The organism is Sphingobium sp. KKT206, from assembly GCF_055640555.1.
On sequence record NZ_CM145764.1, the window covers coordinates 2,484,986 to 2,837,500 of the forward strand.

General features: G+C 62.3%; 342 protein-coding genes, 4 tRNA genes, 2 rRNA genes, 15 pseudogenes and 3 riboswitches (2 of these 366 only partly in view). Of the genes and pseudogenes, 165 read left to right on the forward strand and 198 right to left on the reverse strand.

Annotation, left to right across the window (positions count from 1 at the left end; all coding sequences use genetic code 11):
* From ACZ2HM_RS11950 to ACZ2HM_RS11980, 7 genes are all read left to right on the forward strand, one after another.
* Positions 1 to 851 carry the end of a heavy metal translocating P-type ATPase gene (locus tag ACZ2HM_RS11950; protein ID WP_159640362.1) on the forward strand. Its footprint begins 1,657 nt before the window's first position, so the window shows 851 of its 2,508 coding nt (coding positions 1,658-2,508); its start codon lies beyond the left edge, outside the window; it ends in the stop codon at positions 849 to 851.
* The gene (gene cueR / locus ACZ2HM_RS11955; protein ID WP_159640359.1) at positions 848 to 1,300 is read left to right on the forward strand and encodes a Cu(I)-responsive transcriptional regulator; all 453 of its coding nucleotides are present in this window, start codon (positions 848 to 850) and stop codon (positions 1,298 to 1,300) included. Before ACZ2HM_RS11950 ends, cueR begins: the two co-directional genes overlap by 4 nt.
* 310 nt (positions 1,301 to 1,610) lie before the next feature.
* Positions 1,611 to 2,810: an efflux RND transporter periplasmic adaptor subunit gene (locus ACZ2HM_RS11960; RefSeq protein ID WP_159647823.1), complete on the forward strand. Its 1,200-nt coding sequence runs from the start codon at positions 1,611 to 1,613 to the stop codon at positions 2,808 to 2,810.
* Positions 2,807 to 5,983 carry an efflux RND transporter permease subunit gene (locus ACZ2HM_RS11965; RefSeq protein ID WP_159640356.1) on the forward strand — a complete coding sequence of 1,059 codons (3,177 nt, stop codon included), beginning with the start codon at positions 2,807 to 2,809 and terminating at the stop codon, positions 5,981 to 5,983. Before ACZ2HM_RS11960 ends, ACZ2HM_RS11965 begins: the two co-directional genes overlap by 4 nt.
* Complete coding sequence (locus ACZ2HM_RS11970; RefSeq protein WP_159640353.1) at positions 5,980 to 7,446, forward strand: efflux transporter outer membrane subunit; 1,467 nt, start codon at positions 5,980 to 5,982, stop codon at positions 7,444 to 7,446. Before ACZ2HM_RS11965 ends, ACZ2HM_RS11970 begins: the two co-directional genes overlap by 4 nt.
* A complete protein-coding gene (locus tag ACZ2HM_RS11975) occupies positions 7,443 to 8,384 on the forward strand; it encodes a LysR family transcriptional regulator (RefSeq protein ID WP_159640350.1) in 942 nt (313 codons plus the stop codon). The genes ACZ2HM_RS11970 and ACZ2HM_RS11975 overlap by 4 nt, the downstream gene beginning before the upstream one ends.
* A 2-nt stretch (positions 8,385 to 8,386) precedes the next feature.
* Positions 8,387 to 8,686: a hypothetical protein gene (locus ACZ2HM_RS11980; RefSeq protein ID WP_159640347.1), complete on the forward strand. Its 300-nt coding sequence runs from the start codon at positions 8,387 to 8,389 to the stop codon at positions 8,684 to 8,686.
* 17 nt (positions 8,687 to 8,703) lie between these two features.
* On the opposite strand, the gene ACZ2HM_RS11985 is transcribed toward ACZ2HM_RS11980, so the two are convergent.
* The 24 genes from ACZ2HM_RS11985 to ACZ2HM_RS12100 all read right to left on the reverse strand — a co-directional run bounded on the left by ACZ2HM_RS11985 (position 8,704) and on the right by ACZ2HM_RS12100 (position 29,593).
* On the reverse strand, positions 8,704 to 8,925 hold the full coding sequence (locus ACZ2HM_RS11985) for a DUF2274 domain-containing protein (protein ID WP_012049886.1): 222 nt from the start codon (positions 8,923 to 8,925) through the stop codon (positions 8,704 to 8,706).
* Complete coding sequence (locus ACZ2HM_RS11990; protein ID WP_159640344.1) at positions 8,922 to 10,139, reverse strand: TraB/TrbI/VirB10 family type IV secretion system protein; 1,218 nt, start codon at positions 10,137 to 10,139, stop codon at positions 8,922 to 8,924. The genes ACZ2HM_RS11985 and ACZ2HM_RS11990 overlap by 4 nt, the downstream gene beginning before the upstream one ends.
* Positions 10,136 to 11,152, reverse strand: a complete 1,017-nt coding sequence (gene trbG, locus ACZ2HM_RS11995) for a P-type conjugative transfer protein TrbG (protein ID WP_159640341.1) — start codon at positions 11,150 to 11,152, stop codon at positions 10,136 to 10,138. Before trbG ends, ACZ2HM_RS11990 begins: the two co-directional genes overlap by 4 nt.
* Positions 11,149 to 11,832 (reverse strand): conjugal transfer protein TrbF, encoded by a 684-nt coding sequence (gene trbF / locus ACZ2HM_RS12000; RefSeq protein WP_159640338.1) that lies wholly within the window; start codon positions 11,830 to 11,832, stop codon positions 11,149 to 11,151. The genes trbG and trbF overlap by 4 nt, the downstream gene beginning before the upstream one ends.
* A 6-nt stretch (positions 11,833 to 11,838) precedes the next feature.
* On the reverse strand, positions 11,839 to 13,224 hold the full coding sequence (trbL, locus tag ACZ2HM_RS12005) for a P-type conjugative transfer protein TrbL (protein ID WP_159640335.1): 1,386 nt from the start codon (positions 13,222 to 13,224) through the stop codon (positions 11,839 to 11,841).
* Positions 13,221 to 13,523 carry a putative entry exclusion protein TrbK-alt gene (trbK-alt, locus tag ACZ2HM_RS12010; protein ID WP_159640332.1) on the reverse strand — a complete coding sequence of 101 codons (303 nt, stop codon included), beginning with the start codon at positions 13,521 to 13,523 and terminating at the stop codon, positions 13,221 to 13,223. Before trbK-alt ends, trbL begins: the two co-directional genes overlap by 4 nt.
* 8 nt (positions 13,524 to 13,531) lie before the next feature.
* Complete coding sequence (gene trbJ, locus ACZ2HM_RS12015; RefSeq protein WP_159640329.1) at positions 13,532 to 14,248, reverse strand: P-type conjugative transfer protein TrbJ; 717 nt, start codon at positions 14,246 to 14,248, stop codon at positions 13,532 to 13,534.
* The gene (gene trbE, locus ACZ2HM_RS12020) at positions 14,245 to 16,701 is read right to left on the reverse strand and encodes a conjugal transfer protein TrbE (RefSeq protein WP_159640326.1); all 2,457 of its coding nucleotides are present in this window, start codon (positions 16,699 to 16,701) and stop codon (positions 14,245 to 14,247) included. Before trbE ends, trbJ begins: the two co-directional genes overlap by 4 nt.
* Positions 16,698 to 16,979 (reverse strand): VirB3 family type IV secretion system protein, encoded by a 282-nt coding sequence (locus tag ACZ2HM_RS12025; RefSeq protein WP_159640323.1) that lies wholly within the window; start codon positions 16,977 to 16,979, stop codon positions 16,698 to 16,700. Before ACZ2HM_RS12025 ends, trbE begins: the two co-directional genes overlap by 4 nt.
* On the reverse strand, positions 16,976 to 17,311 hold the full coding sequence (locus tag ACZ2HM_RS12030; protein WP_159640320.1) for a TrbC/VirB2 family type IV secretion system protein: 336 nt from the start codon (positions 17,309 to 17,311) through the stop codon (positions 16,976 to 16,978). Before ACZ2HM_RS12030 ends, ACZ2HM_RS12025 begins: the two co-directional genes overlap by 4 nt.
* Positions 17,308 to 18,294: a P-type conjugative transfer ATPase TrbB gene (gene trbB / locus ACZ2HM_RS12035; protein ID WP_159640317.1), complete on the reverse strand. Its 987-nt coding sequence runs from the start codon at positions 18,292 to 18,294 to the stop codon at positions 17,308 to 17,310. The genes ACZ2HM_RS12030 and trbB overlap by 4 nt, the downstream gene beginning before the upstream one ends.
* Positions 18,295 to 18,434: 140 nt before the next feature.
* The gene (locus ACZ2HM_RS12040) at positions 18,435 to 18,854 is read right to left on the reverse strand and encodes a CopG family ribbon-helix-helix protein (RefSeq protein ID WP_159640314.1); all 420 of its coding nucleotides are present in this window, start codon (positions 18,852 to 18,854) and stop codon (positions 18,435 to 18,437) included.
* The gene (locus ACZ2HM_RS12045; RefSeq protein WP_159640311.1) at positions 18,851 to 20,881 is read right to left on the reverse strand and encodes a conjugal transfer protein TraG; all 2,031 of its coding nucleotides are present in this window, start codon (positions 20,879 to 20,881) and stop codon (positions 18,851 to 18,853) included. The genes ACZ2HM_RS12040 and ACZ2HM_RS12045 overlap by 4 nt, the downstream gene beginning before the upstream one ends.
* 180 nt (positions 20,882 to 21,061) lie before the next feature.
* Positions 21,062 to 22,792 carry a relaxase/mobilization nuclease domain-containing protein gene (locus ACZ2HM_RS12050; protein WP_159640308.1) on the reverse strand — a complete coding sequence of 577 codons (1,731 nt, stop codon included), beginning with the start codon at positions 22,790 to 22,792 and terminating at the stop codon, positions 21,062 to 21,064.
* A gap of 259 nt (positions 22,793 to 23,051) precedes the next feature.
* Entirely contained in the window at positions 23,052 to 23,942 is an 891-nt protein-coding gene (locus tag ACZ2HM_RS12055) for a lytic transglycosylase domain-containing protein (RefSeq protein ID WP_159640305.1), read from the reverse strand.
* A 3-nt stretch (positions 23,943 to 23,945) separates the two neighbouring features.
* Positions 23,946 to 24,278 (reverse strand): DUF736 domain-containing protein, encoded by a 333-nt coding sequence (locus ACZ2HM_RS12060; RefSeq protein WP_159640302.1) that lies wholly within the window; start codon positions 24,276 to 24,278, stop codon positions 23,946 to 23,948.
* Positions 24,259 to 24,837, reverse strand: a complete 579-nt coding sequence (locus ACZ2HM_RS12065) for a S26 family signal peptidase (RefSeq protein ID WP_159640298.1) — start codon at positions 24,835 to 24,837, stop codon at positions 24,259 to 24,261. Before ACZ2HM_RS12065 ends, ACZ2HM_RS12060 begins: the two co-directional genes overlap by 20 nt.
* On the reverse strand, positions 24,834 to 25,355 hold the full coding sequence (locus ACZ2HM_RS12070) for a DUF2840 domain-containing protein (protein ID WP_159640295.1): 522 nt from the start codon (positions 25,353 to 25,355) through the stop codon (positions 24,834 to 24,836). The genes ACZ2HM_RS12065 and ACZ2HM_RS12070 overlap by 4 nt, the downstream gene beginning before the upstream one ends.
* A 271-nt stretch (positions 25,356 to 25,626) precedes the next feature.
* Entirely contained in the window at positions 25,627 to 26,520 is an 894-nt protein-coding gene (locus ACZ2HM_RS12075) for a replication initiator protein A (RefSeq protein ID WP_159640292.1), read from the reverse strand.
* 7 nt (positions 26,521 to 26,527) lie between these two features.
* Positions 26,528 to 26,794: a helix-turn-helix transcriptional regulator gene (locus tag ACZ2HM_RS12080; protein WP_159640289.1), complete on the reverse strand. Its 267-nt coding sequence runs from the start codon at positions 26,792 to 26,794 to the stop codon at positions 26,528 to 26,530.
* Between the two features lie 120 nt (positions 26,795 to 26,914).
* Positions 26,915 to 27,691 (reverse strand): DUF2285 domain-containing protein, encoded by a 777-nt coding sequence (locus tag ACZ2HM_RS12085; protein WP_159640286.1) that lies wholly within the window; start codon positions 27,689 to 27,691, stop codon positions 26,915 to 26,917.
* Positions 27,692 to 27,851: 160 nt separating this feature from the next.
* Positions 27,852 to 28,115 carry a DNA -binding domain-containing protein gene (locus ACZ2HM_RS12090; protein ID WP_159640283.1) on the reverse strand — a complete coding sequence of 88 codons (264 nt, stop codon included), beginning with the start codon at positions 28,113 to 28,115 and terminating at the stop codon, positions 27,852 to 27,854.
* Positions 28,116 to 28,254: 139 nt separating this feature from the next.
* Positions 28,255 to 28,506 (reverse strand): helix-turn-helix domain-containing protein, encoded by a 252-nt coding sequence (locus ACZ2HM_RS12095; RefSeq protein ID WP_159640280.1) that lies wholly within the window; start codon positions 28,504 to 28,506, stop codon positions 28,255 to 28,257.
* 241 nt (positions 28,507 to 28,747) lie between these two features.
* Positions 28,748 to 29,593: a DUF932 domain-containing protein gene (locus tag ACZ2HM_RS12100; RefSeq protein ID WP_159640277.1), complete on the reverse strand. Its 846-nt coding sequence runs from the start codon at positions 29,591 to 29,593 to the stop codon at positions 28,748 to 28,750.
* A gap of 303 nt (positions 29,594 to 29,896) precedes the next feature.
* Between ACZ2HM_RS12100 and ACZ2HM_RS12105 the strand changes: the two genes are divergently transcribed.
* Positions 29,897 to 30,649, forward strand: coding sequence for a hypothetical protein (locus tag ACZ2HM_RS12105; RefSeq protein WP_159640274.1), 753 nt, complete (start codon positions 29,897 to 29,899; stop codon positions 30,647 to 30,649).
* Between the two features lie 54 nt (positions 30,650 to 30,703).
* Here ACZ2HM_RS12105 and ACZ2HM_RS12110 read toward each other — a convergent pair whose 3' ends face one another.
* Positions 30,704 to 31,006: a DUF736 domain-containing protein gene (locus ACZ2HM_RS12110; protein WP_012049860.1), complete on the reverse strand. Its 303-nt coding sequence runs from the start codon at positions 31,004 to 31,006 to the stop codon at positions 30,704 to 30,706.
* 694 nt (positions 31,007 to 31,700) lie between these two features.
* Here ACZ2HM_RS12110 and ACZ2HM_RS12115 point away from each other — a divergent pair.
* The 3 genes from ACZ2HM_RS12115 to ACZ2HM_RS12125 all read left to right on the forward strand — a co-directional run bounded on the left by ACZ2HM_RS12115 (position 31,701) and on the right by ACZ2HM_RS12125 (position 32,694).
* Positions 31,701 to 32,036: a hypothetical protein gene (locus tag ACZ2HM_RS12115; protein ID WP_159640271.1), complete on the forward strand. Its 336-nt coding sequence runs from the start codon at positions 31,701 to 31,703 to the stop codon at positions 32,034 to 32,036.
* Positions 32,037 to 32,104: 68 nt separating this feature from the next.
* The gene (locus tag ACZ2HM_RS12120; protein WP_159640268.1) at positions 32,105 to 32,383 is read left to right on the forward strand and encodes a type II toxin-antitoxin system ParD family antitoxin; all 279 of its coding nucleotides are present in this window, start codon (positions 32,105 to 32,107) and stop codon (positions 32,381 to 32,383) included.
* A gap of 2 nt (positions 32,384 to 32,385) precedes the next feature.
* Positions 32,386 to 32,694, forward strand: a complete 309-nt coding sequence (locus ACZ2HM_RS12125) for a type II toxin-antitoxin system RelE/ParE family toxin (protein ID WP_159640266.1) — start codon at positions 32,386 to 32,388, stop codon at positions 32,692 to 32,694.
* Positions 32,695 to 32,833: 139 nt separating this feature from the next.
* Here ACZ2HM_RS12125 and ACZ2HM_RS12130 read toward each other — a convergent pair whose 3' ends face one another.
* Complete coding sequence (locus ACZ2HM_RS12130) at positions 32,834 to 34,954, reverse strand: ParB/RepB/Spo0J family partition protein (protein WP_159640263.1); 2,121 nt, start codon at positions 34,952 to 34,954, stop codon at positions 32,834 to 32,836.
* A 468-nt stretch (positions 34,955 to 35,422) separates the two neighbouring features.
* On the opposite strand from ACZ2HM_RS12130, the gene ACZ2HM_RS12135 reads away from it, so the two are divergent.
* Complete coding sequence (locus ACZ2HM_RS12135) at positions 35,423 to 37,126, forward strand: hypothetical protein (protein WP_159640260.1); 1,704 nt, start codon at positions 35,423 to 35,425, stop codon at positions 37,124 to 37,126.
* 49 nt (positions 37,127 to 37,175) lie between these two features.
* Here the strand turns inward: ACZ2HM_RS12135 and ACZ2HM_RS12140 are convergent, their stop codons facing one another.
* From ACZ2HM_RS12140 to ACZ2HM_RS12150, 3 genes are all read right to left on the reverse strand, one after another.
* The gene (locus ACZ2HM_RS12140; protein ID WP_196847020.1) at positions 37,176 to 37,982 is read right to left on the reverse strand and encodes a hypothetical protein; all 807 of its coding nucleotides are present in this window, start codon (positions 37,980 to 37,982) and stop codon (positions 37,176 to 37,178) included.
* A complete protein-coding gene (locus ACZ2HM_RS12145; protein ID WP_159640254.1) occupies positions 37,979 to 38,968 on the reverse strand; it encodes an HNH endonuclease in 990 nt (329 codons plus the stop codon). Before ACZ2HM_RS12145 ends, ACZ2HM_RS12140 begins: the two co-directional genes overlap by 4 nt.
* Before the next feature lie 269 nt (positions 38,969 to 39,237).
* Positions 39,238 to 39,312 (reverse strand) — tRNA-Gly (locus tag ACZ2HM_RS12150).
* An 88-nt stretch (positions 39,313 to 39,400) separates the two neighbouring features.
* On the opposite strand from ACZ2HM_RS12150, the gene ACZ2HM_RS12155 reads away from it, so the two are divergent.
* From ACZ2HM_RS12155 to ACZ2HM_RS12180, 6 genes are all read left to right on the forward strand, one after another.
* Positions 39,401 to 39,634: a hypothetical protein gene (locus ACZ2HM_RS12155; protein ID WP_156106186.1), complete on the forward strand. Its 234-nt coding sequence runs from the start codon at positions 39,401 to 39,403 to the stop codon at positions 39,632 to 39,634.
* Between the two features lie 28 nt (positions 39,635 to 39,662).
* Positions 39,663 to 40,301, forward strand: a complete 639-nt coding sequence (paoA, locus tag ACZ2HM_RS12160; RefSeq protein WP_037475292.1) for an aldehyde dehydrogenase iron-sulfur subunit PaoA — start codon at positions 39,663 to 39,665, stop codon at positions 40,299 to 40,301.
* A complete protein-coding gene (locus tag ACZ2HM_RS12165; RefSeq protein ID WP_037475294.1) occupies positions 40,298 to 41,254 on the forward strand; it encodes an FAD binding domain-containing protein in 957 nt (318 codons plus the stop codon). The genes paoA and ACZ2HM_RS12165 overlap by 4 nt, the downstream gene beginning before the upstream one ends.
* Positions 41,251 to 43,458, forward strand: a complete 2,208-nt coding sequence (gene paoC / locus ACZ2HM_RS12170) for an aldehyde oxidoreductase molybdenum-binding subunit PaoC (RefSeq protein ID WP_037475297.1) — start codon at positions 41,251 to 41,253, stop codon at positions 43,456 to 43,458. Before ACZ2HM_RS12165 ends, paoC begins: the two co-directional genes overlap by 4 nt.
* A 244-nt stretch (positions 43,459 to 43,702) precedes the next feature.
* On the forward strand, positions 43,703 to 51,217 hold the full coding sequence (locus tag ACZ2HM_RS12175) for a hypothetical protein (protein ID WP_470425332.1): 7,515 nt from the start codon (positions 43,703 to 43,705) through the stop codon (positions 51,215 to 51,217).
* Between the two features lie 66 nt (positions 51,218 to 51,283).
* Positions 51,284 to 51,961, forward strand: coding sequence for a peptidylprolyl isomerase (locus ACZ2HM_RS12180; RefSeq protein WP_470425333.1), 678 nt, complete (start codon positions 51,284 to 51,286; stop codon positions 51,959 to 51,961).
* Positions 51,962 to 51,964: 3 nt separating this feature from the next.
* Here the strand turns inward: ACZ2HM_RS12180 and ACZ2HM_RS12185 are convergent, their stop codons facing one another.
* Positions 51,965 to 52,201 (reverse strand): DUF2061 domain-containing protein, encoded by a 237-nt coding sequence (locus ACZ2HM_RS12185; protein WP_096061677.1) that lies wholly within the window; start codon positions 52,199 to 52,201, stop codon positions 51,965 to 51,967.
* A 114-nt stretch (positions 52,202 to 52,315) separates the two neighbouring features.
* On the opposite strand from ACZ2HM_RS12185, the gene ACZ2HM_RS12190 reads away from it, so the two are divergent.
* Positions 52,316 to 53,056 carry a DUF72 domain-containing protein gene (locus tag ACZ2HM_RS12190; protein WP_470425334.1) on the forward strand — a complete coding sequence of 247 codons (741 nt, stop codon included), beginning with the start codon at positions 52,316 to 52,318 and terminating at the stop codon, positions 53,054 to 53,056.
* 333 nt (positions 53,057 to 53,389) lie between these two features.
* On the opposite strand, the gene ACZ2HM_RS12195 is transcribed toward ACZ2HM_RS12190, so the two are convergent.
* On the reverse strand, positions 53,390 to 53,575 hold the full coding sequence (locus tag ACZ2HM_RS12195) for a PspC domain-containing protein (protein WP_470425335.1): 186 nt from the start codon (positions 53,573 to 53,575) through the stop codon (positions 53,390 to 53,392).
* 345 nt (positions 53,576 to 53,920) lie between these two features.
* Here ACZ2HM_RS12195 and ACZ2HM_RS12200 point away from each other — a divergent pair, with 345 nt between their 5' ends.
* Positions 53,921 to 54,316 carry a gamma-glutamylcyclotransferase family protein gene (locus ACZ2HM_RS12200; RefSeq protein ID WP_470425336.1) on the forward strand — a complete coding sequence of 132 codons (396 nt, stop codon included), beginning with the start codon at positions 53,921 to 53,923 and terminating at the stop codon, positions 54,314 to 54,316.
* A 7-nt stretch (positions 54,317 to 54,323) separates the two neighbouring features.
* Here the strand turns inward: ACZ2HM_RS12200 and ACZ2HM_RS12205 are convergent, their stop codons facing one another.
* Positions 54,324 to 54,857, reverse strand: a complete 534-nt coding sequence (locus ACZ2HM_RS12205) for a peroxiredoxin (protein ID WP_037478836.1) — start codon at positions 54,855 to 54,857, stop codon at positions 54,324 to 54,326.
* Positions 54,858 to 54,929: 72 nt separating this feature from the next.
* Between ACZ2HM_RS12205 and ACZ2HM_RS12210 the strand changes: the two genes are divergently transcribed.
* The 4 genes from ACZ2HM_RS12210 to ACZ2HM_RS12225 all read left to right on the forward strand — a co-directional run bounded on the left by ACZ2HM_RS12210 (position 54,930) and on the right by ACZ2HM_RS12225 (position 58,124).
* A complete protein-coding gene (locus tag ACZ2HM_RS12210; RefSeq protein ID WP_470425337.1) occupies positions 54,930 to 55,565 on the forward strand; it encodes a hypothetical protein in 636 nt (211 codons plus the stop codon).
* 39 nt (positions 55,566 to 55,604) lie between these two features.
* Entirely contained in the window at positions 55,605 to 56,678 is a 1,074-nt protein-coding gene (gene recF, locus ACZ2HM_RS12215; protein ID WP_470425338.1) for a DNA replication/repair protein RecF, read from the forward strand.
* A gap of 108 nt (positions 56,679 to 56,786) precedes the next feature.
* Positions 56,787 to 57,314 carry a CHAP domain-containing protein gene (locus ACZ2HM_RS12220; protein WP_037476703.1) on the forward strand — a complete coding sequence of 176 codons (528 nt, stop codon included), beginning with the start codon at positions 56,787 to 56,789 and terminating at the stop codon, positions 57,312 to 57,314.
* Between the two features lie 78 nt (positions 57,315 to 57,392).
* Entirely contained in the window at positions 57,393 to 58,124 is a 732-nt protein-coding gene (locus ACZ2HM_RS12225) for a CHAP domain-containing protein (protein WP_470425339.1), read from the forward strand.
* Between the two features lie 39 nt (positions 58,125 to 58,163).
* Here ACZ2HM_RS12225 and ACZ2HM_RS12230 read toward each other — a convergent pair whose 3' ends face one another.
* The 5 genes from ACZ2HM_RS12230 to ACZ2HM_RS12250 form a co-directional block, all read right to left on the reverse strand.
* A complete protein-coding gene (locus tag ACZ2HM_RS12230; RefSeq protein ID WP_037476705.1) occupies positions 58,164 to 58,442 on the reverse strand; it encodes a DUF3297 family protein in 279 nt (92 codons plus the stop codon).
* Positions 58,443 to 58,549: 107 nt separating this feature from the next.
* Entirely contained in the window at positions 58,550 to 58,864 is a 315-nt protein-coding gene (locus ACZ2HM_RS12235) for a hypothetical protein (RefSeq protein WP_470425340.1), read from the reverse strand.
* 99 nt (positions 58,865 to 58,963) lie between these two features.
* Complete coding sequence (locus ACZ2HM_RS12240; RefSeq protein ID WP_470425341.1) at positions 58,964 to 60,205, reverse strand: class I SAM-dependent methyltransferase; 1,242 nt, start codon at positions 60,203 to 60,205, stop codon at positions 58,964 to 58,966.
* 31 nt (positions 60,206 to 60,236) lie between these two features.
* Positions 60,237 to 60,983: a molybdopterin-binding protein gene (locus ACZ2HM_RS12245; RefSeq protein WP_470425342.1), complete on the reverse strand. Its 747-nt coding sequence runs from the start codon at positions 60,981 to 60,983 to the stop codon at positions 60,237 to 60,239.
* A 5-nt stretch (positions 60,984 to 60,988) separates the two neighbouring features.
* Positions 60,989 to 61,699, reverse strand: coding sequence for a cytochrome b/b6 domain-containing protein (locus tag ACZ2HM_RS12250; RefSeq protein WP_470425343.1), 711 nt, complete (start codon positions 61,697 to 61,699; stop codon positions 60,989 to 60,991).
* 323 nt (positions 61,700 to 62,022) lie between these two features.
* Here ACZ2HM_RS12250 and ACZ2HM_RS12255 point away from each other — a divergent pair, with 323 nt between their 5' ends.
* Positions 62,023 to 62,529 (forward strand): outer membrane protein, encoded by a 507-nt coding sequence (locus ACZ2HM_RS12255; RefSeq protein WP_470425344.1) that lies wholly within the window; start codon positions 62,023 to 62,025, stop codon positions 62,527 to 62,529.
* A 56-nt stretch (positions 62,530 to 62,585) separates the two neighbouring features.
* Here ACZ2HM_RS12255 and ACZ2HM_RS12260 read toward each other — a convergent pair whose 3' ends face one another.
* From ACZ2HM_RS12260 to ACZ2HM_RS12270, 3 genes are all read right to left on the reverse strand, one after another.
* Positions 62,586 to 63,008, reverse strand: coding sequence for a hypothetical protein (locus ACZ2HM_RS12260; RefSeq protein ID WP_470426851.1), 423 nt, complete (start codon positions 63,006 to 63,008; stop codon positions 62,586 to 62,588).
* Between the two features lie 84 nt (positions 63,009 to 63,092).
* On the reverse strand, positions 63,093 to 64,361 hold the full coding sequence (gene rlmN, locus ACZ2HM_RS12265) for a dual-specificity RNA methyltransferase RlmN (RefSeq protein WP_037477887.1): 1,269 nt from the start codon (positions 64,359 to 64,361) through the stop codon (positions 63,093 to 63,095).
* Between the two features lie 44 nt (positions 64,362 to 64,405).
* On the reverse strand, positions 64,406 to 64,894 hold the full coding sequence (locus ACZ2HM_RS12270; RefSeq protein WP_037473889.1) for a hypothetical protein: 489 nt from the start codon (positions 64,892 to 64,894) through the stop codon (positions 64,406 to 64,408).
* A gap of 171 nt (positions 64,895 to 65,065) precedes the next feature.
* Here ACZ2HM_RS12270 and dnaN point away from each other — a divergent pair, with 171 nt between their 5' ends.
* Positions 65,066 to 66,178: a DNA polymerase III subunit beta gene (gene dnaN, locus ACZ2HM_RS12275; RefSeq protein WP_037473891.1), complete on the forward strand. Its 1,113-nt coding sequence runs from the start codon at positions 65,066 to 65,068 to the stop codon at positions 66,176 to 66,178.
* A gap of 70 nt (positions 66,179 to 66,248) precedes the next feature.
* Here dnaN and ACZ2HM_RS12280 read toward each other — a convergent pair whose 3' ends face one another.
* The gene (locus ACZ2HM_RS12280; protein ID WP_237236512.1) at positions 66,249 to 66,446 is read right to left on the reverse strand and encodes a hypothetical protein; all 198 of its coding nucleotides are present in this window, start codon (positions 66,444 to 66,446) and stop codon (positions 66,249 to 66,251) included.
* On the opposite strand from ACZ2HM_RS12280, the gene ACZ2HM_RS12285 reads away from it, so the two are divergent.
* A complete protein-coding gene (locus ACZ2HM_RS12285) occupies positions 66,382 to 68,892 on the forward strand; it encodes an EAL domain-containing protein (RefSeq protein ID WP_443211272.1) in 2,511 nt (836 codons plus the stop codon). The two genes, ACZ2HM_RS12280 and ACZ2HM_RS12285, sit on opposite strands and share 65 nt — an antisense overlap.
* Before the next feature lie 117 nt (positions 68,893 to 69,009).
* Positions 69,010 to 69,213, forward strand: a complete 204-nt coding sequence (locus tag ACZ2HM_RS12290) for a hypothetical protein (protein ID WP_076605459.1) — start codon at positions 69,010 to 69,012, stop codon at positions 69,211 to 69,213.
* Between the two features lie 67 nt (positions 69,214 to 69,280).
* Here ACZ2HM_RS12290 and ACZ2HM_RS12295 read toward each other — a convergent pair whose 3' ends face one another.
* A complete protein-coding gene (locus ACZ2HM_RS12295; protein WP_037473893.1) occupies positions 69,281 to 69,703 on the reverse strand; it encodes a response regulator in 423 nt (140 codons plus the stop codon).
* Between the two features lie 75 nt (positions 69,704 to 69,778).
* Positions 69,779 to 72,559, reverse strand: a complete 2,781-nt coding sequence (locus ACZ2HM_RS12300) for a TonB-dependent receptor (protein ID WP_470425345.1) — start codon at positions 72,557 to 72,559, stop codon at positions 69,779 to 69,781.
* 170 nt (positions 72,560 to 72,729) lie between these two features.
* On the opposite strand from ACZ2HM_RS12300, the gene pip reads away from it, so the two are divergent.
* Both pip and ACZ2HM_RS12310 read left to right on the forward strand, forming a co-directional pair.
* On the forward strand, positions 72,730 to 73,671 hold the full coding sequence (pip, locus tag ACZ2HM_RS12305) for a prolyl aminopeptidase (protein ID WP_470425346.1): 942 nt from the start codon (positions 72,730 to 72,732) through the stop codon (positions 73,669 to 73,671).
* Between the two features lie 20 nt (positions 73,672 to 73,691).
* Positions 73,692 to 74,018 (forward strand): hypothetical protein, encoded by a 327-nt coding sequence (locus tag ACZ2HM_RS12310; RefSeq protein ID WP_171899225.1) that lies wholly within the window; start codon positions 73,692 to 73,694, stop codon positions 74,016 to 74,018.
* A 44-nt stretch (positions 74,019 to 74,062) separates the two neighbouring features.
* On the opposite strand, the gene ACZ2HM_RS12315 is transcribed toward ACZ2HM_RS12310, so the two are convergent.
* The 6 genes from ACZ2HM_RS12315 to aspS form a co-directional block, all read right to left on the reverse strand.
* Complete coding sequence (locus ACZ2HM_RS12315) at positions 74,063 to 74,248, reverse strand: hypothetical protein (protein ID WP_037473899.1); 186 nt, start codon at positions 74,246 to 74,248, stop codon at positions 74,063 to 74,065.
* Between the two features lie 65 nt (positions 74,249 to 74,313).
* Positions 74,314 to 74,895, reverse strand: a complete 582-nt coding sequence (locus tag ACZ2HM_RS12320; RefSeq protein ID WP_470425347.1) for a methyl-accepting chemotaxis protein — start codon at positions 74,893 to 74,895, stop codon at positions 74,314 to 74,316.
* Positions 74,802 to 75,593: a CBS domain-containing protein gene (locus tag ACZ2HM_RS12325; protein ID WP_470425348.1), complete on the reverse strand. Its 792-nt coding sequence runs from the start codon at positions 75,591 to 75,593 to the stop codon at positions 74,802 to 74,804. The genes ACZ2HM_RS12320 and ACZ2HM_RS12325 overlap by 94 nt, the downstream gene beginning before the upstream one ends.
* An 82-nt stretch (positions 75,594 to 75,675) precedes the next feature.
* Positions 75,676 to 76,467 (reverse strand): polyphosphate kinase 2 family protein, encoded by a 792-nt coding sequence (locus ACZ2HM_RS12330; RefSeq protein WP_470425349.1) that lies wholly within the window; start codon positions 76,465 to 76,467, stop codon positions 75,676 to 75,678.
* Positions 76,468 to 76,506: 39 nt separating this feature from the next.
* Positions 76,507 to 77,124: a phosphatase PAP2 family protein gene (locus ACZ2HM_RS12335; RefSeq protein ID WP_470425350.1), complete on the reverse strand. Its 618-nt coding sequence runs from the start codon at positions 77,122 to 77,124 to the stop codon at positions 76,507 to 76,509.
* Positions 77,125 to 77,160: 36 nt separating this feature from the next.
* Positions 77,161 to 78,945 (reverse strand): aspartate--tRNA ligase, encoded by a 1,785-nt coding sequence (gene aspS, locus ACZ2HM_RS12340; RefSeq protein ID WP_470425351.1) that lies wholly within the window; start codon positions 78,943 to 78,945, stop codon positions 77,161 to 77,163.
* 129 nt (positions 78,946 to 79,074) lie between these two features.
* On the opposite strand from aspS, the gene rnd reads away from it, so the two are divergent.
* Positions 79,075 to 80,241 carry a ribonuclease D gene (gene rnd, locus ACZ2HM_RS12345; protein ID WP_313923075.1) on the forward strand — a complete coding sequence of 389 codons (1,167 nt, stop codon included), beginning with the start codon at positions 79,075 to 79,077 and terminating at the stop codon, positions 80,239 to 80,241.
* A gap of 117 nt (positions 80,242 to 80,358) precedes the next feature.
* Entirely contained in the window at positions 80,359 to 80,640 is a 282-nt protein-coding gene (locus ACZ2HM_RS12350; RefSeq protein ID WP_037472359.1) for an I78 family peptidase inhibitor, read from the forward strand.
* Between the two features lie 12 nt (positions 80,641 to 80,652).
* On the opposite strand, the gene ACZ2HM_RS12355 is transcribed toward ACZ2HM_RS12350, so the two are convergent.
* From ACZ2HM_RS12355 to ACZ2HM_RS12375, 5 genes are all read right to left on the reverse strand, one after another.
* Positions 80,653 to 81,597 carry an L-lactate dehydrogenase gene (locus tag ACZ2HM_RS12355; protein WP_037472361.1) on the reverse strand — a complete coding sequence of 315 codons (945 nt, stop codon included), beginning with the start codon at positions 81,595 to 81,597 and terminating at the stop codon, positions 80,653 to 80,655.
* Between the two features lie 64 nt (positions 81,598 to 81,661).
* Entirely contained in the window at positions 81,662 to 82,204 is a 543-nt protein-coding gene (locus ACZ2HM_RS12360) for a pseudouridine synthase (RefSeq protein WP_037472549.1), read from the reverse strand.
* Positions 82,205 to 82,209: 5 nt separating this feature from the next.
* Entirely contained in the window at positions 82,210 to 83,361 is a 1,152-nt protein-coding gene (locus ACZ2HM_RS12365) for a cupin domain-containing protein (protein WP_037472363.1), read from the reverse strand.
* 42 nt (positions 83,362 to 83,403) lie between these two features.
* The gene (locus tag ACZ2HM_RS12370; RefSeq protein ID WP_171899289.1) at positions 83,404 to 84,087 is read right to left on the reverse strand and encodes a hypothetical protein; all 684 of its coding nucleotides are present in this window, start codon (positions 84,085 to 84,087) and stop codon (positions 83,404 to 83,406) included.
* 172 nt (positions 84,088 to 84,259) lie between these two features.
* Positions 84,260 to 84,646, reverse strand: a complete 387-nt coding sequence (locus ACZ2HM_RS12375) for a PH domain-containing protein (protein ID WP_037472367.1) — start codon at positions 84,644 to 84,646, stop codon at positions 84,260 to 84,262.
* 131 nt (positions 84,647 to 84,777) lie between these two features.
* Here ACZ2HM_RS12375 and ACZ2HM_RS12380 point away from each other — a divergent pair, with 131 nt between their 5' ends.
* Positions 84,778 to 85,326, forward strand: coding sequence for a hypothetical protein (locus ACZ2HM_RS12380; protein WP_037472370.1), 549 nt, complete (start codon positions 84,778 to 84,780; stop codon positions 85,324 to 85,326).
* Positions 85,327 to 85,450: 124 nt separating this feature from the next.
* Entirely contained in the window at positions 85,451 to 86,221 is a 771-nt protein-coding gene (locus tag ACZ2HM_RS12385; protein WP_076605446.1) for an EAL domain-containing protein, read from the forward strand.
* Here the strand turns inward: ACZ2HM_RS12385 and ACZ2HM_RS12390 are convergent.
* Genes ACZ2HM_RS12390 through lepA form a run of 3 tightly spaced genes read right to left on the reverse strand, consistent with a single transcriptional unit; the run spans position 86,186 to position 88,829 of the window.
* On the reverse strand, positions 86,186 to 86,719 hold the full coding sequence (locus ACZ2HM_RS12390) for a hypothetical protein (RefSeq protein WP_237748745.1): 534 nt from the start codon (positions 86,717 to 86,719) through the stop codon (positions 86,186 to 86,188). The genes ACZ2HM_RS12385 and ACZ2HM_RS12390 overlap by 36 nt on opposite strands.
* Positions 86,716 to 87,024: an alkylphosphonate utilization protein gene (locus tag ACZ2HM_RS12395; protein WP_037472374.1), complete on the reverse strand. Its 309-nt coding sequence runs from the start codon at positions 87,022 to 87,024 to the stop codon at positions 86,716 to 86,718. The genes ACZ2HM_RS12390 and ACZ2HM_RS12395 overlap by 4 nt, the downstream gene beginning before the upstream one ends.
* Entirely contained in the window at positions 87,021 to 88,829 is a 1,809-nt protein-coding gene (lepA, locus tag ACZ2HM_RS12400; protein ID WP_069065531.1) for a translation elongation factor 4, read from the reverse strand. Before lepA ends, ACZ2HM_RS12395 begins: the two co-directional genes overlap by 4 nt.
* Positions 88,830 to 89,014: 185 nt before the next feature.
* Here lepA and ACZ2HM_RS12405 point away from each other — a divergent pair, with 185 nt between their 5' ends.
* Positions 89,015 to 89,785: a CsgG/HfaB family protein gene (locus tag ACZ2HM_RS12405; protein ID WP_069065532.1), complete on the forward strand. Its 771-nt coding sequence runs from the start codon at positions 89,015 to 89,017 to the stop codon at positions 89,783 to 89,785.
* A 52-nt stretch (positions 89,786 to 89,837) separates the two neighbouring features.
* On the opposite strand, the gene ACZ2HM_RS12410 is transcribed toward ACZ2HM_RS12405, so the two are convergent.
* The 28 genes from ACZ2HM_RS12410 to rpsL all read right to left on the reverse strand — a co-directional run bounded on the left by ACZ2HM_RS12410 (position 89,838) and on the right by rpsL (position 108,079).
* Entirely contained in the window at positions 89,838 to 90,869 is a 1,032-nt protein-coding gene (locus ACZ2HM_RS12410; protein ID WP_470425352.1) for an acyltransferase family protein, read from the reverse strand.
* Positions 90,870 to 91,110: 241 nt separating this feature from the next.
* Positions 91,111 to 91,767, reverse strand: a complete 657-nt coding sequence (locus tag ACZ2HM_RS12415; protein ID WP_037472553.1) for an adenylate kinase — start codon at positions 91,765 to 91,767, stop codon at positions 91,111 to 91,113.
* Between the two features lie 44 nt (positions 91,768 to 91,811).
* A complete protein-coding gene (gene secY / locus ACZ2HM_RS12420) occupies positions 91,812 to 93,161 on the reverse strand; it encodes a preprotein translocase subunit SecY (protein WP_037472381.1) in 1,350 nt (449 codons plus the stop codon).
* 194 nt (positions 93,162 to 93,355) lie between these two features.
* Positions 93,356 to 93,889, reverse strand: a complete 534-nt coding sequence (gene rplO, locus ACZ2HM_RS12425; protein WP_037472382.1) for a 50S ribosomal protein L15 — start codon at positions 93,887 to 93,889, stop codon at positions 93,356 to 93,358.
* 134 nt (positions 93,890 to 94,023) lie between these two features.
* The gene (gene rpmD / locus ACZ2HM_RS12430) at positions 94,024 to 94,203 is read right to left on the reverse strand and encodes a 50S ribosomal protein L30 (protein WP_037472383.1); all 180 of its coding nucleotides are present in this window, start codon (positions 94,201 to 94,203) and stop codon (positions 94,024 to 94,026) included.
* A gap of 5 nt (positions 94,204 to 94,208) precedes the next feature.
* Positions 94,209 to 94,949: a 30S ribosomal protein S5 gene (rpsE, locus tag ACZ2HM_RS12435; RefSeq protein WP_470425353.1), complete on the reverse strand. Its 741-nt coding sequence runs from the start codon at positions 94,947 to 94,949 to the stop codon at positions 94,209 to 94,211.
* A 2-nt stretch (positions 94,950 to 94,951) separates the two neighbouring features.
* Positions 94,952 to 95,305 carry a 50S ribosomal protein L18 gene (rplR, locus tag ACZ2HM_RS12440; protein ID WP_037472385.1) on the reverse strand — a complete coding sequence of 118 codons (354 nt, stop codon included), beginning with the start codon at positions 95,303 to 95,305 and terminating at the stop codon, positions 94,952 to 94,954.
* Position 95,306: 1 nt separating this feature from the next.
* Positions 95,307 to 95,840: a 50S ribosomal protein L6 gene (gene rplF, locus ACZ2HM_RS12445; RefSeq protein WP_037472386.1), complete on the reverse strand. Its 534-nt coding sequence runs from the start codon at positions 95,838 to 95,840 to the stop codon at positions 95,307 to 95,309.
* Positions 95,840 to 96,235 (reverse strand): 30S ribosomal protein S8, encoded by a 396-nt coding sequence (gene rpsH / locus ACZ2HM_RS12450; protein ID WP_037472387.1) that lies wholly within the window; start codon positions 96,233 to 96,235, stop codon positions 95,840 to 95,842. Before rpsH ends, rplF begins: the two co-directional genes overlap by 1 nt.
* 12 nt (positions 96,236 to 96,247) lie before the next feature.
* Positions 96,248 to 96,553 carry a 30S ribosomal protein S14 gene (gene rpsN, locus ACZ2HM_RS12455; RefSeq protein WP_037472388.1) on the reverse strand — a complete coding sequence of 102 codons (306 nt, stop codon included), beginning with the start codon at positions 96,551 to 96,553 and terminating at the stop codon, positions 96,248 to 96,250.
* A gap of 52 nt (positions 96,554 to 96,605) precedes the next feature.
* On the reverse strand, positions 96,606 to 97,178 hold the full coding sequence (rplE, locus tag ACZ2HM_RS12460) for a 50S ribosomal protein L5 (RefSeq protein ID WP_037472389.1): 573 nt from the start codon (positions 97,176 to 97,178) through the stop codon (positions 96,606 to 96,608).
* On the reverse strand, positions 97,178 to 97,489 hold the full coding sequence (rplX, locus tag ACZ2HM_RS12465; protein WP_069065534.1) for a 50S ribosomal protein L24: 312 nt from the start codon (positions 97,487 to 97,489) through the stop codon (positions 97,178 to 97,180). Before rplX ends, rplE begins: the two co-directional genes overlap by 1 nt.
* Positions 97,489 to 97,857 (reverse strand): 50S ribosomal protein L14, encoded by a 369-nt coding sequence (rplN, locus tag ACZ2HM_RS12470; protein WP_007686569.1) that lies wholly within the window; start codon positions 97,855 to 97,857, stop codon positions 97,489 to 97,491. Before rplN ends, rplX begins: the two co-directional genes overlap by 1 nt.
* Before the next feature lie 200 nt (positions 97,858 to 98,057).
* On the reverse strand, positions 98,058 to 98,321 hold the full coding sequence (rpsQ, locus tag ACZ2HM_RS12475; protein WP_037472391.1) for a 30S ribosomal protein S17: 264 nt from the start codon (positions 98,319 to 98,321) through the stop codon (positions 98,058 to 98,060).
* Between the two features lie 12 nt (positions 98,322 to 98,333).
* The gene (gene rpmC, locus ACZ2HM_RS12480) at positions 98,334 to 98,543 is read right to left on the reverse strand and encodes a 50S ribosomal protein L29 (protein WP_037472392.1); all 210 of its coding nucleotides are present in this window, start codon (positions 98,541 to 98,543) and stop codon (positions 98,334 to 98,336) included.
* 3 nt (positions 98,544 to 98,546) lie between these two features.
* Entirely contained in the window at positions 98,547 to 98,978 is a 432-nt protein-coding gene (gene rplP / locus ACZ2HM_RS12485; RefSeq protein WP_037472393.1) for a 50S ribosomal protein L16, read from the reverse strand.
* A 21-nt stretch (positions 98,979 to 98,999) separates the two neighbouring features.
* Positions 99,000 to 99,695 carry a 30S ribosomal protein S3 gene (rpsC, locus tag ACZ2HM_RS12490; RefSeq protein WP_037472395.1) on the reverse strand — a complete coding sequence of 232 codons (696 nt, stop codon included), beginning with the start codon at positions 99,693 to 99,695 and terminating at the stop codon, positions 99,000 to 99,002.
* Between the two features lie 4 nt (positions 99,696 to 99,699).
* Positions 99,700 to 100,086, reverse strand: coding sequence for a 50S ribosomal protein L22 (gene rplV / locus ACZ2HM_RS12495; RefSeq protein ID WP_043152133.1), 387 nt, complete (start codon positions 100,084 to 100,086; stop codon positions 99,700 to 99,702).
* A complete protein-coding gene (gene rpsS / locus ACZ2HM_RS12500; protein WP_037472398.1) occupies positions 100,086 to 100,361 on the reverse strand; it encodes a 30S ribosomal protein S19 in 276 nt (91 codons plus the stop codon). The genes rplV and rpsS overlap by 1 nt, the downstream gene beginning before the upstream one ends.
* A gap of 6 nt (positions 100,362 to 100,367) precedes the next feature.
* Complete coding sequence (gene rplB / locus ACZ2HM_RS12505; RefSeq protein ID WP_037472400.1) at positions 100,368 to 101,204, reverse strand: 50S ribosomal protein L2; 837 nt, start codon at positions 101,202 to 101,204, stop codon at positions 100,368 to 100,370.
* A 2-nt stretch (positions 101,205 to 101,206) separates the two neighbouring features.
* Positions 101,207 to 101,524, reverse strand: a complete 318-nt coding sequence (locus tag ACZ2HM_RS12510) for a 50S ribosomal protein L23 (RefSeq protein ID WP_037472401.1) — start codon at positions 101,522 to 101,524, stop codon at positions 101,207 to 101,209.
* The gene (rplD, locus tag ACZ2HM_RS12515; protein ID WP_037472402.1) at positions 101,517 to 102,140 is read right to left on the reverse strand and encodes a 50S ribosomal protein L4; all 624 of its coding nucleotides are present in this window, start codon (positions 102,138 to 102,140) and stop codon (positions 101,517 to 101,519) included. Before rplD ends, ACZ2HM_RS12510 begins: the two co-directional genes overlap by 8 nt.
* Before the next feature lie 3 nt (positions 102,141 to 102,143).
* Positions 102,144 to 102,902 carry a 50S ribosomal protein L3 gene (gene rplC / locus ACZ2HM_RS12520; protein ID WP_037472404.1) on the reverse strand — a complete coding sequence of 253 codons (759 nt, stop codon included), beginning with the start codon at positions 102,900 to 102,902 and terminating at the stop codon, positions 102,144 to 102,146.
* A 293-nt stretch (positions 102,903 to 103,195) separates the two neighbouring features.
* Positions 103,196 to 103,504 carry a 30S ribosomal protein S10 gene (gene rpsJ / locus ACZ2HM_RS12525; RefSeq protein ID WP_007686587.1) on the reverse strand — a complete coding sequence of 103 codons (309 nt, stop codon included), beginning with the start codon at positions 103,502 to 103,504 and terminating at the stop codon, positions 103,196 to 103,198.
* Positions 103,505 to 103,648: 144 nt separating this feature from the next.
* Positions 103,649 to 104,839: an elongation factor Tu gene (tuf, locus tag ACZ2HM_RS12530; RefSeq protein WP_037472405.1), complete on the reverse strand. Its 1,191-nt coding sequence runs from the start codon at positions 104,837 to 104,839 to the stop codon at positions 103,649 to 103,651.
* 137 nt (positions 104,840 to 104,976) lie between these two features.
* Positions 104,977 to 107,049 (reverse strand): elongation factor G, encoded by a 2,073-nt coding sequence (gene fusA, locus ACZ2HM_RS12535; RefSeq protein ID WP_037472406.1) that lies wholly within the window; start codon positions 107,047 to 107,049, stop codon positions 104,977 to 104,979.
* A 172-nt stretch (positions 107,050 to 107,221) separates the two neighbouring features.
* Positions 107,222 to 107,692: a 30S ribosomal protein S7 gene (gene rpsG, locus ACZ2HM_RS12540; RefSeq protein WP_037472408.1), complete on the reverse strand. Its 471-nt coding sequence runs from the start codon at positions 107,690 to 107,692 to the stop codon at positions 107,222 to 107,224.
* 15 nt (positions 107,693 to 107,707) lie between these two features.
* Entirely contained in the window at positions 107,708 to 108,079 is a 372-nt protein-coding gene (gene rpsL, locus ACZ2HM_RS12545; RefSeq protein WP_026002556.1) for a 30S ribosomal protein S12, read from the reverse strand.
* A gap of 365 nt (positions 108,080 to 108,444) precedes the next feature.
* Between rpsL and ACZ2HM_RS12550 the strand changes: the two genes are divergently transcribed.
* The 3 genes from ACZ2HM_RS12550 (at position 108,445) to ACZ2HM_RS12560 (ending at position 112,430) form a co-directional block, all read left to right on the forward strand.
* The gene (locus ACZ2HM_RS12550; RefSeq protein WP_470425354.1) at positions 108,445 to 110,727 is read left to right on the forward strand and encodes a putative bifunctional diguanylate cyclase/phosphodiesterase; all 2,283 of its coding nucleotides are present in this window, start codon (positions 108,445 to 108,447) and stop codon (positions 110,725 to 110,727) included.
* 160 nt (positions 110,728 to 110,887) lie between these two features.
* Positions 110,888 to 112,072, forward strand: a complete 1,185-nt coding sequence (locus ACZ2HM_RS12555) for a M23 family metallopeptidase (protein WP_470425355.1) — start codon at positions 110,888 to 110,890, stop codon at positions 112,070 to 112,072.
* Entirely contained in the window at positions 112,053 to 112,430 is a 378-nt protein-coding gene (locus tag ACZ2HM_RS12560; protein ID WP_470425356.1) for a bactofilin family protein, read from the forward strand. The genes ACZ2HM_RS12555 and ACZ2HM_RS12560 overlap by 20 nt, the downstream gene beginning before the upstream one ends.
* A gap of 190 nt (positions 112,431 to 112,620) precedes the next feature.
* Here ACZ2HM_RS12560 and ACZ2HM_RS12565 read toward each other — a convergent pair.
* A pseudogene (locus tag ACZ2HM_RS12565) lies at positions 112,621 to 113,415 on the reverse strand (ATP-binding protein); the annotation flags it as partial.
* Positions 113,416 to 113,534: 119 nt separating this feature from the next.
* On the opposite strand from ACZ2HM_RS12565, the gene ACZ2HM_RS12570 reads away from it, so the two are divergent.
* On the forward strand, positions 113,535 to 114,308 hold the full coding sequence (locus tag ACZ2HM_RS12570; protein WP_470425357.1) for a hypothetical protein: 774 nt from the start codon (positions 113,535 to 113,537) through the stop codon (positions 114,306 to 114,308).
* Positions 114,309 to 114,310: 2 nt separating this feature from the next.
* Here the strand turns inward: ACZ2HM_RS12570 and ACZ2HM_RS12575 are convergent, their stop codons facing one another.
* Entirely contained in the window at positions 114,311 to 114,544 is a 234-nt protein-coding gene (locus ACZ2HM_RS12575; protein ID WP_470425358.1) for a DUF6471 domain-containing protein, read from the reverse strand.
* 106 nt (positions 114,545 to 114,650) lie between these two features.
* On the opposite strand from ACZ2HM_RS12575, the gene ACZ2HM_RS12580 reads away from it, so the two are divergent.
* Positions 114,651 to 115,607 (forward strand): IS1595 family transposase, encoded by a 957-nt coding sequence (locus ACZ2HM_RS12580; RefSeq protein ID WP_470426852.1) that lies wholly within the window; start codon positions 114,651 to 114,653, stop codon positions 115,605 to 115,607.
* On the opposite strand, the gene ACZ2HM_RS12585 is transcribed toward ACZ2HM_RS12580, so the two are convergent.
* The 6 genes and pseudogenes from ACZ2HM_RS12585 to ACZ2HM_RS12610 all read right to left on the reverse strand — a co-directional run bounded on the left by ACZ2HM_RS12585 (position 115,604) and on the right by ACZ2HM_RS12610 (position 119,813).
* Positions 115,604 to 115,963 carry a hypothetical protein gene (locus ACZ2HM_RS12585; RefSeq protein ID WP_470425359.1) on the reverse strand — a complete coding sequence of 120 codons (360 nt, stop codon included), beginning with the start codon at positions 115,961 to 115,963 and terminating at the stop codon, positions 115,604 to 115,606. The two genes, ACZ2HM_RS12580 and ACZ2HM_RS12585, sit on opposite strands and share 4 nt — an antisense overlap.
* On the reverse strand, positions 115,963 to 116,499 hold the full coding sequence (locus ACZ2HM_RS12590) for a Panacea domain-containing protein (RefSeq protein WP_470425360.1): 537 nt from the start codon (positions 116,497 to 116,499) through the stop codon (positions 115,963 to 115,965). The genes ACZ2HM_RS12585 and ACZ2HM_RS12590 overlap by 1 nt, the downstream gene beginning before the upstream one ends.
* 68 nt (positions 116,500 to 116,567) lie before the next feature.
* Positions 116,568 to 116,954 carry a hypothetical protein gene (locus ACZ2HM_RS12595; protein ID WP_470425361.1) on the reverse strand — a complete coding sequence of 129 codons (387 nt, stop codon included), beginning with the start codon at positions 116,952 to 116,954 and terminating at the stop codon, positions 116,568 to 116,570.
* A gap of 112 nt (positions 116,955 to 117,066) precedes the next feature.
* Positions 117,067 to 117,792 (reverse strand): annotated as a pseudogene (locus ACZ2HM_RS12600) (magnesium chelatase domain-containing protein); the annotation flags it as partial.
* 198 nt (positions 117,793 to 117,990) lie between these two features.
* Positions 117,991 to 118,695, reverse strand: coding sequence for an RlmE family RNA methyltransferase (locus ACZ2HM_RS12605; protein ID WP_069065541.1), 705 nt, complete (start codon positions 118,693 to 118,695; stop codon positions 117,991 to 117,993).
* Positions 118,692 to 119,813 carry a Ppx/GppA phosphatase family protein gene (locus tag ACZ2HM_RS12610; protein WP_470425362.1) on the reverse strand — a complete coding sequence of 374 codons (1,122 nt, stop codon included), beginning with the start codon at positions 119,811 to 119,813 and terminating at the stop codon, positions 118,692 to 118,694. The genes ACZ2HM_RS12605 and ACZ2HM_RS12610 overlap by 4 nt, the downstream gene beginning before the upstream one ends.
* 351 nt (positions 119,814 to 120,164) lie before the next feature.
* Between ACZ2HM_RS12610 and ACZ2HM_RS12615 the strand changes: the two genes are divergently transcribed.
* Positions 120,165 to 123,659 carry an autotransporter domain-containing protein gene (locus ACZ2HM_RS12615; protein WP_470425363.1) on the forward strand — a complete coding sequence of 1,165 codons (3,495 nt, stop codon included), beginning with the start codon at positions 120,165 to 120,167 and terminating at the stop codon, positions 123,657 to 123,659.
* 72 nt (positions 123,660 to 123,731) lie between these two features.
* On the opposite strand, the gene ACZ2HM_RS12620 is transcribed toward ACZ2HM_RS12615, so the two are convergent.
* From ACZ2HM_RS12620 to yajC, 4 genes are all read right to left on the reverse strand, one after another.
* Positions 123,732 to 124,040, reverse strand: a complete 309-nt coding sequence (locus ACZ2HM_RS12620; RefSeq protein WP_470425364.1) for an Mth938-like domain-containing protein — start codon at positions 124,038 to 124,040, stop codon at positions 123,732 to 123,734.
* Positions 124,041 to 124,129: 89 nt separating this feature from the next.
* Positions 124,130 to 125,116: a protein translocase subunit SecF gene (gene secF / locus ACZ2HM_RS12625; protein WP_069065545.1), complete on the reverse strand. Its 987-nt coding sequence runs from the start codon at positions 125,114 to 125,116 to the stop codon at positions 124,130 to 124,132.
* A gap of 133 nt (positions 125,117 to 125,249) precedes the next feature.
* Positions 125,250 to 126,848: a protein translocase subunit SecD gene (gene secD, locus ACZ2HM_RS12630; RefSeq protein WP_470425365.1), complete on the reverse strand. Its 1,599-nt coding sequence runs from the start codon at positions 126,846 to 126,848 to the stop codon at positions 125,250 to 125,252.
* Between the two features lie 8 nt (positions 126,849 to 126,856).
* Positions 126,857 to 127,192: a preprotein translocase subunit YajC gene (yajC, locus tag ACZ2HM_RS12635; RefSeq protein ID WP_037472426.1), complete on the reverse strand. Its 336-nt coding sequence runs from the start codon at positions 127,190 to 127,192 to the stop codon at positions 126,857 to 126,859.
* A gap of 188 nt (positions 127,193 to 127,380) precedes the next feature.
* Here yajC and ACZ2HM_RS12640 point away from each other — a divergent pair.
* Positions 127,381 to 127,457 (forward strand) — tRNA-Pro (locus ACZ2HM_RS12640).
* 342 nt (positions 127,458 to 127,799) lie between these two features.
* Here ACZ2HM_RS12640 and ACZ2HM_RS12645 read toward each other — a convergent pair.
* Positions 127,800 to 127,976, reverse strand: coding sequence for a hypothetical protein (locus tag ACZ2HM_RS12645; protein ID WP_171899226.1), 177 nt, complete (start codon positions 127,974 to 127,976; stop codon positions 127,800 to 127,802).
* 433 nt (positions 127,977 to 128,409) lie between these two features.
* Between ACZ2HM_RS12645 and ACZ2HM_RS12650 the strand changes: the two genes are divergently transcribed.
* The 16 genes from ACZ2HM_RS12650 to gltB all read left to right on the forward strand — a co-directional run bounded on the left by ACZ2HM_RS12650 (position 128,410) and on the right by gltB (position 145,819).
* The gene (locus tag ACZ2HM_RS12650; RefSeq protein WP_470425366.1) at positions 128,410 to 129,897 is read left to right on the forward strand and encodes a DNA recombination protein RmuC; all 1,488 of its coding nucleotides are present in this window, start codon (positions 128,410 to 128,412) and stop codon (positions 129,895 to 129,897) included.
* A 97-nt stretch (positions 129,898 to 129,994) separates the two neighbouring features.
* On the forward strand, positions 129,995 to 130,168 hold the full coding sequence (locus ACZ2HM_RS12655; protein ID WP_156106202.1) for a hypothetical protein: 174 nt from the start codon (positions 129,995 to 129,997) through the stop codon (positions 130,166 to 130,168).
* Between the two features lie 53 nt (positions 130,169 to 130,221).
* Positions 130,222 to 130,851 carry a nicotinate-nucleotide adenylyltransferase gene (locus ACZ2HM_RS12660; protein WP_470425367.1) on the forward strand — a complete coding sequence of 210 codons (630 nt, stop codon included), beginning with the start codon at positions 130,222 to 130,224 and terminating at the stop codon, positions 130,849 to 130,851.
* Positions 130,852 to 130,863: 12 nt separating this feature from the next.
* Entirely contained in the window at positions 130,864 to 131,253 is a 390-nt protein-coding gene (gene rsfS, locus ACZ2HM_RS12665; RefSeq protein WP_037475965.1) for a ribosome silencing factor, read from the forward strand.
* A gap of 41 nt (positions 131,254 to 131,294) precedes the next feature.
* The gene (locus ACZ2HM_RS12670) at positions 131,295 to 131,717 is read left to right on the forward strand and encodes a 23S rRNA (pseudouridine(1915)-N(3))-methyltransferase RlmH (protein WP_470425368.1); all 423 of its coding nucleotides are present in this window, start codon (positions 131,295 to 131,297) and stop codon (positions 131,715 to 131,717) included.
* 4 nt (positions 131,718 to 131,721) lie between these two features.
* Entirely contained in the window at positions 131,722 to 132,957 is a 1,236-nt protein-coding gene (locus ACZ2HM_RS12675; protein WP_470425369.1) for a murein hydrolase activator EnvC family protein, read from the forward strand.
* 117 nt (positions 132,958 to 133,074) lie between these two features.
* Complete coding sequence (locus ACZ2HM_RS12680) at positions 133,075 to 134,427, forward strand: S41 family peptidase (protein ID WP_470425370.1); 1,353 nt, start codon at positions 133,075 to 133,077, stop codon at positions 134,425 to 134,427.
* Positions 134,428 to 134,480: 53 nt separating this feature from the next.
* Positions 134,481 to 134,966, forward strand: a complete 486-nt coding sequence (locus ACZ2HM_RS12685; RefSeq protein WP_470425371.1) for a disulfide bond formation protein B — start codon at positions 134,481 to 134,483, stop codon at positions 134,964 to 134,966.
* Positions 134,963 to 135,517 carry a demethoxyubiquinone hydroxylase family protein gene (locus tag ACZ2HM_RS12690; RefSeq protein WP_333971296.1) on the forward strand — a complete coding sequence of 185 codons (555 nt, stop codon included), beginning with the start codon at positions 134,963 to 134,965 and terminating at the stop codon, positions 135,515 to 135,517. Before ACZ2HM_RS12685 ends, ACZ2HM_RS12690 begins: the two co-directional genes overlap by 4 nt.
* A 13-nt stretch (positions 135,518 to 135,530) precedes the next feature.
* Positions 135,531 to 136,070, forward strand: a complete 540-nt coding sequence (locus ACZ2HM_RS12695) for a hypothetical protein (RefSeq protein WP_333971294.1) — start codon at positions 135,531 to 135,533, stop codon at positions 136,068 to 136,070.
* 73 nt (positions 136,071 to 136,143) lie between these two features.
* Positions 136,144 to 136,563, forward strand: a complete 420-nt coding sequence (locus ACZ2HM_RS12700) for a hypothetical protein (protein WP_470425372.1) — start codon at positions 136,144 to 136,146, stop codon at positions 136,561 to 136,563.
* 34 nt (positions 136,564 to 136,597) lie between these two features.
* A riboswitch (yybP-ykoY riboswitch) is annotated at positions 136,598 to 136,785 on the forward strand.
* 17 nt (positions 136,786 to 136,802) lie between these two features.
* Positions 136,803 to 137,381, forward strand: coding sequence for a TMEM165/GDT1 family protein (locus ACZ2HM_RS12705; protein WP_470425373.1), 579 nt, complete (start codon positions 136,803 to 136,805; stop codon positions 137,379 to 137,381).
* Between the two features lie 233 nt (positions 137,382 to 137,614).
* The gene (locus ACZ2HM_RS12710; RefSeq protein ID WP_470425374.1) at positions 137,615 to 138,541 is read left to right on the forward strand and encodes a complex I NDUFA9 subunit family protein; all 927 of its coding nucleotides are present in this window, start codon (positions 137,615 to 137,617) and stop codon (positions 138,539 to 138,541) included.
* A 216-nt stretch (positions 138,542 to 138,757) separates the two neighbouring features.
* Positions 138,758 to 139,567, forward strand: a complete 810-nt coding sequence (locus ACZ2HM_RS12715; protein ID WP_037475948.1) for an undecaprenyl-diphosphate phosphatase — start codon at positions 138,758 to 138,760, stop codon at positions 139,565 to 139,567.
* A 165-nt stretch (positions 139,568 to 139,732) separates the two neighbouring features.
* Positions 139,733 to 141,178, forward strand: a complete 1,446-nt coding sequence (locus ACZ2HM_RS12720) for an NAD(P)-dependent oxidoreductase (protein WP_069065557.1) — start codon at positions 139,733 to 139,735, stop codon at positions 141,176 to 141,178.
* Positions 141,179 to 141,280: 102 nt separating this feature from the next.
* On the forward strand, positions 141,281 to 145,819 hold the full coding sequence (gene gltB, locus ACZ2HM_RS12725; protein ID WP_470425375.1) for a glutamate synthase large subunit: 4,539 nt from the start codon (positions 141,281 to 141,283) through the stop codon (positions 145,817 to 145,819).
* Positions 145,820 to 145,823: 4 nt separating this feature from the next.
* Here gltB and ACZ2HM_RS12730 read toward each other — a convergent pair whose 3' ends face one another.
* Complete coding sequence (locus ACZ2HM_RS12730; protein WP_470425376.1) at positions 145,824 to 146,336, reverse strand: hypothetical protein; 513 nt, start codon at positions 146,334 to 146,336, stop codon at positions 145,824 to 145,826.
* Between the two features lie 135 nt (positions 146,337 to 146,471).
* Between ACZ2HM_RS12730 and ACZ2HM_RS12735 the strand changes: the two genes are divergently transcribed.
* The 8 genes from ACZ2HM_RS12735 to ACZ2HM_RS12770 all read left to right on the forward strand — a co-directional run bounded on the left by ACZ2HM_RS12735 (position 146,472) and on the right by ACZ2HM_RS12770 (position 153,924).
* Positions 146,472 to 146,558, forward strand: a tRNA-Leu gene (locus ACZ2HM_RS12735).
* A gap of 159 nt (positions 146,559 to 146,717) precedes the next feature.
* Complete coding sequence (locus tag ACZ2HM_RS12740) at positions 146,718 to 147,221, forward strand: YciE/YciF ferroxidase family protein (protein ID WP_470425377.1); 504 nt, start codon at positions 146,718 to 146,720, stop codon at positions 147,219 to 147,221.
* 73 nt (positions 147,222 to 147,294) lie between these two features.
* Positions 147,295 to 147,870, forward strand: coding sequence for an SRPBCC family protein (locus ACZ2HM_RS12745; RefSeq protein ID WP_037473500.1), 576 nt, complete (start codon positions 147,295 to 147,297; stop codon positions 147,868 to 147,870).
* Positions 147,870 to 149,072: a zinc-dependent alcohol dehydrogenase gene (locus tag ACZ2HM_RS12750; protein WP_470425378.1), complete on the forward strand. Its 1,203-nt coding sequence runs from the start codon at positions 147,870 to 147,872 to the stop codon at positions 149,070 to 149,072. The genes ACZ2HM_RS12745 and ACZ2HM_RS12750 overlap by 1 nt, the downstream gene beginning before the upstream one ends.
* Positions 149,073 to 149,095: 23 nt before the next feature.
* Positions 149,096 to 149,314: a hypothetical protein gene (locus ACZ2HM_RS12755; protein WP_037473503.1), complete on the forward strand. Its 219-nt coding sequence runs from the start codon at positions 149,096 to 149,098 to the stop codon at positions 149,312 to 149,314.
* A gap of 78 nt (positions 149,315 to 149,392) precedes the next feature.
* A complete protein-coding gene (locus ACZ2HM_RS12760; protein WP_470425379.1) occupies positions 149,393 to 150,502 on the forward strand; it encodes a Gfo/Idh/MocA family protein in 1,110 nt (369 codons plus the stop codon).
* 1,414 nt (positions 150,503 to 151,916) lie between these two features.
* A complete protein-coding gene (gene hisC / locus ACZ2HM_RS12765; RefSeq protein WP_037477323.1) occupies positions 151,917 to 153,014 on the forward strand; it encodes a histidinol-phosphate transaminase in 1,098 nt (365 codons plus the stop codon).
* Between the two features lie 4 nt (positions 153,015 to 153,018).
* A complete protein-coding gene (locus ACZ2HM_RS12770; protein WP_470425380.1) occupies positions 153,019 to 153,924 on the forward strand; it encodes a prephenate/arogenate dehydrogenase family protein in 906 nt (301 codons plus the stop codon).
* Here ACZ2HM_RS12770 and ACZ2HM_RS12775 read toward each other — a convergent pair.
* From ACZ2HM_RS12775 to ftsE, 4 genes are read right to left on the reverse strand one after another with little or no spacing between them, the layout of a single operon-like run.
* Positions 153,918 to 154,625 (reverse strand): lysophospholipid acyltransferase family protein, encoded by a 708-nt coding sequence (locus ACZ2HM_RS12775; protein WP_037472790.1) that lies wholly within the window; start codon positions 154,623 to 154,625, stop codon positions 153,918 to 153,920. The genes ACZ2HM_RS12770 and ACZ2HM_RS12775 overlap by 7 nt on opposite strands.
* Positions 154,626 to 154,644: 19 nt before the next feature.
* Positions 154,645 to 155,175, reverse strand: coding sequence for a YdcF family protein (locus tag ACZ2HM_RS12780; protein ID WP_470425381.1), 531 nt, complete (start codon positions 155,173 to 155,175; stop codon positions 154,645 to 154,647).
* Positions 155,172 to 156,080 carry a cell division protein FtsX gene (locus ACZ2HM_RS12785; protein ID WP_470425382.1) on the reverse strand — a complete coding sequence of 303 codons (909 nt, stop codon included), beginning with the start codon at positions 156,078 to 156,080 and terminating at the stop codon, positions 155,172 to 155,174. Before ACZ2HM_RS12785 ends, ACZ2HM_RS12780 begins: the two co-directional genes overlap by 4 nt.
* A complete protein-coding gene (ftsE, locus tag ACZ2HM_RS12790) occupies positions 156,077 to 156,787 on the reverse strand; it encodes a cell division ATP-binding protein FtsE (protein ID WP_470426853.1) in 711 nt (236 codons plus the stop codon). The genes ACZ2HM_RS12785 and ftsE overlap by 4 nt, the downstream gene beginning before the upstream one ends.
* Before the next feature lie 182 nt (positions 156,788 to 156,969).
* On the opposite strand from ftsE, the gene ACZ2HM_RS12795 reads away from it, so the two are divergent.
* The gene (locus tag ACZ2HM_RS12795; protein WP_470425383.1) at positions 156,970 to 157,761 is read left to right on the forward strand and encodes an MJ0042-type zinc finger domain-containing protein; all 792 of its coding nucleotides are present in this window, start codon (positions 156,970 to 156,972) and stop codon (positions 157,759 to 157,761) included.
* A gap of 138 nt (positions 157,762 to 157,899) precedes the next feature.
* On the opposite strand, the gene ACZ2HM_RS12800 is transcribed toward ACZ2HM_RS12795, so the two are convergent.
* Positions 157,900 to 158,805: a pirin family protein gene (locus ACZ2HM_RS12800; RefSeq protein WP_470425384.1), complete on the reverse strand. Its 906-nt coding sequence runs from the start codon at positions 158,803 to 158,805 to the stop codon at positions 157,900 to 157,902.
* The gene (locus tag ACZ2HM_RS12805; RefSeq protein WP_037472779.1) at positions 158,805 to 159,092 is read right to left on the reverse strand and encodes a BolA family protein; all 288 of its coding nucleotides are present in this window, start codon (positions 159,090 to 159,092) and stop codon (positions 158,805 to 158,807) included. The genes ACZ2HM_RS12800 and ACZ2HM_RS12805 overlap by 1 nt, the downstream gene beginning before the upstream one ends.
* A 44-nt stretch (positions 159,093 to 159,136) precedes the next feature.
* Here ACZ2HM_RS12805 and ACZ2HM_RS12810 point away from each other — a divergent pair, with 44 nt between their 5' ends.
* The 6 genes from ACZ2HM_RS12810 to ACZ2HM_RS12835 all read left to right on the forward strand — a co-directional run bounded on the left by ACZ2HM_RS12810 (position 159,137) and on the right by ACZ2HM_RS12835 (position 165,040).
* Entirely contained in the window at positions 159,137 to 159,757 is a 621-nt protein-coding gene (locus ACZ2HM_RS12810) for a J domain-containing protein (protein ID WP_037472777.1), read from the forward strand.
* Between the two features lie 180 nt (positions 159,758 to 159,937).
* Complete coding sequence (locus ACZ2HM_RS12815) at positions 159,938 to 161,230, forward strand: Hsp70 family protein (RefSeq protein ID WP_470425385.1); 1,293 nt, start codon at positions 159,938 to 159,940, stop codon at positions 161,228 to 161,230.
* Between the two features lie 86 nt (positions 161,231 to 161,316).
* Complete coding sequence (gene cobS, locus ACZ2HM_RS12820; protein ID WP_470425386.1) at positions 161,317 to 162,324, forward strand: cobaltochelatase subunit CobS; 1,008 nt, start codon at positions 161,317 to 161,319, stop codon at positions 162,322 to 162,324.
* The gene (locus ACZ2HM_RS12825) at positions 162,324 to 162,740 is read left to right on the forward strand and encodes an OsmC family protein (RefSeq protein WP_037472770.1); all 417 of its coding nucleotides are present in this window, start codon (positions 162,324 to 162,326) and stop codon (positions 162,738 to 162,740) included. The genes cobS (ACZ2HM_RS12820) and ACZ2HM_RS12825 overlap by 1 nt, the downstream gene beginning before the upstream one ends.
* Positions 162,740 to 164,566, forward strand: a complete 1,827-nt coding sequence (gene cobT / locus ACZ2HM_RS12830; protein ID WP_310226896.1) for a cobaltochelatase subunit CobT — start codon at positions 162,740 to 162,742, stop codon at positions 164,564 to 164,566. The genes ACZ2HM_RS12825 and cobT (ACZ2HM_RS12830) overlap by 1 nt, the downstream gene beginning before the upstream one ends.
* A 3-nt stretch (positions 164,567 to 164,569) precedes the next feature.
* On the forward strand, positions 164,570 to 165,040 hold the full coding sequence (locus tag ACZ2HM_RS12835; RefSeq protein WP_470425387.1) for a GreA/GreB family elongation factor: 471 nt from the start codon (positions 164,570 to 164,572) through the stop codon (positions 165,038 to 165,040).
* A gap of 51 nt (positions 165,041 to 165,091) precedes the next feature.
* Here the strand turns inward: ACZ2HM_RS12835 and ACZ2HM_RS12840 are convergent, their stop codons facing one another.
* The 3 genes from ACZ2HM_RS12840 to ACZ2HM_RS12850 form a co-directional block, all read right to left on the reverse strand.
* Entirely contained in the window at positions 165,092 to 165,583 is a 492-nt protein-coding gene (locus ACZ2HM_RS12840) for a Dps family protein (protein WP_096062238.1), read from the reverse strand.
* A gap of 99 nt (positions 165,584 to 165,682) precedes the next feature.
* Positions 165,683 to 166,249: a TMEM165/GDT1 family protein gene (locus tag ACZ2HM_RS12845; protein WP_333974116.1), complete on the reverse strand. Its 567-nt coding sequence runs from the start codon at positions 166,247 to 166,249 to the stop codon at positions 165,683 to 165,685.
* Between the two features lie 13 nt (positions 166,250 to 166,262).
* Positions 166,263 to 166,583 carry a hypothetical protein gene (locus ACZ2HM_RS12850; protein ID WP_470425388.1) on the reverse strand — a complete coding sequence of 107 codons (321 nt, stop codon included), beginning with the start codon at positions 166,581 to 166,583 and terminating at the stop codon, positions 166,263 to 166,265.
* A gap of 212 nt (positions 166,584 to 166,795) precedes the next feature.
* Between ACZ2HM_RS12850 and rpmG the strand changes: the two genes are divergently transcribed.
* Complete coding sequence (gene rpmG, locus ACZ2HM_RS12855) at positions 166,796 to 166,963, forward strand: 50S ribosomal protein L33 (RefSeq protein WP_037472289.1); 168 nt, start codon at positions 166,796 to 166,798, stop codon at positions 166,961 to 166,963.
* Positions 166,964 to 167,334: 371 nt separating this feature from the next.
* Here rpmG and ACZ2HM_RS12860 read toward each other — a convergent pair whose 3' ends face one another.
* Both ACZ2HM_RS12860 and ACZ2HM_RS12865 read right to left on the reverse strand, forming a co-directional pair.
* A complete protein-coding gene (locus ACZ2HM_RS12860) occupies positions 167,335 to 169,179 on the reverse strand; it encodes a PhoX family protein (protein ID WP_470425389.1) in 1,845 nt (614 codons plus the stop codon).
* 149 nt (positions 169,180 to 169,328) lie between these two features.
* The gene (locus ACZ2HM_RS12865) at positions 169,329 to 169,694 is read right to left on the reverse strand and encodes a response regulator (protein ID WP_470425390.1); all 366 of its coding nucleotides are present in this window, start codon (positions 169,692 to 169,694) and stop codon (positions 169,329 to 169,331) included.
* 74 nt (positions 169,695 to 169,768) lie between these two features.
* Between ACZ2HM_RS12865 and ACZ2HM_RS12870 the strand changes: the two genes are divergently transcribed.
* The 4 genes from ACZ2HM_RS12870 to ACZ2HM_RS12885 all read left to right on the forward strand — a co-directional run bounded on the left by ACZ2HM_RS12870 (position 169,769) and on the right by ACZ2HM_RS12885 (position 172,403).
* Positions 169,769 to 170,056, forward strand: coding sequence for a DUF3572 domain-containing protein (locus ACZ2HM_RS12870; RefSeq protein ID WP_470425391.1), 288 nt, complete (start codon positions 169,769 to 169,771; stop codon positions 170,054 to 170,056).
* Positions 170,053 to 170,709: an HAD family hydrolase gene (locus ACZ2HM_RS12875; protein ID WP_470425392.1), complete on the forward strand. Its 657-nt coding sequence runs from the start codon at positions 170,053 to 170,055 to the stop codon at positions 170,707 to 170,709. The genes ACZ2HM_RS12870 and ACZ2HM_RS12875 overlap by 4 nt, the downstream gene beginning before the upstream one ends.
* The gene (locus ACZ2HM_RS12880; RefSeq protein WP_037477227.1) at positions 170,706 to 171,167 is read left to right on the forward strand and encodes a RidA family protein; all 462 of its coding nucleotides are present in this window, start codon (positions 170,706 to 170,708) and stop codon (positions 171,165 to 171,167) included. Before ACZ2HM_RS12875 ends, ACZ2HM_RS12880 begins: the two co-directional genes overlap by 4 nt.
* A gap of 105 nt (positions 171,168 to 171,272) precedes the next feature.
* Positions 171,273 to 172,403 carry a GNAT family N-acetyltransferase gene (locus ACZ2HM_RS12885; protein WP_037477230.1) on the forward strand — a complete coding sequence of 377 codons (1,131 nt, stop codon included), beginning with the start codon at positions 171,273 to 171,275 and terminating at the stop codon, positions 172,401 to 172,403.
* Positions 172,404 to 172,406: 3 nt separating this feature from the next.
* On the opposite strand, the gene ACZ2HM_RS12890 is transcribed toward ACZ2HM_RS12885, so the two are convergent.
* Entirely contained in the window at positions 172,407 to 172,703 is a 297-nt protein-coding gene (locus ACZ2HM_RS12890) for an SEL1-like repeat protein (protein WP_037477232.1), read from the reverse strand.
* A gap of 225 nt (positions 172,704 to 172,928) precedes the next feature.
* Between ACZ2HM_RS12890 and ACZ2HM_RS12895 the strand changes: the two genes are divergently transcribed.
* On the forward strand, positions 172,929 to 174,203 hold the full coding sequence (locus ACZ2HM_RS12895; RefSeq protein WP_470425393.1) for a multidrug effflux MFS transporter: 1,275 nt from the start codon (positions 172,929 to 172,931) through the stop codon (positions 174,201 to 174,203).
* 76 nt (positions 174,204 to 174,279) lie between these two features.
* Here ACZ2HM_RS12895 and ACZ2HM_RS12900 read toward each other — a convergent pair whose 3' ends face one another.
* Positions 174,280 to 175,863 (reverse strand): amino acid permease, encoded by a 1,584-nt coding sequence (locus tag ACZ2HM_RS12900; RefSeq protein ID WP_333974131.1) that lies wholly within the window; start codon positions 175,861 to 175,863, stop codon positions 174,280 to 174,282.
* Between the two features lie 149 nt (positions 175,864 to 176,012).
* On the opposite strand from ACZ2HM_RS12900, the gene pgeF reads away from it, so the two are divergent.
* From pgeF to ACZ2HM_RS12915, 3 genes are all read left to right on the forward strand, one after another.
* Entirely contained in the window at positions 176,013 to 176,774 is a 762-nt protein-coding gene (gene pgeF / locus ACZ2HM_RS12905) for a peptidoglycan editing factor PgeF (RefSeq protein ID WP_470425394.1), read from the forward strand.
* A 515-nt stretch (positions 176,775 to 177,289) separates the two neighbouring features.
* Positions 177,290 to 178,491 (forward strand): IS3 family transposase gene (locus tag ACZ2HM_RS12910; RefSeq protein WP_119744648.1). Its coding sequence is split into 2 segments (ribosomal slippage): positions 177,290 to 177,592 and positions 177,595 to 178,491, totalling 1,200 coding nucleotides; the frame shifts between segments, so codons are not numbered across the junction.
* Positions 178,492 to 178,637: 146 nt separating this feature from the next.
* A complete protein-coding gene (locus tag ACZ2HM_RS12915; protein WP_086486392.1) occupies positions 178,638 to 179,642 on the forward strand; it encodes an IS30 family transposase in 1,005 nt (334 codons plus the stop codon).
* A gap of 69 nt (positions 179,643 to 179,711) precedes the next feature.
* On the opposite strand, the gene ACZ2HM_RS12920 is transcribed toward ACZ2HM_RS12915, so the two are convergent.
* Positions 179,712 to 180,146: a cation-translocating P-type ATPase gene (locus tag ACZ2HM_RS12920; protein WP_165418760.1), complete on the reverse strand. Its 435-nt coding sequence runs from the start codon at positions 180,144 to 180,146 to the stop codon at positions 179,712 to 179,714.
* A gap of 56 nt (positions 180,147 to 180,202) precedes the next feature.
* On the opposite strand from ACZ2HM_RS12920, the gene ACZ2HM_RS12925 reads away from it, so the two are divergent.
* From ACZ2HM_RS12925 to ACZ2HM_RS12945, 5 genes are read left to right on the forward strand one after another with little or no spacing between them, the layout of a single operon-like run.
* Positions 180,203 to 180,424, forward strand: a complete 222-nt coding sequence (locus tag ACZ2HM_RS12925; protein WP_254908173.1) for a winged helix-turn-helix domain-containing protein — start codon at positions 180,203 to 180,205, stop codon at positions 180,422 to 180,424.
* Positions 180,405 to 181,739, forward strand: a complete 1,335-nt coding sequence (locus ACZ2HM_RS12930) for an FUSC family protein (RefSeq protein ID WP_185705174.1) — start codon at positions 180,405 to 180,407, stop codon at positions 181,737 to 181,739. The genes ACZ2HM_RS12925 and ACZ2HM_RS12930 overlap by 20 nt, the downstream gene beginning before the upstream one ends.
* The gene (locus ACZ2HM_RS12935; protein ID WP_086486327.1) at positions 181,736 to 181,948 is read left to right on the forward strand and encodes a DUF1656 domain-containing protein; all 213 of its coding nucleotides are present in this window, start codon (positions 181,736 to 181,738) and stop codon (positions 181,946 to 181,948) included. Before ACZ2HM_RS12930 ends, ACZ2HM_RS12935 begins: the two co-directional genes overlap by 4 nt.
* A gap of 10 nt (positions 181,949 to 181,958) precedes the next feature.
* On the forward strand, positions 181,959 to 182,867 hold the full coding sequence (locus tag ACZ2HM_RS12940) for an HlyD family secretion protein (protein WP_086486394.1): 909 nt from the start codon (positions 181,959 to 181,961) through the stop codon (positions 182,865 to 182,867).
* Positions 182,864 to 184,306, forward strand: coding sequence for an efflux transporter outer membrane subunit (locus ACZ2HM_RS12945; RefSeq protein WP_239019096.1), 1,443 nt, complete (start codon positions 182,864 to 182,866; stop codon positions 184,304 to 184,306). Before ACZ2HM_RS12940 ends, ACZ2HM_RS12945 begins: the two co-directional genes overlap by 4 nt.
* A gap of 791 nt (positions 184,307 to 185,097) precedes the next feature.
* On the opposite strand, the gene ACZ2HM_RS12950 is transcribed toward ACZ2HM_RS12945, so the two are convergent.
* From ACZ2HM_RS12950 to ACZ2HM_RS12990, 9 genes are all read right to left on the reverse strand, one after another.
* Positions 185,098 to 186,585 (reverse strand): efflux transporter outer membrane subunit, encoded by a 1,488-nt coding sequence (locus ACZ2HM_RS12950; RefSeq protein ID WP_088189891.1) that lies wholly within the window; start codon positions 186,583 to 186,585, stop codon positions 185,098 to 185,100.
* A gap of 7 nt (positions 186,586 to 186,592) precedes the next feature.
* Complete coding sequence (locus tag ACZ2HM_RS12955; RefSeq protein WP_174827323.1) at positions 186,593 to 188,098, reverse strand: MDR family MFS transporter; 1,506 nt, start codon at positions 188,096 to 188,098, stop codon at positions 186,593 to 186,595.
* 53 nt (positions 188,099 to 188,151) lie between these two features.
* Complete coding sequence (locus tag ACZ2HM_RS12960) at positions 188,152 to 189,300, reverse strand: HlyD family secretion protein (RefSeq protein ID WP_119750438.1); 1,149 nt, start codon at positions 189,298 to 189,300, stop codon at positions 188,152 to 188,154.
* A 568-nt stretch (positions 189,301 to 189,868) separates the two neighbouring features.
* The gene (locus ACZ2HM_RS12965) at positions 189,869 to 190,342 is read right to left on the reverse strand and encodes a hypothetical protein (RefSeq protein ID WP_370569476.1); all 474 of its coding nucleotides are present in this window, start codon (positions 190,340 to 190,342) and stop codon (positions 189,869 to 189,871) included.
* A gap of 149 nt (positions 190,343 to 190,491) precedes the next feature.
* Positions 190,492 to 191,070: a DUF4142 domain-containing protein gene (locus ACZ2HM_RS12970; RefSeq protein WP_235955309.1), complete on the reverse strand. Its 579-nt coding sequence runs from the start codon at positions 191,068 to 191,070 to the stop codon at positions 190,492 to 190,494.
* A gap of 401 nt (positions 191,071 to 191,471) precedes the next feature.
* Entirely contained in the window at positions 191,472 to 192,029 is a 558-nt protein-coding gene (locus ACZ2HM_RS12975) for an ABC-type transport auxiliary lipoprotein family protein (protein ID WP_262503698.1), read from the reverse strand.
* A 137-nt stretch (positions 192,030 to 192,166) separates the two neighbouring features.
* Entirely contained in the window at positions 192,167 to 193,096 is a 930-nt protein-coding gene (locus tag ACZ2HM_RS12980) for an MlaD family protein (protein WP_024020666.1), read from the reverse strand.
* Complete coding sequence (locus ACZ2HM_RS12985) at positions 193,096 to 193,872, reverse strand: ABC transporter ATP-binding protein (protein WP_031309820.1); 777 nt, start codon at positions 193,870 to 193,872, stop codon at positions 193,096 to 193,098. The genes ACZ2HM_RS12980 and ACZ2HM_RS12985 overlap by 1 nt, the downstream gene beginning before the upstream one ends.
* 8 nt (positions 193,873 to 193,880) lie before the next feature.
* Positions 193,881 to 194,990, reverse strand: coding sequence for an ABC transporter permease (locus ACZ2HM_RS12990; RefSeq protein ID WP_239019097.1), 1,110 nt, complete (start codon positions 194,988 to 194,990; stop codon positions 193,881 to 193,883).
* 243 nt (positions 194,991 to 195,233) lie between these two features.
* Here ACZ2HM_RS12990 and ACZ2HM_RS12995 point away from each other — a divergent pair, with 243 nt between their 5' ends.
* From ACZ2HM_RS12995 to ACZ2HM_RS13030, 8 genes and pseudogenes are all read left to right on the forward strand, one after another.
* Positions 195,234 to 195,707 carry a MarR family winged helix-turn-helix transcriptional regulator gene (locus ACZ2HM_RS12995; RefSeq protein WP_165418813.1) on the forward strand — a complete coding sequence of 158 codons (474 nt, stop codon included), beginning with the start codon at positions 195,234 to 195,236 and terminating at the stop codon, positions 195,705 to 195,707.
* Positions 195,700 to 197,313, forward strand: a complete 1,614-nt coding sequence (locus ACZ2HM_RS13000) for an ABC1 kinase family protein (RefSeq protein ID WP_031309825.1) — start codon at positions 195,700 to 195,702, stop codon at positions 197,311 to 197,313. Before ACZ2HM_RS12995 ends, ACZ2HM_RS13000 begins: the two co-directional genes overlap by 8 nt.
* A 70-nt stretch (positions 197,314 to 197,383) precedes the next feature.
* On the forward strand, positions 197,384 to 198,325 hold the full coding sequence (locus tag ACZ2HM_RS13005) for an MlaD family protein (RefSeq protein ID WP_119750436.1): 942 nt from the start codon (positions 197,384 to 197,386) through the stop codon (positions 198,323 to 198,325).
* Positions 198,326 to 198,540: 215 nt separating this feature from the next.
* Positions 198,541 to 199,413, forward strand: coding sequence for an alpha/beta fold hydrolase (locus ACZ2HM_RS13010; RefSeq protein ID WP_086486321.1), 873 nt, complete (start codon positions 198,541 to 198,543; stop codon positions 199,411 to 199,413).
* Positions 199,414 to 199,572: 159 nt separating this feature from the next.
* Complete coding sequence (locus ACZ2HM_RS13015) at positions 199,573 to 200,337, forward strand: class I SAM-dependent methyltransferase (protein ID WP_130754661.1); 765 nt, start codon at positions 199,573 to 199,575, stop codon at positions 200,335 to 200,337.
* Positions 200,338 to 200,362: 25 nt separating this feature from the next.
* Positions 200,363 to 200,548, forward strand: a complete 186-nt coding sequence (locus ACZ2HM_RS13020) for a hypothetical protein (RefSeq protein ID WP_086486319.1) — start codon at positions 200,363 to 200,365, stop codon at positions 200,546 to 200,548.
* A pseudogene (locus tag ACZ2HM_RS13025) lies at positions 200,545 to 200,766 on the forward strand (hypothetical protein); the annotation flags it as partial. The gene ACZ2HM_RS13020 and the pseudogene ACZ2HM_RS13025, both read left to right, overlap by 4 nt.
* 120 nt (positions 200,767 to 200,886) lie before the next feature.
* The gene (locus ACZ2HM_RS13030) at positions 200,887 to 202,485 is read left to right on the forward strand and encodes an ISL3 family transposase (RefSeq protein WP_470425395.1); all 1,599 of its coding nucleotides are present in this window, start codon (positions 200,887 to 200,889) and stop codon (positions 202,483 to 202,485) included.
* A gap of 378 nt (positions 202,486 to 202,863) precedes the next feature.
* Here ACZ2HM_RS13030 and istB (ACZ2HM_RS13035) read toward each other — a convergent pair whose 3' ends face one another.
* Positions 202,864 to 203,613 carry an IS21-like element helper ATPase IstB gene (gene istB, locus ACZ2HM_RS13035; RefSeq protein WP_370569475.1) on the reverse strand — a complete coding sequence of 250 codons (750 nt, stop codon included), beginning with the start codon at positions 203,611 to 203,613 and terminating at the stop codon, positions 202,864 to 202,866.
* A gap of 42 nt (positions 203,614 to 203,655) precedes the next feature.
* Positions 203,656 to 205,428 carry an IS21 family transposase gene (gene istA, locus ACZ2HM_RS13040; RefSeq protein ID WP_470426854.1) on the reverse strand — a complete coding sequence of 591 codons (1,773 nt, stop codon included), beginning with the start codon at positions 205,426 to 205,428 and terminating at the stop codon, positions 203,656 to 203,658.
* A gap of 470 nt (positions 205,429 to 205,898) precedes the next feature.
* Between istA (ACZ2HM_RS13040) and ACZ2HM_RS13045 the strand changes: the two are divergent.
* The 9 genes and pseudogenes from ACZ2HM_RS13045 to ACZ2HM_RS13085 all read left to right on the forward strand — a co-directional run.
* Positions 205,899 to 206,105, forward strand: a pseudogene (locus ACZ2HM_RS13045) (transposase); the annotation flags it as partial.
* A 229-nt stretch (positions 206,106 to 206,334) separates the two neighbouring features.
* Positions 206,335 to 206,562 (forward strand): annotated as a pseudogene (locus tag ACZ2HM_RS13050) (IS21 family transposase); the annotation flags it as partial.
* 61 nt (positions 206,563 to 206,623) lie between these two features.
* A pseudogene (locus ACZ2HM_RS13055) lies at positions 206,624 to 206,860 on the forward strand (transposase); the annotation flags it as partial.
* A 227-nt stretch (positions 206,861 to 207,087) separates the two neighbouring features.
* Entirely contained in the window at positions 207,088 to 208,446 is a 1,359-nt protein-coding gene (locus ACZ2HM_RS13060; protein WP_048578827.1) for an IS110 family RNA-guided transposase, read from the forward strand.
* A pseudogene (locus tag ACZ2HM_RS13065) lies at positions 208,447 to 209,151 on the forward strand (IS3 family transposase); the annotation flags it as partial.
* A gap of 195 nt (positions 209,152 to 209,346) precedes the next feature.
* Entirely contained in the window at positions 209,347 to 210,405 is a 1,059-nt protein-coding gene (locus ACZ2HM_RS13070) for an IS110 family RNA-guided transposase (protein ID WP_470425396.1), read from the forward strand.
* A 16-nt stretch (positions 210,406 to 210,421) separates the two neighbouring features.
* A pseudogene (locus ACZ2HM_RS13075) lies at positions 210,422 to 210,607 on the forward strand (IS3 family transposase); the annotation flags it as partial.
* A 158-nt stretch (positions 210,608 to 210,765) separates the two neighbouring features.
* Positions 210,766 to 211,797: an IS110 family RNA-guided transposase gene (locus ACZ2HM_RS13080; protein WP_086486315.1), complete on the forward strand. Its 1,032-nt coding sequence runs from the start codon at positions 210,766 to 210,768 to the stop codon at positions 211,795 to 211,797.
* Positions 211,798 to 212,146: 349 nt separating this feature from the next.
* A pseudogene (locus ACZ2HM_RS13085) lies at positions 212,147 to 212,788 on the forward strand (IS110 family RNA-guided transposase); the annotation flags it as partial.
* A 1,208-nt stretch (positions 212,789 to 213,996) separates the two neighbouring features.
* On the opposite strand, the gene ACZ2HM_RS13090 reads toward ACZ2HM_RS13085, so the two are convergent.
* Positions 213,997 to 215,715 carry an ATP-dependent DNA helicase gene (locus tag ACZ2HM_RS13090; RefSeq protein WP_470426855.1) on the reverse strand — a complete coding sequence of 573 codons (1,719 nt, stop codon included), beginning with the start codon at positions 215,713 to 215,715 and terminating at the stop codon, positions 213,997 to 213,999.
* 611 nt (positions 215,716 to 216,326) lie between these two features.
* On the opposite strand from ACZ2HM_RS13090, the gene ACZ2HM_RS13095 reads away from it, so the two are divergent.
* Positions 216,327 to 217,262 (forward strand): IS110 family RNA-guided transposase, encoded by a 936-nt coding sequence (locus ACZ2HM_RS13095; RefSeq protein WP_470425211.1) that lies wholly within the window; start codon positions 216,327 to 216,329, stop codon positions 217,260 to 217,262.
* Positions 217,263 to 217,268: 6 nt separating this feature from the next.
* On the opposite strand, the pseudogene mobF reads toward ACZ2HM_RS13095, so the two are convergent.
* From mobF to ACZ2HM_RS13115, 4 genes and pseudogenes are all read right to left on the reverse strand, one after another.
* Positions 217,269 to 218,111 (reverse strand): annotated as a pseudogene (mobF, locus tag ACZ2HM_RS13100) (MobF family relaxase); the annotation flags it as partial.
* Positions 218,108 to 220,198: a type IV secretion system DNA-binding domain-containing protein gene (locus tag ACZ2HM_RS13105; RefSeq protein WP_086486313.1), complete on the reverse strand. Its 2,091-nt coding sequence runs from the start codon at positions 220,196 to 220,198 to the stop codon at positions 218,108 to 218,110. The gene ACZ2HM_RS13105 and the pseudogene mobF, both read right to left, overlap by 4 nt.
* Complete coding sequence (locus tag ACZ2HM_RS13110; protein ID WP_086486312.1) at positions 220,195 to 220,494, reverse strand: CopG family transcriptional regulator; 300 nt, start codon at positions 220,492 to 220,494, stop codon at positions 220,195 to 220,197. The genes ACZ2HM_RS13105 and ACZ2HM_RS13110 overlap by 4 nt, the downstream gene beginning before the upstream one ends.
* 159 nt (positions 220,495 to 220,653) lie before the next feature.
* Positions 220,654 to 220,980 (reverse strand): hypothetical protein, encoded by a 327-nt coding sequence (locus tag ACZ2HM_RS13115; RefSeq protein WP_086486311.1) that lies wholly within the window; start codon positions 220,978 to 220,980, stop codon positions 220,654 to 220,656.
* A 658-nt stretch (positions 220,981 to 221,638) separates the two neighbouring features.
* On the opposite strand from ACZ2HM_RS13115, the gene ACZ2HM_RS13120 reads away from it, so the two are divergent.
* Positions 221,639 to 221,866, forward strand: coding sequence for a hypothetical protein (locus tag ACZ2HM_RS13120; protein ID WP_239019022.1), 228 nt, complete (start codon positions 221,639 to 221,641; stop codon positions 221,864 to 221,866).
* Positions 221,867 to 222,326: 460 nt separating this feature from the next.
* Here the strand turns inward: ACZ2HM_RS13120 and ACZ2HM_RS13125 are convergent, their stop codons facing one another.
* From ACZ2HM_RS13125 to ACZ2HM_RS13165, 9 genes are all read right to left on the reverse strand, one after another.
* Positions 222,327 to 223,307, reverse strand: coding sequence for a DUF2493 domain-containing protein (locus ACZ2HM_RS13125; protein WP_470425397.1), 981 nt, complete (start codon positions 223,305 to 223,307; stop codon positions 222,327 to 222,329).
* A 415-nt stretch (positions 223,308 to 223,722) separates the two neighbouring features.
* On the reverse strand, positions 223,723 to 224,733 hold the full coding sequence (locus ACZ2HM_RS13130) for a DUF2493 domain-containing protein (protein WP_470425398.1): 1,011 nt from the start codon (positions 224,731 to 224,733) through the stop codon (positions 223,723 to 223,725).
* Positions 224,734 to 224,806: 73 nt separating this feature from the next.
* On the reverse strand, positions 224,807 to 225,088 hold the full coding sequence (locus ACZ2HM_RS13135) for a hypothetical protein (RefSeq protein WP_470425399.1): 282 nt from the start codon (positions 225,086 to 225,088) through the stop codon (positions 224,807 to 224,809).
* A gap of 86 nt (positions 225,089 to 225,174) precedes the next feature.
* Positions 225,175 to 225,645, reverse strand: coding sequence for a DUF736 domain-containing protein (locus tag ACZ2HM_RS13140; RefSeq protein WP_088189812.1), 471 nt, complete (start codon positions 225,643 to 225,645; stop codon positions 225,175 to 225,177).
* Between the two features lie 312 nt (positions 225,646 to 225,957).
* Entirely contained in the window at positions 225,958 to 226,167 is a 210-nt protein-coding gene (locus ACZ2HM_RS13145) for a hypothetical protein (RefSeq protein WP_470425400.1), read from the reverse strand.
* A gap of 21 nt (positions 226,168 to 226,188) precedes the next feature.
* On the reverse strand, positions 226,189 to 227,487 hold the full coding sequence (locus ACZ2HM_RS13150; protein WP_470425401.1) for a hypothetical protein: 1,299 nt from the start codon (positions 227,485 to 227,487) through the stop codon (positions 226,189 to 226,191).
* A gap of 12 nt (positions 227,488 to 227,499) precedes the next feature.
* Entirely contained in the window at positions 227,500 to 228,702 is a 1,203-nt protein-coding gene (locus ACZ2HM_RS13155; RefSeq protein WP_470425402.1) for an ATP-binding protein, read from the reverse strand.
* 94 nt (positions 228,703 to 228,796) lie between these two features.
* Positions 228,797 to 229,360: a DUF5983 family protein gene (locus tag ACZ2HM_RS13160; protein WP_470425403.1), complete on the reverse strand. Its 564-nt coding sequence runs from the start codon at positions 229,358 to 229,360 to the stop codon at positions 228,797 to 228,799.
* 65 nt (positions 229,361 to 229,425) lie between these two features.
* Positions 229,426 to 231,093 (reverse strand): ATP-binding protein, encoded by a 1,668-nt coding sequence (locus tag ACZ2HM_RS13165; protein WP_470425404.1) that lies wholly within the window; start codon positions 231,091 to 231,093, stop codon positions 229,426 to 229,428.
* A gap of 142 nt (positions 231,094 to 231,235) precedes the next feature.
* Between ACZ2HM_RS13165 and ACZ2HM_RS13170 the strand changes: the two genes are divergently transcribed.
* Both ACZ2HM_RS13170 and ACZ2HM_RS13175 read left to right on the forward strand, forming a co-directional pair.
* The gene (locus ACZ2HM_RS13170; RefSeq protein ID WP_193378917.1) at positions 231,236 to 231,412 is read left to right on the forward strand and encodes a hypothetical protein; all 177 of its coding nucleotides are present in this window, start codon (positions 231,236 to 231,238) and stop codon (positions 231,410 to 231,412) included.
* A complete protein-coding gene (locus tag ACZ2HM_RS13175; protein WP_470425405.1) occupies positions 231,412 to 232,809 on the forward strand; it encodes a DUF6880 family protein in 1,398 nt (465 codons plus the stop codon). The genes ACZ2HM_RS13170 and ACZ2HM_RS13175 overlap by 1 nt, the downstream gene beginning before the upstream one ends.
* A gap of 37 nt (positions 232,810 to 232,846) precedes the next feature.
* Here ACZ2HM_RS13175 and ACZ2HM_RS13180 read toward each other — a convergent pair whose 3' ends face one another.
* The 3 genes from ACZ2HM_RS13180 to ACZ2HM_RS13190 all read right to left on the reverse strand — a co-directional run bounded on the left by ACZ2HM_RS13180 (position 232,847) and on the right by ACZ2HM_RS13190 (position 235,533).
* Positions 232,847 to 233,911 (reverse strand): DUF5983 family protein, encoded by a 1,065-nt coding sequence (locus ACZ2HM_RS13180; protein ID WP_470425406.1) that lies wholly within the window; start codon positions 233,909 to 233,911, stop codon positions 232,847 to 232,849.
* 119 nt (positions 233,912 to 234,030) lie between these two features.
* On the reverse strand, positions 234,031 to 234,243 hold the full coding sequence (locus ACZ2HM_RS13185; protein ID WP_470425407.1) for a hypothetical protein: 213 nt from the start codon (positions 234,241 to 234,243) through the stop codon (positions 234,031 to 234,033).
* 93 nt (positions 234,244 to 234,336) lie between these two features.
* Positions 234,337 to 235,533: a DUF932 domain-containing protein gene (locus ACZ2HM_RS13190; RefSeq protein WP_470425408.1), complete on the reverse strand. Its 1,197-nt coding sequence runs from the start codon at positions 235,531 to 235,533 to the stop codon at positions 234,337 to 234,339.
* 184 nt (positions 235,534 to 235,717) lie between these two features.
* On the opposite strand from ACZ2HM_RS13190, the gene ACZ2HM_RS13195 reads away from it, so the two are divergent.
* Both ACZ2HM_RS13195 and ACZ2HM_RS13200 read left to right on the forward strand, forming a co-directional pair.
* Positions 235,718 to 235,990: a hypothetical protein gene (locus ACZ2HM_RS13195; protein WP_019052737.1), complete on the forward strand. Its 273-nt coding sequence runs from the start codon at positions 235,718 to 235,720 to the stop codon at positions 235,988 to 235,990.
* 211 nt (positions 235,991 to 236,201) lie between these two features.
* Entirely contained in the window at positions 236,202 to 236,531 is a 330-nt protein-coding gene (locus ACZ2HM_RS13200) for a hypothetical protein (RefSeq protein ID WP_470425409.1), read from the forward strand.
* Between the two features lie 51 nt (positions 236,532 to 236,582).
* On the opposite strand, the gene ACZ2HM_RS13205 is transcribed toward ACZ2HM_RS13200, so the two are convergent.
* The 4 genes from ACZ2HM_RS13205 to ACZ2HM_RS13220 form a co-directional block, all read right to left on the reverse strand.
* Positions 236,583 to 236,924 carry a hypothetical protein gene (locus tag ACZ2HM_RS13205; RefSeq protein ID WP_470425410.1) on the reverse strand — a complete coding sequence of 114 codons (342 nt, stop codon included), beginning with the start codon at positions 236,922 to 236,924 and terminating at the stop codon, positions 236,583 to 236,585.
* A gap of 226 nt (positions 236,925 to 237,150) precedes the next feature.
* Positions 237,151 to 237,849, reverse strand: a complete 699-nt coding sequence (locus ACZ2HM_RS13210; protein WP_470425411.1) for a hypothetical protein — start codon at positions 237,847 to 237,849, stop codon at positions 237,151 to 237,153.
* A gap of 44 nt (positions 237,850 to 237,893) precedes the next feature.
* Positions 237,894 to 238,556: a hypothetical protein gene (locus ACZ2HM_RS13215; RefSeq protein WP_470425412.1), complete on the reverse strand. Its 663-nt coding sequence runs from the start codon at positions 238,554 to 238,556 to the stop codon at positions 237,894 to 237,896.
* Positions 238,549 to 239,034, reverse strand: coding sequence for a hypothetical protein (locus ACZ2HM_RS13220; RefSeq protein WP_470425413.1), 486 nt, complete (start codon positions 239,032 to 239,034; stop codon positions 238,549 to 238,551). The genes ACZ2HM_RS13215 and ACZ2HM_RS13220 overlap by 8 nt, the downstream gene beginning before the upstream one ends.
* A 187-nt stretch (positions 239,035 to 239,221) precedes the next feature.
* On the opposite strand from ACZ2HM_RS13220, the gene ACZ2HM_RS13225 reads away from it, so the two are divergent.
* A complete protein-coding gene (locus ACZ2HM_RS13225) occupies positions 239,222 to 240,121 on the forward strand; it encodes a Ros/MucR family transcriptional regulator (protein ID WP_096063883.1) in 900 nt (299 codons plus the stop codon).
* 143 nt (positions 240,122 to 240,264) lie between these two features.
* Here ACZ2HM_RS13225 and ACZ2HM_RS13230 read toward each other — a convergent pair whose 3' ends face one another.
* Together ACZ2HM_RS13230 and ACZ2HM_RS13235 are read right to left on the reverse strand one after the other, a co-directional pair.
* Positions 240,265 to 241,233 (reverse strand): M28 family peptidase, encoded by a 969-nt coding sequence (locus tag ACZ2HM_RS13230; protein ID WP_096063882.1) that lies wholly within the window; start codon positions 241,231 to 241,233, stop codon positions 240,265 to 240,267.
* 4 nt (positions 241,234 to 241,237) lie between these two features.
* Positions 241,238 to 242,839 (reverse strand): hypothetical protein, encoded by a 1,602-nt coding sequence (locus ACZ2HM_RS13235; RefSeq protein ID WP_043152333.1) that lies wholly within the window; start codon positions 242,837 to 242,839, stop codon positions 241,238 to 241,240.
* A gap of 286 nt (positions 242,840 to 243,125) precedes the next feature.
* Between ACZ2HM_RS13235 and ACZ2HM_RS13240 the strand changes: the two genes are divergently transcribed.
* Positions 243,126 to 243,791 (forward strand): UPF0149 family protein, encoded by a 666-nt coding sequence (locus ACZ2HM_RS13240; RefSeq protein ID WP_470425414.1) that lies wholly within the window; start codon positions 243,126 to 243,128, stop codon positions 243,789 to 243,791.
* Positions 243,792 to 243,960: 169 nt separating this feature from the next.
* Here the strand turns inward: ACZ2HM_RS13240 and ACZ2HM_RS13245 are convergent, their stop codons facing one another.
* Complete coding sequence (locus ACZ2HM_RS13245) at positions 243,961 to 244,218, reverse strand: type II toxin-antitoxin system Phd/YefM family antitoxin (protein WP_096063880.1); 258 nt, start codon at positions 244,216 to 244,218, stop codon at positions 243,961 to 243,963.
* A gap of 108 nt (positions 244,219 to 244,326) precedes the next feature.
* Positions 244,327 to 246,366: a ParB/RepB/Spo0J family partition protein gene (locus ACZ2HM_RS13250; protein ID WP_096063879.1), complete on the reverse strand. Its 2,040-nt coding sequence runs from the start codon at positions 246,364 to 246,366 to the stop codon at positions 244,327 to 244,329.
* A 149-nt stretch (positions 246,367 to 246,515) separates the two neighbouring features.
* Between ACZ2HM_RS13250 and ACZ2HM_RS13255 the strand changes: the two genes are divergently transcribed.
* Positions 246,516 to 246,791 carry an HU family DNA-binding protein gene (locus ACZ2HM_RS13255; RefSeq protein ID WP_043152326.1) on the forward strand — a complete coding sequence of 92 codons (276 nt, stop codon included), beginning with the start codon at positions 246,516 to 246,518 and terminating at the stop codon, positions 246,789 to 246,791.
* 57 nt (positions 246,792 to 246,848) lie between these two features.
* Here the strand turns inward: ACZ2HM_RS13255 and ACZ2HM_RS13260 are convergent, their stop codons facing one another.
* Positions 246,849 to 247,409 carry a DUF7146 domain-containing protein gene (locus ACZ2HM_RS13260; protein ID WP_255245846.1) on the reverse strand — a complete coding sequence of 187 codons (561 nt, stop codon included), beginning with the start codon at positions 247,407 to 247,409 and terminating at the stop codon, positions 246,849 to 246,851.
* 444 nt (positions 247,410 to 247,853) lie between these two features.
* Here ACZ2HM_RS13260 and ACZ2HM_RS13265 point away from each other — a divergent pair, with 444 nt between their 5' ends.
* On the forward strand, positions 247,854 to 248,105 hold the full coding sequence (locus ACZ2HM_RS13265) for a hypothetical protein (RefSeq protein WP_162472458.1): 252 nt from the start codon (positions 247,854 to 247,856) through the stop codon (positions 248,103 to 248,105).
* Positions 248,106 to 248,156: 51 nt separating this feature from the next.
* On the opposite strand, the pseudogene ACZ2HM_RS13270 reads toward ACZ2HM_RS13265, so the two are convergent.
* From ACZ2HM_RS13270 to ACZ2HM_RS13305, 8 genes and pseudogenes are all read right to left on the reverse strand, one after another.
* A pseudogene (locus tag ACZ2HM_RS13270) lies at positions 248,157 to 248,578 on the reverse strand (integrase core domain-containing protein); the annotation flags it as partial.
* Between the two features lie 112 nt (positions 248,579 to 248,690).
* Positions 248,691 to 249,536 (reverse strand): IS21-like element helper ATPase IstB, encoded by an 846-nt coding sequence (gene istB, locus ACZ2HM_RS13275; protein ID WP_043152446.1) that lies wholly within the window; start codon positions 249,534 to 249,536, stop codon positions 248,691 to 248,693.
* Complete coding sequence (istA, locus tag ACZ2HM_RS13280; protein WP_470425415.1) at positions 249,533 to 251,035, reverse strand: IS21 family transposase; 1,503 nt, start codon at positions 251,033 to 251,035, stop codon at positions 249,533 to 249,535. Before istA (ACZ2HM_RS13280) ends, istB (ACZ2HM_RS13275) begins: the two co-directional genes overlap by 4 nt.
* A 125-nt stretch (positions 251,036 to 251,160) precedes the next feature.
* On the reverse strand, positions 251,161 to 251,340 hold the full coding sequence (locus ACZ2HM_RS13285; RefSeq protein ID WP_470425416.1) for a hypothetical protein: 180 nt from the start codon (positions 251,338 to 251,340) through the stop codon (positions 251,161 to 251,163).
* Positions 251,337 to 252,590 (reverse strand): phospholipase D-like domain-containing protein, encoded by a 1,254-nt coding sequence (locus ACZ2HM_RS13290; protein WP_463265687.1) that lies wholly within the window; start codon positions 252,588 to 252,590, stop codon positions 251,337 to 251,339. Before ACZ2HM_RS13290 ends, ACZ2HM_RS13285 begins: the two co-directional genes overlap by 4 nt.
* Positions 252,587 to 255,994, reverse strand: coding sequence for a UvrD-helicase domain-containing protein (locus ACZ2HM_RS13295; protein ID WP_096063696.1), 3,408 nt, complete (start codon positions 255,992 to 255,994; stop codon positions 252,587 to 252,589). The genes ACZ2HM_RS13290 and ACZ2HM_RS13295 overlap by 4 nt, the downstream gene beginning before the upstream one ends.
* Entirely contained in the window at positions 255,994 to 258,642 is a 2,649-nt protein-coding gene (locus tag ACZ2HM_RS13300; protein WP_463265686.1) for a PD-(D/E)XK nuclease family protein, read from the reverse strand. The genes ACZ2HM_RS13295 and ACZ2HM_RS13300 overlap by 1 nt, the downstream gene beginning before the upstream one ends.
* Before the next feature lie 421 nt (positions 258,643 to 259,063).
* The gene (locus ACZ2HM_RS13305; protein ID WP_470425417.1) at positions 259,064 to 259,930 is read right to left on the reverse strand and encodes a hypothetical protein; all 867 of its coding nucleotides are present in this window, start codon (positions 259,928 to 259,930) and stop codon (positions 259,064 to 259,066) included.
* A 190-nt stretch (positions 259,931 to 260,120) separates the two neighbouring features.
* Between ACZ2HM_RS13305 and ACZ2HM_RS13310 the strand changes: the two genes are divergently transcribed.
* From ACZ2HM_RS13310 to ACZ2HM_RS13340, 7 genes and pseudogenes are all read left to right on the forward strand, one after another.
* On the forward strand, positions 260,121 to 261,290 hold the full coding sequence (locus tag ACZ2HM_RS13310; protein WP_470425418.1) for a tyrosine-type recombinase/integrase: 1,170 nt from the start codon (positions 260,121 to 260,123) through the stop codon (positions 261,288 to 261,290).
* Positions 261,291 to 261,366: 76 nt separating this feature from the next.
* Entirely contained in the window at positions 261,367 to 262,860 is a 1,494-nt protein-coding gene (gene istA / locus ACZ2HM_RS13315; RefSeq protein ID WP_011950768.1) for an IS21 family transposase, read from the forward strand.
* Positions 262,857 to 263,624, forward strand: coding sequence for an IS21-like element ISSsp5 family helper ATPase IstB (gene istB / locus ACZ2HM_RS13320; protein ID WP_007686288.1), 768 nt, complete (start codon positions 262,857 to 262,859; stop codon positions 263,622 to 263,624). The genes istA (ACZ2HM_RS13315) and istB (ACZ2HM_RS13320) overlap by 4 nt, the downstream gene beginning before the upstream one ends.
* A 95-nt stretch (positions 263,625 to 263,719) precedes the next feature.
* Positions 263,720 to 264,349 (forward strand): 3'-5' exonuclease, encoded by a 630-nt coding sequence (locus tag ACZ2HM_RS13325; RefSeq protein WP_470425419.1) that lies wholly within the window; start codon positions 263,720 to 263,722, stop codon positions 264,347 to 264,349.
* Between the two features lie 547 nt (positions 264,350 to 264,896).
* Positions 264,897 to 265,933 (forward strand): annotated as a pseudogene (locus ACZ2HM_RS13330) (IS630 family transposase); the annotation flags it as partial.
* 78 nt (positions 265,934 to 266,011) lie between these two features.
* Positions 266,012 to 267,055 carry an IS110 family RNA-guided transposase gene (locus ACZ2HM_RS13335; RefSeq protein WP_037478651.1) on the forward strand — a complete coding sequence of 348 codons (1,044 nt, stop codon included), beginning with the start codon at positions 266,012 to 266,014 and terminating at the stop codon, positions 267,053 to 267,055.
* Between the two features lie 87 nt (positions 267,056 to 267,142).
* Positions 267,143 to 268,200, forward strand: a protein-coding gene (locus ACZ2HM_RS13340) for an IS630 family transposase (RefSeq protein WP_333977088.1) whose coding sequence is annotated in 2 segments (ribosomal slippage) — positions 267,143 to 267,628 and positions 267,631 to 268,200 — 1,056 coding nt in all. Because the reading frame shifts where the segments join, the coding sequence is not laid out codon by codon here.
* A gap of 645 nt (positions 268,201 to 268,845) precedes the next feature.
* Here the strand turns inward: ACZ2HM_RS13340 and cobU are convergent.
* From cobU to cbiE, 16 genes and pseudogenes are all read right to left on the reverse strand, one after another.
* Positions 268,846 to 269,373, reverse strand: a complete 528-nt coding sequence (gene cobU, locus ACZ2HM_RS13345; protein WP_037476300.1) for a bifunctional adenosylcobinamide kinase/adenosylcobinamide-phosphate guanylyltransferase — start codon at positions 269,371 to 269,373, stop codon at positions 268,846 to 268,848.
* On the reverse strand, positions 269,370 to 270,857 hold the full coding sequence (locus ACZ2HM_RS13350; protein WP_470425420.1) for a cobyric acid synthase: 1,488 nt from the start codon (positions 270,855 to 270,857) through the stop codon (positions 269,370 to 269,372). Before ACZ2HM_RS13350 ends, cobU begins: the two co-directional genes overlap by 4 nt.
* Positions 270,845 to 271,794 (reverse strand): annotated as a pseudogene (gene cbiB, locus ACZ2HM_RS13355) (adenosylcobinamide-phosphate synthase CbiB). The gene ACZ2HM_RS13350 and the pseudogene cbiB overlap by 13 nt, the downstream one beginning before the upstream one ends.
* Positions 271,787 to 272,770 (reverse strand): threonine-phosphate decarboxylase CobD, encoded by a 984-nt coding sequence (gene cobD, locus ACZ2HM_RS13360; protein WP_470425421.1) that lies wholly within the window; start codon positions 272,768 to 272,770, stop codon positions 271,787 to 271,789. Before cobD ends, cbiB begins: the two are co-directional and overlap by 8 nt.
* The gene (cobS, locus tag ACZ2HM_RS13365; protein WP_037476296.1) at positions 272,767 to 273,495 is read right to left on the reverse strand and encodes an adenosylcobinamide-GDP ribazoletransferase; all 729 of its coding nucleotides are present in this window, start codon (positions 273,493 to 273,495) and stop codon (positions 272,767 to 272,769) included. Before cobS (ACZ2HM_RS13365) ends, cobD begins: the two co-directional genes overlap by 4 nt.
* Positions 273,492 to 274,073, reverse strand: coding sequence for a histidine phosphatase family protein (locus ACZ2HM_RS13370; protein WP_037476294.1), 582 nt, complete (start codon positions 274,071 to 274,073; stop codon positions 273,492 to 273,494). The genes cobS (ACZ2HM_RS13365) and ACZ2HM_RS13370 overlap by 4 nt, the downstream gene beginning before the upstream one ends.
* Complete coding sequence (gene cobT / locus ACZ2HM_RS13375; RefSeq protein ID WP_470425422.1) at positions 274,070 to 275,086, reverse strand: nicotinate-nucleotide--dimethylbenzimidazole phosphoribosyltransferase; 1,017 nt, start codon at positions 275,084 to 275,086, stop codon at positions 274,070 to 274,072. The genes ACZ2HM_RS13370 and cobT (ACZ2HM_RS13375) overlap by 4 nt, the downstream gene beginning before the upstream one ends.
* Positions 275,083 to 275,490: a DUF1636 domain-containing protein gene (locus tag ACZ2HM_RS13380; RefSeq protein ID WP_037472918.1), complete on the reverse strand. Its 408-nt coding sequence runs from the start codon at positions 275,488 to 275,490 to the stop codon at positions 275,083 to 275,085. Before ACZ2HM_RS13380 ends, cobT (ACZ2HM_RS13375) begins: the two co-directional genes overlap by 4 nt.
* Before the next feature lie 25 nt (positions 275,491 to 275,515).
* A complete protein-coding gene (bluB, locus tag ACZ2HM_RS13385; protein WP_235209846.1) occupies positions 275,516 to 276,109 on the reverse strand; it encodes a 5,6-dimethylbenzimidazole synthase in 594 nt (197 codons plus the stop codon).
* Between the two features lie 68 nt (positions 276,110 to 276,177).
* Positions 276,178 to 276,804, reverse strand: a complete 627-nt coding sequence (cobO, locus tag ACZ2HM_RS13390) for a cob(I)yrinic acid a,c-diamide adenosyltransferase (protein ID WP_037472919.1) — start codon at positions 276,802 to 276,804, stop codon at positions 276,178 to 276,180.
* Positions 276,794 to 277,558 carry a precorrin-6A synthase (deacetylating) gene (gene cobF / locus ACZ2HM_RS13395; protein ID WP_037472921.1) on the reverse strand — a complete coding sequence of 255 codons (765 nt, stop codon included), beginning with the start codon at positions 277,556 to 277,558 and terminating at the stop codon, positions 276,794 to 276,796. Before cobF ends, cobO begins: the two co-directional genes overlap by 11 nt.
* Positions 277,555 to 278,277, reverse strand: coding sequence for a uroporphyrinogen-III C-methyltransferase (gene cobA, locus ACZ2HM_RS13400; protein WP_470425423.1), 723 nt, complete (start codon positions 278,275 to 278,277; stop codon positions 277,555 to 277,557). The genes cobF and cobA overlap by 4 nt, the downstream gene beginning before the upstream one ends.
* Positions 278,274 to 279,608, reverse strand: coding sequence for a cobyrinate a,c-diamide synthase (locus tag ACZ2HM_RS13405; RefSeq protein ID WP_043153170.1), 1,335 nt, complete (start codon positions 279,606 to 279,608; stop codon positions 278,274 to 278,276). The genes cobA and ACZ2HM_RS13405 overlap by 4 nt, the downstream gene beginning before the upstream one ends.
* Positions 279,605 to 280,402 (reverse strand): precorrin-4 C(11)-methyltransferase, encoded by a 798-nt coding sequence (gene cobM, locus ACZ2HM_RS13410; RefSeq protein ID WP_037474424.1) that lies wholly within the window; start codon positions 280,400 to 280,402, stop codon positions 279,605 to 279,607. Before cobM ends, ACZ2HM_RS13405 begins: the two co-directional genes overlap by 4 nt.
* Positions 280,399 to 280,794, reverse strand: a complete 396-nt coding sequence (locus ACZ2HM_RS13415) for a cobalamin biosynthesis protein (RefSeq protein ID WP_470425424.1) — start codon at positions 280,792 to 280,794, stop codon at positions 280,399 to 280,401. The genes cobM and ACZ2HM_RS13415 overlap by 4 nt, the downstream gene beginning before the upstream one ends.
* Positions 280,776 to 281,984 (reverse strand): precorrin-6y C5,15-methyltransferase (decarboxylating) subunit CbiE, encoded by a 1,209-nt coding sequence (gene cbiE, locus ACZ2HM_RS13420; protein WP_470425425.1) that lies wholly within the window; start codon positions 281,982 to 281,984, stop codon positions 280,776 to 280,778. The genes ACZ2HM_RS13415 and cbiE overlap by 19 nt, the downstream gene beginning before the upstream one ends.
* Here cbiE and ACZ2HM_RS13425 point away from each other — a divergent pair.
* Positions 281,983 to 282,744, forward strand: coding sequence for a cobalt-precorrin-6A reductase (locus tag ACZ2HM_RS13425; RefSeq protein ID WP_037474427.1), 762 nt, complete (start codon positions 281,983 to 281,985; stop codon positions 282,742 to 282,744). The two genes, cbiE and ACZ2HM_RS13425, sit on opposite strands and share 2 nt — an antisense overlap.
* Here the strand turns inward: ACZ2HM_RS13425 and cobJ are convergent.
* The 8 genes and pseudogenes from cobJ to ACZ2HM_RS13465 all read right to left on the reverse strand — a co-directional run bounded on the left by cobJ (position 282,708) and on the right by ACZ2HM_RS13465 (position 293,905).
* Positions 282,708 to 283,469, reverse strand: coding sequence for a precorrin-3B C(17)-methyltransferase (cobJ, locus tag ACZ2HM_RS13430; protein ID WP_037474429.1), 762 nt, complete (start codon positions 283,467 to 283,469; stop codon positions 282,708 to 282,710). The genes ACZ2HM_RS13425 and cobJ overlap by 37 nt on opposite strands.
* On the reverse strand, positions 283,466 to 284,203 hold the full coding sequence (gene cobI, locus ACZ2HM_RS13435) for a precorrin-2 C(20)-methyltransferase (protein ID WP_037474432.1): 738 nt from the start codon (positions 284,201 to 284,203) through the stop codon (positions 283,466 to 283,468). The genes cobJ and cobI overlap by 4 nt, the downstream gene beginning before the upstream one ends.
* Complete coding sequence (locus ACZ2HM_RS13440) at positions 284,200 to 284,829, reverse strand: precorrin-8X methylmutase (RefSeq protein WP_037474434.1); 630 nt, start codon at positions 284,827 to 284,829, stop codon at positions 284,200 to 284,202. The genes cobI and ACZ2HM_RS13440 overlap by 4 nt, the downstream gene beginning before the upstream one ends.
* Positions 284,829 to 285,959 (reverse strand): cobalamin biosynthesis protein CobG, encoded by a 1,131-nt coding sequence (locus ACZ2HM_RS13445; protein ID WP_043152858.1) that lies wholly within the window; start codon positions 285,957 to 285,959, stop codon positions 284,829 to 284,831. The genes ACZ2HM_RS13440 and ACZ2HM_RS13445 overlap by 1 nt, the downstream gene beginning before the upstream one ends.
* Positions 285,956 to 289,240 (reverse strand): cobaltochelatase subunit CobN, encoded by a 3,285-nt coding sequence (gene cobN, locus ACZ2HM_RS13450; RefSeq protein WP_470425426.1) that lies wholly within the window; start codon positions 289,238 to 289,240, stop codon positions 285,956 to 285,958. Before cobN ends, ACZ2HM_RS13445 begins: the two co-directional genes overlap by 4 nt.
* A 10-nt stretch (positions 289,241 to 289,250) precedes the next feature.
* Positions 289,251 to 290,288 (reverse strand): cobalamin biosynthesis protein CobW, encoded by a 1,038-nt coding sequence (gene cobW, locus ACZ2HM_RS13455; protein ID WP_037478584.1) that lies wholly within the window; start codon positions 290,286 to 290,288, stop codon positions 289,251 to 289,253.
* Between the two features lie 182 nt (positions 290,289 to 290,470).
* Positions 290,471 to 290,699, reverse strand: a riboswitch (cobalamin riboswitch).
* Between the two features lie 87 nt (positions 290,700 to 290,786).
* Positions 290,787 to 291,833 (reverse strand): HoxN/HupN/NixA family nickel/cobalt transporter, encoded by a 1,047-nt coding sequence (locus ACZ2HM_RS13460; protein ID WP_052027683.1) that lies wholly within the window; start codon positions 291,831 to 291,833, stop codon positions 290,787 to 290,789.
* 81 nt (positions 291,834 to 291,914) lie between these two features.
* Positions 291,915 to 293,905 (reverse strand): annotated as a pseudogene (locus ACZ2HM_RS13465) (TonB-dependent receptor).
* Between the two features lie 218 nt (positions 293,906 to 294,123).
* Positions 294,124 to 294,357: riboswitch (cobalamin riboswitch) on the reverse strand.
* 616 nt (positions 294,358 to 294,973) lie between these two features.
* Between ACZ2HM_RS13465 and ACZ2HM_RS13470 the strand changes: the two are divergent.
* Positions 294,974 to 295,519 (forward strand): alpha-ketoglutarate-dependent dioxygenase AlkB, encoded by a 546-nt coding sequence (locus ACZ2HM_RS13470; RefSeq protein ID WP_470425427.1) that lies wholly within the window; start codon positions 294,974 to 294,976, stop codon positions 295,517 to 295,519.
* Positions 295,520 to 295,529: 10 nt separating this feature from the next.
* Here ACZ2HM_RS13470 and ACZ2HM_RS13475 read toward each other — a convergent pair whose 3' ends face one another.
* Entirely contained in the window at positions 295,530 to 295,742 is a 213-nt protein-coding gene (locus tag ACZ2HM_RS13475) for a DUF6961 family protein (RefSeq protein ID WP_037476111.1), read from the reverse strand.
* A gap of 325 nt (positions 295,743 to 296,067) precedes the next feature.
* Between ACZ2HM_RS13475 and ACZ2HM_RS13480 the strand changes: the two genes are divergently transcribed.
* Positions 296,068 to 296,613: an RNA polymerase sigma factor gene (locus ACZ2HM_RS13480; protein ID WP_076605507.1), complete on the forward strand. Its 546-nt coding sequence runs from the start codon at positions 296,068 to 296,070 to the stop codon at positions 296,611 to 296,613.
* 1 nt (position 296,614) lies between these two features.
* A complete protein-coding gene (locus ACZ2HM_RS13485; protein ID WP_096063056.1) occupies positions 296,615 to 297,664 on the forward strand; it encodes a FecR family protein in 1,050 nt (349 codons plus the stop codon).
* A 26-nt stretch (positions 297,665 to 297,690) separates the two neighbouring features.
* Here the strand turns inward: ACZ2HM_RS13485 and ACZ2HM_RS13490 are convergent, their stop codons facing one another.
* Positions 297,691 to 297,975, reverse strand: a complete 285-nt coding sequence (locus ACZ2HM_RS13490; protein WP_176482810.1) for a hypothetical protein — start codon at positions 297,973 to 297,975, stop codon at positions 297,691 to 297,693.
* Here ACZ2HM_RS13490 and ACZ2HM_RS13495 point away from each other — a divergent pair.
* Both ACZ2HM_RS13495 and ACZ2HM_RS13500 read left to right on the forward strand, forming a co-directional pair.
* Positions 297,937 to 300,312 (forward strand): TonB-dependent receptor domain-containing protein, encoded by a 2,376-nt coding sequence (locus ACZ2HM_RS13495; protein ID WP_470425428.1) that lies wholly within the window; start codon positions 297,937 to 297,939, stop codon positions 300,310 to 300,312. The genes ACZ2HM_RS13490 and ACZ2HM_RS13495 overlap by 39 nt on opposite strands.
* A gap of 89 nt (positions 300,313 to 300,401) precedes the next feature.
* Positions 300,402 to 302,468, forward strand: coding sequence for an Atxe2 family lasso peptide isopeptidase (locus ACZ2HM_RS13500; RefSeq protein ID WP_255245757.1), 2,067 nt, complete (start codon positions 300,402 to 300,404; stop codon positions 302,466 to 302,468).
* On the opposite strand, the gene ACZ2HM_RS13505 is transcribed toward ACZ2HM_RS13500, so the two are convergent.
* The 6 genes from ACZ2HM_RS13505 to ACZ2HM_RS13530 form a co-directional block, all read right to left on the reverse strand.
* Positions 302,404 to 304,131 carry an asparagine synthase-related protein gene (locus ACZ2HM_RS13505; RefSeq protein WP_096063053.1) on the reverse strand — a complete coding sequence of 576 codons (1,728 nt, stop codon included), beginning with the start codon at positions 304,129 to 304,131 and terminating at the stop codon, positions 302,404 to 302,406. The genes ACZ2HM_RS13500 and ACZ2HM_RS13505 overlap by 65 nt on opposite strands.
* Complete coding sequence (locus tag ACZ2HM_RS13510; protein ID WP_043154804.1) at positions 304,128 to 304,793, reverse strand: lasso peptide biosynthesis B2 protein; 666 nt, start codon at positions 304,791 to 304,793, stop codon at positions 304,128 to 304,130. Before ACZ2HM_RS13510 ends, ACZ2HM_RS13505 begins: the two co-directional genes overlap by 4 nt.
* Before the next feature lie 67 nt (positions 304,794 to 304,860).
* The gene (locus ACZ2HM_RS13515) at positions 304,861 to 304,992 is read right to left on the reverse strand and encodes a benenodin family lasso peptide (RefSeq protein WP_161774400.1); all 132 of its coding nucleotides are present in this window, start codon (positions 304,990 to 304,992) and stop codon (positions 304,861 to 304,863) included.
* Positions 304,993 to 305,152: 160 nt separating this feature from the next.
* Positions 305,153 to 305,803 (reverse strand): GntR family transcriptional regulator, encoded by a 651-nt coding sequence (locus ACZ2HM_RS13520; RefSeq protein WP_051520203.1) that lies wholly within the window; start codon positions 305,801 to 305,803, stop codon positions 305,153 to 305,155.
* A gap of 14 nt (positions 305,804 to 305,817) precedes the next feature.
* Positions 305,818 to 306,231 (reverse strand): helix-turn-helix domain-containing protein, encoded by a 414-nt coding sequence (locus ACZ2HM_RS13525; protein ID WP_051520135.1) that lies wholly within the window; start codon positions 306,229 to 306,231, stop codon positions 305,818 to 305,820.
* Between the two features lie 663 nt (positions 306,232 to 306,894).
* Positions 306,895 to 307,047, reverse strand: coding sequence for a hypothetical protein (locus tag ACZ2HM_RS13530; protein ID WP_161774360.1), 153 nt, complete (start codon positions 307,045 to 307,047; stop codon positions 306,895 to 306,897).
* Positions 307,048 to 307,442: 395 nt separating this feature from the next.
* Between ACZ2HM_RS13530 and ACZ2HM_RS13535 the strand changes: the two genes are divergently transcribed.
* The 22 genes from ACZ2HM_RS13535 to ACZ2HM_RS13640 all read left to right on the forward strand — a co-directional run bounded on the left by ACZ2HM_RS13535 (position 307,443) and on the right by ACZ2HM_RS13640 (position 329,114).
* On the forward strand, positions 307,443 to 308,249 hold the full coding sequence (locus ACZ2HM_RS13535; RefSeq protein ID WP_470425429.1) for a DsbC family protein: 807 nt from the start codon (positions 307,443 to 307,445) through the stop codon (positions 308,247 to 308,249).
* Positions 308,250 to 308,445: 196 nt separating this feature from the next.
* On the forward strand, positions 308,446 to 308,760 hold the full coding sequence (locus ACZ2HM_RS13540) for a hypothetical protein (RefSeq protein WP_026149605.1): 315 nt from the start codon (positions 308,446 to 308,448) through the stop codon (positions 308,758 to 308,760).
* Between the two features lie 130 nt (positions 308,761 to 308,890).
* Positions 308,891 to 309,157: a type IV conjugative transfer system protein TraL gene (locus tag ACZ2HM_RS13545; protein ID WP_069064025.1), complete on the forward strand. Its 267-nt coding sequence runs from the start codon at positions 308,891 to 308,893 to the stop codon at positions 309,155 to 309,157.
* 11 nt (positions 309,158 to 309,168) lie between these two features.
* The gene (locus ACZ2HM_RS13550) at positions 309,169 to 309,798 is read left to right on the forward strand and encodes a TraE/TraK family type IV conjugative transfer system protein (protein ID WP_470425430.1); all 630 of its coding nucleotides are present in this window, start codon (positions 309,169 to 309,171) and stop codon (positions 309,796 to 309,798) included.
* 37 nt (positions 309,799 to 309,835) lie between these two features.
* Complete coding sequence (locus ACZ2HM_RS13555) at positions 309,836 to 310,555, forward strand: type-F conjugative transfer system secretin TraK (protein WP_119747989.1); 720 nt, start codon at positions 309,836 to 309,838, stop codon at positions 310,553 to 310,555.
* Positions 310,552 to 311,880, forward strand: coding sequence for a TraB/VirB10 family protein (locus ACZ2HM_RS13560; protein WP_119747987.1), 1,329 nt, complete (start codon positions 310,552 to 310,554; stop codon positions 311,878 to 311,880). Before ACZ2HM_RS13555 ends, ACZ2HM_RS13560 begins: the two co-directional genes overlap by 4 nt.
* 26 nt (positions 311,881 to 311,906) lie before the next feature.
* Positions 311,907 to 312,512, forward strand: coding sequence for a TraV family lipoprotein (locus tag ACZ2HM_RS13565; RefSeq protein WP_182913979.1), 606 nt, complete (start codon positions 311,907 to 311,909; stop codon positions 312,510 to 312,512).
* A complete protein-coding gene (locus ACZ2HM_RS13570) occupies positions 312,509 to 315,031 on the forward strand; it encodes a TraC family protein (RefSeq protein WP_119747983.1) in 2,523 nt (840 codons plus the stop codon). The genes ACZ2HM_RS13565 and ACZ2HM_RS13570 overlap by 4 nt, the downstream gene beginning before the upstream one ends.
* Entirely contained in the window at positions 315,028 to 315,357 is a 330-nt protein-coding gene (locus tag ACZ2HM_RS13575) for a hypothetical protein (protein ID WP_119747981.1), read from the forward strand. The genes ACZ2HM_RS13570 and ACZ2HM_RS13575 overlap by 4 nt, the downstream gene beginning before the upstream one ends.
* Complete coding sequence (locus tag ACZ2HM_RS13580) at positions 315,342 to 315,731, forward strand: hypothetical protein (protein WP_411779033.1); 390 nt, start codon at positions 315,342 to 315,344, stop codon at positions 315,729 to 315,731. Before ACZ2HM_RS13575 ends, ACZ2HM_RS13580 begins: the two co-directional genes overlap by 16 nt.
* Positions 315,728 to 315,964 (forward strand): hypothetical protein, encoded by a 237-nt coding sequence (locus ACZ2HM_RS13585; protein WP_239018942.1) that lies wholly within the window; start codon positions 315,728 to 315,730, stop codon positions 315,962 to 315,964. Before ACZ2HM_RS13580 ends, ACZ2HM_RS13585 begins: the two co-directional genes overlap by 4 nt.
* Before the next feature lie 70 nt (positions 315,965 to 316,034).
* Positions 316,035 to 316,625 carry a conjugal transfer protein TraW gene (locus ACZ2HM_RS13590; RefSeq protein WP_470425431.1) on the forward strand — a complete coding sequence of 197 codons (591 nt, stop codon included), beginning with the start codon at positions 316,035 to 316,037 and terminating at the stop codon, positions 316,623 to 316,625.
* A complete protein-coding gene (locus tag ACZ2HM_RS13595; RefSeq protein WP_470425432.1) occupies positions 316,622 to 317,635 on the forward strand; it encodes a TraU family protein in 1,014 nt (337 codons plus the stop codon). The genes ACZ2HM_RS13590 and ACZ2HM_RS13595 overlap by 4 nt, the downstream gene beginning before the upstream one ends.
* Positions 317,636 to 317,772: 137 nt before the next feature.
* Positions 317,773 to 317,958, forward strand: coding sequence for a hypothetical protein (locus tag ACZ2HM_RS13600; RefSeq protein ID WP_470425433.1), 186 nt, complete (start codon positions 317,773 to 317,775; stop codon positions 317,956 to 317,958).
* Positions 317,955 to 319,886 carry a hypothetical protein gene (locus tag ACZ2HM_RS13605; RefSeq protein WP_470425434.1) on the forward strand — a complete coding sequence of 644 codons (1,932 nt, stop codon included), beginning with the start codon at positions 317,955 to 317,957 and terminating at the stop codon, positions 319,884 to 319,886. The genes ACZ2HM_RS13600 and ACZ2HM_RS13605 overlap by 4 nt, the downstream gene beginning before the upstream one ends.
* On the forward strand, positions 319,883 to 320,977 hold the full coding sequence (traN, locus tag ACZ2HM_RS13610; RefSeq protein ID WP_470425435.1) for a conjugal transfer protein TraN: 1,095 nt from the start codon (positions 319,883 to 319,885) through the stop codon (positions 320,975 to 320,977). Before ACZ2HM_RS13605 ends, traN begins: the two co-directional genes overlap by 4 nt.
* On the forward strand, positions 320,949 to 321,839 hold the full coding sequence (locus ACZ2HM_RS13615; protein ID WP_470425436.1) for a type-F conjugative transfer system pilin assembly protein TrbC: 891 nt from the start codon (positions 320,949 to 320,951) through the stop codon (positions 321,837 to 321,839). The genes traN and ACZ2HM_RS13615 overlap by 29 nt, the downstream gene beginning before the upstream one ends.
* Positions 321,811 to 322,407, forward strand: a complete 597-nt coding sequence (locus tag ACZ2HM_RS13620; protein ID WP_470425437.1) for a S26 family signal peptidase — start codon at positions 321,811 to 321,813, stop codon at positions 322,405 to 322,407. Before ACZ2HM_RS13615 ends, ACZ2HM_RS13620 begins: the two co-directional genes overlap by 29 nt.
* Positions 322,404 to 323,291 carry a conjugal transfer protein TraF gene (locus ACZ2HM_RS13625; protein WP_470425438.1) on the forward strand — a complete coding sequence of 296 codons (888 nt, stop codon included), beginning with the start codon at positions 322,404 to 322,406 and terminating at the stop codon, positions 323,289 to 323,291. Before ACZ2HM_RS13620 ends, ACZ2HM_RS13625 begins: the two co-directional genes overlap by 4 nt.
* Positions 323,292 to 323,326: 35 nt before the next feature.
* Entirely contained in the window at positions 323,327 to 323,890 is a 564-nt protein-coding gene (locus tag ACZ2HM_RS13630) for a hypothetical protein (RefSeq protein WP_470425439.1), read from the forward strand.
* A 47-nt stretch (positions 323,891 to 323,937) separates the two neighbouring features.
* On the forward strand, positions 323,938 to 325,362 hold the full coding sequence (locus ACZ2HM_RS13635; RefSeq protein WP_470425440.1) for a conjugal transfer protein TraH: 1,425 nt from the start codon (positions 323,938 to 323,940) through the stop codon (positions 325,360 to 325,362).
* Positions 325,363 to 325,370: 8 nt separating this feature from the next.
* The gene (locus ACZ2HM_RS13640) at positions 325,371 to 329,114 is read left to right on the forward strand and encodes a conjugal transfer protein TraG N-terminal domain-containing protein (protein ID WP_470425441.1); all 3,744 of its coding nucleotides are present in this window, start codon (positions 325,371 to 325,373) and stop codon (positions 329,112 to 329,114) included.
* Between the two features lie 11 nt (positions 329,115 to 329,125).
* Here ACZ2HM_RS13640 and ACZ2HM_RS13645 read toward each other — a convergent pair whose 3' ends face one another.
* Both ACZ2HM_RS13645 and ACZ2HM_RS13650 read right to left on the reverse strand, forming a co-directional pair.
* Positions 329,126 to 329,509, reverse strand: a complete 384-nt coding sequence (locus tag ACZ2HM_RS13645) for a hypothetical protein (protein ID WP_470425442.1) — start codon at positions 329,507 to 329,509, stop codon at positions 329,126 to 329,128.
* Between the two features lie 257 nt (positions 329,510 to 329,766).
* Positions 329,767 to 329,988, reverse strand: coding sequence for a hypothetical protein (locus tag ACZ2HM_RS13650; RefSeq protein WP_176414523.1), 222 nt, complete (start codon positions 329,986 to 329,988; stop codon positions 329,767 to 329,769).
* A gap of 62 nt (positions 329,989 to 330,050) precedes the next feature.
* On the opposite strand from ACZ2HM_RS13650, the gene ACZ2HM_RS13655 reads away from it, so the two are divergent.
* The 11 genes from ACZ2HM_RS13655 (at position 330,051) to ACZ2HM_RS13705 (ending at position 341,404) form a co-directional block, all read left to right on the forward strand.
* Positions 330,051 to 330,626, forward strand: coding sequence for a hypothetical protein (locus ACZ2HM_RS13655; protein ID WP_470425443.1), 576 nt, complete (start codon positions 330,051 to 330,053; stop codon positions 330,624 to 330,626).
* Positions 330,627 to 331,101: 475 nt separating this feature from the next.
* Positions 331,102 to 331,680, forward strand: coding sequence for a hypothetical protein (locus ACZ2HM_RS13660; RefSeq protein WP_470425444.1), 579 nt, complete (start codon positions 331,102 to 331,104; stop codon positions 331,678 to 331,680).
* Positions 331,681 to 331,764: 84 nt separating this feature from the next.
* The gene (locus ACZ2HM_RS13665) at positions 331,765 to 332,817 is read left to right on the forward strand and encodes an ImmA/IrrE family metallo-endopeptidase (protein ID WP_470425445.1); all 1,053 of its coding nucleotides are present in this window, start codon (positions 331,765 to 331,767) and stop codon (positions 332,815 to 332,817) included.
* Positions 332,801 to 333,301, forward strand: coding sequence for a PIN domain-containing protein (locus tag ACZ2HM_RS13670; protein ID WP_470425446.1), 501 nt, complete (start codon positions 332,801 to 332,803; stop codon positions 333,299 to 333,301). The genes ACZ2HM_RS13665 and ACZ2HM_RS13670 overlap by 17 nt, the downstream gene beginning before the upstream one ends.
* A 19-nt stretch (positions 333,302 to 333,320) precedes the next feature.
* Positions 333,321 to 333,614: a DUF6378 domain-containing protein gene (locus ACZ2HM_RS13675; protein WP_470425447.1), complete on the forward strand. Its 294-nt coding sequence runs from the start codon at positions 333,321 to 333,323 to the stop codon at positions 333,612 to 333,614.
* Positions 333,615 to 333,711: 97 nt separating this feature from the next.
* Positions 333,712 to 334,827: a hypothetical protein gene (locus ACZ2HM_RS13680; protein ID WP_470425448.1), complete on the forward strand. Its 1,116-nt coding sequence runs from the start codon at positions 333,712 to 333,714 to the stop codon at positions 334,825 to 334,827.
* 239 nt (positions 334,828 to 335,066) lie between these two features.
* Positions 335,067 to 336,398 carry a DUF4365 domain-containing protein gene (locus ACZ2HM_RS13685; RefSeq protein WP_470425449.1) on the forward strand — a complete coding sequence of 444 codons (1,332 nt, stop codon included), beginning with the start codon at positions 335,067 to 335,069 and terminating at the stop codon, positions 336,396 to 336,398.
* Positions 336,388 to 337,845, forward strand: a complete 1,458-nt coding sequence (locus ACZ2HM_RS13690; protein ID WP_470425450.1) for an argonaute/piwi family protein — start codon at positions 336,388 to 336,390, stop codon at positions 337,843 to 337,845. Before ACZ2HM_RS13685 ends, ACZ2HM_RS13690 begins: the two co-directional genes overlap by 11 nt.
* 465 nt (positions 337,846 to 338,310) lie before the next feature.
* Positions 338,311 to 338,586, forward strand: a complete 276-nt coding sequence (locus tag ACZ2HM_RS13695; protein ID WP_470425451.1) for a hypothetical protein — start codon at positions 338,311 to 338,313, stop codon at positions 338,584 to 338,586.
* Between the two features lie 11 nt (positions 338,587 to 338,597).
* Positions 338,598 to 340,052, forward strand: coding sequence for a hypothetical protein (locus ACZ2HM_RS13700; protein WP_470425452.1), 1,455 nt, complete (start codon positions 338,598 to 338,600; stop codon positions 340,050 to 340,052).
* Positions 340,049 to 341,404 carry an anti-phage deoxyguanosine triphosphatase gene (locus tag ACZ2HM_RS13705; protein WP_470425453.1) on the forward strand — a complete coding sequence of 452 codons (1,356 nt, stop codon included), beginning with the start codon at positions 340,049 to 340,051 and terminating at the stop codon, positions 341,402 to 341,404. The genes ACZ2HM_RS13700 and ACZ2HM_RS13705 overlap by 4 nt, the downstream gene beginning before the upstream one ends.
* A 3-nt stretch (positions 341,405 to 341,407) precedes the next feature.
* On the opposite strand, the gene ACZ2HM_RS13710 is transcribed toward ACZ2HM_RS13705, so the two are convergent.
* Positions 341,408 to 342,766 carry a hypothetical protein gene (locus ACZ2HM_RS13710; protein ID WP_470425454.1) on the reverse strand — a complete coding sequence of 453 codons (1,359 nt, stop codon included), beginning with the start codon at positions 342,764 to 342,766 and terminating at the stop codon, positions 341,408 to 341,410.
* Positions 342,767 to 343,140: 374 nt separating this feature from the next.
* On the opposite strand from ACZ2HM_RS13710, the gene ACZ2HM_RS13715 reads away from it, so the two are divergent.
* On the forward strand, positions 343,141 to 343,281 hold the full coding sequence (locus ACZ2HM_RS13715) for a group II intron maturase-specific domain-containing protein (protein WP_470425455.1): 141 nt from the start codon (positions 343,141 to 343,143) through the stop codon (positions 343,279 to 343,281).
* Positions 343,282 to 343,514: 233 nt separating this feature from the next.
* Here the strand turns inward: ACZ2HM_RS13715 and ACZ2HM_RS13720 are convergent, their stop codons facing one another.
* Complete coding sequence (locus tag ACZ2HM_RS13720; protein ID WP_470425456.1) at positions 343,515 to 344,684, reverse strand: PepSY-associated TM helix domain-containing protein; 1,170 nt, start codon at positions 344,682 to 344,684, stop codon at positions 343,515 to 343,517.
* Between the two features lie 337 nt (positions 344,685 to 345,021).
* Between ACZ2HM_RS13720 and ACZ2HM_RS13725 the strand changes: the two genes are divergently transcribed.
* From ACZ2HM_RS13725 to ACZ2HM_RS13740, 4 genes and pseudogenes are all read left to right on the forward strand, one after another.
* Positions 345,022 to 346,221, forward strand: coding sequence for an ABC-three component system protein (locus ACZ2HM_RS13725; RefSeq protein ID WP_470425457.1), 1,200 nt, complete (start codon positions 345,022 to 345,024; stop codon positions 346,219 to 346,221).
* Positions 346,218 to 346,706 (forward strand): three component ABC system middle component, encoded by a 489-nt coding sequence (locus ACZ2HM_RS13730; RefSeq protein WP_470425458.1) that lies wholly within the window; start codon positions 346,218 to 346,220, stop codon positions 346,704 to 346,706. Before ACZ2HM_RS13725 ends, ACZ2HM_RS13730 begins: the two co-directional genes overlap by 4 nt.
* A complete protein-coding gene (locus tag ACZ2HM_RS13735; RefSeq protein ID WP_470425459.1) occupies positions 346,703 to 348,673 on the forward strand; it encodes a DUF3732 domain-containing protein in 1,971 nt (656 codons plus the stop codon). Before ACZ2HM_RS13730 ends, ACZ2HM_RS13735 begins: the two co-directional genes overlap by 4 nt.
* A gap of 326 nt (positions 348,674 to 348,999) precedes the next feature.
* Positions 349,000 to 350,052 (forward strand): annotated as a pseudogene (locus tag ACZ2HM_RS13740) (recombinase family protein); the annotation flags it as partial.
* Positions 350,053 to 350,433: 381 nt separating this feature from the next.
* On the opposite strand, the gene ACZ2HM_RS13745 reads toward ACZ2HM_RS13740, so the two are convergent.
* The 4 genes from ACZ2HM_RS13745 to ACZ2HM_RS13760 all read right to left on the reverse strand — a co-directional run.
* Positions 350,434 to 350,604, reverse strand: a complete 171-nt coding sequence (locus ACZ2HM_RS13745) for a hypothetical protein (RefSeq protein ID WP_470425460.1) — start codon at positions 350,602 to 350,604, stop codon at positions 350,434 to 350,436.
* A gap of 46 nt (positions 350,605 to 350,650) precedes the next feature.
* Positions 350,651 to 350,727 (reverse strand) — tRNA-Met (locus tag ACZ2HM_RS13750).
* A gap of 106 nt (positions 350,728 to 350,833) precedes the next feature.
* Positions 350,834 to 350,948 (reverse strand): 5S ribosomal RNA (rrf, locus tag ACZ2HM_RS13755).
* Between the two features lie 163 nt (positions 350,949 to 351,111).
* Positions 351,112 to 352,515 (reverse strand): 23S ribosomal RNA (locus ACZ2HM_RS13760) (it continues 1,391 nt past the right edge of the window).

The window sequence follows — 352,515 nt, forward strand, 5'->3', positions numbered from 1 at the left end:
AGCATCCGATTGCCCGCGCCATTGTCGACGCCGCGAAGGCGGAAGACATCGCGCTGCCCGCGATTGGCGACTTTGAATCGATCACCGGCTTCGGGGTAAAGGCCGTGGCGGGCGGCGAGTTGGTCCAGATCGGCGCCGATCGTTTCATGCGCGAACTGGGGCTGGACGTCGCCGCCTTCGCCGACACGGCCGCGCGGCTGGGCCAGGAAGGCAAGTCGCCGCTCTACGCCGCGATCGACGGCAAGCTCGCCGCAATCATCGCCGTGGCCGACCCGATCAAGGAAACCACCCCGGCCGCGATCGCCGCATTACACGCGCTTGGCCTCAAGGTCGCGATGCTGACTGGCGACAACCGCATGACGGCGCAGGCCATCGCCCGCCAGCTCGGCATTGATGAAGTGGTGGCCGAAGTCCTGCCTGAAGGCAAGGTGGACGCGATCGCCCGGCTCAAGGCGGATCATGGCCGTGTCGCCTTCGTTGGCGACGGCATCAACGACGCGCCCGCCTTGGCGGCGGCCGATGTCGGCCTTGCGGTCGGCACCGGCACGGACATCGCGATCGAGGCGGCGGACGTCGTGCTCATGTCCGGCCATCTGAACGGCGTGGCGACGGCCATTGCGCTCTCGCGCGCGACGATCGGCAATATTCGCCAGAACCTGTTCTGGGCGTTCGCATACAACACGGCGCTGATCCCAGTCGCGGCGGGTGTCCTCTATCCGAGCCTGGGCATCCTGTTGTCGCCGGTCTTCGCGGCGGGTGCTATGGCGATGTCGAGTATCTTTGTCTTGGGCAACTCGCTGCGCCTGCGCGGTTTTCGGTCAGGCACGATTGAGGCAGGAGCAGCATCATGAATATCGGGCAAGCATCCAAGGCATCGGGCGTCTCCGCCAAGATGATCCGCTATTACGAGCAGACCGGCCTCATTCCGAAAGCCGATCGCAAGGACTCCGGCTACCGCGATTATTCGCCGTCGGATGTCCACATGCTGCGGTTCATCCGGCGGGCGCGCGATCTCGGTTTCTCGGTCGCGGAGATCAACGACCTTCTGAGCCTCTGGCGGGACACGTCCCGCCAGAGCGCCGACGTGAAGCGGATCGCCCAGGCGCATATCGCTCAGCTTCAGGAGCGGATCGAAAATCTGGAACAGATGGCCGCGACGCTCAGCACGCTGGTCGACTGCTGCGCGGGCGATGATCGACCTGACTGCCCGATCCTTGCCGATCTGGAAGAACCCAGCGGGGAGCAGGAAGTGCCGAGCCCGGCTACGGCTGGAACAGGGCGCCTCCGACATCGCCCCTGAATGAACTGGCTATTCGGCGCCGCTTCGTGATGCGACGCCGTCCCCACTAGAACGGCGACCGCCGCACACTTGAGGCGGCTGATCCGGCTGCAAGCCACTGGCTTGCGGTTCGGATCGACGCGCCATGCGGGTGCGAATCTCTCGATCCTCCGCCAATCGTTGACATATTACATATGAACACATCTTCATATGAATCTGGGTGACATAAAAGCCTTGACCTTGCCAACGTTGGAAACCGCAAACCGCACAAGAATCAATCAGACGCCGCGGAACAGATGAGCAGGGCGCGGCACCGTTGAAGGGCAAAATCATGCGAGCAAAAAGCGCACTTCTCCTGGCCTCCGTGGCCTTGGCTATAGGTGGCCTTACTTCGGCCTGTAGCGAATCGGGCAGCGATCAGGGCGCGCAGGCGGCTGCCGCCGCGCCGCAAGTGCCGGTGGCGCAAGTCGTGGTGCGCGAGCTTGCGCCCTCGGCCGAGTTCAACGGTTCATTGGCCGCGCCCCAAAGCGTCGAGTTGCGGCCTCGCGTCAGCGGCGCGATCGTCTCCGTCCACGTCCCTGAAGGTGCGATCGTCAGGAAGGGGCAGCTTCTGTTCCGCATTGATCCGCGCCCCTTCCAGGTCGTGCTCGATCAGGCGCAGGCGCAGCTTCGCCAGGCGCAAGCCTCGGCCGCACTCGCGGAAAGCAATTTCAGCCGCTCGGAACAGCTCGTCTCGACCGGCGCGATCTCGCGCAAAGCCTATGACGACGCCGTGGCGCAGCGGAACGCCGCCCGCGCACAGGTTCAGGTCGGCAACGCGGCCGTCGCCGCCGCGCGTCTCGACCTTTCCTTCACCCAGGTTACGGCGCCGATCAACGGCCGGGTCGATCGCGTGCTTGTCACGGCGGGCAACGTCGTGGGCGCAGGCGCCAGCGCGACACCGCTCACCACCATCAAATCGGTCAACCCGCTCCATGTCCTGTTCGACATCGACGAGGCGACCTATCTCAATTTTGTCGAGCAGGCCCGACGTGGCGGTTCGACCGCGCCCCTTCCGGTCGAAATCGGTCTGATGACCGAGCAGGGCTATCCGCACAGCGCCACGCTCGACTTCCTGGGCAATGGCATTGATCGCAGCGCAGGGACCATCCGTGCCCGCGCCATCATCGCCAACCCCGGTGGGGACCTCGCGCCGGGTCTGTTCGCTCGCGTGAGGCTCACGCTCGGCGCACCCCAACAGGCCATCCTCATCAACGATCAGGCTGTCGGAAGCGACCAGGGCAGGAATTATGTGCTGGTCGTCGGCCAGGGCAACAAGGCCGAGTATCGGCCGATCGAACTCGGTCCGGTGGTTGATGGCCTTCGCGTCGTCAAATCGGGACTGAGGCCGGGCGACAGCATCATCATCAAGGGTCTTGTGCGTCCTGGGATGCAGGTCACGCCGCGCAGGGGGCCGATGGTCCAGGGCGAGGCTTCGGGTGCGGGCAACCGTCCCGCCGCTGAGGCTACTTCTGCGGAGGCGGGTCAATGACATTTCCACGCTTCTTCGTCGACCGCCCGATCTTCGCGGTCGTGCTATCGGTGCTCATGCTGATCGCCGGGGGCATCACCCTGTTTCAGCTTCCCTTGAGCGAGTATCCCTCGGTCACGCCTCCAACGGTGCAGGTCACGGCCGCCTATCCGGGAGCCAGCCCGGAGGTCATAGCCGAAACCGTCGCCGCGCCGCTCGAACAGGCGATCAACGGCGTCGAGAACATGCTCTACATGAGTTCGCAGTCTGCGACCGACGGGCGCATGACGATCTCGATTTCCTTCAAGCAGGGAACCGATCCCGATGTCGCGCAAATTCAGGTGCAGAACCGCGTCTCGCGCGCGCTGCCCCGACTGCCGGAGGAGGTGCAGCGCATAGGCGTTGTGACGGACAAGACCTCGCCCGACATCCTGATGGTCATGCATATGCGCGCCACCAGCGATCGTTACGATCCGCTCTACGTGTCCAACTATGCCTCGCTGCGTGTGAAGGATGAACTGGCGCGCCTTCCAGGCGTCGCCAACGTCATCATCGGCGGTGAAGGCGAGTATGCGATGCGCGCGTGGCTCGATCCTACCAAGGTGGCGGCGCGCGGCCTGACCGCCAGCGACGTCGTCGCCGCGATCCGCGAGCAGAATATTCAGGTCGCCGCCGGTTCGATCGGCCAGCAACCCAATGCGCAGGCCGCCTATCAGGTGTCCGTCAATGCGCTGGGCAGGCTGACCACCGAGGAGCAGTTCGGCGATATTGTGGTCAAGAGCGGCGAAGATGGGCAAATCACCCGCCTGCGCGACGTCGCCCGCATCCAGATGGGCGCGGACAATTATACTCTGCGCAGCATGTTGAACGGCAAGCCCGCCGTCGGCATGCAAATCCTCATGAGTCCCGGCGCCAATGCGCTCGACACGTCGAGTGCGGTGCGGGCCACGATGGAACGCCTCAAGGCCGATTTCCCGGAAGGCATCGGCTATGAGATCGCCTACGATCCCACGATCTTCGTGCGCGCCTCGCTCAAATCGGTGGCGGTGACGCTGCTTGAAGCGACGCTGCTCGTCGTTCTCGTCGTGGTCATCTTCCTCCAGAGCTGGCGCGCGTCCATCATTCCGCTGGTCGCCGTGCCGGTGTCGCTCGTCGGCACATTCGCCATCATGTATCTGTTCGGCTTCTCGCTGAACACGCTGTCGCTGTTCGGACTGGTGCTTTCCATCGGCATCGTCGTCGATGACGCGATCGTGGTGGTCGAGAATGTCGAGCGACACATCGCTTTGGGTCAGTCTCCCAAGGAGGCGGCCCGAAAGGCGATGGACGAGGTGACGGGGCCGATCCTTGCGATTACCTCGGTGCTGGCGGCGGTATTCATCCCCTCGGCATTTCTGTCAGGATTGCAGGGTGAGTTCTATCGCCAGTTCGCGCTGACGATCGCGATTTCAACCATCCTGTCGGCCATCAATTCGCTGACGCTCTCCCCCGCGCTGGCCGGTATGCTGCTGAAACCGCATCACGGCGACACGCCGCGCGATCGGCTTACCCGCTTCATCGACCGTGTATTCGGGGGCGTCTTCGCGCGGTTCAATCGCTTCTTCGACAAGCTGTCCGACCGCTATGTGGGGACGGTGCGCCGTGCGGTGCGGGCGAGTGGAATCGTTGGGCTGCTCTATGCCGGCTTCCTGGGGCTGACCTGGCTGGGCTTCCACCAAGTCCCCGCAGGCTTCGTGCCGATGCAGGACAAATATTATCTGCTCAGCATCGCCCAACTTCCTGCCGGAGCCTCGCTCGACCGCACGGAAGCAGTGGTGCAGCAAATGTCAGAAACCGCGCTTGCGGAGCCGGGCGTCGAAAGCGTCGTCGCCTTTCCCGGCCTCGACGTGAACGGCGCGGCCAACCTGCCCAATTCGGCGGTCATGTTCATCATGCTCGACAGTTTTGAGGATCGGAAAGGCGCGGACCTCTCGGCCCACGCCATCGCCGGCAGGCTGATGGGCAAGTTCAGCCAGATTCCCGACGGCTTCGTGGGTGTATTCCCGCCGCCGCCTGTGCCGGGCCTTGGCGCAATGGGCGGCTTCAAGCTGCAAATCGAGGATCGCGCGGGACTTGGCTTCAACGCGCTCGCGCAGGCGCAAGGGCAGATCATGGCGCGCGCCATGCAGACGCCTGAGCTGGCCGGGATGCTGGCGAGCTTCCAGCCCAACGCGCCCCAGGTCCAGATCGATGTCGATCGGGTGAAGGCGAAGGCGCAAGGCGTGCCGTTGACCGCGATCTTCGAGACGATGCAGGTCAATCTCGGCTCGCTCTATGTGAACGACTTTAACCGCTTTGGCCGCACTTACCGGGTGATGGTCCAGGCCGACGCGCCGTTCCGCCAGCAGGCCGAAAATATCGGTCAGCTCCAGGTCCGCAACGCGACGGGCGAGATGATCCCGCTGTCGTCGCTGGTGACGATCACGCGCAGCACGGGGCCGGATCGCGTCATGCACTATAATGGCTATCCGTCGGCCGACATCAGCGGCGGCCCTGCGCCGGGCTATTCGTCGGGTCAGGCGACGGCGGCAATCGAACGCATCGTCCAAGAAACGCTGCCTCCCGGCATGACCTATGAATGGACCGATCTCACCTATCAGGAGAAGGCCGCAGGCAACACGGCGCTTATCGTCTTCCCGCTGTCGGTGCTGCTCGCCTTCCTGATCCTGGCGGCGCAATATAATAGCTGGTCGCTGCCGTTCGCCGTGCTGCTGATCGCTCCGATGGCGCTGCTCTCCGCCATCGGCGGCGTGTGGATTTCAGGCGGCGACAACAACATCTTCACACAGATCGCGTTCGTCGTGCTGGTCGGCTTGGCCGCCAAGAACGCCATCCTGATCGTGGAGTTCGCCCGCGCGAAGGAACAGGAAGGCATGGAGCCGCTACCGGCGGTTTTGGAAGCGGCGAAGCTGCGATTGCGGCCGATCCTGATGACGTCGATCGCCTTCATCGCCGGCGTCATTCCGCTGGTGATCGCGAGCGGCGCGGGCGCGGAAATGCGTCACGCCATGGGCATCGCCGTGTTCGCCGGGATGCTCGGGGTTACGCTGTTCGGCCTGATCCTCACGCCCGTCTTCTACGTCGCTGTGCGGCGCTTTGCGGTCCGCCGCGAGGCACGTCAGCCATCGGCCCCGCTTTCGGAGCAAAACGCATGAACGCTCGACTGAATGCCCTGAGTGGCAAGCTCATCCTTCTGCTCGGCTCGGCGGCGCTCGCCGGTTGCTCCATGGCGCCGAAATATGTGCGCCCGGAAGCGCCGGTGAGCCCATCCTTCCCGACCGGCGCGGCGTATGAGGGCGTGCAGCCTTCCGAGGCGAGCGCGGGAGCGGACATCGGGTGGCGCGACTTCTACGACGATCCGCTGTTGCACGAGCTGGTCGAAAAGGCGCTGACGAATAACCGCGACCTTCGCGTGACGGCCCTGAACGTGGAAGCGGCGCGCGCGCAATACCGCATCCAGCGATCCGAACTGCTGCCGACCATCGCCGTCGGGGCGGAAGGGACAGCCCAGCGCTTGCCATCCGACCTGTTCTATAACCGCCGCAGCTATCAGGTGGGGGCGATGGCTTCGGCCTGGGAGCTGGACCTGTGGGGCCGCGTCCGCAGCCTGAGCGATCAGGCGCTGGAGTCCTATCTGTCGCTGGATGCCACCCGGCAGGCTTCGCAGATGAGTCTCGTTGCGGAAGTCGCCAACGCTTATCTGACCTTGCGCGCCGATCAGGAACTGCTCCGCCTCGCCAACGAAACGCTTGCCACCCAGGAACGCAGCTATGCGCTGACGAAGCAGCTTGCCGAAGTGGGCAATCTTGCCCGGCTCGATCTCGAACGCGCCGAGGTGGCGCTCCGCACGGCGGAATCGGATCGCGCGACCTTTACTCGTCTTGCCGCACAGGACCGCAATGCGCTGGTTCTGCTGCTGGGTGAGCCGTTGTCGCCGGAGCTGACCACCCGGCTTGATGCGGCTGACACGTTGCCCGACGGGATCATGCCCGCCGATCTGCCCGCTGGCTTGCCCTCGGACCTTCTCACGCGCCGTCCCGACATTCGCGCGGCCGAACATACGCTGCGCGGCGCGAACGCCAATATCGGCGCGGCCCGCGCGGCATTCTTCCCGACGATCAGCCTAACCGGCTCGGCGGGAACAGCGAGCGCCAGCCTCGACGATCTGTTCTCGTCGGGGTCGGGCGCGTGGAGCTTCATGCCGCGCATCACCCTGCCGCTTCCCATCTTTGGCGGCGGCGCGCTCAGGGCCAATCTCGACCGTGCGGAAGTGCAGAAGCGGATCGAGATCGCCAACTATGAAAGGGCAATCCAGTCCGCATTCCGCGAAGTGGCCGATGGCCTCGCTGGCAAAGGCACTCTGGACGCTCAAATCCGGTCGGAAACGCAGCGGGTCGATGCGAGCCGTAACGCCTATGCGCTCGCGGAACAGCGGTTCAAAGCAGGAGAGGACGACAATCTCGCCCTGCTCGAAGCCCAGCGCACGCTCTACGGATCGCAGCAAGCCCTGGTCCGCTCCAAGCTGGTGCGGCTTAGCAATCTCATCAATCTCTACAAGGCGCTGGGCGGCGGCTGGACGGAGTTCGCGGCACCGCCTGATGATCCGTTAACCCGGTGATCGAGCTGCGCCAGCTTCGCTACCTGATTGCGGCCGCCGAGGCTGGCAGCTTCAGCCGCGCGGCGCGCAGCATCAATATCAAGCAGGCAACGCTTAGCAGGCATATCCTCGAAATCGAGAAGCGGCTGGGTATGGCGCTGTTCGACCGCAAGACGCGCGGTGCCACGCTGACACCGAACGGCACAACCTATCTGCGGACGGCGCAGCGCATCGTCAGGGAGTTCGAGGAGCTGAACGCTTGGGTTCGCGCCACGAACGACGGCCATGCCGGCAAGCTGGCGGTGGGCTTCTATACGTCCTTCTCTGCCGGCAACTTGCGGGCGACGCTGAGCGAGTTCGGCGAACGCTATCCCGAGGTGAAAGTGTCCGGCTTCGAGCGCGACCGGGATATGCTGCTGGCCGGGATCGAGAACGGCCTGCTCGACATCGCGATCATGACCGGCGAGACACCCTATCGGGAGTTGATGAGCCGCCCCTTGTGGAGTGAGCGCATGTTGGTGGCGATGCCGGAAGGCCATCAGCTTATCGCGCGCGAGCGTATCCATTGGCCGGACCTGAGCGGCGAACGCTTCCTGCTCACCGAGCGCGATCCCGGCCCCGAAACCCGTAACATGCTGCTAGGGAAGCTTGGGATGCCGGGCTACACGCCCGAGATTGCAATGGACGACATCGGCCGCGACACGGTGCTTAGCGCCATCGCGCTGGGCGGCCATATCTCGATCGTCGCGGAATCCGCGCTCGGCATCCAGATTCCAGGCGTCGTGTTTCGCGAGGTCCATGAGACTGGCAGCCACATACGGATAGGCTTTTCGGGGTATTGGCGGGCTGACAACGAGAATGCGGTCCTGCGCCGGTTTCTCGATTTCGTGGCCGTTCGCTATTCGCTGCCACCCATTCCCACGCCCCAGCCATCACATCACCAACCGGAGAAAAAATAGCCATGACACAGAGTAAGACACTCATCATCGTGCTGGTCATCGGATTCGGCGCGGGCTTCGTCCTGCGCCCGGTGATCGTGCCCGTCGACCAAGCGGCGATCGTCGCCGACCCGCCTGCCGCCGCGCCGACGCCGGCCGAGCCGCGCGCGATGCAGTATTTCGCGGCGCATCTCGATGAAGCCCGGCAGGTCGTGGCGCAATGCGCGGAAGGAACGGCCCGCGGCGACGAGTGCGCCAACGCCGAGCAAGCGGTGATCGAGGCGGAAGGCCGCGAGCGGTTCAAGAAGTTCATGGGCAACTGACGGCAGGCGGCGCGCTCTCACTTCCGCTGCGCGAGCCACCGGCGAAAGCCCCTGTCCGTCGCCATGAGCTGAATGGCCATCGGCACTAGCAGTTTCTCGGGCGGCACAGGCGAACTGCCCGTCTCGGCCGCGTGTGCCTCCGCATAGGCGGTCAGCTCGCGATATACCGCAGCGGGAATGTCCACCGTGGCCTTTATCGGCTTCTCGTCGGGAAGCGGCCCCAGCTTCAATTTGCTCATCGTGCGCCTCCAACCGGCTCCAATACGAGGTCGCGGGTCAGAACCACGCGCAACGGATGCCCCGGCCGGATGGTGAGCGTCGGCTGCACGTTGAGCTGCCGACGCACGATCTGCTGGCCGGTCTGGTTGATGGTGTCCTGCGATCCGCGGCGCAGGGCGCGAGTCAGGTCATCCTCGCTGTCCGCGCCCAGCTCGGCCCCCACGCCAAGCAGCGTCGAGACGGCGGCGGCTTTCAGCAGGTTGCCCCAATGCTGGTTCACGCGATCCTGCAATCCGGCATAGCCGGCCGCATCGGCGCCGGGCTGGCGCTCGAGAACGATCGAGCGGCCGTCCGGCATGATGAGCCGATCCCATGCCAGCAGCACGCGCGTCTGGCCGGCGGCGATTTCGCTGTCATACTCGCCGATCAGCCGCGCCCCTTGCGGGATGAGCAGGATGCGGCCCGTAGGGCTGTCATAGACGTTCGCCGTCACCTGGGCGGTGATCTGGCCGGGCAGGTCGGAGCGGATGCCGGTGATGAGCGCGGCCGGAATGATGCTGCCGGCCTGCACGATGTTGGGCGAAGCCGGCGCGACAAGCCGCTCGACGCTCACCGTGCGCTGGCTGGACGCCTGCGCCATGAAGGCGCGTTTGGCGGCCTGGTCGCCCTGCGCGGAATCGGCTGGCTGCGGAGCGGCAGCGTCGGGCGTTGCGATTGCGAGGTTCGGCAGCGAAGGCATGGCAGCGGCCCCGGCGCTACCGCCGCCGAGAAACACGCCGCTCATGCGCGCCGCGTCGCGCTCCTGGCTGATGCGCTGGCGGGCGGCTTCCTCGGCCTGGGCGCGCGGATCGGGCTGGGCGCCGACCGGCGGGACCGGGACATTCTCCCCGCGCTGTTGCGCCGAGACGATCGGGCCGCCGAGATCACCGGGAAGCGGCGGGCCGAGTTTCGGCGCCTGACTGTAATCGCGCGGTCCCGACGTGATGGTCTCGGAGGTGGCGCGGCTGTCCGTGCTGTAGAGTTCCTTTGCTTCCTTCTCGCCTGCCGGCTTCAGCGCATAGATCAGCGAGCCGCCGATCCCGAGGCTGGCGACGACGCCGATCGCGGCCAGAGCCTTGCGCGACAGGCGCATGACGCGCGGCGGGTCGCCGCGAAGCTGGAAGGCTTGAGGATCGGGGCGCGGCGCTTGCGGTGCGGCGGCCTCGGGCGGGGAATTGTCGGCCGGATCGGTCACGGCCGCCCCCTGCGTCCGTCGTCGCGCACGATGCGGACGCGCTGCTCGCTGCGCCGGTCGCCCAGGCGCAGCTCAGCGGCGGCGAACAGCCGGTCCACCACCATGTAGCGGCCCTGCACACGATAGTTGACCAGCTCGGCGTCGCCGGCCGCGCCGGTCGCGAACAAGGGCGGCATCTCGCCCTGCGAGATCCCGGCCGGAAACTCGATGAACACCTGGGCGGAATCGTCGAAGGCGCGAACGGGCTTCCACGGCACGCGGTCGCCCTCGATCCGGTAACGGAAGTTGAGCGCCGCGAGGTCGAGGCCGGTCGCGACGGGGGCCGAGGCGGCGGCTTCGGCATTGGCGCCGCGCAGCGCGATGAGCTGGTCCTGCGGATAGGTCCACGAGACCGACGCCATGTAGGTCGAAGCCGTCGCGCGCAGCTCCAGATGATAGGTGCGCCGGGAAGTGTTGATGATGAGGTTCGTGGAAAGGTCGGGCCGCGTCGGCTTCACGAGGATATGCACGCGCGCCGTCGCGCCGCTGCCGCTCACCGTGTCGCCAATGATCCACCTGACCGTATCGCCGGCCGCGACCGGCCCCGACCCCACGAGCTGCTCGCCTTCCTGCAAGGCGATGTCCGTTACCTGTCCGGGCGCGGTATAGACCTGATAGAGCGCGCCGTCCGTCCAGGGATATTGCTGGATGGCGTTGAGGAAACCGTCACGCACCGGCTGCACGCGGGCGGCGGCGTTGGCGGCCCCGACGCGGCGGCGCGGATCGGCGGGCTCGGAAGTCGCCGCTCCGGCCGCGACCGGCTTCAATTGGCCGGGGAGCGGCAGGGGTTCGGGGATCGTCACCACCTCGACGGGGCGCGGCGGTTCCGCAGCCGGCGTCGCCGCGATCTCGCGCGGCGGATCGTCGTAGGCGATGGCGGGCGGCTTCGCCGAGGTGGTGGCGCAGCCGGCGAGCGCGGTGGCGGAGACAAGCAGGACCGCCGAGGCGGAACGGCGAAATGGCGTGTGCGTCATTGCGACAGCTCCCTTGACCAATTCAAAGCGTTGACGAAGACGCCGAGCGGGTTCTTGCGCAGGGCGTCGGGCGTGCGCGGCGGCTGCACGACGATGGTGAGGATCGCGGACCAGCGTTCGGTGGCGGCGAGGCTACCGTCCTGATAGCGCCGCTCGGTCCATGCGACGCGGAAGCTGTCGGGCGATGCCCGGATCACGCTCGACACGTCCACCGCGACCTGCACCCGGCCGACATTGGCGAAGGGGTCGTTGGCGCGGGCGTAGTCGTTTAGCGCCACCGCTCCCCGATCGGTCGTGAAGTCGTAGGCGCGCAGCCAGTTCTGGCGGACGATAACCGGATCGGCCGGGATCGCCCTGACCTGCTCGATGAAGCGGGCGAGATGGAACGCGATCTGTGGATCGGTCGGGCGGTAGCCGGCTTCGGCGGGGGCGACGGCCTGGGCCTCGCCGAGCCGATCGACCTGCACCACCCAGGGCACGATATGCCCACGCGCCGACTGCCAGACGAGGCCGGCGGAAAGACCGCCCGAGAGCGCCAGCGCGCCGAAGAAGGCGAGGCGCCAGTTCTTCGCCTGCACGCGGGCGGAGCCGATGCGGTCGTCCCAGACTTGCGCGGCGCGCTGATAGGGTGTGGCGGGTTCGGCGGTCTGGCCATAGCGGATGGTGGGGCGTCGGAACATCGGAGGTCAGTCCTTCTCTTTGATGTCGGGACCGGCTCCGCCGCCGTGGCTGTCGCCGGCCTTCATGGTGTGGGCGAGGACGGTCGCGCCGTGGCTGACGGCCTGGCGGCGTTTCATCGCGGCGGCCCATTGAGGCTGGGCCGACGAGCCGGTCGATGCGGAACCGCCAGCGGTTGCGGCGGCCGGGCCGGCGGGCGCGGGTCCGCCGGTGATCGTGCCGCCGGTGGCGGTGAACCCGGCACGGGCGCCGGAGCGGAAGTTGGACTTCATTGCCGCGCCGCCCTTGGCGGCGGCCGCGCGCAGCGGTGAAAGGACGGCGCTCGCCGCGCTTCCCGCCGCCGCCTGGCCGACCGCGGCCATGCCGCCCGCGACAGCGCCCGCGCCGCTCTTGCCCAGCGAGCCGAGGCTGTAGGCGCTGGTCGCACCGCCAGCCATCTGAGCGCCGCCACGCGCGGCGGCGCCTGTCATCCGACCGGCCGTGCCGAGCGCGGAGCCGGCGGCCCCGACGCCAAGCCGTGCGGCGGCTGCGCCACCGACCAGCGCGCCGCCTGCTGCCAGCGCGGTCCCGGCCGCCGCACCCGCGCCGAGCTGCGGGCCGCCCGAGACGATGCCGTTCGCAATGCCAGGACCGAAGATCGACAGGCCCAGGAGCGACAGCGCGGCGAGCGCGATGGCCATGACCTGATTGATGTCGGGCGCGGGGCCGAGGGCCGCGCCGGTGAACTGGCTGAACAGGGTGGTGCCGATGCCGGTAATGACCGCAAGCACCAGCACCTTGATGCCGGTCGAGACGACATGGCCCAGCACCTTCTCGGCCATGAACGCGGTCTTGTTGAAAAAGGCGAAGGGCAGCAGGACGAAGCCGGCGAGCGTCACCAGCTTGAACTCGATCAGCGTGATGAAGACCTGCACGGCGATGATGAAGAAGGCGAGCACCACGATCACCCAGGCGAGCAGCAGCACGAGGATCAGCGCGAGGTTCGAGAACACAGCCCAAAGGCTGGAGAACTGCCCCGCCGCATCGAGCAGCGGCTTGGCGGCTTCGAGCCCCTTCGCCGCGATCGTGCCGGGCTTCATGAACTCGTCGATCGTCATCGCCCCGCCGCTGGCCTGGAGGCCGAGCCCGGCGAAGCTCTCGAACACGATGGTCGCGAGCAGCGCGAAATTGCCGATGATGAAAGCGAAAGTGCCGATGTAGAGCGTCTTCTTGACGAGGCGCTGAAGCACGTCCTCGTCCGCACCCCAGGCCCAGAACAGGCCGGCGAGCGTCACGTCGATGGCGATCAGCGTGGTCGAGAGGAACGCGACCTCACCGCCGAGCAGCCCGAATCCGCTGTCGATGTAGCCGGTGAAGACATTGAGGAAATTGTCGATAACGCCGGTGTCGTTCATGGCGCGGCGCCTTCATCCGGCGCCGTGTCGCCGCCGCGCTCGATCTCGGGCGCGGGCTCGTCCTGGCGGAAGAAGCGGCGGCGGTTGGCGGCCCAGGCCGCCTCGCAGCCGCTGTCCGGCATGGTGAGCGAGGCGCAGCGATCCAGCTCGCGGGCGAGCCTGGCCTGGCCATCGTCCGCCGACAGGACAAGCGGCGGCGCGGGCGCAGGCTCATCGGGCTGGACGGCGGCGGCGATCGCCACCGTCATCATCAGCCCGGCCAGCGCCGCCACCCCCGCGATCTTCGCCGTGCGCGGCATTGGGCGTCTCAGTTGCCCATGAAGCGGCGGAACCGCTCGCGCCCCTCGGCCTCCTCGGCCGCCTGGCGGGCGGATTGCAGCGCCTGCGCCCGGCCCTGCGCCGCCACGGCGGCGGTCAGGTCGGCGAGCTGCTGCGATTGCAGCGCGAGGAGCTGGTTGCCCGCCTGCGTCGCCTGGAGCGCGCCGGTCGCGGACTGGCTGGCCGAGACCAGGCTGTCCATCGTGGTGCGGGCGCTTTCGATGTTGCCGACGACGCCGGCCTGCACCTGCAAGGCGTCCTGAAAGGCGCCGACGCTATCCTCCCAGCGGGCATTGGCGTTGGCGACCATCTGCGCGTGATCGCCGGTCAGCGCCGCGCCCTTGTAGCGGCCGTTGAACGCCTGCTGGATGTCCTGCACGTCGTAGGCGATGCGCTGCGCCTGGCCGAGCAGTTGCTGCGTCTGCTGAATCTGCTGCTGAAGCGTGCTCACCGTCGAGAGCGGCAAGCTGGCGAGGTTGCGCGCCTCGTTGATGAGGCTCGTCGCCTGCTGCTGGATTTGCTGGATCTGATTGTTGATCTGCTGAAGCGACCGGGCGGCCGTCAGCACGTTCTGCGCGTAGTTGGTCGGGTCATAGACGATGCCGCCGAACTGCGCGTAGGCCGGCATGGGCGCGATCATCGGCACGACGGCCGCGCTGGCGAGGACGCCGGCCAGGATGGCGCGGCGCAGGGGGAATCCGGTCATAGAGGTAGCTCCTGCTGAGGTTGGCGTTGGGGATCGGGGGGAAGAAGCTCGACGGCCCAGGCGCAGCCGCGATGGCGCAGCCATTCGGCCGCGAACCCGGCTTGGCCGTAGGTCTCGATGATGTCGGTGATGGCGAGCTGGTCGGTCTTCGACGACGCGGCGGCGAAGGTCAGCGCGACCTCACCCAGCCCCAGTTCGAACAGGCGATTGCCGCGCCTGCTTTGACAGTAATAATCCCTCTTGGGTGTCGCCCGGCTGAGGATTTCGATCTGTCGGGCATTGAGCCCGAACCGCTCATAGATCACCGCGATCTGCGGCTCGGCGGCGCGCTCATTCGGCAGGAAGATGCGCGTCGGGCAGGATTCGATGATGGCCGGCGCGATGCTCGACGTCTCGATGTCGGCGAGGCTCTGCGTCGCGAAGACGACGCTGGCATTGCGCTTGCGCAAGGTCTTCAGCCATTCGCGAAGCTGCGCGGCGAAGTCCGGACTATCGAGGACCAGCCAGCCCTCGTCGATGATGATGAGCGTCGGCGAGCCGTCCAGCCGCCCTTCGATCCGGTGGAACAGATAGGAGAGCACCGCGGCGGCCGAGCCGGCGCCGACCAGGCCCTCGGTCTCGAAGGCTTGCATGTCGGCTTCGCCCAGCCGCTCGGCCTCGGCGTCGAGCAGCCGGCCCCACGGCCCGCCGATGCAATAGGGCGCGAGCGCCTGCTTGAGATGCTGGCTCTGCAACAGGACCGCGAGCCCTGTCAGCGTCCGTTCTGCCGGCGGCGCGCTGGCGAGGGAGCCCAGCGCCAACCATATATGCTCTTTAGCTTGCGGATCGACGGCGACGCCTTCGCTGGCGAGGATCGCCGCCAGCCATTCGGCCGCCCAGGCGCGCTCGGCCGGATCGTCGATCCGAGCGAGCGGCTGCAACTGCACACCACCATCGCTGTCGTCGGACAATCCGCCGCCGAGATCCTGCCAGTCTCCGCCGCAGGCGATGGCGGCGGCGCGGATCGAGCCGCCGAAGTCGAAGGCGAAGACCTGGGCCTTCTCGTAGCGACGGAACTGCATCGCCATCAGCGCGAGCAGCACCGACTTGCCCGCGCCGGTCGGCCCGACGATCAGCGTGTGGCCGACATCGCTGCCGTCGGGGTGAAGGGAAAACCGGAACGGGGTCGAGCCTTCGGTCCTGCCATAGAGCAAGGGGGGTTCACCGAAATGCTCGTCCCGTTCCGGCCCCGCCCATACCGCTGACAGAGGGATCAGGTGGGCGAGATTGATGGTGGAGATCGGCGGTTGCCGGACGTTGGCGTAGGTGTGGCCGGGCAGGCTCCCCAGCCATGCCTCGATCGCGTTCATGCCCTCGGGGATGACGGTGAAGTCGCGGCCCTGGATGACCTTCTCGACAAGCCGCAGCTTCTCGGCCGCAATGGCGGGATCGCGGTCCCACACCGTCACCGTCGCGGTGACGTAGGCCATGCCGGCATAGTCTGCGCCCAGCTCCTGCAGGGCGGTGTCGGCGTCGGCCGCCTTGTTCGAGGCGTCGCTGTCGAGCAGCGTGGACGCCTCGTTGGTCATGACTTCCTTGAGGATGGCCGCGACCGATTTGCGTTTCGCAAACCATTGCCGCCTGATCCTGGTCAGCAGCTTGGTCGCGTCGGTCTTGTCGAGCATGATCGCCCGCGTCGCCCAGCGATACTCGAAGGCGAGCCGGTTCAGTTCGTCGAGCAGGCCGGGAAACGTGACGCTCGGGAATCCGACGATGGTGAGCGTGCGGAGGTGATGATCGCCCAGGCGCGGCTCCAGCCCGCCGGTCAGCGGCTCGTCGGCGAGCAGCGCGTCGAGATGCATGGGCGTCTCGGGGACGCGCACGCGCTGGCGCCGGGTGGAGATCGTGCTGTGCAGGTAGGTCAGCGTTTCGGCGTCATCGAGCCAGCGGACCTCGGGGACGAAGCCCTCGACCAGATTGAGAACGCGGTCGCTACGATCAGCGAAGCCCTTGAGCAGCTCCCACGGATCGACGCCGGTGGTGGACCGGCCCTCGTAGAGCCAGCTTTCGGCACGGGCGGCTTCCTCGGCCGGCGGCATCCACAAGAGCGTCAGATAATAGGCGCTCTCGAAGTGGGCGCCTTCCTCGCGGAATTGTTCGCGCCGCTCCATGTCCACCAGCGCCGAGACGGGATCGGGGAACGCCGATTTCGGGTAGTCGAGCGCGGGTGTGCGCTGCGCCTCGACGAAGATCGCCCAGCCCGAACCGAGCCGCCGCAGCGCATTGTTCAGCCGCGCGGTGGTGGCGACCAGCTCGGCGGGCGTGGCGCTGTCGAGATCGGGGCCACGGAATCGCGCGGTCCTTTGAAAGCTGCCGTCCTTGTTGAGCACGACGCTTGTCCCGACCAGGGCGGCCCAAGGCAGGAAGTCGGCCAGGTGGGCGGCGCGATTCCTGTATTCGCGCAAGGACATCATGGCCGCATCCACGCCGGATAGCGGAGGTGTCGGCGGGCCACGTCCACGAACTGCGGATCGCGGCGCGCGGCCCAAACCGACAGCGCGTGGCCGATCGCCCAGATGACGAGGCCGGCGATCCAAAGGCGCAGGCCGAGTCCGATCGCGCCCGCCAGCGTGCCGTTGACGATGGCAAGCGCGCGCGGAGCGCCGCCGAGCAGGATCGGCTCGGTCAGCGCCCGATGCACCGGGGCATAAAAGCCCGCGATCGGCTCGACGGGATCGGCCGCGCCGGTCATGCGATCAGCGCTCCGCCGCCGAAGCTGAAGAAGCTGAGGAAGAAGGAACTGGCTGCGAACGCGATGCTGAGGCCGAACACGATCTGGATCAGCCGACGGAAGCCGCCGGACGTATCGCCGAACGCCAGGGTCAGGCCGGTCACGATGATGATGATGACCGCGACGATCTTCGCCACCGGCCCCTCGATGCTTTCGAGGATCGACTGGAGCGGCGCTTCCCACGGCATCGACGATCCGCCCGCATGGGCGGGAGCCGAGATGGTCAGCGCGATCACGCTGGCGGTGGCGGCGAGCATGGCGCGGCGTGCGCCATGCGACAAGGCATGGATCATGGCAGGTCTCCGGTCTGGGGGGTGGTGAGCGGCGTGAGGCGGTAGTCGCCGGTGGCGGCGTCGAGTCCTTCGACGCGGGCCAGCTCGGCGAGGCGGCGGCCGTGGCCGTCGCGGACGAGCACGGCGATGAGGTCGATGGTCTCGGCGAGCAGCGCGCGCGGGACCGTGACGACGGCCTCCTGGATGAGCTGCTCCATGCGGCGCAGCGCGCCGAGCGCGGTGCCGGCGTGGATCGTGCCGATACCGCCGGGGTGTCCGGTGCCCCAGGCCTTGAGGAGATCGAGCGCCTCGGCGCCGCGCACCTCGCCGATCGGGATGCGGTCGGGACGCAGGCGCAGGCTGGACCGCACGAGATCGGACAGCGTGACGACGCCATCCTTGGTCCGCATGGCGACGAGGTTGGGCGCGGCGCACTGAAGCTCGCGCGTGTCTTCGATCAGGACGATGCGGTCGGAGGTCTTGGCGACTTCGGCCAGGAGCGCGTTGACCAGCGTGGTCTTGCCGCTGCCGGTCCCGCCCGCGACGAGGATGTTGGCGCGGGCAGTGACGCCTGTCCGCAGCGCCGCGGCCTCGGCCGGCAACATGATCCCGGCCGCCGCATAGTCGTCGAGCGTGAACACCGCGACGGCGGGCTTGCGGATCGCGAAGGCGGGCGCGGCGACGACGGGCGGCAGCAGCCCCTCGAACCGCTCGCCGCCTTCGGGCAGCTCGGCCGAGACGCGCGGGGACCGGGCGTGAACCTCGACGCCAACATGGTGCGCCACCAGACGGATGATGCGCTCGCCATCCGCCGCGCCGAGCGTCATGCCGGTGTCGGAAATCCCTTCGCCCAGCCGATCGACCCACAGCCGGCCGTCCGGGTTCAGCATCACCTCGATCACGGCGGGATCATCCAGCCAGGACGCAATCGACGGCCCCAGCGCCGTGCGCAGCATCCGCGCGCCGCGTGACTTCGCCTCGGAACGGATCGGGTGGACGGTCAAGAAAAAGCCCCTGATGAGGGCCGGGCGAACCGCCGCCCGGCGTCAGGGGCACATCAAGAGAGACAGAAAATGCCGTGCTTCAACAAGTAAATGTGGTCGTCGTAGTCTGGCGTAGAGATACAAGAACTGGCGTAGTCAGCTCATTCTTCTTGGTGCGGAAAGTCCTCGCCGATTTCTTGTCTGACCTTCGGACCTTTTGCGAGTCGGCGACCGAGCGCCTCCATGAAGGCGTCGTAGCGGTCGCCGCCTCGCCGGCGCATCGCGGCCCGTTCGCTCTCGGGCGGCGGCGGCGTGTTCGACAGCCAGAAGCGCACGAACAGCGCGATCATCTCGACGCCGATCCCGACATCGCGCTCCATCCGGGTCATGCGCCGGTCCAGCTTGTCGAGCCGCTTGGCGATGGCGGCCTCGCGCTGCTCATCGGCGTCGGGCGACAGGAAGGAGGCGATGGCCGCCTCGGCGATCAGCGAGCGCGACTTGTCCCTCCGGTCGGCATAGGCGGCGAGCGCGCGCATCAGCTCGGGGTCGAGATAGACCGACAGCGGCGTCTTGGTCGTCATAGCTCGATGCCGTCATCGGGATCGAGCGACGCCTGCCGGGCCACGCGCTGCATCTGGCGGCGCACCGTCGCCTGCCGTGCCGCATCGCTATCGGGGTCGGGCTCATCCAGCTCGAACTCATTGGCGGGCGCGGGCCGGGGCGTCGGCGCAATGTCGATATGGCGCTCCAGCGCCGGCTCGCGGAGCAGGTCCGCATTGGCGGCATCGTCCTCAGCATCCGCCTTCTTGGCGGCCTTTTTCTTCTTCGGCTTCTTCGGCGCGTCATGCTCGATCGGCTCGGGCATCGGCGGCGCCTCGATTGGCGCCAGGCCGCTCCAGTCGTCGGGCCGCGGCGGGCCGCCGCCGACATTGCTGTCGGGCGGCGACATCACCCGCTGCGTGAACCGCCGGTCCTTGAAGTAGCGGACCTTCTTCGCCCGGATCGGCGGGATGCCCGCGACCATGACGATCTCGTCGTCGGGCGGAAGCTGCATGATCTCGCCGGGGGTGAGGAGCTGGCGGGCTGTCTCGGAGCGCGACACCATCAAATGCCCGAGCCAGGGCGAGAGACGGTGGCCGGCGTAGTTCTTCATCGCCCGCATTTCGGTGGCGGTGCCGAGCGCGTCCGAAATGCGCTTGGCGGTGCGCTCGTCGTTGGTGGCGAACGACACGCGCACATGGCAATTGTCGAGGATCGCGTTGTTCGGCCCGTAAGCCTTCTCGATCTGGTTGAGGCTCTGGGCGATGAGGAAGCTCTGGATGCCGTAGCCGGCCATGAACGCCAGCGCGCTCTCGAAGAAGTCGAGCCGGCCGAGCGCCGGAAACTCGTCGAGCATTAAGAGCAGCCGGTAGCGCGACTGCCGCGCCTTCAGGTCTTCGGTGAGCCGGCGGCCGATCTGGTTGAGGATGAGGCGGATGAGCGGCTTGGTGCGCGAGATGTCGGACGGCGGCACGACGAGGTAGAGCGTCACCGGCAGCTCGCCCTCGACCAGATCCTTTATCCGCCACTCGCAGGTGCGCGTGACCTGCGCGACGACGGGATCGCGATAGAGGCCGAGGAACGACATGGCGGTCGAGAGCACGCCCGATCGTTCGTTGGCCGATTTGTTGAGCAGTTCGCGCGCGGCCGAGGCGACGACGGGATGCACGCCCGCCTCGCCCAAATGCGGCGTCGTCATCATCGCCCATAGGGTGCTTTCGATCGGGCGGCGCGGGTCGGACAGGAAGGCGGCGACGCCCGCCAGCGTCTTGTCGGCCTCGGCGTAGAGGACATGGAGGATCGTGCCGACCAACAGGGCATGGGAGGTCTTCTCCCAGTGGTTGCGCTTCTCCAGCGAACCTTCCGGGTCCACCAGCACGTCGGCGACGTTCTGCACGTCGCGCACTTCCCAGGCGCCCTTGCGGATTTCGAGCAGGGGATTGTAGGCGGCCGACGCGCCATTGGTCGGATCGAACAGCAGCACCCGCGCGTGCTGGGCGCGAAAGCCGGCGGTGAGCTGCCAGTTCTCGCCTTTGATGTCATGCACGATCGCCGAGCCCGGCCAGGTGAGCAGCGTCGGCACGACCAGGCCGACGCCCTTGCCGCTCCGGGTCGGCGCGAAGCACAGCACATGTTCGGGGCCGTCGTGGCGCAGATAGTCGCGCCCGAGCCGGCCGAGCATGACGCCGCTGTCGCCCAGCAGCCCGGCGGCGGCGATCTCGCCGCGGGTGGCCCAGCGCGCCGAGCCATAGGTCTCGGCGTTCTTCAGCTCGCGCGCACGCCACACCGACATGCCGATGGCGACGACGATCGCGGCGAACCCGCCCGACACGGCGATGAAGGCGCCGGTCTGGAATATCTCCGGCGCGTAGGCGTCGAAGGAGAACCACCACCAGAAGAAGGCCGGCGGCGGATAGATCGGCCAGTCGCCGAGCATGAACCAGGGCGCCCCAAGCTCGGGCTGATAGGCGAGCGCCGCGGCGGTCCATTGCGTCGCGGCCCACACGGCTGCGAGCACGATCAGGAAGACCGCGAAGACCTGACCCCAGAGGATTTTGGTTGCCGACATGGCATCGAAGTCGATGCGTGCCGGACGCCAAATCAAGTCACTGTTATCATGGGGGAAAGTCTAGCGTAGAAAGACAGGGAGCAGCGTAGTTCTGCCTGCTATATTTCCGATCGTGATCGTCGTTACTCGACCGCTATTCGCTCGATAGCCGGGTCGCCGCCCGAGTCTCTGCGCTCCGCCCTACAGGCCCAGCCCCCGGCCGCGTCCGAACGACCAATCCACCCCGCCGCCCGCGCGCATGACGCCGGAGATGTGCTTGCCGATCTGACTGTCGAGCGACGGGGACCAGGGCACGAGCTGGAAGCTCAGCCCGTTGTCGATCATCGCGAAGCGGCCCGAGGCGAGCGTCAGGCGCTGGCGCACGGTGCCGGCGACATATTCGCCGGCCTTGGACGGCGTGTGCGGCAGGCCGGTCTCGGCCGACAGCGCCTTGGCGGTGGCGTCCAGTTCGCGCCGCTTGAGCGTGTCGAGCAGGTTCCGCGCGAAGATCACGCGCTGGCCCTGCCGCCGCGCCAGGCCCTCGTCGGCGAGATGCTCGGCGCGCGCTTCCATCGCGGCGCGCACCTCGGTCCCGAAGCCACCGCCGAGATCGCGGCCGTCGCTCGCGAGGTTGCAGCGGTCGAGCCAGGTGGCTCCCGGTGCGCGGACCTGGGCGTCGAGGTCCATGTCGGAGCGCACGGCGAGCGCCACGCGCTGCCGGCCCTTGCGGTCCTCGAAGCGGCGCAGCTCGACGATCGCGCCTGGCCGGCAATCGCCGGTCGCCTCAATGTTGGGAAGCTGGACGTGATGGGTGCGCCCGTCGATCCCGTCCACGATCGCATAGGCCCGGCCGGTCAGCTCGTCGTGGAGGCCGCGATCGACCAGCTTGCCGATGACAGGTTGGGCGGGGTCGAGGTCCAGCACATAGCTGGCGGCGCCCCGGTCGATGCCGCGATCGGTCATGGCCTTGTGCATCCGCTTGATGATGTCGTCGCGGTTGCCCATCTCGCGCAGGGCCGCCTGGGCGTCGTCCGCGAGCGTCCATTGTCCCGGCGCGATCTCGCTGGCGAGGCCGAGGCCCTCCAGCTTGCGCAGCCGGCCCATCCGCAGCGCATGGTCGCCGTCCGGCCGCACGCCCGGTTCGGGCGCCATGTCGATGATGCCCTCGCGCTGCAAGGTGCGCGACAGGTCACGGTCGATCTCGGTCCAGCGCTCGGCTTCGACCTGGCGCACCAGCGACGCCCGGATTTCGAGGTCGGTGCGCAGCCCCAGCTCGCGGGTGACAATCTCGCGGGCGACGGCGCGCATCCCTTCGCGGATATAGTCGCGCGAGATGACGAGGTTCTGCCCGTCCTCGCCGACGCCGCGCACGATGATGTGGACGTGGGGATTGTCGGTGTTCCAGTGCTCGACGGCCCGCCAATCGAGCCGGGTGCCGAGATCCTTTTCCATCTGCGTCATCAGTTCGCGTGTGAAGGTCTTGAGGTCGCCCATCTGCGGCGCGTCCTCGGGCGAGACGATGAAGCGAAAATGGTGCCGGTCGTTCTCGCACGTCGCGGCGAAGGCGTTGCGGTCGAGGCCCTCGGCCTCGGCGCCGAACAGCACGCCCTTCTCGCCGTCGCGGGTGACGCCATCGCGTTGCAGATAGTTGAGGTGAGCCGCGAGCGAGGCGCGGCCGCCATGTTTGACGACGCGCGCCTTGACGACGACCTGGCGCGAGCGGTGGCCGAGCCGGTGCGTGGCGCGCAGGCTGGCGACCCGGCCGCGCCCGAAGGTCGAGCGGCCCGGCGCGATGATCCGGCCGCTGCGCGAGACGTGGCCGCCGGCCCGCTGCGCGGCGACGAGCGCCTGGGTGATGATGGGCAGCACCCGCTGACTGCCGCGCGAGCGGATGCGCCCAGGCCGGATGCGGAAATCCTCGTCGCCGCTCATGGCGCGGCGCTCCGCAATGTGCGGAAAACCCTTGCGGCTGCTGGCGTTTCGCCAGCGCCGCACAGTGCGGGCAATCCGCACACATTGCGCAGCAATGCCCGAAAGCCTTGAGAATCAAGGCCACAACCGGGGCGCATGGGCTTCGCACATTGCCGCCCTTTATCTTGCCCTCGGCCTTCCCCCTGCAAAATCAGGGCCTTCCCCCCTTCCAACGCTGCGAAAGGCTGCGAGGGAGCCCGCCACAGCGCGCCGGGGCCGCTCATCGGGGCCGCTCGCCGGACAGGGGGACGAACAGGCCGAGCGAAGGCGAGGCGACGGCGGCCATCGCGACGGAGGAGCGGTCGGCCGGCGAACGTTCGGACAGCGTGGGCGTGGCCCCGCTTTCGGCGCTCGCACCGCGATCCGAAGCGGCGTCCGCGCGCACCGGGAACAGTGCCGCACGACGCCAGGCGTAGGGATCGGACGGTGGCGCGGCGGCAAGCTGCGTGTCGCCCGCCCCGCCGGTGATCGACGCCAGCTTTGCGAGATAGGCGCGCGTCTCGGCGGGCAACGGACGGCCGCGCGACAGGTGCTCGTCATAGCGGCCCGGTCCCGCGTTGTAGGCGGCCAGCATCGCCGTCACGTTGCCGTAGCGGTCGTGCATTTCGCGCAGGTAAGCCGCGCCCGCCATGATGTTGTCGCGGGGGTCGAAGGGATCGCGCCCGAAGCGATAGCGAGCGCGCAGCCCGGTCCATGTGGCGGGCATGATCTGCATGAGGCCCCGCGCGCCAGCAGACGAAACGGCGCGCGCGTCGCGGTTGCTCTCGACGCGCATGACGGCCCATATCCACGCTTCGGGGAGGCCGAAGCGCCGTGCCGCGTCGGTGACATGAACGGCATAAGGATGACGCGCGGCCGCTCGCTCGGCCGGCGCGTTCTGCGCCAGCGCCGCGCCCGGCGAGACCAGCAGCAGGACCGCCAGACCGACAGCCGCCCCGACCCCGCTCCGCCGCCAGCCTGCCAGCGTGCTCGCTCCGGTAAAGGGTGCGCGCGATGCGCCGGCCGGGGGCCGCCCTTGACCTTCGCTGTGCGCGCTGGCCGGCCTGCGACCGAGCGGGACGAAGGGATGAGACGGCTTTTCCGCGAACAAAGGGATGATCGGGACGGACACCGATCAGCTCCAATCGTCGCGCGGCCGGGGCCGTTTCCACGACAGCCTGAACGTCCGCCCATCGTCGTCGGCGCGGAACAGGACGGGCCGGAACACCGCTGAAAAGAGCGGGCTGTCGATCTCCAGCGCGATGTAGTTGCCGGCGCGTTCGCCGACCCGTTTCCACGCGCCGCCGACTTCGGGGCCGTCCTCGTCGTCGAGGTGGATGCGATAGTCAGGCGCGTTCTCGGTGTCGGTCGGATCGAGCGCAACAAGCACGATCGCCTCGTTGATTCCGAACAGCCGGGTGCGCCCGGCATAGCCGTCGCCGGTGGGTTCAAAGATATTGGTCGGCATGGCCGATCTCCTTTTCGCTGGGGGGTGAAGGCGGTGCGGCCGGCGCGCGCAGGTGCAGCGGCGTCGCGCGGCCGATGACGGCGGAGGCCGGAAGCGGGCCGAAATAGCGGCCGTCCAGGCTGTCGGGATGGTCGGGATTGAGCAGTAGCAGTTCGCCCGTGCCGAGCGTCCGGCAGCCCTGCCAGACCGGCAGCGGACGGCCTCGGCCGTCACGCTCGCGGGCGCTGGCGACGGGCTGACCATCGACGCTCACCACGTCGCCGCTGCGGCACACGCGCTGCCCGGCTTTCGCTGCGACATGCTTCAGGAGCGGCAGGCCCTCGGGCAGATAGCCGCGCGCCGAGAGCCAGCGCGCCAGCCGTTCAGGCGGCGCGACGGCGACCAGCGCGCCGGTGGGCGGGTCGCGGTCGGGATGGATGCGGTAGAGTCCGATCGGCGCGCTGGCGCTGGCGTTCCAGATGACGCGCGGGAGCGGATCGGCGACGGCGATCACGACGAACGACACGGCGAAGGCCAAGGCGACGAAGGCCGTCGCCATGACATAGCGGCGGCGCGTCATCCTTCGATCTCCCGGCGCTTGAGCCAGGCGCTATGACGCTCGACCGTGTAGAGGCGCGGCTGATGGCCGGCGGCGATGCGGTTATGGATGTGCCGCCAGTGATCGGGCGCGGCGTCGCAGGGATCGACGCCGGCCGCCTCCACCGCGTCGATGGCAGCGAGCACCTGCTGGACTTTGGGCCAGCCCTCTATCTTGAGCAGGATGTCGCCGCCCGGCCGCACGAACGGCAGCGTCGTATAGGACTCGTTCGCCGCGACCGCGCGCACCACGTCGATGCGCGAGACGATCGTGCCGAAGTCGTTCGACGCCCAGCGGACGAACGCGAAGACGGCGCCCGGACGGAAGCCGACGACGCGGGTTCGGCGTGTCAGGATGCGGTCCTGGGCGACGCGGCCGAAGCGTATCCAGTGCTCCAGCTTCTTCTCGATCCAGGTCAGCTCGACATGGGTGAGGCCGTCGCTGGCGAGCGCGCTGAACGCGCCGCCGCCGCGCACGGCCGGGGGCCGGTCGTCGATCATGGGAGGTCTCCGGGGATGGGGGTCGCGATGGGTGCGGTGCGAGGCCGGCGGCTCGTCCGTCGAGCGAGCGCCGAGCCCTCGAACGGGGCCGCGCTGTCCACAGCCGCGCGCGCCGTTAGCAAGAATCCGAAGGATTCTTTTCTATTAGCACCGTTAGAGGGGGGACGATTCCGCGAGGATTTCTGCGGGTTTGCGAAGCCCGCGCGTTCCCGATAGTCCGTGTCCGGCGTTCCTGATGGTCCGAATCCGGCCGTTCCCGATAGTCCGAACCTCATGGCCAGTTCTCCACAGGCTTGAGGCCGACGCGGCGCATGGCGGCGTCGAGTGGATCGACGGGGATCGGAGCGAAGTTCAGCCGGTCGCGGCCGAGCGCGTGTTCGAGCGTGAGGACGTAGCCGGGGAGCGGTTGGCGGGCGACGATGGCGCGCAGCTCGAACGCGAAACGGCGGAGCGGCGAGAGCACGCCGGATTTGACGTGAAGGTGCGGAACGTCGAAGCTCCAGCCGCCTTCCTGCCGGCCGCCATGCTTGCGCACGATCCGGTAGAGCCAGCGTTCGAGCCCGCCGGTCAGGTCGAAATAAGAGCGGTCGATCGTCAGCACGAGCGCGCGATCGAGCACGCCGGCATAGAACCAGTCGGGCAGGATCAGCTCGATGCCGAGCGCCCGGCCTTTGCCGTCCGCCAGCTCGCGCCACTCGTTGATCCACGAGAAGCGATGGCGGCGGCGCTGATGCTGCTGCCGGATCGAGGTGGCGACGGTGGTGGATTGCAGCCGGTCGAGCGCAGCCTTCAGGCGCTCGTAGCTGGCCTTGCCGGTCCCGCGCCGCGTGAACGCCAGAATCTCGTGCGGCGTCGTCACCATGAGGCGCGAGGTCAGCCGCCCGGCGTCACGCGCCTCGATGAGCTGGCTCGCCGCCCAGATCAGCACGTCGGCGTCCCAAATAGTCGCCATGCCATGCTCGGGCACGGCCTCGACCGAGATCCATGTCCCGCCCATGCGGAAGTCGATGGGTGTGACGCGCCTGGTCTTGGCGAGGCTGAAGAACGGCCAGGCCATCAAATCCTGCGCGTCCCGCGGCGCAAGATCGCCGGGCACGGAACGGAACAGCTCTAGCTGCGTCCGCTCGACGCTGGACCGGCTGGAATGGGAGGGTGCGGTGCGCATGTGACGATCAGCGGCGCACGCAATCGCTGGGCAGGCGCTTGGCCGGATGAACCACGCCATTGCCGGGATCGGAAGTCGAGCGGCGCGTGCCTAGCGCAGCCCAGGCGTCAAGGTCGTCGATCGCATAGACGATCCGGCCGCCGAGCCTGCGGAACACCGGGCCGGTGCCGAAACAGCGATGCTTTTCCAGCGTCCGGGCCGACAAACCGAGATGGATCGCCGCATCGGGCGTCTTGAGATAGCGTGGCGTGGCAGCGGCAACAGGCTCGGCCATGATGATCCTCCTGATGATGGCCGGCCCCCGAAAAGTGGGACCGGCGGACAGGAGGCGATGGTGGCGAAACCACCCCCGGCCGAAGAAGGGACGCCGGCAAGGGGGTCGGAAATGTCCCCCTCAGCCGCCGCGCAGCAGCCGGATGTAGCCGCCGTCGCGCAGCTCGACGGCCTCGGCGATCCATCGGTTGATGCGCTTGCGCTCGCGGCTGTCGGCCCATTCGGCGGCGCTGTAGTCGCGCACGTCATCGTCGATGAGCGCGGCGGCCAGCTCGCGGCGGGTGGCGCCAGCACGGTGGCCGTCGAGCACTTGCAGGAGGGTGAGAAGGTGCCTGCGCCGGTAGGGCGGCGGGCGCAGCGCCGGCGGGCCTGCCGCCATGCCGTTCAGGCGGCGGCACAGGCGCTCGGCGGATGCGAGGCGCGCGAAGGGATCGGGGCCGATCGGCAGCATCACGGCCATTGGTCCCTGGCACGAGCCGCACATGCACAGATGCTCGTCGCCATCGCTGTCGGCGAGAATGACGTGCAGGAAGTCGCCGATCCTGATCCGCGCGCGAACGTCGCCCAGCGCCTTCATGTCGAGACATTCGGCGCCGATACCGGCGCGCGCGGGCGCCAGGACGATACTGGCCGGCGACAGGTCGGGTTGCGCGACCGCGAGCCTGGGATCGAAGGCGGAAGCTGGCGCGGCGTGGAAACTGACGCCCCAGCGCCGCACCAGGGCGGCGGTCGCCTCGTCGGCGGTGATCGCGCCGCGCTTCACGCGGCCGAGCGCACGGTAATAGTCGGCGCGATAGCGGGGGTTGCGGCGGAGATAGCCGATGGCGATGTCGGAATAAGCAAGCGCGTCGTTCCCGGCCTCGTCCGGGGGCGCGCGCCAGTCCTTCTCAGGCGGCATCGAAATCCTCCCAAGCATGGCCCTCTGCGGAGCGCGTCAGGAGATGTTCTCAAGCCCGAGACTGTGGAGAAGCCCTGCCGAGCGGGCCGGCGCATAGCGGATTCAAGTCAGCGTTCTGGATGGTTTTCCCGCGCGGTCGCGGGGTCGCCGGGATCGGCTTCTACGACCCGGACGGACGCAGGAAATGACGGTAGCCGGTCTCGGTCATCCATCGGGCGCGGGCGAGATGGGAGTCATAGACCATGCGCGCGCGTTCCGGCTCGGCCGCCGGGTCGATCCCGAAGATGATCCAGACGGCCTCGCGCCAGTCGGCGTTTTCAGCCGCCGCATCGAGCAAGCGCCAATAGGTTTGATGGTGGCGCTCGTCATAGTCGGTGACATGCGGCGCGTCGGGCGCGCGATCCTCGAAAGCGCCTATCGCCATCGCCTCGTCCCGTCTGCAACTATTGCTTCCTGCACGCGCCGATTTACGGAACATACACCATAATGGAGGGAAGTAATCATACCATGCTCGCTATGACGCCATGATGACGACAGGATAATCCGGCGAGCGTGACGGCGTGTTACTTTCGCGATTCGCCCTGAGCATTGCTCACCAGCAGCACGCCCTGGCCCCGATCCGAATCGAGAAACACGATCCCCGCCGCCTCCAGCGCCTTGGCCACCTGATGCCGGGTATCCTCGCGCACAGGCAGTTCGTTCTCTGATTCGAGCCGCTTGAGCGCGGTCAGAGCAACAAGGGCCTCGTCTGCAAGCATCTCCTGCGTCCAACCAAGAAGTGCGCGAGCGGCCCGCACCTGGCGGGAAGTGATCATGCACGATCACCTCCACAACCCACGCGCCATTCGCCATGAAAACGACTATTATAGTCGTCTTGGTATAATGGGAATAGGCTAACGGCGAGCCGGGCGTTCGCCCGGCGAGCCCGCCCTGCGGCCGCGCGGACCATCGGGACGCGCGGCCGCCGCCGATCCGAGGGAACGGATCGGCGGCGTCATGCGGGCGATGGGAAGGGAAACCGCAGGGCCGGACGGTCCAGCCCTGCGGCAATGGGGTTCAACCCGTCTTGAGGCGCTGCATCCCCTCGGCCAGCGTCCAGAGCGCGCGATTGAGCGTCACGTTCTGGTCGATGCCGTTGATCGGACGCGAACGGCTGCGGCGGATACGGCCCTCGGCGTTGCGCTTGCGGCCATGCAATCCGCCCCGAATGACGTTCTCCTGTATCACGTTGAACGTGGTCCACAGGCTATCGCCCCGATCCTCGTAGCGGCGTGGCTCGATGATCTGCTCGGGGGTGAGCGGGCTTTCGTCGTCGCCGTAGCGGGCGACAAGGCTGACCTCGCCTAGCAAGCGCTGCTCATCCTCGGAAAGCCGAACCTCCTTCATCGTCTCGCTGGCGTCGATCAGCCGGGGGAAGTCTTCGGCCACGGTGTAAACGCCCTCGATGATGTCATGCTGGATATTGCCCTTGTGCGGCACGCGGACCTCCTCGAACCGCTCGCCTGCGATCATGGAATTGGTGCAGACGAAACGCAGCATCCCGGCGAACATCTGATAGGCGCTGGTCCCGTCATGGCTGTTGACGATGATGACCTCGGCGGCCTCCGGCTTGCCGATGCCGTCATCCCGGCGCAGGCGCAGCATGTGCTTGGCGTGGCCGTGGCGGCTGCCGTCGCGGGGGACAGACTGCACCGCGAAGAACGGGAACCATCCTTCTCGGCGCAACCCCTCCACTATGTCGATGGTGGGGACATAGACATACCGCTCGGAACGGCTGTCGTGCGCCTCGCGGGCGAAGATGGACGGGACGTGGCGATACAGCGCCTCGTTGTCGAGCGCCTCATAGCCGCCGATCTGATGGCTGTTGCGGCCGAACCGGGTAGCAAGGTGATGGATGCTCATAGGTCTTTCCTTCCTTGGGTCTGGGTTTCCGCGCAGCGGGAAGCGCCGCGCTGAAACCCTGCCCGGCGGCGAGCCAGGGGTAGCAAAGGGCAAGGGCGGCCGGGGCGGAGGGGGATCACCCGGCCTGCACAAGCGAAGCGCGGAAGGCTGGGGATACCGCCCCGGACGGTTCCACTTACCTTGCCCGGCGCGAGGGCAACGCCCTTAGCAACCCCGCGCCGCGTCTGCGGCGCACAAGGATTCTCGCTCCTTGCGCTCGGGGTTGTGATGGCGTGGAGACATCTCGCCAGCTAAGACTAGCCTATGGTGGCAACGGATCTTCTGGACGATGCGCAATTGCTGTTCGAGCGTGCCCAGACGCACAAGCGAGAGCTTGGCGGTCTCCTAGGTGCCGGTCCCGGCCTCCTGTGGAACATCGGACGCTCAATCTCGGCCGATGGCCAACATCGCGCCGAGCTGAGGATCGACCGGGGCGCACAGCGCCGGGCCAAGCCGATCCTGGCTGATGTTGCCAACAATCTCGTTCACGCGCTCGACCATGTTACGGCTGCGGCGCGTAAATCTGCTGGTCTCCCCAACCCGAGGAACCTTTATTTCCCGATCGAGCGCGACGACGACGATTATGCCAAGGCCATCGAAAAGAAGGTCGCAATTCACATCGACCAGCCTTGGATCGACATCTTCGCTGCCGCACGCGAGGCGCACCGCCCCTATCTCCATTATCTCCAATTGGTTCGGATTCTTTCGCGCGAGTCGAAGCATTGGGAACTGATCGCCGGGACCGCCGGAGCGCTCGCCGTTCAATGGTTCCCGCCTGGATCGCAACAGCACCGGATCGTAGAGATGCCAGCAGATCATTTTTCCGCGAACGACAGCTACACGATCTGGGAGGCCCCCGAGCCCTTTCCAAACGTCGGAGTCCAAATCCTCACGAACTACCGCGTAGCTGGCGAGGACATTGAGGAAGTATCGCTGGAGTCGGTATTGGCGACCAGCTTCACCTTCGTGGCCGGCGTGATCGCTGCAAGTCGAGAGCATCTGGCGGCCCTTTCCTAAGAAGCTGGAAGGAAAGAGAGCGCCCCGCCCATTTCGGGCGGGGCGCGGAGCCGGTCAGCTTGCGAGCAGCTCGTATTCGCCGGCCACCGTCTCGGACTCGAAAAGCCGGAGATAGACCGGCTGAGCAACGACGGGATTGAGCTTGAACGAGATGTAGTCGCGCTTCTCCTTGCTGGTTTTCCGCCAGGCGGCGCCGAACTCGATCCGCTCGTCGTCGGCTGCGACGATGCGGAAGTGTGGGGCCTTCTCGTTGTCCTGGCCCTCGATCGGGAGGAGCACGACCTGTTCGCGCTTGCCGAAGAACCGGATTTCGCCGGAGAAGCCGTGGTCGGTGGTAGTGAAGTTTCCGCAGATCATAACGTCAGTCCTTTCTTGCCTCGGAACCGCGCCTGTCGCGGCCTCGATGGCTGTCGATCGGACGGGGGACGACCGGCCCGCACCCGCAGGGCGGAACGGAGTGGCTGGCGGCGGCGGGCGGTTTTTTTGCTTTCGCGATGCAAAGCCGGCATGGCCGGCGGCGGAAAAAAATCGCCCGGCGCCGTTGCGGGAAGACGGGCGGGCTTCGGCCAGACAAGCCTTTCGAGAGGCCGCGTGGCGGCGGCGACGTGCAAGATCATGGCGCTGACGGGATGTTCTGCGGCAGCTTTGCCGCCGCCGGCCGTGGCGGCGCCGGCGATGGTCTGGTGCCCGAGGCAGGCGTGATGGGCGGGTTTCGCGCGGGCGAGGTGCAGGGCGACGTGGCGCCGGCTTTCGCGTTGTTGCGGTCGATGCAGCGGAGCGCGGCGGCGTCTGGCGGAAAACCAGCGGGAGGGGCGCGGCCTACGTTTCAGACAGGCTCAGGCCCGGTCGATGCGATGCCGGCCTGGCGCCGGATTCGGGGCCGGGACTGCTGGCGAATATGGGTTGACCGCGCTGGTCGGCGCAGCGTCTCGCCCGGAATGGGCGGGGCGCTCCCTTCCCCGCCATCCGACTATGGCGACACTTCACATTGCATGATGTTCGTCCTTTGTTCCATACTGCACCTTTCCGAATCGAGATCGAGGAACGGCGTATGAGCGTGATGATCCGCGGCCAGGGCCGCACGAGATTGAAGGTCATGGGCGATGTGGAAGCCGATCTGGCGGTTCCGGCCGACAGCGCCGGGCGCTGCTGGCTTAGCTTCTCGGACGGGACACTGATCGAAGCGGCCTATGGCGAGGATGATGATTGCCGGTTCGCTGTCAGCGAGGAAGGCGCCGGGATCGTGCGGATTCAGCGCGACGGCGACAGCGATGTGCTGCGGCTCGACTGGAGCGTGGAATGGGTGACGGTGGCCGCGCCCGGCAATGCGGCGCGTGCGATGGCGCACGGCGAGCCCATGCCGGAGTTGCCCGGCCTGTTCGCGTAAGGCTGCGGCGAGCAACCTTGAAGATTCGGACGAATAGGATTAAATCCTACCCGTAAGGAGTGCTATCCATGCGGACGACTCAACAGTTCAGCGTAACGCTGCCGAACGACATGGCGGCGCAGGTCCGTGCCAAGGTGGCGTCGGGCGAGTATGCCAGCGAAAGCGAAGTGATCCGCGACGGGCTGCGCGCGCTCCAGGCGCGCGACCGGGCCGTCGAGCAATGGCTGCGCAATGAGGTCGTCCCCGCTTATGACGCCTACAAGGCCGATCCCTCGCGCGGCATTCCGCTCGACGACGTGCGGGCCGGTCTGGCCGAGCGACACAAGCGAGCCGTCAAGCGCGGCTGAACGTGGGACATTCCATTATCCTCACGCCGGAAGCGCGTGACCATCTCGATGCCATCTACGATTATATCGCTGCCGCCGCGTCCCCGGACATCGCGCAACGCTTCACCGATGGCATCCTCGATCATATCGGCAAGCTGACCAGCTTTCCCCGGCGCGGCACGATGCGCGACGATCTGCGGCCCGGCTTGCGAACGACGGCCTGGCGGCGTCGTGTCACCATCGCCTTTGCGGTGGAAGACACGGCGGTCGTCATTGTCGGGATCTTCTACGGCGGTCGGGACTTCGAGAGCCTGCTGAGTGAGGATTCATAGACGCGAGCCGGGCCATGCCCGGCGAGCGACGATCATCCCATGACAGAGCGGCCGCGCCCGGTAAGGGGCGCGGCCGCGAATTGTCTGGCCGTGGGGAAAAGGGAAGCCGGAACCGCCAGAGCGGCCCCGGCTCCATCACCTATTCAGCAGCAACCGAGTAGGCGGCTTCCTCGTCCACCGCTTCGGGTTCGGTCGGCAGCTCCACCGCCTCGACCTCCACGGCCTCGCCGTCCTGCGCTCCGGTATCGCGGGCCTCCGCTTCGGACGGCTGCGCGATCCCTTCGGCGTCCTCCGTCTCGACGGGTTCGGCCTCCGGTTCCGGCGTCCACAACACAGCGGGAAGCCAGCCCTTCCCGGCAAGACGCTGCTCGGCGGCTTCGGCCATGTCCGGCTTCTTCTTGTCCGCGATACGGCGGGCCGCATCCTCCGACACCCCTTCGGCCACGGCCTCAAGGATATGCGCCTTGGTGACACGGCCAAGGTAGCTGCCCACGGTCGGCGTCCAGTCCTTCGCCATGTCCAGCGCCAGCGCGCTCGCCAGCCTGTCCGCCGTTTGCAGCGTCCGGGGCTTGCGATCCCACGGCAGGCGCAGGGCGTTGACGGTGCGGGACGCGCAATGCGCCAGCAACGCCAGCCGCTGCTCATCGTCCAGTGCGACGATGAAGCCCCACAGGTCGGCCACGTCACGCGGCATGCGCTCGGCCCATGCGTCATGCGCCTCGCTCGCCCGCGCCGCCAGCGGCGTATCCTCGATCCCCGCCGCATGACCACCAAGCGGGGTCACGGTCGGACGGATTTCAAGGCAACCGGCCTCGGCGTAGCTGTAGAACAGTTGCGCCGTGAGCGTGTGGGTCAGGGCGATCAACGCAATGCCGGGCTGCTCGCCAAGCGCCACGCGAAGGGCCAGCGTCCGGTGGGCGGACAGGTCGCGAATGAGGCTGTCGGAAATGGGCTTGCCCGGTTCCTCGTCCTCATCCTCGAAATCCTGAACGTCCTCGTCGCCGTCCTCGGCCTGCTCATCCTCCACGGCCTCCGGGTCGATGGCTTCCACCTCGTCCTCGGGCTGCGGATCGGCAAGCGCCTCATCCTCGGGACGCACGAAACCCCGCTCGATCCTGACCGTGCCGTCATGGTGAAGCACCACGAACGCCCCGCCATGTGCGATCACGTTGGCATCGTAGGCGTAACGCTTGGCCGAAATGGCGTCGATCTCATCGGACACTGCTTCCAGCTTCGCCGCCACGTCCTCGGGCATTTCGTCATAGGACGAATAGCCTTCGGCAAGCTCGTCATGCTCGGTGGACAGGGCCTCAAGCCGGGCCTCGTCCTCGTCGGACAGGTCCACGGCCTGCGGATAGAAGCGCCGCATACCGTGGGCGTGGGGATAGTCGATATGGGCCTCAACCCATTTCCACCCCTCGGCCTGCACTCCGTCCGCGACCTCGCGCAGCTTCTCGACGGCAAGCATGTCGAGCAAGCCCGCATCCTCGAAGAAACCGCCTCGATCCTCGCTGAACAGGTCGCGGATGATGTTGCCGCCCGCCTCGATATAGGCGTCGGCCCCGACGAACACCGCACGGCGATCATCGGCGGGCACGTTGTTGGCGGTCATGTCGCGCCGAATGATCCACGGCTCCCGGTTGTGGTGCAGGTTCTCGAACACCTGCTCCTGCCGGGCGTGGTCCTCGGTGATGGCGAAGGCCATAAGCTGATCCAAGGTCAGCCCGTCCTCGCGATAGACCTGCAACAGCTTCGGACTGACAGCGCCAAGGCGAAGCCGCTGCTTCACCACACCGCCCGACACGCCGAACCGCGCGCCGATTTCCTCCGCGCCCCATCCCTTGTCTTCGGAAAGCTCGCGGAACCGCTCGAACTGATCGGCGGGGTGCATCGGGGTCCGGGTCACGTTCTCGTCCAGACTGATCTCGGACGGGTCGTTCTCGGTGTCGAGGCGGCAGCGAACCGGGTGGTTCTTCCTGATCTGCTTGCGCTTGGCGCGCAACAGATAGGCCAGCCTGCGGCCTTCGCCAGCAGTGACGAAATAGGCGCCGGTCGGCTTCTCGCTCTTCATTTCCGGTTCGATCACAAGGTTCTGGATCAAGCCCTTATGCTCGATGGAAGCGGCCAGCGCCTCGATGGCGGCCTCGCCATGCGGCACCTTGCGGGCGTTCTTGGGGGACTTCTTGAGCTTGTTCAGCGGCACGAAAATCTCGATGCCCGACACAGGCTCAACAGCGGTCGTTGGGGTAACAGCGTTCATCTTCCTTACTCCTTCAAACCGCACTCACCCCGGAATGGGGTGGGCGGCGAAAGAGCGACCGGCAGGCCCGCCGGCGGAGCCGGGGCGCACCCGAAGGGCTGGAACGCAGAGGAGGTAAGCGCGGCTTGCCGCGCGTTGCGCCCCGGCGCGGCGGGCCTAAAGGACGCGCCCGCCCACCCCACCGACGGGGAGAGTCACAAACAAACGCGATCGGGCCGGCGAACGCCCTGGCCCGATCTCCGAAGATTCAGGAAAGACGCAAATCCGCCCAAACGGATTTACGGATCGGCGCGGAGGCGCCGAACGGGGCGTTGCGGGGTGTCCCCGCTCGAAGGGGTAGCGGGAGACCATCGGGCTCCCGATCAGGGGAACGCTTTCCCCTCACGCCCATCGTGTTTTCAATCGGACGCGAACCGCCGTTGCCGGTTTGGGCCTACCGTCAGCGACCCGAGCCGGATAGAAGCAGGCATGTCCGCAGAATTGGTCATCAAAGAGATTCAGCGATTCCTCGCCAGCAAGGATGCTGAGGTTCTGTGCATCAAGGGGCGCTGGGGTGTTGGCAAGACTTACGCTTGGCGCCATTATCTCGAAAAGGCCCAGGAAAGCGGCGATCTCTACCAACAGGACTATGCCTACGTTTCCCTGTTCGGCCTCAATTCACTCGACGACTTGCGCTATGCGATCTTCGAGAGCACGGTTTCACCCGCACAGGCGCTTACCGGCCCCGATGCCGAAACATTCGGGGCGCTGATCAAGAAAGGAAAATCCGTCGGGCGGCAGGCGCGGGGCTGGATCGGCCCGGCTCTCAGTGCCGTGGGATTTGGCGAGATTGGAAACGCCCTGGCGCGATCCGCCTTCCTGCTGGTGCGCGACCGGCTCGTTTGCCTCGATGATCTCGAACGTGCGGGCGTGGATCTGACGCCGCGTGATGTATTGGGGCTCGTTTCCTTTCTGAAGGAGCAGCGCAACTGCCGTGTCGTGCTGCTGCTCAACGATGAAGCGATGGAACAGGAGAAGCGGAAGGATTTCGAACGCCTGCTGGAAAAAGCGATCGACACATCCATCGTGTTCGCCCCGACCGCTGAGGAAGCGGCCAGGATCGCCATCGTCGATGATGAGCCCGTGAGTGCCCTGCTACGGGGCGGCGTTGTCGCGCTCGGCATCACCAATATCCGCGTCATCAAGAAGATCGAACGGCTCGCACATCGGCTCGCCGGCTATCTGCAACCCTATCGCCCGGAAGTTCTGACACAGGCTGTCACAGCTTGCCTGCTGTCCGGCTGGGCAGTGTTTGAGCGCGATCACGCGCCGCCGATGGAGTTTATCCAGAGTTACAATGCGCTCATCGCAGCCATGCAAGATCGCGACAACGACCCCACAGATGAGATAGTGCGATGGCGCGATCAGCTCTCCGCGCTGCCATTCTCGCACCCGGACGATTTCGACCGAACGATCTTCGAGGGCGTTTCGGCCGGCTATTTTGACGAAGCTCGCTTGCTGAAAGAGGCGAAGATCCTAGAGGAAGCGCTGAACCGCAACAGCCGCGACAACAGTTTCGCCCGAGCTTGGGACCGCTATCACGAGTCATTGACGGACGACGACGAAGTGGTGCTCGATACGCTTTACCAGAGCGCAATGGAAAACCTAGCCACGATCGACTCTCTTAACATCAATGGCACCATATTGTTCTTGCGCGAGTTCGGCCGCAACGATGAGGCTGATGAGCTTGCTCGTGCTTACACTGCGGCACAGCCTGACGATCCCCGCTTCTTCGATTTGAGCTATCACCATTTTTCAACGGACGCGCCTGTCGATCCGACATTGAAAGCCGCGTTTGAGGCACGGCAGTCGAGCTTCAAGGATGAGCGCGATCCCAAGGGGGTGCTGCTGGCCATTGGCCGAGGCGAGCCTTGGCGGGATGAGGACGTCAGGCTTCTGGCGAATGTTACCATCGACGCCTTCGAGGCCATGATTGAGGAAACGGAGGGCAAGGATTTGCGTCTGGTCGTCCAAACGGCGCTACAGATCGCCGCACGCCACGAGCACGAAGACCCGTCCATGAAATCATCGCTCCAGGAGGCTCTGACGCGGATCGCGGGCAAGTCACCCATGCGTGCCCGACGATTGCGGGCGTGGGGCTACAGGGCTTCGGCTCCCGAAAAGGAAATCTGATCCCAGCCGGGCGAGCGCCAGAAGTTTAGCGTTCCACAGCCGTTCGGCGCTATATGTCCGAGGCAAAGTCCGTAGGATAGCCGCGCCCGATCTGGTCGAAGATCATGTCCCCCTCACTGTGGACGGCAAGGATTGCCTCGGGACCGAGTGGCTGTGTCACATAGAGGTCGAAGGAGGGAGTGTCGGTCTGGCAGCCGAGCGTTCGAGCGAAGCTCGCCACCAGCGCGCAACTCGCGTCATAGCGATGATTGGTCAGGGCAAGTGGCACCGCGGCCTCGATCACTCTTGGTCGGCCGAGGGTTGCGAGTTGCGCCTGGAGCATCTCGTCATCCTGCCAAAAATAGACGGCTTCGCCACCCCAGCTTGAGAGCAGCAGTTCGACACCGCCATCGTCGATCGTCCTTGGAAGAGACGTCAACCAGAATTTCCCCGCGCGGGCATCGTGCTGGCTGCCGTGAAAGGGGCTGGCAGTGAATAGGGCGTCGGCCATCTCGGAGGTGAACAATCCGGCGCCGACCTGGCGGTCGAGGCGGGCCTTGATTGTCTCTAGCGTCGAGGGCACCGCACCGCGCACGATGATTGCGTCAGCCTCATCATCCATCAGGCGCGTATAGTGCCAGGCTCGGATCGTCCGGTCAGCGATCTGGGCCGACAACTCCTCCTGAAATTTGAGGAACCCGGCAGCGAAGGGATTGCTCGGGGGCGGGCCGCAATGGTGCGACAGGGTGCGTTCGCGCTGCTGGCGCCGGTCGGTCTCAAAGTATTTGCGTATGAGGTCGGACGCTCCCCGCAGCCTTTCGTTAATGCCCTGGTCGAAAGTTGCGACGTTCCACACGTCGATCGGCGTGGCGATCATTGTCCAGCACCCCCGGCGTTGCTATCCGCTTCGGGTTGGACGATGCCGTCGAAACCAAAGGTCGCGGGCACCTTCTCGCCGCGAACCGTTTCCCGCCCTGTAAGGTCGATGGTGTTCACCCTGGGGCGCCCATAAGCCTTCGCGTCGAACGATCCCGGTGTCGGAAATGGCACCAGACTCAGCGGTTGTCCGTTGATGCATTGGTCTTGGGAGAGCGACGGGATGAAGACTTGCAGCACCTCGTTGCCGAGGCCGATCACATAGAAGGCATAGGGGACCGTGGTGACGCCCGACCGGCGGCGCAGCAACATCAGCGTCACCTTGTCGTTGGGCATCGGACCCGAAATGAAGGTGCGGATGATTGGAAATTCCGCGACGAAACTCTGACTATGATCGGGGTTGCGTATCCAGTCGAACGTCTCGGAGAAATGGGCCAACTCGACTTCAGGAAGCAGGGTCAGGCCGATTTTCACGAGCCCCTTGAGTGCGGCGACCGGGATATAGGGATCGCGGTGAAGCTCGAAGCGGAGCTGCTTTGCTTGTTCGTCGATCGTAAAATGGGGGTCGCCCTCATACTCGCTGAGCTGGAAGGCTCCAGTGGAGTATTCGACTCGCCAACCCTTGCCACCGCCAGGCTCCTTGATGGTCGGAACGCCGCTGCGGCCCTTAATGCGCATGAGCGTCCGCATGGGCTTGGTCCAGTTTCCCAGATCGTTCTCGATTCCCTTACCGAAATAGCTGTTGCAGGCGTCGCACTCGTAGTTGCTGAACAGGCCGATCCGGCCAAAGGCTGCCGGTAGCGCATGGGCATCGGTCTTGAACTGAACCTCGGGTTCGCTGAGGCCACAGAAGCGGCAGTGCTTCGGACGATCAGGGCTACCGAGTGTGCATCTCATTCCGGGTTCGAGGAAGAGAGGTTTGCAGCAAGCGTAGTGCTGGTCGTAGAAGTCGGCGGCGGCCGCAGTTGCTGGATCGAGATCGGTCATCGCTGTTCTAGATGCAGGACTCACGCTTGAATGGCGAGAGGTTGAAGGGTGGGTGCTGATACCGCCGCCTCATCAAACGGGAATCGGTCAGCTAAACGTGGGCGATCCCATCGAAGCTGCACCTCGCTCAATTCTCGCGATAGCCACTAGCCGAATTTTCGGACATCAAAGCTTCCGCAATCGGTTGTAGCCCGGTTGTAGCCCGAGCTTTTTTAGCCCGAGAGGCATTTTTGAATGCCCTAGCAAGTTACTGATTTTCTTAGAAAATCTGGAGCGGGCGAAGGGATTCGAACCCTCGACCCCAACCTTGGCAAGGTTGTGCTCTACCCCTGAGCTACGCCCGCTCTGGCGGCCGGAGGATGTGTCCCTCTCGGCGGGTGGCGGGGAACTAGCAGCGCTTTTGAGGATCGGCAAGGGAAGAATTGCACAAATATGAAATTCCTTGCTGCAAGTGCGGGAAAGCTTGGTTTTCCGCCACTTTTACCTCGTTCAGCGCCCTCGGCCGCTCCGCGCACCCAGCACAAAAATGTCAAACCATTGTCCGACTCGCTGTCCGGCTATCGCGCCGGTCCTGCCGCCCTGGCAATAGGTGCGCTTGCGCTGCCGCGCCTTGTCGATCATATTTCCTGCATCGGCAGGGATCATTTGCCGCCGCCCTTCGTATGACAGCCGATAGCAGAAGAAAGGGACCGCCATGCCGTCCGACCAGATCACCCGCCGGGGCATGTTGCGCGGTGGAACGACCATTGCCGCGGCGACGCCATTTCTTTCCAGCGCGCAGGCGGCACAGCCCGTTGCCGCTTCCTCTCGCGAAGGAACCCCGATGATCCCGGTGGAATTGACCGTCAATGGCCGCGAAGCGCATTTGCAGCTCGATCCGCGCACCAGCCTGCTCGACGCGCTGCGCGAGCATCTGCACCTCACCGGCACCAAGAAAGGGTGCGACCATGGCCAGTGCGGCGCCTGCACGGTCATCGTCGAAGGACGACGCATCAATAGCTGCCTGACGCTCGCGGTGATGCATGATGGCGAGGCGATCACGACGATCGAGGGGCTGGGCACACCCGACAAACTGCACCCGATGCAGCGCGCCTTCATCACCCATGACGGCTATCAATGCGGCTATTGCACGCCGGGGCAGATTTGCTCCGCCGTCGCCGTGCTGGAGGAAATCGAGGCGGGTATCCCCAGCCATGTCACCGACGATTTGGACAAGGTGGCGCTGACCGATGCCGAGCTGCGCGAGCGGATGAGCGGCAATATCTGCCGTTGCGCCGCCTATCCCAACATCATCGCCGCCATGAACGACGTGGCCGGGGGAGCCAAGGCATGAAGCCCTTTACCTATAGCCGCGCGACCAGCGCGCAGGAAGCGGCGAAGATGGCCGCTTCGACGCAGGGCGCGCGCTTCATTGCGGGCGGCACCAACCTGCTCGACCTGATGAAACTTCAGATCGAGACGCCCACGCATCTGATCGACGTCAATCCGCTGAAGCTCGATCAGATAGAGAAGACCGCCGATGGCGGGCTGCGCATTGGCGCGCTGGTGCGCAATACTGATCTCGCCGCCGACAAGGTGGTGCGGCGCGATTATGGCGTGTTGAGCCGCGCCTTGCTGTCGGGCGCATCCGGACAGCTGCGCAATAAAGCGACCACGGCGGGCAACCTGCTGCAACGCACGCGCTGCCCCTATTTCTATGACACGCGCATGCCCTGCAACAAGCGCAAGCCGGGCAGCGGCTGCGGCGCATTGCAGGGCATGAGCCGCAACCTGGCGATATTGGGCGTCAGCGATGCCTGCATCGCCCAACATCCGAGCGACATGGCGGTGGCGATGCGGCTGCTGGACGCGACGGTGGATACGGTCGGCGCGGATGGCGCGGCCCGGTCGATCCCGATCGCGGACTTCCACTTGCTGCCCGGCGATACGCCCCATGTCGAAACGGCGCTGAAAGCCGGGGAGATCATCACATCGGTCACCCTGCCCAAGCCGATCGGCGGCACCCATGTCTATCGCAAGGTGCGCGACCGTTCCTCCTATGCCTTCGCGCTGGTGTCGGTGGCAGCGGTGTTCGGCAAGAATGGCGCGTCGCGCTTTGCTTTTGGCGGCATCGGCGCAAAGCCTTGGCGCACGGCCGATGCGGATGCGGCGGCCGGGTCCGGTGCCAAGGCGGTGGCGGAGGCCGCGCTGGCGGGCGCACGCACGACGCATCATAATGATTTCAAGAAAAAGCTGGTCGAACAGACGCTGACGTCGCTCTATCGGCAGAAGGAGGCACGGGCATGAAGTTCGATACGCCCGCCGGGTTGAACCCGATCGACAAGGGCCGGGTCGTGGGCAAGGCCCATGACCGGATCGACGGCGCCGCCAAGGTGACCGGCACCGCGCCCTATGCCTATGAGCGGCACGATGCCGCACCCAATGCCGCCTATGGCTGGATGATCGGGTCGGGCATCGCCAAAGGGCGCATTGCTGCCATGGACCTGCGCGCGGCCGAGGCTGCGCCCGGCGTTCTGGGCATCGTCACGCACGCCAATGCCGGAAAACTCGGCAAGGGCAGCATGAATACCGCACCTCTGCTGGGTGGGCCGCAGATCGACCATTATGACCAGGCGGTTGCGCTGGTCATCGCCGATACCTTCGAAAATGCGCGCGACGCCGCCAAGCTGGTACGGATTGACTACACCAGCGAAGGCGGGAAGTTCGACCTGACCGCCGAGCGGGCCAATGCCGTCAAGCCACCCGAAGGCGGCTTTGGCGGGTCACCCGATACGGCGGTCGGCGATTTCGACGGCGCGTTCGCCAAGGCGGCGGTCAAGGTCGATCAGAATTACTCCACCCCCGACCATAGCCACGCAATGCTGGAGCCACATGCCTCCACCGCGGTGTGGAATGGCGACAAGCTAACGCTGTGGACGTCCAACCAGATGATCGCATGGACCGTGGGCGATGTTGCCAAGACATTGGGCATCCCTAAGGCGAATGTCCGGCTGGTGTCGCCCTATATCGGCGGCGGCTTCGGGGCCAAGCTGTTCTTGCGCGCCGATGCGTTGCTCGCGGCGTTGGGGGCAAGGCAGGTCGGACGTCCGGTCAAGGTCGCGCTCGCGCGGCACCAGATCCCCAACAACACCACCCATCGCCCGGCGACGATCCAGCGCATCCGCATCGGCGCGGACAAGGATGGCGTGATCGACGCGATCGGCCATGAAGTCTGGTCGGGCGACCTGCCCGGCGGCGGGCCGGAAACGGCGGCGCAGCAGACGCGGCTGCTCTATCGTGGTGCCAATCGGATGACCGCACACCGGCTGGCGACGCTCCATCTGCCCGAAGGCAATGCGATGCGCGCGCCGGGCGAAGCGGTCGGCCTGCTCGCGCTGGAGGTCGCGATGGATGAACTGGCCGAAGCCTGCGGCGTCGATCCGGTCGAGCTACGCATCCGCAACGATGTGCAATATGATCCCGAAGCAGGCACGCAGCGGCCCTTCTCCAGCCGCAAGCTGGTGGAGTGCATGCGCGCCGGGGCCGAACGTTTCGGCTGGAACAAGCGGCAGGCAAAGCCGGGCCAGGTGCGCGATGGACGCTGGATGGTCGGTATGGGCGTGGCCTCCGCCTTCCGCAACAATCTGGTCGGCAAGTCGGGCGCGCGGATCGGCGTCGATGCCAAGGGGCAGGTGATCGTCGAAACCGATATGACTGACATCGGCACCGGCAGCTATACGATCATCGCCCAGACGGCGGCGGAGATGATGGGCGTGCCGATCGAGGCCGTCACCGTCCGGTTGGGCGACAGCCGCTTTCCCGTTTCGGCGGGTTCGGGCGGACAATGGGGGGCTAACAGCTCTACGGCGGGCGTCTATGTCGCCGCCATGGCGTTGCGCGCGAAATTGGCGGAGAAGGCGGGCTATCCGGTTGATCAGGCCGAGTTCGAGGAGGGCCTCATCCGCCACGAGAACAAGTCCCAGACGCTGGCGGCGCTCGCCGGGCGTGAAGGTGTGTGGGCCGAGGACAGCATCGAATTCGGCGATCTCGACAAACGCTATGCGCAGGCGACCTTCGGCGCGCATTTCTGCGAAGTCGGCGTCGATATCGACACGGCCGAAGTGCGTATCCGCCGCATGGGCGGCGCGTTCGCGGCCGGGCGCATCCTCAATCCCAAATCCGCGCGCAGCCAGGTCATCGGCGCGATGACCATGGGGGCGGGATCGGCGCTGATGGAGGCGCTGGACGTGGACACTCGCTTCGGTTTCTTCGTCAATCACGACATGGCCGAATATCTGGTGCCGGTCCACGCGGACATCCCCGAACAAGACGTGCTGTTCATCGAAGAGTTGGACGACAAAAGCTCGCCGATGAAGGCCAAGGGTGTGGGCGAGCTGGGTATTTGCGGTGCTGGTGCGGCGGTGGCCAACGCCATCTATAACGCGACCGGCATCCGCATCCGCGACTATCCGCTGACCATCGACAAATTGCTCAAGGCGCGGGCGGTCTGATCAGCCTGCGCCTCGAGGAGAAGAAGTGATCTTCCCTCGACTGGGGAGGCATGATCTTTGTGTTCTGTCATTGACTTGCGGAAGCCGGCGGCAATCGCGCGGTGCGCGGGAAGCCCTGCCAACACACTGATTATGTCCAATTCATGCTATAGTTTTGGTCTTTTCCTGCGCTATCCCCACTCCGTTTTTATAGATGGGGTAAACTCGACGGCAACATTGCTCGATCGAGGTGCAGGAGGGAATGATGGCGACTATTATTGGCGACAATCTGCCGAATACGCTCACTGGCACAATCGACCCTGATGAAATTTACGGCGGCGGCGGCGATGATGTCATTTCCGGCGGCTTGGGCGATGATTCCCTCTATGGTGAGGATGGCAATGACACGATCAACGGCGATAGCGGCGATGATCTGATCGACGGCGGCGTCGGCAACGACATATTGAACGGCGGCGATGGTAATGATGAGATCATCACTGGTGTCGGCAACGACATTGTCGATGGGGGCAATGGCGCCGACTATATCGTTATAGGGTCATCGCTGAATACCGCCGACCGCATCAATGGCGGTACCGGCAGTGACGTCGACATATTGTCGATATCGGGCATCTACGCCAATTCCATCCTCTTCGACGCTGATACGGTGCGCGGGGTCGAGCGTTTTTCGATCGGTTCAGGGCAAGTGCGTCTGACATTGCATGCCATGACTGACGTGCGATGGATCGACGCGGGATCACAACTGCAAACCGATTTCCTGCACCTGAATGCGACTGCGGCGACCAATGCCATGATCATTACCGGCGGCGCGGGTGATGATGTCATTACCGGCGGCAGCGGCGATGATGTGATCAACGGGGGGCTGGGCCAGGATATGCTGGTCGGTGGCGCTGGCAACGACCAGATCATCGGTGGCCTGGATGGGGACATGCTGACCGGCGGGGCAGGCAATGATATCTTCACCCTGACCTACAACACGCCGCGTTCGGATTCCTCGCCTTCCACGATCGATATCATTACCGATTTCGAAGGCGCTGGTGTAACCGGCGGCGACAAGATCGATCTGCCTTCCTACGCCTATGGCCGGGGCATCGCGTTCAACGCGACTCCGATCAACTTCACCTTCGTCATTGGCGGTGGCGCGTCGGGCGTGCAGTTGCCCGCCGAACTGGTCGGCGATGGCTTTGCCGACGTGTCGTGGAAGCATGACACCGTCAACAATCGTGTCGAACTATGGGTCGATGTCGATGACAACGGTCAGTTTTCCGAACTCGATATCTACACCTATATCAACGGTATCACGTCGCTGACGCAGGAGGATTTCACCGACAGCTTCCCGATCTGGCGCGGAACTGTCGGCGGGGACTCGCTCCTGGCAAGCGCCGGAAACATTATCGCTTATGGCCTTGGCGGCAATGACACGATGCGGGGCGGGGACGGAAACGACACGCTCTACGGGGGCGATGGTGCCGACGTGCTACGGGGCGGCAACGACAATGACACGCTGTATGGCGATGCCGGGAACGACACGCTGTATGGCGATGCGGGCAACGACACGCTCTATGGTGGCGCTGGCGATGATGTGATGTCAGGCGGCGCGGGGTCTGACTCGCTGTATGGCGAGGCTGGCGACGATGTGATGACCGCAGGCACGTCGGGTAGCTATCTGGACGGTGGCATCGGCAATGACCAGCTGACCGGCGGCGCGGGCAACGACACGCTCTATGGTGGCGAGGGCAATGATGGTGTCAGTGGCGGCGCTGGTGCCGATTATATTGTGGGTTTTGCAGGCGCCGATACGCTCGATGGCGGTGATGGCAATGATGACGTTCGCGGTAGCGATGGCAATGACACAGTCCAGGGTGGCGCAGGCAATGACGCCGTACGCGGCGACGGCGGCATCAATATCGTCAACGGTGGTGCAGGTGATGATGCGGTCTATGTCGGCACAGAAGTCAATGCACGGGATACAGCCACGGGTGGCACGGGCGCTGATGTGTTTCGCCTTGGAGCTGCGGGCAATGCGCCTGGCAGTTTGGCGGCACCCCATGTCATTACCGATTTCAGCCGGGTCGAGGGCGACAAGCTGAAGCTGGAGTTCGATCCCTATATCAACGGTACCTATGGCTACACCAATGTGCCGCTGGTGTTCCGGGGCGAATTGTCGTCGGCGCTCTATTATGATGGCGCGCCTTTGCCGGGGGCGGACCTTGGCACGGGCTTTGTCCAGGTGTGGTGGAGCCGGGTTGGCACAGGCGGCAGCGCAAAGACAGTGCTGATCATCGACAGCGACCGCGACCTGACGCTGAGCGGATCGGACTATGTGGTCGAGTTCGCACCCGGCACCATTGCCGACATCCAACTGACGGACTTCGTCGATAACCCCTTCCGCACCTATGCCGGGACGGCCGGGGACGACAGCCATCATGGCGATGCCAGCAATAATTTCATCTATGGGCTGCTGGGCAATGATAGCCTGTGGGGCGATGGCGGCAGCGATACGATCGCCGGTGGCGCAGGCATCGACACGCTTCATGGCGAAGACGGCAATGACATTCTCTATGGCGGGGACGATGCCGATAGCCTCTACGGCGGCAACGACAATGACACGCTGTACGGCGATGCTGGGAATGACACGCTGTATGGCGATGCAGGCAACGACACGCTCTATGGGGGCGCTGGCGACGATGTGATGTCGGGCGGTGCGGGGTCTGACTCGCTGTATGGCGAGGCTGGCGACGATGTGATGACCGCAGGCACGTCGGGTAGCTATCTGGACGGTGGCATCGGCAATGACCAGCTGACCGGCGGCGCGGGCAACGACACGCTCTATGGTGGCGAGGGCAATGATGGTGTCAGTGGCGGCGCTGGTGCCGATTATATTGTGGGTTTTGCAGGCGCCGATACGCTCGATGGCGGTGATGGCAATGATGACGTTCGCGGTAGCGATGGCAATGACACAGTCCAGGGTGGCGCAGGCAATGACGCCGTACGCGGCGACGGCGGCATCAATATCGTCAACGGTGGTGCAGGTGATGATGCGGTCTATGTCGGCACAGAAGTCAATGCACGGGATACAGCCACGGGTGGCACGGGCGCTGATGTGTTTCGCCTTGGAGCTGCGGGCAATGCGCCTGGCAGTTTGGCGGCACCCCATGTCATTACCGATTTCAGCCGGGTCGAGGGCGACAAGCTGAAGCTGGAGTTCGATCCCTATATCAACGGTACTTATGGCTACACCAATGTGCCGCTGGTGTTCCGGGGCGAGTTGTCGTCGGCGCTCTATTATGATGGCGCGCCTTTGCCGGGGGCGGACCTTGGCACGGGCTTTGTCCAGGTGTGGTGGAGCCGGGTTGGCACAGGCGGCAGCGCAAAGACGGTGCTGATCATCGACAGCGACCGCGACCTGACGCTGAGCGGCTCGGACTATGTGGTCGAGTTCGCACCCGGCACCATTGCCGACATCCAACTGACGGACTTCGTCGATAACCCCTTCCGCACCTATGCCGGGACGGCCGGGGACGACAGCCATCATGGCGATGCCAGCAATAATTTCATCTATGGGCTGCTGGGCAATGATAGCCTGTGGGGCGATGGCGGCAGCGATACGATCGCCGGTGGCGCAGGCATCGACACGCTTCATGGCGAAGACGGCAATGACATTCTCTATGGCGGGGACGATGCCGACAGCCTCTACGGCGGCAACGACAATGACACGCTGTATGGCGATGCCGGGAACGACACGCTGTATGGCGATGCGGGCAACGACACGCTCTATGGTGGCGCTGGCGATGATGTGATGTCAGGCGGCGCGGGGTCTGACTCGCTGTATGGCGAGGATGGCGACGATGTGATGACCGCAGGCACGTCGGGTAGCTATATGGACGGTGGCATCGGCAATGACCAGCTGACCGGCGGCGCGGGCAACGACACGCTCTATGGTGGCGAGGGCAATGATGGTGTCAGTGGCGGCGCTGGTGCCGATTATATTGTGGGTTTTGCAGGCGCCGATACGCTCGATGGCGGTGATGGCAATGATGACGTTCGCGGTAGCGATGGCAATGACACAGTCCAGGGTGGCGCAGGCAATGACGCCGTACGCGGCGACGGCGGCATCAATATCGTCAACGGTGGTGCAGGTGATGATGCGGTCTATGTCGGCACAGAAGTCAATGCACGGGATACAGCCACGGGTGGCACGGGCGCTGATGTGTTTCGCCTTGGAGCTGCGGGCAATGCGCCTGGCAGTTTGGCGGCACCCCATGTCATTACCGATTTCAGCCGGGTCGAGGGCGACAAGCTGAAGCTGGAGTTCGATCCCTATATCAACGGTACCTATGGCTACACCAATGTGCCGCTGGTGTTCCGGGGCGAATTGTCGTCGGCGCTCTATTATGATGGCGCGCCCTTGCCGGGGGCTGACCTTGGCACGGGCTTTGTCCAGGTGTGGTGGAGCCGGGTTGGCGCAGGCGGCAGCGCGAAGACGGTGCTGATCATCGACAGCGACCGCGACCTGACGTTGAGCGGCTCTGACTATGTGGTCGAGTTCGCACCCGGCACCATCGCCGACATCCAACTGACGGACTTCGTCGATAACCCCTTCCGCCGGATCGTCGGCACGCCGCAGGCGAATGAGTTTATCGACACGGACGAAGCCAATATCTATTATGGTGTCGATGGCGACGACCTGATTGTCGGCAATGGTGGTAACGACGAACTGCATGGCGGCAATGGCAACGACACCATCTCTGGTGGTCAAGGCAATGACTATATCGTCGGCGGCGCTGGTGATGATGCTATAACCAGCGGCGCCGGGACCGACACCATCTATGGTGACGATGGCAATGACATCGTCCATGGTGGCGATGATGCCGACACCATTTATGGTGGAACAGGCAGCGACCAACTGCATGGCGAGTTCGGTGCCGATACGCTCTATGCACAGGATGGCAACGACCAGGTCTTTGGCGGCGCGGACAATGACCAGATCTTCGGCGGTCTGGGCGATGACAGCCTCGACGGCGGTGATGGGAACGACACGGTTTATGGAGACGGTGGTGCCGACACCCTGATTGGCGGAGCAGGCGCTGACTGGCTCTATGGCGGCGAAGGCGATGATCTGTTGCTCGGCGGCGAAGGCAATGACATGCTGGACGGTGGCAGCGGCTATGATATCGCCAGCTATGTCGGCAGTAATGTCGCACTGACCATTGATTTGTCCACCAACAGCATATTCGCGCTTGGCGGCAATATCGGCACGGATACGCTTTCCAGTGTCGAGGGTATTATCGGCTCCGCATTTAACGACCTGCTGACCGGGAATAGCACGGAGAACGTCATCGAGGGCGGTGCTGGGAATGACGTCATGGATGGGCGCGATGGCGTCGATACGTTGCGCTACACCAGTGCTACGGCCGGGGTCACACTGTCTCTCGCGCTCACAGGTGCGCAGGCCACCGGAGGAGCCGAAACGGATACGGTCACCAATTTCGAGAATATCACGGGGTCTGCCTATAATGACGTGCTGAGTGGATCGTCCGCCAACAATATATTGCTCGGTGGCGGCGGCAATGACAGCCTGGCAGGCGGAGACGGCGAGGATCGGCTGGATGGTGGCGACGGGGCCGACACCGTCCAAGGCGATGCAGGCGATGACGAGATCTTCGGCGGTGCCGGGAATGACAGCCTGTTTGGCGGCGCTGGCCTTGACCAGATTTTCGGCGGCGCGGGCCACGACAGCCTGTCAGGCGGAGCCCACGATGATCGCCTCTATGGGGACGCTGGCGATGATAGTATCGACGGTGGTGACGGCAACGATATCATCCTGGGCGGCGAAGGGAACGACACCATAGACGGCGGCGTCGGCGCGGATGATATGGCAGGCGGCCTCGGCAACGACATCTATATCGTCACGAGCGTCAATGACGTGGTCAACGAAGCGGCCGATGAGGGCGTTGACGAGGTGCGCACTAACCTGGCGTCCTATACATTGGGTGCGCATGTCGAAAATCTGACCGGCATACGCAGCGCAGGGCAAACACTGATTGGCAATAGCCTCGCCAATCGGATCACGGGTACGGGCAGCGCCGACATCCTCAATGGCGGCGGCGGTGCCGACATGATGATCGGCGGCGCGGGCGATGATCTCTACTATGTCAATGATGCAGGCGACACGATCGTCGAGGCTAACAATGGCGGTAATGATACCGTCAATGCATCGGTGAGCTATTCCCTGGTGGGCATTTATGTCGAAAGCTTGGCCCTTACGGGCACAGCAGCCATTAACGGTAGCGGCAATAGCCTGGCCAATACGTTGATTGGCAATGGCAATAATAATGTGTTGAGCGGCGGGACAGGGAACGACGTCCTCAATGGCGGTGCCGGCAACGATACTCTCGACGGGGGATCCGGCACTGACACGATGGTCGGTGGCATAGGTAACGATATTTATATCGTTGATCATGCTGGTGACATTGTCACGGAAGCAACTAATTCCGGGACTGATGAAGTCAGAACCGGTCTTTCCACCTATACTTTAGGTGTAAATGTAGAAAAGCTGACCGCGACCACTAACAATGGCCAAACCCTGATTGGCAATGCGGTAGCCAACCGTATGACCGGGGGCGATGGCAACGACACCCTCAATGGCGGTATTGGTGCCGACGTAATGATCGGCGGCAAAGGTAATGATATTTATGTTGTTGACCATGTCAGTGAAGAAGTGATTGAGCTTGGTGGAGAGGGCAATGACGAAGTGCGCACGGCGCTCACGAATTACATCTTGGCCGATCATGTCGAAACGCTCACGGCGACGGGATCGACTGGCCAAACCCTGAACGGCAATGCCCTAGCCAACACCATTACGGGCACTGCCGGGCATGACGTCATAAATGGCGGCATAGGTGCCGACATCATGACGGGAGGCGATGGGAATGACGTCTATGTCGTGGACAACACTGGTGACATCATCGTCGAATTTAATGGAGGCGGCATCGATCGCATCGACGCATCCGTCGATTTCAGTCTTGCAGGTATCTATGTTGAGAATCTGAGGTTGACGGGGACTGGAAATATCAATGCGGTCGGGAATAATCTGGCAAACATCCTTACGGGCAATGGCGGAAATAATTTGCTAAATGGCGGCGCTGGCGCTGACACGATGACGGGAGGATTGGGAGATGATGTCTATATCGTTGATAATATCGGCGACGTGGTAATCGAAACCAATATCGGCGGAACCGATGTTATCAATGCCTCAGTCAGCTATACTCTGGCCGGTACTTTTGTGGAGACACTGAACCTGACCGGCATTGCCAATATCGGTGGCACAGGCAATAGCGTTGACAATGTTATAAATGGGAACAGTGGCAATAATGGCCTAAGCGGCGGCGGCGGCAATGATCGCCTTGACGGCAACGGCGGGAACGACTTGCTGACCGGTGGCGCAGGCCAGGATGTGTTCGTATTCGATACAGCACTTGGTGCCGGTAATGTCGATGTTATTAGCGATTTCAATGTCACGGACGATGTGATTTCATTGGCCTCATCGATATTTTCGGCGGCGGGAGCCGCCGGCCAACTCGCGGCGGGCGCTTTCCGTCTCGGCGCGGTTGCGCTCGATGCCAGCGACCGGATCATGTATGATAATGCTACCGGCAACCTCTATTATGATGCCAATGGCAATGCGGCGGGCGGGTCAGTGCTGTTCGCGCAATTGGCTGCCGGATTGGCGTTGACCAATGCAGATTTCGTGATCGGTTGACGCGGTACGGCCAAATACACCCTGCTGGCGTTGCCAGTCGGGTGTGGGAGCGATAGGCCGGACGCTATGATCGTCCGCCTATCGTTATTCCATATCCTTGCACTTGCTCTGGCGCTCTCTTCTGGCCTTGCTACTGCTGCACCAACCAACCGGCCGACGCCCGGCTACACCCGCGTCGCGATCGATACGTCGGTGGGGACGATCATCGTCGCGGTGGATCAGAAACGCGCGCCGCGCACGGCGGCGAATTTCCTGACCTATGTGGATGATGGTCGGTTTGACGGCGTCACCTTCTACCGCGCCGCGCGACGCAAATCCGCGCCGACGATGGGGTTGATCCAGGGCGGGATCGACAGCGATGCGCGGCGGTCCTTGCCGCCGGTGGTACATGAGCCGACGACCCAGACGGGCATCCGCCATCTTGACGCGACGCTGTCCATGGCGCGGCCCAACCGGCCCAATTCGGCAATGGGTAATTTCTTCATCACCATCGGCCCGACCCCCACCATGGACGCACGGCCGGGCTATATCGGCTATGCGGCCTTTGGCCATGTTGTCGCGGGGATGGACGTGGTGAAGAAAATCCTCGCTGTCCCGACCTGCTGCGGGACTGGGCCGATGCGGGGGCAAATGATCGTCAAGCCGATCGTCATCCGCCATGCTAAACGTCTTGACGGCAAAGCCAAGCCTACCGGCGGGGTGAAGCCCTGGTTGATCGGCAGGCTACGGAAGCCTGCAAGGTAGCGATCAGGCGAAGGCTGCTTGATCGCGCCGCGACGCCGGATATCCTTCACGCGGCGGCCGGGCCTGTATCTTCTTCCACGCCTTTTCGTGAAAGAAGAAGGCGACGGCATTGATCACTGGTTCGACCAGCGCAATGCCACCCGCCAGCGCTACTGATCCGGTCATGAGATAGGCGACGGTAAAGCCGACCGTGAGGTGGATGCTGAGATATGTGCCCGTCTTGATGAGGTCCAGCGACATGGGGATGCTCCTTGTTGCGACCCAGTTAAGAATTATTCGCAAAATGTGCCAACCGCTTTTTCCATTGGCTCTGATCGGCGAAAGCGATCAGCATTGCGGCAGGAGAATCGCGATATGGCAGGTCGGATGAGGGTGGGCATTGGCGGCTGGGTCTATGCGCCATGGCGTGACAATTTCTATCCCGTCGGGCTGCGGCAGAAAGACGAACTGGCCTATGTCGGGGCGCATCTGACCGCGACCGAGATCAATGCGACCTATTATAGCAGTCAAAAGCCCGCAACTTTCGCGAGCTGGGCGAAGGCCGTGCCCGACGGGTTCCAGTTCGCGGTCAAGGCATCGCGCTACTGCACCAATCGTAAAGTGCTGGCCGAAGCGGGAGACTCGATCGCGAAATTCACGAAACAGGGCATTGTCGAGTTGGGCGATCGGCTGGGTCCGATCTTGTGGCAATTCATGCCGACCAAGCGGTTCGATCCCGACGACTTCGGCGCGTTCCTGCGCCTGTTGCCTGCCAGCGTCGATGGCGTCGCATTGCGCCATGCGGTCGAGGTGCGGCACGAAAGTTTCGACGATCCGGCTTTTCTGGAGATGGCGCGGGATGCAGGCGTGGCGGTCGTACTGGCCGATCATGACAGCTATCCGGCGATTCAGGGATATGATGTCGGCTTTTCCTATCTGCGGCTGATGCGGACCCAGGCGGAAGAGGCGACTGGCTATTCTCCCACAGACATCAACTATTGGACCGATCAGGGGCGGACGCTGGCCAAACAGGGGGACGTCTATGCGTTTGTCATCGGCGGTGCCAAAGAGCGCAACCCTGCTGCGGCCAAGGCGCTGATTGCGGCTTTGGGGTAACAGCACTGTTGCATTTAGTGCAATCGGCATGCCGTGCTTTGCGATTGTTACATAACCATGACAGGCGCATAGGCCCGCAACCCCAAGACGGGGGATAGATGATATCCAAACAAAGGACATGACCATGCGGCAGGCTTTTCAAGGCGCCGCACTGATCGTAGCCGTCGGCGCACAGATGCTGACTTTCTACTCGGTGCTTTATGCCTGAGCGCGCTTTGCGCTCAACCTTGATCCCGACATTACGGGATGCGAAAAGGCCGCTTCCGGTATAACCGGAGCGGCCTTTTTACTGTCTGTATGCCATACGCTTTGCTGCAATGATTTGCGGCGACATCAACCTTCGGCAAGCCATCCTGCGAGCAGATAAGCCACCACGCCGATGGGTCCGAGCGCACAAAGCGTCAGCAGGACGACGGCGACGCGGATCAATGTCACATCCAGGTTGCTGCGGTTGGACAGGCCCGCGCATACGCCCATGATCTTGCCATTGCGACGGTCGAGGGTGAAACTGTTGTTCATGACTTTGGCTTTCAAATCTATCTGGAGAGTCTGAGATGGCGTGCGATCAGGCGATCGGCAGGACCGGTACGGCCGCGCTGATGAACAGGCTGGCGACGAAGATGGCACCGGTGAACGCAACGGCGACATGCTGGAAACGGGTGATGGACATGATGAAAACTCCCTGTTTGTCTGGTGGCCGGACCATCCGGCCTTGATGCTTTCAGGGAATGCAGAAGCCGTGCCAGTTTTGATTTCTTTGAGAAATGCGGGGTTTTCCGCCGTCGCGGTCGGGTGCGCGCATTTCAAAAATTCCGCCTATTGGCGAAAATTCCTGCTGGTTAGGAATTTTTGCGGGGCTTGTGCGTGATCCAACTGCCACTCTTTGTCTATGGCACGTTGCGACGGGGCTTTGACGGGCCGATGGCGCGGCGGTTGCAAGGGGCGACTCAATATATCGGTCGCGCTTTTGCCCAAGGACGGCTTTACCGAGTGGGGGATTATCCCGCTTTCCTGCCGGGGCCGGAGGGGCAGGTCATTGGCGACCTGCTCGCGCTGTCTGATCTTGCGGCGACGCTTGCCTGGCTCGATGCGTATGAAGAATGCGCCGTTACATATCCGCAGCCGCACGAATATCGCCGCGAAAAACTGAGCGTGTGGGGACCGGACGGCCCCATCGTCGCCTGGGCCTATGTCTACGCCCTGCCGGTAACGGATTTGCCGCTGATCGCTGGCGGCGATTTTCTACCCCGCCAGCGATAATGCGCTCTTATTTCTGCTTCATCGCTTCGACCGCGGCGAGCGTGGTCTTCACATGATTGGCATAGCTCATTTCGGAATGGACGAAGGCGATCCGGCCCGACGGCGCGATGACATAGGAGGTGCGGTCGGTCATGCCCGGACGCATTTTGAGCGCAACGTCATAGCCCGAGACAATGCCCGGCCCGGCGGAGGCGACCGCGAACTTGCCCGCGCATTCCTTGGTGGAGAAAGCGACCAGATCATCGACCGGATCGGCCGACATGCCGATCACCGTCGCACCCGCTGCCTTGAACTTGTCGATATTGTCGGCAAATTCGCGCGCTTCGGCCGAACAGCCCGGCGTGAACGCCTTGGGGAAGAAATAGAGGACGACCGGGCCACGCTTCAACTGGTGCGACAGGGTAAGCGTGAAGGTCTTGCCCGCCATCGCCCCGCGCGTTGTGAATTCTGGGGCCTTGGCGCCGACGGCCAGGGCGGCCATGGCGCTGGTCGATGCGGTTAGGGCAGCGACGGTGGCAAGGAGGAAAGTCAGGCGCTTCATCGGTTGGGCTCCATCAGTCAGGCGACGGGAGCCGCTCGCCCCCTTGTAAATGATCGCAATGCCTCGTTGATCATGAATGTCGGCGAAACGGCCGACATCGCGATGATCCTCGCAAGGCTTGGTGATGACGGCAATGACAGCCGGGCGCAAGTCGGCCATTGGGGAATGGCGCTATCGAAGGAACCACCGCGCAACTCGCCTGTTCCTGTGGTCATGCGCCTTGCCCTTGCCATCCTTCTCCCGATCGCGCTTGCCGCCTGCGACAAGGCAGCGGACTCACCGGACGCGTCGCCGTCGGTGACGGCGAATATCAGCGACCGCACCGAAAAAATGGAGCAGGATCGCTCGCCCGCTGCGAACGCAACGTCGCCGGTCGAAACGGCATCCAACGCGACTGCTGCCGACGCCGACATGGCCGGACCGATCCCGGCGGCTCTGCACGGACGCTGGACCGGCATCAATGATCGATGCGGCGACCGGGCGGCGGATATGGAATTGAATATTCTGCCGGACCAGTTGGTCTTCCATGAAAGCGTCGGTATTGTGCAAAAGGCCACGCCGGGGGAGGACGGGCGTTTGTCGGTCACAGCAGCCTTTATCGGCGAGGGACAAAGTTGGACCCGTACCATGTCGCTCGCCCTGGCAGACGATGGGCAACGGCTCGTCATCGTCAATGACGGGACGTCTGCAACGCGCAAACGCTGCTAAGCGCTTCCCCGACAGCCTCTTGCCCGCTACAGCCGCCCGATGATCGGCCGCCTGACCTTGAGCGATTTCCGCAACCATGCGGATGCGCTGATCCTGCCCGATCATCCTTTCATCCTGCTGACCGGCGACAATGGCGCGGGCAAGACCAATATATTAGAAGCCGTGTCGATGCTGGCACCGGGGCGCGGGCTGCGCGGCGCGGCCCTGCGCGCGATGACGCGGCAGGATGGAGCGGGCGGCTTTGGCGTCGCGGCGGAGGTGGACGGGGTCGTGCTGGGCACGGGCGTATCGGCCGCCACGCCCGACCGGCGACAGGTGCGGATCGGCGGGGTGGCCTCATCGGCGAATGCGCTGGCGGATCATCTGGCGATCGTCTGGCTGACCCCGGCGATGGACCGGCTGTTTCTCGACAGTCCGGGCGGGCGGCGGCGCTTTCTGGATCGGCTGACACTGGCGCTGCACCCCGGCCATGCTGCGCACAGCGCCCGCTATGATGCAGCGATGCGTGCGCGCAACCGGCTGCTGGTCGACCTGCGCCGCGCAGACCCGGTCTGGCTGACTGCGCTGGAGGCGCAGATGGACGAGCATGGCACCGCGCTGGCGCAAGCGCGCACTGATCTGGTCATGCGCCTGAACATGGTGCTGGCCGGCCAGCCCGACGCGCCCTTTGCCCGCCCGTCCGTTCTGATCGAGCAGGAAGAGGGTGCCAGCGACGAGCTTTTGGCGGTCCGGCTGGGGCGGGATCGACGACGCGATGCGGCTGCGAGCCGGACCTTGTCCGGGCCACATCGCCATGATCTGGCTGTCACTCATATTGCCAAGGCGCAGCCAGCCGCGCTGTGTTCGACCGGCGAGCAAAAGGCATTGCTGCTATCCATCTTGCTCGCCCATGCCGCACTGGTGGCCGCCGATCGCGGGCAACCGCCCGTACTGCTTCTCGATGAAGTGGCGGCGCATCTCGACCCGTCGCGGCGGGCTGCCTTGTTCGACCGATTGGCCGAAACCGGGGGGCAGGTCTGGATGACCGGCACGGAATCGTCGCTTTTCAACGATTTGACGGCGGCAACTCGATTAACTGTAACGGCGGGCCATCTCTTTTGTTCCGCGACATAACGCGTCGTCGCAACGACTCGTCGCCCGGCGCTTTCCATGGCGTCCGGCGTCTGGCCTAAAGCAGCCATCGGGGCAAAAGCCTAAAAGCCAAGTCGGGGTCGCATTCGCATGATCGGTAGTTTTCGCGCGGTTTTTGCCGCTGCTCTTCTTGCGCTCTCTTCCCTGATCGTTACGCCTGCGACGGCCGGAGTGCTGCAATGCGTTCCCTTCGCCCGTCAGGCGTCCGGCATCGACCTTTACGGCAACGCGCATACTTGGTGGAACCAGGCGGAAGGCCGCTATGACCGTGGTCATGAACCGCGCGTCGGTGCCGTCCTCGCCTTTGCCGCAAGCCGCTCCATGCCGGTCGGCCATGTCGCGATGGTCAGCAAGGTCGTCAATGAGCGCGAAGTGCTGCTGACCCATGCCAACTGGTCCTATCGTGGCGGTATCGAGCGCAATGTCCGCGCGATCGACGTATCGGCCAACAATGACTGGACCGATGTGCGCGTATGGTATGGCCCGATCGGCAATCTAGGCCTGCGCTCCAATGCGGCGCGCGGTTTCATCTATGCCCAGCCGGCCCGCACCATTGATCAGCCGGTGCAGATCGCATCGGCAGCGGCCAGCGGCGGCGCGCCCCGTGCGGCATTCTGATCCTTTAACCTCTTCATAAATAGTCGCGATCTAGGGTCGTCCTTGGTGGGGCGATTCTTGGGTTTCGGGATCGCATAAATGATTCGAGGACTTGTCCGGGCGGCAGCATTGCTGGCGTCCGGTCTGACGGCTGCGCCTTTGTGGAGCGCGGCGGTGCTGCAATGCGTGCCTTATGCGCGTATCGTGTCGGGCGTAGATATTCGCGGGGATGCGCTGACCTGGTGGGACCAGGCCAGCCAACAGTATAAACGCGGTGCCAAGCCCAAAAAGGGCGCGGTGCTGGCGTTCCGGCCGCATGGCCCGATGATGCTGGGTCATGTCGCGGTGGTCAGTCGCGTGCTGGACGATCGGCGCGTGCTGATCCGCCACGCCAACTGGTCCGTGCCCGGCGCGATCGAGGAAGATGTGCTGGCGATCGACGTGTCGGACGGCGGCGACTGGAGCCAGGTGCGCGTCTGGCATAGTCCGACCGCGCAAATGGGCGCGCGCACCAACCCGACCTTCGGCTTCATCTATCCGGTCAAAGCGAAATTGCATGATTTCACGCCTGACCCCGCCTTGGGTAGCAGCGTGCGCTTTGCCAAAATCGACGCGGATATGTGGGATATGCGTCGGCCGCATCGCGCGCCCGCACCCCATGGCGGCATCATGGTCGCGCAGGCACCTGCCGCCCCGGCCAAGGCCGCCCGGAAAGCGGCTCCGCGTCTGGAGGCGGATTTGCGCGTGGTTAGCTACGCGGACGCAACCCCATCGCAGCGGACGCTGAGTGCGATAATCGCCGACGTCAAACGCCAGTCCGTCCTGAACTGACAACAGGCGCGCGCACCGACGCGCGCCTGTGCATGACGCTTATTCCGCGTCGGCCGGCTTGTCTTCGTCGGCGCCTTCGGCCGGATTTTCGAACCAGGCTTCGACAGGTCCGGTCAGCTTGATCGTCAGCGGATTGCCGTGGCGATCGCGGGTCTTGCCCGCAGCGACGCGAATCCAGCCCTCGGAAATCGAATATTCCTCGACATCCTTGCGCTCGCGACCCTTGAACCGGATGCCGATGCCACGTTGCAGCACCTCCATGTTGAAATGGGGGCTTTTGGGATTGGTGGACAGATGGTCGGGGGGCGTGTCGCTCATGATGCGGTTCCTTGGAATTGGCTGGGCTGCGCCTAGCCTTTTGCCCGCCAACCCGTCAACTGCCCCAACCCGCCGATCAGCCTGATCGACGGGCTGGCGCAGGCCCGTCAGCGACAGACGCGAACGCGGACGTTGCGATCGCGATAATAGTCATAGCGCCACTGGGTCCAGCAACGCGGGCGATAGGCGGCTCGGTAATAGCCTCGGTCGCCCCGCCAGTGGCGGCGGCCATCCCAGCGCCGTCCATCCCTGCGCCCGTCCCAGCGACGATTGTCCCAACGGCGGTTGTCCCAGCCGCGATCACGATCGCCCCGCCATCCTTCGCGATAGCCGCCATGATGTTGCGCCTGCGCGGGGGCTGCCGCGGCAATGCCTGCGATGGCGAGGCTCACCGCAGCCGCGCCCTTCCATAAAATGTTCATGTGCTCTCTCCTCATCCACCCCGCGGGGGAGGCGGGGCATGACGGGGAGAATGCCGCCTGTCGGCTGAACCGTCAGCGAATGGCCTTGTCAGCCAACATTCAGCGTCCGGCCAGTGCGGCCTCGGCCTCCAGCATATAGTCGCGGGTGATGGGTAGCGCGCGCCGGTCGCGCGCATATTGGACCTGATAATTGACCATGCCACCATGTTCGAACACCGTCGCGGCCCCGGCGAGATAGAAAGTCCACAGCCGGAAGAAGCGCTCGTCATAGAGCGCGACGATCTCGGCGCGATGCGCCATGGTGCGCTTATACCATTGGCGGATGGTCAGCCCATAATGGAGCCGCAACACCTCGACATCGGTGACCATCAGCCGCGTGCCTTCGCTGCCCGCGATCATTTCCGACAAAGCGGGGATGTAGCCGCCAGGGAAGATATATTTCTGGGTGAAGGCGTCCGTGACGCCGGGGCCGCCCATCCGCCCGATCGTGTGGACCAGCATGACGCCTTCCGGGGTCAACAGGTCGCGGCACTTGCTGAAGAAACTGCGATAATGGGCCGTACCGACATGTTCGAACATGCCGACGGACACGATCCGGTCGAATGCGCCCGTCATGTCGCGATAGTCCATCAGTTCGAAGCGGACATGGTCGGCGACGCCTGCATCCACCGCCCTTTGCCGTGCGACCTTGAGCTGTTCCTCCGACAAGGTGATACCGGTCACGTCGACACCGCAGGTACGGTGCAGATACAGCGCCATCCCGCCCCAGCCGCAGCCGATGTCGAGCACCTTCATCCCCGGTTCGAGCCGCAATTTGGCCGCGATATGCGCCTTCTTGTCCTCCTGCGCCTGTTCCAGGCTGATGCCGGCTTCATTGTCGCCATCGGGGAAATAGGCACAGCTATATTGGCGGTCCCGGTCGAGGAAGAGCGCGTAGAGCGCGCCCGACAGGTCGTAATGATGCGCGACATTCGCCTTCGACCGTGCCTTGTGATTGGCGCGCCATAGCTTCTGGCGCACGCTGCCCATGCTGCGCGCCAGCAGCGTCTTGGCGTCGATCGACCGACCGCTTTCCCAGGGGGTGTTGGCCCGGATCAAGGATATGAATTCCAGGATGCCGCCGCCTTCGATGGCGATGCGGCCGTCGATCCAGGCTTCGGCCATCCCCAACCGGGGATCGCGAACGATGTCGAAGGGCACGCGGCCATCGTGAAATCGCAACGCCAGATCGGGAAAGGCAGGATCGGGCTGTCCAACGACAAAGCGTCGTCCATTTGCATAAGTTACCGTCAGCTGGCCCCGTGTGACCAGTCGCCCCAACACCCGCTCGAACAGTCTCATGCCGTTACCTTGTCACCCCGGACAGCTTGCGTCAAATACCCGCATACCAGTCATAGCCCGCGACATCCTCCCAGAAGCCGCCCTTGCCCTTGCCGATCCCGTCCAGCGTCGCCACCGCCTCTATCCCCATGAGATATTTGGCCTGTTTATAGCCAAGCTGCCGTTCGACGCGCAGCCGAACCGGGGCACCATTGGCGACGGTCAGGGGTGCGTCATTCAGCGCAAAGGCGAGGATGGTCTGGGGATGGAAGGCGTCGATCAGGTCGATGCTTTCATAATAGGGCCGTCCGCCGCCCATATCGTCGGCGCAGCGGAACACGAGATAGCGCGCGCTATCGCGCAGCCGAGCGCCCTCCACTATCGTGCGCAGCGGTACGCCACGCCATTTGCCGATCGCGCTCCATCCCTCGACGCAGTCGTGGCGGGTAATCTGCTCGCGATGCGGCAGAGTCCGTAGCTGGGCAAGGGAGAGGGACAGCGGCCGTTCGACAAGGCCGGTGACGGCCAGTCGCCAGTCGGCAAAGCCATTGCGCCACAACGCCTTATAGGCGGGCGTATTGGGATTTGCGGTGCCATTGGCGCGGAAAATCGGCGAAATCTGGTCAGGGCGAAATTCCTGCGCCAGCGCGTCGCGGGCCATCAGGCTGCGCTGTGCCCAGCGATGGAAATTTTCGGCCGAGAAAAGCGCCTCTCGCACGCTGTCATGGCTGGCCAGCCGGTCGCAGCCGGTGAGCATGGCGCCAGCGCCGAGCAGCGCCATGCGGCGAGTCAGGATCATGGTCGTTACTCCGGCACCCGGTATCGCCCGGTAATCATGGATCGCACTTCGTTGATCGGTCCGGCCAGGATCACCATCAGGATGTGAACGATGAAAAATGCGGCCAGCGCAAAGGCAGCGATGAAATGCAGCGAACGCGCCGATTGCCGCCCGCCGAACAGGTCGACCAGCCAGGGCCAAGCCGCATTCATGCCCGGTGCCATGGTCAGCCCGGTCAGGATGACGAGCGGCAACAGAATGAAGATCACGCCGACATAGCTGGCCTTCTGCAGGACATTGTAGCGCAGCGCGGCTTGCCCCGTCGGGAAACGCAACCGGGCATGGTCCTTTATATCCTGCCAGATGTGGCGCGGGCGCAGATCATAGCGGCGGAATGCGAGGTCGCGGGTCACATGCCGGTTGGCGAGGCTCCTGAGCATGTAGAATAGCAGCGCGAAGGCAAAGATCGGTGCGGCGGTCAGATGCCAGTGGCGCGACATCGCCAGATTATAAAGGCCAGGCAAGGTGATCCAACCGGGAAACCGCTCCAGTTCCAACCAGGCATGGTCGAAATTCGCCCCATACTGCCCCCAATAGAGGCGGGGATGGGCGTTGAAGATGCCAAGGCCGCTGGTGAACAGGACATAGAGCAGCGCGGCGTTCAGCCAATGCCACAACCGGGTCGAAAGCCGATGGCGCTTGACGGTGATGCCGTCGGTGGGAGTGGGGCTATCCATTGGCGCAACCTTACGCCTTTTTCGGGGAAAATCCACGAAGCCTGTATGACAGTCGGCACCCAGCCCGATGGCTGTCAATGTCACACTTTTGCAACATAAATCAAGAATCATGACCACTTACAATCCAGCCCCTTTGCAAATCAACAGGGCGCACCTAGATGGCAATCACGCGATGCCGATGCGGATCGCGTTCATGATCGCTAAAAATAAAAGCAATCATGGATAGGATAAACATGGCGCATATGGCGCCATGAAATCTTCGCGTCGAACCAAATAGCCTGACGATAAACTATGTCAGGCAATATAATAATATCGAGGAATTTATGAAGACTGTGATTTTCGCAGCTATTACTGCTGCCGTTGTTGCAACCCCTGCCGTCGCTCAGGACGCTGCACCCTTCACCGGGCCGCGCGCTGGCGTCACCATGGGCTATGACAAGATCGGCGGCGAAGAAGGCTTCGCTTATGGCGTGACCGCTGGTTACGACCTGGCGCTGACCCCTCGCGTCACCGGCGGCATCGAAGTCAGCCTGGGCGACACCACGGTCGACGATTTCGGCCTGGACGTCAGCCGCGATCTCGCTGCGTCGCTGCGCCTTGGCTTCGTCGCCACGCCGCGCGTCCTGGCGTTCGGCAAGGTCGGCTATGCCACCACCCGCTTCGAAGTCGATGGTGACGGCGCTGGCCTGGAAGGCGTCCGCTTCGGTGGTGGTCTGGAATTCGCGGCGACCCCGTCGACCTATATCTCGGCCGAATATCAGCGCACCGAATATGAGCAGAATATCGGTGGCCGTGACGCCGCGATGGTCGGCGTCGGCTTCCGCTTCTGATCCTTGCGGATCCGTTGAAATGACGAAGGGCGGTCCTGCAAAGGGCCGCCCTTTTTCTATGCTGGGAGCGGCTGTATGTCGGGTTCGATCCAGGCGCGCCGTGCCGCAGGGGCCATCAGCGTCTCGCGCGACCAGTAATTGAACAGCCAGTCCTTGTTCCCAAGCGGCGACGCTATCAGGGCGGCAAAGGCGGTTGCGGGTGTCGCGTCCGCCGGCAATACGGCCAGCAAAGCGCGGGTCATATGCAGCGACGCCTGGGTGATCGTTTCATGATAGCCGCCCGTGTCGCTGTTCACCCCGCCGACGCTCTGATTATAGCGCCGGATCATCGCGGGCATGTCGCGTTCCGGATCGATGTCGGCGCGCGTCAGGATCAGCCAGAGCGCGGTCGCGAAATGCGCGCCATGGGTCCATGCGGCCTTGGGCAGAGTGCAATCGCAAAAGCCCGTCGCCAGCCGTTCGATCTCGTCATCCGTCATCATCAGTCCCCCAAAGAAAAACCCCGCCGGATCAGGGCGGGGCTATCGTTTCGTGCCTTACTGGGCGCACGTAACCGGCGCGCGTCATCCCAGCGCCGCTTGCTTCTCCGCTGCCAGCCGGTCGAGTTCGGCCCGGCTCTTCTTCTCGCTCGCCGACTTCAACTGGCCGCAGGCCGCCATGATATCGCGCCCGCGCGGGGTGCGGACCGGCGCGGAAATGCCGCCTTCGAACACGATGGAACTGAACGCGCGGATACGATCAGGCGTCGAGCATTCATAATCGCTGCCCGGCCAAGGATTGAACGGGATCAGGTTGACCTTGGCGGGCAGCTTATATTTGCGCAGCAACCGCACCAGTTCGCGGGCATCCTCGTCGCTGTCATTCTTGTCGCGGATCATCACATATTCAAATGTGATGCGCCGGGCATTGCTTGCCTTGGGATAGTCGGCACAGGCCTGGAGCAGCTCCTCAATCCCATATTTCTTGTTGAGCGGCACCAGTTCGTCGCGCACTTCCTTGGTTACGGCATGGAGCGAGACGGCGAGGTTCACGCCAATCTCTTCGCTCGCGCGCGCCATCATCGGGATGACGCCGCTGGTCGAAAGCGTGATGCGGCGGCGCGAAAGCGCGAGGCCATCGCCGTCCATCACGACCTTGAGCGCATCGCGCACATGCTCGAAATTATAGAGCGGCTCACCCATGCCCATCATCACGATATTGGTCAGCATCCGCCCATCAGGCGAATATTGCGGCGCGTCCTCGTCTTCGTCGTCCAGCACCGCGACGTTGCTGCCCATATTGCCCTTGGGCCATTCGCCCAGCGCATCCCGCGCCAGCATGACTTGGCCGACAATCTCGCCCGGCGTAAGATTGCGCACCAGACGCATCGTGCCGGTATGGCAGAAACGGCAGTTCAGCGTGCAGCCGACCTGGCTCGACACACACAGCGTTCCCCGATCCGCATCGGGGATGAACACCATCTCATAATCCTGCCCGTCATCCGAGCGGAGCAGCCATTTGCGGGTGCCATCGTTGGAAACTTGCGCCTCCACCACCTCCGGTCGGCCGACGACGAAGCGCTCGGCCATCCAGCCGCGCATCGGCTTGGCAAGGTCCGTCATAGCCTCGAAATCGGTCTCGCCACGATGATAGAGCCAGTGGAACAGCTGCTTGGCGCGCAGCTTGGCCGCTTTCCCGTCCAGCCCTGCCTCCTCCAGCACGGCCTTGATCTGCGGGCGCGACAGGCCGAGCAGGTCGGTGCGGCCATCCGCGCGGGGCGTGACGGCGCGGGGCACGGGCACAGGATCGATGAGGCCGGGAATCGGCATGACAAGGTTGGCGGCTGATTGCATAGCCGCGCCCATAGTCGATTTTCACAAAATGTGAAAGCGCGCGCCTACCGCACCCGTGCGCAGCCCAGCGCCGCTGCATCGATCGCCGTCGCCGCGCCGCGCAGGGCGTAGCTGTCGGCAAAGGCGCGGCCCAGCGCGTCGATGCTTTGCACGCTCATGCTGCTGGCTGATCGCATGGCTGCGATGATCGCCGCATCGCCGCGCGCGTCCGCGGCCCAGGCGTCAACCTTGCCTGCGACCAGGGAGAATCGGCGCTCGCCCACGCTCAGCGTCACCGGCGCCTTGTCCGACCGGGCGCGGCTGAGGCGCAGGTGAATCTGCCCGCGCACCCGCTGGCGTGGCCAGGTGCCGACGGAGGCAAAGCCTTTGCCGCGCCTTCCACCGCGCATCACCGATTGGGCGATGGCATAGCAACGCGGCGTCGCCGGGTCACGAAAGGCGCCCCAACCGTCGAATATTCCAAGAGAATCGCGTGCCGAGGCTGGCGCGATCGCAAGCAGCAGGGCCGTCAGGAGTAAAAAGGCAGCGCGCATCCGAACGGCAAAGCCCAACCTGTCCCCATTTGCAACCCTGGTGCAGCGTGAAAGGGTGAGCGAGTGCTTGCCCACGCCGCAACAGCGGTTATGAAGAACCATCCATCATTGTCGCCGGGATTCGACCGAATCCTGGCTATCGGCTTAAAAAGAAACGGACAGATCAGGGACATGAAGGCCACCATCGAACGCGCAACGCTCCTCAAGAGCCTGAGCCACGTCCAGTCGGTGGTCGAGCGCCGGAACACTATTCCCATCCTGTCCAACGTGTTGATCGAAGCATCGGCCGATGGCGCGATCAAGCTGATGGCGACCGATCTCGACCTCCAGATCGTCGACAGTATTGCAGCCCAAGTCGAGCAGCCCGGCGCGACGACCATTTCGGCGCACACGCTGTTCGACATCGCGCGCAAACTGCCCGAAGGCAGCCAGGTCTCGCTCCAGGCGGCCGAGGGCAAGATGCTGATCCAGGCCGGGCGCGCGCGCTTCAACCTGTCCACCCTGCCGCGCGACGACTTTCCGGTCATTGCCGAGGGCGAACTGCCGACCAGCTTCGAACTGCCGGCCGAAACATTGAAGCAGATCATCGACAAGACGCGCTTTGCGATCTCGACCGAAGAGACGCGCTATTATCTGAACGGCATCTATTTCCACGTCGCCGACGACGGCCAGCCGGTTTTGCGCGCCGCCGCGACCGACGGCCATCGCCTGGCCCGCATCACCGTGCCTCGCCCCGATGGCGCGGACGGCATGCCCGGCATCATCATTCCCCGCAAATGCATCGCTGAACTGCGCAAGCTGCTCGACGAGGTCGATGGCTCGATCCAGATTGCGCTGTCGGCGAGCAAGATCCGTTTCGGGCTGGGCAGCGCGATCCTGACCAGCAAGCTGATCGACGGTACTTTCCCCGATTATAGCCGCGTCATCCCGACCGCGAACGACAAATTGCTCAAGATCGACCCGCGTGGCTTCGAAGAAGGTGTCGATCGCGTCGCGACCATCGCGACCGAAAAGACCCGCGCGGTCAAGATGAGCCTCGACCGCGACAAGATCACCCTGTCGGTGACCAGCCCGGAAAACGGCACGGCGGCCGAAGAAGTACCCGGCGCCTTCCAGGGCGAGGGCTTCGATATCGGGTTCAACGCGCGCTATCTGCTCGACATATTGGGGCAGATCGACAGCGATCTGGTCGAGCTGCATCTGGCCGATGCCGCCGCACCGACCTTGATTCGCGAGAATGATGCCAGTCCCGCCCTGTATGTCCTTATGCCGATGCGTGTCTGAGTAGCGGGCGCTACTGCCTGACCCGATGATGTAATCTTATGATTACAGGAGTTCGGGTAGTAAGCCTCTGTCAACGACTTGGCGCTATTGTCGGGCGCATGAATCCATTGCGCGCTTCCTTGTCCGATCCGTCTTCGCGGCCGATGACCTTGATGGTCGCACTGGGCCTGACGGAAAGCGGAACCGAGGTTTCCGCATCCTGGATTTCGGGAGCGTTCGCGCCGATCGCGCGCTTATGGCCGTTGATCCTGCTGGCGAAGATCTGCATCGTCAGCCTCCTGCATATCCCCTTTTATCACGCAGGGGACGGGGAGCAGGCCGTAGTCCTGGCTATCATGCTGTTGGTCGACGGCGTCTTGATGATCGTCCCGCGCCAGGCGTCGTTTCAAGCGGTCAAGCCCCATGTCCAGAATCGGCTGATGTTGCCGATGGTGTTTTTGTCGGGGCTCTGCTTCAGCCTCTGGCTAGGACAGGCACCCGCAGCGGCGTCGGCACCTGCTTTTCTTTTGGCAGTCCCCGAATTGGCCGTCGCTCTATTGGCTGTCTGTATTTTCGGCGACAGGCGTCTGTTGGGGATCGGCTATTTTCTCGGCCTGTTGCTGGTGGCCGTGACGGAACATGCCGGTGTCACGCACATCGGCATGCTGTTGTGTTGCGTGATCGTGATGGCTGTTGCGACGGTGCGGCAAGCCACGGTCGATCGGGACTGCGCCATCGAACGGCATAGGCAGGACCTGCGCGCGCAGCGTTCCGATCGACTATTGTTGGAGCATGAGCGCACCGGGCGGGGCTGGTTCTGGGAAACCGACCGGCACGGATGCCTGACCTACATATCCGATACGCTGGCGCAAACGCTTGATGCGCGCGAAGGCGCGCTGATCGGCCGCCCGATGACGGAAATCATCCGGCCGGGCGACAGGCAGCAAGGCGACGGGGAGCGCACACTGGGCTTTCATCTGTCGGCGCGGACTGGCTTTTCCGACCTCTCGGTCTGCGCGGCGATGGCGAAGGAAGAGCGATGGTGGTCGATCTCCGGCCAGCCGGTGTTCAACGAATATGGGCAATTTCATGGCTTTCGCGGCAGCGGCACGGATCTGACGGAAATGCGCCGCAGTCAGGCCGAAGTGACGCGCCTTGCCCAGTTCGATTCCCTCACCGGCCTTGCCAATCGTATCCAGATGCTCAGTTCCTTGGAGCAGGCGGTCACGGAGCGGCCGGGCCGACCAGGCGATTGCGCGTTGATGATGCTGGACCTTGATCGGTTCAAGCTGGTCAATGACACGCTGGGCCACCCTGCAGGAGACGCGCTGCTGCGCCAGGTCAGCCAGCGACTTAAACGCACCGTCGGCGACAAGGGGTTGGTCGGGCGTCAGGGTGGCGACGAGTTCAAGATATTGCTGCCTGGACATCATGACCGGGATGCATTGGCCCTTCTGGCCCAGACCATCATCAACGCGGTGGCCCAGCCCTATTCGATCGAAGGCAATGCCGTCGTCATCGGCGTATCCATCGGCATATCCTGTGCGCCCCAGGATGGCGTTACGGCTGATGCGCTTATTCGCAACGCCGACCTTGCGCTCTATGCGGCGAAGGGTGACGGCCGAGGCAGGCATCGCTTCTATTCGTCGGAAATGCATGCCGACGCCGAAGATCGCCGTCGCCTGGAACAAGATCTTCGCCATGCGCTGGCCAGCGATGGCCTGCATCTGGCCTATCAACCTGTCGTGTCATTGCGGACTGATCAGATCACCGGATATGAGGCGCTGTTGCGCTGGACGCATCCCGTGCGGGGGCCGATTTCGCCCGCCTTGTTCATTCCCATCGCCGAAGACAGCGGGATGATCAGTCAGATCGGCGAATGGGTCATCCACACCGCCTGTCGAGACGCAGCGCAATGGGACGACGGCATTCGCGTTGCAGTCAACGTTTCGCCGACGCAATTTGCCAATATCGGCTTTCCGTCCACGGTCATGAATGCGCTCGCCGCGTCGCAACTGGCTCCCGAACGCCTCGAACTTGAAATCACCGAAAACGTCTTCTTGAACGACGATGATGGCACCGACGCCATGTTCGCACGATTGAAGGCATTGGGCGTGCGATTGGCGCTGGATGATTTCGGGACGGGCTATTCCTCGCTCGGCTATTTGAAGAAGGCGCCGTTCGACAAGATCAAGATCGACCAGAGTTTCGTGCGGGGCGCGGCCATCAAGGGCAGCCGCAATAGCGCCATCATCAAGGCGATCGTCAGCCTGGCGGAGGCGCTGGGGATGGATACGACCGCTGAAGGCGCGGAAACGCAAGACGAACTGGCGCTGATCCGGCAATTGGGGTGTAGCCATGTTCAAGGCTATATCTATGGCCGCCCCATGCCCTTCGTCGATGTCATGGCAAGCCACGACACGCATGGCGCCAACGTGGCGATGGATGGCTTTAAATCCAGTCGGCCCAGTCGCAAGACCATGTTGCGAACCGTGGCCATTCACCACCAAGGCCATGTCTACACGGGTCGAGTCCGCAACATCTCGGCCACTGGCGCGCTGATCGAAGGGCTATGGAATGTGCCATCCGGCACTTTGTTCGCCATCGAGTTGGCAGAAGGCCAATCGGTCAATGCGACCGCCAAATGGTCGAAGGGCGACCGAATGGGCGTAGAATTTGCTGGTATGATTGATCTGAGTGCCTTGCGTAATGCGCCCAAAACGCTCGCGTCCTGATCTGCTTATTGTGTAACTAAAAGACTGGTTCAGCAACAAAATATCACCATTTTTCGCAGGAACACCGGGGTTCGGCAGAGATTATGCTCCACGGATACACCCGATGGAGAATAAGATATGCGCAAAGGTGATGATGACGGTCGGACGAACTCTGGACAAAGGTCCGGCAGAGGCAATCGCGCCATATTGGGATTGGTGATCGTCTTGGGCGTCGCCACTTTGAGCGCTTATTATATTTCGGGAAAAGACACGCCAGTGCAGCCCGCCAGCGGTGCCGCCAACGCCATGGCACTCGCCAGTTCCAAACCATCCGCGCGTTGAACGCGTGACGCGCAAAAAAGAGGGGAAGAAGCCATCGGGCTCTTCCCCCTTTTTTTCTACGCTGCGTTCAGGCCGCAATCGCGACTGGCTCCACATCCATCTCCACCAGGCCGCGCGCCACGGCCTTGATCAGGGTGACGAAGCGCGTGGCTTCGCGCACGATCATCGCCTTGTTGAAGCAGGCGGCAGCGCCCCGGTCCATCGCTTCAGCGACGATCGGTGCGCCTTCGCGCATCAGGCTGGACAGCATGATGACCGGGCATGGGTCCATGTCCATGATCTCGTCCAATATCGCCATGCCGTCCTTGCCGGGCATGGCGATGTCGAGGGTCACGACATCGGGCTTTTCCAGCCGGATCATGTCGATCGCTTCCTCGCCATTGCGGGCGATCCCGACCACCTGAACCCGGCGGTCGCGCTCCAGCAACGTCTCGATCATCGCCCTGATGGTGAGCGAATCGTCGACAACCACAATCCTGATCGGCTTCATCTATCGTCTCCCGAACCTTTGATAGCTGTCATAACGGCAGGGCAACGACGGGCTTTAGGCGTGGCTAACAGGAATTTAACTACGCGACCTGTTCCCGCCTCCGAAATTGGGAGAAAATAGCTTGCGGAAACTGATCGATACGCTTCGGCCCAGTGGATCGAGATAGCCGGGCTGATACCGCAGCGGGGTCATGCCCGTGGCATCGGTGACCTCGCGGCGCTGGTTGAAGATATTGTCGATGCCGATCGACACCCGTGCCCCGCGCAGGAACGGCATATCCTTCACCAGCATCGGCATTTGCCCCAGATTGGCGAAGATACGCAGGTTTGCGGTAGCGAGGCTGCCGAAGTTCAGCCGTGATCCTCCACCAAGCGCGCCATCGACATGGGTGCCGCTTTCCCAATCAATGCCCAGCCGTGCGCCGATGCCGTTATTCGTATAGCCGATCCGCGCGTCGATTTCATGCCGCGGTTGACCGCCTGCCGATCCGGTCGCGTCCCCATTCAGCAGGTCGAGCTGGGGCACGCCGGGCGCAATGTCGATGCTCTCGGTCAGATGCCAGGTGTGATAGAGGCTGACGCTGATCCGCCCGCCGCCCTGGCCACCGCCACGCCCGCCGCCAAAGCCGCCGCCGCGTGGGCCGGACGGGCGCCCGCCGCCGGGGCCAGCGCCTCTTTCTCCGCGCGGGCGGTCGGCACCCTCTTGCCCCGGCGCGCGCTGCGGCCGATTGCCGAACAAGGCCGCCAATTCGGGTGGCCGGTCTTCGGGCTTGCCGCCCGACGCGCGCCACGCTTCCACCAGCTTCTGGACATGCGACTTGATCGGGATCGACAGGTCGAAGCCCCAGCGCAATTGTTCGCTCTGCGACCGCAGGAAGTTGAGCGGCCGCGCGTCGATCTGCAGCAGGCTGCCGTCCGCGTCGCGCAGGAAGCGTTGCGGGAAGGCCGCTTCCAGCGCCGGTGTCGGCGTGGGGAAGGCCGCGATCGGATTGCTGGTCCTGCTATTGAGATAAGTGGCGGTCAGCGTCAGATTGGGCTTTTCGAACGGCTTGACCCTGGCCGACAGGCGGAACTGGTCGCGCACGCTTGCGCGCAGGGCGGCGCTGCCGCCTGACAATTGGGTGACGAACACGCTCTGCCCGGTCGCATAGTCGAAGACCGAGACATTCGGGGTCGCGATGAGCGGGTCCGTGATCTGCGCGCCCGTTGGCGCGGCCCGATCCTGATTGGCGGATGCCAATATCTGCACCGCCTTCACCGGTTCCCAGCGCAGGCCATAGCCCAATGTCGAAAGCGTCCCGAAATCCGAATAATGCTGCGCGGCCGCGTTCAGATTGACGCTGATGTCGCCAACTGCGCCCAGCACGTCGCGCGACCGGCTGGTGATCGGCAGGTCCAGGCTCAACTGACCGCTGCCGATCTCCCGGCTGTAGCGGGTCTCGCTCTCGACGCCCGATCGCACCGACCGGCTGTCAAAGCCGTTGGCGGACGCACCGATCCTGATCGAACTGGTCACGTCGCCAGCGGGCAGGTCGAACAAAGTGCCGCTCAGCAAAAGATCGCCCTGTACCGCTTGGCTCTTCGCGCGCGCCCGGTCGGACAGGCGCGTGGCGATCAGGTCGGGCGTGAAACTGCCATAGGGATTGACGCTGGCGTCCCCCGCATCGAGCGCGGCCTGGATCGCACCGCTATCCACCCCACGGTCGGTGCGGGTGCGGGTGATCGACAGGTCACCATTGCCGGTGAAGGACCATTGCCAGCTACGCCCCAACTGACCGTTCAGCGTCAGCCCGATATGCCCCGTGGTGCCGCGTATCTGCTGCTCCAGCGCGCCTGCCTGTGCCAGATAGCGATAGAGCGTCGTATCGCCTGCGAAGGGAGAGAAGGGGTTGCCGCCCGGCAGCGTCAGCGCGTTGGCCGACAGACCCTGCAACGAATCATTATCCGACAGTTCCAGTCGTCCATTGAGCGTGGCGGTCACGCCGCCCAGCGCGCGGGCCAGCGTGGCGTTGACGGAGAAATTCTCCGTTTCCGGGCTCAGGCTGCGATAGCGCGTCAGGTCGCTGACGCCGGTGATGTTCGCGCCTGCGACGAAATCATTGAGCCTGGGGGCACCGGACGCTGCGCTAGTGGGGACGCTCGCCACGGTCACGCTCTGTCCCGCCAGGGCCGAAAGCGCTGGGTCGATGGTATCGCCCAAGGTCGGGGCAGTGATATTGCCACCAAGCGAATAGGGGCGACCCGGCGCAGTCGGAAGGATGCCGCGCTCATTTTCCAGCAGGGCGGCAGCGCGGCTATATTTGAGGTTCAGGGTGAAGCGATTGTCGCCTTGAATGCGCAGCATCCCGGCTTCGGCCTGGCCATTCTCCCGCCCGCCCTGCGTCGTCACGCCCGCGCGCGCTTCGGCGGTTTCGGCGCGGAACCGCTCGCGCAGTACGACATTGACGACCTTCTGCGTCGGCGCATAGCCATAGGAGAGCGCGACCTGTTCGGGCAGGATTTCGACCCGCGCCACCGCTTCGGAGGGAATGTCCTGAATTTCCGAGAAGCTCGATATCCGCTTGCCATTGAGCAGAATCACCGGCGAACCATTGGTCTGCGGCGATAATTCGCTGATCATCTCGGAAATTGACGTGACGCCCAGCGCCCGAACATCGGCAGCCGATAGGGTCTGTTCCGGTTCGATATTGCCGATCACCGATCCGCGCGGGGCTTGGCCGGTAACGATTATCTCTTCGCCCTCTATATCCTCCATCTGGGCGGGTGGCGCGCCCACGGGCACCTCCTGCGCCATCAGCGCGGCGGGCGCTGTCCCCAGCAGGAACGGAACAAGCACTATGGACGTGGAAAACCGCACGAAAACCCCCAAAAATCAGACCGGATGCTGATGAACGATTAGCCGCCACTTGTCGCAGAACTCTGGCAACCGACAGACGAATTTGTCGCAACATGTAATGGCGCGGCTGAACCGGGGCTGGCCGAGGTGGAACATGGCGAAGCCAGGCCGGGGTTGCTAGAAGCAACGCCATGCGAACGCTCTATCCCCCGATCACCCCCTTCGCCTCCGGTCATCTCGACGTCGGCGACGGCCACCTTGTCTATTGGGAACGGGTAGGCACCCCCGGCGCGAAGCCGGCCGTCTTCCTGCATGGCGGGCCGGGTGGCGGCATTGCGCCCGACCATCGCCGCCTGTTCGATCCGGCAAGCTATGATGTGCTGTTGTTCGACCAGCGGGGATGCGGCCGATCGACACCGCATGCGGACCTCAACGCCAACACCACCTGGCATCTGGTCGCCGATATCGAGCGGCTGCGCACGATGATGGGCGTCGACAAATGGCTGGTGTTCGGTGGTAGCTGGGGATCGACGCTGGCGCTCGCCTATGCACAGGCGCATGGGGAGCGCGTGTCGGAACTCATCCTGCGCGGCATCTTCACCATCCGGCGCAGCGAGATCGACTGGTATTATCAGCATGGCGCAAGCCGCATCTATCCCGACAAATGGGAGCGGTTCGTGGCTCCCATCCCGCCGGAGGAACGGGGCGACCTGCTCCACGCCTATCATCGCCGCCTGACCGGACCGGATCGCGGCGCGCAGATCGCCGCCACCCGCGCGTGGAGCGTGTGGGAGGGCGAGACGATCCGCCTGTTGCCCGACCCCGCGCTCTCAGCGGCGCATGACGCGGACGATTTCGCGCTAGCCTTTGCCCGTATCGAAAATCATTATTTCGTCCATGGCGGCTGGATGGACGATGGCCAGTTGCTGCGCGACGCAGGCAAGTTGGCGGGCATCCCCGGCGTCATCGTGCAGGGGCGCTACGACATGGCCTGCCCGGCCGAAACCGCCTGGGCATTGCACCGGGCCTGGCCGCAGGCGCGCTTCGACATGATCGAAGGCGCAGGCCATGCATATAATGAACCGGGCATATTGGACGCACTGATCCGCGCGACCGATGGTTTTGCGGACTGAACGACATGGGAGAGAGTGGCATGCGGACGATGATCATGATGGTGGCCGGTTTGAGCCTCGCCGCTTGTGGTGGCGATGACGCGCCGACGGCTGCCGCGAACAATCAGGCCGCGCTGGACACAGGGGCTGCGGCGCAAGTCGCGCAGTTGGACGACGCCCAGCGCAACGGCGTGTTGGAGCGCGCGATCCGGGCGTCGGGCGCGGCGTGCCCGGTGGTGAGCGAGTCGGTTCGAACCGAAGTGCGCAAGGGCGTGATGGGCTGGAAAGCGCGATGCGACAATGACACCGCCCATCTGATCGAAATCACCAGCGACGGCACCGGCCGCGTGACCAGCCGCCGGGATTGAGGGACGTCAGGCACCGCGCCCGGCAGACGCCCCTAAAGTAGTCCCTATTCGTGCGGGCGCAGCGATCGGTTGAGGCTTTCGAGCACTTCGGCGATGGGTTCGGTCACGGTCACGCTGCGGCCTTCGCCGAAGCGGATGCGGGTGCCGTCGTTGACGGATGAGACGAAGGTGACCTGAGTGGCGTTGACGGCAGTTTCGGTGCGGTCCGTCCCCACGAACATGACGAGCATGGCTTCCTCTCCTTTTTTATGGAAGCACAGCCTATCGCGATTTTCGCGGCGCGCCAGTGGCTTTATCAGGCGGCGCGGATTTCAGCGATGAAACCGCCAGCGCGCGCCTCCAGCCGGTGCGCTTCGTCCGCCAATCGCCGGGCTACCGCGCGCATTTCCTGCGCGCCGTGCGCCGTGGCCAGCGCATTGTCGCTGATCGCTTGCGCGCCCGCGCGGATATGGTCACTCGATGATCCGGCTTCAGCGACGCTGTCGGCGATCGTGCGCGTGAACGCGCCCTGCCGCGCCATCGCATCGAACAAGGCGGTCGACAGCCGGTCGGCGCGTGTCATGGCATCGTCGATCGTCATGTGGCCCGCAGCGACATCGCCCACGGCCGCGCGGATATGGTCGATCCGTTCGCCAATGCCCGCCGCTGCCGCGCGCGTCTGCGCGGCGAGCGATTTGACCTCGCGCGCGACCACGGCGAAGCCCTGCCCCGCCTCGCCCGCGCGCGCCGCCTCTATGCCTGCGTTGAGCGCCAGCATCGCCGTCGCGCCGGCAATGGCATCGATCAGCGCAGCGACCTCGCCAATCCCGTCGGCTTCGTCACGTAGTGCCGCGCTTTGTGCCAGGCCCGACCGGCTCCGCGCGGCCGCCTCGCGCATGGCCGCGCCCGCATCGCGCGCTTCGGCCTCCATCGCCGCGAATAAGTGCCGAGTTCCGCGCCACCGCTCTGTAGCGCCGCCAGCCGGTCGGCAGTCTGCACTGCCGCCACCGCCATCGCCGCCGAATCGGTGCGGTCGCCGGTCGCCCGATCCGACACTTGTCCCGCCAGGACCGACAATTGCTCCGCCATCGCCACCATGTCCGCGATCAGCGCGCCGATATCGGCGCGGAAGTCCGTACTTTCCCGCGTGATCCGCTCCGCGCGTTCGGTGCGGGCCAGGGCCGTCCGCGCGTCGCGCTCGGCCGTCAGGCGCAACAGCAGCGGGCCGCCCAGCACACCGGCATAGCGCCCGCGCTCGACCAGGATCAGCCCCTCGCACCCAGCCCCCTGCGCGGCGTAGAGATCGACCAACTGCTCGACGGCCGCGCTGCGCTCGACCGTGGCACAAGGCCGGACATGATCGTCCAGCCGTCCGCCGAAGCTGGGATTGCGCAGCAGCGCATGGCCGAAGGGGTTGAACAGGATGCGCCGCATGTCGCGTTCGTAGATCGCACCGGCCGGCCGGTCGGCCTCATCCAGCACCGGCAGCAGCCGCAGCCCGGAATCATCCTGAAAACAATCGACCGCCTCGCTGAGCGGACGGCCCAGCCTTATGACGGGGCTGGTATCGGACAGGGAAAGACGCGCAGCAAGCATGGGTGTGCGTCAGCGTTCATTGGTAAACAGGCCGTTAGGAATTTATGGCAATAATGTTACAAGCCCTTGTATTTGCACTATTTTACTGCGACTTTCCAGGAACATAGCCAAAGGCCTGTTCCGCCAATTTCACCACGGCCGGGTCCGCCGCCGGAAAATCCATCGGCACCAGCTGTTCCAGCCGCTCGGCGACATAGGTCAGCGCCGCGATCCGCCCGGTCTTGCGATGATTATTGTCGATGACGTGCCACGGGGCATGTTTGGTATCGGTCTTCTTGAACATCGCGTGCATCGCGTCGAGATAATCGTCCCGGCGCGCGCGATTGCGATAATCGTCGGTCCCGGTCTTCCACCGCTTCCACGGCGTATCGAGCCGCTGCGCCAGTTGTTCGTCCTGGGTTTCCTGGGTGATGTGGACGAACAATTTGACCATGTTCATGCCCGCATCGATCTGCTGCTTTTCGAAGGCGTTGATCTCGTCATAGCCGCGCTTCCAGTCGGCCTTCTTGGCGAAACCCTCGACCCGTTCGACCAGCACCCGGCCATACCAGCTGCGGTCGAAGATCGCGATATTGCCGCTGGCGGGCAGCCGGGTCCAGAAACGCCAGAGGAAATGATGGTCGCGCTCGACTTCATTGGGCGCGGCGATGGGATGGACCTGATAGAAGCGCGGATCCCAGTCGGCGGACATCCGCTTGATGATCCCGCCCTTGCCCGCCGCGTCCCAGCCCTCCAGCAGGATGACGCTGCGCCGCTTGTGCAGGATGTGCGCGACCTGGATCTTGGCTAGCCGCTCCTGCAAGGCGGCGAGGGTCGCATCATAATCGCCATCGAATTTCGGTGCGGATTCATAGTCGGTCAGGGTGATGGTCATGAGCGCGATCATGACGCTGCATGGGCACGCTGTCGAGGCTCAACACCGGCGCAGCAGCCTGACGACGCCCAGCGCCATGACCGCCGACAGCGCATAGCTGGCCAGCAACTGGCTGGTCCAATGCCCGCCCATCGTCACCCGCGCGGCCCAGCCCGCCACCATCCAGCCGATCGCGATCCAGCCGATCGCCCGCACCATGGCGCGCCGATCCGCCAGCGCGACGATCGCCAACAGGCCGATCGTCGCCCCGGTGACCAATCCATAGGTCGAGGGCAGGCCGGAGGATGAACTGGGCTTGGCGACCGCGACCAACGCAGCCAGCGGACGGGGTGAATGGACGTAGAAACGCAGCAGGCCGTCCGCCGCGATCGCCAGGGCAAAGCTGATTGGCACGGCGAGCGCCATGCGCGCGCCGTGCAGCATATGGAGCAGGATAGCGACCGCCAGCGTCATCGCCCACATCCATGGCTCGGTCGCGCTCTTGGTCATGACATTGGCCCAGCCGGGCTGATACCCGAACAGCGCCTGCACGCCGCGCGTCAGCGCAGCTTCACCCGGCAACGGCCCCTGCAGCGCCCAGTTGAGCAGGCCGAGCAGCAGGCCGATCGCGCAGAGGGGTAGCAGCGGGCGGCGGGTCATCGTCCTGCGGGTCTTCATGTTCTTCTCCTGAAAACCGCGCAGGACCATGCCGGGTCAGCCCTTGGCCTGCGGCTCCACCACGCGGACATGGAGTTCGCGCAACTGCTTGAACTCGGCGGCGCTGGGGGCGCCCATCAGCAGGTCTTCGGCGCGCTGGTTCATCGGGAACAGCGTGATTTCGCGCAGATTCTGCGCGCCGCACAGCAACATCACGATGCGATCGACCCCGGCGGCCATGCCACCATGCGGCGGCGCGCCATATTGGAAGGCGCGATAGAGGCCGCCGAAACGCTCTTCGACATCCTGCTGCGACAGGCCGACCAGTTCGAACGCCTTGACCATCAGTTCGGGCGACTGGTTGCGGATCGACCCCGATGCGATTTCGAACCCGTTGCAGACCATGTCATACTGATAGGCGTTGATCGTCAGCGGGTCTTGATTGTTGAGCGCGTCCAGCCCGCCCTGCGGCATGGAGAAGGGATTGTGCGCGAAATCGATCGACTTGGTGTCTTCGTCATATTCGTAGAAGGGGAAGTCGACGATCCAGCACAGGTCGAACCGATCCTTGTCGATGAGGTCGAGCGTTTCGCCCACGCGGGTCCGGGCGAGGCCCGCCAGCTTGGCCGCCTGCGATTCCTTGCCAGCCGCGAAGAACACGCCGTCATTCGCGCCGAGACCCAGCGCAGCGATCAGCTTCGCGGTCGCTTCCTCGCCATGATTTTTGGCGATCGGGCCGCCGGGGACGCCATCCTTGATGTTGATATAGCCAAGGCCCGAATAGCCCTCGCCGCGCGCCCAATTATTCATTTCGTCGAAGAATTTGCGGCTACCAGCACCAGCGCCCGGCGCCGGGATCGCGCGGATGACGCTGCCGCTGTCGACCAGGCTGGCGAAGATGCCAAAGCCCGACCCGACAAAATGCTCGGTCACATCAGTGATTTCGATCGGGTTGCGCAGGTCCGGCTTGTCGCTGCCATATTTCAGCAGCGCTTCGGCATGGGGAATACGGCGGAAGCTGCCTGCGGGCGTGACTGGCTTGCCGTCAGCGAATTTCTCGAAGATCTGGGCGATCACCGGCTCCATCGTGTCCCACACTTCTTCCTGCGTGACGAAGCTCATTTCGAGATCGAGCTGGTAGAATTCACCGGGCAGGCGATCGGCGCGCGGGTCTTCGTCGCGGAAGCAGGGCGCGATCTGGAAATAACGGTCGAAGCCTGCGACCATCAGCAACTGCTTATATTGCTGCGGTGCCTGCGGCAGGGCGTAGAATTTGCCGGCATGAATGCGGCTGGGCACCAGAAAGTCGCGTGCGCCTTCGGGGCTGGACGCGGTCAGGATCGGCGTCGAATATTCGGTGAAGCCTGCATCTTCCATGCGGCGGCGCATGTTGGAGATGATCTTCGTGCGCTTGACGATATTGCCGTGCAGCGTTTCGCGCCGCAGGTCGAGGAAGCGGTAGCGCAGGCGAATGTCTTCGGGATAGTCCTGCTCGCCCGCCACCGGCAGCGGCAGTTCGGCGGCGGTGGACAGCACGGCCACGCTGTCGGCGACGATTTCGATCGCGCCGGTTTCCATCTTGGGGTTGGTCGCTTCGGGACCGCGCGCGACGACCGTGCCGTCGATGGTCACGACCGATTCGAGCCGCAGGCCTTCCAGCACATGCAACGCTTCGCTGTCGGCCTTTGCCACCACCTGGCTGATGCCATAATGGTCGCGCAGGTCGATGAACAACACGCCGCCATGGTCGCGCTTGCGATGGACCCAGCCGGACAGGCGAACGGTCGCGCCGACATCGGCTTCACGAAGGGCGCCGCAAGTGTGGGTGCGATAGGCGTGCATGGCGTTTGGGTTCTTTCAGCTTCGTTTTACGGAAATGACAAAGTGTTGCAGCCGGGTTATGGGCTGGAACGTCGACTAGCGACGAGCCCGCCAGGGAGCGGGCCTGCCCATAATAAGATCGAAGACTATATGCAAATTCATCCGCTGATTACCGACAGCAAGACCCTGGCCGCATTTTGTGCCCGTATCGCAAAATCCCCCTACATCGCGGTCGATACCGAATTCATGCGTGAAAACAGCTATTGGCCCGAACTGTGCCTGGTGCAGGTCGCCGACCCGCATGAGGCAGCCGCGATCGACCCGATGGCACCGGGTATCGACCTCAAACCCCTGCTCGACCTGATGTGCGAGAACGAGGATGTGCTGAAGGTCTTTCACGCGGGCGGACAGGATATTGAGATCGTCCACAACCTGACCGGCAAGACCCCGCATCCGATGTTCGATACCCAGATCGCGGCGATGGCGCTCGGCCTTGGCGAACAAATTGGCTATGGCAATCTGGTCGAGGCGTGGATGGGCGTACAGCTCGACAAGGGCGCGCGCTTTACCGACTGGGCGCGCCGTCCCCTCGACAAGCGCCAGATCGACTATGCGATCGGCGATGTCACCTATCTCATCCAGATATTCCCCAAGATGCTGGAAGAATTGCGCAAGACCGGGCGTGGCGATTGGCTCGACCAGGAAATGGAGCGGATCAGCGACCCGTCTAATTATGAAAACCTGCCCGAAGACGCGTGGAAGCGCGTCCGCATCGCTAGCAAGAAGGCCGATGTGCTGGGCCGGTTGAAGGCGCTGGCCGCCTGGCGCGAGATCGAGGCGCAGGACAAGAATCTGCCGCGTGGCCGCATCGTCAAGGACGAGACGTTGGCCGACATTGCCAGCCACCCGCCCCGGACCCAGGAAGATCTGGGCAAGGTGCGTGGCCTGTCCGCCACCTGGCGCACCAATGACATTGGCGCACGGTTGATGAACGCGATCGCCAAGCACCAGCCGCTCGGCAAGGACGAGATGCCCGACCGCGAACCGCGCCGTCCGGGCCTGGGCAAGGATGGCGCGCTGGTCGCTGATCTGCTCAAGCTGCTGCTCAAGATCCGCTCGCGCGACATCAATGTCGCCTCCCGCCTGCTGGCGCGGTCCGATGATATCGAAGCGCTGGCGGCCGGCGTGCGCGATGGCCTGTCGATCCTGGAAGGCTGGCGCTACGAACAATTTGGCCGCGATGCGGTGGACTTGGTCGAAGGCCGGCTGGCTTTTGCGGTCAAGGGTGGGCGTTTGAAGATGACGCGGACGGAGTAATTCCCTACCTCCGTTCGCCCTGAGCCTGTCGAAGCCCCACACTTCCTCTTCAAAGAAAAGTGAGGCCCTTCGACAAGCTCAGGGCGAACGGATATTATGTGTTAGGAGAAAAACATCATGCACCGCATCATGTCGCTGACCGCCGCGCTAGTCCTGACCGCCTGCGCCACCACCACCCCGCCGGTCACGGCCGATGGCTCCTGCAACCACGACAGTCTCGCCCGCTTTACGGGCCAGAAGGCCAGCGCCGAAACCGGCACCGCCCTGCTTCAAGCGTCTGGTGCCAAGACTTTGCGCTGGGGCGGACCCGGCATGGCGATGACGATGGACTTCCGTCCGGATCGGCTGACGGTCAGTTATGACGACGCGATGCTGATCACCTCGGCGCGGTGCGGGTAAAGCGCCCGGTTCTTATTTCGACCCCGTCCCCGCTGTCTTGAGCACAGCACCGACAGCGGCAGCCGATTGTCGGAAGGCGGCAATCTCTGCGCCGTCCAGGTCGGGCGTCAGGACACGCTCGACACCCCCGGCACCCAATATGCAGGGCAGGCTTAGATAGAGGTTGTCGATACCGAACTGCCCCGTCAGATGCGCGGATACGGGCAAGATCACATGTTCATTGCGGACGATGGCTTCGCAAATCCGCACGATCGCGGTTCCGATTCCGAACGACGTATGGCCCTTGCCCTCGATGATCCGGTAGGCCGCCTGGCGAACCTGCTGGTTCAGGGATTCCGGTGCGATGGGCCCGGCATCCGCCGCAAATCGAGCGATCGGGGTGCCGCCGACCGTCGCGATCGACAACGCGGCAAAGGATGTGTCGCCATGCTCCCCCAGGATCATGGCGTCGATGGAGGCCGGGGCGATCGCCAACTGCCGGGCGAGGAGCGCGCGCAGGCGATTGGAATCCAGCAAGGTGCCCGTGCCGATCACGCGCGCATGGGGCAGCGCGCTTTCCTGCTGCGCAACCATCGTCATGACATCGACAGGGTTGGCCGCGACCAGGATGATGCCGTCGAAACCGGCCGCCATCAACTGGCCCACGCAACTGCGCACGATATCGGCGCTGCGCCCAGCAACCGACAGTCGGCTTTCGTCGCCCTTGGTCGCAGCCCCGGCCGTCAGGATGACGATCCGCGCCGATGCGGCATCCTGATAGTCGCCCGCCCGCACGATCGCGGGACGCGCCAGTCCGCCAGCGTCGGTAATGTCGGCCGCCTCCGCCGCCGCAAGCGCAGCATCATTGTCGATCAGGATGATTTCCCGAAACAAGGCGCGCAGCATCAGCGCATAGGCCGTGGTCGCGCCGACATGGCCAGCGCCGATGATCGCGACGCGCCCCTGATCCTCCCCCATGCATAATCCTGTTCGGTTAAGAGGGTGAATATCGGTGCCTACGCACCGTAGGCATCCTACAGGCTTAGCCCGCGTCCCGCCATGTTCCGGGCTCCACGCCCTCCAGTGTCCAGTCCCCGATCCGCCAGCGCACCAGGCGCAGCGTCGGATGCCCCACCGCCGCAGTCATGCGCCGCACCTGTCGATTCTTGCCCTCGCGGATGGTTAGGCTGATCCAGCAATCGGTGACGGTCTTGCGGAACCGTACCGGCGGATCGCGCGGCCACAGCGCCGGGTCGTCGATCCGCTCGACCTCGGCGGGCAAGGTCCGCCCGTCCTTGAGCGTCACCCCGCGCCGCAGCGTATCGAGCGCCGCTTCGTCCGGCTCACCCTCCACCTGCGCCAGATAGGTTTTGGGCATTTTGAAGCGCGGGTCGGCGATCCGTGCCTGCAACCGCCCGTCGTCGGTCAGCAGCAACAGCCCTTCGCTGTCGGTGTCCAGCCGCCCGGCGGGATAGACGCCCGGCACGTCGATAAAATCTTTGAGCGTCGGGCGCTCCGGGCCGTTCGGCTCCGGCGTGAACTGGCACAGGACGTTGAAGGGTTTGTTGAACAGGATCAGCGTCATCGTCGTCATTCCCCCTCGTCAAAGGCAACGCTGCCCTGATCGATCAGCGCCGCGATCAGCGCCAGCGCCGTGTCGGATCCGGCCAGCGCGGGATCGACCATCAGATCGCCCCGCCCGCACAAGGCGCGCGCCAGTAGCGCGCCATCGCCAACGCAATCGAAACTCTGCCCGTCCACGAACAGGGACACGGCGTCGTCCGCCTGCGCCATGAAGGCGAAGCGGCTCGCGGGATTGCGGCACAGCGGCACCTGCGCCGCGATCAGTGCGCGGGCCATGTTGACGTCAGCGGGTTCTTCGGGCTGCCAATCGGTGTCGGCATATTTGGGCTGGCTGCTATAGGCGCCGAACCAGCGGGCGAAGGTCGCCCGATCGCTCAGGGCTTCCAGCACCAGCCCGTGCAGCCGGTCGATCGCCGAGGCGGCGATTTCGCCGGGATGGTCCTGCCGCACCAGATCCGGGTCGGCATAGCGATCCTCGTCGGGCAAGGCATCGACCAGATGTTCGCTCCAATGTTCGACCAGTTCGGCGCGCGATGGTGCGCGAAAGCCGATCGAATAGGTCATGCAGTCATCGCCCACCGCGACGCCATCATGCGCGAAGCAGGGCGGGACATAGAGGATATCGCCCGGTTCCAGCACCCATTCGTCGGTCGCCTCGAAGTCGGCGATCAGGCGCAGGTCGTCATGCGGCAAGAGTGGCGTCGCGCTGTCGCAGCGCGGCCCGACCCGCCAGCGCCTGCGGCCCAGGCCCTGCACCAGAAACACGTCATATTGGTCGAAATGCGCGCCCACGCCGCCGCCATCGCTGGCATAGCTGACCATCACATCATCGATCCGCCAGTCGGGCACGAAGCGGAAGGGGTCGATCAGCGCCGCGACGTCGGGCACATGCTGGTCCACCGCCTGCACCAGCAAGGTCCAGCGGTCACGCCCCAGATCGCCGAAGCGGGTTTCGGGCAGTGGCCCGCTCTCCATCGCCAGCCGGTCGCCCGCGGCCATGACGAGGCGCGATTCGACGCCCTCCTCGCAGGCCAGGCCCGCCAGTTCGTCCGGCTCCAGCGGATTGCGCCACGCCGTCCACGGATTGCGGATCAGGGCCGGTGTCTTCTGCCAATGGGTGCGCAGGAAATGGTCGATATCGAAATGGGCAAATTGCATGATCCCGCCCTGCCGGTTGGGCGCTCGCCTGTCAAAGCGCGATCACAGTTCCAGCCCGATGAGCGTGCCGCTGCCGATCCGGTCGATATAGCGTTTGCCGTCAATTTCCAGCCAGTCGGGCGTCACTTCCAGCCGCCGTCCCTTGATCGTCGTGCGCAGATGCTCGACCGCGATCCGATTGCGGGTCACGATACGCAGCACGGCCAGACCGTCGCCCCGCGCAGCCATCATCGAATAGCGATCGCCGCGCAGCAGGAAGTGCCAACTGCCATCGGTCGGCAGCCATTCATTGCCGTCAATCACCTGCACCGGCTCGCCATCCGGCCCGCCCAGACGCACGCTGATCCGAGTCGCGCCATTGATCCGGCGGGGCGGGGCGAAGATCAGGATCGGTTCGCCCTCCAGCGTGATCGGGATCGGGGTATCGCGCAGCACCCGTGATCCGCCGACGATCAGGTGGGGCAATTCGGAGGAAAAAGGCAGCCGGTCGCGTGCGAAATGCCGCTGGCGCACCACGGGATTGGCGTGGAAACTATGGACCTGGGTCGGGGTCAGCCTCCCTTCCTCGACCAGGCCGTGGCAGGTCGGGCATAGCAAGGTGGCACCCGGCCCGTCGGGCAATCCCAGATAGCGATAGAGGGTGACGCCGCAGCGCACGCAGGCAAATCCGCACGCCTGACGGATGTCCGCGCGCTGCTCGGCGGTCAAATCCGGCAATGAAGGCATTACGCGCAGGCCTACCATGCAGAGCACCCTTTTATGAGCGCCGTGCCGCATGATGCGACCGGCGGTCCTTTCTGGCGTCCATCCTGCCTGCGGGGATGCTCTGATGCGGCTCCCTTGTGGTTGCTATCGTTGGAATATTTGCGCGCAAGTCAAGCGCGGCGTGCAATATGCCCTAGCGTTGCGGCAAAAGATCGAGGTTGCGCGCCGCCGCCAGCGCCCGGATACGGCCGGGGCGCGGCATGTTCTTGATCGCGATTTCCGCTACATCACCCGCACTGAACATCTCGACATGGCCGACGTCGAAGATGCGTTGGCCAAGGCTTTGGGTGATCCGCACGCTGCGGATGCTGCCCAGCGCCACTTCGGTCCGCTGCTTGGACAGCAGCCCGCGTTCGAGCAGCACTTCGCGCTCCGACAAGGCCAGCCGCTCGCCCTTGTGCATGACCCACCAGACAGCGATCACCAGGATGCCAACCACCGACAGCAGCAGTAGCGTGAACAGCAGCGGATGCGCCCGAAACATGGCGGGGTTTTCGTCATACAGCCAGGTGTCGCTCATGCCGCCTCCTGCGTGTGAACCGGCGCGGTTTGACCATGCCGTCCCCGCGGCGTCAAGCGCCGCGCAAGCGCTTTGGTTAACCAAATATTCGTCCGCATCCTGCTAGAAGATGTCGGAAGGTAGGAGCGGCCATGGCACGCAATCTGTACGATATCGAGGATCGCAACCCGGACAGGGACCGCCGCTGGCTGCATGAGAAGCAGGAGCGGCCCGCCCGGATCGTGCCGGTGCGACTGCTGCTCGTCGCTTTCGCCATCGCCGGGCTTGCCGTTTTTCTGCTCAAGGACGCTTTGCCGGGAGGCGGCAACAGCGCAGCAGGCAACACGCCCACCAGCATCAACGCATCCTTTACCGCCTGCGACGACCCGAACGGCGATGCCTGCGTGCTGACCGCCAACAGCTACGCCTATGAGGGCCGCCGCTATCGCCTGTCCGACATCCGCGTGCCCGCCGAAGATGGTGCCCGTTGCCCGGAAGAAGCGGAAAAAGCGCAGCGGGGCCGGATGGCCCTGCTCGCCCTGCTCAACGGCGGCCGATTCGACGCCAAGCCAGACCCCACCGACGCCGACCCTGCCGCGCGCAGGCTGACCCGCGACGAGGTGTCGCTTGGCGAGATCATGATCCTAAAGGGTCATGCCAGTCCCTGGTCCGCCGCGCCGATCGACTGGTGCGCGACCTGACGCTGACATAGAGGCGATATCCCCCTTCCCACTCGGTCCGTCGCAAAAGCGGCTGCACGAGTTGCAGGGTTTACAGGCTGTTAGCATCTGCCGGGTTACGCCTTCGGTTGTAGGAGGACGTTTGGTGCAGACAGGATGCCAGGGCTGCCGGTCGCAAGCCCATCAATTCGACATTGCAATGGCGTTCCAACCCATTGTCGACATCCAGACGGGACGGCCTTTCGCGTTCGAAGCACTGGTGCGCGGCCCCAATGGCGAAGGCGCAGGCGAGGTCATGGCGGAAGTCACGCCGGAAAATCGCTATGCGTTCGACCAGCAATGTCGCGTGGCGGCGATCGAGGGCGCTGTCGCGGCAGGCATTCTTGATACTGACGCGAAGCTGTCGATCAATTTCCTGCCCAATGCCGTCTATTCGCCCGTCGCCTGCATCCAGCTGACCTTGAAGACCGCGCAGAAGACCGGCTTTCCGACCGAACGGCTGATCTTCGAATTCACCGAAAATGAGGAGATGGTCGATTCCGACCATGTCGGGACCATCATCGATTCCTACCGCAAAATGGGGTTCGGCACCGCGATCGACGATTTCGGGGCGGGCCATGCGGGCCTGGGGCTGCTGGCCAAATTCCAGACCGATTATATCAAGCTCGACATGGACCTGATCCGCGGCCTCGACACCAGCCTGCCGCGCCGAATGATCGTGGAGGGCGTGCTGCGCATCGCCCAATCGCTGGGTATCATCGTCATTGCCGAAGGGATTGAGACGGTCGGCGAATATGAAGCGCTACGCGCAATGGGCGTTCGCTATATTCAGGGCTATCTGCTGGCCCGGCCCGGCTTCAAGAGCCTACCGAACGTGACGTTACCCGGCCGCGATCGCTACGCCGCCGTCGCCTGAACGGCGCGCCTGCACCGCCGCCAGCACATCGCCCGCCAACCGCGCATAGTCGGCGCAAGCCTGCTGCATCGCCGCTTCGCTGTCGGCCCGACGCAACCGGCCGAAACATAGGCGATTTTGCGCCGCGCGCAGGCCGCGCAGCACCATGCGCCCCTCGTCCTTCAGTCCCAATTGCGGCCCCGCCCGATGCCACGCCTCGGCTGCGCTGGAAAGGCGACTGCTCGGCCGCACGCCGGGATCATCCCCTGCCCCCGCCCCCAGCCGGTCGATCCGTCGCGCTTCGGCGATCAGGTCGGTCAGAAACAAGTCGAGTTCGCGCAGGCCATTGCCGATCATCTTGGCGGGCATGGCGCGGCGTCGGTCATCGGCCGCATCCGGGCAACGGCCGAGCGACATGCCATTGGCCAGGAACGCCGCCGCCCGCTCGATCCGTGCCACCTGCCCCGCGATCGGCACCATCTGCGCCAGCGACGCGGGACGGACAGGCGCGCCGCTCATCGCTTCTTCACGAACTCCGCGCGCAGCACCAGGCCCTTGATCCCGTCATGGCGGCAATCGATTTCCTGCGCGTCGCCGGTCAGGCGGATCGATTTGATCAGCGTGCCGCGCTTGAGCGTCTGCCCCGCGCCCTTGACCACCAGATCCTTGATCAGCGTCACCTGATCGCCATCGGCCAGCAAATTGCCCACCGCATCGCGGACTTCGACCGCATCGGCGGCATCGCCTGCCTCGGTCAATTGCGACGCAGGCACCCACTCGCCCGATGCCTCGTCGAACACATAATCTTCGTCGGACCCGCTCAATTTTCATCCCCCATGCGCAGCGCCGCGATGAAGGCTTCCTGCGGGATTTGGACGCTGCCATATTCGCGCATCCGCTTTTTGCCTTCCTTCTGCTTGTCGAGCAGCTTTTTCTTGCGGCTGATGTCGCCACCATAGCATTTGGCGGTGACGTCCTTACGCATCGCCGCGATGGTCTCGCGCGCAATCACCTTGCCGCCGATCGCCGCCTGGATCGGGATCTTGAACAAATGGCGGGGGATGAGGTCTTTGAGCCGTTCGCACATGCCGCGACCGCGCGATTCGGCGGTGCCGCGATGGACGATCATGCTGAGCGCATCGACGGGTTCGGCATTGACCATGATGCTCATCTTGACCAGATCGCCCGTCCGATAGCCGATCTGGTGATAGTCGAAACTGGCATAGCCACGGCTGATCGATTTCAAGCGATCGTAAAAGTCGAACACCACTTCGTTGAGCGGCAGTTCATAGGTCACCTGCGCGCGGCCGCCGACATAGGTCAGGTTCTTCTGAATGCCACGCCGGTCCTGGCAGAGTTTCAGGATCGAGCCGAGATATTCGTCGGGGCAATAGATGATCGCCTCGATCCACGGCTCCTCGATCTCGTCGATCTTGGTCGGGTCGGGCATGTCGGCGGGATTGTGCAGCTCGATCTCGCCCGCGCCATAGGTCAGCTGGATCTTGTACACCACCGACGGGGCGGTGGTGATGAGGTCGAGATCATATTCGCGCGTCAACCGCTCCTGAATGATCTCCAGATGGAGCAGCCCCAGGAAGCCGCAGCGGAAGCCGAAGCCGAGCGCCGCGCTGCTTTCCATTTCGAAGGAGAAGCTGGCGTCGTTGAGGCGCAACTTGCTGATCGAGTCGCGCAGCTTGTCGAAGTCGTTGGCATCGACGGGGAACAGGCCGCAGAATACCACCGGCTGGACTTCCTTGAAGCCCGGCAGCGGCTTGGTCGCGCCATTCTTGACCGTGGTGATGGTGTCGCCGACGCGGGTCTGCGCGATTTCCTTGATCTGCGCGGTGATGAAGCCGATCTCGCCCGCCGCCAGTTCGGGCAGTTGCTCGATCTTGGGGCGCATGCAGCCCACCCGGTCGATCAGATGTTCAGTGCCGCCGATCATGAATTTGATCGCCTGGCCCTTCTTGATCACGCCATTGACGACGCGGACGAGGATGACGACGCCGAGATAAGGGTCGTACCAGCTATCGACCAGCATCGCTTCGAGCGGGGCGTTGCGGTCGCCCTTGGGCGGGGGGATTTTCTTGACGATGGCTTCGAGGATTTCGTCGATGCCGATGCCCGACTTGGCGCTCGCCAACACCGCTTCGGACGCATCGAGGCCGATCACGTCCTCGATTTCCTTGCGCACCTTTTCGGGTTCGGCGGCGGGCAGGTCGATCTTGTTGAGGACCGGCACGATCTCATGATCATGCTCGATCGACTGATAGACATTCGCCAGCGTCTGCGCTTCCACGCCCTGCGCCGCGTCCACGACCAGCAACGCACCTTCGCATGCGGCCAGCGAGCGCGAGACTTCATAAGCGAAGTCGACATGCCCCGGCGTGTCCATCAGGTTCAGTTCATAAGTCTGGCCATCCTTGGCGACATAATCCAGGCGCACCGTCTGCGCCTTGATCGTGATACCGCGCTCCTTTTCGATATCCATATTATCAAGGACTTGCGCGCTCATCTCGCGGTCGGTCAGGCCGCCGGTGCGTTGGATGAGACGGTCGGCCAGGGTCGACTTGCCATGGTCGATATGGGCGATGATGGAAAAGTTACGGATATGCGAAAGCTCGGTCATCGCCGCCCGATAGCAGCGATTGCACGCGCTGTCAGTAGGATCACGAGGGGCGGCGTGATGGATGACAAAGAGTGTTACGCCTGCGTACCCATGCTTGGAAGGCCAAGGCGGCTGTGATAGGCTGGTCGCAAAATATCAGGGTCGCCTGCACAGTTTCAAAGCAAGCAACAAACGGGGTTCTGATAATGCGTCTATTGAAAATGCTGACCGCGGCGACGGCCTGCCTTGCCCTGGTCGTCCCGCAAGCCATGGCCAAGGACAAGGGGTCGTCCGGCCGCCAGGCCCAAACCAAGAAACAGATGGAAATTCCCCGCTGCACCAAGCGCATCGGCACGGCGGCGATCGTCGAGCCGGACAATCAGTGGTGGCGGGAATTGAGCCTGGGCAGCCCCGAAGCGATCATCAAATTGTTCGTGCAGCAATCGGGCTGTTTCGGCCTGGTCAATCGCGGCCGGTCGATGGCCAGCCGCAATCTGGAACGCGCCATGGCGGATTCCGGCGAGTTGCAGGCTGGGTCGAACCTGGGCCGGGGGCAGGTGAAGGCGGCGGATTATTTCATCCAGCCCGACATCGTTACCACCAACAAAAATAGCGGCGGCAACGCGCTGGGCGGCATGTTGGGCGGGATGCTGGGCGGCCGCATCGGCGGGGCCCTGCTGGGCGGCATTTCGGTCAAGAAGAGCGAGGCCAATGTCATGCTCTCCGTCGTCAACGCGCGCACGACAGAAGAAGAAGTGATGGCAGAGGGCTATTTCCGCAAGTCGGACCTGAGCTTCGGCGGCGGTGGCGGCCTGGGCTGGATGGGCGGCCTGGCGGCGGTCGGCGGTGGCGGTTATCAAAATACCGACATCGGCCAGGTCATCGTGCTCGCCTATCTGGACGCCTATACCAAGATGGTGACGCAGATGGGCGGCCTGCCGGAAAATGCCGCGGCCGCCGCGCCCGTCGCGCAGTAAGTCGAACGGGTTAGTCGAAGGGGCGGCGCTGGATGGGCCAGCGCCGCCTTTTTCATGCCGGTTGCACGGCGGCTGGCTGGAGCGCACGCCGCCGCTTCCACCAGGCCAATATCGCTTCTCCGGCTGGTCGCTCCACCACGCGGTTGATCAGCGTGCCGAGTGTCAATGCGACCGCGAAGGCGGCGAAGAAGCCGATCCAGGGGCTATAGCCTGCCTTGGCCAGTTCCAGCATGACGACGAAACCGACATGCTGGTGGATGAGGTAGAAGGAATAGCTGATCCCGCCGAGCCAGATGAGCGGGCGGATGCGCAATATATGCAGCCGCCCCGCGATCAGCGCCGCAAAGGACGCCAGCAGGAGGCAGGCGACGATGGTCACGTCCCATGTCTCCATCGTCGCGACCGACGCCAGCGCTAGCGCAGCATAGGGTGCCTGCTGCCGCCAACTGCGCCGTCCCGCCCAGACACGGTAGGACAGCATGCCGATGACGAAGAAGGGCAGATAGCGCAGCACCAGCAGCATGATGATCCGCTCCGGCATGTCGGGCCATAAGGCGTAGAGCCAGCGGACGCCCAGCCATAGCAGGAGCAGCGGCTCCAGATGCTTCAAACCCGCGAATTTCCACAGGCCGATCATGCAGGCGTAGAAGGCGATCTCCACCGTCAACGTCCAATAGGCGCCATCCACTTCGGGCAGGAAGGCAAAGCCCTGCAACATGGTGAAATTGGCGAGGATCGCGCCTGGCCCGATCAGAAGCTGCGTCGCATGGGCGAGATATTCGATCGACAGCGTCACCAGCATCGCCACCAGATAGGCGGGATAGAGCCGGGCGAAGCGATTGACCACGAAGTCGGCGACCGACCCGATCCGATCAAGCGTGAAGAAGATCGCAAAGCCCGAAATAGTGAAGAACAGCAGCACCCGATAATTGCCGCCGGGGAAACTGAACGGCACATGCGATGCCTGGGGGAAGAGTTCGTGGAAGCGCGTGGAATAATGGAAGATCAGCACGCACAGCGCGCCTATGCCACGCAGCGCATCCAGTTCCGTTAACCGTGCGCGTTTGGGGGATGATCCAGTCACAGCCCGCTATAGCAACATAGGAGACATAAATCTGGCAAGATCGTGGTTAATCGGCCCATGAAAGCCTGATTTTTATTGCTGGTCTTTTGCTGCATCGCGTTGCGTTAAGGCAAATATGCTTAACGGCCATGGGTGGATGGTACACCACACCCTCGTCATCGACACCATGAAGCCAAAAGGGGCAGGCATGGCCACCGCCATACCCGCCCCTGTCGGTCATTTTTTTCCGTAGCGCGCTATATCAGGCGGCGTCGCCGTCCAGAATCGCCGCGATGGCGCTGGTCACATCATCCATGTCGGCCATGCCGTCGACGCGCGACACGATCGCGCGCGCTTCATAGATGGGCAGGATGGGTGCGGTCTTCGCGCGATATTCGGCCATGCGGGTGCGCACCGTTTCCTCATTGTCGTCGGGACGGCGCTTGAACTCGTGGCTCTGGCACTTGTCGCATTCGCCCTCGACCTTGGGCAGCTTGAAGACATCATGATAGCCAGCGCCGCAATTGGCACAGGTGAAGCGACCGGTGATCCGTTCGACCAGCGCATCCTCATTGACGTCGAGTTCGATCACATGATCGAGTGAGCGACCGCGTCCATCGAGCAGGACATCGAGCGAATGGGCCTGCGCCTCAGTGCGCGGATAGCCGTCGAAAATAACGCCGGTATCAGCGGCAAGCGCATCCAGTGCTTCGCCGATGATGCCGGATACGACATCGTCGGGCACGAGCGCACCCGCTTCCATCAGCGCCTTGGCCTGCAGCCCGACGGGCGTGCCTGCCTTGACGGCCGCGCGCAGCATGTCGCCCGTGGACAGTTGCACCATGCCGCGGTCCTCGACCAGGCGACTGGCCTGCGTCCCCTTGCCGGCCCCCGGAGGGCCAAGCAGAATGATGTTCATCGCGCGCATTCTCCCCTATTGTGCGCCCAGCGTCCGGGCCGCGTTTAGCGCAGGCGGCCCTTGAGCTTCGCCTTCTTGATCAGATCGCCATATTGATGGGCGAGCAGGTGGCTCTGAATCTGGGTCACGGTATCGACCGTAACATTGACCACGATCAACAAGCTAGTCCCACCAAGGTAGAAGGGAATTCCCGCCCTGGCGATGGCAAATTCCGGCACCAGACAGATGAACGCCAGATAAGCGGCGCCGATCACGGTGATGCGCGTCAGCACATAATCCAGATAATGTTCGGTATTCTTGCCCGGACGGATGCCGGGAATGAAGCCGCCATTGCGCTTGAGATTGTCGGCCGTCTCTTCCGGGTTGAACACCACAGCGGTGTAGAAGAAGCAGAAGAAGACGATGCCCAGGCCATAAAGCCCCATATAGACCGGGCTGCCGTGCGAGAGATATTGGTTGAGCGTCAGGACGAAATCGCCCCACCGGCTTTCGCCCGCGACCGTCTGGCCCGCAAACTGCGAGATGGTCAGCGGCATCAGCAGCAGCGACGAGGCGAAGATCGGCGGAATGACGCCTGCGGTGTTGACCTTGAGCGGCAGATGGCTGCGGTCCGCCTGCATCAATCCCTGACGGGTCTGACGCTTGGGATATTGGATCAGCACCCGGCGCTGCGCCCGCTCCATGAAACAGATCAGCAGGATGAGGCCGATCGCCATGACCATCACGAGGAAGATGAGCAGGCCCGAAATCGTGCCTTCGCTGCCGGACTTGAACAGGTTGCTCAACGTCACCGGCAACTGCGCAACGATGCCCGCCATGATGATGAGCGACACGCCATTGCCGATGCCGCGCGAGGTGATCTGTTCGCCGAGCCACATTAGGAACATGGTGCCGCCGATCAGCGACACGACCGCCGACACGCGAAACACCATGCCGGGATCGACCACGGCCGCACCCTGCGTCTCATAGCCGACGGCGGCGAAATAGCCCTGCACCGCAGCCAGGAACACCGTGCCGTAGCGGGTATATTGGTTGAGTCGCTTGCGGCCGCTTTCGCCTTCCTTCTTGATCGCCGCCAGCTTTGGCGAGAGCGAGGAGGCAAGCTGCACCACGATCGACGCGGTGATGTAGGGCATGATGCCGAGCGCGATAAGGCTCGCACGCTCCAGCGCACCGCCCGAAAAGGTGTTGAAGATGTCGAGGACGCCGCCGCGCGTATTCTGCACCGCGCCGGCCAAAGCCGTCGGATCGATGCCGGGCATGGGCACGAAGCTGAGGAATCGGAACACGATCAATGCGCCGAGCGTAAACCACAAGCGCTTCTTGAGGTCGGTGGCCTTGCTGAATTTCGCGAGGCTCAGATTGGATGCGAGCTGGTCGGCTCTCGATGCCATGGTGGCTGCCCTTCAAATCACTCTTGCCGAGGCATCAAGCCCCGGTGCGGAATCGCTCATCCCTTAGCGGGACGGGTTCAACGTGTCGAACGGGGAGTTGCCATACCAAGTGGCAAAGACAGTCCCCCGATACGCATGACCCCGCCAACCCATATCGGGCAGCGGGGCCGTGCTTGCAAGTCTGAGACTGCGGCTTACGCCTTCCGGGCAGCCTTGGCAGCGGCCAGCGCCGTGCCCTTCTTGGCCTTCGCCTTGTCGGCGGCCGCGACGACTTCGATCACTTCGACCTTGCCACCGGCCTTTTCGACGGCTTCCAGCGCACCCTTCGACGCGCCGGAAACCAAGAAGCTGACCTTCGCGGTCAGTTCGCCCTTGGCGAGCAGACGGACGCCATCCTTGCCACCACGGGCAAGCGCAGCGGCCTTGAGCGCGGCATGGTCGATGGTCGCGTTGGCGTCCAGCTTGCCGGCGTCGATCGCCTTCTGCACCGCGCCCAGGTTCACGATCGCGAAATCGCTGGCGAAGATGTTGTTGAAGCCGCGCTTAGGGATGCGCATGTGGAGCGGCATCTGGCCGCCTTCGAAGCCGTTGATGGCAACGCCCGAACGCGCCTTGGCACCCTTCTGGCCGCGGCCAGCGGTCTTGCCCTTGCCCGAACCGATGCCGCGTCCGACGCGCATACGGCCCTTGCGGGCGCCATCATTATCACGGATGTCATTGAGCTTCATATCGTGCACTCGCTTTCGCTTTGTTCGCGCTGTCCCCAGTGGGAACCTAAAGAGGCCAGGCCGATAGCCCGACCGTCAAAAAAACGAAAGAGGGGTTTCCCCCTCTCCCGCATCATTTCATCGGATCGAAGGGCTTAGCCCTCGACCACTTGCACCATATGGGGCAGCTTCTTGATGGCACCGCGGACTTCCGCCGTGTCTTCCAGTTCCACCACGCGATGCATCTTGCCAAGGCCCAGACCGATCAGAATCTTCTTCTGGTCGGCGGGGCGACGGATCGGCGAACCGATCTGCTTGATCTTGATTGTTGCCATGTCGCTTACTCCACAATCGCTTCGGCGTCAGCCTGCGCGACCTCGACCGAGGCTCCACCGCGATGCAGAAGGTCGGCGACCTTCTTGCCGCGACGCTGCGCCACCGACTTGGGGCTCGTCTGTTCGCTCAGCGCCGCGAAGGTCGCCCGGATCATGTTATAAGGGTTCGACGTGCCGTTCGACTTGGTCACGACGTCTGCGACGCCGAGGCTTTCGAACACGGCGCGCATCGGACCACCGGCGATGATACCGGTACCGGCAGGCGCCGAACGCAGCGTCACCTTGCCCGCACCGAAATGGCCAAGGCCATCATGATGCAGCGTGCGGCCTTCCTTCAGCGGAACGCGAACCATTGCCTTCTTGGCAGCGGCAGTCGCCTTGCTGATGGCTTCAGGCACTTCGCGCGCCTTGCCATGGCCGAAACCGGCCCGGCCCTTGCCGTCGCCGACAACGACCAGCGCCGCAAAGCCGAAGCGCTTGCCGCCCTTGACGGTCTTGCTGACGCGGTTGATGTGGACCAGCTTCTCGATCAGTTCTTCGCCCTGATCTTCGTCACGGTTACCGCCGCGACGATCGTCACGACGACCACGGCCACCGCCGCGATCGCTGCGGTTGCGGTCGCTGCCGCCGCGATTGCCACGACCACGGCCGGGACCACGATTTTCGGTGACTTCCTGAGGCGTCGCTTCAGGAGCCAGGACGGCTGCGGGCTGATTGCCTTCGCCGGTGGTGTTTTCGTCAGCCATGATCAGAACTCCAGCCCGCCCTCACGGGCGGCATCGGCCAGCGCTTTCACGCGGCCATGGAACAGGAAGCCACCACGGTCGAACACGACGCGGGTGACACCGGCAGCGGTCGCCGCAGCGGCGACGCGCTTGCCGACATCGGCAGCGGCTTGCGAGGTAGCGCCGGTCTTGCCGCGCACGTCCTTGTCCAGGGTCGATGCCGCAGCGACGGTCGTACCGGCAGCGTCATCGATGATCTGGGCGTAGATGTGACGACCCGAACGGTGAATGCTCAGGCGCGGGCGGGTGCCCGAAACAGCCTTGAGAGCGGTGCGAACACGGCGACGACGCCGCGCGAAGAGGGAAAGCTTTGCCATCTTACTTCTTCTTCCCTTCCTTGCGGAAGATGAACTCGCCGGCATATTTGATGCCCTTGCCCTTATAAGGCTCAGGCTTGCGCCAGCGACGGATTTCGGCGGCAACCTGGCCGACCTGCTGCTTGTCCATGCCGCTGATCTCGACCGTGGTGTTATCCGGGGTCTTGATCTCGATCCCGTCGGGGATCGCAAAATCGACGTCATGGCTGTAGCCAAGCTGCAGCTTCAGGTTCTTGCCCTGCGAGTTCGCGCGGTAGCCAACGCCGGTGATGAGCAGCTTCTTGGTGAAGCCTTCCGTCACACCGGTGACCAGGTTCTGGATCAGCGTGCGCTGCATGCCCCAGAATGCCCGTGCGGCCTTGGTCTTGTTGGCTGGCTGAACGAGAATGCCTTCGCCTTCCAGCGTATAGCTGATCTCGTCGCGCAGCGGCATGGCCAGGGTGCCCTTGGGCCCCTTGACCGAGAGCTGCCCGCCCTCGATGGTCGCCGTCACCCCATTGGGGATCGCGACCGGCTTTTTACCGATGCGGCTCATTAGAACACCTCCGCCAGCACTTCGCCGCCGACATTCTGGTCGCGCGCTTCCGCGTCGGACAGAACACCCTTAGGCGTCGAGACGATCGTGATACCAAGACCGTTGCGGATCACCGGCAGTTCTTTCGAACCCGAATAGACGCGGCGGCCAGGCTTGGACACGCGGGCGACATGCTTGATAGCAGGCTGCCCTTCGAAATATTTCAGCTCGATGCGCAGGCCAGGGTGCTTGCCGAGATCTTCCTCGGAATAGCCGCGAATATAGCCTTCGCGCTGGAGCACGTCGAGGACGCGGGCGCGCAGCTTGGACGCTGGGGACATAACGCTGTCCTTCTTCGCCTGCTGCCCGTTGCGGATGCGGGTGAGCATATCACCCAGGGGATCGGTCAATGCCATGAGATGATATCCTTACCAGCTCGACTTGGTGACGCCGGGGATCAGGCCCTTATTGGCCAGATCGCGCAGCTGAATACGGCAGAGCCGGAATTTGCGGTAATAAGCGCGCGGGCGCCCCGTCAGTTCGCAGCGGTTACGCACGCGGGTCGGGTTGCCGTTGCGGGGAATTTCCGCCATCTTCAGACGAGCGATCAGACGATCGCTGTCATCGGCCGCGTTGTCATTCGCGATCGCCTTGAGCTTTGCATAACGGCCGGCATATTTCTTAACCAGCTTCTTGCGACGCTCATTCTTGTTGATCGAACTCAGTTTCGCCATGACTTAAGTTCTCTTCCTTAGCTTTAGCGTTGGGAGAGAAGCGGGACCTTGTTCAGGCCGCCTGCTTCTCTTCGAGCGGGAAGGGGAAGCCGAAGAGGCGCAGCAATTCGCGCGCTTCATCGTCCGTCTTCGCCGTGGTGGTCACGATGATGTCCATGCCGCGCACCTTGTCGACACGGTCATAGCTGATCTCTGGGAAGATGATCTGCTCCTTGATACCGAAGGCATAATTGCCACGGCCATCGAAGCTCTTCGGATTGAGACCACGAAAATCGCGGACGCGGGGCAGGGCCACGTTGATCATGCGGTCCAGGAATTCATACATGCGCTCGCGGCGCAGCGTGACCTTGGCACCGATGGGCATGCCTTCACGCAGCTTGAACTGCGCGATCGACTTCTTCGCCTTGGTGATGACCGGCTTCTGGCCAGCGATCAGTTCCATTTCCTCGGCGGCCTGCGTGACCTTCTTCTTGTCCTGGGTCGCTTCGCCCACGCCCATGTTGAGCGTGATCTTGTCGATCTTGGGGACTTCCATGACGTTCTTGTAACCGAATTTCTCGGTCATCGCCTTGGCGATCTCGGCGTCATACAGCGCTTTGGAGCGCGGGATGTACTTATCGGCCATTACAGCACCTCACCGGACTTGACGGCGACACGGACCTTCTTGCCGTCGCGATCCTCGAAACGAACGCGGGTCGGCTTGCCATCCTTGTCGGCGACCGCCACGTTCGAAATGTGGAGCGGCGCGGGCTTGCGCTCGATGCCACCCTGCGGGTTCGACTGGTCGGGCTTGCGATGCTTCGCATGCACGTTGATGCCTTCGACAAGAACCTTGTCGGCCTTGGGCATCACTTGCAGGACAGCGCCGGTACGGCCCTTGTCCTTGCCAGCCAGGACGACGATCTTGTCGCCCTTCTTGATCTTGGCAGCGCTCATTACAGCACCTCAGGAGCGAGCGAGATGATCTTCATGTGCTTCTTGGCGCGCAGTTCGCGAACGACCGGGCCAAAGATACGGGTGCCGATCGGCTCCTCGTTCTTGTTGATAAGTACAGCGGCGTTGCCGTCGAAGCGAATCACGCTGCCATCAGCGCGACGCACGTCCTTGGCGGTACGCACGATGACGGCACGATGCACGTCACCCTTCTTCACCTTGCCGCGAGGCGCTGCTTCCTTGATCGAGACGACGATGATGTCGCCTACGCTCGCGAAGCGACGCTTCGAGCCGCCCAGCACCTTGATGCACTGGACGCGCTTGGCGCCGCTGTTGTCAGCGACGTCAAGATTGGATTGCATCTGGATCATGGATCCGGTTCCTTCTTATTTGGCCTACCGGGACGCTCCAGAAAGGTCTGGCCCAGCGGTTCCGAATTTCGTGCCAAGACTCTGTCGGGTCCTACGCGAAGCGCGGGCCTGTAACCCCTTCTGATCGAAAAGGCCAGCCCCGCGTCGCAATAAGACCCAAATAATCAGTGAGCCTACCCTAAAAGTCCGGGTTTCCGCCTTTAAGCGGCAACCTCCGGCGACTTGTGGGTGTCCACGCGCTCGATGACCTTCCAGGTCTTGAGCTTGGAAATCGGGGCGGTTTCCTCGATGCGGACCGTCTCGCCTTCCTTGTAGACATTGCCCTCGTCATGGGCGTGATATTTCTTCGAACGGCGGATGATCTTGCCGTAGAGCGCATGCTTAACCTTGCGCTCTACACGAACCACCACCGTCTTGTCGGTCTTGTCGGAAACCACCGTTCCCGTCAGCACGCGCTTGGGCATCGTGTGTTTCCTTTACTTCGCGGTCGCAGCCGAGCTGTTACGCTCGGTCTGCAAAGTTTTGATCTGCGCGATCGACCGGCGAACTTCCTTGACGCGGCTGGGCTTTTCCAGCTGGTTGGTGGCCGCCTGGAAACGCAGATTGAACTGCTCGCGCTTCAGGTTGTTGAGTTCGGTCGACAGTTCGTCGTCCGTCTTGGTCTTAAGGTCAGCAACATTCGCCATGGCTTAACCCTCCAGGTGCGAGGTGTCGCCGAGGCGGGCAACGACCTTGGTCTTGATGGGCAGCTTCATCGCGGCGCGCGAGAAGGCCTCTGCTGCGAGCGGACCGGGTACGCCGTCCAGTTCGAACAGGATGCGACCCGGCTTGACGCGGGCGGCCCAATATTCGACCGAACCCTTGCCCTTGCCCTGACGGACTTCGGCCGGCTTCTTCGACACAGGCACGTCGGGGAACACGCGGATCCACAAACGACCCTGACGACGGATGTGACGCGTGATCGCGCGGCGAGCCGCTTCGATCTGGCGCGCGGTGATCCGCTCAGGCTCCATGGCCTTGAGACCATAGGAACCGAAGTTCAGAGCGGAACCGCCCTTGGCATCGCCCTTGATCCGGCCCTTGAAGGTCTTGCGGAACTTCATTTTCTTCGGTTGCAGCATGACGCTATACCTACCTTATGTTCAGCGCGCCGGACGCACACCGGAGGTCTGAGCCTCCAGCATGAGCCGGTCGGTGGCCATCGGATCATGGCCCAGAATCTCACCCTTGAAGATCCAGACCTTGATGCCGCACACGCCATAGGCGGTGTGCGCCGTGGCTTCGGCATAGTCGACGTTCGCGCGCAGCGTGTGCAGCGGAACGCGACCTTCGCGATACCATTCGACGCGCGCGATTTCTGCGCCGCCCAGACGGCCGCCGCAGGTGATCTTGATGCCTTCGGCACCCAGACGCAGCGCCGACTGCACAGCCCGCTTCATCGCGCGGCGGAAAGCCACGCGGCGTTCGAGCTGGTCAGCGATACCCTGTGCGACGAGCTTGGAATCGACTTCCGGCTTGCGGATTTCAACGATGTTCAACGACACGTCGGACGTGGTCAGCGCGCTCAGCTTCTTGCGCAGCTTTTCGATATCCGCGCCCTTCTTGCCGATGATGACACCGGGACGGGCAGCATAGACCGACACGCGGCACAGCTTGGCAGGGCGTTCGATGACGACCTTCGAAATCGCGGCCTGCGGCAGCGACTTCATGATGAACTGGCGGATCTTGAGATCTTCCAGCAGCAGGCGGCCATAGTCCGCGCCTTCGGCGTACCAGCGGCTGTCCCAGGTGCGGTTGATCTGAAGACGCAGACCGATCGGATTGCTCTTGTGACCCATGTGCTTACGCCTCCGCTTCTTCGCCAGCTTCACGCACGACGATGCGCACGCGGCTGTAGGGCTTGAGGATCCGGGTCGACTTGCCACGGCCACGCGCATGGAAACGCTTCAGCGTGAACGCCTTGCCTACCGATGCTTCGGCCACGACCAGGGCGTCGACGTCCAGATTATGGTTGTTTTCCGCGTTGGCGATGGCCGAAGCCAGCACCTTGCGCACGTCCACTGCCATCGCCTTCTTGGAGAAGGCCAAGATGTTCAGCGCGTCCTCGACCTTGTGGCCGCGGATGAGCGTGGCAACCAGGTTCAGCTTCTGGGCCGAACCACGGATCTGCGTGCCGACGGCCAGAGCCTCATTGTCGGCGACGCGACGGGGAGCCTTTTCCTTGCTCATTAGCGCTTGCCCTTCTTGTCGGCAGCGTGGCCGGGGAAGAAGCGGGTCGGAGCGAATTCGCCCAGCTTATGACCCACCATATCCTCGTTCACGGACACCGGAACATGCTTGCGGCCGTTATAGACGCTGAACGTCAGGCCAACGAACTGGGGCAGGATGGTGGAACGACGCGACCAAGTCTTGATCGGCGCACGGCCACCGGCTTCCTGCGCGGTTTCTGCCTTCTTCAGAAGGCTGAGGTCCACGAACGGACCTTTCCAGACGGAACGAGCCATCGCGGATTACCTCTTCTTCTTGGCGTGACGCGACCGGATGATCATCTTGTCGGTCGACTTGTTGTGACGGGTGCGGGCACCCTTGGTCGGCTTGCCCCAAGGCGTAACCGGATGACGGCCGCCCGAAGTCCGGCCTTCACCACCACCATGAGGGTGATCGACCGGGTTCTTGGCGACACCGCGCGTCAGCGGGCGGATGCCCTTCCAACGGTTGCGGCCTGCCTTGGCGAGGTTGGTGTTGCCATTGTCGGGGTTGCTGACGGCGCCGATGGTGCCCATGCAATCCGAACGGATGTAACGCTGCTCACCCGAAGACAAGCGGATCATCACCATGCCACGATCACGACCAACGAGCTGGGCATAGGTACCCGCCGAACGGCAGAGCTGTGCGCCCTTGCCCGGCTTCATCTCGATATTGTGGATGATCGTGCCAACCGGCATCTGACCCAGTTCCATCGCGTTGCCCGGCTTCACGTCGGTCTTCTTGCCCGCGATGACCTTGTCACCAGGAGCGAGGCGCTGCGGCGCGATGATATAGGCCTGCGTACCGTCGGGATAGTTGACCAGCGCGATGAACGCGGTACGGTTGGGGTCATATTCCAGACGCTCGACCGTACCTTCGACATCCCACAAGCGACGCTTGAAATCGATGATACGATAGCGCTGCTTATGACCGCCACCGATACCACGCGAGGTCACATGACCCTTGTTGTTGCGGCCACCGGTCTTGCGCTTGCCTTCGGTCAGCGCCTTGACGGGCTTGCCCTTGTGCAGGCTGGACTTGTCGACGAGAATGAGGCCGCGCTGGGCGGGGCTCGTCGGGTTATAATGCTTCAGCGCCATGGTTAGCGCACTCCCTCGGTGATGTCGATCGACTGGCCTTCGGCCAGGCGGACGATCGCCTTCTTGACGTCGGAGCGGGTGTAGGGCTTGCCCTTCCACTTCTTGGTCTTGCCCTTCGTCACGAGCGTATTCACGCTCTTGACGTCGACACCCCAGATCGCTTCGACAGCGGCCTTGATCTCAGGCTTGGAGGCATCGCCCGCCACCTTGAAGACCACAGCGTTGAATTCGCTGAGAAGGGTCGACTTCTCAGTGATGTGCGGGGCGACAACCACGTCATAATGACGGTTGTCGACCGTTGCGGCTTGCTTTTTAGCCATTGAAACGGGCCTCCAGCTTTTCGACAGCGGCGCGGGTGAGCACCAGCGAGTCGGCTTTCAGGATGTCGTAGACATTGGCACCGACGGCCGGCAGCAAGTCCACGCCGATGATGTTGGCCGACGCCTTGGCGAAGCTGATGTTGACCGCGTCGCCGTCGATGAACAGCACCTTGGTCAGGTTCAGCTTGGCAAGATTGGCGACCAGCGCCTTGGTCTTGCCTTCGGCGACGTCGAGGCTGTCGATGATGAACAGCGAACCGTCCTTCACCTTCGACGAGAGCGCCATCTTCAGGCCCAGCGCGCGAACCTTCTTGTTCAGCGAGGGATTGAAGTCACGAACGCGGGCACCGTGGGCTTTACCACCACCGATGAACACCGGCGCGCGGCGATCGCCGTGACGAGCCGTACCGCCGCCCTTCTGGCGACCGAACTTCTTACCCGTGCGGGCAACATCGCTACGCTCGCGGGTGCCGCGGGCCGTACCGCGACGCTTTTCGAGCTGCCAGGTGACGACACGGTGCAGGATGTCGGCGCGGGGCTCGACACCGAATACGGCATCGTTCAGCTCCAGATCGCCAGCTTCCGCTGCGTCGAGGGTCTGTACCTTGACCTTCATGGTTTAGCCCTCCTGGCCTTCGGTCGCTTCCACTGCCGCGACTTCTTCAGCCGGGGTATCAGCGGGAGCGCTGTCGTTGCTGTTGTCAGCCTTTTTCAGGCTGGCGGGATAGGGAACGTCGGCCGGACGGGGCACCTTGACGGCATCCTTGACGGTCAGCCAGGTGCCCTTGGCACCGGGCACGCTGCCCTTGACGAACAGCAGACCGCGCTCGACGTCCGTGCGGACGATTTCGAGGTTCTGCTGCGTGCGTTCACGATCACCCATATGACCGGCCATCTTCTTGTTCTTGAAGACGCGGCCTGGATCCTGACGGTTACCCGTCGAACCATGGGCACGGTGACTGATCGACACGCCGTGGGTGGCGCGCATACCGCCGAAGCCCCAACGCTTCATAGCGCCGGCAAAGCCCTTACCCTGGGTGTGACCCGACACATCGACGAGCTGGCCGTCGATGAAATGATCCGCGGCGATTTCCACGCCGACATCGAGGAGTGCATCCTCGGCGACACGGAATTCTACCAGACGCGCCTTCGGCTCCACTTCCGCCTTGGCGAAGTGACCGCGCTGCGGCTTGGCGACATTCTTAACCTTCGCTACGCCGGCACCCAGCTGCACGGCAATATAGCCGTCGCTGTCCACATCCTTGCGAGCCACGACCTGGTTGCCTTCAAGGGCCAGAACCGTAACCGGCACGTGACGCCCGTCCTCTTGGAACAGGCGGGTCATCCCGACTTTCTTAGCGATCACGCCAGTGCGCATGATCCATACTCCCAATAGAGGCCCGCCTAAGCCTTAAAAAGAAACTGACGCCGGCGGGCGTATCCAACGAAAAAAACCGCTCGGGATCATTCCCTAGCGGCCAACCCAAATATGCAGATCACCCCGTCCGGGTTGGATGCCAACCCCTCTCGGGACCAGCGACGGGGGACCAGAACCACAGACTTGCCAGTTGCCCGGCGCTGTGCGGTATCCCTTGTGTCGTGTGAGCTTCCAGTTTCCCGGAATACCCGATACCCTGCCGACTTGTTACAGAAGGCAGGGACTTGCTCGCCTTAGGCCAGCTTGATTTCTACGTTCACGCCGGCAGCCAGGTCCAGCTTCATCAGCGCATCGACCGTCTGCGGCGTCGGCTGCACAATGTCAAGCATACGCTTGTAGGTGCGAACCTCAAACTGCTCGCGCGACTTCTTGTCGATGTGCGGACCACGGTTGACCGTGAACTTTTCGATGCGCGTCGGAAGGGGAATGGGACCGCGGATGAGAGCGCCAGTGCGGCGTGCGGTGTCGGCGATGTCGCCGGTCGCCTGATCAAGCACGCGATGATCGAACGCCTTAAGGCGAATGCGGATGTTGCTGTCCATATTCCTGTACCGATGCGAAAGAGCCAAAAAACAACCGCCTCTTAATCTGTCCTTCTAGCTCGCTAGAGCCGGAGAAAGACGATCCGAGGCGGTAAAAATCCGAGCGGCGCGAATCAGGCGATTCGCGCCGCTGCGGTGCCTATATTACTTCGAGATCGTGCCGACAACCCCTGCGCCGACGGTACGACCGCCTTCACGGATGGCAAAGCGCAGACCTGGGTCCATCGCGATGGGCGCGATCAGCTTGACGCCGAGCTTCACGTTGTCGCCAGGCATGACCATCTCGGTGCCCTCAGGCAGGATGACTTCGCCGGTGACGTCCGTGGTGCGGAAGTAGAACTGCGGACGATAGTTGGCAAAGAACGGCGTGTGACGGCCACCCTCTTCCTTCGACAGCACGTACACTTCAGCGTCGAACTCGGTGTGCGGCATGACCGAACCGGGCTTGGCCAGAACCTGGCCACGCTCGACGTCTTCACGACCAACGCCACGAACCAGCGCGCCGATATTGTCGCCTGCACGACCTTCGTCGAGCAGCTTGCGGAACATTTCAACGCCCGTGACCGTGGTCTTGCGGGTGTCGCGAATGCCGACGATTTCGACTTCTTCGCCAACCTTGACGATGCCGGTTTCGACGCGGCCGGTGACGACGGTGCCGCGACCGGAGATCGAGAACACGTCTTCGATCGGCATCAGGAAGGGCTTGTCGATCGGACGCTCAGGCTGCGGGATCCAGCTGTCAACGGCAGCCATCAGCTTCAGCACGGCGTCATGGCCGATTTCGGGGGTCTTGTCCTGCAGCGCGGCAACGGCCGAACCGGGGATGACGGGGATGTTGTCGCCGTCGAAATCATAGCTGCTCAGCAGCTCGCGGATTTCCAGCTCGACCAGTTCCAGAATTTCGGCGTCGTCAACGAGGTCGACCTTGTTCATGAACACGACGAGCTGGGGAACGCCGACCTGCTTGGCGAGCAGAATGTGCTCACGGGTCTGCGGCATCGGGCCGTCGGTGGCCGACACGACCAGGATCGCGCCGTCCATCTGCGCCGCACCGGTGATCATGTTCTTCACATAGTCAGCGTGACCGGGGCAGTCGACGTGCGCATAGTGGCGCGCTTCGGTTTCATATTCGACGTGCGCGGTCGAAATGGTGATGCCGCGCTCGCGCTCTTCAGGCGCCTTGTCGATGTTGTCGTAGCTGGTGAACGTGGCGCCGCCGGTTTCGGCCAGCACCTTGGTGATCGCTGCGGTCAGCGAGGTCTTGCCATGGTCGACGTGACCGATGGTGCCGATGTTGCAGTGCGGCTTATTCCGCTCAAACTTAGCCTTAGCCATTTTATCCTACCTTCTAATCAAAATCAGCTTGGGTCTGACCGCTCGGCCGCGCCTCGCGAAGGCGCGTCCATAGCAGCAAATTTGCAGATTACCAGCCCCTAACCGAGCCGCTTGCACGGCTCGGCCGGGGAAATTCATCAGGCCATCTTCGCCTTGACTTCGTCCGCGACATTCTGCGGCACTTCATCATAGTGCGAGAAGGTCATCGAATAGTTCGCACGCCCCTGGGTGAACGAACGCAGCGAGTTCACATAGCCGAACATGTTGGCCAGCGGGACCATCGCTTCGACGACCTGTGCATTACCACGGGTGTCGGTGCCCTGGATCTGGCCACGACGGCTGTTCATATCACCGATCACGTCGCCCAAATATTCTTCGGGGCTGACGACTTCGACCTTCATGATCGGTTCGAGCAGCGTGATGCCCGACTTCTGCGCGACTTCACGCATCGCTGCGCGACCGGTGATTTCGAACGCCAGGGCCGACGAGTCGACGTCATGATAGGCGCCGTCATACAGGTTGATTTCGAAATCGATGATCGGGAAGCCGATGAGCGAGCCGGTAGCGGCCGTTTCGCGCATGCCCTTTTCGATCGCCGGGATATATTCCTTGGGAATATTACCGCCCTTGATCTCATCCTTGAAGATGATGCCCGCGCCGCGCTCGCCCGGCGTGACCTTCACCTTGATGCGGCCGAACTGGCCGGTGCCGCCCGACTGCTTCTTATGGGTATAGTCGACGTCGACGGCCTTCTTGAGATATTCGCGATAGGCCACCTGCGGCGCACCGACATTCGCCTCGACCTTGAACTCGCGCTTCATGCGGTCGACCAGGATTTCGAGGTGAAGCTCGCCCATGCCCTTGATGATGGTCTGGCCCGATTCGTGATCGGTCGAAACGCGGAAGGACGGATCCTCGGCGGCCAGACGATTGAGCGCGACGCCCATCTTTTCCTGGTCGGCCTTGGTCTTGGGTTCCACCGACAATTCGATGACCGGCTCAGGGAATTCCATCCGTTCCAGGATGATCGGCTGGCGCTCGGCGCACAGCGTATCCCCGGTGGTGGTTTCCTTCATGCCGGCCAGCGCAACGATGTCGCCGGCATAAGCCGCATCGATATCTTCACGGCTGTTGGCATGCATCAGCAGCATGCGGCCGATCTTTTCCTTCTTGTCCTTGACCGAGTTCAGATAGGTGCCCTTGGTCAGGGTGCCGGAATAGACGCGCAGGAAGGTGAGCGAGCCGACGAACGGATCGTTCATGATCTTGAACGCCAGGCCAGCGAACGGCGCATCATCTGCGGTCGCACGGCTGTCGGGCTGGTCGTTGTCGGGGTTGATGCCCTGCACGTCCTCAATGTCGAGCGGCGAAGGCAGATAGTCGACGACCGCGTCGAGCAGGGGCTGAACGCCCTTGTTCTTGAACGCCGAACCACACAGCACGGGGACGAACGACTGGGCCAGCGTGCCCTTGCGGATCAGCTTCTTGAGCGTCGCGACGTCGGGCAGATTGCCTTCGAGATAGGCTTCCATCGCCTCGTCGTCCTGCTCGACGGCCAGTTCGATCAGCTTTTCGCGATATTCGGCAGCCTTGTCGGCGAGATCGTCGGGAATTTCCTCATAGGAGAATTCAGCGCCGAGATTCTCATCCTTCCAGATGATCGCACGGTTTTCGACCAGATCGACCAGACCCTTGAACTCGCTCTCTGCACCGATGGGGAGATACAGAACGGCGGGGATGGCACCCAGGCGATCGATGATCGTCTGCACGCAATAATAGAAATTGGCGCCGGTACGGTCGAGCTTGTTGATGAAGCACATCCGCGGAACCTTATACTTGTCCGCCTGGCGCCACACCGTTTCCGACTGCGGCTCAACGCCCGCAACGCCGTCGAACGCGGCGACCGCGCCATCGAGCACGCGCAGCGAACGCTCGACTTCGATGGTGAAGTCGACGTGGCCGGGGGTGTCGATGATGTTCAGGCGGTGGTCGTTCCAGATGCAGGTGGTCGCAGCCGACGTGATGGTGATACCACGCTCCTGCTCTTGCTCCATCCAGTCCATCGTGGCGGCGCCGTCATGGACTTCGCCGATCTTGTAGGACTTGCCGGTGTAGTAAAGGATACGCTCGGTCGTCGTGGTCTTGCCGGCGTCAATATGCGCCATGATACCAAAATTACGATAGCGTTCGAGCGGATGGCTGCGGGCCATGATGCTTCTCCGTTGCCGGCGCACCGGCGGTTGGGGATTCGAGTTCTTGGGTGGCCCCTAAACCAATCCGTCCGCCATGGGTAGAGACCCCTGACGAACGGACCAATTTTTGAAACCGGACAGCGAAGCGGACATTGGAAACGCCCGCCTGCCTTTTACCAGTAGCGGTATGTTACCAGCGATAGTGCGAGAAGGCACGGTTGGCTTCTGCCATCCGGTGCGTATCTTCGCGCTTCTTGACGGCATTGCCGCGATTGTTGGCGGCGTCCATCAGCTCACCCGACAGGCGCGCAGCCATCGTGGTTTCGCTGCGGTTGCGCGCGGCGGTGATCAGCCAACGGATGGCCAACGCCTGCGAGCGTTCGGGACGCACTTCGACGGGAACCTGATAGGTCGCACCGCCAACGCGGCGGCTGCGAACTTCGATGCCCGGCTTGATGTTGTTCAGCGCGTCATGGAACATGCCGATCGGGTCCTTCTTGGCGCGAGTCTCGACAGTTTCGAGAGCGCCATAGACGATGGACTCAGCAACGGCTTTCTTACCGTCCTGCATGATCGAGTTCATGAACTTGGACAGCACGATATCGCCATATTTGGGATCGGGCAGGATGATGCGCTTTTCGGGGCGACGACGACGTGACATATTCTTGGTCTCCCCTTACTTCGGACGCTTCGCGCCGTACTTCGAACGGCTCTGCTTACGATCCTTGACGCCCTGGGTATCCAGAACGCCGCGAAGAACGTGATAGCGCACGCCGGGAAGATCGCGGACACGACCGCCACGGATCAGAACAACGCTATGTTCCTGAAGGTTATGGCCTTCACCGGGGATGTAGGTGATGACTTCGCGCTGGTTGACCAGACGCACCTTCGCCACCTTGCGGAGCGCCGAGTTCGGCTTCTTCGGAGTCGTCGTATAGACGCGGGTGCAAACGCCACGCTTTTGCGGGTTCGCATCCATGGCAGGGACCTTGGACTTGGCCTTCTGCGGTTCGCGGCCCTTGCGGACCAGCTGGTTGATTGTTGGCATGAAGCCCTTCACCTTTTTCAGTTACTTTACCGTGGCATCCCCGTGTTGCGAGCGGCTTGGAAAACAGACGTCATCCAAACAGCAAAGGCCCCGGTGGGCATAAAACCCCCCTGGAGCCGCAAGAGCACCCGGCAATGTTCAGCTCTAATAGCACCCAGCAATGGCGAGAAAAGACGAGTCTCGACGCGACAGGTCGCTGGGCAGCCGGGCCTATAGCCCTGCGCGGACAAAGGGTCAAGCGTCGCGAATAGACGGCGCTATGGCCATGATTTTCCGGGCCTCGCCCTACGTGGTTAGGGGTTTGATAACCCTGCAAGGCCTATTTTTCGGGCCAATCACCGATATGGTGTTTTCATGGACAAAATGTGACGGACATCTCCCTCTATACCGGTGAATTTTGCGACCCCACCCGCGAACGCCTCTTTCAGGAAGGGCGCTTGCGCGAGTCGCGTGGCCACGCCCAAATCCTGTTCGCGCTATCGGCCGTCCTCAATACCCTGTTCCTGATGAGCGACTGGCGCTTTGCCGGAACCGATCATTTCTGGGTTGCGGTGCCCGCACGCATCGTCGTTATTCTATGGTCACTGGCCTGCCTGTCGGTCAGCCATCGGATGACCAGCTTTCGCGCGGTCGAACGCATCTGCTTCGCATGGCAGGCGGTCATCGCCGTCGGTGTCGCCTTCCTCGTCAGTTCGCGCAGCGACATTGCCGTCTTCGTGCTGGTGATGCTCCCCCTAGTTTTCTACCTCGTCGTGCCGACCAGCTTTCGCGGCAATGTCGGTGGCGGACTGGCCTGCGGCGTGGCGCTGTTGATCGGCTATCTGGCACCCGCCCCGCTGTCGGCCACCGTGCCCGGCATGATCCTGGCGATGGTGATGCTGCATTTCGGCATGTGGATCGCGATCGCCCGCGGCAATCGGCTCCAGCGCAAGGAATGGAAGGCTGGCCTCGCCGCGCGCGAAGCCCAGGCTGCGCTCGCCAACAGCCGGGATACGCTGGAACATATGTTCATGGCCGTCCCCCTGCCGCTGCTAGTGACACGCTATGACGGCAGCATCGTGCGGATCAACCGCGCCGCGTTGGAGGCGCATGCGGCTGGTGGCCCCGTGTCGCTGACCAATGTCGAGCAAACCTATGTCGACTTGCCGGTGCGCGACGATCTGTTCGCCCGGCTGCGACAGGGGGAGGCGATAGATAATTTCGAATGCCGTCTGCGCCGTGGTGATGGCGCCATTCGCAATGCTTTGCTGTCGTCCCGGCCCATCGTGATCGACGATGAAGCCTGCTTCATGACCAGCGTGGTCGATATCACCGAACGCAAGGAAATCGAACAGAATCTGGAACGGCTGGCGATGTCGGATGCGCTGACGGGCCTGGCGAACCGCGCGCATTTCATGGCAGCGGTGACGCAGGCGACCGCTGCGCCGACCAAGCGAGCGCAACTGGCCGTGCTGTTGATCGACCTGGACGAGTTCAAGCGCGTGAATGATACGGCCGGTCATGACGCTGGCGATGCCCTGCTGTGCGCCGTGGCCGGACGCTTGCGGCACGCGCTGCGCCCCGGCGACCTGGTGGCGCGCATGGGCGGGGACGAATTTGCCGTGCTGCTGACCCGCCTGCCCGACACCGAGTCGGTGCAGCCGATATTGCGGCGTATCACCGAGCATCTTCACGCCCCGCTCAGCTATCGTGGGCGGCCGATGGAATGCCGGGTGAGCATCGGCGTCGCGCTGTTCCCCGACCATGGCGACGATGTCACCGCCCTGGTCAAACATGCCGACATCGCGCTTTATCATGCCAAGAATAGCGGACGGGGCCGCGCAACCCTGTTCGGTCCTGAATTGCTGGAAAGCTGGGAGCGTGAGGCCGCGATGCTGGACCGGGCACGCCATATCCTGGCGCATGAACGGCCCTGCCCCTGGTATCAGCCCAAGGTCGCGCTCGACAGCGGGGCGATCGTCGGGTTCGAAGCGCTGTTCCGTTGCCCGACCGCGGACGGCAAAGTCATCATGCCCGGCGAGATCGCGTCCGCCTTCGAACATCCTGAACTTGGCCCGATCATCACCATGATGATGATCGACCGCATCATCGCCGATTGCGTGCGCTGGCGCGACGCGGGCGTGACGGTCGGCCCCATTGCGTTCAACGGGTCCGGCGCGGATCTGAACGACGATGCCTTTGCCGATCGCCTGCTGCAACGGCTGGCAGATGCAGGCCTGCCGCCGTCGACCGTGGAACTGGAAGTAACCGAATCGGTCTTTCTGGGCCGCAACGCCGAACGGGTCGGGCGCGCCCTCAACCGACTGAGCGATGCCGGGGTCAGCATCGCCCTCGATGACTTCGGCACCGACTATGCCTCTCTCTCCCATCTCAAACAATTTCCGATCGACATCATCAAGATCGACCAGCGTTTCGTGCGCGACCTGGAAACCGACCCGGATGACGCCGCCATCGTCCGCACCGTCCTCAACCTTGCCTTCAGCCTGGGCATCCGCACGGTGGCGGAAGGGGTCGAGAATAGTCGGCAGGTCGATTATCTGCGGGCGGGCGGATGTCATTATGGGCAGGGCTATCATTTCAGCCCGGCCATACCCGCCGCCGCCGTCACCCGCCTGCTCGCGACGACAGCACAGGCCGATCTCGGCTGAGGCGCGGGTTCAAAAAATCGCATTTATGAGGGAACAAAAGATCGCAGGGATCATTTAGTCGCGCGCATCACTCGACTCGTCACGTCTACGTAACGGTGGATTCGCGCGGGTGGCCCGGCTTTGCTATCGGCCCGACTCGAAAAGAGCTACGGGGTCGTCATTGTCGCATCATCGAAAATCGAGGGCAGCCGCTCTCCGGGCACGGCTTGCCGCCTTATGCCCAGAGCGGGAGATTTTCCTGCGATCGGGCGGCCAGGTCCGGTTCCTGCGCATTTCCCGCCGCCTGCAACTCACGACGCTCAGCCTGCTGACGATCGCGCTGGTCGGCTGGGGCGGCATGACGCTGGCGATGATCGCCGACAGCGCCTCAGTGACGCAGGAGCGCGCAGCGCTGGCCGCCAAGAGCAAGTCCATCGCGACCGCTGCCACCAAGGTCGAAGGCTATCGCCAGTCGGTCGATGATCTGGCGCAGGATCTGGAAGCCCGGCAGGACTTCATGGACACGCTCTACAAGACCCATTTCGGCGGCGAGGGTGACAAGGACGCGGACATGGTCGCGCCGACCGCCGCCGACACATCCGGCAAGGCGGAGACGCTGACCGCCAAGATCAGCATGGCCCCGGAGGCCGCGCCGCTCGTGCGGCTGGAAGAGCGCCAGCGCCGTTTCGCCCTGCTGCTGACCGCTGCTGTAGAGCGTCGCGCGGACAAGGCAGCGGCGGCGATCCGCAGCCTCGGCCTCAACCCCGACCAGCTCGCTCGCACCGCTGCCCGCGCCCAGGGTGGCCCCTTCGTTCCGTGGAAGGGCAGCAAGGGCGCCATGACCGGCGAGTTGGAACATCTGGCCGATGCCCTGACGCGAATGGAGTTTCTGGAACGCAGCCTGCTGTCGATCCCGTCGGGCAGGCCGACCATGGCGCCGATGGAAACCAGTTCCTACGGCTATCGCCGCGATCCGTTCAACGGCCACGCCGCTTTCCACGCAGGCATGGATTTCCCCGGCCGTCATGGCCAGCCGATCGTCGCGGCCGCGCCGGGCAAGGTGCGGTATGTCGGCCAGCGTCAGGGCTATGGCAATGTGGTCGAGGTCGATCATGGCAACGGCCTGATGACTCGTTACGCCCATTTGTCACGCTTTGCCGCCAAGGTAGGCCAGGCGGTGGCGCGGGGCGACACGATCGGCGGCATGGGGTCGACCGGCCGTTCGACCGGCACCCATCTCCATTTCGAGGTCCGGCAAAATGACCGGCCCATCAACCCTCGCCGTTTTCTGGAGGCTGCCCAGGATGTTCTCCAAGTCCAGCAAATCGCCAAGGCCCGTTTCGCCGATGTCGGCAACCGGGGCTAAAAACACCCCCTTCTCGCTGATCGGCGGCGACGTCACGATAAGCGGCAACGTCACCGCGTCGGTCGATCTGCATGTCGATGGCGTCGTCGAAGGCGACATTAGCTGCGCCGCCCTGGTCCAGGGGGCCGAGAGCCGCATCATCGGTCATGTCACCGCGCAAAGCGCGCGCCTGGCTGGCCTTGTCGATGGATCGATCACGGCGGAAGAGTTGGTGGTGGAGCGCAGCGCGCGGATCACCGGCGATGTTCGTTATGAGCGCATCACGATCGAGGCGGGCAGCCGGATCGACGGCCATTTTGCGCATAAGGACAATGTGCCTGCCGCCGAACTCAAGCTGATCGCCAACGAGAGCGCCTAACGTCATTTGTCATTGGAAGCGGGTTTCAAGTCCTTCTACCCGTCGCATCGTCACCGACAAGGAGACGACCGACATGGAACGCCCCGATTTCTGGCCCGATATATGCCGCTTTCTGATCGCTTTCATCGCGAGCGGCGCGGCAATTGGTCTTTACACGCTGCTGACGGTCCAGCCGATCCCCTGAATCTCGTCAATTCACCGGTGCGCGGCGCCGATAGCTGAGCGCTTCGGCGACATGCACCCGTCCGACCCGCTCGGCGCCTGCCAGATCGGCGATCGTCCGCGCGACGCGCAACACGCGGGTATAGCCCCGCGCCGACAGCTTCATTGCAGCCGCCGCCTGGGCCAGCAATTGCCGCCCCGCTTCGTCAGGGCCTGCAAAAGCCTCCAGCGCATCGCCGTCCACCTCGGCATTTGTCCGCACTTTCGTCCCGGCATAGCGCTTGGTCTGCACATCGCGCGCCGCCGCGACGCGCGCGGCGACCTCAGTCGATCCTTCGGCGGGGGGCGGCAGCACCAGATCGGCAGCACTCACCGCCTGCACCTCGACATGCAGGTCGATCCGGTCGAGCAACGGCCCCGATACCTTGGCCTGATAGTCAGCGGCGCAACGCGGCGCACGGGAGCAGGCCAAAGCGGGATCGCCCAGATGGCCGCAGCGACATGGATTCATCGCCGCGATCAACTGCACCCGCGCCGGGAAGGTGACATGCGCATTGGCGCGGGCGACCGTCACTTCGCCGGTTTCCAACGGCTGGCGCAGCGAATCGAGCACGGCCCGTTGAAATTCCGGCAATTCGTCGAGGAACAGCACGCCCAGATGCGCCATGCTGACCTCGCCCGGCCGCGCCTTCAAACCGCCGCCGACCAGCGCTGCCATCGACGCGCTATGATGGGGGTGGCGGAAAGGCCGCGCCCGGCTGATCCGCCCGCCATCTAGCGTCCCGGCTACGCTCGCGACCATGGATGTTTCCAGCGCCTTCGGTATTATGTAGCAAACGCACCAAGGCGGTTACACACGTTGCCGCGTGCGCTGCATGTGCCCCCGTTTAAGGGGTAAAGGGCGTGTCTATTTTTTTCGCGGTTGTGTGGGCGCTAGGTGGCATGGTTGCCCATCCGGCATCTTTTGGAATTTGCTTTATCCAGATTCTTCCCCCGATAATAAAAAGCAAAATGGGAGAACCTTCTGATATTAAAAGCGTCGATGTAATCAACTACACCAAACATTACGATAGCCAATTCTTCGTTGTGAATGTCCAGCCAAGTGTCATTGGTCAGGCTAAATGGCATCGAGGAATAAACAAAATTGCTATCTCCAGGCCCAAACGTAAACTCGCTATCGTAAGATTCTTGGATAGATGCGTTTGCCCCATTGGAGTCAAAATTTACAGGGTCATCGCAAATTCTGAACCAAGTATGGACTATAACTTTGTAAGCCGGGGTTTGCCCATTGTTGGTGATTTCAATTGGGACCCTAACGAAGCCCCGATCGTCAATTTCGTAAATCCCATTTGGCGAAACGGAAATGTAAGCACGCAACTGCCTCTTAGCACTATCGCGCGCGATCCAGTTGGAGTGGAACGCGAGCGCAAGGGCAACGAACACACTAACAAGGCTGCCAAGGCCAATTATGCCGCCAGCCCATGCCCACCACGCGCTGTCGGACGCCGCATCTGCGGCTTTCCATTGGGCGCACAGATCGGAATATCTGCGGTCATCGCCGGGTTGGCATGGCTCTGCCTGCTTATCGGGGCTTTGCGCCCTTTCCGCTTGTTGGTTGTAAGTCGCAGCGATGTTGCCAAGGCTATTTGCTATCTGGGTTTGAGCCTTTGCTTGTTCCCGCTGGCTTTCTGGGTTGGGATGATTGGTGCCAGTTAGCGCTATCCATCCGAAAGCCGCAAAGATGATGCTCCGATAGCCTCTAAGCATTGTATCAAAAACACCGCTGTAAATTTTCCCCGCGACAGCTTGTTCCTGATATTCGGCTCAGAGTCCATGACCCCGATGTCGGCAAGCTTGCCCACTAGGTCGGCGTAAGACAGGCCCCGGCGCTTTAGCTCTGCCTTTAGCATCGACTTTACCTGATCTTCCCAATCCTTCGCCGTCTTAGGCATGGTCGTATCTCCTATGATGTTATGTGCATCATATGCGATACGTTTGCCATTGACAACAGTGCATAAATGCCATTATATACGATGTATAAGCAACGGATACGATGACATGCAGCACTTTCTCCTTTCAAGCCAAGCCCGTACGATCAGCCTCAAGGCTGTTTTCACCATGGGCGAAACCAAGGCTTATGAGACGTTTTGCCAGATGCGTTGGCCGGAGAATGACGGTGAAGCCGTTTGCCCGCGTTGCGGCTGCGTCGAAACCTACAACATCACGTCGCGCCGCAAGTTCAAGTGCGTCGCCTGCTATCACCAGTTCAGCGTCACCAGCGGCACCATCTTCGCAAGCCGTAAGATGTCGTTCACCGACCTGCTGGCCGCGATCGTGATCTTCGTGAATGGTGCCAAGGGCATCGCCGCTCTGCAATTGAGCCGCGATCTGGATTGCCAGTATAAGACGGCCTTCGTTCTCACGCACAAGCTGCGCGAAGCCATGGCCCGCGAGAACATGGGCGCTACCCTTGGTGGCATTGTAGAGGTCGATGGTGCCTATTTCGGCGGCTATGTGAAGCCTGCCAACGAAAAGGCCGATCGCAAGGATCGCCGCTTGCTGGAAAACCGGACTGGCAAGCGTCAAGTGGTGGTCGTCGCCCGCGAACGCGATGGCCGCACCCTCTCGACCGTCACCAGCTCAGAAGCCCAGGGTGTGCCCTTTATTCGCTCTGTGGTTGAAGCTGGCGCTACCGTCCATGCCGACGAAGGCACCGCATGGGATACCCTGCACGCCGCCTACGACACGGGCCGCGTCAATCACTCGTTCCGCTACATGGACAAGGGCGTTTGCACCAATCAGGCCGAAAGCTATTTTAGCCGTCTGCGCCGCATGGAAGTCGGCACGCACCACCATATCTCTGGCCCGTATCTGAACGCCTATGCCGGTGAGGCTTCGTGGCGCGAAGATAACCGCCGCGTCGCCAACGGCGCGCAGGCTGGCAAGGTCGGTGTCGCTGCGATGGAAGCGCCGGTTAGTCGCCAGTGGAAGGGGTATTGGCAGCGGGAGGCTTAAGCGAGATTTTGCAGGGCCAAGGCGCGTTGTGATTCCGGTAACAAGCTGATCGGTTCCGCCAAAGCGGCCAGCACAATTTCCTTCATTTCCGCAGACATTTCAGATTCGTTGCGTGCCGTTTCCATATCAGTCGCCGACCCGGTTTTTAGGCCAGAGAAATCAAGATGGCTATCGCGATGCAACGTTGCGCAGATATCTGCACTTATAGGAACTTGGCCAATTCCATGAAATTTTGGATTACTGTTAATCCAAAAAAATAAAGGACGGTTGGGGCAGACGCACAGAGATATTTTTTCATGGACTGGCTGGATAAAACTAAACGTAATCCAGTATATGCGCCCCGCCATGAATGGCATTAAAGGACGCCGTGAGCAGCGAATTCCTTCGCATCCGCAATGATTTCATCGCGATGAGGATTATCCTCGTCTATGAATAACTCGTAATCCATGGCGGAATTTGCAGCCGCCTCCGCCCAAGAGCGTTCCTGATGGGTCAATTGCGATAGATGCCCAAACCCTTTTGAGCGACAAAAAGCAATCGCGCTGTCGATGCACTCGCGGTCGCTTTTTGATAAAACGGCGGTATCGCAATCGCGCTTAGCTGATAGACGAGGGTGATTTGATGAATCTATCGCGCCCCTAAACCCTTCTGGGTCACCAGAGTTTCCAAGATTTCCTTTGATAAAATCGTAAAGGGTGCTTGGCACAGGGCCATTCGGCATAGCAATGAACGTATCCGCAACAATAGGACGCCCATAAGCGTTTAAATGCAGCTTTTCCGCAAAGAAAAGCACCTTAGAGGCATAAAATATAGTTATATCTGCCCATTGCGTCGCCATGTAGGCCAGCGCTTCGGTGCCCTTCCGCTCGTCAAATTGGAAACTGAGTGCCATAAGGCCGATCATATAGACCAAAACATGAATCTGTCACTAACAAATTTTGTGAATGATCCGCAACGCTGTTATCTAACAATCTCCCACTGCAACCAAAGCCCGGTTTCCTCGATAGACTGGATCAACCCGCGCTGGCGCTTGTCGCGCAGGACATGCCCGACGCGGCGGCACATGATGTCCAGTATGTCTTGATCGGCGTCCAGGCCGCGCTGCTGGACGATCATGGCGGCAATCTCCCGCGTGTTAAGCGGTCCCTTGGCAACGCGCAGGATCGATAGCACGGCGCGGCTCATTTCGCCCCGCTTGCTCCACGATTTGGGCGGCGTAAAAACCTTGGGCAGGACGCTCTCCTGCACGAAGTCAGGCGCGAACAGCCTTATGGTGGCGTCCAGATGTTCAAGGTCGGTGGATAGCTGCTGCAACCGGGCATGGCACCGGGCAATCTCCCCGGTCATGTCGGCGCGTTTCCGTTTAAGCTGTTCTAGGGCATAGTCTGTCATACGATGGCATTACGGCACGCGCGCGATTATGTCTGTCATTGTGTTGGTGCGTTTGCTACATAATGCCGAGCGCCTCGGATGGGGTGAGTTCAGGCAATATTCCCGGAAGACATCCCGCCATCAGCGATTTGCCTGCGCCCGGCGGCCCGACCATCAGCAGATTATGCCCGCCCGCCGCCGCGATCTCGATCGCGCGCTTGGCGACTTCCTGCCCCTTGACCTGTTTGAGGTCCAGCGTCCGCACGGGTGCCTCGACCGCGCCCGGCTGGGGCGGCGACAGCGCCGAGGTGCCCTTGAAATGATTGAGCAGACTTAGCAGGTCAGGTGCGGCGACGACTTCGACCTGCCCTGCCCAGGCGGCCTCCGCCCCCTGCGCGACCGGACAGACCAGCCCCATATCCTGCCCGCCCGCATGCAGCGCCGCCAGCAGCACGCCGGGCGATGGCGCGGTGCGCCCGTCCAGCCCCAGTTCGCCGACTACCACATAGCCCGACAGCGTTTCGGCATCGATCACCCCCATCGCCCCCAGCAATGCGAGGGCGATCGGCAGATCGAAATGCGACCCTTCCTTGGGCAGGTCGGCAGGCGAGAGGTTGACGGTGATCCGCTTGGGCGGCAGCGACAGGCCGATGGCGGCGATCGCGTTGCGCACCCGCTCGCGGCTTTCGGCCACCGCCTTGTCGGGCAATCCGACGACAATAAAATTGGGCAGGCCGGGGACGAGTTGGCATTGCACCTCGACGGCTCGCGCTTCCAGCCCCAGATAGGCGACCGTCGATACCGTTGCGACCAAGTGACCCCCGCTCCCTATCCCGCCCCCGCCAGACCGCTTCGGAATGTGGTCCGCCAGTCTGTCTTAAAACCGTTCGTCCTGAGTAGCCATTGAGCGAAGTCGAAATGGCATATCGAAGGATCGCGCCGGATGCTTCGATACGGGTCTTCGACTTCGCTCAGCCCCTACTCAGCACGAACGGGGTAAATCTCATCCATTCTATTCCTCTACGGGATCGCCCGCCCGGTCGCGCGCGGGTTCATCGGGTCGCCCCTTGAACCCCTGCGCCACGACATACCATTCCACGCTGCCCTTGCGGCTGGCGGGGGGCTTGGCATGTTTGATCGTCGTGAAATTCTTCTTGAGCAGGACCAGCAGTTCGCCATCGGTGCCCCCGGCAAACACCTTGGCGACGAATGTCCCGCCCTTGCGCAGATTTTCGACTGCGAACCAGGCGGCCGCCTCGACCAGTCCCATCGTGCGGAGATGATCGGTCTGGGCATGGCCCACCGTATTGGCGGCCATGTCGGAAATGATGAGGTCGGGCGCATCGCCCAGCGCCTCGCGCAGAATGTCGGGCGCCTTGTCGTCCATGAAGTCCATTTCGAACAGTGTTACCCCCTCGATCGCATCGACCGGCAGCAGGTCGATGCCGACGACGGTCGCCTTGGGGGCCAGCTTGCGCACGACCTGCGACCAGCCGCCCGGTGCCACGCCGAGATCGACGACCGCGCGCGATCCCTTCACGAAATGGAATTTCTCGTCCAGTTCGATCAGCTTGAACGCGGCACGACTGCGCCAGCCTTCCGCCTTCGCCTTGCGGACATAGGGGTCGTTCAAATGGCGTTCGAGCCAGCGAACCGATTGCGCGGTCCTGCCCTTGGCGCTTTTGACGCGCACCTTGCCTACGCCTGCGCCCCTCACATCACTCTCCCGTCGCGGTCCATCAGCCCGCGCAATATGCCTTCGCGAATGCCGCGATCCGCCACGCCCAGCCGCTCGGCGGGCCAGATGTCGAGGATCGCTTCCAATATGGCGCACCCCGCCACCACCAGATCGGCCCGCTCGGTGCCGATGCAGGGCAGCTTCTGCCGCTCCATCAGGGTCATGGTCGATAATCGCTCGGAAATCGACCGCATCGATTCGCATGGCACGATCAACCCGTCGATCACCTGCCGGTCATAGCGCGGCAGGTTCAGATGCACGCTCGCCAATGTCGTCACCGTCCCCGATGTGCCGAGAAGGCGGATATCCTCCGCTCCTTGCGGCAAGCGGCGGGCCAGCGGCGCGAAGGCTTCGCTTACCCGCGCGCGCATCCGGTCATAGGCAGCCAGTCGCTCAGCAGGATCGTCATGATCGAACGCTTCGCTCTCGGTCAGAGACACCACGCCCCATGGTGCGCTTACCCAATCGACGATCCGGGGCGCCCCTGCCGATCCGTTTGAGTCGACCAGCACCAATTCGGTCGATCCGCCGCCTATGTCGAAGATTAGGGCCGGGCCATTGCCCGGTTCCAGCAACGCATGACAGCCCAGCACCGCTAGTCGCGCTTCTTCCTGCGCGGTGATGATATCGAGCGCAATGCCTGTCTCGCGATAGACACGCTGAATGAAGTCATTGCCATTGGACGCCCGGCGACACGCTTCGGTCGCGACCGATCGCGCCAGCGTCACATGACGGCGGCGCAGCTTGTCGGCGCAGACGGAGAGCGCGGCGATGGCGCGATCGATCGCGGCGTCGCTGATCCGCCCGGTCGATGCCAGCCCTTCGCCCAACCGCACGATCCGCGAAAAGGCATCGACGACGATGAAGCCATCAGCGGACGGCTTGGCGATCAGCAGGCGGCAATTATTGGTGCCAAGGTCGATCGCGGCATAGGATCGCCGCTCACGCGCGCCATGCGGCGCAAGACCCCGCGATGGTGACGGGGGACGAATGGCCGCAGCCTTGCTCCCATTGCCCTGACCGGATCGGACACGCTTGCCCGAAAAACCGCCGGTCGGACCGGAACTCTGCGGCGATGGGCGGCTCTGCTGCACCATGCCGAAACTCACTTCTGTTTTTCGCCAGCTTCGTGGGGAAGCCGGAACTTGCCCTCATGCTTAAGCGGATCGGCGCGGTTGCGCAAGGGACGCCCTTCGCGCGCCAAAAAGCTGCGCCAAAAAGCTGCGCCAAGTTAAAGTTAACGGCCTTTGTCATGAAGTAGCGCGCAGGCGTCGGCGAATAGCGCTATGCCGAAAACGCCGGATTTTCGCCATTCCACTTCGGATTTTGCGGCGCGTCTCAGCATTCTGTGACCTTTTTGAAACATAAGGAAAGTTTCGCACATTGCCGCATTGTGTTCGTCTTGTTGCTGACATAGCTTCCCTTCAGGTCTTTGGGGAGTTCACATCATGCACATTCGCAAGAATGGTGCGCGCTTACTTGCGCGCGCCGGTCGTACCAGTCTTCTGGCATCCGCAGCGATCGCCGCTTTGGGCTTCGCGCCGCTGGCCCACGCCGTCGTGCCCAACGACAGCAAAACCCCGTCCGACATTATCGATGGCAGCGACGTCAACGGCGTCGGCATCATGTACCGCGCCGATGGTTTCGTCTGCACCGGTTCGCTGATCAACCCGCGGACGGTCATCTTTGCCGCCCACTGCGTCAACGACCTCGACACGCCTGACTATAGCACCGTCAACGGCGGCGTGCCGGTCGCCTTCGCCTTCCAGAACGACGCCCGTCCGGGCCTGATCGACTGGTTGAGCAACGGCTTTCAGACCAACACGTCACTCAGCGTCTATAACGTCAACAATATCGCCTATCATCCCGACTCGCTCGATCCGCCGGCCTTGAGCTTCCTTTATGGCGACGTAGCGATGGCGACGCTGGACACGCCCGCGTCGGACGTGCCGACCTGGACGATGCTCTTTTCCGCCCTGTCCGCGCCATCGGCGATCAGCGAGACGTCGGGCACTGGCTATCATGTGACGATCACTGGCTATGGCCGCACCGGCAGCGGGACAACCGGGTCCAGCTCCGGCATCGACTTCCGTCGCAAGACGGCAGAAAATTTCTTGGGACTGCTCGGATCGCTCGATGACATCGACGCCTTCCTGTTCGGTGCGCCCGGCGGCTATACGCAAAATCTCTATCACACCGATTTCGACGATCCGGAGCGTGAAAATCCGTTCGACTTCAACCTGTTCAAGGATGATGCGCTCGCCAATGAGGGCAGCACCGCTGGCGGCGATTCGGGTGGCCCGCTGATTCTGGACCAGGCTTTCAACGAAAAGACGATCATCGGCGTCCTGTCGGGCGGCAGCCGCTATTTCCTCGAACAGCCGCAAAGCTCCTATGGCGGCTCGTCCTTCTACCAGCCCCTCTACCTGTTCTGGGACTGGATCGCGCAGAACAACCCCTATCGCTATGCCACGGCCAAGGCAGGCGACGGCTTGTGGAGCGATGCTAACCATTGGGTGACCGCGCTCGACCCCAATTATCGGGTGATCGACAGCAATGGTGCCTTGGTGAACGGCATTCCTACTTCGCCAGGCGCAGGCGCGTTCGGCCAGGACAGCACGCAGAAATTCGGTCAGATCTGCTACCAGCCCAATGATGGGCCGGACGATATCTGCTATGATGTCGGCGCCGACACGTTGATCGTCGATGGCGAACCCGTCATTGCGGAAACGACGGACGCGACCACCGGTTCGACCGTGGTCAGCAACAATAAGGGCAAGGTGGAGATTGCCGAGCGCACCCCCAACGCCGAAAACGCCAACCTGCTGACCGGCGCTATTCATGACGCGCAGGAAGGCGAAGTCAGCGCTGCGGTCCTGCCAACGCCGACGCTGGCCAATGGCCTGCCCGGTGCGACCAGCTTCGTGCCCAACAATATCGATCCGCTCGCGTCGCAAGGGGTGATCGGTCGCTATTATGACGTGACGCTCAGCGCCAATGGCAGGACGACGTTGAACACGGACGTCACCGTCGATCGCTTCACCATTTCCGGTGCGGGTGCTGCCCTCAATGTCACCAGCACCGGATCGTTGACCAGCCTGATGGACATTGCCCACCTCGCCGGTGTCGTGAATGTCGATGGCACGGTCGAAACGCCGGGCGACTATTTCCTGATGACCGGGCTGTTGTCCGGCAAGGGAACGCTCCGTGCGCCCTATTTCACCAATGTCCTCGGCATGATCGCGCCCGGCGGCGTCGGCACGATCGGCACGCTTAGCATCGAAGGCAATGCGCTGCTGTCATCGGGTAGCACGCTGCAGATCGATCTGGGTGCCAATGGCGTGTCGGACGTGCTGGCGGTGCGGGCGACGCAATTCGTCGAAGCCGATGGCGACGGCGAGGGCGAAATTCCCGATACCGGCAATGGTGGCGGCGATGGTGGCGGCAGCCAGGAACAGGCTTCGGCTGTATCGGCCATCACGGCAGCGCAGGCCGATGGCGATGCGTCGCTGCTCGCGGTTGGTGATCCCATCGACGGCATCGCCGCGGTCGGCGGGCGCGTCGTCTTCGGTGCAGCGAGCGGCGCCAAGATCCGCTATGGCAACAGCTATACCTTCCTGACCGCCGAAGGTGGCGTGGATGGCAGCTTTGCGACGCCGACCAACCTGTCGGCCGTGTTGAAGCCCGTGCTATTCTACGGCCCCAACAGCGTCAGCGTGCGGATCGACGCGGGCCTCTATGCCGATGTCGTCAACCGCGCTGCGCCGAACCAGACCAGCTTCGCCCAGCTGCTCGACCAGAACCGGCCGCTCTATGCCAACTATGCCAATCTCTATGGCGAGGCCGATCTGCTGAGTGTGGCCGGGGTCCAAGCGACCTTCGAGGCGATGGCACCGCGCACCGAGACGCTCAAGACGTCGATGTCCGAAGTGCTGAACGACAATATGGCGCGCTTCTATCGCGACCGCCTGACGAAGCTCGATGGCGGGGCGATGGGCGGCACGCTGACCATGACCGGCCAGCCGCTGCAACTGGCCGCAGCCAGCCTCAACAATATCGACCTGGGCATGGCGCAGGGCGGCAGCAACGATACGATGACGCGCGAAGGCGTGTTGCCCGATGACGTCAGCGCTTTCCTGGCGGGCGGCTATATCGACGGCGACAGCGCCCCGATGCGGACCGCCACGCCATTGGGCCGCGACCAGTTCGACGGCTGGTACATGGCAGCCGGCATCGAAAAGGCGTTCGGCGACACCGGCGTCATCGGCCTGGCTGCCTCGTTCAGCGAGTTGAAGGGCAATACGGGGGCCAATGACTCGGGCCGCGCCCGCCTCTATCAAGGCACCGTCTATGGGGCGTTCGACCTGGGCGGCCTGAAGCTGGATGCGGTCGGCAGCGCAGGCACGATGGCGACTCGCTCGCGCCGGTCCTTCGCGGTCGGCATCACCCCCTACACCCTCTATGGCAGCGACCAGGAACTGGCCCTGTCGGGTGAACTGGGTCTCAGCAAGGCACTCGGCAGCGATGCGTTCAGCATCGTGCCCCGCGCGGCGCTGCGTGGTGCCTATATCAGCTCTGGCAACCTGTCCGAATATGGCGGCGATGCCGCGCTGGTGATCAAGCGCCATGCGATCCGCAGCGCCCAGGGTCGCCTGGGCGCGACGGTCAAGGCGAATACGGGCGGGTTCAAACCCTATCTCACCGCCAATTATGTCCATGAGTTCAACGACCAGCCTGCCTTCTTCCTCGCCAATCTGGTCGGCGGGACCGGCAGCCTCGCGCCGTTCGCGCTGGGCGGATCGGACAAGAATTGGGGCGAAGTCGGCGGTGGCCTGACCATCCGCGCTGGCTCTGTGGACCTCAACCTGACCGCCGACACGACGGTCTGGCGCAAGGACATCAGCTATCAAAGCTATCGTGCGGGCGTGAAGATCCACTTCTGACCCCACCTTGCGCCAACGAAAAGGGGCCGCCCCACAGGGCAGCCCCTTTTTTTGTGTCCGCAACTGCGCGGTTCAGAGCGGCAGCAGCGCCGCGACGATCGACCGTTCCTCGGCCCGCAACACACCCCAGGCGCGCGCTGCGGCGCGGCTGTCCATCGCCTCCACGCCGATCCCCTTGGCCTCCAGATCGCGCACGAAGGGGCGGGGTGGCTGGCGCAGTCCCGCCCCTGTGCCGAGCAACAGGAATTCGGGACGCGGATCGCCGTCCAGCAGATCGCCGAGCGCCGCCAGCGTCAGCGCATCGACCGTCGGTGCATCGTCCCAGCCCATCGCCAGTGTGGGGCTGAGCAGCAGGCCGTTCGGAAACAGATCGTCGCGCACCCGGAAACCGCGCCCGGCAAAACCGGTGACGATCGGCCCCTGCCCGCTATCGTCGCGGCGCAGTTCTATTCCGGTGCGTCGTTCGCCGCTCAGGGCTTGGCCCCGTCATCGCGCGGTCCGACCCGCTCGGCCTGCGAAGCGAGGTTCGCCTTGGCCGCCTTCTTCTCCGACGACATGGGGGACAGACCCAGCGAGATCAGCAGCGAGGACGACACATAGACCGACGAATAGGTGCCAACGATGATGCCGAGCATCATCGCCGCGGTGAAGCCACGCAGCACATGGCCGCCAAACAGCAGCAACGCGCCCAGCGCCAGCATGATCGTCACCGACGTCATCACCGTGCGCGGCAGCGTTTCGTTGACCGACAGGTCGATCAGCGCCTTCATGTCCATCTTGCGATATTTGCGCATATTTTCGCGGATGCGGTCGTCGATCACCATCTTGTCGTTGATCGAATAGCCCACGATCGTCAGCACGGCGGCGACGATATTGAGGTCGAACTCCAACTGCGTCAGCGCGAAGAAACCCAGCGTCATGAGAACGTCGTGGACGATCGCGACGAAGGTCGAGACGCCGAACTGCCACTCGTAGCGGAACCAGCTGAACACCGCGATGCCCAGGATAGCCAGCACGACCGCCAATATGCCGTTCTGGATCAACTCGCCCGACACCTTGCCCGACACCGTATCGTAGCGGGAGAAGGTGACGCCGGGGAATTGCCCGGTCATCGCATTGCGGGTCTTTTCGACGACCGCATTGGCCGCACCCGCCCCGCCCTGTTCGGGCAAAGGCAGGCGGATCTGCACCGTCTTGGGATCGCCGAATTGCTGCAACGAGCTTTCGCCGACATTGAGCGAGGCGATGGTCGCGCGCACCTTGTCGGTTTCGACATTTTGCGGGAATTTCGCTTCGATCATCAGGCCGCCGACGAAATCGACGCCCATGTTGAGGCCCTTATAGGCCGTAGCGCCGACCGCCAGCACCGTCAGCAGGGCAGTGAGCGCGAACGCCCACTTCCGCATCGCGACGAAGCCGATATTCGTATTGTCGGGGACGAGCTTTAGAAGTTTCATGCGCTAAGACCTAATACCGTTCGGGCTGAGCGAAGTCGAAGCCCCTGTCTGAGCGGAGGCGAAGACACCTCGCTATGCTCGGTGGTGCCCTTCGACAAGCTCAGGGCGAACGGAAGGAGGGGTGTCACCTCGATCATATATGGATGTCCGTCGGCCGGGTGCGGCGCACCCAGTTGGCGACGATGACGCGGGTGAAGGTAACGGCGGTGAACACGCTGGTCGCGATGCCGATCAACAGCACGATGGCGAAGCCCTTGACCGGCCCCGACCCCAGCGCCAGCATGATCCCGCCCGCAATGGCATGGGTCACGTTCGCCTCGAAAATGGTGCGGCTGGCTTCCTTATAGCCATGTTCGATCGCCTGGACGACATTGCGCCCACGCCGCCGCTCTTCGCGAATCCGTTCATAGATCAGCACGTTGGCGTCGACCGCGGTGCCGATCGTCAGCACGAACCCGGCAATGCCGGGCAGCGTCAGCGTCGCGCCCAATATGCCCATCACACCCAGGATGACCGCGACGTTGATGGCGACCGCCAGATTGGCATACATGCCAAAGCGGCCATAGCTCAGGAACATGAAGATCGCCACGGCAACCACCGCGATGATCGACGCGATCAGGCCCGCGCGAATCGAATCCGCGCCCAAGCCCGGTCCGACCGTGCGTTCCTCGACCACCGCCAGCGCGACCGGCAGCTTGCCGGACCGCAGCGCGATCGCCAGCTGGTTGGCGCTTTCGACCGTAAAATTGCCGCTGATCTGCGCGCTGCCGCCCAGAATCGGTTCGTTGATATTGGGCGCCGACAGCACCTTGCCGTCGAGAATGATCGCGAACGGGCGATTGACATTCTGCGACGTCACCTGCCCGAATTTGCGGCCACCCGAACTGTTGAAGCGGATGTTGACGATCGCCTGGTTATTCTGGTCATAGCCCTGCGTCGCGTCGGTCAAATCCTCGCCCGACACCATTACCTGGCGCTTGACCGCGATCAGCGGCACGCCCGACGGATTGTCGAGATAGGGCAGGACTTCGCTGCCCACCGGCGCGCGACCCTGCGCCACTTCGGACGGGTTGGCGGTCGTATCGACCAGCTTGAATTCCAGCTTGGCGGTCTGGCCCAGCAGATCCTTGAGCGCCTTGGGATCCTGCAGCCCCGGCACCTGCACGACGATGCGATTGCTGCCCTGCTGCTGGATCGTGGGTTCGCGCGTGCCCATTTCGTCGATGCGCTTGCGGATCACCTCGGTCGCGACTTCCATCGCGCTCTTGACCGCATTGTCGATACCCGCATTGGTCGGCGTGATCGTCACGGTCTGGCTGTTCACCACCGCCACGTCGAAATCGCGCTGGCCGGTCAGCCCCGCACCCTGCGTCAGCGGGCGGATGCGCTCGACGGCGGCATCAACCTGCGCGGGATCGCGCACCATGAAGCTCAGCTTCCCGTCGCGGCTGGAGATATCGCCGATCGCGATGCGCGGGTCTGCCCGGCGCAGTTCGGTGCGAACCTGCTCCTCCATATTGACCAGCCGCTGCTTGGCGACATCCTGGGTCGACGCTTCGAGCAGCAAGTGACTGCCGCCCGACAGGTCGAGGCCAAGATTCACCCGCGTCTGCATGAAGCTGGGCAGCCGGGCCACGGCGGCGTCGGGCAGGAAGCTCGGCACCGCGCACAGCACGCCGATCAACAGGGGCAGGATGATCGCGATCACCGCCGCACGCGAGAAATTGAGCATCGTTGGGGTCAGTCGTTCGCGGGCTTGGCAGTGGTCGGGTCGATCACGTCGGTCAGGGTCGACTTGACCGCCTTGACCTTCATGTTCGGCGCCAGTTCGACATCGGCATAGATGTCATCGACGCGCACGACCTTGCCGATCAAGCCGCCGCCGGTGACGACCTGGTCGCCCTTCTTCACTGCGTCGATCTTGGCCTTATGCTCTTTCATCTTCTTTTGCTGCGGGCGGATCAGCAGGAAATAGAAGACGACGAAGATCAGGACCAGCGGGGCCATCTGCACCAGGATTCCGGCGCCGGAGGCTTCCCCGCCAGCGGTCTGGGCAAAGGCTGTCGATATGAACATGGGTGGGACTTTCGTCTTGGTGTCTGTCGGCCGCGCAACGCATGGCAGCGCCCGCCTATCAAGGCCGGGCGGCTACCACAGATGCAAGGGCGGAGGCAATATGATTAGGGAATCGTACATGGGGCGCGAAAGCCCGCATCGAAACCCTTGCAACTTCCCAAAACCCCTTCTAAAGCGCGCCCTCCGGTCGGGACGTAGCGCAGCCTGGTAGCGCATCACACTGGGGGTGTGGGGGTCGGAGGTTCGAATCCTCTCGTCCCGACCAAGATTTTCGGAAAGTGCGGCCGTCCGGGGGACGGACGCCCGAAAATCTCCCAAGCGCAAGCGCGGGAGGCGATATTCATCACTGGTGGTGAATGGCATGGGCGGCGAAGGCTGCTTGATTTGCCTACGCGCGCGCCGTGTTGGGGGCGGAGTAACAACTGCTTGTGACATACAGGGAAGGGCGGCCCTTTTGAACCGCCCTTCCGTTAGTCGCTGCATTGGTTTGATCGTCGATACCGACTACTATGAACGGGTTCCAGCATCTGGCTGTTTTGTTCCGATTACCGCTTGCTGGCCTTTGTTAAGAATAAGCCGGGTCTTGTCGCACCTCCGCTAAATCAGATTACTTATGCTTGGTCGGATCGACCAGCTTGTAACCCATGCCGGGCTTCGGCGTCGGTGGCAGCGGTTCGCCCCGCGTCACAGTCCGCTCTGCGCCAGTGTCTCCGCCGCGAGGGCCGAAGATGCCGTACTGGCCCGAACGGGGCGCAGACTGACCAGGCTTCATCGTCTTGCTCATGATTTTCTCCTTTCTACCGCCATCTTCCACAAGATGTTGTGGTGTTAATGTGCTGGTAACTACATCATGAACGAACCCGCGATTCGCACAATAGGAAAATGACAGAGAACGAATAAAATACATTTGAATAACGTATCATGATCGCTCGCCAGCGATCCGCGCCATCTTTGATCGGCGGCTGTGCAACGAGAGGGAGGCAGAGGAAATCAAGTTGCCGCTTCGTATGTTCGAAAAGGGACGGCGCGTCTAATGAGTAACCAAGCCCACTCCATCGCCGTTCGGGCTGAGCTTGTCGAAGCCCAACTTTTACAAGGAGAGTGTGGCCCTTCGACAGGCTCAGGGCGAACGGAACAAGGTTCATCCTTACCCATCACCCCTTGCCCCCACCCCCTCCCCCCGCTAAGTTCCCTTTTCGTTCTGCAAAGGGAAATTTATGGACAGCCTTTCCGCCCTCCTGATTCTGGTCGCATTGCTTGTCGGGCTGGCGGCGGGGTGGCTGTTGCGTGGGCGGATGCTCGCACCGCTGGTGGCGGAGAAGACGGACTTGGCCGCGCGGCTGGAAGTCGCCAGCACGCAGCGCAATGGCGCGATCGCCGAATTGGCGGTGGAGCAGGAACGGGTGGCGCAGGCCCATGCGCAGATTGCCCGGCTCGACGCCGCGCAGGTCGCCTCGGCGCAGCGCCTCGACACGATCCAGACCAGCGCACAGCAGCGTTTCGAGGCCGCGCAGGCCGAGCGCGAGGCGGCGCTCCGCGAACTGGCCGCGCTCCAGTCCGACACGCAGGCGCGCGCCGAAGCCTTTGAAGCGCAGATCGCCGCGCTCAAGGATGCCAAGGAGCAGCTTTCCGCCCAATTCAGCGAGATTGGCGGCAAGCTGCTGGGCGAGGCGCAAAAGACGTTTCTCGACCGCGCAGACCAGCGTTTCGCGCAGGCGAACGAGAAGAGCGAGGCGCAATTGAAGACGTTGCTCTCGCCCGTCGAAACCACGCTCAAACGCTATGAGGAAGGGTTGCAACGGGTCGAGAAGGACCGTGTCGGCAGCTATGCCGAACTGCGCGAAGCGGTACAACAGGTGCATTTGGGCCAAGGGCAGGTGCGTGAAGAGACCGCCAAGCTGGTCAACGCGCTGCGCGCTGCGCCCAAGACGCGCGGCCGCTGGGGCGAACAGCAGTTCAAGAATCTGATCGAGGCCGCTGGCCTGTCGGCCCATGTCGATTTCAGCGAGGAAGTGTCGGTCACGGTGGAAGACGGCCGGTTGCGGCCTGACTTCATCATCAACCTGCCCGGCGACCAGCAGATGGTGGTCGACGTCAAATGCTCGCTCGTCGCCTATCTGAACGCCGTCGACCAAGTCGATTCGGCGCTGCGTGACGCCCATATGGCCGACCATGCTCGCGCGATGCGGACCCATGCCGACGCGCTGGGGCGCAAGGCCTATTGGGAACAGTTCGACAAAGCGCCAGACTTCGTCATCATGTACGTGCCGGGCGACAATTTCGTCACCGCCGCGCTCGAAGCCGACATGGATCTGTGGGAGCGCGCCGCGCGCAACCGCGTCATCATCTGCGGCCCGTCCACCTTCCTGCCACTCGCCCGCACGCTCGCCAGCCAGTGGCGACGTGAAAAATTGCAGGATCAGGCACGCGAAGTCGCCGAACTAGGCAAGCAGCTTTATGAACGCCTCGCCGCCGCCGCCGGATCGCTCAAGAAATTGGGCAATCGGCTCCACGGCGCGGTCGGGGATTATAACGCCTTCGTCGGCAGTTTTGAGGGCCGGGTATTGGTGACCGGGCGTAAGCTGCGCGATCTCAATATAGATACCGGCGGCAAGGAATTGGACGAGCTTGGCCCGGTCGAGGCGCTGGTGCGCGACCCCGCATCGCCTGAAGCGCTGCGCGCCCTGCCCGACGCAGCGGAATAACGCTGCGGAACCAACCACCCTCCGCCTGCGTCTCTTCTGTATGAAGCCTTGAAAATCAAAGCCGTAAGGGTTGAGAGACAAGGGTCGGAGACCATCCATGTGGAAGCGATTGATCTTTAGGCGTGCGCCCCCGTCGCGCGCGGTGCCTGTCGAACCGCACATGCCGCGCCGGTCAAAACAGGCTGAGGCCGACCATCCCTTTGCCGACCTCATCGCCAAACTGGACCGCATCCCCTATCCCATGCCGCATAAGGCGGCGTTCAGCCGCTAAGGCGCGCTGCCCATCTCTTGCCCCCCTGCTTCTCCGCTGGCATGGCAAGAGCCATGACAAAGATCGGCCTGCTGGGCGGCTCCTTCAATCCCGCCCATGGCGGCCATCGCGCCATATCGCTGTTCGCGGCCAAGGCGCTTGGCCTGGATGAAATCTGGTGGCTCGTCTCCCCCGGCAATCCGCTCAAGCCGCGCGCGGGCATGGCCCCCCTCCCCGCCCGGCTGGCCCACGCCCAGCAAATCGCCCGCCGCGCACCGATTCGCGCGACCGCGATCGAAGCGCAGCTTGGCACCCGCTACACCAGCGACACGTTGCGCGCCGTCACTCGCCGCTACCCCAAAAACCGCTTCATCTGGCTGATGGGGGCCGATAATCTCGCGCAATTTGGCGATTGGCGCGACTGGCGCGGCATCGCCCGGCAAATGCCCATTGCCGTGATCGCCCGTCCAGGCTATGATAGCGCTGCCTATGGCTCTGCGGCCATGAGCTGGCTGCGGCGCTTCGTCCGGTCCCCGCGCCAGAGTGCAGACTGGACGAATTGGAGACCACCGGCGCTCGTGCTTTTGCGCTTTCGCCCTGATCCAAGATCGGCGACCCTGCTTCGGCAGGCGGACCCCCTCTGGCATCGCGAATATGAAACATCGTGTGCGCGAGATCCGCTCACGCGCCGGTTAGTGATCTAGAATGGAGCCTTTTTGACCAGACCCCACCCCGCCAACGACACGGCCGCATCGGCCGATAGCGTGGCCGCCCTGCACGCCCTCGTCATGCAGTCGCTCGACGACGACCAGGCGCAGGAAACCATCTCCATCCCCCTGGAAGGCAAGAGCAGCATCGCCGATTATATGGTGATCGCGAGCGGCCGCTCGTCGCGTCAGGTCGCGGCGATTGCCCAGCATCTCGCTGAACGGATCAAGAAGGAAACCGGCCGTTCGGCGCGGGTCGAAGGGCTGCCGGTCGCAGACTGGGTCCTGATCGACGCGGGCGACGTGATCGTCCATCTCTTCAAGCCCGAAGTGCGCAGCTTCTACAATCTGGAACGCATGTGGGGCTTTGTCGATGCACCGGTTGCAGGGACAGCCTGAACCCTTCGACAGGCGAGCGATGACGGGCTAGGAGGAGCGCCATGCTCCTCCACATCATCGCGCGCGGGAAAATCGGGCGCTCCCCTGAAGCCGATCTGGTCGACCGCTATGCCAAGCGGTTGACCATGCCGCACAAGATCACCGAAATGCTCGACCGGGGTGGCAAGCTGCCGCCTGCCGCGCCTGGCACTGTAACGGTGATGCTCGATGAAAAAGGGCGGCAGCTTGGCTCGATGGAGTTCGCCCGGCGGCTGGAAGGCTGGCGCGACGCGGGCGCCCGCGAATGCCGCTTCCTGATCGGCGCGGCGGATGGATTCGACGACGCCGACCGGGCCAATGCCGACCTGCTGATCGCATTCGGCGCGATGACCTGGCCGCATATGATGGCCCGCGCGATGCTGGCCGAACAATTGTGGCGCGCCTGTTCCATCCTTGCCAACCACCCCTATCATCGCGAAGGATAGCGGCGTGAAACGGGGGGCGATCATCACCGGCGGGCTTCTTGCCCTTGTGGCGCTGGCCGCCACGCGCTTGCCTGCCGCCGATGACGCCGCGATCATCCTGCCCGGCACCGCAGGCACCACGTTAGCGCAGGAACAGGCCGCGCTCAAGGCCGCCCGCCGCCAGTCCGACGAAGCGCGCGATCGCTCCGCCCGGCTGGAGCAACAGGCCAGCGCCGCGCGCGACGATGCCGAGCAGGCCCGCCGTCGCGCCGCCGCCACCGCCGCGCGCATCCAGCAGGCCGAAGCCGATATTCAAGCGGCGCAGGCCCGCATCGCCATCATCGCGCGGATGCAGCGAGCCCAGGCGGCGCGGCTGGCCGCTCGGCAGGAGCCGGTGGTGCGCCTCACCGCCGCGCTGCAGATGATGGCCCGCCGCCCGATGGCGCTGGCGCTGGTGCAGCCCGGATCGGTGACCGACGCCGTGCATATGCGCGCGGTGCTGGGACAGATATTGCCCGTCATCCAGCAGCGCACAGCCGGACTGCGCGCCGAACTCGCCCGCAGCCGCGCGCTGCGCGCGACCGCGCAGCAGGCCGCCGGTGCGCTGACGCAGGCGCAGGCCGACCGCCGCGAACGGCAAGCCGCGCTCGCCGCGCTGGAAACGCAAAAGCGCGTCGCCGCGCGCGACTATCGCGCCAATGCCGGGCTTGAAAGCGAGCGCGCGCTGGCGCTGGGCGAACGCGCCCGCGACATTGTCGACCTGATGGACCGGCTGGAGGATGCAGGCGACCTGCGCGAACGGCTCGCCGCGCTCCCCGGCCCGCTGCTCCGCCCCGCCCGCCCGGATCAGACCGGCGCGCCCGCGCCCGAAACAGTCCGCGCAACAGGTGGACCCCCACCCTACCGCCTGCCCGTCATCGGCCAACTCGTTACCGGCATGGGAGAAGTGAATGACGGCGGCGTGCGATCACGCGGCCTCAGCCTCGTGACCCAACCCGGCGCCCAGACCGTCGCGCCGACCGCAGGCCGCATCGCCTTTGCCGGCCCCTATCGCGGCTATGGCCAGATCTTGATCATCGACCATGGCCAGGGCTGGACTACCCTGATCACCGGCCTCCACCGCGTCACCGCACAGGTCGGCGATACGGTGCGTCAGGGCGATCCCGTCGGCATCACCGGCCAGGGTCGCCCAACGGTGACGATCGAACTGCGCCGCAATGGCCGTCCGGTGGACATCGTACCGCTGGTGGGCTTGGGGTGAGGAATCCCCGTTAACCCGACGCTCATCGACACTGCGCGACATTGGTCGAAGCGCGCTTTTGCGTCGGGACGCGAATCGGCTTATGACGGGACGATGATGCCGGAATCAAGGATGCCCATGAAATCGACCTTCCTCCATGGCGCGCTTGCGCTTGGGGCGCTTGCGCTCATTCCTGTCGCCACGGCAACTTTCGCGGCGGGGGAAGCATCGAGCTACAAGGCGCTCGATGAATTTATGGACGTGTTCCAGAAGGTCCGCAGCGATTATGTCGAGAAGGTCGACGATGAAAAGCTGATCAAGGGCGCGATCGACGGGATGCTGGCCAGCCTCGATCCGCACAGCAGCTTCCTCGATGCGCGCGATTTCCAGAATCTGCGCACCCAGACGGAGGGCAGCTATGGCGGCCTCGGCCTGTCGGTCACGCAGGAAGATGGCGCGGTCAAGGTCATCGCACCGACGCAGGACACCCCGGCCTGGCGCGCGGGGATCAAGGCAGGCGACTATATCACCCATATCGACGGGCAACTCATCTATGGCGGCACGCTGGACGAGGCGGTCGACAAGATGCGCGGCGCACCGGGCACCGCGCTCAAGCTGACCATCGTGCGCGCGGGCCGCGACAAGCCGATCGACCTGACGCTGACGCGCGAGATCATTCAGTTGAAGCCCGTCAAATGGGAAGTGAAGAATAATATCGGCGTCATCAACATCGTCAGTTTCTCGGCCAATACCGGGGCCGACGTGCGCCAGGCGATCCGCAGCATCGACAAATCGCTGGGTCACAAGCCCACCGGCTATGTCCTCGACATGCGCTCCAACCCCGGCGGACTGCTGGACGAAGCGGTAACCGTCAGCGACATCTTCCTGGAGCGCGGCGAAATCGTGTCGCAACGCGGCCGGGCCAAGGGCGATGTCGAGCGCTATTATGCCAAGCCCGGCGACGACGCCAAGGGCTTGCCGGTGATCGTGCTGGTGGACGCAGGCTCGGCCTCCGCCTCCGAGATCGTCGCAGGCGCCTTGCAGGACCAGCATCGCGGCCTGGTGATGGGCGAACGCAGCTTCGGCAAAGGCAGCGTGCAAACGATGCTGCCGCTCAGCAACACCAGCGCGCTCAAGCTGACCACGGCGCGCTATTATACGCCGTCGGGTCGCAGCGTGCAGGAAGGCGGCATTCAGCCTGACATCCGCGTGCCGCAATTGTCCGACCCCGATTACAAGAACCGGCCCAAATATCGCGAAAGCGACCTGCGCCGTCATCTGATCAACGAGATCAAGACCGACGATAAGGCGCTGGAAGAAGATGCGAAGGACGATCCGCGCTTCACCATGACGGCCGAGGAGCTGAAAAAGCAGGGCATTGAGGATTTCCAGCTCGACTATGCGCTCAAGACGATCGCGCGCCTTGCCAGCACGCCCGGCGCGACGATCGCGCAGGCGCAGGTCGCGGCACGCAAGCCGGGGGCGAAGTAACGCCCCCACAAGTTCAGCATGACGAAAGGTGCGGGTGTGTCTAAGTGGGGGTGATGAGCAGACTCCCCCTTGCCCGCGCCATCGCGCTGTTGCTGCCCGTCGCCCTGTTGGGCGGTGCCTACGCCTCCCAATATATGGGCGGTCTGCACCCGTGCGAAATGTGCTGGTGGCAGCGTTATCCGCATATGGCCGCGATCCCGCTCGCGTTGCTGGCCTTTGCGACAAAGGCAACGCCGCGGACCAGCGCCATCTTCACCGCACTGGCCGCCATTGCCATCGCGATCAGCGGCGGCATCGGCCTGTTTCATGCCGGCGTCGAATATGGCTGGTGGGAGGGGCTGACCGCCTGCTCCACCACGCCGACCGGCGGCAGCGCGTCAGACATATTGACGCAGATCATGGCGACGCCGATCACGCGATGCGACGTCGCGCCCTGGAGCCTGCTGGGCATCTCGCTCGCAGGCTATAATGGCCTCTTGTCGCTGGGTGGCGCGGTCGCCATCTTGACACTGCTAAGCAAGAAGGGACGTCACGCATGAGCGGATCGAACGACTTTCCTCGCCCCGGCCAGCGCTTGCCCGATGGCGCGCGCGATTCCATGCTGCGCGTCGATCAGGCGGGGGAATATGGCGCGACCCGCATCTATGCCGGGCAGTTGGCGGTGATGGGCGACCGCCACCCCTATGCCCGTATCATCGCGGGCATGGCGGCGCAGGAGGAACGGCATCGCGCGACGTTCGACGCCATGATCGCCCGGCGCGGCGTGCGTCCCACGGCGCTTTCGCCGATCTGGAATGTCGCAGGCTTCGCGCTTGGTGCCGTCACCGCCGCCATCGGCCCGAAAGCCGCCATGGCCTGCACCGCCGCCATCGAAACCGAGATCGACCGCCATTATGCCGAGCAGTTAGAGCAACTCGGCACCGATGATGCGGAACTCTCCGAGGCCATCGCGGATTTCCAGGCAGAGGAAGTCGAGCATCGTGACGCCGCGCTGGCCCATGGCGCGGAACAGGCACCGGCCTACCCCCTGTTATCCGGCGCGATCCGTCTGGGATGCCGGGCCGCCATCGCGTTGTCGAAACGCATCTGAAAAGGACGGACGAATGACCAAGACCCCGATGATCGCAGCCCTGGCGCTGCTGGCCGCCGCCGTCCCTGCCATGGCGCAACAGCCGACCGCGCCAACCGCCGTGACCGACCCGAACAATGAGAAGGTCAATATCGTCATCGTCTATGGCGAAGATGCCTGCCCGCCCAGCCAGGGCGAGGAAATCGTCGTCTGCGCGCGCAAGGGCGAAGCGGAACGCTATCGCATACCCGAACCGCTGCGCGGCGACCCCAACAAGCCGAGCAACCAGGCCTGGGGCGAACGGGTGCGCTCGATGGAATATGTCGGACGGTCGGGCACGGAAAGCTGCTCGCCATCGGGCGGCGGCGGGGCGACCGGGTGTTTTGCTCAACTCGCCCGGCTCGCCAAGGCTGAGCGTCAGGCGCTCGACAATGCCAGCTGGAAGGATCTGGTCGAGGCCGAACGCGCCAAGCGCCTGTCCACGATCGATGCGGACAGCGAAGCGATCGAGGCACGGGTGAAGGCCGAGGAAAAGGCCGCACAGCAACAGAGCAATAGTCCGACGCAACCCTGACGGTTTTACGCATCGGTCGTCGTCTCAAAACCGACCAGCCGGGGATTTGGGCACCCCCGGTTCCTACAGGGGTATGAAGGAATATGATCCCATGCGACATCATGTCGTTCTTCCCCTGGTCGGCCTGCTGCTGACCCCGCTGCTGTCCTCCCCGGTGTTCGCCCAGGCGGAACCGCCACCGGAACGCACCATCAACCTTCTCGTCTATGGCGATGATCCCTGCCCGCAGGGCGAAGGCGACGAAATCGTCGTATGCGCGCGCAGGCCGGAGGCGGAGCGTTATCGCATCCCCAAGAAGCTGCGCGAAAAGCCCGCCGTATCGGGCGGCCCCGGCTGGGGTAGCCAAGTCGCCACCATGGAAAGCGTCCAGCGGCAGAATCTGCCCAACAGCTGTTCGGTGAACGGGGCCAATGGCGCCACCGGCTGCACCGCCAAGATGCTGGAACAATGGTTTGCCGAACGGCGGATGCAGCAAAGCCGTGGCGAACCCTGAGCGTCTTGCACAAATTGCGTCTTTGACCTAAGCACGACCCGTCATCTGGGGAGTAGCCAGCCGTTCCGCGCTATGGAACGGGCCTTATGTCAACATATTTGGCCGAGAGGTCATGGCATGAGGGACGCGGGCAGGACCGCGTAAGGCGAGACCAATGGCATCGACGTTCCATGCCCGGCCGGGCGGGGGACGACGGTGGCATTGCGTCATTCACCTCCGCCCGGCCCCGGATATGCCTGATGGAAGCCCTGTTCACCTCCGCCGCCCTCGTCGCGCTCGCCGAAATGGGCGACAAGACGCAATTGCTCGCCATGTTGCTCGCCACCCGCTTTCGAAAGCCTGTGCCGATCATCCTGGGCATATTGTTCGCGACGCTGGCCAATCATTTCCTCGCAGCGCTGCTTGGCCATTCGATCGCTGGCATATTGACGCAGGGCTGGTTCCGTTATGCGGTAGCGATCAGCTTCATCGCCATGGCCGCCTGGACATTGGTGCCCGACAAGATCGATGAAGATGCGCCGCTCAAGGCACCATCCGGCGCGGGCGTGTTCATAACCACGCTGATCGCCTTCTTCCTGGTCGAGATGGGCGACAAGACGCAGGTGGCGACGATTGCGCTCGGCGCGCGGTTCGACAATCTGCTTGCCGTAACGATGGGCACGACGCTGGGCATGATGGTCGCCAATGTCCCGGCCGTATTGTTCGGCGAAGCGCTGGCGAAAAAAGTCCCGATGCGCGCATTGCAGGTCGGCGCCGCGCTGCTGTTCCTGATCCTTGGCCTGTGGATGATCGCCGATCTTCAGGGTTGGATCGGGTAAGACGTTTATTTGGGAATGCGCCTTCGCGCATTCTTCCGCACCGGCCCTCACCCCCACCCGGCCACCCGACGGCAGTATCATATGGGTGGCCGGGTGGGGGTGAGGGCCGGTGCGGACTTCGAAATGCGCCCTTTTGCGCATTTCCAAACACGCGCTAAGCGGTTGTCAGCGCCGCGCGGCTGGGGCAAGGGAAAAGCCAGCATATTCCTTTTCGAACGGACGTGGGACAGGTGATGAAAGACAGTCTGGTAACGGTGTTCGGTGGCGGCGGCTTTGTCGGTCGCCAGGTGGCACAGGCGCTGCTGGCGCGCGGCGCGCGGGTGCGGATCGCACAGCGCGATCCCTCCACGGCGCTGCGGGTCAAACCGCTAGGGGGCCTTGGCCAAGTCCAGTTCATCGCCGCCGACATCCGCAATCCCGCCAGCGTGGCGCGCGCCATCGCGGGCAGCGATGTCGTCATCAACCTGGTCGGCATATTGAAGGGCGACTTCGACGCCTTCCACCATCGCGGCGCGGCCAATGTCGCCAAGGCCGCGGCGGACGCTGGCGTCACCGCGCTCGTGCATATGTCGGCGATCGGCGCGGACCCGGAAAGCCCGTCCGCCTATGGCCGATCCAAGGCGGCGGGCGAAGCGGCGGTCAAGGCCGCATTCCCGGCCGCGACCATCATCCGCCCGTCGATCATATTCGGCGCGGAAGACCAATTCCTCAACCGCTTTGCCGAGATCATCGGCATGCTGCCGGTCATCCCGGTGATCGGCGCGGCGACAAAGTTTCAGCCGGTCTATGTCGCTGATGTCGCCCACGCCATCGCCAATGCGGCGGAACAGCCCGGCGTCCATGGTGGCGAAACCTATGAACTGGGCGGGCCGCAGGTCAGGAGCATGCGCGAGATCAACCAGTGGATCGCCAAGGCGGTCGGCCGCGAGAAGGCGCTGGTGGAGGTGCCAAACGGCATCGCCAAAATGCTGACGATGTTGCCGGGTGGCCCGATCACCGGCGATCAGCTGGCGATGCTCGGCCGCGACAATGTCGTGGCAGATGGCGCCAAGGGGCTCGACGCGCTGGGCGTCGTCGCCACGCCGATGGACGGCGTCGCCGACAAGTGGATGGTCCGCTACCGCAAACATGGCCGCTTCGCCGGTCGCGCCAGCGCCTGACGTCATCATCCCCCATGCAGGGGGATTTTGGTGAAATATAGATAGCAGCCCATACCATCGTCATTCCCGCGCAGGCGGGAATCCATCTCCCGCCTTATCGCTATAATGTCAGGTAGGGAGATTGATCCCCGCCTTCGCGGGGATGACGTAAAAATCTGGCTATGACGAATTTCGCGACGATCCCTCCTGCAAAGGAAGGAGTTTGGAAAGAAACCCATGGACCTGCATTATCTGACCGTCATCCTGCTCGGCATCGTCGAGGGGCTGACCGAGTTTCTGCCGGTGTCCTCCACCGGGCATCTTATCCTCGCCAGCGAATTGCTCGGCTATGATTCCGCGACCTGGGCGATGTTCAACGTCGTGATCCAGCTGGGCGCGATCCTGGCGGTGGTAGTGCTCTATTGGCGCACTTTCTGGGCGGTGGGCATGGGACTGCTGCGGCGCGAGCCGGTGAGTTGGCGCTTCCTGCGCAATCTGCTGATCGCCTTCATCCCCTCGGCCGTCATCGGCCTGGCGCTGCATGACTATATCGAGATCATGCTGGGTGCGCCGCAAATCGTCGCTTGGGCGTTGATCGTCGGCGGCATCGCCATCCTGTTGATCGAGCGGGCGGTCAAGGAGCAGCGTTTTCACGGCATCGCCGATATTCCCATGGTGCGCGTGCTGGCGATCGGCTTCATCCAGTGCCTGGCCATGGTGCCCGGCGTCAGCCGGTCGGGCGCGACCATCATGGGCGCGCTGATGCTGGGCGTGGAGCGGCGCACGGCGGCCGAGTTCAGCTTCTTCCTCGCCATCCCGACGATGCTGGGCGCGACCGCGCTGGAACTGATCAAGAAGGGCGACCGGATCACTAGCGCCGCGGTCGGCTGGGACAGCATCGCGCTGGGCTTTGTCGTCTCGTTCATCGTCGCCTTGCTGGTCATTCGCTGGTTCGTGGGGCTGGTGTCAAAACATGGCTTCGCCCCCTTCGCCTGGTATCGAATCATCGCCGGGATTGCGGCCCTGATCTGGCTGGGCGCAAGATAGGGCCGAAACGGTCTATTTATCACGCGCTTTGTTGCGATCATTTCGCAACTAACCGCGATAACCGCGATTTTATAGTCAGTATTACTGTCCTAAATATCAGAATCCGCGTGACTCTGCGGGTTTTTATGCTATGCGCGCCGCTGAAACTTTAGTCAGGGGCGAGCGATGGCCGACAATCCGATGCTGAAATTCGTGGGCAAGGGACAAGCCTACCCGGAAAAGCGCGCAGCCGACGACCGCGCCGACGATTTTCTGGAAATCAGCCGCAGCTTCATACTGGACAAGGCCGAGGAGCAAGCGTCACGCTGCTCGCAATGCGGCGTTCCCTATTGCTCGACCCATTGCCCGCTGCACAACCACATCCCCGACTGGCTGCGCCTGACCGCCGAAGGCCGCCTGCGCGAAGCCTATGAACTGTCGAACCTGACCAGCACCATGCCCGAAATCTGCGGCCGCATCTGCCCGCAGGATCGGCTGTGCGAGGGCAATTGCGTCATCGAATTTTCAGGGCACGGTGCCGTCACCATCGGCTCGGTCGAAAAATACATCACCGACACCGCCTGGAAGGAAGGCTGGGTCGAACCCTTGGTCGCGGGCAAGCCCACCGGCCAGTCGATCGGCGTGATCGGCGCTGGGCCTGCGGGTCTCACCACGGCGGAATATCTGCGCGCGGCGGGGCATGAGGTGCATGTCTATGACCGGCATGATCGCGCCGGCGGGCTACTGACCTATGGCATCCCCGGCTTCAAGCTGGAAAAGGACATCGTCATGCGCCGCGTCCAGCGCTTGAAGGATGGCGGCATCGTCTTCCAAGAAAATTTCGAGGTCGGCCGCGACGCGACGCTCGAAACCCTGCGCGAGAAGCATGACGCGATCCTGATCGCGACCGGCGTCTACAAGCCGCGCGACATCCGCGCGCCGGGCGTAGGCGCGCCGGGCGTGGTCAAGGCGCTCGATTATCTCACCGCCTCCAACAAAGCCGGGTTCGGCGATGCCGTGCCGGAGCATGAAGACGGCACGCTGCTCGCCACGGGCAAGAATGTCGTCGTCATCGGCGGCGGCGACACCGCGATGGACTGCGTCCGCACCGCGATCCGCCAGGGGGCGAAGTCGGTCAAATGCCTCTATCGCCGCGACCGCGACAATATGCCCGGATCGCAGCGCGAAGTCGCCAATGCCGAGGAAGAAGGCGTCGAATTCGTCTGGCTGACCGCGCCGATCGCATTCGAAGGCACCGATCATGTCACCGGCGTAAAGGTCACCAAGATGCGCCTGGGTGCCCCCGACGCCTCCGGCCGCCGCGCCCCCGAACCCGATCCCGGCAGCGAACATACGCTAGAGGCCGATCTGGTCATCAAGGCACTGGGCTATGACCCCGAAGAACTGCCCAAGCTGTTCGGCGCGGACGACCTGTCGGTCACCCGCTGGGGCACGCTGCGCGTCGATCACAAGACGATGATGACCAGCGTGGATGGCGTGTTTGCAGCCGGCGACATCGTGCGCGGCGCAAGCCTGGTAGTGTGGGCGATCCGCGATGGGCGCGATGTGACCGAGCATATGCACAAATATCTCAAGGCCAAGGCCAAGACCAGCGAAAGCGTCGCGGCCTAAGCGCCCTCATTCCACCCCAGCCCGTTCGGTTCGAGCTTGTCGAGAACGAGGCGCAGGGGTTCTCGACAAGCTCGAACCGAACGGAAGAATAGGATGGCGATCATGACTGACACTCCCTTCATGGCAAGCCCCGAAGAACGCGCGCGGATCGCCGCCGAGGGCATGTATCATCCCGATCTGGAAGGCGATGCCTGCGGCGTCGGCCTCGTCGCCGCCACTGATGGCCGTCCCAGCCGCCGCGTGGTCGCCTCCGCGATCGATGCGCTGAAGGCCGTGTGGCATCGCGGCGCGGTCGATGCCGATGGCAAGACCGGCGATGGCGCTGGCATCCATGTCGATCTGCCGGTGCGCTTCTTTGACGATGCTATTGCCGACTCCGGCCACAAGCCGCTGCCCAATCGCCTCGCCGTCGGCATGATCTTCCTGCCGCGCACCGACCTGTCCGCCCAGGAAACCTGCCGCACCATCGTCGAGAGCGAGATCATCGACGCGGGCTATACCATCTATGGCTGGCGCCAGGTGCCGGTGGACGTATCCGTCATCGGCGAGAAGGCGCAGCGTACGCGGCCTGAAATCGAGCAGATCATGATCGCCGGGCCAATGCCCGAAGAGCGCGACCAGGCCGAGTTCGAAAAGGATCTCTACCTCATCCGCCGCCGGATTGAGAAGCAGGTGATCGCCGCGCAGATCAACGACTTCTATGTCTGTTCGCTGTCGTGCCGCTCGATCATCTACAAGGGGCTGTTCCTCGCGGAATCGCTGTCGGTCTTCTATCCCGACCTGCAGGATGAGCGGTTCGAAAGCCGCGTCGCCATCTTCCATCAGCGCTATTCGACCAACACTTTCCCGCAATGGTGGCTGGCCCAACCGTTCCGCACGCTCGCCCATAATGGCGAGATCAACACGATCCGCGGCAACAAGAATTGGATGAAGAGCCACGAGATCAAGATGGCGAGCCTCGCCTTTGGCGAGCAGTCGGAGGACATCAAGCCGGTGATCCCGGCAGGCGCGTCCGACACTGCGGCGCTCGACGCCGTGTTCGAGGCGATCTGCCGCTCTGGCCGCGATGCGCCGACCGCCAAGCTGATGCTGGTGCCCGAAGCCTGGCAGAGCGAAAGCGCCGAACTGCCCAAGCCTCACGCCGACATGTATGAATATCTCGCCTCCGTCATGGAGCCGTGGGACGGCCCCGCCGCGCTGGCGATGACCGATGGCCGCTGGGTCGTGGCAGGCGTCGATCGCAACGCGCTGCGCCCGCTGCGCTACACGCTGACCGGCGACAATCTGCTGATCGTGGGATCGGAAACCGGCATGGTCGTGGTTCCCGAAACGACCATCGTGCGCAAGGGCCGCATGGGTCCGGGCCAGATGATCGCGATCGACCTGCAGGAAGGCGAACTGTATGACGACGCCGCGATCAAGGATCGGATCGCGAGCGAGCGCCCCTATGGCGAGCTGATCAAGGATTTCATGGCGATCGACGACCTGACCGACGCGCCGACTGCTCTGCCCGGCTGGGACAAGGCGGAGCTGACGCGGCGGCAGGTGGCGGCCAATCTGACGCTGGAGGATCTGGAACTGATCCTCGCCCCCATGGTCGAGGATTCGAAGGAAGCCATCGGATCGATGGGCGACGACACGCCGCTGGCGGTCATTTCCGACAAGCCGCGCACGATCAGCCATTTCTTCCGCCAGAATTTCAGTCAGGTCACCAACCCGCCGATCGACCCGCTGCGCGAACGGCATGTGATGAGCCTGAAAACGCGCTTTTCCAACCTGCACAATATCCTGGAGCAGGATGCGCAGAACAGCCATGTGCTGGTGCTGGAATCGCCGGTGCTGACGAGCGCGGAATGGGCGCGGTTGAAGGCGCATTTCGGCCCGGCGGTGGCGCAGATCGACTGCACCTTCCCCGCCAGCGGCGGGCAGGAGCAGTTGCGTGCGGCGATCGCCCGCATCCGCGAGGAAGCCGAACAGGCGGTCCGCGAAGGCCGCACCGAAATCTTCCTGACCGACGAAAATGTCGATGCCGATCGTGCTGCCATTGCGGGCGTGCTGGCGGCGGCGGCAGTCCACACCCATCTGGTGCGCAAGGGGCTGCGCTCCTATGCGTCGATCAACGTGCGCTGTGCCGAAGCGGTCGACACCCATTATTTCGCGGTGTTGATCGGCGTCGGCGCGACCACGGTAAACGCCTATCTGGCCGAGGCCAGCATTGCCGATCGCCATGCGCGCGGCCTGTTCGGCGATCTGTCGCTCGACGCCTGTTTCGAACGCTATCGCACGGCCATCAACGAAGGCCTGCTCAAGATCATGTCCAAAATGGGCATCGCGGTTATCAGCAGCTATCGTGGCGGCTATAATTTCGAAGCGGTCGGGCTTTCGCGCGCGCTCGTCAATGATCTCTTCCCCGGCATGCCGGCGAAGATTTCGGGCGAAGGCTATGCCTCGCTGCATTACAGCGCGATGCTGCGGCACGAAAAAGCCTTCGACAGCGCGGTCGTTCGCCTGCCGATCGGCGGCTTCTACCGCCAGCGCGACGGCGGCGAGGCGCATGCCTATTCGGCGCAGCTGATGCACTTGTTGCAGACCGCGGTCGGGACCGACAGCTATTCGACCTATCTGCAATTTTCGCGCGGCGTGCGCGACTTGCCGCCCGTCTATCTGCGCGACCTTATGGAGTTCAACTTCGCCCGCGAAGCCGTGCCGATCGACGAGGTGGAAGCCACCACCGAAATCCGCAAGCGCTTCGTGACGCCCGGCATGTCGCTCGGCGCACTGTCGCCCGAAGCGCATGAGACGCTGGCCATCGCCATGAACCGGATCGGGGCCAAGGCCGTGTCCGGCGAAGGCGGCGAGGATGCCAACCGCTTCAAGCCCTATGAAAATGGCGACAACGCCAATTCGGTCATCAAGCAGATCGCTAGCGGTAGGTTCGGCGTCCATGCCGAATATCTGGCATCGGCCGAAGAAATCGAGATCAAGGTGGCCCAGGGCGCCAAGCCCGGCGAGGGCGGACAGCTGCCCGGCTTCAAGGTGACCGAGTTCATCGCCAAGCTGCGCCATTCGACGCCCGGCGTGACGCTCATCTCGCCGCCGCCGCATCACGACATCTACTCGATCGAGGATCTGGCCCAGCTCATCTACGACTGCAAGATGATCAACCCGCGTGCGCGGGTCTGCGTCAAGCTGGTCAGCCAGGCGGGCATCGGCACGGTTGCGGCGGGCGTGGCGAAGGCGCATGCCGACGTCATCCTGATCGCGGGCCATGTCGGCGGGACGGGCGCCAGCCCCCAGACCAGCATCAAATATGCCGGTACGCCCTGGGAAATGGGCCTGTCGGAAGCCAATCAGGTGCTGACTCTCAACGGGTTGCGGCATCGGGTGAAGCTGCGCACCGATGGCGGGCTCAAGACCGGGCGCGACATCGTCATCGCCGCGATCCTGGGCGCGGAAGAGTTCGGCATCGGCACGCTCAGCCTCGTCGCCATGGGCTGCATCATGGTGCGCCAATGCCACAGCAACACCTGCCCCGTCGGCGTGTGCGTGCAGGATGAAAAACTGCGGCAGAAGTTCACGGGCACGCCCGAAAAGGTCATCAACCTGATGACCTTCATCGCCGAAGAAGTGCGCGAAGTGCTGGCGCGGCTGGGCTTCCGCAGCCTGGACGAAGTGATCGGGCGGACGGAGTTGCTCAAGCAGGTCAATCGCGGGGCCGAGCATCTCGATGACTTGGATCTCAACCCGATCCTGGCCAAGGTGGATGCCCCCGACGACCAGCGCCGTTTTTCGCTGACCCAATGGCGCAACGACGTGCCCGACAGCCTGGACGCGCAGATGATGCGCGATGCCAAGGCCGTGTTCGAGCGTGGCGAGAAAATGCAGCTGACCTATACGGTGCGCAACACCCACCGTGCGGTCGGCACGCGGCTCTCCTCGGCGGTGACCGACAAGTTCGGCATGTCGACGCTGGCAGACGGGCATCTGACCGTCCGGCTGCGCGGGTCGGCGGGCCAGTCGCTGGGCGCGTTCCTGTGCAAGGGCATCACGCTTGAAGTGTTCGGCGACGCCAATGACTATGTCGGCAAGGGTCTGTCCGGCGGCATCATCGTCGTGCGCACGACTGTCTCCAGTCCTCTCACGAGCAAGGACAACACCATATTGGGCAACACCGTCCTCTATGGCGCGACCAGCGGAAAGCTGTTTGCGGCGGGCCAGGCCGGTGAACGCTTCGCTGTCCGCAATTCGGGTGCGCAGGTCGTGGTCGAAGGTTGCGGTGCCAATGGCTGCGAATATATGACCGGCGGCACGGCGGTCATTCTGGGCAAGACCGGGGCCAATTTCGGCGCGGGCATGACCGGCGGCATGGCCTTCATCCTCGACGAAGATGGTAGCTTCCCGTCGCGCGCCAACCCCGAAGGCATCGTCTGGCAGCGGCTGGAAAGCGCGCATTGGGAAGCGGAGCTGAAAGCGCTGATCACCCAGCATGCGGTGTCGACCGACAGCAAATGGTCGAACACCATATTGGATGATTGGGATCGCTGGCGTCGCTATTTCTGGCAGGTGTGCCCGAAGGAAATGATCACGCGCCTCGCCCACCCGCTCAGCGACGCCCCAACAGAAGTCGTTGCTGCGGAATAAGCGGTCAGGGGTGGTTGTGGTCGATCGTCGGCACGATGATCGGCTGCACCACCGCCCCTGGTGATATCGCCACCGGCTTCACCACAGGGTCGGCCACAGCGACTTTCAACCGATCCAATCGCGGATTGCTGACCGGCTTTTCCGATGCGGTATCGATCATCAGCGAGTCATCGGTCGCTGGATGGTCCTGCGCCAGATAATCCTGCACGTACGGGTCGCTGCTGCCTTCGATCCCGGCCATATCGGCGGCAAAGCGCCGTTCCGTCAAAGTCGGACCGCAGCCAGTGCAGCGAATCACCGCTGGTCCCCGGTCGCTTGTGCCGCTGTCTCCGAATATCGACGCGGTACGTCCCGCTTCGACATAGGCATTATCGTCGTCCGGGGTCCATTCCTCGGCGGGAACGGCTGTTTTCTGCGGGCTGGTGACATAGCTTCCCAGCCCCAGTCCCATCGCGACCGATGCCGCCACGGTCATGCCCGACATCATCCACCATTGCCCCGGCATCGCGCGCCTCACCTTCCCACAATCATTATACCGACCCAATCTCATCAATCATAACGCAGATGCAGATAGGTTGTTGCATGGGGCAAAAGCCTTTGCTAATGGCCACCGCCTACCAGATGCCGGCCCTGCCGGTTTCCCTTTGAGTGTGCGGTCGTGGCGGAACTGGTAGACGCGCAACGTTGAGGTCGTTGTGGCCGAAAGGCCGTGGAAGTTCGAGTCTTCTCGACCGCACCACCCTACCCCCTGTCAGTTTATCGTGATCGATACGCCTGAGGCGCCACCAACAAACGCACTGATCCAGATCATGTTGGGCGGTTTTGCAGGAACCGCGCCTCGCCCCCACGCGCTCCACGCCCATGTTGGACATCCCGTCCGGCGATGTGGAGAACCGCGATGTCGACCCCTGAAAGCCTGCAAGACGTCTATATCGACGAACTGAAAGACCTTTGGTCCGCGAACGACCAGATGCTCAAGGTCATCAAGAAAATCACAGCCAAAGCCAGCGACGCCGCGCTCAAGGACATGCTGACGAAGAGCCAGGAGGGCATCGCCAGCCACACCGCGATCCTCAAAGAATTGATCGCCGGTCAGGATGAGAAAGTCTCCAAGGACCATTGCAAGGGCATGGAAGGCCTCGCCGCCGAAGCGATCAAGCATGTGATCGAAGAAGGGCCGGACAAAGGCCCTGTCCTCGATGTCCTCATCATCGCGCAATATCAGCGCATGACCCATTATGGCATCGCCGGGTTCGGCACCGCTGCTGCCTTCGCCAAGGCGCTCGGCCTCAAGGACGACGATAAGAAGCTGCGCGACGCGACCAAGGACATCTACGCAAGCGACGCCTTCATGACGAAACTTGCGGAAACGTCGGTCAATCTGGAGGCCGAAGACGCCTGATCGCGCGCCGTCCGCCCGGCTCGTCCGGGCGGATGGCCCCTTCCCGTCTGCACATGACGACAGGAGAACAGCCATGACGATTGCACAGGATGACGCCCCCGCGACCACCTCCAAGGACAAAGAGGTGCGCACGCAGGACGTGGATACGCTGCCCCAACCCAAAGGCGACACGCTGCTCGGCCGAACGGTCACCATCAATCGCCCGCGCGCCGAATTGTTCGCCTATTGGGCGGACCTCACCAACCTGCCGGCCTTCATGGACAATGTCGAACGGATCGACATGCTGTCCGACACCCGATCCCATTGGGTGGTCAAGGCACCGGCGGGCAAGACCGTCGAATGGGATGCCGTCATCACGGACAAGCGCGAAGGCGAACTGATCGCCTGGGCCTCGACCGATGACGCCGACGTCCCCAATAGTGGCCGCATCGAATTTCGCGACGCGGGCGACCGCGGCACCATCGTCACCGCGACGATCGCCTATGACCCGCCCGCCGGCATCATCGGCAAGGTCGTCGCCAAATTGTTCCAGAGCGAACCCGCCATCCAGGCGCGGCGCGACCTTCGCCGGTTCAAGCAACTGATGGAAACCGGCGAAATCGCCACGGCCGCCTGGACCCAAAAGCAATTGCAGGAGGAGAAAGCCTGATGCGCGCCCTCACCTGGCACGGCAAACATGACGTGCGCGTCGACACGGTCGACGATCCCGAAATCCTCAATCCGCGCGACGCGATCATCAAGATCACATCCACCGCCATCTGCGGCTCCGACCTGCATCTCTATGACGGTTATATCCCCACCATGCAGGCGGGCGATATTCTCGGCCATGAGTTCATGGGCGAAGTGGTCGAAACCGGCCCCGGATCGACGCTCAAGAAAGGTCAGCGCGTTGTCGTCCCCTTCACCATCGCCTGTGGCAGCTGCTATCATTGCGGCAAGCATCAATATTCCGCGTGCGACAATGGCAATCCGGCGGACAATCAGGACATCGGCCAGGAAATGTATGGCCAACCCATGTCCGGCCTGTTCGGCTACAGCCATCTGACCGGCGGCTATGCCGGGGGCCAGGCCGAATATGTCCGCGTGCCGTTCAGCGATGTCGGCCCGATCGTCGTGCCGGACGGCCTCACCGATGAGCAAGTCCTGTTCCTGTCGGACATCCTGCCCACCGGATGGCAGGCGGCGGAAAATGCCGACATCGAACCCGGCGATACTGTCGCCGTCTGGGGCTGCGGCCCGGTCGGCCTTTTCGCGGTGCAATCGGCTTTCCTCATGGGCGCGCATCGCGTCATCGCGATCGACCATTTCCCGCACCGGCTGGAACTGGCCAGACGCTTCGGCGCCGAAACGATCAATTTCGAGGAATCGAAAACCTATGAAGCGCTGATGGAAATGACCGGCGGCATCGGTCCCGACGCAGTCATCGATGCGGTCGGCCTCGAAGCCCATGGTTTCTTCGTCGATAATGTCGTCGATCAGATCAAGGCGTCCCTGTTCCTGGGCACCGACCGCATCCATTCGATCCGCCAGGCGATCCACGCCTGCCGCAAGGGCGGCCGCGTGTCGATGCCCGCCGTCTATGGCGGCTTTGTCGATAAATTCCCCTTGGGCGCATTCATGGAAAAGGGCCTGACGCTCAAGACCGGCCAGACCAGCGTGCAACATTATATGCCCGCGCTGCTCAACGCGATCGTCGAAGGCCAGATCGACACGACCTTCCTCATTTCCCATCGCATGAGCCTGGAAGACGCGCCCAAAGGCTACAAGATGTTTCACGACAATCGGAATGAAGTGACCAAGATCGTCCTGAAACCCGATTTTGCGCCTTCGTCGGCCATCGCGGCAGAATAGCCGAAACATATTGGAGACAGACTATGCCAGGCAATGAAAACGGGCGCGATCCCGCCGCCGCCCAGGACGAAGAGATGCCCCGCCGGGGACCAATGGGCGACGTCATCCCCAGCGATGACGATCCCGATCCCCGGACCCGCGGCGGAAAGCCGCAGGAAGATGTCGAGGATCGACCGAATGTCGGCACGGTGACACCGGAGGATTATCCGGCGCGCGATCGCGCCGACTCTCGGCCGGACTGATCAGCAAAAGGGTGGGCTTTGCCATTTGTATGGGTTATTCTCGGCTCAGATCGGCAAACCGACCCTTGGGAGATGAGCATGACGGACGAAGGCATCGTGACGCGACGGACCTTGATGGCCGGGGTCGGCCTTGGCATCGCAGCGGCGGGCATGCCCGCACTGGCGGCCACGCCCGGCCGCAAGCTCGGCTATGCGATCGTCGGGCTGGGTTCTTACGCCACCAAGCAGATCATGCCCGCCTTCGCCGGATGCGACCATGCCCGGATCAGCGCCTTGGTCAGCGGTACCCCGGCCAAGCTGGAACAATATGGCGCGCAATATGGCGTGCCCAAAACGCATCACTACAGCTATGAGACGTTCGACCGCATCGCCGACAATCCCGATATCGACGCGGTCTACATCATCCTGCCCAATAGCATGCACGCCGAATATACGATCCGCGCGGCGCGGGCGGGCAAGCATATGCTATGCGAAAAGCCGATGGCGATATCGGTCGCCGAATGCGAGGCGATGATCGTCGCCTGCCGAACGGCGGGCAAGAAGCTGATGATCGGCTATCGATCGCGCTTCGAACCCCATAATCAGCTGGCAATCGAGCTGGCGCGCGGCGGCCATGTCGGGCCGACTCGGATCATCACCGCCGAACATGGCTTCCCCATTCAGCCGGGCCAATGGCGACTGGACAAGCCCCTGTCGGGCGGCGGATCGCTGATGGATATCGGCATCTACAGCCTCAATGCCGTGCGCTATCTGACCGGTGAGGAACCGGTGGACGTCATGGCGATCGAGTCGACCGACCGCGCCGACCCGCGCTTCCGCACCGTGGAGGACCGCATCACCTTCCTGCTGCGCTTCCCGTCGGGGATCGAGGCGACCTGCGTGTCCAGCTATAGCTCGGCGCATAACAGCTATCGCGTGATCGGCACGCAAGGGTGGATCAATATGGAACCCGCCACCCCTTATAGCGGCCATGCGATCCGCATCCGCAAGGACGGCAAAGTCACCGACCGCACCCTGCCGCCATCGCCCAAAACGCAATTTGCAAGCCAGCTCGACCATCTCGCGCAAGCGGTGCTGAACGGCACGCCCGTCATCGTACCCGGCGAAGAGGGCCTGGCCGACCTCCGCGTCATCGAAGCCATCTACCGCTCCGCCCGCGAGGGCCGCCGGGTGAGTTTGAAGGCATGAGGGAAAGGGGTGGGTTGGGGACATTTGTTTGGTACAACCCTGCGCGATGACGCGCACCTTCATTCTGCTATCTTTCGTTTCGGCTATTGGGTCGGGATGCGCCCATTCGCCAACCCCAGATATTCAGATGGCTCATCCTGAAGAAGCACTTGCGGGGGAACTTCGCGCAGAAATCTGGAGTGACCTTCAATCGAATGCCCTAATCGGAAACGGCAACGAACTCGCTGCTCGCTGGGCAAATGCGGGAAGCGAAGTCGCCGCCGCACCTCAACTGCACATTCAGAATCTGCTTTGCAGCGGTGGCCAAAAGTTGCTTCGCTGCGAGTTTTCACTTCTTCGAGACGGTGGTGTTACAATATATCTTGGCGAACCCACCCCCGATAGACTGACATGCGGTGCGCTCTTTCGTCGCTTGGGAACTAGTGACCGCTGGTACATCCCTCGCTTGCCGCCAGGGCCAAGAGGCGGCCACAGCCGCATCACCATCAAGTGCCAGCCTGTCACCTGAAGGTCCACAAAATGACCGTTCATTCCCATTCCTCCTTCGTCATGCCGGGCTTGACCCGGCATCCCGCTTTTCTCCGCACAAATAGCGGGACCCCGGATCAAGTCCGGGGTGACGTCCCATTGTGGTCGAGATTGTGTAAACACGACAATGACATGCTCTTCCGCACAACTTTGGTTTACACGATACTGACGCAGGATAATTTCTATGCGCGATGGGGATCACACTAATTCTAAAATTGTTCATTTCGTTCGTAGCCACACGTTTTTATACAGCTTCGGCTGTTTTCATTCATCCTCCCCTGGCAGGGGAGGTGGCTGGCGTAGCCAGACGGAGGGGTGTCGCCCTCTCTATAGGGTTACACCCTTCCCCCACTTAGTGATGGAGGTGAGGATTTTAGGGCAAAAACCCACCGCGCTACATACCGGCAAGTCTTGCTCCCCCTCCCGCAGGCGGGAGGGGCGATCGGGGTCGGGCAATTTCCCGGATTGCCCTAAACAGCGCGGGGCGCTGTTTACCCCGATCGGGGGATGGGCCAGCGCCACGGTCGAAAAAGGCAGACTGCCCGCCTCGACACCACACCCCTAAGGCCAGTCGCCGCCGCCTTGTCCCCCCTTTCAATGTAGGATTTTCTCTGGTCTATCCTCTGCGATGCGCCAGTCCTCTGCCCTTTCCACACCGCCCTCTACCGACCCCCGTCGCGTCGATGTCGCATGCATGGCGCATCACTGTCGCGTCGCTGTTGCGTCGCCGGGACGTTGCCATGGCTTCCCCGGTACAATTCGGACCAATCCACCCCAAAAATGCACCCTGCAACGGTGTGAATTTCACCCTGTGACCCTGAACACCCCAAAACCCCCAAGCGGTCTGCCGCTTTGCCTTTGGCGCGGAAGGCGTTAAAGCGCGGGCATGACATATCCCGCTCCCAAGGACTGGATCCTGGGCATTTCGCCCTATATCCCCGGTAAATCCGCCGCCGACGATGGCCGCCCGCTGATCAAGCTGTCGGCCAATGAAAATCCGCTGGGCACTGGCGCCGCCGCGCGGGCCGCGCTGGTTGCGGCGACCGCCGATCTTGCCAGCTATCCCGATCCCGCCGCGACCCGGTTGCGCGAGGCGATCGGCGCGGTGCATGGGTTGGACCCGGCGCAGATCATCTATGGCACGGGGTCGGACGAACTGCTGCATATTGCCGCCTCCGCCTATGCCGGGCCGGGCGATGAAATCCTCTATGTGCGCTATGGTTTTGCGGTCTATGACATCGCGGCCCGCCGGGTCGGCGCGACGCCGGTGATCGCGCCCGACAAGGACTATGCGACCGACGTGGACGCGCTGCTGGCTGCGGTGACCGACAAGACCAAGGTCGTGTTCCTCGCCAACCCCAATAACCCCACCGGCACGATGACCGGCCGCGAGGAGATTGCCCGGCTGCATGCGGGTCTGCGCCCCGACATATTGCTGGTGCTGGACCAGGCCTATGCCGAATATCTCGATGCGGGCGAGGATGATGGCGGCCTGGACCTGGCGAAGAATGCCACCAACATATTGGTCACGCGCACCTTCTCGAAAATCTATGGTCTGGCCGCCGAGCGCATCGGCTGGGGCTATGCCTGCCCGGCGATCATCGAAATTCTCCACCGCATCCGCGCGCCGTTCAATGTGACGACGGCGGGACAGGCCGCCGCCATCGCCGCGATCAACGACAGCGCCTGGGTCGAATCGAGCCGGACGCATAATGCGCGTTGGCGCGAATGGCTGGCGGGCGAAATCGGCGCCTTGTCCAACCACGGCCTGCGCGTGGTGCCGAGCAAGACCAATTTCCTGCTGATCCTGTTCGACGGCAAGCTGACCGCCGAAGCGGCGATGAAGGGGTTGTGGGACGAGGGCTATGCGACCCGCTGGCTGCCCGGCCAGGGGCTGCCCAACGGCCTGCGCATCACCATCGGCACGAAGGCGCAGACCCGCGCCGTCGCCGCAAAGCTGCGCGCCATGGCGGAAGCGGCCTGATAGGATGCTGCCTTTCGCTCGCGTCACCATCATCGGCCTGGGGCTGATCGGCTCCTCGCTCGCCCGCGCGATCCGGGCGAACATGCCTACCGTGCGGGTGACGGGCCATGACGCCGATCCGCAGGTGCGCGAGACCGCACGGCGCATCGACCTGTGCGACGATGTCACGGACACGGCGGGTGCGTCGGTGACCGACGCCGATCTGGTGATATTATGCGTGCCCGTCCGCGCGATGGGCATGGTCGCCGCCGAGATTGCCGACGATCTGCCCGCCGATGCGATCATCAGCGATGTGGGGTCGTGCAAGGCTGACGTGCTGGCGCAGCTTGCCGCCGCGCTGCCGGGGCGGACGATCATCCCGGCGCATCCCGTCGCGGGGACCGAAAATAGCGGGCCGGAAGCGGGCTTTGCGACCTTGTTCAAGGGCCGCTGGTGCATCGTCACGCCCCCCGCCGATGCCGATCCGGCCGCGGTCGAGCGCGTCGCCGAATTGTGGCGGCGGGTCGGTGCGGATGTCGAATTGATGGACCCGGCGCATCATGATCTGGTGCTGGCGGTGACCAGCCATTTGCCGCACCTTATCGCCTACACCATCGTCGGCACCGCCAGTGACCTCGAAAATGTCACCCAGTCCGAAGTGATCAAATATTCGGCCGGCGGTTTTCGCGACTTCACCCGCATTGCGGCGTCCGACCCGACCATGTGGCGCGACGTGTTCCTGGCGAACAAGGATGCGGTGCTGGAAATGCTGCAGCGTTTTTCGGAGGATCTATCCGCGCTGCAGCGGGCGATCCGCTGGAATGACGGCGACGCTTTGTTCAACCTCTTCACCCACACCCGCGACATTCGCCGCTCGATCATCGAACAGGGGCAGGATGACGCGAAGCCGGATTTCGGCCGCGCTCACTGAAGTAGGGCGGATGGCGGGTTCAGCGCGTTGATCGCGGCATGGACACGGGTTTCGGCCTCGCGCCGGTCGAGGCCGGTCGGGACGATCTCCCCCACCTTATAGGTGATGGTGCCCGATCGTTTGAGGAATTTGCCGCGCGGCGACACCCGGCCGCTGTCGATCGCAATCGGCACGACGGGCAGGCCGAGCAGGACATAGAGACCCGCAAAACCGGCCTTGAGCGGTGGCGCTTCGCCATGAGGGACGCGGGTGCCTTCGGGGAAGACGCACACCGCCCGCCCCTGCGCATTGGCGTCGCGGGCCGCAGCGCGCAGCACTCGCATGGCGCTCGCTCCGCCGCTGCGCTCGATGGGGATGAGGCCATAGCGCTGGGCGACGCGGCCCCACAGCGGAATGTCGAGCAATTCCCGCTTGGCGACGACGGCGGGGCGATCGAACAGGCAGAGCATGTCGATCGTTTCGAACATCGATTCATGCTTGACGATATAGAGATAGGGACCAAGCGGCAGGTCGCCGACGACCTTGACCTTCTGCCCCAGCAGCCAATGCGCGCACAGGCGATGGAAGCGGCTCCACCCCGTCCCGATCCGCAGCACTGCCTCGGTACTGAACGACCCCAGCAGCAGGGCCGCCAGCACGAAGAACAGGCTGCCGGAATAGAAGACCAGCGTGAAGGCGAGCGAGCGGATCGCGGTGAGCATGAGCAGATATGCGCCTTTGTCAGATGCCGAGCAGCGCAGCCCCGCGCCGCAGCAGATATTTATTATATTCGCGCACCAATATCGTCAGGCTAGGGCGGCTGGGCACCGCGTCATAGACGATCGCGACCCGCTCCGGCAACGCCTGCCGCAACTCCAGCGCGGCGCGGCGCATATGCCAGTCGGTGGTGATGAGGCGCACGGTCTTGTAATCGCGCCGTTCCAGCCAGCGCGCGGTCTCGATCGCGTTGGAGCGCGTGTCGATCGCTTCGCGGCCAAGCGTGATGCAGCAGGCGAACAGCGCTTCGGGCGTATCATATTCGGCCGCCAGTTCGCCCGGACGCACGGAGCGGTCGACCCCGGAGATCAGCATCCGCTTGGCGGTATCGGCCTGCAGCAGGGCGATGCCCCGGTCGATCCGCCCGGCCCCGCCGGTCAGGACGACGATGGCGTCCGTCGGGCGGCTGTCGAGCGGCTGGGGCAGCAGCACCGCGAACCAGATGAAGCCCAGCATCCAGCCCAGCATGCTGACGGCCAGCAGCCGAACGATCACAGCGCGCGGCCCAGCGCGCGCAGCACGGTCCAGCGCGCGGTGAGGACAGCGAGGAGGACGCCCGCCACCGGCAGCAGCGCGAGCAGCGCCCAGCCGGTCCCATCCAGCGCCACCGCCCCCAGCAGATCGGAGCCGGTCGCATCAAGGCGCAGGCCGATGACGAGCAGGGTGGCAACCGCAAAGGCAAAGCCCAGCACACCGCCCAGCAGCGCGTCGAGACCGATACGCCATTGGAACAGCCGGGCGATCTGCACATCGGTCGACCCCATCAGATGCAGCACGTCGATCGTCCCGCGATGGCTGTCATGTGCGGCGCGCGCCGCCAGCACGACGACTGCGCCGGTTGCGACCGTCATCAGCACGACGACGCCGACCGCCAGCCAGCCGAGCGCCGTCAACAGTCCGGCGAGCGGGAGCAGGAACGCGGCATGGGGTTCGATCCGCAGGCTGGGCGCGATGCTGCCGAGCAGGCGGCGCAACCGATCGACCTTTGCTTGCGCCGCGCCTGGGGTGAGCGTCACATCGATGAGCGCAGGCACCGGCAAGTCGGCGCTGGCGGCATCTTCGCCGAGCCAAGGGCGCAACTGGTCGGCGAGCGCGGCGGGATCGACCGGGGTCGCGGCGCGCACTTCGCTGGCCTGGCGCAGCGCCTGGAGCGTGCGGGCGGCGAGCCGGTCGCGCACGACCGCATCAGCCTCCACCACCTGCACGCTGGCGCGTCCGGCAAGGTCAGCGCTCATCGCCTGGACAGCCGCGCCCAGCGCCAGCCCGGCGGCGGCCGACAGGACAGTCAGGAACATCATGATGGCGATGATCCACGGCATAGGTCCAGCGAGGCGTCCGCCCGGCAGCAGGCGATGGCGCGCGGCGGCGGCGGCGCGGCGGCTGGCGCGCGAACTGCTCATTCGGCCTGCCGGGACCGGGCCGGATAGCGCAGCGATCCGGTGGGATCGGCGAGCCGCCCCTTGTCCAGCCGCATCATCTGCGCGCCGGTGACCTGGCTCATCAGCGGCAGGTCGTGGGTCGCCACGACGATGGTGGTGCCCAGGCGATTGAGCGCTTCGAACAGGGTCAGCAACCGCCGCGCCATATCGGCATCGACGTTGCCGGTCGGTTCGTCGGCGACCAATATTTCGGGACGGCCGATCACGGCGCGGGCGATGGCGACCCGCTGCTGCTCTCCGCCCGACAGGGTGGCGGGGCGCGCCTGGCCGCGATCACCAAGGCCGACCCAGCTGAGCATTTCGGCGACCGGAGCGTCGATCTCCTTCTCCTCCATCCCCGCCACGCGGAGCGGGAGGGCGATATTGTCATAGGCCGACAGATGCGGGACGAGGCGGAAATCCTGAAACACCACGCCGATGCGACGGCGGAAGCCGGGCAGGCGGGTGCGCGGCAGGGTGACGACATCTTCGCCGAACAGGCGGATGACGCCGCGGCTGGGCCGCTGGGCCAGATAGAGGAGTTTGAGCAGCGAGGTCTTGCCCGCGCCCGACGCGCCGGTCAGGAAAAAAAATCCACCGGCCGCCAGCGAAAAGCTGACGTCCGACAGGGTTTCACTGTCCAGACCATAGCGCAGGCCGACATTTTCGAACTGGACGATGGCCGTCATGTCAGATTGATGGCGCGTCATGCGCTCCCTGCTTCCCCGGAAGCTCCGCCATGGCACAGCGGGCAGGTCGCCGTAAAGCCCGCGCCGGGAAAAGGGCCGAGTCGCGCGGTGGGATGACAGTGGTGTGACGTGCCCGATGCTTGCCGCTTGCGCGCGAGTCCCTGCCATGCCTATGAAGCGTCATGATCTTGCTATGTCCCCATTGCGCGACACGCTATGTCGTGCCGGACAGCGCCGTCGGCCCCAATGGCCGCCAGGTGCGGTGTGCCGCCTGCAAGCATAGCTGGTTCCAGGAGCCTGCCATCCTGCCCGGACGGGCGGACGAGCCAGCGGAAGCCGCGCCTCCGCCGCCGCCGGTGGCAGTGCCGCCATCACCGGAATCAGCGCCCGTTGCCCCGCCGGTCGAGGCGGTTCCAGACACGCAGGCCGCAGAGCCGGTTGCACCGGAGCCTTCGGCGCCAGCGAACAACCGCTTCGACGACATCTATGCCGGTGCGCCCGTCAGCCGGGTGGAGGAAAGCGAACCCGCGCCTGCCGCGCCGGTCAAGCGCCGCCGCAATGTCCTGAAATTATGGACCTATGCCGCCGTCGCCTTTGCCCTGATCGTCGCTGCGGCGGGCGGCGCACTCTATTATTTCGGGCCGCCGGGATGGGCGGTCAGCATGGGACTGGTCGCTGAAGAGGGCGATCCCGACCTGCTATTCTACCTTTCCAAACCCGCCGAGCGGCGCAAGCTGCCGACGGGCGAGGAATATTTCGCCTTTGGCGCGCGGATCGTGAACAGCGGGACGCAGGCGTTGCCGGTGCCGCCGGTGCTGGTGCAGTTGCGCGACCGGCAGAATAGGCTGGTGTTCAGTTGGACCACCAAGGCCGACAAGGCCCGGTTGAAGCCCGGCGAAGAGGCGTCGATCAACGAAAGCCGGATCGACATTCCCAAAAATGCCGAGAATTTGTCGCTGACCTTCGTGCAGTAAGGCCATCCTGCTATAAACTGTCATTGCCGCGCAGGCGGCAATCCATCTCCTACCCTGTCGGCAGACGAGATGTCGGGAGATGTCGAAGAGAGGCGCGTGACTCTCTTCGACCCGCCTTCGCGGGGATGACGAGGTTTTTCAGGGATAGCTGACCGTTTTGGGTCGGCCTTGCGGGATGGGGATGAACTCCTGATCGTCGCCGGGGATGAGGGGGAAGCGGAGTGCTTCCCAGTCTTCGCGCGCCTGCATCAGCCGGTCGGGGCGGGATGAGACGAAATTCCACCAGACATGGCGGGGCGAGGTGAAGGCTTCGCCGCCGCATAGCATCACGCGGCCGCCATCGACGCTCATCAACGTGGCGCGGGTGCCGGGGCGCAGGACGTAGAGCGTCTGCGGCGTCAGCATCATGCCATCGAGTGCGGCATCGCCGCCGGAGACATAGATGGCGCGTTCATCGGCCGACGGGTCGATCGGGATGCGGCCGCCGGGCGAGAGCTGGATGTCGGCATAGATGGTCTGCGCATAAGTCGTGACCGGGGAGGTTTCGCCCCAGAGCGACCCCATGATGACGCGCGCGCGGACAAGCCCGTCCTCGATCACCGGCAAACCGGCTTCGCTGACATGCTCGAAGGCCGGGTCCATTTCTTCCAGGGCGTCGGGCAAAGCCAGCCACGTCTGGATCGCGGACAATTTGGAGGCCTTCGCCCGTTCGTCGTCGGGCGAGCGTTCGGAATGAACGATGCCCTTGCCCGCGGTCATCAGGTTGATCGCGCCCGCTTCGATCAGCTGTTCGGTGCCCAGCGAATCGCGGTGGAGGAAGGCACCTTCATACATATAGGTGACGGTCGCCAAGTTGATGTGCGGATGGGGGCGCACGTCGATGCCATGGCCTGCATCCAGCTTTGCCGGGCCAGCCTGATCGAAGAAGATGAAGGGGCCGACCATCGTGCGTCCCTTGGTCGGGAGCGAGCGGTGAACCTTGAAATCGCCCAGATCATGGGTGGTGGGCGCGATGCTTTGCAGAATGAGATCGTCCAGGGTCATCAGGCTTCTCCGGGGGCGCGGGCCTTGATCGCCAGCGCGTGGACTTTATCGCGCAGCAGATCGGCCAGCGCGGCGTTGACGAGACGCTGACGCGCGACGCGGCTTTGCCCGGTGAAGCGATCAGCGACGATGTCGACGGTGAAATGGCTTTCGCCCGACCCGTCATGCCCCGCATGGCCGCGATGCTTTTCGCTGTCGTCGATCACGGCGAGCTGTTGCGGGTTCAGGGCGTCGCGCAGCCGCGCTTCGATTTCGGTGGCCACGGGGCCTTTCAGAATCTGGGTCATGTCCCCTATATAAACGCTTTGCCGCGTCATGCATCAGGACAAGTTTGTCGACCGACCCTTTCTCGAACCGTCGTTTCAACCGCTTTCATGGCCGGGTGGAAGGCGACCGCCCCTGCGCGGCGCCCGGATGCCCGGAACCCGGCGAATTTCGCGCGCCCCCGGCGGAAGGCAGCGCGCGGCCGGGCGACGAGGGGCCGCGCTGGCGCTGGTTCTGTCTCGACCATGTCAAGGCGTTCAACCAGGGCTATAATTTCTTCACCGGCATGACGCCCGACGAGATCGCGGCGGCGCAGCGCCCCTATGCCGGGTGGGAGCGGGAGACGCGCGCCTTTTCCGCCAATGCGCATAGCCCGTCCCCCAAATGGGCCGATTTCGTCGATCCGCTCGATGCGATCGGCGCGAAGTTCAAGGAACGGATGGCTAAAGCGCGTGCCGATGCGCAGGTGCGGCAGGATGGCCAATTTCTGTCGGCCGAGGATCGCAAGGCCTTGGGCGTCATGGGGCTGGGCATCGATACCGACCGCAAGGCGCTGCGGACGCGCTATACCCAATTGCTGCGCCGCTATCACCCCGACCATAATGGCGGCGACCGCAGCCATGAGGGCGCTTTGCAGGGCGTAATCCAGGCCTATGCCCATTTGCGCAAGGCGGCGGTTTTCGCTTAGCTTCGCATATTTCCCGCTGTTTTCGATATTTTCGTTCGCTCACTCGTAATTTTATTACGCTGCCTCTGGCCTCGACACTTTATGCTTATAGCGATCGGCGGCCTTGTAGGACAGAGGCTAGCCTTGCGGGCACACGGCGCGGCTGTCATAGCGCGCAGCCCCCTTCCCCGGAGATGAACCATGCAGGATGTGCCGCGCGCGCTGGGCCTAGATTTCGGCACGACCAACAGCGTCGTCGCCATCGCGACCGGCCAGCAGTCGGATCTTGTGGACTTTGTCGGCGATCAGGCGACCGGCGCGGTGTTTCGATCGGCTTTGTGCTTCTGGCATGAGGATGGGGCCAAAGGCGGTTTGGCGCATGAGGCGGGGCCGTGGGCGATCGCCGAATATATGGAATATCCCGAAGACAGCCGCTTCCTCCAGTCGTTCAAGTCGGTGGCCGCCAGCCCGATCTTCGAAACCGCCAACGTGTTCGAAAAGCGGTTCCGGTTCGAGGAGCTGGGCGCGGTGTTCCTGGACCGGATGGTCGATCATGCAGGCGGCGCGTTGGCGACCCGGCCGGAGCGGATCGTGGTGGGTCGGCCCGTGGAATATGCAGGATCACGTCCCGACGAGGCACTGGCCCGCAAACGCTATGACGCGATGTTCGCCGGGTTCGGCACCGACATTCATTATGTCTATGAACCGCTGGGCGCGGCGTTCAGCTATGCCAGCCGCCTGACCGAACCCGCGACGATATTGGTCGCCGATTTCGGCGGCGGCACCAGCGACTTTTCGATCGTGCGGGTGGAAGCCCCCGGCGCGGCGCGACGCTGCGTGCCGCTGGGGTCGGCGGGCATCGGCATAGCGGGCGACCGGTTCGATTATCGGATCATGGACCATCTGGTGCTGCCGATGCTAGGCAAGGGCGGCAGTTATCAGTCGTTCGGCAAGACATTGGAGATACCGCGCAGCCATTTCGCCGACTTCGCCGACTGGTCGCGCCTGGCGCTGATGCGCAACCGGCGGACGATGGACGAATTGGCGCGGCTGAAGAAAGCGGCGACCGACCCGGCGGCGATCGGGCGGATGATCACCGTGATCGAGAAGGAGCTGGGCTATCCGCTCTATGATGCGGTGGGGTCGCTCAAGCGCGCCTTGTCCGACGCGGACAGTGCCACCTTCCGCTTTTCAGGCGGAGGGCTGGAGATCGAGCAACAGGTGCAGCGGCGCGATTTCGAGGCGTGGATCGCGCCCGATATTGCGCGGATCGAGGCGACGGTGGACGCGGCGCTGGCCAAGGCGGGGGTGACGCCCGATGCGATCGATCGGCTGTTCCTGACCGGCGGATCGTCGCTGATCCCGGCCATTCGCGCGATCTTTCGCAAGCGCTTTGGCGAGGCACGGATTGCCAGTGGCGGCGAGTTGACCTCCATCGCCCATGGGCTGGCGTTGATCGGACAGGAAGCCAATCTGGCCGAATGGGCCGCTTGATCCGGCTGGTGGCAGCCCCCATTGTCTCGACATGGCCTTCCTGGATCGGTTAGGGCTGGCATGACTCGCAGGAAGATGATGACCCGATGAACGATATTTCCAACGTCCAGCCCGATACCCGCGCCGAAACGCTGCTGGATGCCCCCGATCGGTTTGTGAACGCGCGCGATATGTTCGGCATCGACGTCGACATGCAGATCCCGGCCTTTTCCCAGGCCGACGAGCGCGTGCCCGACCTCGACCCCGCTTATGTGTTCGATCCCGACACCACGCTGGCGATCCTGGCGGGCTTTGCCTTCAATCGCCGCGTCATGGTGCAGGGCTATCATGGCACCGGCAAGTCGAGCCATATCGAGCAGGTTGCCGCGCGCCTGAAATGGCCGTGCATCCGCATCAACCTGGACGCGCATATCAGCCGTATCGACCTGGTCGGGCGCGACGCCATCGTCCTGAAAGAAGGCCAGCAGGTGACCGAGTTCAAGGAAGGGCTGCTGCCCTGGGCCTTGCAGCGGCCGGTCGCCCTGGTGTTCGACGAATATGATGCGGGGCGCCCCGACGTGATGTTCGTGATCCAGCGCGTGCTGGAAACCGATGGCAAGATGACGCTGCTCGACCAGAATCGCGTGATCCGGCCCAACCCCTATTTCCGCCTGTTCGCGACCGCCAATACGGTGGGCCTGGGCGATACGACCGGCCTTTATCATGGCACGCAGCAGATCAACCAGGGTCAGATGGACCGCTGGAACCTGGTCGTGGCGCTTAACTATCTGCCCGCCGCGACCGAGGCGCAGGTGGTGTTGGCCAAGTCCGGCGAATATGATCATGAGGGCGGCCGCAAGGAGGTCGAGAATATGATCAAGGTGGCCGAACTGACGCGGCAGGGCTTCATCAACGGCGATATTTCGACGGTGATGTCGCCGCGCACGGTGATCAGTTGGGCGCAGAATGCGCTGATCTTCAAGAATGTCGGCTTCGCCTTCCGCCTGAGCTTCCTCAACAAATGCGACGAGGCGGAACGAGCGCTGGTGGCGGAATATTATCAGCGCGTGTTCGGCAAGGATCTGCCCGAAAGCGTGGCTGGCCGGACCGCCTGATGATCGTCGTCGAGCGGATCGCGCCGGACGGGACGGCGCACAAGATCAGCATCAGGGGGCATGAGATCGTCGCCGACATGGCCGCGCCCGATGGCGGGGATGACGGCCCGGACCCGCATGACCTCTATGATGCGGCGCTCGGCACCTGCAAGGCGATGACGATGCTATGGTATGCGCAGCGCAATGCCATTCCGGTCGAGGGCATTCATGTCGGCGTGATCCGCGATGCGAGCGAAGAGCGCAAGGGCCTCTACAAGCTGACCACGCGCATCGCGCTGACCGGGCCGATGACCGACGAGCAGCATGAGAAACTGATCGCGGTCGCGGCGAAATGTCCGATCCACAAGTTGATGAGCGACGTAGAAACGCAGATCGAGACGATCGCCGTGCCGCGCACCGGCGACCCGGAAGGCTGATGACCGAACGCTCCCCCATCGATGCTTTCAAGGATGTGCTGTCCGGCACGGCGCGGTCGATTGCGCGTGATGCCGAGGTGGAGGTGGGCTTTACCGCCGATGCGCCGCATGTGGCGGGCAAGGCGATCAAGGTGCCGACGCCGGGGCGCAATCTGCCCGCCGATCAGGTGGCGCTGGCGCGGGGTTTTGCCGACGCCAATGCGCTAAAGCTGCGCTATCATAACGCGAAGATTCACGGGTCTTCAGCGCCCGGCGAGGCGGTGGCGCGGGCGGTGTTCGATGCGGTCGAGCAGGCACGGGTCGAGGCGATCGGGTCGCGGGCGATGGCGGGGGTGCGCGCCAACCTCAACCATGCGTTGGACATGCGGCTGAAATCCGATGCGATCCGCCGGGCGCGGTCGGCCGACGAGGTGCCCTTGTCCACCGCGCTGGCGCTCAAGGTGCGCGAACGGCTGACCGGACAGGCGATCCCCAAGGATGTCGCGGCGGGCGTGGCGATGGTCGATCAGTGGATCGAGGACAAGGCCGGGCATGATCTGGATGCGCTGGCGCTGGCGATCGATGACCAGCGCGCGTTCCAGAAGCTGACTACCGCGATGCTGGAACATCTGCAACTGATCGACGCCGATGTGCCGCCTGATCTGGACGAGCCTGAGGCACAGGATGAGGGCGAAGATCAGGAGGATCAGTCCGAGGACGGCGACAGCGGGCAGGACGAGTCCGGCGACAGCGATGTGAATGCCGAGGCGCGCGCCGAGGACCAGGGCGGCGACACCGAAGAGGGTGAGACCGACTATAGCGACGAGTTCGAAGCCGACAGCGATGCGGGCGCGGACGATATGGGCGAGGAAGGCATGATGCCGGTCCGCCCCAATCGGCCCATGTCCGACCTGCCGCCGGGGTTCGATTACAAGGCCTATACGCTCAAGCATGACGAGATCGTCACGCCCGACGAATTGTGCGATGAGGATGAGCTGGTGCGGCTGCGCGGCTTCCTCGACCAGCAATTGGTCAGTTTGCAGGGGGCGGTGACCAAGCTCGCCAACCGGCTGCAACGGCGGTTGATGGCGCAGCAGTCGCGGTCGTGGGATTTCGACCAGGATGAGGGGATGCTGGACGCGGCGCGGCTGGCGCGGGTCATCATCGATCCCACCCGGTCGCTGACCTACAAGATCGAGCGCGATACCGAGTTTCGCGATACGGTGGTGACGCTGCTGATCGATAATTCAGGTTCGATGCGCGGACGGCCGATCAGCATCGCGGCGATCAGCGCCGACATCATGGCGCGCACGCTGGAGCGGTGCGGGGTCAAGACGGAGATATTGGGCTTTACCACGCGGGCGTGGAAGGGCGGGCAGGCGCGCGAGGAGTGGCTGGCGGCCGGGCGTCCGCCGATGCCGGGGCGGCTCAACGACCTGCGCCACATCGTCTACAAGAAGGCGGATGATCCATGGCGGCGGGCGCGCAAGAATCTGGGCCTGATGATGCGCGAAGGGCTGCTCAAGGAAAATATCGACGGCGAGGCGCTGTTGTGGGCGCATAGCCGGTTGATCGCGCGCCAGGAGGAACGGCGCATCCTGATGGTGATTTCGGATGGCGCGCCGGTCGATGATTCGACCCTGTCGGTCAATAGCGGCACCTATCTGGAACGACATTTGCGGCAGGTGATCGACTGGATCGAGAACCGCTCGCCGGTGCAGCTGGTCGCGATCGGCATCGGCCATGATGTGACGCGCTATTATAAGCGGGCGGTGACGATCATGGATGCCGAGCAACTGGGCGGGACGATGGTGGAGCAGCTCGCCGGGCTGTTCGATGAGGATTGAGGCGTGAGTGTCGCCTTTCGCCGTGAGGGCGATGACGAGCATATGGAGCCCAAGTTCGAGCTGCCGCTGCCGCCCGGTCCCAATTGGGTGACGGCGCGGGGGCTGCGGCTGACGCAGGAGATGGCGGCGACGCTGGAGGCGGTCGACATTGAAGCGATGGAGGAAGAGGCCGCCAAGAAGCATAAGCGGCTGTTGCGCTATTGGCGGACAAGGCGCGCGACGGCGCAGTTGCAGCCGGTGGCTGATGGCGAAACCGTCGGCTTTGGGTGCCGTGTGACCTATCGCCTCAATGGGCGGGACAAGAGCGTCATGATCGTCGGCGATGATGAGGCCGATCCAGCCGATGGGCGGATCAGTTTCTCCTCACCGCTCGCACGCGCGATGATGGACGCGGGCGTTGGCGAGACGGTGGATTTTGCCGGGAAGGCAGATTCGGTCGAGATCTTGGCGATCGCGCCGATCACGGAAGAATAAGGTCGAAGCGCGCAAGGGACATCCCCCGTGCGCGCTCCGATAAGCCTGCTGTTACGCGCCGCGGCCTGCTTCGAACAGGAACCAGGCGCGCTGTTCGGCCTGGTCGGTCCAGTCATCGACGACGCCTTCGGTGGCATTGTCACCTGCTTCGGCCGCCGCTGCCTTCACGACGCGGAAGGCTTCGACCAGCGCCAGATTGTCGTCGCGCAATTCCTTGAGCATGTCGGCCGGGCTGACGAAATCGGCGTCATTGTCCTTGAGGCTCTGATGCCGGGAAATGTCGCCGATCGAGCGCAGGGTGACATTGCCGGTCTTGCGCACGCGCTCGGCGATCAGGTCGGTCGTGGCCAGGATTTCGGCGGCCTGCTCGTCGAACATCAGATGATAGTCGCGGAAATGCGGGCCGGAGACGTGCCAGTGGAAATTCTTGGTCTTGAGATAGAGCGCATAGCTGTCCGCGAGCGCACCGTTCAGCGCCTGCGCAACGGACTTGGTCTCGTTGCTCTTAAGGTCGGTCGGGGTCTTGAGATCGGGGGCTGTCATGGATGTGCTCCTGTTTCGCGAAATGGTTTCGAACATATAATGATCGGCAATCCATAAGGTGCCACCAAAAAACGCGATCAGCCTTATGAAAGAAAACGATCAGAGCAGGCCGAGCGCCGTAATCGCCATGATGCCGCCGGTCAGCAGCAGGATCGCCGCCCCCGCGCCGCGAATGAGGCGCACGGGGATGGACGCCAGCAGGCGGTCGCGCAGCAGGACGATGGGCACCAGCGCCGCGATGACGCCGATCGCGCCGCCGATTGCGGCCAGCGCCGGGTCGCCCGTGCGGGTGGCGATGCCCAGGATGAGAAATTGCGGACCATCGCCGAAACCCAGGATGAAAAGGCCAAGCGCGGTCGTCAGGAACGCGCCGGTCGGCCAGCCGGTGAGCGTGTCGGGCATCTTGACCCGCCAGAGCAGCCCGGCGCCCAGGAACAGGACCGACAGCGCGAGGAACAGCAGCCGGGCATCCGCGCCCAGCATCGGGCCGATCCATGCCCCGGCAAAGGCGGAGATCAGCGCATTGGCAGTAGCGGCGACGATGATCCCGGCGATGACCGCGCCATTGCGGTCATAGCGCGTCGCCAAGGCGAGAATAAGCAACTGGCTCTTGTCGCCGATTTCGCCGAGCAGGCAGCCAAGAAGGGCGAGCAGCAGGGCGTCCATCAGCGGCGCGCGTTCAGGCGCGCAGTGCGATAGGCGACGGGGTGCGGCTAACGGGCGGCATCATGGTGGCGACCGGCATCTCCGTCGCGATCGCATCACGCATCAGGTCGAGATAGGACAGCACCACCGGGCCAAGGCCATGGAGCGACAGCGCCGATTCGAGCGTGCCCGCCAGCCCTTCGACTGCATCGAGGTGAAAGGCGCGGGCGATGTGCCGGATCTGGTCGACTTCGTCATGCAGGCGCACCACGGACACATGGCCGCGTTCACCCGCAATCCCGTCGACCCGGCGCATCAGGTCCGCCAATATGGCCAGCATCGGATCATGTCGCATGGGAAGCCTTCCCTCTTCTTGCCCCGATGGCGATCATGCGCTTATGGGGTTAAGGCCGCGTAAACCGGCATGACGGCGGCCGACGATCATGGCCCAGCCTTGACATCAACCCGAATCTGCCCCAAGGGCGGGCGCTGAAACGGGGCAGCCCTCCTCGACACGCTTGGGGGGACGCTTTTTCTTTTACATGATTCGACCAGGGATTTTGGGCCATGGCCAAGCCAGCAACTGTCAAGATTCGCCTCGTCAGCACGGCTGACACCGGCTTCTTCTACGTCACCAAGAAGAACCCGCGCACCAAGACCGAGAAGTTCAGCTTCAAAAAATATGACCCCGTCGTGCGCAAGCATGTCGAGTTCAAGGAAGCCAAGATCAAGTAAGCCGTTGCGGGCTTTTTTGTCCGCACGCCTGATCGGTTTTTGTTACAGCAAAAGGCCCGTCCCTTAGGGGAACGGGCCTTTTGCTGTTGGTTTGGTGAGCGGGTAGAGAAGGCGTAATCGATAGGCCCCCAGTCTAAAGCCCCTACCCTCGACGGGCAGCGGCTATCGCATATGGCACCCAACCTATCCAAAGTCGTCACCCTGAACTTGTTTAGCTGCGCTGGCCTGCGGCTCAGGGTCCATTTCTCCTCACGAGCCGCCGCTTTTGGGTCACGATGGATGCTGAAACAAGTTCAGCATGACGAAGAAAAATGGGATCCGTTTCATCTACGATAGCCCCTCCCCCAGACGGGGAAGGGGCTTGTCCGATCTTAGTTGCCGACGGGCTTGGCGTCGGTGCGGCGCACGACGATGGTCGAGGAGCGTGGCTGCTGCCCGGCCACCGGCCAATTGCCGGTCGGATGCTGGATGTTCACGAAGAAGGTCTTGAGGTCCGGCGTGTAGGCGAGGCCGGTGATTTCGCAACCGGTTGGCCCCACCAGGAAGCGGGTCGACTTCTTCGTGGTCTGATCGACATAATACATCGCATTATTGCCGAACACCGATGTCGTCGAACTGCTGGTGCTGGCGTCGGTCTGCACCCACAAGCGACCCTTGGGATCGATCCGCAGGCCGTCGGGGCTGGAGAAGGGATCGCCGTTGATGTCGCCCTTCAGATTGGCCTCGGCCAGGGTCGGGCTGCCCGCGAGCAGGAAGATTTCCCATGTGAACTTCATGGCGAGCGGCGAATTGCCCTCTTCCTTGAACTTGATGATGTGGCCATGGCGATTGGTCGCGCGCGGATTGGCCGCATCGGTGGTGACACGGCGGCTATTGTTGGTCAGCGTGACGAAGACGGCGCTGTTGTCGGGGGCAACCGTGATCCATTCGGGACGATCCATGACCGTACCGCCCGCAACGCGCGCCGCCGACTGGCAGTTGACCAGCACCTGCGCCTGATTGGCGAAATTGACGGTGGACGGTGCCGGGGGAGTGGCAAACTGGCTGACATCGCCAGGGTCAGACGCGCCGACGACCAGGCCGTTCTGGCCCCAGGTCAGCGCACGCCATTCCCCCGAACCGTCGGCGTTGAAGCGCGCGACATAGAGCGTGCCATTGTCCAGCAGGTCGACATTGTTGGCCCGGTTGGCCGTGGAAAAGGCGCGATCGGGGATGAATTTATAGATGCAGCCCGGCGTCGAATCGTCGCCCATGTAAATGGCGACGCGGCTGTCGCTATTGGCCATATAGGCCGTGTTTTCATGGCTGAAACGACCAAGCGCGGTGCGCTTCGTCGGGGCGGCCAGTTCCTGATAGGGGTCGATTTCGACCACCCAGCCATAGTCATTTTCGGGCTGGGTCGGATCAAGATAATTGTCGGTGGTTTCTTCGCAGGTGAGGTATGTGCCCCAGGGGGTACGGCCCGACGCGCAGTTGTTCAGCATGCCCTTGACCTGACCCGACAGCAGACCCGAAGCGGGGCCGCCGACGCGGTAAAGGTCATTGCCGGTATAGCGCTTGTTGAAGCGCGAGCCCGCCTTGACCGACCATTTGCCGTCGCTGCCCTTGGCGATTTCAACGACCGAAATACCGACGGCCGACAGAGCGAGCGCCTTCTGGTCAGCGGTTGCGGTCGCGGCATCATAGCTGCCGCCCATCAGGATGTTGAAGTCGGGATATTCGTGGTTCAGCGCCAGCAGGCCGCCTGCGTTCGCATCCGTACCCGACAGTTCGAAATATTCCATGCCGTCATGGTTGCCGCCAGCCCATTTCTCGGCATCGGCAGGCGTCGGGAAATTGCCCGAATAGGGGGTGCCGGTTTCGACCGAATCGCCAGCCTTCAGCAGCACGTCGACGGTGTAGCCCGTGGGCACCGTGACAGTGTCGTTCTGATTGGCGGCGACGCCCGCGAAGGTGATGGCGTAGCTGTCGGTCGGGGTGGGCGTTGGGGTCGGCGTGGGCGTCGGGGTTGGCGTCGCCGAATCATTGTCGTCATCGCCGCAGGCCGCCAGCGTGCCCAGCATCGGCAGGATCGACAGGCCCATCAGGCCGTTCTTGAGGATCGTGCGGCGGGCCGGATTGGCGGCGACGATCGCCTCCAGGCTGTTGTCGCCCATGGCGATGGTCGGCTGCGCGTCGCGGAAAGGCGCGCGCGCTTCGTCAGTCAGATGAGACATTAGGAATTTACCCCTGTGCTGTGACAGGCTGTCGGCCGGCGGCCGCGCCCTTGACCCAGGGAGTTGGCAGAGAAGGATGACGTGTCGGGGGCGTCACGAAGTAGCGGTGATGAATTTTGTATGACAAAACAGCGACGTGGCGGCCCCGTTTATGACAATAGCGCGCTGACCTGCGCGATGAAGCGCAGCACCGAGATCGGCTTGGACACATAGGCCTGCGCCCCTGCCGCGCGAATCCGGTCCTCGTCGCCCTTTCCAGCATAGGCGGTCACCGCCATGATCGGCACGGCCGCGAGGCGCGCGTCGGCTTTCAAGGAAATGATCAGGTCCAGGCCGCTGACATGCGGCAAGTGAATGTCGGTGATGACGAGGTCGGGCAGGAAGGCCTGCGCCTGCGCCAGGACGTCGCGCCCGTCGCGCAGCGGCAGCACGTCATAGTCATGCGCCCGCAGCAGATCGCAAAAAAGTTTGAGATTGAGTTCGTTGTCCTCGACAACGAGCACGCGCTTTGCCACCAGTCACCCACGATTTTAACGATCATCCCAAGGCAAGCACGCCGTCAACGCGGCTTTCCCGTAGAGAAACACCCATGCGACCCGACCAACCGAATGGCAAGCAGGATAGCGTTGAAGACGCGATGACGCTGGCGCTGATGGCGCTGGGCTGGACGCTGGCGGAGGAATCGCGGGCGGACCGGTTGCTGGCGCTGACCGGGATCGACGTCGAAACCTTGCGCGCGGGCGTGGGCGATCCGGCGATCATGGGCGCCATCCTCGCCTTTCTGGCCAATCATGAGCCGGACCTGATCGCCTGTGCCCAGGCGATCAACACCACACCCGCCGCGCTGATCGCGGCGCAGGAGATTTTGAGCCGATGACCCGCCCCCTGATCATCACCGATTGCGATGAAGTGCTGTTGCACATGGTCGTGCCGCTGCGCGCCTGGCTGGATGAGACCCATGCGGTGGATTTCGACATGCGCGAACGCGGCTTTGCCGAAGCGCTGCGCCACAAGGATAGTGGCCTGGTGCTGGAGCGCGAACATGTGTGGGAACTGCTGATCGCCTTTTTCGATACGGAGATGCACCGGCAATCGCCGATCGCAGGCGCGGTCGAGGCATTGGGACGCCTGGCGCAGGTCGCCGACATCGAAGTGCTGACCAATATCGGCGAACGCCATCACCAGCAGCGCGTCGAACAGCTCGCCGCCTATGGCCTGGACATGCCGGTCCATTGGAATAACGGGCCGAAGGGTCGCCCGCTCGCCCGCATCGTGGCGGCGCGTGCGCCCAGCGTCGCGCTGTTCATCGACGATCTGGCCGAACATCATGAATCGGTCGCGCGCCATGCGCCCGATGTGTGGCGGCTGCACTTTGTCGGCGAACCGGACATCGCCGCCGACGTGCCCGACGCCCCCCATGCCCATGCGCGGATCGACAATTGGGTCGCGGCCGAAGCCTGGATCATGGACCGGCTGGCCCAGGGTCCGGCCCCCCTTCCCCTTATCCCCACTGACGGAGCCTTATCATGAGCATCGACGCCCGCCTTGCCGAACTCGGCATCACCCTGCCCCAGGCCGCCACCCCGGTCGCCGCCTATGTGTCGAGCGTGGAAGCGGGCGGCATGCTGCATATTTCCGGGCAGATCTCGCTGGCACCCGACGGCCTGATGACCGGGCGCCTGGGTGAAGACCGCGACCTAGACTATGGCGTTGCCGCCGCGCGGATCTGTGGCCTCAATCTGATCGCCCAGATGAAAGCGGCGCTCGGCAGCCTCGACCGGGTCGAACGGGTCGTGAAGCTTGGTGCCTTCATCAGCAGCGCGTCCTCCTTCACGGATCAGCCCAAGGTCGCCAATGGCGCGTCCGAATTGATGGTCGATGTGTTCGGCGACGCGGGCAAGCATGCACGCAGCGCCGTGGGTGTGCCTGTTCTGCCGCTCGGCGCGGTTGTCGAAATCGACGCGATCGTCCTTGTCCGGGCTGCCTGATCGGCGACGTTTATGGTCGTGCCTGCCCTTGCGTAATGGCGGGCACGACCCAATTTTCACTTCCGTGACCTGTAAAGCCCGGCAAGATCATCAGAACGTGCGCCCGTGACGGAATGGGTCGCGCGCATTGCCGCGGGCGTCGCCGACCTGCCGCGTGATCAGTGGGATGCCTGCGCGGGATCGGCCAACCCCTTCGTCTGCTGGGATTTCCTCACCGCGCTGGAACGATCGGGTAGCGTTGGCGAAGGGACCGGGTGGCAGCCCTTGCCACTGGTGATCGATGGCCCCGATGGACGAATCGTAGCCGCCGTGTCGGCCTATGGCAAAAGCCATAGCCAGGGCGAATATGTGTTCGACCATGGCTGGGCCGATGCCTGGGAACGGGCCGGTGGGCGCTACTATCCCAAGATCCAGATCGCCGCGCCTTTCTCGCCCGTGCCTGGCCCCCGGTTGCTGCTGCGCGACGAGGCCTTTGCCCCGGCGTTGATTGCCGGTGTCGAGACGCTGGTGGAGCGCAACAGCCTGTCATCGGCGCATGCGACCTTTGTGGAGGCCGATCAGGTGCCGCTGTTCGAATCGGCGGGGTGGTTGATTCGCGAAGACAGTCAGTTTCACTGGACCAATCGCGGCTATGGCGATTTCGGCGATTTCCTGGCCGACCTGTCGAGCGAGAAGCGCAAGAATATCCGCAAGGAGCGGGCGCGGGCGGTCGCGGGGCTGGAGATCGTTCACCTGACCGGCCGCGCGCTCACCGAAGCGCACTGGGACATATTCTGGGATTTCTATCAGGATACCGGCGCGCGCAAATGGGGAACGCCCTACCTCACGCGATCCTTCTTCTCGCTGCTGAGCGAGACGATGGCGGACAAGGTGCTGCTGGTCCTGGCGCTGCGCGAGGGGCGGGCGATTGCGGGCGCGCTCAACCTGATCGGCGGCGATGCGCTCTATGGCCGCTATTGGGGGTGCAGCGAGGATGTGCCCAACCTGCATTTCGAACTATGCTATTATCAGGCGATCGACATCGCCATCGCGCGCGGAATCAAGCGCGTGGAGGCAGGTGCGCAGGGCGGGCACAAACTGGCGCGGGGCTATGCGCCGGAACCCACTTGGTCAGCCCATCATATCCCTAATCCCGGTTTCCGCCGCGCGGTCGCGGACTTCCTGGCCGCCGAGCGGGCGGGCGTGCAGCAGGACCGCCAATGGCTGGCGGAGCGGACGCCGTTCAGGAAGGGATAGCGGTCAGGCGACGCCGATCTGCGTCGTCACCATCCAAGCGCGTGCCTGGCGCTGCGCTTCGGCAATCTGGCGTGCGGTCATTTCTTCGGCGATTTCGGCGCGCATCGATTGGCCTTCCTCGCTGCCGCGCAGGGCGGCCAGGTTGAACCATTTATGGGCTTCGACAAGATCGACCGGCATGCCGCCGGTGCCGCAGCTATAGGCGACACCCAGGTCGAAACAGGCTTCTGCCGATCCGCTCGTCGCGTGCGACAGGCGGCTTTCCATCAGAAACTGCGCGCTCTTGCTACTATTGCCCATAATGTTCTTCCCCTTGCCCAGCTAATTCAATGGATCGACCCTGCGGTTTTTCATTGCGGGCAGGTTGGACCAGCATCCGATAAAAAATGGTTAATGCCTGCGGCGTGATTTCCTGCGAATGGCCCAAGGAACCGGGCGTAGTAGGGTTAATGCTGCCGGAGGTGAGCGTCAGGAAGAGACAGATAAGGGGTGGCGTCGTTTGGCCTTCATCCCCATAGCCATGCCATGGCCCAATCGTCCCCCCAGCCCGCAACGCCGGGCGAAAAGCAGATCGGTTTCCGCGAGTTCGTGCTGCTATGCGCGTGCCTGATGGCGATGAACGCGCTGTCGACCGATCCGATGCTGCCCGCTTTGCCCGCGATCAGTCTCGATCTGGCGATCCCGCAGCCCAACGACCGGCAATTGATCATCAGCCTCTATTTTCTGGGGTTGGGCCTTGGCTCCCTGCTGTTCGGCGTCCTATCCGACCGATTCGGGCGCAAAAGCGTGTTGGGATGGTCGATGGCGCTGTTCATCATGGCATCGATCGCGTGCGCGGTGGCACCGAGTTTCACCATGCTGCTCATCGGCCGCACCTGCGCGGGCTTTTTTGCAGGCGCCAGCCGAGTCGTCACCGTCGGCATCGTGCGCGACCGGTTCAAGGGCGATGCCATGGCGCGGGTCATGTCATTGATCTTCGCGGTGTTCATGCTGATCCCGGTGATGGCACCGAGTTTCGGTCAGGCGATCTTGTGGATTGCGCCGTGGCGCTGGATCTTCTGGGCGCTGGCGATCCAGGCGAGCCTGATCCTGTTGTGGATGCTGATCCGCATGCCCGAAACGCTGCTCCCCGATAACCGGATGCGGATCACGCCGCGCACGCTATGGACCACGGTCGGCACCGTGATGCGGACGCGCAGCTCGATCGGCTATATGCTGGCAAGTGGCGTAGTGATGGGTGGCCTCATCGGCTTCATCCTATCGGTGCAGCAGATTTTCTTCGATATCTTCGACGCGCAGGGATTTTTCCCGATCGGCTTTGCCCTGATCGCCGGATCGATGGGGGTGGGCAGCCTGATCAACAGCCGCCTGGTGTCGCGATTCGGTGCCCGGCGGCTGAGCCAGGGCGCGCTGATCATCTTCATCCTGATCGCCCTCGTGCATAGTGGCGTGATCTGGGCGGGGCGTGAAACCTTGGTCAGCTTCATGGTGCTGCAGGCGATGACGATGATGACGGTCGCCTTCACGGCGTCCAATTTCAGCGCTATTTCGATGGAGCCCTTCTCTAGGGGCGCGGGCATCGCTTCCTCCTTTCAGGCTTTTCTCACGACGGCCTTGTCGAGCGCGCTGGGCACGATCGTCGGCCAGGCATTCAATGGCACCACCCTGCCGCTGACGCTGGGCCTGCTGGTGTTCGGAAGCTTGTCCTTCCTGATCGTCGTCTGGGCCGAGCGCGGCAAGATGTTCACGCGGCCGAATATGAGCAGCCTGCGCGACATCGAGTTCAAGGCGCTGCATTGAACCTTTGATGCCAACAGCATATGGACGGACAGGCATAAAAAAAGGGGCGGTTTCCCGCCCCTTTTTCGTTGGTCGATCAGGCGTCCTGCCCGCCCGGCGTATGCGCGCCGGGTAGCGGCGGCACGGGTTGGGGCGGGATGCCCGCATCATGCTCCGGCACATCCCCATCATTACCGCGTCCGACATGACTGCGGCTGCGGCTATAGGCGAAATAGACGATGAGGCCGAGGGTGGCCCAGCCAACGAACATCAGCTTGGTTTCGACGCCCAGGCTCCAGAACAGATACATGCAGCCCGCAATCGCGACCGGCGCCGTGAACAGGATCGCCGGGGTACGGAACGGGCGGGCACGATTGGGGTCGGTCCGGCGCAGCATCATCACCGCGATCGACACGGCGGCGAAAGCGAAGAGCGTGCCGGAGTTGGAGATGTCCGCCAATATTCCGACCGGGAAGAAGGCCGCGAACAGCGCCACGAAGACGCCGGTCATGATCGTGATGACATAAGGCGTCTTGTAGGTCGGGTGAACCTTCGAGAACATCGCAGGCAACAGGCCGTCACGGCTCATGACGAAGAAGATGCGGGTCTGGCCGAACATCATCATCAGGATGACGGACGGCAAAGCGAGGCCGGCGGCCAGGCCGAGCAGGTTGCCGATTTGCGGCCAACCGATTTCACGCAAGGTCCAGGCGAGTGCTTCCTTCGAGCAGGTGACCGCTTCCGTGCCAGCGGCGGCCAGGGCGGCGCATTGCTGCGACAGGGCGGTCGATCCGGGCGCGAGGGCGATGCCGCCCTGGGCGATCGGAATGCCCCCTTCGGTGACGGGCTGCGCGCCCACCGTGCCGATGACGCCCGCGGCGACCAGCATGTAGAAAATGGTGCAGATGGCGAGCGAGCCGATGAGGCCGATCGGCATGTTGCGCTGCGGGTTCTTGGTTTCTTCTGCTGCGGTGGAGACGGCGTCGAAACCGACATAGGCGAAGAAGATCGAGGCCGCCGCAGCCGATATGCCGGAGAAGCCAAGCGGTGCGAACGGGGTGAATTTTTCCATGTTCATGACCGGCAGCGCCAGGACGATGAACAGCGTGAGCGCGGCGACCTTGATCAGCACCAGAACGGCATTGACCGATGCGCTTTCCTTGGTGCCGATGACCAGCAGCCAGGTGACGAGGCCAGCGATCAGCATGGCAGGCAGGTTGACCATGCCGCCATCAAAGGGCCCGCGCGTCAGGAGATCGGGGATATCCATCGCGAATGTATGTTCGATCAGGCCGACGACATAGCCGGACCAGCCCACCGATACCGCGCCTGCCGCGACGGCATATTCCAGGATCAAGGCCCAACCGACCATCCAGGCGATCAATTCGCCCATCACGGCATAGCTATAGGTGTAGGCGGAACCGGATACCGGCACCATGGCGGCCATTTCGGCATAGCAGAGGGCTGCCACGGCGCAGACGAAACCGGCGATGACGAAGCTGAGCATCATGCCCGGCCCCGCCTTTTGCGCGGCTTCGGCCGTCAGCACGAAAATGCCGGTGCCGATCACGGCGCCGATGCCCAACATCGTCAGCTGGAATGCACCCAGCGACCGATGCAGCGATTTCTTCTCGGCCGTCGCCAATATGGCGTCGAGAGATTTTACCCGCCCGAATATCATCAATGAAACCCTTTTATCGATATCTTGCCTGGGCGGTCGGTGGCCCCGTCCCCCTATGCTCTGATAGGGGAGACTATCGCCTAAATCGTCCCGCGCAAGTATGTTGCGTGGCGATGACATGAATGTCGGCAGTGAATAAGGGGAACAGCGTGGTTGAAGTGATCCGGGCGCGGAGTTTGGCAGACATGCCGCACGGCTTCGCTGGTCGGCGCGGCGGCTGTTCGACCGGGCTCTATGCCGGCGCGAATGTCGGGCTCGGATCGGAGGATGATCCTGCCCTGGTGCGGCGCAATCGCGATCTGGTGCGGGACGCGGTTCTGCCGGGATCGACGCTGATGACGGTGCATCAGGTTCATTCAGCGGACGTAGTGACGGTTGACGCGGCGGTAGCAGATGACGCTCGGCCTGCTGCCGATGCGCTTGTGACCGACAGGCCTGGGCTGTTGCTGGGCATATTGACCGCGGATTGCGTACCAGTGCTGTTTGCCGATCCTGACGCGGGAGTCGTGGGCGCTGCGCATGCCGGATGGAAGGGCGCCATTGGCGGTGTAACCGACCGGACGATTGCGGCGATGGAGACGTTAGGCGCTGGCAGGGGCGCGATCGTCGCCGCGATCGGGCCGTGTATTGGCCGGGCCTCCTATGAGGTGACCGATGCCTTTGCGCTGCGGTTCGAGGCGGAGGACGGGGCGAACGAGCGTTTCTTTTCGGAAGGGCGTGCGGGACATCGCCAGTTCGACATTGCGGCCTATGTCGCGGCGCGCGTGGCGGGCGCTGGCGTTGGTCGGGTCGAACTGCTCGATGAGGATACGTACAGCCAGGCTGATCGCTTTTTCAGCTATCGGCGGTCGTGCCATCTGGGTGAGGCGGATTACGGCCGTCAGCTATCGGTGATTGGTTTGGGTTTGTGATGAGGGCTAGACGCAAAAAAGCCCGCCTTTGAGGGCGGGCGTATTGTGTTTTTGTATGTTGGTTGCGGGAGGGCGATACAACCGAAGCCGACATCCAATATCCTCACGTATATGATCGAAGTTCCATATTTTTAATATTATTCAAAGTTTTACATCACTGTGAACACTTACTCCACAGACCGTTCCGCGGCCCGCGCACGGTCCCCATCGATGCATGATGTGTTTGCTTGTAACGGCTACGCGATTGATAAGTTTCGATCTGCCCTTTTCGCCAAAGAAAACTTGGCGGTCGAAATTATCAAGCGATTGACCCATAGACATTGTCGTGACGCCTCGCCGGTAGATTTCCATTCACTCAAATCCCCTTGGGCGAAAGGTGCCGGGAATTCGAACATCTACATTGTTCCGAAATGTGATGTCGTCACCATATGAAGTAGCCCCCAAAAACGCCTGACAGGCCCTCACACTTATGGAAGTGTGATGCATATGCCTGACCGTATGACCGCGTAGAGGTCATTACCTCGGTGCAGCGCCGTCGGCGCTGGACGCCCGAGGAGAAGATTCGCATCGTTGAGGAGACCTATTTGCCGGGGAACTCGGTGTCGCTGGTCGCCCGCCGCCATGGCATCGCGGGCAACCAGCTATTCACCTGGCGACGGCTGATGACTCAGGGTGCACTCACAGCCGCTGCGGCCGGCGAGGAAGTTGTGGCCGCATCCGACTACCGCGCGCTTGAGGCGCAAGTCCGCGAACTGCAGCGCCTGCTCGGCAAGAAGACGATGGAGAACGAACTGCTGCGCGAGGCTGTCTCCCGGGCCGCAGGCCCAAAAAAACAGCTGTTGCGCTCGACCTCGTGGCCCGAGGGTGGACGGTGAGCGGGGTTGCAAATGCCGTCGGCATGTCACGACCGCATCTCTCCGCAATGCAACGACCAGCAGAACGACGGCGTCGCGGGCGGCCGCCCTTGCCCGACGCCGAACTCGCCGCCGATATCCGCAGGCTGATCGCCGACCTGCCAACCTATGGCTATCGGCGCGTGCATGCCCTGCTGCGCCGCGAGGCGGAAAAAAACGGGCGCGCAGCGCCCAATCCAAAGCGCGTCTACCGAGTCATGAAGCTGCATGGCTTACTGCTCCAGCGCCACGCCGGACGCCGCGAGGAACGCCGGCATGACGGCAAGATCGCCGTCGTCACTCGCAATACACGCTGGTGTTCGGACGGCCTCGAGATCGGCTGCGACAATGGCGAGAAGGTCCGCGTCGCCTTGGCCCTCGACTGCTGCGACCGGGAGGCGATGGGATATGTGGCCACTACCGGCGGCATCACCGCCGAGGACGTGCGCGACCTCATGGTTGCCACCGTCGAGCATCGCTTCGGCCAGGTGAACAAGCTGCCCCACACCATCGAATGGCTGACTGATAACGGCAGCTGCTACACTGCCCAAGATACAAGGCGCTTCGCGCGCGACATCGGCCTGGCACCACGCACCACGCCGGTCGAAAGTCCGCAGAGCAACGGAATGGCCGAGGCTTTCGTCCGGACCCTCAAACGAGACTACGCCCGCGTCAGCCCGCTACCCAACGCACAGGCCGTCATCGACCAGCTGCCAAAATGGCTCGACCACTATAATGGCGTGCATCCGCATCGCGCTCTAGGCTACAGATCGCCAAGAGAGTTTATCGAACGTTCAACCCGTGAGGAACTGTCCGGCCTTTAGGGGGCAACAACACCATACAGGGCACGCTCCTAAACAATTTAACATACCTATTATTATCGCGCCGGAATTTTTCTCATGGTGGATTCTAGATCGAAGTGCGAAATCCTAGGATTTATAGGGGTTTGATCCCTTTTCCAGGAAGGCACATGATGAACGGCTATCAGCATCTGGGTTTGGACGAGCGGCGACAGATTTATCAATTGGCTGCAACCGGGCGGTCCGTGCAGCAGATAGCAGCGGCGCTGCAGCGACATCGTTCGACCATCTATCGTGAGCTCAAACGCAACCGGCATCTCGATGACGAGCCAATGTTTCGTGGCTATTTTCCGACCGCCGCACAAACGATGGCGGACAGGCGCCGGGTGCGTGGTGGCAAGATTGCCCGAAAGCCCGAGCTTGCCGCCTATATCGCCGACCGCTTGTCAGCAGCTTGGTCGCCCGAGCAGATTGCGGGATATCTTCGGCGCCATCGCGGTATTCGTGAAGCCGTCTGTCATGAGACCATCTACCAGTTCGTCTATGGGCCGGACGGACGAAGCCAAGGCCTGTGGCGCCTTTTGCCTGTTGCCCGTCGATCTCGACGTCAACGCTATGCGCGTAAGCCCCGCGGTCTGCATATTCCCTTGGTCAACACCATTGGCAAACGCCCTTCCGAAATCGGTAATCGCAGCAGCTTTGGTCATTGGGAAGGCGACCTGATGATCTTCAGGTTGGAATATGGCAAAGCCAACCTCACCTCGTTAGTCGAGCGCCGCAGCCGGTTTACTATCCTCGCCCGCAATCCCAGTCGGCATTCCGCCGGCGTCATGTCGGGAATCCAGCACCACTTGCACATGCTGCCCCCTTCCCTGCGTCAGAGCATCACCTTTGACCGGGGAACGGAATTTGCTGCCTTTGCGACACTCCAGAAGAAACTCGCGATGACGAGCTATTTCTGCCTGCCATCGGCACCCTGGCAAAAGGGCAGCGTGGAAAACAGCAACGGTCGCATACGGCGCTTCCTGCCGTCTGACACGGACCTGGCATTGCTATCGGATAAGGAAATCGAGGCCGTTGCTGATCGCATCAACAGCACCCCTCGCAAATGCCTGAACTATCGCACCCCGCATGACGTTCTGGGAGAGCAAATCAAGCTCCTCAAGGCCCGATAGATTTTGCCATCCAGGGTGGGGCTCGCCCCACCCTGGATGAAATGCTACGCATCCCATGGATGTCGCGCTTCAAATCGAAACCGCCCATCGGGCAGCGTTTGCGAGAGCCAGTATCGAGCTTGCGGACATTGCAACGGCCGCCGTAACAGGAGACAAACCTCCAAGGAGCGCGGTTGGTACGGCAATCATATTGTAGCCGATTGCAGTCAAGATGTTTTGTCTTGAGATCCGCTGATAACGCCGGGCGATCGACAGGGTGATCGCAAGTTGTTCCACCCCTCCCGAAAGGAAGGAAACGGCTGCACTGGAAGCCGCCGCAGGATGGGCGCGCGCGACAACGATCCCGCAATCTGCCGCAGCAAGCGCCGGCGCATCGTTGACTCCGTCGCCGATGAACAGCACCGGCCATGGCAAAGTCCGCACCAAATCGGCCTTGGCGCCCGGAGTGCACTCCGACAGGACTTCGCCGGATTTCAGTCCCACCTCGAGCCAGTGGGCGGGCAAGCGGCGATCTGGAACTGGGTGCGCTGATAATCAGCGAAGCGCGTAGATCAGTGGCCTTGGATGGCAAGGAAATCGCCGTCTCTCGCCGGGAGTTTGCGATCCTGCATGCTTTGGCCGAGCGCCCAGGGCACGTCCTGTCGCGCAGTCAGCTGGAAGATCGCATCTACGGCTGGCAGGAGGAAATCGAAAGCAACGCGGTGGAGGTACACATCCACAAGCTCCGTGCGAAACTCGGCCGGACCCGCATCGAAACGGTGCGTGGTGATCCATCGCGATGACCTGCGGCACGCGCTCGCGATCCAGCAACGCCTGCTGCGCATGGTCCCGCTCCTTTCCGCGATCGGCAGCCGCATCGCGGGCCTTGGCGAAGCGGAGCGCTTGGCCCTCCGACCCTCTCTCGCCACGGCCAGGGCCCATCTCGATGCCGGTACGGAACCGCCACCCGATCTGGCCGATGCCGTGCGCTCGCTTCCGCTCGATGCCAGTGATGCGCGCGCGTGGCAGCAGCTCATTCATGATGCGCTGGCCGACATGCTGACCGAAATGCTGACGCTCTGGAGCGAAGTCTCGCGGATCGAGGCGGCGTTGAGCGGAAAGGCGAAGCTTGCGCCCGCGCTCGCGCGAACAGTCAGCGAGACGCGGGCGTTTCCGCTCAACCCCGACATTGATCACGCTGCCCGGATCGCGGCGGGAATCCTCGTAACCTACGCCCTCCTCTGCGGGCTCTGGTATGCGACGGGCTGGCATCAGGGCGCGAACGCCGTCCTGTTCAGCACTATAGCGCTGGCCTTCTTCGGCGGCGGCGACGAGCCTGGCCGAGCGATCGGAATGTTCGCGCGTTTCGCCCTGCTAGCGACCCTGCTGGCGGGGATCCTGTGCTATGGCCTGCTCCCGCTCGCTGCCGATTTCGCGACCTTTGCGATGATGATGGGCCTGTTCATGCTGCCGCTGGGCGTCTGGGCGGCCGTCAGTCCGATGGCGACGCTGCTCCTCGCTTTCGGGCTCAGCAACATCAATCTCCAGGGCCATTATTCGCCGCCCGATTTCGGAACCTTCGTCGAGGCGAGCGTCGCCAGCATGCTGGGCATATTCACCGCCATTCTCGGCGCCGGCCTGTTCCGTACCTGGGGCGTGCAGCATCAGCTTCAGCGCGTCCTCCGCATCGAAGCGCGCGAGATCGCGCGGCTGAGCCGGTCGCCCAGCCGACGGTTGCGGGACAGCTATGTCCAGCGGGCGCTCGACCGCATTTCGGTGGTGACGGCGCGCCTTGCCGCAGCCGGGCAGATCGAGCGGAGCGCCGGCCTGCTCATCCGGCTGCGGGTCGGCGCGAACGTCGCCGACCTGCGCTCGATGGGCAACGCGCTTCCCGCCGATGGGCGGCAGGCGACGGATCGGGTTCTCGATCAACTCCGCAGCGAGTTCGACAAACCGCAGCCGTCGTCCCGTCTGCTCGCGCTCATCGACGAAGCACTTGATGCGCTCTGGCCGGGAGATGGTTCGCCCGGCGCTCGCCCCGACCGCGCCATTCATGCCTTAGCGGGTCTGCGCATCGCCCTGTTCGAGCGCGCGCCGGCCTGGGTACCGGCGACATGATCGGCGAAATCGACATCGCGGGCGTGTTCGTTTCGCCGCTGCTCCTCTGCGCGATCCTCGGCTTCGCGATGCGCCTGCTGCTGTCGCGGGTGCTCGAGTCCATCAGCTTCTACCGCCTCGTCTGGCAGCGCCCGCTGTTCGACACCGCCCTGCTCCTCATCCTGACCGGCACCGCCTTTCTGGCTCTACGCCTTGTCACCGCATCCTGAAGTGCCCGCCATGACCCTAGATCGCGATACCCTCCTCCGCCTGCTCAAGCCCTTGCTCACCCTGCTGGTGGTGGGTGCGGGCGTGTTCGTCTTCTGGCACCTCTATAATTACTACACCTACGCGCCACAGACGCGCGACGGGAAGATCAGGGCGGATGTGGTCCCTCTCGCGGCAGACGTGTCGGGCCGGGTCGAGCAGGTCCACGTTCGCGACAACCAGGTGGTCAGGCGCGGCGACATCCTGTTTACCATCGACCATGTTCGGCTGCGCAATGCCGTTGAGCAGGCCGAGGCCGCTGTCGCCACGGCACGGGCAACGTTGAACGCCGCCGAACGGGAGAACCGCCGCTATCAGGCCCTCTCTGATATCGTCTCGGGGCAGCAACGTGACGACCGCCGCTCCACCGCCGAGGAGGCCCGCGCACGCTATGCCCAGGCGATCGCTGATCGCGATCTCGCCCGCATCAATCTGGCGCGCGCCGAGGTGCGTGCGCCGGTCAACGGCATCGTCACCAATTTCTCGCTCCGCCCCGGCGCCTATGCCACCGCCGGGCAGCCCGTGATGACGCTGGTCGATTCCGACAGCTACTACGTTGCCGGCTATTTCGAGGAGACGAAGCTTTCGCACATCCGCCCCGGCGTCCGCGTCACGATCCGGGTAATGGGCGAGGATAGGCCGCTTTCTGGCCATGTTGAAGGCCGATCGGCGGGCATTGACGATCGCGAACGGACGACCGCGTCCGGAACGCTACTCGCGAATGTCAATCCCACCTTCAGCTGGGTCCGTCTTGCCCAGCGCATCCCCGTGCGGATCGCCATCGACAAGGTGCCGCCCGGCATCGATCTGATCGCGGGCCGGACGGTCACCGTGACGCTCAATGGCGCGGAAAATGCGCTCGGCCCCGGCCGGAGCGAATGACGATGGGGCGCGTCGGAACGAAAAGGCCGCTCGGACTGATGGGCGCGCTGATGCTCGCTGGCTGTGGCACGGTCGGCCCCAGCTATCGGGCGCCGCCCTTGCCCGCAGGCATCTCGGATCGGCCCGCAAGCTTTGCCGAAGGAAAATCGCCCGCCTATTCGGCTGAACCCTTGCCCCAGCGCTGGTGGCGCCTCTACGCTATTCCCCAGTTCGATGCGCTGGTCCAGGAAGCGATCGAGGCAAACACCGACCTCAGGGTCGCGGCGGCCAATCTCGAACGCGCGCGCGCGATTGTCCAGGAGGTCGAGGCCGGCGCGGGCGTCCAGACTTCCACGGCGGGCGGCGTATCGGTGGGCGAGCCGTCCAATCTCGGTCTCGGCTCGCCCAACGGGACCCATGCGACATTCGACGCCGGCGTCGGCATATCCTATGAACTCGACGTCGTGGGCCGGATTCGGCGCACGATCGAAGCCGCGCAGGCCGATGCGGAAGCGCAGGCCGCCGCCTATGACCTTGCGCGCACGACGGTCGTGGCCGGAGTGGTCGGCGCCTATGGAGATGCCTGCGCGGCCGGCGCGCGGATGACCGTTGCGCGCCATTCGGTCGAACTGCAGCGGCAAAGCCTCGCCCTCACCGAAAGAGGCGTGCGCGCCGGCCTCTACACGCACCTCGACGCCACCCGCTCGCGCGCGCTCCTGGCTCAGCTCGAGGCAGCGCTGCCGCCGATCGAGGCAGGCCGCAAAGCTGCACTATTCAGTCTTGCCGTGCTGCTCGGCCGGACGCCCGAAGATTATCCGCCCAATCTCGCGACCTGCCGGATCATCCCTTCCGTCGACCGCCCCCTGCCGATTGGCGACGGTATGGCGCTGATCCGGCGCCGGCCTGACATCCGCGAAGCTGAACGCCGGCTCGCGGCTGCGACGGCGCGCATCGGAGTGGCGACGGCGGACCTCTATCCGAGCGTCAGCCTCGGCGCATCGCTCGGCACGACCTCGCGGAGCGTGGGCGGGCTGGTCGACGATTCGGCGTTGCGGTTCAGCTTCGGCCCGCTCATCTCGTGGTCCTTCCCGAACCGACGCGTCGCCAGGGCGCGGATCGCGGAAAGCGATGCAGCGGCGCGCGCGACGCTGGCGGCATTTGACGGCAGCGTCCTCGCAGCTCTCCGCGAAACCGAGACGGTCCTCAGCACCTATGCCCGTGATCTGGACCAGAATGCAAAGCTCAGGCGCGCGCGCGAAGAGAGCCGGAGGGCTTCCGGGCTCCAGGCCCGGATAACCGGGGGCGGTCTTGGAACAGGCCTTGAACTGCTCGACGCGCAGCGAAGCCTTGCCACAACCGAAGCGGCGCTGGCGGCCTCGGATGCGTCCATCGCCTCGGATCGCGTTCGGCTGTTCCTTGCGCTCGGCGGCGGCTGGGAAGGAGGGATGGCGGGGCCATGATGACCGAGCCTTCGCGAGGCGTACGCTCCGCGGATGTTTGATGGGGCCGAATTACAGAGGAGCAGCCCCGCCTCGATAGGTATCCTTTGTGCTGACGGATCAGGTCCCGGTGCCCCTCCACGCCGCAACTGACGCCATGGTGGCGGGAATTGAACGATCCGCTGCTCGATCAACTGATTTGACGGGCGCCGTTCTCCAACCCGTCGAATGATATCGCCGAAGCGCGTGTTCGGCACCCGGCAGCCTGATCATGTGGTGGGGTTGGTCTCGCCTCATGGATATCCAATTCGGCACGATGCTCGCCAATGATGCACTTGTGGGTTGTTTAATCGCATCACGGTCAAGGCAATTTCGATCTTCGTCGATCTATGGTTGTGAGGTCGTAAGCTTGGCTGGTTTTACAAGCGGCCCCATCTTCTGCCTGCGGGTGATGCCGTCTGTCGGGTACAAGGTCGTATACGCGGTCAGGACAACTCCCCGCGGGATAGATCTTCGTCGGACAGAAATTCTATTCAATCACACGTCGAGGCCGATAAACTGCTCTGTGGTTGTCTCCGGTCCGATGTTGCGTCCGGCTATGCGGTCGTGAATCCGTATTTCATCCTATCGGGGGCAACCCCCGTCAAAGACATCGCAATCGCCCCGGGGCGCGTTACCCCGCGAAACTCTGTATAATCGCAAGGGCAGCAGGATGGATGCCGAACAGGCGGGTTGCCCTGTGCCAAAAGTCATCATTGGCGGTGGGCAGGGCCGCCGATTCTTGTATTGGCAAGTCCGGACAGATACCATCATTATTTGCTCATAAGGGCTGAAGCTTGACTCCCAGCTTCTGTCCATCCCAGTCCAAGCGACTTCTGTATGGCAACATAGCTGGCGGTGAGGGCCGCAACCGCACTGTGCAGGTTTGCCTCTGCAAGCCGCTGCTGGCGGTCAGCCTCAAGAGTGTCGCCTCTCGAAATGACCTGCCGCGCATAGCGCTGCCGCATCAGCGTTGCCGCTTCATCTGCGGACCGCTTGATTTCGGCAAATGCGGCGACGTTTCGCCTTTGCTGTGCAAAGCGCGCAAGCGACGTCTCCGCGTCCTCAAGCGCGCCGAGCACTACCTGCCTATATTGTGCCTCGGCTTCATCGCGACCAGAGCGTGCCTGCGCTATCGCCGCTGACGTTCGTCCAAAATCGAGCAAGCCCCATTGCAGCTGAGGGACGGCGATGTTGGAAATATTGCCCAGATCTACCAGGTCTCCGATGGACGTGCCGCCAATCCCGAGAATCCCCATGAAGCTGATTTTCGGAAAACGAGCTGCTTCCGCGACCCCTATCCGGGAGGTTGTGGCGGCGAGATTGCGCTCCGCAGCGCGGATGTCGGGACGACGGCGCATGAGCGCCGAAGGGTCTCCGATCGACACCCGCGCAGGGGGGATCGGGATATCGCGCCGTGGCGTCAATAGCGGATCGAGAGATCCCGGCGCTTCACCGGCGAGAACCGCTAGCGCATTCATATATATTTCGATCTCAGCATCGGCCGCGGCGAGATCGCTGATCGTGGCCTGAACCGCGCGGTTCGCTTGGCCGACAGTGAAGGCCGGGATTGTGCCTTGCCCGAAACGCTGCCGGGCTAGGGCGAGTTGCTGGCGCTGAAGGTCGAGACCTCCCCGAAAAGCAGCGGCGCGCTGCTGCCGGTCACGAAGATTGGTATAGGTCTGCGCGACTTCAGCGCTGAGCTGAACCTTTGCGTCTGCAACATTATACGCCGCTGCGGCCGCCAGCGCGTTTGCCGCTTCGATTTTTCGCACCTGCCCGCCCGCGAGATCTATTTCCCAGTTTGCGTTCAGACCAAGGTTGTAGAAACGCAGAGACGTGTCCGCATCCTGGGCGGATGAAGGTGCCGGAACAGGTGTGGGTAGAGTACTTCCTTGACTGGCCTGGAGATCGATCCCGGGAAGATCAGCAAATATGGCCGCGCCCTGAGCACCAGCCGTCGGCAGGCGGTTTGCTCGCTCCTGGCGTACAGACCCACGGGCTTGGCGAAGTCGGGCCTGCACAACATCAATCGAGGGATTCGCGACAAGAGTGCGCCGCTCGAGCTCATCGAGAACCGGATCTTGCAGCGTCGTCCACCATTCGGCGAGTTCGGGCTCGCTGGTCGACGCATCCGCTGGTTGACGAACGAATGTCGGCCGCGGCGCGGCTTGGCCGAGCTCTGGTGGTCCGGAATAGTCCGGGCCGACCACACATCCACCAAGGAGCAGCGGAAGGATGAGACCACTTAACTTTGCCATTACCACCTCAATGCATCGTCAGCGACATCCCCTTGGGGAGCGGGCGAAGGAAAAACACGAACGGAAGCGTCACAAAAGTCGCTACCGCCATCGTCAAGAATATGTCGTTATAGGTCATGACGAACGCCTGCTGCTGAATTGTGCCAGCGAGCGACTGAAGGCCCGCGTCCATATTTCCCAGAGTATGAGACATCCCCGCGATATACTCCTGCACGCTTGGATTGTTTGCCCACAGGGTTTCCTCCATCCGTTGGCTGTGGAGTGACATACGCTGGTCCTGGAACGACGTCAGGGCCGCCAGAGCGAATGAGCCACCGAGGTTTCGCGCAGCATTGAAGATGCCTGAGGCATCTCCAGCATCCTCCTTGCTGACTGAGGTAATGGCGGCCTGGTTCAGAAACAGCATGACAAAGATCATCCCCACCCCGCGCAGCAGCTGACCGGTAGTAAAGGCTTCGCCTGCGGATTCCACCGTGAGACTGGTGTTCACAAAGCAGCTAGCAGCCATAAGCGCGAGGCCAGCGCCAACGGCCAGCCTGATGTCGACAACCCGCATCAGAAACGGCACGAACGGCATCACAAAGAAGGCAGGAACGCCCATGAGAAAGATGACCTGTCCGGTCTCGAGGGCATTATAGTCGGCGATAAGCGACAGGAACTGCGGGATGACGAAGGTCGATCCGTACATCACCATGCCCAGCGCTAGCGCCATGATAACGACGCTGCCGAACTGTCTGCTCATGACGATTCGCAGCTTAAGGACGGGCTTTGCTGCCCAGATCTGTCCGATCGCCAACATCACAAACCCTGCTACGGTTATAAACGTCAGCCGGATGATAAGCGTCGATTCGAACCAGTCTTCACGGTGCCCCTCCTCGAGCACGATCGTCAGTCCTCCAAGGCCAAGGATCAGGCCTATAATACCCAACCAGTCGGCCTCGCGAAGATAGACCCAATTCGTACGTTCGTGCGGCAGTCCGAGCAACAGGAGCAAGAGGAGTATCCCGCAGACCGGAACATTGACGAAGAAGGCATAGTGCCAGCTCAAATTTTCCGTCAGCCAGCCACCGAGCAAGGGGCCAAGAACGGGTCCCAAGATTACGGTCATTCCGAAAAGGGCCATCCCGATGGGCTGCTGGGATGGCGGGAGTCGCTTTGCGACAATCGTCATGGCGGTGGGTATCAGCAGCCCTCCCATAAGGCCCTGCCCGGTTCGTCCGATGATCATCGTCATAAGGTCGGTGGCGATGCCGCATAGGATGGAGAACCCGGTAAAGGCAGTCACGGAAATGAGAAGGAGGGTTCTCAGTCCCAAAAGCCGTTCCAGCCAGGCGCTCAGCGGAATGACGACGATCTCGGCAACGAGAAAGGCGGTGGCGATCCACGTTCCCTCAGTGCCGGTTGCTCCGATTTCGCCTTGGATCGTTGGCAGTGCCGAGTTGACGATCGAGATGTCGAGGGTCGCCAGCAGTGCGCCGAGCGAGCCGGCAGCAACAGCGATCCAAGCGGTCAAGTCCGCACGCGCGGAACGAGCTGCGTCTGGAGATGCTGTGACCGTGACCACTGTCAACGCTTCCGGCTTACGGCCTGACGGAGTCGATCCATCTCTCCTCTGGCTGAACGCGTATCGACCGTTACTCCAACCGACATTCCCGGCACAAGGAGCGTGCGCACTTCGAGAGGAGCATCGATTGCAATGCGTACAGGCACGCGCTGTACGATCTTTGTGAAGTTTCCGGTCGCATTCTGGGGGGGGAGCACCGAGAATTGGGCGCCCGTGCCAGGAGCGACACTGGCAATACGCCCGGTCAGTTCGACGCCAGGGAGCGCATCGATTTCGATGCCAACAGGCTGGCCGACGCGCATAAGCCCCAGTTGAGTTTCCTTGAAGTTCGCCTCAATGAACAATCGATCGACAGGAACCAGTGTCATCATGCGTGTGCCGGGCTGCACGAATTGCCCGACACGGACAGCCAGATCGCCCACACGGCCATTGATTGCAGCCTTGAGCACTGTCGATTCGACGTTGACGCGCGCTACCTTGAGTTGGGCACGCGCGGCCTCTGCTTGCGACTGGGCCTGACGCACCTGCGCGCCCAGTGTACCGACACGCCGTTGCGCGGCGATCAGCGCCGCCTGCGCAGCATTGGTTCGCTCGCGAGCTTGTCGTGCCTGCGTCTGAAGCTGCGCGAAACGCTCCCCTGGCTCAGCGCCTGATGCGGCAAGCGGCTGATATCGCGTAACCTGCTGTGCGGCGAAAGCAGCCTCGGCGCGCGCCGCGTTGAGCTGGGCTTGCGCTTGCGCTATGGTTGCCTGCTGTTCGGAAATCTGAGAGCGCGTCGTATCCCCCGCAGCCGTTGCCGTTTCGATCTGGCTGGCAATCTGTTCGGTCTGCGCCCGATATTCGCGGGGATCGAGTTCAGCCAGAGACTGCCCCTGCCGAACCGTCTGATTCTCGATAACGAACACCCGTTCAACATATCCGGCGATCTTGGGCGCTGTGATGACGGAATCTGCCGCAACATAGGCGTTGTCGGTCACCTGCATGTATCGGCCCCGGTTCTGATGATCCAAGTACCAGACAAAGCCACCGATGAGCAGCAGGATCGCGCCAATGAGCATCGCGAGGCGAACGCGCGGCGATTTAAGCGGCGACACCGCAGATTCGCCGAGGCTCTCAGAATCCGACGAAACAGTGGCCGACTTGTCCGCCATATAAATTACAATCCCAATGTTGCGCGGTGTGGTTCTGTCTTGCAGCATTAAGGAGTGATCGGCAATTGCATATTATATGGAACCTCAGCATTACGCAGAGATAACCCGCTCCTTGCCCGCCGCCGCTGGACCGGTCCTACACCTAAGCCGCATATCAGGCTGTAGCTCCCCCAAACTTCAAGCAAGAATCAAAAGATACCGAGGAGCGGTTTGCTAGGCTGGTGCACAACACAGAAACTGATGGCGCGTGATGCCGAGCACTCCGACGCGAAAAATTACTTTGCCGATCGGGCGGTCGTTAAGAAGTGAGCCTCGAATTGGTGTCCCGTTTCAATCCCCACAATTGTGGCCTATGGTGATATCAGCCAGGGTCACACGAAAGGTGACCCGGCACTTTGATCGGTTGCGCCGCCGTCACCTTGCATGGAAGCAATAATATAGGTTGTTTCTGGCCCGAGTAGCTTTTCGTTATTCTCGCCCCGGCCCATTACCCTGCAATGCCATAGTTCAAGAGATAATGCGCAGCCTCACACAGAGGCGTCGAATTCAATAGCGTCAGCTTTCGTCGCTAATTTTTGCTCCCCGGACAGCGCCGCGCGAGCGCTGTTCCACGAAGAAAGCCGCGGCGTGCGAAGCCGGCGTCAATCGCTGCCGCCAGGCGTCTTTCGGCCGGAGCTGCGCCCGAAATCTCCCGAACTAAGCCCCGAAACGGTATGATTGTGTTAACAATAGTTTTCCCTCCAGCCTCGGCCAGCCGACCAGCCCTGTTCTCTTTTTTGTTGTTGCCGACCGCAAAATCAGGTCCGAGGACGCTATCGAGCTCCGTAGTTGCGGCCTTGATCTGCGCACAGGATTTCAAGCCGACGAGACCATATGGATTTTCTTGCGCTCTTTCCAGAATAGCTGGAATTTCGGTTTTGGCCGCGCCAATATCTTTCGCCGGCTGCGTGACGATTTCCCGACCGCGGTCAACTGTCTCATCTTTTCTGGCGGGTTGCTCGGGGGTTTGTGCAAGAGCCGCCATGGCAAAAACAAGTATCATCATCCGCCCAATATCCTGACGACAAGGTTGAAAGCATAAACACGACCGCTGTGGCGTTCGCTGTTACCGCGCTTGAAATAACAGCGGCTGCCCGCCAGGGCATGACGATCATATTGAGTGGCGCCCGTGAAGAACGGGCGCCACTATGATCATTGACCGCCGGTCAATGCTGAAGGAAGAAGTGCCTTCCCATTGGTGAGTTCCTGCTCAAGTGTGGGAACGGCGGTTCCCGCGACTTGCTTCAAGGCTGGGTCGGTGCCGTCTTGCGCATAGCCTTTGTTGATGGCCCATGCCGCCTGTAGTACTTGGGCGGACTGGGATAGATAAAGATTATCGAAGCTGCCGCGCGGCGTCTTCTGGAGCAGCTTCACGAGTGCGGCTCTGTCGGAGGAAAGCGATGACGATGGCGCTTTTATTGTCCGCTGATCGTTGCGCAGCGCGGCCATGAGTGCTTTCTGCGCGATTTGCGCTTCGGTCTGAACACGTTTGGCAAAAGCCTTCACATCGTCACGCTGAGCCTTGGTCACGGCGAACTGCGCTGCTTTTATTTGATAGAGGTTCGCATCCGATGCAGCCATCACAAAGGCTGGCTCATTCTGTCCAGCTATCGGTGTTGTGCCGGTATCCATGCTCGACATTGAACCTGTGTTTGTTGGTGAAACAGCTTGGGCGAGAGCCCCTGAACCTGAAAGCGCTAGCGCGCCTGCGGCCATAATGACTTTCAGCATAATACCTTCTCCGTAGAATAGATTTCTAGCGGTCAAGTGGCCGCATCACGTTAAGCGTGACGACGTCGTAACGATGCTGTTGGATAATCGTTCCACCATCGCCCGCATTGCATAAATTAAATTGTCAAATGAGTGTCACTTAAATCGAAAGCGGACTGCATTTCATAATCCGATAGAAATATTAATCATTACGAGATTTGACTTATCACATGGTCGATATGCTATCGCTTATTAATACGTAGAATCCGGGATTATACTATCTTGCTTACTCTGGCTCCGATCGGGTCAGCCCTTCAGATAAAAACAAAAACTCGTAGATACCTACGAAGATATCTGGCGCATGGCGATTTTGTACATGCTTTCGCGCCCTAAGATTGTAGAGATCGGCGGCAAGTTCATGATCAATTTATCCCCTGCTTGCGTTCCATTCGATCCTTCGATGTATCAAGCGCGCGCTCCGTGGAATGCTTCCGCGCTGTTTGCGCGGACCAATCCGTCAATTCTGTGGTTGAGCGAGCTACTGCACGATCGAAAGCGGCGACTATCCCACTCGTGGTATTTGCGGACGCTGGCTCCTGCACCAAGAAGCGCTTGGCCTCAACGGGACGACGATCAGTAAGGTCAAACAGGGTTGCATCGCCTTCGATAATGACAATGGGCGGTGCTTTTTCACCCCCATCGAGGGCATACCGTGCTTCGAATCGCTCGATATCAATCTGCAGCGCATGCGATGCCCCGGTGGCATTTCTGACGCCCGTCAGGCGCACGTCAGGTGCCCGCGCCGCATATTGACGCATCAGCGCCTGGGTGAAAAGATCGGGGACCGGCGCCACCCAACGAACCCCCTTAAGGTAGAGCGCACGTTCCCCCCGCGTGGTGAGCATGCGATCGCCCTCTACCTCCTGCGAGAACCGGGGGCGAAGCAGAGATACAGAGCGAGTCGGGAGCGCACCCTGCATCCCGGTGACGGACGTGGGCTCGACCACGCCAAACCTGAAAAGGTCAGCGCGCTCGCCGCCGCCTAGCAGGTTTCCACAGCTACCCAGCAGCAAGGCGCTCGACAGAAGTGCAAAAGTCCGATTCCTGGTTGATAATGTCACTTAGGCAACTCCAGTTCAGCACCCCGGCTTTTGGCCAGAGCTTCGCGGGGACTTTGTCGGATCCCGCGAATTAGTCCGTCCAGCGATTCAGCTGTTTCTTGCAAGGTCAGCATGGTCGCATTGATATTAGGGATCGTGGTCGTACCGATATCGGCGCTTTGCGTGTCGAGTTTGGCGATCACGCCGCGAGCCTCATGAACTGCCGATTTGAGTTCGTTTGCCGCCTGGGAGATATCGGCGAAGGCGCGCTTGCCATCGCCATCGGCAATCTGCCGAACGGCCGAGGCCGCGCCCTGAATATCGTCAGCCGCCCGATCCAGTTTGGCGAGCGCGGAACCGGCATGGGCGAACATGGTCCGATTGGCCGCCAGTTCCGCCGTAGTCATTCGGACATCGCGAATGGCACCGCCGATGTTGGCGATATTACGATCCGAAAGGACCTTGTTCACACGGCTCAGTGCCTCGGTCGCGCTTGCCACCACCTGTCCTCCGCCTTGCAGCAATGAAGACATAGCGTTGGGCTTGCTGGCGATGACAGGCCGCTTACCGTGATCATTGGTCTTGAGCAGCGGCTTGCTCGGCGTGCCCGCGCTGATTTGCACGATGCTGACCCCTGAGATGCCCTGACTTTCAGAGGATGCGACCGAATCTTCGCGCACCGGTGTCCCGCGCGTCAGTTCGATATCCGTGATCACACGGTTGGGGTCGCGCTGGTCGAGGCGGATTCCGCCGATTTCCCCGACCTTGATGCCGTTGAACTGCACTTCGCCTCCAACGCTTAAACCTCTGACCGGCCCATGAAACACGATCTGGTAAGAATCACTTCCTTTGGCCGAACCGCCGAGCCAGACCACAAAAACAAGCGTGGCGATAAGCAACGCGATGGAGGCGGCGCCTACCAGAGCATAGTTGGCATGGCGTTCCATCAGCTTTCTTTCTCTTTTTTCGCGGCACGGCCGCGCGGTCCCAGAAGATAGCTCCGGATCCACGGGTGATCTGACCGTTCAAGTTCTTTGATCGTTGCAACAGCGGCGATTTTCTTGTCAGCGACAACCGCAACGCGGTCGCAAATCGCGTACAGAGTATCGAGGTCGTGGGTTATTATGAACACGGTGAAGCCAAGAGCATCCCGCAATGTTCTGATAAGATCATCGAATTCGGCTGCAGCAATTGGATCGAGGCCGGCAGTCGGCTCGTCGAGAAAGAGGATATCAGGATCCAGCGCGATTGCGCGGGCTACCCCCGCGCGCTTGCGCATTCCGCCAGATAGCTCGGCAGGCTTCAAGCAGCCTGCATCTTCCGGCAAACCAGCAAGCTTGATCTTCAGCCTTGCAAGATCGTGCACATACTCACGTGTAAGTTTCGTATGTTCCAGAAGTGGCGCCTCGACATTTTCTTGTACGGTGAGAAAGGAGAATAATGCGCCTTGCTGGAACATCACCCCAATCCGACGCTCGACTTCACTGTGCGCTTGCGGATCGCGGATGTCCTGCCCGAATATCTCGACGGATCCGCCATCGGGCTGCTTGAGGCCCAGGATGGTGTTGAGCAGCACCGACTTACCGGAACCCGATCCGCCAACCACACCCAATATCTCACCGCGCTTGACCTCAAGGCCGAGATCCTCATGGATGACCTTGTCGCCAAAAGCCGTGCGCAGGCCTTTGACGCGAATGGGCACGTCTTCGGCATCGGTTTCCACAAGCGCCCTCACAGATCGAGCGCCATGAAGATAACCGCGAAAATCGCATCGAACATAATGACCATGAAGATTGACTGGACGACCGCGGACGTCACATTTTGACCAAGGCTTTGGACGTCGCCGCCGACCATAAGGCCATGCCGACAGCCCGCAGCAGCGATGATCAGAGCCAGAAACGGCGCTTTGCACATGCCTATCCAGAAATGCTTAATGTCCACCGTTTCGAGCGTACGCTGGATGAAGAAGACCGGGCTGATATCAATCGTCACCCAACTGACCAAGAGTCCGCCAGCAAGACCGCCGATATCCGCGCAGAAGGTCATAAGAGGCATCATGAGAAGCGCGGCTAAGATGCGCGGGATTACCAGCGCATCGAAGCGGTCCACGCCCATAACCTGCATCGCATCGGTTTCCTGGTTCATCCGCATCGAACCGATCTGAGCGGCAAAGGAAGATGCGGAACGTCCAGACAGAAGGATGGCAGTGATCACCACGCCGAACTCGCGCAGGATGGCCACGCCCACCAACTGGATCGTGAACACCTCAACGCCAAGCGTTGTCAAAAGGTTGGTGCCAACGAGCGCAATGACCGCGCCGATGAAGAAGGTCATGATAAAAACTATCGGAAGCCCATTAATGCCCGCGTCCTGCATGAACGCGACAAGCGGCGTCATGCGCAGTCGGCGAGGATCGCCAAGGGTACGGCCGAGCGCCACAATAAGCTGCCCAGTGAACACCAGCATCTGGTAGGCGTCATCGGCGATCCCGATTACCTGACGGCCGAAGCGCTCGAAAAATCCCAGAACACCAGTGACGCCAGCCTTACCGGCCGTATCTGATTCAAGGGCAGGTCGAACAAGGTCTATCAGCCTTTGCAAATCCTCTCTTTCGCCAAAGTCTATATCGGCGTCTGGAGCCATGGACCGCAAAAGCAGGAGGGCACCGGCAGTGTCGATCCGCCCCAGAGCAGAAAGATCGAGACGCTGCACGACTAGACTCCTGGCCGCCTGGGCACCCAGGCGCCCTTCCGCATCGCCCAAAGCAAGCGAAGTCCAGTCACCGCTCACATGCAGAGTCGGGCCGCCACCCTCGTCAATATGCCAATCTGCCGCGATCATCGCACTAGCAGCATGGGAATTGAGCAGCGGACGATTTCGGCTCCTGCTGGCATCAACGCCACGCAGCGCATATCTTGAACCTTGGCATGGTCAAGCATTGGGGTCTCACGATGATGATCGAGCAATGGCACGCCATGGGCCAAGAGGTGCCAGCTTCGTCGCAGTCATAACTTTATCCTCTCCCCTTGCCATGCCATCGAAGATTGAGCAAGGACATAACATATGGAACCTCAGGAAGTTCATTTGCGCGCACTCGCGACGGCCTTTGGCTGGACCTGGTACAGAATGCGGCGGCTGATCGACACGCACCTTGCGTCCCAAGGTGCATCGATGGCCCGTCTTAAGCTGCTGGTATATCTCGCCGAGCAACCCAGCCGCTCAACCGATATTGCAAGCTTCTTCGATCAGGCCCCGCGCACGGTAACCCAGGCGATTGACTGGTTGGAGCAGAATGATCTGGTCACGCGCTCGCCCGTTGAAGAGGACCGTCGTGTAAAGCTCGTGGAAATCACGGACGCAGGCAGGGCGATGCTGGAGCAGGCCCTGCCACTCTACGATGGCATTGTGGCGAAGACCTTCGGCAGCTTGACCGCGGAAGAACTGGAAGCATTGGATAGGGCGATCCTTCACCTCGACAAGGTCGTGGATCAACTCGAAACGCAAGCTGGCTTCCGCCAAGGTCGCGTCCCCACGCTCAAGGCACATAATGATGGCTGATCCTCATTTGATGGACGGGCCTGAAGCGGTCGCATTGAAGGAGCGGGAGCGGTTCGCACAAATCCTGCTTCTGTTCGGGCGACACGGCCTCAAGGGAATGGCCTCCCGGCTAGGTCTCAGACTGGGTGGTGAGGAACCATTTGATAGCGCTCGACCAGAAGCAGTCGTTGCGCTGCTGCAAGATATCGGTCCTGCAGCGGTCAAGTTCGGGCAGATTCTTGCAATGCGAAGTGATCTGCTGGAGCCCGATTGGATCGATGCGCTTTCGAAACTTCAGGACCGGGTTCCGCCGCTGCCGTTCGCCACCGTGCGACCACTTATCGAAGAGGCGATCGGCGGAACTGTGGAAAGCTATTTCGCCTCCTTTGAAGACGAAGCGATTGCGGCCGGCTCGATCGCTCAGGTCCATGCAGCAACGCTGCTCGACGGCCGGGACGTTATCGTCAAGGTCCGTCGTCCCGGGATCGAGCGGATTGTCGACGCCGACCTTCGGCTGCTGCGCCGCGTCGCCCGGATCGCAGAGCGCCGCATCCCCGAGATCGCGCGACTAAAGCCGGACGAACTGCTGCGCCACTTCGCTGAAAGTATCGATCGGGAAATGGACCTTGGCGCGGAAGCTCGCGCCAGCGATACGATCGGAGAGTATCTCAAAGCTTTCGGCGTGCGAACGGCTCGCTTTGACTGGGAGTTGTCCGGCAGGCGTGTCAACATACAGGAGCGGTTTCGAGGCGTTCCGGCAAGCAATCTGGAGGCGGCGCGGCAAAGCGACCTTGATCTCATTAGCCTCGCCAGCACCTATGCGCAGGCGATCCTCCACATGATCGTCATCAATGGTCATTTCCACGCCGATCCCCACCCCGGCAACGTCTTTTTCCTGGAGGACGGAACGCTGGGGCTTATCGACTTCGGAGCGGTGGGGACGCTTCTGCCACGACGCCGGGAAGAATTGGTACGGCTTGGCCTGGCGATCGCGGCGGAGGACACAGGCGGGGTCGTCGATATTCTGCTGCTTTGGGCGGGCGACCCTGATGTTGACCGTGTCAGGCTGGAAGAGGCCCTGGCCGAACTGATCAACCGTTTCAGCAATGTTCTGCTCGAGCAAATTGACCTTACCGACATTTTCCAAATCGTCTTTGCGATACTGCGCGACTTTCATCTCGCGCTCCCGCCCGATCTGGCACTGGTGCTCCGGACGCTGCTCACGGCAGAGGGATTTGTCCGGCGCATCGATCCGACATTCGACATCACTCGAGAACTGGCTCCGCTGGCAAAGGAACTGATGCGCGAGCGAACGAGTCCGGCGCGATTGCGTGGCGAAGCGGGCAAGCTGTTTGCAGCGCTTGGAAGAGCCGCCTTGTCAACGCCGAGCCTGGTGGGACAGATCGAGAGAGTTGCGCGTACCGGATCGATCACCGTCAGTATCGCACCCAGGGATCTTGAACGATTGCGCGGCGATGAGCGCAACAGCAGAGCCACTCCCCAGCTCTACCCCGCAGCATTGGGAATATGTGCTGCAATCCTTTTCGCCTCGGAACCGATCATCGCCGGGCTGCTGGCGGTGCTTTCCATTGCCCTGGCAATTGGCGAACGAGTGAAGCGGCGGTGATCACGTTCCAAATCTCGCGAAAATTAAAAGCTCATTTGTCGCGCTACCGGCTCCAGGATTTCTAGGTCACATGGAAACGCGTTCGAACTGGTTGAAGGTGAGCCTTGTTGTCGGCCTGCTCATAACCGCCGTCATTGGGTTCACCCTGTGGCTCATCCAGTCACGTGAGGCTGACGGGGCCACGTATGAGGTGCAGTTTAAACAATCGGTTGACGGCGTTCAAATCGGATCGGGCGTCAACCTTCTTGGTGTTCCCGTTGGGAAAGTAACCCAGGTCCGGCTCCAACCTTCAAATCCGGATACGGTCGTGGTCCGGTTCGTCCTTACCAAGGACATCTTACTCCATCGCGGCGTGACAGCGTCGGTCGATAAATCATTCTTCGATGGATCGGCAGAGATAAGCCTGGCGGGAAGCAACAAGCGTGAACCAGCACTTACAGTTCAAGCGGGACAGCCATTCCCGCTTGTACCAGTGAAGACCGGCGGCCTCCTCAGCGGCGACCTCAATCCAGGCGAGATGATCGCCAAGATATCGTCAGGTGCCGATAGCATCTCAAAGAAGCTGGACCCTGCCGGTCAGCGATCCATCGAGGAACGTCTTGGCCAACTCGCGCTGCGCTCGCGGAACTGGAAAAGCGATGTCAGTCAAATCGCGGGGGAGGCCCTGCAGGAAGACAGGATCCATTCTCTAGGGAATGTAATGGCTCGGGCGGGAGACGACGCGGAGAGGCTTCGCCTGAGGCTCGAGGCATCGCGGGGCGGTCTTCACGACAGCCTCGGCCGGCCCTTGCATGATGCCGAAGGCAAAGCCCGGTCTCTGGGCCTATCCATTTCGCACGCACGGCCCCGGATCAGGCAATTGGAAGGGGATGCGCAACAAATCGCCGAAACCGCCCGCGCCGTTCGCGAACCAGTTCGACGCATGGGCGATGCGGCCAAGAAGATTGACCGGGAAGGCGTGGGATCTCCCAAACTACCTGACTACCGTCCCACGACTGAGGAAAGGAAATAGATGATCGCGATCGACCGCTCAGGAACAGACCGACCCTCGTCTTCATGCACAGGCGCGCAATCAGCTTCTGTGAAGCACGAACTCAGGACGATAGAACGACCCTCTCAATTCTTCGCGCGTGAGTGGATGCAACGTCCTGAAGTGGCGCAAAGGCAGAGCCAAAAATGGACTAAGGGGTTTATCTTCAATCGGGCCTGCAGGATCGAGACTGGTGGATGACCGGGAAGAACTGCAAAATCGATGGAGCCGCTGGTATCAGCCTGGCTGCTGAAGTGAAGGGCGAATGCAGGGCGATGCCCGTCTTGCTTGCCCACGGGGCGGGTCAGACTCGCCGCGCCTGGAAGCGGGTAGTGCAAGATCTGGTCGAGGCGGGGTTTCGCGCTATCGCTATAGACATGCGTGGGCATGGCGACAGCGACTGGTCGAGCGCAGGTGCGTATGACGTGCGCGACTTTGCGGCCGATCTCGTCGCGGTAGCATCAGGAATGGATCGCAAACCGGCTCTGGTAGGCGCCTCCCTCGGCGGCCTTGCCGGAATGATAGCAGAAGGAGACCTCGCCCCAGGCAGCTTCGCATCGCTCACTCTTGTAGATATAGCCCCGCGTATCGAGCCGGGCGGCGTGATGCGGGTGGTCAGCTTCATGCAAGAACATGTCGAGACTGGCTTTTCGTCTCCGGAAGAAGCTGCACAAGTCATTGCGCGCTACATGCCACATCGTCGCAAGCGCAGAGCGGGCGATGGCCTACGGCACTATCTCCGGCAGAAAGAGGATGGCCGCTATTACTGGCACTGGGATCCAGCATTTATTCGCAATATGGTGGCTGCACATTGCAGCGACACCGCGCATCAGGAGCAGCAAGTCAATATATTATACAAGGCTGCCGCTAATTTGACGCTACCGCTGCATCTGATCAGGGGCGGATCCAGTGATCTTGTCTCGGAAGGCGCTGTCGAACATCTGCGCGAACTGGCACCGCATGCTGAATATACCGACATTATCGATGCCACGCATATGGTCGCAGGCGATGCAAACGACGCCTTTTCTGCCGCAATTCTCGGCTTTTTAGGGCGCCAGTCCAGCTCCTAGAGGGACGAGCATGGGAGAAGAGATTTGCTCCTGATCATCGAGGGTCGGACGACTTGCTGTGCAGAGCGCCATACATTGGTGGGTTTGCCTAAGATGACACTCGGTAACTGGCTGCTGCCTCGCTCACTGGACTGCTATCCATAACGAAGGTGACGAAAGTTGACGACCAGAAATCTGACCGGCATGCTGGCCAAAAAGATGCCGCGGGAAACAGGCACCGCGCGCACAAAGGGCGAAACCCTGTTCCAGCTATTCTTTGCGCTCATCCAATGGCCTTGGCTGTTGAAAAGCCTTTATGGGGGAAACAAAGCTGAAAAAAATGCTGTTCTTGAGCGTATAAACCTTGAACAGGACGCCTTGCCTCATCTTGGCAGCTGGAAAGCAGATACTTACCTTCTTCACAGGATTGTTGATGAGATTGAAGTCCGACAACCGAAAAATGTTGTGGAACTAGGTTCCGGAGTAACTTCGCTGGTTATCGCCAAAGCATTGTCGCTTCACGGTGGCGGGCATTTATACAGCTACGATCAGTATGAACCGTTCGTTGAGCAGATGGGCATTTGGCTCGCTGAGCACCACCTGTCGGCAAGTTTCAGCCATGCTCCGCTGAACTTTCGGGACCAGGCCTGGCCTGGATTATGGTATGCCTTGCACGACCTTCCACAGACAATTGATCTGCTTGTCATAGATGGACCGCCTTGGTCAATTCATCCCTTTACCCGAGGAATGGCGGAACGCCTTTTCGAACGTATCGCACCGGGAGGCCTTATCATGCTCGATGATGCAGCAAGACCGGGAGAAAGATACGTGGCGCGACGCTGGAGGAAAACCTGGAGAGACTTCGAGTTCAAGTTCGAAGGCACGGGCGCCAAAGGCCTGCTAACGGGACGGAGGATCGACAGATCGGATAATCGCCAAAAGTGACGCTGTAATGCATTAGCGACTTCCGTTGCTGATTCCGAGGCAAGCCGAACTCGCGGAACTGCTGGCAGCCGAAGTGGCTGCCGACCGTTTCCCCGACATGGATGCCTTGCGGATACGCTTCGCTCCCGATCCGGCGGCGCTTCCCGACGTGGTGGTGGAACTGGTCCCCCTGGTCACCTATGATGTTCTCCTGGCGGGAGAAGCCGCATGAGCCGGAACGCTCCCGCTATCGACGCCCAGCGCCTGAGCCTCATCCTCAACGACCTGCGTCTGCCCGCAATCAAACTGATCTGGCCCGACTTTACCACGCGGGCCGACAAGGAAGGCTGGCCTGGTGCCCGTTTGCTTGCAGCGCTCGCTGAGCATGAGATCGCAGAACGGGACCGACGCCGGATCGAAAGGCATCTGGGCGAAGCCCGCCTGCCACCTGTCATCGGTCGTGCAATTCTCCGCAAAAGTGGGCTCTCCCGCAATTTCGGTGCAGGCGTCGGGAACGAACCATGAATCTGGTAGATTCATGGAGGCTCCATAGAGGGAGCCTGTCGAGCCATGCCCAAGCGTATCTTGCCGCTTATTCCACGCCAGCTGATCGTGGAGGAGGTCATTGTCGAAACCGAGCGCATCGTGATCAATTGCCGGTCGCGGTTGTCTGCGCCCCGCTGTCCCAGCTGCCGACGCGTGTCGTCGCGGATGCACAGCAGATACAAGCGACGCATCGCCGATCTCCCATGGCAGGGGTGCCCGGTAGTACTCTGTATTCACGTTCGTCGGTTGCGGTGTGCCAACCGGAGTTGTGAGCAGCGTATCTTCGCCGAACGCGCTGAGGACGTTGCCGCCCGTCACGCTCGTCGCACGCTGCGCGTGCGTGATGTCCAGCGTTCCGTCGGCCTAGCCCTTGGCGGCGAAGCGGGTGCTCGTCTCATTGAGCGGCTTGGCATGCGCGTCAGTGCTGACACGATGCTTCGGATCGTTCGCGCTGATCGGCAGGTCCACCAGGGTGCGCCGCGTGTCCTGGGCGTTGACGATTGGGCATGGCGAAAGGGGCAGCGGTACGGCACCGTGCTGGTGGATCTCGAGGCCCACCAAGTCGTTGACTTGCTGCCGGATAGGGAGAGCGAGACCCTTGCCGACTGGCTGAAGTCCCACCCCGGCGCAGAGATTATCGCACGCGATCGGGCCGGCAGCTATGCCAAGGGCGCGCGCGAAGGTGCCCCTTTGGCTCGGCAGGTTGCTGATCGCTGGCACATGCTGCGCAATTGTTCGGATGCAATGCTCTCCGTCGTGGAAAGGCGATATAAGCTCGTTCGCGAAGTTGGACGCTCGCTGGCGAATGATGATGCTCAGGATCCACCGCCAGAACGACCAGCAACCCAGGGAATGTCCGGCAACGCGCTCGATCATCAAAGGCGAAGCCGAGCGCGGCGGAACAAGATGTTCGATGCGGTCGTCAGCCTGCGCGACAAAGGCTGGACCATTTCGGCAATCGCGCACGAAACCGGCCGAGATCGCAAGACGATCCGCCAGTGGCTTCTCGACAAACATCCTGGAACCTGGGAACGCGGATCGCGTCACCCCGCGAACGCCTTCGAAACATATCTCGTCTCGCGCTGGGAGGAAGGCTGCCGCAATGCCACTCAGCTTTACCGCGAGGTGTGCGGGCTCGGCTATCGTGGCGAAGCGCGCAGCTTTCGTCGCTGGATCAAGGCTCGGTTACGCGATGGCCTGTCGCCGTCTACAGCGCCATCCACCAGACACCCACGCTGGAAAGCACCATCCTCGCGACAGACGGTCAGGCTTCTCACCACGTCCAGCGATACACTCTGCCAGGACGATGCGCGGTTCGTCGATGCCGTGCGCGCCGCCTCGCCCATAATCGCGGAATGTGCCGACCTCGCGCGGCGTTTCCACGCAATACTGGTCGGACGCGACCCCGTAGAGTTCGAGCCATGGCTCGCCCAGGCACTTGGAAGCGCCATTGCTTCGTTCGCGCGCGGCCTCCGGCGCGATATCGATGCGGTGCGCGCCGCATTGATTTTACCGTGGAGCACTGGACCGGTCGAAGGCAAGATCAACAAGCTGAAGCTCATCAAGCGTTCCATGTACGGACGGGCTGGCCTCGACCTACTCCGGGCGCGTATCATGGTATGACACCTGCACCGAAATTGCGGGAGAGCCCAAAAGTGGGCTTTGAAAATTCCCTAGTTGGTGGCCCCTTCATCTCATTCTGCCGGGGCTAGCCCCGGCAGAATGAGATGAGCCAACATTGTCCTCATCTCCTTTGCAGACGCGGAGACGGGGCCGATGATCCGACTTGGAGAATTGATGATGATCCTCGAACTACATCGGCAGGGCGTATCGATAGCCGCGTTCACTGACATCCATGACACGGCAGAGCAGTTCAACGGGCCAACGATGCCGCCAGCTATGCGTATTTCGCAAAAGTCGGACAGCTGCTTCGCTAAATCCCGGACAAGCGCTTCAGTAAATCCGGGACAGCTGGTTTAGGCATTGGATGCCTGGTTGCTGTTAGGGTTGAGTGATTTCCGGATTTGGATCCTGGGTCAAGCCTGAAGGCGCTTTTTGTCGTCGCATGCTGTCGCCTTCGAGGGCGATGCGATGAGCGTTATGGATGATGCGATCGAGGATGGCGTCGGCGATGGTCGGCTCGCCGATCATTTCGTGCCATGCCGCCACGGGGAGCTGGGCAGTGATCAAAGTGGATTTCCGGCGGTAACGTTCTTCGAAGATTTCCAGGAGGTCGAGACGCTGCTGATCATTGAGGCTGTGCGTGCCCCAGTCGTCGAGAATGAGCAGCTGGACGCGTGCAAGTTTGTCGACCACGCGTGGGAAGCGACCGTCGAGGCGCGCGAGTGCAAGATCTTCGAACAGGCGCGGCATGCGCAGATATAAGACGGAGTGATCCTGACGCGCCGCTTGTCGCCCGAATGCGCAACCCAGCCACGTCTTTCCTGTGCCGGTTTGGCCAGTGATGATGAGATTTTCGCGGGCATTGAGCCACGCGCCTTGCGCGAGTGAGAGGATATTACGTCGGTCCATGCCTCGGCGTGCGGCGAAGTCGACATTCTCGATACAGGCGTCGACGAAGCGAAGCTTTGCGCTGGCAAGCCGGTTGGTCAGCCGCCGGTCGGCACGAGCGGCGATCTCGCGGTCCAGCATGAGCCCGAGCCATTCGTCGCGGGTCAGGTCGCCTGAAGTGTCCTGCTCGGCAATGTCGCGCCACGCGGCCGCGATGCCCGCTAGCCCCAAGCTATGCATTTGATCAAGGGTAGGATGCGTCAGCACAAGATCGTCCTTTCATTATTGGTAATAGGACCCGCCACGGATGTTGCCGTGCGCCGGTGTTGGTTTGAGCGGCCCCGTTGTCGGCTGGATCTTGTCGAGCCCGGCTTTGAGGATGGCGTTGACTGAAGAGTAGGTGACGGCACCGATCACCAGCGCCCGGTCGCAGGCCGCTTCGAGCCGATCGTGCTCATAGCGCCGAGCAAGGGAGAGGATGCCCATAGCAGAGCGATAACCCTGCTCGGGGTGCGGCTTGTCGACCATCAACCTTTCCACGAACATCGCTGTGTTAGGACCGGTTTTCCTGGCACGTTCGATCAGGCTTGCTGGTGATATGTTCGCATAGCGCTGATGCGACTTGGGCATATGCTCGTTCACCGTGACATGCCCGCGGCGCTGCGATGTCCGCATATGGCTGGCGACCCGCACATGATCGTAGAAGATTTCTACCACCCGGTGCGTCAGCCGAACATCCACCTGCCGGCCGATCAGCCGATGCGGTACCGAGTAGAAGGTCTTATCCGCCTCGATATGATAATCAGGGTGAACGCGGGCCGTTTTCCACTCGGCATATTCGAACACTGACGTGGGCAACGCTGCCAGAGCTGTCCGTTCGATCTCCTCGAAGATCGCCCGGCGGGATTTGCCGACATGGCGCATGGGCCGATCATTGAGATCAACCAGCAGGTCCGCGATCGCAGCATTGAGATCCGCCAGGCTGAAGAAGCGCCGATTGCGCAGACGCGCCAGGATCCAGCGCTCTACTATCAACACAGCGCCCTCGACCTTTCCTTTGTCGCGTGGTCGCCGGCTCCGGGTTGGCAGGATCGTCGTATCGTAATGCTCGGCCATCGCTGCAAAGGTCGCGCTGAGCGTGGGCTCGAACCATAGCGCTTTGACAACGCCTGACTTGAGATTGTCGCACACAATCGCGCGCGGGACCCCGCCGATAAAGCTCAGCGCACGGCACTGAGCGTCGATCCAGTCCGGCAGCTGCTGGCTCAGGCTTGCCATCGCAAAGGTGAACGAGGAAGCGCCAAGAACCGCCACGAAGATCTGCGCCGGGGTGATGACGCAAGTCACAGGATCGATCAGCGGAACGGTTTGACCAGCATAGTCGGTTTGCATCACGGCGCCCGCCTCATGCCGATTGCGGAAGCTGACATGGGTCCGCCGCTGGAAGGACAGGAATCGATCGCAAAACCAGGTATAGCCGTACCCGTTGGGATGAGCGGCCCGATATTCCTGCCATAGCAAGACCAGCGTCACGCCCTTGCGCTTGATCTCCCGCGCAACGAGCGGCCAATCCGGTTCTTCCCGATCCTGCGCAGGGCGGCCCACACGCCGGAATACAAGCCGTTCAACCGCAGCGTCATCGTCATAGCCCGGCGGCAATGGCCAGACTGTTAGCCCCGCCTGCCGCGCGCGCAGCAGGTACGTCGACACTGTCGTCTTGCTCAGCTTCAGCCGCTCTGACACGGCCCGTACCGACAAACCCTGCTCGTAGGTCAGCCAGTCCGGCAGAGTCTCGGTCCAGCTTCCTTCAGCGTATGTGAGGCTGGATGCACCGAGCACTGCCACGAAGATATGGGCATCACGGATTTCGCCAGTCAGCCGGTCGACCACGATCCCGATCTTGTCCCCGGCATAATCGACGAACAGCTTCTCCCCAGGTGCATGGTTCTGCCGCATCGTAACCGGCAACTTCATGGCCCAGCTACGATACAGATCGCAAAATCGGCTATATCGATAGCCGTCGGGATGCTCCGCGATATACTCGTCCCACAGCACCTGCAATGTTACATGCTTGCGCTTCAACTCGCGGTGGAGCTGCGCCCAGTCGGGTTCCGGACAACGGCGATGTCCCGTCTTCTTGCCCGCATCGCGATATAGCGATGCCTCGAGCGCTGCATCGCTAAGTGCATCATCCAGCGGCCAGCTCAGGCCCGCATCCGCTGCCCGCTTCAGGGTCGCGCGCACTGTCGAGGGCACTGCGCCCACCCGCAGCGATATCGCCTTGTAGCCCAGTTCCTGTTCGAACCGGTATCTCAATATCTCGCGGACACGCCGCATGCTCACCCTTTCCGCCGGCATCGCTCAACTCCTCGGACACATCCAAAAGAGCGAACATAACCCCGCCAGCGAACCCGGGCAGACCCACCCCGCAAGGGGGCGACATCATCTCGGAATCAGGGGGCGACTATTTCTCGGAACATGGGGGCGGCATCAATTCGGAATGAGGGGGCGGCTTGCCTCGGAATCAGCAAACAGATGTCGTTATCCCGCCCAAGCGTAATCGAAAGACGCAACGGTACTACGACAGCGAACTCTACAAAGAGCGCAATCGCGTCGAGCGCTTCTTCGCCAAACTCAAGCAGTTCCGACGGGTGGCAACCCGATACGACAAGCTGCTCGCCAACTTCATGGGCTTCGTCAAACTCGCTGCCATCGCTATATGGCTCCGATAGTTAAATCGTCACCACGACCTAAGTCGCGGACAGGCATTTCATTAAATACGGGACAGTGATTCCGCTAAATCCCGGACAGGGTTTGGGACGGGATCAAGGTTAGGCTTTGTGATGCGCCGCTCTGGCATTGTTGCTCCTCATCGTTGCGATGGGAGGGGTGATGCCAAGGCGGAAGCAGACGAGACGAACCGACGTGAAAGACATGCGATCGATCCTCCGGCTGGCAGCCCATACGCGCGCGCTGTCGATGTTCGGTGGTGCGCCCGCGTTGTTCGTGCCCGACAATGCCAAGGTCGCGGTCATCAAGGCATGCCTGTACGATCCTCAGGTCAACCGCAGCTATGCCGAAATGGCTGCGCATTACGACAGCACGGTGCTGCCGACGCGACCACGGCGACCGCGCGACAAGGCAAAGGTCGAAGCTGCAGTTCTGATCGTCGAGCGCTGGCTGTTTGGACTTGTAACGGATTTGCGCCGGTCACCTGAGCGATTAGAGCTCGCAACAGGAGCCCGACGAGATGATCAAGCACACAGAAGAGTTCAAGCAGGAGGCGGTGCGCATCGCGCTGACCAGCGGGTTACCCCGCGACCGGGTCGCATCGGATTTGGGGATAGGTAAGTCGACACTGGGCAAATGGGTGTCACAGTATCGGCCATCTGACCTGGCGGCAGCGCCGCAGGCAGATCTGGCGCGTGAGAATGAACGCCTTCGCCTTGAGAACCGTGTGCTGCGGGAGGAGAGGGAAGTGCTAAAAAACCGTCGCCGGCTGAGCCCGCCTGTGCGCGGTAGAAACGGGTCGTGCTATGGTGCGGTCGGGAGGGTCGCGGCCGATGGCTTATTGGAGGCATGATACCCCGTTAAAAAACGTGGCCCGTGGGTGTTTGCGTACTTGAGAGTGGTGACGCCGTCTTGCGGCGATCCCGGTTAGGAAGATGACGTTTAGCATCGCCCATACCCTCCTGTTTTGAAGGAGGACTTGGAATGGAACGATCAAAATCCGGCGCGTTGTCTATGGTCAATCCGCGCGCCGCTGCCATCGACATCGGGTCGACTATGCATATGGCGGCCATAAATCCCAACGCCGACGATAATCCGGTACGAGCGTTTGGCACATTCACCGGCGATCTCCATGATATGGCCCGCTGGTTCAAGACATATGGCGTCACTACTGTCGCGATGGAATCGACCGGTGTTTACTGGATTCCGGCCTATGAAGTGCTTGAAGGACACGGCTTTGAGGTGATCCTGGTCAATGCGCGATATGCCAAGAATGTACCGGGTCGCAAAACCGACGTCAGTGACGCTGCATGGTTGCAACGCCTGCACAGCTACGGGCTGCTGCGGGGGAGTTTCCGTCCCGAGGCGGGCGTGGCGACCATGCGTGCCTATCTGCGGCAGCGCGAGCGGCTGATCGAATATGCTGCCTCACATATTCAGCACATGCAGAAGGCGCTGATGGAAATGAATGTGCAACTCCATCACGTCGTCTCCGACATTACCGGCGTGACAGGAATGCGGATAATCAGGGCCATTGTGAGCGGGGAACGTACGCCCAGCACGCTGGCACAAATGCGCGACGTCCGCTGCCACGCGACTATTGAGACCATCTGTGCGGCATTATCGGGGAACTGGCGCGACGAACATATCTTCGCGCTTGGCCAGTCTCTGGCCCTGTTCGACTTCTACCAAACCAAAGTTCTCGAATGTGATCGAAAGCTTGAGATCGCACTCAAGGCGCTCGAAATCAACGAGGGACATGATGTTCGCCAACTCCCAAAAGTCCGGACCAAAAGGCGACAGGTGAACACGCCCGACTTCGAGGTCCGGTCAGCGCTCTATCGCGTGCTGGGCGTCGACCTGACACAGATCCACGGAATCGGCCCTTCGCTCGCGCTCAAACTGGTTGGCGAGTGCGGCACCGATCTTGCCGCATGGCCCAGTTCGAAGCATTTTACGTCTTGGTTGTGCCTGGCACCAGGCAACAAGATATCGGGGGGTAAGTTGCTGTCGTCCAAAACCCGACGATCTTCGAGCCGCGCTGCAGCACTCCTGCGTCTGGCCGCAACCACCATCGGTCGAAGTGACACCGCGCTGGGCGCTTTTTACCGAAGGCTGTCGGCGCGCGCTGGAAAAGCAAAAGCGGTCACCGCAACCGCACGCAAAATCGCCGTGCTGTTCTATAACAGCCTGCGCCACGGCATGGCGTATCATGATCCCGGCGCCTCACAATATGAGGAGCGCTATCGCAGTCGGGTGATCGGAAATCTGCAGCGCCGCGCCAAGGCCTTCGGCTTCATCCTGCACGAAATGCCTGGGGAGCCTGATATGGCTGTTTCTTAGGAAGGCCACGCAGTTCTTCGCGAGCCAAAAGCCGTGAAGTTCGCTTTTGTGCATAGCTGGCGGCACCGATGGCCCGTTGAACTGCTCTGCCGTGTCATGCTTGTCAGTGAGCGCGGCTATCGTTCCTGGCGCTCGCGACCGATCAGTCGGCGGGAGCGGACGGATATGAAAGTGCTGGCCCATATCAGGGAACAGTACAGCCTCAGCCTTGGCAGCTATGGTCGTCCGAGGATGACCATGGAACTCAAAGAGGTTGGGCTCGACGTTGGCGAACGCCGGGTCGGGCGGCTGATGAAAATCAACGGGATCAAGCCGGTCCGCACGCGCAAGCACAAGGTCACGACCGACAGCCACCATCGCCTGGGGGTCGCAGCGAACTGGCTGGACGGCGACTTCGCCGCCGATGCGCCCAACCGTAAGTGGGCGGGCGACATCACCTATATCTGGACCTCAGAAGGCTGGCTCTACCTTGCCGTCATTCTCGACCTGCATAGCCGTCGCGTCGTGGGCTGGGCAGTCAGCGACAGAATGAAGAAGGACTTGGCGATCAGAGCGCTGGATATGGCGGTGCGCCTGCGCCAGCCTCCGGAAGGCTGCTTTTTTCATTCGGATCGTGGCAGCCAATATTGTTCTTACGACTATCAGAAAAAGCTGCAGGCCTATGGCCTGCGTCCATCGATGAGCGGCAAGGGAAATTGCTACGACTGTGATTATGTTGCTGCGGCTTGATGGTCTGACCCATGCTACGATTGACCCCGTGTCATTGCGTTGACGTGTCGGCCATCAAGTCGCCCTGGCAACGGGCGAGATGTGACTTGATAGGAGCCTGACGGGTTTGCCCCTTCACAGTCCTGTCCTTCTCTGAACGGTGCCCGGGCACCGTTCAGAGAAGGACAGGACATGACCAATACCAACATCAGCGGCGTCATTATCGGTGTCGATACCCATAAATCCATCCATGTTGCCGTGGCAATCGATAACAACGGCAGCCGATTGACGGCCTTTTCGGCTCCAGCGACAACAAAGGGCTATAAATTGCTCGAGGACTGGGCGTGTGCGTTGGGCACCATCACAGCCTTTGGCATCGAGGGGACTGGATCATACGGAGCCGGGCTGTCTCGCCATCTTCTGGCCCAGGGCCATAAAGTCATCGAGGTCACCAGACCTAATCGACAGTTGCGCTATCAACATGGCAAAAGCGATAGCCTCGACGCTGAAGGCGCCGCACGGTCGGTGCTGGGCGGACAGGCGATCGCCCAACCCAAAACGCAAACAGGATCCGTCGAGATGATCCGGCATCTCAAAATCGCACGCGACACAGCAGTCAAATGCCGGTCGCAGGCCATGGTGACCCTGAAAACCCTGATCATCAACGCACCTGCGGCGCTGCGCGACACGCTCGATCAGATAAACGGAAAAATCGCGCTGATCCGATATATTGCTGCACTCAGGCCCGGCGCAATGACCTCGACGATCGCATCGGCCAAAACCGCCTTGCGGGCCTTGGCACAACGCTGGCTGGCTCTACACGAAGAAATTCAGTCGCACGACAAGGCGCTCGAGCAACTGGTCATGGCCAACGCACCAACGTTGCTGGCATCGCACGGGATCGCGACGATGACGGCGGCAGAAATGCTTATACTGGTCGGCGATGATCCCACCCGAATCCGCTCCGAAGCTGCACTCGCCAAGCTCTGCGGGGTGTGTCCCATCCCCGCATCAAGTGGCAAGACCAACCGCTTCCGACTCAACCGTGGTGGAAACCGGCAAGCCAATGCCGCGCTATATCGGGTTGCAATCGTTCGGATGCGCAACCATCCGCCGACACTTGCCTATGTCAGCAAACGAAAAATGGAGGGAAAGAGCAACCGGGAGATTATACGCTGCCTTAAGCGATACATCGTTCGCGAAATCTTTACCCACCTATGTCGCCCAAAAGCATCTCTGACCAGCGCTTGACAAATATAGGAGCCTCAATGCGTCCGTCGAGACCTTCTTCAAATCCCTGAAGGCCGAACTCATCTGGCGGCAGAGCTGGCCGACGCGGCGTCAGGCAGAAGCCGCCATCTTCCAGTACATCAATGGCTTCTACAACACCCGTCGTCGCCATTCATATCTGGGCGGCATCAGCCCGCTCGCGTTCGAAGCCAAGGTGGCATAATGAGATAGGTGACCGGCACAAAACATGGGATAATCGCGGCGCGATTCGTCCCGGGCATCAGCATTTTGATATAGCTGACAGGGGTGGTTGCCCCCCGATATGATGGAAAAACGGGCTCACGATTGGCACCGGGCCCAAGCATCGCACGGAGAGCAACCATGAAACAGTATATAGGCTTTGACGTTTCACTAAAAGATACCGCGATTTCCATTCGTCAGGATGGAAAACGGATCTGGCGCGGCAAGTGCGCATCGGATCCCCAGATCCTGGCGCAGATAGTCCGCAAACACGCCCCGCATGCGGAGCGGGTGGTATTCGAGACAGGTCCATTGTCGACATGGTTCTATCATGCATTAACGGCGGCGGGAGTTCCCGCGGTCTGCATCGAAGCGCGTCATGCGCAGAAAATATTGAACGAGACGCTCAACAAGACTGATGCCAATGATGCTGACGGTCTGGCCCAACTGGCAGAAGCCGGCTTTTACAAGGCGGTCAGGGTGAAGTCGTTCGACGCCATGTTGACCCGCACACTGGTGGGCGCCCGCAACCTGTTGCTTACCATCTCAACGCAGCTGAGCAATCAGATCCGCGGGGTCATGAAGACGTTTGGCATCATCGTTCCCAAGGGTACAGGCCGTGTATTCGACGGGAATGTCCGCGAGCTTCTGGACGGCAGGGATGGCCTGGCACAGATCATATTGCCTTTGCTAGAGGCCTGGCGCGACATCCGCAAGCGCGCCGCAGAACTTGATCGTCAGTTGCTCGCCGCAGCCCGGCAAAGCCAGGCAATCAAGTTGCTGATGACGATCCCGGGAGTCGGGGCGGTCACGGCCGTCTCCTATGCTGCGGCGATCGAAGACCCAGCAAACTTCAAAACTTCACGCGCGGTCGGCGCCTGGCTCGGGCTTACCACGCGGCGTTACCAATCAGGCGAAGTGGATTATGACGGCCACATCTCGCGGCGAGGCGACAACTATCTGCGCGGCCTCTTATACGAGGCGGCAACGGTCATTCTCACGCGTACCCACGCTAGCAACCAGAGCGGCCTCAAAGACTGGGGCCTCAGGCTGCGCGAGCGGCTGGGTTTCAAGCGCGCCGCGGTCGCTGTGGCCCGCAAACTGGCAGTCATCATGCACACAATGCTCAATACAGGAGAGGCATTCAACACATCGGCTGGCGTCACCGCATAACCAATTCACCTGCTTAACTTCTCAGCGCGTCAGCATCTGACGTATTGAGGCGTCCCTGCCGCGGACGTGGGTCAGGTCATTCCGCTTTAACGGCTGCAGCTTTTTAAAGACTGCGCACAAAACATAGGAAGACCTTGCCTGCGGAGACCCATCATGCGGCGGCTTTATGCCGACCGCGAAGACAACCCTGCTCCCGGCATACGAAAACCCTCGCGCGACACGCCGTATTGAGAAAAACAAGCACAAGGTTGATTAACGTGTCGACGCCCTGCCCGACGCGATTAGCCTTCCCATGCCAACCACGCTTGACTGCAGGGATGCGATTATACAACCGTTACAAGTCCAGACGGTGCTCTGCAAAGTGCGGGACATGGAGAATGCGGTTCGCGCCGTACTACGCGAAAGCGGGCTCAAAGTGGGAGCTCCAGGGCGCAAGCTGTTCGCCACGCGGGTGCGCGAACTCGCTGAAACCGATCCTTCGCTGGCGGATATTACAGAACCCTTGCTGGCCATCATCGCCGCCATGCACTGCCAACTTGAACGGCTGACACGCCGTGTTCTTGAGGCTGTTCGAGTTGAACCGATCTGCCGACAGTTGATGACCGTGCCCGGCGTGGGGCCGCTGACGGCGCTCGCCTTTCGCGCGACGGTGGATCGACCTGACCGCTTCCGACGATCTCGCGATGTCGGTGCCCACCTTGGCCTGACTCCAAGGCGATATCAATCGGGTGAAACAGATGTGCAGGGACGCGTCAGCCGGTGCGGCGATGAACTCGCGCGCACATTGCTTTACGAGGCGGCCCATACGTTGTTGACCCGATGCAAGAAATGGTCGGCGCTCAAGGCCTGGGGCATAGGTATTGCCAAGCGGCGGGGGATGGCAAAGGCCCGCGTCGCTGTCGCCCGTAAGCTCGCAGTGATCCTGCATCGGATGTGGAGCGATCAGACCGAGTTTCGCTGGGGGAAGGTTCCTGCAGGCCAGGCAGCATGAGGAGGCACAATCAGAATCCCGCCTGAGAAGACGGGTAGCGTCGTTCCCATGGGGACGAAGGGCAAGACGATCTCGCTTAGAGTCCGGAACCTCAGCCCAGCTGAAGGTCGCGAAACAGATTGAGACGCCTTGCTCTCCATGACCCCATTATGCGGCGGCCTTGCGCCGACCGCGGAGAGAAGCGAGTGATCCATGGGAACGATCACGTAATCGAGGAAGCAGCTTGACCCAAAGGGCCCCAATCAGAGAAGACTCTTAGCAGCGCCACGTAGCATGGTTCATCCACACAGCGACTTGGGGATCGACTCCGCTGCGCCAGCTGCGGGTGAAAGCACATGCTACTCACGAAACACTCTGTGCACTCGGTCTGGCAAATCAAGGTCACTCACGGGCGAAAGACAGCATCTCCGTATCTCGTCCGCATATGCTGAGCTACCGAACTACGATAGCGTCTCTGCCGCCACGTCGTCGGGCTGTGATAGACGCCAATCGCCTTCCAGTAATTGCCGTTCGAGCGCAGGGCAGATAAGAATATCCACCTTGCAGCCTCCGCGTTGAAGCAGGGATCAAACCGCAGCCAATGTCGAACCTGAACAGGTGCACGCCCAACAAGCGCAGCGATGCGAGGTATCCACCAACTGTTGATCTGCAAGGGACCAAGATCGTAAGAGCCATTGATGTTACGAACCTCAGCGCCGATCCAGCCCGCTTCCTGATCGCGCAATCCCCAAAGCGTTTTCTCGAGCCAGGGCTGACCAAGCGAGGCTCGCCGAATACAGGCGGAGATCCGCAAGTCCCCCTCGTCAGAAGACTTCGAAAGTGTGGGGGCGGTGTACAATGCCATAGTGATGACGGCAGTGCATAGCAGCCTGGGGATGCCGTATGACCTCATCCGACCCTCCTGATAGCGGTTCCAGGCGTAGTGATCGTATTGGTCGGATCACTGTAAAGTGACAGCGCCGCAACTGGGCCACCTTTCAGAAATGCATAGAGCGCTCTCCCCGAACTGATCTCGGCGGCGGCGCTACGAGCGAAAGAAGTCCAGCTGTCAGGCCCGGTCCATCCAATGCGTCTGAAGGAAACTCTACACCTTCCGGTCAGGCGCGACGTACGGAATTCAAACCCATGCAGAGGTGGGACAGCGCCCGCGAAGCGCTTTCCCTGGGTCAGCTGAACGGCAAACTTACAGCGAAGCATAGGCAGTTACCTTATCGTTCGGGGCCATGGGAGGGTCCGGGTCGATGCGCAGGAGATTCGCTTTCCCGGTCGATGCCGGTTTTCGGCGCTGTCCATTCGGCGCGCGCATGGTCGAGAATGCCTGCGAGAAACCTGTCGAGCACCTGCGCGATGTTCCGGGCACCGTCGGCAAGATGCTCAGCCGCGCCACGGGGTGAGCGGTCACGATAGTGGAGTTGTCGCTCGAGCGCCCGATCGCGCCGCTCGTTTCGGTCTCGCTCCTGCTCGGCCCTCAAATTTTCCAGATGGCCTTCCCGGCGTTTCGAGAAGGCATCTACGCGGTCAGTCTTCAACCGGCCCAACCCTTCCGACGAAGACGTCTTCTCTCCTGATTGGCGCTCGAGCTTGCCAATCAGTTCCTTGACGTTGTTGGTCCATAGCCTGGCACCGAATGCCGCGCGGGTAATGGCAGTGTAGAAATTCTGGGCGTTGACCAGCGGCGATTCGACCGGCGCCAGCACGAAAACGCGCGGATAGGTTTTGGACTGGGCGGAATAGACCGTCTCTGCATAACCATGATCCCAGGTCCGGTGTTCCGACAGATTAACCTGCTGCACGCGCCCATCTCGATCCCAGCGGATCGTCGCTACCGGCCCATCAAGTTTTTCTGCGGTGCCGCGCTCCGCATTGCGTAGCCCGAGTTCGCGATTGACGAGCCGCCACTGCATACGGTCACCCTCCGCAATATCCCGTTCTTCAGGATTGAACACATTGATGTGGCGGGCCTTCGTCGTCTGCGGATCCCAGCGTATGACGCGCCCCTGATCGTCGACAAAACGCACAACCTGGCGCCCATTGACCTCCCGGCCTAGTCCAGCGACCCGATAGTCGGCGTGCCGTGCGATACCGAGGTCTGCAATGTCCCGCTCGAAACGCACCACCTGTCCTGCCCCGTAGAAGCGGGCCATATGCTTCTGGATATTGGTCGAGCCCGCTGGGGCCAGGATGGAAAACCTACTATCCTCGGCGGCCAGCCCATTCTCGTTTTTCAGCGCTTCGCGAATCTTACTGTTGACGATCAGCCGGGTCGCATTGTCGAGAACAAGGATATTGGTCCCTGCCCGTGATTCCGGCTTGAGCCGTATCCAGGCATTGACGACCTGCTCCGCCATCTTTTCATTGTCGTCGACGGTGTTGACGCTATCGAGCTTTGCCAATGCCTCGGCAAAGTTCCCGGCGCGCGCGGCGGTAACGGCAGCCTTGATCGATTTCGTTTCCTGCCGAACGGCTTGCGTCAACTCGACCGTCGGCAAGCCCAGCCTTCGCATCAACCAGAAGGGTTTGCCCTGCTCGATCGCCCCGGTCTGTTTCTCGTCTCCGAGGAAAAGCAGCCGTGCGCCGGTTGTCCCGCTGATCTCCAGCATCCGCTGGGCCTGGCGGCTGCCGAGCTGCCCTGCTTCATCGAGAACCAGCACATGGCGGTCCGTGATTCCCTGCCCGCCGCGCGCGACGAAGCTGGCGACAGTATGAGACATGATGTTCGCCTTGCTTCCCAGTTCCGCAGCGGCCGATGATGTGGGTGCTAATGCAATCAATGACGTTCCCGGCTCGGCCGCCTCAGCGAGAACTCTCACCAGCGTCGATTTTCCAGAACCGGCAACACCGTGAATCGCCGTGACCCGATCCCGCGTCAGCGCCGTCTCGACAAGTGCGCGCTGCTGCTGCGTGTTGAGCGACGTCCCGTCGAGCACGGCCAGCAAGCGATCGCTGGTGGCGATTGGACGCGCGTCATCAAGGCCAAGCGCGATATGCTGGGTCAATGCCAGCTCCAGACGCCAGGACTTCCGGCTGGTGCGGCCACGGGTCAACACCCTGTCACCGGTCTGATCATGGGTCGGCAGCAATTTGCGCAGGACCTCATGTGCTGCGATCCGGGGACGGATATCGTCGAGCCGGACTTCACCGACATAGGCAGCAAGACCAGTGCGCAATATATCGCCTAAATTGTTGACCGCCTCGGATGTCTCCAGTTGCCGCAAGCCAAAAAGAGCCGCACGCGACGCATCGCGTTCCGTGGGCGCCGGATGCTCCCCTTCCAGACCCCGCGCCAGCGCAGCAATCTCCTGCAGCGTTTCGACACGCTTGCCTGTCCGCTTGCATATTGGGGTTGGCATTTATTTCAGCCTTGGTTGAATTGGTGCCGACCTGTCTGGGGTCATGACCCCGGACAGGTCGGAGCGGATAGGCTGTGCCTGTCCTTGGGCATAAAGCTCGCGATCCTCAGCAAAGCCGTCCGCTCCATCCATGATCGTCTCGAACGGTTGCCTGAGCCTTGAGCTCGTATGCAAGGTGGAGAAACATGATGTCGAACCAATATGTTGCCGTCGATGTATCTAAGGCGGCACTCGATATTGCCTTACCGGGGGCTAACGGGGTTTGGCGCCGTACCAATTCGGTGGCAGGGATCGCGGCTTTAAGAAGGCGGCTCGCGACCCTTGAACATCCCCATATCGTCTGCGAGGCAACGGGCCGCTATGGCCGGTTGCTCGCTCGCCAGATGGGAGCGGCGGGGATCGCCATGAGCATCGTCAATCCCAGGCAAGTGCGGGATTTTGCTAGAGCGAGCGGTCAACTCGCCAAAACCGATGCGCTTGACGCTGGCATCATCCTACGCTTCGCTGACGCCATGCAGCCCGCCAGAACACCGCCAACACCTGAAAATCAGGCTCGCCTTGCCGAGCAAGTGCGCAGAAGGCGGCAACTGGTCGGTATGCTGGCTACCGAAAAGCAGCGTCTGTCCGGCCTCGATGACGCCGAAACGCTGGCTTCGATCCGCGAGCATATTGCCTTCCTGCAAGGACAAATCGGCCAGTGCGATGCGCGCATAACGGCTGAAATCGAGGCTGATGCCACGCTCGCGCGCAAAGCTATGCTGCTGGAGTCTATTCCAGGCATCGGCGCCACGACAGCGGCAGTGCTGATCGCCGAACTCCCCGAACTTGGTATCGCTGACAAAAAGCAGATCGCAGCCCTTGCCGGCATCGCTCCCATGAACCGTGACAGCGGCCAGTGGCGCGGTCAGGCGCATATTACCGGCGGCCGACTCTCGGTCAGATGCGCGCTCTACATGGCAACATTACCCGCCATCCGCTTCAATCCAACCATCCGCGACTTCTACCAGCACCTCCGCGCGGGAGGCAAAGCGCCCAAAGTCGCCATCACCGCCGCCATGCGAAAACTCCTCATTATCGCAAACGCCATCGTCCAGCAGGATAAACCATGGGCCAATCTCGCTTGACACCCAATACGGTTGCTGATGCCATTGCGCGCTGAGTTCGGCCTCGCCGATCTTCACCTTCGCCTTGCGGGTGGCGTAAAAGGAAGCACGCTGGGCTTTCTGGCCCACCAGACCATGCTCGCGCGCATGGTCTTCAATCGCCTCGGCGCGCTTCGAGAAATGGTCGATCAGGTCCTTCGGCACGCTTCGTATCTCGAACAATCCGGAACGCGGATCAGCATCGATTTCATAGCCCGCTTCGCGCAAACCGAAGGCCAGCGCGTTGCGATAGATCTGCCCGGCCACGCGCTGTTCGCCATACATGACCCGGCTTTCCAGGCTTGCCATGGGATCGCCATTCTCGTGGTTCGTCATGTTGAGCACGACGAGATGCGTATGCAGATGTGGATCGAGTTCCCGGCTGCCATGCTCGGTGAAACGAGCAACCAGGATCCGGCCCGTTGTTTCGTGGACGATCTTCCCTTCATCACGGCGGCGCAACTGCGCCTGCTCTTCCAGATAGGAGATAGCCGCGTTCACCGCGCGCTCATGGGCGGCGAGCACGCGTTCGTCACCTGCCACCAGCCCCATGATCGAAACCGACTTTGGCGCATTGACCGCAAAATCCCAACCGGGGTGATGCTGAATTTCGCCATCCGCACGGTGTCGTCCGAGTTGTTGATCGCCGACTTTTCCAGCAAGTAGGTCGCGCAACAGCTTTGGATCAACAGCGCCGGAGAGGCCGAGATCGGCTGCCAGCTTCCCACCCCATTCAGACGGTTCGTTACCGCCCTTGGTGTAGTAATCGCCAACCGTGTAGTAGCGGGCGATATTGGCTGGTGTGCCATGGAGGCGTTGCGGCTGGATCATGCTGGCCTCGCCCGCTCACGCGGTCCGTCATCGCGGCCATGCTGGACAAGATCGGACCGGATTTCTCCCTGCTTGCCGGCAAGGATCGTCCAAAGGTTGCGGGCGGGCGCAGGCAAATCCGCATTCTCGTCATTGAGCAATAAATCTTCCACACGTTGCGGATCGATGTTCGGCGCTGGAAGCGTAAACAGTTCCGGCTGCGGTGATGGCCTCGGGACAGATTCTGAAGATAGCGAAGGCTTCGCTGGCTTGATCTCGACATGTGTCGCTGGCGGAGATGACTGCGTGGCTTCCCGCTCCATCGCTTCACGAACACGCGCTTCGGCGTGAGCGATGCGAACGAGCATCTCGGCCTTGTCGATCTGAATGGGGGGTGTCGTGCGTTCGAGGAAGGCTGGTCCCAAAGAGGGTACGTCGTTGAACCGGCTATCGAACCGCACCACGGGCAAATTGCGGCCGAAGCGCAGGAAGCCCACCAGGTTGGGCAGGTTGGTGACCTCGGTCGACATGACCAGTGGCCGCGTCACCTGCATCCGCGACAGATTGACCCCATCGCGCATGTCGTTGACCCCATAGGACATGCCCTCATTGGCTTCGACCTGTTCGACCTGACCAAGGTTGATCGAAACATGCTCGGCGGTATCCGTGTCATTCGCGCGCAGCGCCACCCAGGTCGAGCAATAGCCAGTGATCGCAGCCGCATCGTCCTTGCCGTAAGTGGCCTTGAGCTGGGGATAGGACTGGAAGCCCAATATGCCGCAGCCGCCATATTTGCGGGCACGGGCAAGGAAATCCGAGAGCGACGGCAGCTTATGCAGCGTCGGCAGTTCATCGATCACGCAATAGAGCCGCCGGTCGCGATCTGGCGTCAGGCTCATGATCGCGCTGATTGCGATGTCGAGCCAGACGGTGATAAGCGGGCGTAGCGAGGGAAGCTGATCGGCTTTCACTGTGATGAAGAGCCAGCTTCCATCAGCGCCCTTTTCCACCCAGTCTCGGATCGAGAAGCCGTCTTCGGTGTCATCGAGATAGCCGAAGCTGCGCATGACCGATGCAAGTTCGGCCTGGATGCCGGCTGATGTCCGTTCGCCTTCGGTGCTGATGAAGGCGGCGGCATCGGTCCCGGTGACAAAGGCGGCGAGGTCCTTCAGTTTAGAGCGCAGCAGACGGTCGAGCAGGACCGAGACATAGGTATGTTTCTGGCGCGCCAACTTGCGCATGACCGCAACCAGCGTCCCCCGCGCCGCCTTCGCCCAGAAGGGATCGCCATGCTTGTCGGGAATGGTCGATTCCGCGATCTGATCATAATGGTAGTCGCGCGGCACATCGACCCAGGGCGACCAGCGCGCCGCGCGCTGGTCGAGCGGGTTGAGCAACATGTCAGTGCCCTGCCGATAGAATTTCTCGACGAAGGTCCCGGCGGTATCATAGACGATGGCGCGCCGACCCGATTTGCGGATGCCGTCGAGCATGCCGACGATCAGGTTTGTCTTGCCTGTGCCCGGCGCACCGCACAGCAGGATATGCTCAGGCTCATAGGCCTCAGGCACCGGCACATTACCGATTACCAGCGGTCCCTTGGTCTGTCGCCATAGCGCGCGTTTCACCTGACGGATCGTGCCGAACCTTGCCCCTCGCAGATATTCGTTGGAGCCCAGGCCCTTACCCGTCCGGGTGAAGTAGAACCAGGCCCAGGCGAGCATGACAAGGGTGAACAGGCCAGAGAGCAGTGCGCCATGCAGCAGATAGACTTCAAATGCATGCAGGGTCTTTTTCGCGAGGGTGGAGGCAACCAGCCAGTCCGCCGAGGTCCAGTAGGCCTGGCCTTCGGGGGTGCGAAACTGCACCGGATCATTGGTCCCGGCGGCGGCATCCACCTTGATCGTGGCTTCGGCCAATTTGACCAGAACGAACCGCTCATACTCGGTCGACTTCTCGAACGCATACCAGAGCGTGCCGATGATCCAGATGATGAAGCCGGCCAATATGGTCTGGTAGAAGACCTGGGTCGTCATTCGGACATTGTGGACGATCGCCTGTCCGCCCCGCGTCCAGGAGCCTAACGTGTCGTTGCGAAAGATGCTCATGGGATATCCTCGCCGCCAAGCAGTCCACGTTCGGCAAGGATCATTCGGGCCTGCGCCATGCCCTGCTCGAGCGCGCTGGGAGATTGCTCGCCGACGGACGTCGCGACGATTGACAGGATCTGGATCGAGGTGGCGAGGATCTCATCCTGGGAGGAGAAGACATAGCGTTTGCGCTCATCGACCGCCTGTTCAAGGAGCTGACGGATGAACCCCGATAAGGACAGGTTCGCGCCGAGCGCACGGCGCATCAAGGCGGCATGCAGCGATTCATCGAGGCGGAAATTTAGCTTGGGCAAGCGAAGGGTCTCCTTATCCGGAGACCTTCGAAAATATCATGAAGCGGTCGCATATTACCGGAACGGCAATATTGGTGCAAGCCGCCCTATCACCAGATTGATCCAGAGATTTAGCGCTGAGAATACCTGCCGACAGGAAAACGGGCTGAGCGGACTCTGTCAGTTGCCTCTGATGATGATGGAAGGCGGCGGCGTTCCGCCTGTCTCCCCGCGGTGTCGACGGATTTCGCCGATCCCCAGTCTGATCTTCTTGGCTACAACGTCCGACATGCGCCGCACCTCACTGGGCGTATCGAGACCAGGGACGCCCTCCAGAAACTCGGCCAGCAAAATCGTGAGCATCTGACAGACTTCGGCTGAGCCGATATAGAGTGTGTCCCCCTTCCCCGCTTCCGGAGAGTGCTGCCTTTGCGCCGACACTTCGCAGATGGCCTTTACCACCGCCCGGCGTAGGTCGCTGATATAGTCCTCGTTCAATTCCGGCATGGCGCTATCCTTTCTGAAGCGGCAAAAAGACCATGAATTCGGCCAGGATTCAACGGGCGTCGCCCCGACGGTTCCGGCGTCACTACATTCTGGGATCCGCAATGGCGTACGACGCGTATCACCAAATTCCAGATGTCGTTTCAATAAGATAGGTTGGACCAAGTGAGCGTGGTGTTTCGCGTACGACAGCCCACCGGTTCGACGTAAGACATGTAGTACAGACTTATCTTAATGTTTTCAGGGCATAATGCGCGCGCAGCACCCGTGCGTAGGGTCCATTACAAAACGGCCTTGCGCCGTGCGTCCCGCCTTACGCAGCGCGCTCGCGCTGCGCTGCCTCGTGCCGGTAGGCGCGGGGCATCCTTTCTGCTGATTTTCGGGGGCCGATATCGGGGTGGTTTGAGGGTAGAGTTCATGAGCTTTTTCTCCCAGAATGTAAAAAGGAGGCCGGATATAAGGCCCGGTCCCGAGAGCGTGATTACCGTCATCAGGAGATTTAACGCCGGGCTTCGCATGCCAGCATCGCTGCCTCGCCGGCGCGCCGTACACCCCGCCAGTTCCCCAGGAAGCGGCAAGCCGCTCTTGCTTTGGCCCGTCGATATGGCACAGTTGCGTGTGACGGGCAGCCCATCGGGGAAGGACGATGGAAATGCCAAAGATGACCGAAAGGGATCGGCTTGCCGATCTCGAAACACGTCAGCGCAAGCTGACGGAAGATCTGGAAACCGCCCGCCGCGCTCTGCGCGGCAAATATGCAGCGATGGTGAACGACGTGCCGATAGAAACGCTGACGGAACGTGAGTTCCGCGAACTTCTGATGCAGGCGATCCGGGTTGGTGGCAGCGCAGCGCTGACGGCCCTGAAAAAGTTGCCGCCGGTGACCTGACCCGCCGCGAAGCGGCAATCTGATGATAGCCGGCAGAGGTGGGGCATAAGGAACCTATTTCTGTCGGTATCAGAGTGCAGGATGATGATGCGCTCTTCCGGGGCAGATCAGATAGTGATGAAGCATCCCCGTTCTGCACATCGACGGATATCGGCGAGACTTCCCCTGCTCCGATCATTTTAGATGACAAAGCCATAGGAGGCATTCCCCGCCATAGCCCTCCCCTCTTCTGATCGTCACGCTGAACGTTTCCGCGAAGACCAGCCCTTCCAAACCGCACCCGAAGGGTGTCCCTGCGACGAGCACGGCGAAGCCGCGCGCAGGAGGCCGGGACCGCGCTGGCGGTTCCGCATCGCGCCTGCGACGGGCCCGCTTGCGGGTCCCTGAGCGGGGGCGAGTGCTGCGCTCGAAAAAAGAAATGAGGATCGGCCCGACAAAGCGGACCGATCCTCTCGGGGCGTCATTGCGCCTCCCATTCCTGATCGCTGAGCCTCACAAACCGCGCCGGGATACGCTTCTCCCTGACCAGTCGCGCAAGGTGCGATTGCAATCCCGATCCTTCGCACACCATCGCTTCGACGGGACGTAATCCGACCATCTGCTCGTTGCGGACAAACCCCGCCCGTTTGCCAAGCTTTGCACTGAGCCGGAATGTTATGAGCGTCACCTTGCGCGATGCCGCCCAGGCTGCGGCCATGGCGTCGCATCCCTTGTCCTGCGCGGTCGTCGCCAGCACCATCATCGGATTTCGGGATTTGGCTTCATCGAGCTTCCCCCAGATGAGGCGGTCGTCAAACCAGCATTCCGCTCCTCCTGAGAAGATCACGACGGGCCCTTGCGGATTGTGCGCGTGGGTTTTGCGCTGGCGACGGGCGGCGAGGAAATCGGTGGCGGCAATCACCGACGCGGTGCGCTTGCTCGACACCAGCGATCCCTTCGGCGCTGACCATGGCCGCCCGGTTTCGGTGTGAAAGACGTCGGCGGCATGGTCGCGCATGCACCGCAGCGCATCGGTAGCTTCGTCGAGATATTCGAGCTCGTCGCGTGCCTGCTCGAGTTCGACGCTGTGGATTTCGCTGCCATCGGCACGTCGCAGCAGGTCCTGAACCTGCCGTGTCGCCTTGTCGGCCTGGCCCTCCCACTGGTCGGCGACGTGATGGAAGCTGTTGACGATACCCCACGCCAGGCGCTGCGCGGCCGGCTCCAAGCGCGTGTCCCGTAATACGTCGAAGAGTGTCGTGACGATCAGTTCGACGGCGAACTGGGCTTCCCTCGGATCGGGCATGTCGGTCGCCATCTCTTCTCCACTACGCCCGATGCGGACACCATCGAGATCGGAGGCGAAGGCCGCGTGGAAGTCGTCGGTGGTAGCCACTGTCTCCTGCGTGATGAATGTAGCAATGTCGGAAGGCGTGCGGTCGGCGTGGTTGATCTTCGTCATGAGAACCTCCTTTTGAAGCGAAAGAGGTTCCCCCTTGGGCACGGGCTCCGAGCGGCGGGGTCAAGGATCGCGGAACGCGACCGGCGAAGCCGGCGATGGGGGTCACGATTTTTTGGGGCGGCCACTATTGTCGTGGGAGAAGCGCCGCGCCTGACCCGCCCCGAAAAATGGTGGGGCCCCGTCGTCCTTGAGGCCGACGCGGTCCCGTGCCACCCTTGGAATTCTTGAGAGAGAGAAGAGGCGTTGCGAATCTGGGGCTCGATGCCCCTGATTCGCAAATGGGTGCCTCCAGGCGCTGCCCTTGCGGGAGAGAGCTAGCCACGCTTGCCCTCATCGCCAGGGTTAGCATCTGTTCCATGAAAAAGGGGACAGCGCGCGTAGCGCTGTCCCCGAACGAAATGCGAGCGATGTTATGTCAGGCGGCGCGGCGAAGTCGGTTGCGTTGGAGCGGAGCGACCTTTTCGACCGGAACCTGATCGGCCTTGCGGAAGGCATGGATCGGAACGCCTGCCTTGCGCAGAGCCTGATAAAGATTGGCCTGAATACCCGACCCCTCACCCAGCAAAGCTTCGACAGGCTTTAGATCCACCAGCTTGCGATTGCGGGCGAAGGGCGCACCGCGCCCCGACCCCGTCAGCGAATATGTCACAAGTTGCACCTCCCGATTGCCAGCCCAAGAGGCCACGATCGCGTCGAAGCCCTTGCGCTGCGCGGTCGTCACCAGCGTCATATGCGGGATGCGTTCGAGGATCGTGTCGAGCCGATCCCAGAGCAATTGCCAGTCATGCCACTCGGCATGGCCTGAGGCGATGACGATTGGTCCACGGGGGCGGTACCGCTCGCGTTCGGCCAGTTCCCGGGCACGCAGGAAATCCTGTATCGATACTTGCGTGGCGGTAGCCGCCTTCGAGACACGCGATCCGCGAGCCGGCGACCAGGGGCGACCAGACAGCACGCGGAAAGTTTCAGCGGCATAATCGCGCATGCACTCGACCGCCTCGCGCTGTTCGGTCAACGACTGGCACAGGAGCTGTTTCTCCTCCAGTTCGCTGTTGAAAACCTCGGAAGGCTCGATCCGTCGGATCATATCGCGCAGCTCATGGGCCAGCATGTCTTCCTGTCGTTCAAGCTTGCCAGCGACGAAGTGGAAGCTGTTGACCATGCCCCAGGCGATCTCGGGCGCGAGCGCGTCGAGGCGGGTATCGGTCAAGAGATCGAAGATTGTGGCGATCACACCCGCGCAATCGGCCTGCGCGTGGAGCGGTTCGGGCATATCATGCTCGCCCGGCTCGTCGCCCGGCGTGATGATCGAAAGCGGGATGGGATCGCCAAAAGCGCGTTTGAATTCCGGTGTCGCCGTCATTTGTGCAAACAGTGTCGGCAAGTCTGCGAAGTGACTGATACGCCGCGAATGGTTGTGGGTCATGGGACTTCTCCTCATCATGGAAAAGGAAAAAGGGGCGCCAACGCGCAAAAGCGTCCCGCCCCATTATGTCGGATTAGTGCATGCTTGCCCGTGCACTGGCGAAAGCGGTTGAGCGCGTCAGGACGGCATCGACGATTTGCGCCGCATGGGGCGCAAAGGGCGTGCCTTCGAGCAGGTCATAGATAGCAGCGATGATCTCGCCGCATGTAACGCCGCCAGGTATCTCCGGCGAGCGGACCGCAAGCATGTTTTGGGGTGTCAGCAGATCCCGGATAGCAGGACTGGCCATGATCGCGGCGCAGAGCGCCGAGAGATCGGACAGCGGCGCGATGTCATGAAATGAAGGAAGCGGCATGGACTGTCTCCTCATGCGAAGAAAGGAAAAGGGCCGGGGAAGCCTGACGCCTCCCCGCCCCCGAACGGGTTCCGATCAACGGGTGATCAGAACGGGTCCTCCTCGCCAAACGGCGCGCCCGCACCGGCCAGCTCGCCGTCAGCCCCTGCGGTGCTGTCACCGAAGCCGCCTTCGTCGCGCGAACCGCGATCGTCATAATTGGTGCGGCTGGTCCCCATGCTGCCCCCGAAGTCGGAGCGCATGGTGTCGCGCCGCCATGCGACCATGTAGCCGCCATGATCGGCCGGGAAGAGCGCGATCGGCAGCGGTTCAGGCAGGCTGGGATCGTCGATATTCCCGGCAAGGAAGACCTCGCCGGTGCGCTTGGACGCAGCCTCCCACAATGCGCCGACCTGAACCCAGCGACGCGCGACGTTGAGCGCAAGGATCTCGTAGACCGGAGCCTTCTCATTCTCGCTCATGACCTTGCGCAGCCCGATGCGCGGGAGATCGATCGTGCGGGTGGCGATCGAGCCCGTCAGGCGGCCGTTCTGATTGAAGATTTCACCGATGTTCATCGTCTTGACCTTTCGAATGTCGCTCGAAATCCATTTTCCGGCGACACTTTCCCCGTCCCTTCTCTCCTCTCTGTCCCGCCCTTGCCCCCCGCGCCGCCCGTCGAAGGAACAGCGCTCCCCATCCTTCCCGCGCGACGCTCGCCCCTCCGCCGCCCGCAGCCCTGCGACAGGCCCACAATTCAGCGCAAAACCCCGGCAGGACGGGTCGCCAATACAGCCCTGCCGGGGGCAGCGCAGGTGGATGGCGCGTGAGGCTGAAGGCGCGGTGGGGCTACGGTCGGGCGAATAGCGGTAGCGATGCGCATGGTGAGATCATGCCGCCATCGCCAGCCAGCGATCCGGCCAGGCCGGCGGCCTTGTCGTCACCCGATAGGCCTGCAAGGGTACGATCCCGCGGATGACATAATGCGGGATGCCGGTGTCCCGCCGAAGATTGAGGGCGATTTTATAGGCGTGATCGAATGAGCATAAGCGGTGCCGGCAAGGTGACAACCGGGCGGGCAGATCGGACGAGGGCATCATGACCTCCATGCTGGAATAGGTTCAGGCAGCGATTGACCGGTTTGCATCGACCGCCGCAGCGGCGTTAAGTGCAAGCAGGCTTTGGAGCGTGACCGGTGTGCGATTTGCCCGCCGGGTCCTGGGGCCTCGGGACGGTCTGGCCGGATCGTTGAACCGACAGCCGATACGTGCGGCGCGCTTACCGATGACGGCGGGATCGCGGCCAAGCGCCTGGGCGACATCGACCATCGAAACGCCATGGGTCCAGGCGTTACGGATCGCCCGGTCCTCATGCGCGCTGAATGCGCGCATGAAGCCATGCACCAGCCCCAGGCGGTTGGCATGATAAAGGACAGCGCGCACGCCGCGACCAAGGTCTTTGGCAATATCCCGTGTCGGTACCTTGCCATAATCCGCTCGCAACCGGGCTTCTTCCCCGGCCGTCCAGACAGGTCCCTGCCGAAACCCGTCGCGGCGGACATGCGTGCCGCGCAAGCCAAGCGCCTCTGCACGCCAGCGGATGGAATGCGGGCTGCGGCCAAGCCGCTCCCGCAGGGGCGTCAGGCTCGTACCAGTCGCATAAGCGTGGCGCAGCAGCTCATCTTCTTCGGTGATCCAGGGGCGACCCCACCCTCTGCCGTAACCCAGTTTGCGAAGACGCTGTCCCAGGCTGCGACTGTTCCGGGTCGGAAAACCTTCGGCGGCAAGCGCCTGCGCGATGGCGACATAGCGCGCGCCGGTGGTCGCGAGTGCGAGTGCGCGAGCCATTTCCGCGTCGCTCCAGTCGTCCGGCTGGCAGGCATGGCGCAGACCCAGCGCCGAAGCGCGGGAGATGACGCCAGCGAAGGGACGGCCGATGAGGCTGGCAATCTGGGCGACGGGAACACCCTTGGCGTACCCGGCGCGAAGCTGTGCATCTTCCCAACCGCTATAGGGCGGCGATCCCGGTTCGGAGAGACCGAGCAGTTGGGCACGGGCATACAGGGCGCTCACACCGCGGCCGAGGCGGGCGGCCAGTGTCGCGGTTGGTTCGTGCGTATAGCAGCGCGCCAATTCCTCATCCTCCCACGCGATCCAGGATCGCCGCGAGTTTCGGCGGAGGCCAAGATCATAGATACGCGTGGCGATGCTGGCACGCGATCGGCCCAGCACTGTGGCAATCTCCTCTAGCGTGCAGTCATCGGCGAAGGCGGCGCGCAAACGCAGCGTTTCATCGGGGAGCCATGCGTCGGCACGGAAAGCCAGCTCGGCAAGTGGCGCGGTTGTACCTGTTTGCTGGTCAGGGACGAACGGGGTGAGTTCGACGATATCAGCGTCGAGATCGAAGCTTGTCTCTTTCATGGCACTTTCCGTTCAGACCAGGCCGATGACGGGCGTATCGACGACACGCAGGCGCAACCGGGCCGACAGCCGCGCGATCCGCGTATCGCCGCGCGGCATGGTGTCGGACGCACCGATCGCGGCGAGCAGGTCGAGCCCGGCATCGATATCGTTCGCAGGCAGGGCAAGGTGCCGCACCAGATCGTCCGCCGTGGTGGCGTTGGGCGCTATGCTGCCCAGCGCGCCGACAATCCGTGCAGCGGCGGGGGCAGCCGGGTCGAGGAGGAAGGCGTCGAGCGCACGCTGGCCTCGCATGGTCACCCGATCGCCCCTTGTCGGCATGACCTCGCGCAGGGCGTCAAGATCGAGCAGGGTCCGGCTTTCATCGGCATCAAGATCGGCGGCAGCGACTAGATCAGGCGTGCGCCCGATATGGGGAGTGATCGTGGTATCGATCTTCGCCAGCACCGGCGTTGCCGCGAGCGCCGGGCCGAAGGCGAAGAACTCTCCGGGCGGAAGCTGGCGCAGCAGCGCCGCCTGTTCACTGCCGAACCCCAGAAGGTCGGCAGCACGTGCCACGTCGCGATCAAAGACATTGAGGCCGATCAGATGATTGTGCAGTTCGGAAACCACCGAACTGGCCAGCTTGGCGAGGCGCTGGGTCGCGATGATCGTACCGATCCCGCGCTTGCGACCCCGCGCGCACATATCCGTCAAGGTGGCGACGCCCAGGCGGCGGGTTTCCGCGTCGCGGGCCGAGGCTGCCATATGCGGCGCGAGCAGATGCGCCTCGTCGATACATACCAGCACCGTGTGGCCCCAATGTTCGCGCGGTGTCGAGAGCAGGCCCGCAAAGAAGGCCGCAGCTTTCTCGATGCGATGATCTGGCTCCAGATCGGTAAGGTCGAGATGGAGGGCGATACGATGCTGCCGCGTTCGCAGCGCGAGCGCTGTGAGACCATCATTGGCATATTCGCGTGCGATGACCGTGGTGGCGCCGATATGGGCGGCCAAGTTGGCGAACTCGCCTTCCGGGTCGATGATGATGGTGGTGAGATAATCGAACGCTTCTTCGATGATCCGGCGCAGCGTCTGGCTTTTGCCCGCGCCCGAAGATCCCTGGATCAGGCAGCGCCCCGCCATCAGTTTACCCAGATCCAGTTCGAGTGGACTGGTCGATGAGCGGCCGAGCGGGACTTTCGTGTCACGGGTGAAATCATGGTTGGCGATGGTCATCTGATGTCCTTCTTCACCCGGCGTCGCGCAGAGCGGCCGGAGATGCTGGTCGAGGGAATGGGCTTGACGCGATAAGTGGCTGGCGGCCTGGCGATCAGGGATGCTTGTGCTGCGATCCCTCGATCGACTGTTCGGAGAGCGTGGCGTCCTTTTCACAGGCCTCGCAAAAAGCTGCGTCGAACACAGCGCCGAGCGCCCAGTCCTGGGCATCATCGTCCCAGCGCGCCCAGGCATCGCGCATTACCTCGGCGCTGCCACATGCAGAACAGCGGATCGTGATCCTGGCAGCGGGGTTTGCGGCATTGACCGATTTCCCCGCGTCGCCCGTTGCCTCCCCTTGCACGGCCGCGAAGACCGGGAACCGATCGGAAGGCGGTTCATCACGGTCGAAGCTCAGCCAATTCGCTCCAGCCTTGCGGGCGTCCGACAGCAAAGCCCAGAATTCGGGCGAAAGCCCATCGGGGCGATCGGGCCAGTCATCGATGAAACCAAGATGGACCCAGAAGCCATATTGGTGGGCCTCGATCGACAAGATCGGATGATCGACGATGATCCGACCGCGCCTTCGCGGCGCGTGCCGGATCAGTCGGTCGATGGCGTCATGCTCAGCGCGAGGAAGATGCGCTGTCGAGCAGGCGCAGACGGGGAAGCGGCGCATAGCCGGTCTCCTTGATTGGGTTGGGACAGGAGCAACAGGCGCGGCGAGCAAACTCAGGCGCCCTTTCAATTCGGCAAGAAATCGACCGTGATGGCACCGCGCTCGGCGTGAATGACGATCTTACGATCGAGCGGGATCAGCCAGCTCAGATTATCCCATGCGCTCATGTTGATGGCTTCGAGGGTGGCAGCGTCCTCCCCAAGGAGGATATGCGTAGCGTGCTGCCGCGCCTCGCGTTCGAAGGATCGCGACTGGGTGTCCCAGCTGTCGCAGTCGCCATCATCAGCCCCACAGAAAATCGTCGCATAGATCATGCGGCTCAGTCTGTCCGGGGTGATACCACCATCGCGCGTGGCCAGGATGATGGCCTCCTCAATATCCCAACCGCCATTGCGGCAGACGAGCGCCGAGATTTCGATGGAATGGACGCTGCGTGGCGCGTCCGTGCGACCGGTTTCACAAACCGTCAGCTCGATGACGATCCGGTCGACCATGCCACAAGCGAAATCGGCGGGGAGACACATGTCGTCGTCATACCGATGGACGGAGCCTTCCCGGTCGATGCGCAGGGAAATATCCCTGATCACCGGGAGCGTGTCATACCAGGCGTAGCCTTGCAGCGCGTCTTCCGCCTCGACGAGTTGCACATCCTCAATGGGCGGTTTGCCCCGAGCCAGCGCAAGCGCCTGCGCGATATCGGGCTCCAGCGCCGGCACGATCAGCATTGCGCCTTCAGGAGCGATCATGCGGCTGCTGCGCCCATGACAGTCGTCGGCGGTCTGCGGCCGCCAGATCGCCAGCCCTGAGCGCGCCTGCGGCAGCGTGACGCCCAGCTCGCACGCCCGCTGCCAGGCGGTAAAGGGCAGCCGATGGTCCGGTCGGGTCGCGATGGCCTTGTACAGGATCTGCTCGGCAGCGTCGCGAAGGGCCTTCAACGCCGCGTTGTCGATAACCTCCTTGCGCGCCGGCAGAACCATATGAATTTCCGGCGCATCCATAATATCGATCCGGACCGTCCAGAGACTGCCGCTATCCTTTTCGTCCCGCACCGTCGGCAAGGCGCATTTGACGCGGTGCCCGTGAAAATTGATGCGCTGGTCTCTTGGCCAATCAGGATCCCGATCATAGACACCGATACGGCAGCCGCTGGCGTTTTCGACAAACATGGCGTCCTTGAGGAAGTCTTCGCGGAGCAGCAGCGTCCCGTTCAAAGTGACCGGCAAGGGATAGTGACGGGCGGCATCGGCGACGGTCGCGGGCAAGCCTTGCTTCCAGTCGGGCGGGATTTCGATCGAGATCAGCGTGCCCCAACCGATCATGGCTGGGCGGATGGCAAGCGGCACGCCGCTGTCCCATGCGTCTGCCGGAATCTGGACTTTCCAGGCCGTGGCGGCAGAGGGGGAGAAGGCCTGGATTTCGACCGCGCGGCCGGCAAGGCTGAACATGCCCATGCCGGCCGGGTCTTCGCTGCGGGCAATGTCATCGCCCCAGCCCGAATGGCCCAGCATCAGCAGGGCGGCGGGATCATCGATGCCGCAGCCATCATCGCGGATGTGCAGAAGGTATCGGCCATCCTGTTCGGTCAGATCGACCGTGATGCAGGTGGCGCCGGCGCGTCTGGCATTCTGGAACATCTCATGAAGGCAGTCCCGGCTGTCGCCCGAAAAAAGGCGGGACGCGCGGCGGATCGCGTCCGGGCTGACGGCGCTATGGATCGTTGTTGGAAGGGGCATGGCGGTCTCCCTGGTTCCGGACTGGAACCCATCATCCCTCCCCTCTTCCTTCCCTCCGTTCGTCTTCCAGGGCCATGACGCCCGCGGGTGCCACTGTGCATCCGATATTGCGGCAGCGGTCGTGGACTGCGAAGGACAAGGAATGCCTCAGGATCTGGATTCGCAACTCACCGACTTTCTGCGCCGCATGCCGGACTGGATGCGCCGGGACATCTCTGCAGCCGATCCCGCGCGGCGCGAGCGCGCGGAAGAGGCGCTGCACGCCATGCTGCTTGCGCTGGTCAAGGGGACAGGACGATCGGGCGGTGAAGACATCTGATGGCGACCTCTGACAGTGGTAAACGCGGCACCGGCAGGGTGACGCTCGATGCGATCCAAGCGCTGGGACCAGCGCGCCTTGCCCGGCTTGTGCTAGCCCAGGCCGAGCGTGACGCCGTCTTCGCCCGCGCGGTTCGCATGGAGCTGGCGGCGAAGGACGATAGCGGGGCCCTGGCCCACGAAATCGACAAGCGGCTGAAGACCATTCGGCGTTCGCGCGGGTTCGTCGAATGGGACAAGGTAGGTCCGCTCGCGCGCGAACTCGACCAGTTGCGGGAAACCATATTGGGACCACTGGCCGAAACCTCGCTGAGCCAGGCGGTCGACAGTATGAAGCTGCTGCTGAGCCTTGCCGAACCAGTGTTCGAAAGGTCCGACGACAGCAGCGGTTCGTTGGGCGCAGTGTTCCGCCAGGGAGGCGAGGATCTGGGACTGCTGTGGGCCCGAGCCGATGCACCCGATGTCGAGCAGCTCGCCGGGGATATTTTAACGCTGATTGAAGGGGATGGCTATGGCGTGTTCGACGACCTGCCGGACGCAGCCTCCCCGGCTCTGGGACAGACAGGCCGCGCAGCCTTGCGACGGATGCTGCTGGAGCGGCAGGCGGGGCTGACCGGCCCGGAGCGACGGCAATTCGATTATAAGGTCGGCTGGCTGTTGCCCAAGCTCGCCGACCTCGACGGCGATGTGGACGCCTATATTGCGACAGTCGATCCTGATCGGCGTAACACGCTGCTCAATGCGCAGGTTGCCGCCCGCCTGATCGCGCAGGATCGTGCGGCAGAAGCTCTCGACTGGATCGACGCACCGGTTGAGCGCAGCCATAACGAGCGCGAACTCGCCGATCTCAAATTACGCGCCTTTGAGGCGCTGGGCCGCAGGGACGATGCACAGGGGCAGCGCAAGGCGATTTTCGACCGCTGGCTCGACGCTCAGGCGTTGCGCGACTGGCTCAGGGCCTTGCCTGATTTCGAGGACGTCGCTGCGGAAAGGCAGGCTCTCGATCAGGCCACGACCTATGATCGAGCGACATCGGCACTGGCGTTCCTCATCGCCTGGCCTGATCTCAAGCGCGCTGGGAAGCTGACCAGGGAGCGGTTCGAAGAGCTGGAAGCCCGAACCTACGATGTTCTGCGCCCTGCCGCCGAGGTATTGGCTCAGGCCGATCCGGGTGGGGCCACCTTGCTCTACCGGCGGCTGGTGACTGGCGTGCTCGATCGGGCGAATTCGAAATACTACCCCTATGCCGCGCGGGACTTTGCAGCCGCGACGGATTTGGCCGACCGTATCGCAGGCGATGTCGATGTCGTACCGCATGATGACTGGCTGGTCGATCTTCGCAAGATTCATGGACGCAAGATCGGCTTCTGGAATCAGGTCGCGGGGAAATTCGGATAATCGCGGAGAAGCCGGGGCGGCCAGATTGGAAACCTCCCTACCAATGGTGGAGCGGCAGTCCGTCGACGTCACTGCCGTCACAGTCGAAGAGCAGGAACTGGAAACCGTGCGCGCGGCCGAAGGCGATGAGCCGCAGCAGATCCTGCGGCAATTGCGCACGGCGGTCATCATCAATGGCGCGCGTCGGCACGAACCAGCCATAGACCGAAGCCGCGATGTCGATCGGTCGATCACTGGGCGGCCAGGACGCCCATTTATCGAGGCATGAGGCGGTATGAACCGTCAGATGGGCGGTCGATAGTACACAATAGCGGCCTTGCTCGATCGATCCGGCAACAAGGGGAGACGGGTGTGCGACGGACGCAATACGCATGCGGTCCTTCGTGCAGCTTTCCGACGGATGACATTCGAAATAGATTGATATCGCTTCTGTGTCGGACAGGGTATCCGGGTCGCGCGCGTCGTCGATCTCGCTCCAATATTCACGGCAATAAGCAGCGATTTCCGCGATGAGAGCCATTTCATTCGCCGCGACGTGGATGTTCATTCCATGCCGATGTTCAATCACTGCTGTGTGGACCTCTATCGGCCATGGCAATGGGCAAGCGGCGATCGCGTCTTCGCTGACGCTGATAGCATTGATCACGGCGTAACGTGCCGGTGGATCCAGAGTATCGGGCGCTATCAGGGCAGCGCGCGCCTGCGCGAGAAGCGCGAGATGGCCGTCGCGGTTGGAGGCGGGGTCATTTCCTATGGGCGGAGTCGAAGTGACTGGGGCGCTGGGGCCGCGTGCCTTTCCGCGGATTACCGGATGGCGAGGATCCGACCAGTCGATCGCGTCCGCAATCCAGCGGGGCACAAAATCCCAGTCGAACGACAACGGATATTCGCCTTCAACCGCGCGCCATGCGGCCTCGACCGCCTCGACCCAGCCTACTACCACAAAGCGTAGCGCCGCAGTGCCCAGCGCATCGATACTTTTGCCCATAGCGAGTGCAAGATCGATGGCATGGGGCGCGGCCGTTGGGTGGTCGCGAAGCTCGATGACGGCCTCCCATAGGCACGCGGCGGTTTCGAGATGGGATAATGTGTAGCGGGTCATGGAGATGGCTCCAGGGGAGGTGGCACAGCGCCCACGGTTCGGACAGCGGCTGAATCGGCACACCCGTCCCAGGATTCCGGCTCGGAAGTTCTGTCATCGAGATTGATCGCAGATCATGATCAGGCCGTGCGGACAGTGGCGGTTCGGCTGAGGTCAGGAATGCGCGCATCGTCATAGACGCTGTTTACCGACATCTGCAGCGCCTGTTGCTCCGCAGCAAACCAGGTGGATGCAGGAACGGTGTAAGTCTCGGTGGCATATCGCTCGCCGCCGCTGAAGAAGGCGATGTCGACGATAAATTGCGGCAGGGGAAGGGACGAATGGGCGCGCATGGCGGCATCCTTTCATGACAATGGCCACCCCGGCGCTTGACCGGGATGGCGAGGAAGAAGGTGGAGAAGGCATGAGAGCGGCGGCGCCGGGCCTCAAAGCGCCTGTTCGAGCAGCTTTCTGGCCTTGTTTTCCAGGTCGAGGCGGCTGTCCTGATGCGGCTTCGATCGGGCCAGCGCCGTTATACCCTGGACGAAATCATAGATGGATTCAGGCGGACGGCCTTCCTCGGCCAGCACGGTCTGGATGATCTTTGCCGTCTCGGCCCTGGAAAAGCCGCGTTTGCGCAGGAAGGGTTCGCGCTCTTCCTCCTTGCGCGCGACGATCCGCTCGCGAGCGGCCTTGATGCCGGAGATGAAATGCGAGGGCGAGGAGTTCGCGAAATGCTCGAGCGCGGGCGCGGCCTGATGGGCAAAACGGGTGCCGGCGAATTTCGAGTGGCGGATGTTGACCTCCTCGAAATTCTCGACGCCCCACAGACACCGGTTGGCGCACACACCGCGCAGATAAAAGGTCGCGATCCCGAGGGTTTTGGACCCGACCTCACTGTTCCAGGCGTAGAACCCTCGGAAATAAAGGTCGGGATCGCCATTCGGAAGTTTGCCAGCCTCGATAGGGTGCGTGTCGTCCACGAGGAACAGGAAAATGTCCCGGTCCGATGCGTAGAGCGTGGTCGTCTCCCTGGTGATATCGACATGCGGGTTATAGGTCATGCTGGCCCAGTCGATCGTTCCGGGCACCTTCCAGCGCGTGTCGCCGACGCCATCGCCGGCAAAGGCCATCACCGCCTGGACCAGTTCCCAGTCGAAGATCCTGCCATATTCCGACCCGGTAGCCGCCCGCAATTCGGTGCGACCATTCTCGGTCTGGAGCAGTTTGACCTGCTCGCCCCGGTGGTTGCTCAACCCATGCTGCAGGTTGATGCCGGCAAGCGCGGCAGGAAGCTGGCGCAGATAGGAAGCCGGAGCGCCGACGAGACTTGCCACCTGGCCAAAGGACCAGTTGGTGGGTACAAGCGGTCGATCATCGCCAGGCGCCACCAGCATCAGCCGTTCTGGATTGTCGCTTTTCGCCTCGACCCGGATCGACCGGCTTTCAACGATACGCGTGGTCGCACGGTCCGCGCGGCCGCGCACGGCATCATAGAGACTGGTCAGCGAGAGATATTTCTCGTCGTCGGGACGGGAGAACCACTCGGACGATACGCGGCTGCTCATGCGTCCGCGCGAGACATCGATCCGATAGGGCGCCGTGACGCGGGGGCTTTCGTTCATGGGGGCAAGGGTCGCCATGGAAATCGTCTCCTTGAGATGCAGAGCGACAGGTGCTTCACCGCCCCTGTCACATCCCCGCCCCTCCCTTTCCTTTCGCGTGCCGCGATATCGGCTTCACGAGACCCCGACCGGCGGCGGCAGGTACGACGGCGGCTTGTATGTTTTACAAACTGGCGTATATGTTCAACGAAAGGAGGCCATGATGGCGACGAAGCACGAAGATCATCTGTCCCAGCGACATGGAGCGGTCGTGGCCGCTGCCAAGGCGGCGGGTTTGCTGTCGGGCACGAACAGCGCGGTCGGCGCCCGTGTCCCGCGTGAACTCATCGATCGCGCCAAGATGCGCAGCGGCATCGCCTCGACCACCGATCTTGTCGAATATGCGCTCGCCAAAGTGGCGCTTGAGGATGATTTCGGAGCCAGGCTTGTGCGCCGAAAGGGCACAATCCCTGCGGATATTGCGCTTGGGATTTGATTGCAAGGCCTCGTTGCGCAGGATCAGGCCGCAGCGATCTGGTGCCAGGCTGTCGCGACGACCCGAAGAGGCATTGCCGCTTGTTCACAAGGCAGCTGTCATAGGCCGCGAGCTTCTGCTCGACACGTGCGTCTATATTGATGTGCTTCAGGGCAAGACACCGGTTGAAGTAGATTGTTTGCTGGAAAACCGGATCGTCAATCATTCCTGCGTGGCGCTTGCCGAGATGACCCACCTGATGGGCGCGCTCGATCCGGCCGACAAACGCACCGCGTCGGTCCTCAAGACGCTGGGACGGACAATCGACGATATCCCGGAGCATCGTCTAAGCGCCCCCTCCTCCCGCATGTTCGCAGAGGCCGGTATGCTGGCAGGCATGGTCACACGGCTTTGCGGCCAACCGCATTCGATCACCCTGCTCAACGACGCCCTGCTGTTTCTGCAGGCGGCGGCGACCGGCTGTGACCTGCTGACAGGAAACCGGCGCGACTTCGATTTACTGGATCAGATCATTCCGGGGACGGGCGTCATCCTGTATTGACCCGTCACATAGGCACGGGAAACCGACCATGCTCGCGACCGCCAGGATCGGTCAGGCAACATGCCAGCAGCACCAGCGTTCAGCGGCCTGCCGTGGACTGAGCAGGCCATGATTGTCGGCAGACCATGTACGGAAAGAAGGATCGAGCGCGAGCCCCTGATCGGCGAGCCGGTCGATGACGTCCTGCATGAAGCGATCGACTGGAGCGATGGCCGCCCCGGCTCGAGCATGAGCGACCGCAGCCTGAAGTTGCGTCAGCATTTTCTCGGCTTCATCGATCGAAATATCCTCGATCGCACGCATGCCGCCGCGCGGTCCGCAAATGGCCAACGTTATGATTGCCGTGCCGGACGGAATCCGGCCCAGGGCGTCGATATGGACATGTCGGGACATGCCAATCTCGTATGATGTCAGGCGTGAGAAGGTCAGAAGAGGCTCAACTGTCGCGGCATGGATCGCTGCGATGCCCTTGCTTCGCGCGATGGCGGAACGGCATCTCGCGGTGGTGATGGCGGACCTGCCTTCTTGGTAGCATGTGGCGCCGCCGCGGCCAGAGGCTCGTGACATCGACGAACGGCGAGCCGGGCATCCCATCCACCCAGAATATGGGCCGGTGTGCTCAGGAATCCTTTTGCCATTCGTAGAGAAGGTGATCGTCGGGACCATATTGCGAACCGATGGCGATCCGGACAAGGCGACCATCGCAGGCAAAGGCAGATGCCCGGGGAAACGAAAGGTAGGAACGACCTTCGAGGATAAGGTCGCCGGAGCGCACTTTCGTGATTTCGCGGGTCGTTCCGAGAAGACGATGACCGGCGGGCGCGTCGATCAGCTTCAACCGGTCACCTGCTTTGATGCGCTTCTTGAACGCCGCCAACGATATGACTGGGTCGACGGGGTTGCGGATACCCTGACGTTTTGCCAATGCCGCCCAATAAGCCTGGCCGATGCGGACCTCGCAGTAGAAACTGCATGACCAAAAATCCTGCAGCGGATTGGTCCGCGTGAACCCGAACCGTTCCATCTGATCGCGCACCTCGCCAATACAGGCGTCTTGCGCTTCACGGCCGGTGAGGTCGTCAGGTGTATCAAGGATTTCCGCGATGACCTTGCGTCCGCCCGCAAATGTCTCGGTGCGGATTGCAAAGCTGGTGCCGGTAAAATGCTGGGCGAGATGGCGTTCGATCCGGGAGGCGAGCGATGACAACGCTTCGACGGCGCGGTAGAGATCGCCTTCATAATGGAAATTGCCGCGTTCGTCATGGTCGGTATGGCTATAAAGGCGCGCGGACGCGCCCGGCGCGTTAGCGTCGGTCATGATATCATCCTTATGGCTCGATCAGATTTTGAGGGGCGGGTGCGTCAGGCCGACGGCACTTCCATTGAGGGAGGCACGCTGTGGTCGGCTTCAGTTCGGGCAAGAGCCCAGTCGAGATAGCCAAGACGCGTATCGCCGTTGGCGACTTCGGCCTGCCAAGCGACAGAAGGATATTGTGGATAGTCGATCCATGGATCATGCGGTTCCACCGATGGCGTCATTGCAGATCGGCCCAACCGGCGCGCCACTTCCTCCTGGGTGCTGGCAAATTCGACATGATCGGCAAATATCGCGCACCATCCTCCGCCAAAGGCGTCGCGACGTGGGCGCGAACAGCCATAGCTCCAGTCGAACCCGACAGGCGCGGTCTGCAAGCTCTCCTGGCAACAGCGTCGGATGAGTTCAGCAATCGGACCTGGTTGGAAGTCGGTCGTGCCATAAATGGCGACAATGCACTCGGCTGCACCCGCAATCTCGATCTCAGCCCCGAAATGCGGGAAGTCGGGATCATCGAAGATTTCGAGCAGGCCGTTGAACGGATTGGCGAGATCGGTCGGCATGAAGGCGGCGAGGAACTCAGCGCTCGGTTCCCCCGGGGCAAAATCACCCAACAGGTCGGACGCGTGCTGCCACGCCTCCTCGATCAGCGCGCCTTCACCGGCCGTGCAGGTAAACGCGAAGGAAGCTTGAACATAATGGTCAGCCATGCACCAGCTCCATCATTGCTTCATCGTTCGGTTCTTCATCGACGAGCACCAGCGGCGGCGGGTTCTGGCGCGCAAGCTGGTAGTCAGTTTCGATTGCCGCGATGCCTCCCAATTCCCGAATGCGTTCGATCGAGAAGAGCTGCTGGTCATCTTCGGTCGTCAGATAGTGTCGCGGTTCGCCATGGCCCCTGTAAATGACGCGGACAGAGGGGAAGGTTCCTGCATATCCGCCCGACCATCGGACATAATGAAGGCCAAGACGTCGACAGCGTTCTTCGATTCTCCCGAAGCATCCATTGGCCACTTCGTGATCCATCAAGGTGAGAGGATCATTTATGGGAAGACAGGCGGGATCGAAGGGCGTTCCGTCCCAGTCGACAGCCGCATTGTCGTTGCCGATCGCCTGAACGAGAACGGGGTATTGCGGACGGGGACGCACACCGCCTATCATGATATGCGCGGATACACGGTCGGCCATGACATGCCTTTCGTAGTTACTGGACTCCAGTCGGTCTCCCCCTTCTCACCCCCTCCCCTTTCCTGGACCGTATGACCGTTACTCATTCCTGCCTTGCATGAGCTGTGGTTTCCCGTTTAGCTACAGCGCAGTTCCAGTCCGGCGAAAACCGGCATCCTCCATTCATTCCTCAACCAGGAGTCCTTTCGTGGCCGATACCGAACAGTCTGATTTCACCGCAATGACGGTGCAGTTACTGAGCGCCTATTTCTCCAACAATCAGGTTCCAGCCGGCGACATCGCCGGCATCATCGAAGCGACCCGCGGCGCGCTCGAACGGAAGACCGAGGTGGAAGTGCCAGCGGCCCCCGATCATGTTCCTGCTGTATCGATCCGCAAGAGCCTTGGTTCACGCGAGCACATCATCAGCATGCTTGATGGAAAACCGTACAAGACCCTCAAGCGGCATCTGGCAGTCAACGGGCTGACACCCGCCGAATATCGCGAGCGCTATAATCTTCCCAAGGATTATCCCATGGTCGCGCCTGCCTATTCGGAACAGCGGCGCATCGTCGCGCAAAAGCTCGGCCTTGGACGGCGGGTTGTCGTGAAAGCACAGGATGCTGCTCCGGTGGTGGAAGCATCACCCGTAGTTGAGGCGACACCGGTTGTCGAAGCCGCGCCGGTTGTCGAAACCGCGCCGGCAGTTTCGACGGAAGCTAAGCCCAAGCGCGGCCGCGGCAAGGCGGCCGCTGCCAAACCCAGCGAACAGGCCGAAATCGTATCGTCCGAACCTAAGCCAGAACCTTCGACTGTGCCTGCAAAAGCGGAGGCCGCGACAATAAAGCCTGCCAGGAAGAAGCTGGGCGTACAAACGACACCGCGAACTGCGAAGGCCACGACAGCGGCCCTGAAAGAGCCGTTGGAACCCGCAGTATCAGAGCCTGCAAAGGCCAAACCCGCCAAGCCAGCTACCGGGAAAGAGACAACTGGAAAGGCCGCGACGCCAAAGGCTGCGGCAGCCGCTAAGCCGAAAGCCGCAAGGCAACGCGCATCTGCGGAGGACAAAGGCGCTGCTAAGGTAGCAGCACCAGCGTCGACGGAGTGATATCCTGGACGAGGTGCGCCATAACAAGCCGCACCTCGTCTGTTCGATGATCAAGCAGCGCCTCAACAGCAGTAAGGCAAATCTGATCACACATGCGATGCCATGATTGTTCTTCGGGATATTCTGCCAGCCAGCGTCAGACATCATGATGCCATGAGCGGGCGATAGCCTGTTTCATCGTTCATCTCTTCCTCCCAAGCAATTATCCGGAAGTCGTCCAGCGTAACGCCGCAATCCTCCAGCATCCGGGCGGCCAAGTGCGGATTTTCCGCCACCGCGTCCGCGAGGTCGCCAGCTTGGCCGCGATACGTTTCGTGCCAACCCCAGCGATCATCGTCCTGTAGCGAAGGATCGCGCTCGATCACCAACAGGGAAGCGTCGAGTTGCAACATGGCGGCGAGCAGCTTCTCGCAATGGTCGACGTTAAGCGTTTCCCTCGGCCCATGCTGGCCATGATAGCCGACCGACAGGTTGGTGCATTCAGGGACAATGCCGGCATATTCGTTGGTGTCAGTATAGACCCCCGTATCGTCAGGCCGATAGCGGAAGCCTGGATTAAGGTCATTGAGAGCGGACGCCAATCTAGCAGCAAAAGCGTCCGAGCATGTTCGCCCGTAGCTCTGATGGGTGATGACGTCGCTGAGGCCGGCACGGTCGAAAGCGATTGCTGCGTCGATATCCTTCAGCAGATCCGGCGTATTGCGCGCAATCCAGTGCGATCCGAGGCAGCCTTGCTCTTCGCCGCGATGGAACAGGTAAAGGCCGGGGCGGCCTGCCGCGATCATGTTGAGCATGATCCATATCCCGGCCCCATCGTCGGCACCGAGCGACATGCCGGCCTTGCCCTTACACAAGCTGGCGATATCGAGTTCATCAATGCCTACGTCCTGCTGTCCGCCGCGTGCAGCGACAGTATCGACATGAGAACTCCACATCACCCGAGGTCTATCCCCGATGGTCAGTATCCGGTTGCCGAAGGCATCGGCCTTCATACCAGGAATCCGATCGAGATATTCCTGGCAGAAGGCGCGTTCGACGGGGCTGTTATGAGGACGTGCCCAAGACAGGATTTCGAGCAGGCCGGTCCGGCCTGCAACATGATGATAGGTCATGGGATCAGGCTCCTGCTTGGGAAGCGGCGGCGCTCGATAGCGGCGCTGTCATCGCGATGGCGGGAAAGCGGCTTCCGGGAATGCCAGGCGACAGGTGGTTCTCGCCCGGTGAGCATGAACCATCGTGCGGCTTATCGACATCATGCCGGAGCGCTTCGCGACGAAGGCGCTCTGCCTCGTCTCGCTCACGCTCTAGCCTTGCGGCTCGGGCGCGCTCGCCAGCGGCCTGCCACTTGGCGACGTCCGCATGGATCGCCGCCATTTCATCGTGGAACTGGCGGTAAGCAAGGATATGCGCATTGGCGCAAGAGGTATCGTCATCGTCAAACGGCTCGGGGAGATGGTCGTCGGACAGCCATTCGCCATGATATTCGGTGAGGTCCTCCATGTGGAACCAACCGCCGGAGCCATCGCATTGGCGGCAGCAACGGCTGATCCACCATTGGCAGCGATCTTCGAGATAGACGGCGCCGAACGCCACTGCATCTTCTTCAATTATGCTATGCGAACTGTCGTCCGCATAGACGGTGATGAAGTTTTCGTCGTCACTATAGTGGCACTCGTTATGCTCACAGAAGCTACTGTGGTTGTGGAAGCAACTGTAGCACCATTCCTCATATCCACCGCCACTGAGATATACTGAATCATAGGGACTGCCGTCACTGTCGCAATGCGGACAATACCAAGGGTCGTTTGCCAGCCCGGTCGTACTCTCACAGGAGATACTACCGTGGCCGATAACGAGATATTCGCCATCATCGGCAAGGTCGCCACCTGCGTCGATATACGGAACGACAAAATGGTCATCATCCTCGATGCGTCGGATGCGAGCGCCGTTCAGGCTGCCTTCGGTGTAGCCGGCGCCCTCAAGCAATAGCGTCAGACGGGAGACATCTCCATAGATTCTGGTGTAGATTTTACGGCTTGGCCAAATGACGCTGCGGGCTTTGGCGTCCTCGCGCGATCCAATATAAGCGAGAGCTGTGTCCGGCCCGGCATAAACGCGTGTCGGATGACATGAGCTATCAAAGCCGCACGCCGTATGCGCCATGCAGCTGCTGGGGCCGCCGACATAGACGTCTTCGATCTCGTCTGCGTCCTGGGTTATCTTGAGCGTGTCCTCCTGTAACTGGACGGACAATCTGGCGCACCAGCCTTCTATCGCGTTGTTGTCCAGATGCTCGCAGAAGAAGCGGTTAAGGTAGCGACCCGGCGACATCACCAGTTGGCGATCCATTGCCCCTTTTGCGGCATTTTCGGTGAATGCGATTTTACCCGCCTGCTCCATTGAGACATGGCAAAAATGCGCCTCATGCTTCGACTGGTACCAAGGTTCGTCGTGCCAGGGTGTCGGTTGATACGTACCGTCGGCAAAGCGGAGCTTCTCGCGAATCTGCCAGTCGAGGTCGCCAATCTCCGCGCCGACAAGCGCGACACGGAACCCGACATCAGGCGCGCGCTCGACAAGCCGCTGCAGGGCGGCTTGCGCATCTTCAAAGCTCGACCACACATATTGCTGATCGCCATGTGGTGCATAGTTGAATTCGATCGTTACCGGCCGCCAATCGGAAGCCGAATAGGGAGACAGGATTTGGAATTGTGCCATGGACGTGACTCCACGCAGCCGGGTGCAGCGGGCACGGGCTGGATTGTTGGGCTAGGATTGCGGGGCTCAGCGAGGGAGCGGCTGCACGTCGACTATAGTGCCGACGGCCAAACCTCGGTTCGTCTCAAATGGATAAGCCGGAATTTTCCAGGGGGCGCTACGCCGCGGGAGGATCCAGCCCGATCCGGCTCTCCTTTTCCCGCTCTCCTTCATTCCGTCCCCTGACTTTGCAGGAAGGATAGATCAGACCCGGTGACGGGGGATCGGCTCGAGGCTATGGAAGAGCATGGCTATTCCACTCGACTATCTCGGCGAACTCGATCGGCTGCTGCTTGATCAAGGCGAGGATTGCATGCTGCTGTCGCAGCTGGACGGTTTCCTCACAGGGATACTTGTCAGTCCCGACCTGCTTGCACCAAGCCAATGGCTGAAGATGATCTGGGTCGGCGAAGACGGCACGGGCATGCTGGATTTCACCAACCTGGGCGGTTTCCAGCATTTCACAGACCTCGTCATGCACCATTATCATGTCATCCTGGCCTGCCTGGGTCAGCCGGGCAGCTTCGAACCCGTGCTGGAGATCGACACACGGTCGGACGAGACATTGTGGGAGATGTGGATCGAGGGTTTCGGACAGGCGATGGATCTTGCCCCTTCGGGCTGGCAGCGTGTCCTCAATGACGAGGATCCCGGTTGCCGCGCCGCGATAGAGGGTATTCGCGAACTTCGCTCGTTTGCCGATGGGACGAAAAAGTTGACTCTCACTGCGGAAGACCAATGGGATCGGGAAGCACCTGACCTGATCCCGATTTGGGTCGAGATGCTGCACCAGTGGCGAATTGAAAATGACCCCTACCGACCGGTCACCATCAAGCGCGAAAAGACAGGGCGTAACGATCCATGTCCCTGCGGGTCAGGCGCCAAGTATAAGAAATGCTGCGGTCTGAATTAAATGATCGCGGACAACTGCGGGCGCGGCATGACCGTCAGCTGGGTCTTCCTCTGCGCGCTTCCAAACCCGTCAACCCGATGAAGTTAAACGGCGATCGACATCCGCCCCGGCTGAAATCGTCTCCGACAAAAGCAGCAGACACGTTCGCTCTTTCACGTGCCGACCGCAATCATCCGGGCATGCCCTCATTGCCATAAAGAAAGTCCTGGCTACGTGCCGCTTCGGGGCCAGTTGTCGTCTTGGCTGTGGCGGCCAAGCGCACCTCTTCCAGCCAAACGCGGCGGCTGGCCCTGTCAGTAGGCATATTGACCGGAACAAGACGGACAGCAGCGTGCCCCTCACGGGTCAGGATGATTTCTTCCCCTGCTTCCGAGCGCCGAACAAGGTCGATGAGTTGGCCTGCCGCATCAGGTATGGAAATATGCATAGGCCATTATTCCTGGCGATTAAGGGCAGCGGCTCATTTTAGACAGTTGCACAGTTACATCCAAGGCCGAAACCGGGGGCGGGGACTAAGCCGTGCCCCCGGCCATGTTCAGGCGGCTTGCGCGAAGCTTTGGTCGCCTTCGTTGCCACCTTCCTTGTTCACCATGTCCGCCAGGTCGTGGTCGCTATTGTCGGGCGAGGTCAGCTCGTCGCCGCTTTCGGGGGCGGCGAACCGCATTTCCTCGGGCAGCCAGGCGAGCGCCCGTTCCTGGAGTTCGGGCTCGATGATGACATCGCCACCGAACAACCGCTCGGCCGAGGCGGCCAGATCGTGCTTCTTCGACCCGGAATAGCGTACCCGCAACTCCAGTCCGCCAATCTCCTCGAACAAAGCGAGGATGCCAGGCTTGGTCAGCTTGTCGAAATAGGTGAGCGCCGTCGGCCGCCACCAGGCAGCGACATCGATCCCGAGCTTCCGCCCCAGATGATCGAGAAAGCCTGCCTCGCGTTGTCCGGCAGGAACGGCATGAAGCGTGCGTGCGATCACCCATCCGAGCCAGGCCGCTCGTGCATCGTCTGGCAGCGCGCAGAAGGCGTCGTAACGATCTGGAACTGCCGGGTGGTGGAGCCAGCTCCGATCAAGCGCCCCGTCAAGCTTCGTCCATTCACCCGCCGCCGCTGTTTCCGGCTTGAAATCGGGCAAGAGACGGGAAGGCACCGAAGCCCGCAGATCGCTCGGCATGTCGAAGGCCGCCAGGCGGGATTCACGATCGACCATGATGAAGGTGCCGAGATCTAACGCGAACGCGGGATCACTGGCGACGTGGACCGCAAGAAGCTCAGTCTTCATCATCGCCAGCATTTCGCGAAGGCGCAGGCTCATCACCGGGCGAGCGTTTTCGGCAGCATCGTTCTCCTGCGTTTCAACGCTGGCATTATCGTCGCCCTCGTCGCCTTCATCATCGGCCTCGCCGCTCTCCTCGTCAGACGCCGGCGCGATATAGAGTTGATGATGGATTTGCGGTGTGCCGTCTTGGCCGAGCACCACATAGCCTAGAGCGGTCGCTTTCTGCTCAGGATCGATCACAACCTCGCGCTCTACGATCGCCGTGAGTTCCGCCTGGAGGGCAGCATAGCGCTGTTCCTCATCCTCTTCCGGCTCATAGGCCTCGTTTTCGGCGAGCAGTTCGATCTCGGCAATCTCCTCCTCAATCTCCAGTTTACGCGCTTCCTGCGCCTGCGTGAGCGGTTCGGCGACGCCGGTCAGCGGTTGCATCGCATAGGTCTCCATATAGGGGATTCGCGCGCCGGTGACGATGCGTACTTCCCCCAGGCCTTCACGCTCGCGGAGTGCCTCGGCGTGCGCGGCGAGTTTCGTCTCCGCCAGATCATCGAGAATATGGGTGTCGATCCAGCGCTCGTCCGCTGCAGTGGAGAACAGGTCCGCGTCCTCTACACGGCCACCTGCCGCGATATAGGAATCCCGCCCGACCAGCAGGGCCTTGGGATCGGTTGCGCGATAGCTGTAGCCATTGAGCGCCCGCCGGATTTCATTCACATTGTCGCGGGAATAGCTGCCTCGCAACGTCTCCCAGATCGCCGTCTGACGGGCGGTGTCCGCGGTCGTCGCATAGGCCTTGGCCACGTCGAGCGTGATTTCGTCAGCCTCGAGCGCATCGAAGATCGGCTGGGCGAGGTTCGCGAGACGCAGGCGCCCGACAACAAAGCGTTCCTCGATGCCAAAGCGCTTGGCGATCTCCGCCGTGCTGCGGCCCTCGACCTCGATCAGATCGCGAAATGCCAGACAATCTTCGGCAGGCGACATCTGCAGCCGGTCATAATTTTCAGCAAGGCTGATTTCGCGGCCGTCCTTCGCTTTGGCAAGAACAAGGACGGGGACCTCATAATCGGCAGGCAGCGTTCCCTTCTCGATCAGGCGATGGATCGCATCGAGGCGGCGGCCACCGGCAGTGATGCGATAATGACCTTTCTTACGGGAGACCGGCACGCCGACGAGATTCTGGATAAGTCCATGCCCGGCGATGCTGGCTTCGAGTTCAGCGTCAGCGCGCGGATCGGTCCGCTTGCGCACATTGACGGGCGACTTGGTGAGATGGGTTGCCGGGACGAGGATGGATGGCTTGGTCATGCAACAAACTCCGCAAAAGCTGCGGCCCGCACATCGAACCGCGCATTCGCTTCCTTCCCCCTCTCCTTTCGTTTGCGCCGTTTTGAGGCGTGACGGCACAGTGCCGTGACGCTAGACACGGCAGCTGCACAATTTCAGGAGGACGTTTTATGAACAATTCCGAGCTGGCTGAAGCGCTCAGCGCCGATCATGGACTGACCAAGGCTGACGCACGCAAACTCGTTGACGCCCTGTTTGGGGTCATTGCCGACGCGGCGGCCAAAGGCGACGAGATTTCGCTGAACGGGTTCGGCAAGTTCAAGGTCAAGGACGTTGCAGCGCGCGAGGGCCGCAATCCGGCCACCGGCGAAACCATCGCCATCAAGGCGTCGAAGAAGCTGACGTTCACCCCCGCCAAGGTGATCAAGGACCGTCTTAACGGCTGACCTATATCGCTGCTCTGCTGCCAACAGGTGCAGGGCAGCGGAGCCGCATCATGGTAATCAGGCAGCGCGTGACTGCCCTTCCAGCACATCCGCCCAATCATTATTGGGCGGCGGCGGCCACGCGCTGATGATCTCAAGGCCAGGACGCTCATAGGCGAGGCTCGCATTTTTGTTGGCTTTCCATCCAGCCTCATCCCGGTCGAACAGCAGAACGAGGCGTTCGAGACTGTCGGGTAGCAGGATATGGCCGGCCCGTTCTGTCCCGAGGATCGCCCATACCGGGATCTTGTGCAGTTGCATCGCCGCCAGCGCGGTCTCGATGCCTTCGGCGAGGCCGAGCACCGAAGTGGGAGGCATGAGTTGTACCGCGCCGCGCCCCGGACGTCCGAGCATCATGCGGGGATCGGCAAGATCCTTTGCTTTGGTGGCAGTTGCGGCATCAAGGAAGGTGCGGTGGATGGCGACGAGCCGTCGTCTCTCCCGCACGGCTGCAATCATGGCGGGCCGGAACAGCGCGCGGCTGCCTCCTCCCAGCGGCGTGCGTGGATTATAGCGCAGATCATGCCAGGGCGGCGTGAGCAGGCGCCCAGACAGGTAGCTTTGCGCGGGCGTTCCCACGAGGGATGTGGATGCGTTCCATATGCGTAGGGCTGGCCCTGCACCCGCGTGAGGCGAGGGCACGTTGCGCGACAAATCGGAAATGTGTTGCTCCGAATGGGGCAGGCGTAAATGCCGGATTGCTCGCAGGACGTCTCTCGTGTCGCAACCGGCAAAGCATTTGAACAGCAGCGCGCTTTTGCCAACACGGATAGACAGGCTAGGATTATGGTCATCATGGGCGGGACATAGGCACAGACCGCGATCCATTTGCCATGTTCCGCCTAGCTTTCGGCAAAGTGCTTCGCCCTCGAATTCAAGTTTTAAAGATTTCATTGTTATAGTCTCGCATAGGTTCATCTTCCCTCTCAGCCTCCCCTCCGGTGCGATCGATCTTTTTGCACTTGAGAACCAGGCGGACTTCCGAATTGATTGGGTCTCGAGCGTTATCAGGAGTCTGACTGGATGATGCTGTTCGATCTTTTCATAATCGAGCAGTGGAATTTGGATGAAGTACTGAGGCAATTTTTTCCCAATTCCGCCGATCCGAGACCAGCGGGTGTCTATCGCAGGACCATCGAAATGTTGGGTGATGATCTACTTGATCGCATTCTCCATTCTCCTGATCGCAGGCGAAGTTTCATCAGGTTGTCGGGCCGGACGCGGGCAAAAATGGCCAAGATGATGCATAGTCTTGCGACACCGCTGCTTGAATGAGTACCCAGATGACCTGCCCCCCGTTAAACACGATGGCCCCTGCGCGTGTACAAGCGCGTCGGGAGTGATGCTCTCGTCTTGCTCGAACGCCCGACGCGTTTGTGCAGGCGTCCGATTTCCCAACGACGAGTGGGGCCGGACATTGTTGTAATCATAGCGCTAGATGGCCAGCTTCCGGCGCGCATCGGCCAGGCTCTCAAACAACTCCTCGTTGAGCAGTTCGTCGTGCAGCGAGCCGTTGAAGGACCGATGAACCCATTCTGCTGAGGTTTGCCCGGGTCGATGATATGCCACTCGACCTTTTTCTTGCCAGCCCATTCTAGGGGCGCCCGACTGACGAACTCGGTTCCGCTATCGCTGACAATGCAAGCCGATTTGCCATAGAGCCGTACCAGCGTATCGAGTTCGCGCGCCACTTGGGCACCCGAGATGCTGCTATCTCCGACCAGCCACAGGTTCTCCCGGCAGCAATCGACCAACTCACGTATGGCGCGGCGATCTGGATGAGAAGTTTCCGTCAATCAGGATGAGAACTGATCGTCGCGGTTTTCAAGTGGTGCCTGCTTTGATTGACGCTGGCAAGCGCTACTCGCAGGTTTGATTGTCGCTGCGCGACATTTCCTCGTTGGACTTGATTGTCGCGAAGGTCGGTGGCCGACCAGCGCGTGATTGTCGCTGGATCGCCGAGCGGCGGCGGTAGCTCTCGACATTCATCTCGAAGATTGTCGCGTGGTGAACGAGGCGATCTACGGCGGCGAGCGTCATGGCGGGATCGGGGAAGACCCGGTTCCATTCACCAAAAGGCTGGTTGGCGGTGATGAGCGTGGAACGCCGTTCGTACCGTGCGCTGATCAACTCGAACAGGACGGACGTTTCAGCCTGATCCTTGGTCACATATGCGAGGTCATCGAGGATCAGCAGATGATATTTGTCGAGTTTGGCTATCGCGGCTTCGAGCGCCAGTTCACGGCGGGCAACCTGAAGTTTCTGGACCAGGTCGGAAGTGCGGGTAAACAGGACGCGCCAGCCATTTTCGATCAACGCAAGGCCGATTGCGGCTGCCAGATGGGTTTTACCCCCACCCGGTGGACCAAAGAAGATGAGGTTGGCGCCTTTTTCGAGCCAGCCATCACCAGAACACAGCGCCGTCACCCGGGCGCGGGAGATCATTGGCACTGCATCGAAGGCGAAGCTGTCGAGAGTCTTGCCAGGTGGCAGGCGGGCTTCGCCCAGATGCCTTTCGATCCGGCGTCGGTCCCGTTCTGCGATCTCATGCTCAGCGAGCGCCGCAAGCAGGCGGGCCCCAGGCCAGCCTTCCTTGTCTGCCCGCGTGGTAAAGTCGGGCCAGATCTGTTTGATTGCTGGCAGGCGCAGGTCGTTGAGGATGAGGCTCAGACGCTGGGCGTCGATAGCGGGTGCGTTCCGGCTCATGCGGCTTCTCCCGCCAGGAGAACATCATAGGTGACAAGGGGGACTAGTTCCACCACCACGTCGGGAAGCGCCGCCGGATCGGGAGCGAAGCGTATTCGCAAGGCATCCATGTCGGGGAGACGGTTAGCAGCCACGTCGGCTGCCAGCAGTTCCGCGAGTTCGGCTTCGCAGGCCCTTTCGTGCGCCATTGCCAACAGTTCTACCATCTGCCGACAAGCGATCCGTTCGGGCAACGCGGCGATGAGCCGGTCGAAGGTCTGACGATAAGGCTCCCTTGGGAAGAGCTGGTCACGATAGACCAACTTCAGGAGCGCCATGGGTTTGCGCCGCAGGCTATGGATGACGTGCCGATAATCGACCACATGGCCGTGGGAGCCGTTATTGAACGACCGCCCCCGCGGCAATGTCATGAGGTGAGTGCCGCCGATGAACAGATCGAGGCGATCATCGTAAAGCCGAACGCGCAGCCGATGCCCGATCAGCCGTGAGGGCACGGTATAGAACACCTTACGAAGCGTGAAGCTGCTGGTCGAGGTGACCGTGACGATCGTCTCCTCATAATCGCTGGTGCGCGCGCCAGGCAGGGGCTGCAATATCGCACGCTCGGCGTCTATGCGTGGGCCGTTGCGCCGGTTCTTGCGGCTGACGACTTCGTCGATGAAGTGCCGGTAACTCGCCAGATCATCGAAGTCTCGCGAACCACGCATCAGCAGCGCGTCCTTTATTGCTGCCTTCAAATGCCCGTGCGGGCTCTCGATCCCGCCATTCTCATGGGCAACGCCGCGGTTGTTGCGCGTCGGCGTCATGCCATAATGTTCGCACAGCGCGTCATATCGCAACGTCAGATCTTGCCGGGCATCAGCGTCCAGGTTGCGAAACGCGGCCGACAGGCTATCGCTGCGATGCTCAACCGGGGCACCGCCGACGGCCCACAGGGCGTTTTGCAACCCTTCTGCAAGCGCGACATAGCTCTCGCCGCCCAGAATGACATGGACGTGTTCGAAGCCCGACCATATCAGCCGAAAATGGTAGAGGCGATGATCGAGCGGCACGCCGACGATCGTTACGTGCTCATCGTTCATCTCGGTGAAGTCCGAGAGGCCAAGCCGTCCCGGCTCATGCACCTGCCGGAAGATCACTTCCTGCTCGGGACCATGGATCGCCCGCCATGTTCGGATCCTTCGCTCCAATGTGCGCCGAATGCGCCCATCAAGCTCAGGGTGACGGCGACATATCTCCTCGAAAATTGCCACTGACCGCAAACCAGGCGCAGCCTGGAGCATGGGGACCACATCCTTGTCGAAGATCCCGGCTAACGGGTCCGGGCGTCGCCGCTCTCGCTGGACCTGCCTTTGCGAGGGAAGCCGAGGATCTCCCTCGATGCGATATGCGGTCGCCGTGCTGATACTGGCCTTGGCGGCGGCGATCGGAACGGCATGGGTATGTCGGAGCTTCATGTAGAGCCTCATCTGATGATCGTTGACGTGGCGGCCCGGCATGAACGACATCCCCTCTCGCGAAGTTATGCCTTTGAATACCTGACCGGCCGCAACCATCAGAAACGCCCCGGAAAGGGCGACATCGCCACCTGCTGATCCGGCTCCGGGCTACGCCCTACGCCGCATCAGCAGGTGGCGATTCTCATCTTGATTGACGCTGCTCTCTCATCCTGATTGTCGCGCGGCAAACTCACGACCTTCACTAGCCGTAATGTGAGCGGCCGCTTGTGCTGGAACCAGCCATTCGTCTCATCCAAGGTCACCACCGGCTGTTCCATGTCGCGAGGATGCAGCACGCTGATCATGAGGGCTTAGCTTTTTTGGTTTTCCAGTACAGCCAGTTGAGGAAGGCGTCTGATTCCGAAAAGTTTGCGCCGCCAAGTCGCGCGCCTAAGGCTTTGATGGTTGCACAAAGTCCCTCATATCGCGCCGGTCCGATCGCCTGAAAATTGGCGAACTGGGGAGCGGCAATGCCGAGAGCCCCTAAAGCACCCACCGTGTTGCCGTTGTAGATCGCGTAGCGGTCCGGCGCGAAGTTGCAGAGGATCTCAGTCGCCATGTTGAGGCCGACGCCTGGGATTGGGTCGGCAAGCTTGCGGATCATTTCGTAACCCTCACGAGGCGGCCGTTGCGCTGCGGCCTGAGCTGACGCGAAAAGCTCGATCATCGGCTTTGGGTGGGACAGAGCCTCGGTGCCCCTCCGATGGATATCGCCCGAGCCCCATAGATGCCGACCTCCCTTGGAGGTCATCAGATCCCGCAACCCATCCTGAAAGGCGATCCGCGAGGCTTGATCGAGCCGCCCATCTTTCAACGCGGCAATGCGCCTCTGAACCTTGAGGGCTTCCGACCGACGCTGCTTCCGTTCGGCGAGATCCGACACCGCCTGTGGATCAGCAAGGTATCGCGCGTACCAGGCTTCGATTACGCGGAGGTCGAATCCAGCGGGAAGCGCGGCATCCCTCGCCTTCTCGAACTTCTTCCGTTCGCGCTCATTTATCTCATGCCTCGAGGCGTACTGCTGAAGGACCAGTGGATCTATATCTTGGAAGCGCTTTCCGACCCGATACCGATTGAAGGTATCCAACAGGGCGCGTGTAAAATCGTCTCCCTTGGTGTGGGTGACGCACATTGACAATTCGTCGTTCGACTTCAATCCGCCCTGAGTGAGGTTCGCCGAACCGATGAGAGTTCGGTAGCTGTTCCCTCGACGCGTAAGGTACGCCTTTGGATGGAAAGTTGCCGATGCCTTGTCCGCAACGCTCACTTTGCAGGCTGGATGCTGGTTTTTGAGTTCAAGGAGCCGCTCCAAAGCGGAGGGTTGGGTTAGGTAGAAGTCAGTGCCGATAAAAAGCTCAACGACGGCGCCAGCTTTAAGACGTTTCGACAGTTTTGGTGCCAAAAAGTCAGCCCCCCCAAGCTTGAGGAAAGCTACCGCGATCATGATCTCGTCGGCGTCAGCGATTATTTCAGCGATCGCCTTCGCATGATCCTCCGGTGCGTCGTTCGCAATGAGGGTTGCGGGCTCGACGCGAAGGCGAGGTTGGCGGCTCAAGTCCGGGCCTTTGAGAGTGTGAGGACGGGCGCCGACACCCTCAGCACATCGCCTGTAGTCACGAACACGACTAAACCCTTCGGAATGCCGGTAACCTCCAGATATCGGCGGACCTGCGATCGGTAGTGATCCGACGCTGCGGCGCTTGGGCTGACGTCGCTCTTCCAGTCGATCACTAGCTCGGGCTTTCCGTCCTCGCCGACGCATAGCGCATCGACGATGCCGAACGTCGCAAGGTCGACGCCGTCATCCTCGCTTAGTCCGTAGACGGGAAGTTCGGCCAGGAGTCGGGGGCGAAGCGCCGCGATCTCCGACAGCTGCAAGGTCCTCGCGACCGTGCCCGCCATTTCCTCGGCAGAGAGACCCGACATCGCGTCCCTTCCTGGTTCGCGCCCGATCGCGCGCGCCAGATCCGCCGCCCGGGCGGTGAGTGTGGACAGATCGTCCGCGGTTTCCCCGGTCAGCACCTCTTCGAACAGCTTATGGATCACGAGACCCCGTTCGCGTCCGCCTTGCGCCGAGATCGCCACGTCCGGCGCAGGCGCATTGTCGGCGGCCACGACGATCTTCGGTTCGGCGACCACCTCGAGAGGTCCCTGCGGATCCTCGTCACGGCTCGGTGCGATCCATCGGAGGCGCAGCGTCGCTGCCATTACGGCAGCGGCTTCGGCCGCGAACGTCTCGCGCGTCTGGCTATTCTCCGGATCGCTATCGACCGTCTCGAAGCCCGGCGGGTGGTGATCGATCGCGATCAACGGCAATCCGTCGAGATCGAAGTCCATCAGGGCGTTCCAGCTGCTTCGCGCCGGCGCCACGTCGAGCTTGGGCAGCACGAGAAGCTCGCGCGCTCGGGTCGCTGCGACATACCAGAGACGCAGGCGCTCGCGCTCGCGCTCGGCGACCTCGGCGGTCTTGGCGTCCTCATAGCCCGCGGGCGCGACGCCGAAGATCGGCAGAAAGATTGTCTTGGTCTCGCCGTCGATGATCGGATCGCGCACTTCGTTGCCCGAGGTCATCGTGTTGATTGGTACGACGATAGGCCATTCCAATCCCTTGGACGCATGCATCGTCACTAGCGATACCGCCTCTTCCTGCGCATCGGGCCTGCCTTCCGCCGAGCGGGTCTTCCCCTCCCAGGCAGCGGTCATCGCGTCGGCGAACGCCCTGATGCCGCGCACGCCATACGGCTGCGCGAGACTCAGGAAGAGATCAACATTTGCCAACGGCCGCTCTGCCTGCCCGCCGTGTCGTTGGAGCAGAATAGGACGCACGCGGAGCAGGTCGACGGCTTCGGCGAGAAGCTGGTGCGGGGTCGTCGCGTTGATCCCGCGACGGATAGCCTGCAGCTTTTCGACGATGTCGCGCGCATACGAGTCCCCGATCGCCTCCGCCGCGAGATGGATGGTAAGCTTGGGTCGGGCATCGGGGCGCTCGGGATCACGCGGCTGACTCCAAACGAGGTCGAGCAGCTGCTCTTCGCTCAACCCGACCAGTGGCCCGCGCAGGAGTGCGACAAGCGCGAGGGTATCACGACTGTCGGCCAGTACGCGGGCGATCGCGATGAGGTCCTGCACCTCCTGCCGGCGATAGAACCCTTTCCCTGCCTGGGTCGCTACCGGCACTCCGCGCTTCTCGAGCGCCTCCTCGTAGCGCCACAATTCGGTCCCGCCCGGGGCCAGCAATGCAATGTCGCCAGGGCGGCACGGCCTCTTCGTATCAGTCTTGCGATCCACGATGATCTGGCTGCCGATCAGGCGGCTGCACATCTCAGCGACCGCCTCGGCCTCGCAGTCGCGCTGCACGCCCGCCTTGGCCTTGCCGTCCTCGTCTGCACAGGCAACGGGAAGCGTTGCGACGCACAGTCCTTCCTCGTTATCGGGATGAAAGCTGTCGAGCGCGGTGAAGCCGGGCTGCCCCTTCTCCTCCGTAAGATGGGGCGCGAAGCGCTCGTTCACATAAGTGAGGATCGCGGCACAGGACCGGAAATTGGTCGAGATCGAGAGCAGATCGTCCGGATTGAACGCGCGGATGGCTTCGCGCGCTCGCACATAGGCGGCGACGTCGGCACCGCGAAACCGGTAGATGGCCTGTTTGGGATCCCCGACCAAAAACAGTGCGCCCGGCCGGATCCGGTAGCTGACCCAGTCGAGCGGATCCGCGCCGAGAGCTGGATCGCCACACAGCCGCCAGAAGATCTCGGTCTGCAACGGATCGGTATCCTGGAATTCATCGACCAGCACATGGGCGTAGCGGCGCGATAGGGCGCCCCGAACATCGCCATGGTCGCGCAGGAGATCGCGCGCGGCAAAGATTAGGTCGTCGAAATCGAGCAGGGCGGCTGAGCGCTTATAATCGCGAAAGCCGTCCGCGATCGGCTGGATCGCGCAGATCAGCTCCGCCAGAACGTGCGCCGCAGCGCCCTGCCGCAAACGCGTCCAGCCCTCGCAGCAGGCGAGATGCAGCTCCTCGGCACGCGCATTCAACACACCACCTTCCGCCTTGGCGAGGCCCGCGGCCTTTGCGGCCGCCTCCCATTTCCCCTTTTTCTTGTAGACGCTGAACGCCCCTTTGGCGGTACAGAGCGAAGGATGCGGCAGCGACGTCAGAAGCCCGACGAGCGCCGACGACGTCTCGTCCGTCTCGGCGAACGCGACACCGGCGGCCATCTCGACAAAGGCCGAAGCGCCGGCGATGCTTTCCTCTTCTTGCGCGGCCGCGCCAACGACGAAGGTGCGATATGCCTCCGTGGCGGTGCGGAACGCCGCCACCAGCGGCTGGATTGGGCCGGAGGCCGGCGGTACGAGCACACGGTTGTCGCGCAGGGCCGCGGCGGCCGTTGCGATCAGCTCGGTTGCCTTCGCCGGGTTCTGGAAGACGAGTTCCGCGACAAGGCTATCGTCGCCGACATTGAGCGTATCGCGCAGCCAGCGATCGACGATATCGCCGAACACCAGCTCGGCCTGCGCCGGATCCATCAGCGCCGCGCCTGGATCGATATTGGCCTCGACCGGATATGGCTTGATAAGCCGCTGGCAGAAGCCGTGGATCGTCGAGCAGGTGATCTCGTCGATCGAGGCAGCCGCCTCCTCGAGGCTCGCTTGCTGTTCCGCCGACAAACCGTTCGGCAAGGCGATGGCCAGTTCGCGTGGCACTCTACCGTCGAGCAGCTCGTCGACGAAGTCGCGAACGCGAGCGAGCAATTCGCTCGCCGCGAGTTCGGTGAAGGTGACTGCCGCGATCGCCTTGGGGGCGGTGCCGCCGGCCAGCAGCAGGGCAAGACGGCCGGCCATGACAGCGGTCTTGCCCGAACCGGCTCCGGCTTCGACAAGCACGGAGCGATCATGTGCGGTCATTGCAGCGAGGCGCGCGGTCTCGTCGTGCAGGGCGGGTGTAGTACCGGTCATCAGATCGCCTCCCATACGATGGCCGCATCGCCGAGAGCGACTCGCGCGTGTTCGAGTTTGCGCAGGCAATACCCGTTGGGGGCGTTCGCGGGCAGCGCGAAGCTCAGATCATCATAATCACCGCCATTGTCTGGGCCGATCAGCGCGCGCCCGGCGAGCAGGCTCGCGCGCGCCGCACGCAGATGCCCGGCAAGCTCCTCCAGGACATCGGCCGGCGCGTCGAGATGGCGGGCCTCGGTATCGCGCGGATAGAGCAAGGCCGCATCGATCTCGATATCGTCGCCGAGCAGCGCCTTGACCGCATAAGCGTAGAGGCAGCGCTGGAGCTCCTTGCCGCCCTGCAGGATGACCGGCTTTGGCGGTAGCTTTCCGCCCTTATAGTCGAGCACGCGCGCCCGTGCGGCATCGCCCGAAAGGTCGAGGCGATCAATGTAGCCCGAGATCTGAAACCCGGTGTCGGCGATCGCGACCGGTGTGGCGGGATCCCATGGGATCGCGCCGTCAGATTTCGCTGCCTGCCCGCCGAAGGGGACCTCGGTATAGCTTTTCTGATCTGCAAGCGGTGGTTCGGGATGCTGCAGCGCGTTCAGCGCGGTCTGCTTGGCATCCTCGAGTGTCCGCCGCCACACTACGAGCGGCGGGGTGGCCTGCCCGGCCTGCCACCGTGCCGTGACCGTCGCGGCACCAGCTTCGATCGCCGCGACGACCTGGTCCGGTCGCGCGCGGGCCAGTCCTCCCTCCCCCTCGAGCAACCGCACGGCATGATCCAGCGTATCGTGGAGCAAGATGCCGCTCTGCCGCGCATCCAGTACCAGCGCCTCCTCCGCGCTCTCCGGTGCCCTGATCCCAAGCGCGTAGGTCCAGGTGAAGCCGAGCGGGTTGCGCAGCAGTTTGGCGAGCGAGCTCGCCGACTGCCGTCGTTCAAGCGCCGCCAGCACCGCCGGATGGTCGCCGCGCACCAGGCCATCATGGGCGGTGACGGTCGGGCGCTGCCAATCCTGCCAGCATGCCGTCGCCGAGAGCGCCTGCGCAAAGGCACCGAAATCGACCGGACGCGCGACGAGACGGTCAGTCTCGCTCATCGCGTGTGCCGGTCGACAGTTGCGGCGGACATAGCGGGCCACGGGCTGGCCACGCAGCAACGGACTCTTGCCAAGCAGGCGACCCTCGCCGTCACGACGCGGCCGGGACAGCACGACCTGCGCGGCTGTAGTACAAAGGATCGTCTCGAAGTCGCGGCGATCGGCGGCGGTCACCGGCAGCGAATCCAGTTCGCTGGTCGGAACGATGTGATCCGATAGCAGGGGGTCTTCCGAGATCCGTCGCGGCCAGCCGGTCGAGGTGAGACCAAGGAGGCGCACGAATTTGCGCGGCGAAGCCGCCAGTGCCGACGCCGGCATCCAGACGACCGAAACGCAGGCTTCGCACGCATCTTCCTGGCGAAGGCTGTCGATGGTGACATCGATGGCTGCCGGGCTTCCGGCAAGCAGTGCCTTGCGCCAAATGCGCAAGGCACCGCCCGAGAGGAACGCGCGCCCGATCTCTTCGGCCTGCGGGATGCCGCCCGAAAGCGTGTCGACGATCGCGCGCAACGCCGGTGCATGGTCGATACCGTCCGGCCAGCGATCGGGCGTCAAAGCGCCAAGGAGCCGCGTCCAGGCGTCGGCGGAGGAGAGCGGCGCATCGGGTAGGAGCACGCGTTGCCAACCATCCGGCAGAGCTTTGAACAATCCCCTTCCGGCCAGCAACGTCGCAAGACGACGCAGATGCGCCTGCGACACGCCCCGCACCAGTATGTCAGCGAGCGCGGCGGCCGTCTGACCGTCACGCGTCGTAACGACGCGAATGCTGTGGACGAAGTGCAGATCGATATTGGCGTCGGCCCTCAGTGCCATGAATTCATCGTCATAGACTGCAGGCGCCGCTGCCGCGATCGCGATCTCGGACGGTTTGGCCGTGCCACTCGCAATCAGCTCACGAGCCCAGCGCAAAGCCTCGATCGCTTCGTGGTAACCGTTGGCAGCGCTCACTGCCTCGATCTGCGGTGTGTTCGGCGCTGACCGGATGATCTCGACCGGCGAGCCGTCGAGCCAAGCGGGCACAGAGCGCGGGCCGGCGTGCCAGCGAACCGGCACCGCTTTCGCCAGACCGAACAACAGGTCGCGCCAACACGGCGACAGCTCGCTGATGCCCTGAATATGGATCTCGCCGAACAACGCAGGCGCGTGTTGGAGACGGTCCATTGCGTGAGAGGCCAGATCGACCGGCCGGAGCATGGCGGGCGGCAGCACGGCCAGCACGGCCTCCTCGAGGGTCGCCATAGCGGCGAGCCGGGGATGGTTGGCCGCTCGTGCCGAGAGATCGATCCCGGTGCGCCAGACCTTGTGCAGCGTATCGGCCGTGGCTCCGACCATGCCAGGCAGCAGCTTGATGGTGTCGAGTTCGCCCAGATCGGTTTCCGGGAGCACGCGCTGGATCGCATCGCGGAGCGATTCGGCGTCAATGGGCTGCGCGAAGCCGCCGGCGAGGCGTGCCGCCAGTTGCTCGAACGCCATTACCTGGGTGCCGTGGTGCTGGTTGCGGGCGGCGTCGAGACGGATCTCACGGGACGCGAGACGACCGTGTACGATATAGGTCTGCCGCTGCATGAGACACTTTCGACTGTTGCCAATCTTTCGAGAGTAGATGGCAGGTGAGTATGGATCAACGACGGACTTGCCTGATCCCTGGCAACCACGACGTGCGGTCGAACTGCACGCCGGTTTTCGCTTCGACTCGTACGATAGACCCCGTTGCGATGCCGTTCTTAGCGCCAACGCCGACGGTACCAGCGGTCGCACTCTTGTCCTAACACTTCGCGGCGATATGCGAGTTCGGTTAGGAAAGGATTGATGTCCCACGCCATGCCGTTCCCGCAGGCGACAGGTGCGACCAGCTTAGGCCGTTCCGTTGCAGTGCTGGAAATGTCGGCTCTTGCCAACACCTACCGTTCTTCCTTCCGAGAACTGGCAGCCGGGCTCCTCACGATGCCTTGTTCAGCTCCAGAAAATTTGAGGAGTTGCTTGCAGCTCAACGCATACGCGTTGCTACGATGACCCCATCTTCAATTTTCAAATCTATCGAGAGGGGGGCGTCGTGAGTGGAGATATCCGTGCCGATTGTTTGGAGGCCATCGAACACAATCGCGCTTTGAGCGGAGATGCGGTCTAACACAGCGTTTTCGTTGCGCAAAATTTTGGAGCGTTCATTAGCACTGGTGACGGCTTTGATTTTCTCGCGGAGGAGTTGGTCCAGCGCAATGGCTGCCTCGCCCTGCGGCAGCAAGGCTAGTACAGAGGCTCTGATATCCTGAAGCCGATCCCATTTACACTGTTCTCGGTCGGGGAAGGCAGAGAAGAGCTGCCAGCCACAGGCGCGCGCGCGTAAGCACAGCAGCATTTCGCGATAGAGTTTGTCCAGTGCTGACTGCTGCTCATACAACGCCTTTATATACTTACCCTGTCGGACCCACTCCTCATCTTTCAGGATCTTCAGGGCTTCGGTTTGGCTGCGGATGTCGATGGCAAGATGGTCCTGCACCTCCAGCAGCTTGGTCTCGTGCATTTCAATGACGTGAACCACCTCATCCGAGAGCTCTCCGGACAGCACGGACCCAGCAATCTGTTCAAAGTAGCGGATCGATCCTGTCAGGACCGATCGACGCTCGTTTTTTTGAAACGTAGCGACATCCTCGATGGCTTCCTTGATGTCCGAGAGCTTCTCGCTGATGTCGGCGAGATGTTTTTGCGCCAACACAGCAGATGCGATATTGAGAGCCGCGCCGGAAGTGGCTAGGACCAAAAGCTTCCCGACATCGAGTTTGGTGGCTCCGGCGAGTTCGTTCGTGCCGATTTTGCGGAGTGTGCCGATAAGGCCACCGTGTTTGACGCTCTCCACCAATTTGGTTCCAGCCGGGGCCTCCAAAATCCTGTCTGGCGACGTCTGCCAACAGTTGAAAAATCCCTGATTTCCGGTAGTTTATGGGCATTCTCTGATTGTCAGTGGATGCCCTTGTTTGCCTGCAATTGCGGATGATTGGGGCCTAATTTGGGGGCCTCAAAAGGCCCCAGCAGAATCGAGGCCCCCAATGGTGCTAACCGATACCGCTATCCGCAATGCCAAGCCCGCAGATAAGCCTTACAAGGTTACTGACTCCCAAGGTTTGTATCTGCTCGTCAATCCAAGAGGCAGCAAGCTGTGGCGAATCAAATACCGGATCGACGGCGTAGAACGGAAACTGTCGCTCGGGGCGTATCCCGAGATTACCTTGGCCGAGGCGCGCGCTGCCAGGGATGCCGCCCGTAGGCAGCTGGCTCATGCGATCGATCCCAACGTAGCCAAACGACAAGCCCGCATTGAGGCGAGCATTCGGGCCAGCAACAGCTTCGCTAGCGTGGCCGAGGAATTGATAGAGAAGAAAGCGCGTGAGGGGTTGGCTGAGCCAACGCTGGAGAAGATGCGCTGGTTTGTGAAACTGATGGGGGCAGACTTCGGAAAGCGGGCTGTCACCGATATCACGCCTCAGGAACTTCTTCATGAACTGCAGAAGCATGAACGACGTGGCCGCTTGGAAACCGCCAATCTGCTGCGCGCCTTTGCCAGCCGCGTTTTCCGCTTTGCAGTCGCAACGGCACGTGCCGAACGTGATCCGGCGCAACTCCTGATCGGCGCATTGACCACACCGCGAGTCAAGCACTTCGCCGCCATCATCGACCCAAACGAGTTCGGCGCTCTCCTGCGCGCTATCGAGGATTATCAGGGCGATCCCGCCGTCATGTACGCCCTTAAACTCACACCTCATGTCTTCCAGCGCCCGGGCGAACTGCGGCAAATGGAATGGGCTGAGGTTAATTTCGACAAAGCTGTCTGGACGATCCCGGTAACAAAAATGAAAATGCGCCAGCCCCATTCGGTGCCTCTGTCTCGGCAGGCTCTCGCGATACTGCAAGCAATGCGATCCTTATCCGGCTCCGGGCGCTATGTGTTCCCTTCGATCCGCACCCGAGCAAGACCGATCAGCGAAAACACCATCAACGCGGCATTGCGGCGCATGGGCTATTCCAAAGAGCAAATGACGGCCCACGGCTTCCGCACGTCCGCATCATCGCTGTTGAACGAATCCGGCAAATGGAACCCGGATGCCATCGAGCGCGCACTGGCACATATGGTGGCCGGGTCCGTACGTCGCATATATAACCAGTCCGCCTATTGGGTGAGAACGGCGGAGCAATATTCGACCACGGTAGCGGCGGGATAGTCCTGCTGCGGGCGGCGTAAAAGTCGTCCACCTTGAAGCCTTTCTGCCGAGTCAGGGAGGTGTGGGGATCTACAGCGTGGAACTTTATCTTCAGGTCCGTCTGGCTTGCGCGGATGGCATGAGCCAACGGGCGGCGGCGAAGCGTTTCAATGTGTCGCGCGAAACGGTACGCAAGATGCTGTCGTTTTCATCGCCGCCGGGTTACCGGCGCCAGTCCGTACCGCAGCGCCCGAAGCTGGACGGGTTTGTGGCGATCATTGATGGATGGCTTGAGGGTGACCGCAGTGTCCCGCGCAAGCAACGCCATACGGCGAAGCGGGTATTCGACCGTTTGCGCACCGAGCATGGTTTCACCGGCGGCTATACGATCATCAAGGATTACATCCGGGAGCGCGAACAGCGCAGCCGGGAGATGTTCGTGCCGCTGGCGCACCCTGCGGGAGATGCGCAGGCCGATTTCGGGGAAGCGCTGGTGGAGATCGGCGGGGTGGAGCAGAAGGCCTACTTCTTCGCGCTCGATCTGCCGCACAGTGATGCCTGCTATGTGCGGGCCTATCCGGCGGCGGTGGCGGAGGCCTGGGTGGACGGACACGTGCATGCCTTCGCGTTTTTCGGCGCGGTACCGCGCTCGATCGTCTATGACAACGATCGCTGCCTTGTGACGAAGATCCTGCCCGACGGCACGCGGCAGCGTGCCACGCTGTTCAGCGCTTTCCTGTCACATTACGTGATCCGCGACCGCTATGCTCGCCCGGGCAAGGGGAACGAGAAAGGCAATGTGGAGGGGCTGGTAGGCTATTGCCGGCGCAACTTCATGGTGCCGATCCCGAAGTTCCCGACCTGGGAGGCGTTCAACCTGTGGCTGGAGGAGCAATGCCGCAAGCGCCAGCAGGACAAGGTGCGCGGGCAGAGCGAGACGATCGGTGAGCGGCTGCAGCGCGATCTCGCGGCCATGCAGCCTCTGCCCGCTACACCCTTCGAGGCCTGCGATCAGAAAGGCGGGCGGGTCTCCTCGCAATCCCTGGTGCGCTACAGGACCAACGATTATTCGGTTCCGGTGGCCTGGGGCCATCAGGAGGTCTGGATCAGGGCCTATGTCGATGAGGTGGTGATCGGCTGCCGCAGCGAAGTCATCGCCCGTCATCCTCGTTGCTATGCCCGCGAGGAGGTTGTCTTCGACCCGCTCCATTATCTCCCGCTGATCGAGCAGAAGATCAACGCATTCGACCAGGCTGCGCCTTTGCAGGGCTGGGACCTGCCCGAAGCGTTCACGACACTGCAGCGGTTGATGGAAGGGCGCATGCACAAACATGGCAGGCGCGAATATGTGCAGGTACTGCGCCTGCTGGAAACGTTCACCCTCGCCGATCTCCAGGCGGCGGTCGAACAGGCCATCGATCTTGGCGCCATCGGCTTCGATGCCGTCAAGCACCTCGTCCTGTGCCGGATCGAACGCGTACCGCCCAGGCTGGACCTGGACGTCTATCCCTTCCTGCCACGCACCACGGTCGAGAAGACCTTTGCCAGAGCCTATCTGAGCCTGCTCTCCGACCGGCAGGAGGCCGCATGAGCGATCAGGCCCCGGAGATCCTTCTCGCTCACCATCTCAAAGCGCTCAAGCTGCCTACGTGCCTGCGTGAGCATCACAAGCTCGCGCGGCAATGTGCCGCTGAAGGCGTCGATCATATCCGCTTCCTCGCCCGCCTCGTCGAGATGGAAATGATCGACAGGGAGCGTCGCATGGTCGAGCGGCGCATCAAGGCCGCGCGCTTCCCCGCCGTCAAAAGCCTCGACAGCTTCGACTTCGCCGCCATCCCCAGGCTCAACAAGATGCAGGTGCTCGAGATGGCGCGCTGCGAGTGGATCGAGCGGCGTGAGAACGCCATCGCTCTGGGGCCATCAGGCACCGGAAAGACGCACGTAGCGTTGGGGCTCGGACTGGCAGCATGCCAGAAAGGACTGTCGGTGGGCTTCACCACCGCGGCAGCGCTGGTCAGCGAAATGATGGAGGCCCGCGACGAGCGCCGTCTTCTGCGCTTCCAGAAGCAGATGGCCGGATACAAGCTGCTCATCATCGACGAACTGGGCTTTGTGCCGCTCTCCAAGACCGGCGCCGAACTGTTGTTCGAGCTGATCTCCCAGCGTTACGAACGCGGCTCCACCTTCATCACCAGCAACCTGCCCTTCGACGAATGGACCGAAACCTTCGGATCTGAGCGTCTCACAGGCGCGCTCCTCGATCGCCTGACCCATCACGTCAGCATCCTCGAGATGAACGGCGAAAGCTATCGCCTCGCGCACAGCCGGGCCCGCAAGGCCAAAACCAGACCCTGAAAATTACACCAATGCCGGGGGGAGTGGCCCTCGGGCTACGCCCTCACGCCACTCCCCCCGGCATGTAACACGATGGCCTGGTTTTACGCCGCCGAATGGCCGACTTTTGCTCCGCCGTTGACATCATTGAGGGGTGTGCCCGCTGGACCACCGGCGGCTGGCGCGAGGCCAACCCGCCTTTTGCGCGCTTGCTCTCGCAGGCCAAGGCCTTGGTGTTCGGCGGACGCAGCAGCGACGCGGAAGAGCAGATGCTATCAAGCCAGCTGATTGCATTTTTGCGCAGCGGGATTGACAGCGGCGAGACCACCCATTTCTGGTTGCAAAGATTCTGGCGCGAATTGGTCACGCCATGGCGCGCGATCGCGCGCAATCCACAGGGAGAATGGGACGTTTGCTCCGAGATAGCCACGCGAACGGATCCTGCGCGCGGCGGGGACATTGCCCTCAACATTTTCGCTGGCCGGATTGAGGGAACGGGCCGCGTCAGTCTCAGTACGCTGCACAGCGCAAAAGGCCGTGAGTTCGATGCGGTCATTCTCTTTGGCATGAACGCCGGGGCGCTCCCAAGTCAACGCGACCGAAAAACGCCAACGGCGCTGCGCGAGGCCCGGCGGCTCTTCTATGTTGGCGTGACGCGGCCGCGAAAGGAGCTCGCGATCGTCTATCAGGACGGAAATCCTTCGCCCTGGGTCGTTGAACTCTACAAGCGGAGCCAGCAGGGTTAACCGCAACGCGATGGGTCCAGGGCAGTTCGAGCCGTGCGGCCATTCCGGAGTCGGATCGAGCGGATTCTCCGGCCAGACATAAAAAGCCCAGGCGACGCACGAGTATTGTTTGATGGCCTCTTCGTTTAATGTCCTGAGCGGCGATATGCGCGTGCGATGAAGAACAAGCATCTTTTCGAGCTTAGGAAGGCAGTAGTGCGAACGAGAGTCGGCTATTTCAGTTGGTCGGGTCGCTCCAAAGCGGTCAGCCGCCAAAATAGTGGACGGTCTGCACCTAGGAGGCGAAATTCTCCTGCTGAAAGGCCGGAATGGGTCGGTTTTGCCGGGGGGCGAACGCCGGGTCGTGAGACAATGCTGCCGTTCGACGTGCGACGCTCAAACGGCAGGCTTCGCCGCAACCCGCCTTAGCTAGCGTGAGATGGGGCGGATGGGGGTCTGGGGCAAGAGGTTTCCGGCTCATACCATCCGTCCGTGATGCTGACTCACGTGGGGGATTCCCAAAGCGGCGAAACTATGAATCTATGTCTTCGGGTTGGAGGGCATTGTCATGGGTGCAGCGATTGGATTGCGAGACGACTTTGATGCAGCGGGCTTGAGGCGACTGGCGCGGACGACGAAGAGTGCGAACCAGGGACGCCGACTGCTAGCTTTGGCTGAAATCTATGATGGCGCGAACCGCAGCGATGCCGCGCGCATCGGCGGAGTGACCCTGCAGATCGTGCGGGATTGGGTGATGCGGTTCAACGCCCGAGGTCCAGCCGGCCTCCTTGACGGCAAGGCCCCAGGCAAGCCGCCCTTGCTGAATGATATCCAGCGCCAAGCGCTCGCGGAGGTCGTTGAAAGTGGACCGATACCAGCGATCCATGGAGTTGTGCGTTGGCGGCTGATCGACCTGGCGCGGTGGCTTCATGACGAATTTGGGGTGTCTCTGACGGAAACGACCGTAGGGCGAGAATTGAAAAAGCTGGGCTATGTCAAATTGACGGCACGCCCACGTCACCATGCCCAGAACGAATATGCGATGGAGGACTTCAAAAAGGGGGCTTTGCAGCCGAGCTGGCAAAGATTAAAGCCGCCCTCTCGCGCGACACGCCCATAGAGGTATGGTTCCAGGACGAGGCCCGTATCGGCCAGAAAAACAAGATCACCCGCCGCTGGGCCAGGCGCGGCACCCGGCCTTCAGCGCCCAAGGATCAGAGGACCAAATCAGCCTACATGTTGGGCTACGCCCGCCTTCGGCCCGGCGTTATCTGCCCTGAGCTTGGCAAGGGCGCTGGCTTGGTCCTGCCCTTCTGTAATACCCAGACCATGTCGCTGCACCTGGCGGAGATATCGCTCGCTATCGAACCAGGTGCCCACGGCGTGCTGCTGATGGATCAGGCCGGATGGCACATGACCGGGAAGCTGGAAGTACCCGATAATATCAGCATCGTTCCGGTGCCGCCAAAATGTCCTGAACTCAACCCGGTCGAAAATATCTGGCAATTCATGCGCGATAACTGGCTATCCAACCGCATCTTCACGTCCCACGACAACATCGTCGACCTTTGCTGCGAAGCCTGGAACAGGCTGATCGATCAGCCCTGCTGGGGTGGACGGCCTCCGTATGGCATCAGAATGTGCCAGAGTGAGTCGTTAGATTTCGATCGAAGGAGACCGCCCATGGAACAGATTATCCGCATTGGCATGGATACGTCAAAACATCTCTTTCAGCTGCACGGTGTGAATGCAGCGGAACAGCCGATTTTGCGCAAGAAGCTGCGACGCAAGGAAATGATCGACTTCTTCCAGAAGCTGCCGTCAACGGTGGTCGCCATCGAGGCGTGCGGCGCCTCACATCATTGGGCCCGCCTGCTGGGCTCGTTCGGTCATGAGGTGAAGCTGATCGCACCACAATTGGCAAAGCCGTACGTGAAGCGCGGCAAGAATGATGCCGCCGATGCCGAGGCGCTGTGCGAGGCCATGAGCCGCCCGACAATGCGCTTCGTGCCGGTAAAGACCGCAGAACAGCAGGCAGCGCTAATGCTGGTCGGAATGCGCGACAGGCTGGTGAGAAGCAGAACCCAACTCGCCAATGCGATCCGCGGCTACGCTGCCGAGTTCGGACTAACCACAGCCAAGGGCATATACAAGATCGAGCCGCTGCTCGAACGCACTGCAACCGATGAGACCGTTCCGACATTGGCACGCGAACTCTTCGCGTTGCACGCCAGCGAATACCAACAGTTGGAACGGCAGCTTGAAGACGTCGAGGCAAAGCTACTAGCATGGCACCGCAAAAATGAGTGCAGCCGACGCCTGGCCCAAATTCCAGGCGTCGGGCCGATTGGCGCATCGCTTCTCATGATGAAAACGCCCGCCCCGGAACTCTTCGCGTCGGGGCGTCAATTTGCAGCTTGGCTAGGCCTGACCCCGAAGGATCACTCAACCGCCGGCAAAGCAAGGCAGGGCGTTATCACGCGCGCTGGCGACGAAGCATTGCGAAGTATACTGGTGGTCGGGGCCACATCATTGCTTCGACGTGTCAGGGATGGAAGCGGAAAAAATGCCACGCCCTGGCTGCTCTCCATGCTCAAACGCAAACCGCCCAAGCTGGTGGCCGTGGCATTGGCGAACAAAATTGCGCGGATCGCTTGGAAAATGATGGCCACCGGCGAAACTTATCGAAAAAGCGTCGTGCTATCAGAGTTGAAATGCACGGCATAATACCAAATCTCTGAGAGCGTGACTCTGGAGGGGGTTGCCAAGAGGCGCGCGGCTTGATTCAACATGGCGAACAGTTGGAGTTTTGCCATGCCGATCCCTCTTCGTCCCGATTTTGACGCCGCCGCGACCAGGGCAGCGGCTCGTAGATCGAAAGATGGGGGTCAGGCCCGGCGGTTGCTTGCGCTGGCGGCGATCTATGAGGGAGCGAGCCGAACGGAAGGGGCGCGGATCGGCGGCGTGACGTTGCAGATCATCCGCGACTGGGTTGTGAAGTTCAACGCAACCGGGCCCGACGGATTGATTGACCGCAAAGCCCCTGGGCAGCCGTCGATCCTGAATGCGACCCATCGCGCGGCCCTGGTAGAGGCAATCGAAAGCGGTCCTATCCCGGCGGCTCATGGGGTGGTCCGGTGGCGGATCATCGATCTGGCACAATTGCTTTGGGACGAATTTGGTGTGTCAGTCTCAAGGCCAACATTGAGCCGCGAACTACGAGCGCTTGGCTACCGCAAACTTTCGGCGCGGCCCAAACATCATGCTCAGGATCCAGAGGCGATCGAGGCCTTCAAAAGGGGGGCTTCGCCGCCGAGTTGGACAAGGTCAGAGCGTCCCTCCCGCGCGGTACACCTGTAGAAATTTGGTTCACGGACGAGGCCCGTATCGGACAAAAGAACAAGATCACGCGGCGATGGGCGAAACGGGGGACACGCCCCTCGGCACCACAGGATCAGCGCACGAAATCCGCCTATATCTTTGGTGCAATCTGTCCCCAGGAGGGAAAGGCGGCAGGGCTCATCCTGCCATTTTGCAATACCGACACGATGAACCTTCACTTGGCAGAAATCTCATTGGCGGTTGCGCCCGGCGCTCACGCGGTACTCCTCATGGACCAAGCCGGTTGGCACCTGACCCCAAAACTCATACTTCCGTCCAATATCTCTATCGTGCCAATCCCTTCGAAAAGCCCCGAACTCAATCCGCAGGAAAACATCTGGCAATTCATGCGTGACAATTGGCTGTCGAACCGGGTGTTCGGTTCCTACGAAGAGATTGTCGATCACTGCACCTACGCCTGGAATCAGCTCGTCGATCGGCCGTGGAAGATCATGTCCATCGGTCTCCGAGACTGGGCACACGGGTTCTGATCAATGAATCTTGGTATAAGAGATCAGGCAGCGATGGTGAGCGGACAGTCAGAGCTACCATCCTGAACTGATGCGTGAACTTGCAAGAAACAGCAGATGGTGGATCGATCGATCCGAGACGCGTGATAGCCCGTATGCGCCAGTGGCCGTTGCAGGTCGCAGCCTTGTTTGGAACTCGTGTCGCGGAAACCATCTTGGCCAGCGTTCATGTGCGAACGCACCCACAGGCCGGACATATGAACGCAAGCGATCCGATCAATATTATCTGCCAAATCTTGCAGGGAGGGGGCCGTCCACATATGGCGCATCATGACAATTGGACGCCGCAAATGGGCACGTGGGTCGTGATCAATGCAGGTTGGTATCAGGTGCAACACCGGGATAAAATCGGGCCAGGCTGTCAAGACCGGTCGACAGTCGAGCACTGGCGCGCTTCGGTGATTACCTCTGCGGTCGGGGATCCCCGCGTCCGAAGGCGTACTCGCTAATCAGCGAGCCGCAGACACCGTTATTCCCGCTACATCATCTAGTGGAAGCTGTGCACCACAGTGATGGCCGGCGGCGTCACCGACACGCTGGATCTAGCTTTGCTCCATACCACCTGCCCCTCCGAGTTGCACAGTGGCAAGTGGTATGGCTAGCCGCTCATCCTTTAGGTTTCAGCGTCAAGGGAAGGCCGGCGAACATTATGACTGCCTCTTCAACCACTGCCGCTATTTCCTGATTGATGCGGCCCGCAACATCGCGAAACCTTCTGGCAAGGGCGTTGTCGGGTACAATGCCCAGACCCACTTCGTTGGCGACCAGAATGACCGGCCCCCGTGCGGCTGAAAGCGAGCGCGCCAGTCCGTCTGTAGCGGTAGCAGTATCGCGTTCCGCTAGCATCAGGTTCGAAGCCCACAACGTCAGGCAATCGACCAGCACCACCGTTTCCGGCGTGCTATATGCCGTGATTGCCACCGCCAGGTCCAGCGGTGCCTCGACAGTTGACCAGCGCGGACCGCGATCGGCGCGGTGCAGCTCGATTCGCTCGCGCATCTCATCATCGAAGGCCTGCGCTGTCGCCAGATAGACCAGTTTACCTGTCAGGGCCTCTGCCCGGCCCTGGGCAAAGCGGCTTTTGCCCGAACGCGCTCCGCCCAGCACCAGCAAATGGGGCAAGGCACTGCTCATGCGCTGTCTCTCGCTGGGACGGAGGCGGGTGGTTCCGCCATCGCCATCGCCACCAGCGCGTCGATATCGAGATGCTCCTCCAGCGCGGCTGCGATCTCGTCCAGCGCCGCCTCGACGGTGAAGCCATAGTCCACGCCCCCGGCTTCTACATCCATGCGCGACAGCAGCGCTCGGCGCAACTCCGCATCGGCCAGCAGGCCGTGGACATAAGAACCAAACACCGTTCCGCCCGCATTTATCGCGCCATCACGGCGTCCATCGGAAAGCAGGGCGAAGGGCCGCTGCGGGTCCGGCCCGCTGGTTTGCCCCATGTGCATTTCATACCCATGAAAAGGCGCGCCCATCGCCATACCGCTGACCGGACGCAGCGCCTTGTGTGCGTGCAAGGTCGTTTCGACATCGAGCAGGCCGAGGCCGGTTGCGGTGCTGGGCGGGCCTTCCAGACCATCGGGATCGGCGATGCTTTTGCCGAGCATCTGGTAACCACCGCAAAGCCCAAAGATCAGCCCGCCGCGCCGGTGATGCCCCAGAATATCGATGTCCCAGCCCTCTGCGCGCAGAGCGGCCAGATCGGCGATGGTCGCCTTTGACCCGGGCAGGATGATGAGCGCGGCCTCTGCCGGGATCGGCTGGCCGGGCGGAACCATGTGCAGGTCCACACCATGTTCGAGCTTCAGCGGATCGAGGTCATCGAAATTGGATATGCGCGGCAGGATCGGACAGGCGATCAGCTTGCGGCCCCCCGCGCGCGCCTTGCCGCGCTCCAGCACCACGGCATCCTCGCTTGGCAGCCGTGCGGTCGCGCCCAGCCACGGCACCACGCCGAATCCGCGCCAGCCCGACAGGCTCTCGATCTGGCGATAACCATCGGCGAACAGTGCGGGATCGCCCCGGAACTTGTTGATGATGAAGCCCTTGATCATCGCGGCATCCGCCGGGTCGATGATCGTCTTCGTGCCGACGATGGCGGCAATGACTCCGCCGCGATCAATATCGCCGACCAGCACGACGGGCACGCCTGCCGCTCGCGCAAAGCCCATATTGGCGATGTCGCCAGCGCGCAGGTTGATTTCCGCAGGAGAGCCCGCACCCTCGGCCACGACAATATCGCACGCCCGGCGGAGCCGGTCGTAGCTCGCCATAACTTCACCCAGCAGCGCGCCCCGTGCCTGCCGAAAATTGCCCGCGCCCAATGTGCCGCGCACCCGGCCATGCACGATCAGTTGCGATGTGCGATCGGCCTGTGGTTTCAGCAGTACCGGGTTCATGTCCGTATGCGGCTCCACCTTGCAGGCTATCGCTTGCAAGGCCTGCGCCCGGCCGATCTCGCCGCCATCGCTGGTGACAGCCGCATTGTTCGACATATTCTGCGGCTTGAACGGCAAGACCCGCAAGCCCCGCCGCACTAGGGCGCGGCACAGCCCCGCCACCAGCACCGATTTGCCCACATCAGAGCCGGTGCCCTGAAGCATTATAGCGCCCATGCTGCACCTCCTGCAATTCCGGCCGCCATCAACCACAGGCACAGACATGCACGGGCGTAGACGCCCAATCCGCGCCGCATATCCTCTGTCCGGGCCGGGCGGCCTCCCTCCCCAATCCAGAGCTTGTCCGAAACAATTCCGTCATAGGCAATTGGCCCGGCTAGGCGCAGCCCCAGCGCCCCGGCCATCGCGGCCTCGGGCCAGCCCGCATTGGGCGAGGTGTGCCTGGAAGCATCGCGCAACAATATCCGCCAGCCACCCCCGCCGCACAGGCAGATCAGAAATCCCGACAGGCGCCCTGGAATGAGGTTCATCGCATCGTCGGTGCGGGCCGCAGCCCAACCATAGGCGCGCCATTGCTCCTCGCGGTGCCAAATCTGCTGTCGGCGGTGTTGATCGCCTTATAGGCCCAGATACCGGGCAGCCCCAGCACCAGCAGCCAGAACAACGGCGCGACCACCCCGTCGCAGAAACTTTCCGCCAGACTCTCGATCGCCGCGCGGGTAACACCCGCTTCATCAAGCGCCGTCGTATCACGGCCAACGATCATGCCGACAGCGGCGCGCGCGGCGGGCAGATCCTGCCGCTCCAGCGCATCGGCAACGGGGCGGACGTGGTCGTACAGGCTGCGCTGCGCCAGACCCGGCCAGGCCAGCACAGCGATCAGGGGCCAGGCCCACGGCCCGGCGATTGCCACGAGCAGACTTTGCAGCATCCAGCCCGCACCGCCCGCCATACCCAGCAGGATCAGGACGGTGACCGCCCCGGCCATGCGCCGCTGTCCATCGGAACGCGAGGGGACATTCCAGCGCCGTTCCCGCGCGGCGATAATCCGCGCAAAAATGCCCACCGGATGGCCGATCCGGCGATACAGCGGCTGAGGCCAGCCCACTGCCGCGTCGAGCACCAAGGCCAGGAAAGCAGTCAGATCAATCATCAGCCAGCGCCGCATCAAGGCGATCCAGCGCCTCTCGGTCGGCGGGCAGGCCCACGCGCAGCCAGCGCGGATCGTAATCGAACGGCCGCGTCAGGATGGCATGTCGCGCAAGGCGTTCGAACAGCGCGGCGGCATCGTCGGTTTCGATCAGCCGGAACAGTGGGCAGGCGCCTATCGCGCTGAAGCCCCGCCGCGCCAGCACCGTATCCAGCGCGGTGGCCTGTTCGCGCAGGGCCATCCGCATGGCGGCTGTCCAGTCCACATCCTGATATGCCGCTGTGCCGATGGCCAGCGCCGCTGCCGATAGCGGCCAACTGCCCAGCCGCTGCCGATATTGCGCGATCAGCGCGCGCGGTCCCAGCACAAAGCCGAGCCGCACCCCGGCCAGCCCGAAGAATTTGCCGAACGAGCGGAAGATAATCAGCCGCTGTTCGTCCTGCACATGGGCGGCAAGGCTGCTGTGCGGGGCGGCATCGGCAAAGGCTTCGTCCACGACCAGCCACGCTGCGCTGTCGCGCCGCGCCTCCAGCCAGCCCAGCAGCGTCGCGGGCGGGGTGATCTGCCCATCGGGGTTGTTGGGATTGGCGAGGATGAGGGTCGCTTCCTCTGTCCCCGCCAATTCGGTCAGGGCTACGGGACGGCTGCGGGGAATCATCTCGCCATGGGTGCGATAGCTGGGCTGGGCATGGATAGCGGGGCCGGGCACGATGTCGCCCAACATCCGCAGGCCGATCTCGGTGCCCGGCACCGCGCAAACATGGGCCGGGTCCGTGCCGAAATGGGCAGCGGCAGCGGCCTCCAGATCGTCCAGCGCGCCCGCGTCGGGCAGCGCCTGCCAGTCCATCGCCAGATCGCCCGCGCCGGGCCAGCCAAGCGGATTGATGCCGGTGGACAGGTCGACCCACGGCGCCTTGCCCATGCCGAACTGCGCCATGGCATCGGCCAACCTGCCGCCGTGAAAACTGAAGCTGTTCATGTCGTGTGTATCCATAGGCCCGTGATTGCCACGCTCAGCAGCAAGCCGGTTTCGATCAACTCGATGCCTGCACCATGGCCATCGCCGGAAATCCCGCCCAATGCGCGGCGCACGTGCCTCCCCCACCACAGAACGAGCAATGGTGTGATAAGCAGCGCCGGAGTGAACCACGCCGCCGCAGCCAGCGCGGCCGCCCAGCCCGCAAGATCGATCGGGCCGATCGCGGAACGGAATCGAGCCGCCAGCCCCTGATGCAGCGGCATCAGCCACCATGTCCACACCAGCGGGCCGATGCGCGCGGCAAACGGCACCAGTACCAGCGCGCCAAACGCCCGTGCATCCACCAGCATATCCAGCAGCACCAACTTGCTCAGCAGTTGCAGCACAATCGCGACAACGCCGAAGCTGCCGACATGAGGATCGGCCATAACGGCCAGCAGCCGCTCGCGATCTTTATGCGCCGCGCCGCTGGCATCAGCGAGGTCGGCCAGGCCATCAAGGTGCAGCGCGCCGGTCACGCCCACCCAGACGATCAGCGCGGCCAATGCGCCCAGCCGGTGATCGACCAGCGCGCCTGCCCATGCGGCTCCCGCAACCGCTGCACCAATAACCAGGCCTACAGCGGGAAACCACCGCATGGATCGGGCGAAGGCGGCATCGTCAACGACAACCACGGGTGTCGGCAAGCGCGTCAGAAACTGCAGGGCGATGATGAAGCCCCTCACGGATAAAGCCCCGCGATCTGTGCTGTGGGGCGCTCGCCCGGTCCCTCAGCGGGCCAGACGCGCAACGCCAGCAGGCCGTTGTAGGGCAGATCAACTGCCCAGGTCTGGCGCACATCAAACCCGCAAAGCACCGCCACTGCTGCCCGCATCGCGCCTGCGTGCGTGACGATCAGCGTCGACCGGGCGGCCAGATCGCCAATGGCAGCGGACACACGGTCCACCAGCGCCGACCAGCGTTCTCCACCGGGCGGCGCATGGCCATCGGGATCGTCCCAGAATCGCGCCAGCGCCGCGCCTTCGACATCGCCCGGCGCCATCCCCTCCCATGCGCCAAAGTCCAGCTCGCGCCAGCGCGGATCGATTGACAGCGGCACGCCGGTCTCCAGCCCGATGGCCTCGCCCGCCAAACGCGCACGGGAAAGGTCGGAAGCGATCAGAACTTCCGCCGCCAGATCCCGCGCCTGATCGGCGCAGGCCGCGATACCTGTGGCAACAGGCGGCGCATCGGTGCGGCCGATCAGCCGCCCCGCGCCTTCCGGTTCGCCGTGGCGCAAGAGGTAAAGTGAAAAGCTGCTCACAAGCCGTCTGCCACCCCGGCCTCGGCAAATGTCGCCATACCATTGTGCGTGGCCAGCGCTGCCCGGATTACCGACACCGCCAGTGCCGCGCCGCTGCCTTCGCCCAATCGCATCCCCAGCGACAGCAGGGGATCAAGGCCCAAATGCCCCAGCAGTCGGATATGCCCCGGTTCAGCCGAGCAGTGCCCCGCCAGGCAATGATCAGTGATCGCCGGAACGGCGGCGGCCAGCGGCGCCAGCGCGGCGCAGCTGATGAACCCGTCCAGCACCACCGGAATACGCAGGCGGCGCGCCTCCAGCACGGCCCCGGCAATCGCGGCGATTTCGCGCCCGCCCAACCGGCGCAAAGTCTCAAACGGGGTGTCCGGCACATTGGTATGACAGGCCAGTGCCTGTTCCACCACCGCCACTTTGCGCGCGATTCCGCCCGCATCAACCCCCGTGCCCGGCCCGACCCATTGCGCGGGCGCGCCGCCATAGCTGCGCGCGCAGAGCGCGGCGGCGGCGGTCGAATTGCCAATGCCCATTTCGCCGACGACCAGCAGGTGCAGCCCCGGCTCCACCACCGCCGCTCCGGCAGAAAGTGCAGCAAGGCACTCCGTCTCGTCCATTGCCGCAGCGACGGTGAAATCCGCCGTGGGCCGGTCGAGATCGAGTGCAACCACCCGCAGATCCAGTCCGGCCGCCCCGGCCAGTGCGTTGATCGCCGCGCCGCCAGTAGTGAAATTGCCGACCATCGCGGCGGTCACGCTGGCGGAAAAGGCGCTGACCCCGTGGACGACGAAACCATGATTGCCAGCAAAGATCGCCGCGCGACCCTGTTTGATCACCGGCTGCGCTATGCCCTGCCATCCGGCCATAAACACGGCAATGTCTTCCAGCCGGCCCAGCGATCCGGCCGGCTTGGTCAGGATGGCCTGCCGCGCGCGTGCAGCGGCCATGGCGTCCGCATCGGCCACGGGCATATGCTCCAGCGCCGCTTCAAACGCGGCCAGCGTGGCAAACCGGCTCATTCTGTGACGAAGCCCTGCGGCGGGGTGCGGGTGATGAAATGGCCCTTCACCCCTTGCGGCCATTGCTTGAACGGCACCCGGCCATGCTCGCTGGCGGCATAGTGGACGGCATAGTCCAGAATGGCGGTGGCGGCGTCCTCGTCCGGCGTGAACCGGCCGAGCACATAGCCGACCTTGCCCGGTGCGCGCAGGTGGATGGTGCAGAAATCGGTGCAGGCGAACAGGCACGGCATCTCTTGCACGGCGACCCCGGCATAGCGCGCGTCGCTTTCCTGAACCGAGCGCAGCGCCGCCACCATCTGCGCGCCGCCGCGCATCCCGCCGTCATCCTCACGCGCGTCGGCGCTGTGGCGACAGGTGTTGCAGGCCACGATAGCGGGGCCATCCTCCACGGGTATCAGCATGGTTTTCTGGTCCTTTGATTGAAAATCATCGTTCGAACACCCGGTCAGCCCACGGCTCACGCTGCTGCCAGCCGCGCTGTTCCAGTTCGGGGGTATCGGACGTGTCTGCCGGGTAACCGATGCACAACAGCGCGATCAGCGACCAGGTGGCGGGAACGTCGAGCAGGGCATGGACCGCCGGTGGATCAACGATCGACACCCAGCCAAGGCCAAGCCCGCGCAGCCGCGCCGCCAGCCACAGATTGTGGATCGCCAGCACGCACGAATAGCGCAACATTTCGGGCATGGTGGCAATGCCAAGACCGTGCCCCGCCTCGGGCTGTTCGTCGCAGAACACCGCGATCAGTTCGGACGCCTCACGCAGTCCGTGCAGCTTGAGCGACAGGTAGTGATCGTACCGCGCCTGCCCGGCATAGCGCTCTGCCGCATGGGCGCTTTGCCCATCGGCATGCGCGGCCAGCGCCTCCCGTATGTCCGGCGTCCGCACGCGCACAAAGCGCCACGGCTGGGCATTGCCGACCGACGGCGCCAGCGCGGCGCAGGCCAGCAGCACGCGCATGTCAGCTTCCGCCACGGCGCGGCGGTCGAATTGCCGCACATCGCGCCGCCAGCGTAGCAATTGCGTGAATTGCTCCGTAAATTCCGCGTCGAACACAGGCGGGGCGTCGCTCAGAATTCGATCCCCGGTCAAAATTCAATGCCGGCCTGGGCCTTCACGCCTGAACGGAAGGGGTGCTTCACCATGGTCATCTCGGTGACAAGGTCCGCCACCTCGATCAGCGCGTCGGGCGCATTGCGGCCCGTGACGATCACATGCTTCATGGCGTCGCGCGCGGTCAGCACCGCCACCACTTCATCGACCGGCAGATAGTCATACCGCAGCACGATGTTCAGTTCGTCGGCCAGAACCATGTGATAGCTGGGATCGGCGATCATGCGCTTGACCTCGTCCCAGCCGGCGCGGGCCACCGCAATGTCGCGTGTGCGGTCCTGCGTGTCCCAGGTAAAACCCTCGCCCATCGGCTTGAATTCGACATGGTCGGGAAAGGCATCGAACACCGCCTTTTCGCCGGTCTTCATCGCCCCTTTGACGAACTGGACCACGCCCACTTTCATGCCGTGGCCGATGGCGCGAACCACCATGCCCAGCGCGGCGCTGGTCTTGCCCTTGCCCTTGCCGGTGTGGACGATCAGCAGGCCCTGCTCGCGGGTCTTGCTGGCCATGATCTTGGTCTGCGCGGTCTGCTTCTTGCGCATCTTTTCGGCGTGGCGGGCATCGTCGCTCACCGCTTGCACTTCGCTGTCAGTTTCCATCAATTTGTTCCTTTCGCATGAGGTAGACATCCATGATCCAGCCATGGCGCGCGCGCAGTTCGGCCCGGCACTGGGCGATCCGGGGGCCAGCCTCAGCAAGCACACCCCGCTCCAGCACTTCATGCGCCATGCCCAGATAGGCGCCCCACCAGATGGTGATGCCCTGCGGTTCCAGCACCTCAAAGGCAGAGCCGCTGTCGAGCATGACAACGAGCGTGTCGGTCCCTTCGGGCCAGCCCTGGCCGCGTAGCCTACGCCCGGTGGTGATCGTCACCGCCCCGGCAAGGGGATTGAGCGGAATGGCATGCGCGGCGGTCAGCAGTTGAATGCTTGTGATGCCGGGCACAACGCGCACCTGCATCGTAAGGCCGCCAGCTTTGAGTTTTTCGGCGATCCGTAAGGTGCTGTCATAAAGCGAAGGATCACCCCAGACGAGCAATGCCAACCGCCCGCCCGCTGGCAGATGCGTGGTGATCTGGGCGCGCCATGCTGCAGCGATAGCCTCGTGCCAATCGTCAACCGCTTGCGTGTAATCCCGGCCTGCGTCGCGAACCGGCATGTCGAATTCGACAATCGGCACTGGGCCGGTCAACACCTGCCCACAGATGGCGCGGCGCAGGTCGATCAGGTCGGACTTGGCGCTGTCTTTGCGCGGCAGCAGAATCAGGTCGGCGTTGTTCATCTCCCGCACGGCTTGCGCCGTCAGGTGATCGGGATTGCCCGTGCCGATGCCGATGAGGGAAAGCTCGATCATGCTTCCTCCAACAATGGGCCGTAGAGGATCAGGGCCGGGGCGAACCCCACGCCCTCAGCCAGCGTGTCTGCCAACCCGGCAACCGAGCTGCGCGTGAGACGCTGATCGGCGCGGCCCACATTCTCGGCCAACAACGCCGGCGTTTGTGGGGGCAGCCCCGCAGCGACCAGCCGGGCGGCCAGTTCAGGGAAGGTTCGCTTGGGCATGAACACGACGGTTGTCGCTTCGGCATCGGCCAGGGCTGCCATGTTGAGGTCATTAGGCAAGGCACCCGTCGCACCATGCCCGGTGATGAACTGGACCCGCCGTGAAAGCGCGCGCCTTGTCAGGGGAATGCCGGCAGTGGCCGCCGCTGCACTGGCAGAACTGACGCCTGGGATGATCTCGAAACCGATACCAGCAAGCCGCAATGCCTCGATTTCCTCCTCAAGACGGCCAAAGATCCCAGAATCGCCGGATTTTAGCCGCACTACACGGCCACCCGCAGCGGCATTATCCACGAGTTGGCGGTTCACCTCGGCCTGGCTGGGCGATTGCCGTCCCGCCCGTTTGCCGACATTCACCAGTGTGGTGTCCAGGCGCACGCGGTCAAGGATAGGACCGGAAGCCAGATCGTCGAACAGCACGACATCGGCGGCCTCCAACCGCGCCAACGCCTTGAGCGTCAGTAACTCGGGATCGCCCGGCCCGGCCCCCACGAAGGAAACAAAACCGGTCATGACACGTCCACGGGGTTCAGTGGCGCAATCATGTGGAAATAGCTGCCGGTGACATGGCCGCGATGCGATCCGGTTTCGGCCACCGCCGCGCCCTCGGCATCGGTCACCCGCGCCAGCGGCGCGTCGCTCTGTTCGACAATGGTTGAATAGTGGAACTCGTGCCCGCGCAGCCTGGTCCCGGCGGCAAGGCCCGATATCGGCACCAGCAGTTCGGCATGGCGATAGCCAAGGTGCATCTTGCGCTGGGCATGGCTGGTGACCAGCCCCAACAGCCCGGCCATCCGGTGCCGTTCACCACTCTTGTCGATCAACCCCTCACCCAGCACCATATAGCCGCCGCATTCGCCGTGAACGGGGCGCGTTTGGGCATAATGGCGCAGGCCGGACAGGAATGTCGCTGCGGCGGCGATGGTTCCGGCGTGCAGTTCGGGATAGCCGCCAGGCAACCACACCAGATCGGCATGGGCGGCGGGCGCTTGATCGGCCAGTGGCGAAAACGGCAGGATCTCCGCCCCGGCGCGCCGCCACCCTTCGATCAGATGCGGATAGACGAACGAAAAGGCGGCATCGCGCGCCATGGCGATGCGCTGGGCCGGCGGGACGGGCAGCTTGCCGCCATCGGCTTGTGGTTCGGCACCGGCGGCACGGCGAACGGCATCAAGATCAACATGGGCGCGCAGGAACGCCGCAAACTCGGCAATCGCGCGATCAAGGTCGGGATGCTCCACCGCCTGAACCAGCCCAAGATGGCGTTCGGGCAGGGTCAGGTCGCCGCGCCTTGGCAGGGCACCCAGCACCGGAATGTCCACCGCCTCCATGCCCTTGCGCACCAGCCGTTCATGACGCGGACTGGCCACGCGGTTCAGGATCACCCCGGCAAATGGCAGCCCCGGATCAAGGCTGCTGAACCCGAGTGCGGTGGCGGCGGCGGACTGCGCCTGCCCCGATACATCCAGCACCAGCACGATGGGCCAGCCCATGCGGCGGGCCATGTCGGCGCTGGCACCATTGCCCGATGCGCCCTTGCTGGCCACGCCGTCAAACAGGCCCATCGACCCTTCGGCCAGCACCATGTCCGCGCCCGCAGCCTGCCCCGCGATGGCAGCGATCAGATCGCCTTCCATCGCCCAGCTATCAAGGTTGAAGGACGGTCGGCCACAGGCGGCGCGGTGAAAGGCCGGGTCGATATAGTCCGGCCCGCTCTTGAACGGCTGCACCGCCAGCCCGTCTTCGGTGAGCGCGCGCAGCAGGCCCAGCATCACCGTGGTCTTGCCGGTGCCCGATGCGGGGGCGGCGATCATCAATCCCGGAGTCTGGTGGCGCGCGCTCATTCCGATGCCCCCGCAAACCGCGAACCGGCATCCTGAGGCCGAAAGCGGCGGTCATAACCGGGCGCATAGAGGCTGCTTTCGGCAAAATCCTGCGCCGCCAGCACCCGCCCGACCAGGATCAGGGCGGTGCGTTGCAGATTCTTGGCCGTGCTGCCCGCCACGGCCTGTTCGATGGTGTCGAGCGTCGCCCGGACAATCTGCTGATCGGGCCAGCTGGCGCGCCAGACCACCGCGACCGGGCAATCCGCGCCATAGGCCGGCGTCAGGTCCGCCACCACTTGCGCCAGATTGTGAACCGAAAGGTGAATGGCCAGCGTCGCGCCGGTAACGGCAAAATTGGTCAGGCTTTCGGCGGGCGGCATGGTGCTGGCGCGGCCCGGCGTGCGGGTCAGCACCAGCGATTGTGACAGCGCGGGCAGGGTCAGCTCTGCCTCCAGCGCAGCGGCGGCGGCGGCGAACGCTGGGACACCGGGCGTCACGGTAAAGGGAATGTCCATCGCGCGCAGCCGGCGCAATTGCTCGCCCATCGCCGACCAGACTGACAAATCGCCCGAATGCAGCCGCGCCACATCGTGCCCGGCGGCATGGGCAGTGGCGATCTCGGCCATGATCTGGTCCAGTTCCAGCGGCGCGGTGTTCACGATCCGGGCACACGGCGGGCAATGATCGAGCACGGCGACCGGGATCAGCGACCCGGCATAGAGGCACACCGGGCTGCCCGCGATCAGATCGCGTCCGCGCAAGGTTAAAAGGTCGGGCGCGCCGGGACCGGCGCCGATGAAATGGACGGTCATGTTGGGGTTCCCTGAAAGGTGACACTGGCCGCAATGGCGCACGTGGCCATGCGGTCGGGCGAGATGCGGCGCGGCGACAGCAGGCGCGCGCCGGCGCCTGCTTCGGCCATGGCGGATGCTTCGGCCACGCTGCCGACGTGGCGGGCGGTCAGGCTGGCGGCGGAGCGCGTGAGGGTGGCGACGGCGGCCAATGCATCGGGCGCCACGCCCGTCAGCGGCAGGCCAAGCGCCTTTGCCAGCGGGACCAGCGCCGCAAGCTTGTCCTGCGCGGTGGCCAGATGCGTCACCGGCGGCTGCCCTTGTTGCGCCAGCGCGAACGCCGCGCGCAGTGAGGGCAGGGCCGCGCCCGCGCGAAAGCCGAAGCCTGCGACGATCACAGCGTCACGCTCCATTGCACCACCGGATAGCGCGCGCGCCAGCCGTGCCGGTTGCCCAACGGTGCGGCGTCGGCCAGTTCGATGCGCAGGAGGCTCCCGCCCTTCTGGCCATGCCACCGGGCTAGCAGCGCTTCTGATTCCAGCGTCACCGCATTGGCCACCAGCCGCGTTCCGGCGGGCAATCGTGCCCACAGCGCGTCCAGCAAGGCTTCCGATAATCCGCCGCCGATGAACACCGCATCGGGCACTAGTCCCGGCGGCAAAGTATCCGGCGCACGTCCGATCACCACCTGCAATCGGTCGACACCCAGCGCAGCGGCGTTGGCCCGCGCCCGGTCCGCGCGCACCGGATCGGCTTCCATCGCGCAGGCGCGGTTGGCCGGGTGGGCCAGCAGCCATTCGATCCCGATGGAACCCGATCCCGCGCCGATGTCCCACAGCAGTTCCCCCACACACGGGGCCAGCGCCGACAAAGTCAAGGCGCGCACCGGGCGCTTGGTCAACTGCCCGTCGGATGCGAACCAGTGGTCCGGTCGTCCTGCCGCCTGCGGCAAGGCATCACCGTGGCCCACACAGTCGATCCCGACCGCAACCGGATGGGCAATGTCGGTGAAGGTCAGCGCTTCTGCAGTCACCCGGCGTACCCGTTCGCGCGGACCACCGAGCGCTTCCATCACGTGCAGCACTGACGGGCCAAAGCCTTGGCCGGTCAGATAATCGGCCAGCGCGCCCACGGCCTCGCCAGCGCGCAACAGCGCCACAATGCGCTGCCCTGACGCCAGATGGGGCTTAAGTCGCTCCAGCGGCGCGGCGTGCAGGCCAAGGCAGGCCACATCCTGCAACGGCCAGCCCAATCGTGCGGCTGCCAGCGTGAAGGTGGAAGGCGCCGGTATCGCCACCCATTCGCCCGGATCGAGCTGCCGGGTTACGCTGCTCCCCGCCCCGAACCAGAACGGGTCGCCCGACGCAAGCATCACCACGCGCTGTCCGCGATGTTGCATCAACAGGGTGATGCCATCGGCAAAGGGCACTGGCCATTCGGTCGCAGGGCAGGTAATCGCGGGCAGCAGCGACAGATGCCGGGCCGGTCCCATGACCAGTTCGGCCCGCGCCAGCGCCGCCCGGCTCGCAGCGGACAGGCCATCCGGCCCGTCCTCGCCGATGCCGATGATCGTCAACCACGCTTCAGGAGCCGTATCAGCCATGCGACATGTCCTCCTGCTGGGTGGAACGACCGAGGCGAGCGTTCTTGCCCGCCTGCTTGCCGCGCAGGGCATTGCGACGACACTCAGCTATGCCGGACGGACGAAAAATCCCCGCGCTCAACCGGTTCCGGTGCGGGTTGGCGGGTTCGGCGGGATGGCTGGGCTGACCGATTATCTGCGCGACCATCGCGTGACCCATCTGGTCGACGCGACCCACCCCTTTGCCGCGACGATGAGCCGTCATGCGGTGGAGGCTGCGCGGCTTGTGGGTGTGGCCCATGTCGCCGTGACCCGTCGCGCGTGGGAACCGGTTGCTGGTGACCGCTGGACCCGCGTTGCTGATATCGACGGCGCGGTCGCCGCGCTGGCAGGACAGGCCCGCCGCGTCATGCTGGCGCTGGGGCGGATGCATGTCGAAGCCTTCGCCGCGCAGCCACACCACCACTATCTGCTGCGTTTCGTGGACGCGCCGGAGCAGCCGCCGGGCCTGCCCCATCACACCCTGATCGTTGATCGCGGGCCATTTACCGTCATGGGCGACAGCCAGCTGATGCAGGCGCACGCCATCGATCTGGTGGTGTGCAAGAACGCTGGCGGCAGTGGTGCCGATGCCAAGCTGATCGCCGCGCGGGCGCTGGGCCTGCCGGTCCTGATGATTGACCGACCCGCCGTTCCGGGCCGGACCGAGTGTTATCGCCCGGAGGATGTGCTCGCGTGGCTGGGTCATGATGCCGAACCCAAGGCCGAGCGGGGGGTGTAGAGAATGGGACCAGCCGCACGTTCGATGATCCGCGTCAGGCTCGATCCGACGATCACCATCGTGCGCATATCGGCCATGTCCGCGCGGGCCTGACCCAGCGGTACGATTTGCAATTGTTCGTCGGGCGTCGATAGGGCGCGGGCGAACAGGATCGGGCGATCATTGCCACACACCGCGCGCAGCAATTCCAGCACACGTTCGAAACCTTCCGGCCGGGCTTTCGACCGCGGGTTGTAGAACGCCATCGCAAAGTCTGCCTCTGCAGCCAGCCGCAGCCGCTTTTCGATCACGGACCACGGCTTGAGGTTGTCCGACAGGTTGATCGCGCAAAAATCGTGCCCCAGCGGCGCCCCCGCTCGCGCGCTGGCGGCCAGCATGGCAGTGATGCCGGGCAGCACCCGGATGTCGAGATCGCGCCAGTGGGCCGGGCCAGCCTCCAGCGCCTCGAACACGGCGGCGGCCATCGCGAACACGCCGGGATCGCCAGAAGACACCACCACCACGCGCCGGCCCTGCGCCGCCAGTTCCAGCGCATGGGCCGCGCGATCCAGCTCCACCCGGTTGTCGGATGGATGCAACGTCAGCCCCTCACGCGGGGCGATGCGGGCGACATAGGGGATATAGCCGATAACATCGCTTGCCCCTGCCAGCGCGGCGGTGACTTCGGGCGTGATCAGTGCCTCGTCGCCCGGTCCCAGACCGGCGATGGATAGCGAACCGCTCATGGACGACGCCCCTGTCCATGAATCAGCAGGATCGAGAAATAGGGCGTGACGCTGGTCGCCTCGATCAACCGCGTGACGCGCTGGCCGGGCATGGCGGCATGTTCGACCAGCCATGCCGCGTCCTCGCGCCCCGCCGCTGCCACCGCGCGGCGCAATTTGGGCAGGTTGCGCCCGATCTTCATCACCACCAGCGCATCGGTATCGCGGATGCGCCGGGCCAGTTCCTCCTCGGGCAGGGTCGCCATCGCGATGGTCAGCACGTCATCGCCCCAGGTGATGGGAATGTCAGTCGCGTTCCATGCCCCGGCCATGCCGGTGATACCCGGCACCACCGTCACCGGGACGATGCCCGCCAAACGGCCATGAAGGTGCATGAACGAGCCGTAGAAAAACGGATCGCCCTCACACAGCACAACCACGTCCTCGCCCGCCTGCGCCAGCGCCAGCAAACGTGCGGTGCATTCGGCATAGAAGGCGGAAAGACAGTCGTTGTAGCGGGGATCGGACAACGGGATCTCGGTCGTTACAGGATATTCCATCGGGATTTCAATCACGTCGGCGCGCAGCATCCCTTCGACAATCCGCCGCGCCTGCCCCGGCCGTCCGGCCTTGCGGAAATAGGCAACATGGCGAGCGCCACGCACCAACCGGTCGGCGCGCACGCTCAGCAGATCGGCCGCGCCGGGACCAAGCCCGACGCCGTGGATGGTTCCGATTGATGACGACGCGCTCATTCGGCGCGGCTTGCCAGCGCGTTAATCGCGGCGACCGTGATCGCGCTGCCGCCAAGCCGCCCATCGACAATGCAGCACGGCACCGGCGGCGCGGCCCACAGCGCGGCCTTGGATTCGGCCGCGCCGACAAAGCCCACCGGACAGCCGATGATGGCCGCAGGGCGCGGGCAATCGGGATCTTCCAGCATATTCAGGAGATGGAACAGCGCGGTTGGCGCATTGCCGATGGCCACCACCGCGCCCGCCAGATGCGGTCGCCACAGTTCCAGCGCGGCGGCGGAACGGGTGTTGCCCATCGCCCGCGCCATGTCCGGTACTGGCGGCGCACTGAGCGTGCAGATGATCGGATTGTTGGCCGACAGGCGGGCGCGAGTGATCCCTTCGGACACCATCCGCGCATCGCACAGCACCGGCGCGCCATCGGCCAGCGCGGCACTGGCCGTTTGTGCGAAGCCGGACGAAAAGCGGATATGCGCCGCCAGTTCGACCATCCCGGCGGCATGAATCATGCGGACCGCCACCGGCTCCTCATCGGCAGAAAAGGGCGCCAGATCGGCTTCGGCGCGGATCGTGGCGAAGGACTGGCGATAAATGGCCGCGCCATCGGTTTCATAGATATGGGGCATCAAGCGGTTCCAAATTGGGCAAGAAGGTCGGCCGGGCCAAGCGCGGAGTGAACCGCAGGCCCTCCGGCGCGCGCGTTCAGGGAAAGATCGAACAGGCCATCGCGGCCCGTCAGCGTGACATCGGCGGCGCGCGGGCGGGCACAGCCCTTGGCACAGCCCGAAACATGCAGCCGTCCCGCGATATGCGGGGCAAGGCGGCGGGCAAGATCGCGGGTTTCAACCGACGCCTGCGTGCAGCACGGCGCGCCCGGACAGGCATCCACATGCAGCAGCGGATCGGCAGGGTCGGTGATCAGGCCATCCACCTGCATGGCAGGCGCGCCTTCTACTACGAGCACCCGCCACGGGCTAATCCGCACCCCCCCGGCAGACGATCCCTCCATCACACCAGCCAGTATCGGCGCCTCTATCCGGCCGAACGGCAGGCCATAAGCCCAGCCCAGATCATGGATGCCGGGCGCGATGCGAGCAGCCGACGGCGCGGGCAGAATGTCGCCACAGGCCCATTCGGGCAGGGCAACCGTGTGCCGGGCCATGCGCCCCGCTTCCGCGCCACCGCTGGCAGAAAACCAGTGTGCCAGCGCGATCAGGGCGTCCACTTCCTGACCTGCGACAACTGCAACACCGCCCGGATGGCCATCGGCGCGCAGGATCAGGCCGCCTTTTTCGTCGCGCTCGATGCGGAAATCGCCCACCTCGCCGTGCAGGGCGCAGGCCCGACCAGCATCGATAACGAAGCCCATCTTGCCCGGAAGATCGGGCAACTCATCCAGCCGGGTCAGCAACGCGCCCGCAATGCGATGGCTGTCATCACCGACCCGCCAATCCGGCGCGACCAGAATGTTGCGTCGCTGTTCGATGACGGGGTCACCGTCCACCAGATCGAGCGTCAGCAACCGGTCGAGCAGCGCCTGCCAGCCGGTATCGCGCACCCCACGAAGCTGGAGATTGGCGCGGGCGGTGATGTCGATCAGGGCATTGCCATGCGCGATGGCGGCATCGCACAGGCCCAGCACTTGCGCGCGGGTCAGGCGGCCAAGCCGCGGCTTTACCCGCATCAGCAACCCGTCGCCCGCGATCATCGGGTGCCACGCATCGGGGCACCAACCCCTCACCATAGGCCCGGTCATGTCCGGTCCTCATGGCTGGGCAGGCTGGCGAGGATGGAATTGCGCCGGGTCTGCCACAGCCCGGCGGCATGGAGCGCTGCAAAGCGGGCTTCCATCGCCGCCAGCGCGCCGGGATTCTCGCGCACAAGAAACGCGCGAACATCGGCTTGGCCCAGCGTCGCATCGTGATAGAGATCGAACAGATGCGGCGGCACGCTACCTGAAAGGTGCGCAAAGGCGCCCATATGATCCAGCGTCGCGGCCAGTTCCGCGCCCCCGCGAAAACCATGCCGCATCATGCCTGCAACCCAGTCGGGATGGGCGGCACGGGCACGGACCACGCGGGCGATCTCTTCGGTCAGGGTGCGCGCGGCCGGCTTCAGCGGGTCGCGACTATCGAGGTGATAGAGCGCTGCCGTCCCGCCTGTCAGCGCCTTGGCAGCGGCAAAGCCCGCCTCATGCGCGGCAGAGTCCGCGGCCAGCAGCAGATCGGTTTCCGGCAAGTCCTGAAGATGAACAAAGGCGTCTGCCGCTTCGACGCGCCGACGCAGGCCCTCAGGATCGGGCGTGCCCCCGATCACATCGGAGGTTGCGTCAAACGCATGATCCGATGCCGCCAGCCATGCCTCTCCGGCCGAGCGTCGCGCCGCATCGGTATAGACCTCGGCCGCATCGCCAAGGCCAAGGCCATAACTCCCCGGCGCCGGTCCATAGACTCGCGGGGCCGGCGCCTGCCCCGCAAAGGGGTTCCAGTCCGCCGGTTCGTCCCGCAAACACAGCGCTCGCACCGCCTGTCCGAACAACATGGGCAGCGCCGGGAAGGCATCGCGGAACAGGCCTGAAACCCGCAGTGTCACGTCGATGCGCGGCCGGTCCAGCAGCGCCAGCGGCAGAATCTCAACGCCCGCCACCCGTTCGGATGTCATGTCCCACAGCGGTTTTGCGCCGAGCAGGTGCAGCGCCATGGCGAATTCCTCGCCCGCCGTGCGCATCGTGGCCGATCCCCACAGATCGACCACCAGCCCGCGCGGATAATCGCCATGATCCTGCAAATGCCGCCGGATAAGTTCCTCTGCCAGTGTCACGCCTTGCGCGTGGGCCGCGCGTGAAGGCACCGCCCGCGGGTCTATTGCATAAAGGTTTCGCCCGGTCGGCAGCACATCGCTGCGCCCGCGAAACGGGGAGCCGGAGGGACCGGGCGGAACGCGCCGTCCGTCCAGCGCCGTCAGCAATCCGGCCCGCTCGGCTGCGCCCTGATCGCCCCGCCCGAACACATGCAGCCCGTCACCGAACTGGCTGTCCTTTACATCGCAAACGAAGCGATCGATCCGGGTGATCGCCTCAACCAGCGTGGCCGCGCCATCAAGGCCCAGTTCCGCCTCCAGCCCCAGCACGCGCGCTTCGTCGCGGATGCTCGCTTGCAGGCGGTCGCGGCGGGCCGGGTCCAGCCCGTAAGCGTTGGAGAATTCATCCAGCAGCGCCTCGATCCGGGCCAGCCCCGCGCCGCTTTTAGTTTGCACCAGTGGCGGCGGAACGTGTCCGATAGTAACCGCACCGATCCGGCGTTTGGCCTGCGCAGCTTCTCCGGGGTCGTTGACGATGAACGGATAGATCACCGGCATCGCGCCGATCAGCGCCTCGGGCCAGCAAGCGCCAGACAGCGCGACCGATTTGCCCGGCAGCCATTCCAGCGTGCCATGCGCGCCGATGTGGACCAGCGCGTCGCTGCCCCGTTCGCGCAGCCACAGATAGAACGCAACATAGCCATGGCGCGGGCAGCGGGACAGATCGTGATAGTCCCCGTCTCGATGGACGCGCTCGCCGCGTTCGGGCTGCAAGGCGACCAGCGCGCTGCCGATGGACAGCGCGGCAAAACGGAACGCGCCGTCAGCGACTGCCACATCGGCTTCCGGTTCGCCCCACGCGGCATGAAGATCAGCGCGCAAGGTCTCGGGCAATGCCGCCTGCGCCTTGCGATACGCGGCCAGCGGCCAATGCTGATGTTCGCTTTCAAGGCGCGCGCCCAGATCGGTCTGGCCATCCGTGGCATATCCCGCCTCGGCCAGATCGGCCAGGGTCGCCTCGGCTGAGGCGAGCGCATCCAGCCCCACGGCGTGGGCCATCTGGTATGCCTTGCCGGGATAAGTCGACAGGATCAGCGCAACCCGCCGATCGGCAACCGGCCTTTGCGAAAGGGCGATCCAGCCTGCCACGCGCGCAGTGATCGCCTCGATCCGGTCGGGATCGGCGCGGTGGACGGTGCGGGCAAAACCTAGTGCGGGATCGCGCGCACCCGCTTCCTTGAAGCTGGCGACCCCGGCAAAGACCCGGCCGTCAATTTCGGGCAAGACCACGTGCATGGCGAGGTCTGCGGGGGACAGCCCGCGCGAAGCCGCTGCCCAGCCGGTGCGGCCCGACGTGGCCAGCGCCAGTTGGAACACGGGAACGCCCGCGCCATCGAGCGGGGTATCGCCGTCTTCGCCACGCGCGGAAAAGGCGGTGGCGTTGATGATCGCCGCCGGGCCAAGGCCGCGCACCCAGCGGTCCACCTGATCGCGCACCTGCGGGGCTTTCAGCGAGGGGACGAAGATCGACAGTGCGTCAAAGCCGTGCCGGTCGAACGCGGCATGCAGGGCGGCAAACGGGTCCAGATCGTGGGCGGTCAGGTAAGAACGATAGAAGATGATCAGGACCAGCGGTCGTCCGGGATTGCGCGCAAAGGATTCAGGATCGACGACGCCCCGGTCGGGATGCCAACCTCCCGCCATAGGCAGCGGCTCGCAATTTTGGGGAGGGGTATCGATCAGCCCTGCCAGCCGTGAAAGCGCAACAAGCGCCGCCTGCGCCGCCCCTGCACCGCCGGCATCGCACAATTGCGCAAGGCTTCTCAAAGCAGGCACGGGGACGGTCGAAACTGCATCCAGCCGCCCGTCCTCCCAGCCGTCGCCGGGCAGCACGGCCAGCGCGATGCCTCGCGACCGGGCCAGAGCCTCCACTCGTTCCAGCCCGTAACTCCAATAGGGCGTACCGCCAATCAGCCGGATCAGGATCGCCTTCGCACCTGACAGCGTCCGCTCGACATAGGTGTCGACCGATAGCGGGTGCATAAGCGCTGCCAGATTGGCGAGCCGCAGCGAAGGAAATGTCGCATCGTCTGCACGGGCCTGATGCCATGCCGCCGCGAACGCCCCCAGATCGCTGTCCGAAAAGGACAGGACCACAAGATCCGCAGGCTCTTGCCCCAGATCCTGCGGGACGGCGGTTTCCTCCATCCCGTGCGTTTCGCGGAAAATGACGTGCATCGCCTGCGCCTTACGCCAGCAGCACCGCGCGAATGGCGTCTGGATCGACATGATCGTGCTCGGCAATGGCGACCAGCGTGGTGCGGCGCGGCTCGTCAGGCCGCCACGGACGGTCGTACTGGTGGCGCACCCGCGCGCCTACCGCCTGCACCAGCAGCCGCATCGGCTTGCCCGCAACGGCGGCATAGCCCTTCACGCGCAGGATATGGTGATCGCGCGCCAGCGTTTCGATCCGCGCGACAAGGGCCGCCGGATCGGCAATTTCGCCCCATTCGATAACGGCGCTGTCAAAATCATCGTGTTCGTGATCATCATCCCCATCATGGTGCGATGGGCGCGCGGCGATGTCGTCCTCGGCGGCGGCATCAAGCCCCAGAATCACGCGCGGATCGACCACGCCTTCGGTCAGTTCGATCACCGGCACCGGGCGGCCAAGCTCTGCCGCGATGATCGCGCGTGCGGCGGCAACGCCTTCGGGTCCGGCCAGATCAACCTTGGTCAGCAGGATCATATCGGCGCAGGCAAGCTGGTCCTCGAACACTTCGGACAGCGGCGTTTCGTGATCGATGCTCGGATCGGCGGCGCGCTGGGCGTCAAGCGCGGCCACATCGGGCGCAAACCGGCCTGCCGCAACCGCCTCGGCATCGGCCAGCGCCAGCACGCCGTCCACGGTGATCCGGCTGCGGATCGCTGGCCAGTCAAACGCCTTGAGCAGCGGCTTTGGCAACGCCAGACCCGATGTCTCGATCAGGATGTGATCCGGGCGGGGATCAAGCGCGAGGAGCTTCTCGACCGTAGGAATGAAATCGTCCGCCACGGTGCAGCAGATGCAGCCATTGGCCAGTTCGACGATGTTTTCCGCCGGGCAGTCTGGAATGGCGCAGGATGCAAGAATGTCGCCATCCACACCCAGCGTACCGAATTCGTTGACCACCACCGCCAGCCTGCGGCCGCCCGCATTGCGGATCAGGTGGCTGATAAGCGTGGTTTTCCCCGCGCCCAGAAAGCCCGTGATGATGGTGACAGGCACCTTTGACAGGTCGGCCACAAGCAATTCCTCCGCGCGCCAGAGCGACAAACGGCGGGGCTTGCCGGACAAGTCCGGTCGGCGCGCGACGACGGGCGAGCGCGACAAAGCACCCGTTACCACGCGACCGTGCAGCCCCAGCCACACAGCTTCGTCGCTCAGACGGAGAGTTACCGTGCCGTGACCATCCCCTGGATCAGGCAAGAGCGACCGGTGCGCCGGCAGGTCTCCTGGCTCGCGGGTCACAGCTTGATGCACGCCTTCCCAGACTTGGCGCTTGCGCGCTGTCCAGTGGCCGCCCCTGAGTTCAGGAGCATGTGCATCGCGCTATCCGCTTACAGTTGCAGGGACAGCCACGGATTTGGGAGCAAGCCCCCGCACCGCATTCCCGATTAAGCCCCTTGCGAGGGCACCGGCGCGATCATCGAAGGGCGGAATCAACCCGTCCTTCGCCATGCGCCCTAGACGAAGATCGGAGCCAAGCCAATTGATGATGTTGCTTCATGCAACGATGGACGATCAGGTAACGACAGAAACCTCGATCTCATCGAACCGCTTCCAGCGATAGATCGCGTAACTCGCCAGCCAACAGAACACGAAAAGTCCGATGATGGCGAAGCCCAGACCATTGAAATTTTCGCCCAATTCAATGGCGATCCGCCATGGGGCACCCGTAAGGGCCAGTTTGTCGCCAATCAGGGCCAGCGTTTCGATTCCACCAATGACAATCGCCACGATGGCCGAGATCAGGGTGATTGTGATGTTGTAGTAGAGCTTGCGGATCGGCTTCACGAAGGCCCATTCATAAGCGCCCAGCATCACCACGCCGTCCGCCGTATCGATGAGGGCCATACCGACCGCGAACAGGGCGGGCAGGACCAGGATTGTCCCGATCGACAGGCCATCGGCGGCCTGGCTGGCCGACATGCCCAGAATGGCAACTTCGGTTGCGGTATCGAACCCAAGCCCGAACAGAAACCCCAGCGGGGCCATATGCCAGCTTTTGTTCACAAGGCGGAACATCGGCCTGAACAGTCTGGAAAGCAGACCGCGCCCACCCAATAACAGATCAAGATCGTCCTCGACATAGCTGCCGCCTGCACGAACATGCGCAAAGGTCCGCCAGACAGAGCGCAGGATGACCAGGTTCATGCCGGCGATCGTGAACAGGAAAAGCGCGGAAATCACGGTTGCAATCACGCCGCCGATTTCCTTGAAGGCGCCGAACTGCGACAGCGCGCTGGCCGTCACCGCAATGATGATCGATGCTATGGCAATGATCCCGGAATGCCCGATCGCAAACCAGAAGCCGGCCGAAACCGGGCGCTGACCATCCTGCATCAGTTTGCGCGTCACATTGTCGATGGCCGCAATATGATCGGCATCGACCGCATGGCGCAGGCCAAGCCCCCAGGCAAGCACAGCGGTGCCGAGCATTAACGGCTGCGCATGAAACAGGCTGAATGCCCAGACCCAGACGCCAATGTTGGCGGCGATCAATCCGGCAAACAAGGCACCAATTCGTAGGCGCAGAGACAGGGATGGCAGTGTCTTCGTGAGGGGCATGATTGGCTCGGCGATTAAGGAATGTACAAACGGAGGATGGCGCAGCAGACGTGCTGCAGCGCCGCCCATCAAGGGATTTCGCTAGAAATTGACCTTTGCGCCAATCCTCACGGTTCGAGGCTCGACGACACGACTCAACCGGCCTTCCACCGGAGCACCTGCATCAAAGGCGGGGATGTAGGACTCGTAATAATAGGCGATGTCCTTGTCCCGGCTGTCGAAGATGTTCAGCACTTCTCCAAATATCTCGACCTTCTTGCCCGTCCACGCGGCGCGGGCATTCATGACGGTGCTGCCCCGATCCCGGACACTGTTGTCCTCGACAAGCGGAGAAGGTCCGAGGTGGCGCACCCGAATGCTGGCTTCCCAGGGATCAAGAATGATGGCGGCACCGGCTGAAGCCGCGTTCTCAAATGCATTAGGGATGTGATCGCCATTGTCGAAGCGGGCATGGCTGGCAGTATAGTTTCCATCAAGCGCAAGCCACGGGAACGGCCGCCAGAAGGCGACGATTTCATAGCCATGACACCCACTGGCACCCGACGTTCAACAGCATTGGAATCGCCAATGAAACGAAGCTCGCTGCCGACATGCAGCCACCAGTAAGTCGCGGTTAACGTGACCCCGGAGAATTGAAGGCGTCCCCCCAGTTCCTTGCCGATGCCGCGAACGAGAACCGGAACAGGCGTGCCCCTGTTTACCGCACCCCGAACGTCGTTGGAATGGAATCCACGGACCCAGTTGGCGTAGAGTTCAAGTTGCGGTGTAACCTGATAGGCGATCGAGACCTTAGGTGAGAGAATCGACGCCGAGCCACTGCCTTCTCCCAGCGACGCCGCAACCACATCTCGTGCACGCACGGAATAGTGATAATAGTCCCCGCGAAGACCACCTGTCACACGCAGTCCAGCCAAGAGTTTCCAAGCGACTTCGCCGTAGAGCGCGGAAGACAATTCCCCGACCTGATAGTGCCCGAGAGATTCAAGAAATGTGCGGACAGCCGTTCGATCGACACCAACATTCCCGATGGCATCGTATCTGTTTTCGGTGCCAAGGCTCACAGCCAGACTGTCAGCGATTTCCCAATTTTTTTGAGCGGACAGCCCTAGTACCCAATGCCGGTCGAACTGCTTGATCTGCGCGCTTGTGCCATCCGGATCGGTGTAAGTGGGGTTCGACAACATCGACCAGTCGTAAAACTGGGCATAGACATTGGCGCGCCATGTCGGTTGCTTGACCGCGATGTTAGCCACCTGGCGCGTCATCTCACCCCGCGCGGAAGGATCTGGAGAGCAGAACACATCCGCACACAACGCCGTGCCGATAATGCGCTCCGGGATTTGCTCGGTAGGGTGCCATGTCGCCCGGTAGGCATGGAGAGATGCCTCCAATGTGCCCGCACCGCTCGGCATGCTATATTTCGCGAAACCCGAGTAATGGCGAAGACGTTCAGTTTCCTGCCACGGTCCGTCGTAGGTCTTGGCCTGAGCGACAAGCGTGAGATCTCCCACGCCCACGTCGTGCACTGTTCCGCCTACGGCGACGCGGCGCCAACCATATGAACCAGCCTCGGCCGATGCCCACGGCCGGTGGTAACCCTTGATGGTCATCATATAGGCTGCTCCCGCCAGAGCGAAATCACCGCCGTCGGCGCGATAGGGCCCTTTACGAAAATCCTCCCGGCCCACGATCTCCGGAATGAGGCCGTTGAGGTCGAGATAGCCGTGACCGTGTCCGTGTGTGCGAAAGTTCATCTGCAGTTCATCGATATAGGTGGTGAAGTCAGACCCATGGTCGAGGTTGAAACCGCGCAGGAAATACTGGTTGGCTTTGCCGCTCCCCGAATGCTGGGCTGCAACCAGCCCGGGCACCGCTTCCAGCAGTTCCGCCACGCGGAGAAGTGGCCGCACGAGGACATCGGCCCCTCCGACGCTTCCCTCGCTGGCTGATCTGGCAGTGCCGATCATGGCCTCACCACGACCGAAAACCACGATGTCGTTGCCCGCCTCGACCGCGTCCGCGCTTGTTTGCGATCCCTTCTCAAAGGGTTCGGCAAAGGCTGGCGTTCCCATACAGATCAGCGCAAGTGCGCTGCTGGTAGTAATGGTCTTGATCACGAAATAGTCCTCCGGCGTCTTGCGACGTGGCCGGGGCATACCCGCGCGAACGGGCGAGCCGCGCGGCGGCCGGACGCCATGGGCGGCCGACGCACGTCTCCGATGCGGCCCCAGCCGCTCATTCGTCGCTCAGACGGAGTTCACCGTGCCGCAGCCATCCTCTGGACCAAGGCAAGAGCGACCAGACGCCGGCAGGTCTCCTGGCTCACGGGTCACAGCTTGATGCACGCCTTCCCAGACCTCGCATGATTTAGCGTCCGGCCCAGTGGCTGCCCCTTCAAAGAGGAGCCATGTACATCGCGCTATCCGCTTACAGTTGCAGAGACAGCCGCGGATTTGGAAGCAAGCTTCCGCACCACATTCCCGATTAAGCCCCTTTTGGGGGCACCGGCGCGATCAATGAAAGCCGAACTTGTCCGCCTCTCAATCCCTCGCCTAACTGAAGTGAACGGAAAAGCCAATAACGCTTGGAGCTGGGATTTAATCAACGATTACTGCATCCCGCGCCACCATTGCCATTGGCACGGCCAGAGCGCGCCAACCGCACGCACTCGCTTTGAATGGCGGGTTTTCCCTGAACCTGTCGTTGGCCATCGGACTCCTGTACGCCCGGAAGTGGTCGCGACCTGTCGATTAGCGGAAGGACCGCACCTAGGAACAAGAAATTGGCAGCTGAACGGCGACAAAGGGTCGGATTTTACGAAGCACACTTGCCCCTCTCTTAATCAAATGGGTGGGATCTGCACGGCCCAGCCTACTAAAATGGCTCGAACTTCATGGCGGCTCACTGATGATTACAGTTTTCCAAGCCGCACCGCACCTACCCCATTTGCCAAACAACATAAAATCAGTGTCGGAATCCGGTCAGTGCCCAAAACAGACTCGAATTGATCGAACGCTTTACGGACCGCGCTATCCATCAAAAAATCAGCTATGCGATTGCCTTGTGCGCGCAGGCTCCCAATCTAGACGTTGATGGCCAGCCTGTTCCCCGACCTGTTTGAGACTCCGAAAATCCCGGGCTTGTCCTATCGGGAAGACCTTATCTCCCGCGATGAAGAGTTGAGGCTGATCGACGGGATCGACGCATCCGCGCTCGAGCCGTTTCGTTTCCAGGGTTGGCTCGGCAAGCGCCTGACCAGTTCCTATGGCTGGCGCTACGACTTCGACGACGCACGCTTCGGACCTACAGATCCCATGCCGGATTGGCTGCTACCTGTGCGTGCAAAAGCCGCTGTCTTTGTCGGCCTTGAGCCCGCCAGCCTAGCCCAGGCGCTCCTCATCCGCTACGATCTTGGTGCCGGCATAGGCTGGCACCGTGATCGCCCGGTCTTCGACCATGTCGTCGGCATTTCGCTGGGCGTGTCGGCCCCCTTGCGTTTTCGGCGGCGCAACGCCAGCGGGTTCGATCGCGTCACCATTCCGCTCGCGCCGCGTTCGGTCTATCACCTTCATGGCGAAGCGCGGTACCAATGGGAACATAGCATAGCCGAAATGGGAGAGACCCGCTGGTCGATCACCTTCCGTACGCTCGCTGAGAAACTGACGGGCCGGAACATGATCAGATAGCTGCCCTCCTTCAATGCGCCATGGTGCCCGCATCGAGAAGCTGGTCCAAGCGCGTCGCAACGTCGAGCCACCGCGCAACACCGGCCTGATCACCCGCCAGCGCCAGCGTTCTTACTCTTTCTGCAATAAAGTCGCTCGTGTTCGCGCCATGCTGCCGTTCGACCGCCAGCGCTTCGGCCCAGCCTGGATCATGCTCGAGAGAATCGAAGCAATGCAGGATCAACGCTCAGCAGTACCACGGCCCAGCGTACCCATCAGGAATAACTATTCGTCTTGACCTCTTGATCTGCAGACTGGGCCGCGGCATCATAGGTCGGCAGGGGGGATTTTGCTGACGGCCCCGCTGTAGGATTATCCTGTCAGGCATAACTGACGCCCCTCTGATTTTTGGGGCGGTCGGAGCGACGGCCCGCCATCGCTTGAGACACACCTAGCTCAATCGCCCCCGGGATTCTCGGGACCGATTCTGTCGGCCTGTTGGCCAAGCTCGCGTGTTACGTCCTCTCCCCATCAATCGATCCCAGACGGATCGCGCTCAACCGCTTCCTATGCCCGACAAGCATCCAGGCGGCTCCCTATCTGTCGCAAAAGACAGCGCATACACGGCGATTCTAAGTGATACTTACAGCACAGAAGCTCCGGGCCTCATCCGCTATTTCAAGCAACGCATGCGGGATGACGAGGACGCCAACGATCTCATGCAGGAAGCATTTGCCAGGCTTGCAGCCCATATGCGTACGAAGATACTCGTTCATCCAGCGTCCTATCTGCAACGCATAGCCCGCAATCTTCTCGTGGATCGAATGCGCAGTGCGAGACGTGCGGCCGCGACCATAGGGCCGACGCTGGATGAACTACCCGAAATCGGCGCTGCCCCGGAGCAAAGCTTCGGAATCGAAAGGCAGGATGTCATGCGTCTCTACAAGGCGGCCGTCGATGGTCTCCCCGACCAGACCCGGCAAGTCTTCCTCATGCATCGGGTAGAGAATCTGACCTATCGAGAAATCGGTGAAAAGCTTAGAATCGCGGTCCCTACCGTTCAATATCATCTGGGCCGCGCACTGGCGCGTATCGCACAAGCTCTGGACGACTGACATGCTCGATGAACAAGAGAAGCGCTCCGCCATGCGCGAAGAAGCCGCATCCTGGTTCGCCGCGATGCAGGGTCCAGATGCCCAAAACCGCGACCAGGAATTCAAGGCATGGCTTGCCGCAGATCCAGACCACCGAATTGCCTACGCGCGGATCGCGGAAGTCTACAGCATAGGAAAGTCGCTGGTGTCGCCGACCAAAGCCGAAGCAGACGCTGCGCCGACGCACTCCCGACATGCGGTGGCTCTTGCTGCGGCGGTCGCTGTGATCCTGCTTTCCTTCTCTGCCATCGTCTGGATGCCAGCTGGCAATAAGGGCCAAAAGAACGGACCCGCAATCGTCGCCGACGCTGGGCATCATACCGCCGAATTCGCAAGCAGGGTCGGACAGATCCGTAAGCTTCAGCTTGCAGACGGATCAGAGATTACACTCGACACGGACAGCATCGTGTCGATGCGATTTACGCCAAGTTCAAGGTCGCTCCGCCTCGAGCAGGGCAAGGCTCGGTTCGAAGTGGCCCATGATAAGAGGCCGTTTATCGTTTCTGTCGGCGATGCCATCGTGACCGCTCACGGAACAGTTTTTGATGTCGGCTTCCGCTCGGACCAAACATATTTCGTCCGCCTCCTGCGCGGATCGGTGGACGTCGCGCGAGCCGACCATGTTGTTGGACACGATGTTACCAGCAAACCGAGATTGCTACGCCCCGGGCAGGTGGTCGAAGCTGGGAAATTTGGCGTGCGCGACCTACCAGCATCCTTCGCTCCAGCTGCAGGCGAAAGCTGGACCTCGAAAATGCGGCAGTTCGATGATGTAAGGGTGGGCGATCTCATCAATGAGGCAAATCGCTACTCGCGTCTCCAGATCAGGCAGCCAATCGCGGCCATCGCTGATCTGCGGGCGTCAGGCACATTTGCGATCGACGAACCTCGAAGGCTGGCCACCAACCTCAGCCTTCTCTTTGGCTTGAAGATTGCAGAAACGCCTGACAACTCCATCACCCTGACGCCATCCGACACAAAAATTTCACAGAGCGGGGCCGAAGCCCTATAAATTCACATCCGGCAACGTGGAGCCAGTCAGAGCATCAAAAAACGATGCGAAGACAAGGGGTCCTCATGCGGAAAATCTTTAACAATCTCGCCAACATCATCGCCATCGCGAGTGCGGTCGGCTTCGCCACCGCCTCGCCGAGGCTGCTGGCCGACACGCAGGCCGATCAGACCTTTCATATCGAGGCGCAAAATCTCGCCGATGCGTTGCGAGCCCTGGGAACCCAGCTCGGACGCGAAGTCATGTTTCAGCCGGCACAAGTGGAAGGTCGGATGTCGCCCAAGCTGGATGGCCGCTTCGTCCCTGAGCAAGCGCTACGACTGCTCCTGAAGGGCACGGGTCTGCGTGCCATTGAGAATGGCGGCAGCTTTGTGATTGTGGGAAGTCCTACCTCGCAGCGATCGCCGGAGGATGGCGATGCGCCATCCGCGACCCTCCTCGTGACAGGCTCCCGCATCAAGGGTGCGAACATCGCGGCGCCCGTGATCGAAGTATCGCAAAAGGAAATGCGCCGGTCGGGGCAGAATGATCTGGGTGAAGTCATTCGATCCCTGCCACAAAGCTTCAGCGGCGGACAGAACCCCTCGGTCGCACCGGGCAACGTCGGGATCGCAAACCAGAACCTCTCCGGCGGTTCTACGGCAAACCTCCGCGGCCTCGGCGGCGACGCCACGCTGACCCTGCTCAACGGCCACCGTCTCTCTTACGGATCCGCAGTCCAGGCAGTCGATATCAGCGCGATACCTGTTTCGGTCGTGAGCCGCATGGAGGTCATACCCGATGGCGCTTCGGCTATTTATGGATCGGACGCCGTGGGCGGCGTCGTCAACATTATCCTGAAGCGAGACTATGAAGGTTATTCAACCTCGGCGAGATGGGGCGCGGCAACGGACGGCGGCGATGTCGAGCAGCAATATAATGCCACTGCCGGTATCCGCTGGAACTCTGGCGGATTCATCGTGGCCTATGACTTTCTGAAGGGCAGCGACATAACCGCGCGCGATCGCAGCTACACCGACTATATGCCGGACACAGCCACCTTGCTGCCCGAGCGCGAAAATCATAGCGTCATTCTCAGCGGACACCAGGCGATCGGCCCGAATCTCGAATTTGCGGTCGATGCACTTTTCAATCGCCGCGAGATATCCTCAATGCTCGCGCTCGACGCGCGTTCGGGCTATCTCAACACGCCAGTCAACAAGAGCTTCGCGTTGGCTCCATCACTGGCCTGGAGGATCAATCCCGACTGGACGGTGAACCTGAGCGGCCTTTATGGCCGGGACCGCACCGATTACGATCAACGCTATTACTCGAACGGTGCTGTCGCGAGCAGGGCCCATGGTTGCTATTGCAATGTTGCGCGATCGGTAGAGTTGGGCGCGGAAGGCAAGCTTCTTAGTCTGCCGGCGGGGGACGTCCGCCTGGCGATCGGCGGCGGTTACCGATATAATAGTTTCGAGGATACAAACGCATCTGGCAGCCGGTCCAACGGGGGCGGCAGCATCGATAGCAGCTATGCCTTCGGCGAGCTTAACGTCCCCCTCATATCGCCCGAACAAGACTTGAGCTGGGCCTATCGGATTTCGATTAATGGAGCCCTGCGCTACGAGCGCTATCCCGGTATCGACGAAGTCGCCACGCCCAAGCTCGGCCTCATATATGCACCGACCCGCGATTTTGATCTCAAGGCTTCTTGGGGCAAATCGTTCAAGGCGCCCACGCTGTTGCAGCAATATCAGATGCGCTACGTCACCCTGCGCGCGGCGTCCGCCTATGGCGGATCCCAATTCCCAAGCGGCTCGGTCGCCATGATGAGCCAAGGCGGCAATCCCGATCTGAAGCCTGAAAGGGCGGAAACCTGGACGATCACCCTTGGTGCGCATCCTAGCGCGATCCCGGGCCTTCAATTGGACGCTTCCTATTTCAACATCCGATACAAAAACCGGATTATCCAGCCCATCTCTGGGGTCAATCAATATTCCGCATTAAGCAATCCCATCTTCGGGGACTATGTGATCTACGCCCCGGACGCGGCTACGCAGGCTGCTCTCATCGCATCGACCAACGGGCAGCTGAATAATTACAGCGGGGCGCCCTATGATCCATCGTCCGTCGTCGCCATTGCCTTCAACAATTTCATCAACGGCACTGAGCAGAAGATTCACGGCTTCGATCTGAGCGGGCGGTATAGCCTTCCAATAGGCGCATGGGGCGAACTGAATGTGGGCGGCAACGGGTCCTGGCTTAAATCGACCGAACAGATCAACGAGAACGCTCCGGTTACCCGCCTCGCCGGCATCATCTACAATCCACCCAAATTCCGGGGCCGGTTTAACATAAGCTGGACCAAGGGCAGCTTCACGCTGGCAGGCTATGTCAACCATTCGGGGCGGCTGCGCGATACGCGCTCCACAAGTGAGAATGACGTCAAATCGCAAACCACGTTCGATCTGAACGCGCTTCTCAACCTGCCAGCCGACACCCCGCTTGGTGCATGGGATTTTGCACTCAGCGCTCGCAACCTGTTCAATGCCCGGCCTCCCTATGCTGCACCAAGCGGAGGCAACAGCTTCTACGTCAACTATGATTCAACCAACTATTCTCCCATCGGTCGCTTCGTAAGCCTGAGCGTCACAAAGCATTGGTGACAGTGATGACCAGAGCATTTGCCAGGCCGACTACTTCCAATCCGTCCGGTGCTGCCAGGGCCCTGATATGCGCCGCCATGCCCTTGTTCATGGCGACGCATGCCTTCGCCCAACCCCGAAGCAACCCCGTAACGGAGGGAGGGAGCACCCCATGTTCTCTCCCGATCCATTGGACCAGTAACCGGGCTTTCAGGGACATCACTGCGGAAGCCCTGATCGGCTTACGCGATTTTGGCGGCGTTTCGTTGGATGGCGCACCGATACAACTGTCCCCGGACGGCGACATGATTGCGCTTCAGCTTCGCCAGGCGAACCCGGCGTCTAACCGCTTCTGCTCGGCGCTCGTCTTGGTTCCAACAGATGGCCGTACCCCAGCGCGTGTGATCGACGACGCGGGCGACATCGAGCGCGCAAGCTTCGACAAATATGGTCTGGTCGGCATACCGCTCGGCATTCCCAAGCCTCCCTTGGTCCGCTGGCATCCTGACGGCCGGTATCTCGCCTATGTCAAACAGCGTAGCGGGAAGGCAGAAATCTGGATCATCAAGCCCGACGGAACAGACCGTCATATGCTCATTCAGTCCGAGGTCGATGTCGAAGCACTGGAATGGTCAGAAACTGGCGACGCGCTCCTATTTCGGAGTCGTCCCGGCCTTGTGGAGGCAAGAGATGAAATTACGCGAGAAGGCCTGAAGGGCTTTCGCTATGACGACCGCTTCTGGCCGCTGGGCAGCAATCAGCCCCTGCCCACAAACCAAATTCCATCGGTCGTCCAAGCGCTTGATATAGGCGGCGCTACCGTCCGGTCGGCGAGACAGGAAGAGATCACGCGAATAGTGTCCCCTGGCGGGGCACGGCCCGCAGGGGCGAGAGCCCATGCTCGATTCGATGCCGATCATGTCGCCTGGTCCATCGCCGACGATCCCGCAAAATTTCGACAGCCAGCGCGTCTGCACGTTCGTGTCGGCGCGAGGACATTCGACTGCCTGGCCATTGCCTGCCGGAACGTTACCGACTCCTGGTGGCTGCCTGGCGGCAAGCAACTGATATTTGCCACGCGCGAAGGCGCATCGGACGAGAAGACCGGATTTTACCGCTGGATTCCTGGAAGCAGTCGCCCGCGCAGGATCCTGCTCACTGACGACGCGCTGTTTGGCTGTGGAGTAGCAGACACACAGCTTATCTGCGCTCGCGAAACCTCCCTTCGGCCCCGACATATTGTCTCGATCAACGTAGCAACAGGCGCCCTCGACACGATTTTCGATCCCAATCCGGAATTCGCGCAATTTCGGCTTGGTAGAGTCCAGCGCCTGGCGTGGAAGAACAGCTTCGGGATTGAGGCCTTTGGCGACCTCGTCCTTCCGGTGGGCTCTAGGCCGGGAACGCGGTTGCCACTGGTTATCGTCCAGTATGAATCACGAGGTTTTCTACGCGGCGGAACGGCGGACGAATATCCGATACAGCTTCTCGCATCGCAGGGATTTGCGGTTCTCAGCTTCAACAAGCCCAGGGCCTATGCGCTGCAGGGGCCAGCCGTCACCTATGATGAATATCTTCAGGCAAACCAGAAAGACTGGATAGATCGCCGGAGCATATTGTCCTCGCTTGAGACCATTATCGATCGTCTCGAACAAAGCGGCTTGGTGGATCCGGGCCGGGTTGCAATCACCGGCCAGAGCGATGGTGCGACGACAGCGACCTTCGCGCTGATCCATTCCAACAAGTTCGCGGCCGCAGCCCTGAGCACATGCTGCGAAGATGCGAGCATGATGGTCGGCAACGGCGAAGGATATCGGCGGTGGTATGGAAGCTTGGGCTATCCCCTGCCCGGCAGTCGGGCGGATGCCTTCTGGTCGCAATCCTCATTGGCTATGCATGCAGATAAGCGGCCGATCCCTATCCTCATTCAGGCTTCGGAAGAGGAATATCGAATGGCGCTCAACACGTTTGAAGTGCTGCGCGCCAAAAGATGGCCCGTTGAGATGTACATATTCCCAGACGAAGGGCATGTGAAATTCCAGCCCGCGCACCGTCTTGCGGTGTATCGACGTGTGCTCGATTGGTTGCGACGCGCCCTGAACGCGTCGGCCGTTAACGGGCGCTTCGCCCCGCCAGCCACGCCTCCGCATCCACAAAAAGCGCGAGACGGCTCATGACCTCCGGACGCAATTTCTCCGGTCTGCTCAGGGCATCGAGGCATGCCGCACGATCCAGAAGGCCTTGGGCCGCGAGTTGGCCATCCGCGAGCATGGACCTGGTGACACCGATGTTACGCATGAAGCCCGCTTCGAAAAGCTGGCCGAATGATCCTTTTGTCCGGCGCGCTATGATTTCATCTGGCAACATTCGGCGGAAAGCCTCACGCACGAGCGACCGATCAACGCCTTTGTCCGACCAGCGCCAAACCGGGATGGAAAGGCAATATTCCATCAGTGGTTGGGAGAGCAGCGGATAAATAGTGGGGCGCCCGCCGATGTTGAGAAACTCGGTGAAATGAATGGCCTCCAGCGTCGCCGCGATATGTTGACGCTTTCCCGGACGCCGCTTGCCGCCGCGCTCGATCCACGGATGAACGGGCAAGGCGTCGGCATTCTGCTCGCCTAGAAATCGCACGTCCACCCTGTGGGCAAACGGGCGATGCGCAAAGACCCCGTGTCTGATTGATCGCACCAATATCTGCCACATGTCGCAGCCGGTCATCCGCGTCAGGTTGGATATGGTTGACCGATATTTCGCCCCGAAGCCGGTATCCAGTAGACAGTCGGTCGCGGGATAGGAAGAGTGGATGAAGGCGAAGAGATTGTCACCGCCTCCCCCGCTGAAATGGGCGTCCGCTAAGCAGGCGTCGGCGACGTCGGCGGAGGCTCTGTCGATTGCCTGCGTGAAAGCGCTCGATAACGGTCTCGGCTTGGCCGAGGCCAGCGATCTGCTGTAATCAATGTCATGAACCTTGAGCAATACTTGATGGAGGGGGAAACCGTACATGCCAGCGACCGCCGCCGCATAGCTTCTCTCATCTCCCCTCCCTGTGCCAAAGACGGCATTCAAACAGTTCACATCCGACTTGTGTGCCCTGAGCGACGCAGCAATGACCGAGGAATCCAGACCTCCAGACAGACCCAGTAAAGGGCGAGGAAAGCGCCGCGCCCAGGCGGTAGTTGCATTTTCGATCTCGCGCTTCAGTCGATCCGCAATAGCCTCGACAGGCTTTTCGATCAGATTTGCTTCAATCTGCGGAATCCACCTTGGCTTGCATGTCAGCCTATCAGCCGACCATGTGACGCACAAACCCGGCAAAAGCTCAGACACGCTGTGAAGACAGGTATCGTTCGTTCGTACCATGGGATTGCGCAGATGCCTTGCCAGGATGGACCAGTCGGGATCGGGCACCCCAGTCTCAACGAACAGCCGATCTGCGTCATGCGCGACGTGAAGCTGACCGATATCCTGGCGATAATAGCATGGGACTTGGCCAGACGGATCTCGGACCAGTTCAACATGTCCAGTCGGGGCATGGTGAAGGACAGCGACATACCGCCCCCAATAGTCCACGAGCAGCGCCTGGATCGGATCCTGCTCCCGTAGAATCTGCGAGAAATCGCTCGGCGACACAATTTGATTTGCGGTCCTGTCGAATAGATTGCCCAATAACAGCAAATGGCGGCCGCGATCGTCGACGGCTTCATAGCGATCAAGGTCGCTGGACACGCTCCTCAGGGAGACCGGCGTCTCTGCATTCCCCACCCCACTCTCCACGGGACCAGGAAAACTCGAAGCCGCAGGCCGAATGTCGATCGCGAAAGAATAGAAGCTGCTCATTTGATGCCTCTGATCACCGTATAAGGGGCGATGCCCTCCAGCGTGTCGTTCAGCACGATGTCGTCGACCTGAAGCCAGCAATGCGCCGAGAATGGATGAAGCCTCACCCCGACAATCATGTCGGTATCCACGCCATAACACGCCAGAAAATATTTGAGTGCTCGTGTGCGGCTAACGCAGTTCAGCCGGAGCGGCAGCAGCCGCTCCGCGTACGACATGGCCTCAAGCAGATCACCAAGACGGCCTCGGCCAGAAACGTTCGCCCCCAATTTCCACCAGCGCGCTTCAAGCCCGAACGCGAACAATGCCTTCGGGCGATATATCTGCTTGAAACGCGTGGCGAGCAAAATAGCCATCGCCCGCACCAAGGTTTGTCGGCGGACCGAGACGTCCGGCAGAAGAGGCGCGTCACGCGCTGGCAACTGAATATTTGGCAACGCCCGGCCTGTTGCGTCCGCAACGCCGATGACCAATATCCCGGCGTCTATGAAATAGCGCAAAGCCGGTTTCGCCTCGGGGCTATGATCCTCGATGAGGCAATCTGAAAAGGCGGCAGTCTTTGCAGGACTCAGAGCAAAATAGCGATCGGCCGTGAGATCGAGGAAGACGGCCTGCCCTTCGGTCACACAATAGGCAAGGCCCGGCCGCAGCATGACCAGCATGGGGCAAAGCTCCCGTAAAATTCTTGAATATGACCCGGCGCGCTGAAACGCGCGCCGGGTCGACCGATTATTCGTCGAGAATGCCGGTCTGCTGCTGACCAGCGGGATTGTCCTGATCGACCAGGCCAATGCCCTGCGTTTCGGCGCTCGCGCCGCCCAGATCGATCATGTCACCTTCGATATTTTCCAGATGTTCCATAACAACCTCCATCTTCAAAAAAGCTACCAAGTGGCAGCGACGAGAAGTTTAGGTGGCAGCTCAACATATTGGCGATCTTATAAGCTCTCAATATGCGCGCTAATCTGTTGGTGGCTGGCCTGCGCGAACAAGCTGTACTGCATATTTGGGAAATCTAATTTCATTTCGGCGTGTTAAAACTGGATATATTCGATAGGATCTGATGAGCGACAATCGAAGCCCGCCTTATTCTGCGTCGGTGATAGGCCCAGATTGCCTCCCGGACGGCCGCATCGCGACCGATCTCTGTCAGGTTCCAGATCGACAGCAGTTCTTCTTGGACGTTGTCGAAGACAAGCGGCTCGTGGAGTCTCGCGATAGCCAATCTGTCACCTGCCATGATGATTGCGCGTGCATGGACCGCATTTTTGGGTCGGCTTCCGATAAAGGAAAACAGGCTATTGGCCGCATCACGTAATTCGCGGGGATGAAAGGGCCCATGCCGGTCGAGCGCCTTGATAGGTTCGAGATCACCTTGGAATGGCGCCTTGGCCTTGAGCGCATGTCGCACCAGATATCCGTGCCAGGTGTAGAGATCACGCAGCATATCGGCAGTAACAGGCGGCACAACAAAACCGCCGCCCTGGTTCGATACCAGGATTTGCTCACCAACGAGTTGGTGGGCGCTATCGCGTACGGGTGATATACTGACACCATAATGATCGGCGAGCGCCTGCACGACAAGCGGCGCGCCTGGTCTCAATATACCGTCCAGAATATCCTGCTTGAGCCGCCGGTAAATGCGATCGGCGGTGATCGGTTCGGCAGACATTGCGCGACAAGCCCTTATTCCTGATCGCCCGCATCTGTAAAAAAGGAGGCTCTGCGCCTGCTGATCGTGCTGGACGAATGTTCATAAATGAGAGCGATGCAGCGATCCTCCAGCTCGGACAGGTCCTCGTCGAGAAGCAGTTCCTGGGGGATCGACATTTTTCGCTCCATGAGAAGAAGCGGGATCATGATATGAGCCGTCGATAGCCCCAGCCGGTGTGCACATGCCAAATGCTCGTCCAGCTTGGATTTTGGATTGCCCGCCTCAATCTCCCGCAACCATCTAACACTAACCCCGGCGGCGCGTGCCAGCTGGGGCTGAGTGATCCGGTCACGTCGGCGGCGCTCTTCGATGCGCTTGCCGGAAATCTCCTTGATCGTGGAGAGAACCAGCCCGTCATCCTTGGTCTGAAGTTTTCGAGTCTGCATGTACAGGCACCCCCGGACATTGTCTCGAAACTCCCAATGGCACTTACCCGATTACGATAGGCTATGCATTTTGCTCATGCGGTCAAAGGCTATCGTTCTCAATCTGAGACGAATTTTCTCCTGTCATTCCAGGTATCACGAATGAACAGTCATCCTTTTTCATGCTGATTGAGGCCGGCGCAACAGCGCACATAGGCGACGCATATCCCTTTCGCTGGCGACGCTCATATGACTTACGGCTGCGACATACACGGTGCTGAGAGGCGGCGCATATATAGCACCGGCCCGCGAGACCTTCTCTCTGATTTCTCGGGCCAAGCTTCCCAGCTCCTGCGGTGCCCCTACATAATGCTGCATAGTCCCCGAAAGGCGCGCAATATCGGGATCGGCAAGGTCGGCAACCATTTCGTCAAGGTCCCGAGCGGCTAGCAGCGTGACGGCCGCATGCAAGGTATTGCCGTACGACAAAAGATCATGGGCGGCGGTGCAGAACCGTGAATGACACTGCAAGAAAAGGCTTAGCCCGCACTCGGACATTGTCAGCCTGTAACTTCGTGTCGCCTGCGCGGCCATAGATGCCTCCTTTCCCCGCGGTGGCCCAACGAATCGAGCCCGCATGCCCGTTGAAAATACGCCGTGCCCAGCCGTGGGAGCAGCGTGGGATCAAAGCATTGTGAACGGCCCATCGGCACTGACGTGCCCATTCGGCATGATGTTGCCTGATCGCGGCATCTCACTGCCTTCCAGCGGCACGTCACTACCCTGCACCGGCACGACATTGCCCTGGCCATTGCAGGGCTGGGGAAGCTTGGACAACGATCCATTTCAACGGACCGGTGATGGCAAGTCTACCCGAACGAACGAAGCTCCCCGGTCACACAGTCCCTTCATCCAGGCGGCCAATGGCCGCTCTAGTCCAAGGAGGTATGAACCATGGCCAGCGGATTCCCATACAGGCCACCGACCTTCGTCATTCTTATGGCCGTCACTATGCCCTCCATTGCGGCTCCAAAACAAGAGGCCTTCGTCCGATCAACCCGCGCCGTAGACAGGGCGACACGCGTCATCCGCAACGTCGGCGGCGACTATGCGATCATAGCAGCCACGCCGCGGCGGCAATTGGCCCGGCCGACAACGGTGCCGATCGGACGATCCATCGGCATTGACGCCGCGCTTTTCTCGCTCAATTCCAGGAAACCGGAGCAACGCCCATGACGGTCACATCTCACCCGCTGTCGCTGTTCGCTTTGCTCGCAGGAGCCGCATTGGCCGTATCGCCCAGCCTAGCAATCGCAGACCCAGCCGATGAGGCTGCGATACTAAGGGCAGCCGCATCAGAAGCCGAGGCGAAGCTCCATCAGACCTTTACGAATCTTCAGTTCGAGGATTTTGCCGTGGCTCCCGTCACGGGCCAGTTGTATCAGGCAAGCGCCAGAGGCCGCATCATCTACTATGCGCCGCAAAGTGAGCATCTTTTGTTCGCCACCGTCTATGACCGCAACGGCGTCAACCTGACCGCGCTGGCGCAGGAACAGGGTGCCACGCGCCGCCTTAAAGCCATCGACCCTGCCAAGGCACTGGCGATCGGCCCTGCAGATGCGCCAACGGTCATCGAATTCACCGACCCGGATTGTCCCTACTGCCAGACGCTCGATCGCTTCTGGAGCGCCAAAGCCGCCGAGGGCAAGCCGGTAAGGCGTCTCATCTTCTTCGTGAGCGGCATCCATCCGACCGCTGCCGCCAAGGCCGAGCATATCCTATGCTCGGCAGATCGGGAGGCTGCCTTCCGGGCGGCCTATTCCGGCCAGACACCGCCCGTCCTGCGCCAGTGCGCGGAGGGCCGTGCCAAGGTTGCGGAGGACGCTGAACTGGTCGCCAAGGTGGGCGTTTCGGGAACGCCAACGCTGATCGCCGATGGCAAGCTCATCTCGGGCTTTCAGCAGGCCGAACTTGAAGCGTTCCTCGATCGGCACGCAAAGCCTGCGCTTGCAAAGGCAGTGTCCGATGTGCGGCGCTGAACGGGCGCGCGCCATCGCGGCTGCGCACAATCTCTTTGCGGAGGGCATCCGGCCCGGCCCCAACTGGCCAGCGCGGATGAACCAGGATGCCGGCGGCGGCGGGCTCATGGAGCCGTCCACCGACGCCCCGGCCGACACCGATCTTCCTTCGATGCCGGCAGGCTTTGGTTGGACGGCTCCTTTTTGGAGCAATGCTATGATGCACAAATTTGGCAACAAGGTCCTGGCGGTGGCCAATGTCGGCCTCCCTTTAGGCGCGATGGCCCTGGTCGGTGGCCCGGTCCATGCCTTCTCGGCACCCGCCCAGGGCGATCTTGGTTACGACATATACGATATCGTCGTGAACCAGGGCGTGAAAGGTCCGATGGGATTTGTGGGCGGCGTCGCTGCCTTCCTGTTCGGCGTCTCGCGCCTTTTCTCGAATATCATGATCGGCATCCCGACCATCGTCGCGGCCGTCTGCCTCATCAAGGCGGACTCCATTCTCCAGACCTTCGGGATGGTCATCTGAGACGCGAAGGTGGGGGCACGCACCTGGCTGACCAGGCGCTTCCCCCATCGGCAACAGGCTGGGAACCGATGGTCGGTTCCTGGAGGATGATACCTTTGAAGGTATCATGAAGCCAAGAGGAGAAGGGCAGATGGACGAACGCCTTCCGCAATATCTGCATCGGCCCGTCCAGATCCTGTGGTTTGGATCTGACGAGTTTTTGCTCGCGACCTCGAGCATTTTCGTGGCCGCGATCGTGGGCGGACTTGTCGGCTGGGCGCTCATCGCTGCCCTTCTCCTTTTCATTCCGTGGAAGCGGACCAAGCCCAGGGGCTATCTCCCCCATCTCGCCTGGCGCTGGGGTCTTGTTTCCTTTCCTCATTATCCGGGTCCCACCCAGACCCGCTTCTTCGAGTGAGCGCCATGGGCATGTTCGGGCAAAATAAGACAAAGGAGGATCCGCTGCTGGGCAAACCGGCCAGCTACGGCATCCATCGCTACCTGCAGGGCTCGGCCAACCTGTTCGAGGAAAACCGCCTGCTCAAGGTTGCCATTGCGGGCATGTTCGGCGTCACCGCCGTGCTGGGCGTGGTCATCTACACGACCAACCAGAATGCCCGGACGGTGATCGTCCCCTTTGGCGCCACGGGTGATCTTCATGTCTCGGGCAACACACCGTCCGAAGCCTATATCGTCGCCATGACGCGCAACATCGTCGCGCTGTCGGGTACCTGGTCGGCTTACTCAGCCGACCGGCAGTTCCAGGAGCTGCTGGGGCTCGTTCACCCGTCCGCTTATGGCGCGATGCGCGACAGTCTCAATGCCATGCTCGACGAACTGGCGAACAACCCTACGCTGTCGATCGCCACATACATCCGCAACGATCAGCCGGTCCGCTGGACCGCCCATGAGATCGTCGTCCCGGTCGAGAAGGTCCGTGTCATCGGCGGCGTAATCCGCAAATTCCGGGGCATTTTACGCATCGGCTACGGCATCGAAAATGGCCGTTTCTGGCTGACGCGTCTTTCCGAGGAGCAGTTCGATGTCGAAACACGCTAATCAGCGCATAGGAGCGTGCGCCGCTCTAACCGGGTTCATGCTGCTGGCGATCCCGGCCTCAGGTCAGACGCTCCATGCGCTGCCCGATCAGACCAGTCGGATCCGTCTCTCCAACCGCGACATCAACCATGTCGTGTGCGAAGGCGGCGAGATCGAGGATATCAAATTCTCGGCCGAGAAAGGTCTTGCCGTCGAGAAAGGCGGATCGGACGCCTGGATCAAGTTCCTCGCCCGCGAGATTGACGACGCAGGGCAAGTGACGCGCAGCTATGTGACGCAACCTTCCGAGTTCTTTGTCAATTGCAACGGCGCGACCTACCCCCTCTATGCTGAACCGGCGGAAATTCCAGCGCAGACGGTGATACTCGTGCCCGGCGCACGCCAGCGTGCCCAGGCCAATAGCGCCTTGATGGCTGCGCTGGCCGATGAAGATCGTGCCGTCTCCATCACCATGGCGTTGCTCGACGATCGCATCCCTGCCTCGTTCAGCGAGGTCGCGCCGTCGGGCGAAGCGGTCGGCATTGCGGCGCTGCCAGGCCTGTCGATAACCGAACAACGCCGTATCGCCGTCGAGGGTGCCGGGCTCTCGGCCTCGCAATATCATGTGCGAACCATGGCAGCGGTGACGCTGGACGAGCGCCAGCTCGTCGATCCGGCGCTTGGGGCAGGCATTTTTTCAGTCACGCTGGACCGGGTCCGCCTTGATGCGGGCGAAACGGCCCGACTTGTCGTGGTGCGCCGGGGAGGCGGACAATGAGCGGCGACAAGAGCAAAGACGCAGCGGAGACGCCGGAAGGCCTGTCGCCCTATCAGGCCCATCTTGCCGCCCAGAGCGCCGGACCGAAGGATGACGCCGCGCGCCGTCCGTCTCCGGCCTTGCTCGACCTTAAGGCGCAGTGGGCCAAAATGTCCGCGCGGCAGAAACTGCGCGCGCGCCAGCTCGCCGTCGGTGTCGCTGTCGGTGCGCTCGGGATAGGCCTTTACGCGGCATCGGGCAGCAAGGAGGACGTCAAGCCCGCCGATCCCGCCGCAACGCTCAACATGGGCGCTGGACTGCGCGGCGACAGTCTTGAAGTCAAACTGCGCGGGGATTTGAAAAAGGTTCTCGATGGCCAGCAGCTGCTGGGCGACCGGGTCAGCGCGATCGAGGAAGGCAAAGTGCTCCGGGGCGACACGACGGCTCCAGGCGGCCAGACCATGGATGCCGACCTGCCTCCCGCCCTGCCCGACAGCGTTCCAGCGCTGCCCTACCCGCCCGAAACCGGCGATATCAGCGCGGATGCCGACAGGCTGCCTGCGCCGCCCACCGGCCCAGTTGCGCCGCCTGCTCCACCGGCACCACCGGTCGAAAAGACGGTCGGCGCGATCGGCTCGGCGACCGGTCAGGTCATGGCCCAGGGCGCGACCGACCATGCCGCATCGTCGAAAAAAAAGAGTCGGACGATCTATTTACCGCCTGGTTTCATGAAGGCGCGGCTCCTGACCGGGATCGACGCGCTGGCGAGCCGGGACGCGACGAGTAATCCTGAACCCATCATTGCCCGGGTGCAGGCGCCCGCCGTCCTGCCCAATGAGGTGAAGGCCAATCTAGCGGGCTGCTTCGTGGTCGGCAACGCCACCGGGAGTCTTGCCAAGGAGCGGGTCGAGGTCCAGCTCGTATCGCTCTCCTGCGTGGATTTCGACGAGCATTCGATCGTCGATCAACCGGTCAAGGGCTTCTTCGTCGATACCGACGGCAAGAAGGGCCTGTCTGGCAAGGTGGTGACGCGCGCCGGGGCGACGCTGGCGCGCGCCTTCATTGCCGGGACCATCAGCGGCATTTCGCAGTCGGTCGAAAGCACGTTCGGCAACACCTCGACCTCAGCGCTGGGCACGGTGCGCACGCTTGATGCCGGCGATGCCGCCAGGACGGGCATTGCCGGGGGGCTCTCCAAATCCTCGGACAAGCTCACCGACTTCTATCTCGATCTCGCCCGCCAGGCTGGTCCCATCGTCGAGGTGGGCGCCGCCAAGGATGTGGTCGTGGTGATCCAGGAGGGCGCCACCCTCGAAATCAAACCCGGTGCAGGAGGCAAATTCTGATGTCCGCACCCATGGGAGACAAAGCCATGAAGATGCTCCGACCCTGCCTCCTCCTGCTGCCCCTTCTCGCGCTGCCCGGCTGCGCGACCATGGGATCGGTGATGTCACCCTATAGCGAGAAATTCTCGTGCAAGAATAGCGACCATGGCCAGTGCATTCATCCGGGCCAAGCCTATGCCGATGCGGTCGCGGGCCGCGCCTCAAAATCCGATCCTGCCGTCACCCTTGATCACAAGCTGCTCGCTCCGGACAAGAAGCGGGCCCGCAGCATAGACAAGGGGCCCGCCAGGGCTGCGGCGACACCCTCGGCTATGGCGCAACCTGGCCAGCGCCATGTCGGCGCGCTGATCGAGGCTCCCGGATCGCCGATGCTGCGCCCTTCGCGCACCATCCGGACATTGATCCTTCCCTATGCCGACAAGCAGCGCCCCGACCGGCTCTATATGGCGCGCTATATCTATTCGATCATCGACCGGCCTGCCTGGGTCGTGGGCGACTATCTGGTGGAACCGGGCGGGCGAACGCCTGCGCCACCGGTGCTGCGCACGATGCGCGAGCCCGAACCGGGCAGCACAGACGTGCCGACGCAAGAGGCCATGCCGCTTGCCATCCATCCGGAGAAACGGCCATGAGCGTGCGGCCCGGCAACAAAAGTCTGAGCTATCAGCGCCTGCGCGCCGCCGTGACCCGCGACGCCTATTCGGATTTTTTGCCGATGGTCGCCTGGGTCGATGAGGAGGAAGCTTTCCTCTGCATTGACGATGGCTGGGGCCAGGCCTGGGAGCTTGTGCCGTCCGCCTATATGTTCGCCCATGTGCAACAGGCGTTGCTCGGGCTGCTCAATATCCATTTTCCCGAGGGCACGGTCCTCCAGCTCATCACCTTTGCCGATCCGCTGATCGACCCGGCGCTTGACGCCTATCTCGATATGAAGGTCAGGCCAGACCCGCTGGTCCAGGCCTCGGCCCGGCGCACCGCCGACTATCTGCGCGGCGGAACCAAGGGCCTGGATGCGCTCCATGCCATTCCTGTACGCGACTTCCGGTTGTTCCTCGCGATCAAGACGCGGGTGAAGCTCGGCGCGGACCTGCGCCGCCAGGTGGAAGAGCAACTGGCGAAGATGGGTATCCGACGGCTACCGCCCGACGAACTGGTCAGCTTCTATCGCCGGATCTTCAACGGCGTCTTCGCGCCCGCGCCGGGGGTATTCCTCAGCGAGAGCATGGGCGGCATGCCCGCCCCATCGATCGCGCGGCAGATTATCGAGGCTGGACCTGACCTTTGCTTCGAAGGCCCGGAGGTGTTTCTCGGCAACCAGGTGGCGCGTTGCCTCACGCCCAAAGCGCCCGCACGCCGGATCACCGCCGAGCGCGCCAACCGCCTCATGGGCGGGATGCGCGGCTCTGCGGAGGACAGCGACCAGATCGGCGGGCCGTTCCTCTATTGCCTCTCGGTCCTGTTCGACCATTCGCAGTTCGAAATCCACAAGCGCGCGCAGATCCTCTCCGCGCAAAAGGCCGCGGGCAGTTTTGCAGTCGAAGTTGGCAAGCAGATCGAGGAGATTGGCTGGATTCTCGATGAAGCATCCAACAGTCGCTTCGTCTCGGTGATCCCTACCATGTGGGTATTCGGCCGCGACAGCGCCCAGGCGCGTGAGATGGCGGCGCGCGCCAAGCGCTTGTGGGAATCAGAACCCCTGCCCTTCATGGTGCAGGAAGAAAGCTATCTGCTGCCCGTACTGCTCGCTGCCAGCCTGCCCTTTGGGCTCTATCCCGAAAAGCAGACATTGAAACTGCTGGAACGCGATTTTCGCATGGCCGTGAAGGCCGCAAGCCTCATGGTGCCGGTCCAGACCGATTTTCGCGGCGGTGGCCGCCCGGCCCTGCTCTATGTCGGACGCAAGGGCCAGCTCATCACGCTCGATCTCTTCGACCCACGCATCAACAATTATAATTTCATCGTTTCGGCTGAGTCCGGCGCAGGCAAGAGCTTCCTGCTCAATAATTTGTGCCAACAATATTATGCGCAGGGCGCGCTCATCCGCATCATCGATATCGGCGGCAGCTACCGCAAGCTCTGCACACTCTGCTCGGGGCGTTATATCGACATCGGCGAGGAGCGCCTCGTCCTCAATCCCTTCGACATGGGGCTCGCGCTCGATGGCGAGGACAAGCAGTCGGCCATTGCCATGGCGGTCGCGATCGTCGCGGAAATGGCGAACGCCTCGACCCGCAAGCCGGTCACCACATCGGAATGGAACCTGCTTAAATCCGCCGTGCAATGGACGGTCGACAGCGGGCGCGGCGAAGATGGCATCGACGCGGTGCGCGCTTGGCTCGGCCGCTATCCCGACAATGCCGCCTCCGACCTCGACCGGGTCGACCATCTGGTGCCGGTCGCGCGCGAACTGGCGTTCAACCTGCGCGATTTCGGGTCGCAGGGCGCCTATGGCCATTTCTTCAATGGTCCTTCGACACTCGACATCTCGCGCGACGAGTTCGTGGTGCTGGAGCTCGAACGCTTAAAAGCGCTACCAGACCTCTTCAACGTGATCGTCATGGTGGTGGTAAACGCGGTCACCCAGGAGCTTTATCTCTCGGCCCGCGACAAACCCCGCTTCGTGCTGTGCGACGAGGCCGCGCAGTTCATGACCCGCAGCGACGGGCAGGACCTCTCCCGTCTCGCCGAGGCGTTCGACCAGGGCTATCGCCGCGCGCGCAAATATCAGGGGAGCTTTGGTATCGTGCTCCAAAGCATGAACGACCTCATGCTCTTTGGCGGCACCGGACAGGTGATCCTGGAAAATGCCGCGACCAAATTCCTGCTGCAGGGTTCCACCTATGACAAGGCGGTGGATAACAAGATCCTCGACTATTCAGGCTTCGTCCTCGATCTTCTGAAATCGGTCCGCAACGCCAAGCCCAACTATTCCGAAGTGTTCATCGATAGTCCGCTGGGCCTCGGCATCGCGCGACTGGTGGTCGATCCATTCAGCTACTGGATCAATACTTCTGCGCCCAATGAGGTTGCCGCGTTCGAGGCGCTCGTGCGGGCCGGTCGCAATCCGCTGGAGGCGGTCTGCGAACTGGCCGGTGTCGATCCAGCCCAAATACTGGGCGGAGATACTCGCCAGGAGGGGAGGGTAGCATGACGCACAAGCCTGCAACCCATCCCGATCAGCTGGCGCTCGACTGGGAAAATGACCCGGCGATCGAAGCGATGATCGAAGCGCGTGTCGCCCGCCGCGCCGAGGCCGCCGCTTTCCATTGGCGACTGCGGCTTGTCGCGATCGAAACCTGCATGATGGGCAGTCTCGTCATCATAGCCGGGATCGCGCTCCATCAGCCACCGCTCCAGGCCATACGGGCGGGCATCCTCGTCGCTGCCGCCTGCTGTGCGAGCGGCCTGCTGCTGATCGGCCTGTCGGGCGCGTGCGGGATGGTCTTCTCACGCTTGCGGCAATGGAGGGCGCAATGAAAGCCGATCACGCCAATGGCTTCGATCTTGGCCTGGACGTCGAAGACGATGTCCATGGGCTCCTTGCCTATGCGCGCAGCGTGAGCAACCCGGCACTTGGTATCGACGCGGTTGCGCAGGCGATCGTCACGGTTATCCAGGCGGAACGCCGCTTTGCGCGGATGAGCTACGCCCTGTTGGTGACCGGCGGCATCGCCAATGCCGCGTTTTGCGCATTTGCCGCAGCCTGGCTCTTCCAGGCGCCGTTTGCCGAAGGCATGTTCATCGGCATCTGCGCCGGAATGGGCGCGGGCTCGACAGGTCTGATCCTGATTCCCTGGGACGCAATTGTCGAGCGCTTTCATGCCATCATCCAGTGGTGGAGGCGGATGTGAACGGCATCTTCTCCGCCACGCCCGCGCCAGGACCCATCCGTCTGCTGATCGGCAGCCAGGGCCTTGCGCTCGTGCAAACCTGTGTCGCCTGGCAATTGCCGACCGCGCCCGCGGTCGTCCGCATTCTCAGCGCGGTCATAGCGGTGATTGCGATAGCCGCGCTGATCAGCGCCGCGATCGGCGAGGCGCGCGAGAACCGTGCGCCATATTGGAGACGGCGTCATGGGCGCTAGAAGCATGGGCCGAGGCCACCCTCGTCATGCCCTACGAGTAATAGCGCCCTTGGCGCTGATGACCGGGCTGATGACGCAGCCGCCCGTCACCGCTGCGACCAGCACTATCGGGCGCACCTGGCCGATCGCCGAGCCCGATGCGCTGAGCGAGATCGAAAGCCGCGCCGCGCATGTCCCCGACATGAAAGCCGCCTTTGGCCCGCGCGAGCGCTGGTCGGCCATGAAGCCTGCAGCGCTCGGCATCGCCCATGCCGATCGGCACCGGACGGTGGTGCCCTTCTACACCCTCGATCAGGATATTCGGCTACCGGGTGGAAAGCTGCTTTACGCCAAAGGCTATAGCTTCAATCCGCTTGCCTATGTGTCGCTACCCCAACGGCTCATCATCGTGCACCCCAGCGATGTTGCCTGGGCACTGCGCACCGCAAGCCCCGCCGATTTCATCCTGCTTGCCGCCGGTGGTCTTTCCCAGGCTAGTGATACAAATGCCGATGCCATCACATTGGGTGAGCAGCACGGCCGGGCAATGTTTTTGCTCGAGGAGCGCGTCAAGGCACGGCTTGGCCTGAAAGTCGCGCCGGTGATCGTCGCACAGGCGGGGCAAAAGCTGGTGCTGACCGAGGTCGCCATCCCGCCAAGCCACCGGAGGGCTGCGCGATGAAGATGCTCTCTGTCCGAAGCATTTTGACGCTCGGCTCAGCCCTCGCGGCACTGGCGATCGCGTCCCCCGCCCATGCCTCCAAATGCGAGGCGGGCACGATCTTCAATCCTATCACCAAGGTGCGCTGGAACTGCATCTTTCCGATCACCATCGGCGGGGTAAAGGTGGGTCCGAGCGATCCGCTCGGCAAGGCGCTCGACGCGCAATCGGCCTCCAAGCCTTTATGCGCGTGCCGCAAGGGCGTGACATTCTGGTTCGGCGTCAAGGTCAGCTTCTGGTCGCCCAATCGCATGGTCGACGTGGTGACCGAGCCTGGCTGCATGATGGCGCTGGGCGCTGACATCATGCCGACCGGTGGCAGGCTGCAAGGCAGCCAGACCAGCATTGCCGATGGCACCAACACGCGCAAGATGTTCGCGCAGATGCACTATTATATCGCGCCGGTCTGGAAGATGCTCGACATGTTCACCGACCTGCCCTGCATCGAGGATGACGGCTTCGACGTGGCGCTGATCACCGAAGTGCTGCCGACCTGGCAGTCGGCGACTTTGGGCGCGATCATCCAGCCAGAGGCAATCCTGTTCGGCAATCCGGCCGCAGGCCTTGCCTGCATGGCCGACAGCGCCGCGGCCGCTGCGGGGAAGGTCGTCGATCCGCTGTTCTGGTGCATGGGGTCCTGGGGCGCGACCTATCCGATCGCCGGCGACATCCATTTTGGCGACAGCGTCGAGGCCTGGGCGGGGCTCGCCGCGCGCGGCGTCTTCATGATGGGGCGGCTTGGTGCCCTTACCGTCAGTTCAGCGGATGGCTGCTCGTTCATCCCGCAGCCGGTCTGGACCAAGAGCCGCTACAAGTTCCAGCTGATGGAACCGGTCAAAGGTGGCCAGTGCGTCAATGTCGGGCGGCCAGGCGCGCTATGGACGTCCGCCAAACATGCGCCGGGCAAGGACAATGCGCAGTTCATGCTGTTTGAAAAGACGATCTGCTGCGCCGGGGTTTCGACGCCATGAACAGGTCGCCTTTCCCGATCCGCATGCCCTCGCCTGGCATCAGCCGATGGTCTGCCCGTCATTCCACCGAGCCAGGCGTTCCCCATGCGGTCAGGCCGGTGTCGCATCCCCCCTGCGGCACCGGTCGGACGGTCGGCGTGGCCATAGATACAGACGATCATGCGGCGGTCCCCTCTTCGCCGCATATGGTCGTGGTCACGCTGACCGTTTTTGAAGGCCAGGCTGTATTCCGGGCAGAGCTTGCCGACCCTGTTCCAGCTATATTTCTGTTCCGGCTGCGGCGCGGGTCGCGGCAGATCGCTCTGCGCGAGACGCTGCCATGAGGCCAGCTACCCTCGTCCTTGTCGCAGCACTGAGCCTGCATGTCCCGCTCCCTGCGCAGACCGCGCAGGACCGCGCCCGAGCTGCGGCGGCCGCCGCGCGAGCGAAGAGCGCTGACAGCGACGCGCTGCTTGGCAATTATGTGACGCCGGGTCTGGCGGGACAGCCCATCACCACGGTCGACACCAAAAAGACCTTCACCCCCAATCTTGCCTGCCAGAAAAGCGCGACGCTGCTCGAACTGCTCGCCCAGCCCAGCGCCACCGGCGATATCGGCACGCTCAGCATCTCGCGCGACAGCGATCTCGACGGGAGCTTCGATGAGGCACTGACCGTTCCGGTCCCCACGTCCGGGATTTGCGCCAATGGGATCATCTCCTGCGCGCCGGGCAGTTGGGACGCGTGCCGCTTCTTCCGCTGGGGCGCTTCTGCATCCGGGGCACTGAAGCTTTCGCAGGTCGAGCTGACCGATCTGGCCGGTTGTTACTGCGTCAATAATAGCTGCGGCAGCAATCTGGTCTGGGGCAATATGGCCTCAATCCTCAAGGATCTGGGCGGCGGCGTTGTCGGCGCGCTCACCACGGCCGATCCGCGTATCGGCATCGCGCAGGCGTCCATCGATGGCCCGCTCATCCGCTATACCGGCGCGCAAACCACATCCTGCACGGCGCAACCGCAGGTTGGCGCCACGGCCTACAAGGCCAATCCCGGCGCCATGGCGGGCGACGCCTATGGCGCCGCGCAAACGAGCAGCATTTTCCAGGCGCTTTCCGCCTCGTCGACCGGAACCGGCACGTCGCAGGTGCGCCGGAGTTGCGCCATCACCCGGCAGATCACGCAGGAAGAGATGACCGCCGAGATGATCGTCGATCGCGTGGCGGGCGGCTACGCAACCTTCGCAGCAGATCCAAACAGCCGCACCTTCGTCATGGGCTCGCCCGCCGACAACAGCCTGTCTGGCGGATCCTGCAGCCTCATAGATTTTCACATGACATTGCGGGTCAAGGACGCCGCAAGGCTTCAGCAGCTACTTCTGACCCGCTTTGGCGGGGACGATTGGGCGCAGATCAGGATCGACGGAGACCTGGTTGGCTCTGGCCCGGAAGTCTGGACCGGATCGGGACCGCCGCCGGGCAAATGCGAGAAGAAGAGCGCCTTCTATGTCGATCCCGACCTCGATCTTACGGCCAGGCTGACGCAAGGCGATCATGATATCTGGTTGCGGGTCGCGGTTGCCGATGGCGGTGAAGCCTATGCCGCGATCGAAGCGAAAGTGGACGCCGGCTGCAAGTCGAGCGAGCAGCTTGTCGATAGCTGTTCGGGCTATGCGGCCAATGATGCCTGCGGTCTCGACGATGAGAATGTCGATGGCGTCATCACCTATCGCAACAGCGTCAAGACCGGGCTCACCCCCCTGCCCCAGACGCGGTTGATCGGCACGGGCGCCTGCGCGACGTCGATCAGCCGCACCTTCTTCGAGCGCCAGCGCAGCTATGCCTGCACGGTCGATAGCGGCGCGGTCCCGCAGCCTAATCTCTCGCGCGGCACCTATATCATCGATCATTCGACCGAGACTTTGCTCGCTGACCGGGTGAAGAATGCCGATAGCAGCCATAGCCTGACAACCCGCGATTTCTCCTTGCCCGTGTCCGGCAGCGTCAATGCCTGCGAGCCCATCTGCAAAACCCGCAAGGCGCAGGTCAATATAGCCGCAGCCCCCGATGGCGTGACCGGTTCCAGACAGAGTGATCCCATGGGCTGGGACTATCATTATCACGCCTGCCAGGACAATGGTGTCTGCCCTGCGGGGGAGGGCGAGGAACTGGTGCAGGGCTGTGGCTGCATCGATGATTTTCCCGAAGCGGTGGTGATGATGCAGACGGTGCGTTTGGGCGGCGCCGACATGGTCTGCACGAGTGCCGTGCGATGAGATCGCGGCGCACCTTTCCCTTGGGGCTGATCCTCCTCGTCGGCGCTGTTTCTGTGTTCCCCGGCGCCGCGATCGCCCAGCATCTTTGCGCTGTCGATCTTAACGGCAATGGCGACGCCGCAGACGACGGCGAAACGGCAAGCTGCAATTTGACCGGGATAGGTGGATGGATGTGCCCCATTGGCGAAACACCGTGTGAGACGGATGGAGCGGGAGCAATGCGCTGCCCTCTTGGCGATCAATATGCCTGCGCTGTGCCGGCCAGCGGCGGCGCGCCGACCTGCTCGGCCAACGCCTGTATCGACACCAGCGCCAATCCGATCGTCGAGGAGCCGGTGGTGGATGATCCCGGCGTCGCGGCCGACGGCACCGTCGATGCCGATGGCAATTGCCTTGGCACGATCGAGATTTTTTCCGGGCGCGCCGCGCGCTGCCGCCCTGCCGGCCTGAGCACCACCTTCCAGAATTGCTGCAAGGACAAGGGGAAAATCGTGAAGGACGGCATGGGCGGTTCGATCTCGTCGATCACGACGAAGATCGCGGTCGCCAAGGGCGTCTTCACCGGCATGAAAGCCGCGTATACGGCCTTCAAGGCAGGCGCGACCGCAAGCCAGGCAGCGAGTGCCGGTGCCAACGCGATCATCGTCGGCATCGATCCCACATCGATCGCGATCAGTCTTGCGGTCAATTTCATGATCGATCTCCTGCTCCAGGGCTGCGACCAGCAGGATATGGAAGTAGGCATGCTGCGCGGTTCGAGCATGTGCCATGAGATCGGCAGCTATTGTTCGTCGAGCATATTGGGCGTGTGCGTCCAGAAGGCGCGGGGCCATTGCTGCTTCAACACGAAGCTTGGCCGTATCATCCAGGAACAGGGCCGCCCGCAGTTGAAGGCCTTTAGTGCCATCGGCTGGGGCACCGCGAAGCAGCCCTATTGCCGCGGCTTCAAACCGGAAGAATTCCAGGCGCTCGATTTCAGCAAAATGGACCTCTCCGAATATTATACGGAGATCGAGGCGCGCGCCCAATCCGAAATCCAGATCGAGATGAAGGACAAGATCGATGCCCATATGCAGACGATCAGCAACTAGCCGCGCCCTGCTTCTGGCGGCTCTCGCGCTCTATCCCGCATCGGTACGAGCAAGTGAACCGGAGGCTGTGGCCGAACAGCCGACGAGCGCAAATGCGCGTACGCGCATCCAGGATCAGGGTGACGCGGCTATGGAGCGCGTGAAGCGGGCTGCCGCCAAGGCCAAGGCTTCAACGAAAGCCTCGCCCGTTCTGCCCTCAAAAGCCGACGCTGGCGCGGAGCGTCGCGCCTTCGAGGGGATCAACAGGCGCAAGCAGGATCCCGCTATGGCGGATCGCGTCAAGGCAGACGTCGCGGCGACGCGCAAAGGCCTGGCCATCGAACGAGAGACCGCCAGTCGGCGTATCGCGCAGGCCCTGGGTCTTGAACAGCCCGAAGAAGCGGCATTGGCTGGCGTTGTTTCCGGCAGCAGCGCGAACCAGTGGGTCCCGCTACTGTTCGTGTCCTCCTCCATGCCGGTTGAAACACTGCGCACTTATGCAGGGCAGCTCGAACGGGCCAGGGGGGTCATGGCTTTTCGCGGCATGCCGGGCGGGATGCGGCAGGTTGGACCGATGGCGCAACTGTCGGCCGCGATACTGCGCCGCGATCCGGGCTGCGAAGGTCCCGCCTGCGCCATGCGCGACGTGCAGCTGATCGTCGATCCACTGATTTTTCGGCAGCATCGCGTCAGCCAGGTGCCGGCGCTGGCGATGATCCCGGGCGATCCGACCCGGCCCTATTGCGAGCGCGACGAGGCGAGCCCGCGCGCAGCGCATCTCGTGCTGGGCGATGCTGCCCTGACCGGGCTTCTCGATGAATATGGCCGCCTTGGCGGCAAGGCGGAGGTGCAGGATGTTCTTGCTCACATGGCGCGCCGGTAACCGGGTCTGGCGCGAACTCAAGGATCTGCCGCTGCGCGCAGCCGTGGCGCTGGGCGCTGCTGGTCTTGGGCAGCCGCCCCGTTCGGGTCAGCTTTTCAAGGCCTATGGGATCGTGCTGCCGATTGGACTCTTTGCCTGGTGGGCGATGCCGCAGATGACATTGGTCATGACGCCCTCCATCGATGCCTGGGTCGTGCACCGCTCCCCCGGCCCGATCCGTCACGGCGACCTCGTCTCGTTCCTTCTGTCCGATCCGCTGGCCGGCCCCAAGCCAGTGAATGTCACCAAATATGCGCTGTGCTTGCCAGGCGACCGGATCGTGATGATTGAAAAGCCTGCCACCCTGGGCCGCGGTTGGACCGGCTGCTACTATTGCAATGGCAGACTGATGGGCGTCGCCAAACCCTTATCGCTCAGCGGCAAGGCGCTTGACCATTGGCGACCGGAAAGTCCGCATATTCCCGATGGCATGATCTTCGTCGGCTCGCGCCATCCCGACGGATATGACAGCCGCTATTATGGTCCGGTCTCCATTGCGCGGCTCATCCGCATGAAGAAGCTGCTGTGAAGCGCCTCGTCGCTCTGGGTGCCCTGCTGCTGCTGCCCGTCGATATTGCGGGTGCGCAGCCCCTGCCTCCAGGCCCGGGAGATCGCGGAACACGCGGCTATTGGTGGTATGAAACCCCAAAGGCCAGCGCTGCGGAAGAAGCGGCCGATGATGTCATCCCAAAACCCGTCATACCGCCGATGGTTGAACTAGCCAAATGGGCGCCGCCCCGGATCGCCAAGCTGATCGAACAGCAGCGCGACTATGCCGCCACTATTCTCACTATCGATGCGGTCGCCGACTTCTGGCGGCTGCAGGATTTTGCCCGGCGCAAGGCGCGCGCCTTTGCCGGCGTCACCCAGCTTGCCATGCTCACTCACCCCGAACTCAACGCCCGGGCCGCCAATCCGATGGTCGGCGAGGCCCGCGATGCGCTCGGCGCACATAAGGATCGGGTCCGCCGCCACTATCTGCGCGCACATGCCGGCGAATTTGCGCTGGTCATGTTCGCTCGGGACTCCTGCGGCTACTGCAAGGTGCAATGGCCGATCGTCCAGCGGTTCCAGGAGGATATGGGCTGGCAGGTCAGCCTGATGGATCTCGACCGCAAACCCGAACTCAGCCAGCGCTTCGGGGTCGAGGTAACGCCAACCACCATGGTGATCCGACGGAACAGCGCACAGCGCATGGTGATCGCCGCGGGGGTCGAGACTTATCCCAATCTCGCCCAGATGGCCTATCAGGCGGTCCGGCTGCTGCGCGGCGACATCCGGCCCGAACAATGGCTTACAGGAGCTGGCGAGGAAGATGGCTTCTTCGATGCGCTCGCCAATGGGCCGGTCTCCTCGACCGATCCGCGCGTGATCGGCGGCGACCTCGTCGAAGCGCGGGAACCGAGGCCGTGACGCGCCTTGGCCAAGCCCTGTTTTCCTGGGCTCTCATGCTGACAATATCGGTGCAGACGCCTGCAATGGCTGCTGCGCAGCCGACCGATCGCGGCCTTGCCAGGCGAGCCGCCATTCATCCGGTGTCGACAGATGCAGACATGCGTCTGTGGCTTGCCCGCGTGCCGGTCACGCGCGACTTTCCTGCCGATTTCGCGGCCATGCTGCGTGGCCAGGCCGCGCTCTACACTATCGAGATGAGCACATCGCCCGGCTGCCTGCCATGCGGCGATCTGTGGATCAAGCTTTCCGCTTTCCGCACCCGCTATGGTTGGCACGTCCGGACGTTGGGGCAAGAGGAAGCGATGCTGCGCTCGGGACGTCTCGGCCTTCCCTGGGTCGGAAACCCCGTCGCATGGGTCCGGCCGCTTGCCGACCCGAACCGCATGGTGCCGATCGCGATCGGCACCGACCATAGCGCCAATATTGGGCGCAACGCCTGGCTTGCCGCCCGCATGCTGACTGGAACCCGGGCAGCGGTAGGCGTGCGCGCCATGTCGAAATTTACCGGGATCGTCGGCGTAAGGGCGCTGACCTCCCCTAACCCAAAGCGACGCTGATCATGGCGGGGCGGCGTCACATGTCCATTTTCATCAGGAAGCCTGCCATGCGACATCATCCATATCGTCTGACCCTCGCCTTCTCCATTCTCGTCGCGTCATGCGGCCAGGCGGCCCCTGCCTATGCACAAGGCTGGGCCGAAAGCTGGTTCGATAATGTCACCTATAGCTCGCCGGGCAGCTTCGAGGACCAGACCCGCGGCTATGTGACCGCGGGCGGCATGTCGGGCCGCGTCGATGTCCATGACGACTATCTGATGAGCCTGACGCTTCCCAAGGTGAAGGCCGGCTGCGGCGGCATCGACATGTTTCTGGGCGGCATGTCGTTTCTCGACCCCGACTATCTGGTCCAGAAGCTGGAGACGATCCTGCAGGCCGCGCCGGCCGTCGCTTTCCAATATCTGCTCGAAACGCTCGACGAGAAAATGGGTAACATCATCTCGAAGATGGAGGCAGCGACCAATTACCTCAATTCGATCCAGGTGAACGACTGCCGTCTCGCCAACCGCATGGTGCAGATCGCCAAAGGCGATGATAATATGTCGGGGATCGTCGAGGAGATGACCGGCTACAAGTCGATCCGTGCAGGCTATGCCAATAGCTGGCAACAAAGTCGCGAGAAGATACAGGCCAATAAGGGCAATCCGACCGAGGATCTCAAGGACGCGCTCGCGAACTGCCCGGCCGAGGTCACCGACATCTTCAAGACCGGCTCGCTGCTGGCGCATGCCGCCGCGCGCGTCGGGGCGTCCGACTGGGCCGGCGTGATGCGCGCACGGGTGGGCGACGTCTATATGCGCTGGGATGATAAGGACAAGGTGCCGCTCTTTTCGGCCATCCCCGCCTGCCCGCGCCAGGATAGCGAGAGCGCCGATGATTTTCTGACCGGACGCGTGCCCTCCCGCGCGCTCAACATTCCCGCGACAGCTTCGGATTGCTCGGTGAACGGCGCCGGGCGCGGCGCGCTGCTGCTGGCGCGCGAAAGGATGGAATCGGTGGCCGCCAAGATCCGTACCCGCGCCGCGCTGACCACTGAAGAAAAGCAGTTCGTCGCCAATGTGCGGACCCTGCCGGTCTATCGGCTGCTCGAATGGGGCGTGCGGCAGGGCCTGACCGACAGCGTGATCGCCGACACCGACGAGCTGGTCGCCCTCACCCTCGCCTATCAGATGCTCAATGATCTGACCCGCTCTATCGACTTTGCGCTCCAGAATGCAGAGCGCGGCGTGACGACAGCGGGCGCGGCTGACGCGGACAACACGAACATCTGCCAGACGCGCATCCTGACCAAGGGCATCGAGCAGCTAAGCGAACTGCGCGACGAAGTGTTGCGCCAGCGCGCGCAGATGCGCCAGTCCTACATCGCGGCCATGAACCAGGCGAACCTCTCGGCAAATTATGCCGGGGTGGTGCGCCAGCGCGACCGTGATGCGCGTGACGCCGCTGGCGCAAACGCCAATCGCAACCGGTGAGGCGAGCCATGCGTCATCTCATCCGCCTGGCGTGCGTCCTGTTCGGCTTGCTGAGCGCCGCGCCTGCGCTAGCGATCGATGCCAGCTATCACACCTGGGACGGCTTTTCCGAAACCGTCGATGCCTTCCACCTGGTGGCGATGATCTTCGGCGATCCGCGCTATGAGACGCTGGTTTTGATTGTCGCGGTGGTCGGCATTGCGTTCGGCGCGGTTATCGCCAGCATTCGGGGTTCTGGCATGGGCTTGGTTGCCTTCGGCTTCCAGATGCTGGTCGGTATAGGCCTGTTCGCCGGAATGATCGCCACGACCGGTACCGTCCATATCTATGACCGGGTGCGCAACGCCTATCAGCCGGTCGGCGACGTTCCCAATCTCATCGTGCTGGTCGCGGGTGTCACCAACCTGATGGAACGGGCGCTGGCTGAAACCATCGACGACAATACCACCGACCCCAATGCCAAGCTGGAATTTGGCGCTGGCGGCCATGCGTTCGACCTGTTCCTCAACGCAGTCTCGCCGCGCAGCCCGATCATAGACACCTTCCTTGATGCAACGGTGAAGGATTATGTGCGGCAATGCTATCCGGTCGCGCGTGTCTCGCCGGCCTATGGCATCGATGACGATCAGCTGTTCCGCACCTCAACTGACCTCCCCGCTTCCTTTGCGGCTATGGCTGGCCCCGCCACCTTCTCGACCGTCTATACGGCGAGCGACAAGGGCGGCACGACGATGAGCTGCGATGCAGCCTGGGCCCATATTGCCGACCGTCTGTCGGATGCCACAGCGTTCGACGCTTACAGCGATCAGGTCTGCGCGCGCACCGGATTCGATGTGAACCAGACCAGCCAGCGCGATCGCTGCCGCCAGCAGATCGACGCGCTGGGCGACATGATGCTGGGCCAATCGATGAGTCGGCAGACATTCCTCACCAACATCCTGCTCGGTCAGACGGTCGGCGATGTCTTGTTCGAGGATTCACCGGCTGCGACCGCACGTGTGATGGCGAACCGGGCGATCGAGTCCAACGGACTTGCGACGCTTTCGACGGCCAATGCGTGGATGCCGACCATCCGGGCTTCGGTGTTCGCGATCATGCTCATGATGATGCCGATCGCGCTGCTGTTCATCCTGACGCCGATCAACCTGCGGGTCGCAAGCTTCGCACTCGGCCTGTTCGTGTTTGTCGCGCTGTGGGGCGTGATCGATGCGGGCATTTACCAGCTCACCCTTGGCCGGGCGATGGATGTGCTGGCCGAACTGCGCGCGACCAACGTGGCTGCCGATAGCTGGATTCTCGCGCCGTCGGCAGCGATGAAGGCGCTGGCGATCTTCGGCTCGTTCCGAACCGCAGCCGCGGGCCTGGCGGGCGCATTCGTGTTCACCGTGTTCCGCTTTTCTGGCAACATGTTCACCGCGTTCACTTCAGGCATGCTCGGTGTCCAGGGCCAGGGCAGCATGGCGGCGGCAACCGTCGGGACCAGCGAGGGCTATGCCACTGCGCTGGAGGCACAGGCTTCGGCTGGTGGCACGATGGCGCGGCGCTCGACATCGACGGGGTTCGGCGATTTTGGCGAGCGCAGCAGTTTTGGGCTCGATCGCGCATTTTCTTCAGCCGGGTCGGTCATCGGAGAACATGGCGGCGGCGCGACCGGAACTGCGGCGTTCGGGCTTGGCCGGGCCGATGCCGCGCGGGAGCTGGGCGGGCTTTCCCCTGCCCTTGCCGGGCGGAATTTAAGCGATCCCGCCACGGCCAGCGCGATCCGCGCCAATGCGGCGACGTCCGCAATCCACAATTTTGCGCAGGGAGACGCGCTCCGCAAGCTTGGCACGAGCTACTTCGGCGAAGGCCAGGGTGGCGAACGCGCTTTTGCCACTTTCGCGCAGAACATGGTGCAGTGGAAGGCGTTCGGCGACAGCCAAGCCTATGAGATGATGCAATCGGGCGCGCAGCGGCATTTTGAGCGCAGTGGCTATGATGCAAAGGATGCGGCGCTCAAGGCGTCGACCGTTATCGCTCAGGCGGGCGCTGATCCGACCTTCGCCAAGATCACGGCCAACGCCTTCGATCAGGAACAGATGCTCCGTAATGACCTGACTGCCGCGCAGACTCAGGTTGGCGCGATGGAGGGACGTCGGGACTATGCCGGCGATAGGGTTGCGGCGGTCGAGCGCGGCAATGTCGCGACGGAACAGGCCCATCGCACCGGGCATAATCACGGGCAGCGCGAAGCCGCAGGGATGCTCGGTCTCTCGGTCACCGAGACAAGCCGGCGCATCGGGTTCATCAATGCACTTTCGGGCGAAGCGCGATCGAGCGCGATCAGCCAGTTGTCGCGCTCGACCGGGCGCAACGAGGCGCAGGTGCTGCGCGCCCTGGAAAGCTATAATGCCGCTGTTCAGGTCGGCACTGCCGACGGAGCAACAGCGCAAGCCGTGCGCGAGGGCACGAGTGTCTATGGCCGCACGCGCGAGGCCGCTGGTTATGATTTTGCCGAGCGGTCGGGCAAGCTTGATGCCCAGCGCGAGATCGGTCCTGATGGCGTGCGCAGCTCGGCCCAAATAGGCGAGCAACGGCACCAGGCGGACAATGCCGGTTTTGCACAAGGCGCTGCTGCCGCTGGCGTGTCGGTCCGCGAAGCCGCGCGTCTGGATTCTTTCATTCGCACGCTGGCGGGCACTGCCGGAAATCAGGTCGATATGGCTGAAGGCGGTGCGGAAGGCATCGCCGATCGCGCACGCAACGAGCGACTGACCGGCACCGTCGACAAGGAGCGGCTCACTCGCACCCAGGCGCTGCTCCGCGAGCATGGCGTGGAGATGTCGAAGCGCCAGATCGCCATGGACCAAAATGGGGACATCGGCCTCAACCTGACGCCGGAACTAGCCGCGCAGATGTGGCGAGGTGGCTTGATCAACGAAAGCCAGCTCGGCGCGATCGCCAATGGTGGGCGTGCCCGGTTCAGTTTTGCCCATAATGATCTCCTCGTCTCCAGCAGCACCGGGTTCAGCCAGTCTGCGCGCAACGATACCAGCACGCGGTTCGAAGCCGGCAAACAGGCGGGGCCGGACACCATCGAGCATTTCCTGGGCAGCGGCGCGCAAGGCCAGGCCGCCATGGCCAACTGGTTGCGCGGCGGGTTCGAGATGGATCGGCGGGGTGACTGGCGGCTGAAACCGCAGATCGCTGATACGCTGGAGCGCGACGTCACCGCGATCATGGTGCAGACAGGGTGGCAACGGTCGCTTTCCCGTACCGCAGACCATCAGACTTCAAACACCCAGAGCGTGTCCGGGGATCTCTCCGCAACGGCTAGCAGGGGCGTCAGCGCCAGCGGCAAACGTAACGAAGGTAAAGCGGGTACCTCCGGTAACGGTACCGGATCGCTGAGCGGCAAGCTGGGAATGGATATCTCTGATCGGGGAGCTGCGACCGTTTCGGCACAGTCGTCGATGGACATCGTGAATTACGATGTTCGTGAGGTCATCGCGTCGGCAGAAAACGCTGCTGCCCGTTCGGGACGCCCCGAAGAAGCATTTGCAAAGGAATTGAGCGACGGCGTTCTCGGCAATCAAGGCCTTCGAAATCGCTACTTAGAACAAGCAGATTCTGGTCGTGGTACCATGCAGGTTACCGCCCCTCTGACATCGATGGAACAATCGTCGATCTTGAGTTCAGGTCGATCGCTATTGGATCGAGATAAGGGTCCAGCGGACGGAGACCCGAGCTTCAAGGAGCGCCGAGATCCCTAATGTTCATCTTTCTACGAGCCGATATGTCTATGGTGGATACTCCCAGATCGTATATCAAAGGGATCTGTGTAAGGATCGATCATAGGTCTTTGCGAAGGTGGTCCTTGCGTTATCACCCATTTCCCGCATGCGACCTTGGCTTTGAGGAAGCCAAATCCCAGCACGGCTATCACCGTGATCGGATTGAAGACGATGATGAGCAGCACCATGGTGTTGGCCACGGAGCTATTCACTCGGTCATACGGGATGGTTATCATGATCTCGAGACCAATCCAGTACAGCAGCGCCGTCACCCAGTAGAGTTTCGCGTACCATGGCCGCCAAAACCAATCGGCAGCACGCGGCGATGGCGAGCCTGCCTCATCTGTTCTTTCAACGTGATCAACATCCTGCATCTGCAGAGCCTTTCCATCTGGAAAAATAACACAGGTTCATCCGACTGGAAACCGATCCGCCCTGATCACCGTGGACCGATCGCCCATGGCCGCCGCAAAACTCCTGCCCCCTCCTTTCCTCCTGCCCTCCATCGAGCTTTGTTTTACGGTTCTAACAACTGGGCACACTTCAAATCCTGGACACGGCCGCGATGAAGAAGAAGCGGCCCAATCGAGATGCGCCTCCCCGTCTTTCTACCGAAGCGGATGCCGCCATCCTACGACTTGCGCGCCTCCTGGGCCGTCAGATCGCGCGTGAACTTGATCAAGAGCGACAGCAGCGAGAAAAGCGCACGGACGTCCCGCCTAAATCGTGCGAATGAGGTTTGCGTGTCCAGCCCTTTCAATATCAGATGAAACATTGTCGGGCGAATGTTTCGGCAAATATGCTGCTGTTCCTTGCTGGTGTCGGCGTATTTTTGCGCCGTACGGCGGTGCAATTGCAATCTTGCCGACGGAATGATTTTATCTGAAAATCATGGTCTTTCCAAAGGACGAACTTGTGCCTGCGTTTGCATTCTATCTGGTTTCCGACGATGGCGAGCCATCAATGAGGCTGGTCGATGTGCCAGATGTTGACGCTGCAAAAACATGGGCAATGGATGCGATCAGATATCGGTCATTGCACACCATTCGCTTCTGGGACGGTGTTCGCGTAATCGAGGTGAAACGCCCTGCGATGCGTCAACCCAGACAGAAGCCAAGCGATGCAGAGAAGCGCGGAAAGCGTATGATTGCCATGAAAGCCAAAGGCATGAAACCGCGCGAAATTGCCGCAGCATTTGGGATCAGCATCGGCCGGGTGCGCGATGTCATGTCACGTGAAGAGTTGCGTGCCCGGGAGGAAGCTATTCAAACCAACCGTGCGGCATTGTCAGGCCGGGCCAACAACGTGTTACGATATTTAGTCATCGAGCCGGAAGCGGACCCTGCTGAGCGCGACCGGCTACTTCCGGAGCGGGTTGCAACATTGACGCGCGGTAAAATAATGAATGTAGGCAATTCGGGCAAGGTCACTCTTGCCGAGATTGAAGCGTGGCTGTGGGAACGAGGTCTTTGTCTTAGCACCGATATCTGAGCTGGACTTTATACTGCATTCTCCGGTGTATTCGGAGCCGGGGTCAGTGGGTTGGGCCTGTTGCAGCGTCCCGCGAAATGGCGCGAAGATCAGGGTATGCCGCATCTTTGGCGCAGGTCAAGAAATCAGAGCGGGGTAAATGCATAAATGGGACACTTTGCTCCGTCCGGTCTTGAGCATTCGACCAAGGAAAGCGGACGTTACCGACTTCGTCTTACGGCGGCTTTGAGCGCAATGGCTAGGACATTGTTCTCAGTCCGCTTGAAGTTCAGCCGATCGTTGGCAGCCATTCCTGCCGGGTTGGCCGGCGTTCACATCATGATACGGTTCCATCCAGCTCAAGACCGAACAGCTGCATCAATGCGGCCGCTTGATACGCAGCGGCACACATGCCATGCTTGTTCAAATAAGGCTTTTTCTTTCGGTTGGAGCCTTTTATTTCGTGCGCGATTGTCGGTTGGGGGAGTGACGATTCATGAAAGGTTATATCTACATCAGCAGTCCCAATGCGGACCCCGAGCGTAAACGAAACCTAAATGACCCTATATTTAGGAATACTCCGACTCTTGGTGGTTGCATGCCCCCTATCCGGCGCGTGGTGCGGCCAGGCGACTATGTGTTTGTCATCAGCGGCACCACCAGAGGCGTTCAGCAATATGTTGTCGGCGGTTTCGAAGTGGCGGAGAAAATTGATGCACTAGCGGCGTACGAGCGCTTCCCGGAGAACCGGCTCCAATTGAATGCTGAAGGAAAAGTCGTCGGCAACATATTGATTGACGGTACCGGCAATCAGCACCCCCTCGACACCCACAGCCCAACCAATTTCGCTAGCCGCATAGAAAATTATCTGGTTGGCGTTAATCCAGTGGCGCTTGAAACGCCTTCGGAGGTGGCGCAAGGCCGAAGTGAAACTTTGGACCGGCTCTCTTCGATTTTGGAGAAGCGACGCGCCAACCGGGTTATCGACCTGATGGGGCGCTGGGCGCGACTAGATCAGGTCCAGATCGAGAAGACCCTGGACTGGCTGCAGGGAATCAAGCAACAGTCAGCTTAAATGGTAAACGTCGCTGCCACCCTCCGGGCGCTTTCGCTCCAACCTGGTGAGATCGCTTCGCGGACTCGCTTGGCAGTAGAGCGCGTGAAAGAGATTCTCGACGGCTCTCCGGTAACCGCATCCGAGCTTCGGGCTTTAGCTCGTGGGCTTAAGTTATCAATGCGTGCGTTCACCTCTGCTGGATCGCCTGCAAACAGTTCTGCGCTTGGGACGCTCTTCCGAGCACCGGAGGCTGCTGCCTCAGAGCGTGAACCGACGCTTGACCGATTGGCTGGCTTTGTGGACGCTGCGTTAAAGATCCTCCCTGTTCGCGAACGCCTTCCCGAATGGATCGGACAATTCGGCCTGCGGGGGCCGGAAACCTATGATGAAGCCGAGCGATTAGCAGCTGAGCTGCGTACTGTTATTTACCCAGGCGAGGTCGACAGCCCAGCTATCGACCTTCCTCAACGCCTACGCGCCCTTGATGGACTGATCGTCAGTCAACTCAAGAATTCCAAGTTTGAAGGCGCCTCTGTTGCTGCGGGCGGCTATTTGTTTGTGTTCGTTTCACCGCGCTTTCGCGCGCGCATGTTGTTCACCCTTGGGCATGAGCTGGGCCACGTCGTGGCCCATCATTCAGTAAAGTCTGCGCACCTCGATCTCGCATCTAACATCGGGAGCTTTCGCAACCGCGTGGAAGGCTTTGCTGATGCGTTCTCTTCAGCCTTCCTGCTCCCGCCACAAGCGGTCGGCGGGTCGCTGCAGGCAATACGTCGGTTCATCGGCGCATCTAGCAACGAGATCGGCGATGTGGAAATTTTGATTCTCGCCCGTCTGCATGGCGTGTCGTTCGATGTCGCTGCGCGACGTTGCGAAAATCTCGACCTTTTACCCCCTGGCGGCGCCGCCTCTCTCGCGCAGTATATTCGTGATCATCACCAAAACCCCGAGAAGCGTGCCGAAGCACTGAATCTACCGCCTCGGGAGCAGATTAGCTTCGATGTCGTGTCTCCGATTTTGATGAAGTTTGTCCATGAAAGCGTAGCCCGTGGCGCGGCCTCGCCGTCTTGGATCGCTGATCGGCTCGGTACGACGATCGAAAGCCTCTATGAGACCCACGCATCGATGGGTGAGCGCCGTGCGACTACTCATTGATGCCTGTGCGGCCATAAACCTTCACAATTGTGGGAAGCTCGCAATCGTCTGCGGCCTGCCGAACACCGAGGTCGCCCTGTCTCCGATCGTAGTTTCGGAATGCGGATTGCATTGCGCTGCCGAGATCATCTCATTGCAGGCGGCCGGGCGCGTCCATTTCGTTTCAGATGATGAGATTTCGCCGGATCGTTTTTTGGAGCTGGTCACCAACCACGACATCGGCGACGGTGAACTCGAATCCATCTCGATTTGTGAAACAACGGATCGCGCATTTTGCACCGATGACGCTGCAGCTCGACGGCTCGCCACCAATATGCTCGGGGCTCCCAGAGTTATGGGTAGTCTTCGCTTGCTGAAGCTCTCTGTTGAAGCCTCGTTGCTGATGTGCACCGAGGCTTTCGCAGGCTACAATCAAATGCGGGATTGCGGCGGCTTCTTACCAGATTTGCCGAGTGATTTCTTTTGTGTGGGGGAAGCCGCGTGAATAATTTTGGAAAAGTGCAATGAGCGAGGGTCAGCGTCCGACCAGCTTGCTAGAGCAATTCGATACGGCCTACGCGACCGTGACCCTTGATCGACGCGACATCTACGGCGCTCCCGAAGACACATATCGTCGTATTGCCGCGCTGAGGTCCGTAGTGGATGAGTGCAGGGATCTGCAAATCCGTGAGATCCTAGGTATGGTTATCACGAAGGTGGCGCGTATAGTGCAAACGCCAGACCATCTCGATTCCTGGGTCGACATTGCTGGCTACGCGCGCTGCGGCGTGATGTTGCTAAACGACAGGCCCTTATAGAGGCTGGGGGGCAGCAGAACGCTCTTAGTGGATTTCCGCGGGAGGTTTTGCGATCGAAGCGCGGTACCCGACCGTGAGCTACTCCGGGAGGAAATCGATGATAATCGAGAGGAAAATTTGTCCCACGTCTGGGTGCGTCGAGCTCTGGTGGGCTAAAGGCGGCCTTGGGCAGGAGCGGACACTCGTCAGCAAGATCACTGACGAACGGCCGATTGTTGTTGAAGACGAACTGCAAGAACGTGGCGCGGTGTGCTGGGCGGATGGACAGACAATAGGAAACATTGAGGTTCGCTCACCTGACATTCTCCGCCACTTCACGGAAAAGCGCGCCACTGAAATTGAGCTGCCATGCGACTTCGTTTATGCAGGAAAGTACCGACACGGTGCCAACAGATGGTGGTGCCGGACGCACCAGAGCCATTGGGGCATCAAGGCGGATCTCGCCGCGCTGCAGTCGACAAACGAAATGCGATGCGCCAACCACACCCAGCTCATGAACTACGAGATCAACCCCTACACGGTGTACCTCGATAAGCATGCGGAGGTCGGGGTCTGGTGTTCAATGCCTGCGGCACTTTCCACCGTTGAGATTAAACCCCGCCCGCCAAAAATCCACGTCCACGTGCGCGACACGCCTAATTCCCATAAACGCGTCGACAGAGACTTCGCAGTAATCTCCGCTGTTTATCCGACGCGGCAAGGTCTGTTTGGCGACGATAGCACTTTCCGGGTCGATATCACCCCACCGGCTGCCTTCGATTTTGTGTGCGCGCTCGAAGCGCATCAGGAAATGGGCTGTATAGACTGCTCGAACTGCGGGCATCCTCATCTTGACCTAGGTGATTTTGGCAAGACCCCTCATCGCAAGCACTTTTGCGCGAATTGCGGAAAGGACAGCAACTGGAGCAAGGGTGCGATAATCTCGACGCCGCTACAGCCGTTGCACGATCGAACAGCAACTCATCTTACTTGTCTTCTGCCCGATCGAAGTCTGAATCTCGACGACTATGAAGGGCACAGCTACACAGTCTGGGCGTCGACCCCGGCGATTGTATGGACCGCCAGCAGGCCACAGGAATACGGGATCCATGTGCACGTTCATGACGGTCACGATCGCGTCATTGACGACACCTTTGGCGAGGTAATTCTCAACGGAAAGGCGCTTGTGCGCGAGGAATTGCTTCAAGCAATGGTTGCTCGGACCATCGTATAATCGGGTAATGCCTTTGCAGAGCTTTTTGGCTTGAATGTGCGACTGGTACCCCCGTCCGATGGCCGTGGCTCCCTTCCCTGTAGCGCACCTCCTGGGAATGCCGCTTGTCCGCGAGCACGCGCTTAGTTTGAGCGAAAGCGCGAGGCAAAAAACAAGGGGCAACAGGCGGGAAATCGTAGAAAATCACTATTCTCGAAAATCGAGATGGCGTGGTCGCAACGATGTTCTATCATCGAGCCATGGCGAAAAAGATCACCGACAACCAATTGATCGGCGAGTTGGGCGAGGCGGCAGTTCGCAAGCGTTTCTTGTCCATGGGCTTCCAGTTCGACTCGCGCAGTCGGTTGGAGGCGGGCATCGACGGCTTGGCGGAAGTCATGATCGATGGCGAACCGACGGCCCGCATGATTGCTGTGCAAATCAAGTCGACGCGGGGCGCGAAGTACTCGTCCGAGACGGACACCGGCTTCACATACCTATTGGACGTAAAGGACCTCGCTTACTGGAAGACGTCCAATCTCCCTGTCATCGTGGTGATGTACCGGGAGAGTGACGACAGCCACTACTGGGCACAGGTTCAGACCCAGCCAGGAGTGGAGCAGCGTCGGCTCACGTTTGACAAGAACTTGGATGTGCTAGACAAGTCATCGCTCGATCGGCTTGCCGCCCTGACGGTCCCCATCAACGGCTTTGGTTATTACGTTCCGCCATTGGGTGGTGGCGAGACCGCGCTGGTCAATCTGTTGCCGATCAATCTGCCTACCGAGATATTCGTCGCGAGTACGCCCTTCGATCGCAAAAGCGCGCTCCAGGAAATGTACAACACGGGGGAAACGGCGCGATACGACTGGGTGATCAAGGATGGCACGTTTTGGTCCTTTCACGACCCACGTGAGGAGGTGACCGGCTCGTTCGTCGAACTCGATCAGGTAGAAGCTATAGAAACCCGAATGATCGGGTATCATGAGGACATCGACGAGCAGAACAATTTCGCGTTCTTGTTGCGTCAGACACTCCAACACCAGATGCAGGACGATCTGGCTTGGGATAAGGATAACCGGATCTTCTACGTGAAAGCGTATGAAGACAGTCGGCCGCGAACATTTCACTACCAGTCGACCAAGGTTAAAACGAAAGCCGATCTTGTTAATGTCACCATGAGCACGAAGGTGCCCGGCAAAGTCGGTTTCGTCAGGCATCATGCTTTCGCGCCCAAGTTCGAGTGCATGATGGATCAGTGGTTTCTTATGGTCAGCCCGACCTACCACTTCACAACAAACGGTTATTTACGCCATCCTTTCCCGGACGCTCTGCTCTCGGGAAAGAAGCGGTTGGAAAACAACGCTGCGATCCGCGGCCAAGTGATCATGTGGCATCGCTTCCTTACGCAGTATGAGGGCGGTACTACCGATCTGTTTGCCGAGCCTGTCGGACCGCCTGTAACCCTGCGCTTCGACCCTCCGCCGGAAATCGAGCTGCCAACTACTGTGCCGGACGATGTCTGGGGCCGACGAACGTCCGCAGAGCAAGATGATGGTGATGTGACGGGGTCATTGTTCAATGAAATTTGAGTGCCGAGTATTCGATGAGCCGCTGCTCGAATTTGGTGATCAGCATAGCCATCAAGACCCTCGCCTTGGGCTGATGGATGCTGGTCCGCTGCAGGCACCGCTGGGGGACAAGATTCGCTTGGGCGTGGTAGGTGACGCTAAGACGGTCCAAGGCTCGAAGGAGTTCTTCTTGGCGGCTGCACACGGGTTTGCGTCTAAGGCGGAAAGCCACCCGAACATGAATCCGAACTTCCCAGGCCTGCACAATAGCAATCCGTTCCGCTGCGGCTTCGAGGTTGACGACGACGCCTGCGGCGCGCTGACCAAGGCGCAGATCGATCGGATCATGAAAGAGCCCAATCACGCAAAGGCGGTCGAGATGGCGGTCGAGGCCATCATGGATATCCTTCAAACGATCGACGACAGCGGAAACCGGCCCGATGTTGCGGTGATTGCTCTGCCAGTCGCGCTGATTGAGCGGGTCTGGAACGCCAGAACGGATGCTGTAGGCACGACCGAGCAAGAGGATGCTGGCGGTTCGAATGCCCCGAATTTCCGGGGGCTGCTCAAGGCTAGGGCGATGCCACTCAACTTCCCGATCCAGATCATCTGGGAGGACGTCATCGACGAAAAAGCCAAGATCTCCAAAAAAGTAAAAGTCAGCAGCGATCGAAAAATTCAGGACCAGGCCGGGCGCACCTGGAACCTGCTTACTACCCTTTACTATAAGGGCTCTGGTCGCATCCCGTGGCGTCGCCTGCCGAAGGAAGGCGAGTTTCGCGCCTGTTACATCGGCGTCAGCTTTTACCGCGATGTTAGCGGCCAACAACTCTGGACCAGCGCGGCCCAGATGTTCGACGAACGAGGTCGAGGATTCATCCTGAAAGGCAAGCGTGCCCAGACTGAGACGCGCGGTCGGCATCCCTACATGACCGAGGCTGACGCTTATGAACTCGTAAAGGGGGCGCTGAAGGCGTACCGCGACCATCATAAACATGCTCCGGCCCGGGTAATCATCCTAAAGACATCAAGGTTTCGTGCCGAGGAGGCTGACGGCATCCTGCGCGCGCTGAACGAATCGGAGACTGAGTATCGGGATCTAGTGTGGGTTCAGGAGTCCTATGACGCCAAAATCCTTCGGGATGGTGATTACCCGGTCCTGCGAGGCACGTTCGTTGAGCTAGATGGCAAGGGGCTGCTCTACACGAACGGGAGTATTCCATATTATGGTACTTATCCTGGGCTGTACGTGCCTCGGCCACTGCTACTATGCCCTCACCCCAGCAGCGACAGCACCGTGGCGCAGATCGCGGAAGAGGTCTTCTCGCTGACGAAGATCAACTGGAATTCGACCCAGATGAACCAGCGGCTGCCGGTACCAATTCGAGCTGCCCGAAAGGTTGGTGAGGTGCTGAAGTATATGAGCGAAGGCCAAGTGGTAAGCCCGGATTATAGGCGATACATCTGATAGTCGCTGAGTTTGATTTAGAGCAAATTATAGTGGTTCTCGACAGGCACGACAAATCGAACTGGTCGGGAGCCGCCCGGGTGGCAACGGCAGCTATCTTAGCCTGAAAGCCCGGAGCCTGATATCCGCTATCGACCACTCGAAAACGGGGTGAGTGAAGAAGCCGACGGTCTGCTAATAGGTATAGAAATTTGGCATCTGAACGGCGGAGGATGGGTCGACCGCAGAAGCGATGGCGGCACATCCCTGCTCGGATGGCTTCAGGTTTGAAGATCGACTTTCGTCATCAAAGCAATTTGATGGAAGCACATCGCCTTTTCGCGATCATCAAATGTGCTAGAGAGGAGCAGACGATCATCAAAAATGAGGCTGCCCCGGCTTCATACGATCGGGAGAGTTACGGGTTTACGCGACAAGATGTTGCAAGGACGCAACCAATCAGGTAGCACGAACGTAATGGGAACAATGATCATCGTTGTTATTGCAGCCGCAGCGCTACCGCTCTTGCTATGGCTTTTGATGTCGCTGGTAGCTGCTGCCGCGCGTATATGGCGCGGCGGGCTGGCTGATGCGCGCGAATTCGAGCGAGCTGGTGTAACGGTTTCCGCGTTCTTGCGGGCCAAGGTTCGTCGGCAAGATAGTAGCTCTCTGGTGCCGACGCGTGCTGGCATTGGCGTCCGTTACAAAAATGGTAAGTTCAAGGTTCGAGAGACCCGTACCATCTCGAAGGACGTTTTCTAAACTAGACGGCCATGGGGGGACAGCAGGAGACAGATGCCTGGATAAAGGCATATCGCAGCTATGCCGGCTGGGTTCCCAACGTGCGGAGCCACCTGTCATTCAGCATGATTGGCGCGGCTAAGAGGGCGGAAAGCTTCACCGAACCGCTTCGCAAACGGCCGACAAGGATCGTGCTGGTGCACCAGCATCGGACCGTCAACGACTATCCGCTGGCTGAATGGCTCGCGAAGATCATTGCTCCCGACATATCCCTGCATTGGATGCTGGATGCCGAAACTGCGGCTACGGACATTCCAGTCATCAGGGACGGAAAGCCTCATCCTGAAAAGGATCGTCAAGGCATGATTCGGGGCACGATCCGGCTCTGGGCGCGGATGGACAGCAAGAAGGCCAAGGCCGCACAGAAGGTGGCAATCCGCGAGATCGACCGCCTCCTTCGCACACCTTGCATGAATCCAGCCTCGGATTGCAGTAGCGAAGCAACCGATACGACGATCGATAGCTTACGCAATGACGTTCGCTACCATGTCGATCAGGCTGGTCCGGCAATTATCCTCGATTTTGCCTTGATGCGCACAGGCGAATGTCGCGTCTGGTATGGCCAGAAGCCGAATGACGTCGAGGACGACCTTCTCGACTGGGTCGCAGAGCAGGGCTATTATTTCATCAAGGATGTGGTCCACGATCATACGCATCATGACGAGACCTCGGATCAGATTACGCCCCTCTATCGCTTCGGCAAGAAGCTGAACGAGCCAGGGCATGACGACGAGATTGCCTGGCGGCGCGAGACGCTATGGAGTCTGTCTCGCGAAATCGAGCGGCTGAACCGGGAAGGCGGCCTGACCGACCAGCGCAAATCCCTCGGTATCATTTCATATGCCGAGGCGTTCCAAGCCTCGCTCATGGGGCATACACGCACACAGGACAACAAGGTCAGGTTCCAAGAATCGACCTCGGTGCACGACTATGACTTCAAGCACCTGAAAGATTCGATCAAGGCAAGCATCGACGTCAACTCCACCAGGCTTTCCCAGAAGATCCAAGTCGCCATTGCGCTGCCTACGATGTTCATTGCCAGCACTGCGCTTGTGAGCTCCTTGGTGAGCACGCACAACGGTGCGCTCGCGAAGGTGAAGGAGGGACTTGCTCCAGGCACCATAGGACTGGGAGGTCTGGATGGCTGGGTTCCAACTTTGGCGAGCAATCCCGCTTTGACCGGTTTTTCCGTCATGGTGTCACTGGTCGTCGTGATCGCCTATTTTCTGCTGGACGGCCGCGCAGGAGTTTATAACCGAACACAACGCTGGTGTTCGCAGCTGGGACGCGCGCTTGCGGTCACGTTCTTCGACTCTCTCCTGCTCCATTGGCTGTTCATGCTTGTTTATCACATCATCCTGATCGGGCTGACGCTGCTCGCAACCTTCTATTGCTTCAACCTCGTCCTGAACGGAGGCACGCTATGAGCCAGGTTGCCAGAGGATGGAATGAGAGGGCAAGCGGCCGAACCCGCCATGTCGATGATGTCCGGACCGATTTTGAGATAGACTATGCGCGCGTCATCCATTCCGGCGCGTTCCGTCGCCTCCAAGGCAAGACACAGATACTCTCGCTGGGTGACGATGATTTCTATCGTAGCCGCCTCACTCATTCCATGGAAGTCGCCCAGGTCGCGGAAGGCATAGCACAGCATCTTCGCGCTGAGCCTGCCTTCGCGTCCGTCCATGGCTTGGTCCCGTCCGCACCGCTCATCCAGGCCATCGGGCTTGCACATGACATCGGCCATCCGCCGTTTGGCCATGGCGGAGAAATGGCGCTTAACTATTGCATGCGCGATGCCGGAGGCTTCGAGGGAAATGCCCAGACGCTGAGGCTGCTTTCGCGGCTGGAGAATTTCTCCGACGAGCATGGTGCCGACCTCACTCGCCGGGCCCTCCTTGGTATTTTGAAATATCCCTCGCTCTACTCGGCTGCCCGCAACCCTGCCATCAAACCCCAGCTTGCGGCCGGCGCTACGACCATCGAAACGCTCGATGCAAGAAGCTGCAAGCCGGTAAAGGCCTGCTATGATGACGATCACGTCATTTTCGACTGGATTCTTTCCGCTCTTGGCGGCGATGATCGGGCGGGGTTTGTCGATCTCAGTTTCCGCGACGGCAAGCATGGCGACACCCCGCACAAATCGTTCGACTGTTCGATCATGGATGCTGCCGACGACATTGCCTATGGCGTGCATGACCTCGAGGATGCGATTGCGCTTGGCTTCATCACCCGCGAGCAATTCTATTCTGCGATAGATGGAGAGCTTTGCTCTGAGCTACTGGCGTCGCTCGCGAAGCGCCCGTTGGTACCCAGCGGTCGAGGAGACCATGATGAGCTGGTTACAAGGCTGTTTGGAGCGCCTTCCTCCCGCAAAGGTGCGATCGGGCGGCTTGTCCATTATTTCATACGCTCAATCATACTCAAGGAAGAGGCATGCTTCTCCGAGCCGCTGCTGCGCTATCGCGCGGTGATTGCGCCAGAAGCGGCACGGTTGCTGGAAGAGCTTCAATCACTGATTGTGAGACTGGTAATCAACAGCCCCCGCGTGCAGCATCTTGAGTTCAAGGGGCAGCGTATGGTGGTTGCCGTATTTGAGGCAATTGCGTCGGATCCCACGCGCCTTATGCCCACGGAATGGGCGGGCCTCTTCGAAAGCGCCCCAAGTCCCAGCCGTGTAATCTGCGACTATGTCGCAAATCTCACGGATGGAGCGCTGCTGAAGACCTATGAACGCCTCTTCAGCCCTCGTTTCGGCTCGGTATTCGACAGGATCTGACGATCAGGCCCTCACAACGCGGGTCGGCACAGCTGACTTGCGTACAACATCGGCCATATGGCTTGTAATACCGATCTCGCCGACAATCTCTACGCCTACATCGCGATCAATCGAAGACAGCAGCGCTCGCAGAGCTTCCAGTCCCTGCGAGGCTTGGAAGCCCATCCATTTGTCGCGCTCGCCCGGCACGAGGACATGGGCGGTGCTCGTCGTGGCCCCACAATGAAGCTGGACGATCCACACGCTCTGGCCATCATGCACCCATTCGGTACGCACTGGCCCGAACGTCTGCGACATTGCGCAATGCGCCCGCTCGACATCGGCGATGATGTCGGCCGGCAGCTTTTCCGGCAAGTGCGTGCCGAGCATGAATGCGTCGCCAAGTCCAACCACGCCTTCCACAACGACACTGCCATTGGCATCTACCAGGCTGGCGCCGGCATAATGTGCAATTATGCCTGACTGGGAAAGGATCGATGCGATTGCAGTGCCATCGGGGTCTTCACTGGCGAGGAGTTTGTAGGGGTCGAGCCAGCCCCGATGAGTCGTAAAAAGACCGGGCTGCTGCTCTGTCGGGCAGGTGCGTATCCAATTCTCCTGGGAGCCAGTAGCTGCCCCGAACAGGAAGGGGGCGACCCGGCGCGACAGAGCGAATGTCCTGGGAACCTGGCCGCCAGCAAGATCTGCCATCAATAGGCCATAGAGCTTGTCTCCGATGTGGCGGCTGAAGCGATTGGGCCACTCGAGCCTCGCCATCGTTTCTTCCTCCTGCCCCATATCTTCCTGCTCCCAGAGCAGGGTGTGGGTGCCCCGCCACCCACGAGGCCTTGGATGAATGCTGAACTCGACGCGGCCTGTGGCACCGCCGAGATCAGGCGCGAATCCATAAACTGTCTCAAGGAGCTTCGTGCCCAGTTCCAAGGGCAGGGATGCCGTGCCGGGTTTTTCGACGCAGCGTGGCGTGTCGTCAGGAGCGAACTCTATGACTCCAGCCTGGACGACGCCCGATACGCCACCATCTGCGACATCCACCGTTTCATTCACTATGGTGTACAGGCCTTCGGCGGACAGGCGGTCGACAGCAGAAACAGCTTCGTCCACACTACCCAAGGCATAGAGAAACTCCCGACTGCGGGGGCTGTCGGGTGTGTAGCTCCGGACATTGACGGTCCCATCGGGCGAATGAGCCAGAAGGGCGCATATCGCGCTATGAATGTCATCAAAGGACTGGTTCGGGACATGCCCCGATATGCGCAGGCGGCTCTGCCGAGGCGATCCCTGCTCCGGCACGAAGCTTACGAACTGGGCGACATTGCCTTTCTCAGCCAATGCATCAAGTGACTCATCCTTACGCAAGTGCATGCATTCTCCTTGTCGCGTAGAGCGTGCCACAATTCACCTGGTCCTGTAAACGCGGGATAGAAAGCTGGCCCCACGCGCGCGGCGGATGGCATGTGCCAAGGCGCGGAGGCAAGCGAATTCGTTCAGACTATGTTCCTGCCATATATTCGGGTCGGGGCCATGCCGTAGGGCGTGCGATGTCAGGGATCGAGCTTGCGGTGCACCTGTTCGCGTCGGCAACCCGTCATTCCCATGCGGCAGGTTGAGCGTCAGCGGTCGTCGATTTTGCTCGGGCTGCATTCTCATCCTACCCTAACAGACCTTGGCTCAAGGCTGGCGCAACGATCCACGAGCTTACGGACCGAGCGCGCACATGGCAGGATACCACATATCTGGTGGCCAAGATGAACCGGGTGCTGCGCGGTTGGGCCAACTACTTCTCGGTTGGTACCACGAGAAAGGGATACCGGGCCATCGACAGCTACACAGTGGTGCGGTTGCGTCGGTGGCTGCGCGCCAAATACAAGACTAGATGACGGCGAGAGGGAGCCTATCACGACCCTGAGCTATACGAGCGGTTCGGCCTCGTGCGTCTGGCTGCCGTGGCCGCAGCCTGCCATCGGTGAAGGCGTGATGTCTTGTCCGAGAGCCGGATGCGGGAGATCTGCACGTCCGGTTCGATGAGCAGGGAGTAGAAACGGATCGTCTGGCAAGCCCCACAAGCGCGCCGCACGGCACCGCGTCACTTCCTGACTCTACCGAACTTCCTTCAACTGGCCCCACCAATCGATCCCGGCGTCAGGGTCAAGGTAAGGAGAATGAGGGCAACGCCGACATATCCCCAGACACCCATGCCCTCCCAGGCGATCTTCATGCTACCAGTTTCGGATCGCGCCGCTCGGGCCAGCCGCATCGCGTAGATCATCGTGCCGGTGACGGCCATCGCCGTCAGCAGCGCGCCGAACAGGAACCAGATGGCTTTTGTCCAAAGCCCGCCGAACGTGCCGAAATGCAGCGGATCGGCCATTTCGGAAATACGCTGATGCGCGCTCAAGGCGCGTCCGTCGAGTCGCGCGACGACGCGCGACGTAGCCGGATCGACAACCACTGCATTGGCGCGATCCCGCACCAGCCAGGCGGAGGACTGGCCCAGGAAGATGACGCCATTGTCTGGCGTGAAACGAATTTCGCGAATATCGAGCGCAGGATCGGCGCGGCGCGCTACGGCGACCAGCCGGTCCAGCGCGGCTCCGGTCGGCATCGCACCAGCCGCCACATCCGGCAATTTGGGCACCTTGGCGTTCCCGCCCAACGTCTCCACCAGATACCATAGGCCGGTCAGCGCGATCAGCGTCACGAACCATAGGCTCCACAAACCCATCAGACGATGCAAATCGCCGGTCGTCCGCCGAACATCTCCGCCGCGCGGCGTTCGAAAGAAGCCGCGCCACCATTTCTTGTAGGTGACGATACCCGATATCAATGACATCGCGAGCAACAGGGCCAGCGAACAGACGATCGGTATGCCGATCTTCGTCGGCAGCATCAGGTGGCGATGGGCCTGTCGCAGGAAACGGTGGACATTGGCCCAGCCGTGCCTGCCGGTGACCTCCGCCGTCCAGGGGTCGACATAGACCCGCTCCGGTGCTCCTTTGCCGCGACTGACCCAGGCCTCCACCGTGAACCAGGGGTCGATCGGCGCATAGAGCGTCTGGAGCCGGGCCTCCGGTGTGGCGCGGGCCGCAGCCTGCGCCCACGCCCCCCATGACGCGACGGGTTCTGACCGGGGCGATACCCGCATGGCAGGCGTCGCCAGCCAGTCGATTTCATGCGCGAACACGGCAAAAGTGCCCGTCGCCAGGATGAAAGTCAGGAAGATCGACAGTTTCAGGCCGATCCAGCTATGCATTACCCACCAGAGCGACCGGCCCTTTTTCACGCGGGACTGATCCATGGTCAGAATTGAAAGCGCAGTTCGGCCAGGAATGTCCGCGGCTCGCCGGGGAAATGCCCGCTCTGCGCCGAAAAACCCGACGCGGCGTACACCTTATCGAACATATTATCGACGCGCAGCATCAGTTCGGCAAAGCCAAGCCCCTTGGTGATCGAGGCGTCAAAGATCGTGTAGGGCTTGACGGTCTGCCCCGACAGGCTGATGCGCTTCGAGTAGCTATTCAGTTATTGTTTCGAGCTGAAGTTGCATCCATGATCAGGCGACGATGAGGGGATTCATTGGATGACCGTAGGACATCATGCGGTAAGGGATGCCGTACACAATGCCTGAACCTCGCTCGATATTTTCCGCTGCGGAGTCAGGACTTGGCTTCATCTATCAGCCCAGGCTAGCGCTGCTGAGGCTTTTGTCCCTGCCCGAAAGCACCTCGCTTCTCATCGAGAAAAGCGACGATCTCGAGTTTGACACGGCGAGCGGACGAAAGACTCTGGCATCGCTGAAGCACAAGGCCGAGGGCGACAGGCTGACGGATTTGGACGTCGACTTCTGGAAATCCGTGAGGGTATGGCTGGCCTATTATGTCGACAACGGCAGGATCAGCTCTAACGCCGACTTCGTCTTGTTCACGACGGCGGTCATCGCGCCGGGATCGAAGCTGACGCTGTTTGCGGAGGTCGATAGCGATCCGGCAGATCGAGCAGCAATGGCCGCAATGCTTCTAGATCGCAGCACCTCTGCGACGATCGGCAAGACCAAGACGGATCTGGCCGAACTGACGGAGGACGAACTCGTCGACTTCTATGGCCGGATCCTCATTCTGGACGGAAGCCCGCGTATCGACACGATCTCGCAGATCGTGCTCGACCAGCATCTAAGGACCGTCCGCCGGGACGTCCGGGGTCCGCTCTTCCAGCGGCTGGAAGGCTGGTGGATGGACTTGATGATCAAGGTACTCACCGGTGAGCGAATAGGCCCGGTCTACGGCCATGAGGTGTCGGACAAGCTCTCTTCGATTGCCGAAGAGTACCGGTCCGACAGTCTGCCCATCACCTTCCGCGGCCGGATGCCCGACGGGCGGATCGACGTCGCCAACGACACCCGTCTATTTGTCGAGCAACTCCGGGACCTCGACGTATCCCCCGCCCGCATCCAGAGCGCTATCATCGACTATTACCGCGCCTTCGAGCAGCGGTCGAGCTGGGCGCGGGAGAATCTGCTGATCTCGGGGGAGATGGAAGAATATGAGGATCGGTTGATCGAAGAGTGGGGCCGCTTCCGGGATATCATCTTCGAGACCCTTCATGATGCCAGCGGGGACGACGCTTTCCGGGCGGCCGGACGCCAACTCTACAAATGGGCTGAAACGGAAACCGGGGAATTGCGGATCAGGGAGCGTGTGACCGAGGCTTACGTCGTTCGCGGCGCCTTTCAGATTCTCGCCAACGCCCGTCCCATGCCGCGGGTGCACTGGAATCCCGCATTCATGAAGCGCCTCGCCGATCTGCTCGGGGTGGCTGCATGAAGCGGTGGGACCTTAGACCCGTAGAGATCAGGAACCTTTTCAATCCGGCCTTCTGCGGCCTTGTCCTGTTCCGCGCGCTCGCGGCCTATGAGGATGAAGATGTGCGTGGGATGCCGTTCTCGCTTACAGTGCTCGTCCTGCCGCTCTGCCTGCAGCGGGACGCGCGGGAAACCCTCGCCAAGGCGAACCGAAGCTATTTTCTGAAGATCGTTGCGGCCAATCCGCAGATGCTCGTCGATCTGCCGAAACGAACGACGGATCTCCTGCCGTTCGCGTTCGAGGCGCTCGGGTTGCTGATGCAGCTGGGCGCCCTCGTCGTCACGCCCGACGGTCGCCTGCGGACGGTCCGAGAGGGCGTCCGCAAGGGAATAGATGGCACGCCCGAGTCGATCTCCTGTCAGCGGGTGGCGAAATTCCTCGGTCGCGAATTCGCCCAGATTGGCGATCGCGTCACAATTTACACGACCTTGGGGGTCCGACCATGAAGATCAAGTCGATCCACCTCTATAGCTATGACGGCCGCAGGCGGGATGTGCAGTTTCACCTGAACGGCCTCAATGTCATCACTGGACGGTCCTCGACCGGCAAATCGGCTCTGTCGGAAATCATCGAATATTGCATGGGGCGCTCGACCTTCAACATTCCCGAAGGGGTCATACGCGATCGCGTAAGCTGGTTCGCCGTCATCTATCAGTTCGCCGGAGAGCAGGTGCTGGTGGCCAAGCCGTCGCCGAGCTCAGGTCGAAGCAGCTGCAGCACCGCTATGATCCGGCGCGGTGCGGACATCGCTGCTCCAGACCACACTGATCTTCTGGTCAATGACGACGACAGCGGGGTCGAGACCCTTCTCTCACGCATGATCGGCATCCCCGAGAACACCACGGCGGTGCCGCTGGAGAACAGCCGTGAGAGCTATGACGCTAATATCAAGCACACCTATTACTATCTGTTCCAGAAGCAGACGATCGTCGCCAACAAGGACCAGCTCTTCTACCGGCAAAACGAGCCATTCCAACCACAGGCGATCAAGGACACCCTGCCTATTCTCCTGGGGGTATCCTCGAGAAACCGCTACGAGCTGGAGGCCCAGCTGCGCACGGTCCAGCGCGATCGCCGGCTGAACGGCAAGCTGCTCGAGCAGGCCAGGGGCGCGGTTGAAACCTCCGAGGAGCGCGCTCTTGGATTGATTTCGGAAGCGCGCAGCGTCGGCATATTCGCCACCGACCGCGGCGCCGGCGAGCCTATCGTCAGCCTCCTTCGCGACGCCCTGTCGTGGACGCCGGCACCCGTGCCCGAAGACGACGGCCAGAGGGTCGCCACCATTGAAACAAACCTCTTCGGCCTTCGCGAGCAGCGTCGCGAGATTCAGCGACGGATCGACGCTACGGTCCAGTTCGCCAAAAGGTCGGAGGGCTTCGAGAGCGAGGCCGGGGAGCAGCACGACCGTCTGGCCTCGATCAAGGCCCTACCGAAAAGCAAGGAAACGGGCGAGTGGCAGTGGCCCTTCGCCGAAGCTAATCTGGCGCTATCCAGCCCTATCGCGAGCATGCTTCTGGCGGAGCTCGAGTCGCTGGACCAGGAAATGACCGCCGTTCGGGGCGAGCGACCTGCCCTGGACGCCTATCTTGTGGATCAGCGCACGGCGCTTGAGGCGGTTGGGGATCAGATCCGCACCAAAGAGGTCGAGCTGTCGGCGGCGATCGCCTCAAACGAGGTCATCGCGCAGATGGGTAATCGCAACAACGCCGCGTCCCGGGTTGTGGGCCGAGTCAGCCTCTTCCTGGAGAATCTCATTCCCGACGCCGAGATGGCGCGTCTTGAGGCCGAGGAGAAACGGCTGAAAGCGAAGGGCGACGATCTGGAACGAAAGATCGGGGCCGATGATTCCGGCGAACGGCTCGCCTCGACGCTGAACAACATCTCCATGCACATGTCGCGCTACATCACCGATTTGGGCGGCGAATTCGGCCAGTATCCGGCGCGCCTCGACATGCACAACCTTACCGTTGTAATCGACCGACCGAGCCGACCGATCTACATGCCTAGGACGGGCGGGGGCGAGAACCATCTTGCTTACCACTTGGCGGCCCTGTTGGCGCTCCACCGGTTCGCCGCCAACAACCATCAGCCTTTGCCGCGTTTCCTGCTAATCGACCAACCGACCCAGGTCTATTTTCCGTCCGAGACGGTCTATGCCGCAGCCGGCGGATCGATCGAGAAGACAGAAACGGATGCGGATCTTGAAGCCGTCCGCCGCTTGTTCGAGGTGCTCCGGCGCTTTGGCGAGGAGGATGCCAGGGGATTCCAGATTATCGTGACGGAACACGCCAATCTTCGCGACGACTGGTTCCAGTCCGCCTTGGTCGAGCAACCGTGGACCAAGCCGCCCGCGCTCGTTCCGGACGACTGGCCGGACGAGAGCGACGAAAGCGCATCGGTCGGGCCGTCATAGATCGGTGAAACGAAGCTTGGTGGCGTTGGGCCTGCGCCACGACATCGCTCAAGGTCGGAACAAGCTGGCCGAGCATCTGCTCGGACCGCCGGATCAACAGAAGGCGGATTGCACCAGCGTCGCAAATAATTGCTCACAGACAGCCGACTAAAGCCAACGGTAGCACGCCGCGACGGTTTATTGATGACGGTTTCGAAGCCCGCCCATCGACGCTGACCGACCGCAGGGCAGTATAGAAGCGCGCTCTAATTTTGATCGCGGCTGCAGATTGGCAAGGATGATCAAATCTGTAGACTGCCCCCAAAGCTCATCTCTGGAGACTCCAAATGCCACGCGTAGCGCTTTATGCCCGCTATTCCGACGATAAGCAGAGCCCTGCATCGATCGACGATCAGTTTTTGATATGCCGTGAACAGGCGGCGCGCGAAGGCTGGCGGATTGTCGCCAATTATAAGGATGCAGCGATCTCGGGCGCGAGCGTCATACTCCGTCCCGGCATCCAGTCACTTTTGCACGATGCGCAGATGGGGCGCTTCGACATTCTGCTGGCCGAGGCGTTGGATCGGGTGTCGCGCGACCAGGCCGACGTCGCCACGCTCTACAAGAATCTCCAGTTCGCCGGCGTGAAGATCGTCACCTTGGCCGAGGGCGAAGTTTCCGAACTGCATGTCGGCCTCAAGGGCACGATGAACGCGCTGTTCCTCAAGGATCTTGCGAAGAAGACCCATCGCGGTCTGCGCGGCCGCGTCGAGAAGGGCAAATCGGGTGGCGGGCTTTGCTTTGGCTATGACGTCGTGCGGCGCTTCTCCAGCGAAGGCGAACCGGTCCACGGCGAGCGGAGTATCAATGCCGCCGAAGCTGAAGTCATTCGTCAGGTTTTTCGACAGTTCGCCAATGGGCTCAGCCCCCACGCAATCGCCTGCCGTCTGAATGACTCCGGGATTTCAGCCCCAACGGGCAAGCTATGGACATCGACCACGATCCGCGGCCACGCCAAGCGCGGCACCGGCCTGCTCAACAATGAGCTTTATATCGGCAAACTTGTCTGGAACCGGCTGCGCTATCTGAAGAACCCGCAAACCGGCAAGCGGGTTTCCCGCATCAATCCCAAATCCGAATGGATTGTGACCGAGGTTCCTGACCTGCGGATCGTGGACGAAGAACTCTGGCAGGCTGTAAAGGCAAGGCAGGAGAATATCGCGATCCAATATGCCGACGGCATTGCGGCAACTCGCTCTGCTCAGACAGCTCTTAATCGAACGCATCGCCCGAAAAGCCTCCTCTCCGGCCTTGTCTACTGCGGCTGCTGCGGCGGTCCTTATTCCCTTCGCGGGCAGGGGCGGTTTGCCTGTTCGAACCATGGTGATACGAAAAGCTGCTCGAACGGGCATAGCATCACGCGCGACAAGCTGGAGGCGCGTGTCCTTGACGGTCTGCGCGATCGGATGATGACCCCGGAGGTCGCGGCAGAGGCCATTCGGACCTATGTCGAGGAGAGCAACCGGATCAACCACCAGCGCCGCGCGTCAGAAATCGCTGATCGAACCGAGCTGCAGAAAGTCCTCAAGGCGATCAAGGGCCTCGTGACACTCGCAAAGGCAGGCAAGGGCACACGCGCGCTTGTCGATGAGCTTTTGGAGCTGGAAGCGCAGGAGGATGCGATCCGCGCTCGTTTGGCTGCGGCCCCTGCTGACGTGCCTGACATCCATCCCAACATCTCCGAGATTTATCGGCGCAAGGTCGAGCGATTGACGCACGCACTATCGCAGCCGGAAGAGCGCCAGGAAGCCGCCGATGCGTTGCGGGCGCTGATCGAGCGCATCGAGCTTACGCCCGGCGCGAAGCGCGGTGAGGTCAACGCCATGCTCTACGGCGAGTTTGGCAGGATCCTGGAGTGGATCGAACAGCGTCGATTGGCCGAAAATGCACAAAGCCCCGGCGCTTTGGCGTCGGGGCTTTGTGGAATGTCGGTTTCGGTGGTTGCGGGAGTAGGATTTGAACCTACGACCTTCAGGTTATGAGCCTGACGAGCTACCGGGCTGCTCCATCCCGCGACACGTGGTTGCCCCTTGGTTTTGGGGTAACGCAAAAAAGGCGGCTTTGGGGCCGCCTTTTTTGACAATGTGAATGGGTTTTTGCTGATTTTGCGCGAGCTTCAATGCCTGGCGACGCCCTACTCTTCCAGTGCTTGAGCAATAGTACCATCGGCGCAGACTGGTTTCACGGCCGAGTTCGGGATGGGATCGGGTGGGTCACAGACGCTATGGTCACCAAGCAATGAAGCTGGCGCAAAATCAGGGTTTATAATCGATACCGTGCACGGTGTTTTGTGTGTGTCGTGATTTCTGGCTGGCTTAAGAACCACGCCATCTCATTCAAGCTACCTGTTGCCAGTGCTGTCATTGATGGTGGGACTCTGCGGTTCACAAGTGAACCGTTTAAGCGCGAACAGAGCAATTAGGACTGGTTAGCTTCATGGATTACTCCACTTCCACATCCAGCCTATCAACGTCGTGGTCTACGACGGCTCGATGAAATCTTATCTCGAGGGAGGCTTCCCGCTTAGATGCTTTCAGCGGTTATCCCGTCCATACATAGCTACCCAGCTGCGCTCCTGGCGGAACGACTGGTACACCAGAGGTATGTTCAACCCGGTCCTCTCGTACTAGGGTCAACTCCTCTCAAATTTCGACGCCCACGGCAGATAGGGACCAAACTGTCTCGCGACGTTCTGAACCCAGCTCACGTACCACTTTAATTGGCGAACAGCCAAACCCTTGGGACCTGCTCCAGCCCCAGGATGTGATGAGCCGACATCGAGGTGCCAAACGATTCCGTCGATATGAGCTCTTGGGAATCATCAGCCTGTTATCCCCGGCGTACCTTTTATCCGTTGAGCGATGGCCCTTCCACGAGGGACCACCGGATCACTATGACCGACTTTCGTCTCTGCTCGACTTGTCAGTCTCGCAGTCAGGCGGGCTTATGCCATTGCACTCTAACAGACGGTTTCCAACCGTCCTGAGCCCACCATCGCGCGCCTCCGTTACTCTTTAGGAGGCGACCGCCCCAGTCAAACTACCCACCACAGAGGGTCCCTGTACCGGATAACGGTACGAGGTTAGACATCAGAAAACAGCAGGGTGGTATTTCACCTATGGCTCCACATCAACTGGCGTCGATGCTTCAAAGCCTCCCACCTATGCTACACAGCTCTTTCCTAATGCCACTCTGAAGTTGCAGTAAAGGTGCACGGGGTCTTTCCGTCTAACCGCGGGTACTCCGCATCTTCACGGAGAATTCAATTTCGCTGAGCATATCCTGGAGACAGTGGGGAAGTCGTTACGCCATTCGTGCAGGTCGGAACTTACCCGACAAGGAATTTCGCTACCTTAGGACCGTTATAGTTACGGCCGCCGTTTACCTGGGCTTCAATTCAGTGCTTGCACACCTCCTCTTAACCTTCAGGCACCGGGCAGGCGTCAGGCCCTATACGTCGTCTTGAAGCCGACTTAGCAGAGCCCTGTGTTTTTGCTAAACAGTCGCTACCCCCTGGCCTGTGCCCCCCATAAGAGCTTGCGCTTATATGGGGCCTCCTTCTTCCGAAGGTACGGAGGCAATTTGCCGAGTTCCTTCAGGATACTTCTCTCAAACGCCTTGGTATACTCTACCATTCCACCTGTGTCGGTTTAGGGTACGGTCTATACGGAGGGGCTATTTCCTGGGACGATTTCACAGCCTGGAGCAATCCAATAAGCCCAGACCATTTACACCATCCGTCACACACCTCCAGGCCCACGAATATTAACGTGGTTCCCATCGACTACCCCCTTCGGGCTCGT

What these genes read in the sequence shown, in the direction of transcription:
- ACZ2HM_RS12065 (WP_159640298.1), bottom strand. Translation starts at nt 24,837, where the DNA reads ATGACGCGCCGCCGCTATGTCATGGCGACGGCCTTCGTCGCCTTGGCC.
- ACZ2HM_RS12800 (WP_470425384.1), bottom strand. Translation starts at nt 158,805, where the DNA reads ATGACCCTGGACGATCTCATTCTGCAAAGCATCGCGCCCACCACCCAT.
- ACZ2HM_RS13440 (WP_037474434.1), bottom strand. Translation starts at nt 284,829, where the DNA reads ATGCCCCATATCTATGAAACCGATGGCGCGGCCATTTATCGCCAGTCC.
- istB (WP_043152446.1), bottom strand. Translation starts at nt 249,536, where the DNA reads ATGAGCCGGAACGCACCCGCTATCGACGCCCAGCGTCTGAGCCTCATC.
- ACZ2HM_RS12315 (WP_037473899.1), bottom strand. Translation starts at nt 74,248, where the DNA reads ATGCTCGTCATGTTCGTGGGGACGGACCGCACCGAAACTGCCGTCAAC.
- ACZ2HM_RS12695 (WP_333971294.1), top strand. Translation starts at nt 135,531, where the DNA reads ATGACCAAGACCCCGATGATCGCAGCCCTGGCGCTGCTGGCCGCCGCC.
- ACZ2HM_RS11960 (WP_159647823.1), top strand. Translation starts at nt 1,611, where the DNA reads ATGCGAGCAAAAAGCGCACTTCTCCTGGCCTCCGTGGCCTTGGCTATA.
- ACZ2HM_RS13510 (WP_043154804.1), bottom strand. Translation starts at nt 304,793, where the DNA reads ATGCTGGTCATGCTGCGGCCGGGCCTTGCCTATTGTGTGACCGAAGGG.
- trbF (WP_159640338.1), bottom strand. Translation starts at nt 11,832, where the DNA reads ATGTTCCGACGCCCCACCATCCGCTATGGCCAGACCGCCGAACCCGCC.
- ACZ2HM_RS12190 (WP_470425334.1), top strand. Translation starts at nt 52,316, where the DNA reads ATGGCAGGTCGGATGAGGGTGGGCATTGGCGGCTGGGTCTATGCGCCA.
- ACZ2HM_RS12775 (WP_037472790.1), bottom strand. Translation starts at nt 154,625, where the DNA reads ATGCTCACCGCGATCCGCTCGCTCGCCTTCACGCTGGTCTTCTATTCC.
- traN (WP_470425435.1), top strand. Translation starts at nt 319,883, where the DNA reads ATGAGATCGCGGCGCACCTTTCCCTTGGGGCTGATCCTCCTCGTCGGC.
- rpsH (WP_037472387.1), bottom strand. Translation starts at nt 96,235, where the DNA reads ATGGCATTGACCGATCCCCTGGGTGATATGCTCACCCGCATCCGCAAC.
- ACZ2HM_RS13165 (WP_470425404.1), bottom strand. Translation starts at nt 231,093, where the DNA reads ATGCCCCTTCCAACAACGATCCATAGCGCCGTCAGCCCGGACGCGATC.
- gltB (WP_470425375.1), top strand. Translation starts at nt 141,281, where the DNA reads ATGACTGACACTCCCTTCATGGCAAGCCCCGAAGAACGCGCGCGGATC.
- rpsG (WP_037472408.1), bottom strand. Translation starts at nt 107,692, where the DNA reads ATGTCACGTCGTCGTCGCCCCGAAAAGCGCATCATCCTGCCCGATCCC.
- ACZ2HM_RS13095 (WP_470425211.1), top strand. Translation starts at nt 216,327, where the DNA reads ATGTCGAACCAATATGTTGCCGTCGATGTATCTAAGGCGGCACTCGAT.
- ACZ2HM_RS12040 (WP_159640314.1), bottom strand. Translation starts at nt 18,854, where the DNA reads ATGACGACCAAGACGCCGCTGTCGGTCTATCTCGACCCCGAGCTGATG.
- ACZ2HM_RS12380 (WP_037472370.1), top strand. Translation starts at nt 84,778, where the DNA reads ATGGCACGCAATCTGTACGATATCGAGGATCGCAACCCGGACAGGGAC.
- rplE (WP_037472389.1), bottom strand. Translation starts at nt 97,178, where the DNA reads ATGGCCGATAAGTACATCCCGCGCTCCAAAGCGCTGTATGACGCCGAG.
- ACZ2HM_RS12975 (WP_262503698.1), bottom strand. Translation starts at nt 192,029, where the DNA reads ATGCAGGGTGCGCTCCCGACTCGCTCTGTATCTCTGCTTCGCCCCCGG.
- ACZ2HM_RS13060 (WP_048578827.1), top strand. Translation starts at nt 207,088, where the DNA reads ATGGAACGATCAAAATCCGGCGCGTTGTCTATGGTCAATCCGCGCGCC.
- ACZ2HM_RS12230 (WP_037476705.1), bottom strand. Translation starts at nt 58,442, where the DNA reads ATGAGCGACACGCCCCCCGACCATCTGTCCACCAATCCCAAAAGCCCC.
- ACZ2HM_RS13080 (WP_086486315.1), top strand. Translation starts at nt 210,766, where the DNA reads ATGAAACAGTATATAGGCTTTGACGTTTCACTAAAAGATACCGCGATT.
- ACZ2HM_RS12615 (WP_470425363.1), top strand. Translation starts at nt 120,165, where the DNA reads ATGCACATTCGCAAGAATGGTGCGCGCTTACTTGCGCGCGCCGGTCGT.
- ACZ2HM_RS13250 (WP_096063879.1), bottom strand. Translation starts at nt 246,366, where the DNA reads ATGACCAAGCCATCCATCCTCGTCCCGGCAACCCATCTCACCAAGTCG.
- ACZ2HM_RS12030 (WP_159640320.1), bottom strand. Translation starts at nt 17,311, where the DNA reads ATGATCCATGCCTTGTCGCATGGCGCACGCCGCGCCATGCTCGCCGCC.
- ACZ2HM_RS12560 (WP_470425356.1), top strand. Translation starts at nt 112,053, where the DNA reads ATGTCGGCAACCGGGGCTAAAAACACCCCCTTCTCGCTGATCGGCGGC.
- ACZ2HM_RS12770 (WP_470425380.1), top strand. Translation starts at nt 153,019, where the DNA reads ATGCTGCCTTTCGCTCGCGTCACCATCATCGGCCTGGGGCTGATCGGC.
- ACZ2HM_RS12320 (WP_470425347.1), bottom strand. Translation starts at nt 74,895, where the DNA reads ATGCGCGAGGCGGCCGCGCGGAGCCGGTCGGGCCTGGCACAAAGCGCG.
- ACZ2HM_RS13675 (WP_470425447.1), top strand. Translation starts at nt 333,321, where the DNA reads ATGAGCGAGGGTCAGCGTCCGACCAGCTTGCTAGAGCAATTCGATACG.
- ACZ2HM_RS13145 (WP_470425400.1), bottom strand. Translation starts at nt 226,167, where the DNA reads ATGATGCCCTCGTCCGATCTGCCCGCCCGGTTGTCACCTTGCCGGCAC.
- ACZ2HM_RS12900 (WP_333974131.1), bottom strand. Translation starts at nt 175,863, where the DNA reads ATGATATTCGGGCGGGTAAAATCTCTCGACGCCATATTGGCGACGGCC.
- secY (WP_037472381.1), bottom strand. Translation starts at nt 93,161, where the DNA reads ATGGCATCGAGAGCCGACCAGCTCGCATCCAATCTGAGCCTCGCGAAA.
- rlmN (WP_037477887.1), bottom strand. Translation starts at nt 64,361, where the DNA reads ATGCAATCAGCCGCCAACCTTGTCATGCCGATTCCCGGCCTCATCGAT.
- ACZ2HM_RS12165 (WP_037475294.1), top strand. Translation starts at nt 40,298, where the DNA reads ATGAAGCCCTTTACCTATAGCCGCGCGACCAGCGCGCAGGAAGCGGCG.
- ACZ2HM_RS12045 (WP_159640311.1), bottom strand. Translation starts at nt 20,881, where the DNA reads ATGTCGGCAACCAAAATCCTCTGGGGTCAGGTCTTCGCGGTCTTCCTG.
- secF (WP_069065545.1), bottom strand. Translation starts at nt 125,116, where the DNA reads ATGAAACTTCTAAAGCTCGTCCCCGACAATACGAATATCGGCTTCGTC.
- ACZ2HM_RS12370 (WP_171899289.1), bottom strand. Translation starts at nt 84,087, where the DNA reads ATGCCTTCATTGCCGGATTTGACCGCCGAGCAGCGCGCGGACATCCGT.
- ACZ2HM_RS12970 (WP_235955309.1), bottom strand. Translation starts at nt 191,070, where the DNA reads ATGCTGAAAGTCATTATGGCCGCAGGCGCGCTAGCGCTTTCAGGTTCA.
- ACZ2HM_RS12390 (WP_237748745.1), bottom strand. Translation starts at nt 86,719, where the DNA reads ATGAGCGGCGCGCCTGTCCGTCCCGCGTCGCTGGCGCAGATGGTGCCG.
- recF (WP_470425338.1), top strand. Translation starts at nt 55,605, where the DNA reads ATGATCGGCCGCCTGACCTTGAGCGATTTCCGCAACCATGCGGATGCG.
- rplF (WP_037472386.1), bottom strand. Translation starts at nt 95,840, where the DNA reads ATGAGCCGCATCGGTAAAAAGCCGGTCGCGATCCCCAATGGGGTGACG.
- ACZ2HM_RS13685 (WP_470425449.1), top strand. Translation starts at nt 335,067, where the DNA reads ATGGCGAAAAAGATCACCGACAACCAATTGATCGGCGAGTTGGGCGAG.
- ACZ2HM_RS12610 (WP_470425362.1), bottom strand. Translation starts at nt 119,813, where the DNA reads ATGGTGCAGCAGAGCCGCCCATCGCCGCAGAGTTCCGGTCCGACCGGC.
- ACZ2HM_RS13170 (WP_193378917.1), top strand. Translation starts at nt 231,236, where the DNA reads ATGCCTCAGGATCTGGATTCGCAACTCACCGACTTTCTGCGCCGCATG.
- ACZ2HM_RS12960 (WP_119750438.1), bottom strand. Translation starts at nt 189,300, where the DNA reads ATGGCGGACAAGTCGGCCACTGTTTCGTCGGATTCTGAGAGCCTCGGC.
- ACZ2HM_RS13535 (WP_470425429.1), top strand. Translation starts at nt 307,443, where the DNA reads ATGACGGTCACATCTCACCCGCTGTCGCTGTTCGCTTTGCTCGCAGGA.
- rpsC (WP_037472395.1), bottom strand. Translation starts at nt 99,695, where the DNA reads ATGGGTCACAAGAGCAATCCGATCGGTCTGCGTCTTCAGATCAACCGC.
- ACZ2HM_RS12195 (WP_470425335.1), bottom strand. Translation starts at nt 53,575, where the DNA reads ATGAACAACAGTTTCACCCTCGACCGTCGCAATGGCAAGATCATGGGC.
- ACZ2HM_RS13580 (WP_411779033.1), top strand. Translation starts at nt 315,342, where the DNA reads ATGGAGGGCGCAATGAAAGCCGATCACGCCAATGGCTTCGATCTTGGC.
- istA (WP_470425415.1), bottom strand. Translation starts at nt 251,035, where the DNA reads ATGCCGGGCCGCCACGTCAACGATCATCAGATGAGGCTCTACATGAAG.
- ACZ2HM_RS12115 (WP_159640271.1), top strand. Translation starts at nt 31,701, where the DNA reads ATGAGCGTGATGATCCGCGGCCAGGGCCGCACGAGATTGAAGGTCATG.
- ACZ2HM_RS13555 (WP_119747989.1), top strand. Translation starts at nt 309,836, where the DNA reads ATGCTGCTGGCGATCCCGGCCTCAGGTCAGACGCTCCATGCGCTGCCC.
- ACZ2HM_RS12575 (WP_470425358.1), bottom strand. Translation starts at nt 114,544, where the DNA reads ATGCCTAAGACGGCGAAGGATTGGGAAGATCAGGTAAAGTCGATGCTA.
- ACZ2HM_RS12180 (WP_470425333.1), top strand. Translation starts at nt 51,284, where the DNA reads ATGATCGTCCGCCTATCGTTATTCCATATCCTTGCACTTGCTCTGGCG.
- trbL (WP_159640335.1), bottom strand. Translation starts at nt 13,224, where the DNA reads ATGAACGACACCGGCGTTATCGACAATTTCCTCAATGTCTTCACCGGC.
- ACZ2HM_RS12710 (WP_470425374.1), top strand. Translation starts at nt 137,615, where the DNA reads ATGAAAGACAGTCTGGTAACGGTGTTCGGTGGCGGCGGCTTTGTCGGT.
- ACZ2HM_RS12260 (WP_470426851.1), bottom strand. Translation starts at nt 63,008, where the DNA reads ATGACGGATGACGAGATCGAACGGCTGGCGACGGGCTTTTGCGATTGC.
- ACZ2HM_RS13000 (WP_031309825.1), top strand. Translation starts at nt 195,700, where the DNA reads ATGGCTGATCCTCATTTGATGGACGGGCCTGAAGCGGTCGCATTGAAG.
- ACZ2HM_RS12570 (WP_470425357.1), top strand. Translation starts at nt 113,535, where the DNA reads ATGGTTGCCCATCCGGCATCTTTTGGAATTTGCTTTATCCAGATTCTT.
- secD (WP_470425365.1), bottom strand. Translation starts at nt 126,848, where the DNA reads ATGCTCAATTTCTCGCGTGCGGCGGTGATCGCGATCATCCTGCCCCTG.
- ACZ2HM_RS12360 (WP_037472549.1), bottom strand. Translation starts at nt 82,204, where the DNA reads ATGACGCTGATCCTGTTCAACAAACCCTTCAACGTCCTGTGCCAGTTC.
- ACZ2HM_RS12650 (WP_470425366.1), top strand. Translation starts at nt 128,410, where the DNA reads ATGGACAGCCTTTCCGCCCTCCTGATTCTGGTCGCATTGCTTGTCGGG.
- ACZ2HM_RS13240 (WP_470425414.1), top strand. Translation starts at nt 243,126, where the DNA reads ATGGCTATTCCACTCGACTATCTCGGCGAACTCGATCGGCTGCTGCTT.
- ACZ2HM_RS12595 (WP_470425361.1), bottom strand. Translation starts at nt 116,954, where the DNA reads ATGACCGGGGAGATTGCCCGGTGCCATGCCCGGTTGCAGCAGCTATCC.
- ACZ2HM_RS13565 (WP_182913979.1), top strand. Translation starts at nt 311,907, where the DNA reads ATGAAGATGCTCCGACCCTGCCTCCTCCTGCTGCCCCTTCTCGCGCTG.
- ACZ2HM_RS12140 (WP_196847020.1), bottom strand. Translation starts at nt 37,982, where the DNA reads ATGATCGCCACGCCGATCGACGTGTGGAACGTCGCAACTTTCGACCAG.
- ACZ2HM_RS12720 (WP_069065557.1), top strand. Translation starts at nt 139,733, where the DNA reads ATGGCCGACAATCCGATGCTGAAATTCGTGGGCAAGGGACAAGCCTAC.
- rpsJ (WP_007686587.1), bottom strand. Translation starts at nt 103,504, where the DNA reads ATGGACAGCAACATCCGCATTCGCCTTAAGGCGTTCGATCATCGCGTG.
- ACZ2HM_RS13195 (WP_019052737.1), top strand. Translation starts at nt 235,718, where the DNA reads ATGGCGACGAAGCACGAAGATCATCTGTCCCAGCGACATGGAGCGGTC.
- ACZ2HM_RS12120 (WP_159640268.1), top strand. Translation starts at nt 32,105, where the DNA reads ATGCGGACGACTCAACAGTTCAGCGTAACGCTGCCGAACGACATGGCG.
- ACZ2HM_RS12870 (WP_470425391.1), top strand. Translation starts at nt 169,769, where the DNA reads ATGCGACCCGACCAACCGAATGGCAAGCAGGATAGCGTTGAAGACGCG.
- ACZ2HM_RS13190 (WP_470425408.1), bottom strand. Translation starts at nt 235,533, where the DNA reads ATGGCGACCCTTGCCCCCATGAACGAAAGCCCCCGCGTCACGGCGCCC.
- ACZ2HM_RS13705 (WP_470425453.1), top strand. Translation starts at nt 340,049, where the DNA reads ATGAGCCAGGTTGCCAGAGGATGGAATGAGAGGGCAAGCGGCCGAACC.
- ACZ2HM_RS13325 (WP_470425419.1), top strand. Translation starts at nt 263,720, where the DNA reads ATGGCCGACTTTTGCTCCGCCGTTGACATCATTGAGGGGTGTGCCCGC.
- ACZ2HM_RS12335 (WP_470425350.1), bottom strand. Translation starts at nt 77,124, where the DNA reads ATGAAGACCCGCAGGACGATGACCCGCCGCCCGCTGCTACCCCTCTGC.
- ACZ2HM_RS12895 (WP_470425393.1), top strand. Translation starts at nt 172,929, where the DNA reads ATGGCCCAATCGTCCCCCCAGCCCGCAACGCCGGGCGAAAAGCAGATC.
- rplD (WP_037472402.1), bottom strand. Translation starts at nt 102,140, where the DNA reads ATGAAGGTCAAGGTACAGACCCTCGACGCAGCGGAAGCTGGCGATCTG.
- ACZ2HM_RS13680 (WP_470425448.1), top strand. Translation starts at nt 333,712, where the DNA reads ATGATAATCGAGAGGAAAATTTGTCCCACGTCTGGGTGCGTCGAGCTC.
- ACZ2HM_RS12825 (WP_037472770.1), top strand. Translation starts at nt 162,324, where the DNA reads ATGATCGTCGTCGAGCGGATCGCGCCGGACGGGACGGCGCACAAGATC.
- rpmC (WP_037472392.1), bottom strand. Translation starts at nt 98,543, where the DNA reads ATGGCGAATGTTGCTGACCTTAAGACCAAGACGGACGACGAACTGTCG.
- lepA (WP_069065531.1), bottom strand. Translation starts at nt 88,829, where the DNA reads ATGACCGAGCTTTCGCATATCCGTAACTTTTCCATCATCGCCCATATC.
- ACZ2HM_RS13180 (WP_470425406.1), bottom strand. Translation starts at nt 233,911, where the DNA reads ATGACCCGCTACACATTATCCCATCTCGAAACCGCCGCGTGCCTATGG.
- rpmG (WP_037472289.1), top strand. Translation starts at nt 166,796, where the DNA reads ATGGCCAAGCCAGCAACTGTCAAGATTCGCCTCGTCAGCACGGCTGAC.
- ACZ2HM_RS12350 (WP_037472359.1), top strand. Translation starts at nt 80,359, where the DNA reads ATGCACCGCATCATGTCGCTGACCGCCGCGCTAGTCCTGACCGCCTGC.
- rpsL (WP_026002556.1), bottom strand. Translation starts at nt 108,079, where the DNA reads ATGCCAACAATCAACCAGCTGGTCCGCAAGGGCCGCGAACCGCAGAAG.
- ACZ2HM_RS12145 (WP_159640254.1), bottom strand. Translation starts at nt 38,968, where the DNA reads ATGACCGATCTCGATCCAGCAACTGCGGCCGCCGCCGACTTCTACGAC.
- ACZ2HM_RS13520 (WP_051520203.1), bottom strand. Translation starts at nt 305,803, where the DNA reads ATGTCTGCCGAACCGATCACCGCCGATCGCATTTACCGGCGGCTCAAG.
- ACZ2HM_RS12875 (WP_470425392.1), top strand. Translation starts at nt 170,053, where the DNA reads ATGACCCGCCCCCTGATCATCACCGATTGCGATGAAGTGCTGTTGCAC.
- ACZ2HM_RS13160 (WP_470425403.1), bottom strand. Translation starts at nt 229,360, where the DNA reads ATGCGCCGCTTCCCCGTCTGCGCCTGCTCGACAGCGCATCTTCCTCGC.
- ACZ2HM_RS12080 (WP_159640289.1), bottom strand. Translation starts at nt 26,794, where the DNA reads ATGGCCGAGCCTGTTGCCGCTGCCACGCCACGCTATCTCAAGACGCCC.
- cobT (WP_470425422.1), bottom strand. Translation starts at nt 275,086, where the DNA reads ATGAGCCGGTTTGCCACGCTGGCCGCGTTTGAAGCGGCGCTGGAGCAT.
- ACZ2HM_RS13710 (WP_470425454.1), bottom strand. Translation starts at nt 342,766, where the DNA reads ATGCACTTGCGTAAGGATGAGTCACTTGATGCATTGGCTGAGAAAGGC.
- ACZ2HM_RS12025 (WP_159640323.1), bottom strand. Translation starts at nt 16,979, where the DNA reads ATGACCGGCGCGGCCGATCCCGTCGAGCCGATCGCGGGCTTTTATGCC.
- ACZ2HM_RS13115 (WP_086486311.1), bottom strand. Translation starts at nt 220,980, where the DNA reads ATGCCGGAATTGAACGAGGACTATATCAGCGACCTACGCCGGGCGGTG.
- ftsE (WP_470426853.1), bottom strand. Translation starts at nt 156,787, where the DNA reads ATGACGGCCATCGTCCAGTTCGAAAATGTCGGCCTGCGCTATGGTCTG.
- rpsQ (WP_037472391.1), bottom strand. Translation starts at nt 98,321, where the DNA reads ATGCCCAAGCGCGTGCTGACGGGAACGGTGGTTTCCGACAAGACCGAC.
- ACZ2HM_RS12290 (WP_076605459.1), top strand. Translation starts at nt 69,010, where the DNA reads ATGCGCAAAGGTGATGATGACGGTCGGACGAACTCTGGACAAAGGTCC.
- ACZ2HM_RS13070 (WP_470425396.1), top strand. Translation starts at nt 209,347, where the DNA reads ATGACCAATACCAACATCAGCGGCGTCATTATCGGTGTCGATACCCAT.
- ACZ2HM_RS13105 (WP_086486313.1), bottom strand. Translation starts at nt 220,198, where the DNA reads ATGAGCATCTTTCGCAACGACACGTTAGGCTCCTGGACGCGGGGCGGA.
- ACZ2HM_RS13550 (WP_470425430.1), top strand. Translation starts at nt 309,169, where the DNA reads ATGTTCGGGCAAAATAAGACAAAGGAGGATCCGCTGCTGGGCAAACCG.
- ACZ2HM_RS13645 (WP_470425442.1), bottom strand. Translation starts at nt 329,509, where the DNA reads ATGCAGGATGTTGATCACGTTGAAAGAACAGATGAGGCAGGCTCGCCA.
- ACZ2HM_RS13690 (WP_470425450.1), top strand. Translation starts at nt 336,388, where the DNA reads ATGAAATTTGAGTGCCGAGTATTCGATGAGCCGCTGCTCGAATTTGGT.
- ACZ2HM_RS13005 (WP_119750436.1), top strand. Translation starts at nt 197,384, where the DNA reads ATGGAAACGCGTTCGAACTGGTTGAAGGTGAGCCTTGTTGTCGGCCTG.
- trbK-alt (WP_159640332.1), bottom strand. Translation starts at nt 13,523, where the DNA reads ATGCCGCGCACGGCGAAGATCGCGGGGGTGGCGGCGCTGGCCGGGCTG.
- ACZ2HM_RS13540 (WP_026149605.1), top strand. Translation starts at nt 308,446, where the DNA reads ATGATGCACAAATTTGGCAACAAGGTCCTGGCGGTGGCCAATGTCGGC.
- ACZ2HM_RS12845 (WP_333974116.1), bottom strand. Translation starts at nt 166,249, where the DNA reads ATGGACGCCCTGCTGCTCGCCCTTCTTGGCTGCCTGCTCGGCGAAATC.
- cobU (WP_037476300.1), bottom strand. Translation starts at nt 269,373, where the DNA reads ATGAGCAGTGCCTTGCCCCATTTGCTGGTGCTGGGCGGAGCGCGTTCG.
- ACZ2HM_RS13135 (WP_470425399.1), bottom strand. Translation starts at nt 225,088, where the DNA reads ATGCCGCTTCCTTCATTTCATGACATCGCGCCGCTGTCCGATCTCTCG.
- ACZ2HM_RS13495 (WP_470425428.1), top strand. Translation starts at nt 297,937, where the DNA reads ATGTCGCCCAAGCTGGATGGCCGCTTCGTCCCTGAGCAAGCGCTACGA.
- ACZ2HM_RS12060 (WP_159640302.1), bottom strand. Translation starts at nt 24,278, where the DNA reads ATGCCGACCAATATCTTTGAACCCACCGGCGACGGCTATGCCGGGCGC.
- ACZ2HM_RS12745 (WP_037473500.1), top strand. Translation starts at nt 147,295, where the DNA reads ATGACGATTGCACAGGATGACGCCCCCGCGACCACCTCCAAGGACAAA.
- ACZ2HM_RS12850 (WP_470425388.1), bottom strand. Translation starts at nt 166,583, where the DNA reads ATGCGACATGATCCGATGCTGGCCATATTGGCGGACCTGATGCGCCGG.
- ACZ2HM_RS12135 (WP_159640260.1), top strand. Translation starts at nt 35,423, where the DNA reads ATGTCCGCAGAATTGGTCATCAAAGAGATTCAGCGATTCCTCGCCAGC.
- ACZ2HM_RS13405 (WP_043153170.1), bottom strand. Translation starts at nt 279,608, where the DNA reads ATGAGCGCGCGCCACCAGACTCCGGGATTGATGATCGCCGCCCCCGCA.
- cobA (WP_470425423.1), bottom strand. Translation starts at nt 278,277, where the DNA reads ATGACCGGTTTTGTTTCCTTCGTGGGGGCCGGGCCGGGCGATCCCGAG.
- ACZ2HM_RS13335 (WP_037478651.1), top strand. Translation starts at nt 266,012, where the DNA reads ATGGAACAGATTATCCGCATTGGCATGGATACGTCAAAACATCTCTTT.
- istB (WP_007686288.1), top strand. Translation starts at nt 262,857, where the DNA reads ATGAGCGATCAGGCCCCGGAGATCCTTCTCGCTCACCATCTCAAAGCG.
- ACZ2HM_RS12840 (WP_096062238.1), bottom strand. Translation starts at nt 165,583, where the DNA reads ATGACAGCCCCCGATCTCAAGACCCCGACCGACCTTAAGAGCAACGAG.
- ACZ2HM_RS12755 (WP_037473503.1), top strand. Translation starts at nt 149,096, where the DNA reads ATGCCAGGCAATGAAAACGGGCGCGATCCCGCCGCCGCCCAGGACGAA.
- ACZ2HM_RS12050 (WP_159640308.1), bottom strand. Translation starts at nt 22,792, where the DNA reads ATGAGCGGCGACGAGGATTTCCGCATCCGGCCTGGGCGCATCCGCTCG.
- ACZ2HM_RS12075 (WP_159640292.1), bottom strand. Translation starts at nt 26,520, where the DNA reads ATGCGCACCGCACCCTCCCATTCCAGCCGGTCCAGCGTCGAGCGGACG.
- ACZ2HM_RS13545 (WP_069064025.1), top strand. Translation starts at nt 308,891, where the DNA reads ATGGACGAACGCCTTCCGCAATATCTGCATCGGCCCGTCCAGATCCTG.
- rnd (WP_313923075.1), top strand. Translation starts at nt 79,075, where the DNA reads ATGCAAATTCATCCGCTGATTACCGACAGCAAGACCCTGGCCGCATTT.
- ACZ2HM_RS11965 (WP_159640356.1), top strand. Translation starts at nt 2,807, where the DNA reads ATGACATTTCCACGCTTCTTCGTCGACCGCCCGATCTTCGCGGTCGTG.
- ACZ2HM_RS13570 (WP_119747983.1), top strand. Translation starts at nt 312,509, where the DNA reads ATGAGCGTGCGGCCCGGCAACAAAAGTCTGAGCTATCAGCGCCTGCGC.
- rplO (WP_037472382.1), bottom strand. Translation starts at nt 93,889, where the DNA reads ATGAAGCTCAATGACATCCGTGATAATGATGGCGCCCGCAAGGGCCGT.
- ACZ2HM_RS12295 (WP_037473893.1), bottom strand. Translation starts at nt 69,703, where the DNA reads ATGAAGCCGATCAGGATTGTGGTTGTCGACGATTCGCTCACCATCAGG.
- ACZ2HM_RS12105 (WP_159640274.1), top strand. Translation starts at nt 29,897, where the DNA reads ATGGTGGCAACGGATCTTCTGGACGATGCGCAATTGCTGTTCGAGCGT.
- ACZ2HM_RS12510 (WP_037472401.1), bottom strand. Translation starts at nt 101,524, where the DNA reads ATGGCTAAAAAGCAAGCCGCAACGGTCGACAACCGTCATTATGACGTG.
- ACZ2HM_RS12580 (WP_470426852.1), top strand. Translation starts at nt 114,651, where the DNA reads ATGCAGCACTTTCTCCTTTCAAGCCAAGCCCGTACGATCAGCCTCAAG.
- ACZ2HM_RS12085 (WP_159640286.1), bottom strand. Translation starts at nt 27,691, where the DNA reads ATGCCGCCTGAGAAGGACTGGCGCGCGCCCCCGGACGAGGCCGGGAAC.
- ACZ2HM_RS12705 (WP_470425373.1), top strand. Translation starts at nt 136,803, where the DNA reads ATGGAAGCCCTGTTCACCTCCGCCGCCCTCGTCGCGCTCGCCGAAATG.
- ACZ2HM_RS12330 (WP_470425349.1), bottom strand. Translation starts at nt 76,467, where the DNA reads ATGACCATCACCCTGACCGACTATGAATCCGCACCGAAATTCGATGGC.
- ACZ2HM_RS12740 (WP_470425377.1), top strand. Translation starts at nt 146,718, where the DNA reads ATGTCGACCCCTGAAAGCCTGCAAGACGTCTATATCGACGAACTGAAA.
- ACZ2HM_RS13125 (WP_470425397.1), bottom strand. Translation starts at nt 223,307, where the DNA reads ATGACGAAGATCAACCACGCCGACCGCACGCCTTCCGACATTGCTACA.
- ACZ2HM_RS12240 (WP_470425341.1), bottom strand. Translation starts at nt 60,205, where the DNA reads ATGAGACTGTTCGAGCGGGTGTTGGGGCGACTGGTCACACGGGGCCAG.
- ACZ2HM_RS12670 (WP_470425368.1), top strand. Translation starts at nt 131,295, where the DNA reads ATGCTCCTCCACATCATCGCGCGCGGGAAAATCGGGCGCTCCCCTGAA.
- paoA (WP_037475292.1), top strand. Translation starts at nt 39,663, where the DNA reads ATGCCGTCCGACCAGATCACCCGCCGGGGCATGTTGCGCGGTGGAACG.
- tuf (WP_037472405.1), bottom strand. Translation starts at nt 104,839, where the DNA reads ATGGCTAAGGCTAAGTTTGAGCGGAATAAGCCGCACTGCAACATCGGC.
- ACZ2HM_RS12940 (WP_086486394.1), top strand. Translation starts at nt 181,959, where the DNA reads ATGACCCTAGATCGCGATACCCTCCTCCGCCTGCTCAAGCCCTTGCTC.
- ACZ2HM_RS13230 (WP_096063882.1), bottom strand. Translation starts at nt 241,233, where the DNA reads ATGACCTATCATCATGTTGCAGGCCGGACCGGCCTGCTCGAAATCCTG.
- ACZ2HM_RS12175 (WP_470425332.1), top strand. Translation starts at nt 43,703, where the DNA reads ATGGCGACTATTATTGGCGACAATCTGCCGAATACGCTCACTGGCACA.
- ACZ2HM_RS13140 (WP_088189812.1), bottom strand. Translation starts at nt 225,645, where the DNA reads ATGAACATCGGTGAAATCTTCAATCAGAACGGCCGCCTGACGGGCTCG.
- ACZ2HM_RS13445 (WP_043152858.1), bottom strand. Translation starts at nt 285,959, where the DNA reads ATGACCGGGCCTATGGTGAGGGGTTGGTGCCCCGATGCGTGGCACCCG.
- cbiE (WP_470425425.1), bottom strand. Translation starts at nt 281,984, where the DNA reads ATGGCTGATACGGCTCCTGAAGCGTGGTTGACGATCATCGGCATCGGC.
- ACZ2HM_RS12070 (WP_159640295.1), bottom strand. Translation starts at nt 25,355, where the DNA reads ATGATCGACGACCGGCCCCCGGCCGTGCGCGGCGGCGGCGCGTTCAGC.
- hisC (WP_037477323.1), top strand. Translation starts at nt 151,917, where the DNA reads ATGACATATCCCGCTCCCAAGGACTGGATCCTGGGCATTTCGCCCTAT.
- ACZ2HM_RS12690 (WP_333971296.1), top strand. Translation starts at nt 134,963, where the DNA reads ATGAGCGGATCGAACGACTTTCCTCGCCCCGGCCAGCGCTTGCCCGAT.
- ACZ2HM_RS13235 (WP_043152333.1), bottom strand. Translation starts at nt 242,839, where the DNA reads ATGGCACAATTCCAAATCCTGTCTCCCTATTCGGCTTCCGATTGGCGG.
- ACZ2HM_RS13310 (WP_470425418.1), top strand. Translation starts at nt 260,121, where the DNA reads ATGGTGCTAACCGATACCGCTATCCGCAATGCCAAGCCCGCAGATAAG.
- ACZ2HM_RS13640 (WP_470425441.1), top strand. Translation starts at nt 325,371, where the DNA reads ATGCGTCATCTCATCCGCCTGGCGTGCGTCCTGTTCGGCTTGCTGAGC.
- rplX (WP_069065534.1), bottom strand. Translation starts at nt 97,489, where the DNA reads ATGAGCGCTGCCAAGATCAAGAAGGGCGACAAGATCGTCGTCCTGGCT.
- ACZ2HM_RS13575 (WP_119747981.1), top strand. Translation starts at nt 315,028, where the DNA reads ATGACGCACAAGCCTGCAACCCATCCCGATCAGCTGGCGCTCGACTGG.
- ACZ2HM_RS12110 (WP_012049860.1), bottom strand. Translation starts at nt 31,006, where the DNA reads ATGATCTGCGGAAACTTCACTACCACCGACCACGGCTTCTCCGGCGAA.
- ACZ2HM_RS12155 (WP_156106186.1), top strand. Translation starts at nt 39,401, where the DNA reads ATGAAATTCCTTGCTGCAAGTGCGGGAAAGCTTGGTTTTCCGCCACTT.
- cobN (WP_470425426.1), bottom strand. Translation starts at nt 289,240, where the DNA reads ATGCACGTCATTTTCCGCGAAACGCACGGGATGGAGGAAACCGCCGTC.
- ACZ2HM_RS13525 (WP_051520135.1), bottom strand. Translation starts at nt 306,231, where the DNA reads ATGCAGACTCGAAAACTTCAGACCAAGGATGACGGGCTGGTTCTCTCC.
- ACZ2HM_RS13300 (WP_463265686.1), bottom strand. Translation starts at nt 258,642, where the DNA reads ATGCAGCGGCAGACCTATATCGTACACGGTCGTCTCGCGTCCCGTGAG.
- ACZ2HM_RS13265 (WP_162472458.1), top strand. Translation starts at nt 247,854, where the DNA reads ATGATGCTGTTCGATCTTTTCATAATCGAGCAGTGGAATTTGGATGAA.
- rpmD (WP_037472383.1), bottom strand. Translation starts at nt 94,203, where the DNA reads ATGGCAACAATCAAGATCAAGCAGATCGGTTCGCCGATCCGTCGCCCC.
- ACZ2HM_RS12130 (WP_159640263.1), bottom strand. Translation starts at nt 34,954, where the DNA reads ATGAACGCTGTTACCCCAACGACCGCTGTTGAGCCTGTGTCGGGCATC.
- ACZ2HM_RS12950 (WP_088189891.1), bottom strand. Translation starts at nt 186,585, where the DNA reads ATGGCAAAGTTAAGTGGTCTCATCCTTCCGCTGCTCCTTGGTGGATGT.
- ACZ2HM_RS11980 (WP_159640347.1), top strand. Translation starts at nt 8,387, where the DNA reads ATGACACAGAGTAAGACACTCATCATCGTGCTGGTCATCGGATTCGGC.
- trbG (WP_159640341.1), bottom strand. Translation starts at nt 11,152, where the DNA reads ATGACGCACACGCCATTTCGCCGTTCCGCCTCGGCGGTCCTGCTTGTC.
- ACZ2HM_RS13695 (WP_470425451.1), top strand. Translation starts at nt 338,311, where the DNA reads ATGATCATCGTTGTTATTGCAGCCGCAGCGCTACCGCTCTTGCTATGG.
- rplN (WP_007686569.1), bottom strand. Translation starts at nt 97,857, where the DNA reads ATGATCCAGATGCAATCCAATCTTGACGTCGCTGACAACAGCGGCGCC.
- ACZ2HM_RS12760 (WP_470425379.1), top strand. Translation starts at nt 149,393, where the DNA reads ATGACGGACGAAGGCATCGTGACGCGACGGACCTTGATGGCCGGGGTC.
- rpsN (WP_037472388.1), bottom strand. Translation starts at nt 96,553, where the DNA reads ATGGCGAAACTGAGTTCGATCAACAAGAATGAGCGTCGCAAGAAGCTG.
- dnaN (WP_037473891.1), top strand. Translation starts at nt 65,066, where the DNA reads ATGAAGGCCACCATCGAACGCGCAACGCTCCTCAAGAGCCTGAGCCAC.
- cobJ (WP_037474429.1), bottom strand. Translation starts at nt 283,469, where the DNA reads ATGAGCGGTTCGCTATCCATCGCCGGTCTGGGACCGGGCGACGAGGCA.
- ACZ2HM_RS12880 (WP_037477227.1), top strand. Translation starts at nt 170,706, where the DNA reads ATGAGCATCGACGCCCGCCTTGCCGAACTCGGCATCACCCTGCCCCAG.
- ACZ2HM_RS12100 (WP_159640277.1), bottom strand. Translation starts at nt 29,593, where the DNA reads ATGAGCATCCATCACCTTGCTACCCGGTTCGGCCGCAACAGCCATCAG.
- ACZ2HM_RS13620 (WP_470425437.1), top strand. Translation starts at nt 321,811, where the DNA reads ATGTTCTTGCTCACATGGCGCGCCGGTAACCGGGTCTGGCGCGAACTC.
- ACZ2HM_RS13485 (WP_096063056.1), top strand. Translation starts at nt 296,615, where the DNA reads ATGCTCGATGAACAAGAGAAGCGCTCCGCCATGCGCGAAGAAGCCGCA.
- ACZ2HM_RS13415 (WP_470425424.1), bottom strand. Translation starts at nt 280,794, where the DNA reads ATGGAGCGTGACGCTGTGATCGTCGCAGGCTTCGGCTTTCGCGCGGGC.
- ACZ2HM_RS12270 (WP_037473889.1), bottom strand. Translation starts at nt 64,894, where the DNA reads ATGCGCGCTGCCTTTTTACTCCTGACGGCCCTGCTGCTTGCGATCGCG.
- ACZ2HM_RS12225 (WP_470425339.1), top strand. Translation starts at nt 57,393, where the DNA reads ATGATTCGAGGACTTGTCCGGGCGGCAGCATTGCTGGCGTCCGGTCTG.
- rplC (WP_037472404.1), bottom strand. Translation starts at nt 102,902, where the DNA reads ATGCGCACTGGCGTGATCGCTAAGAAAGTCGGGATGACCCGCCTGTTC.
- rpsE (WP_470425353.1), bottom strand. Translation starts at nt 94,949, where the DNA reads ATGGCTGACGAAAACACCACCGGCGAAGGCAATCAGCCCGCAGCCGTC.
- ACZ2HM_RS12945 (WP_239019096.1), top strand. Translation starts at nt 182,864, where the DNA reads ATGACGATGGGGCGCGTCGGAACGAAAAGGCCGCTCGGACTGATGGGC.
- ACZ2HM_RS12660 (WP_470425367.1), top strand. Translation starts at nt 130,222, where the DNA reads ATGACAAAGATCGGCCTGCTGGGCGGCTCCTTCAATCCCGCCCATGGC.
- ACZ2HM_RS13615 (WP_470425436.1), top strand. Translation starts at nt 320,949, where the DNA reads ATGCCCATATGCAGACGATCAGCAACTAGCCGCGCCCTGCTTCTGGCG.
- ACZ2HM_RS12750 (WP_470425378.1), top strand. Translation starts at nt 147,870, where the DNA reads ATGCGCGCCCTCACCTGGCACGGCAAACATGACGTGCGCGTCGACACG.
- ACZ2HM_RS13380 (WP_037472918.1), bottom strand. Translation starts at nt 275,490, where the DNA reads ATGCTGATACCCGTGGAGGATGGCCCCGCTATCGTGGCCTGCAACACC.
- cueR (WP_159640359.1), top strand. Translation starts at nt 848, where the DNA reads ATGAATATCGGGCAAGCATCCAAGGCATCGGGCGTCTCCGCCAAGATG.
- ACZ2HM_RS12655 (WP_156106202.1), top strand. Translation starts at nt 129,995, where the DNA reads ATGTGGAAGCGATTGATCTTTAGGCGTGCGCCCCCGTCGCGCGCGGTG.
- rplP (WP_037472393.1), bottom strand. Translation starts at nt 98,978, where the DNA reads ATGCTGCAACCGAAGAAAATGAAGTTCCGCAAGACCTTCAAGGGCCGG.
- ACZ2HM_RS13480 (WP_076605507.1), top strand. Translation starts at nt 296,068, where the DNA reads ATGCCCGACAAGCATCCAGGCGGCTCCCTATCTGTCGCAAAAGACAGC.
- ACZ2HM_RS12355 (WP_037472361.1), bottom strand. Translation starts at nt 81,597, where the DNA reads ATGGGGGAGGATCAGGGGCGCGTCGCGATCATCGGCGCTGGCCATGTC.
- cobM (WP_037474424.1), bottom strand. Translation starts at nt 280,402, where the DNA reads ATGACCGTCCATTTCATCGGCGCCGGTCCCGGCGCGCCCGACCTTTTA.
- ACZ2HM_RS13460 (WP_052027683.1), bottom strand. Translation starts at nt 291,833, where the DNA reads ATGCCCCTCACGAAGACACTGCCATCCCTGTCTCTGCGCCTACGAATT.
- ACZ2HM_RS13030 (WP_470425395.1), top strand. Translation starts at nt 200,887, where the DNA reads ATGCCCAAGCGTATCTTGCCGCTTATTCCACGCCAGCTGATCGTGGAG.
- ACZ2HM_RS13635 (WP_470425440.1), top strand. Translation starts at nt 323,938, where the DNA reads ATGCGACATCATCCATATCGTCTGACCCTCGCCTTCTCCATTCTCGTC.
- yajC (WP_037472426.1), bottom strand. Translation starts at nt 127,192, where the DNA reads ATGTTCATATCGACAGCCTTTGCCCAGACCGCTGGCGGGGAAGCCTCC.
- ACZ2HM_RS12405 (WP_069065532.1), top strand. Translation starts at nt 89,015, where the DNA reads ATGCGTCTATTGAAAATGCTGACCGCGGCGACGGCCTGCCTTGCCCTG.
- ACZ2HM_RS13425 (WP_037474427.1), top strand. Translation starts at nt 281,983, where the DNA reads ATGCGACATGTCCTCCTGCTGGGTGGAACGACCGAGGCGAGCGTTCTT.
- ACZ2HM_RS13505 (WP_096063053.1), bottom strand. Translation starts at nt 304,131, where the DNA reads ATGAGCAGCTTCTATTCTTTCGCGATCGACATTCGGCCTGCGGCTTCG.
- ACZ2HM_RS12700 (WP_470425372.1), top strand. Translation starts at nt 136,144, where the DNA reads ATGAAGGAATATGATCCCATGCGACATCATGTCGTTCTTCCCCTGGTC.
- ACZ2HM_RS12680 (WP_470425370.1), top strand. Translation starts at nt 133,075, where the DNA reads ATGAAATCGACCTTCCTCCATGGCGCGCTTGCGCTTGGGGCGCTTGCG.
- ACZ2HM_RS13605 (WP_470425434.1), top strand. Translation starts at nt 317,955, where the DNA reads ATGAGGCCAGCTACCCTCGTCCTTGTCGCAGCACTGAGCCTGCATGTC.
- ACZ2HM_RS12415 (WP_037472553.1), bottom strand. Translation starts at nt 91,767, where the DNA reads ATGAACATCATTCTGCTTGGCCCTCCGGGGGCCGGCAAGGGGACGCAG.
- ACZ2HM_RS11970 (WP_159640353.1), top strand. Translation starts at nt 5,980, where the DNA reads ATGAACGCTCGACTGAATGCCCTGAGTGGCAAGCTCATCCTTCTGCTC.
- ACZ2HM_RS13725 (WP_470425457.1), top strand. Translation starts at nt 345,022, where the DNA reads ATGCCTGAACCTCGCTCGATATTTTCCGCTGCGGAGTCAGGACTTGGC.
- ACZ2HM_RS13295 (WP_096063696.1), bottom strand. Translation starts at nt 255,994, where the DNA reads ATGACCGGTACTACACCCGCCCTGCACGACGAGACCGCGCGCCTCGCT.
- cobI (WP_037474432.1), bottom strand. Translation starts at nt 284,203, where the DNA reads ATGAGCGCGTCGTCATCAATCGGAACCATCCACGGCGTCGGGCTTGGT.
- ACZ2HM_RS13735 (WP_470425459.1), top strand. Translation starts at nt 346,703, where the DNA reads ATGAAGATCAAGTCGATCCACCTCTATAGCTATGACGGCCGCAGGCGG.
- ACZ2HM_RS13515 (WP_161774400.1), bottom strand. Translation starts at nt 304,992, where the DNA reads ATGGAACATCTGGAAAATATCGAAGGTGACATGATCGATCTGGGCGGC.
- ACZ2HM_RS12935 (WP_086486327.1), top strand. Translation starts at nt 181,736, where the DNA reads ATGATCGGCGAAATCGACATCGCGGGCGTGTTCGTTTCGCCGCTGCTC.
- ACZ2HM_RS13130 (WP_470425398.1), bottom strand. Translation starts at nt 224,733, where the DNA reads ATGACCCACAACCATTCGCGGCGTATCAGTCACTTCGCAGACTTGCCG.
- rpsS (WP_037472398.1), bottom strand. Translation starts at nt 100,361, where the DNA reads ATGGCTCGTTCCGTCTGGAAAGGTCCGTTCGTGGACCTCAGCCTTCTG.
- ACZ2HM_RS12785 (WP_470425382.1), bottom strand. Translation starts at nt 156,080, where the DNA reads ATGAGCAGTTCGCGCGCCAGCCGCCGCGCCGCCGCCGCCGCGCGCCAT.
- ACZ2HM_RS13120 (WP_239019022.1), top strand. Translation starts at nt 221,639, where the DNA reads ATGACCGAAAGGGATCGGCTTGCCGATCTCGAAACACGTCAGCGCAAG.
- ACZ2HM_RS12185 (WP_096061677.1), bottom strand. Translation starts at nt 52,201, where the DNA reads ATGTCGCTGGACCTCATCAAGACGGGCACATATCTCAGCATCCACCTC.
- ACZ2HM_RS12980 (WP_024020666.1), bottom strand. Translation starts at nt 193,096, where the DNA reads ATGGAACGCCATGCCAACTATGCTCTGGTAGGCGCCGCCTCCATCGCG.
- cobF (WP_037472921.1), bottom strand. Translation starts at nt 277,558, where the DNA reads ATGATCGAGCTTTCCCTCATCGGCATCGGCACGGGCAATCCCGATCAC.
- ACZ2HM_RS13560 (WP_119747987.1), top strand. Translation starts at nt 310,552, where the DNA reads ATGAGCGGCGACAAGAGCAAAGACGCAGCGGAGACGCCGGAAGGCCTG.
- ACZ2HM_RS12210 (WP_470425337.1), top strand. Translation starts at nt 54,930, where the DNA reads ATGAATGTCGGCGAAACGGCCGACATCGCGATGATCCTCGCAAGGCTT.
- ACZ2HM_RS13285 (WP_470425416.1), bottom strand. Translation starts at nt 251,340, where the DNA reads ATGATCAGCGTGCTGCATCCTCGCGACATGGAACAGCCGGTGGTGACC.
- ACZ2HM_RS12915 (WP_086486392.1), top strand. Translation starts at nt 178,638, where the DNA reads ATGATGAACGGCTATCAGCATCTGGGTTTGGACGAGCGGCGACAGATT.
- ACZ2HM_RS12220 (WP_037476703.1), top strand. Translation starts at nt 56,787, where the DNA reads ATGATCGGTAGTTTTCGCGCGGTTTTTGCCGCTGCTCTTCTTGCGCTC.
- ACZ2HM_RS13215 (WP_470425412.1), bottom strand. Translation starts at nt 238,556, where the DNA reads ATGGCTGACCATTATGTTCAAGCTTCCTTCGCGTTTACCTGCACGGCC.
- ACZ2HM_RS13220 (WP_470425413.1), bottom strand. Translation starts at nt 239,034, where the DNA reads ATGGCCGACCGTGTATCCGCGCATATCATGATAGGCGGTGTGCGTCCC.
- ACZ2HM_RS12090 (WP_159640283.1), bottom strand. Translation starts at nt 28,115, where the DNA reads ATGGCGATAGGCGCTTTCGAGGATCGCGCGCCCGACGCGCCGCATGTC.
- ACZ2HM_RS12245 (WP_470425342.1), bottom strand. Translation starts at nt 60,983, where the DNA reads ATGATCCTGACTCGCCGCATGGCGCTGCTCGGCGCTGGCGCCATGCTC.
- ACZ2HM_RS12235 (WP_470425340.1), bottom strand. Translation starts at nt 58,864, where the DNA reads ATGAACATTTTATGGAAGGGCGCGGCTGCGGTGAGCCTCGCCATCGCA.
- ACZ2HM_RS12805 (WP_037472779.1), bottom strand. Translation starts at nt 159,092, where the DNA reads ATGACCCAGATTCTGAAAGGCCCCGTGGCCACCGAAATCGAAGCGCGG.
- ACZ2HM_RS13155 (WP_470425402.1), bottom strand. Translation starts at nt 228,702, where the DNA reads ATGACCATCGCCAACCATGATTTCACCCGTGACACGAAAGTCCCGCTC.
- ACZ2HM_RS13210 (WP_470425411.1), bottom strand. Translation starts at nt 237,849, where the DNA reads ATGACCGACGCTAACGCGCCGGGCGCGTCCGCGCGCCTTTATAGCCAT.
- ACZ2HM_RS12685 (WP_470425371.1), top strand. Translation starts at nt 134,481, where the DNA reads ATGAGCAGACTCCCCCTTGCCCGCGCCATCGCGCTGTTGCTGCCCGTC.
- ACZ2HM_RS11985 (WP_012049886.1), bottom strand. Translation starts at nt 8,925, where the DNA reads ATGAGCAAATTGAAGCTGGGGCCGCTTCCCGACGAGAAGCCGATAAAG.
- trbJ (WP_159640329.1), bottom strand. Translation starts at nt 14,248, where the DNA reads ATGACCGGATTCCCCCTGCGCCGCGCCATCCTGGCCGGCGTCCTCGCC.
- ACZ2HM_RS13660 (WP_470425444.1), top strand. Translation starts at nt 331,102, where the DNA reads ATGAAAGGTTATATCTACATCAGCAGTCCCAATGCGGACCCCGAGCGT.
- ACZ2HM_RS13255 (WP_043152326.1), top strand. Translation starts at nt 246,516, where the DNA reads ATGAACAATTCCGAGCTGGCTGAAGCGCTCAGCGCCGATCATGGACTG.
- paoC (WP_037475297.1), top strand. Translation starts at nt 41,251, where the DNA reads ATGAAGTTCGATACGCCCGCCGGGTTGAACCCGATCGACAAGGGCCGG.
- ACZ2HM_RS12645 (WP_171899226.1), bottom strand. Translation starts at nt 127,976, where the DNA reads ATGAGCAAGACGATGAAGCCTGGTCAGTCTGCGCCCCGTTCGGGCCAG.
- cobD (WP_470425421.1), bottom strand. Translation starts at nt 272,770, where the DNA reads ATGAACAGCTTCAGTTTTCACGGCGGCAGGTTGGCCGATGCCATGGCG.
- ACZ2HM_RS13590 (WP_470425431.1), top strand. Translation starts at nt 316,035, where the DNA reads ATGACGCAGCCGCCCGTCACCGCTGCGACCAGCACTATCGGGCGCACC.
- ACZ2HM_RS12205 (WP_037478836.1), bottom strand. Translation starts at nt 54,857, where the DNA reads ATGAAGCGCCTGACTTTCCTCCTTGCCACCGTCGCTGCCCTAACCGCA.
- ACZ2HM_RS13010 (WP_086486321.1), top strand. Translation starts at nt 198,541, where the DNA reads ATGACCGGGAAGAACTGCAAAATCGATGGAGCCGCTGGTATCAGCCTG.
- ACZ2HM_RS13185 (WP_470425407.1), bottom strand. Translation starts at nt 234,243, where the DNA reads ATGCGCGCCCATTCGTCCCTTCCCCTGCCGCAATTTATCGTCGACATC.
- ACZ2HM_RS13730 (WP_470425458.1), top strand. Translation starts at nt 346,218, where the DNA reads ATGAAGCGGTGGGACCTTAGACCCGTAGAGATCAGGAACCTTTTCAAT.
- fusA (WP_037472406.1), bottom strand. Translation starts at nt 107,049, where the DNA reads ATGGCCCGCAGCCATCCGCTCGAACGCTATCGTAATTTTGGTATCATG.
- ACZ2HM_RS12250 (WP_470425343.1), bottom strand. Translation starts at nt 61,699, where the DNA reads ATGGATAGCCCCACTCCCACCGACGGCATCACCGTCAAGCGCCATCGG.
- ACZ2HM_RS12965 (WP_370569476.1), bottom strand. Translation starts at nt 190,342, where the DNA reads ATGATACTTGTTTTTGCCATGGCGGCTCTTGCACAAACCCCCGAGCAA.
- ACZ2HM_RS13150 (WP_470425401.1), bottom strand. Translation starts at nt 227,487, where the DNA reads ATGAAAGAGACAAGCTTCGATCTCGACGCTGATATCGTCGAACTCACC.
- trbE (WP_159640326.1), bottom strand. Translation starts at nt 16,701, where the DNA reads ATGATGTCCTTGCGCGAATACAGGAATCGCGCCGCCCACCTGGCCGAC.
- ACZ2HM_RS13700 (WP_470425452.1), top strand. Translation starts at nt 338,598, where the DNA reads ATGGGGGGACAGCAGGAGACAGATGCCTGGATAAAGGCATATCGCAGC.
- ACZ2HM_RS12990 (WP_239019097.1), bottom strand. Translation starts at nt 194,990, where the DNA reads ATGATCGCGGCAGATTGGCATATTGACGAGGGTGGCGGCCCGACTCTG.
- ACZ2HM_RS13245 (WP_096063880.1), bottom strand. Translation starts at nt 244,218, where the DNA reads ATGCATATTTCCATACCTGATGCGGCAGGCCAACTCATCGACCTTGTT.
- ACZ2HM_RS12375 (WP_037472367.1), bottom strand. Translation starts at nt 84,646, where the DNA reads ATGAGCGACACCTGGCTGTATGACGAAAACCCCGCCATGTTTCGGGCG.
- ACZ2HM_RS13350 (WP_470425420.1), bottom strand. Translation starts at nt 270,857, where the DNA reads ATGGGCGCTATAATGCTTCAGGGCACCGGCTCTGATGTGGGCAAATCG.
- aspS (WP_470425351.1), bottom strand. Translation starts at nt 78,945, where the DNA reads ATGCACGCCTATCGCACCCACACTTGCGGCGCCCTTCGTGAAGCCGAT.
- ACZ2HM_RS12310 (WP_171899225.1), top strand. Translation starts at nt 73,692, where the DNA reads ATGCGGACGATGATCATGATGGTGGCCGGTTTGAGCCTCGCCGCTTGT.
- ACZ2HM_RS12795 (WP_470425383.1), top strand. Translation starts at nt 156,970, where the DNA reads ATGATCTTGCTATGTCCCCATTGCGCGACACGCTATGTCGTGCCGGAC.
- ACZ2HM_RS12585 (WP_470425359.1), bottom strand. Translation starts at nt 115,963, where the DNA reads ATGCCATTCATGGCGGGGCGCATATACTGGATTACGTTTAGTTTTATC.
- ACZ2HM_RS12255 (WP_470425344.1), top strand. Translation starts at nt 62,023, where the DNA reads ATGAAGACTGTGATTTTCGCAGCTATTACTGCTGCCGTTGTTGCAACC.
- cobS (WP_470425386.1), top strand. Translation starts at nt 161,317, where the DNA reads ATGAACGATATTTCCAACGTCCAGCCCGATACCCGCGCCGAAACGCTG.
- pip (WP_470425346.1), top strand. Translation starts at nt 72,730, where the DNA reads ATGCGAACGCTCTATCCCCCGATCACCCCCTTCGCCTCCGGTCATCTC.
- rplV (WP_043152133.1), bottom strand. Translation starts at nt 100,086, where the DNA reads ATGAGCAAGGAAAAGGCTCCCCGTCGCGTCGCCGACAATGAGGCTCTG.
- ACZ2HM_RS12365 (WP_037472363.1), bottom strand. Translation starts at nt 83,361, where the DNA reads ATGCAATTTGCCCATTTCGATATCGACCATTTCCTGCGCACCCATTGG.
- ACZ2HM_RS12860 (WP_470425389.1), bottom strand. Translation starts at nt 169,179, where the DNA reads ATGTCTCATCTGACTGACGAAGCGCGCGCGCCTTTCCGCGACGCGCAG.
- ACZ2HM_RS12280 (WP_237236512.1), bottom strand. Translation starts at nt 66,446, where the DNA reads ATGCAGATCTTCGCCAGCAGGATCAACGGCCATAAGCGCGCGATCGGC.
- ACZ2HM_RS13595 (WP_470425432.1), top strand. Translation starts at nt 316,622, where the DNA reads ATGAAGATGCTCTCTGTCCGAAGCATTTTGACGCTCGGCTCAGCCCTC.
- ACZ2HM_RS12715 (WP_037475948.1), top strand. Translation starts at nt 138,758, where the DNA reads ATGGACCTGCATTATCTGACCGTCATCCTGCTCGGCATCGTCGAGGGG.
- rplR (WP_037472385.1), bottom strand. Translation starts at nt 95,305, where the DNA reads ATGGCAAAGCTTTCCCTCTTCGCGCGGCGTCGTCGCCGTGTTCGCACC.
- ACZ2HM_RS12325 (WP_470425348.1), bottom strand. Translation starts at nt 75,593, where the DNA reads ATGCTTGCTGCGCGTCTTTCCCTGTCCGATACCAGCCCCGTCATAAGG.
- ACZ2HM_RS13205 (WP_470425410.1), bottom strand. Translation starts at nt 236,924, where the DNA reads ATGTCCCGACATGTCCATATCGACGCCCTGGGCCGGATTCCGTCCGGC.
- ACZ2HM_RS13500 (WP_255245757.1), top strand. Translation starts at nt 300,402, where the DNA reads ATGGCGACGCATGCCTTCGCCCAACCCCGAAGCAACCCCGTAACGGAG.
- ACZ2HM_RS12590 (WP_470425360.1), bottom strand. Translation starts at nt 116,499, where the DNA reads ATGGCACTCAGTTTCCAATTTGACGAGCGGAAGGGCACCGAAGCGCTG.
- ACZ2HM_RS12890 (WP_037477232.1), bottom strand. Translation starts at nt 172,703, where the DNA reads ATGGGCAATAGTAGCAAGAGCGCGCAGTTTCTGATGGAAAGCCGCCTG.
- cobO (WP_037472919.1), bottom strand. Translation starts at nt 276,804, where the DNA reads ATGGAAACTGACAGCGAAGTGCAAGCGGTGAGCGACGATGCCCGCCAC.
- istB (WP_370569475.1), bottom strand. Translation starts at nt 203,613, where the DNA reads ATGCATAGCTTGGGGCTAGCGGGCATCGCGGCCGCGTGGCGCGACATT.
- ACZ2HM_RS13175 (WP_470425405.1), top strand. Translation starts at nt 231,412, where the DNA reads ATGGCGACCTCTGACAGTGGTAAACGCGGCACCGGCAGGGTGACGCTC.
- ACZ2HM_RS12815 (WP_470425385.1), top strand. Translation starts at nt 159,938, where the DNA reads ATGCAGGATGTGCCGCGCGCGCTGGGCCTAGATTTCGGCACGACCAAC.
- ACZ2HM_RS13630 (WP_470425439.1), top strand. Translation starts at nt 323,327, where the DNA reads ATGCTGACAATATCGGTGCAGACGCCTGCAATGGCTGCTGCGCAGCCG.
- cobT (WP_310226896.1), top strand. Translation starts at nt 162,740, where the DNA reads ATGACCGAACGCTCCCCCATCGATGCTTTCAAGGATGTGCTGTCCGGC.
- ACZ2HM_RS12095 (WP_159640280.1), bottom strand. Translation starts at nt 28,506, where the DNA reads ATGATCACTTCCCGCCAGGTGCGGGCCGCTCGCGCACTTCTTGGTTGG.
- rplB (WP_037472400.1), bottom strand. Translation starts at nt 101,204, where the DNA reads ATGGCGCTGAAGCATTATAACCCGACGAGCCCCGCCCAGCGCGGCCTC.